Source organism: Idiomarina sp. PL1-037 (assembly GCF_034422975.1).
Lineage (GTDB): Bacteria > Pseudomonadota > Gammaproteobacteria > Enterobacterales > Alteromonadaceae > Idiomarina.
This window is the reverse complement of record NZ_CP139873.1, coordinates 2406101-2804934: the sequence shown is the minus strand read 5'-3', so window position 1 is coordinate 2804934 and position 398834 is coordinate 2406101. Positions and strand designations below refer to the sequence as shown.

Here is a 398834-nt window from a genome sequence, read left to right as displayed (position 1 = left end):
CCTATCAAGCTACTAATTTCTATAAATTAGATGTTAATCTATCAATAATACATATTTTCATTCTATAAATATGAACTAATATAAAGCGTGAACAATTTAGGGAAGTTTTATGTGGAAAAACACATCGGATAAATACGGTTTAATCGCGGTATTAATTCATTGGTTGTCGGCCTTAATAGTGTTTGGTTTATTTGCTTTGGGCTGGTGGATGTTAACTCTGACCTACTACGATGAGTGGTATCGTTTGGGTCCTTGGTGGCATAAATCGTTTGGCATTACCTTACTTATCGTAACGGTTTTACGAGTGCTCTGGACTTTAATCAATACTAAACCTAAACCTTTAGGTAGCAAGTTTGAACGGTTAGGAGCGAAAGCGGGTCACTTTTTACTTTATTTGCTGCTATTCACAGTAATGATCAGCGGCTTTTTGATTTCAACAGCAGATGGTAGCTCTATCAGCGTATTCGACTGGTTTTCGGTGCCAGCAGTGATAACAGATTTACCAAAGCAGGAAGATATTGCTGGTGAGGTACATTGGTACTCAGCGTTGTCTTTAGTGATCCTAGCTGGTGGTCATGGACTGGTGGCGCTGAAACATCACTTTATAAATAAAGACAGCACACTTATTCGAATGTTTGGAAAAACTAAGAGGAAATCGTAATGAAAAAGACATTAATAGCAGCCGCGATAGCGGGCGGTACCTTATTTACTTCGGCGGCAATGGCAGAAGACTATAAAATCGATACTGAAGGCCAGCACGCCTTTATTCAATTTAAAATTAGTCACTTGGGTTACAGCTGGTTATACGGTCGTTTCAATGACTTCGAAGGCTCTTTCAGCTACGACGCGGACGCTCCTGAGAATTCCTCAGTTAAAGTGACAATCGATACCTCCAGTGTAGATACTAACCATGCTGAGCGTGATAAGCACTTACGTGGCGACGACTTCTTGAGTGTATCTGATCACCCTACTGCGACCTTTGAAAGCACTAAATACGTGCCGGATGACGATGATGAGGGCGAAGGTACACTGCATGGCAACTTCACTCTTAATGGCGTGACTAAAGAAATCGCTATCGAAGTTGAGCACATTGGCGCTGGCGAGGATCCATGGGGCGGATTCCGCCGTGGTTTTGAAGGTGAAGTAGACTTAACCTTAGCCGACTATGGAATCGACTATAACCTCGGACCAGCGGCTAAAGAAGTTCAGTTGACACTATCTATTGAAGGCGTACGTCAATAACCGACAGAATCAACTGAGTAGAGTTAGTGAGCTAATGCTTCTTTGTAAGCGTTAGCTGCTAGCTGACTATCACCAAGAGCGTGATAGGCGTTGCCCAATAAACGATAAACGTGACTGCTCGGTTCAATTTCTGCTAATTTTTTCAAAGCACGTTGGGCTAACGAAAAGTCCTGATTATCCATAGCGATTTGCGCAAGAGCGTAAAGGTAATCTCTATTTTCCGGATCTTGCTTCAACTGAGCTTGAACAAACTCCAGCAACTTCTCCGATTGTGCATTAAATAAATGCAAAGAGTTAACGGCAGCCGGTTGCAGCTCACCTCTTTTTAATCCTTTTAAAACCACTCTGGCAGAGACTTCATAATCACCTAAATGCTTTAACGCGGCGGCATAACTTAATCTGATGGTTGCGTCGCTACGTTGTTTACTGGGTAGGCTGCGCCACTCGTTGTACAATACCTCGTTACTTCTGCGACCCTCAGCAACAAAGCGTTCAAAATAGACTTGATATTCAAGACGGTCAAACTCCGCTGGAGCAAGGTCGGTTACACGGCGCAACTCTGGTAATAACTCTTTCAGTTGCTGCCAGTTTCCGGACGCTTTAAAGACCCGATAAGCCAACTTAAGTACATTGGCAGAGTGTGGCTTAGTTTCCAGTAAGCTTCGCATTTCTCTATCCGCTTGTGCTGGGTCTTTTTTTACCAACTGCTCAATGGAAACAAGCTGAAGCAGTGTATCTGCATTATCATAAAATGCTCCGGCTTCATCGTGCCAGTAAGTTGCCTTTCCGGCGTCTTTATTGAGGCAGGCGGCAACCGCTGTTAACGCGGCAACGTTGTTGTCAGGAGATTTTTTATAGGCCTTAGACAGGCTCTCAGTCGCTTTTTCGGGATTGTCATCCAGCAGCTCACGTATGCCCTGTTGGAAAATGTTATGAGCTTTACGTTCGCTTCGATTTGCCAACCACTTCCGGCCCTGACGGGTTTTGCTAAGCAGCCAGCGCAGTATTGACACCACAACACTGAGCACGGCAATTGCCACAATAGTAACGACAAACAGGCCGACTACGGTCGTTTCAATCGCTACTCCGGCAAACTGAACTAAAACATAGCCCGCGTTACCCGACGCGAGTGGTCCAATAATGGCCCCCAATATAATGGTGACAACCAGAGCGATGATCCATTTCATGAGGCATCTCCCTGCTCAATAGCCTGAGCGATGAAGTCCAGCGATTCAAGCTGCTCTATACTCTGCTGTTCAAAGTCTTCCTGGCCTAGTGCTTTAATACGCGAAATAATATCCTGTGAAGCTGCACCATCGCCTTTTACCTGCGCAATTAGCTCAGATAACTGTTCCAGGTAGCGCTGCCACAATTCATCATTATTTTTTACAGCCGCCTGCTGAGCCAGAGTAAATAGGAGTTGAATGCGTTCGTTTATTGCTGTGCGTTGGGTTCTACTCAGTAGAGGCTCAGGATTGCTTTCTACAGGTTGAATGCGAATAAAATTATCAAGGAATGACTGCCAGTTAGCACTCAGGTTCGTTTTCCAGTCATTAACATCGCCACTGACAGTCTGGGTGTCAGAACTTAAGCGCTGCTGATTATTGTTTACTTCGTCGGGCAGGTCAGACACGCGTTGTTGCAGACCCACGAGTTGCAGTGCCAGGTCAGTGTTGTCCGCTTCTACTATGGCATTCACGCGTTCAATATCGCCCGCGAGTTTCTCGCGGGTACGAATTGCGTTACGACTGTCAATACCCGACAGCTGCTGGTCTGCCAATTTCAAAAGTTGCAGCGCCGCTTTGTAGTCGTCCTGGCTCCACATCATTCGTGCAGCCGCGGATAAGGTTTGTTTTATTTCCAGTAGACGCCAGTAAGCCGCTTTTTCGGCAGGCGTTTTGCGCATGTCATCGCGTACATCCTCAATACTCTGACGCAAACTGGTCAGTTCCCGCTGCAGTTGTTGGTCGGTGTTACTCAACCTATCCAGTTCGCGGGACTGCACCGTATTTTGCAGTTGCTGCTCCAGATTCCCAACAGAACGCTCAAGTTGTTTAAAGCGCGTTTCAACCGGATCTTCTTGCGGTTGTTCACTTATCTGCTCAGAGTCTGTCTTAAATAAACCTGGGAAACGTGTGTAGCCCCAGTATGCGGCGGCAACAATAGCGATTAAAACAATAAGCCAGACTAAGCGTTTAAAGAAACGCCCGCTACTTTTCTCTGCGGTTATGGTTTCTTCTTCTGTGCTCTTCTCGCTACTTTGTTCATTATTCTGAACGTCTTCGTTCTCAACTTTATTCTCTTCAGTCATGGGTTTTTCCATCCGCTATTAGCGCATTCATTAATATGGCGTCCGCTGCACTGCCTGTTACTTTGATATTGTCTGATTGTCCGAAAGGAATCAAACCTTTCAGACGATGACTGGGAACTATCCACTGACAGCTATCCAGCCAGCTTTGGGCAGAACTTGGCATAGACGATAAAAAGTATCCCAGTTGTTCAGCGCTGGTAACAACGATAGTACCAACTGATCTTATCCACTGCTGAATCAGTTCAGGGTCGTTCAATGTGAGTTGTTTTCGGCGATACACTTCCCAGTAATAGACGGAAGCTCCGCGAGCCCTTATGGCGTCCGCTAATAATTCACGACCGCCTTCTCCGCGAATGATCAACCAGTTTTGTTGCTGCAGCTTTTGTAATTCCGACAACTCCAGCAACCCTTCCGACTGATGTATGAAGGTCGGACAGCTAACTGCAGTGTTTAAATGTCTGCACGCAAAAGAAGCGGTTCCCGGTCCGACTGCATAATATTTAGAAGGAACCCCGGTAAAACCAGCCTCGGACGCATAATGAGCTGCATTTTTACTGACAATAACAATGCCATCCCAATGCTCTTGTTTAACCTGGGTCAGCTGTTCTTTATTCACAGGTAAAGGCTCTATCTCAATAAAACTGTGAACAAAGCACTTTCTGCCCGTTTCACGCAGCTGTTGAGTAAAGTCGTCCGGACTCCTGCCCGGACGCAGCAGTAAAACCGCTTTATGAGTGACTGGATTCACTGTCATAGACTGCGCTCAGAATTTCGGCTGCACCTTGTTTAAGTAACCTTTCAGCGAGCTCTGAACCTAACTCTTCAGCTCTAGACGCCGGGCCGCGCACTTCATCACGAAGCACTTTTCCCCCATCAGGCTCACCAACCAGGCCGCGTAAATAGACTTCATCACCTTCCAGCTCAGCATAAGCACCAATAGGCACCTGACAACCGCCATCCAGCCCGCGGTTCATTGCCCGCTCAGCTAACACCCGCGTACGAGTTTCCTGACATTGCAGTGGCGCCAATAAGGCTTTCATTTTGTCGTCATCGCTGCGGCATTCAATACCCAGTGCGCCTTGTCCATTAGCCGGTAATGACTGCTCTACCGGAATAAAGGAGGTAATGCGGTCGCCCAGCTCCAGTCGAATGAGACCCGATGCCGCCAGGATAATGGCATCAAATTCACCGTCATCCAGTTTGCGTAAACGTGTTTGAACGTTGCCGCGTAAATCTTTTATAACTAAATGCGGAAATTGCTCTTTTACCTGGCAGCGGCGGCGCAAACTGCAGGTTCCGACTACTGCGCCTTCCGGCAGTTCATTAAGGTTTTTGTAGTTGTTGGATACAAAAGCATCGCGCGGGTCTTCGCGTTCGCAAATGGTGTGAAGCTCCAGTCCCGGTGGGAACTCAACCGGTAAGTCTTTCATGCTGTGTACGGCAATATCTGCACGGCCTTCCAGCATCGCCACTTCCAGTTCTTTTACGAACAAACCTTTACCGCCAATTTTTGCCAGCGGGGTATCGAGAATGACATCGCCTTTGGTCGACATAGGAACCAGTTCTACCGACAGGCCCGGATGCAGCTCTTCAAGGCGTTGTTGAATGTGTTCAGCTTGCCATAAAGCCAGCTTGCTTTTGCGTGTTGCAATTCTAACACTTTGGGTCATTCGTTTTCCTTTACGACGATTAATGACTTTTTAGGTATCTGGTGCGATGATAGGCACCATAGAAACCCAAACGGAATACCTATAGTTTAGCGATGTTTAGTCGAATTGTAATCAAGACGCTGGTGCTATCAGCCATTTTAATGACTTTAGTCGGTTGTGGTCAGAAAGGGCCACTGACGCCTGAGCCTATGCCAGAGCAAAATACACCTGCAGAGCCGCCGGCGGAAGACACCAAATGAGCGAGTTAATTGACTATAAAAATGGCCAGTTTCATATTGAAAACTGCGACGTCGAGAGTCTTGTTGAGCGTTTTAGTTCGCCTTTGTATGTTTACTCCAAAGGTCAGATTCTAAAAAACTGGCGCGAGTTTCAGCAATACTGGCCCGCACCTCATAAGCTGTGTTATGCGGTAAAAGCCAATAGCAACTTAGCTATTCTGCAGTTACTGGCCGAGCATGGCGCGGGTTTCGATATTGTCTCCGGTGGCGAGCTTCAGCGTGTATTAATGGCCGGCGGTAAAGCTGACGACGTGGTTTTTTCCGGTGTGGCTAAATCCAAAGACGAAATCATTATGGCGCTGGAAGCGGGCATCGGCTGCTTTAATGTAGAGTCTGAGGCGGAGCTTGAGCGTATTCAGGACATTGCTGCTGCCATGGACAAACAGGCCCCGGTGTCGTTAAGAGTGAACCCCGACGTTGATGCCAAAACGCATCCGTACATTGCTACGGGCATGAAAGCCAACAAGTTTGGCATCAGCATGTCATTGGCTAAGCCGGTGTTTCTTAAGGCGCATAGCTTACCCAACATTAATCTGATTGGTGCGGATTGCCACATAGGTTCGCAAATAATGACAGCGGAACCTTTTCTCGATGCCGCTCAGCGCATGTTTAATCTGGTTTCGGAACTGGAAAAAGACGGTATCCAGCTGACACACCTGGATTTAGGTGGCGGTTTTGGTGTGGCGTATCAGCCGGAAGAGCCGTTGGATAAGTCCTTTTATTTAAAAGAACTGGTTAAGTTAGCCGAAAATTACCCGCAAATTACTATGGTACTGGAGCCCGGACGCGCAATTACGGCGGATGCCGGAGTTCTGCTAACCACAGTGGAATACATTAAACCCTCAGACGATAAGAATTTTGTTTTGGTCGATGCCGGCATGAACGACTTATTACGTCCGTCTTTGTACCAGGCCTGGCACGATATTTTACCGGCGCACGAAAATAAGCGCGGCGGCGACCAGTTGAATGATATTGTCGGCCCGGTGTGTGAAACCGGTGACTTTTTCGGACACGCACGGCACTTAAATGTGCAACAGGGCGACATACTGGCTATTAAACATACCGGTGCCTATGGTTTTACTATGGCGTCTAACTATAACAGTCGTGGCCGCCCGCCCGAGGTTTTGGTCTCTGGTGATAATGCTACACTGATCCGCGAACGTGAAAGTTTTAACGATCTCGTCCGGGGCGAGCACTTGTTACACCAGGAAGGCAAATAAAAATGTTATTACATTTTTCAAAAATGCACGGGCTCGGCAACGACTTTATGGTGGTGGATAACGTCACTCAGAATTTATATGTGAATCCGGATCAAATACGCCGCTGGGCAGACCGACACACAGGTATTGGTTTTGATCAGATGCTGTTAGTTGAGCCGCCTTATGACCCTGACCTGGATTTTCACTACCGCATTTTTAATGCCGATGGCAGCGAAGTTGCTCAATGTGGCAACGGCGCCCGCTGTTTTGCGAAGTTTGTAAAAGCTAAAAACTTAAGCAATAAGAATCACCTTAAGGTCAGTACCAAGGCCGGAAAAATGGTTCTGCACTTAGAGAAAGACGGTCAAGTGACGGTGGATATGGGCGAACCCTTATTCGAACCGGCGGCGGTGCCTTTTAAAGCGCAAAAAGCAGAGCAGACTTACGTTTTAAGAGTACAAGAAGAAACGGTTCTTTGTGGTGTTCTGGGTCTGGGCAATCCGCATTGTGTTATCGCTGTGGATAACGTCGATACTGCGCCAGTGGAAACCCTCGGAGCTGCCCTTGCAGCGCATGAGCGCTTCCCGGAAAGCGTGAATGTAGGCTTTATGCAGAAAGTATCGGCTGATGAAATTAAACTGCGCGTTTTTGAGCGCGGCGTAGGTGAAACCATGGCGTGTGGTAGTGGCGCCTGTGCCGCAGCTGTAGCCGGCATTCAGCAAGGCTTATTAAATGAGAGAGTAAAAGTCAGCTTGCCCGGCGGGGACTTAATTATCCGTTGGCAGCAGGGGCAGCCTGTAAAAATGACCGGCCCCGCAGAATTAGTTTACGATGGACAGATGGTGTTATGAGTAGCGAATCAAAAATGATTGCAAATGAACGTTTAGACGACAGCCTGATAAGAGAATACTTACAAGAGAACCCTGATTTTTTCACGAGAAATGATGACTTGCTGGCCCAGTTACAGTTTCAACACAGTGAAAAAGGCGCTGTCTCGTTAATTGAACGGCAGCAGCAAAAGCTGCGTTTGCGCGCACAGCAGCTGGAAGAAGAAATTACCGAGCTGATGATAAACGCGCGCCGCAATGAAGCTATTTTCTCGGCTTACAGCAACTTATACGTCAGTCTGTTGCGCTGTCAGAGCCTGAGTCAGGTTCTGGATGAATTGCAAAACACCTTTGAGAACGAGTTGGAAATGCCGGCCTTGTCGTTGAAGTTTTTCGACAGCCCGGTGGATTTAGGCGAGCAGTACAGCTTTGCCTCCGACACTCACAAAAAGCTACTAAGCAAACGTTTCAATGAAAGCTCTATCTATCTTGGTCGCTTAACGGAGCAAGAGCATAAGCTGTTGTTTCAGGACGAAGAGATAGCTTCCGTGGCACTGCTGTTGTTAGGCGATAACGGTGAGCTGGGGATGCTGGCGGTCGGTAATACTAACGCCAGTCATTTCGAGCCGGCAATGGACAAGTTACTGATCAATCAGCTACAGGCCTTGCTCAGCGCATTGTTACCGGGGCTACTGCAAAACCATGAAGCTGCATGACTGGCAGCAAAAATGGATGCAACAACTGCAGGGAGAGCGAGGGCTAGCTGAGCTAACACTAAAGAACTATCAGCGCCTTATTGCGGCTGATATCGCGGCTCTTGAACTGCAGAAAATAACGGAACCTAAAGCGCTTCGTGTCCCTGTTATCGAACGGCTGCTGGTTGGCTGGCGGCGTAATGGGCTGGGTGAACGCAGTATTGCTTTAAAATTGTCAGCGTGGCGTACCTTTTGCCAGTTCATAGTGGAATCTAACGCTATGGACGACAACCCGGCTATGTCAGTATCGGCACCGAAAATTCCCAAACGTTTACCCAAAAACCTCGATGTGGACAGTATTTCCCATTTGCTGGATTTACCCACAGATGATGACTTAGCCATTCGCGATGCAGCGATGATGGAGCTGCTCTATGCCAGCGGCATTCGTCTGGCAGAGCTGGTGAGCCTTGATCTGGACCACATTGAACACCGTATGATGCAATTACGGGTGACCGGTAAAGGCAGCAAAACGCGCATTGTGCCCTTTGGTCGCTGTGCTGAAAAAGCCTTAAAAAAATGGCTGTCAGTGCGTCAGGCCTGGTTAAACCAAAAGCCCGAGCTGGCGCTTTTTGTGAGTAAAAGGCTACAGCGCATCAGCCCTCGTACTGTGCAGCAGCGGCTGAATTACTGGGGTAAACAACAAGGTGTGGTTGGCGACTTGCATCCGCATAAGTTACGGCATTCGTTTGCCTCTCATATGCTGGAATCCAGTGGTGATTTGCGCGCGGTGCAGGAAATGCTTGGACACGCCAACTTATCCACAACTCAGGTGTATACCCATCTGGATTTTAAGCGTTTAGCCAGTGTTTATGACAGCGCCCACCCGCGCGCCCGGAAAAAATCGACTTAACTTTTATCAAATAAGAGTACCGCGTTATGCAGTTCCACCGCCGCTGGCATTTACCCAAAGTTATCAGTTTTGATTTAGACGACACGCTTTATGACAACGTGCCGGTTATGCAGCGTACAGAAGAAGTCGCTCACAGCTATATTGCAGAACAATACCCGCAAACTGCTGAGTGGGACATGCATCACTGGCGCCGCTTCCGTGATGAGGTGAGCCGTACCGACGAAACTCTCGCCACCGATATGACTAAACTGCGCCTGAAAACCCTGGAACTGGGGTTAGAGAAATTCGGTGTTGATGATTCGGCTCGGGCAGCGAACACCATTATGGATGTGTTTTTGTCCGAGCGTAGTAACTTTGAAGTGCCACAAGACAGTATAAAATTATTGGATGCCCTGTCGGAGCGTTACAAATTAATTGCACTGAGTAATGGCAATGTAAATGCGGATAAAATTGGCCTGGCTAAGTACTTCGAGTTAGTGATTCAGCCCGGAGATGGCATTCGCGGTAAACCCCTGCCGGATATGTTCGCCGCCGCCGAACGAAAACTACCGGAGTTGCAACCGCATGAGTTTCTGCATGTAGGCGATCATCCATATTCCGATATTCTTGGCGCGCAGCGGCATGGCTGGCAGTCCGCCTGGCTAACCTCAGGGCTGGGCACGCAAAAGCATATGTCTGTTTTGCCGACAGTGACTTTGCACAATCTGAATCAGCTACAGCAGCTCTTACTGGATTAAAACACGTAAACAACTACTGGTTGCTTATACAGTGATGCACTATTACACTGACGCCATAACGTAATACAGTTCTTACTAATGATTTAGGTGACCGCTAATGAGTACACACCCGCTTCTGGCAGATTTAAACGAACGACAGCAGCAGGCCGTATCTGCAACCGACGGTCACATGCTGGTTCTGGCCGGAGCCGGTAGTGGCAAAACCCGTGTGTTGGTGCATCGCATTGCCTGGCTTATTCAGGAACGGCAGTATTCGCCCTTTAGTATTCTGGCCGTTACCTTTACCAATAAGGCAGCTGCCGAAATGCGCGGACGGGTTGAGCAACTGGTAGGCAGCTCGGTGCGCGGTATGTGGATTGGTACCTTCCATGGTCTGGCGCATCGTTTATTGCGCGCTCATTATATGGACGTTGGTCTGCCGCAAAACTTTCAGATAATCGACAGTGATGATCAGCAACGGCTCATTAAGCGTTTAATTAAAAGCTTAAACCTGGATGACAAACGCTGGCCAGCCAAGCAGGCACAGTGGTACATCAATGGTAAAAAAGACGAAGGTCTGCGCCCGCAGCACATTGAAACCTACGACCCTACAGAGCAAACCTTAAAAGAAATCTATACTTTGTATCAGGAGAGCTGTGACCGAGCCGGCCTAGTGGATTTTGCCGAGCTGCTGCTGCGCGCACACGAGTTACTGCGTAATAACCGCATTGTCCGCGAGCACTATCAGAACCGTTTTCGCCATATTCTGGTCGACGAGTTTCAGGACACCAACTCCATCCAGTATGCCTGGATCCGCTTATTGGCTGGTAGCCAGAACAGCGTGACCATCGTGGGTGACGATGACCAGTCCATTTATGGCTGGCGCGGTGCTAAAGTCGAGAATATTCATCAGTTCCTATCGGACTTTGAAGGCTCTGAGACTATCCGTCTGGAGCAAAATTATCGCTCTACAAGCACCATTTTGCGCGCCGCAAACTCGGTTATTTCCAATAACTCGGGGCGTCTGGGTAAAGACTTATGGACCGACGGTAACGACGGCGAACCAATAAGCTTGTATGCCGGTTTCAATGAAATGGACGAAGCCCGTTATATTGTGGCGCGAATTGAAGAATGGCGTGATCAGGGTGGTTCGCTGCAGGACTCGGCTATTTTATACCGAAGTAACGCACAATCGCGTATTTTAGAGGAAGCGTTGCTGCATGCGCGTGTTCCTTATCGTATTTATGGCGGTTTACGTTTCTTCGACCGTCAGGAAATAAAAGACGCACTAGCGTACTTGCGAATTTTGGGTAATCGCGATGATGACGCGGCCATTGAGCGGGTGATTAACACTCCAACGCGGGGTATCGGTAACCGTACTATGGATATGATCCGGCAGGCGGCGCGAGAGCGTGAAGAGTCCTTATGGCAGGCGGCAAAATATATGGTTAACGAAAAGCAGCTGGCCGGACGGGCGCGCAACGCTGTGGGTTCGTTTTTGGACTTTATCGAGAACTTAGACGACGAAACCGAAGAGTTTTCGTTAGGCCGCCTGAGCGACGAAGTGATTAAGAAAAGCGGCTTGATGGCCATGTATGAGGCCGAGAAAGGCGAAAAAGCGGAAACCCGGGTCGAAAACTTAAAAGAGCTGGTCACCGCCTGTGAAAACTTCACTCTGGATGATGCCGAAGAAGATATGACACCGCTGAATGCTTTTCTGGCACATGCCTCGCTTGAAGCTGGTGAAGAACAGGCCGATGAATATCAGGATGCCGTACAGCTCATGACGCTGCACAGTGCTAAAGGTTTGGAATTTCCTTTGGTATTTATGACCGGCGTGGAAGAAGGTTTATTCCCGTCTCAGCAGTCGATGGATGAACCCGGAAGACTGGAAGAAGAGCGTCGGCTTTGTTACGTCGGTATGACTCGGGCAATGGAGAAGTTGGTGCTTACTTACGCCGAGCAGCGCCGTATTTACGGCCAGGAATTGTTCCATAAAATTAGTCGTTTTATCAGTGAAATTCCGGCGGATACTTTGCACGAAGTACGGCTGCAAACGAGGGTAGAAAAGCCTAACAGTTATGGCCGCTTCAATAATGCTGCCAGCCACGAAAGCTTTGAGCAAACGGGTTATTCATTAGGCCAGCGGGTACGTCACCCGAAGTTTGGCGATGGTACTGTGTTGAACTATGAAGGCACCGGACCGCAATCCAGAATTCAGATTAACTTCGACAATGTCGGCAGCAAGTGGCTGGTGGTTGCCTATGCGCGACTTGATCCGGTTTTCTAAAGTGTAAAGATGTGATCAAAAACCGCGTTCTTCGACTACCCTTAGGGTACATACATACAATGTCGGAGGCATTATATGAAACGCTCTGCAAATGCACAGTGGAAAGGTAGTACAAAAGAAGGTTCAGGCGTTGTTTCAACGCCAAGTGGTGTTTTAGACAGCACCCAATACTCATTTAAGAGCCGCTTTGAAGATGGCAAGGGTACGAACCCCGAAGAGCTTCTTGGGGCAGCGCACGCAGGCTGCTACGCCATGGCGTTTTCGTTAATGCTGGGTGAATCTGGCTATGAGCCGGACAGTATTGATGCCAAAGCCGAAGTGTCGTTAGAAGAAGATGGCGATGGCTTCAGTATCGCTAAAATTCACCTGACGGTGAAAGCCAGTATTCCGGATATTGACGAAGACAAATTCCAGAAACTGGCTGAAAAAGCGAAAGAAGGTTGTCCTGTCAGCAAAGTGCTGAAGGCTGAGATCTCAATGGATGCCAGCCTCAGCTGAAGCTAGCTTCTTTTTCGCTTTACGATCACGCTGGCGCTGTATAATGGAATCGAAACTGTACAGTGCCAGCGCACTCCAGATAATAATAAAAGTGACCAGCTTACTTTCTTCTAAAGGCTCACCGTAAACCACTACCGCCAAAGCAAACATTAATGTTGGAGCTATATACTGGAAAAAGCCCAGCGTGGCGTAGCGCAGGCGCTGTGCCGCCGCGGTAAAACACAGTAGCGGAATGGTTGTGACCAGCCCGGCGGCAACGAGTAACAGGTTTAACGTCCACGGGTTAGCGGTTAAATCACTACTGGCTGATTCGGCAAACACCAATAGATAAATAAGCATTACCGGGAATAGAATAGCGGTTTCCAGCCAAAGTCCGCTAATAGAATCGACCGGCAGGCGTTTGCGAATGGCGCCGTAAATAGCAAAGCTGGACGCTAAAGCCAAAGCCACCCAGGGTACCGCGCCAAAGGTAACAATCTGGATGGTAACGCCCACCACGGCCATACCAATGGCAACTAATTGCAGGCGGCGCATACGTTCGGCAAAAAACACCATTCCGATAGCCACATTCAATAGCGGGTTAATGTAGTAGCCAAGGCTGGCATCTAACATGTGGTTACTGTTGACGGCCCAAATAAACAAAAACCAGTTACCACCCAGCAGACAGGTTGCCAGGGTTAAACGCAGCACCAATTTGCGGCTTTTTAGTATAGGGAGAATGCGGTCCAGTCGTTTCATGGCAACTATTAGTACAAACACCATCAAAAATGCCCAAATAATTCGATGGGAGAGTATTTCTAGCGCAGGTACTTGTTTCACCAGCTTGAAGTAAACCGGTGCTATGCCCCAAAAAGTATAGGCGGCAAGTGCGAAGAAAACGCCTTGCCGCGCCCGAACGGCGTCATCGGACATGTCTCTAGAATCCTTTTTTATCAGCGTTAGCCGACCAGATAAGTTCCGGTTCCGAACGCAATGTGCGTGCCTTCTTCGTTGTGCAACTCCATCCGTGCCACCGCGACTTTATTACCTGAGCGGATGATGGTTGCGCTGGCTATAAATTCGGTACCGCGCCCTGGACGAAGGTAATCAACCCGAAGGTCAATAGTACCACAACGGCTAAGACGCTCCATTAAATAAGCTTCAGTAGGAGACTCCAGTCTGTCGACCATGCCGGCTATAGCGACCAGTCCCCCGGCGGTATCCAGCGCAGTAGCGGTAACCCCACCATGCAGCATACGCTGTGGCACATTACCCATGAGTTGCTCCTGCCATTTAAATCGAATTTCACCACGCGCAGGGTTAAACTCCGTAATTTCCAGGCCAAGCAGTGCCTGGAACGGAACCTGAGTGTTCATAAACTCGGAAACTTTTGTCAGTATTGTTTGTGTATTCATTTTCGGCATGGTGATTAGCGGACAGGACGCTTACAATAAGAGCATGTTACTCGGGAAGTCAATATAACCATGCACAGCAGTACCGCCGAAAAAGTACAATTTGATCCGCTTAAGCAGCAGCTTGAATCTACCTTTGGCTATCACCAGTTTCGTGATGGCCAGCAGGATATTATGCAGGCCGCTATGCAGGGTCGTGATTCTTTGGTGCTGATGCCAACCGGCGGCGGTAAGTCGCTATGCTATCAGTTGCCGGCTATTTGCGGTGACGGCCTTACTCTGGTGATTTCGCCATTGCTGTCGTTAATGCAGGATCAGGTCGAGGCGCTTAAAGCTCTGGATATTTCAGCGGCAACCCTGCATTCGGGTGTGTCGTCGCAGGAATCAATGGCAACATTTCAAGGTTTGCAGAACGGTGACATTAAACTCTTGTATGTGAGTCCCGAGCGAGTTTTACAGCCGTCTTTTATTGAACGCCTGCAGTCATTAAAGCTTAATTTTATTGCGGTGGACGAGGCGCACTGTATTAGCCAGTGGGGGCACGACTTCCGGCCTGAATACGGCAAACTTGGAGTACTGCGTAATTACTTGCCCAATGTGTCTTTTATGGCGTTAACGGCAACCGCTGACTCTGCTACCCAGCACGATATTATTGAACGGCTGTGTCTGCGCGAACCCTTGGTGCACCGCAGCTCGTTCGACCGGCCCAATATTCGTTACGTAGTGCAGGAAAAGTACAAGCCACTGAAGCAGGTTCGTGACTACGTTAAAAAGCAAAAAGGCGCCGCCGGTATTATTTATTGCGGCAGTCGCAAAAAAACTGAAGAGCTGTCGGAAAGTCTGCAGCAAGCCGGGGTGCGTGCTGCACCCTACCACGCCGGTATTGAGCACCAGATAAAGGAAAGTACCCTGCGCCAGTTTCTGCGTGACGACATAGACGTTGTTGTTGCGACGGTGGCCTTTGGTATGGGTATTAATAAGCCCAACATTCGTTTTGTTATTCATTTTGATATTCCCCGTAGTGTTGAGTCTTACTATCAGGAAACCGGGCGTGCCGGGCGCGATGGCCTTCCAGCAGAGGCCGTCATGCTTTATGACCCACGTGATGCGCAGTGGATACGGCGAATGATAGAAGATCAGGAGAATGAGCAGCGGCGTCTGGTCGAGGCGCAAAAGTTTTCAGCTATGCAGGCCATGGCTGAAGCGCAAACTTGCCGACGACTGGTTGTGCTCAACTACTTTAATGAGTACTCCGATAAAGAATGTGGAAACTGCGATTTGTGCCTGGACCCACCCCAGCGCTACGACGGTCTGGAGGACGCCCAAAAAGCATTGAGCTGTGTGTACCGCGTAGGTCAGCAGTTTGGTATCAACCATGTAGTGGAGGTTTTACGTGGCTCAAAAGCCCAGCGTGTTATTGAGCTGGGACACGATCAGCTTAGCACGTACGGCTTAGGCAAATCGGAAACCCAGGAGCACTGGTTTTCGGTATTACGACAGCTCATTCACCGGGGGCTTATTCTGCAGGACATTCGGCGTTTTGCGGCGTTGCAACTGACTGACGCCGCACGTCCTGTTTTAAAAGGCGAAGTGCCGCTGGAACTGGCTAAGCCGCGAATAGAATTAACCGCAACCAAAACCCGAATTACTGATCGGGGTGACTATAATAAAATTTTGTTCCGGCGTTTACGCAAGTTACGTAAAGACATTGCTGACCGTGATCAGGTGCCACCCTTTGTCGTATTCAGCGACGCTGCACTGGTGGAAATGTGTGTGCACTACCCCACAACAGCCAAAGATATGTTAGAAATCAATGGTGTTGGAGAAGTTAAACTGGCACGTTATGGCAATGAGTTTATGCAGGCTGTGGAAGCGTTCTTGTCCGGTGCCAGCGAGCGAGAATTATTTAATGGGTAAAGAATAATAATGGAAGACAACATCATTACGCTAAAAAGTACACCGCCGGAAGCTGACCATGAGCTTTGGGTAAACGAACTTTGTGAGCGCATTGGTGCTACGGTCCGTGAAAAAGAATGGGCAGCAGACCAGTTTTGCTGGCGTTTGAGTATTAACCAGCGGCACTGGCTGCTGTTTTATTCAGAAATTTGTGATGCCGTCTGGTTACAAGCTCTGGAAGAACCCGAAGCTACAGTAGAAGCACGCCTGGCGGAGTATGGTTATGTTTAACTATTGGTTTGCCGCACTACTGTTAGCGTTAACCCTGATACCATCGGCTTTTGCTCAGGACCCTCTGACCGTTTCTCCGCAAAGCTCGCGGTTAATGCTGAATGAACATCTCAACTACCGGGTGGTCAACGCCAATCTGCAAGTTGAGAGCATTGCTATTAATGAACCGCAGCGCTGGTTAAGCTCTGAGGAGCTGCAGGATCATAACTACGCCGGTGAACGACCCAATGTCTGGGGTGTAGTTCCCCTGTTTAATCGCAGTAACGCGCCGCTTACTCTTCACCTGCATTTTAGCGATCCTTACCTGGAGCAAGTTGGGGTTTATTTACTGGATAAAAATGGGCAAATCGAGAACAGCAATATCAGCCGGTTTTCCACTCCGTTGTTGCAGCGCGAATACTTGTCGCATGAGCAAGTATTGCCCGTAACTTTACCGGCCAACAAAATTGTCTGGTTGGCGGTGTCGGTGCAGCAATGGCCTGAACAAATGCCGTCTATAGGTCTGTGGCAGCCAGGCGACTTGCAATTACGCCTTCAGCAGCAACAAACCGCTTTGGGCGTTAACGCCGGTATTCTTATTCTGTTAGCTTTAGCAGCGGCTGTTTCAGCGCGGTTGTTCGGTAGCCGCCTGTTAATTTCCTTTGGCGGCCTGACATTAACCTTTACTCTTTCGCTGCTGTCACACAGTGGCATCTGGATTACCTATTTTACGCCATACTCGCCGGACATTGCTGCGGAGCTGAAGGTGTATATCAGCCAGCTTCTGGTTCTCGCTCTTAGTTGGTTTATATGGGAATGGTCGCGTTTTCGCTTCAAATTCTCCCGGTTCAACCGTATTGGTTATGCGGTAATGATGGCGGCTATTGCGCTGACCATTTTGCTGCCGTGGTTGTCCGAGCCCTGGCGGTTGGCCTCTGTATCCTGGCAAATTAATGCGCTACTGCTCTGGGGAGGAGTCGTTATTGGTCGTAGCCTGCAGAAACAACCTGTGGCGGGTCATAAATGGCAAACGGTATTGATGGTTCTGACCATTATATCTGCCTGGCTGCTGGTTTCACCGCGCTATAACCCAATTTGGGAAGGGCTTTCCGGGTTATTGTTGTACAGCGGCCTGACGTTAGTCACAACCATGTTTTTGCTGGCGCTAGAGCGCTATCGATTTAGTCGCCTGGTACAGCGCATTAGCAATTTAAAACGTAACCGAAAAATTTTAAGGCGGCGTTTATGGCGTATTTTAAAACGAACCGGAGAAGGTTGGTTCAGAGTTAACCCTGACGGCAGTATTAAACAGGTTAACCGACAAATGATAAAAATTTTGTCAGCTCATTCTTTGAAGCAAATTCAGACGCATTGGCCAAAAGGTTTTAGCATTGAAGGGCAGCGCCAACTGGTTTCTATTGAGCGGCTTGATGGTCGTAAAGTATGGCTAGATATTGAGTTGTTTCCTGACAATACCGGGCGTATGGCTGATGTAACAAAACGCATGGAAGCGGAAGTTCATCTTAACTTTCTGGCACACCACGATGCCTTAACGGGTCTGTTAAATGTGCGCGAGTTTCGACGCCTGCTGCAATCTCGCCTGGATAGAAAAAAGACAACCAGCGTTACCATTATTCGTCTTAATGGTTTGCAGGTTATTGCGGATCAAGCCGGTGCTGACGGTCGCGATCAGGCCATACTGCAACTGACATTATCGTTGCAGCAAAAAGCACCTAAAAGCGCACGTGTCGCACGCATAAGTGAAGCAGAAGTTGCGTTGCTGACGAACGAAGATGAACAAGCGGCGTTTGCCCAGGCACATCGTTTACTGCAAGTTTGCAGAGAGTTTCGCTTTAGTAGTGAAAAACGTATTTTTCAGCTGACAGGCCACGCCGGTATTGCTTACAGTCTTGGTGAAAGCCTGGCCGCCAGCACGATCATGCGCCAGGCTCGGGAAGCCGTGCAACTGGCAATGCAGCAGGGTGACTATCGAGTTCATTCGCACAGCGAAGCCGATCAGAAACGCTTGATTGGGCAAGCCGAGGAAGAGTGGGAAGCGCGGCTGAAGAAGGCACTACGGGAAGAAAACTGGCAGTTGTTTGCGCAACCACTGGTCAGTGCCGCAAAAAGTGAAGATAAGCATTGCTTCGAGTTACTACTACGGCTGCCGGGTAACGAGAGTGACGAGGCTATTGCTCCGCAGCAGTTCTTACGGGCAGCTCTTAATGCCGGCGTTATGGGTAAGGCTGACCGCTGGCTGGTCAGGGAAGTTATTGAACATTTTAAAGAACAGCCCTTTGCCGCTAATCGCACCTGGCGCTGCCATATTAATTTGTCCGCGCAAAGCCTCGAAGATGTCGACTTTATTCGCTTTATAGAGCAAAGCCTGAAGCATTCTATATTGCAGCCGGAACAGTTGGTATTTGAGGTGGCAGAGCCTGACGCCGACAAGTACTTTGATGAAACTTACCGTCTGTTCAGAGAGCTTAAGGATTTAGGCATAGGTACTGCTTTAGATCAGTTTGGTACCGGCTTCAATTCGTTCCGGCTTATGAGGCAGTTACCGTTAACGCAAATTAAGGTTAATAGATTTTGGGTGCAGGACATGCTGGTAGATGCGGTTGATGCGGAACTGGTCGCCAGCTGTGTGCGCATTGCTAAGGTTCTTGATATTGAGGTATGTGCAGTAGGCGTGGAAAGTGACGAAGCGCGTATTAAGCTCACTCAGCTGGGCGTAGACTATATCCAGGGGTTCGTCTGTGGGCACCCAGTAGAGTGGCAACGTCAGGAAAAACAGGGCGGCTAATTGCCGCCCCTCATCCAGTGCTTAAGTTTAAGCAGCACTTTCCTTACTTTTGGAACGATTTTCCAGCAGGTCTTTAGTTGAGCTGCCAATGTTGATACGTTTCGGCTTCATGGCTTCAGGAATATTCTTCACCAAGCCGACCGTTAACAGACCGTTCTTTAAGGCTGCGCCGGTGACTTCAATGTGTTCAGCCAGGCTGAACTTACGCTCGAAGGCACGGTTTGCAATGCCGCGGTGCAGATACTCGCGTTTTTCGTTTTCTTCGGCTTTTTTGCCGGTCACACGAAGCACGCCGTTCTCTACTTCAATTTCCAGATCATCCTCTTCAAAACCTGCAACTGCCAGCGTAATGGCGTACTGGTTTTCTGCTACCAGTTCAATGTTGTAGGGAGGATATCCGGTTGCACCAGTATCTGAGCGTAGTGCCGAATCCAGCAAAGATGCCATACGGTCGAAACCTACACTGCTACGATATAGAGGGCTTAAGTCGATAGTTGCCATAGTCATTCTCCTTTGAAGCAATAACTTTAAAATGTTTAATTAAGTGACACACCATGTGTCGGTTAAGGCGGCTCTCTCAGAGACACCGGCCTTAACGTCTATATGTGTACTGCTCAATTTGGTTTCAAGAGTCGGGTTGCAAAATTTTTCATTGGACTCTGCTTCAAGGCACTCTATTATCGGAGCTAAGCAATACTTTATTTATTTGTGAAAAGGACTCTCAGGATGGCCGAAGAGCCAGAAAAAACGTGGCAATGGGTAACAGTTGATGACTATGAAAAACCGGCCGTACCCACTACCATAAAAATAAAAAAGTGGTGGGAAAAATTTGTTCGCTGGATAACACCAGAACAAGAACAGGAAGGTGAGGAAGAGCAATCGCAAGTACTGGAACTGAGTTTTGATACCGCTGCAGAGGCTCTGAATGATTGCTTTTCTGACTGGTTAAATGACAATGACGATAGCAGCTTACGCTGGATTATTGCGCCACCCCACTCTGGTGTTGAGGAAGCGGTGCAAAAGTGGTCTGAGAAGCATAGTCTGCGGGAAGTGAGCCTGCCCGACAGAGAGTCACTTTGCAACCCTGACGATTCTCCTATGCCGGAGTTTCAGCCTCAGTCCGATGATAATAAACCCTGGATAATGCCTCAGTTAGCACACAGTTTCCTGCGCCAGACGAACGGTTTGCGCTGGGTGCGGGAATTCTTCTCTCAGGTACTGTCCGGTGAAGCGGGTAAAGGCGTTATTGTTTGTGACAGCTGGGCCTGGGCTTTTCTGGAAAAAGTCTGGCCGGTGCCGGTAAATCAGTTATGGACATTGCAGGGGCTGGATCAAAATGCCCTTGAGCAGCTGGGACTGGCTCGCGGAGATGGTCGTTTACGGGCTTTAGCCGCATTAAGCCGGGGTAATGCCGGTGTCGCTGCGGCCTATTCCGACCGTTATCAACGTGGTAGTGAAAAGGCCTTTGAAACACCGGCGCTACCCTCAGAGATAAACGATGCAACGGCTTTTGTTTGTTATGCTCTGCTGCTTCACCGGGGCATGAATAAAACGCAGTTAGTGCAGGTATTGCCGATAGTTTCCGCTAGCCAGCTTGAAATTCAGTTACAGGTGCTCAAACAACGTGCCCTGATTGAGCTTGAGCAAGAGCTTTGGTACGTCACCCCGCGAGGCTACCCGGTTGTCCGGGAGTTACTTATGTCCCGTGGTTTTTGGTTAGACCGGTTCTAACGGTGCGAGCTTAGGAGGTAAGGAATGGAAACCGATTCATTAAAAGACGTCGCCGGGCTATTTAAGACACTGGACGGCTTTGCCATTTTTGAAATTGCTGTGATTTTTGCCGTGGCACTAGCTGCTGTATGGTTCACCCAACGAGTTTTGCCCTGGGTTGCAGCACATTTGCATGGCAAAAGGCGGTTATACATTTTGGCTATGGTGCCAATGGTCCGTATAGTGGTTCTGGTCATTGCACTGGTCATGATCATGCCCCGAGTTATAGAGCCGACTATACAAAATATGGTGGCGACACTAGGTGCCGCGGGTCTGGCAATAGGTTTTGCGTTAAAAGATTATGTCAGCAGCTTAATAGCCGGCGTGGTAGCTATTCATGAAATGCCCTACCGTCCGGGCGACTGGATAGAAGTGGATGGCAGCTATGGCGAAGTCACCCATATTGGCATGCGAACAGTTGAACTGGTTACTAATGATGACACCGTTATTTGGGTGCCACATTTGAAGCTCTGGGATAACTTAATTCATAATGCCAATAATGGCGGGCCCAGCTTAATGTGTATTGCTGAGTTTTATGCGCAGCCGGAAGCCGACGCCTATCAAATTCGTGACGCGCTGGAAGAAGTGGCACTGACCAGCCCTTATCTGCAACTCGGTAAGCCAATAGCGGTTACCGCCGCAGAACAACCCTGGGGCACAAAGTATCGCTTAAAAGCCTACCCAATTGACCCCAGGCAACAGTTTCAGTTTATTACCGACATGACCGCCCGGGGCAAAAAACGGTTAATGGAACTGGACGTACGCTTCGCCAAGGTTGAATCGGACGAAGCGTACCAGCTAAACCGTTGAGTTGTTAGTTACTTGTATTGTTGACTCATAATTACCCGCGATTATCTGCATAGTATGTTGTTTTTTGTTTGTTTTTTATCCAGCTGCATTGAGTTATAACCGGCTTCCTGTATTGTTCGCATCTCAAATATTTTGGGGTAGAAGAATATGGTGCAGACAAACGATCGGGCTAAATTTCAAGCAATAAATAATGACACAATATTTGTTGTTACCTTCGGTAACGATACCCGCATTCGGGACGCCAAACCTGCTTTTCAATCCCTTTTAAAAGAAACCAATGATGAACTCAAACATCGCACTCGCACCAATATTGTTGGTGAGGTTCCTAAAGCCGTGCTGGATGAAATAGACAATGCGGTGCGTAATGAGAGCCCGTGGCGTGGTGTCTTACCTATAAGAGTAGCCGAAGGCAGAATAGCCTGGTTTGAAGTTTTTGTCCGGGGAACTTACCGCAGAGGAAAAGTAACCGGAGCTCAATGGTTAATGACTTATGCGCCACATGAGCTTGCCTCCAAAGCGGAGAAAATGTACCAGTCTGGCAGTTTAAACCGCCGGGTATCCATGCAGACTGTGCTTGGAGCTATAGCAGGTTTAATCTTAATTCTTGCTTCAGCAATGATTAACTGGTGGGCGGTAATACCTACAGGGCTCGCCTTTTTAATAACCTATTATTTGCTGAGCCCCGGACGTAAATATGCGGAGCAGTTGAATTCTCTGGAGGGTGAATATGCTCCAATCCAACAGCGCATATACGCGGATAGCTCAACTCTGGGCGCATTGCTGTATGAGTTAATGTTAAAAGACAGTGCAATGACTGCTGTGATATCGCGGTTAGATAATGGTACAGAAGCGCTGGCCGAAACGTTAAGCAGCACAAGACAACGTTCTGAGCATACTCTGGATATGTCGCAACAAGCGGTTGCCGCTATAGAGCAAGTTGCGACTGCCATGGAAGAAATGTCAATGACGGTGGCTGATATCGCCACTAATGCCAGTGAATCGTCCAGCTCCGCAGAAGATGCCCGAAATACGGTGAATCATGCGGCAGAATTCATTTCAAATACTTCGGACAAGATGAGTTATCTAGTACAACAAGTTTCAGCCAGTGCTAATACTACTGAAGATCTTGTTGAGCGCTCAGAAATGGTTCGTACGGTTAGTCAGCAAATTGATTCAATTGCAGAGCAAACCAACTTGCTGGCACTAAATGCTGCGATTGAGGCTGCCCGGGCGGGAGAGTCAGGTCGCGGATTCTCTGTTGTTGCAGATGAAGTAAGGAATTTATCGAAGCGTACTCAGCAAGCTGTTGACGAAATTGATGAAACCATTACCGGAATGGCTGGGGCGATTGAAAAATGGGATCGACAGATGGCCGAGCAACGGGAACTGGCGGAAGAATGCGGTGAACTTGGTCAGCAGTCGAAGAATGAAATGGTTTCAATTCAAGATGCGATCACTGATATCAGTGACCGCATGACTCAAATTGCAACAGCTGCAGAAGAGCACAGTCAGGCCGTCGGTGAAGTTCGTAATGGCATAAACCAGGTTAACGATACCTCAAAAGAGACTCACGAAGTCGCTATTGCTAACGCAGAAGATGTTCAGAGTGTCTCCAGGCGCGTGACTGAGTTCCGCTCGCTGGTTGCCGCCTTTGAAGACGACGACGATTAAGTTTCCTCGGCCAGGAAGCCACCGGACTGGTGGCGCCATAATTTGGCGTAGAGTCCATCCTGAGCAAGCAGCTGTTCGTGGCTGCCCTGCTCTATAATCTGACCCTGATCCATTACCACTAGTTTGTCCATAGCAGCAATAGTGGATAAGCGGTGGGCAATAGCGATAACTGTTTTACCCTGCATGAGTTTATACAGGTTTTCCTGAATGGCGTTTTCTACTTCGGAATCCAGCGCTGAGGTTGCTTCGTCCAGAATCAGAATGGGCGCATCTTTTAACATGACACGGGCAATAGCAATTCGCTGGCGCTGACCACCTGAAAGTTTTACGCCGCGTTCGCCGACATGCGCATCCAGACCGGTACGACCTTTGCTGTCACTTAAGTCCGCAATGAACTCCTCGCAATGCGCCTGCCGTATTGCCTTCATTAAGTCCTCTTCACTGGCGTCGGGGCGTCCGTACAAAATATTGTCGCGTACTGAGCGGTGCAGCAAAGAAGTGTCCTGAGTCACCATGCCAATGCTGGCGCGCAAACTGTCCTGCTGCACTTTATGAATGGGTTTATCATCAATACGAACTTCGCCGCCCTCAACGTCGTAGAAGCGTAACAACAAATTCACCAGCGTGGACTTTCCCGCTCCGGAGCGTCCGACAATACCGACTTTTTCGCCCGGCTTAATGTGCAAATTAAAGTCATCCATAACGCCATGACCTTTGCCATAATGGAAGCGAACATGATCAAAATTAATGTCGCCGGAAGTCACGTTTAAAGCGGGCGCATTGGGCTCATCGATAATGCGCTGTGGTACAGCAATTGAGCCAATACCGTCCTGAACGGTACCAATGCTTTCAAACAGCGTCGACATTTGCCACATGACCATTTGTGACATACCAAATAAGCGCAGAACCAGACCGATAACCACTGCAACAGCACCTAAGGTCACAGCATTATCCATCCACAACACAATGGCGGTAGCGGCAGAGCTGAACAACAATGCGCAGTTTATAAAGTAGAGAAAGCCGTAAAGCTGCGTAACCAGGCGCATTTGCTTATGCACTGTTCCCAGAAAAGTGTCCATGCCCTCGTGCGCAAACTCGGCCTCGCGCAGCGAGTGTGAGAACAACTTAACGGTTTGAATGTTGGTATAGGAGTCGACAATGCGCCCGGTCATATTAGAGCGGGCGTCAGCCTGTTCGGCTGATATTTTACCCAGTTTAGGCACAAAGTAGCGTAACAACAGAGCGTACAGAATGAGCCAGCAAGCCAGTGGCAGCATCATACGCCAGTCGGCACTACCAATAATGACAAACATACCAAGGAAGTAGACAGCGACGTAGTTCACAACCTCAATAAAGGTCATGATGCACTGCCGCAGTGCGAGTGAAGTCTGCATTAATTTGGTGGCGACCCGGCCGGCAAACTCGTCCTGATAGTAACTCATGGACTGTTTCATCAAATAACGGTGACCCAGCCAACGAATGCGCATGGGGAAGTTACCCAGCAATGTCTGGTGAGTCAGCAGGGAGTGAAACCAGACCAGCAAGGGCAAACCGACTAACACCAGAATGCTCATTCCAAGCAATGGCCAAAACTGATCGTTTAATAAGGTTTCTTTGTCCTGCGCTGCCAGCCAGTCAACAATTTGCCCAAAAAAGCCAAATAACCAGACTTCGGCAATGGCAATAGCGGCCATAAGTAGCGCGGTTAGTGCAATAAAAGGGGTCGCCCCTTTAGTGAAATGCCAGCAGAATGCAAAAAATCCGGTAGGAGCCTGAGTGGGTTCCTCCGTAGGAAAAGGGTTTAATCGGCGCTCAAACCAGGAAAACATTGCTTTTCACTCCTTGAGATACATCAAGCTAAAGGGTATCAGGTTCACCGCCGTTCATCTTGTAAAAAACCGACATATGGACAATAATGATAACTATTAACAACAAATGAGGTTTTTATGAAGCTTTTTTCCATGATGGCCGCAGGCGCCGCACTACTTTTTAACGTAGCGGCAATGGCCGACGACGATGATCAGCAATACCAACATTTTAAACCAGAGCCAGCCGAGAATCTGGAGCAGGCTATTATGAACCTGAACGAGTATAACGCGAAGCTAGAGGAAATCGTGAATGGCGATTTAACCTCTCAGGACATGGCCAAAGTTCATGAACTGACGTACACACTGGAAGTGGCGCTAGCGCGTTTAAGTAAAGAGCTGAATGTTGCAGCAAACTCGCTGGAAGAAGTTCATCTGGGCTCTGAGCAAATGAATAAACAGCGCGTTAAAGGCTTTGGTAAGAGCTACTTAGACACGCTGAACCATATCTTGGGTGGGCATCGCAAACACCATGAAGGGGACCGCAAACACCAGATGGGCGACCACAAAAAACACCATTAAACCTAGAATGTTTTCAAAAACGCCTTAAAGTGTCGCAGCCAAAAGCTTTGTGGTTGCGACATGGCGTTTCTGCCAATTGAAATCTCGCAAATGGCTTCATCGCTTATTTCAGCTCTTGGCAGGGGTAATAATACGACTCCGGTATTGCTGGCGTAATCCGTTATTTTTTCACTGAGCTCATTGGCTTTTAAAGCAAAATGCAGATGAAACATGGCTACTTGCGGCATTTCTGGGTTAACCCGTACGCCATCTAGCGTGTTCAGCGCTTCTCCAAGTGCGCGGGCGTAATTTACGGCTTCCGGCATAATTGGCAGGTTTTCTTTTAGGCCGTAGCGGGCAGACAGCACCTGGGGGTATTGAGTAATAATATTGCCGCCAGCACGGCGAGCCCATATTTTCGCTTGCTCAATAAAGCTCTCTGAGCCTGCCAGAATGGCTCCTGAAATGCCGCCTAAATCTTTATAAAAGCTGACATAAACCGAGTCAAATAACTCACAGACCTCAGGTAGTGAACAGTCATAAGCTCTCGGCACCTGCCATAGGCGCGCCCCGTCCAGATGGATCGCAATATTGTGTTGTCTGGCCCACTCTGACTGCATGACTAAGTCGTCCCAATTGGGCAGTTGTCCGCCAATTTCGCGCATGGGCAATTCCAGTAGTACGCTCGCTAAATCATCCGTTTGCACCGACTTGAGGTCGTTAAGCGTTATGGGTTTATCGGCAAAACCCGTGGTAGTGCCGTTGAGCTTCCATAAAGCTTCAAAGCCCATTTTTTCGTGCAGCATTAAATGCGAGGTTGGGTGCAGAGCCACGCCGTTGCGCTGGCGCTCATCGGCATGCACGCGCAAGGCCAAAGGCTGCGCCAGAGTACCGGTTGGCAAAAACAACGCTGCGGGTTTGCCTAATAACTCTGCTACTTCATCTTCAAAGTCATTAATAAGCGAGCCGCTGCCATAAACGTCTCTTTTCTCATTCGGTTGCAGTTGTTCCGCAAGCAGCCTCAGTTCGTCTGCCATTGAGTTCTGCGGTTGCCGCAAAAGCGACGCGCTGGCCTGTTCAACGGCGTGTTGGTATGCCTGTTTGGTTTTTTCACTAATTGAGACTGACATGCTGCACCTATTTTGAATGGACTTTACCGCCAATAATTTTGTAAGCAGGGGTGCCGCGTATCATGGTTTCGCGCGCAAACTCCTGCCCACATCCCGGGCAGTGACATGGTGTGGTCGTGTGGTCTTCAACAATCCGCTCAATAAAGCATTTTACCAAAGCGCCTTTGCCACCTTTGCGATATTTAAATATGGGTGTTTTGCACTGCAGACAAGAAATCTGCACGGTGCGAACCGGCCCTTTCTTGTTCGGTTTCGCCATAAACTCTTCGGTTATAATTTAAGCATTTCCATTAGTGTAACAAGCACGCTATAGTTTTTCTTCCTGTATCAAAAGAAGAATAAAGGACACTGCTATGCGTTATTCCATTGTCGCCCTGGCTGTTTTGGGCTTATTAACGGCTTGTGGGCAACCGCAAGAGAACAATTCTGGCCAAAATTCTCAAACGGCTGCTGAGCAACCTAAACAGACTGAGCAAAGCTCGCAATCTGAAACCGAACGTCTGAATCAGTGGTTTGAGGAAAAATACGAAGAACAACTTCAGCAAAGCCCCATTCAAATGACTTTCCTGGGCCGTAAAGATCGCTACGGCGACATTGATGATATGACCATAGCCGCAGAGAAAAAGCAGTTAGATTGGCTGGAAGCAACCGTTGAAGAGCTGAAAGCGAACTTTGACTACAACAAGCTAAACCTTGAAGCTCAGACGTCTTACGACGTTTGGGTTTATCAATACGAACAAGCCAAGCGTAATGCTGAATTCCGCGGCATGGACTACGTATTTGACCAAATGCGTGGTGCGCACACCTTCCTGCCGCAGTTTTTAATTAACTTTCACCGGGTTGATGATGCCGAAGACATGGAAGCTTATATTTCCCGTCTGGAAGGCGGGGCAACGGCTATTGAGCAATTATTGCAGCGTGCTGAACAGCAAGTAGAGAATGGTGTTCGAGCGCCGCGTTTTGCGTACGAGCAAATTATTAAAGAAGCCAAAGGGCTGATCTCCGGCGCGCCGTTTGACGAAGAAAGCGACTCAAGTTTACTCGAAGATGCTAAGAACAAACTTAGCTCTCTTCAGGAAAGTGATGCGATCTCCGCTGAGCAGGCCGACAAATACGAAAAAGAAGTGCGTAAAGTGCTACTAGAACGTTTCCAGCCAAGTTACGAAGCGCTTATTAGCTTTTTGGAAAGTGACATTGAAAACACCGACGAAATCGCAACCGGCGTGCATCGTCTGGAAAACGGCGAAGCTTACTATAATGCCCGTTTAGCCAACTATACGACCACCGACTTAACGGCCGATGAAATTCATGAGATTGGCCTGAGTGAAGTCGAGCGTCTGACTAATGAAATGATAGCTATTAAAGAGAAAGTCGAATTTGACGGCGATTTGCAGGACTTTTTCGATTATATACGTACTGATGAGCGCTTCTTCTACCCGAACAACGACGAAGGCGCAGAGATGTATCTGGAAGATTCGCGTGAATATCTGGCTTACATTAATGAGAAGCTGCCGGAATATTTCGGTATTTTGCCGCAAGCCGATTTGGTAGTAAAACGCGTTGAACCCTTCCGCGAACAAGACGGCGCCGCCCAGCACTATTACCCCGGTTCGCCTGATGGTGATCGTCCGGGTATTTACTATGCGCATTTGTCCGATATGAGCTCGATGCCGAAAAATGAGATGGAAGCTATTGCTTATCATGAAGGTAATCCGGGTCACCACATGCAAATTTCCATTGCGCAGGAACTGGAGTCCGTACCGGAGTTTCGTACTCAGGCTGGCTTTACGGTTTATAGCGAAGGCTGGGGTTTATATTCAGAGCAGTTAGCCAAGGAAATGGGTGCCTATGAAGACCCTTACTCTGACTTTGGCCGCTTAACCACGGAAATTTGGCGTGCCGTGCGCTTAGTTGTGGATACCGGCATGCATGCTAAAGGCTGGACTGAAGAAGAAGCGGTTAAGTACTTCCAGGAGCACACCCCAATTGCTGAAGGGGCTGTGCGTTCAGAAGTTCGTCGTTATCTGGTTATGCCGGGTCAGGCAACCGCTTATAAAATTGGCATGATCCGAATTCTGGAACTGCGCGAAGAAGCCAAAGAAGCTCTGGGTGACAAGTTCGATATCCGTGGTTTCCATGACACCGTTCTTGGTGGTGGCGCACTGCCATTGCACATTCTGGAGCGTCGTGTTGAGCAATGGGTAGAAGAACAGAAAAAAGCCTAACTAAGGAGAATGAGCCCGAGAATGCTGAAGCCTGGCATATACGAGGTGTTGTTATGGCCCAGCAGGCGCAGGACTCTTTTTTCAGTGCGCTCAGTTATGCCGGAAAGTCTGTCGACTCTTTCGAAAAAGCCGTAGAGCTTGAGCCTGGTTCGCTGGAATATCGCACGGCGTTACTGCAGTTTTATATGATGGCACCTTCAATAGCCGGTGGTGATGACGAAAAAGCATTAGCGCAAATTGAGGCGATGAGAGAAATCGATGCGGTGGAAGGGGCATTTGCCCGAGTTAAGTACCTGCAACATCATGAAAAAGGCGAGCAGGCGCGGACGCTAGTGAATGAAATTTTAGCTGAGCATCCGAATAACGCCGACGTTCTGGTTTATCTTGGCTTTCAGGAACAAAAAGACGGGAACTATGAAAAAGCGTTCTCTTTTTTTGAACAAGCGGCTGAGGGTGAATCGCGAAAAGGTGAAGCTCCTGTAATGGCTTTATACCAATTCGGTAAAACCTCTGTTTTGGCGGAAGAACACCTGGATAAAGGTATTGAGGCACTGCAACAATATTTGGACGCTGAATTACCGGACAGCGCGCCAAAAGCCCACTGGGCAAACTTTCGGTTAGCTCAACTGCTTGCCCTGAAAGGCAATGACGAGCAGTCTCAGCAGGTTATTGCCAACCTGAAAAAGGTTGACGATAAAGAGCTTCAGAAACAGCTGTCCGGCTGGAACTAAGTGTCTAAGTAACCCCGGTTGCGACCATCAGACTTAGCGCGATACAGCGCTGAGTCTGCTTTAGATATCATGCAGGCAATTAAGTCCTCGGTGCTTTCATCGGCCCCGGGCTTAAGAATGTAGCCCCCAATGCTTATGGTTAGATAATCTTCAACTTCCGAGGGCTTATGTTTTATCTTCAACTTCCGTACAGCTTCTAACAGCTGGTTCATACTTTCTTTCGTTTTTTCTTCATCGGTAGCCGAAATAACCGCAACGAACTCCTCGCCACCATAACGTGCCAGAAAATCGGTATTCCGCTGTAACTGATCAAACATGGCGTCAGCAACAGACTTCAGAGCCTGGTCACCCTGCAAATGCCCATAGTGGTCGTTATATGGTTTGAACTGGTCAATATCAATAATAAGCAAAGCTAATGGTGTTTTATGACGCGATGCTCGTTGTATCTCGTTATGAATACGCTCATCAAAAGCGCGGCGGTTAGCTATGCCGGTTAAGCCGTCTTGCGCAACTTGTGCCTGCAAAAGTCGGTTGGCCTTTTCTAGTTGGCGTTGGGTATGAATGAGTTCAGCGTAGGTGCGTTGCCGCTCAAGGGTATTTGCTATCATGTCCGCGACCAGACCAAGGCGTCGTATGTCAACAGCCTCCCAGTGACGTTTATGCCGCACCATGTCACAACCGACAAACCCTAGCAGATTCTGATTAGCTACCAAACCAACACAGATGACGGATTGAATTTTTTCGCGGTCAAATTCGGCTTTTTCAGCGGCAGCTTCCGCGGGTAACTGTTCAACATCGTTAGCAATAAATTTGTGGTGTGCTTTAATTTCTTTAAAAAACCAGGGTAAGTCTTGTAAAGCTACAGACTGTAACTCGGTGATATGTGCTTTATTGCCGTCCCGGATCCATTCGTGAGTGTTGCTCATATTCTCGATATGGTCATCAAACTCAAATACGTAACAGCGATCCGCTTCGGTATAGTTACCTATGGCAGCAATAACTTCTTCTATGCATTCGTAAGTTTCGGCAGGCTCACTGTTAATAAGACGGGTCGACAGTTCAGAGATAAGCTGATCAAAAGATATTTGCTCAGATTTTAAATCCATAGCTCACCCCTGTGCTGTTTTAACTTTTAAGTAACCATTAACGAGTTTAGTTTATATTGTTATTTTTATGTTAAATCAATAAGGGTTTAAACAAAATAAAATTGCAATATATCCTCTACGACAGGAAGCACAGAAAAGACCAGTAGTAAGGCCATGGAAATATTAAAAATTCTTTGTGCGGTGTGGTTGGTCAGCAATTGACGCAGTCCGGCGCCTGCAATGAGCCAAATTCCTACACAAGGGAAGGCTACAGTTAAAAAGGCGGCTGTTATCTCTATTACCTCGGACCAAAGCGTTCCAGTTACGGTAGTAAACGCCGCAACTGCACCAGTCGCCATAACCCAAGCTTTACCGTTAACCCATTGAAACAACACAGCCTGCCAGAAAGTGAGGGGTTTGCGGTCGCCTTTTTCAATTGTTTTTGGTGTTTGTGAGCCAATAACCCAGGCCAGCCATAGCAAATAAAGTGTACCGGCAACTTTTATCAGCTGGTGTAGCAGTGGAAACTGTTCTAATACTGAACCGAAGCCCATACCAACCACCAGCACCATCGCCGGAAAACCAAAACAAATGCCCAGGAAGTGCGGCAGGCTGGCTTTAACTCCGTAGTTTACCCCCGACGACATGATCATAATGTTATTAGGACCCGGCGTTATGGTGGTTGAGAAAGCAAAGAAAAATACCGCGATAAAGATTTCCATTAGCAGGCCCTGTTGACTTCTTAGCGGATATGAAGCGACGTTAAAGTTAATTGCTAATAATAAAAATCTAACAATTTCAAGCTACATTAATAATATAAAGGTTACAAAGTGAACTAATGTTCTGTAGCCTGTGTCGAAAATATCACATTCTTTTTAAAAAACGAAAATGGGGCAATAACTTAATGGCGACACAAAATTGGCTACAGCAGAGTAAAGAATTCATTTTACGATTTGCAGTTTCCAGCCCTTTTCCTGCCAGTTGGTTTTACGATGTTCCCCAATCTACAGAAATTGATGATATAACCAGTCCTCCAGAGCATATCGAAATAGTCAGTCATTGCTGGAATTATTCGCATTTATTCGTGTACCAGTTGAAGTCGTTGGTTGAGAACGCACCGAAAGATTTGAAAGTGACTCTTACCGGTTTTTACTGTCCGGAAGACAAAGACACCGTTGCTTTAATTGAAGAATATGCCAGTAAGAAAATTGATAATATCGAGTGGAACTTCGTTGCGCTTAACAAGAACGATTTAATGCGACGCGCTATTGGCCGTAATAAAGCCGCGAAAGAAACCAAAGCCGACTGGATTTGGTTTACCGACTGCGATTTGATGTTTGGAGAGAATACTTTTCCCAGTCTGAAAAAAGCTCTAAGCAAAGAGTCTTGTATTTTGGTGTTCCCTGAAAAAGTGGCGCGTACGGCTTTGTTAAGCAAAGAACACGACGTTCTGTGTAACGGCAAAGAAATTTCGGCAGATGAATGCCTGGAAAAAGCGGGTTATAACCACCACACCTTCAGTAAAGCAACGGGCCCCGTACAAATTACTCACGGTGATACCGCCCGCCGTTATGGTTATTGTGAACAGACAAGTTGTTATCAGGAGCCGAAAGACCATTGGGCTAAAGCCTACGAAGACAGAGCGTTTCGCTGGTTACTGGGCACGCACGGAAAGCCGCTGGATATAGAAGACGTATCCATTATCCGCCATGTAGAAAAAGGCCGTTACAAAAAAGACTCGGCCTTTTCCGAAATGCGCAAGGCCAACCGTCAGGCCAAAGACAAGTTACTGACCAAATAAGCGCATCGATAAGTTGCTCTATAACTAGTAAGATAATTCCCTATTGATTAGGATGGATGTCTTACAGTAACCCTACAGGGAGAGCAGCGAGTGAGTGAATTGACCCCCGGCTTTATTGTCGCGCATGGACATCGGCTGGAAGACTTAACCGATGTGGCGGTTACATTCACCCAAAACTACCCGCTGGCGCCGCTGGAGCAGGAAACTGTGTTGGTGCAGAGTAACGGTATTGCCCAGTGGCTGAAAATTAACTTAGCCCAGGCCAGCGGCATTGCTGCCATGATAGATGTCACCCTGCCGGCACGGTTTCAGTGGAAAGCCTATCGCTCGGTGCTCGGCAACGACATTCCCAAAACCTCTCCTTTTGATAAAGACCGCTTAACCTGGCGATTAATGCGCTTGTTGCCCGGGCTAATTGAGCACAACCCACACTTTGCGCCGCTTAAGCACTACACCTCCGACGACAACGACGGCCGCAAGCTGTATCAGTTGAGTGGCCGACTGGCTGACTTGTTTGATCAGTACGCGGTGTATCGTGCCGACTGGCTGGATAACTGGGTGCGTGGTCAGGATGTGTTGGAGCAGGAACAGCCCGTTGAAGCCGAACAGTTGTGGCAGCCGGAATTGTGGCGCGCAGTCAGTAACGACATTGGCATAGATGACTACTGGAATAACCGGGCCGAGCTGCATCAACGCTTTATTGATACGGCAAAGGCGTTAACTGAACGTCCTGCAGGCTTGCCGCCACGGGTGGTGGTGTTTGGTATTTCCTCGCTGCCGCAGCAAATGCTGCAGGTGCTGGATGCCATAAAAGGCTACACCCAAATTCTGTTGTGTGTGCATAACCCGTCGCAATACCACTGGGCGGATATTGTCGATGGTAAAGAAGCCTTGCGGCAGGCGGTAAAGGCCTCTTCGCGGTTAAAACACAAACCCGAGCTGCCCGACGACCCGAACGACGACGAACTGCATCAGCTGGCGCATCCGTTGCTGGCGTCCTGGGGTAAGCAGGGGCGGGACTACATTCGCCTGCTGGATTTATACGACGAAACCCTGGCCAAACAGGAAGCGTTTAACACTATTAAGCTGGAGCTGTTTGAGCCGCATAACACCAACCATTTATTGGCTCAGCTGCAGGACGACATTTTAAACCTGCGGCCGGTACAGGAAACCCGCGAGCTTTGGCCAGCGCCTAATGCTGCGGATAAGTCATTACAGTTTCATGTCTGCCACAGCCCGCAACGGGAACTGGAAGTGCTGCACGACCAGCTACTGGATGCCTTTGCAAAAGACCCGGAACTAAAACCGCGCGACATTATGGTGATGCTGCCCGACGTCAACACCTACGCGCCATACATTGACGCGGTATTTGGCCGCTACCACAACCGCTTTGGCGAACGTGACTCGCGTGCCATTCCTTATACCATTGCCGACCAGGGTGAGCGCCATCAGCGGCCGTTAATGATAGCGCTGGAACTATTGCTGCAAGTTGATCAACTGCGTTTTACCCAGACTGACTTATTCAACTTACTGTCGGTACCGGCGGTGCAGCAACGCTTTGATATGAGTGACGATGACCTGCCGCAGTTGAAGCGTTGGGTAAAAGAAGCCGGGGCACGTTGGGGGCTAAATGCTGAGCAACGCGGCCAGTTCTATATGCCGGAAGCGGAAGAAACCAACAGCTGGTGGTTCGGCTTAAAGCGCATGATAGCGGGTTACGCCATGGGTGATTTGGCCGACGTTAGCTCAGGAAGTGACTCGCCATGGGCAGACGTCGAGCCCTATACCGAAGTGGCTGGGCTAAGTGCCGCACTGGTGGGCTGCCTGGCAGACGTGGTGCGCACGCTGGAAAAATGGTGGCAGCAGGCGCAAGGTGAACACACCTTGCCGGAGTGGGTCACTCAGGGCGAGTGGTTACTGGAAGAGTTTTTCGAGGCCGAAGAAGACAGTGATCGCTTACTGTTAGCCAAGCTGGGTGACGAGCTGTATCAACTGCGGGACATTTGCGTAGAAGCGGATAACGAATCACAACTGCGCCTGCCCATATTTAAAGACGCCTGGCTGGAGCGCGTCGATCAGCAGAACCTGAACCAACGCTTTTTGGCTGGGGCGGTGAACTTTGCCACCTTAATGCCCATGCGGGCCATTCCGTTTAAATACGTGTGTGTGCTGGGTATGAACGAAAGTGATTACCCACGTTCAACACCGCGTGTCGACTTTGATTTAATGACCGACCGTTACCGCCCCGGTGACCGTTCGCGTCGTGACGATGACCGCTATTTATTCCTGGAAGCCATGCTTTCAGCCCGTGACTGCTTTTACTTAAGCTGGGTGGGCTACAGTGCCAAAGACAATAGCGAGCGTACGCCGTCGGTTTTGGTAGCGCAATTGCGTGACCACCTGCAGCAAGGCTGGAACGCGGATATCAACAGCCTGACCGTTGAACACAAATTACAGCCGTTTAACCCGTATTATTTTAATCAGGAAGACCCGGACTACTTTACCTATGCCAGTGAATGGGCACAGGCGCACCAGGGCGCTGTGGCTTCTACTAGCAGCACGGGCTCGGCGACTGCCACGGACGACGAACTGGAACGCACTCTGAGCATTAACGACATTAAACGCTTTATTGAAGAGCCCGCGCGGCTGTACTTTAACTGGCGGCTGGATACCTATTTTAGCCGCAACAGCGAAGACCTGGACGACAGCGAAGCTTTTGTGATGGATAACCTGCAAAGCTGGTCGTTAACAACGCGCTTAGTGGATGCGGGAAAACGAGCGCTGCTGGGAGGGGCTAGCATTGAAGCCGCGCTACTAAAAGAGCTGAACCGCATAAAGCGCGAAGGGGCTTTAGGTATTGGCGCAATAGCCGAGCAAAACGGGTTTCAGTTGTTGGAGCAGTCGCAGGAGATACTGGAAACCTATCAGCAGAGCATTGCCGGTTACTCGGGTGTGAATGAGTTTCCGATCGAGGTTGGTTTTGAGCATGGCGGGCTGACTATTGATGACACGGTAACCGGGCTGCACAGCAATGAGAACGGCGAGCGGCTATGGGTTGTTACCTCTGCCAGCAACATTGCGGCTAAAAACGGTAAAGGCATAAACAGTGGCGGCTGGAAACACGCCAGCGCCTATTACCTTGGCCTGTTGTTGCTGAATTTGCAGCAACCCACCCGGCTTCTAATTGTGTCTAAAGGCGGGTGTCAGTTGCAAGTGGCACCAGTGCCGGCTGAACTTGCGGTGCAACAACTGGAACAAATACTGGAGCTGGTTGCCCTGTCGGTACAGCAGCCGCAGCCCATGCATCTGGATGTGGGCATGGCCTGGCTAAGTGCAATGGACAAGAAAGAGCAGGATGAAACGCTGGCGCATGAAGCGGCGAGGCAGAAATACGAAGAAGAAGGGTTTCAAGACCCGGCGCTGGTCACCAAAAGCGATTATTGCGGGCGCGTTGCCGAGAGTTACGAAGCCATTCAGGCATCAAAGCACTTCCGCCGTTTTATGGACGAACTCTATGACCCCATGCGCTTAACTCTCGTGCCGGAGGATAAATCATGAGTCATTTGCCTTCTCATACGTTAGAGAACCCGCTCGACTTTCCGTTGAACAGCAGCCGACTCATTGAGGCCAGTGCGGGTACCGGTAAAACCTACACCATTGCTGCGCTTTATGTGCGTTTGGTGATTGGCCATGGCTCGCATAATGGTGCGGAAGAAACCGGGTTTGAGCGCGAACTGGTGCCGAAAAACATTCTGGTCATGACCTTTACCAAAGCCGCCACTGAAGAGCTGAGCGATCGTATTCGCGCGCGGTTGGCGGAAGCCGCCGCCTACTTCCGTGACCCGGAAGCCGTAGAAGGCGACCCCTTCTTAGCCAGTCTGCGCGAAGACTGCGCGGCACAGGGGCAAAACCTGATGCATCTGGCGCGACTGTTAGATTTAGCCTCGCAGTCCATGGACGAAGCGGCGGTGAAAACCATCCACGGTTGGTGCCAGTCGATGCTGAAAGAACACGCTTTTGCCAGCGGCAGTTTGTTCAGTCAGGACGTTGAAACCGACAACGAAGAGCTGCGCCTGCAGGCCGCTGAAGATTACTTCCGACGTTTTATTTACCCGGCGGATGCCGAGCTTAGTGCCCGATTGCTGGAAGATTTTAAATCACCCGAAGCCTTGTTAGGGCTCACTTATAGCTTAAGCAAAAGCGGGCAGGCGCCAGTCGACGGTGACTTGCACAGCCTGCTGAAAGAAGCTGAAAGTGCGCATCAGCAACGAATGGCTGCTATAAAGCAGGAAGTTGCACCTATTGTCCAGGAACTGGTTGATAAAACCTCGCAAGCTAAGGGTGCAGCAACCAAACTTAAGCAGTTTCAGAAATTTGCGGACTGGTGCGGCGATCCTGACCTAGTTGAGCCCGAAGCTACTGCAGCTAACTGGAAAAACATAAGCACCGATGAGTTACAAAAGTTTGCCGATGCCAAACTTGGCGGTATGCCCCAAAGCTGGGCGGTGTTAGGTGAGCTGCAGGATCGCATTAAGCGCAGCAAGGTGCAGCAGCAGGAAGAGCTGGCCAAAGTAAAACAACACGCCGCTTTCTGGGTCAGCAGCCGCTTTGCCGAGTTGCAAAACCAGCGGGCCGAAATGGGTCACGATGACATGCTCACCCGTTTACGTGACGCGCTGAAAGGCCCCAGTGGTGAGGCCTTAGCAGCCGCTATTCGTAAGCAGTATCCGGTAGCCATGGTGGACGAGTTTCAGGACACCGACCCGGTTCAGTACGAGATTTTTAACCGCATTTATAATTTAGCGGAGCCGCATCCGGGCACCGGTATTTTCCTTATTGGTGACCCGAAACAGGCCATTTACAGCTTCCGCAACGCCGATATATACACCTATTTAAAAGCCCGGCGTGATACCGAAGGCCGGCATTATAATCTGGCGCGAAACTTCCGTTCATCGCAGGCGATGGTGGACAGCGTTAATTCCCTGTTTGAGCGCGACGAAGAGCTGCCGCTCGGTGCTTTTCTGTTTAAAACCGAAGCAGAAAATCAGCTGCCCTTTAATCCGGTGGGTGCAAATGGGCTGAAGCGCACTTTCAAACATTGCCTGTTATCCAGCAATTTAAAAACCGCACCGGCGCTTCTGTGGTCGGTGTCCGGTGAAGAAAAACGCAATAAAGACACGTTTTTCCGCGCTGCCGCGAACCATCACGCTAACTTGATTGCCTCCCTGCTTAATGATCCGCAGGCCGGGTATTACAATGAAGACGATAAACTCGAACAACGCGTAAAAACCAGTGACATTGCGGTGCTGGTGAACAACTTTAACGAAGCCAACGCCATTAAAAAGGCGCTGAGCGACCGCGGACTGAAAAGCGTTTACTTGTCAGACAGGGAGTCGGTATTTGCGCAGCGCGTTGCCAAAGACCTGCTGGCGCTGGTGAGTGCCTGCGCCGAACCGCGAGACCCGTCGCTGATACGCAGTGCTTTAGCCACGCAGTTGCTTGGCCTGCCGCTGAGTGAGCTGGAACATATTCACAGCCACGAACGCGAGTGGGAAGAGCGGGTAGAGCAGTTTTTAAGTTATCACGACCAGTGGCAGCGACAGGGTGTGCTGGCCATGTTGCACAGCCTGCTGCACGACCATCAGGTGCCGGCCAAGCTGCTGGAAGATCGTATTCACGGCGAACGCCAGCTTTCCGACGTGCTGCATATTGCCGAGCTGCTGCAACAGCAGAGTCTGGTACTGGATGGCATTCCGGCACTGGTGAACCATTTTGCCGAGCAAGTGAACGAACGACATGGCTTTGGCAGTAACAGCCGCACTCAGAGTGACGAGCAGCAACTGCGCTTAGAAAGCGACGACGAACTGATAAAAATTATCACCATTCACAAGTCAAAAGGCCTGCAGTACCCGTTGGTGTTCATGCCCTTTGTGGCGTACACCCAGGCAGAAGCCTACCGGATAAAACCGCCGGCGGTGTACCACGATGAAAACGGCGAGCTACAAGTATTGTGGTCAAAAGATGACGACAACAAACAGCGTTTGAGTAATGAGATCCTCGCCGAAGACTTACGCAAAATGTACGTGGCCGTTACCCGCGCGCAATACGCGACCTTTATTGCGCTGGAAGCGGTTAAAGAGCATCGCAACAACCCGCTGTTTTATCTGCTGAATGGCGGCGAGTCACTAACCGATGAGTTGTACAACGAAGTCAGCGAACGCTGGCAAAAGGCACCGCACACGCAATTAACGCGACTGGAAGACGATGAGCCTTTGGTCCGAGCGCTGGAACAGGAGCAAACAGCGCCGAAGCTGACACCGCGCAGCATGCCCTCAGACCGCAAGCTGGAGCGCTGGTGGGTGGCCAGTTACAGTGCGCTGAAGTACGAAGGTGCAGTGACAAAAAGTGTGCAGGCACCGCAGTCGCCCGACGAAATGAACCTGCTAGATGAACGCGACGATGATGACGCGGAAGTTGCCAGTGCCACCGAGCCGAGTCCGGACAGCATTCATCACTTACCCAAAGGCGCGGGGCCGGGTACGTTTTTGCATAACCTACTGGAAGAGTCAGCCAATATGGGTTTTGCGCAAATAGCCGGTGACGCTGCCGAGCGTACCGAGCTGGTAGAGGGTTTTTGTGTCAGCCCTTATTGGCAGGAACATCAAAACAGCCTGGAGCATTGGCTGGACGCCTATTTGCATAACCAATTCCCCATTAACGACAGTGGTGACCGCATCAGCTTAAGCGCTCTGGACCAATACAAAGCCGAGCCGGAATTCTGGTTCGGTGCCAGCGAGGTTAACGCTCAGAGGCTGGATGCTCTGGTTCGCGAACACACTTTGCCGGGGCATGAACGCCCGGCACTGGAACCTAATGTGCTGAACGGCATGCTCAAAGGCTTTATCGATTTGGTGTTTGAGCATAACGGTAAATACTACGTGGCGGATTATAAATCCAACTGGCTGGGCGAAGACGACCACGCCTACACCGAGCAAGCCATGCGCGAGAAAATTTTGCACAGCCGTTATGACCTGCAATACGTCATTTACACGCTGGCACTGCATCGTTTGTTAAAAGCGCGCTTGGGCAGCGACTACGACTATGACACCCATGTAGGCGGTGCCGTGTATCTGTTCTTGCGGGGCCACCGGGCGGAAACTGGTGGTGCGTTCTGCGACCGGCCGCCAAGGGAACTGATAGAGCAGTTGGACGCGCTATTTGCGGGTAGGGACTTTTCAGATAAGGAGTCGGTATGACAGAAGTAACCTCAAACACCTTATTTGAAGCCCTGCGTGACTGGCGCGATGCCGGTTGGATACGCTCTATAGACCTGGCCTTTGTCGAGTTTTTGCAGCAAGCCGGAGAAACGCGCAGTGAGGTATTACTGGCAGCCCTGTGTGCCTCGCACGAAGCCGGGCGCGGGCACACCAGTATTGATATAAAAGCGTTACAGAAAGAACCCGAGACCGTGCTGAATTTACCACCCGAGAACCGCTATTCACCGAACTGCCTTGCCCCTAGTGAGTTGTTCCGTCAGTTTGGTACCGGTTTGGAAGCGGCATTAACCCAAAGCCAGTGCGTCGATTCCGACGGTAAAGGCAACCAGCCACTGGTGTTAAGTGGCAGCAAACTGTATTTGCGCCGTTACTGGCAGTACGAAGCCTTTATAGAGCGTGACCTGCAGGCGCGCATGAGCGATCGCCCGGTTACTAATGACGACTTACTGAAAAGCACGTTGGCCAAGTTGTTTGCTCAAGCCGGTGGTGAAAAGACGGATGAGATTAACTGGCAGCGCGTGGCCTGCGCCAATACCGTGCGTAACCGCTTTAGCGTCATAACCGGCGGGCCTGGCACCGGTAAAACCTACACCGTGGTGCGCCTGTTAACCGCATTGCAGCATCAGACTTTATTTCTGGGTTTACCGCCGTTGCGCGTATCGCTGGCAGCGCCTACCGGTAAGGCCGCCGCGCGGCTGACCGAATCGATAGAAAGCGAGCTGAATAGGCTGCGGGGTGATGCAAAGCTCGCCAGCCTGAAAGGCGCCTTAGATTCAATAAAACCTGAAGGTAAAACCCTGCACCGGTTACTGGGTGTAAAACCGAACTCGCGCGCCTTTAAACACCACGCCGACAACCCACTGCGCACCGACGTGGTGATAGTCGACGAAGCCTCAATGATAGACATTGAAATGATGACCGCGCTGCTAAAAGCCACACCCAAAAATGCGCGCTTGGTGCTCATTGGCGATAAAGACCAGCTTGCCTCCGTAGAAGCCGGCGCCGTGCTAGGCAATTTGTGTGAAGGCGCGGACCAAGGCCGCTACCACACAGAAACCGCTCGGTGGCTGCAGCAAGTCGCCGATACACCCGAGTTCCCAGACGACTTATTAGACGACAACGGCGAGCAACGCCTACAACACGTGGTGAAATTCCGCAAAAGTTATCGCTTTAAAGGCCCTATCGCCGACTTGGCCAACGCCATTAATCGACAAGACAACGCCGCAACAAAACAGGAACTCGAAAAATCCAAAAACGCCGATGAAGACTACCCGGTTAGCCTGTATGAAGTCAGCAGCCTAGACGACCCAGCCTTCGAAGCTCTGGTTAAACGAAACCTTGCGGTTTCGGGTAGCCTGACGTTCCACGTCAGGAACAATACCGAAACCACCACCGATGCCAACAACATCAACGAAGTTGCCCAGGAAGCCCTACAAAGCCTAGGGAACTTCCAAATCCTCACCGCCCTGCGCGAAGGGCCCTGGGGCGTAAAAGCCGTTAACCAAAAAGTCGGCGACATACTCGGCGTAAACGCCAACACCTGGTACGAAGGCCGGCCCGTTATGGTCACCAAAAACGACTACGGACTGAAGCTGAACAACGGCGACATTGGCCTAACCTTTAAAGACCCCGAACACGGGCACCTGCGCGTCGCCTTTCCCGACCAGGTCAACAAGTCTGAAAATAAAGGCGTGCGCTGGGTACTGCCCAGCCGCCTCACCCACATAGAAACCGTGTACGCTATGACCGTACATAAGTCTCAGGGCTCCGAATTCAAACACACCGTGATGGTACTGCCTGATCACGACAGTCCTGTGCTAAGCAAAGAACTGCTGTATACCGGGATTACTCGGGCTAAGGAGCGGTTGAGTTTGGTGGGTAGGTTTGCATTAGGACTAAACAATAAAGCATGCTAATTTCTAGGTAAGATATTTCGTACAAACTCTAAGGTTAGTGCCGTTGCCTATTTCTTTCAAAAATATTGGGATTAATAAAGCCTACACGCGGCCTCAGTTAGCTGATATATGGGGGCTCGGTGGGCCACAAGCTATAGCTAGAGGCGTTTTCACGCCGGCTAATGCGAATATTATTATTCTGTTTGTGACCCACAATAAGCGTGACGACTCGACACCTTATGATGATCATATATTAGGCGATGTGCTTTACTGGGAAGGAGAAAAAGGGCACGCAAATGACAGTAGAATAGCGAATGTTCACGTAAACTCTGATGAAGTTCACTTGTTTTACCGAGATCACCATCGTGATGCTTTCACTTACAAGGGGCTGCTGACTCTAATCCAGTTCAAAGAAAAGGAAGATAAACCGAGTGAATTTCAATTTTTAATAAATCAATATGAGTCATCTGATGAAAAGGAGTTAAAAGAGTCTTTAATTGAACTCTATGGCTCACCTTTAGATACTACACGAGAAACGATAATCGATGCTCGGGTAGGTCAGCGACACTTTAGACGACAGTTGATGAAAAAGTGGAAGTCGTGCGCGGTAACGGGAGTTGGGAAAAAGGAAGTGTTGCTAGCATCTCATATTAAGCCATGGTCGAAGAGCTCAGACGGTGAGCGGCTAGATGCATATAATGGTTTACTTCTTACTCCTGCATTAGACCGATTGTTTGATGAGGGGATAGTTACATTTCGACAGAACAGAAAAATTGTTCTTTCTAATCAATTGTCTCCTTGGGAATATCAGAAGTTAGGAATTGATACCGCTATGGAGCTGCGAGAACTTCCTGTAAGAACCAATGATTATCTCGAATACCATAGGGACACGATTTTTAAGCAGACTCGTAGTTATTAGAAGGGAATAACTAAGAGGCTTAGGTAGCACATCTACATCTCCGCTCCCCAATTGCCCCCGCCCCCAAATAGTTCTAATATACCCTCACTACCCAGTAACTTACTGATCTCATGGCCCTTTCCTTTAAAAGCTTAACCCATTCATTCGTCTGTCTTTTTGTTCTATTCACCGCTGCCAGCGTGCACGCGTCCGAAATCTTCACTATGGAATCTAAGCTCCTTGATGAAGGGATAACGGCGCGGGTTGCTTTACCGGAAAGCTATGAGCATTCAGACAGTTTCCAGTATCCGGTGCTGCTGGTTATGGACGGTTCAACGCAGTTTGAGCACATAGCGGGCAACGTTAATTTTTTAAGTACGTTTTCTATTGTGCCGGAAATGATTGTTGTTGGGGTCAGTGCTAAGAACCGCTTAAAGCGCTTTACTCACACCAAAATGGAGGCCTACGCTGACCGCTCTGGCGGTGCAGAGCAGTACACCCAGTTTTTGCGAGATGAGCTGATGCCAGCGTTGCAGAAAAAGTTCAGAGTGTCGCCTTATACGGTGGTTACCGGGCACTCGCTGTCGGGGCTCTACACCGGTTATCTGGCGACTCACCATTCGGATTTTATCAACGCTGCAATATCGGTTAGTCCAAGCTTTTGGTGGGATGACTTTGCGCTTATAAAAGACATAAAAGTGGCAGAGCAAGAGGCAGAAAAACCGGCGGTACGTTGGTTTGTCAGTATGGCGAATGAGCCCAATGAAATGGCCGAGAGCTATGAGCGTTTATTGAACGTGCTGGAAGCGAAGCCGGAATCGGCTTTTGACTGGGAAGCAAAGCAGTTCCCCAGCGAAACCCATGACAGCACGCCACTAATCGGCAATGTCGAGGGGCTTAAATCCGTTTTTCGTGGATTTAATGCGGTACCTAACATTGAGATTAAGTCGCTGGAGCAGTTGCAGGCGTTCTACGCTGATTACGAAAAGACAGTGGGTTACGAATTTCCTATGTCGGTTCACCAGTACAACGTCTATGGCTTAAAGGCCGCTTATGAAGGCAAAGTTGACTGGGGACAGGCAATTCTGGAGAAAGGCGTTGAGGTCTTCGACCAGTCCGAAATTTTATGGGACAGCCTTGCAACGGTTTATTCAATGAATGACAACAACGAGAGTGCGCTAAAGGCTTCGAATAAAGCCGTGCAGCTCGCACGCGAGCATCAGTCAAAGTACATCAGTGAAATTGAAGCACAGAATAGTGATTTGAAAAACAGATAGAAAATTAAATTGTACATATTTATGTATATTATTTTGTTTGTAATTGCGTATTTTTTATGGCTATAATTTAGTCAATAGGTATAAAAGTGGTGAGGTAAAGTATGAACACACAAACTATATTGGCTGAAAAAACGGTATCTGCCAGTGACGTGCGCAAGCACCCCTGCCAGTATTTTGAAGCTGAGCCTGTGGCGGTACTTTCCCACAATAAAACCGCTGGTTATATGGTGGGTGCCGAGTTATTTGAAGCCATGGTGCGCCAGTTGGAAGCCTGTAACCCTAAAGTAGAGTCCCTTTTTAGGCCGACAGCAGCGCGCCTAAAAGCTATTAGCGCTGACGCAGAGAAGCTTTTAGATGAAGCGAAAAAGTCTGATCTGGATGACTTTGAAGAGTGATTCGGGTTTTTAAAAGCAAACAGATTCGTCAGCAATTAACTGATATTGAACTGGATGCATTAGTAAAAGACTTTAAGCGTTATAAAAGTGGTGAGGGCGTGCCTGACCTGTTCGGGCGCGATGAACGTTACGATCACCCAGATACCTTTCCGGTTCTTCGTGACAATGAAGTAATGCATTTGCATCTACAAGATCCCGATGAGCCTTGGCCTTTGCATTGCATTCAGTTTGCTAAGAAAAGTGATACGCACTTAGTCTATTGTTCGGCAGCTATGACGCCCAGCTGCTATTTGCTTATGATAATTCTTGATCCTCCTGCTCACAACAAAGCATGGAGCAGTGCGATCATGCTACCTCTAGGAACAATGGCAGAAAAATTCCGTAATCGGTATTAGACTTGCCGCAAAACGTCCAATACACCCTGGGCTAATGCCTTTTCTTGTGGTGACGCGTCGAAGTGTTCGTTGGCTTTGACGCGATCCTGCCAATGCTTCACAAAGTTCATGGGTTCATCCGGGTCAATTTGCTCAGGTTCGGACATTAAGGTGTTTTGCTGGTCGGTTTTAGCCGTGTGAAAATCCATGCGATTGCGTTGCTGTGCGCTAATTGCACCGGCCTCAAACAACTGGTTTGCAAGCTTACTCATGTCGTTAGGTGATATTTCCCGTGGGTTAAAGTCCTCGGTTATTATTTTTTGGATATCGCCGGGGCTAATGGGTTGCTTACCGTCATTGCCGCCTTCAGCCTGGCGGCGCATAGCTTCTTCAAACAGCTGGTCGCGCGCGGACATCAGACTTTCCAGTTTATCTTTGTCATCTTTGCTCAGGTCGTCTTGACTCTCTAGCTCTTCAATTTTCTTTTCAATTTCTTCGAGCCTTTCGGTATCAACACCCATCCGGTTCAGCAGCATGCTGCGATAAGCTTTCTCTATTAATGTCTCTTTTTCTTCTTGTGCTTTTTTCTGTTCAGCCTTGTTATCAAGCGGTCCTTGATTGGTTTCGTTTTTAGCCATTGCAGGTGTTGACTGGCTTACGCTGTTGATTAGTGAGTTAATGTTCATGATTCCTCCATACCAAAAGTTGCCTGCTGGGTGGCAAAAGCTTGCCTGTTTTATGCGCAATTTGCGCGTTAACGATGCTTTTGGAAAAGAAACAGCAAGAGGTGTGCCATTAAATCTCCGGTTGTCAATTGACAACCTCAGAGTGGAGCTCTATTCTTCTGTTACTGAGATGATTAAAGGAGGTGACGACAATGAATGAATATGACTTTACGCTGAAGTTTGTCATCCCTACAGATTTGAAGACAGATGATCTTAGCAACCAGATTTTTGCCGGCGGATGTGATGATGCAATTATTGGCGTGGGAGTTGCGGGTCGATTGGCGTTAAATTTTGTACGTGAATCAAATAATGCAACAGAGGCAATTCGCTCTGCGTTATCTGATGTTCAAAAAATAATCCCTCAAGCTAAGCTGGTTGAAATAGGCCCGGATTTGGTTGGCTTGTCAGGCGCTGGTGAGCAACTCGATATGAGCAGGCAATATCTGCGGAAAGTACGGGATCTGGAATTGGAGAAGTTTCCACTACCGGTGCATGAGGGCAACCCGTCACTTTGGCATTTGTGCCACCTGCTTGAATATTTCCGTCAGGAAAAGCTACGCGATATTCCAGAATGTGAAATTGAACTAGCGAAAGCCGCTATGACACTCAATTACGAGCAACAGAAGCGGCGGGTTTATTGAGGTTTTTCTGGGCAAACCCGCAAAAATTTGTTTTGCTGTGAGTAACTGAAAAAAACAAACGAAGACATTTTGCTATGCTTAAACGCCGCTCAGGAAAGACTACGACCTTTAATTCGGCTACGCCGGACAGCGATGCCCAGCGTGACAGGGCGCGTATTATTCACTCGTCGGCGTTTCGCCGTTTGCAGGCAAAAACTCAGGTGCTGGGTGTGGGCGAAAGTGACTTTTATCGCACGCGCTTAACGCACTCTATGGAAGTGGCTCAGATTGGCTCGGGCATTTGTGAGAAGTTAAAGCAAAAGTATGCAGAGAACGACGCTATTTCGATGCATATCCCGTCTTATTTTCAAATTGAAGCCATTTGTCTGGCCCATGATATTGGTCACCCTCCGTTCGGGCATGGTGGAGAAGTAGCACTGAACTATCACATGCATGGCAATGGTGGTTTTGAAGGCAACGGCCAGACGCTGCGTATTATTTCTAAGCTGGGCGAGTATTCCGACCACGACGGTTTGGATTTAACCCGGCGCACTTTACTCGGCGTGCTTAAGTATCCAGTGTTGCATAGCGAAGTTAGTACTTGCTCATTTTCTGCCGAAGACCACTTAAGTGCTTTTAAACCGCCCAAAGCTATTCATGACGACGAAAATGATGTGTTGGACTGGATACTGGAACCGCTGACTCCCAAAGACAAAGCGACCTTTCGCTCCTCTAAAACGAATGAGGGGAAAACCAAAGCGCAATATAAAGCTTTTGATACCTCTATTATGGAACTGGCAGACGATATATCGTATGGCGTGCACGATTTGGAAGACTCACTGGCGCTGAATCTGGTAACTGAAAAGCAGTGGCGCGAAGACGTACTCGCGGTGCTGGACGACAACAGCGTTATTATGCAGGAAGAGCGCTTTTATACCGAAGCACTTTTTTCAGCGCAAGAGCGGGCACGCAAGCATGCAATTAGTAAACTTGTCGGGCATTTTGTGGATGCCATTGAAGTTACAGAACAGAACTTGTTTGAATCGCCCTCGCTAGATCTGCAGGCAAGCCTTCCGGAACACATTGAACATACTCTGCAAGTGCTGAAGGACTTTGTGTTTAAGCATGTTATTCGTAGCTCTTCGGTGCAGGTTCTGGAGTACAAAGGCCAAATGATGATACTGAAGTTGTTTCAGGTACTGAGCGAAAACCCTGAACAGTTGCTGCCGGGTTCTACTCTGCAAAAGTATCAAAACGCAGAAAACCCCAAACGCGTTATTTGCGACTATATTTCAGCCATGACAGACAATTACGCGACTAAGCTCTACAGTAAGTTATTCAGTCCGGATAACGGTTCTGTATTTGATAAGTTTTAATCAGCTACTGAACAAAAAGGGTGCCGTATTGGCACCCTTTGCGTTTTACGAGTGGTTTTGATTAGAGAATAATCTTATTCCCATTCAACTAACAGGTCGACGCCGGAGTAGTTAGTGTAGCCTTTAAGGCTAATATACCAACGGTCTTCAGACGGAGACTCTATATTACAAGTTTCGTTGCTACCTGAGCGGTAGGGACGGCACTCGTAGTTAGACTCCGTAGGCTGGCTGCCTCGGCGAACATAAAGGTCAGCGTCGCCGCTTCCGCCGGACATTGTTACGTCAAGTGATGAAATGCCTGCAGGAATGTCGACGTAATAGTGAGTCCACTCGCCACTGTTACCAGATAAGTCTGTAGCTGATACCGAGTCACCTTCACCGCCGCCACCGGAGCTAGGCTCTGTGAACGAACCTGTCAGGTTAACGCCAGAGAAGCTGGAGTAAGCATTGACCATGACATAATAAGTACCAGCTTGTACGTTTGAAATTGTACAGGTTTCGGTGTTACCACTTTCGTATGGGCGGCAATCGTAGCTTGACTGAGTTGGCTCTGAACCAAAGCGAACATACAGGTCGGCATCACCCGAACCACCGTTCGTGCTAAAGCTCAGGTCAGTTGCACCGGCTGGAACATCTAAGGTGTAATAAAGGGAATCACCGGTTGTAGCTGACAAGTCGCTGACTGTCTGACCATTTGCCAGTTCATTATCTGTTGGTGGCTCAGGATCGCCGCCGCCACCGCCACCTGAGCCATCACAGCCGTTAGCGTCGATATAGTCTACAGCGTCTTTGGTTTGTGCCAAACCGTAACCAAACTGAACGTCGCGACCTGCAGGGCCTAAATCCTGTGCTGTTGTGTTAAGAACGCTACGAATTTCCTGCGCGCTGCAGCTTGGGTGATGTGACCAGACTAACGCAGCAACACCGGCTACGTGAGGTGACGCCATAGACGTACCGCTCATGGTGCCATAGTTACCTTGCTGGCCAGTACCTTCCGGGTAAGTTGAAAGAACGTTAACGCCCGGGCCTGCAATTTCAACCTGGCTGTTTTTCTGTGAGAAGCCCGCTAGCTGCTTGTTGTTATCAATAGCGGCTACTGAAACCACGGCGTTGTAAGATGCAGGGTAAGACATTGAATCGGTCTCGCTAGACGCTGAACCATCGTTACCAGCAGCAGCTACAAGTAAAACGCCCTGGTTATAAAGGTTCTGCATAGCGTTGGCTTCGGTCTGGTTTGAACCACCGCCACCCAAGCTCATGTTAACTACGTCTGCACCGTTGTCTGCACAGGTTTCAATAGCCGAAACCAAAGACGATGAGTAACCCCAGCCGTTAGAATTAAAGACTTTAACAATGTGAAGGTTCGGGTTGCTGCCAATAACGCCACGAACCCCTAGGCCGTTATCTAAAGCAGCAATAGTACCGGCTACGTGGGTACCGTGAGGACCGCCGTTGTCGTGCCAGTTACCTGTACCGCTGTCGTTGGTTCCGGTTATGGTCCCGCCCCGGATCCCCATATCTTCATGCGGTAACTCTAATCCTGAATCGATAACGCAAATCTTCTTACCACCTGCGGTTGCGGCTGCAACGCTGTCATCGACTAAGTTCGCCTGAACTTGGCTAATACCATAAGGTACGTCCTGAGCCATGAAGCGACGTTTATGATCAACTTCGATGTATTCAATGTTCGGGTTCTTCTCAAGACGCTTTTTCTGCTTTGCACTAAGTTCAGCTGCAACAGCTAGATTGTGACGCATGCTGAGTTTAATCTGGCCACCGGCTTTTTTGACCGTATTACTGGCGCGTGATATCGCAAGCTCAGAGCGGCCACGGTTGCCCATTTTCTGGACCGCGTTACCATTATTTTTAAATTTAATGATGTAACGCTGTGGAGCATCACTTTCAACTTGTTGTTGGTTTTGAAGCAAAGGTTGAGCCTGAGAATGCTCGGGAGGCTTTGCGTATGCTGCTGAAACTGATACTGCTAGAGCAGACAGTGTGAGGATACTTAGTTTTTTCATAACGTAATATTCTCTTTGTTTTTATTTTGGGTTGTGAGAGACCCTTAAGATGGCAGCAGAGGATACGACGTTTGGCTGCATGATAATGACGTCAAGTGACATCAATTGTTGTATTTAATAACAAAAAATGAAGCATTTAAAGAGGTTTTGTAACAATCTTTACAAAATATTTACAATTTATCGTCAGGGAAAAGATGCTGCGCTTTTTCCATTAACAATGTTAATAACGGTGGCTTATGAACGTTTATATTATGCTGATCATTGCCTGGGGAGCTGGCTTAATGGCGGTTTTCGGTGGCTTTTTAGCGCACGTTGAAGGCAAAGCCAATACGACAGTTAAGAAAGAACTCGTACACGGCGTTACGGCATTTGGTGGTGGTATTTTACTGGCCGCTGTGGCTTTTGCATTAGTGCCAGAGGGTATGAAAGAGCTGAATGCCTGGCAATTGACAGGGTTATTTGCCGCTGGCGGCGTTACTTTTTGCTTTGTTGATGCTTGGTTGCAAAAGCATGAGGGCAATGTCTCACAATTTATGGCAATGATACTCGACTTTGTGCCAGAGGCTGTTTCTTTGGGGGCGGTATTTACGGTTAACCCAAAAGTGGGCATTTTGCTGGCTATTTTCATTGCCGCGCAAAATTTTCCGGAAGGCTTTAATGCCTATCGTGAACTAAAATCCGCAAAATTAGCCACTAAAACCGCTTTAATCGGGCTTTTAGGTGTTTCCTTTTTCGGTCCCCTGTCCGCGATAATGGGTTATTGTTGGTTAAGCAATGCACCACAGGTTACGGCGATGATCATGAGTTTTTCCGCTGGTGGTATTCTTTATCTGGTATTTCAGGACATAGCACCACAGGCAAAAATGGAACGGCATTGGATGCCGACTCTCGGAGCCGTATTAGGCTTTATTATTGGCATGCTGAGTAAGCAGTTGTTGGGTCAGTGACGGGAGGCTTCAGGCTTCCTTTTAAAATACAAATGGTAATGGTTTTCATTTACTTTTAGGCCTTGGGCGTATAGAATCCTTCCCGCTTTAAATTCTTAATATTCACCGATAAAACAAACGACTCAAAAAGCAGGAATTCCAAATGACGTTACCATGCCGTAAAAAGCGTTCGCTGTTATCTCAGTCAATTCAGTCTGCCTTGCTCATGGCGGTGGTCAGTGTACCGGCCGTTGCCAATCAGGAAACTGAAAAAGACATGGAACACATCAGTGTTTATGGTCATCACAATCAACTGATATTAGATTCAGGCACCGCCACTAAGTCTAAAATGGCGCTAATGGAAACTCCCGCTGCTGTTGTGGTTGTTGATAAAGAATTATTAAACGAACAAGCCAGCGATAGTTTGCAGGAAAGTATACGTAACATCAGTGGTTTAACTCATTCTGGTAATAACTATGGTGTGGGCGATAACTTGATTATTCGCGGACTGGGAGCCAATTATACTTACGATGGAATGTACGGGGGAGCGGGCTTAGGTAATACCTTTAACCCCACCCGTTCGATGACTAACATTGAAAGCATTGAAGTACTGAAAGGCCCTGCAACCGGGCTTTACGGGATTGGCGCCGCAGGCGGTGTGATAAACTTGGTAGAGAAAAAGCCACAAGATAAGCCTGCTTACACTGTAAAGGTAAAAGGCGGACAATGGGACGCTTATGGCTTAATGTTGGATGCCACTTCTGCTATTACTGATAAGCTGGCTTATCGACTGGTCGCTAATCACGACAGCAGTGATGGTTATCGCGGGCTATCTGAGGAACGCTCAGAGCTTTATGGTTCATTAAGATATCGTTTCAACTCTGATAACAGCGTCCGTTTATCCACAGCCTGGATAGAAGACGAGCTACAGGTCGATTCAGTTGGCCACCCAGTCAGAATTATAAACTGGGACAGCACGCCGGGCACTCCGGGAAGTGTAACCGGTGAGGATTTAGCAAACGGTACAGACGCCGATAACGACGGCATTTACGGCTTACAACTGACTCAGGAGCAAAGACAGCAACTAGCTGAGTCATTATCCGATACCGATGGTCTTGAACCCCATGATTTAGGTGAACAAGGGCTGATTTCCCCCCTATCTGAGCCGAATGACGGGTCAGAAAAGCGTATTAAATTACGTCATGATCTACAGTTCGGCCAAACCGCCAGCTTAACTCAACAGTTACAGTACAGAAAATACGATTCAGACTATGTCCGTCAAACCGGAGCGTACAATTACGTTTATTGGAACCGACGCGGGGAAATCAATGCAAACCCTCGTGCCCCGCTTGTTGTTGATGGCGAACTGTACCCCTTTTCGGCCAGAAGGCAGGAGTATCGCCGTCAGGTCTCAGAAGAGTCCAGTTGGCAGTACTTTGCAGATTTACGTCATGACTGGCAGTTGTTCGGTTTGAATGGTGAGCAATTAATTAGTGCCAACTACGAAGATCGGGATATGTCCGTTAAAAGTTGGTCTGCTTATGATGCCGACGGCAGTGATTCAGCGAACGCGCTTCCTTATATTCTGGATATTCGCAACCCGAACTGGGGCAGCGGAAGTATTATGGATTACGACCCTATCTTACGTTCAAACTACGATAAGTCGGTAAGTGCCTGGGGTATTAGCTTACAAGAGGTCATTTACTTTACACCGAAACTGACAGGACGATTTGGCGGTGCACACTCGACAATCGAGCAGAGCTACCAGCACAAAGGAACCGATCGCGCTCCGGGCATCAGTGATGAAGCAGATACGGACGACTCGGGTTACACCTATAATGTGGGTTTAAACTATCGTTTTGTGGATAACATTGCCGGCTTTGTTAATTTATCCAAAGGCAGAACGGCATACAGTATTTTGGGTGGTATCAGCGGCGAAAACGACCGGCCGGATTCGGAATCGAAGTCGTTTGATGTGGGCGTTCGTTTCACCGCTTTTGATGATAATTTACTGGGCTCTTTAGTCTGGTTTGAAACACGTCGAACCAACTTACGTTATGCTAACCCGGACTTTAACGATAACCCGGAAGATCCAGAGTATAATATTGATGTGCCTCAGTATTTTTACGACGACGAAGACAATACCGAAGGGGTCGAGTTTGATTTAAATTTGTCGTTAAACGAGCGCTGGTCAATGAATGCAAACGCAACCTATCAGGACGCGATTAGTATTCGTGCCGACGAGCATTCAGCGCAGTCTAAAGGTGTACCGAAAAAGTTTGCAAGCTTGTGGACGAGTTATGACTACAGCTTTAGTGCTCTGCCAGAGCCACTTAAGTTAAGTCTTGGTGTGACTTACGAAGATGAGAAAAGCATTAATTCCACTGCTTTTGGCCTGCCTGATTCAACAGTAGATTCTTATGTCGTGTGGGACGCTGCAGCGGCTTACACTTCGGGTAACTGGAACTTCCAGTTGAACGTGCAAAACTTACTGAATGAAACTTACTATACTAAAGCGCTGTTCTTAGGTGGTTTACCTGGGGAAAGCCGCAACGTAGAATTTAAGGCAGTGTATAACTTCTAAAATAGGCTGAGCAGGCGGATAATTCGAAGATAGCTGATTTTATCTGCCTGCGTCAGGCAACAGCGTGACCCAACTGGATCAAAGGAGCAACCATGACCCACATAAATTCCTATTTGTTACGCTGTGTTGAATTGGCCGAAGAGGCTTTAACGGCCGGAGATGCTCCTTTTGGTTCGGTTTTAGTCGATGAATATGGGCGTGTTTTAAAAGAAGACAGAAACCGTGTTAATTCAGTCGATAAAACCTATCATCCCGAAATTGAACTCGCCCGATGGGCTGCACAAAACCTGTCGTCAAAGCAACGACAGAATACAATAATGTACACTTCTGGGGAGCATTGCCCAATGTGCTCCGCAGCACACGGCTGGGCCGGTTTGGGTCGAGTGGTCTTCATTCATTCAACTCAGCATTTGGTTCGCTGGTATCAGGAGTTTGGACGTAACCACTCTCGTGTTAATCAGTTGCCCTTTAATTCAGTGGTTCCCGAAATACAAGTGGACGGGCCTGTAGAAGAGCTGTTGCCAAGAATGTATGAGCTGCATAAGCGCCACGTAGAAAGCGAATAGGGTTAAGCCGCTATCGCGTGCAAAGTTAGTCGTGATCCTCAAGGCCTGTTTGAGTTATAATTCGCACAAATTTCAGCCGCGAAGAGAGAATTATGGCTAGAAACAAGAAAGAATCCATTGTTTTGGAGACTCCGACGGGGTCTGATCACGTGCTGCTGCATTCTTGCTGCGCGCCATGTTCAGGTGAGGTTATGGAGCGCATGGCGGAAGCTGGCATTAAATTTACCATCTTCTTCTATAATCCGAATATTCACCCGGAAAAAGAGTATCTGCTGCGTAAAGAAGAGAACATCCGCTTTGCTGAAAAGCTGGGTGTGGACTTTATTGACTGCGATTACGACTCTAAAAACTGGTTCGAACGGGTTAAAGGCCTGGAGTGGGAACCGGAGCGCGGTGAGCGTTGCACCGAATGCTTCGATATGCGCTTTGAGCGTACAGCGTTGTATGCTCATGAAAACGGTTTTGACACCATTACCAGTTGTTTAGGTATTTCGCGCTGGAAAAACATGGACCAGATTAACGACTGCGGTAAGCGCGCGGTAGCGCCATACCCAGGTTTGCATTACTGGACCTTTAACTGGCGTAAACAAGGCGGCGCGGCGCGTATGGTGGAAATTGCCAAACGTGAACGTTTTTATCAGCAGGAATATTGTGGCTGTGTGTACTCATTACGAGACATGAACCGCTGGCGCCTGAAAAATGGCCGTGATCGCATAGAAATAGGCGTTCAATACTACACCAACGAATAAATCACACCTAGAAAAGAGCCCCGGACGCTGGGAAGAGATACGCCCGGGGCTGCGCGTGAAAGCTACACTCAGTAAGCTTTAAAAGTTATAACGGAAGTTCGCCATAATAGTGCGTTGCTGTCCGTAGAAACAGTCACCACGAGACAAGCACGAAGTAATAACAGTTTTATCGGTCAGGTTGTCCACATCCAGGCTCACGCTGTAGTTGTCCCAGTTGTATCCGATCATAGCGTCAAACACGGTATAGCTTGGAGTTTCTAGTGGATCATTGAGTACCACGCCGTTTTGCTCAACATACGCACTGCCGTCAGAAGTATTACCGACATAACGAACACCGGCACCTATCTTAAAGCCGTTCCAATTATCAGGACGGTAAGTTGCCCAGACAGATGCTTGCTGATCCGGCGTCGCTGACAACGTTGCGCCATCTTCACCTAGTCTGTTACTTTTCGAAATTACAGCATCGGTATAAGCGTAACTAGCGTAGACATCCAGAGATTCCCAGGCTAACTGGGCTTCTAATTCAACGCCCTCAATTTCAGCTTCGCCAACTTGAACTTGGCCACCAGGGTCGGGAGCTGCATCGTCTTGAACGGGGGTTTTTCTATTTTTTTCTTTAATCTGATATACGGATGCTGTTAAAAGATGCTCAGTGCCGTGAGGCTGGTACTTTACACCGGCTTCCCATTGCTCCCCCTCAATTGGCACAAAAGGATTATCGTAAGCGTCTCTTCCTATCACTGGAGAAAAGGACTCACTGTAACTAATGTAGGGAGAAATGCCCTTGTCCATTAGGTACATAAAACCAAGACGTCCCGTGGTTGAGTACTGTTCAGTGGCGCTACTGTTTGCCGGGTTGTTTGTTGCGCGATCTCGACGCAAAGCGGCAGAAATCAACCATTTATCATCAATTCTCATGTTATCTTGTGCGTACAAGCCTAACTGCTGATTTGTTAGGGACGGCGCATCGACAACATCATCCTGCGTTGGAAGGTTTTCGACTTGGCCATACATGGGGTCGTAAAGATCGATGACTCCGCCATAACCAACTGCTCTGTCCGAATCGGTCCTGGCATCCTGAAAATCAAGTCCGAAGACTAACTCATGAGATACTGAGCCTGTCATGACAGAGCCATGTAGCTGAATATCACTAGTCCAGCTTTCACTATCGTTATCGTAAATGTACGCATAACGTTCAAAGCTGCGGTTATCCTCTTCAAACTGCGGAGGCCAGTTAGCCGAGTACATAGTGTTGTAGTCAGCGTTACTGTCGCTATAACGGCTCGCAAAGCGGACTCGCCAGTCTAAGTTAATATCATGCTCTATAATTGTGGTTAAGGCGTCTTGTTCAGTTTCGTATTTATCAAAACCAGGTTCTGATACAAAAGTAGAGCTGTCAATTTGGCCAAATTCGTTCGGTAACAAGGTTCCCTGCCACGGGAAAAATTGCGTGCTGGAACCGGACTCATTGCGCTGAATATTACCGATAAGGGTGATTTTTGTGTCTTCAGAGGCATGCCAGCTTAACGACGGGTTCAGTACCAGGCTGTTATCCGGAACGTAATCGGTTTGCGTATCGCTGTCACGGTATAGCCCGACGAAGCGGCCGGTTAATGAAGCATCATCGTTCAATGCGCCAGTAATGTCGCCGGCAACTTGCTTACGGGAATAATTACCTAACTGCGCCCAGAACTGACCTTCGGTTTCTGCCTTCGGACGTTTACTCACTAAGTTAATAATGCCGCCGGTAGAACCTTGTCCGTAAAGAACAGAGCTGGGTCCTTTTAAAACTTCAATTTGGCCAAGGGAATAAGGGTTAACGCGAACGTTATTGTAGTTACCAAACAGAGACTTAAGGCCATCAAGATACTGAACCGGCGCAACGCCACGAATTTTCGCCCAATCACCGCGGGTATCCACACCAAATGGACCGTTATATAAGCCTGCCACATAACCGATAGCATCCTGCACGGTAACAGCGCCTAAGTCCTGGATACGAGCTTCGGTCAGAACCGAAACCGATAAAGGCGTTTCAATAATTGGTGTGTCAGATTTGGAGCCAGTAGCACTAACGTAAGAGATAAGTCCGCGAGAGCTGACATTGATGGTTTCCATCATCTCTTCCTGAGTTTTCTCTTGTTTTTCTTCTTGTGCGTAGCTGCTGGTGGAAGCCAGGGCGGCCAGAATACTAGCCGCCAGTATAGTTTTTTGAATCTTCATTATTCCCCTCAAATATTAGATGTGATCTAAATTGAAAAGAATTGTAAATGAAAACAATTCGCGTTTAAAGTTTTATTTAACCCAAGTTTCAGGAAGCTGCCAACTTACCTTGTGAACCTCACCATTCCAGGTTTGCAGAGTGACCCAAACGCGTTGCTGAGGCTCAAACTTTTGTGGCGCGATGGCATGAACGTGCTGCAATAATTCACTACCGTGCAAAATGCCGACATCATCTTGTTGCAATTCCTCAATAGCAATTGGCTTTTCGCCAATGTTCACGTAACCCTGCCGAATATCACTGACTTTCCCTTCGTTAACGTACGCTGAAAAGTCTTTCACCCAGTCTTCGTGATGCGCGTAAGGCGCGTCATTATTTGCTGGTTGTAAGGCTACTTTAAACGGGCCTGCTTGCTTTTCATCCCAGACGGGAGGCAGCTCTGGTAGCTGCAGTTGCTGGTACAGAAAGTAAAAGGGCAGAATAAGAATTAAGCCACTAAGTTTAAATTTATTCCGGTTCCAGAAGGTATTTTTACGGCGCGCCATTAATTAGCTCCTTCATTCTGTAGCGACTCTTGCAATGGTGTGCGTTTGGCTTTTGCCGCTTTCATCGTGCGAGAACCCCAAATCATAAATCCGGTAATGGACATGGCGGACAAGATCAGTCCGAAAATAAACCAAATGATTTTGGTCCAAATACCGCCAATGGTGCCGTAGTGCAACGGATCAACAATATGCTGAATGGTTTGCAGCGTATTCATGTTGTCGGGTGAAACCGCTCGGGCTACCTCGCCGTTCCATGGATTAATATCCAAGCGATAGGAATACTGATCGTAAAATATAAAGTCGCCGCCGCCCACAATTTTAAACATGTCGCGGTTATGTTCCGGCATCATAATGAAGCTGGGGCGGATATCGGGAAAACGCCGTTCTGCTATGAGTAAAGCATCTTCAAAAGACACCGGTGGCTGTGCTTTTTCACCCAGGGGAATGTCAGATACTTCAACCAGAGGAGCGTGTTCTTCAATATCAATGTCTGCGTGCCAGAGCACTTGCTGTGTAAAGTACCAGAGGCCAGTTAAACTCATAACAATTAGGAACCAAATGGACCAGGCGCCGCCGTGCTTGTGTAAGTCGGTTAACAAAGTTTTTTTGCCTTGCTCGGTACGAATTTTAGGTTGCGAGTAGGCGCGCCAGAACCTCTTATAGATAACCAGGCCGGTAACCAGAGCGCCAATCATGACAAAGGACATGGCGGACACTAAATAGTAACCAACGCTGTAGCCGTCTTGCCAGGGGAATAGTAACCAGCTGTGCAGTGAGCGCATAAAGTTAATAAAAGTGATGCCCTGATTAACTTCCTGAATTTCGCCGGTGTACTGGTTTACATAGGCAATACCGGTAGGAATGTTTTCGGTTGAAAAAATGACAGCATTAATAATGTAGGGTTCGAAAGCCATTACTGTCGTAACGTTGGCCGTTGGGAACTGGTCTTTGACGGTAGCAACCAGCTCTGATACAGGCTGAGCCGGCAAACCTTCAGGATTAACCGCACGCGCATTTTCGTTAAACAGCCAGGTTAGCTCATGACTGAATACAGCGATGGTGCCGGTAATGCAGATAAAGCAAAACAGGATCCATATTGGTAGCGAGCACCACCCATGTAATTTAAACCATTGCCTTTGTGTCATTCTGAGCTCCCTGAGAATTTTACGGAATAATATTGTAAATACGAACAATTATCAAATACAATAGTTTATGAGAACAATTCGTATTTAAAGCCTATGGTCGGGAGGCAATTCATGAAGGCATTCGCCAGAAATTTAGTAGCAACAACGGTAGCATCCGTGCTGTTAAGCTCCGCTGCTGTAGCAGCACAAAACGAAGATTCTGCTGAGAAAAATGAACAACAAGCAGAAGCTCAGGAAAAGATTTTTGAACATATTAAAGTTACTGGCAGTTCTTTGGATCAGGCGACTACGGCAACAGGTCTGCCGCTAACACTGCGTCAGACTCCACAGTCGATTTCTATTATTGATCGCACCTTTATAGACAGCTTCTCGCTCGACTCCGTTGCCGATGTTATGCAGTTCGCGCCGGGTATTCAGGCTCAGCAGGCAGAAACGGATCGCTATTTCTTCCGTGCCCGAGGCCGCGATGTAACCAACTTCCAGTTTGACGGTGTGCCTATTGCGTACAACAGCTTTTTTAGCGAAGCTTTGGCGGACTCCGTTATTTTTGAACGAGTTGAAATTGTGCGTGGCGCCACAGGCTTGTTAACAGGCGCCGGCGAACCTTCTGCTGCCATCAACCTTATTCGTAAGCGTCCTAAGTATGAAGATGGCGGTTACGCAAGCGTTGGTATTGGCTCCTGGAGTAACTACCGTTTTGAGGCTGACCATTCTCAGACATTGACGGAAGACGGCAATGTGAAAGCGCGAGTAGCAATGGCCTATGAAGAAGGCGAAAGCTACGTCGACTTTTCGGAGAAAGAAAATACTCAAATCTATGCGGTAGTAACAGCTGACTTAAGTACTCAAACACGTTTGACAGTGGGAGCTGATTACAGCCAACGCAACCCGAAAGGTAGCATGTGGGGTGCATTACCACTGTTCTATTCTGACGGCACTCAGGCTGATGACTTATCGGTGAGTACCACGACTGCATCTCCTTGGAATAAGTGGGGCAGAGAAAGCACGAATATATTTGCGCAACTAGAGCATTCGTTTGATAACGGCTGGGACATCCAAATGGATGTTGAACGCCGTGAAGGTGAGATGGACGGCCACTTGCTTTATTTCGCATTTTTCCCAGATAAGGCAACGGGTAAGAGTCCAGATCCCGACTTTCAGCCATCACCTAATCATTACGTTTCAGACAGAGAGCAAACCTCATTCCGTATTCTGGCTTCCGGCCCATTCGAATTATTTGGCCGCGAGCACCAGTTAACGGCAGGTGCTCTCTATGCTGAGCAAGATGTTAATGCAACTTCTTATGGTATTACTGATACCATAATAGTTCCTAGCCTGTTCGACTGGGGAAATGGGGTTCCACGTCCCAACTTTAGCGATACGCCTGCGTACACTACGTTAGAATCACATACTCAGGAAGGCGTTTACGCTGCTGCTCAGTTTAGTTTAACGGACGAATTTACCGCGATAATTGGTAATCGTTTAACCAACTACGATTCATTGTCTGAGTCACCCTGGGCAACAAGTGACTACGAAAACTCAAGCGTCAATACGCCATACGTTGGTTTGGTTTACGAGGTTACCGACATTATTTCTACGTACGCCAGCTATACTGAAATTTTCCAGCCCCAAAATGCATTTAACGTTGATGGTGAGTTGCTCGGTCCAATTGAAGGGTCTAATTCTGAAATTGGTATTAAAGGTGACTTCTTTAACGAAGCGCTTTCTGCCAGCTTTGCTGTTTATAAAGTTAAGGAAGATAACTTAGCAATCAATGACCCTAATAATACCGACCCTCTGCCAGGCACCACCGTTTTCCCTTCTATTGGAGTGGATGGCGCAGAAAGCGAAGGTTATGAGCTGGAGCTTAACGGTAAGCCAACAGATGCGCTGAATATTTTCTTCAGTTATACGCATAACGAATCGACTGATCGCGACGGTTCAGATTACGCACCTTACTTGGCGGAAGATATGGTGAAAGCCAGCGTGCTTTATACGACCTCCAATGCTTTAAAGCTTGGTGTTAATGCAAACTGGCAAAGTGATGTATCTAACCCGGGGATTGGCCCTAATGGTGAAACCTTTATTCGGGACAGCTATACAGTTGTAAACGGTATGGCGAATTACAACTTAGGTAAGAACTTAGATCTAAGCCTGAACGTCAACAATATCTTTGACGAAAAGTACTATTCAAGCATCGACTTTTATAACCAGGGTTTCTTTGGCGCAGAGCGTAATTTTGAGCTAAGTCTTAAATACGCTTGGTAAGTTAACTGTCTAATCACAGCAAGGGCAGTGCAACAACACTGCCCTTTTCTTTTGCCCGTTGCTATGACATCGCCAAGTTGCTATAACTGCGCGCAAATTTTGTAACGTGTTTTAATCTCATGAGTCAGTCGTCTGATACCGTCGTTATGGTGCGTCCGCATCACTTTTTTTCTAACCCTGAAACGATGGATGATAATGCTTTCCAATCGATAGCAGAGCAAGGCGTAAACGTTGCTCAGGCGGCTTACGATGAAGTCACAAAGGCTGTAGAGCAGTTGCAGAGTAAAGGCGTTAAAGTTCACTTGTTTGAAGATACCGGCACAGAAACACCCGACTCAGTTTTCCCAAATAACTGGTTTAGTACTCACAGTACCGGAGAGTTTGTGCTGTACCCTATGTATTGCAATAATCGCCGTAAGGAACGCCGAGCAGACATTATCAACTTTTTGCTAGAAACTTATGGGTATGACCCAATACTCGACATTAGTGCATTAGAGCAAGAAGAAGTTTTCCTGGAAGGCACTGGTTCGGTGGTTTTTGATTACGATAATAAATTGGCCTACGCAGCTCGCTCAAAAAGAATGGATGAGAACGCGCTGAAGCAATTGAGTGGGCAGTTGGGTTACCAGCCAATTGCTTTTGATGCCATTAGCAGTGACGGTAAGCCGGTGTATCACACTAATGTGCTTATGGCGGTTGGGAGTCACTTTGTTATGGCTTGCGTGGATATGATACGTGATGCTCAGCAACAACAGCAGTTTGTCCGATCAGTTAAAAACTCGGGCAAAGCCTTAGTGCTATTAACCGAACAACAGATAAGAAATTTTGCAGGCAATACACTAGAAATGGGGGGTAACGGTCGCAAACTTCTCGCTATTTCGGAAACGGCTTTCCGTTCATTAAAAGCAGAACAAATCCAGCAACTGGAACAATGGGTTGAGCTATTGCCAATAGCGGTTCCCACCATAGAACTTGGCGGTGGCTCTATTCGTTGTATGTTGGCACAGGTGTTTCCAAAGACCTAAAAGACTATAAAGATCATTTATAAAATAAATTAAAACTATTATTTGACATTATATATAATGTGCGTAGAGTAGTCGGCGTTGGATAAGAAACAGTTAGTTAAACACTCCTCTACGTCGCTTTACTCTTAGTAATATCTTCGTCCTGCAGTTTTAAGTTTCATTTTTTACCCCGCGTGATCATCGCAACTGGGAACGCCCGGAGCGATTACTTATTTTATAAAATTTCAGGATATTTATTATGTCTAATACAGTAAACGGTGTTGTTAAGTGGTTTAACGAAGCAAAAGGTTTTGGTTTTATCGAGCAGAAAGGCGGCGCAGACGTATTCGCTCATTTCAGCGCGATTGTTAGCGACGGTTTCAAAACGCTAGCCGAAGGCCAAAACGTTTCTTTCTCAGTAACTCAGGGTCCTAAAGGTCCTCAGGCTGAGAATATCCAAGCAATTTAATTTGTATGGATTAAGCTTCTAAGCAAGCTAAAAATTATGAAGAGCAGCCCACGGGCTGCTTTTTTTGTGCCTGAATTTTGACACTGTTATTTTGTAACATTACTTGTCTGATTATTGACAAGTTTCGGCAAGACTATGACTATAGCTTTTATCAGAGGTTATTTTTCCCTCCCTAACAATTAACAGAAGAGACACTATGAAAAAGTTATTGATTGCTTTGTCTGTAGTCAGCTGTTTTGCGGCAGCTGATGAAGGTATGTGGATGCCCAAACAGTTACCGGAAATTGCCGATAAGCTAAAGGCGGCAGGTCTGACTATTGACCCTAATGATATTTCTAAATTAACCGAGTTCCCCGCTGCTGCCATTGTTAGCCTGGGCGGATGTTCGGCCTCTTTTGTGTCACCAGAAGGCTTAGTGGCAACGAACCATCATTGCGCTTACAACAGCATTGCTCATAACTCGACACCAGAGAACGATTTGCTTGCTAATGGCTTTTTAGCCAAAAATTTAAGTGCAGAAGTACCGGCGGCGCCGGGCAGTCGTATTTTTGTGACTAAAGCCGTTGATGAAGTGACTGACAAAGTTATTGATCCCAGTACAGCCGAGCTAAACGGTAAAGCACGTCTGGATGCCATAGAAGACAATAAAAAAGCTTTGGTGGCAGAGTGTGAAGAGGACGAAGGCCATCGGTGTCAGGTTGCAGCTTACTACGGCAGCCTGGAGTACTACCTTATTAAGCAACTGGAAATAAAAGACGTCCGTTTAGTCCATGCACCGGCAAGTGGTGTGGGCAAATTTGGTGGCGATACTGATAACTGGATGTGGCCACGTCATACTGGCGATTACAGCTTTTTACGCGCTTATGTCAGCCCGGAAGGTGAGTCAGCGGATTACAGTGAAGACAACGTACCTTATAAGCCGGATTACCACTTAACGATAGCCAGTGAAGGCCTGGAAGAGGGTGACTTTGTTATGGCGCTGGGTTATCCCGGCCGTACCAACCGTCACCGCCTGCCGTCTGAAGTAAAAGAAACCTTCGAGTGGAGCTACCCTAAAACGGTAGAGCAATTCCAGGACTCGTTGGAAATTATTGCGCGGGAAACCAAAGACAATAAAGACGCAGAGCTTAAATACGCCAGTCGAGTAGCGGGCCTGAACAACTACCTGAAAAACCGTCAGGGCATGCTGGACAGTTTTGCGAACAGCGACTTGTTAGAGCGCAAGCAGCAGGAACATAAAGAGCTGACCGCCTGGGTTAACAGCAGCCGCGAGAATAAAAAGGCTTATGCTGACGACCTTAAAACCATTGAAGCCTTATTACAGGAACGTCACGCTCAAAGTCGTGCCGATTATTTGCTGAATAACGCCACTCCGCGCCTGCTTATGGTTGCACGTGCTGTTTACCGCCTGGCTCAGGAAGGCACTAAGCCGGATGCTGAGCGTAAAGCGGGTTACCAGGAACGTGATGTACCGCGCTTTGAATCATACCTTGCCGGTATGGAGCGTAACTTTGACCCTAGCGTTGAAAAGGCGCTGGACTTGCACAACCTAAGCAATTATATGGCGCAGCCTAAGTCAGATCGTGACGCCGATTTTGATAAAGCTCTAGGCTTACGCGACGGCATGAGCGAAGAAGAGCTGAGCAACTTAATTGACAGCTGGTATGAAGCAACCGGTTTAACCGATTTGGATAGCCGCATGGCTTTGCTGGAATACAACCCAGAGCAGTTTGAGCAAAGCGATGATTCCTTCGTGAAAGCCGCTGTCGCCTTATACCCTTCTGACTTAGAGGAAGAGAAAGAAAGTGAAGAACTAGCCGGCGAAATTCAGGAAGCTTACGCCAGTTATATGCGGGCAAAAATTGCCTTTATGCAGAGCAAAGGTCAGGCCGTTTACCCTGACGCTAACAGCACCTTGAGAATTACCTACGGTAACGTTGCTGGCCGTGCGCATGGTACTGAAGATGGTAATGCCTGGGCTCCTTTCACTACCCTGCGGGGCGTGACAGAAAAAGCCACGGGTGAAGGCGAGTTTAATGCGCCGCAAGAACAACTGAAGGCGATTGAAGCAGATGACTTCGGTCCTTATGAAAAAGCAGATTTAAATTCTGTACCTGTGAACTACCTTGCCACTTTGGATATTACCGGCGGCAACTCGGGGTCTGCGGTTCTGAACCATAAAGGCGAATTTGTCGGGCTGGCTTTTGACGGCACACTAGATTCAATTATTTCCGACTGGGACTTCAACCTGGAGAACACCCGTTCTATTCAGGTAGATGTCAGATACATGCTGTGGCAAATGCAGTATGTTGATCACGCAGATAACGTATTGCGTGAGTTAGGCATCAGTACAAGCCAGTAGTTATTATTTAACGTAGTAGCCATAGCAAAACCACCATCGTTAATTTTTAGCGGTGGTGGTTTTTTTGTTGTGCTGGCAGAAGGCGAGCAGGAAGAATAAGATGGTCGGAAAATAGCGTTGTAAAAGTAGATGGTATGCCAATAACAAAAATATTCGCCTTACGTTGCCCAATAGAGCAGTCACCTTTGCAGTTGGTGGACGGCAGTTGGCGTTGTGAAAATGGTCATAGCTATGACGTGGCAAAACAGGGATACGTGAATTTGTTGCCGGTGCAGAATAAGCGCTCGAAAGATCCCGGCGACAGCAAAGCCATGGTGCAGGCACGGCGGGAGTTTCTGGAGCAGGGTTATTATGAACCGCTGGCGCAGGTTCTGGCAGATACTGTGTTAGCACAGGGCGAGCAGGCGGTGCTCGATGCCGGTTGCGGCGAAGGCTACTACCTGCGCTACTTGGTTGAACAGGCGGAACAAAAAGGTACGGATTTAAGTGTGGCTGCCCTGGATATTTCAAAATGGGCAGTGCAGGCTGCGGCAAAACGCGATAAACGCCTAAGCTGGATGGTTGCTTCCAATAACTCTATTCCACTGGACGATAACAGTGTCGATACCCTTTTGTGCGTGTTTGGCTTCCCTGTTGAAGCTGAATTTAAGCGGGTTCTAAAGCCCGGCGGGCGGCTGATTATGGTAGACCCTGCAGGTGATCACCTAAAAGAGCTAAAAGCCATTATTTATTCTGAGATAAAAACAAAGTCAGATAACCTGCCTGTAAACTCAGAATACTGGTCTTTAGCATCAGAGCAGCGAGTGACCTTCAAATTTGAACTGAATAATAATGATACTATTAAAAACTTACTCACTATGACACCACACCTCTACCGTAGCAGCGCCGATGGACGCGAACGCGCCGGGGCTATCAGCTCTTTACAGCTGACCGCTGATGTCTGGGTGCGGGTTTTTACTTTGAGCGCCTAACGCATGCGAGCAGTTATTCATTCAACAATCACCACTGTGGCCAAAAACGACTGGGATCGCCTGTTTGGGAGTCATTATCCCTTTACGCGCTATGATTTGCTGCTGGCGCTTGAGCAAGGTGGCAGTCTTGGGCTGCAGCGCGGCTGGTTGCCGCAATATGCTGTTGTTTATGATGAGAATGACGCCATGGTTGCGGCTATGCCGTGGTTTAAGAAAACGCATTCCTATGGTGAGTATTTGTTCGACTGGGCATTCGCCGAAGCTTTTGAACGCTATGGTTTTCAATATTACCCTAAGCTGATTAACGCAATACCTTTTACCCCATGTCAGGGACCGCGTTTGGCTATTAGCGAGGGCGTTAACCGCGGCGAGATGCTGTCTATTATTGAGTCGGAGTTGTTAAAGCAACATGACGTCAGTAACTTGCAGAGTTTGTATGTTGAACCTGACTTAAGCCGTGCTTTAACCGAAGAAGGCTGGTGGCAGCGCTTCGATATTCAGTTTCTCTGGCAAAACCGGGACTACGGCAGTTTTGATGATTTTTTAGCGGCTCTGGTGTCGCGTAAGCGTAAGTCGATTCGCAAAGAGCGGCAAAAAGTGTCTGAGCAAAACGTGCAAATGCGAACTCTGCAGGGTAATGAGTTAACTGCGGAGTTTTGGCAGCAATTTACTCTGTTCTACCAGCGTACTTATTTAAAACGTTCTGGGCATGGCGGCTATTTAACCCCTGCTACCTTTAAACTATGGGCTGAACATTTAGCCGATTATATTATAGTTTTCGCTGCCTACAGAGACGGCAACATGCTGGCTGCTTCTTTGTGCTTTAAAGGCGAAGATACACTTTACGGACGCTACTGGGGTTGTCGGGAAGAGCTTGAATTCCTGCACTTTGAGGCCTGTTATTACCAGGGAATTGAGTTTTGTATAAATCACGGGCTACAGTATTTTGACGCGGGTGCTCAGGGTGAGCATAAATTGCATCGCGGTTTTGAACCGGTATTGCGCGAAGGCTTTTACCGTTTTATGGAGGCGCCTCTTAGCGACGCCATTGAGCAGTATTGTCAGGATGAAAGCAGTGCGTTACGCGAACACCTGAAAACACTGCAAACCTATCTGCCTTATAAAACCATCGATTAATACAACGGCCATACCAGGAGTATCATGACCAGCGCCACCGCTGAGACCAGAAGGGACAACGGCAGGCCAAGCCGCCAGTAGTCGCTAAAGTTGTAACCACCCGGGCCCATAACCAATATATTCGACTGGTGGCCTATAGGCGTTAAGAAAGGCACAGCGGCACCAATAGCAACCGCCATTAAAAACGGGTCCATACTGGCACCAAAGCTGTTCGCCATACTAATGCCAATGGGGGCCATAAGTACTGCTGCCGCGGCATTGTTAACAATATTGGATAGCAACATGGTCACTATTAGCAGTAAGCCCACCGCAACAAATTCTGGCGAGCCCTCGCTGACATAAAGCACTGCATTGGCAATAGTGTCGGCAGCACCGCTACGCTCCAGTGCAGACCCCAGTGGAATGGTTGCGCCCAGCAGAACAATAATAGGCCAGTCTATGGCGTCGTAAAGCTCTCGCAGAGGCAAAATATTGGTGATAACCATAAGGCCTGCTGCCAGTGAGAAAGCGACAGGAACCGAGATTAAGCCAAACGCAGCCGATAAAATGGTTGCAGCAAAAATACCTAGCGGCAACATTAACCGCTTTGAGGAACCGATGCGCAAGCTGCGCTGTGCTAACGGGAAGCAGCCAAAGCGCTGAAATACATCATCGAGGATTTCAGCGTCGCCCTGCAGTAATAAAACGTCGCCCGGTTTAAAGCGAATATTTGCCAGTGCGGTTCCCAATTTCTGACCCTCGCGGGCAACACCCAATACATTAATACCGTAGCGGCTGCGCAGTTTAATGTCGGCAGCCGAGCGGCCGATAAGCCGGGAGTCATGTCCGACAATACCTTCTATTACAGTAATGTCGTCGGATTTTAAAAAGCGGTCATCAATTTCTTCTTCGGCATTGAGCTCCAGTCCGGTTCCGTCAATGACTTGCTGGATGGTTTCCGCATTGGCTTCAACTATCAGCACGTCCTCGGCTTTTAGTCGTAAATAACGAGCCGGAGCGGACCAACGCTTTTCGCCACGTTGTAGTGCAACAATCACAAAGTCTTCTTCGCTTCGGTTTTCCAGCTCATACAGAGTTTCACCAACGAAATTGGAGCCTTCAGGTACATAGAGTTCGGTCAGGTAGCTGCTGACATCATACAGCGACTGCGATTTCGACTTTCCGGCTTTTTCCGGAACCAGCCAATGGCTTAACAGCCACATAAAAAGCAAACCGGCTATGGCAATACTGAGGCCAACCGGAGTAAATTCAAAAATACCAAAGGACTCGCCCATAGCCTCGCGACGAATGTCAGCAATAATAATGTTTGGTGGCGTACCCACCATAGTAATGGCGCCGCCCAGTAATGAACCAAAAGCCATAGGCATAAGCAATTTGGATGGGTTGTTGCCACTGCTGCGGGCAAGTTGAAGGGCGACCGGGATCATTATCGCCATGGTGCCGGTATTGCTGATAAAAGCCGAGCAGACCGTAGTGACAGAGGTCAGGGCTATCATCTGTACCCAGCGTTTATCGCCAATGTTTTTCATGGCTGAGGCAAGGGCGTCGACGACACCAGAGCGCCACAGCGCCTGGCTGATTATTAGTACAGCAGCCACGGTAATGACAGCAGCGTTACCAAAACCACTGAATACTTCTGCGGTTGGCACCAGACCAAGAATAGCTGCGGATAATAGCGCCATCATAGCAACCAGGTCGTAACGCCACTTATCTATGACGAAAAGCACCAACATGGCGACTAAGATTATTCCAATGAGCCATTGATCCAGCATTCGGTGTGCACCTTTTAATTTTTAAAGGTTGAAGATTGCACAGTGTTGGGTTTGAAGCAATAGCGTCTAAATTGATAAATCGGCTAAAAGCCTGACGTTTTTGTGCCAGGCTTTTAGCTGTCTGGTGGAACTAGCCGGCCTACATGGGCAGCACTTCTAATACAGCAACGTAAGAACCCTGGCGTTTGGTAGCCGGGGCTTCGCCGTTGTCGTCGGCGTATTCTGCTTCTAACCAGTACATGCCAGGTTCATCCAGAGTGAAAGTGACTTCGCCTTTCTCGTCGGTCGTTAACTTGGTTGGTTGTGCCTGGTCACGATAACGCTCACCACCTTTTATTAAGACAATTTCAGTTCCGGTAGCTGCGGTACCATTAATATTAAATTTAAAGGTAATGTTTTCACCGGTGTACAAATCGTTCGGGTGGGTCACTGGTTCAAGTTCCAGACCGCTGCCGGTTGGACCCAGAGTGTCATAAGTTGGCGCACCAGAGGTAACAAAGGTTTCAACACGACGTGAGCGTTCACTAACCTCTAACTCTTTAGCGTCCTGAGGAACTTCTTTGTAGAAGTCTTCATTGGTTTTTTGCGCACCACGTGGCGGCCAGTACTGACGTTCACCTTCGTCATCTACCCAGCGTGCAGATAAACCTGAGCTGGCTGAATAAATGGTGTAAGTACCTTCTTTTTCCAGTTCAATATCAAACACCGAGCGATACTTGCCTTTATGGCCATTTTCCAGAGTCACATCGGAGCCGTCCGGTGCCATAGCTTTCACGTAATCTAAGCTAAGCGGATAATGATCTGGGTAAAAAATGCCATTGGCGATAGCAGCATCAAAAGTCACCCATTCGGAGTCGCCGGAGACGACGGTGGCGCTTGGTTTAATCCAGACCCGGTGAGCTTCACTGCTGGTGCTCGCAAATAAGGTCAGCACAGCCAGGCTGGTAGTAAGTACAGAAGATAATTTCATGATTAAGGCTCCAGTTTTAATGACACTCGGCCAAGCTCGTGCTCGCCGGTCTCTGAGATGGATATTGGGCTATCGATAGGTAAAGACAATGGCAGGCGCAGCATTTCGCGACCGCCGACTTCGCGCGCGGCTTCTACATACAAGTAGTACTGGCCGGGCTCAAGGTCAGGTAGTTTGGTTAATAAAGGCGTTAAGTCCACTTTGTGAGTGCCGGGCCGGCGAGTTGCGCCCGATACACCGTCTATTGGCATCTCGGCCATACGACCGCTACGACGCCACCACTGGCGCATGTCTTTAAGCCATTTTTCGCCTTCGTTATCTTTTAGGTTAACGTCGTACCAGACCGCAATATCAGCTACCCGTTGGTTGCGTTCATTGGCCAGCCATACCGCCAGGTAAGGTGCGTGATATTCGGCGACTGAAAGGCGGGGAATTTCGACATTGAGTTCGTTTTCAGCAGCGTGTGCTGATCCCATAACGGCAAACAAAGGAATGATGAAGCCAGCCAGAACCAGTGGCCAGGTGGATTTGCGCCCTTTACTGTATTTTTTCAAAAGTAATAACCCCGTAATTGTGAATAAAATGCTGGCAATGGCAAATACGTCAATGAACAGGCTCCAGAGAAAACCGGTGTTGCGGGCTTTATGGAGATCATTGAAGTAGGCTATCCAGCCGCGATCGGTGGTTTCAGAATAAAAAGCACCACTGGTTAAATCGACGCTGAACCAGCTGTCCCCGCCGGGACGGGGCATGGCGACGTACAACTCGTAGTCACTCCATTCGATTTCGGCATTTGAACTGATGCTGTTTTGCGTCGTATCTTCGTACCAGCGGTGGAAAAAAGTTGGTAGAGCGTCATTCCCTGAAGCATTCGCCAACCGGTCCAATTCCGTTTGTGGGAGAGAGCTTTCATGGCTTTCGACGCTGGGTGCGGATTCTATCCAGCCGGCATGGTTCAGCGTTATACCGGTGACGGAAAACAACAACATGCCAATGAGGCAAACGGCAGAGCTTATCCAATGCCAGTCTTTTAAAGACCACCCTCTGCGGCCACCCGAGCGTCGAGCCATTAACTTTTCTTCCTTTACAAACAAGAGTGAATGTATCTTATATAAAAACCGTTCTCATTTGCAATACTTAATGATAAAAATTCTCATTTAGATTTAATGCGGTTATGTTATTATGTGCACAAAATCGCCAATGAGGAACAGTTATGAGAAGTATCATTGCGGAAAAAGTGACTCAGGTACGTCACTGGAACGATACCCTGTTTAGCTTCAAAACCACGCGTCAGCCAAGCTTTACCTTCGAAAATGGTCAGTTTGTAATGATGGGACTGCAACTGGAAGATAAGCCTTTGCTCAGGGCTTACAGCATTGCCAGTGCAAACCACGAAGAAGAGCTTGAGTTCTTCAGTATTAAAGTGCCGGACGGTGCTTTAACGTCACGCCTGCAACATATTAAGGTGGGTGACGAAGTGGTGTTGTCGACACGCCCTACAGGGACGTTAGTACCCGGGCACTTGCTACCAGGCAAAAACTTGTACCTGCTCAGCACCGGCACCGGGTTAGCGCCTTTTATGAGCGTTATTAAAGACCCCGACATTTACGAACAGTACGATAAAGTCATTTTGGTTCACGGTGTGCGCTGGGTTTCTGAGTTGGCGTATCAAAAAGAAATCTGTGAAATTTTGCCAAACAACGAATACTTTGGTGACTGGGTGCGGGAAAAACTCATTTATTACCCGACTGTTACCCGTGAGCCCTTTCGTGACGGAGCGCATCAGCAACGTATTACCGATTTGCTCGAGTCAGGAACTTTAACCAAAACCATTGGGCTACCGGATATTAATCCGGAGCACGACCGCTTTATGTTGTGCGGTAATGACGCTATGCTTCAAGATCTGATGGTTATTCTCAATGAACGAGGTTTTAGTAAAGCAACGTCACGTAAGCAAGGCAGCTACGTGATTGAGCAGGCCTTTATTGAAAAATAAAGAGCATTGAGAAGTAGAGAGTATTGAAAAATAAGCAGGTGTATGACCCAGAAACAAAGTAAAAAAGCATTAGTGGCAGAAGGTGGTGCCATGCGCGGTATCTTCGCCGCTGGTGTGCTGGACGGTTTTCTTGAAACCGGACAAACCGACTTTGATTTCGCAATTGGGGTGTCGGCAGGTTCAACCAACCTGATTGGTTTTCTTGCCGGCGACCACGGACGTAACCGTAAAATTCTCTTGCAGCACGCGCTACAACCAGAGTTTTTGAACTGGCGGCGCTTTTTAAAAGGTGGGCACTTTTGCGATGTAAGCTGGCTTTGGCACGCTTCATTTGAACAAGTGCCGCTGAACACCCGTCATTACCTGGAGCAGAACCGGCCTTTATACGTTGTAACGACCAATGTTGATACGGGGCTTCCGGTGTATACCAGGGTCACAGCTGACAACTTACATGAACTGTTTCCTGCTTCCTGTGCTATTCCACTGGCCTACCGCGAGTTTCCATCCGTTGGTGGAGCGCCAATGACTGATGGCGGACTGGGGGACTCCATACCGGTGATTAAAGCCTATGAAATGGGTGCACGGGATATAACGGTTATTTTGTCCCGGCCGCGAGGTTTCCGAAAGAAGGTAAGACCCTTACCTAAGTTTACTAAACGGTTTTTTAAACACCATCCTGCTTTATTTGATGCCGTCGCCAGGCGCTCGGAAGTTTATAATGACGCTATTAACTTTATTGATAACCCTCCTGCGGACTGTGAAGTGACCGTTCTGGCTCCTCCGGAGGGGTTTCCGGTCGGGCGTTTCACTCAAGATAAAAAGCTGCTGGAGCAAGGTTATGAAATGGGAAGAGCCGCCGCATTGGCAACAACTGCTGCGTGATGTCCGCGCGTGTACCTTGTGTGAGCCAGAGCTGCCGCTTGGTGCTCGTCCTGTTGTTCAGTTGCACCCTAAAGCCAGAATTCTAGTTGCCGGACAAGCCCCCGGAAAGCGCGTTCATGCCTCAGGTAAGCCTTTCGATGACCCTAGCGGCGACAGGCTTCGTCAGTGGATGGGCATTGATAAAGACACTTTTTACAATGCCGAAGAGCTGGCGATTATTCCTATGGGTTTTTGCTATCCGGGCACCGGTAAGTCTGGTGATCTTCCGCCACGGCCAGAGTGTGCGCCTACCTGGCGAAATAAAGTACTGGAGCAGTTGCCTAATCTGGAGCTTACATTAGCCATAGGTCAGTATGCTCAGCAGTGGCATTTACAGGAGCCCAAAAGAAGCCTGACCGAGCGCGTAAAAGATTGGCGTAATTATTGGCCGAGCCTGTTACCTATGCCGCATCCAAGCCCTAGAAACAATTTATGGTTACGCCGGAACCCTTGGTTTGAAGCTGAGGTTATTCCGAAGTTAAGGCGAAGAGTGAGAGAACTGCTTTGACTTTTACAGGGCAAGCCGATAATTTTAGACGCTTAACTTAAAGCGGTGGGCACGGATAACCCTGATGAAATTACGACAATGGCGAATCTGGCACCGCTGGTTATCTCTTCTTTTTGGCCTGCAGCTAGTGGTATGGAGCATCAGTGGCGCCTATATGGTGTTCTTTGATTTAAGCTTCATTCATGGCGACCATCTAGTGAAAAAGCTTGAACAGCCTATAGCGAAGAATACTTTAATTTCTCCGGTAAGCTGGGTATTAGAACAACATCCACAAGCCACGTCGGTGCGCCTTATGCACCAGTGGATAGACGGCTCGCTGCGGACGGTTTATCGTGTTGAAAGCCAAACCAGTACGCAATTGCTGAGCGCCGAATCTTTGGAGCCGGTGAAGCTTGACCGCATGGATATTGGCTATATTGCGCGTCAACACTCCACCGGTAACGAAAAGACAAAAGCTCAGGTTAGTTATATTGAAGACCGGGCACCTGGTGAACTTAATCCTGCTTTGTTACCCGTATGGCGAGTAGATTTTAATGATTTGGCCGGTGCTACCTTATATTTCTCGGCGACAACCGGGGAGCTCGTAACCAAACGACATAACTTCTGGCGACTGTTCGACTTTTTCTGGATGCTCCACATAATGGATTACCAAGACCGGTCGGATATCGAAACCTGGTGGTTAAAGGCATTTAGCATCGCGAATATACTTTTTGTAATGACCGGTACGGCTCTGCTTTACTTCCATTTGCGGCCGCGTAGAAAAAGCAGGCGAGCGGCATGAGGTTTGTGCGTAAGCTGCATCGCTGGCTGAGTCTGGTCATTCTTATACAAGTGCTTATCTGGCTGGTTAGTGGCCTGTACTTCGGCTGGGTGGGTCACCAGAGTCTGGCTGCCCATGACTACTTTCAAAACGCTGCGAAAGCGCCGATAGGGTCTGTTTTTTACCCTGAAAATGCCTTAATTGAGCGTTTTGATAACGTTAAAAGTGTGGAAATACGCTCAATTTCGCAGATGGCTCAGTACGTCGTTTTGACAATTGATGGCTCCAGACATTATGTGAATGCCCAGACTGGCGAGCGCTGGCAAACCTCCGCACCGCTGGCGGCAAAACTGGCACGACAAAGCTATAACGGGCCGGGCTCGGTTAAAGAAGTACAGGCCGTAACGGGCAGTGAGGAAATTATTGACTGGAACAAACCCGGTTACAGAGTCACTTTTACCGACGAGACTCGTACGCGAGTGTATGTTGACGCTGGTTCCGGTGAAGTGGTTGATCACCGCAATAATAGTTGGTGGCTAAGTGACTGGATGTTTCGTTTACACTTTATGGATTACAGTGGCGAGCGCGACTTTAACAGCTTACTGAACATTATTGCCGCTACCATCGGGCTATGGTTTAGTTTGTCAGGCTTAATTTTACTTGGTCGCAGTTTAAAACACCGGCAGTTACTCTAGAGCTGGTGGCTACCACCAGCGTCCTATTTTACGACAATAGCTTTTGTAAGCTTCACCAAAAGTTTCGGTTAAAATACGTTCTTCCGGCAGAATTTGAAAGCGCTGCATATAGGCCACATATAACACCAGCCCCCATAAAGAAAAGACACTTCCCAGAAAAACACCCCAGGCCATAAGCAAAAAGAAGAAGCCTAAATACATGGGGTTACGTGTTCTTTGGTATATTCCGGTAGTAACAAGTTCGGTGCTTTTGTTCGGAGCGCGAGGGTCTACTGTGGTTTGTGCTCTGCGAAAACCAATAACGCCAAGCAAAGGCAGCAAGACTCCTAATACCAAGAGAAAAATAGCAGCGGCGCGCTGACCGACATAAAATTGGTTAAAGGCCTGCGTATAGTGAGCCGTTAACCACATTAAACCGGCGACTATGGCAACAACCAGCAACGGTGGTATTTTGAGTTCAAGTGATTTCATGGCAAAGTGGCGCCCCTTTTAGCGAAGACAAGAAATATGACGACCGATACCCATCAAATTATTGAGCAAACTCGGCACTGGGTGCAACAGCTGATTGTAAAGTATAACATCTGTCCGTTTGCACGCCGCGAAGTTGAGCGCAAGAGTATTCGCTATAGTGTAGCCGAAAATCGCAAGCCACAAGCTGTTTTACAGCAGTTGCTGGATGAAGCTAAACACCTGGATACCGCAGCTGAAACCGAGACCACGCTGCTTATTCTGCCGTCGGGGTTTGAAGGGTTTTATGAATTTCTGAATTTGGTTGATGTCGCCGATGCTTTGCTTGTGGAGGAAGGTTACGAAGGGGTGTACCAGCTAGCGCATTTTCACCCCGATTACTGTTTTGAGGGAGAGGCCCAGGATGATCCGGCAAATTATACCAACCGTGCTCCGTATCCAACGCTACATTTACTGCGCGAGGCCAGCATTGAAGAGGCGCTGGAAAATTATGATGACCCTGAATCGATTCCTGAGCGCAATATTGAATTTGCCCGACGTAAAGGTGCTGAATTTTTTAAAGGAATCTTGACAACTTAAAGTCTAAGTTGTTGCTAAACTATTACTGATAGTGAATTACTTAAAGCTGCGTCTTCTGTCGAACTGAAAGTGATGAGGCCTTATGAAAAAGCATCATATTACCCATAGAATTATTGAACAGCTGCCAACAATGGTGGCTTATATCGACAGAGCAAGACTTTTCCGTTTTGTAAATGGGTCCTATGCAGGGTTTTTTGACCTGACTCCAGAGGAAATGCTAGGCAAGCCATTAACCGATGTACTGAGCGAAGAGTCTTATCAACGCATAAAACCGAATCACGACTATGTTTTTGCTACCGGCAAAAAAATGGAATTTTCAGATTCTGTCACTTTTCGTAACGGCCGCAAGAACTTTTTAGATATTCGTTACCTACCTGAAACGGATGAGCAAGGTCGTGTTATTGGAATTTATGAGCTTATTGAGGATGTCAGTAGCTATTATGCTTCAGTTGATGTTATGCGTACTCTCCATGAAGTCATTCACAAGCGGGGGCGGCGCATTGACCCAGCCTCTATTGATGAACTATTAAAAGTGGGTGTTGAGTATTTAGGAGTTGATATAGGTACAGCGAGTTCCATACAAAACGGTATCTATACCATTGAATGGGTGCAAAGCGCGAAAATGGACTTCTCCGCCGGAGCGCAGCTACCGCTGGCAACCACCTATTGCTCCGTTGTGCTTAAGGCAAACCATTTAATATTCACTAACGATGCCTCAAGAGATTCACGTTTCAAAGAGCACGCAAGTTATCAAACTTACGGTCTGGAGAGTTATATCGGTGCGCCGCTAATTATCGATGATCAGGTTTGGGGAGTGCTAGGTTTCGCCCGAAAAAGCAAAAGAGCTGAACCTTTTACTGAGCTTGAGGTTGAAATTGTACGAATGATGGGCACCGCCCTGGAAACTGTTATTGCCGAACAGAAAGTGCGTTCAGATTTAATCCGGGAGCGGGACGATATGGCTTTAATTGCTTATACTGATGCATTAACTGGGTTAAAAAATCGCTCGGCTGGTATGGAAATACTGGAGCAGGGTTTAACCCGGCAAAATGGTGAGCAGGGTTTTGTTGTTTCAGTTATCGACTTCGATCACTTTAAAACGATTAACGATACTTATGGTCACGATATTGGTGACAGGGTATTGATTACTGGCTCTGAAGCCATGTCAGCGGCGGTTCGTAGCAGTGATAGTGTCGTTCGGGTAGGTGGTGAAGAATTTATGGTTGTGCTTGCTTATGCTGACCATGAAAGTGCCGCGCAAGTACTGGAAAGGGTGCGCTCGGCGGTTGAGGAAACGGTAATTACCCTGGACTCGGGTGAAATTATTAATCCAACGGTAAGTGTTGGTGCGTCAGAAAGCCGACCAGAAGATGATGTTTCTAGTATCTACAGAAGAGCGGATCAAGCGCTGTATAAGGCTAAGCGAGAAGGTCGCAACCGTATTGTCTGGGCTGAAGAAAATGGTGCTTGAATGTATTATGAAAATAACTTGATAAATCGTTTGACTCACAGTGGAATAAGCGTAGACTCCATTGGGTCGGATAGATAGAAAGACAGTTAGTTAAAATACTCCACTTCGTTGACCTATTATTATTAATACCATCGTCCTGTAGTTCTAAGTTCTTATTTTTACCCGCATCATCGGTCTGAATGACCAAATACTTAAAATTTACAGGAAGATATATTATGTCTGATAAAATTACTGGTTCAGTAAAATGGTTTAACGAAGCAAAAGGCTTCGGTTTCATCGAACGTGAGAACGGCGCAGACGTTTTCGCACATTTCAGCGCTATTTCTAGCGACGGTTTTAAAACCTTAACTGAAGGCCAGCGCGTTGAGTTCGCAGTAACTCAAGGCCCTAAAGGTCCTCAGGCTGAGAACATCGTAGCGCTGTAATTACGCGCCTCGAAGTCTAAAAGGGCAACCCTCGGGTTGCCTTTTTTTGTGCCTGTAAATCGGCGCTAGTGAGCGATCTAAACTAAGCTTATGTTACGTAAGCTCAGACAATGAAATACTTAAGGAGGTCGATGATGAAAGTAGCAGTTATAGGCGCAAATGGAAAAATTGGTCAGCATTTAGTTGAACAGATGCAGCACGCAAAAACGCATGAAGTGATTGCGGTGGTGCGCAAGGAAGAACAGCAAAAAGCCTGGGAAGACCGCGGAGTTACGGCCAAATTAGGTGATTTAGAAGGCTCCGTCTCAAAATTGGAAGAACTGCTTCAGGGCGTTGATGCTGTGGTATTTACCGCAGGCTCAGGTGGAAGCTCCGGTGACGATAAAACCTTATTAGTCGACTTAGACGGTGCAGTGAAAACAATGGAAGCGGCCGAATCTGTGGGCGTAAAACGTTTTGTTATGGTCAGTGCCTGGCAGTCGAATAATCGTGAGAACTGGGCTGAAGCCCTGCTTCCTTACTATGCCGCCAAGCATTATGCCGACCGCGAGTTAATGCGCACCAAACTTAACTGGACCATTGTGCGTCCGGGAGCATTAACCGACGAAGAAGCAACCGGTAAAGTGGTTGTTGGTGAATCGTTGGCACCAGGTTCAGTGCCACGTGAAGATGTTGCCAGTGTTTTACGCCGGTGTCTGGATGAAACCGGTACCGAACTCAGAGCTTTTGACTTAATGTCGGGTGACAGTGAAGTAGAGCATTCACTGCAGTCGATGAAAGAAATGGCTTAGCACTTCAATAGTCCGTTCAGTTTTCGCCGGTATGTTGTCTTTAATAGGCAGCACGGCGTACACGCTGTACGGACTGCCTTCCCATTCTGGCAACAAGCGCAATAAACGCCCACTCTCAATGTAATGCTTAATTTCCGGCTCTGGAAGTATCGCATACCCAACACCATCGAGAGTCAACTGCACCACCGTCTGCATGTTGTTCAGTAGCACTTTAGGCTTGGGAAAATCTTTATTGGGTAAACTGGGTAAGTGCCCAATAAAACAACCTTCGGGTAAGTCGTCAAAGCTTTTTATCGAATGCTCAGCCGCAGGGTGCTCAGCAGCAATGCAGGGAACCATGTGCCAGTCAGCCAAATGCCTGGCGTATAAGGCCGAGTCGGCCAGCGGACCAATGCGAATAGCCAGATCTGCCCCCGCGGTAATGAGATCGATAGGCTCATCGGTCATATGCAGTTGAAAGCTTACGTTAGTAAATTCTTGCTGCAGCTGTTTTAAGGGCTCGCTCAACAAACCTCCGCCAAAACCCACGGGCGCAATAATTTTTATTTGCCCTTGCGGCTGATTCGTTAATTGATCCCAGCGCTCCTGGTTTTTCGCTGCAATAGACAACATGTCGAGGCACGATTGATAAAAAACCTGACCGGCTTCGGTAAGTGAAAGTGAACGTGTATTGCGGTGAAAAAGCGAAATTCCGTTGTCGTTTTCCAGTCGCTGCAACTGCTGGCTAATGGCGGACACTGTCATGTGCAGTTCATTTGCAGCGGCACTCATACTGTTAAGTTCCACCGTACGGCTAAAGGCTTTTAATGATCGAATCATTTTCGGATTCATGTTTTAAGTCCTGCTAAAGAAGCTTTCAATATTTTTGAAATTGCTGATCCCATAGTACCAGTTAAAATCTTTAATGAAAATAATTCGCATTTATATTTCATTAGGGGATGAACATGAATTGCAGTATCAGCGGCTTAAAATTGAGCATTCTAGCATTAACTGTAGCATCAGCTGTAGGCGTTGCTCAGGCGCAGGAACAGGATAAGCCAAAAAGAAAACATCATAAGCATAAAGACATGGAAGTTATGGTGGTAACGGCGTCAGGTGTTGCTCAGCATTTAAAAGAAGCTCCCGCTTCAATCTCCGTTATTGACAGAAAAGACCTTTCTCAGCGTTTTTATAAAGATTTAACCGATGCTATGACCGACGCCCCGGGCGTTATTGTGACCGGCGGCGGTGACCGGCAGGACATTAGTCTGCGCGGTATGGGGGCCGACTACACATTGATTTTAGTCGATGGTCAGCGCCAGAGCTCGCGTGAAACCCGCCCAAACAGTGACGGCCCCGGGGTTGAAGGAGCCTGGACACCACCACTGGCGGCAATTGATCGCATAGAGGTTATTCGGGGGCCTATGTCATCACTTTACGGTTCAGACGCAATAGGCGGCGTTATCAATATTATTACCCGTAAAACGCCGGAAGAATGGCGCTCGGAAATTCGCGTTGACGGCACCCTGCAGGAACGTTCAGAGTCAGGCAATAGCTACCAGACTAACTTGTTCACCTCTGGCTCGCTCATTAAAGACACTTTGGGAATTCAACTGTCCGCCGGTTATACACGTCGTTTGGAAGATGACATCGTTTCTGGCTACCGGGATAAAACCGCAGAAGATGCCGACTTAAAATTGGCTTACACACCAAACCGTGACCACGAAATCTTGTTTGAAGTAGGTACCGCTAAGCAAAGCATTGACGCTTCTGTGGGCAAAACTATTGAGCCGCTGGCACCGGGCGAGGAATGTGGTCGCCGAGGATGCCCTGAATCATCGACGACTGAGTACGACAGTAATAGCGTATCCATTGCCCACAACGGCCAGTGGGGCCTGGTTGGCGCCCGCAGTTATTTAAAGCGCGATGAATTTGAAAACAAAGCGCGTCTTATGACCATTACTAATACTGACTTTCAGAGTCACTGGAACTTACCACTGCTTGAAGAAAGCTCTATGAACCTAGGTGTTGCGTATCAGGAAGAAGAGCTGGAAGATTTAACCAGTAACCAGGTAAGCGACCGCACCAATATCGAAGGCTCACAATGGTCGGCATTTGCAGAAACAGCCTGGCCAGTCTTTACTGACTTTAAGCTGACGACGGGTGTCCGTTACGATGACGACGATATCTTTGGTGGGCACTGGAGCCCCCGAGTTTACGGCGTTTATACATTAAGCCGGGCAACAACCATTAAAGGTGGTGTTTCCACTGGGTTCCGTGCCCCGGGTTTGCGAGAAACAACAGCCGACTGGGGGCAGGTCAGTCGTGGTGGTAATATTTACGGCAACCCGGAATTGAAAGCCGAAACCTCGACTAACTACGAGTTAGGTTTATACACCGATTGGGGACGCCGTAGTTCAACCTCAATAACCGTGTTCTACAACGAGTTTGATGACAAAATTACTCGTGTAGATTGTCCTGAAGCTATCTGTACCGACGGACCTAATCAGTTTGGCTCTATGCCAACCACCCGGATTAACATTGATGAAGCTGTTACTCGAGGTATTGAAATGACCTTAAGCACTCATTTCAGCCGGGAGTGGTCACTGAAAGGTAACTACACTTACACCGATTCTGAGCAGAAATCCGGTGAGTATAAAGGCGAGCCATTAAACCAGCTACCGAAGCACTTAGTACAAACCTCACTGAACTGGAAGCCAAGTAAGCGTTGGAACAGCTGGTTGCGTGTTCATTATCGTGGTGAAGAGAGTCAACCGACAACCGGACCTTCACAGCGTTCTCTTGTCGCGCCGTCTTACACACTGGCGGATTTTGGTGTGAACTACTTTGCTACGCGTGACTTAAAGCTGGCTGCGGGTGTTTACAACTTGTTTGACAAAGAAATTGGCGTAGAAGAATACGGCTATGTTGAAGACGGCCGACGCTTATGGTTGTCAGCCGCCTACAGCTTCTAAGTTCTTATAGAATGTTGTTTAAGGCTATACCGATACCAAAACGAGTCTGTTTGTGATTGTAATCAACCAAGCTTTCTCCGTAACCGGTGAAAATTGAGGTATAGCCAATAAACTTCCCGCCTATGGGGAAGGTCCAGTTAAGTTCTGCTGACCCTCTTCCGGTATCTATGGCATGACGAAGCCTGAGAATGTACTCGAAGTCACCATCGTTATAGGCGGTGGTGAATTCATAGTCACCCACGTAGTCGGTAATATTCGGGTTGTCGTCACCACTAGATTGCATAGGCTCTGTTTTTGGGTCTTCCTGAAACCGTAGCCAGGGTTTTAGCGAGAAAACAAAGCGACCTTTTTCTACCACAAATTGCATATAACCGCGGTTCCAGCTTCGTGACAGCGGCTGGCTGCGCCCGTTGGACAAATGCTCTAAACCAAAAACCAGTGCTGTATTAGTACCAAAAGGATGCCAACCTGTTGGTGTGGCATAAAATATTTCGGGCATGTAGTTGGTTTCGCGGAATGGTTTGGAAATATTATCAGAATAAACTTGCCACCAGGATTGCACGGTTAAGCCGAAGAACAGTTTATCCTCTTCAAACAGCAGGCTTTCTTCGTTAAATGGTATTTTAAAACTGATCTGGAATTTCGCTTCGTAGTCTTCGAGGCTTTGTTCGTACCCATCCACATCTGCGTATTCCTTTCGGTTAATATTATTAGTCGTAATAACAGGCAATAAATAATTACGACGATGCGGCGTTAATACGTAAGGGTCAAACTGGGTGACTTCTTCGCTTCTCATTCGGCTAGTTAACGCGCCAGGTTCTGCTACAGCATCCACTTCAACAATGTCTTCGTCGTCAGCAGAGCGAAGTTTCTGCTCGCATTCAGACCTTACGTCGGCAATAGTGGTGTCAGCCTTCGTATTGTTCATTTCATCCAGCAGACATTGCTGCATATCAGACAGTTCTTGCGCCTGGACATTAACCGCTGCTAGTGCGGTAATTCCCGATGCAATTATCCAGATCCATTTTTTCATAAGCGCAAGCTTCCTTTATTAACAATCTTTGTATTATAGCTTACTAGGCGATTATAGATCACACGTTTACAAAGTAGAGCCTGAATAAATTAAAAAATTACGAACAATGGATAAATTAGCCGAAAGACCACTAGGTTGTACTGAGTTATATCGTATTCATAGGCCTCATCGGAAGGACAAAAAGGCGGCTGCTCGTTGTCGGGCGCTCGCCTACCCCACAAAATAAAAAAGGACGTTTAGACGTCTAGAAATCTAAATATCCTAGTGTTAAGCTCGCATAAAGACTTCTCCAGGAGAACTTATATGCTTAAACTTATTTTTGTTGGTACTGGCAACATTGGAAAATGTTGGCTTGAGCAATTTGCACCTCATCTTCCTTTATCGGTTTCTGTGCACGCCCTGACTAACTCGAAAGGAATGCAGAGCGTGCGAGAAGGTGTTTCACTGTTAGATCAGATACCCCAGGAGGATTCGGGTAAGGGGTTAGAAGAAGTTACTGAGTCCATTAGCAAGGTGCTTGCTACGGGGGATTCAGTCGCGGTGGTTGATGTTACTGCTTCTGAAGCGGTAAGCGGCTATTACCCAAATTGGGTCGCGATGGGCGCTGATATTATTAGTGCAAATAAGTACGCGGGATCCAGCACTCAGAGCTCTTATGACGTTTTACTGGAGTCGCTACGAAAGTATGATCGGCGGTGGCTTTATAATACGACAGTAGGTGCAGGGTTACCCGTGCAAAAAGCTATCCGTGAACGGCGAGCTTGCCATGATCAAATTTTACATCTAGAGGGAAACCTTTCAGGTTCTTTGTCTTGGATATTTCAACAGTTTAAGCGTGGCGACAGATTCTCTGAGTGGCTTAAGAAGGCATCTGACGCAGGTATGACAGAACCTGATCCTCGGATTGATTTAAGCGGGATTGATGTTGCCCGGAAGCTACTTATTCTGGCGCGTGAAGCTGGCTGGAAGCTGGAACTGGCTGACATCAAAGTACAAAATCTAGTTCCTCCCGCATTACGTGAAGTGTCACTGGATGAATTTTGGCAAGAGGTGAACCTGCTTGATGATTTGGTTGGTGACGCGCCGCGTTACCATTACTTAGGACGCGTTGTTATCCGAAAAAATGGCGATATTGAGGGTAGTGCCGGCCTTCAGGAGATTAAGAGTTCCAGCTCTTACGCTAACTTACCGCCTGGAAATGCCAGTTTTACAATTAAGAGCCAGCAATACTTAGATAACCCATTAGTCATTCAGGGACCAGGAGCAGGTCGCGTTGTTACTGCAGCCGGTGTGCACAGCGACATCCTGGAGTTGGTTTAAAATACTAATTTTCAAAAACTTTATTATGTAACGAGGTTGTAGCATGTGCCTTGATTTTTTAGATGGTGAATGGAAAAATTTTTTAGTATTTGTGAATCACCTACTTGGATGGTTGTGGCTGGAAACTTTCTAATTACTTTTGGTGTGATTACACTATTCGAAGACGAAAAGGTCGGCATTATTGATGAAGAAAGCAAGAGACGATCTCGACAAATAAAAAATGCTGTTGAAAAAATTAGTGGAAAAGGAATCTAGCTATGAGCAATACTAAGAAAATTTGGTTAACGTACTCAGCCTTGGGCTTGGTACTTTCTCTGGTTGTGACTTTTTTGTTGGATAGTTTTCCAGCTCTTAGGTTTATTTCTAATGAAGCTGTCGTATTTGGAATAATGTCCGCTTCAATGGGCGGAGCATTAAAAAAGGCTTCGTCTGGTGAAAGTTAGATTTTATTTAGGACGCTAAATATTCAGTTCTACTTTTTCTTCTGTTTGAAAGGTGTTTTATCGAACATAAAAAAATAGGATACAAACACCGAAGCTATGACAAAGGCCGTTAGTAATATCACTTCTAACATAAGGGGGATCCTTTTGAGCCACTGTCTTTGCAATGGCGTTTTTAATACACAAAACCTGACATCACTACGAAGTAAAACTCATCAGTCTCCAGTAGTTAACCAAACGCAGGAACCGAGTGGACGCGCAATATCAAATTTTACTATGTCATTGACATTAAAAGATTAATGTAAAAAACACAATAATGAAACGTCTAATATTGCTGATTTGAGTCGTCTTGCATCTTTAACTTCGCTCAAACTGGACTAACTTTTTGATGCCAAGAGCGGACGTTAATACCTAATTTATAGACTTTGACCTTCCCCAAAATATTGCTACGCGCTGATTTGCCTTTCTGTGTTAGGGAAATTATCGTAGTTAATATTTTGTAAGTAACCTAGGTGTGCCGCAGTGTCTTATTTGAAAGAATCAATTCTCTTATTACTTGCTGTTGTTTGCTCAGTGCTTTTTGTAGTGGCAATTATTGACATTGCTCGTTACTGGTTAGATACCGGTTTTGACTTGATGTTTCTTGGCAAAAATGTGCTGTATGCGCTAGCAACTGGCTATTGGGTCTGGCGGCTTTTAATTATGCCTTATAGAAAACGGAAAGCACTTGAAGCGGAGAATAATTAAGAAATATTTCGGCTTTGACATTGTCCGGTCTTCAGTTTTTCTGACTGTCTATCAGAGTTAGAAAGTCGTTACGGTGGCGCTAGTATTATTAAAAGTATTGAGGATATTTAACACGAGAAATAGATGAAACGAAGAGACCATGAAGACGCTGTTAATTATACTCTTGGAGTAACCGGAGCCTCGACTGTCATTGCTTTTTTCAGATCAATAACCCAGTCAAAATTTTTAACTGTAATGTTTTTTGTAGGTTCAGTCGCTATTTTTAGCTTCCTCTATTTTCTCTTTGCCGGTTAAAGGGTGCGACGCTACCACCGCCGCTGAAGTATCGAAGAGCTCATAAGTTGGTATCGTCTATACTCGTCCGCTATGAGCGAAAAACGGATCATCAAAACAGCTCCATTTGGAAGCCCAAATAAATGGGCTTGGAGCCACTAAATTGGCAGGTGTGGGTAAGCCTGTTGGCGGTTTTGATAAGCCAGAATATCTGGTTTTTGAATGACGCCTTTATCAATATTGATGGCCCGACGTATGGTTTCATTTTGCTGCCAGCCATCCGGTCCTGCGGCTATTGCCGGTAAATGGAACACCAATGCGGCGGAAATGGAGCGTGAGGCACTTTCCCAAAAATAGCTGGGCGTATGGTCAACGGCGTAGTAATCCACTTTTTCGACTTGAAACATGGGATTTTTAAAGGTGGTTGGTTTAGCAAAATAAAAACCCATACCTTCGTCACAACTGACATCAATAATCAAACAACCCGGTTTGAGACAAGCTTTTTCTTGTTCGATGACAAAGTCGATAGGGTGGTTGGTGTCTTGATAGATGCCATTGATAATGAGCCCCGATTCGCTGATCAAATCACACAGTGGCCTTTCTGTACCGTCATGTTCAACCACCATCATTCTTGCTTGACCGGCAGCGCCTGCTCTTAACCAAACATAATGACAATCGAGGACTTCTTCACGGACCTCATGATCAGGTCGCTGAATGCAGATAGTAATATCGCGAAAGCCATGGGCTTTGAGTGCATAAATAGCCCCACGACTGACAGCACCAAAACTGAAGATAAGCGCTTTACGCTGATTACCATAATGGCCGTCTATGCCCTTAAGCTGGAGCGCATGGATCACCCCGCAATATCCCGCCATCTCATTATTTTTATAGAATGTATGGCGGCCAACCTGGCCTTGGGGGCCCCAGACATACATATCTTCAAAAGCGATTAAAGTCTGTTTTCTATCAATGGCAATCTGGGTGACTTCCCGTTGTTGTGTGCAATGAGGATAACCCCAGAGTACGCCGCCGATCCGCAATTGCTCAAAATCGGCAAGTACTGGTTTGGCGATAACAACCGTGTTCATGGTTTCTAATAACTCGTCTCTTGATGCCAATCCGCCCACCTGAGCCGCGAGTTCAGCATCATCAATACCAAAGCGTTCGCCATAGCCTGTTTCAAAAATGAGTTGCTTACGTATTTTTTCGGGGAGCCTCGATAAATGTTCCGGATGTATCGGCACGCGCCGTTCATCTTCCTTTTTAGAGCTGCCAATAACGCCTAGTGAAGTCATATTCATGGTATTGCCTCGTGCTTGAGCGTTTGAACCAACAGTGGTTGGCAATTCTTACTGCAAGCGAGAATGAAATGTGCAGGTACTTTGATGTGGAGAATAGGTTTTGATTGTAAATGCGAGAAGACTGGAGCTTGTGAACCTAAAAAAGCTATGCTGAGAGTGTAACACAGTTCGGGTTTTCTATCTGAATATTAAGAGCAACCTACCTACAACTCCGACCCACAAGCAAAACCACTACTCCACGCCCACTGAAAGTTGAATCCTCCCAACCAGCCGGTTACGTCCAGCACTTCGCCAATAAAGTACAGGCCAGGTTGTTTCTGGCTTTCCATGGTTTTGGAGCTAACTTCGTCGACGTTTACGCCGCCTAGAGTGACTTCGGCGGTGCGGTAGCCTTCGGTGCCGTTGGGTTTTAGCTGCCAGCGGTTAAGGTTGTCGGCTATGGCCTGAAACTGGGCGTTCGAGGTATCGGCCAGCTTATTGCTCAGCGGCCATTGGTGGTGCTCTGCTAATGCGGTCACCACTCGTTTGGGGAAGTGTTGCTGCAATACGGTATTGAGTTGGGTTTTGGGTTGTTGCTGCTGTTGCGTTTTCAGCCACTCAAAAGCGTCTAAGTCGGGCAGCAGGTTAATGGTCACGGCTTCGCCGGGCAGCCAGTAGGAGGAAACCTGCAAAATAGCAGGACCGCTGACGCCGCGGTGGGTAAACAGCATGGCTTCACGGAAATAACCGTCGTGGGCTTCTGCGCTTACGGGTACAGCTACGCCGGAAAGCTCGGCAAAGCGCGCTTTCTCGTCATCCTGCAGGGTAAAAGGCACTAAACCGGCGCGTACCGGCACAATGGAATGCCCAAACTGTTCGGCAATTTGATACCCCAACGGGGTGGCGCCCAATTTGGGCATAGATAACCCACCACAGGCAATAACCAGTTTGTCGCAGCTATAGTCGCCGCGGTTGGTTTCAATGCGGTAGTTGTCGTCGTAGTCTACCGACACAATCTCGGTGCGTAACTGAACTTTGGCGCCGTGCCGGTCGCATTCGCTCATCAGCATGCGCACAATGTCTTTGGCGGAGTCGTCGCAAAACAACTGGCCTAAGGTTTTTTCGTGGTAGGCAATGCCGTATTCAGCCACCAGGCCAATAAAGTCCCATTGGGTATAGCGGCTGAGTGCCGACTTGCAAAAATGCGGGTTGGAAGACAGAAAATTCTCGGGGCCGGTGTACATATTGGTGAAATTGCAGCGACCGCCACCGGAAATCAGAATTTTCTTACCTGCCTGCTTGGCGTGATCCAATACCAGCACCGACTTACCGCGCTGTGCGGCATGGGCGGCGCAATGCAGCCCCGCCGCGCCGGCACCAATAATAATCACATCCCACTTCGACATTATTTTTGCAACTGCTTCAGTATGTACTCGGCTTTGCTTACTTCAAAGGACTTGTCCTCTTCTACAAACACGCCTTTGACTTTGCCGTCGGTGATGATCATCGCGTAGCGCTTAGAACGTATACCACCGAAGTTGCCGGTGTCCATGCTAAGGCCCATTATCTGGTTGTACGCGCCATTGCCGTCGGACAATAACCGAACCTTTTCTCCGATCCCTAGCGACTCGCCCCAGGCCTTCATAACAAAGGCGTCGTTTACGGCCACACAATTAATGCTCAGAACACCTGCTTCTTTTAATGCATCGGCGTGTTCTACGTAGCCGGGCAGATGTTTCTCCGAACAGGTCGGAGTAAAGGCGCCAGGGACTGAAAACAGTACGTGTGTGCCTTTGGCAAATATCTCTGCCGGGTCGTAGTTCTGAATGCCAAGATCACCTTTGCTGGTCAGTGAACCTGATGGAATTTTATCGCCTTCTTTAATTTGCTGACTCATGAAAACCTCGTTTTATATAAACATCAAAGCGATGTTTTTTACTCTTAATTTGACTGTTTGGTTCACGCCCGGCCAGAAAAGGTGCGCTGTTCGGGCGCTTAACTACGACTCGGTATTTGGCCAGGGCGATGGCGGGTTCCAGCAGGGTATCGGCGTCTTCGTCACTGCCCACCAACTGCTGGAACATTTGCATGTCTTTTTTTACCTGGGCCTTTTGCTTGCCGGTTTTTGGGTACATGGGGTCTAAATAAACCACGTCAGGCTCATGGGTGAAGCCTTTACCCGTATATAAATTGTCAGTACCGATTAAATGCATTCGCTGGCAGGTTTCACCAATGAAGTCGGCTTCTTGTTGGGCTCTGTGCAGGCCGTTATCGAGCAAAGCAGCTACAACCGGGTGACGTTCAATTAACTGTACGTCACAGCCCAGACCGGCCAGTACAAAGGCGTCTCGCCCCAGGCCGGCGGTTCCGTCGACAACCGATGGTTTAAACTGCCCGGTGACACCAACTGCTTTAGCAATAGCTTCGTTTTTTAACTGTGTGTTCTGAGCACGGTAGGCCGCTTTGCCCTGATGAAAGTCGACCACTAAAGGCGACATTTTTTGCGGGCTCCCCAGCCAGTTAAGAGCCAGTACGTTGTCGGTCAGACAAAGTTGAAAAACGTCATTATTCGTGGCTTCCGACGGGAGGCCCCAACGCTTGGCGATAGCCTTTGCTGCAGCGGTTTCAGCATCGCTGTCTGCAAGAATGGGAACCCGAGCCGTAGTTGTCACTGCGCAGCCTTGCGTTGCATATCAATGTGTGGAATATCGTCTTCCAGATACTCTTCGCTGATGGCCTCAAAGCCAAAGCTTTGGTAGAACTTCAGCAGATAAACCTGTGCGCCTACCCGAATTGGGGCTTTGGGGGCATACTCTTCAAGATAGTCGATGCTGCGCTGCATAACTTCAACACCCAGCTTCTGACCTCGCACTTTTTCGTGCGTTATCACTCGGCCAATACGTGAATAGCCGGTGTCCGCGGTGGCCAGGTATAGCCGGGCGTAGGCGATCATCTCGTCAGCCTCATTGCGGGCGTACAAATGTAAGGCCTGCTCATCTGCACCGTCGGCGTCCAGGTATGGACAGATTTGCTCTACCACGAAAACTTCCTGCCGAAGTTTCAGTAAGTCGTAGAGATCATGCAGAGAAAGGTCGTTAAATGCTTTTAAGTGCCAGTTCATGTGCCTACTTTCTTCAATGAGTTGCTAAGAGAAACCACGTTACTTTTATTGACTTCGCTATCATACAAGGCCAACAGCTCGGCTACAGGTTTGCGACCGTCGCCTTTTTGACTGATGCTGCGCGAAACCGACAAGCTGCTGATATCAGCGTGCTTGTACAAGGCGCGGGTGAGGTCGGTGTCGTGGTTGCTGATCAGTACCGGAATGTGGCGTTTTTTTGCAACCTGTACCGCTCGGCGAGCTAACTCGTCCTGATCGGTCAGGCCAAAGCCACCGGTGGCGTAGCTGGTAAAGTTAGAGCTCTGGTCCAGCGGTGCGTAGGGCGGGTCGCAATAAATTACATCGCCTTGTCGCGCGCGGCGAAATACCTGCTCAAACGGGCGGCAAATAAACTTAGCCTTGCGCGCTTTCTCGGCAAAGTGTTCGAGCTCTTTTTCCGGGAAATAGGGTTTGCGGTAGTCACCAAAGGGCACGTTAAAAATGCCTTTGCTGTTATAGCGACACAGGCCGTTGTAGCCGTGGCGGTTCATATATAAAAAAAGCAAAGAGCGAAAGTAAGGGTCGCTGCTGGCATTAAAGGCGGCGCGCAGGGCGTAATAAGCGTCGGCCTGGTTGTTACGATCAACGAAGAGTTTGCGGGCGTCCTGAATAAAAGTTTTCGGACGGCGCTTCACAAACTGATACAGGGTAATGAGGTCCTGATTAATGTCGTTAAGCAGGTAGCTGTCGTAGTCGGTATTCAGAAAGACTGAACCGGCGCCCACAAAAGGCTCGATGAGCTTTTTACCTTGCGGCAAGCGTGCTGTTATCGGCTCGATAAGTGAGTACTTACCGCCTGCCCATTTTAAAAATGCCCGATTCTTCTTCATGCGCCGGCCGTTGGTTTATCCTTTGCGGATTGTAACCCAAAGGCCGGGGGATGAAAATTGCTGACTGTGTGATTCGTCCGGCTACTGGCTATTAATGTCGCTTTGTACACTGGCAAACGACTTAGCCCAGGGTTCCATTTGCTGTACTTCAGCTGGCAACTGCGTGGCGGCTGCACGTGCTTGCTCAATGCCGGGGTAGCTGCCAAAAATAACCACATAACGTTGGTCGGCGCGCTGATAAACCTGGGTATTTCCGGCTATGTCGTAGTCGTTACGGAAATCGCGCAGTAGCTGCGGGTCGCTGATAATGCTGATTTGCAGCGTATAGTTACCGGAGCTCTGATCCAGCGCCCATTGGGTCTGGAACGGTAGCGCACGTTGGGGCTGCTGCGGTTGCGGCTTAGGTTGTTCTGCTTGAACTTCCGGTTCCGGCTCGGCTACAACGGTATCAATGCCCGACTCAGCTGCGGACGGTTGGTCAGATGAACCAACAGGCTCGGCTTCCTGTGGCTGTTGTTTTTTAATAAAGCCCAGCGAAATTTCGCCCTCTGTAATTTCAGAGGCCGCGACGGTGTTTAATGTGCCTAACGCATTGCGGTAAGACGCCGCTAATTCTGCAGGAACCAGTTCTAAAGAGCGCTCGGTTAAAGGCTCAAAACTTGGCAGGCTGGCGGCTTGCTCTGTTGCTTCTGCTGTTGTTTCAGCCGCGCTCTCTGCCGTGTTATTTGCAGCGTTTCCGGCGGTTGTTTCTGCTGGTGCCGGTGATTCAGGATTCACTTGCTGCCAATAGGCGGTTAACTGCTCTTTATTCAAAAAGCCGGCAAAAGCCAGACTAATAACCACTGTAACTAAAATAATGGGCCAAAGGCGCATTTTCCGACGGTTGCTTTGTTCCGGGCTATGTTTTGCTTTGCTCTGCTCGCTAGCGTCTTTACCGTCGGCATTCTTGTCGGAATTCTCGTCTGTCGTGGTATCGCGATAACGGGCAGCCTGAGTGGTCAGAGTAAATTGCAGACGTTGCTGAATTTCACCGGGAAACCCATGAATGGAATTTAAAAATTGCTGAATGCGTTCCAGATTCCAGAAGCTGCGTTGTTTTTCTGGCAATAAAGCCTGCACAAAGCGAATTTGCTCGTCATGGCTAAGCGGCTGAACTTCTATCATAGTTGGTCCCTGCACACGCAGGTGTGGTGCCGGACGCTGCTGCTGAGCCCAGCGACTGTCGCCGGTAATAATAATGCTGGTGCGCTGACCAATGGCACTCAGTTGGGTAACGGTAGAAATGCATTCGGCCATAAAGCTTTCGGACAGCTGTTCACCGTTATCAATAACAACAATGGCGTGCTTTAGCGGGCGCTGGCGTTGAATTTGGCGACTTAACGACTCGTCGTTAATGCTGATAGTACCGAACAGTTGGTTCAGAATTTGGGCGCGGAGCCGGTCATTGGTGGAACGCTCGTTGGCGCTGATAAAAGCGACTTCAGCGTATTCTGACGCTTGTTCAAGAAAGACTTCAGCAATGGTGGTTTTGCCGCTGCCTTCTTTACCGTGCAGCATAATAAGCGACACGCTCTGCTGGCACTGCTCGTGCAGCTGGTCAATAACCTGCTGTTGGCTCGGTTTGGTTTTTACCGGCGCGGCAACAATATGTTGTGGGCTTGCAAGTGCTTGCATCTGTCTGTTCCTGTCTGTCAGCCGAATAGAGATAACGCCCAGGCGTTAGCAACATTCAGTGATCACAGCAGCAACGGTATTGTGTTCTACAGTACTGACAACTTCAGCCTGACCAATAGCAACCGGAAGAACAAAATGCAGCTGACCGTCTTTTACTTTTTTATCGCGCTGCATGTAATCTAACCAGTCCTGCCAGGGCATTTGTGGCCCCTTTGTTGGCAAGCTAAGTGCCAGCAGTAAATCTTTAATGCGTCGAAAATCTGACGAATTGAGCCGCTGTGTCACTTCTGACAGCTTAGATGCAATTATAATGCCAGCAGCTACAGCCTCGCCGTGTGTCCAGGCGCCGTATTCGGTGGCGGCTTCAATGGCGTGGCCAAAGGTGTGGCCTAAATTCAGCAATGCCCGCAGGCCTTTCTCGCGCTCGTCTAACGCCACAACGTCGGCTTTAATTTCGCAACTGCGTTGAATAGCGTAGGTCAGTGCGGCCGGGTCTTGCTGATTTAATTCTTCGGTATGTTGTTCCAGCCATTGGAAAAAGTCGGCGTCGTAGATAACACCGTATTTTACGATTTCGGCTAAACCGCTACGGTAGTCACGTTCGGTAAGGGTTTGCAGGCAGTCAATATCAATGACCACAGACTTAGGCTGATAAAAAGCGCCAATCAGGTTTTTGCCCTGGGGGTGATTCACCGCTGTTTTCCCGCCCACGGATGAGTCAACTTGCGACAATAACGTGGTCGGAATTTGGTAAAAGTCGACACCGCGTTGAAACGTTGACGCCACAAAACCGGCTAAATCACCTACCACGCCGCCGCCTAAGGCAATGATGCCACAGTCGCGGTTAAAGCCTGCGTCTATCAGAATATCCATGGCCTCGGCGTAGCTGTCCAGGCTTTTGAACTGCTCGCCATCGCGCATTTCAAACACTTTCACCTGGTGACCGGCAAGGCTTTTTAATAACGGCTTAAGGTAGTACTGACTAATGGTCGGGTTGGTGATGACCAGCAGTTGTTGATTAAGTGTGTGCGGAAGGCGCTCTACATAGTTGGGTAACAGGGCGTTACCAATGTAGATAGTGTAGCTGCGTTCACCTAAAGAGACGTTAACCTCAGCCATGAACGCAGCCCCTAATCTTACCCGAGTCCGGTAATAGATTCGAGTTGATCGATAATGTCGTTGACGACGAATTTTGCACTTTGCTCATCGGTTTGCACCGTGATATCGGCAATTTCTTCGTACAAAGGATCGCGCTCTTGTGCCAGCTCTTCAAGCACTTTGCGTGGGTCTTCAGCTTCGGCAATTAGAGGCCGGCGCTTATCACGCTGAGTACGAGCCAACTGCTTCTCGATAGGGGTTTTTAAATACACTACCACACCCCGAGCCGATAACCGATTACGGCTTTCTTTGCTCATGACCGAGCCGCCACCTGTCGCTAAGACGATGCCCATATTTTCGGTAAGCTCTTCGATCACTTTTTCTTCGCGTGCACGAAAGCCTTCTTCACCTTCGAGCTCGAACACCCAACTGATTTCGGCACCGGTACGGCGCTCAATTTCAGAATCTGAGTCGTAGAACTCTAAATGTAATTGTCTGGCGATTTGACGGCCAATCGTACTTTTGCCAGCCCCCATGGGCCCAACAAGAAAAATATTACGTTTCTCAGCCATATTCCTGCTTACATCATTGGTTAAAATTAGCTGTAACTCACGAATCCGGAGTGTCTGGAGACGTCCCCCAACCCAACGAAAAGAAGCGCGATTATCGCAACTTGAGCCCACTTTAGCAATAGTAATCGGCTTTTGGACTAACTTTGTGGCAATATCGTTGGTGTTACAAAAATCATAAGTTCCCGCTTTTCATCGCGTTGCTGCTGATGAGAGAACAATTTCCCGATTAATGGCAGCGTCCCTAAGATGGGGACGCGACTGTCATCATTCAAGTTATGTTCCTGAAAGATTCCGCCCAGAACGATAGTTTCTCCATTTTTTGCCAGCACCCGAGTCGACATTTCCTGAGTGTCGATAGCAACAGCGGGGCCGGTTGGGGTGGCAACGGTATCGCCGCGCGTGTTCTGAGTAATGGTCAATTCCATTAAAACATGGTTATTGGGCGTAATTTGCGGCGTAACGCTTAAGCCCATAACCGCTTTTTTAAACTGCACGGCGGTAGCACCATGTGCGGCGGTTTCAACATAAGGTATTTCGGTGCCTTGCTCTATGTAAGCGGGCTGTTGGTTCGACGTGAAAATTTTTGGGCTGGTAATAATTTCTGCTTTGTTCTCCTGCTCCAGCGCAGTGAGTTCGAGATCCAGCAGAATATCGTCACTCAGCCGCGCCAAATTGGCAGAAAAAGTACCGGCGGGTGCGGCGGTAGGCAGGTCTACCTGCATGCCTTTAACAAAACTGCCTGCGTCCTCGGGTATCGCCAGACCGTATTCCGAAACGCCCCAGCGAATGCCTAGCTCTTTACTGACATTCGCTTTTACGGTGACCATGCGGGCTTCAATCAGCACCTGCTTAACCGGCACATCCAGGTCATTAACTAACTGACGTATGGAGTTCAGCTGTTCTGGTGTGTCCCTTACTATAAGGGTATTGGTACGTTCGTCGACACTTACCGCGCCGTTTGGTGAGAGAAAGCTCTGCTCCTCGTTCTTTAACAGCTTGGCTAAGTCGCTGGCTTTTGCAAAGTTAACGCTGAGTAAAATAGAGCGATACTCGCTGCTATCTGTGGGGTGTTCACCCGCAACATCAATGCGCAGCATAGAGCCCTGCAAACGAATAGCGAGATCATGACTCTCAATTAACGTTGCAAACGCGTCCTGCCACGCGACACCGTTGAGTTTCAGGCTGGACTCACCTTTCACGTTGTCCGTCATCAATATGTTCAGCTGATGCTGATCCGCTAATAATTGTATGAGTTCCCGCAGTGGCATTTTGCGAGTGTTGAGTGACACTGGTTGTAAGCGCTGCTGTTCGCTAAGCAGGCTTTGCCAGTTCTTCTCAGTTGCATAGACTGGCGACACAAACTGCAAACTCAGAGTAGCCAGCAGTAAAAAGACATAAAAAGAGAGTCGTGTTGGTATCATTGTGAGGAACTGTCCTTAGTTAAATGGAGTTTCAGCGGCTTTGCTGACCAGCATCCCGCTTGCTTTTGCCAACGCTTAAATTCGGCGTATTCGCCGTTAACGTCTTGCAGCTGCATGAGTGGGTCAGCTATCCAGCTACTCTCCGTGAGTGTCAGCGGTGGTTGATTCGGTATTTTCAGCAGAGCTTTTTTAACCGGAGAGGTTTGAGTAGCAATTAACTGCACCAGCGACCAGTCACTAATTCGAATATCGCTTAGTTGCTCAGGTTGCCCCAAACATTTTATAGGCTCTGCGATAACGTCCGGAAAGTCTGATTTAAACAACGAATGAGCGCTAAGTTCTGAGGGCGCTGGGCTGCCAGCCGATAACCAGAGAAATTGCCAGCTTAATTTGCCACTGTTTTCCCCGGTATCCCGCCACTTTAATGTTTGCGTAAACGGGAACGGCTGTCGCATTTCCTGCTGCGCCTGCATGATAGAAGCGACCAACCGCAAAGCGTTCTGGTAAGTTCCGTTAGCACCAACCAGCCACTGCTCAGCGTTTTCCGGGCTTTGTTGATAATAAAGGTCGACGTTGTGTTGCCTTGCCGCCTGCGTTAATAAAGTGGAGACGTCCGTTTCTGGATGCTCCGTCAAAACTGGCTCGGTTTGTTCAGGAACCCCGGGAACGGACTGCTGTAGTTGTTTCTGTTGCGTCCTAAGCTGCTCATTCAGCTGGCTTGCCTGATAGCCGGTAAGAAAGTAGCTGACACTAATAGCCGCTACCGTGAAAAGCAGAACAGCGCTGCCCCATAACCATAAGGGTTTTTTAAATGATTCAGCCATTCTGTTCAGCTCCGCTGTCCACGTTTTTCTGAGGACTTGTGTAGGAGAACACCACACCTTGCTGAGGCAGTAGTTGCTGTCTTAGTCCGGGTTTTACTAACTGCTTTTCCAGCCATAGATACTGTTCATTAACCTGCTGTATCTGCCGGTAGATGGCGGTGAGCTTCATTTGTGACTGGCTTAAGGAAAGCTCGCGCTGCTGGAATTGGTGCCGTGTTCGCTCAAGCAGAGCGTAAAATGCGTTGAGCATCTCGTGGCTAGTATGCTTTCGGTGGATAAAGGCCTTTTGCAACTGTTGCTGTTTTTGGTAAATCTGCCAGCGTTTTCGTTGAGCGTTCTGCTTTTCCAGTACCAGCTTTTGCTCCGCCAGCTGGTGCTTTAAGTTGCTCAGGTAGCTCTCATAAGAAATGACCCACTGTACAGATAAAATGCTGATAATAAGCAGCAGGAGAATACCCAGACAATGCAGTGCGCGGTAGCGCAGCCATACGCTTTGTTCCCGCCACTGCAACAGGTTTAGCGATGCCATTGACTGAACCCCCGCAAAGCTAAACCCAGTAGTACTAGCTCGTTGTCCAGGGCTGAAATAATGGGGGCGACGTTGTTCTGGAAAAAGGGCGCCGTAGAAAGCGCCAGATGCTTCAGTTGTTGCTGATTAGAAAGTTGTCGTTCAAGTTGCGACTGAATGGCTTTATCGCCAAAACTCATTACCCAGCTGAATTGATGAGAAAGCTGAGCCTTAAGCAAAAAGCTCACTAAATTGTTGGTGTCGACAGAGTCCAGCCGCTGAAAGACGCCGTTTTTACAATAAAGCAAAATGGATTGTTGCTGACGGAGATCAACGACTACCCACTTCATATTGGTCTCGAACTTGGTATTGTCAGGCCAAAGGTAAGGCAATACCGCATTAGCTGCCCGTACTACTGACTGATATACGGGTTCAATCACCTGCACCGGCATTTTCAGTGGTGCCAGTAATGCCAATAAATTCTCCAGTGCCGAGCGCTGGCCAATAATCGCTTCTGCTTCTTGCCCGTGGCTATGAGTGCAGTAGTCGTAGCTTATGCCGGTATTGCGTTTTAATTGTGGTGGTAATTTCTCTAGTAATTGCTCTTCAACTTGCTGGTTATTGTCTAACGGAATTTTCTGATAGTGGGTTGCGCTGTAGTCCAGTGCCGAGACAATGCTGTCTGGTTTTAAGCCCTTGTCGGTTAAACTGCTCTGGTGCTGCTGCGAAAAATGTTCGACAACAAAATGCCGCCTCCTGCGGGACAATTGTAAAACCAGACAGTTTTCACGATTAATTTGCACAGCAAGTGGTTGTTGCCGAAGTAATGACATTAGACAATATCCTTATTGTAGAAAAGCCAGATGCAAGCGTAGTGTTGTGAACAAAAATCCTCCATAATAGTCAGTAAGACTTATGAGCTAATTTATGTCGGCAATTTCGGTTTCAACACTCAGGTGTAATTTTTGGTTTAAGTTCTGGCGTAATAAAATGAAGTCATGGAGCAGATAATTGAAGTGGTTTAAGCGGCTAATCTACACCTTGCTGGTGTGTATTCTTCTTGGCGGGGTAACGGTTGGTAGCCTTTACTTATATGTTAAGCCCGAGCTACCCAGTGTGGAAACCCTACGGGACGTGCGTTTGCAAACACCTATGCAGGTGTTTACCGCAGACGGTGAGTTGATTTCGCAGTTTGGTGAAAAACGTCGCATTCCGGTGGACTTAGAAGACGTCCCCCAACCTCTTATTGATGCTTTTCTGGCAACCGAAGACAGTCGCTTTTATCAACATTTTGGTGTTGACCCAATTGGTGTTGCCCGTGCCTTTAGCGTATTGCTCACCACCGGTGAAATTCAGGAAGGTGCTAGTACCATTACCATGCAGCTGGCGCGAAACTTTTTCCTGAGCTTTGATCGGGCCTGGATGCGCAAGGTGAAAGAATCTTTTATTGCGGTTCACATTGAACAGCTGCTGAGTAAAGATGAAATTCTTGAGCTTTATCTGAATAAAATTACCTTTGGCCACCGTGCCCATGGTGTTGGTGCTGCCGCCCAAGTGTATTACGGTAAGCCGCTAAGCGAACTGACGCTGGCGCAAATGGCAACTATTGCCGGTTTGCCTAAAGCGCCATCTAACCTGAACCCCATCTCAAACCCCATCGCCTCTAAAGCGCGTCGCCGCGTTGTGCTATTGCGCATGCTCGATGAAAAGAAAATTACGCGCGCAGAGTTTGAAGAAGCTGCTAATGCACCCGTTACAGCCCGTCGACACGGTGCCGAAGTGACAGTTAATGCGCCTTATCTGGCGGAAATGGTGCGTCAGGAAATGGTGGATCGTTATGGTGAAGACAAAGCCTATAACGAAGGCTACAAAGTTTACACAACCATAAGAAGTGACGTACAGCTGGCTGCGCGTCAGTCTATCTGGGATAACCTGCACAGTTATGATGAGCGACACGGCTACCGCGGTCCCGTCAGCATATTGTGGTCTGCAGAGAAAAACGAAGAGCCTGTTAAAGAACCTGCTATACGACAGTATCTGGAGCAGTTGCGTGTTATTGGTGCAGTAACGCCGGCGGTTGTGACCGCAGTCGGAGAGCAGTCGGCTGAGGTATTAGTTAAGGGTGAGGGCAAGTTAACCCTGCCATGGAAAGCGATGCACTGGGCTCGAGAGTATCTGAACGAGGAACGCCAGGGACCGCCACCGGAAACCGCAGATGAAATTATGCAACCGGGTCATGTTATTTGGCTGCGCCGGGTGAATGACGACAGCGAATGGCGACTGGCGCAAATTCCTGAGCCAAGTTCTGCAGTGGTATCTTTGCGCCCGGACGATGGCGCTGTTGCCGCTGTTGTGGGTGGTTACAGTTTCCAGCTGAGCCAATACAACCGTGCGTTGCAGGCAGAGCGTCAGGTAGGTTCTAATATTAAACCTTTGATTTACTCAGCTGCGTTTGAAGAAGGTTTAACCCTGGCTACGCTGGTGAACGATGCACCCATTAATCAGTGGAACCCTGGCTCTGGCGTAGCCTGGCGACCGAAAAACTCGCCGGAAGTCTATGAAGGCCCTATCCGTTTGCGTAAAGCTCTGGCTAAGTCCAAGAACGTAGTTTCGGTGCGTTTAATTCGCGAATTGGGGGTTAAAAAAGTGGCGGATCATTTGGCTAAGTTTGGTCTCGATCGCTCAAAAATCCCTGAAAACGAATCGCTTTCTCTGGGTTCTTTGTCAATGACCCCCATGCAAGTGGCTCGTGCTTATGCGGCGTTTTCTAACGGCGGTTTTCTGGTAGAACCCTACTTTATCAAACGCATTGAAGGCGCCGACGGCAACGTGATTGAGGAAACCGACCCGCTGCGCGCCTGTTTTGACTGTGACAAGCCAGCTCCGCAGATCATTAGCGAGCAAAATGCGTTTTTGGTTGAGCAGGCAATGAACTCAGCAGTATGGGGCGGTGGCAGCTGGGCGAATGGCACAGGCTGGAACGGTACGTCCTGGCGTATTCAGCGTTCTAAACCCATTAATGAAGCTGTTGGTCGCAACATTGCCGGTAAAACCGGTACCACTAACGATGTCCGTGATACTTGGTTCTCAGGTTTTACATCAAACCTTGCGACAACTGTGTGGGTGGGGTTTGATGACGTTTCCCGTAAACTGGGACGCACGTCGAAGCACCCTGAAGTTGATTCCAGTCAGCAGGCAATCACCGGCGGTGAAGCGGGTGCGAAAACCGCGTTGCCAGGCTGGATCTTGTTTATGGAAAAAGCACTGCCATTGTTTCCGTCGAGTGACTTTGGCATTCCGCCGGGAGTGGTGAATGTCCGTATTGACTTAGAAAGTGGAAAGTTATCACACAAAAGTGACTACACCACGCGGTTTGAATACTTTATACGTGGTACAGAACCAACGGAGTACAGTCGTGATAACGGTCAGTCTAATGGCGATATCTTTCAAGAAGATGATGACGACTTATTCTAGCCAGATAAAATCTGTGTAATAACAAATTAGTGGGAGCGTTAAGCTCCCACTGCCAGTTTACTCAGTAACTGATTTAGGTCCGACTGCACGCCACCGGCGGTAACGTGTTTACCCGCGCCAGGCCCGCTAATAACTAATGGCATTTCTGAATACCAGTCGGTGTAGATAACAAAGATGTTTTCACCGGGTATTAAGTTAGCCAGCATGTCTCCTTCCGGAATGTACTCAATACCAACCTGAGCAGTAACTCTTTGTTCGTCACTGACGGTAAAGCTGGCCAGCAGTCGCGGTACTTTGCCGTCTTTAGCCGCTTCGTCCAGCATGGCTGTCATAGGCTCATCAAGTTCCGATAAGCGCTGCATAAACTCGCTAAGTGGCAAGTCACGTAAATGTTCCGGCACCAGACTTTTTACTTCAATGTCCTGCCAGTCCAGTTTTAAGCCAATTTCGCGTGCCAGAATCAGTAACTTACGCACCAAGTCCTGACAGGACAAATCTTCACGGGGGTCAGGCTCGCTGTAACCCCGCTCTTTGGCTTCTTTTACCAGTGAACTGAACGTGACTCCTTTGGTGAAATTCTCAAACAGCCAGGACATGGTGCCTGAGAAAATGCCGGAGATACTGCGAATTTCGTCGCCGGAATTACGCAAGTCGTTTATGGCATAATTCAGCGGTAATCCGGCACCCACCGTGGTGTTGTACAGCCATTCGCGCTTGTACTCGTGCTGAATGGTACGAATTTCCCGGTACAGCGCCTCGTCGGCAGAGCCAGCGCGCTTATTGGCGCTGATAATATGCAGGCCGTTTGCGAACAAGCTGGGATACAGCTGCGCGACTTGTTGGGCGTCGGTTAAATCAATCACCACCAGTTCGTCGTATGGCGCATTGGGTAGCTCGCGCAGCAGTTCCGTGAGTACATAGGGTCGTGCCAGGCGGTCGAAGTCTTCGGCCCACTGAGTGAGCTCTACGCCATTGTAATCCAGCCATAAACGCCGGGAGTTAGCGATGCCCATAACCCGAACGTCCATCACTTGATTAATACGGTCACGCTGCTGGCGGAACAGTTCCAGCCAGGCTGTCCCAATGTTGCCGCGCCCAATAACCAGCACGCCCAGGCTGCGACGGTAGTTAAATAATTGGCTGTGCAGACGATTGAGTAAACGGTTATCAAGCTTTTGCTCCAGAATAGCAACAGCAGAGTCACCGCTCTGCGTCAGAGCAAAGCGTCGTACTTTTTGTTCGGAAAGTTGCAGTTTAAAGGTCGAGAACTGGTCGGTTTCCTGAATGCGGTTACCGACAATGGCCAGCATGGAATAGCCGCGAATTTGAGTTATGGCGTCACCGGCCCCCAGACTGTCTAACCAGCCGGTCAGGTAGTCTAAGTGGTTTTGATGAAACACCAGATATTGCTGATGATTCTCCGGCTCGGTCCAGCTGACCAGCGGCTCTAACTCCAGTTCGTCCAGACGTTTTACTAAGGCTTTATCGTGCAGCTCAACCTTAAAGAGCACCACCTCAGACAGTGAAGTGAAGACTTTTCCGCGAGGCTGGGTATTCTGGAACTGACCAATACGCGTTTGCTGATTTTCTACTTTCAAACTGGAGCGAACGGAAATGACCATGCGCTGGCGGTCGACCGGCTGAAAGGTTCTTGGATGCAAAACCGGGCTGCCAAGACGCGCTAGTTCTTCGGCTTCGGTCCAGTCTAATGTCGGTAAGCTGACTACGCGCTCAACTTTACGCGGGTCTGCCGAATAAACGCCGGCCACGTCTTTCCAGATAGTAACCTGGCGTGTATCCAGCAGACTGCCGACTAAGGTCGCTGAATAGTCACTGCCGTTACGCCCCAGAGTTAAGCTCTCGCCGTTTAAACCGCGGGCGATAAAGCCAGTAACAATAAAGCGGGTGCCCGAGTGAGGAGCTACTCTTTGTAATAGCTTTTCACGAGAGTGTTCTACCTGAATAACGGGCTCAGGGGCATCTGCGGCGAGTAAAAAGTCCCGGGCATCAATGTGGTCGGCGCGGGTGCCCTGTTTTTGCAGTAAAGCTGATAACAAGCGGGCGGACCAAAGCTCACCGTAGGACAGTAACTCGGCGTTATGGTTAATGATTTCGTCGCCCTCTAACCATTGACGCCAGCGGATGAAATCTTGCTGAGATTGTTGCAGCAGTTGCTGCTGTAAGTTACCGCTTAATAGTTCGGTGATCAGCCCTTGCTGAAAACTCTCTAATTGATCGAGCAGAATGCTGGCGGTGTCGCCCGGCTGTGCTTTGGCATTAATAATGGCAAGAATGCGGTTGGTTGTGTCTCCGGCTGCGGAAACGACGACTAGGTCGCTGGCACCGGCGTACTCGGTTACAATACGGGCAACGCGGCGATAGCAGAACGCATCGGCAAGACTGCTGCCACCAAACTTATGCACCTGAACGCTGTCGGCAACGGCTTGCTTTTGCTCTTCTGTGAGCTGAGTTGTTGTCATTCCGCCTTCCTTAACTACTCGCTTAAATTAGGTAACTGCTACTAAGGCTAAAATATTGTCAGGCAAATGTCAGTAACTTTTAGCCATCTAGACGGATAAAATTTGACGGGGTCGCTCATTCGGGTACAATTCATTATAACTTATGTGGTTTTGTTATATAGTGGGATAGTAACAATGAAATGGAACGGCGAATATATTTACCCTTATGCTGAACACGGTCGTAAGAGTCAGCAGGTGAAAAAAGTTACGGTCTCAATACCCACGCGTGTATTAAAGGTACTGACCGATGAACGAACCCGTCGCCAAGTTAATAATCTTCGCCATGCTACCAACAGCGAACTGCTTTGCGAGGCGTTTTTACATGCTTTTACCGGTCAGCCACTGCCGGAAGATGAAGACTTACAAAAGTCCAATCCGAATAAAATCCCCAAGGCCGTGCGCGAAGAGCTGGAAGCCCGGGGATTACCTATTCCGACCGACGAAGAGCTCGACGATTAATCCTGCATATAATTTTTCGGTAAATCGATTTTAGCTGCGCCGGACTTCACCGCAGCTTCCGCAACGGCACGCGAGACCCGTGAGCACAAGCGCGGGTCAATTGGCTTAGGAATAATATAATCACGACCGAAGGTTAATTCTTTGACGCCGGCTGCTTTTAATACTGATTCCGGCACTGGCTCTTTCGCCAGCTGGCGAATGGCCTCTACTGAGGCAACCTTCATTTCGTCATTAATCGCTGTAGCTCGCACATCTAACGCGCCGCGAAACATAAACGGGAAGCATAAAACGTTGTTCACCTGGTTCGGGTAGTCCGAGCGCCCGGTTCCCATAATCAGGTCATCACGTGCCGCCATAGCGGTTTCTGGTTTAATCTCCGGGTCTGGGTTAGAGCAGGCAAACAGAACGGGGTTTGGCGCCATAAGTTTCAACTCTTCTGCGCTGAGTAAGTTTGGCCCTGAAACACCCACGAAGATATCGGCACCTTCAATAACGTCTTTTAGCGTACGTTTGTCGGTATTGTTGGCAAACAGCTGTTTGTATTCATTTAAGTCATCACGACGGGTGTGAATAACGCCTTTTGAGTCGAGCATATAAATGTGCTCACGTTGCGCGCCACATTTAATTAAAAGTTCCATACAGGCGATGGCGGCAGCACCGGCACCAAGACACACAATGCGAGATTCCGATAGCGTTTTGCCCTGAATTTCCAGTGCATTCAGCATACCGGCGGCAGTCACAATAGCAGTACCATGCTGATCATCGTGAAACACCGGAACATTGCAACGCTCTATTAAAGCTTGTTCAATTTCAAAGCATTCGGGCGCTTTTATGTCTTCTAAATTAATACCACCAAAAGTGTCGGCAATGTTAGCAACGGTATTGATAAAGTCTTGCGTGGTACGGTGACTCACTTCAATATCAATAGAGTCCAGTCCGGCAAAGCGCTTGAATAATAGAGCCTTACCTTCCATTACCGGTTTTGACGCCAGTGGTCCCAAATTTCCCAAACCAAGAATAGCCGTTCCGTTGGTAATAACCGCCACCATGTTGCCCTTGGCAGTATAACGGTAAGCAGCGTCCGGGTCCTGAGCAATTTCCCGAACCGGTTCTGCTACGCCCGGGCTGTAGGCGAGAGCTAGATCTTTGCTGGTTTCAGCAGGAGTGGTCAGTTCAACCGAGATTTTACCCGGAGTCGGGTATTCGTGGTAATCCAGTGCTTGTTGGCGAAAATCTGTCATGCGGTGATACCTGAGTCTGGTTATCAGAATGCTAATTAGTCTATCGCTTTTAGGCTAAGAAACAAATCTTACCTGCGTCTTTATGCTCTTAATAAGGCTAACTAAATTTAACGAGTGTTTAAAAGTACACCAGTTAACTTTTCTTTAACAACGGGAGGTTTAGGCGAGCGGACACAAAAAAAGGCGCTGTTTAGCGCCTTTCTCTTAAAATCTGCTGTTAAGCAACGTTTTCTATAGGTTTTCCCAGGCTTATTTCTTGCCCAGAGCGCCAAAACGTTTCTTAAACTTATCAACACGACCGCCAGTGTCCATTACACGCTGCTTACCAGTGTAGAACGGGTGGCACTCTGAACAGACGTCCAGGTGAAGATCTTCTGAGCGGGTTGAACGCGTTTCGAACGTGTGACCGCAAGAACAGCTGACTTTTAAAGTCTCGTACTTAGGATGAATACCTTGTTTCATGGGGTTACCTCAGTTATGGGCCGCATCGCCATTCGATCCAAAGCCGAACACCATGCGCAAAAAAACATCAATGAATTAAGAGCCGCGCATTTTATGTGATCCTGCGTCTGTGATCAAGCAGAATCTGCTGCCTTGTATTCTGCGCGGCGGCGTTCCAGAATAGAGCCATGAAGCAAGCCAACACCGGCAGCGAACGACGTTATAAAGTCGCACTGCCGCTACCTCTTCGACAAACCTATGACTATCTGTGCAAAAGTGCCGAGCCACTGCCGCAGGGAGTCCGCGTGCGTGTGCCTTTTGGCCAGCGTCAGTTAGTGGGGTATGTGGTGGCCGAAGCCACTGACGAACCGCCAGAATTTGCACTGAAAGCGGTTGTTTCGGTATTGGATGAGCAGCGACTGTGGCCGCGTGATATCTGGCAACTGGTTCGCTGGTCAGCTGATTATTATCACCACTCGTTGGGTGACGTTGCTGCCAATAGCCTGCCAGTTTTATTGCGTAAAGGCGATGCGGCGGAATACCTGACCGAAACTTTTTATGCGTTGACCGATTTAGGCCGGGCTCAATCCATTAATGATTTAAAAGGGGCTGCAAGACAACAGCAGGTGCTGGCGGCGCTCAAGAATCAGCCGCTCAGGCGTAGTGATTTAACCGACATGGGCGTAACCTCAGCCGTGCTTCGTACCTTGCAGGATAAAGGCTGGATTGACGTGCGCGAGCAGGCTCCGATTAAGAATCAGGGCTGGCAAGAACAATCATCGGTGCTAAAAGAGCAGGGTCATGCGCTAAATACCGAGCAGGCAGTCGCGGTTTCAACCATTAACCAACAGCAAAAGCACAGTGCGCTGCTGCTGGAAGGGGTTACCGGTAGTGGTAAAACCGAAGTGTATTTGCAGGCTATGGAGCCGGTGCTGGAGCGCGGAGAGCAAGTGTTGGTGCTGGTACCGGAAATAGGCCTGACCCCACAGACTTTGCAGCGCTTTAAAGAACGCTTTGACGCGCCGGTGGTCATGCTGCACTCAGGTATGAGTGACAGAGAACGTTTAAATACCTGGCTGGATGCAAAACACGGTCATGCGGCAATTATTATCGGTACCCGGTCGGCGGTGTTTACACCCTGTCAGAAACTCGGGCTTATTGTGGTCGATGAAGAACATGACTTGTCCTACAAACAACAGGACGGCTTTCGTTACCATGCCCGGGACATTGCCATTAAACGGGCGTCGTTGCTGAATATTCCGCTGGTGCTGGGTAGTGCAACGGCCTCGCTGGAAACTTTGAATAACGCGGTTAGTAAGCGTTTTCACTGGCTTAAGCTGGGGCAGCGAGCTGGTGGCGCACAAATGGTTAAACACGAACTTATTGACCTGAAACAGCAGCCCATTAAAGCCGGCGTTTCTAAAGCATTGCAGGAACAAATTCAGGTAGAAATTGAACGCGGTAACCAGGTACTGCTGTTCCTTAACCGTCGTGGTTTTGCACCGGCGTTAATGTGTCACGAATGTGGCTGGCTGGCGCAGTGCCATCGTTGTGACGCTTATTACACCGTACATAAAGCTCATCACCAGTTGCAGTGTCACCATTGCGGTAGCCAGCAGCGCATACCTAAGCAGTGCGGTTCCTGTGGTTCCACGCACTTAATTTCGCACGGCGTGGGTACCGAGCAGTTAGAGCACAGCCTGAAAGAGATGTTTCCCGGGCGCGGCGTGTTACGCATTGACCGGGACTCCACCCGCCGCAAAGGCCAACTGGATGATTACCTGCAAAAAGCCACAAATAACGAGTACCCCTTGTTGGTAGGCACGCAGATGTTGGCCAAAGGCCATCATTTTCCGCATGTCACTCTGGTGGCGCTGCTGGATGTCGATGGTGCGCTGTACAGTGCGGACTTCCGGGCAGCAGAGCGCCTGGGCCAGCTTTATACTCAGGTGGCGGGTCGCGCCGGGCGGGAGCACAAAGCCGGAAAGGTGGTATTGCAAACCCATCATCCGGAACACGACTTAATTCAGGACTTACTCAACAACGGCTATTCACACTTTGCCCTGACCGCGCTTGCCGAACGCCAGCAAAGCGAGCTGCCGCCATTCTCTTATTTGGCGCTGTTCCGTGGCGAAGCAACCGACAGAGATTCAGTGGTACAGGCCATGACTCAGATTCAACAACTAATGCCGCAGGTGGACGGTGCATTTTTACTGGGGCCGATGCCAGCCTTAATGGAGCGTAAAGCGGGTCGTTACCGCTATCAATTGCTGTTACATTGTCAGTCGCGAAAATTGCGTTTTCAGCTTATTGAACACTTGTTGCCGCAAATTAACGCCTTGCCGTTATTGAAAAAAGTGCGCTGGTCGCTGGATATTGATCCGCAAGACTTCAGCTGATTAACAACTAAGCGGTTTTTTTTATCGAGCGTAGCGATTAAACTAAGCGCTTTGAATTTCCTCTTCGATTTTTCATACAGGTAGTCGCATTAATGAAAGAACAACTTGAACAGTTACTGGCCGAAGCCATTGGTCAACTTAAAGCACAGGGCACAATTCCGGCGGATCACTCAGTAAACATTCAGTTGGACCGACCCCGCGATAAGTCGCACGGTGACTTTGCGACGAATCTGGCATTAATGCTGGCAAAGCCGGCGAAATCGAATCCGCGACAGTTGGCAGAAGCCATTGTTGCTGCGGTTCCGGAAAACACTCTGCTGTCGAAAATGGACATTGCGGGTCCGGGTTTTATTAACTTCACCATTTCGCAGGACCAGCTGAAAGACCAGCTAACCGCTATGCTGAACAGCGACAGCCTGAACGTGGATGTGGCTGACGAAAGCAAAACTATTGTTATTGACTACTCTTCGCCTAACCTGGCGAAAGAAATGCACGTGGGCCATTTACGTTCAGCCATTATTGGTGATGCCGTGTCACGCGTGTGCGAGTTTTTAGGTCATAAAGTCGTTCGCCAGAACCACGTGGGTGACTGGGGTACGCAGTTCGGTATGCTTTTAGCGTACATGGAAGCGCTGGATAACCAGTCGGCAGAATATGAGCTGAGCAACCTGGAAACCTTTTATAAAGCCGCCAAGCAGCGTTTTGACGAAAGCGAAGAATTCGCTGACCGTGCACGTCAGCTGGTGGTTAAACTGCAGTCGGGCGACGAGTATTGTCTGAAGCTGTGGAATCAGTTTATTGATGTGTCATTGAGCCACTGTCAGGACGTTTACGACCGCCTGGGTGTTAAGCTGACTCGTGACGATGTAATGGCAGAAAGTGCCTACAACGACAAATTGCCGGGCGTTATTGAGCACCTTCGCGAGAAAGGCCTGTTGACTGAAGATCAGGGCGCGCAGTGCGTGTTCCTTGAAGAATACAAAGGCAAAGAAGGCGAGCCGCTGCCTATTATTGTGCAGAAAAAAGGCGGAGGGTATCTTTATGCCACTACCGACTTAGCCGCCATTGAATACCGTCAGAAAGAACTGGGCGGTGATCATTTGATGTACTTTGTGGATGCCCGTCAGTCGCTGCATTTCGACCAAATATTCACGCTGGCGCGCAAAGCCGGTTTTGTGGAAGGCGATATACAGCTGAACCATTACGGCTTTGGTACCGTGATGGGTAAGGACGGTAAACCTTACAAAAGTCGCGACGGCGGTGTGACCAAACTGGCTGACTTATTAGATGAAGCCGAACGTCGTGCGCTGGAATTATTGCAGCAAAAAACTACCGACCTTACCGAAGAGCAGCAGAAACGAGTTGCTGAAGTGGTGGGGATTAGCTCGGTTAAATACGCGGACTTATCGAAAAACCGTACCAGCGACTACATTTTCGACTGGAACCACATGCTGACCTTCGAAGGCAACACGGCACCTTACCTGCTTTATGCTTACACCCGTGTGAACAGTATTTTTGATCGCTTGGGTGACACCGCTTTTGATCGTGACGCAGACATTATTCTGAGTGATGAACGTGAGCTGGCGCTGGCCAATCAGCTGGTTCGTTTTAACGAAGTACTGCATCAGGTTCAGGATAAAGCGATGCCGCATTTCTTATGTGGTTTTCTGTTTGATTTGGCCGGTCGCTTCTCCAGTTTTTACGAAGCCTGCCCAATTTTGAATCAGGAAGACGAAGCGCTTCGTAACAGCCGCCTGAAATTGTCGATGTTAACGGCTAATGTGCTGAAGCAAGGTCTGGAATTGCTGGGCATTCCAACTCTGGAGAAAATGTAACGCACTATGGATTACGCGAATCGTAAGCCAAAGTCGCCGAAACGTAAGCCGACTAAGAAAAAAGGAACCAATAAAAAACAGCAACGCGGCGCAAAACCGGTTGCTGAGCGAAAACCGGTGCCCTGGTTTGTGGTCGCTGTTGCCATTGGTCTCATTGCTTTCTTTGCCTATATTCTGGTGCAAATTAGCGGTAAGTCTGAACAGGTTGAACAGCCGCAGGTGCAACCACCTCCGGCGGACTTATTGCCGAAAAAATCGGCTGAGCGCTGGCGTTATATTGAAGAGTTAAGAAGTAAAGAAGTAGAAGTGGATGTGCCGGAACGTGAAGTGGGTCCACCGAAACTCATGCAATGTGGCTCTTTCCGTCAGCAGGAGGACGCCGAAAGGTTGCGTGCACAAATTGCGATGGCGGGGCTTGAATCTCAGGTACGCTCGACTGAAGGCAGTAACGGGCTTTGGTACCGGGTTATTCTGGGTCCTTATGAAACCAAACGCGATGCCGAACGTGATCGCCATAAATTGCAGCGTAACCAGGTGTTTGGCTGCGCAATCTGGAACTGGAATATCGATTAGTCGATATTCACCATTGAAAAATACGATATAGACCCTCAGATACTTGTCATCGACGTCACTAAGACAAAAAAGAGGGTCTTGATTTGACTACTATCGTATCTGTTCGCCGCGGCGATAAAGTTGTTATTGGCGGTGATGGCCAGGTTTCTCTGGGTAATACCGTAATGAAAGGCAACGCGCGCAAAGTGCGTCGCCTCTACCACGATAAAGTGCTGGCAGGCTTTGCCGGCGGCACCGCTGACGCTTTCACACTGTTCGAACGCTTTGAATCCAAACTTGAGCAACATCAGGGGAACCTGATGCGGGCGGCTGTTGAGCTGGCAAAAGACTGGCGTACCGACCGTGCTTTGCGCCGACTGGAGGCATTGCTTGCAGTAGCGGATAAAGAAACGTCATTAATTATTACCGGTAATGGCGATGTTGTGCAGCCGGAAAATGACTTGATTGCGATTGGCTCCGGTGGGCCGTTTGCGCAGTCGGCAGCAAGAGCTTTGCTGGAAAATACTGACTTAAATGCCCGCGACATTGTGCAAAAAGCACTGACCATTGCAGGCGATATTTGCGTGTATACCAACGGCAACCAGACCATTGAAGAAGAAGAGTCAATTGCTGAAGACAAAACGAAGCAGGGGAAAAAATAAGATGTCTGAGATGACCCCAAGAGAAATTGTAGACGAATTAAACCGACATATTATTGGTCAGGATAAAGCCAAACGTGCTGTCGCCGTTGCCCTGCGTAACCGCTGGCGCCGGATGCAGCTGGACGACGAGCTGCGTCAGGAAGTAACACCTAAGAATATTTTAATGATAGGCCCTACCGGTGTGGGCAAGACGGAAATTGCCCGTCGTCTGGCTAAATTAGCGAGAGCGCCTTTTATTAAAGTTGAAGCGACTAAGTTCACGGAAGTAGGTTATGTGGGTAAAGAAATTGAATCCATTATTAAGGATTTAACTGACGTTGCTGTGAAACAAACGCGCGAAGAAATGATGCAAAAGGTACGTTACCGTGCTGAAGAAGCGGCGGAAGAGCGTATTCTTGATGTACTGCTGCCACCGGCGAAGAAGTCTTCTTCTGGTTGGGCTCAGCAACAGGAAGAGACACCGGAAAACGATGACCAACGTGGCACGCGCCAGGTATTCCGTAAGAAATTGCGTGAAGGCCAGCTGGATGACAAAGAAATAGAAATTGATTTAGCTATGCCACAAATGGGTGTTGAAATTATGGCACCGCCGGGCATGGAAGAAATGACGTCGCAATTGCAGAACATGTTCCAGAACATGGGCAACGACAAGACCAAGGCGCGCAAAATGCGCATTAAAGACGCTTACAAACAGTTGGTTGATGAGGAAGCTGCGAAGCTGCTGAATCCTGATGACGTTAAAGAAGCCGCTATTGAGTCTGTTGAGCAGAACGGCATTGTCTTTTTAGATGAAATTGACAAAATTTGTAAACGCGGTGATACCAGCGGGCCAGATGTTTCCCGCGAAGGTGTGCAGCGCGACTTACTGCCGCTAGTTGAGGGGACTACAGTCAATACCAAGCATGGTATGATAAAAACCGATCATATTCTGTTTATTGCCTCTGGTGCATTCCAGATGAGCAAGCCGTCAGACCTTATTCCTGAATTACAGGGGCGTTTGCCTATTCGGGTTGAGCTGGAAGCACTGACCAGTGGCGACTTTGTACGCATTCTGACCGAACCAAGCGCGTCGCTGACCACTCAGTATCATGCCCTGCTGAACACTGAAGGCGTTGAGGTGAGCTTTACTGAGGAAGGTATCCAGCGCATTGCTGAAGTGGCATTCCATGTAAACGAAACCACAGAAAATATCGGTGCGCGTCGCTTGCATACGGTGCTTGAGCGCTTAATGGAAGAAATTTCGTTCCATGCAACTGACCACAGCGGTGAAAAGCTGGTTATTGATGCCGACTACGTGAATCAACATGTTGGTGAGTTGTCACAGGACGAAGACCTAAGCCGCTTCATCCTGTAAAAAGACTCTGCAGAAATTGTAGAGCTAGAAAGCCGTTGCAAACTCTCCGGGTGGCAACGGCTTTTTGTTGCCCTGAATTTGGCGTTCAATAAATTGCTCGGCAAATTGCAGACGCATTGGCGGTGAATAGAAATAGCCCTGCATCATGTCGCAACCCAGCATTTGCAACATGTCCTGTTGTTCTTCGGTTTCAATTCCTTCGGCAATAACGCGTTTACCCAGACCGTGAGACAGGCGGATCATGGCTTTCAGAATGGTGACATCGTTATTGTTTTGCTGCAGTTCGTTGACAAAGCTGCGGTCTATTTTAATTTTGTTAATTGGTAAGGAGCGAAGGTAAGCCAGTGAGGAATGGCCGGTACCAAAGTCATCAATAGAAATACCAAACCCCATTTCCCGCAAGCGCTGGATAACGCTCATGCCATTGTGTAAATCGGACATGGCAACATTTTCGGTAATTTCAAGTTCCAGCCAATCGGGAGAAATACTGTAGTCTTCCAGTAGTTGCTGCATTTTTTCTATTAACTGAAAATGCTGAAATTGCGGCGCGGATAAATTCACCGCTATGGGCCAGCAGAGACCAAACCTTTGTTTCCAGGAGGCAAGGATAGCCGCCGCATTATTAAGAACCCAGTCATCCAGTTCAGTGGAAAGCCCCAATTGCTCAATATATGGGAGAAACTCTGCCGGACTCAGCAGGCCGCGCTCTGGATGTTGCCAACGGATAAGGGCTTCAAAGCCGCAAAGTTGTTGATGGTCAAAATCAAACTGAGGCTGAAGATACAGAGTGAATTCATTTTCCCGCATCGCGCGTCGCAAAGTTGGTTCCATATCAACCAGATAGGAGTACATCTCATCCATACCCCGTTCATAAACGGTAACACTGGGTTGATGTGACTGCTTTGCCTGAGTCAACGCAATGGTTGCTTTGTTGAGCAGAGCTTCTGAGCGACTGCCGTGCTGAGGGTAACGAGAAATACCAATACCAGCAGCAACATTTAGCGTTTTCTCACCCACCTCAATTGGCTTACTCAGTGTGTCCTGAAGCTCTGCAGCCAAATCTTTTATAAGACTTCGGCTTTTTAAGTGATCAAAGGCAAGAGCAAAGACATCGCCGCTAATGCGGGATACCGCCAGAGGCTGTTTGCTAAAGTTTTGCAGGCGTCGCGCAATTTCTTTTAAAACCTGGTCTCCACCGCGAATACCAATAGTCTCGTTAACCACCTTAAAGCGACTGATGCCAATAAGCATGATGGTTAACTGGCGGTTGTTGCTGCGGCAATACTCGATGAATAGCGGAATTTTACTGACCAGCTGATCGCGATTAGAAACTCCCGTCAGTGCGTCATGGGTGTGCAGATACTCGGCTCTTTGAATGGCGTGCACGGCGGTATTACGTTCAGACTCCAGTAGCCAAATAATGATGCCGACAATGATGGCTGCAACAAGTATAACGGTGAACAGCGCCTGAAAGCTGAGGAGCCAGTCAATGGCGTTGCCGGGCAAGAAGAAAATAGCGCCGAGTACAATAAAGTTTTTAAAACCAATACTGAAGAAACCACCGGATACCAGTTTTGGCCCGAGACCGTTCCCTAGCTTGCGCCACATAAACAAGCTGACCGCTACTAAAACGGAGCCTGTGACCAGAAACCTCATAAACCCGGCATTAGGCGTGCTACCAGCGTAGCTGATGGTTGGTTCCAGCCAAAAGTACGAAATAACGCCGCCCAGTAGAGAGACTGTATAAGCTATGTATTGCCAGTAGTTTTGTGGTTTTTTATTAAAAACGGCGCAAGAGGCTCCTAAGGCAACAAAAGAAATGGCGAGGTACTGAAAGGTTAAAGCAACCCCCTGTAAACCATTGGACCAGCTAAGCGCAGACTCGGGCGCAACCATGGCGCTACCGGCCAGGAAGGCTCTGATGATTTCGCCAGGACCGAATGCACAGCAGGCGAAAGCCCAGTAGCCTAGATAATCGCGCTGATAGTATCTATGGTAATACATCAGTAAGGCGGCAAATCCGAGCAGGAAAACTGCCTGTATTGAATGCGCAAAGGTCTCTATAGCCAGACTGGTCATGAGGTCAAGCTGGGGCATGAAAATAGCAATTCACTTTATTATTATTATGGTTGGTTAGATTAAACGGGTTTTTACTCTATAATTCAAGGGTTTCGTTGTCGCTATCAGGTTACTTTTGTCCGCACCGGATAGAAGGTATACTGCCAGCTACTGCTACAGCAACGTCAGGAATGCAATCATGGAATACAACACTTCAGAACTTTGCGATTTATACCCCGATATGGTCGATGTGGTTGAACCCATGTTTGAGTCTTACGGAGGCCGCAGCTCTTTTGGCGGAAGCTTGGTTATTATCAAGTGTCACGAAGATAAAGGGTTAATTGAGGAAACCCTTGCTGCCGACGGTGGTGGTAAGATTTTATTGATTGATGGTGGTGGCTCATCACGCCGCGCTCTTATTGATGCTGCCATTGCTGAGCAAGCCATGGATAATGACTGGGAAGGCATCGTCTGTTACGGCGCCGTGCGCGAAGTTGACGCGTTGGAAGAGCTGGATATTGGTATTCTGGGTGTTGCTTCTATTCCGGTTGGCGCTATTAGCGAGGGCGTGGGTGAGCTGAACGTACCGGTAAATTTTGGCGGCGTAACCTTTTTGCCGGAAGACCACCTGTATGTTGATACTACTGGCGTTATCTTGTCTCCGGAACCATTAGATATTGAATGATGAGTGACATCTCTTACTTAGAACTGACTGACCCGGCAAAATGGGTCACGGTACGTGAGCAGGAAACTAAAATTGGTCAGGCTATTCGGGGGCTCTCTGAAGAGGGTACTTACGAAGAGAGTCTGGCGGCAGCCTGGGGCGACGGACAGCGTGTAGCGCTAGTGGGTATTCCCGAGAGTATCGGTGTGCGAGCCAACCTTGGTCGCGCTGGTGCCGATGACGGCTGGCAGGCTTTTTTGAACAGCTTCCTTAACTTGCAGAAAACGGGGCTACTTTCTACGCACGAACTGTTGTTGGTTGGAGCGGTTAATTGTGACGACTTAAACGAAAAGGCCGCTGAACTCGATGCTACAGACGCTCATGATCTTGCTACTTTACGGGAGCTGTGTGCGCAGGTTGATGCCCGCGTCGAGAACATTCTGACACCGTTGTTCGAGCAGGGTTTTGAGGTCATTGTTATCGGCGGGGGGCACAATAATGCGTATCCGCTGCTGAAGAGTTTGCATAAAGTGACAGAGGAAGCTTGTGGTGCGGTCAATTTAGACCCTCATGCAGACTTCCGTCCGCGCGAAGGCCGCCACTCGGGCAATGGCTTTAGTTACGCTTACATGGAAGGTGCATTGGAGTTTTACCATATTGTTGGCCTGCATCAGGGCAAAAACTCCGCCAGCAGCCTAAGGCAACTGCAGGATGCCGGTATGCGTTACCATACCCTGCACCGCTTATATGAGCGGTCATTTGTCGAGGTAATGGACGAAGTGGTCGCGAAAGCCGTGTCCTGGCAGCGACCGCTGGGTATTGAAGTTGATGTTGATGCCTTAAATGCCGTACCGGCTAGTGCTGTAAACTATGTTGGCTTAAGTCTGGGCCAGGGTTTTCAGTACGTTAAGCGTTTAGCTGAGGTGAACGAAGCGCGTTATTTACACCTTGCCGAAGCCGCGCCGTCATTGTGCAGTGCAGGCTTCGACGAAGGTATGAAAATATGCGGACAGTTGCTTAGCGAGCTGACCACGGCTTACTTACACGGTCGTGAGCGACGCCGTTAAACCACAAGGTTTTTAGCGGGTTCACGCCAAACTGGTAAGTGAGCTCAGCGGCGTCTTTGCTATTCCATAGTGCTAAATCTGCGTAACAGCCTTCTGCAATAACGCCGCGTTTTGTCTCGCCTAGAGCCTTGGCAGCATTAACCGTTACTCCGCGCAAACACTCTTCCGGGGTCATGTGGAAAAAGGTCGCAGCCATTTGCTGCATTAAAGGTAGGTTGTGAATCGGCGATGAACCCGGGTTTGCATCGGTGGCAATGGCCATGGGTACAGAATGTTTTCGCAGTAACTCAACCGGCGGCTTTTGCGTGTCACGCAGGAAGTAAAATGCTCCGGGCAATAACACCGCCACAGTGCCATTTTCAGCCATGGCTTTCACACCCTCTTCATCCAGTTGTTCAAGATGATCAGCCGATAAAGCCTGATAGTCTGCGGCCAGTTTAGCACCTTTCTGATTGGTGATTTGCTCGGCGTGAAGCTTAATTGGTAGCCCTAACTCTTTTGCTGCTTTAAACACTTTTTCGGTTTGTGCAGGGCTAAACCCAATGCTTTCACAAAAGGCGTCAACGGCGTCGACCAAGCCTTCATTAGCCAGCGTCGGTAAAATGTTTTGAATAATTTCTTCAATATAGCCGTCGGCGTTCTCATTGAACTCTGGTGGTATCGCATGAGCCGCCAGCAGGGTGGTTTTGATGTTCACCGGTAACTGCTCGGCTAACTGACGCGCCACGGTTAATTGTTTGCGCTCGTTCTCTAAGTCCAGACCATAACCGGACTTCACTTCTATGGTCGTCACCCCTTGCGACATAAGTGTTTCTGCGCGCTCTAGAGCCAGTGTCAGTAACTCTTCTGCTGATGCCTCCCGAGTGGCTTTTACGGTGCTTTTGATACCACCGCCCTGCTCGGCAATTTCCTGATAGCTGGCACCATGCAGACGTTGTGCGAATTCGTTGGCGCGGGACCCGGCCCAAACCAGGTGAGTGTGACAATCAATTAACCCGGGAGTCAGCAGGCCGCCGTTACCGTCAATCACTTCCGCAGTCGGGGTAGCGGGGGCGTCAAAAGCAGCACCCACAAATTCAATTTTGCCCTTATTAATAATGACTGTAGCGCCCTGGATAAGGCCATAACCCTTATCATCCTTCATTGTCGCTGCGTTGATATTTTCTATGCGTTGCATAACAGTCCTTTAAGGTTGGTTCTGATAAAAGAGTAGCAAAAGCTGCTTGTATATACAATTATTCTGAACTAGACTTTTAACCTCAAAAATATCGAGTCATGTCATTTACATGTTGGGATCGGAATGAATAAATTCTTAAAGATAAAACAGCATATTTATCTGAAGATAGAATCCGGTGAGTGGCCTGAAAACCACCCCGTCAGTTCAGAAAACGCGTTGTCAGCGCAGTTTTCTGTCAGTCGAATGACGGCAAGGCGCGCGCTACAGGAGCTGGCCGACGAAGGCCTGGTCATTCGTACCCAGGGCTCTGGTACCTACGTTGCGCCAATTAAGTCACAAACCTCTTTTATGGCCATTCGCAATATTGCCGATGAAGTGCGTTCACGTGGTCACGACTACCGCGCCAAAGTGCATATGCTGAAAGAACAACCAGCCTCAACTCAGGTAGCTGAAGCGCTGGAGCTGGAAGAAGGCAGCCCGGTGTTTCATTCGTTAATCACCCATTTCGAAAACGACCTGCCGGTGCAGCTGGAAGAGCGTTTTGTTAACCCGAAACTGGTTCCCGACTATCTAAAGCAGGACTACAGCAAGGTGACTCCGCACGAATATTTATGCGTGGTCAGCCCGCTTACCGAAGCCAGTCATCAAATTGAAGCTATTCTGCCGGTCAATACTCTCTGCCAATACTTAAGTATCGACCGTCACGAACCTTGTCTCAGAATTTTGCGCCGCACCTGGAGCTCAGGTGGCGTGGTGACTTTCGCCACGCTGACTCACCCCGGCTCCCGTTTTAAGTTAGGCGGCCATTTAACCTTTAAGGAGTAAGTCATGTCATTCACCCGTTTGGATAAAAGTCGCAAGATAAGCGCACCTCATGGAACCGAGCTAACCACCTGCAACTGGCAGGTAGAAGCTGCAAAGCGGATGCTGATGAACAACCTTGATGACGAAGTTGCCGAACACCCACAGGCGCTGGTCGTTTATGGTGGTATCGGGCGTGCTGCGCGCAGCTGGGAATGCTATGACAAAATTATTGAAACTTTAGAGCGCCTGAAACCAAACGAATCTCTCCTGATTCAGTCGGGTAAACCGGTGGGTGTATTTCCGACTCATGAAGACGCGCCGCGTGTATTGATTGCGAACTCTAACCTGGTGCCTGAATGGGCAAACTGGGAGCACTTTAACGAGCTCGATAAAAAAGGCCTGATGATGTACGGGCAGATGACCGCGGGCTCGTGGATTTACATTGGCTCACAAGGCATTGTGCAGGGCACTTACGAAACCTTTGGTTCGGTCTCGCGTCAGCACTTTAACGGTGACGCAAAAGGTAAGTGGGTACTTACTGGTGGCCTTGGCGGCATGGGTGGTGCTCAGCCATTGGCGGCAACCATGGCCGGTTTCTGTATGCTGGCGGTTGAATGTGACGAGTCACGTATCGATTTCCGTTTGCGCACCGGCTATGTGGATCATAAAGCCACTAACTTAGACGATGCGTTAAAACTGATTCATGACGCTATGGCAAAAGACGAAGCGATTTCGGTCGGCTTACTGGGTAACGCTGCTGATGTTTATGCGGACTTGCAGCAGCGCGGTGTAACGCCGGACGTAGTGACTGACCAGACCTCAGCCCATGACCCTCTGCATGGTTACTTGCCACAGGGCTGGACACTGGAACAATACAAAGCCAAGCAGGAAAGCGATGCCACCAGCACGGTAACTGCCGCGAAAGAATCTATGGCGGTACAGGTGCGCGCTATGCTGCACTTCCAGAAAGAAGGTGCGGCAGTACTGGATTACGGTAACAACATTCGCCAGATGGCCAAAGACGTTGGTGTTGATAACGCCTTTGACTTTCCGGGCTTTGTACCCGCTTATATTCGTCCGCTGTTTTGTGAAGGTATTGGCCCATTCCGTTGGGTAGCGCTTTCCGGTGACCCGGAAGACATTTACAAAACCGACCAGAAGGTCAAAGAACTGATTCCGGATAACGAGCATTTGCACAACTGGCTGGATATGGCCAAAGAACGCATTAGCTTCCAGGGTCTGCCGTCACGTATTTGCTGGATTGGCCTCAAAGACCGTGCCCGCATTGCCCGTGCGTTTAACGACATGGTCAAAAGTGGTGAGCTAAAAGCACCGGTCGTTATTGGCCGTGATCACTTGGATTCTGGATCCGTTGCCAGCCCTAACCGTGAAACCGAAGCTATGCAGGACGGCTCTGATGCAGTATCGGACTGGCCGTTGCTGAATGCGTTGCTGAATACCGCTGGCGGCGCGACCTGGGTTAGCCTGCATCATGGCGGCGGCGTGGGTATGGGTTACTCACAGCACGCCGGTGTGGTCATTGTAGCCGACGGCACCGAAGAAGCCGAAAAGCGCTTAAGTCGCGTGCTGTGGAATGACCCAGGTACGGGCGTTATGCGTCATGCCGATGCCGGATACGATATTGCGAAAAACTGCGCCCGTGAACAAGGGCTTGATTTACCTATGCTGGATACGAAGTAAGGAGGTTGCATGAGTCATTTTGAATTACAGCCAGGACAGTTGCAGTTAAGTGAACTGCGCAACTGGTTTTATCAGCACCAGACGTTAAAGCTGTCTGATGAAGCGAAAGACAACATTGCGACTTCGGCGAAAACCGTTGCGGATGTGCTGGAGCAGGGCCGTGTGGTTTACGGTATTAATACCGGCTTTGGGCTACTGGCTAATACTCGTATTCCTCCGGAGCGTCTGACCGATCTTCAGCGCCGTATTGTGTTATCGCACGCCGCCGGCACCGGTGACTTAATGGAAGACGCGGTTGTACGCTTAATGCTGCTGCTGAAAGTAAATTCCTTGTCGCGCGGCTTTTCGGGCGTGCGTCCGGTGCTCGTTGATGCGCTGATCAAGCTATTGAACGCCGAAGTGTACCCCTGCATTCCGGAAAAAGGTTCCGTAGGCGCATCGGGCGATTTAGCCCCGTTAGCTCACATGGTATTGCCGCTAGTAGGCGAAGGTACGGTGCGCCATAACGGCGAGGTACTAAACGCTGAAGAAGGTCTTAAAATAGCGGGTATTGAGCCCTTTGAGCTGGCGCCGAAAGAAGGTCTGGCTTTGCTGAACGGCACTCAGGCATCAACCGCGCTGGCCTTAGCAGGTTTGTTCCGCATTGAACGTAACTTCCATGCCGCCATTGTGGTGGGTGCGACCTCTGTTGAAGCCGCTATGGGCTCGCGGGCGCCGTTTGATGAACGTGTACACGCCGTGCGCGGACAGCCGGGGCAAATTAAAGCGGCGGAAATGCTGCGTCATGTGCTGACTGACAGTTCTGAAATTGCCAAAGACCACGAAGACTGCGAGAAAGTGCAGGATCCGTATTCTCTGCGTTGTCAGCCTCAGGTTATGGGGGCGGTTTTAGACCAGATTGAGCATGCCTCGGGTATTTTGGTGCGCGAAGCTAACGGTGTTACTGACAACCCACTGGTGTTCAGCGAAGAGCAGGACATTATTTCCGGTGGTAACTTCCACGCAGAGCCAGTCGCTATGGCAGCAGACATTCTGGCTATTGCTGCCAGCGAAATTGGTGCTTTGTCAGAGCGTCGTAGTGCCCTTCTGATAGACAGTCACTTGAGCAAGTTGCCAGCATTTCTGGTAAACGACGGTGGGGTTAACTCGGGCTTTATGCTGGCGCAGGTTACCGCAGCCGCACTGGCTTCAGAAAATAAAACCCTGGCTCATCCTGCGTCGGTAGATAGCCTGCCAACTTCAGCAAATCAGGAAGACCATGTGTCGATGGCAACTTTTGCAGCACGCCGGTTAACGGACATTGCTAAAAACGTCAGCGATATTATTGCCATTGAATGGTTAGAAGCGGCCCAGGGTCTGGATTTCCGTCGTCCGTTAAAAGGGGCGGCGGCTGTTGAAACAGCGTTTAACTGCTTACGAGAGCAAGTAGCTTACTATGCTGAGGATCGTTTCTTTGCGCCGGACATTAAAGCGGCCAGTGACCTGATTCAAAACGGCGAGTTAGCGGCAGTAGTGAAACTTCCGCATATTTTGTCCGAAGCCTGATTATGCGGGCTAGTCCCGTTTTGCCAGAACCACAAAGCGGCCGGTAAATTCTGCTACCGGCTGCTCTTCGTCCAGTATCTGAGCTTTAATCGTCAAACGCGCATTTTTCCCTTGTTTTAACGCGGAAAAGTCACCGGTCACATCGCTCAAACGCGCTATTGCCCGAGGTTCCTGGGTAACCGGCTTGTGATAATGAATGTTGCCATCGCCTAATACCACGGCTCCTTCCAGTTCCCGCTCTAACAACTGTAAATGCAACAGTCCCCAGCAGGTTAAAGTACCCAGTGAGTAAATGCTGCCGGCAAACATGGTGCCGTGTACATTAATGTTGCGCGAGAGTACTGCGCGGGTTTCGAATACACGGCCCGTGTACTGATGGATTTTAATGCCCATGGCATCGGAAATAGGAATGTCTTCCTGCCAGGTTTTTTGTAGCTCGGCGCACCATTCTGGCCGGTAAATAATGCGGTTGTACTCAGTAAAGGACTTACGTAAATGATGTTCTGCCATCGGGTTATTTACGGTATCGGCTTCTTCCGCCACCTCGTAGCCACACTTCTTATAAAAGCCAATGGTGTTGTCGCGTGAGTTGATAACCACATGCGTTGCGCCTTCTTTTCGCGCAGCAAGCTCAAGAGCGTAAATAATAGCGACCCCGTGCCCTTCCCCTCGGTATTCGGGAGCAACCGCCATAAAGCGTATTTGAGCTTCTTCCGGACTGTTAAAGTGAAGACGGCCAACTGCAACGGCTTCCTCAGCTTCATTCACGACCATTCGGTGATGACCCACTTGATCGTATTCGTCTTGTTCAGAGCCCAGTGGCCGTTGAAAAGGCTCGCGAAGAACCCGCCACCGAAGATAGTAATATCGTTCAATCTGCTCGTCTGTTTCCGGAGTCATAACGCGATACATAGGTGTTACACCTTCAATTCAAATGTGACCGGGCCGTCATTGACCAACTCAACCTGCATATCTGCTGCAAAGCGTCCGGTTTCTACTGGCAAGCCTTGCGCAGACAGTTGTTCACAAAAAACCTGATATAAATGCTGTGCCTGGTCGGGCGTCGCTGCTGAAGAAAAGCTGGGACGCCGACCCTTACGAGTATCGGCCGCTAAGGTGAATTGAGAAACTACTAAGACTTCACCCTGCGCATCGATAACACTATTATTCATTTTGTCTTCAGCGTCACTGAATACGCGATAATTGGCTATGCGCTGAGCTAATTTGGCAGCACTGGCTTCGTCGTCTTTGTGTTCAACACCTAATAAGATTAACAGCCCCGGCCCGATAGAACCGGTCAGTTCATCGGCAACAGTGACTTTGGCACGGCTAACCCGCTGAATGAGTCCGATCATGAATATATACCTTTCAGAAACAGAACGGCTATGGTCGGTGAAAACTCTGAACAGGTCAATCAGACTTCGGTTCAGCTTGTTGTAACTGGTATTCCTCTAAACTCACTGTTAAAACGGCACCAATAAGTACGATTAACCATGACAGATATATCCATACGATAAGAATCGGAATGGTTGCCAGTGCGCCATAAATAGCCTGATAAGTCGGGAAAAAAGTAATGTACAGGGAGAATAACTGCTTACTTAGTTCGAACAGAAGTGCCGCAATAACCGCTCCAAAGGCCGCATAGCGAAATTTAACCTGACGATTTGGTACCAGTTGATACATCAAAACAAAGAACACAAACGAAGTAACAATTGGTACAAACCACAGAACAAAATTCTGCACGCCGGATACGTATTCGTCGGCGAACTGACTGAGTGAAATAAAATAAGATGTTGCGGCGAGTCCTGAGCCTATCAGAACCGGGCCTAATGTCAGCAGCATCCAGTAAACGGCAAAAGACACCAACCAATGGCGTTTGCTTGAGTCCCGCCAGATATTATTCAGCGCTTTATCAATGGCCGACATGAGCATAATGGCGACAATAAACAGGAAACCGACACCGATGGCTGTCATTTTAGAGGCATTGGTCACAAACTCGTTAAGGTATTGCTCCAGCTGTTCACCCGAGGTGGGGAGTAAGTTAGCAAATATTGCCTGTTCCAGATTTTCCTGTAACTCTTCAAACATGGGGAAAGCTGAAAAAACCGTGAACATGACAACTAAAAGGGGTACCAACGACAGCATGCTGACGTAGGTCAGGTGGCCTGCGGTGATATTGGTATTGTCGCTGTTAAACCTTTTTCCAAAGTACTTTAGAAAGCCTAAGGTGTGGTTGAAATACGATTTCCATTCAATTTGCTTCATGGTGTATTGAGCTAATCCAGTTTTATTCACGTAGGAAAGTAATAACTATCATGATAGAGAGTAGTGCAAATGGCAATGGTGGTATTAGGTGCCGGCGGAGGATTAGGCCGGGCAATCACACTGGAATTAAGCAAGCAATATCCCGATGAGACCATATTCGCGCTGTCGCGGCGGGCTGAAGTGTCGGAATCGGAATCGACAGACGTAACGTATTGCCAAATAGAAGACTATGATGAGAAAACGCTTGGTGACTGGGTTCGTGAGTTTAAAAATAAGGATGAACAGCTCAGTGGCGTTATCTCAACTATAGGCATGTTACATGACGAAGAAACGTTTCCGGAGAAAAAACTCACCGATATAACGGCAGACAATTTGAATAAGTTATTTTCCGTTAACGCAGTGAAACCCATGCTGGCTCTTAAGGCCTTTCTACCAATTCTTGACAGAAAGAAAACCCGCTTCTGGGTACAGTTGTCAGCAAAAGTCGGCAGTATTGAGGATAACTATTTAGGCGGCTGGTATGCCTATCGCTCAAGCAAGGCCGGGTTAAATATGCTATTGAAAACAGCTTCAATAGAGTTGAGGCGTACTCATAAAAGCCTGACGGTGGCGGCAATACACCCGGGCACAACCGATACCCGCTTGTCGGAACCTTTTCAGGAGCGAATATCTGCCGACAAACTGTATTCCCCGGAACTCTCTGCGGAGCGCATTGTGGCTGTTGTAAAAGACTTAAAACCGGAAAATACCGGAGCGTTATGGCACTGGGATGGCAGCCGTTTACCTTACTGATTTAGTTTGCTTTTTTTAAAGGAATGTCTCTTAATTGGTAAGAGGCATGTTAAGTGCAAGGAGAACACGATGTTATATATTTTAGCCATTTTGCTTCCACCCATCGCAATTTTACTGACGGGTAAAATCTTTCAGGCGATATTCAATGCAATTATCGCCATTGTCGGCGTGGTGCTTTTTATTGTTTCGCTTGGTGCTCTGGGCGCTCTTTATATTATCGCTATTCTTCACGCGATTATTGTCGTGCATGGCTATCACCGTGACAAACGCGACGAACGCTTAATTAAAGCCGCGCGAGGTGAAAAATGAGTAAATGGATATTAGCTGTTGTTGCGGTTATCACGCTGTCGGCTTGCCAAAGTGCTTACTACGGCACTATGGAAAAGTTTGGTGTAGAAAAGCGCGATATATTAGTCGATAGAGTGGATGATGCTCGTGACTCCCAGTCAGATGCGCAGGAGGAGTTCCGTTCGGCGCTTGAACGTCTGGATTCCATGCTGAATATTGACGGTGGTAAGTTGGAAGAACAATACAATGCGCTACGCGACGATTACGAAGACAGTAAAGATGCAGCTGAAAAAGTCCGCAGTCGTATCGATGAAGTTGATGAAGTAGCCAATGACTTATTCGATGAATGGAGCGAAGAGCTGGGTGAATACAGTAACGACAACATGCGCCGTGAAAGCGAGCGACAGTTGCGGGAAACCGAGCGTCGTTATGCTGAACTGTTAAGGGTTATGGAGCGTGCAGCGGACAAGATGCAGCCGGTTCTGGATAAAATGCAGGATAACGTGCTTTATCTGAAGCATAACCTGAACGCCAAGGCGATTGATGCCATTCGTGGTGAATTCAGTAATCTGCAAAGCGACATTTCCGTATTAATAGAAGATATGGAAGCGGCCGTAACTGAATCGAACCGCTTTATTGAAGCCATGAAAGACTCTCAATCTTAATGAGCAGGAGATAATATGACCGTTTTATTTATTGGTGGCAGCCGCCGTAAAGATTCACTTAATACCAAATTGAAGCACCGTTTAGTCGAAGTGGCTGATAAACACGGCATTCGTCATGAACTGGTTGATGCTGATGCGCTTGACGCGCCAATTTACCATGGTGACTTAGAAGCTGCCGACGGTGTGCCTGAGTCGATGAAAAGTCTGGGCGAGAAAATTCAGTCCGCATCTAAAGTGGTGTTAGTTAGCCCAGAATACAATTCGTCGGTGTCGCCGCTGATAAAAAATGCGATTGACTGGGTGTCCCGACTTGATAGTAAAGCTTGGGCCGGAAAAACTGTGCTGCTGGCTGCGGCCTCTCCCGGTGGTTTAGGTGGTTTACGAGCCGTCAGTCATTTACGCGATATTCTTGCCAATGTTCAGGCTTGGACGGCACCTCTGTGCGCAAGTTGCCCTAATGCCAGCGATGAGGCCATTGCGGCAATGGACGAAGGTTTTCTGAAACAATTTTTAGAGCAAGGAGAGGGCTAGTTAGTGATTTACTGGAAGATACTTTTCAGTCTTTGACCCGCGGCGTACACCGTAAATACAGTGGCTGGCGCCGCAGCCGCGGAGACAGTAATGAGCCTTAGCGTTTTAATCCATTAACGTAGCTATCGATTGCCTGGTTGCCATACTCAACCAGAGGAAAGTAATCAGGCGCGAGTAGCCAGTTGTAAATAAGGCCGTCGACCAGAGAGAATAAGCCAATAACCGCCACGCGTGAGTGGACTGTCGGTGCAAGTTCATTCCTTTTTACCGCAGTTTCAAAAAGCTTTTCGACATCGCAAATACATTCGTTGCGGCCGCTTATATGTCTTAATTTAATTGGGTTTACTTCGTCAATGTATTCACATTTGTGTAAAAGAATACTGGCTAAGGAACGGACCTGATCGTCGTCCTGCACACGGCGAATAAACTCTTTAGAGCGTTCTTTGACTTCAATTAATGGATCAAATTCGGAGCCTTCAGCAACTTGTTCCCGCATTTCATCAAATGGCAACTTAATGCGCCCCATAAGAGACTCAATTAAGTCCATTTTATTTTCAAAATGATGGTAAATTGCACCGCGAGTAACGCCAGCTTTCTCCGCCACTTGCATCATCGACGTTTGAGTCACACCTTTTTCACTGAATAAAGCTTCAGCAGCATCTAACAACTTGGCGCGGGTCTCCATTGCGTCTTCTTTTGTGCGTCGAACCATTTTGGGCTCCTATTTCTTAACATCCGTTCATTATTATAACGGTTTTTCCGTAATCATGCACCTATGTATGTATATTCTGATACAAGGATTTTAAAACAAATAGGGAAAAGCGGTTGTGGAATGGGTATTCGACCCTAATAATAAGGGTATACATTTAGTAAAAAACGTTGAGGTGTGTGATGAAAAACGAACTTGATAACAAACTGATGTTGGATGCGTACGAAAAGATCCACACTCATGGTGAAGCTCGTCAGGGTCGCCATTATTTAGACGGCATAGAAGCTTATACCGATCACGACGGTTATACGGTATTTCTGGAAGGGCATGGGGTTACGCTCACCCTGCAGTTCCATAATTCGTACAATCTAAAGTATGACAATGAAAGACAGTACGATCAATTCATACGGGCTCTTAAAAACATCAGCAAAGGGTATGAAACGCCGGGGCTAGAGAGAGGATGAGTCTGGATAAAGCTTACACCGTAAAGGAAGAGGTGGCTCATGCGTTGACTCACGGCGTCGGTGCTGTTTTGAGCATTGCAGCTTTAATTGTCATGTTGGTATGGACTGCCGCCTATGGTGATGCGTGGCATGTTGTTGCTTCAAGCATCTACGGTGCGAGCCTTATTCTGCTTTATACCGCCTCAACGCTTTATCACGCGTTCCCCTGGCCAAGAATGAAAGCTGTATTCCAACAGCTTGATCATGCCGCCATTTACATTCTAATTGCTGGTACCTATACGCCATTTGCCTTAATTAACTTGAGAGGCGGATGGGGCTGGACGCTATTGGGTGTGGCCTGGGGCATTGCTTTGCTGGGCGTGATTCTTGAGCTCGGTATGAAAAGGCGAATTAAGTGGTTATCGCTCAGCTTATATCTGGGAATGGGCTGGATGGCGTTAATTGCCATTAAACCGATGCTTGATAACGTTGATAGTGGCGGTTTGATGTTGCTGGTAGCCGGGGGTTTGGCTTATACGTTAGGCGTTATTTTTTATGTGTGGAAGTCGTTGCCTTATCATCATGCTATCTGGCATTTATTCGTGTTGGCTGGCAGTGTTTTCCATTTCTTTTCAATTTTCTATTTTGTGCTGCCGCAACCGGAATTGCTTAGCGTCGGTTAACTTTTAGCTGAATTACAGACATAAAAAAGCCCGCTAATTTTGAAGTGACCCCATAAAGTTGGACTCATTTCTAGCGGGCTTTTTTGATTACAGACTGAGTCGTCTATTAACCGTTTTTCGGCTCACGACCTAAACGTTTACGATCATTCTCTGTCAGTGCGCGTTTACGAATACGAATAGACTCTGGTGTCACTTCGACCAGCTCATCATCGTTGATAAACTCAAGCGCCTGCTCCAGTGTTAAACGAATTGGCGTACTCAGCGTCTGCGCTTCATCAGTACCTGATGCACGAACGTTGGTTAGCTGCTTACCTTTCAGACAGTTTACTGTCAGGTCGTTTGAACGGTTATGAATACCGATGATCTGGCCCTCGTAAACTTCATCGCCGTGCGATGCAAATAATTTACCGCGTTCCTGCAGGTTAAACAGTGAATAAGTCAGAGCTTTACCCTGGGCATTAGAAATCAGTACACCGTTAACACGTTGACCAATAGTACCGCCTTTGTGCGGACCGTAGTGGTCAAAAGTGTGGTACATCAGGCCTGTACCTGAAGTCAGTGTCATAAACTCTGTCTGGAAACCAATCAAACCACGGCTTGGTACTTCAAAGTCAACGCGGACGCGACCTTTGCCGTCAGGCGTCATGTTGGTCATTTCGGCTTTACGCAAGCCTAATTTTTCCATAACGGCACCCTGATGCTGCTCTTCAATATCAACCGTCAGAGTTTCATAAGGTTCCATTTTCTTATCATCTTCGTATTTGATGATAACTTCCGGACGAGAAACGGCTAATTCAAAACCTTCGCGGCGCATGTTTTCGATAAGAACACCTAAGTGAAGCTCACCACGGCCTGATACGCGGAAACGATCCGGGTTGTCAGTCTCTTCAACGCGTAATGCAACGTTATGAACCAGTTCTTGCTGCAGACGTTCAAGAATCTGACGAGAGGTAACAAACTTACCTTCTTTACCTGCGAAAGGTGAGGTGTTGACCTGGAAGGTCATAGTTACCGTTGGTTCGTCCACCGTCAATGGCTTCATGGCCTCGGCTTTACCAACCGCGCAAACGGTGTCAGATATTTTAAGTTCGCCCAGACCCGTAATAGCGCAAATGTCGCCTGCTGCTGCTTTGTCGGCTTCAATGCGATCCAGACCTAAGTAGCTAAAGACTTTACCAATTTTGCCGCTGCGTTCTTTGCCGTCAGCACCAACAATAGTGACTGGCTGGTTAACTTTAACACTACCACGGGTAACGCGGCCGATACCGATAACGCCCAAGTAACTTGAGTAATCCAGTTGTGACACCTGCATTTGCAGGTCGCTATCAGGATCAGCATCTGGATGGCTTACTTTGTCAACGATGGTCTCGAACAATGGTGTCATGTCACCATCTTGCTCATCTATATCCAGGGATGCCCAGCCATTAAGTGCTGATGCGTAAACCACGGGGAAGTCTAGTTGCTCATCTGTAGCGCCCAGGTTGTCAAACAAGTCAAATACTTGGTCCATAACCCAGTCCGGACGAGCACCTGGACGGTCAATTTTGTTAATAACAACAATTGGATTCAAACCGTGAGAGAAAGCTTTCTGCGTGACAAATCGAGTCTGGGGCATAGGGCCGTCAACAGCATCAACCACCAACAATACCGAGTCTGCCATAGAAAGTACGCGCTCAACTTCACCACCGAAATCGGCGTGTCCTGGTGTATCCAGAATGTTGATGCGGTAATCCTGCCAGTTAACCGCTGTGTTTTTGGCAAGAATAGTGATGCCACGCTCTTTCTCAAGATCGTTGGAATCCATAATACGGTCTTCTATTTCGCCACGGCTTTCTAAAGTGCCAGATTGTTGCAACAATTTGTCGACTAGCGTGGTTTTACCATGGTCAACGTGGGCGATGATCGCGATGTTGCGTAGTTTTTCTATATCAAATACCTGAATTGTCATTAAGAACTGCCTGTAGTTGTCCGGGAATGGAACCCCGGGCAGGGGGTTTTATGAAAAATAGCGGCGTATTCTACCTTTTTGAGTTGGATTAAGAAAGGGCTGATTGTTTTTTGTTCGTTATATTTTTATGACGTTATCTCAAATCCTCACTTTTGCACCAAATTTGTGCGTTATGCGCTATACTGGTGCGTATTAGTTTAGGCGTCATCGTGTTAAATAAACTAACTTTATGAATATAAACAAAAAAGTCAGTTGGCACAGGCTTTGCTATACTCAAGCTGTATTTTTAGACGCTGTCTACGGAGGACAACATGTCAGCTAATAAGATTTTCGATACCATCAAAGAACACGACGTTAAATTCGTCGATTTACGCTTTACTGATACTAAAGGTAAAGAGCAACACGTCACTATTCCGGTGTCGCAAATCGATGAAGACTTCTTTGAAGAAGGTAAAATGTTCGATGGTTCATCTATTTCCGGCTGGAAAGGCATTAACGAATCAGACATGGTACTGATGCCAGATAATGAGTCTGCTGTTCTGGACCCATTTACTGATGAAATTACCCTGAATGTCCGTTGTGACATTCTTGAGCCCGAAACCATGCAAGGTTATAGCCGTGACCCTCGCTCAATCGCGAAACGTGCGGAAGACTTCCTGCGTTCATCAGGTATTGCAGATGACGCTTACTTCGGTCCGGAGCCTGAGTTCTTCCTGTTCAACGACGTGCGCTTCCATACTGATATGAGTGGCTCGTTCTATAAGATTGACGCAGAAGAAGCCAAGTGGAACTCTGGTCGTGAATATTCAGAAGGCAACATGGCTCACCGACCTGGTGTAAAAGGCGGTTACTTCCCGGTACCTCCGGTAGACTCAGCGCACGACATTCGTGGCACCATGAGCTTAGTAATGGAAGATATGGGTATGGTTGTTGAAGCCCATCACCACGAAGTCGCAACAGCAGGTCAGAACGAAGTGGCTACTCGCTTCAACAGCCTGACTAAAAAAGCAGATGAAATGCAAGTTTATAAGTATGTCGTGCACAACGTTGCACACTCTTACGGCATGACCGCAACCTTTATGCCGAAGCCTCTGGTTGGCGATAACGGCTCTGGTATGCACGTGCATATGTCTTTGAACAAGGGTGGTGAAAACTTATTTGCCGGTGATCAGTACGCGGGTTTGAGTGAAACGGCGTTGTATTACATTGGTGGAATCATTAAGCATGCTCGTGCCATTAACGCTTTTGCAAACGCCTCTACTAACTCGTATAAGCGTCTGGTTCCTGGTTTTGAAGCACCGGTCATGCTGGCTTATTCAGCCCGTAACCGTTCGGCTTCTATCCGTATTCCATTGGTTTCCAGCGCGAAAGGTCGCCGTATTGAAGTGCGCTTCCCTGACCCGAGTGCCAACCCATATCTCGCCTTTACAGCCTTATTAATGGCTGGTCTTGATGGTATCCGTAACAAGATCCACCCTGGCGATGCTATGGACAAAGATTTATACAATCTGCCGCCTGAAGAAGCGAAAGACATCCCAACTGTTTGCCACTCACTGGAAATGGCTCTGGATGCGCTGGACAAAGATCGCGATTTCCTGAAACAAGGTGGCGTTATGGATGACGACATGATTGATGCTTACATCGATCTTAAATACAACGAAGTAGAGACATTGAAGAAGACTACCCACCCGGTAGAATTCGATATGTACTACAGCGTTTAATGGTTCCTGGCCGGGTAAGGTGTCTTGCCTTATCCGGTTGCACCAAATTGGTGCGTAATTTATCCTGCCTTCGTGAACGATACTGCGCTACTTAACCAACTACTCACAGGCATACTCATCCTCGATGATCGCCTGACCATCCGTTACGTCAATTCGTCTGCTGAATCTTTGCTCGATCACAGTGCAAAGCGCCTGTTGGGCGAACCTTTCTCCGCGGCGTTTTATCAATGTTCGCTGGCGTCAGAAACGCTGATGGAGTGTCTGAATAACGAACAAACGGTATTGAATGCGGAAGCTCAGTTCGCGCTGCATTCCGGGCACAATATTCGGGTGGAAACCAGCATTCAGACAGTGGAGCAACCATTTGGACGTGCTTTGCTGCTGGAATTAAAACAAGTAGACCAGTTGCGGCGAATAAATCAGGAAGACCAACAGCGTAATCAGCTATTCGCTACCCAGCATTTATTGCGTGGTATGGCGCATGAGATTAAAAACCCGTTGGGGGGCTTACGCGGTGCAGCACAATTATTGGCGAGGCAACTGCCGGACGAGAGCCTGACAGAGTATACGGACTTGATCATCAGCCAGTCGGACCGGTTAAGGTATTTGGTCGACAGGTTACTTGGGCCGGAAAAAAGGGGTGAATCGAAGGAAACCAATATTCACGAAGTACTGGAGAGAGTCGCCAGAACCTTGGGGTACGAATATGGTGATTCGCTGAATTTAGTCCGGGATTATGACCCGTCGCTGCCGGGTATTCAGGTGGTTGCGGAAGCTTGTGAGCAGGTATTTTTGAACATTGCCCAAAATGCAGCACAAGCGATGTCCGGCGAAGGCACTATTACAATCAAAACCCGGGTGGAGCATCAATTGACTCTGTTTGGACAGCGCTATCGGCAATGTGCAGTGGTTACTTTGACCGATAATGGACCCGGTATTCCGGCAGAGCTGCGCGATACCTTGTTTTATCCGTTAATAAGCGGCCGTGCCGAAGGAACCGGGCTCGGCTTGTCGCTGGCACAAAACTTGGTGCATCAGCATAAAGGGAAAATCGATTTTGATTCCAGTCCCGGGACAACCCGGTTTTCAGTGTATCTGCCTTATCTTTCTGCAGAAAATGGTAATGAGGTGACGGATGACCACTAATGCTCAGTTATGGATAATTGACGACGACGACTCGATTCGCTGGGTACTGGAAAAAGCCTTTGCCGATAGCCGTTATCATGTGCGCAGTTTTGCCAATGGTGAGGACTTTTTCACCGCATTAAAGAGTGATAAACCAACTGTTGTGCTCACCGATATCCGTATGCCGGGTGAAAACGGCCTCGCAGTACTGGAGCGGCTGCATCAGACTCAGGAGCATCTGCCGGTTGTTGTTATGACCGCACATTCTGATCTTGAAACAACAGTAAAAGCGTTTCAGGGCGGTGCATTTGAGTATCTGGCGAAGCCTTTTGATATTGATGAAGCCATTACCGCCGTTGACCGTGCTCTGCAGCATGCCAGACAAAGTGAAAATGCCCCCGCGGAAGCGGATGCAAATTCAGTTCCCGAACTTATTGGCGAAGCCACGCCTATGCAGGACGTGTTTCGTGCTATCGGACGCTTGTCGGGCTCAAGTGTTAGTGTGCTGCTTACCGGAGAAACTGGTACCGGCAAAGAAGTTGTCGCGCGTGCTCTGCATAAACACAGCCCACGGGCCGGCAAACCTTTTATTGCGCTTAATATGGCAGCAATACCGGCCGATTTAATTGAGTCGGAACTGTTCGGGCATGAGCGAGGTGCCTTTACCGGAGCCGATCGGAAACGCGTTGGGCGGTTTCAGCAAGCCGACGGTGGTACTTTGTTTCTGGATGAAATTGGTGATATGCCGTTACCGGTTCAGACCCGGCTGCTGCGTGTTCTGGCCGAAGGACAGTTTTACCCGGTAGGAGCGCTACAACCGGTAAAAGTGGATGTGCGTGTTATTGCTGCGACTCACCGGGAGTTAGAGCATCTGGTTAACCAGGGCACATTCCGGGATGACCTTTATCATCGGCTTAATGTTATTCGACTGCGGCTGCCGCCTCTGCGTGAACGAGCGGAAGACATTGATACTCTCGCCAGACACTTTCTTAAAAAATCGGCGGAAGAGTTAAATGTCACGCCTAAAACCTTGCTCGATGAAACGCTTAGCACACTTAAGGAGTACAATTGGCCCGGCAATGTCCGACAGCTTGAGAATACTTGCCGTTGGTTAACGGTAATGGCGCCCGGGCAACAAATTAGTTCCCAAGATCTGCCTGAAGACATTCTTGTGACCTCGGAACCTGCTCCGGCAGAGCCAGAAGGTGAACTTACCTGGTTACACTCGTTGCAAGCCGAGCTTGAACTGCAACCGTTAAACTCGCAGGATGTTCTGCAAAGTTATCAGCAGAAGCTGGAGCAGGTGGCGTTACAGACTGCGTTAAAACGTTTCTCCGGACATAAACAAAAAGCAGCCGCATGGCTGGGCTGGGGAAGGAATACCTTAACCCGAAAATTGAAAACTCTGTTAAAGTAAAAGTTATGTAAAGAGGGTCGTATCCACCCCCGGCATTTTGGATCATGGATTTATTTCTGGAGAGAACAACAAGTTATGAGACATTCCGTACTACTCATTGACGATGATACTGAAATGTCTGTCATGCTGACAGAACTGTTTAAACGTGAATCTGTGGATTTAAGTGTCGCTGAAGATGGTGTCACTGGTCTTGATAAAGCACTTAACGGTGACTACGAACTTATTTTGCTGGACGTAATGTTACCCGGTATTGATGGTATGCAGCTTTTGCAACGGTTACGCCAACAGCACCGTGATACCGCCGTACTGATGTTGACGGCTCGTGGTGACGATGACGACAGAGTTATGGGGCTGGAGCTTGGTGCAGATGATTATCTGCCAAAACCTTTTAACCCTCGCGAACTGATTGCCCGTGTAAGAGCTCTGCTGCGTCGCACGCCAAACACGACCATGCAGAATGAAAGCCTGAATGTTTGCGGTATTGTGCTGGATCCCGATACTACCGAAGTGAAATGCGATGACGCTGAACTGATATTGACGCCAACTGAGTTTGATATTTTGCGTTGCCTGATGCAGCAGGCCGGGCAAATGGTTAGTAAGGATCAGCTGTCGGTTGCGGCACTTGGACGGAAAATGGAACCTTTCGACCGCAGTCTGGATGTGCATATTAGTAACATCCGGAAGAAATTCCCGGCAAAACCTGATCGTATTCAAACCATAAGAGGTCGCGGCTACCGACTGATTGCAAGCTTATGAAAAACCGGCGTACGCGGTGGTACCGATCGCTTGCTCTGAGATTACTTTTCATTTTCTGGGCGCTGCTTTCGGTCACGGCGGCCAGTGGTTATTTGTTAGCAGTCTGGAATAAACCCAAAGCTGAACTTAAACCACTGAACTCGGAGATTTATCAGACGTTACAGCCTTTATTGAGTGATGCCCTAACCTTTCACTCATTACAACCCGGCCGGCTTATTGCCGGTGACTACCGAGTTGCCGCGCAGTTATCGGTGCAGGGCAGCGAGAAGCTGTTAATGGACGAGATGCTGCGCGTGAGTCATGGTTCCACACTGTTGCGTATGCTGGGTCAGGATTCACCTCAGCAAATTCCTCTGGATGAACGCCTGCTAATGGGTCCGTTCGAGCTGGACGGCAATAAAATTCTGGTGACTAAGCCCTTAGGCATTGAAGAGCAGGTTGATCGTGAACAACTGGAAGCTGAGTCGACTCGTGCGCGCATACTGACTTTGTTGGTCGGCAGTGGTTTACTTGCGGTCTTGCTGGGTATTTGGCTGATTCGCCCTATACGACGAATGATTTTAGCAATGCGTGAAGTGGCTGACGGCAGTGCGACACCGGAACTGAAACGCTTACCTAAACGCGGCGATGAAATTGGCGAACTGGCCAGGGCTTTATCGCAGGGCGCAATTGACTTGGCAACCTCACGCGATGCGCAACGGCGCTTACTCAGTGACGTATCACACGAGCTGCGCTCACCTATGGCTCGTATGCAGGTGGCTTTGGATTTAACCGAAACCGATGAACAAGATCCGAACTGGCAGCAGTTACGTCGAGACACTGAACGATTAAGTGTAATTATTGAACGTATTCTTTCACTGTCGAGACTGGAGAATGGGCTGGTTGATTTGAACCATGAAAGTCTGGATAGCGGTGAACTGGTGCAGCAGCTTATTAACGATATGTGCTATCAGCATCCCCAAGTACGGGAGCGCTTGCTGCGCGACGGTAGTAATTGGCCGGTTATTGATACCGACCCTGAATTGCTGCGGCTGGTTCTCGAAAATATTGTTCGTAACGCGCTGCACTACACCGAAGATAACGTTGAGCTTTCTTGTGACGATTACGGCAAAAGCTGTCATATACGTATTCGGGACCATGGCCCGGGAGTTGATGAGAGCACCATAAGTAAACTGTTTGTGCCTTTTTATCGCGGCGATCCGGCACGACATCATAAAGCCGGCGTTGGTCTTGGTTTAGCCCTGAGTCATCGCGCGGCGGCTGTTCTGGGTGGCGAATTAAAAGCTCATAATCACTCTGAAGGGGGGCTGGAAGTCGTGTTAGACTTACCCAAAAGTCAGCCTGAACAGAAAGAATGAAGCAACCGCCTACTACACAACAACGCCCTGCGGACGACACGCCTGAATGGCTTGAGTTTTTTAATACCCAAGTCGAAGTCTTTTGGGAACAACAAGTTACCTCTCAGTACTTTACTGCATTTGATGGTATCAAGTTACACTTTGCTTATTACCGACATAGTGATTCCGCCCCCTTAGTGGTTATTGCTCCGGGGCGAATTGAATCCGCCCTGAAGTATCAGGAACTGTTTTGGGAGCTGGCACAGCAAGGTTTTTCCGTTGCCGCACTGGATCATCGGGGGCAGGGTTTGTCGGGGCGCCTTACGGCGAACCCTCATCAGGGACATGTCGAAAACTTTAATGACTTTGTACGTGACTTCTCGGATTTTACTGACCAGTTAATGGCACAATTTGGCGATGTACCCAAAATGCTATTTTCCCATTCAATGGGTGGAACAATAGCGACCATTTACTGTGCCACTTACCAGCACCCTTATAAAAAATTGATACTTTCTGCTCCTATGTTTTCCATAGAAACAGGAATAGTTCCTTATTGGCTGGCGCGTTGGATAGTTTTTACAGGGGCCTGGCTAAACAAATGGCTGGCAAAGCCCTGGTACTTCCTCGGCATGGGAGATTATAAGCCGGTGCCGTTTGAGGATAACGTTCTGACGCACAGCCGACGGCGATATAAGGCTTTTCGGGATGCTTACGACAATGTTTCGGATGTTCAGCTAGGTGGGCCGACGTTTAACTGGCTGTATGAGGCCATTAGCGGCGCTATCAACGCCCAGAAACAGGCAAATGACATTACCATTCCGGTTATTCTGTTTCAGGCAGGGAGTGATAAAGTGGTTTCCGCTTCTGGACAAAAGAAAGTGGCCGCTGCGGTTACCCGAGACCACTTTCGGTTTGAGACCATTAAAGGTGCGTCGCACGAACTTATGATGGAAGCTGACAAGTTCCGTCAACCTGTGCTGGACGCTCTTATTGAAGAAACCCGAAAACTTGTTAACGCTTAAGTGAACCTTCCACCACGGCAACAATTTCAGGGTCCATATGGACAATAATATCGGCTCCCGGAAAAGCTTTCATCAGCTGTGCTTCAACATCATCGGCAATGGCGTGTGCTCGTAATAGAGACAATTCGTTGGCCAGTTCAATGTGCAACTGAATAAAACGTACTGGACCGGCCTCGCGCGTGCGTAAACCGTGAAAGCCTCTGACACCGTCGACTGCCATTGTGATATTACCAATCTGCTGTTGTAGCTCTTCTGACAACTCACGATCCATCAGTGCCTGAAATGCATCCCAGCCAATACGAACTGCACCAATAATGAGGTAAACCGCAATGCCGATAGCAAAAATACTGTCAGCCCAGAGCCAGCCATAGCTACTTAAAATTAACGCCACAATAACGGCTAAGTTCAGCAGTATGTCCGACTGATAGTGAAGGTTATCGGCCTGCACGGCCTGAGAGTTGGTCTGGCGAATAGCCATACGCTGAATAACAATTAAAACAAAGGTAATAACAATAGCAATGGCAGAAACCGCAATACCATAGCCCACTTTTGGCACACTGCCGCCCTGCATAAACTGTTGAACGCTGTGGAAAATAAGCAGCATGCTGGAACCGGAAATAAAGGCACTTTGCGCTAACGCCGCCAGGGACTCGGCTTTACCGTGACCAAAGCGGTGCTCTTCATCTGCTGGTTGCAAAGCGTAGCGAATCGCAAAAAAGCTGAATATAGAAGCGCCGCTGTCTAAAATTGAGTCGGTGAGAGATGCCAGCATACTGGCGGATTCGGTCTGGAACCAGGCAAAAAGCTTAATGGTAATTAAGGTTATGGCAACGATAACTGACGCTGTACTTGCCAGCCTTACCCAAAACGCATAATTCTGTTGGTAGTTTTTCTGATTTGCCACAGTACCGGTACACATTTATAAAAGATATTCTGCTATTCTACCGCTTTTACTCAAGTGATGAAAACGACCATGTTGCACCTTGTACTGTTTGAGCCTGAAATTCCCCCTAATACCGGCAACGTTATTCGTCTGGCGGCGAACACGGGCATGTCTTTGCATTTAATTGAACCTTTAGGGTTTGAACTGGATGAAAAGAAGGTACGCCGGGCGGGTCTTGATTATCACGACTTAGCGTCTGTGAATATTCATAAAGACTGGCAGAGCTTTTTGAATAATACCTCGTTTAGCCGCATTTTTGCGTGCACAACCAAAGGTAAGACAAATTACTCTGCAGTGGATTATGAGGCTGGCGATGTTTTGTTGTTTGGCCCCGAAACCCGCGGGCTGCCAATGGAGGTTCTGGAAACTTTTCCGCAAGAGAACTGGTTGCGGTTGCCAATGGCGGATACCAGCCGAAGCCTTAATCTCTCCAATTCAGTGGCAATTTTTGCTTATGAAGCCTGGCGCCAGAATGATTTTACAGGCGCTCGTTAATTTGGGGGTTAGCCTTTCTTTCAATTGTCTGTTCGAACAGTGTGTTATCAAACAGCTGACGAAGTGCACGGCCTCTGTTGTTATCGGAAAAGGCTACGAATAAAGGCTGCGGGTCCGACAGTTTCTTTTTCTTGTAAGGTTTTTCGGTCCAGTCAGGCAGGTTGTCTTTGTAGTCTATTACCGCACTGACTCTTTCCATATCCAGCAGTGCAAAGCAGTCCAGCGAATTCGATGCCCGGTAAAAGGGTTGGTCGGTATCCACTAAGGTTTGCATGAAGCGAGGACCGGATACACAAATAGGACCATCATTCGGCTCTTCAAGAGTGAAAAGAAAAATGCTGTCGTCGTAAGCAATATGATATTTAGACAGAATGATATTTTTTATTTTCTGATCAGGGCGAACACCGATTAACGCATCTGCACGGCCTTCCTGTAGTAATTGAATACTTCGCTGCCAACTGCTGACAACCGTATTGAGCCGGGAGGTAAAAGTCGGAAATACGGATTTAGCCAAACTCCATAATTTTCCCGTGCCGTCGGCATTCAGTAATCCCTGATGTAGAGCTCCTACAACGGTTAGTTGGTCAGGACGCTTTATGGGCTTTACAGGTGTTTCCAGGGTGACACCATACTGCTCGCGTAGCTCCTTCATCCGGCCGTTGGCGTGCATAGTTTGCAGGTGATAAGTCAGTTGAGGGATCAGTCTCGCATGACCCTCATTCAGGTAATGAAAACCAACCTCTGTCGATAACTTATGAGTAATTAAATGAGGGTTATCTTTCAGCTCTGAATTTTCAAATTGAAAATCCCCCATAAATGCCATTTGAATACGCCCCGAATCAAGTAGTTTTACCACTTGTTCAATATCAATAGGGGTGACAATAGACGGTTCGTAAGGCAGGTTGTCGACCAATTTGGTAATTGAGTCCATACCGTTAACATAGGCCAGACTTTCCATTTCTGACAATGGGCAGTAACCACAGTTGCGACGATCGGCTACTGCGATAATATCGAAAGTAAATAATGGAAAAGGCACCCGGCGCAGGTGTCGACGTTTGTCTTCCAGTAGCGCGGTTCTTCCGAGTTCCCCGGCTATGGTGCCTTCAGTGGCTAACTGCTCACCTCGTAAGCGGGGAAGTTCGATGTACTCGAGTTCGATACCGAGTTTTCCGTAAGCCTCTTCAAGCACCGCGGTTACATATTGCGTAAAGGGGCCTTCTTCGGGGGCACGGAAGGTCAGTTTCTGCTCTGAGAAGGCAAGGCTGGTCATCGGGAGCAGACCCGCGAGCAGTAACAGAAAGCAAAAACGTAACGGTGACTTCATAACAACGCGTGTGATCTTATTTCATAAAAGAGCGGTTAGTATAGCAGTGTTCAAAGGTGCGTCACGAGATCTGAAAATCATTTGTTTTCATAGTGTTATATTTATTAACAGTGGCTTTACTCTGTCGTATCGCATAAGTTAATTCTGTGAGAATTTTAGGTCTGTCTATAATAAATGCGTTAATCTATTGTCCTATATTTGACAGATAGGTCGCTAACGCTCTAGCGTTGCAGCCTGTTGATTTTGTTAGTTAAGCTATTCTAGCGGTGAGAGCCGTCGGTAACTAGGGGTTTTATTTATGGTTAAGTCGTTGTTTTCCTTGCTCTCTTTGGCGGCATTGTCATCAGCTTTTGCGGCGCCGTCAAATGCTGCCGATGATGATACGTACCGGCATTTATTGTTGGCTGGTGGTGGCCTGACGGCCTGTTCCAGTTTCGCGTCGGATAACTGTGATGACGTTGACTGGATAGATAAGGAAACGATGCGTACCGACAGATATTTAAACCTGTCGAAAAAGTTTCGTTCGAAGGCAACGGCAGAATCGGTTTGGCCTACTTACCGTGAAGAAACTCGCAAAAAAGTCGCTGACGCACTGGAATTAATTCACGAGCGTTTAAAAGAGGATATTGTTCCTGAACGCGTTTTTTTGCGTGAGTTTACCCGCAGGGCAACGCAGCAGCTTTATAACTCGTTGTCAGATGCAGAGTGGAATCGGATTATTGATTTAATTGAGCTACCGGTTCCGGATTCTGCACGCGAAGTCGTTAATTTGGATGAAAACCTCAAAGGTGAATCGAAAGCGATTTTTGAGCGCTTCGTTGAAATGGCTCGCTCTGTTGCCGAAGATGATCAAAAACCGACCATTTATTTCCTGACCTCTGCATCACGTAACCCTTATGATGCTATCGACTTTTACAGCAGTGTATTTGAGCAGTTGGGAGCTGAAGCAAAGTGGCTGCCTTTAGACTCGGCATTGGTGAAAGCTCAACGTGAAGGCCGCTGCGATGAGCTGGCAAAAATTCAGCAAAAGCAATTAGGTGCTTATGAACGTGATCGCGTGCACAGAGAACGTTATAAAGAACAGGTCGCATTTTGCAAAGACTCTGATACAGCTGCAGAAATGATAGCAGACGCCGATGGGCTATTTTTTAATGGCGGCGACCAGAACTTAACCCGTTCGACTTTTTTGAAAGCGAATAATCAGCCCGGCGATGTGCTGAAAACGATTATTGCCGCTGTTCAACAAAAAGAAGTGGTTGTTGGCGGAACCAGCGCAGGTACGGCGGTCATGACCTCTAAGCCAATGATCTCCAACGGTACAACTGCTCAGGCTATAAAAGAAGGCGCTATCGCCTCTGATCCACCCGCATTTGGGTGTGATCTAGACACTACTTGTCCGCCTAATGTTGGACCGGATAGCCTGACTTACCACCCATTAGGGGGGCTGAGCTTGTTCCATTACGCGACCTTAGATACACATTTTTCTGAGCGGGGCCGACAGGGTCGTTTAATGCGTTTAGCGGCTTCAAGCTCAACGCCCTTGTCTATTGGTATCGATGAAAACACTGCTATGGAAGTGAACCTTGAAACTGGCGGCTTTGATATTATTGGTGAGCGCGGTGCTTTCTTTGTGGAAGATGCACAAGGAACCGATAATGCCGTAGCTGCTACGTTTCATTATCTGGTTGCCGGAGCATCTGGTGTTATTTCACCTTATGGATTACAAACCGCCGAATTTGCAGAAGGTGATGATGTGGTTCAGGAAGAGCCTACTACGAACTTTCTCGGCGACCGTGGGTTAATCGATTCCATGCGTATTTTGTGTGGCGAGCGTAAGCAGGTTAGCGTGCTAAATAAAGACTTTCGCCTAATTGCACAGCGTGGGGAGTCCAGTCGGGTGCAGTCTTCAGGTGGTGAGTGTCAGATTGTAAACGGCAGCATTGGTATTGCCTGGCAACCACAGGAGCAGCTGTAACAGCTGGAGAATCGGGAAAACGAGTGCTGAGGTTACAAGGGGTCTTTTGGAGGACGCCCGTGAAGACATCCCTGTAGGGCTTGTGCAGCGCCATAAGACCCCTTGCAACCGTCAGGCGCACTCTTATTCTCCGATATTCCATTTCTTCAGGCGACGCCGAACTCGGCGCGATACGCTTCAACTTTGGGCAGATATTCGTTAAAGGCGTCGTCATCTTTTAAGAAATTGATCACATCATTTAAGCTTACAATGCTAACCACCTGAGCGCCAAAATCGCGCTCAACCTCCTGAATAGCCGACAGTTCGCCTTTGCCTTTTTCCTGACGGTCCAGAGCAATGAGCACGCCGGATAATTCGGCACCGTTAGCTTCGACAATCTCCATGGCTTCGCGAATAGCTGTGCCTGCGGTGATCACGTCATCCACCAGCATCACCTTGCCTTCCAGCGCAGAGCCCACCAGGTTACCGCCTTCGCCGTGGTCTTTCTTTTCTTTACGGTTAAAGCAATAAGGGGTGTCCTGCTGATGCTGGTCATACAAGGCGACGGCTGTGGCGGTGGCAATTGGAATGCCTTTGTAAGCAGGGCCAAAAAGCACATCAAAACTGATACCGGAGTCGACCAGCGCGGCGGCATAGAAGCGGCCTAAGCGGGCGAGGTCAGAACCTTTATTAAAAAGCCCTGCATTAAAAAAGTACGGACTGGTACGCCCGGACTTTAAGGTAAATTCACCAAACTTTAATACGCCACGCTCTATGGCAAACTCAATAAACTCTTTTTGATACGCTTTCATTGCCTGATTTTTCCTCGCCTGCTTTTATATTTAAGCTTACGCTAACGCTTGTTTCTGAATATCAATTAACTCGCGAATACTGTGACGCGCCATTTCGACTAAGCTGTTCATTTCGTCAAAACTGAAGGCTTCGCCTTCGGCTGTGCCCTGAATTTCGATAAACTTGCCGGCTTCTGTCATAACAATGTTCATGTCAGTATCGGCTTTTGAGTCTTCAATGTATTCCAGATCGCTGACCGGTTCGCCATCTAAAATACCGACTGAAATTGCTGCGACCATTTCTTTTAACGGGTTCACTTTGACCATACCTTGCGCACGCATCCAGTTCAGTGCGTCAACTAAGGCGACGCAAGCGCCGGTGATAGACGCGGTACGTGTGCCGCCGTCGGCCTGAATGACGTCACAGTCGATAGTAATGGTGTGCTCACCTAAGGCGCTCATGTCGATGCAGGTACGCAGTGAACGGCCAATTAGGCGCTGAATTTCTAAGGTACGACCGCCTTGCTTACCGCGGGAAGCTTCGCGGGCAGAACGGGTGTGGGTTGCTCGTGGTAACATGCTGTATTCAGCGGTAACCCAGCCCTGACCTTTACCTTTTAAAAAGCGCGGAACCCCTCTTTCTACCGAGGCATTACAAAGCACCTTGGTTTCGCCAAACTCGATTAAAACCGAGCCTTCTGCGTGTCTGGTAAAGTTACGGGTAATGGTTACCGGTCGAATTTGCTGTGCCGTACGGCCACTTGGACGCATGTCATCTCCTTACTGAGTGAATGTCGCAATGTATAAATTGAGCGCAATTGTAGCAGAATTGGACGATTAATGGATCGCGATTCGCGCAGCAACGTATTACACTAGACCGAGCAAAAGAATATGAGCGGGAGGCTGTATGTCGCGTTCAGATGATGAAGAATTTGAGTTGTTTCGTCAGGAAATGACTGACGTAACGCCCTTGGCGGGTGAAGAGGTCGCGGATATTAAGCAGGCTTTTGAACCAACGCTGGCGCAAAAAGAGCGTCGCCGCGCCGCTGAGGCGGAAGAGGCTGAAAACGAAAACTTTTTATCGACCGAGTATGTGGACTTAGTTGAGCCGGATGACGTTATTGAGTTTCATCGCGACGGCGTGCAGGCTGGAGTGTATAAACGGCTGAAGCAGGGGCGCTATACTATGGAAGCCAGCCTGAACTTGCACCACCATACATTGGCAGAGGCGCGCACGGCACTGTTTAATTTTGTGAAAGACTGTCATGCAGCCGGAGTTCGTACAGCGTTGATCATTCACGGCATGGGCAAGCACACAAAGCCTCATCCGGCACTGATAAAAAGTTACGTGAATAAGTGGCTGCGCGAGCTTGAGCCGGTACTGGCGTTTCATAGCGCACAGCGACCCCATGGAGGCCGCGGCGCAGCCTACATAATGATGAAAAAGAACGCCGAACAGAAACAAAAGAACCGTGAAAAGCACGCTAAGCGGTAACAGAAACGATTCGTTTTAAAGGAACCGACATGATTCAAAGTATGACCGGTTATGCTCGTTACGAGCAAAAAGCCGACTGGGGCACCGCAGTTTGGGAAATTCGTTCAGTTAACCAACGTTATCTGGAAACTTACTTCCGTTTACCGGAAACCTTCCGCTCTCTGGAAAATTCGCTACGTGAGCAGTTTCGTAAAAAGCTGCAGCGCGGCAAAGTTGAGTGCAAGCTGAGCCTGCAGGTAGACGAAGCCCAACAAAGCGCCTTGTCGATTAATGAAGACCTTGCCAAAAGTGTGATTGCGAGCGCCAAATGGGTGAGCCAGCACTCCGCTGCCGGGCAGTTAAACCCTATTGACGTTCTAAAATGGCCGGGCGTTGTTGCTGCTCAGGATCAGGACATGGACGAGCTGCAAAAAGACGTTTTGGCCGCACTGGAAAAGACCACCAACGACTTTATCGAAAACCGCAAAAGCGAAGGCGCAGCCATTGATAAAATGCTGCAGGAACGTTTAGACGGAGTGACCACCCAGGTGGCTTTTGTTCGTGAACGTATGCCAGAAGTGATGGCGTGGCAACGTGAGCGCTTACTAACTCGCTTTGAAGAAGCCAAGGTAGAGTTGGACCCACAACGCGTTGAGCAAGAAATGGTCATGCTGGCGCAGAAAACCGACGTAGCCGAAGAGCTCGATCGTTTAGACGCGCACGTGGAAGAAGCCCGCAAAATATTGAAAAAAGGTGGCCCTTGCGGACGTCGTCTGGACTTTATGATGCAAGAGTTCAACCGCGAAGCAAACACCCTGGCCTCTAAATCGATCAACTCTGACATTACCGCTGCTGCGGTGGAGCTTAAAGTTTTGATAGAGCAGATGAGAGAGCAGATCCAGAACATTGAATAGGGTCATGTTAAGTTTTGTTAAGTGTGCTAAGTTTGGATAAGGTCGCGTGGTTGCGGCCTTTTTCGTATCTAACGGTAATGCAATGTTCGTGATTGTCCGCTATATTATGGTGACAAGGGTGGTGACAAAGTGTTTATGGGGTCTCCATCGCTAGGTTTTGTCACCACATGGAGATAGTCATGAACAGTAGTCAGATCAAAGCACTTGTTAGAGCCGGAGAGGACGTTCGAAAAAGTGTTGGTGACGGGCTTTATTTCAGAGTTGAACAAGGTACTGCTTCATGGTTTGTGCGATATACCTACGCAGGAAGGCGTAAGACCATCACTTTGCCGGAAGGATATCCGATCTGCTCGTTGGCTGACGCCAAGATCCAAGCTGCTGCAATTCGCTCAAAAGTTAAGAATGGGATTGACCCTCAGCTTGAGCGCCGTCGCGAATCTGGTGGGCTTATTCACACGGTGGATGATTTGTTTAATGATTGGTTCCAGCGGTCAGTCAAAAGTCAGGTTAAACATCCTGGTAATGATGAGCGAGTTTATCGAAATCACATAAAAAGTCGCCTGGGTAAATATTCAATAAGAGATATCACTCCGATAGATATCCGTACTGCGCTCGATGAACTTAGGAAAATCGGCAATAAAACTACTGCGTCTCGTGCATTGAGCATTTTAAAGCGCATGTTTAACCACGGAATTAAACTTAATTTAGTCACCAGTAATCCAGCGATTCACTTCACTGGCGTTGATGTTGGTCAAAATTACGAGCCGCGAAAACGGTTTTTATCGTTAGATGAAATTCGCTCTGCATTCACCGTTTTCCGTGATAATCAAGATATTTTCACTCGCGATAATTATCTTGCCTTTTTATTGCTTATCCACCTTGGTTGTCGGAAGACTGAAATTACCTCCTCACGATGGGAGCAAATTGATCTAGAGAACCAAACTTGGTTCTTTCCCGAAAACAAAACAAGCAAACCAATCACGGTGCCCATTCCTGACCAACTAATGCCTGTAATTGAAGAGTTAAGGGTACGTTGCGCCGGGTCTCAGTGTGTTTTCCCAGCTCGGCGCAGAAGTAAGAGGCGAGAATATATTTCTGACGATACACTTAATCACGCTTTAGCTAAACTTTTTGGCCAAAAAGTTGATAGTAAGAAGCAACCTTATCCAAATGTGCTCGGAAGCGCTGGAGTTGATTATTTCACCGTTCAAGATCTTCGTAGGACATATCGGACGCTACTTGCACAATTAAAAATACCAGACAATATTGCTGAGCGATGCTTGAACCATGAGTTGCGAGGAGTTCTCAAAGTATACAATCAACATGATTACCTAGAAGAGCGTAGAGAAGCAAATACCAAGGTGGCAGAGCTTTTAGAACCTTTGCTACATGGAGGTGGTAATGAGTAAACGTGATGAGTTTATTAAAGGGCCCAATGCTCTCAGATTGGCGCAAATAGAGCAAAGTTTGCAGCAGATTAAAGATGCTGGGTTTGAGCGCGAGGCTGAATTGCTAAAGAGCGAGATTGAAATGCTACGGCAGAAAGCTGGCACTGTTTATGACTCGGTTGAACCAGTTTTCTCGGATAATGTGAAACGAAAAAATCAGCCAAGAAATGCGGCTATGGAACGGCATCGTTCGCTAGATGAATATAAAAAACAACTAAGAAAATGGGCAAAGGATAAATATGAACAGGATAAGCAATGGCGGCTCCGTAACGAGAAGTTTGTGCGCCTGAAGAAAAATGGAAACAATAGTGCTGATGGATGGCTTCTAGAGCTTTACCTGGAAGATAGGAAGTTTGAACGCGAATCAAATGGTGAGCCTAAGGATGAGAAGGAAGGCAACCTTCACGGAAGTCCTGAACCCCCTGCGAACCGAAACTTCAAAGCGAGTAAAAACTTCTTTTACGACGCCATCAGAAAAAATTCATAAAAGGTGCGCGCAACCCCACGGTGACCATTGAAGTTGCGCGCATGTCACCGATTCCCGTCGGATAAGTTGCCCCTGACATTCACAACCAGTTAGAGGCAAAGAGATGAAAATACAAACCACAACCTTCATACCTGTACAAAGAAAACCTAAAGACCGTTTAGTCCGTGAACGCGAGTGCAGAGCGATTACTGGGTTAGCACGTCAGCGACGTTGGGAGCTTGAAAAACAAGGCAAGTTTCCTAAACGTGTCCATCTCGGTACGCGCTCCGTAGCATGGCGCTTGAGCGATCTCGAAAAGTGGATTGATCAAGTGTCCGAAAACGGACTGATTTGATCGTCCGATGGCACTATCGGACTGTTACGGGCATCAACCCAATTTTTTTATCATTCAATTATTAGACCTAACGCAATAGCTGTGGCTCATGGAGGAGCATAGTGCACGGGCAATCGACTAGGTAATTAATAATATCTATGGGTGTATTATGGCTCAAAATAATAAGGAAACTTGGTTTCATCACAGAGGTGTCGACTGGCAAGTCAATGCGCGTGGGAGTAGTTTAGATCCTCAAATCCTACGTAAAGTCATTGATGTACCACTATGGATGCTATCCCATCATCGAAAAGTATTTCTTTTCCGGTTTGACCTATCCTGTAATACATCGCAACCGAATAATAAGCAATTGAGTCTTTTTCTGTGTCGGATAAAAACTAAAATCTGTCGAGAGCATTACTCTAGAAGAATAGCCATATGCTGGGCTCGTGAAATTCACTCTGCTGAAACCCCGCATTACCATTTAGTGATTGCACTAGACGGCAGCAGGGTTAACTCATCTTACCGTTTGACTGAATGGATTAAACATTATTGGCAACATTATGGACGATACACAGCTATAAAATACTACAATCTAGACAGGTCTGGCGTTGAAGAACTATTCCAGGTGGTGTGGCATCTAAGTTATCTAGCGAAACTTAGAGGAAAGGAAGTCAAATTGAGCAATGTGCGAAGGTTTAGCATCTCATTGACCGAGTTACACTGAACCTAACTGCGGCGATTCGGCCTAATTCCTAAATTTCTGACAAGTTTTAGTTGAACAAAAGGATTTGAAATGAAAGGTATCTCACACGAGAAGCAATTCAGAGTGCAAGCTGGCGACATTGTAACGCTCTCAGACTTAACAAAGTGGAAAGTTGAAGGTTTTAGCTTTCAGAACGAGATTAGAGTGCGAGTAAAGCGCAATAGTGTGATTCGGTACATGGCTGTTCACAAAGTGCGTGACTCTAACGGAATTGCATTAATACCGGGAACGCATTACTTGGTGGTAGTTGGGGATAGTGAGGCGAAATTCGCTTTAAGATTGCAGAATTTTGGACCGTATAAAACATCACACATAAGAATACAAGGGCGAGATAAGACTAGAAAGATTGGTGGTAAGGTCGTATCTCAAATCGACTACAAGAAATTTTGCGGTTCACAGAAAGCGTTTGATGAAGTCCCAGAAACGGTAGTTATAAAAGTTGGTAGTCAAGTAAAGATGCGTTCCGATTTCGCCGCAAGCCACTATTACGGAACAATAGAGATGGCGGGTCAAACAGGAGTGGTAGAGTCCACAGCTAAACCGACTCGGCCCTTAGATTGGGCTTCCACAATTCCGGTAAACTTCAATGGGGTTCGTAAACAATATCGTATTCACAGGTTTATTAACACAGCAGGACATATGATGCAGTACGGTTGGCGATATAGAATCGAGCGAACAGACGATATTTTCACCGCCACTCCAATTCGGCGAATCGATCCTGATCGAGTTGAATGGAATGATCCTGATCCGTAGCCATTGATTTATACCAAGACGTCGAGCGCATTGTCACCGTTCACCGTAAAGCACTTGACAACGAAAAGTTTAGAAACCATCTTAAGAGTACAGTCGCTCGACTAATGACCTAGATTGTGGTAACTTCGGGCGCCCGTTTTGACGGGGTAGGTAAGGGAGAAGAAACATGTTTGACGCATTAATTTTTTTTGTAGTTGGCTGTCTCGCAGTGTATGTGGGCTTCCAAGTAGCGCTATATAAGAAATCTCGGGCTATGAAGCGCCGAGAGGTTGAACTGCGCGAAAATGGCGTCACCCCGTCTGGTTCTGGTTTATGTCATGGAATCGTCATTGATAAAACTAACAAGCGGCGTGTAGTGCATGATGAAAAGCCCAGCGACTCGTGGTTTAAACGCTTAGCATAAAGTTTGCTTGCTGGCACCTAATTATTACAATAAGATCCCGTCAACTAGACGGGATTTTTTATGCATAAACATAAATATATAGGATGGATTCCTTGCGTAAACGGTAACCTTGATTTCGGGCTAATGAAGGTCGGTATTAAAGGTGGATTTACAGACAAGAAAATCAGTGATGAGCGAATTATTGAGCTAAATCATTCTGCATCGGGAGTGTCGAGCAAGCACGACAGACTAATCGTTCTTCAATCAAGAGTTAATTGGCGAGACACTGATGAGCATGAAGAATCATTAGGAGCTTTTCGAGTCTTTGTTACAGCGAAAGTCTCGGTCTCCGATCATATGGACTGTAGAAGTTTAAGCGGTAATATTCTGCTATATCCGAAGGAAGCTGAACCAGCGGATAAAAACAAAGTTCATGACGTTTCGGTCCATCAAATTTCTCATGAGCTAACTAAAAGTAATATTAGTTCAGAGTTTGATAAGCTTGATAGCCAAATCAATGACCCTCCCTCTATTACAGGTCTTCACAGTGACTGTTTTAAAGCTTCGTTTAAGTTCAATGTAACGCCTACTGGCTTGATTAGAATTGAGCAAAACGAAGGTGGTGATGAACTCGATGATGAGAGTTTGTACCTGTTAGCCCGACAGGCATTTTATTATTTAAAGTATTCAATCCATAGTCATCGGCACCACGTTGATGAACAAGATTCTTTGACCACTATCACGCCTGAAACATCAGGGTGTGGTCTTCGATTACTTGGTCAACTTAAGCGTGAACTAACCTCACTTAGCAGAACCCAAAGAATTGATAACAGGCTGCACGAGTCTAACAATGCTAAAGGTATAATCGGCTACGCTAAGTCATTAGTAATTGCGTTGTATAGAGAAAACCTGATAGATGAGTCGGAGCGCGATAGAGAGCAAAAATATTTAGAAAATGTAGAAACTTCCTTTGAATCTCAAGAATATACAATTACGAGAGCTGAACAAAAAGTTGAAACTATAAAAGCAAAATCAAAAGTATGGTTGGGGTTTGCACTCATTTCCATTTGGGGATTTACAAATTTTAATTTTCAAAGGTCTCCTAAAGTGGAATTGGCTGGCAACTTATCATGGTTTTGGCCTCTTCTGATTGTTATTTTTGCCTTCATTCTTTATCTAGCCACTAAAGAGTACTATTCGAGAGTGTCTAACGCCCAGTTTTTAGTAAAGCTCTATGAAATAAGGGGATTTAGAATTTTTATCAAAATTTCGCTTGCTCTATTTGGAATGATCGCATTGATAGGGGCTTGGTGGACTAGTTGAAAATTGAGATGAGCTTTTAGCAAACAACACTGCCGATTAGTAATCAATTAACAAAATTAAATTGAGTAGCTTGAAAAGCAAACAGAATTTTATCTCTCCTACAGCAACGTATAGGAAGTAATTTAATACCTGGCTGAATAGACACTGTGTCCACCACCGTAGTAGCTGGTCATCAGGTGGTGGAAGGCAGCCTCGCACTTCTCGTTGTAGACCGTCTCATCGAAGCTCTTCGGCAGCCCTTGGTCAAATACGATCTCCAGGGTACGGCGGACATCGCCCTTGGCCTGGGCCTTCTTCCGCCAGTCCAGCACCAGCTTCTCCTTCTTGAGGGTCTCCAGCAGCTCCCGACACATAGCCTTCACCTGGGCCATCTCCTTGTCGGTCATCTCCGGTGCTGGCTTGGTGATGATGTCGAACAGCGCCAGCTCCTCCTCGGTCAGTCCCTCACGGATTGCCCGCTGGTCTTCTTCCTGCAGCTCCTCGGTGAACTTCATCAGCTGCTGGAAGAAAGCCTCGATGTTCAAGCTGCCCGAGTTGTACCTCTCGATCAGCTTCTGCAGTTTCTCCATAAAGTCGGTACGGCTGGGGTTCTTGGCGACCATGCTCTCCAGCTTCTGGTTCAGCAGCGCCCGCAGCTTCTCTGCCTCGGTGCGCTTCTTGCCCTTATTGAACCGCTCCTTGAGCTTCTCAAAGTCGATCTGACTGAGATCGAAGAGCTTCTCCTCATCAGTATCCTCGATAACGTAGGGCACCGGAGCGACCGACTGATCCAGCAGGTCGTCCACGTCCTTCATCACCTGGGAGATGTCCACTTCGGGCTCCAGCGCCTTAATCTTCTGGGCCAGCACGGACAGCAGCACCGCATCGGGGGCCAGATCATTGGCTGAAGGATCCGGGAGGATGGCTCGGTAGACTCGGGAGGTGGCCCTGGCGAGGTTCAGGAAAGCCTTTTTGGTCTCCTCGCTATCCAGTAGCTTCTCGCGGGCATCGTCCAGCAAGGCAACCTTATCGAAGCCTCCAGCCGTTTTGATCGCCTCGGGGTCAATCTGCTTTTCGGTCAGGAAGGTAATCCCCTTGGCGAGCAGGTGCTTGAGGTACTCAACCAGCTCGGCCTTCTGGTGGATCGGTGTATCACCGTCTTGCGGTGGCTCATCTCCGTATCCTGGCCTCGGCTCAGCTACCTTTGATGAAGCCCCACCATAGATGGCCAGCGCCTCCTGCAGCTTCCTGAAGACACCCGCGTAGTCCACGATCAGGCCCGCTTCCTTGCCGGGGTACTTGCGGTTGGCCCTGGCGATGGTCTGCATCAGGGTGTGGTTTTTCATCGGCTTATCGAGGTAGATAGTCGAGCAGGACGGCACATCGAAGCCGGTGATCCACATGGCACAGACGAACACCAACCGCAGCGGTCCATCAGGATCCTTGAACTGCTCATCGAGGTCTTCCTCCACCATGCGCTTGCGGTGAGGCAGAATGTCGAGCCCCTTGTCCGCCAGCTCCTTCACCTCGTTCTGCCCCTGGGAGACCACCACGGCCATATCGGTCGTCTCCAGCACCTTGATTTTGTGCTTGAGAGCATCCCGCTGCTCCTTGGGAGCCGATGCCAGATCAGCCTGAAGTCGGGCCAGGTAGTCTTTCCAATGGGTCTGAACCTTGTCGTACATCTTCACGGCAGTGGCCTTGTCGATGCAGACCATCATCGCTTTGCCCTGGTGGCCTCTACCAACAAAGTGCTGCACCAAATCCTCGGCGATGGCTTCCAGGCGGTCATCGCGTGTGATCAGGTGGTATTCACGGGCGAACACTCGCTCGACCTTCTTCTCCTGATCCTCGTCCAGTTCGGCATCTTCCAGCAGCCGAGTCAGATCGTCGTTGAGGTTCTCGTTGATCAGTTGCAGTTCAGGGATTCGATTCTCGTAATAGAGGGGCACCGTGGCCCCATCAGCAATGGACTGTCCGAAGTCGTAGACCGAGATGTAGTCGCCGAATACCTCCTTGGTCTTCTCCTCACCGGCCATGAGCGGAGTCCCGGTAAAACCCAGGAAGGCAGCATGGGGGAGCGCCGTCCGCATGTTCATTGCCAGAGTGTCATACTGTGAGCGGTGGGCCTCATCGGTGATGACGATGATGTCCCGCCGGTCGGATAGCTTGGGGTAGGTCTCACCCTGCTTGGTGCCGAACTTCTGGATCAGAGTGAAGACGTACCGGTGATCCTCGCTGAGAAGCTGCTTGAGATGGCCGCCGCTCTCGGCGTGGGATTCTACCTCGTTGACCGCCCCTGTGGCGGCGAAGGTCTTGTAGATCTGCTCGTCCAGCTCATTGCGGTCAGTGACGATCACGAAGGTCCAGTTGCCGGGGATGGTGCGGTGGATCTTCTGAGTGAAGAAGACCATCGAGAGCGACTTGCCCGAGCCCTGGGTATGCCAGAAGACCCCCAGCCGACCAGCCTCACCGGCAGGACGGCTCTTACTCCGTTGCAGCTCGGCGATGGCCTTGTTCACCCCAAGGTACTGATGGTTCTTGGCGATCTTCTTGATGGTGCCGCCCTGGGCTTCCTCGAACACCGTGAAGTTCTCCACGATGTCCAACAGCCGCGCCGGCTCGGCAATACCCCGGATGGCGGTCTCCAAGGACACTACGCCCTTCTCGCCCTCGTCGTTGATCCGCTTCCACTCGAAGAGATGTTCCCAAGGGGAGAAGGTGCCGCCTACCACGGTCTCGGAGCCGTTGGAAAGCATCACCACGGCGTTATAAGTGAACAGCTGAGGGATCACCGAGCGGTAGTCGGTCAAGTTGCCGTCATAGGCGGATTTGAGGGTTTTATGGCTGGTCTTCAGTTCCACGAACAGAAGCGGCAAGCCGTTGACGAAGCCGACCAGATCAGTGCGCCGGGTGTGCAGCTCGCCCCGTACCCAGAACTGCGAGGCCAGCAGGAAGTCGTTCTTCTCGGGCTCGCTCCAGTCGATCACCCGTACCGTCTCGATAGCGGTGCCGCCATCCTCCTCGGAGACCTCGACCTTCACGCCGTCCTTGAGCAGCCGGTAGATCTCCCGGTTGGCATTCACCGGGAGTAGCTTGGAGCGGTCGCGTGTCAGCTCCTCGATGGCCTTCTCCAGCGCATCGGCGGACAACTCAGGGTTGAGTTTCTCCAGCGCCAGCCGCAGCCGAGGCACCAGCACCACATCCTGCTGGATCTGCCGTCCCTCACTTGATACCGTCCCTGACCACTCTCCGTAAAGATTGGCGGTGTTCCAGCCCAGGTCAGCGAACAGCTTGATGGCGGGCTGCTCGACCAGGGAGTCCTCAGAGTAGGCATAAGCGGGGGATGGCGGCGGCGTCATGCGGTTTCGACCTCCTTGTCGTCGGGTATGGGAATATCGGATACGTCGACCTCACCGGAGACCAGCTTGGGCAGGAGCAGGTCGCGTTGGGCGCGGAGGTTAGTGTTTTTCACACCATACTTAATACAGGCGCGTCGCATCGGTTCAACCAGCTCACCGAATTTCTTTTGTAATTCAGCTGGTGGAGCAATGACAGGTGTCTCCCCAACCCGAACTCGAGAAAGCTCGGTTTGGCCAGTTGCCCCTACGCCCAAGCTTTCAAAGTATGGTTGCAATATTTGAAGGCCTATTCCGAAAAAATCAAAGTCAATTTCTGGCAACGGTCTAACGATGGTAACGTGACTATCAACCGTTGCATTTTCTAGCTGCTCATACACCTGGGCCACTCTCCCAAGCGTCCCCACGCCTGTTGAGTTGATTAGCACATCCCCAAATCTCACATACTTGGCTTCAGGAACTTTCTTAACCTGCTCGCGAGAAAGGGCCATGTTCAGCCGATTGTCACGAATGCACTTCTGGTTTATCACCTTAAAGTCCGATTGGGCATACTTGGGCGAAATGCCCCGACTGATGTATTCGGAAACCTCGTTGAGCTGAACAACCTCCCACCCCTCAGGAATCAACCCAAGTTCACTCTCCTTGAACCTCACCTCCTCATGCCCAGGGAAGCGGAAGTGGACGAACCACTCCTCGTACAGCCGCCGGGCCATCTCTTCAAGGATCTCGATGCGGCGCGTGTTGTTCTCGATGAGGTCGTCATAGGCAGAGAGGATGGAGGCAATGCGCTGCTGTTTGTCCAGTGAAGGTAAAACCAGAGGGAGAGACTCAACTTGACTAGGGCTAACGTTAGCTTGGCTGGCCGCTCCACTGGCCATAGATGCAATTGCTCCTTGAGCGGCAGCAGCGGTCAGGTACCGGTACAAAAAGCCAGGATCACATCTATCCTTTCTCTTCAAGATGACTTTCCCGGCTCTCTGATTGAGCAGACATTTATTCAACCCCTGTGGTGCTTGTGCGACTCTGCCAACTACTGACTTTGGCTGAGTCACATGAGAGCCTGTGAGTGATATCAGAATATCGCCGGGGTTTACGCGGTACTTTTCATTAAGTTTTTCGAAGTTCTCTTCATCAACTTTTTGTGTATCCGAGAAATCCAAATAGCCCGACCTGATGTTGGCGATTTTTATTACTGGTACGCCTTGGTCGCCAAATACTGAACTCTTGAACGCATACCCTGATATAACTGACGCCACATCACCTAAGCGCAGAGTCACCTCGCTTTTCATATGGATTTCTCCAAAAGTAACGCGACGTTTTGGGAGATTGTATTTTGTAGCTCGGCAGATTCAAGACTTAACACTTCAAGCTCCTCGGCCAGCGCCTCCAACCTCTCAGTGAAGTCCACGTCCTCGGCTTCTTTTACCGCTGCCCCGACATATCGACCTGGGTTCAGCGACCAGCCCTGCGCCTCGATTTCATCACGAGTCGCTAACTTGCAGAGCCCAGGCACATCGGCATAGCCCTCGGCCAGCCCCTTCTCGGCCAGCAGCGTCTCACTACCCTGATCCAGCTCGATTGCTTCGCCACGGTAAAGGCGAACAATGTTGGCTAGGAACTCGATCTGCTCCGGCAGCCAGTCGCGGTGCGCCCGGTCGATCTGGTTATACATATGGCGGGCATCAATAAACAGTACCTTATCTCCACGATCGGTCTTGCTCTTGGCGCGGTCAAAGAACCATAGGGTGCAGGGAAGCGTGACTGTGTAGAAAAAGTTCGATCCCACCGAGACGATCACATCCACGGCAGCCGACTCGATCAGCTTCTGGCGAATCACCTGCTCGCTGCCTCGGGCATCACCTGCCGAGTTGGCCATAACGAAGCCAGCTCGTCCGGTCGGCTTGAGGGAGGCATAGAAGAGCTGAATCCAGAGGTAGTTGGCGTTGTCGGTCTTCGGGACACCGAAGGAGAACCGGGGGTCGCCATCTAGACGCTCCTTGTCCACTCCCGAGACGTTGAACGGGGGATTGGCCATCACGAAGTCAAAGAAGCCGTCACCGTTCTTGTAGACCGCCCCGTGAGGATCCTCGTAGTAGGTGTTGGACACCCGTACATCGCCGGAGAGGCCATGAACCGCGAGGTTCATCTTATTGAGGTTGACGGTGGTCTGATCCTTCTCCGTGCCAAAGATCGAGATTTCGTCCATCGCGGTCTTATGGTGACGCTCCACGAAGTCTGCCGAGTGGACGAACATGCCGCCTGACCCACAGGCCGGGTCGAAGATGCGCCCGTGATAGGGCTCTATGATTTCCACAATCAGTTTAACAATCGACTCCGGAGTGTAGAAAACACCGCCCTTCTGGCCTTCCTTCAGGGCGAAGTTGCCGAGGAAATATTCGTATACCTTGCCAAAAGCGTCCCCTGATAGATCCACCGGAGCAAGTTGCTTGAGTAGCTCCTGTAGCACCCAGTTTTCCAGATGAGTATAGGTTCGCGGTAGGGCTCCTTTAAGGTCGGTGTTCTCGTCCTCAATGGCCTTCATAGCATCGTTGATAGCCTTACCGATATTGTCTCCGTCAGTAAGCGTAAGGAGGTGCGAGAAGCGAGCTGTTTCAGGCAGGAAGATTACCCCCTCGGCTAGATAGTCATCTTTACTTACCTTGCGGCGTCCTCCGGATCCAACCGGACCGAGCTTTTCCTCGGCTAAAGAATACTTTTTATCTGCGTACTTTAGGAATATAAGCCCGAGTACGGGAGTCGAAAACTCAGCCGGTTTAAGACCGGTATTCGCCCATAACTGATCAGCTGCTGCCCATAAGCGTTTTGCTGCATTTCCTTTAACCACTTAGTACCCCTAAATAAATGCTGATTATTGATAAGCTTTCAACTTTCCAATCTATGGTTATATCAAAAAGTAATTTTTTAATAATTCTAACTATATTCTAACGAAATTATCTGCACGCTCATATCCGGTCAAGAAGATCCGAGTTTCAAATTCCAGGCTTACTGACTGAGTATGGTTTTAACCGTCAGTAAATTGATGCTTTGCATGGCAGATGGTCTACTTAATTGTGCAGCTTTGCAAATGATCTTGCCAACGTTAGGTTCCACCGAAATTCATTAGTTCGAGTATTATCGTTTAAGTTGAAGCTGGTTACCAAAAGTGTCGTCTGTTTATCAAACTCAAATGGTGAAATGTTCTCGTTGCTTGGAAAATTTTTCCATGCAGGGTATATCAACACTAAGTCTCCTTGAGAATGTAATATTTTATATCCATACGCCAACATCTGATAAAAATCTCTCTCGCTCAGCCCGTAAGTTGACCCACCACTGTATACATCGAGCAACTTCCACTTGGTATCCATGATCCAGCGCTTATCATCAATAACAACTTCAATATCTGGTCGAAGATTGAACACACCTTTACCTTTATGTTGGCAAAGGTGTTCGGTAGCAAGCTGCGTTCTAACTGTGCCCTTGTTGCCGATGGCTCGTCGCAGTTGTTCAGCAACATAGTTCTCGAATAACTTTTCCATTGGGAAGAGCATGCTTATGCCGCGCCAGCCACCAGAGACAGAAAGCGGCACATGTTGGTTGAGGATAAATTCACACCAAGGCTTAATCGGGCGGTAATGCGTCAGCAAACGGTCTGTTGACCAAGATTTGAAATCAGCCTTAGGGTCCGACGATTCGGGCAATTTTAGGAGTTGTGAGAGCATCTCGTGAGCTAACCGCCAGTTGTCGTTGTCTTGAGTGGCTGAGCACACAGCAACAAGCGCAGATTTTATAAGACGGTTCTCTGGTCTATCGGATAAAAATAAATCATGGCGAATATTGAATACGTGCGCTTTTCCGGGCGGCTGGCGCAGTTGTTTTGCTATATCCAGTTGACCACGTAAGAAGCGGGCTTCTTCCTCTCGAACTTGATAATCGAACTGCAGTCCTCGCTTGAGTAAAACTTCCAATTCACTCAAAAAACAAGTAATAAGCCACTCGCGAATGGGCATTTCAAATCGCTCAACATCGGCAAAGTCGGCTTCGCGCACTGAGAGCTGCATCGAGGTCTTAATTAGCCGTTTAAGCAAAGCGCGGGCCTCGGCCGCGGAAGTTTGTTCTGTTGTGTGCTTCGGTAGCACCTCAATTACTGTTCCGCAGGGTGACTCAAGCACGCCAACGTAATTATCCAAACGAAGAAGCTTCTGACTATCCAGTTCAAATAACGGGAGGCCATTGCGCCGAAACTGTTGCCCAAGTTCAACGAGCCAACGAAACACCGACTCGCTAATATGTGCGCGATCAAGAGTGTTCGCCGCTACTGGAGCGGTGGTCAAATAGGCATACTCGCGAACAACAACCGTAGACGTCATTACTCAGCACTACCTACTTCATAAATCTGCTTGTAAGATTCGGCTTGTTCAAAGGCTGATTCATTCAACCGCCAACGATCACGCGAGTTTAGCTGCACATCGCCGGGGAATAGCTCATCAAAATTAATCGCATCATCTTTTATGATAAATTCATGCTCGTTCGACTTGCTTTGGTCATTCAATACCCAACGTATGCGCTGCCAATCTTCAAAGAAGTATTCCTGAAGAAGCGGAATGATCTTCTGCTGAAAAATTTCAGCGAGGTCGGGTAAGACAATGCCTGACTTATCTTTCAAATGAATAAAATAGGCATGGCCGATACAGTGATCTTTGTCCAGTAGCGCCGTAATTCTGCGATTGATAAAGTCGAGCATCTTTTCAACTTCAATGCCGTCAACGCTAACCCCTTTGAGTTCTTCAGGAAGGGGCGGCATTTCAATGAAATCGAAGCGACGACGTAAAGCCAAATCGAGCCCTGCAAGTGAGCGGTCGGCAGTGTTCATTGTACCGATGATGTACAGGTTATCAGGCACCGAGAATCTATCGCCGGTCAGTGGAAGTGTTACCTCTAGCGCTTCTGTCGCACCTGATCGTTTAGATGGTTCTATCAGTGTGATCAACTCACCAAAAATTCGCGAGATGTTACCACGATTGATTTCGTCGATAATGAGCACGTAGTTCTGGCGCTCAACCTTTTTGTTGTTTAGCTTAGAACCAATTTCTTTTAATCGACGCACGAGCGATTCGTAGTATGGCTGCAAGCCACCTTTAATTTCTCGGTCGCCATTAAAGACGGCTTCTAAAGTGGTGACAGAGAGCGTGTGAACTGACTGGCCTTGGCTTTTATCGAAGCGAATCGTGTTGGCATCGACTTCCGTAACGGTGAAGTTGCTGCGGCGCGTTTTGATGCTTATACCTTCATTACGTTCTTCTAATTCGGTTAAAAAAGCCTCCCAACACTCATCAAATGACGTTGCAGCATCTTTAACTTCGCTAACTTGGTACTCTTTAGCCGCCTTAACGATTTGTCGGAAGATGCCCAGTCTTTTTTCATAGACTAAGTTCCCATTGTCAGTGTGTGCGGTAAGTCCCTCAACAAAGTCTTCGTAGCTAAAGCTTTGATGGAAGGTTACGAACCGGATACGTCCTTTGCGGATAAGCTCTTGGTACCTAGTTCTGAGTTCATCTCGGTTGGACCAAGTGAAGCTTGGCTCTGCAGCTCGCACTGCACGTTCAATTGTCGTATATGTTTTCCCTGTTCCCGGTGGGCCGAATAGGATTTGGTTCAAGGACTCGTTGGTGCGAAGGGAGGAATTTGAATTGCTCGGCGTAGGCTCGTTAAGCTCGATAGCGTTATTTTTGCTTTTAAGTTCCTTATATACGTTCCATAAAGCTACATTAAGCTGGATTGGGTCGTAGTCATCCGGCAGAAGATTTTTCAACGCGTCTTTAAGCTCAATGTTTTTTGTAAACCAGTCACCACTCAGTGATAGATTTAAGTCGAATTTCTGGTTGAGCTGTCGAGCGATTTGATTAAAAGCATCCTCAGTAACAGCTGACGTAACTTTATCAGGGTGAAATGCGGCAAAAGCTCGATTAACTAAAACCCCATAACGACGTTTGAAGACCCCGTCGGCTTTAAGTTTTTCAATTAGAGATAATGATTTTAAATACGTTGCATGCGAAGGAGTTGAGAATATCTCGGCCGTGATATCAGCTAAAGAATTTTTTGCCTCTTCGTACTCTTCTCGTGATGGAATACCTTGACGAATACTGGCAACCGAATTATCGCCGACACTCCAGATTTTTTCCAAGGAGGGGTCAGAGTTAGGATCACTAACAAACTGGCGGTGTGCCTCTTCATAGCGAGGAAACCATCGAGCCGAAGCTTTTTGTGTCTCAGGCGAGTACGAATTTATAAAGTCTAAAAAACTTTCAGATTTACTCATTATGCTGTCTTCCGCTTTTTGTCTTGTCCTGAAATCAATTTTTTTCACGGATCTCGATTATATGGTCGGGCGCGTCTTCCCAGCTGATTTGCCGAAAATGTCCGCTACACATGCCAGCATGATTAACGGTATAGCTATTCATTCCAGTGACTAATCCGTTCCGTAGCCAAATGATATTAAACGTGCTCGCACCAAAGCTTGTTCCAGTCGTGCAATACTGGAAGGCTTCGTAATCTTCTTTGAATTGACGATTTTCCGGAGGACCGAGCTTTTCAATCACACTTGATTTTGTATCGCCGTAATTTACTTCGAACATGGCGGATGGTTGGCTGGCGCAGCCAACTAATAACAAGAGGGGAATAATTAAGCCGAAAAACTTCATAACAAAGCTCCATTTTGTTGGGTTAGTATGACGTTACTATAACGATTAATTAACGATTTTGGTATGCGGCCGTTCAATGTCTGTGCATCTGGGCTCACGCTAATTTACGATATTGACGTGGAGACATCCGGCCGCGTAAAAGCTAACCTGTTCATATAGAGGGTTAATGGAAGGGCATCTATGTTTGAAGTTGGGAAAAGTTACCGACGTGCAACTGATATACATGAGCAGTTTGGAGGTCAGCAAAGGGGCGGCATAGCCACACCAAAAGACCACCGAGCTGTCTTTTTGTTTACTTCTCCTGGTGGCGAAGAACACGGGTATATCGATGGCTTTGTAGATGGGGTTTTCATGTATACCGGCGAGGGGCAGGTCGGTGATATGAAAATGCAAAAAGGGAATTTAGCGATAAGAGATCACCAAACGAACGGGAAAAAGCTGTATATATTCGAAAAACAGGACTCAAAAAGCCCATTTGTCACTTTTGTCGGTGAGGCAGAGTGTATCGACTATCACGAAGAGAAGAGGCCTGATCGAGATGGTAACCTAAGAAACGCTTTTGTATTCCATCTTGCTGTTGATTCGATTCTTGATAAAGAACAAGTTCATGAACCTAAGAAGATATATGGCGATTACACTGATACCAAGTTGAGAAACTCTAGTTTGAAAGAGTTGAGAGAGCTTGCACTTGCGGCAGCATCAGTCTCACCTGACCCAACGCCAAAAGAGCGAGCTTCGATCACTCAGCTTCGTTCAGAAGCGATAAAACAATATGTGCTGAAACGTTCAAAAGGAATCTGTGAGGGTTGCGGAGAACCGGCGCCTTTTGAAACAAAGGCAGGTCCATTCCTTGAATGCCATCATATGACGCGCTTAGCCGATGGTGGGCCTGATCATCCTGAGAATGTAGTTGCCGTTTGCCCGAATTGTCACCGGCGGGCTCATTACGCGACGGATGGAAAAGAATATAATCAGACTTTAAAGGATAAGGTAAGATTAATTGAGGCTGAACTTGCTCTATAAAGCATTCTAAGTTGGTGACAATAGTGGTGACTAATCAAGACGCGTTTATAGGATTTATCATGCCTATCAATAATATAGGTGATTTATAAATATTCAGATCCAGAACCTGGAATGATGTATTTTGACGTAGCCTGCGGTTCTACCGCAGGTGCGATTTCATAATTCAGTAAACCTCAGCAATCGCGCAATATTCAACGCATCATCAATGCCGCGATGGTGCGTTCCTTCAAACGATAAACCATGATATTTCATAGCATTGGCTAAACCAGCGCTACGACTATTCACTTTGCCCTGTCGCCATTGTTGCTTGATGTTAATGTGCGACAGTGAGAAGAATTCAGGTGACAGTTCATGACGGCGGAACTCTGCTCCAATTTGATTCTTGTCGTAATTACCCCATGACCCCCAAGCCGCTAAATCATAATTCTCCAACCACTGGTTTATCTTAGACACTACGTCTTGATAAACCGGGGCTGAGTCAACATCCCTTTGCGTAATACTGGTTAATTGAGTACAAAAATTGCTGAGCTTTGGATGTACCTGTGGACGAACCATAAACGATCGGGAGTCCACCACGGCTCCGTCTAATTGTGCGATAACACAACCGAACTCGATAATTTCCATATCATCGACGGTTTGCTTACGGTCTAAACCTTCAACATTGCCATCCCAGCACGTGGCTTCAAGGTCGACTATTAGATAAAGCCTGTTGGAATTCACAATACTCGGGTCCATAGGTAAAAATCTGATTTGATATTTGAAGAGAAACTTTCAATGAGAGCTCTACCTCGACTTTTCGTAGACCGTCATTGTGAAGTGAACCGGTTCGTTAGTGCGGTTTTGGTAGGTGTGCGCAACGTCCATTTCGGCGGTCATTGAGTCACCTGCCGATAAAGTATAAGTTTCTCCATTCACCAAAACGTCTAAACATCCTCCCTCAACGTGAATGAGTTCAATGGTTCCTTTAGAGTGCGCCTCAGATACAAATTGTTCTTTGGGAAACATAGACCATCGCCATAACTCAATCATGATTGTGCCCTTTGAACCTGCAAGCAGTCGAGCAGCCCCCCCATGTTCACCATTCCAGAGTGTCGGAATGTCCTGAGGCTGTCGAATCGTTACTTTCGGGTCGTCTGATACAGCTACTATATCCGCCACAGAAACAGCGAGTGCATTGGCTAATTTGCATAGAATCCCTATGCTTGGGTTGGCACGCCCCTTCTCTATTTGCACTAGCATCCCCTTGCTGATTTCGGCATTTTTAGCCAGCTCATCAAGGGACATTCCGTATTGCTTACGAAAGGTGTAAACGCGTTTTGCGATAGCTTCATTAATAGCTGTTTTATCTTTATCGGTCATTATATTGACTATTTGTTTCTTTATATTAAACTGACGATAATTTCCATTATCGTTGACTTAAACGATTAGAACAACGCAGGAAGTGATAATGTTTGAGTTTGTCAGTGTATTCGTTATGGGTGCCGTAATTTCTGGTGGATTGATTATCGCAATTGGTAGCCAGAACGCCTTTCTGTTAAAAGCCGGGCTAACGAATAATCATCCGTTTGCAGCGGCGACGGTTTGCTTTGTTGGCGATATTCTACTTATTGGTGCGGGCGTGTTTGGCGTTGGCGCGCTATTTTCGATTGAAAGCATCTGGGGGCAAATGCTGAGCTTAGCGGGCGCTATTTTCTTAATTTGGTATGGAAGTAATGCGCTAAAAGCTGCAATAAAAGGTGAAAGTCGATTATCGATCGATGAAGGGGAAAGCAAAAGAACATCGCTTAAAAGCGCATTATTGATGTCGTTTGCAATGACATTTTTAAACCCACACGTTTATATAGACACTGTTGTTCTGGTTGGCGGCGTTACCGCTGGCCTTGAGCAAGTCTATAGACCGTGGTTCGTGGCCGGAGCTTTATGTGCCTCTGCAACGTGGTTTTACACACTAGTATTTGTTGCAAAAAAGCTCGCTAGTAAACTGAATAAACCAAAAACGTGGCGTATTATTAATGCATTAATCAGTGCGGTAATGTTTCTAATCGCCGGTAGCCTTTTAGTCGACGTGGTTCCGTACTGGTTTTAGTCGATAGAGGATGCACAGGCACTCGAGTTTGCAAAATGAGCCGAATACACCTACTATTTGGCTCATATAGTGAGCCGAATAGGCTTGTTATTCAGCTCACGACGCAAGCAACTAAGGGTAATCAGCAAATGACCGCGTGGCTTTGGCAACATAAAGACTGGCCGAACATGGTTTGGCAGCAACAGCAGCTGGCGCCTTTATTGCGTGGCGTTTACGATCGTCTTGGTCAACTAAAAGGTAAATTTGCACTGGTTGAGAATGACGCTGAGTTTAGTCTAGATACGCTCTTGGCAAATATTGTTGCATCATCGGCGATAGAGAGTGAAAAAGTCGATGTGTACGCGGTGCGCTCATCCTTAGCCCGGCAGCTTGGTATCAATGATAACTCTCCGGTGAAAACAGATGGTTCGTCGGAAGGGTTAGCCAGTTTGATGCGATCTGCAGTAACAGACCTGGATGAGCCAATTAAATTAGAAAGGCTACTAAATTGGCATCGGTGGTTGTTTGAGCATCATGAGTCGCTTATGCAAAAAATAGAACCCGGTGTTTTGCGCGGTGAAGCACCCATGCAAATTGTTTCTGGCCCTATTACACGGCCGACGGTTCATTTTGAAGCGCCACCAAGAGACACTATTGACCCAGAGCTCGAAAGCTTTGTTGATTGGTATAACGAAACGCATCATGACCCGCACTATGACCCGTTATTACGCGCCGCTATTGCCCACTTGTGGTTCGTGACAATACACCCATTTGAGGACGGTAACGGTCGCATAACTCGAGCGCTTACCGACAGAGCTCTGGCTCAGGCGGACAAACAAAGTATTCGGTTATTTGCGATGTCTGAAGCGATTCTGGCAAATCGTACGGGTTATTACGACATACTGGAATATACCCAGAAACATGGGGTTGATATAACGCCATGGCTTGTTTGGTTTTTACAAACACTTGCTGAGGCTGTTGATGCCGCTCTAATAAAAATTGACCGGGTTGTCGCTAAGGCAAAATTCTGGGCTCACCACGCGGATAAAAATGTTCAACCGAATCAGCAAAAGGTGCTTAACCGGTTGTTGGATGGTGATTTTGCGGACGGCATTAATGCATCGCAGTATAAGTCGGTAGCTAAAGTAAGCAAAGCAACGGCGACGCGACATTTGGCGGATATGGTTGCACAAGAGCTGCTGTATAAAACACAAGGTGGGGGGCGAAGTACGCGTTATAAGGTTTCAACCTAGCTTAACAACAACCATGCCCCACCAAGGTACAGCACCGTAATAAGTACGCTTTCCAGACCAATACGGCCGGGCCCTTCACGCTCACGCCGAATGAGGCCCATTATAAGAATGGCTGACATCAATAGTGTTAAGCACACCCAGAACAAGGTACCGTCGGTCATGGTGTGATAAATCGATCCGTCGCGGTAGGCAATATCCGAGGCGGCGGTAAATAAGGTATCAAAGGCATTACCGCCGATAATGCCGCCGACAGCCAGGGTCAATGCACCACGCCGAACGGCTGCGACGGAAGTGACCAACTCGGGAATTGATGTGCTTATGGCCGTCAGCATAACGCCCACTATCGTTTGAGTCAGCTCTGTTTCTGCTGCAATGACGGTTGCTGAAGGCTCCAGCATGTAACCGGCAAAACCGAGCACGACAAACAGCACAAAAAACTCACTCGTAAGCCTTATCATTGACGGCATAAGCTTTATGTCATCCGGCTTATCTTCACGCGTTTCTCGAGTTTTTGTCGGGGCCCACATGGGCGCATCGTGCGCCCGGTGCACAAGGTGAATACCGTAGATATAAACAAGAAACAGTATGGGCGTCACAGGGTGTAGTCCCCAGACGGTGACATCAGGCAACAGCGGAGTCATGAGAATAAGTGAGAGCAGGACAATAAGCAGCGCGTTTTGCATCATGTTTGGAACCGATGCTGCTGCATGCTCAAGATTCGCGCGTCGGTAGACCATATCGGCCACAGCCAGGAAGAAGGTCTGTACCGCAATACCGCCCAACGCATTGCTCATTGCCAACTCGGCATTACCGTTCCACGCGGCGGTAACGGAAAGCACGGAGCCGCCAATAGAAGTTGTACCACCCAGTAACACCGCGCCTGCTGCGGCTTCACCGATACCTGTGCGGTCAGCAAGCTGATCGACAATACGCGTAATACGGGTTCCGGCAATAGCGATAACCAGAGCGCAAACCCCAAATACCGCCAGCCCTTGAAATAACGTCCAGTTATCAGGGTTTAACAAATACTAAAGCCCCTTATGACGACTGATAAAATGAGTATAGCTAGCTGAGTAGGCGGGTCAAACGCGGTGGTGCTCTGTCTTAATTTGGTTGTTATAGGTTATCCTGCAGCTACAATGCTATGAAAGGGGTGGGCGATGCGAAAAAACGACAAAAAACTTGAGCGCGAGATAATCCGCGAGCTGACTCAAATGTGCGAAGCCGCAAAGTTTGATCATGAGGGCTTTATCTGGCTGACTCATGAAGTGAACTACCAGCGCTTTCCGCAAAGCTTAAAGGTGACGCTTGTGTTTAACGAGAGTGTAAGCGAAGAGGTTTTGCTGGCAGAGTTTCAGGCGCTGATTCCAAAAGTGCAGTTGGCACTTGAACCGGTAATAGGTGACACCTTGCCTGCAGCGCAAATTGAAGCTTGCCGGGAACATAGACTGCAATAAGCAGCTGCCTGCCTTAACAGTTTACCCTGCGGTCGTGCCTGCGTTGACATACTGTGCTACAACAGATATTAAGTTTATAAACCTTACAGGAGAGAACACACATGTTTGAATATAAAAAGATAGCGCTGGCGGTTTCGCTGGTGTTAATGACTACAGCCTGCTCTGATGCTTCCAAAGAAGAAGCGACGACGGCAACTGCGGAGTCGAAAACCGCGACGACTGAAAATGCTACCCAGAATGCTGAGCAAACCGAATCTGAGAAGGCGAATAAGCTGTTTGAAGATATTTTTATGGAAAATGTCATGCGCAGCCCAATGTATCAGTCTTACCTGGGTATTAAAGAAGACCAGGACAAATGGGACGATATTTCTGAAGAGCGCGCAAAAGAAGATTTAGAGTTTCAGAAAGCTCAGCTGGAACGGGTAATGGCCATTGATGAGTCTAAGCTGAATGAGCAGACTAAAATAAGCTGGACGTTGATGAAGCAGAAGCTGGAAAACGACATTGCTGACTTTAAATGGCGTCACTATAACTACCCGGTTAATCAAATGTTCGGCATGCACTCCAGCGTTGCCTCGTTGCTAATTAATCAGCATGGTATTAGCGAAGTGGGCGACGCAGAAGACTATATTGCGCGTCTTAATGGCCTGCCCGAGTTATTTGATCAGTTGGCAGAGAACCTGGAACTGCGTGCTGAAAAAGGAATTATCGCGCCGAAATTTGTTTACCCTTATGTCATTAGCGACAGTGAAAATATCATTACCGGTGCGCCGTTTGATGATGGTGAACCCAGCGCGTTATGGGCAGACTTTTCTAAGAAAATAGACGGCTTAGATATTGATGATAGCCAGCGCGATGAGCTTTTAGATTCGGCGAAAAAAGCGATGCTGGAATCGGTAAAACCAGCGTATGAAGGCTTAATCACCTCAGTGGAAGGCATTGCTGGGCAAGCAGGTACCAAAGACGGCGCCTGGAAATTCCCTGACGGCGAGGCTTTTTACAATAACGCGCTGAAGCGCACCACCACGACTGACCTGACTTCAGACGAAATTCATCAAATTGGCCTGGACGAAGTAGACCGTATTCACGAAGAAATGCGCGGCATTATGAAAGAAGTTGGCTTTGACGGCACCCTTCAGGAATTCTTTGTGCATATGCGCAACAGTGACGACTTTACTTACCCAAGTAATGAAGAGGGCCGTCAGCGTTACCTGGATGAAGCGACCGCTTTTATCGATAATATGCGTGGACGTCTTGACGAATTGTTTCTTAATAAACCAAAAGCTGACTTAACGGTAAAAGCGGTAGAACCTTTCCGCGAGAAATCTGCGGGTAAAGCTTTCTATCAGCAGCCGTCAATGGACGGTTCACGTCCGGGAATTTATTACGCCAACCTGTACGATATGTCATCTATGCCGACGTATCAGATGGAAGCATTGGCTTACCATGAAGGTATTCCGGGTCACCATATGCAAATTGCAATGGCGCAGGAGCTGGAAGGTATTCCGAGCTTCAGAAAATATGGTCGTTACACGGCGTATACTGAAGGTTGGGGGCTTTATACCGAAAAACTTCCAAAAGAGATTGGCCTTTATGAAGACCCTTACTCCGACTTTGGTCGTTTAGCGATGGAGCTGTGGCGCGCGGTTCGTTTGGTAGTGGATACCGGTATCCATGACAAGAAATGGACTCGTGAAGAGGGTATCGATTTCTACGTGCACAATACGCCGAACGCGAAAGCCGATGCCGTAAAAATGGTTGAGCGCCATATTGTTATGCCAAGTCAGGCAACTGCGTACAAAATTGGTATGATCAAGATTCTGGAATTGCGTGAAAAAGCCAAATCAGAGCTTGGTGATGCCTTTGATATTCGTGAGTTCCATGATGTTGTACTGGGTAGTGGTCCGGTTCCGCTTAATATCCTGGAGCAATTCGTTAACGACTATATTAGCGAAACGAAAAATTCTTAGGCCTTTTCTCTAAATACAGCGCATCATCGCACTAACTCTGCGGTGATGCGCCGAGCATAGCAAAACCATTTTCCACTGTTTTAAACAGGTTTTACCTGTCTGTGCGAAATTATGCAATTTTGTGTTCGTATATTCTGCATACACATTCCAATCTTTACAAAACCGCGCTAGCATAGAAAAAAAGCGGCTAAAAATTCTTATGAAATACTGGCGGAAATACCACCCGACTATTGGCACTGATGACCCTCGGTATCATCAGGTATCGCTGATATACAGTGTTTTACTTATCATGCTGATTTACTTTGGTTTAATTGGCCTGCTGAATATTACGCTTTTTGATGCTGCTCATATTGCTGTTTTCGATTTCTTTGGCTTTTTGTTAGCCGCTGCTATTTATTTTTATGTAAGCAGGGGCGGTAACTTTAAAGTTGCCGGCTGGGTAGTTACTGCAACCTTAATCTTTGTATTACTTGCTTTTATTCATGTAGCCGAAGGACAGAATTACTCGTTATTGTGGGTAACCATTTTACCTCCGATAGCATTTTTTCTGCTTGGACCGAAAGCGGGTAGTTGGGTAACCGGGTTGGTATTTGCGTATTGTAGTTGGTTTTTGTATCAGTTGCTTGGGCAGGGGGTGCCTGGAAACTTAAGCTTGGGTGCGTTTTTTAACTTTATTGAAGTGGCAACGGCGCAAATCTTCTTATTTCGTTATTACGAAAGCTCCAGACGCAGAGCCTATGAGCAACTGCAAAAAACCTCGGCAACCGATCCTTTAACCGGTATTTTTAATCGTCTGCATTTAGACAACACATTAAAGACTCTGATAGCGGCTTCAAAACGGGATATACAAGCTACGTCCGTACTATTGTTGGATGTTGACCATTTCAAACGAATTAATGACGAGTACGGGCATATCGTTGGTGATAAAGTCTTAGTTGCTATTGCCAATATCATGAAAAAGGAAACACGCGATGGCGATTTGGTTGGTCGTTGGGGTGGTGAGGAGTTCCTGATTATTTGCCCTAAAACCGATGCTGAGCAAGCCGAGCAGATTGCCAATCGAATAGTTAAAAAGCTCAATAGCGAGACCTTACTTGACGATATCAACGTTACAGCGAGCATTGGTATAGCAACCGCAGTAGCGTATGAAGAAGAGCATAACGCTGAAACTCTGCTGCAAACTGCGGACAAAAACCTTTATCAAGCCAAAGCTGACGGCAGAAATACGGTTGTTGCTAGTTTTGACGACGTTGCCTTCGACAGCGCTCAGAGCAGTATTTAACGTCATCCCAGCAGTCCTTCCATTTTTTACGCCAAATAAACGGACGTTGGCAAACCGGGCATAGTTTACTGGGTAGGTGCGGCTTTTGGTGCGCCAATTGAAAGCTCCTTTTTTAATAACGCATGAAGAGCGTTTATTCCAACTGCATTCTACGATTCCTTAAAGATATTGAAAGAGTTGAGTGAAATCTCCACTTCTGTGCTATTGATTAAGTAAGCGATTTATACTGAGAGTAGCGTTATGCAACATACATTTTATTCTGGTCTGGTTTTGAGCGGAGTGCTGCTATTAGCGGGCTGTGCATCACCCTCGTCTTCCGTGCTTATTGGCGATGCCCGTCCGGAGATTCCAGCTGAGCAAGTAAAAGTCTATTTAGAAAAGCCAGATAACTATGAGGAAATTGCCTTAATTGAAGCAACCAGCGACTCCTCGTGGAGTTTTGGCGACCAGGCGAAAATGGATGCTGTATTAAAGCGCCTGAAACAGGAAGCTGCAAAAGTTGGGGCGAATGGAATTTTACTCGAAAAAACGGGTGATAAAGAAGGTAACTCCGTTTATGTGGGCACCGGTGCCGGAGGCTACTCAGGGAACGTTGGGTTTGGTGTCAGTGTGGGCAAAGCGTTTGGGCTGACCGATAAAACCGGAGAAGGCATCGCTATTTATGTAGAGCCTGGTAAAAAGGACGCCGACCCGGTTGAGGAGCAAGAATAAAAACGGTTTTTTAGCTGCGGGACAATGTCTTAATTAAGTGCCAGCCGAACTGAGTTTTGACCGGCCCGTGCACTTCAAGAGTGGGCTTGCCGAACACGACTTTGTCAAAAGCAGAAACCATTTGGCCGCGGTTAAACTCGCCTAAGTCACCACCTTTTTTACCCGATGGGCAAAGTGAATGCTTACGTGCAAGCTCAGCAAACTTTGCACCCTTAGTCAGTTGCTCTTTTAGTTTTTCGGCTTCATCTTTCGTTTCAACTAAAATATGTAATGCGTGTGCTCTTGCCATTTCTTATCTCCGGCGTTTATCTATTCTACTTGGGTATTTCAGTCGCGTTCCAGTTAACAGCCTGCCAGCGACCGTCTCGCTCAATAAGAACGCCGGTATTGTAATAGTATTTTGTCACTTTGCCTTCTTCTTCGGCGGTTAGTGTGAAATTAAAAACCACAGTGTCACCAAATTGTTTTACGTCGATGTCTTCGGCCCCGTACCAAACTTTTACTTCTTCAGGGTCTTTAGCTTTGGCTTCTTTCATGCCGGACATAAGGTGCTCTTTACCAAAACGGTTCCCGCTGGAGCTGGTATAAGTGAGTTCTTCTGCCCAGAACCGGTCATGAGCTTTTGGTGAATTAATGCTGGCGCCATACAAAAATGCTTTTACGGCTTTTGTGGTGGCTTCTTCGACACTTTCTTGGGCTAAACTTGTAATGCTGAATAAAAGCGTAAAAACGATCAGTAAGTATCGCATTAGTATCATTCCTTTAAGTTATGCCATTGTTTTCGATATGCTGTAAGCATATGGCAAGCTTTCATGTACAGCAAACAGGTTTACAAATGCTTATCAAACAAACGGAACTTCAGTTACGGGCTCGGTCGCGAGGCTTTCATCTTATTACCAGTGAAGTTGAGCAGGCCTTATCGCAGCTTGGGCAGGTTCAGGTGGGTTTATTGCATGTGTTTATTAGACACACCTCTGCGTCACTGACCATCAACGAAAATGCTGATCCAACAGTTAGGCAGGACTTTGAAAGTCATTTCAATGAAATGGTGCCGGAGAATGCGCCCTATTATCGCCATACTTTTGAGGGGCCGGATGATATGCCGGCGCATTTAAAATCGAGCATTCTTGGCAGTAGTCTGACCGTTCCTGTGACCAATGGCCGTTTAAACCTCGGAACCTGGCAGGGTATTTATCTTTGCGAGCATCGGGATCATGGCGGCGCGCGCACCCTGATTCTCACGCTTCAGGGTGAGTAACGAGTTGGTGAGTACTAATTTTACCCGAAGCGTCCAATAACAAAAATAAGTGCCAGAGCGGCAACGACACAAATGATAGCGATGACGCCGTACTTATAAATACGCTGGTCTTTAATTTTAGTGGCCATGATTTTTCTCTATGGTGATAGCTTGCGTATTGCCCATAAACCAATGACTGGCCCCGGCAGCAAAAGCCAGGTAACCCACTCGTTATGTATAGACCACAAATTACTGGTTAGCCATATAGCCGGTAGTGTTAATGAAAATCCAATGGCATTCATTATGGCCAGTGCAGAACCAACATTTTCTTTTGGTGCAAACTGAGCGGCCAATGCTGAAAATTGTGGGGAGTCGGCAATAACGGTAAGGCCCTACAACAGCAATAAACCCAAAAGTATCCAGGCGGGAAGTTCTGTCATTAAAGGGTACAGCAAACAAATGCTCCCAGAGCTGAATAATGCCAGTCTGGCAACGGTTAACCCTGCGAAGTGTTTAGTCAGTAAGCCACCGCCAATACAGCCCAGGCTGCCAATAGCAATAATGAAAAAGGCCATCCAGGGTACTGCGCTTAAAGGCAGGTTGAGAGCGGTTAAAGGCTGCAATACCAGCAATGGTGTTAACATCCAGAATGCGTATAGCTCCCAACAATGGCCGAAGTAACCGACAGCAACGGCTCTGAATTTGGGGCGTGTTAATGCGCTAAGGCCAGAACGGAACGTATGAGCTGAAGCTGTTGCCGGTAAATGGGGGCCGCTGCCGAGCCATCCTACTAACAGGCCGCCAAGCAATGCCAGTAACGAAGATACCAGTAGCGGGATCTGCCATGAAAAGTCCAGCGTTATGCCGCGCATGAGGTGGGGCAAAGCTGTGCCTAGAGTCAGCATTGCCAATAGCCAGGCAAGTGCACTGCCTGCATAGCGGGGTACCCAGGATATCACCAGTTTCATTCCCATTGGGTAAATTCCAGCTAAGCACAGCCCGGTTAAAAAGCGCAGCAACCAGGCCATACTGGCGATATCAACGGTAACGATAAAGAGTGCGTTAACGACTGCACCAACCATGCTTGAGAACAGGAAGATTTGGCTGGCTCGGTAACGATCCGCCAGCCCGGTTAATGCCAGTGTCAGAGTGCCGATAATAAAACCCAGTTGCACGGCCAGAGTTAAAGCGCCTAAGTCTGACTCTGTGAGTTGCTGTTCTGCCGATAAAGGAAGCCAGACACCGTTAATACTGAACCACAAGGACGTGCCCAGTAATTGAGAGAGAATAATTAAAGGTAAGGCGAGTTTCTGGTGCAGTTTGGTATTGCTTAGCATGGCGCCGTTAATTGCATCTTATAGGAGATTATTTTTTATTGGCCTTACATTACCTTAGTTAGTGAACTAACGCGACGTTAGGTTTTCTTCTGTGATAATTTACGTTGAAAACCCATTGTTAAGATAAAGAGCGATGTTAAAGAAAGCTGAAATCAACGAGTTAAAAATGGCGCTGACCTGGCCTGAAAATGCCGCCGAGTTCCGGCTGTGGTTCGGCGATAAAGTTCGGTATGGCAGCTCGGCGGATGCAATCTGGCAACAGATTAAAGGCAACGAACGCGGGACTTTTGCGTTTTATCAGAATGAAGAGCTGGTTGGTTTTGCTCAGGCTTATGAAAAAATCGAGAACGGTATTCACATAGCCTGCCTTATTGTTAACCCGAAAGTGAGAGGAAAAGGACTTGGCAGGGCTTTTGTAAAAGCCCTATTGGAAAATGCCTGGGCGCAGGAGCAAGTAAGGTTTATTACATTGAATGTGTACCCTGAAAATACGCCAGCGCGGTCACTTTATAAAGACCTGGGGTTTCACGAGGTGGGTGAGAATAATGGCATGGTCTCTATGCAATTGGAGAGAGAATAATTCGAAAGGCTTTGCTCTGTATTTAAGATAAACTAGCCGTTATTGGTTACCATTAAACCCATGCATACGGACTTCTCATGACAGAAAATGAATTGCATCGACGTCGCTTAATTTCGGCAAAGCAGTCTGAAGAATCTATTGCCAAGATAGAAGGGCAAGGTTCGTATAAGTTGGCATTCGCTGACCATGAATTTTTACTGCAGGACAATTTGCGCGCGGTACGCTTGCAACTGGAATATTTAAAACCTCAGTTAACGTTAGAGAAGCATCAGATAGATTCAACCATTGTCGTTTTTGGCAGCGCCCGCTTTTTATCCCCTGAACAGGCGCGGCACGATGCTCGTGTGGCCGAGCAGGCATTAGCAGAAGATCCGGATAACGATAGTTTAAGAGGTAATTTAAAGCGCGCCCAGCGGGCATTAAAAAATAGCGCCTATTATCAGCAGGCAATGGATTTTTCGCGTATTGCGACTGAACATAACCTGAGGCACGATGAAGAAAATCTGATGATTGTTAGTGGCGGTGGCCCCGGTATTATGGAAGCTGCGAACCGGGGGGCAATGGAGGCCGGAGGCGAAAGTATTGGGCTGAATATAGTACTGCCCCATGAGCAACGCCCGAACCCATATATAACGCCTGAATATTGCTTTCAATTTCATTATTTTGCTATTCGCAAAATGCACTTTCTGCAACGAGCCCGTGCGTTGGTTGCTTTTCCCGGTGGCTTTGGAACACTCGATGAGTTATTCGAAACCTTAACCCTGGTACAAACCAAAAAGTCCGGGCCAGTACCTATCGTTTTGGTTGGTTCTGAGTTTTGGCGGCGTGCAATCGACTTTGATTTGCTGGTAGAAGAAGGCGCTATTGCAGAATACGACTTAGATTTGTTCCAGATTGTGGATAGTGCAGAAGACGCGTGGAAGGCTATTTGTCATTGTTATGATTTAAAGAACGGGAGCAAAGGTTAACTTGCTCCCGTTGCGCTTGGCGCTATTAAACCATCGGTTTTGTGCTCTTACCACTTTCGCCTGTTCGGCGCCACAAGCTGGTAATGCGCGCAGAGCGAACGATAAGCCAGGTCATAGCGAATAGGCCAAGGCCTAAACCAAGTGCTAACCAGCGGTTATAAATTGTTGCTGAATAAATACCGCCATTGCCAACTGGCACGACTTGTTGTGGCATTAACGGAAGGCCGTATCGCGTGGCCATATCTTTAATACCAATGAAGTGGATACCAGGAATGTCTTCTTGTAAGAAGTAACCCATTACGGTATCTACTGCGAAGGCGCGAGCCGGGGCATCCTCTTGAAGCCCAGATTTAAACATATCGTCAATTCCCGGAGGTCCAACGATAGTCGCGCCACCACCGACGTTAATGAAGGCTTTGTATTGACGGTCAGTTGAATATTCACGAAATATTGCAATACGATCAGCAACGGCTTCCTGATAGCTGGCAGGGTCAATAAAATTGATGTCTGCTCTTTTTATGGTATTTCGTATTGAGGTAATACCTTCTTCTGCAATACCGATACCCCGATCCTCAATACCTCCGATAGAAGCGTAAACGGGTTTTGAACTGAGTACGCCGGCTTCGCGAAGCTCGCGTTCCATATCAAGCCACAGGAAATTAGGCACGTTTCCACCCCATTGTGACGATGACGCAGATGCGATAATTACTGCTTCAGCCCCCATAGCTTCAATGGCTGAGTACACAGCGAGGTTCAGTGCCGGGAATGAGCCTGATACTGTAACTGCAACCAAGTCTCCTTCTTGCACACCAGCATCCGCCATTAACTTAACCGCAACTGCAGCCCAGTTAGGATTAACTGTTGTTTGCTTCGATTCACGCCCACCATGGTTAGTGGTTACAATGCTGTTTTCTAAGCCAACCAGGCCAGAACGTTGGGGATCGAATTCCGGGTTAATTGGCGCCAGTTGCGCGCGCAGTGGTTTAAGTACCTGCATACCTTCGCGCATTATTTTTGACGCATTGACCATGGTGGCGTAATTGTCATCAACAACGGGGTCACGCTGCTTAACATTTTCTGCTGCAACCATAACGATAACTGACAGCACGATAAGAAAAAGAAGTCCCCAGGTTGGTACGCCTGACGAACGCCAATAAATCTTTGTAAAACTACTCATGATTCGTCCTCCTGTTACCAGCCTGGCATCTGAAATGCTTGGCTTGCTTCGTACATTTGTAATGATTCCGGCATAATAATGATAAGGGCCAGACGGACCAGTACCGCTGTGACCGCAAGTCCACACAAAGTTTGCAGTACACCTTGCCGGTCAAACCAAATGGCAATAAGCCCGGGAATAATGTAACCAATGATGCTGCTTTCCATAATTGACATCATAAAGCTCGACTCAAGCGTGGCTATTTGAGCCTGAGCATCATCGCCGCCTGCAATCATTTGCAAATCTACCCAATTAACGAGGTTGCCAAGGAATAAATCCATCAAGCCGGCAATGAGATACCCAGTAAGAATCATAATAATGGTTTGGCGACGGCCATAGATAATAGCGAAGCTGGCAATAATTCTGACAATGAGATAGGTGATTAGCGCAGCAACAAGCGTGATAGCCAAGCTTAGAGGGTCAGTCAGCTGTAACGCAACATAACCAGGGACAACCAAGCCGCCAGCGGCCAAGCCCAAGGTTTGAGTCAGTAATAAGGTGAAAAATAGACCAACCCCAATGGCGACGGCAAGAATGTTTAATGCAATCATAGATCTTCCTCCTTAATTGCTCGGTTCTGGAAGAAACGAGCAACTTCTTCGCCACCACCGTGAATATTACACATGCCGACAACTAATGCGCTGCTGCCGGACTCTTCTAAAATTGTTTCAGTAATTTCGGTCATATGAGCATTTTCCATGACTAATAATTTTTCTGGGTCGAGGCCGTATTTGACGGCATTCCGAACAAAGATAAATGTACCTGACCCCATCAGCAGATACTTATCTGCCTGACTCCAATTAACGGCGTCTTCGGCCATTTGCTGAGAGCGGTGCGGACGGTCTGCCCGGCAGTTGATCAAAACAATCTTACGGCGGTCTTCGCCGTGTTTCTCCAGCATATTTTCCCAAATGCGGCCTGTAGACTCAGGGTCATTGGCTGCAAAGGCGTTAACGAATATAATTTCGCGTTTGAAGTAGTTAACGTGAAGAACCTGCATGGCTCCGGCTTCTGGCTCTAATGCAACCATGCCGTCCAACGCTTTCTCCCGTTCAACGCCAAGGTGCTCACAGACATTCAGAGCTAAAGCAACATTTTCGGCGTGCTCTGCGTAACGGAAACGCTTCATGGTGTCGTCGGTAATGGCGTTAACTTCTTCTTCGGTTACACCATGCAGTTCACTTTTACGGTCATTACATGAATGTTTAAATACATCGAGTAAGTCGCGTTCGGCGGTGAATAAGTCGCCTTTAACGGGGGTGCTGCCTGCCAGAGCTAAGGCTACGTCGTTTTCACCCGGACCCATAACATCTAAATGGTCGGCACGGGCATTGGTAATAACGCCAACGGTTGAGCGAACCATTCGCAATTCACTCAAAGACTGGTACTGTGGCTGCAGGGCCATACATTCCATAACCACAATTTCAGGCTTTAACGCTGCCATTCTTTTGAGCGTACGCATTTGCTCAATAATATTCGCACCGCTTATTCGGTAAATAGGAAATTCGCGACCATCTGGGTCAGTAATAGCTGCTGCAGAACCAGTTGTTTTAGCACAGATACGTTTGCCACCGCTGCGTAACCCTGCCGCAATTAATCGGGTAACGCTGGTTTTTCCCCGGGTACCATTTACATGAACTCGAACGGGAATTTTACGGACAAGTGCCCAATGGCGAACGGCCTCAAAAACGCCGGCTATAACCAGAACAACCCATAGTGCAGCTACAATAGCGAGCATGCTGGGTATTTCCACGGGAATCCTCCTGAAATAATTCGTTTAAAACGGGACTATCATTACAGAGTCCCCCTTAATAGTGCTATTGTTTTTAGGGATCTTTACAAAAGGGCAATTCAGGATGCTTAAAACACGAACAACAGAAATAAAATGGGGCATTATTTTTATTGTAGTGAGTATGTTGTGGGTATTAATAGCAAGGCTGGTTGGTCTTCATGACAATTACATTGCTTACCATTCAACTTACTCGAACTTCTTTGCGCTTATTGCTATCGCCATTTTTGTATTAGCACTTCGAGAAAAGCGAGAAAAAGATCTTAATGGATCAATGACCTGGATGCAGGGGTTTATCAGTGGCCTGATTGTAGCCATTGTAGTGGCGATTTTAACGCCCGTTAGTCAGTGGATAACGCACGTTATTATTTCACCCAATTATTTTGAAAATATCAGCAATTTTGCTGTCAGTGAAGGTGGAATGGATGCTGAGCAAGCGGAGATTTACTTTACTTTAGGTAGCTATATTATTCAGTCGATGCTCTTTGCTCTTGTTATCGGCACCATTACGGCCGCATTAGTTGCGGTATTTATAAAAACACCGCAACTTGATGATCATTAATTCGTTTTTAAGATTGGCCGGAGCACGTCAGCCCGGCCATCAATGTCGGTGAGCAGCTCTAAATTGAGTAACTCTGCCAGCATTGGGTAAATATGAATGTTCTCAAACCGCTCAACTTGCTGGTTACTATTGAAGCCGGTTCCGGCTGCAACAAACAGGCCGTCCATATCGCGGGTGCCGTAATACCCGTGGGTGCCGCCGTCTGACCATTGCTCTCGCGGGCGTGTAGCGAAAGTGACAGGGGCATCTGTCGCTAACACGATGGAAGGCACCCGTGGGCTATTCACGAAGTGTCGCTGAGCCAACGCTTCTTCCGACTCAGTATAAAAGGGACCATCAGCCATTTGGTTCAGGCGCTGTCGGAGTGAGTCTACTTGCTCGTCCGAAGTTCCCTCATTTGCGTAAATGAGCAGTCGAGTTTGTGCATTCACAACGTTAAACAGCTCTTCATCAATAGTCAGCTCACTAACGTCAATCATCTTATCGGCTTTAATGGGTGCCATGCCGTGGTCAGAAACCAGAACCAGGTTAACCGGGGCATCCACTTCCGTTTGCATTCGCTGCCATAACTTGCCAATAAGCTTATCAACGTGCTGAACTGCCCCTTTCACTTGTTTAGCGTCCGGGCCAAAACGGTGCCCCATGGTGTCAACGACAGAAAAATAGCCGGTAACAAGGCGTGGACGAGCTTTTTCCGGTAACTTTAACCAGTCGATGATTTGCTCAACTCTCTGGCGGTTAGGAACCGGGTGGCTGTAATGATAAAAATAACTGGGTGTCCGGCCATTAATTCGCGCATCGGACTCAGGCCAGAAAAAAGTCGCTGCTTTTACGCCCTGAAATTCGGCAAGGTTCCACAATGGCAAAGCGGTTATCCAGCTACTGTCCTTTAAGCCATCGCCCATGCTGTATTTTTGCTGGCGCTCGGTATCGTAAAAGTTATTATCGACCAGGCCGTGATGAGTAGGATAACGGCCGGTGATAATAGACAGATGATTTGGGAACGTCTTTGACGGATAAACAGGAATAAGTCCTTTACTGCGCACGCCGCTTTTAGCTAATTCTGCAATGTTTTTAGCGTTATGTTTTTCAATATAATCGTGGCGAAAGCCATCAATTGAAATAAGTACTACAGTTTGCTCATTACTTTTTCCGAAAGTAAATGACGAAAAAAGCACGAGGCAGACAGCTAAAAGCGTTCTCATAGTAATTTCCGGTATCCGACTTTAGACCTTTTTAACAAATTCAGATTTCAGTTTCATTGCACCAATACCGTCAATTTTACAGTCGATGTCATGGTCACCATCAATTAAGCGGATATTTTTAACTTTGGTACCGACTTTAACCACCGAAGATGAACCTTTAATTTTAAGATCCTTAATGACAGTGACAGTATCGCCGTCTTCCAGTGGCGCACCATTGGCATCGCGATAAGTTGGTGCATCGTCAGCTACTTCTGGCTCGTTTTCAGACCATTCGTGTCCGCATTCAGGACAAATTAATAAGGTGCCATCGTGGTAGGTGAAACTTGAGTTGCACTCAGGACAGGCTGGAAAATCGCTCATGTCAGATCCTTTTGAGGAGATGAAAGCAGGCGATTATAGCCTGTCAGAGCTGTCGGCGCACTAGACAAAAATTAGTACCACTAGCGTTGTGACAATGGCCAGCAAAATATTCAGTACCAAACCTTCTTTTGCCATGGCTTTTATAGTGACTCGATTAGACGCAAAAACAATAGAGTTTGGCGGTGTGGCGACCGGCATGCAAAAGGCACAACTGCAGGCAATAACCGCAGGTATCATGAGTAACTCGATAGGTAACTCAAGTGCCGTTGCCGTGGCTGCCAGAATGGGCATAAGTAAGGTAGCCGTTGCGGTATTGGAGGTTACTTCTGTAACGAAGGACACGGTCATGCTCAAAACAAAAATCAGTAACCACAATGGCAGGGCGTCTAAGGCAGTGAGAGACTGACCAATAAGTTCGCCAAGCCCACTTTCCATAACGCCGCGGGCTAAGCAGATACCACCGGCAAACAGTAGCAAAATGCCCCAGGGAATATCTCTCGCCAACGGCCAGTTTAACAATTTTTCGTTTTTAGCATTCCCAGATGGGATAACGAACATAGCGACAACTCCGGCCAGAGCGACGGTCGCGTCATTGAGGCTGCCAGTACCAAGTACGCCAGTCCAGCCGCCAAAGGGAGCGGTACGTGTTATCCATAAAAAGACAACAACACCGAATACTATCAATACGCGTTTTTCGTAAGTTGTCATTTCACTGGTGGTTGGCAACTCAAGTGGCTTTGACAGTTTGACGTTACGCGTTAGCCAAAGTGCGATAATAGGTAAGCCTAGCAGAACCATGGGTAAACCAATGCTCAGCCACCGGGTAAAACTGAATTCCGCGCCGGTAATATTTTGGTAAATAGATGCGAAAATCAGATTCGGTGGTGTTCCTACTAAAGTCGCGACGCCGCCTAGCGACCCGGCATAGGCCAAACCCAACAGCAGAGCTCGTTGAAAGTCCTTGTCGTCACTGGCATCGGCAAGTGCCAATGCAACGGGTAAAAGTGCCAGCACACCGGCGGTGTTCGATATCCACATAGAGAGAAAAGCGGTTGCAGCCATGAAGGAAATAACTACTTTGCGGCCATTGTCTGCACCAATTCTGGCAATCAAAGACAGAGCCATGCGTTTATGAACACCGCTGGCTTCAACGGCTTTGGCCAGCATGAACGCCCCCATAAACAACAAAATGATGTTGTCACCTAAAGCGCCTGCGGCGGTTTGTGTGTCGATAACCCCGAACGTTGGAAGCAATACAAAAGGCAGTAACGAGGTGACAGGTAAAGGAATGCATTCGGTTACCCACCACCAGGCCACCCAGACCACAGTGCTTAAGGTTAGCGCGGCGGGTAACGGCATGTTTGCCAGCTGTGTTGTGAGTAATACAATAAGGGCGGTTATTGGCCCCAGTGCTAAATGTTTCATTAAGCGGTTGTCACATCCTTTTCATCTTTTACCCTGTAAGATAATAGAGAAGTGGCTGAATCACCAACGAAAGAATAAAAGGCAGTCTATGAATCAACAACTTGCGCGTTCTACCTCGCTGGCGGGCGCTATTGTTTTAGGGCTGGGTTCCATTTTAGGCACGGGCGCTTTCGTTAGTGTCGGTATTGGTGCCGACATTGCCGGTGGCGCTGTTGTATGGGCAATTCTTATTGCGGCGGTAACGGCCTTATGTAATGGCTTGTCTTCGGCTCAGTTAGCTTCAGCACACTCAGTAAGCGGCGGAACCTATGAATACGGCTATCGGTTCCTGACTCCGGCTTATGGCGTAACGGCCGGCAGTTTATTTGTAGTAGCAAAAAGTGCATCAGCGGCAACAGCCGCGCTGGCGGTAGGTTGGTATGTGACGAACACCTCGGCAATACCGTCATATTTTGCACAATGGATAGCGGCTGCGGTGTTGGTACTATTTACGTTATTAGTATTGGGTGGCGTTAAGCGCACAAACCGGGTTAATGCAGTCATTGTTACGGTGAGCATCGTGGCTCTGTTGGCTTTCATTATTAACGGACATCAACAAACTTCCCTTGTTGTTGAGCGGGCTTCGGTAGAATGGTGGCACGTTTTGCAGGCGGCAGCTCTGCTTTTTGTTGCCTACACAGGCTACGGACGCATTGCCACCATGGGTGAAGAAGTACAAAACCCGCGCCGGGTTATTCCTCTGGCCGTTGTTTTAACTCTGGCGGCTGTGACGCTTCTGTATTTAGGGGTTGGTAGCGCTCTATTGCACTTTCCCAGCATAGCGGACTTTCAGGCGGAGCATTTCTCCCTGGCACGTTTGCTGCCGAGCGGACCAATACAATGGTTGGTAACCCTTGGCGCAGTGGCTGCTATGGGCGGAGTTATCCTGAACTTAATTTTGGGCGTATCGCGGGTGGTTTTGGCCATGGGGCGCAGGGCCGATTTGCCGATGCGCTTTGCTAACTTAAACGACCAGCAAACATCGGCGCCCCCGGCAACCTGGCTAACTTCTATTGTCATGCTGGTGCTGGTCGCAATTGGTGATATAAAGACCGCATGGTCGTTCAGCGCCTTTACGGTTTTAGTGTATTATGGCATCACGAATTTAGCGGCGCTGAAAGTCGCAAAAAGTGATCGTTTTTTACCCAAGTGGGTATCCATACTAGGTTTAGTCAGCTGCCTTGGGTTGGCCGTTTTTGTTCCCTGGCAAGTGTTGTTGTCAGGGCTTATTTTTATTGTCGTAGTTCTGCTGATACATCAGCTGAGACGCTAAGAGGTAACCATGCGAGATATTGTTATTCTGCACGAGAATGAAGAGTGGCTGGTGCCGCTAAGAGCAGAGTTTGAAAAGCGCGGCGTAGAAGCCAAAGAATGGTTTCTGGATAAGGGAGTTATACCTTTTTCCGAGCTTCCGGAAGATGCGGTTTATTACAACCGTATGAGTGCTTCCTCGCACACGCGGGGTCATCGGTTTGCACCGGAACTGACTCGCATGGCGTTAACCTGGTTGGAAAATAGTAATAGAACCGTGGTTAATGGCACCCGGGTGCTGGCGCTGGAAGTGTGTAAGCTGTCGCAATATGCGGCGCTGCAAAAAGCGGGGCTTAATGTACCTAAAACACAAGCTGTGGTGGGGAAAAATCTGCTGACAGAGGCCGCTGAGAAGTTTGCTGAGTGGCCACTGATTTTAAAGCCTAATCGTGGAGGTAAAGGTTTAGGCGTCATGAAGTTTGATGATGTCGCTGGCTTGGAGAACTACCTAAACAGCGACGATTATGAAGAGCCGTTAGACGGTATCTGGCTGTTACAGGAATACATTCAGCCAAAGCAGCCGCATATTACCCGCAGTGAGTTTGTCGGGCAGAAATTTGTTTACGCGGTTAACGTTAATACTGAGCAAGGCTTTGAGTTATGCCCTGCCGATGTGTGCAGCGTGGATGATGCATTTTGCCCAACCACTGAAGCGTCTGCTGATGGAAATCAACCCAATAAATTCACTATTACGCAGCGTTTTAATGACCATGAAATTATTTTTGCGCTGGAAGCCTTTTTGAAAGCCAATGATATCGATGTGGCCGGCATTGAATTTATTGAGGACGAAAAAGGCGAGTTGTACGTTTACGATGTGAACACCAACACCAATTATAATCAAAGTGCGGAGCGTGAAGCGGGTGTTAAGAAAACAGGCATGGGCGCGTTAGCGGATTACCTGATTAGCTTAGCCCAATAAGGTGACTCAAAAAAAATGGCCCCATAAAAATGGGGCCATAACAAATCCAGGGAGGGATTAATTTTTAGAAAGTGTATTCCACACCGAAAGAAGCGGTTTGAGGTTTGTTCGGACGTGCACCATGTGGTGAACGAGCAATAATCTTCTGCTGATCGAACAGGTTCTCAACTTTGAAATAAACCGCCATGTTGTTGTTCATTTCGTAGCGGCTGACAAAGTCGGTGACAAAAACAGACTCCGTTTTGTCAAAGCGGCTGTTGCTTCGGTTACAGCCGGTGCTGACGCACATTTCGTCAGCGTATTTGGCGACAACATAATTTACCCATCCTTGCTGGTTATCGAGCGCAATACGCATACTGAACATGTTTTGTGGAATGTCAGCTAACTCGTCGCCGTCAAGGTTATCGAGGTTGTCTTCGCTAATTTCACCCTTGGTATAGGTGTAAGTAACATCAATAGGTATTAAGAAACTTCCTGCTTCAAAGGTATTGCTCGCCTGGAATTCCAAACCGCGAACGACTGACTCACCCAATACGTAGTTGCCTGATTCAGCGCCGTTGTCACATGGGTTAGCAATTGAACATTGTTGTGTGGTGTCGCTAAAGTCGCTATAGAAACCAATGGCTTCTGCAAAGAATGAACCTTGGTTAAAACGAACACCGGCTTCGTAGTTATTACTGGTTTCTGGCTCCTGGAAGCTTTTCGCACCGCCGCCTAAAGGAGAAAAGCCTTTATGTGCACCAGCCAGTACCTGCCAGTTTTCGCTCACGTCATACGTGAAGGATACGCCCGGCAACCATTCGTTGCTGTCGTTTGAACGCGCGCTGTCCAACTGTTCGCGTGCTGTATCCGCAAACTGGTTACGGTAAGACTCTACGTCTTCATAACGCAGCGCTAAGTGTACGTTCAGATTCTCGGTTGCCTGCCATTGATCCGTTAACCAGAAACTGATTGCGTCTGCGCCTTCTAGACGGTTATTACCGCCGGTAGGCATAATTTTGCCTTGGTAAACGAGGCTACCGTTAACCTGATCATAAATTTCAACTGGCTGGAAACGATCCATCTCGTCGCTGTGATCGCGAACACCCACTTCCAGGTTATGAGCCCCTAAAGCAAACTGAGCATTGGCTTCAATGCCTTTAGATTCATAAGCACGGTTGTTGTTTTTGTAGTTTAACCCGGCTTCGTCCTGAGTGCCTCGCAAAATAGCTAATGCCTCGGCGTCACCGTTGTTAGCCGCACTGACGTATGCATTGCCGCCATCCAGTTTGAACCAGTTACGGGCATAGTCGTTGTAGTAGCCTAAAATATTTAAAGTCAGATTATCAGTGGCTTCAAATACATAGTTTAAGCTGTAGCCCTTGTGCGAGTTATCCATCTGATCAATTTCAGAAAGTCCATAACGACGATTTTCATTTTCAGCAAAATCGGTGTCAGTCAGGCCAAGATAGGTTTCATTTGAGATTTCTTCTGAATATTGAACTTTGGCCAACAGGCTCTGGCGCTCGCCAGTCCACTGCAGTTTTGCAACGTAGTCTTCAATATCAAAACCGGCATCGCGACTGCTTCGATCAATTTCTTTGAAACCGTCGCTGCTGCGTTGCACTGTTTCTAATAAAAAGCCCCATGGACCTTCAGTGCCGCCCACATGAGCGTGAATATCACGGCTGCTGTTCTCACCAAACTGAGTCAGAACCTGGCCACCAAAGTCTTCCGGAATAGGTGTTGTCACCAGGTTTAAAACGCCGCCGGTTGTTTGTGGGCCGTAACGTAGCAAAGGCGCACCTTTTAACACTTCAACCGATGACATACGGAACGTAGTCGGGAAGTAGTAGGCGGCCGGGTTTGAATAGGGAGCCGGTGCTATCATGACGCCGTCTTCCATCAGTGTGACCTTGCTGACACGTCCGGCTGAAGCAGCACGAATGCCGATGTTAGGGCGCAGACCCTGGCCGTCCTCTTCACGAACATAAACACCCGGGATGGTTTTCATTAACTGGTTGATATCGCTCGGCACTTCAATACGCATCTGTTCTTCGTCAATAACGGCGCTGGAGCCGGCAACATTGCGGGCGTCTGTTTTACTGCCAATAATTTTGATTTGCTCGATATCAGTATCGCCGCTAGCGTTATTGGCCATAGCGGGAGCTGCGAGAGCGGTCAGTATGGTGCTGGCTAAGATCGTCTTTTTCATAACGTATTCACTTCACCTTTTTTGAAAAGTTATTTTAGATTAATTAAATTCGATGGGAATAGTAATTAAAATAAGAATGATTCGCAATAATCTTTTTAAGATTTTTGATCCAGCTCTTTACTCTGGTGTTCCTCCGGAAGATTTGAAAAAGACTTGGAAGAATTAATGCAATTACCCGTGCGATCTATAGAATTCTAACTTAATGGTAAAAAATATAAGGATGGCAAGAATGCTTGCGATACATATGAAAGGAAGTGTCTCTGTTCTCGTTGTAATGCTGCTGTCAGGTTGCACTTTGTTAACTTCGGAAGAGCAAGTGCCGACATATTATCAGTGTGGTGCAAGTGAACTTAGCGTACTGCCAAAAGATCAAGGTGTGCTGTTAAGTTATGGGTCACAGCAGGAGGATTTACTGCAGACCGTTAGTGGTTCTGGAGCCCGTTACTCAAATAATAAAGAGCCGTTAACACAGTTTTGGAGTAAAGGTAATGAAGCCGATATTATCTGGCGAGGCCAGGAAATGCCGCTTTGTGTCGAGCAAGGCACTTTACCTAAACACTTTACGGCGAGGGGCAATGAACCTTTCTGGCAAGCGGCGGTAAATCCACAGCATATGGCGCTGACGACTCCTGAAAGCGAAGCAATTATTGACTTAGCCGCAGCGCAGGTTGTTTCTGAACAACCTTATGAATGGCGTATTGAGTCGACGAGCGATAAACATCTTATTGTTATTGACAGGCTATGTCGGGATTCGATGAGTGGGCGTTTATATCCTTATCAGGTCGATTTGCAGGAATCTGATCGTATGTACTCTGGCTGCGGTGGTGACAGTGAGTGGTTGCTCCAGGGGGCTACCTGGGAGCTCTCCGAGTTTGAAGGGCATGCGATTAACTCTAGGCCAGCAACCATTCAGTTTTTAAAAGACAGCCAGCTTGCCGGTTTTAATGGTTGTAATCGTTATTTCGGGAACTACAACATGGGTGGCGAACTTGCTCAAATTCGTATTACCGGAAGCACGAAAATGGCATGCAGTGGCGAGGCTAACGAACTCTCGCAAGAGTTCAGAAGTGCTCTGGAGCGAGTTTATCAAGTGAACATTGATGATAAAGGACGCTTGATACTGAGCACTCGCGGGGGCCGTCAAATGACATTTAAGCAGCAGAGCGAATAAAGGTAAAAGGGCGCCAGCATGCAATTGAAAAAGTACACAGATTACGGCCTGCGGGTTCTTATGTATCTTGCCGCAAAAGAGGATACGAAGCTTGCCACTATTGATGAGCTGAGTGGCATATTCAATGTTCCCCGCAATCATTTAAATAAGGTCGTCCATCAATTGGGCAAAGAAGGTCTAATTGAAACGCGTCGTGGTAAAAACGGTGGTTTCCTGTTAGCGGTTGAACCGGCTGATATTCGGCTGGATAGAGTCATACGCCGGCTGGAGGGTGATGAGTACTGGGTCGACTGCCATAAACCCGAGTGTGCTATTTTCCCTGTTTGTGAGCTGAAAAATGTAATTAACCAAGGGAAAGAAACTTTCTACAATTCTCTGTCAGGCTACACTCTTGCGTCATTAGTGAGTAATGATGCACAAATTCGAGAGTTTTGGGGGGCCGCTATTCCGGTAACTATCGACAAAGACTGACTTTTGGTCTCAATGTCAGCCGCTATCGTTGCATTTGGTTAGGGTTCGGAGTATCAAAGAAGAACAATAACTAGAATGAATATAAGGGGAAACCATGTTGAAAAAGATAGCTATCGGATTGACTGTTGCCTTAGCCGGGCATTCTGCTCAAGCCGATGAATGGCTGCATTGCGGAAACGTTTTTGATAGTGAAAGCGGCCGTCTGGCCGGAGAGCGGTATATTGAAGTCACGGATAATAAAATCACCGCTATAAGAGTGAACAGCCCTGGTGCTGATTCGTCAGTTACAGACTTAAGCTCTCATACCTGTTTGCCTGGTCTTATTGACTTACACGTACACCTTGACGGTCAGTCGGGGCCGAACTCATACATAAAACAGTTTACTGAAAATCCGGCCGATCTCGCTTTAACGGCTCAACATTATGGGATGAAAACTTTGCATGCCGGCTTTACCACCGTAAGAAACCCGGGTGACTCCCACAACGTGACTATTGCTCTGCGCGATGCCGTCAACTCCGGTGTCGTTGATGGTCCCAGAATTTACTCTGCGGGCAAGTCGCTGGCAACGACAGGGGGGCATGCTGACCCTACTAATGGTTGGAAAGAAGAACTTATGGGGCGTCCCACGCCAAAAGACGGTGTCATTAATAGTGCGGCGGGTGCCCGCGAGGCAGTACGCCAGCATTATAAAGATGGGGCTGACTTCATCAAAATAACCGCGACCGGTGGTGTTTTAAGTATGGCCAGCAGCGGTGATAACCCACAGTTTACCGAAGATGAATTAAAAGCTCTGGTGGATATTGCCAACGATTATAATTTTCACGTTGCAGCCCATGCTCACGGCAAAGCCGGTATGTTACGTGCTGTAAAAGCGGGTATCACCTCGGTGGAACATGGCACTTACATGGATGACGAAGTCATTGCCGCTATGAAAGAACATGGTACTTATTTGGTTCCGACAATTTTGGCCGGTAAGTTTGTTGCGGAGAAAGCTGAGATCGACGGCTATTTTCCGGATGTGGTCAGACCCAAAGCCCGTGCCATAGGACCTAAAATTCAGAATACTTTTGCTAAAGCGTACAAAGCTGGAGTGAATTTCGCCTTTGGCACCGATAGTGGTGTTTCAGCGCATGGTGATAATGCGCTTGAATTCCAGTACATGGTAGAGGCCGGTGTATCGGAAGCAGAAGCAATTCAGTCAGCGACTAAAACGGCAGCGAAAATACTTAAGAATGACAATATTGGGCATCTTGAAGAAGGTAAATTGGCCGATATTGTCGCTGTAAAAGGAAATCCGCTGGAAGACATCACGGTATTACAAAGTGTGAGCTTCGTGATGAAAGACGGCAAGGTATATAAGCATCAGTAAGGAACGCCAGGAAGGGTTAGTCGAAACGAACTGACCCTTCCAGCTTCAGTGAGCTGTGATCAGCACTGCGCACTTCGTATTTGGTTTTATCATCTTGCTTTGATGCCCATAGTTGCACCCGTGCGGGAAGAATAACGGGGCGCTTAAAGGTAACGTCGATATAAGTTACTGGTTTTTGCTGACGCTGCTCGAGCTCAGCTTGAGCTCTTGCCATCATATACATGCCGTGAATAATTGGTTTTTCAAAGCCAAACCAGCGTGAGACCAGTGGATGCAAGTGAATTGGGTTAAAGTCGCCGGAAATGCGTGCATAGCGTCGGCCCATGCCACTGCCTAATTGCCAGTGACTGAGATTTTCCCAGCCAGCTTCCGGCTCAAATGTTTTTATCGGAGGCATCGATTTTTTCGTTGTTCCAGTATTTTGTCCGCTCATCACCTGATAAACGCTGGAGCAAGTCGCTACTTTCTCATTATTTTGCCAGAACTCAACCACAAACTGAGGGCGCAGCCGGCGCGGAGAGACATCAGGACCGCGCTTAGGTACTTTTACTTTAGATACCAGTTGAAAAGGCACTTGTGCAGAAATAACCTGATGGCGCTCAATTTTATTACTGACATGAACTAAACCAGGCGCAGGCCAGGGAAAGCTGTCATCGAGCATTTGCGATAAATGAGCTCTTTGCGCGATGCAGTACAGCATGGCCAGAGGGACGTCACTGACGAAACCACCGAATGACTGTTGATAACGGCTCAAATGCTTAGCTGTTGGCGCAGGAATTGAGTACTCTTTGAGCAAAGTTTCAGATTCTGCTGCTGATTCATCGCTGCGTTGTAACGTCAACAGAGAGCGCAATAACATGCTGGGCATCGGGCTTAGCTTTTGCGGGCTTGTATCAACACGTTCCATAGTGATAGTTAAACTCCATACTGACAATATGGCTATTCTCTCACATGTCTCCTGCTATCAACAGTCCGACCACTAAAAAGCCGCTCCGAAGAGCGGCTTCTTTACGCTTTTTTATTTCTGCGACTCAAGGTTTTCATTGAGGTCTTCGTCATGTTTTTCCAAGTCCCATGGGAGAACACCAGGGCTGTGATGACGAAAGTGCAAATAGTTTTCAAACTGATTAATGACATCGTTGATGATATCAGTCTGCTCATAACCATATAAATTATAAGACTGCCCACCTTGTCTGAGAAATACTTCAGCTCGATAGTAAATTTCTCTGCCTTCATCGTTGGTTAAAGCGTACTCTGGTAGCAGGTAGTCTTTTAAGCGAATTTCGTAAGCAAACTCTAAGTCACCTTTTCGCTCAACGCTAAGAATAATGCGGTTATGGTCTTCGTCAGCTCGGAATTCCGCCGGCCAGTCCTGATCTTTTAACTCGTCCCGGACTTTTTTCATGCTTTCTGTAGCTGGTCCGTTAATAAATTCCAGCACCGACTCTTTATTTGGAAAGTCGACTAGACCAGCCAGACGTTTTTTCCAGTAATCGGCGCCTTCATTGACTCCCCGGCGGTGAGAGTGGCGGTGACTTTGAAGACTATTAGACTGATGTCCTTCAATTATAAGTGCGCGCCACATGCCTGCCGCCGATATTAAAATAATGACAGCAAAGGGCAATGCACTGGTGATAGCGGCGGTTTGCAGAGCGCCTAACCCTCCCGCTACGAGCAAAACGGATGCAACAATGCCTTCAGTACTCGCCCAGAAAACACGTTGCCAGACGGGTGTTTCCATCATGCCGCCAGAGGACAATGAATCAATAACCAGTGAGCCAGAATCCGATGACGTTACAAAGAAGGTGATAATTAATAGTACTGTCAGGAAGCTTAGGACACTGGTCATAGGCAGGTTTTCGTAGAGTTTAAACAGCGCTACCGCCTGGTTATCCTGAACTTCCGAAATTAAGGTTGTGTAACCTTCGTTCATGATCATATTCAATGCTGTATCACCGAACACGGCAAACCAGAAGAAAGTGAATATGGTTGGCACCAGCATAACGCCAAAAACAAACTGGCGTATGGTACGGCCGCGGCTAATTTTGGCAATAAACAGCCCGACAAAAGGTGCCCAGGCTATCGTCCAGCCGAAGATAAATAGTGTCCAGTTACCAATCCAGTCACTGCGCTCATAGGCCTGTAAATTAAAGGTACGCTCCACAATGCCACTTATGTAGGCGCCGGTATTTTGCAGGAAAGTTTCCAGGATATGGATAGTCGGTCCAACCGCGAAAACAAACAACAGCAGGAATATGACTAAGGTAATGTTAATCAAGGACAGTCGCTTAATACCTTTGTCCATGCCAGCAACAACTGATGCTATGGCTGCTAGTGTGATGATTCCAATAGCGATAACCTGAACCGTTGTTCCAACAGGAATGTCTTCCCATAAGTAATTGAGGCCGGCATTAATTTGAATAACCGAAAGGCCAAGGGTCGTCGCAATACCAAACATGGTGCCGAGGATGGCGAAAGTGTCGACTGTATGTCCAATAGGGCCGTTGATTCTGTCGCCAATAAGCGGGTAAAGCGTTGAACGCATAGAAAGTGGTAAGCCGTGGCGAAACGAAAAGTAAGCCAGTACTAAGCCAACTAAGCCGTATATTGCCCAGATATGAAAGCCCCAATGGAAATAGGCGATTTGCATGGCCTGCTTAGCTGAACTCACGGTTTCTGCTGCGCCTGCGGGTGGTTCGGCGTAATGCAGTATGGGCTCGGATACACCAAAGAACAGCAGGGCAATACCGTATCCGGCGGAAAATAACATGGCGAACCAGGAAGTAAAACTGTACTCCGGTTCGCAATGATCGGGCCCTAATTTAATTTTGCCCCAACTTGAGACGGCCACACCAATAATAAAAATGAGAAAAAGTGCGACTGCTAACATATAAAACCAACCGAAATTATCGGTAATGCCAGCAAGGGTCCAGTCAAACAGTTCGCCGGCTTTTTCCGGCGCACTTAACGTGCCTATAACCAGTAAGGCTATAACGATAACCGCAGGAAGGAATACTGGCAGTAAAATTGCAGAATGCCATTTCTGCTTATCGGCTGACATAAAAACTCCTGTTTTTATTATGATTTATTTATATATAGACTACTAAAAAAGATTTGTAATGGGTCACTTTCATTTATTTGCTGTTTAGTTCCCAGTCGGTAAGTTAATATTATGACTGTGATGGTTGTTGATAAAGAGTTATTTTGCAGTTTATGGATTTTGAAAAAAGCTTGGTTAATCTTGAACATTTAGCAAACTCGGTGCCGGGTGCGCTATACCAGCTTGAACGCTCACCGGACGGGCAATTGAAATTTAATTATGTCAGTCAGGGCGTTGAAGCTATTTTTGGGTGTTCGGCTGAGTCACTGGCAAATGACGTGACATTGCTGAGTGAAATTATTCACCCCGACGACTTACAATCTGTATTGAGCAGTATGCACAATTCTGCCCGCTATCAATATTTGTGGGTGAAAGAATACCGGGTGATTAAAAATGGCCGGGTAAGCTGGATATACGGGCACGCAGTGACCAGTCAACAGGCCGACGGCAGCACACTCTGGAATGGACAAATGCTGGACATTACTGAGAGGAAGATGCTGGAGCTGAAAGTTGAAGAGAACCAGCGAAATCTAATGCTTGCTGAACGCGTTGCCGGGCTAGGCCATTGGCAGCTCGATTTAGAGACCGGGCAGTCGCAGTGGTCCGATACCATGTACCATTTACACGGGCTGGAGAAAGCCAAAGTTACCCCATCCTTAGCTCTGACTTTAGAAAGAACTCACCCTGAAGACAGGCAAGCCGTAACCGACGCAACTAATGCCGTTAAGCAGTCTGGGGCGAGAGATGTCGAACATCGTATTATGTTGGGTGACGGTGAAATTCGGTGGTTACGGCAATCGGGAATTTATCGTATTGACGAAGCAGGGCATGGAATTATTTTTGGTACTACGCAGGATATTACCGATTATAAAGAGCTGGAGCTCAAGCTCAGGGAAACCGGTGGTAATGACGAACACACCGGGTTTTATAATCGCCGGCTTATGTTGCAGTCTCTGCAGCGACGTTTTAGCTTATATCAGGCTCACTCCGAGCATCAGTATTACGTGATGGTCGTGCGCGTTGCGAGCAACGCAGAAACCTTAAAATCCGTTAGCAAAATTGTCCGCCAGAACATTCAGGATTACGATACCCCAGGCTGTTTGGGAAACGGAATTATCGTTGTACTCATGTCAACGCTGTCGGCAGAGCAAAATAAGAATTGCTTACAGGCCACCCGACAATTGTTAGAGCAGCACGAAATTGAGCATAAAATAGCGTTAGAACGTGCACAGATAACCGACTCGAGGTTTGACGATGTGTTGCTACGGGCGTTGAGTTAACTTAATGGTTTACCGGTTGGCGAGTTATCGAGGTTCCAGTCTTGCGCCTTACCCATAGAGTTTCTGGGTAGCTGGTTCCCAAAGTTAATGCGTTCAGGTATTTCCGCAGTGGAGAGGTTGCTGCTTAACCAGGTCTGAACACTTTGTTCGGTTATCGTTTCGCTAAGACTCTCGTGCAATACAACAAAGGCTTTGAGCCCATGGCCTTCGTCGGGCCTCATCGGACGCACTGTCGCATCAGCAATTGCCGGATGTTGACGCAGATATTTAGCAATATGATTCGGGAACACATTGATTCCACGTACTGAGACCGCCTTGTCGACTCGTCCGGCAACGTGAAACTCACACTCTGCGTGCCACTGGGTATTATCGGGTATTTCGAAAATACCCTTTGTTTGTCTATCAATTAGCTGCTGAGAGTTTTCAGTATTCCTGCGCCAGCGGGATAACAAACGGTAATTGCTTTCTGGTTTACTTCGGTAACCGATACCTGCAGTCTCGGAACTGCCGTAAATTTCGACAACGCGAGCTGCGCCTATAGAATATAACTGGTGGAAGGTGCTGGCAGGGCACGCTCCGGCAGAGCTAATAAAAAGTACTCCGGGCGGTAGTGGCAGCATCTCTGATGATAATTGAGTGAGCAACTCAGGGAAACCGACAACAACATCGCCGGCACGTAAGCCGCCGTTGCGAACATGGCTATAAGCTTTAAAGCCTCGCAGCACCGGGGCATCAATAAGATGAGGCAACAATACTGTAAACAGAAAGCCATAAATATGGTGGCTGGGCACTAAAGCGACAACACGAGCTGGAGATAACTCATAATCGTTTTCAAAAATGCGCACAAAGTCCTTCACTTCCTCGACTAACGCACTCCATGAGTGCTCGCAGGCTTTGGGTTGGCCGGTGCTGCCGGAAGTGGTAACTGTTAAGTTTTGGGTGTGAACTTGCCGCGATTTCAGAACAACTTCAGCCCATTCGGACAGAGTGTTGCGGCGCAGAAGGTAATCTTCTACTCCACTGTCGCCCATATGAAAGAACTGAACTACCCGGCCAGCTAATGCAAGCCGTTCCAGCGAATCAACAGCAACTTCGTCTTCGCCACTGTCTTTGGTTGACTTGTGTTTTGCTACTAAGGTGTCGTCGTCATGCCATTGACGACGTTTCCAGTGCTCACTTTCAGCCGGACGCATCCGCGCAAGTTCATCGGCGATAATATCGCCGATGACAGTAACAACAAGGTGCTGCTGAAGTGAGTCTGTCACTTTATAGTCGCTTAACGAATACCCAGTAGGTGTCGCCGGTTAAGGCTTGCTTCATATGAACTTTAACTTTGGTCGGTTGCATTTCGTAGTCAAAAACATATTCAAACATGGTGTTTAAATTGCCGCTTTTAACGCCTTCGTCGAAGCGTCCTTTAAACTCTGGGCTGTTGGTGCACGGTGCAACTTCGTTAAAGAAGTTTTTGCCAACGACAGCGCCCGGGTCGCGACCGGTAATGTCGCCTTCGGCGGCATTGTATTGAATGATTTTACCGCTGGCGTCTAACTGAATGGCACCAAAGGCAATGTCGTTTAACTTGTCGTCCGACATTTTAGCTAAGGTGTTTTCGATATCATCAGAACCAAATTGAACAATTTCCATTGTGTTACCTCTAAGTTCGATATGAAATATATAGATTAATAGTGGACCCCGAGGCATTTAGATCATGTTCTCTTAACACTTCTTAAAGTGAAATTAAAAGCAAGCAGGTCTATACTTGCTCTCAGGTAAATAATTAAGGATAAAAACAATGCCCAGGACGCCTAAATTTCATCGGGAAACAGCGCTCAATAATGCGCTGAAGCTATTCTGGCGCAAGGGATACCACGCAACCTCTATGAAGGACATAGAGGAAGAAATGGATATGAGGCCAGGAAGCATTTATGCTGCATTTGGCAATAAAGAAACCTTGTTTAAAGAGACCCTTGAAAAATACTCCTCTCTGGCAGAGGAAGAGTTTAAGCAAACCTTAGCGCAAAAATCTTCGGTGCTGCAGGGAATAAGTTTGTACCTTCGTAACATTGCGGTAAGGACAGCGACCTGTGCACCAACTCAGGCCTGTATGCTGGTAAAAACCTTGCTGGAATTTACACCTGAAGACAAAGCCTTCAGCGAGCCGGCGCAAAGTTATCTTGATAAATTTGAACAGCTGTTTACAGAAGCATTTCAGCAGGCACAGCAGCGTGGGGAAATCGGTGTTTCGCAGTCTCCAGAACGGCTCGGGTTATTGTTACAAACCAATATCATCGGTTTGCGCACTATGGCTCGGCGAGAAGTTCCCCGGCAGCAGCTGGAAAGTTTAGCCGATGATATAATTGCGAGAATTATTCCCGCAAGTTAAACAAGTCTCGGTAACTGCTTGGATTAAACTGCCAGGTTATCAGCACAATAAGAATGCCGACAATAATATGTAACTGCCAGCCTAAACTGTAATTACCGGAAACGTCTCTGAACCATCCGGTTAACAGCGGCATCAGGCTGGCAAACATAAAGCCAATACCCTGCATAAAAGAAACCAGACGCCCTGCCTGCACAGGGTTATCGATATGGTCCAACGCCATGACAATGCATAGCGGGAAGGCACCACCTAAGCCAAAGCCGCAAAGTGCCGACCACAGCCACGGAGCTTCGGTCGGAAACCAGCTTAACCCCGCAAAGCCTGTCATTTGAATAAGTACTGCGATTGTTAGCCATAACCGTCGGTCTTGTGTGCGTGATAAAGCCGGCAGTAGCAGGGCGCCGATAACCTGAACCAGAGAAAACAGCGCCAGTAAATTCCCTGCTTTTTGTGCCGGCCAACCGAATTCACCATAAAATGGCGCTATCCACGCAATAAATCCGGCATAACCGGCATTCACCAGGGCGAAATAAATACCTAGAAGCCAAGCCCTGGGATAACGGTGAGACCGCAGTAATAGGTGCCGGGGAGGAATGCTGGCAACCGGTGTGCGGTTAAATGGTAAGTACCAAATAATCAGCACTATCGCCGCTAAAAGAGACCAGCTGCCTAATGCCTGAAAGCGTTCTGGTAATAAGTTTGCCGCCCATGGAGTAGCGACAGCACCTAGTGCCGCGCCGCCCATGAGCGCTGCAGACCAAAGGCCAGTGACCATACCTAAACGATTCAAATACTGTTGTTTGGTCAGCTCCGGAATAACGATATGCAGTAACGCAATGCCAACGCCGCCGACTAAAGCACTGGTGATCATGCTGGTGCTGGTCGGCTCAAACAGGCGTGCGGTAAAGCCTGCGCAAAGAATCAGTAAGCCCAGTCCAATACCTTGTCTGTAGCCCAGAGCGGTTGTCACCCGTCCGGCAAATAAGGCCATTAAACCAATCATTAGAATGGGTAATGTGGTTAACAGCGATACCTGACTGAAAGACAGACCTGTAATGGTTTGTAGCTCATCGGTCAGTGGCCCTACGGATGTCAGCAAAGGGCGCAGATTAAGCCCCAGTAATACCAGTACGAGCAAGCCGAACAGCAGGGAGAATTTAGACGGTTTTGCGACAGGCGCCGATTGAGTCTGCAAAGTAATACCACGAGTCCTTAAAAGCCATACTTTACTCAATTTTCATCGCGGTGTGAAACCGTGTTATTATTTCGCGCCAAAAGTGATCGTCCGTTTCTTAAAAAGAGAACCCGTTATGACCGCGTCTCCGGTGTTAGGGAATTTGTTTATCATTGCGGCCCCTAGTGGCGCAGGGAAGTCGAGCCTGATTCGGGCTTTGTTGGAAAAGCATCCTGATCAGTCCATGCAGGTGTCTGTGTCATCCACCACGCGTGCTCCGCGCCCGGGAGAAGTTCAGGGTGTCCATTACCACTTCCTCAGTACTGAAGAATTTGAACAACGTATTGATGCCGGTGAGTTTTACGAGTGGGCGTGTGTGTTTGGTAATTACTATGGTACCTCCCGCAAAGTCGTAGAGTCTTTGTTAGCAAAAGGCAAAGACGTCTTCCTGGATATTGACTGGCAGGGCGCTCAGCAAGTTCGTGAGCATCACCCGGAAGTGCGTTCGGTTTTTATTGTTCCGCCCAGCCTGGAAATTCTGGAGGAACGTTTGCGTTTTCGCGGACAGGATTCCGACGAAGTTATTGCCGAGCGCATGGCAAAAGCTCAGGCAGAAATGTCGCATTATCATGAGTTTGACTACCTATTGGTAAATGATGATTTTGACAACAGCCTGGCATCGCTGGAGCATATCGTTTTAGCTCAGCGACAAAAAATGCCGCATCAGCAAATAAGATATTCAAGCGTATTGAAGGAATTGCTTGGATAATAGGCCTTAATTCCGTATAATTCTTAGCCTTTCGAAAAATACGACTCACGCTTTATTGGGAGTAAACAATGGCTCGCGTAACTGTAGAAGATGCTGTAGACCGTGTTGGTAACCGTTTTGATTTGATTTTGTTAGCCTCACGCCGCGCGCGTCAGTTGGCCAATGGTAAAGAGCCATTAGTTGAAACAAAAAACGAAAAACCAACTGTTATTGCTTTGCGTGAAATAGAGCAAGGCCTTATCGACAACGAACGCCTTGATATTGAAGATCAGGCGGCTCAAAAGCAGCAAGATGCTGAAGAACTGCGTGCGGTAGATGCGCTGCGCGGTATTGAATAAAAGTTTCTGTTCGCCAACGGCATCAATGCCGTTGGCAATTCCGTCAAATCCCCTTATTCTGAAAGTATATTCATAGTCCGGTATTACCCGGGGAGTTAACTGGTGTACTTATTTGAAGGCTTAAAGGCTCAGGTTAGTGAGTATCTTCCGTCCGAGCAGGTGGAACGTATTCGTGATGCCTTTGTTGTAGCAAACGAAGCCCACAGTTCGCAAAAACGCAGCAGCGGTGAGCCTTACATTACGCACCCGGTTGCGGTTGCAAGCCTGCTTGCCGACATGAGACTGGATTGCGAAACCTTAATGGCGGCTTTACTCCATGACGTTATTGAAGATACTGAAACCAGCCGGGAAGATCTGGCCGAGCGTTTTGGGGCAACCGTTGCCAGTTTAGTGGAGGGCGTGTCTAAACTGGATAAGTTGCAGTTTAACTCTAAAGAAGAAGCCCAGGCCGAAAACTATCGCAAGATGATTATGGCGATGGTGCAGGATATTCGGGTTATTCTGATTAAACTGGCTGATCGTACTCATAATATGCGCACCATTCAGCATCTGCGCCCCGATAAACGCCGCCGTATTGCCCGTGAAACTTTAGAAATTTATGCTCCGTTGGCACACCGGCTGGGTATGCACGATATTAAAAATGAACTGGAGCAACTGGGCTTCTGGGCGCTGTACCCCTGGCGTGGAAAGTTGCTTGAGTCAGAAGTAAGACGTGCCCGCGGTAACCGTCGCGAGTTTACAGAGCGTGTGCAAAGCGAAATCAGTTCGCGCCTGGACGGTAACAATATTCAGGCGCGGGTATCCGGCCGTGAAAAGCATTTGCACAGTATTTACCGCAAAATGCAGGCTAAAGAAGTGAAGTTTGAACAGGTCATGGACATCTACGCTTTCCGCGTCATTGTGGACAGTGTCGATACCTGTTATCGGGTTCTTGGTGCGTTGCACAATTTGTATAAACCCATTGAAACGCGGTTTAAAGACTACATTGCTATTCCGAAGTCGAACGGTTACCAGTCGTTGCATACCTCTTTAAAAGGTCCGCACGGGGTGCCGGTAGAAATTCAGATTCGTACCGAAGAGATGGATTTGATGGCCGACCGCGGTGTCGCCGCGCATTGGATGTACAAACAATCGGACGACTCCAGTACCACGGCTCAGGTGCGTGCACGTAAGTGGATGCAAAGCTTGTTAGAGTTGCAACAAAGTGCCGGTAACTCCTTTGAATTTATTGAAAGCGTAAAGTCCGATTTATTCCCCGATGAAATATACGTTTTCAGTCCGGATGGCCGGATTACCGAATTGCCTCAAGGCGCTACGGCAGTAGATTTTGCTTACGCGGTTCATACCGACGTTGGTAACACCTGTATTGGTGCAAGAGTTAACCATCGTACCTATTCATTGAGTAAACCGCTGGAAACCGGGCAAACGGTTGAAATAAAAACAGCACCTAACTCGCGGCCGAACATTGCCTGGCTAAACTTTGTGGTAACGGGTAAAGCCCGGGCGAAAATTCGCCAGTACCTGAAAAGTCAGGAAGCTGATGAAGCGCAACAATTGGGTGAGCGCTTACTTCGGTCAGCGCTCGGGCAAGTCAGTTATGACGAAATTCCAGAGTCGGAATTTAACCGGGTGCTGCGCGAAACGAAAATTGATAGTCGCGGAAGTTTGCTGAAACAAATTGGCCTGGGCAATATGATGTCGGTGGCCATTGCGAAGCGTCTATTAGGCGACTTACAGCCGATAAAAGATGACAACGCCTCACAGAAAAGCCTTTCAATTAAAGGCGCCGAAGGTCTACTCGTCAGTTTTGCCAAATGCTGCCGGCCTATCCCGGGTGACGACATCATTGCCCACGTGAGTCCGGGTAAAGGTTTGGTCATTCATCGTCGTGAGTGTAAAAACGTTCGCGGCCACGAAGATGACCCGGGGCGCTACTTCCCGGTCGAGTGGGATAACAAACCTGAAGCTGAGTTTATTTCTGAAATTCGTATCGAAATTGTCAATAACCAGGGTGTTCTGGCTAAATTAACATCGGCTATAGCCACTACTGGCTGTAATATTGATGGTCTGCAGACCGAAGAAATTGACGCCAACATCTATTTCATTGATGTGGCTTTAACCATAAAAAACCGTAAGCATTTAGCGGATGTGATCCGTCATATTCGTAAAATGCCGGATGTTCAGCGCGTGACGCGCTTAAGGAAGTAATATGTCTAAAGTGATTATTTCAACGGATAAAGCGCCCGCTGCTATTGGCACTTATTCACAAGCGGTAAAAATTGGTACTACCGTTTATCTTTCCGGACAGATTCCTCTGGTTCCTGAAAGTATGGAGCTTGTTAGTGAAGACTTTACTGCTCAGGCCGAGCAGGTGTTTAAAAACCTGACGGCTGTTTGTGAGGCATCCGGCGGCGAACTGCAAGACATGATAAAGGTACAGATTTACCTGACCGATCTGGGGCAGTTCGCTATTGTGAATGAAGTGATGGCTAAGCACTTCAGACAGCCGTATCCGGCTCGCGCGGCTATCGGCGTAAAACAATTACCGAAAGGCGCGCAAATTGAAATTGACGGTATTATGGAGCTGCCGAGTACCAACTAATTAGGCGGTTTCCGGTGTCGGCTCTCTGTCTTCCAGAGGGCGGCGCCAGATGATAATGGCAATAGCCACGGCTGCCAGAATAAAGCAATACCCCGTATGCAAACTGACCGATAGCGGCGAGATTTTAAAACTGGCTCCCATCAACAATGCCTGCGCCCCGTAAGGCAAGGCTCCCTGAACGACGCAGGCAAAAATATCCAATAAGCTGGCGCTCTGGCGTGGTGCTAAATTGCCCACTTTGGCCAGGCGCTTACTGACTTCGCCAGCCAATAAAATGCTGACGGTGTTGTTGGCAACGCAGAAATTGGTTAGAGCGGTCAGTGCAGCAACGCCAATAGCTGATGCCCGCTGCTTGTGTTTGCTGACTTTATTCGCTGCGCTTTCGACAAAGCGGGCTAAGAAGGCCAGCCCCCCTTGCTGGCGAATTAACGCCGACAAGCCACCAATGAGCAGCGACAGCAGGAAGATTTCCTGCATACTGCCAAAACCTTCGTAGATATCCTGACTAAAAGCTACCCATTCGTAGTCGACAGTGAACATACCAAAAGCGGCGGCTAAGACTATTCCAAGTCCGAGTACGGCGAAAACATTAAGCCCCATAACGGCTAAAACAATAATGATGAAATAAGGCAGTGACAGCCACAGATTGGCCTCCGGAATTTCTAAAGGCACCTGGCTGGTATCGTATGTCACTAACCAAATGACGGTAAAGATAGCGGCGGGTATCGCAATTTTTAAGTTCGCACGAAATTTGTCCCGCATGGTACAGCCTTGTGTACGAGTTGCGGCAATGGTGGTGTCTGAAATGATGGACAAGTTATCACCAAACATGGCACCACTAACAAGTACCCCCGCCAGCAGCGGTAAGCTAATATCGGTTGCTTCACCAATGCCCAGAACCACTGGAGCAAGCGCTGCCAGTGTTCCCATAGAGGTGCCCATGGCGGTAGAGATAACCCCGGCAATAATAAACAAGCCGGGCAGCAGGAAAGAAGCCGGAATAACATTTAGTCCCAGTGCCACCATAGCATCGACGCCGCCGGTTGCTTCTGCCACCGTCGAAAACGCACCCGCCAGCAAGTAAATAAGGCACATGGTTATGATGTTATTGTCGCCAACACCACCAACGAAGGTGTCAATGCGCTCTTCAAATGCCTGCTTACTCAGCAAAATGCCAAGGACTATTGCCGGCAGAATTGCAACCGGGCTGGGTAATTGGTAAAACGCGTACTCAACCCCTTCGCTTTGAAAATACAATCCGGTTCCTAAGAACAGGATCAAGAATAAAGCCAGAGGTAACAGCGCTTTAGCGCTAGCCGGTTGTGGCGAAGCATTAGTCATGTGTCAGCCTTCTTATTTTTATTTGGACGTCCAGAAGTTTATACAGCTAATTATCCTGATGCAACCTTATTCCAATTACGTGTAAACTGTCGGCAAAGTTGCTTTAGATCAGGATAGAGATAATGAGCCCCGATGAACTGCATTTGCAAATACGAAATTTGCGGCTGAAAGATTACGAACAGTTAAAAGAATTAATGGATGCTGTCTACACAGACATAGGCGGCTCCTGGAGCCAATTCACCATAGAAAAGTTGATAAAAGATTTTTCCGAAGGTCAGTTTTGTCTGGAGGATAATGGTCGCATTGTCGGTGTAGCCTTAACGGTTAAGGTGGCCTACACCAAGTTTTCTAATCCTCACGCCTATGACGACTTAATTGGTCACAGAGAGGCGATTCTTAATAATAAAAAAGGTGACGCGCTCTATGGGCTGGATGTATTAATTCACCCGGAGTATCGCGGTTACCGTCTGGGACGCCGCTTGTACGATGCACGTAAAGAATTGTGTCGGCAGGCGAACCTGCGCGCTATTCTGGCTGGTGGTCGTATTGTCAATTACCACAAATATGCAAATGAACTGACGCCAAGTCAGTATCTGGATAAAGTGCAGCGGCGTGAGATTTATGACCCCATTCTGACCTTTCAACTGGCGAATGACTTTAGTGTAAAACGCCTATTGGGCAAGTATCTCCCGGAAGATAAGAAATCTTGCGGCTTTGCGACTTTACTGGAGTGGAATAACTTTTTGTACGAGCCTTCAGACAACATTCTGACAACCCGTATTCAAAATGTTCGTGTGGGCGCTGTGCAGTGGCAAATGCGCTCGGTGACGTCGGTAGAAGAACTGCTGAAGCAAGTGGAATACTTTGTTGATGCTCTGTCGGGTTACCAAAGTGATTTTGCCGTGTTTCCTGAGTTTTTCAATGCGCCGTTAATGGGACTCACTGACCAGAGCCAGCAAATGGATGCGATTCGCTTTCTGGCTGGGTACACCGATTTGTTTAAGCGTGAAATGTCGCAAATGGCAGTTAGCTATAACGTCAATATTATTACTGGATCGATGCCGGTGCAGGACGGAGATAGTATTTATAACGTCTCGTATTTGTGTCGTCGCGATGGTTCTGTAGAAGAGCAGTACAAACTCCATATTACTCCGCACGAAAAGCGTGATTGGGTTATTGAAGGCGGCAACGAAGTCAAAGTGTTCGATACTGATGCCGGACGCATTGGTATTTTAATTTGCTATGACGTGGAGTTCCCTGAATTGGGGCGCATAATGGCAGACGAAGGATTAGAAATTCTGTTTGTACCGTTCTGGACAGATACGCGTAATGCCTATCTGCGTGTACGACATTGCGCTCAGGCTCGTGCGGTAGAAAACGAGTGTTATGTCGTGATTTGCGGCAGTGTCGGTAACTTGCCTGAAGTGGAAAGTCTGGATGTGCAATATGCGCAATCGGCAGTATTTTCTCCGTCGGACTTTGCTTTCCCGCACGACGCAATCATGTCGGAAACCACGCCAAACACGGAAATGCTAATGTTCTCAGACTTAAATCTGGATGAGCTGCGTTATTTGCACCATGAAGGCTCGGTGACGAATAAAAAAGATCGTCGTACGGATATCTACGAAGTGTCACGTAAACGGATGAGCTAGGGCATTTAGAACAAGGCTAAACGGCACCATTGGCTGGCATCGATATAAAGCTGGCCAATGTCCGTGCCGTTCAGTTTTTGTTTTAGCGGGTGTTTATCCAGAGCGTCCCACTCGCCGCGCTCATAAAGCTCTGTCATTTGCAGCAGATACCCCCACACACCCTCGCGGGCTTTCAACGCTTTGGTAATGTCTTTAGAAAGCGGAAGCTGTTTAAGCACATCGTTCATCGACAGTCCCAGTATAATATCCAATAAAGACAGCATACCCGTTAAAAAGGCACTGGAATGATGTTTCTCACTCAGAACTTCAACGGTGACTAACTCCATGAATCGGGCGCGGGTAACCGATTTTATAGTGAGTTCTTCGGGTTGCCCTGCAGCTACGTTGGCTAACACCACAAGCGTAACAAAACGACGAATTTCGGTAGTACCCAAATAGACCAGGGCATGCTGAATATTCTCAATCTTTTTGCGCCCGCCGTGGAGAGCGCTGTTCACCAGTTTAAGTAAGCTATAAGTGAGTGATAGGTCATGCTCAATCGCTTGTCGTATGGCATCTAAGTCGAGCTCTTTCTTATGCGCTTCAGATAACAATGACAGCATACTAATGTGGTTAGGCGAAAGAGATTTTTGCCGGACTATTTGGGGTTTCTCGAAGAAAAAACCCTGAAAATAATCAAAGCCTAACTCCAGGCAACGTTCGAACTCGTCACGGGTTTCAACCCGCTCCGCGAGCAGTGGAACGCCCTTTTGCTTAAAGAAGCGAATTTTTTCGTCAAGCTCTAAACCTTGCTCCTGGATATCAACTTTCACCATGTTGATCATGGGAATGAGAGGCTCCCATTGCCCGGCAAAATCATGATCATCCAATGCAATTCGGTAACCTTTTGCGCGAGTGGCATTGCATGCTTCCAGTAAAGGCGCATCAACGCCTACGGTTTCCAGCAGCTCTACCCAAACGGTGCGGGCGTTGAGAAAGGAAGGGAAGTCATTTAGCAAGGTACGAGCATGAAAATTGATAAACGCCTGCTTTCCCATACAAAGCGTTTGAATATTGCCCAGTAAATGCTGCTGCAAAAGCAGTTTAGAAGTGGCTTCGTTAGGATCAATATTCGGGAAGCTGTTTTCAGTGCTGTTGCGGAATAGCAGTTCGTAACCAAAAACCTTTTGGTCTCTGGTTAAAATAGGTTGTCGTGCAATGTAGGAGTACGACATTGTTACTCTTGTCTTCCTTGATGGCGCATAGGGTTAGTTCTGGCCGATTCTCTCGGGTATACTGCTTATATCTAGTCCTATTTTCATAAAAAAGCAATGAGTCCTGAACGATATCAACGAATTAACCAAATGTTAGACAAACGTCAGCCAGATCTGACCGTTGTCATGGAAAACGTGCATAAAAACCATAATTTATCTGCGGTTGTTCGCTCAGCAGACGCGATAGGCGTACATGAAATGCACGCGATATGGCTGACCAAAAAGGCGCGTTTGTCGGGTGGTACCGCACTGGGCAGCCAAAACTGGGTGAAAATCCACAATCATAAATCCGTTGGTGAAGCGCTTGAGGCAATTCATGGACAAGGCATGCAAGTTGTAGTGACTCACCTTTCGGAACATTCGGTGGATTTTCGTGAAGTGGACTACACCAAACCAACCGCTATTCTGCTGGGGCAGGAAAAATACGGGGTCACCGACGAAGCTTTGGATATTGCTGATCATCACGTAATGATTCCTATGGTAGGCATGGTACAGTCACTGAATGTCTCTGTGGCTGGCGCGGTGATGTTGTATGAAGCGCAGCGTCAGCGTGAACTGGCCGGGTTGTACGATAAAGCGCATGTGAGTGCCGAAGAACGACACCGGATACTGTTTGAAGGTGGTCATCCGATTTATGCTAAGGCGTGTAAACGTAAGAATATGCCTTACCCGGAGCTGGATGAAAACGGACAAATTGTCGCTGATGAAGCCTGGTGGCTGGCGATGCGCGCAAGATAAGGAGCAAAGGTGGCGGTAAAAGGGCTGCAGCACATTCCACTAACGGTACTGAAAGGCGTGGGCGAAAAGGTTGCGATTAAGCTGCGCAAGCTGGGCTTAGCCTCTATCAGTGATGCACTGTTGCATCTGCCGCTTCGGTACGAGGACCGTACCCAGGTCAGTGACGTTGCAAATTTGCGTGCGGGTGTGGCGACCAATGTTCTGGTGACTGTACGGCACGCTGACATCAAGTACGGTCGTAAGCGCATGCTGATTTGTCAGGCCAGTGACGAAACGGGCAGTATCAGTCTGCGCTTTTTTCAATTCAGCGCCGCTCAGTTAAAACAATTTTCTCAGGGCACCCATTTATTAGCTTTTGGTGAAGTGCGCCGTGGCATGACGGGCTGGGAGATGATCCACCCGGAATACCGAGTGGTCAAAGCGGGGGAGCCATTGACTATGCAGGAGACCCTGACACCGGTCTACCCAATGACAGAAGGTGTGACTCAAGGGTTATTGCGTAAAATCATCGAGCAGGCACTAACTTACCTTCAGCCCGGCTCTGTACCCGAGCTTTTGCCGGAAAACTTAAGGCCTCATCAACTTTCTCTGGAGCAGGCCATTCTGACTCTGCACCGGCCACCGATAGATGTTCCTCTGGCCCTACTGGAGCAAGGGGAGCATCCGGCGCAGCAGCGGCTGGCATCGGAAGAACTGATTGCGCATCAGTTAAGTTTATTGCAATTGAGACAGTCCCGGCAGGCTCAGGCAGGCTTTACTATAAAAGGCAATGGTGCGTTACAAGAGGCATTTTTAAAACAGTTGCCGTTTTCACCCACTGGCGCGCAGGCAAGAGTGGTGAAAGAAATTACCAGCGATATGTCACTAGGCCAACCAATGATGCGACTAGTGCAGGGAGACGTTGGCTCGGGTAAAACACTGGTCGCTGCGCTCAGTGCCCTGGCCGCGATTGAAGCCGGATACCAGGTGGCTTTAATGGCGCCGACCGAGCTTCTGTCTGAGCAGCACGCCATTACTTTTAGCCAGTGGCTGATGCCGCTGGGCATTAATATCGGTTGGTTGAGCGGCAAGTCGAAAGGTAAGGCCCGTCGGGAGCTACTGACTCAGTTAAAGCAAGGGGATATCCACTTACTGGTTGGCACCCATGCGTTGTTTCAGGCGGATGTTGAATATCAGCGTCTGGCATTGGTTATTATTGACGAACAGCACCGTTTTGGTGTGCACCAACGGCTACAATTACGCGAAAAAGGCGTTCAGGCGGGTGTGCACCCTCATCAGTTGATTATGACCGCAACACCCATCCCGAGAACTTTGGCTATGACGGCCTATGCCGATCTTGCCACCTCGGTAATTGATGAACTACCACCCGGTCGCACACCCGTTACCACGGTCGCCATTCCGGATACCCGAAGGGAGCAAATTGTCGAGCGTGTGCGAGAGGTCTGTGCAACTGAAGGCCGTCAGGCGTATTGGGTCTGTACACTTATTGAAGAGTCCGATGTACTTGAATGTCAGGCGGCAGAAGACACCGCCAATGACTTGCAGGAGCAGCTACCGGGCTTAAGTATTGGATTGGTGCATGGCCGGCTCAAGCACGAACAGAAAGAACAGGTCATGCAGGCGTTTAAAGCGGGTGATATTGACCTATTAGTCGCAACGACGGTCATAGAGGTTGGAGTGGATGTTCCCAACGCGTCACTTATGATCATTGAAAATCCGGAGCGGCTGGGCTTAGCTCAGTTACACCAGTTGCGAGGCCGGGTTGGCCGGGGCTCGGTAGCCAGCCATTGCGTGCTGTTGTATCACAGTCCGTTATCGCAAACAGCGCAACAGCGTCTGGGTGTTTTACGCGAAAGTAACGACGGTTTCGTGATTGCGCAGCGCGATCTGGAAATTCGTGGGCCGGGTGAATTGCTGGGTCATCGGCAGACCGGGTTAGCGGAATTAAAAGTGGCCGACTTAGAGCGCGATGAAGCGTTAATACCAGAAGCCCAAAATATTGCTCAGCACGTATTAGAGTATTATCCGCAAAGCGCAGAAGCGCTAATTGAACGTTGGTTACCGCGTCGTGATCACTATGCTCAGGTGTGATCATCAAGTACACTAGTACAAAATCAGTTCGGGATAGTTAAATGAACGATAAAAACGAAGAATCCATTGATTTTGGGTACCAAAAAGTCGCCCGTAATCAGAAAAAAAACTTGGTTGCTGATGTCTTTCAATCGGTAGCGGCAAAATACGATGTTATGAACGACTTAATGTCGTTGGGTATTCATCGTTTATGGAAGCGTTATACCATTGATTGCAGTGGTGCTCGCCGTGGTATGAAAGTATTGGATATTGCCGGCGGAACCGGCGATTTAACGGCACAGTTCTCACGCCGTGTCGGTGCTGAGGGCGAGGTTGTGCTGGCCGATATTAACGACGCCATGCTGAAAGTGGGTCGTGACAAGCTGCGTGACATTGGTGTTATCGGTAATGTTCGTTATGTGCAGGCTGATGCCGAAGAGTTGCCTTTTGATGACAATACGTTCGACGTTATTACCATTGCTTTTGGTTTGCGCAATGTGACCGACAAAGACAAAGCTTTACGCTCTATGCTGCGGGTACTGAAACCTGGCGGTCGGCTACTGATACTTGAGTTTTCTAAGCCGGTATCGGCTACCTTGAATCAGGTGTATGACTTTTATTCGTTCAATATTTTGCCAAAAATGGGCCAGGTTGTTGCTAACGACTCTGACAGCTACCAGTATTTGGCGGAGTCTATTCGTATGCACCCGGACCAGGAAACACTGAAGTCAATGATGGAAGCTGCTGGCTACGAAAAAGTCGACTACCAGAACATGACTGGTGGCGTGGTCGCACTACACCGAGGGTATAAGTTCTGATGACGTTATTACCGCTTATTCCAATTTTGTTGGTCGAGAAGTTAGCAAACAATGTGCTGCACCGGGACCCGGAATCGGCGGAACGTTTGCAGCGGTTAGACGGCAAGCGCCTGCGCTTTCATCTGAAGGAGCTGCCCTTTGAAGTCACTGTGAGTGTCGATGCCCACGGTGTTCAGCTCAGTACCTCCGATGACAGCGACGTAGACTGCCGTATTGCAACAGAAATGGGTGTCATACCGGAGCTGCAGGATACCGCGAACCTCACGCGCCTGATAAAAGCAGACTTACTGGATATTGATGGTGACCCCATGCTGGCGCAACAAGTGGTCAGTTTGTTTAAGTCGTTAAATGTTGACTGGGAAGCCGAGCTCGCGAAATCCGTTGGTGATGCGCCTGCCTACTGGCTGGGTAAGCTGTGGCGACGCAGCCGCGAGCAGGTGAAAACACACTGGCAACAGCAGCAGCGCTGGGTGCATGGTGTGTTGACCGAAGAGAAGAAATTATTACCGGTAAGAGCTGAATTTGACCAGTTTAAAACCGATTTACAACAGCTGCGGGCTCAAATCGAGCGCCTTGAACGCCAGTGTCGTGATAAGAAGGGTTAATGATGCGGACGCGTCGCTTTTACAAAATTACCAAAACACTACTGAGTTACGGGCTAGATGATCTCATCCCTGCGCGTTGGTTGCCCTGGACGATTCGTTTAGGCCGCCATGCTTTTTTCTGGTTACCCAATAAGCATAAAGACAAACCTGCCGGTGTGCGTTTAAGACTGGCACTGGAAGAGCTTGGCCCGGTCTGGGTCAAGTTCGGCCAAATGCTCTCAACCCGCCGCGACTTATTACCGCCCGATATTGCAATTGAGCTGGCACGCCTGCAGGACAAAGTGCCTCCTTTCGACGGTCATGCCGCACAGCGTATTATCGAAAAGTCCCTAGGTTTGCAGAGCATTAACGACTGTTTCACAGATTTTGACACAACGCCTTTAGCCTCGGCGTCAATTGCTCAGGTGCACACTGGGAAACTGAAAACCATAGACGGTGAGCTAACGGATATTGTCATAAAAGTTATTCGTCCGGATATTCGTGAAACGATTAACGCCGACCTGGAGTTGATGGAAACCCTGGCGTCGGTAGCTGCGCACCATTTGCCGGACGGGCGGCGCTTAAAGCCGAAAGAAGTAGTGAAAGAGTACCGCAAAACCTTGCTGGATGAGCTGGACTTAATGCGCGAAGCCGGGAACGCGATACAGCTCAAACGCAACTTTGAAAACTCAGACTTGCTTTATATTCCGGTGGTTTACAGTGACTACAGTCGCCACAACGTGATGGTCATGGAGCGTATTGACGGCATTCCGGTGAGCGATATTGCTACACTGAAAGCCCGCGGCGTAGATATGAAAAAACTGGCAGAGCGGGGTGTTGAAGTCTTTTTCACTCAAGTGTTCCGCGACAGCTTTTTTCATGCCGACATGCACCCTGGCAACATTTTTGTGGCGAAAGATGATCCATTGAACCCGCGCTACATCGGTATTGATTTTGGTATTGTCGGAACTTTAAACCGCGACGACAAACGTTATTTAGCTGAAAACTTTTTGGCATTTTTTAACCGCGATTACCGAAAAGTGGCAGAACTACACGTTGATTCAGGCTGGGTACCCAAACACACCAATATTGAAGAGTTTGAGTCGGCCATAAGAACGGTTTGTGAACCTATTTTTGAGAAACCGTTAGCGGATATCTCGTTCGGACATGTGTTGGTTAACTTATTCAATACAGCTCGACGCTTCGAGATGGAAGTACAGCCGCAGTTGGTTTTGCTACAGAAAACCCTTTTGTACATTGAAGGTTTGGGGCGTCAGTTGTACCCGGAACTGGACTTATGGAAAACTGCCAAACCTTTCCTTGAGCGCTGGATGAAGGAGCAGTTAGGTTGGCGTGCAATTGTGCGGTCGGTAAAAGAGAACGCGCCGTACTGGGCGGAAAAATTGCCGGAAATGCCAATGATGCTGTATGAAAACCTTCGCCAACAACATAATATTGATGAGCGCGAGCGAGAGTTACGTAAGCAGCAATTGCTAACTCAAAGACAAGCATCGACGTCGCTTTTCTGGACAGTGTTAACGGGCAGCGGCTTAATTTGTACGACATTGCTCTGGAATCAGACTGAGCTTTCAGACGTGACTATTGGAGCGGGTATTGTCACGGTTCTTTTGGGCCTTATGGCCTGGCGGACTCGTCCGAAAACAAAGAATAGTGAATTTGTTTAACTTAAACGGTAGGAAATAACATGGGTGTATCACCTTGGCAGTTACTCATCTTGTTGGTCATTGTTGTATTGCTGTTTGGCACCAAGCGTCTGCGTGGCCTGGGTTCAGACTTAGGTAATGCGGTAAAAGGCTTTAAGAAGTCTATGGGCGACGAAGATGACAGCAAAGAGAAAGACGACTCTTTGCAGCACAAAGAAGAACATGACAATAAATCGAATTCGGACAAATCCGGGAAATCTTAAATGTTCGATATTGGTTTCTGGGAGTTATTACTTATTGCGATAGTCGGTCTGCTGGTGCTTGGTCCCGAGCGCCTGCCTTCGGCTATTCGCGGCTTTCAGAGAACCCTGTCGAGTATTAAACAGTATTCTCAAAAAGTACAAAACGAGCTTGACCACGAATTGCGGATTAAAGAGCTGCACGAACATTTGAAACAAGCCGAGAGTCAGGACCTTGAAAATTTAAGTCCGGAACTGCAACGCTCGCTAGTCGAATTAAGAAGTGCGGCAGAAGAGGTTCAGCGACCCTATTCTAAGCCAGATTCGAAACCCAAAGAAAAAACCGGAACCGATGTGGGTAAAGGTAATGAGTGACTCCCCTTTATTAAATCACTTGCTGGAGCTCAGAAACCGGCTATTACGCTCGGTGTTGGTTATTCTGGTTGTGTTCGCAGCGCTCGCTTACTTTGCCAATGACATTTACCATTTTGTCGCCCAGCCGCTACTGATGAACATGCCGGTGGGCTCGCAAATGATCGCCACAGACGTTGCCGCACCTTTTTTCACCCCTTTTAAGTTAACGCTGGTTGTGGCGCTGGCGCTTAGCGTTCCCTATTTACTGTGGCAAATATGGGGTTTTATCGCACCGGGCTTGTATGGTCGCGAGAAGCGCCTGGTCATTCCGCTGCTGGCTACCAGCACGTTGTTGTTTTATGCCGGTATTGCCTTTGCCTATTTTGTGGTTCTGCCTCTTGCCATGGCATTTTTCAGTAGTGCTGCGCCGGAGGGGGTCACTGTTGCTACCGACATTTCCCGCTATCTGGACTTTATTCTGGCGATTTTCGTTGCCTTTGGTATTGCCTTTGAAACGCCGGTTGCCATTATGCTGCTGATCTGGACCGGCACCTGCACCCGCGAATCATTGGCAAAAAAACGGCCTTATATTATTGTTGGTGCGTTCGCTATTGGTATGTTGCTAACCCCTCCCGATGTTATTTCCCAAACGTTACTGGCAATACCTATGTGGTTGTTGTTTGAGTTAGGTTTACAAGTTAGCCGTTGGTATACACCCACCCAACAGGAAGACGACGATGTGGTTTGATGCCGGTGTCAATTTAACCAACAAACGGTTGTTGAGCGATCTGGACGGAGTGATGGCTCGTGCCGAGCAGGCTAATGTGCAAAAGCAGTTGATTATATCAACCTCTATTGAAGAGGCGGAGCAAGCCGTTAAATTGTGCCAGCAGTTTCCTGACAAGTTGCTGATGACCGTGGGTATTCACCCTCACGACGCCGGCGAGGTGTCAGCGAATTACAAAAAACAGTTACGGGAATTGGCCGGACAGCCCTGTGTTGTCGCTATTGGTGAATGCGGTCTGGATTTTAACCGGAATTTTTCTCCCCGCGATGCACAGGAAAAGGTATTCGTTGCTCAAATTGAGCTGGCTAATGAGTTAAATCTTCCACTGTATTTGCACGAACGCGATGCAATTGACCGCCAAATAGAGCTGTTAAACCAGTATTGTGATGACTCAACGCCCTGCTTAACTCACTGCTTTACCGGTGGCGCCGAAGCGCTGAACCGTTATGCTGAGCGAGGCCATTGGTTTGGCATTACCGGCTGGGTGTGTGATGAGCGACGTAACCAAGAACTGGTGTCAGCTTTGCCTTACCTGCCTCTGAACAGGCTGGTACTTGAAACGGATGCGCCGTTTTTATTACCGCGGGGGCTGAAGCCGCGACCTAAAATGAATGAGCCTGCGCTTTTGCCGGTAGTTGGGGAGGCTCTGGCCAACTATCTTGAGGTGTCGGTACAGCATTTAGCCGAGCTGACCTATGCGAATACGGAACGGTTTTTCGGGCTGGGAGAGAACAGTGACTAAAGCTTCCGGAGTAAGTGCATTGCAGTGGCTATTTTTGGCTCTCGTGGCTCTGCTTTTTTCTGCATCCGCTGCTGTGGCGCAAATACTTCCCGAAAGCCAGTCAGAGCTGGCAATTGAATACACTAACAGCCAGCAAAATCTGGACTTAGAAACCGCAAAAAACTTACCTTCAACTGATTGGCGCAAACTCGATACAGACCGGGCATCCTTTGGTTACACCAGTGATGAATATTGGTTTCGTTTTAAACTCGATGCTAAACCTTATGACCGTATTTTGCATATTGCCTACCCTTTGCTCGATGAACTGACCGTTTATATCATGAGCCCGGAGGGGCTAAGAACTTATCGGATGGGTGACACTTTGCCGTTCAATGAGCGTCCAATACCAACGTCAGAATTTGCGGTTCCTTTACCCACCGACATCGGCGGTGAAATTTATATTAAAACTAATACGCAAAGCTCAATGCGCCTGCCTATCGCTGTACGTACCGAAGCTGATTTTTTTGAGACGCAAATGAACCGTCGTATTGCTGAAGGAATTTACTTTGGTGTACTGCTTTGTATGGCGGTTTATAACCTTTTCGGTTTTATTGCGTCGCGCGAGCCTGAATTTGGTGTGTATTCGCTTTACACGCTATTTTTTGCCGGCTTGATGTTGTCATTAGAGGGGCTTGGCTTTCATTACTTATGGCCTAACTCCCTGTATTTACAGGATAAAGGAATTCCAATATTTGGCAGTCTCACCTTTCTAACCGCTGCCTTTTTTGCTTATCAGCTCCTCGAACTAAAACGTTACCGATACACCTGGGGTCGCGGGCTAATGGTGATGGCCTTCCTCTCAGCCGTCAGCCTATTAATTGCTATTTTCGCCAGTTATCGGGTCAGTATTCACATCCTGCTGAGCCTGGCTATTCCTGGTTGTCTATTTTTGCTGCTGGTTGGCGTGTATCTTTGGCGTAAGGGCTTTTTATATGCGCGTATCTTCACACTTGCCTGGTGCAGTTTGCTAATTTCTGTGGTCGCTAACTCGTTGGGTTATCTTGGAATTATCGACAGCATGTTTATTCAGCGTCATGCCATTATGATAGGGTCAGGCATTGAAATTTTGCTGCTCTCCTGGGTTCTGGCCGTACGCTACAGCGAACAACGTAAAGAGCGCCTACAGGCTGAGCAACGTCATAACCGCGAGCTGGAAGAGAGTGTCGATGAACGCACTTTTGAGCTACAAATTGCCTTACGCGAACTTCAGGAGGTTAATACTGAACTGGAGCAGAAGAGCATCGAAGATCCTTTGACTGGCTTGCATAACCGCCGTTATTTTCAGCAGCACCTGGAACGTGAGCTGCGGCGCACACTGCGGCGCGAGTTACCGCTTGCGTTATTAATGATTGACGTCGACCACTTTAAACCCGTGAACGATACCTATGGTCACCTTGCCGGAGACCAGATTTTGCAACAGCTGGCAAAATTAATGCAGCAACACGCTAAGCGAGCCGCGGATATTGTCTGTCGTTATGGTGGTGAAGAGTTTGCCATTATCTTGCCGGAAACCGACATTCAGGAGGCGGAAACTTTTGCCAGTCAGTTGCTGGAAAAGGTTCGTAATACCGAGTTTAAAACCGATGCCGGCTTGCTTAAGATTACGCTGAGTATTGGTGTGATCTCCACTAGCGTGCGTATTTTTGATAATGTGGATGAAATTTTTAAAGCCGCAGACGATGCGCTATATGCCGCCAAACATAAAGGCCGCGACAGATTAGCGGTGCAGTAACCCATCAGGAGTGAAGAATGACAAATCAAGGTGCTTTTCCGGGCAGACGCCTAAGACGTTTACGCCGCCACGATTTTAGCCGGCGGCTGGTGGCAGAAAACCAGTTGAGCGTGGACGATTTAATTTACCCTATGTTTGTTCTCGAAGGTGAGAACCAGCGTGAGCAGGTCAGTTCAATGCCTGGCGTTGACCGTGTGAGTATCGATCTGTTGTTGCAAGAATGCGCTCAGTTGGTTGAATTCGGTATTCCTATGGTTGCCTTATTCCCGGTAACGCCTGCTTCGGCTAAGTCGGAGATGGCTGAAGCGGCTTATGATGATAACGGTCTGGCTCAGCGTGCGGTCAAAGCCATAAAAGCCAAGTTTCCGGAGCTAGGCGTAATGACCGATGTGGCTTTGGATCCTTTTACAACTCACGGGCAAGACGGCATTCTTGATGGCAGCGGTTACGTGATCAATGACGTTACCACTGAGGTTTTGGTAAAGCAGGCTGTGTCTCACGCGCGAGCCGGAGTAGATGTTGTAGCTCCGTCGGACATGATGGACGGGCGCATTGGCGCTATTCGTTCAGCACTGGAAGCTGAAGGCTTTATCAACACTCAAATTATGGCGTATTCGGCTAAATATGCCAGCGCGTTTTACGGCCCATTCCGCGACGCGGTCGGCTCTGCCGGAAACCTGAAAGGGGCTGACAAAAAGACCTATCAGATGGACCCGGCTAATTCAGACGAAGCCCTGCAGGAAATTGGACTGGATATACAGGAAGGCGCTGACATGGTGATGGTGAAGCCGGGCATGCCTTATTTGGACATTGTACGCCGTGCAAAAGACACTTTTGGCGTGCCGACTTTTGCGTACCAGGTCAGTGGTGAATACGCCATGCTCCAGGCTGCCATTAAAAATGGCTGGCTGGGTCAGGACGTTATTGAAGAAAGTTTGCTGGGTTTCAAACGAGCCGGTGCTGACGGTATTTTAACGTATTTTGCAAAATCGGTAGCTGAACGTCTTACAACGAATAAACGCTAAGCCGTAATTTCATTGGCAAGTTGCGCGAGTAAACCCTCGCGTAACGCGCCGGAAGTCACTTCAAAATCGCTCACACTAAGTACCTTCAGCACAGCCAAAAGTATGGTGATTCCGCCCATTAGAACAGCGCGGCGGTCATCACGTAATCCGGCAAAATTCAGACGCTCAATTTGCCCCTGCCGGATACAACGCTGAATCAGTTCACTTAACCAGCTTTGACTAAGCCCTGGCTGTTTTTCCGCCGCCGCTATTTCGGTAAGTGCACGAAAAGTACCTGATGCGCCAAGAACCCGCAGCCAACCATGTTGCTTATAATCAGCGGCGTAGGGCGTAATAAGCTTCGTAGCGGCCTGAATAGCTAGCTCTACGTTATCCGGGGTAATTTGTCCATCTTTAAAGAAACGGTTTTGAAACACTACACAGCCCATATCCAGACTGTTAAGCACATTAGCCTGGGTTCCATTACCGGCGACAACCTCTGTACTTGCACCGCCAATATCAATAACCAGAACGTTATCCCGGCATTGCGACGCACTACAAACTCCCGCATAAATGAATTCAGCTTCACGCTCGCCGGTAATAACTTCAATAGGGAAGCCTAATGTCGACTCAAAGCGCGCAAGAAGTTCTTTCTGATTACTGGCTTTGCGCAGCGCTGCAGTTGCTACCGCTTTTACTGCAAAGGGCTGGAAGCGTTTCAGCTCTTTGGCAAACAGAGTAAGACAATCTATGGCACGGGAAATGGCAGCGTCGTCTATGCTGTCATTGTCGCCCAAGCCGTCGGCTAGACGAACTTTCTGTTTACGCTGGGAGAGAATCCGGGGCTTAGGAAAGAAGCCCGTCATTGAAACTTCTGCCATCAACAGGTGGAAACTGTTGGATCCCATGTCGATGGCAGCAAGTTTGCGCTTTTTGGCTGGCATATTACGACGCGTTGCGCGGAGGCCCTGAGCGACGGCCGCGAGGTTTGCCCTTGCCTCCTCCGCCTGAGTTATGGCGACGACGGCGCTGAATTGGACGTGGACGTCGCAAATCAGACAGCAGAGCATCGCCATCGTATTTGGTGACCGGAATGGTGTGACCAATGTAGTCTTCAATAGCCGGTAAATTGTATACGTACTCTTCACACGCCAGGCTTATTGCGGCGCCACTCGCTCCTGCACGACCTGTGCGGCCTATACGGTGAACATAATCTTCGCAGTCATCCGGTAAGTCGAAGTTATACACATGAGTCACTTCAGGAATATGCAGGCCACGTGCGGCGACATCGGTAGCGACTAGAAAGTCGAGCTTTCCTTCGGCGAAGTCTTCCAGAATGCGTAAGCGCTTTTTCTGCGGAACATCGCCAGTTAACAGACCTGCGCGGTGTTCGTTTGCGACTAACCAGCCGTGTACCTTTTCGCAACCGTGCTTGGTGTTGGCGAAAACAATGGCTTTATCCGGCCAGTCTTCCTCAATCAGCGTAAGTAATAGCGGAAACTTTTCTGGCTTAGAAGGATAAAACAGTTCTTCAGTTACCCTTGTCGCCGTTTTTTGTAACGGCTCCACTTCGAGTTTAGTCGGTGCATTCATATGCTCGTAAGCCAGTTCCTGCACACGATAAGACAATGTTGCAGAGAACAGCAGATTCAGCCGCTTGGATGGATCCGGCATTTTTTGCAATAAATAGCGAATGTCATCAATAAAGCCAAGATCGAACATGCGGTCGGCTTCGTCCAGCACCACAACTTCAATGTCTTTAAGACTGAATAGACCCTGCTTATAAAAGTCGATAAGGCGACCAGTGGTACCGACCAGTATGTCTGGTTGTGCCGCTAGTTGTTCTTTTTGACCTTCGTAGCCTTCGCCGCCGTAAATCACGCCCATTTTCAAGCCGCAATGCTCAATAAGGGCATTAGCATCGTGCGCTATTTGAATAGCGAGTTCCCGAGTCGGTGCCATAATCAGTGCGCGTGGGCCCGATTCGGTTTTTTCGGACGATTCGTTCTGCATTAAGCGGTTGAAAGTAGCCAGCAGAAATGCCAAGGTTTTGCCTGTACCTGTCTGAGCCTGACCAGCAACATCGCGGTTAGACAGAGCAACGGGCAGACTTAACGCCTGAATTGGAGTACAATACTCAAATCCGGCACTGGATATTGCTTGCTGGATTTTGGGGTGAAGCGCCAAATCAGCAAAGCGAGTTTCTGTAAGATGTTTTTTAGTCATAAGTTATAAGCATATCAGTTTGCGCTTGTATTCAAAAACAGAAATAATACTATTCTAATATTTCCACGCGAAGAAAGTAGCGGAGAGTACCATGAGTGACGTAATAGTTCAGCTAAGTGATGACAGTTTTGATGCTGATGTCATAAATTCCGATAAACCCGTATTAGTCGACTTTTGGGCTGAGTGGTGTGGGCCATGTAAAATGGTAGCACCTATTCTTGATGACATTGCCAGCGAGTACGCTGATAAATTAGTTATTGGTAAGCTGAACGTCGACCACAATGAACAAACCCCACCTAAATACAATATTCGTGGCATTCCAACGTTACTGTTGTTTAAAGGCGGCGAAGTTGTCGGAACGAAAGTGGGCGCATTATCACGTGCTCAACTGACTGAGTTTTTAGACCAGCACATTTAATGATTGTCAAAAAACGGCGTGTTAAGCGCCGTTTTTGTTGAGAAAACTGGACGAATCGCTTTTTTGGTGATAACTTCTGCTCATTAACTGTTCATTCGGGTTCACCAACTCCACCGGTTAGCCTGTTTTTAAATGAAACGTCTGTTTCTGGTTTCGCACTTCGCGAATTCCGAAAGTTCCAATTGTTTTACTTTCTAGAGTCAAATTAAAAAAGGCTTTGTGTTCAATCGATAACTCGAAAACCCTCCTATGAATCTAACAGAACTTAAAGATAAACCCGTAAACGAGCTAGTTCAGCTCGCGGACTCAATGGGTCTTGAAAATATGGCCCGCTTGCGCAAGCAAGACATCATTTTCGCTATTTTAAAAGCGCATGCTAAAAGTGGTGAAGACATTCACGGCGGCGGTGTGCTGGAAATTTTGCAGGATGGCTTTGGCTTCTTGCGTTCAGCCGACTCTTCCTACCTGGCTGGACCAGACGATATATACGTCTCGCCAAGTCAGATTCGTCGCTTTAACCTGCGTACGGGTGACACAATTGGCGGGAAAATTCGCCCACCGAAAGACAGCGAACGTTATTTTGCCCTGCTGAAAATTCGTGAAGTGAACTTCGACAAGCCTGAAAACTCCCGCAATAAAATCTTATTTGAAAACTTAACGCCGCTACACGCGGAAGAGCGTTTTCATTTAGAGCGCGGTAATGGCAGCAAAGAAGATATCACTGCACGAGTATTGGATTTATCAGCGCCAATTGGTAAAGGTCAACGTGGTCTTATTGTCGCGCCACCTAAAGCGGGTAAAACCTTATTGCTGCAGAATATAGCGACTTCTATTGCAGCGAATCATCCCGATGCAGAACTGATTGTACTATTGATTGATGAGCGTCCGGAAGAAGTCACCGAAATGCACCGTCTGGTGCATGGTGAAGTCGTTGCTTCCACCTTTGATGAACCAGCCAGCCGCCACGTTCAGGTAGCGGAAATGGTTATCGAAAAAGCCAAACGTCTGGTTGAGCATAAGAAAGACGTGGTGATTTTGCTCGACTCCATTACTCGTTTAGCCCGTGCTTATAACACCGTTATTCCAAGCTCCGGAAAAGTCTTAACCGGTGGTGTGGATGCCAACGCATTGCACAAACCTAAGCGTTTCTTTGGTGCTGCGCGTAATGTAGAAGAAGGTGGTAGTTTAACCATTATTGCAACCGCGCTTATTGATACCGGCTCGAAAATGGATGAAGTCATCTACGAAGAGTTTAAAGGTACCGGCAACATGGAGCTGCACCTGAACCGTAAGTTGGCCGAACGCCGTGTGTTCCCTGCAATTGATTTCAACCGTTCAGGTACGCGTCGTGAAGAGTTGCTGACCACGCCGGACGAGCTGCAAAAAATGTGGATCCTGCGTAAAATCATGCATCCCATGGGCGAAGTTGAGGCCATGGAATTTTTGATTGACCGTTTGCAGATGACCAAAACCAATGACGAATTCTTCGAATCGATGAAACGTCAACGCAACAGTTAAGTGGCGTATGAAATATCAAGATCTGCGTGATTTCATCGCGCTCCTCGAGGAGCGCGGTGAACTGAAACGTATCCAACAAGAAATAGACCCCTACCTCGAAATTACTGAAATATCAGACCGTACGTTAAAAGCACAAGGTCCGGCCTTATTGTTTGAAAACGTGAAAGGCCATGATATGCCGGTTTTAGCTAATTTATTCGGCACCCCAGACCGGGTGGCTTTAGGTATGGGTCAGGAGTCGGTGACCGCCTTACGGGATGTGGGGAAATTGCTGGCCTTTTTAAAAGAGCCGGAGCCTCCTAAAGGCTTTCGCGACGCGTTGAATTTACTGCCTAAGTACAAAAAAGTGCTGAGCATGTCGCCAAAAAGCATTAAAAAGGCGCCATGTCAGCAAGTGGTTATGAGCGGCGATGACGTTGACTTAACAAAGTTGCCGATTCAGCATTGCTGGCCGGGCGACGTTGCACCGTTGGTTACCTGGGGGCTTACGGTCACTCGTGGTCCGCATAAAGAACGCCAGAACTTAGGTATTTATCGCCAGCAACTCCTGGGTCCGAATAAGCTCATTATGCGCTGGTTGTCGCATCGCGGTGGCGCACTGGATTTCCAGGAGTGGTGCCAGCAGCATCCGGGCGAAAAGTTCCCGGTGTCAGTTGCTTTGGGTGCTGATCCTGCAACTATTTTGGGCGCGGTAACACCGGTGCCCGATAGCTTGTCGGAATACGCCTTTGCCGGATTGTTGCGCGACAGCAAAACCGAAGTAACACAGTGCCTCAGTAATGATTTACAAGTACCGGCGCACGCTGAAATTATTCTGGAAGGTTATATAGAGCCGGGCGAAATGGCGCCGGAAGGCCCTTATGGCGATCATACCGGCTACTACAACGAAGTGGATGAGTTTCCGGTGTTTACCGTGACTCATGTTACCCATCGTAAAGATCCGATTTACCACAGCACCTATACCGGGCGTCCACCGGACGAACCTGCCGTGCTGGGCGTTGCTTTAAATGAAGTGTTTATTCCGTTACTGCAAAAACAATTCCCTGAAATTGTCGATTTTTATTTGCCACCGGAAGGCTGTTCGTACCGTTTGGCCGTAGTCACTATGAAGAAGCAGTACCCGGGTCATGCGAAGCGCGTGATGATGGGTGTCTGGTCTTTCTTACGTCAGTTTATGTACACCAAATTCGTAATTGTGTGCGACGACGACGTGAATGCGCGTGACTGGAAAGATGTTATCTGGGCTATGACAACCCGGATGGATCCGGCACGCGATACGACCCTGGTCGAAAATACGCCTATAGATTATCTCGATTTCGCTTCACCGGTTTCCGGACTGGGCTCGAAGATGGGAATGGACGCCACCAATAAATGGCCGGGTGAAACTGACCGTGAGTGGGGCGAGCCAATAGTCATGAGCGACGAGGTAAAACAGCGTGTTGACGAGCTGTGGGACGAACTGAACATTATGGAGTCGTGAATGAGTCAACAAATGACCTGTAAAGCTGAAATTTCGCGCCAGTTGGCCGATGCTGTGTGGGAAGTGCGTTTGCAACTGCCGCAACCGGTTGAGTTTAAAGCAGGCCAGTACCTTATGGTGATGATGGGCGAACGCGATAAGCGGCCTTTTAGTATTGCGTCGTGCCCGTCCATAAAAAGTGAGTGGTTACTTCACATAGGCGCCACGCCGGACAACAGCTATGCAATGGAAGTGTTGGATAAAGTGCGTGCCGATGGGGAATTAGAAATTGACGCGCCAGATGGTGTGGCTTTTTACCGTCAGGAAAACACTAAGCCGGCAGTGTTAATTGCTGGTGGCACCGGTTTCTCTTACACCTATTCTATCTTGCAGCAACATTTACGTTTGTCGCCAGAGCGGCCTCTGACACTTTACTGGGGTGCAAAAAGCTTAAGCGATCTGTATTTGCATGACGAACTGGAACGCTTAGCAGGTCAGTACGAGCACTTTGATTACCACCCGGTCGTCGAAGACGCGGATAACAACTGGGCTTATTCTATAGGTTTGGTGCATCACGCGGTTATGGCTCGTGAGCAAAGTCTGCCTGAATGTGAAATTTATATGGCTGGCCGCTTTGAAATGATACGCGTTATTCGCGACGATTTTGTCGCTAAAGACGTACCGTTAGAAAACCTTTACGGCGACGCTCTGTCCTTTATTTAATTGCACTGAAAGTAAATTTGTTTAACTAACAAGCTGCGTTATACTGACGCCGCTTTACCAAGGGGTGCCGGCAACGGCTGAGATGCATTAGCGAACCCTTAAAACCTGATCCGGTTAATACTGGCGTAGGGATGGTAGAAAACCCGTCTAATTACAGCCTTACCGGATCGTTTCTGACTCTGTTGTTTTGAGGAAATGATCCATGAAAATAATCAATTCATATTTAGCAGCCAGCATCGCCGCTGCGTTATCCAGCGTTCCCGCTTTTGCCTTTGCAGCAGAAGACACACAAGATACAAAAGACATCGAGATTATTGAAGTGAGTGGTGACTTTCATCGCCGCACCTTAAACGAAACCACCAGTAGTGTTTCAATTATTGATGAAGATGCGATGCAACAGCGTCACTCGCAGCATTTACAAGACACGCTGAACAGCTTTGCGAACGTGAATTTTTCTGGTGGTACTTCTACCGCTCGCTTTATTCAAATTCGTGGTATTGGCGAACGCTCTCAGTTTGTTGATCCGGTCACTCCTTCTGTGGGCTTGCTAATAGATGGTATTGACTACAGTGGTTTAGGCAGTGCTGCGTCTTTGTTTGATATTAATCAGGTGGAAGTTTTTCGCGGTCCGCAAAGTGGACGCTTTGGTGTAAACGCTATGGCGGGTTTATTGCTTCTGGACAGCACCGCACCGAGCAGCGATTTTAATGGCCAGTTTCAGTTATCAGCAGGCAACTATTCCGAAGCGATGGGCGGCCTGGCTATGGGCGGTAGCCTAGGGGCATTAGGTAATGCGCGTTTCTCGGTCAGTCAGTTTCAGCAAGACGGCTACATTGAAAACACCTACCTTGAACGCGACGACACGGGACAGCGAGATGAACTGACTGCGCGCTTCAAATTGGATACCGAGCTCAGTAAAGACTGGCTGCTGCAAACGGTTCTGCATTATAACGATGTCGACAATGGCTACGATGCGTTTAGTCTCGACAATACTCGCGAAACTTTGTCCGACGAGCCGGGTTATGATCGTTTAGAAAGTCAGGCGTTGCGCCTGCAGCTCAGTTACCTGGGTTTTGACAATAGCCGTCTGGAAATGTCTGTTAACTACCTGGATGCAGACACCGGCTACGCTTACGACGAAGACTGGACTTATAAAGGTATCGCACCGGGCTGGGAATACTCGGCTTTTGACGCGTACCTCCGCGACCGTGACGACAAAACCGCGGAAGTTCGCTGGGTATCCGACGAACCCGAAAATCTGTTTGGTGTTGATAGCGAATGGGTTTTAGGTTTGTACTATTACGATAAGTCGGTACAACTGACGCGCGACTATTTTAACTGGGATTTAGGCCAGCCAAGTATTTTCAACAGCGACTATGACAGTAAAAATGCGGCTATCTACGGTGAGTTGACTCAGCATTGGAGTGACCGCGTTAGTACCATCACTGGCTTGCGGGTAGAGCGTTATGACAACGAATACCTCGACAGTCGTGGTATTACTGCGGAGCCTGAAGATACCATGGTGGGAGGTAATTTCAGTGTTCGTTACCAGGCGTCTGACGACAGTTATCTGTACGCGACACTCGCACGCGGTTACAAAGCTGGCGGCGTTAACGGCGAAGCTTTAGGTAAGGCCAAAGATCAGGGGCTGGAAGAAGTAGAAAATTATTTATTAGACCGCTCAACCTATTCTCCTGAAGTCCTCTGGAGTACCGAGTTTGGTGTAAAAGGGAGGAGTGCAGATGGACTGCTAACATCGAGAGTAAGTGCATTCTATCACTGGCGAGACGACGTTCAGTTAAAGAGTTGGGTTAATCGCAATCAGTCTTTCGTTGGTTATATTGAGAACGCCGCTGAAGGCACAGGCTATGGTCTGGAAGCGGAAATTCGTAATCAGTTTACGGACTGGTTGGCGATTTTTTCTTCGGCCAGTTGGTTACAAACCGAAATTGAAGGCTTTGTCACTGAAGATGGCACCGATATGACCGGGCGGGAGCAAGCGCAAGCGCCTAATTACCAGTTGAATATTGGCTTCGAGGGCTGGTTGGGCGAAAACTTCCAGTGGGTGATTCAGGCCGATGCGAAAGACGAGTTCTACTTCTCCGACTCGCATAACCAGAAAGCGGACAGCATGGCAGTGCTGCAGCTTGCGCTAAACTATCATTACCAGGATTGGCACTTTAGCGTGTGGGGGCGTAATTTAACGGATGAAGACTACGAGGTTCGAGGTTTTTACTTTGCCAACGACCCCAGAACTGGTTATGAAAATGAAGAAACTTACGTTCAATACGGTGAGCCACGTCGTTTTGGTATCACTGTGAGTAAATCGTTTTAAAGGGGATAAGTATGCAAATCTCAGTAGAAATGTCACTGTATCCACTGGCTGAAAATTATCTGGATACGATTACAGACTTCATTTCGCGTTTGAATCAGCATTCAGAACTAACGGTGCTGACCAATACCATGAGTACGCAAATTTTTGGTGAAATGCAGGATGTTATGCGGATTCTGAGTGACGAAATGGAGCTGCTTTTTCAGAATGTCCCTTCAAATGTTCTGGTTTGTAAGTTTATTAATAAAGACCTAAGGCCGGATAATGTCTGAATCTTTGCTCGAGTCCTGGCTTGAGCAGTTGATGGTCAGCTCCCCTTGGGAGCTGACGGCTTTAGTCATGGCTTTGGGATATTTAGTGCTGGCGGCGCATCAGCGCCAGTGGTGCTGGGCTGCGGCGGCGGTTAGCTGTACTATTTACGCTGTCTTGTTCTGGCAAGGTAAGTTGTATATGGAGTCTTTGCTGCAAACAATCTACATTGCGTTAGCCGGCTATGGCTGGTGGCAATGGCAGCGTCAGCAAAGCGCTGCAAAAGAGAGTCCTGATGGCGCCAAATACCCGCTTCGCTGGCACCTGCTGCAATGGGCGTGGCTGGTTCCTCTGGCTGCAGCTATTGCTTATTTACTTTCGACTTATACCGACGCAGACGCGGTATGGCTCGATACTTACACCACTGTATTCAGTTTGCTGGCCACCTGGCTGGTTACCAAAAAAGCGTATGAAACCTGGTGGTACTGGCTGGTTATAGACAGTGTTTACGTTTATTTATACGCCAGCAAAGGCTTTGTTGCCACTGCCTTGCTGTTTGTGGTTTATCTGATACTGGTAATTTATGCCATGTGGCGTTGGCGTCATGACATTTCGCTGAAATCTGCGAGTGAAGCGGGGTGATTCGTCGGCCCCGCGAAATACAGGAGCTGGCTTCAGGGCAGTCCAACCAAACGTTATGGTTGCGCACAAAGACTGAAGATTATGTATTAAAACGTTGGCGCTATGAACAGGTGTTCGCGGTTGATCGTGAACTTGAAGTATCCATACAAAAAGAGCTGGCGCAGCAGACTCTTGCCCCCGACGTTTTTGATTACGATGTTGAGCAAGGCTGGCTTTTACAACCTTACTATCAGGCTCCGTCTTTACAGCAAATGACGCTGTCGCCTTTGAGTAAAGCCACCGTACTGGCTGAAACACTGTCAAAAATCCACAATACACGAGTCGATATCCCGGCCTGGTCTATGACTGAGCGGGTAGAGCATTATTTGCAACAGCTGCGTTCGGTCAATTCGGCAGTTGCCGGGCAAATGAGCCAAAAATTGGCACCGATGCAACCCTTGTTAGAAGACTGGCTCAGTTATCCGGTGTTATGCCATAACGATTTATCGATGAATCATATTTTAATGACTGAGCCTGTCCGGGTTATTGACTGGGAGTACGCGGGTATTGGTCACCCCTTGTTTGATATTGCCAGTGCAATTGTTGTGAACGAACTCAGTGACGATGTGGCCGTTCGCTTAATAGCCGAGTACGAAAGAGTAGCCCATTATCAAATTGACCGGCAACGTTTGGCACAATGGTGTGAGTTTGTGGAATGGCTGAATAAAGTATGGCAGCATCTATTTCGACACTTTTCTTAAAGCGAACACATTGCCATGACTGATAAAAAATTGACTGAACGCGTTTACGGCTACTTAGCTGAAGACGAAGACGCTCGCGTCTGTAAAGATATTCCTGAGTCCGCCTGTAAAGAGCAACCGCGTTCATTCGTTTTGATGTTGTTATCGTTAACTTTGACTAAACTGGGTGATAGCTTAGTCAGTGCGCGCCTTGTGTTGCCGTGGATGTTGAGCTCGTTAGGTGCCCCGGCAATGTTTATTAGTGCTTTAGTGCCTTTACGGGAGTCTCTGGCTTTATTGCCGCAACTTTTCGTTGCTCAAAAGCTACGAGAGCAACCGGTACGTAAATGGTTCTGGGTTGCTGGCAGTATTGGTCAGGCCGTCTCGTTGTTGGCTATGCTGTTTGCGGTAGCAACTTTAGATGGATCTGCACTGGGCTGGTCCGTGGTTGTTTTACTGGCAATATTCAGTTTGTCGCGGGGCATCTGTTCTGTCGCGAATAAAGATGTGACCGGCAAAACGGTGTCTAAAACTCGCCGTGGGCGAATGTCCGGTGTCGCGGCTTCTGCTGCCGGATTACTCACGCTGCTAAGCGCAATGATTATTATATTTGCACCTGATATGGAAGGTCAGCGCTCGCTATTTGTTGGGCTACTGGGGGCCGGTGTTGTGCTTTGGTTTGCTGCGGCTTTACTTTATGCGGGCATTCCTGAGGTTGCCGGTGCAACCGAGGGTGGCGGTAACGCGCTGACCGAAGCGCTCAAATCGATGTCTTTGCTGTGGCAGGATAGTCAGTTTGGACACTTTGTCATTTCACGGGCATTACTGGTCGCCGCCGCTTTTGCTATTCCATATATTGTGGTTTTAATTCAGCGTGAAGGTGAGTCTGAACTGACCAGCCTGGGCAGTTTAATGCTTGCGAGTGGACTTGCCGGCTTATTGGCTGGGCGCTTTTGGGGTCGTTGGTCCGATTCGGCCAGTCACCATGTGATGGCAGCAGCTTCCGTTATGTCGACTCTGGTCATATCCGTTGCGCTGGCGCTTTACTACTGGATACCGGGAGCCTTGGGCGCGCAGTGGATCGCGGCATTACTTTTATTCAGTTCGGCGGTTGCGCATCATGGAGCACGAGTTGGCAGGAAAACCTATCTGGTTGATATGGCAACGCAAGATAATCGGGCGCAACTTACCGCGGTGTCTAATACAGTGATGGGAGTTGTACTTTTAGCTGGTTTGTTACTGGGGTGGGTCGATGCTGCTTATGGCGTTGCTGCTGTTTTATGGGTACTAGGAGCTATTGGCGTACTAGCGACTTTCACAGCTTTAAGATTGCCAGACGTATCAGGTAATACGTCTGGCTAACCACGTTTACCAGGTTATTTTCCACGAATAACCGCGTAAAGACCAACAATGACTGCGGCAACACCACCAATTAAATACCAAATGGTGTTGTCAGTTGGCTCATTTGTCGCCATTTCTGACACGCTAGAGGCAATTGATTGTGAGGCCTCATACGAGAAATACAATAAAATAGCGCCAACAACTAATAGAACAATACCTACGATACGAGTCATAAAGTCTTCCTTTTGTTGTGTTTACAACTTACCAATATAAAGCACTCTGTCAGATCCGCAAGTTTCCTTATAAATAATGATTTATGACATCTGGTATATTTCCAGACTGATGAAATGTCTGTAATTGTTAATAAGCTGGTTGTGTTTAAAACAGTAAAATAACAAAAGTAAGGCGGAACTATGAGAAGAGCATCTTTTAAACTTGGGTATTTGGCCATTTCTATGTCAGCAGCGTTAGCAATTCCGGGTACCGGTCTTGCGCAACAAGCAGATGCTAATGCAGAGTCTGATGAATCGATGGAGCGCATTGTCACTCTGGGTTCCCGAGTCAATGGCAGAACGGCAACAGAGTCGGCATCGCCAATTGATATTATTTCTGCAGAGCAACTGGTAAATACAGGAGCGACCGAACTCGGTAAAGCTCTGCAAATGAGTGCGCCTTCTTTTAACTTTTCCAGCACCACCATTTCTGACGGTTCTGACATAATTCGCCCTGCAACACTGCGCGGGCTCAATCCGGATCAGGTTTTGGTTCTGGTCAATGGTAAACGCCGGCATCAACAAGCTCTTGTAAACGTTCAAGAAACCATTGGTAAAGGCTCAGCAGGCTATGACATCAACGCCATTCCCATTACCGCTGTCGCACGTGTCGAAATTCTGCGGGACGGAGCCGCAGCTCAATACGGCTCGGATGCTATTGCCGGGGTTATTAATATTACTCTGAAAAGTTCTGACGGCGGCAGTGTCTCCGCTGAAATAGGTCAAACTTACGAGGGCGATGGCGAAGTTAATACGGTTGGCGTTAACTTTGGTACTACGTCAAAAAATGGCTATTTTAACGGCACTCTGGAGTACCGTGACCGAGGAATGACGAACCGGGCATCTCCAGCCGAAGCATCGCTGATAGGTGACTGGCTTTCGCCCGGCGGGGAACCAGTGGTTCGCCTTCATATTGGTGACGCAGATTCTGAAAATTTGTATGCATGGTTTAACTCTGGCTATAACTTGGGCAACAATAAGGAATTATATGCATTCGGTGGTGTTTCAACTCGCGATGGTGGATCTTCTGGCTTTTTTCGGGGGCGTGAACACCCTAGAACCATCGAGGCAATTTACCCCGATGGGTTCTTGCCAAAATTAGAGACCGAGGCGGATGACCAGTCCTTGGCTGTTGGTATTCGCGGTGACCTGCCTAATGCCTGGCTGTGGGATGCCAGTGTGGTTTACGGTAAAAATGAATTTGGTTTTAATTCGTCAAACTCAGCGAACGTAAGTTGGTACTACGAGCCTAGCCCGGACGGCGGTATTTATGGTGAAACACCGACGGAAGCTTTTGATGGCGAACTGGTCTTTGAGCAGACGACATTCAATTTAGATTTTAATGGTACGGTCGATATCGCAAACGAGCTGCTTTATCTCGCGGTGGGGTTAGAAATGCGCCGCGATGGTTATCAAATCAACCCGGGTGACCCGGTATCCTGGGCTTATGGGAGAGCTAACGACCCAAGCGTTGAAATTTTAACGCCATCTGGCGAGCCTGCAGAAGCTGGAATACAAGGCTTCCCGGGTTTTAGCCCTAGTCAGGCGGTAGATGCCGATCGTGACAGTTATGGCGCTTATGTCGATGCGGAATACTATGTAACACCGGACTTCTTGTTAGCAGGCGCTTTACGTTACGAAGATTATGACATAGCCGGTGATAATATTTCCGGTAAACTGTCTGCCCGCTATGATATCGACAGTGATTTTTCTTTGCGTGGTACGGTATCGACCGGATTTCGAGCTCCGGGCGTACAGCAAATTTATTACAGCCAGGTATCAACTAATATTGTTAATGGTACGTTGGTTGAAACCGGTACCATCGCCAACGATGATGAAGTCGCACGGCAGTTTGGTATCAACGAGTTAGAAGAAGAAACGTCTGAAAGCGTAAGCTTGGGCCTTATTAAGCGCTTCGATAACGGTTTCGATTTGACCATGGACTTTTATCAAATCAATATTGATGATCGCATTGTGTTGTCGGAATCACTGACGGCTGATGTAGGTGCAGAGTTTGGTCAAATTCTGGAAGATAATAACCTGGGAGCTGCTCAATTCTTCACTAACTCTGTTGATACCAAAACCACGGGTCTGGATGTGATTGTGTCTTACCCGACTGAGTTCATGGATGGCAATTTAAACTTAACTGCCGCAATGAGCTTTATGAATACCGACGTAGAGCAGGTGAATTCGGTCTCTTCATTAATTCCGGGAGAGCAAATATTTAACGACACTCAAGTTCTGCGCCTTGAAGAGGGTCAGCCCAGTGAGAAAGCCACATTAAGCGGTGACTGGACTCGTGACGCGTGGAACGTCAACTTAGCCCTAAATTACTTTGGTGCTGTTGAAGGTCAGGCTTTTACTGGGGTCCGTCATGAGTGGGGCGGTAAGTGGTTAACCGATCTTTCTGTTGGTTACGACTTTACCAGTGACTTAAATATTCGTATAGGTGCGAACAACCTGTTTGATACTTACCCGGATGAATGGGGCAGTGCTGGATCACCCTTTTCCGATGCGGGCTTTAAATATGGTTGGGAAACCTTCCCGTTCGGTATTAACGGTGGTTACTACTACGCTCGGCTGAATTACACTTTCTAATCGTTACTGACACAAAAACGCCCCAAATACCGGGGCGTTTTTCAACGTTACTTTTCGGGACAATTAATTGCCCATGTAAGACGTCAGCATCCAGGCTGTTTTTTCCTGCTCTTTGATGTAGTCGCTCATCAGTGCATTGGTACCTTCATCTCCAGCTTCGTCAGAAATTTCGAGAATTTCACGCTGTAGACGGATGGTCGTCTGATAGCTATCCAAAATATTAGCTACACAGGCTCTGCCGTCATGTACGTCTTTAACTTCTTCAATTTCGCTGTTCTTGATGTAGGTCGAGTAAGCATGCTGAGGGCGCTGACCCAAGGTTAAAATACGTTCCGCAATCTCATCAATTTTCAGCAGCAAATCGTCGTAGGTTTCTTCGAATTTAGCGTGCAGTTCAAAAAAACGCTCGCCTTTGATGTTCCAGTGAAAACCACGAACATTCATGTAAAAAACTTGGTAATTTGAAAGTAGCTCATTGAGCTTGTCGCCGAGTTGTTCGGCTTTCTTCTGGTCTAAACCAATAACGCTTAATTGTTTCATAAAACCCTCCTTTATCATCGTTATATCCTAACCATAGTTGAATCATAGGGTTAAAGAAAGCGATGAAAATCGATAACGCTGACAGTTAAATTGAATAACTGTCAGCTTATGCTTACATAAACAATGTGGGGGCGCTGTGAGTTAAATCAACTCAGGCTTTCAAGTTTACCGTCGCGGATGTGCTTTTCACCGCGGGCTTTAGCCAATTGAATTTGACGCTCACGCTCAGCAAATCGTTCTTTTTGTTCGGACGAGGTTTTGTCGTAGCAATGCGGACAGCTGACACCTTTTTGGTAATGTTCTGACTGCATTTCTTCCGTGGTAATGGGCGTGCGGCAAGCATAACACTGGTCGTAGTCACCCTGTTCGAGGCCATGCTTAACCGTAACTCGCTGGTCAAACACAAAGCATTCACCATTCCAGCGGCTGTTGTCTTCCGGCATCATCTCCAGATATTTAAGAATTCCGCCTTTTAAATGGTAAACCTCATCAAAGCCTTGCTCTTTTAAATAAGCAGTCGATTTTTCGCAGCGAATACCGCCGGTGCAGAACATCGCCACTTTCTTATGTTTTTCCGGGTCCAGGTGTTGCTTAACGTATTCGGGGAACTCACGAAATGTGTCGGTTTTAGGGTTAATGGCACCTTCAAAGGTTCCAACCGCGTATTCGTATTCGTTACGGGTGTCTATCACCAGCACTTCCGGGTCGGTTATCAGGTCGTTCCATTTTTCCGGGTCTACATAAGTGCCGACCGAGCTTTTAGGATCAACCCAGTCAACGCCAAGGGTGACAATTTCTTTTTTCAGTTTGACCTTGGTGCGGTAAAACGCTTGCTCGTCACTGGGGGATTCTTTGTGTTCAATGTCAGCAAAACGTTCGTCGGAACGTAAGTAACTCAACACGTTGTCAATAGCTGCTCGGGTACCGCAAATAGTGCCGTTAATACCTTCACGGGCTAACAGCAGGGTGCCTTTTACATCGTTTGCAATAAGCGTTTGATACAGAGGTTCGCGGAGCTCTTTATAGTCATTTAACTCAACAAATTTATACAATGCCGCACAAATATACATATCATGTTACCTTTTTCAGCGGTCCGAAACGTAAATCCGGAGCCTTTATTTAAATCGCCGTAGCAATTCGCGTAAAAATCGCGCGGAGTATACCGTTTTGATCCCGATCAGCGCAAATCAGGGACTCAGGGAGCAGTAAGAAAGCATGATTAACGAAGCCTTGTTTTATGGCCTGGTACTTTTATCAGCCGCAACCTCGTTATTAACAGCCGTGGCCGGCGCAGGCGGAGGCGCGGTACTGATTGGTGTGATGGCTTTGGTGTTACCTGGTAGTGCGGTTATTCCGGTACATGGACTGGTGCAAATGGGGTCTAATGTGGGCCGAACCGTGTTGGCCTGGAAACACATTCATTGGCCAACCGTTGGCTGGTTTGTGCCTTTTGGTTTATTAGGCACTTTTATTGGCAGCTTATTATTGGTTCAGCTTCCGACACATTTTCTGCAAGTTACCATCGCATTGTTTTTAATGTGGCTAACCTGGGGGCCTAAGTTGCCACAGAGCTTTCGCGGTCGGTCTGGCTTGGTCGGTGGTGGCCTGGTTACCGGCTTTATTTCTCTTTTTGTTGGTGCTTCAGGGCCTCTGGTTGCCGCTTTTGTAAAAGCTCGATTTAGCCAGCGAATGCAAACGGTCGCGACTTTTTCCGCTGTAATGGCCATGCAACACGCGCCCAAAGCGCTGGTGTTCGGCATGGCTGGATTTGTCTTTCGGGACTGGTTACCGCTGGTATTAGCAATGATAGCGGCAGGCTTTGCCGGCACCTGGGTTGGCCTGCACTGGCTAAAAAAAATTACTGACCAGCGCTTTAACCAACTGTTTCGCTTAATCATTACCTTACTGGCTTTGCGTTTGATTTGGGTCGCGCTTGAGCCGTTTGTCCCAGCGTTGACGAGCATAACGTCGTAAACTCGCTATGTTATCGGTTTCATCCATAATGGGGGTACCCAGTATGGTTTCGATAATATCTTCCAGGGTAATGAGTCCCAGCCAGCTGCCGTGTTCGTCGTACACTAATGCCATATGCTGACGCTCTTTGAGCAGATGACTCATTAAAGCCTCGACACTGACAGTTTCTGTAACTACCTCAACTGATCGTACAATGTCTTTCAGCGTATCTGATTCGTCAGCATCAAGGACGTCACTGCGAAAAACGATACCTTGTGGCTCCTCGTCATTATCAATAACCGGGTATCGGGAAAAAGGTAATTCTCTTATTCTTTCACCGACTTCCGCCATACTTAAATCTGGTCGAATAGATTCACACACAGTACGGGGGGTCATAACTTCACGTACCCGAATTTCATGTAAGTCGAGAATGTTCAGAATGACTCGGCGCTCGTCATCATCCAGTGCGTTTTCCTCGTGGCCTATAGTAGCCATGGCTTTAATTTCAGAGCGAACGTCAATGTCTGCTTCTCCGCTGCCAATACGTTTGGTGATTTGATCGGAAAGCCAGATAAACGGCTTCAGGGATAAAATCATAAAGTTAAGTATTGGGGGAAGCGAAGGTGCAATGGGTCGCCAGAACTTGGCACCAATCGTTTTAGGTATGATTTCCGAAAGTACCAGAATAAGCAGAGTCATAACGGCTGAAGCGACACCCAGGTAGCCGTCGCCGAAAACAACTCCAACCTGAGCGCCAACACCCGCTGCGCCTGCTGTATGGGCTATTGTGTTGAGTGTTAATATTGCTGCAAGGGGCTTATCGATAGAGTCTTTTAGCTTGCGTAACTGCCTATGGGTTTTAGGCTTGGTCTCTTTCAGCTGCGCAACGTAACTGGGCGTAACAGATAGAATAGCGGCTTCTAAAACTGAGCAAATAAATGAAACGCCAATAGCGATAATGGCAAAAAGAATGAGTAGAAACATTGGTACCTTAAATACTTAAAAAAGCTGCATTAGTAATAACACAGTTCCCGCGACGATGAGGATAGACCAACCGACACGACCTGCGTATTTACCCCATAGACGTTCAGTATAAGGCCCTAACCATAAAACGATAAGTGCTAATGCATAATAACGTAAAGCCCGCGCTGCACCTGCGGCCAAAAGAAATAACCAGAGCGGGTAGTCGCCAGCGCCTGCGGCCAGCATGGCCACTTGGAAAGGAACAGGAGTAACACCTACCAGAAAAATAGCAATAAAACCGTCTTCGCTCAGAGTTTCCTGGAATTCTTTATAATAATCCTGAAGGGAAAAGTAGTTGATGAACCATTCGCCAGCGGTATCAAATAAGGCAAAGCCAATGTAATAACCACCAATAGCCCCGGCTAAAAATCCCGCTAAAGCAACGGTCGAAACCAGCCATATGCGTTTGCGCTCGAGTACCATGTACGGTATTAAAATTAACTCTAAGGCTATGGGAAGCACAGTTGCTTCCAGAGCAGAGAGAAAAAATAGGAGTATCAATGCATGGGGGGAGCTCGCCAGTTTCTGGTACCATTGCTGCGTCTTCGAATTTTTTGTCATTGGCGCGTCAACATAGTGTTTTCGATAGCATCCATCGGTTGAGTGAAGCGTGATTTTTTTGCAAATAGGGATCAAAGCCGTTAAAACTTACGTAAATTTTGCACTTAATCGTGTTATTAAAAGGTAACTTAAAATGAAATATCAAGGAAGCCCTGGCTTTTCTCATGGTCAAGCGGACAAAATTGGTGTCTTGGTCACTAATCTGGGAACTCCCCAGGCCCCAACAAAAAAAGCACTCAAGCCTTATCTAAAAGAGTTTTTATCCGACCCTCGAGTGGTTGAAGTGCCGCGCTTACTTTGGTTCTTAATTTTGAACGGGGTTATTTTGCGCTTTCGACCTAAGCGCTCAGCCGAGGCTTATAAGACCGTCTGGACTGACCGCGGCTCACCTTTGTTATTTCATACGCAAGACCAGGCATCGGCTATTGAAGCAAAACTGAAGCAAACCTGGGGTGACAACATTGTGGTGGATTTTGCCATGCGCTACGGGAACCCGGCTCTTGGCGATGTCGTTGAGAAAATGATGCAAAAAGGCGTTCGAAAACTGTTGGTATTGCCTTTGTATCCGCAATATTCGGCATCGACTACGGCTTCAACCTTTGATGCGCTGGCCAAAGACTTTACCAAACGCCGCTGGTTACCTGAACTTCGTTTTATTACCCACTATCACGATTTTTCACCTTTTATTGAGGCAGCCGCGCAGCGTATCGAACGACACTGGGATGCTCATGGGCGCGCTGATAAGTTGCTGTTCTCTTACCACGGCATTCCATTGCGCTACCTGAAAAACGGTGACCCTTACCACTGCGAATGCTACAAAACATCGCGCTTACTGGCAGAACGATTGGGGCTTGGAAAGGACGAGTACCTGACGACGTTTCAGTCACGTTTTGGCCGCGAAGAATGGTTGCAGCCCTACACCGATATGACGATGAAAGCGCTTCCCGGTAAAGGAGTAAAATCGGTTCAGGTTTTTTGTCCGGGGTTTTCTTCTGACTGCTTAGAAACCGTAGAGGAAATTGGTGAAGAAAACCGTGAATACTTTATGGAAAGTGGCGGCGAGCGGTACGAATACATTTCAGCTCTGAATGCTGAGAGCGGGCATATTGATGCGTTAAGCCAACTGATTGAAAATAATTTGCAAGGCTGGTCAGTTGAAGAAGTAACTGAACAGCGGCAGCAACGAGCCGATCAGGTAAAAAAGCAAAGTTTGCCCTATGATGATTAAAGGAGATTAACTTGGCGCGTACGACTTCATTCGGCAAGCCTTTTATGTTTATTGCCTGGGGGCTGGCCCTCGTTATGTTGGTCTGGTTTTTTGAAGATCAGTTGCAGCAACAGTTTAATCCGAACTCTCAGGTGCAAAGCCACGTCGATAACGGGCAGGTCACCGTTGTGCTGGAGCAAAACCGTATGGGTCACTATGTGGCTCAGGGCAAAGTGAATGGTCAGCCTGTGACCTTTTTGCTAGATACCGGAGCGACACTGGTTGCTGTTCCTGAAAACTTGGCCAAAAAACTGGGCTTGCGTAAAGGCCGCCAAGGTATGTCTCAAACAGCGAACGGACGTGTTATAACTTATAGAACAGAAATTGACAGATTAGAACTGGGTGAAATTCAGCTAACAAATGTTGCGGCGTCTATCACTCCCGGAATGGACGGCGATGTCATACTTTTGGGCATGAGTGCGTTGAAGGAATTTGAGTTAACGCAAAAAGGCGATACTCTTACATTACGTTATTAAATAAAACAAAACAGGAACGATGTATGTACAAAACATTACTAGGGGCAACCTTATTGTTGGTAGCCGGCAGTGTTAATGCACAACAAAAAGCGTTACAGCACTGTGCAGGGATTGAAGACTCGCTGGAACGACTGGTATGTTATGACAATATTGCTAAGCAGTCTCAGGGTGAGTCGAAGCAAGCAGAAGGAAAAGCCAGAGGAAAAACGCAGGCTGAAAAACAAAAGTCCAAGGCGGGGCACCGTGGTAAGTCTTCTTTAGAGCGAACTTTTGGTATGGAGCATAAAGAAAAAGAGGAAGGCCAGCTTGACCGAATTGAGGTTGAAGTTGCATCGACAGAACAGGGGCCTTATGACAAGTGGCGTATTGAACTTAGCAATGGCCAGATGTGGAAACAGACCGATAGCGGTGGTTATTTTCCCTGGAATGACGATGATACATATTATATTGAACGCGGCGCATTAAATTCATTTTTCTTTGGTCGTGAAGGTTCAAATCGCCGTATGCGAGTGCAGCGGGTTAAATAAAACAAGCGATAAATATGCAGCGAATCAATGCAGGGTAGCGTATTAGAATTTAGCCTTCTGGCAACAGGTATAGTCCTTATCCTGATTACCGCGACAGTTTTTGTCGTAGTGATCGGTAAAAGAGCGGAAAAAAGATATCAAGGCACAAATTATTTAATTCAGTCGCATTATGAGGCGTTTAATTCTTTAGCCCGGCATCGGGATATTGAAAAGCGTTTGCAGGGTATCTGCCAGCTTATTGAGTCTCAAATTGATGGTGCCATGTGTTCCATTATGGTAGCCGATAAAAAAAGACAAACCTTATCAACCGCTGCTTCGATTTCCCTACCCAAATCCTATAATCGCGCCTTAGATGGCTTAGCTATAGCCGACGGTGTTGGTGCCTGTGGTACAGCGGCATCGCTCGGTGAACCCGTACTCATTGCTGATATGAGAAAGGATGAACGTTTCAGTAAATTTAGATCGTTAATTGACCAGCAAGGTCTAGTCGCGTGCTGGTCTCATCCTATTTTCTCTATTATTAATAGTGACGTCATCGGAACCTTCGCTGTTTATTTTTCAGAACCCAGGATCCCGCTGGGGCCTGAGCTGGAAGTTATTGTCCGCAACCGTGATCTGGTGGCTCTTATTATTGAGCAGGAGGAGCAAAGAAGGAAGCAAGCTCGTTTTGAGCAGAGTCAACGCTCACTATTTACTCACAACCCTGATGCTGTATTTATGCTCGATTCAGATGGTAATTTCACGAGTGTCAACCGCGCAGTTTGTGAGCTTTTATCGCTTAAAGAAGAGGAACTGCTGGGTAAACATTACGAACTGGCAGTATCTGAGTGTGATCGAAAACGAACATCAGAGCATTTTGAAGCAGCTAAAGCTGGTATTCCACAGTCCTACGAAATAAAAGCAAAAGACCAGGCAGGGCAGCTTCATAACTTAGCAATAACCAATATTCCTATTATTACCAATGGCCAGATAAATGGCGTGCATGGTATTGCTAAGGACATTACTGAACGAATTCAGCGTGAAGAGGCTTTAGAATTTCTTAGCTCTCACGACAGCTTAACGCGCCTAGTAAACCGAAGCGCAATGGAGCAGCGACTACAGCAGTTACAGGAAACTAAGAGCGAAACGGCAATATTCGTCATCTTTATTGATTTAGATGGTTTCAAGCCTATAAATGATAGCCTGGGACACCAGCTTGGCGACGAGGTTTTAATTGAGACGGCACAACGCCTGCAGCAGGTAATTTTGGAACCCAACTTACTTTGCCGTTTTGGTGGTGATGAGTTTGTTGCCATTATTCAGAATATGAATGCGTTTGAGCGAGTGAATGCGTTATGCGCTGAAGTTTTAGCGGTACTTGAACAGCCCTTTCGCATTGGTGAAGTTGAAGTTTCATTGTCTGCAGCAATTGGTGTAGCAGCAAATGATATTGAGTTTAAACATCCTATGGAGCTTACCCAACGGGCCGACATAGCGATGTACGAAGCGAAAAAGCGCGGAGGGAACTCGATTTACTGGTATTCAGCCAACCTTGATGAAGACTTGGGCTACAAAGTGGCGTTGCGCACCAAAATTCAGGAGGCGCTTGCGCAAGAGCAGTTTGAACTGTTTTATCAACCCATTATGACCGACAAAGGTAAAGTTGCCGGAGCTGAAGCACTGATTCGCTGGCAACATCCAACTAAAGGCTATGTTTCCCCTGCCGATTTTATTCCGGTTTCTGAGCGCACAGGGCAAATCATTCCAATAAGCGAATGGGTTCTAAAACAAGCTTGTCACGACCTGCAACAGCTGAAGCGGTGCGGCATAAAATCTGTTTCGGTTAATTTTTCGCCTATCCAGTTTTATCGTGAAGACTTTGTCAGTAAAACGAAAGCGATACTTGAGAAGTTTGATATAAAACCCGGCGAGCTCACCGTCGAAATAACAGAAAACGTATTAGTTAACGACACACAGCGTATTGCTGACTTACTTCAACAGTTACGAGATATGGGACTAGACGTGGCTATTGATGATTTTGGCAGCGGCTTCGCAAGCTTGCGTTATCTGAATATGCTGCCGGTGAATAAGCTCAAAATTGATCGCAGCTTTATTGAAAATATTCATGAAAACTCGCATAACGCCGCTATTACCTGCGGAATTTTGAATATGGTCGCGGATATAGGCATTGACACTGTGGCTGAAGGTGTAGAGAAGGAAGAAGAGTGTGCTTATTTAGTAGAACATGGCTGCCACTTTATGCAGGGGTTCTTATTCAGTAAGCCGAAGCCGCTGGGCGAACTGCTGCAATGGGCAGAACGCCAGCAATCTTTTGAAAATGAATAGTAGATTCATTTAATATCGGTCAGCCGCAAATACGGGCGTAAGGTTTTCCAGCCCTGTGGAAACTTCTCTTTTGCGTCTTCATCGCTGACCGTCGGGCGAATAATGACAGAGTCTCCTGGCAGCCAGTCAGCCGGGCAGGCCACTTCGTCACGGTCAGTCGTTTGCAGAGCATCAATAACGCGTAAAATCTCATTGAAATTACGGCCTACAGTCATGGGATAAGTCATTATTAAACGAACTTTTTGATTCGGATCGATAATAAAAACAGAGCGTACTGTAGCCGTGGCACTTTCCTTTGGATGGATCATGTCGTAAAGCTGCGCTACTTCTAAATCTTTGTCGGCAACGATAGGGAACTCAAGTACAGTACTCTGAGTGTCGTTAACATCATTAATCCAGCCTTTGTGAGCTTCTACGGTATCGGTCGATAACCCTAAAGGTTTCACGTTGCGTTTTTCAAACTCTGGGGCAAGCTGTGCTGTGCGGCCCATTTCTGTGGTGCATACCGGTGTATAATCTGCCGGGTGACTAAAGAAAAATACCCACGAGCCTTTTGCCCAGTCATGAAAATCTATCGAACCCTGTGTGGTATCGATGGTAAAATTTGGTGCGGTATCGCCAATACGTAATGTCATATAAAGCCTCCTCGATTTAGTTACTGAGTATTATAGTGCTTATTCGAGTTTTACGAAGAACAAGCTTCTTCTAATTTAGAATGTTTAGATATATGGTATTGGCATGAGGCCTAAGGGTCAGGCTAACTAGTAGTTATAGTGAACACATTATGAGCGAACACACACAATTCGAAGCTATGAGCGAAGCACAAAAGCTGCGAGCAATGATAGAAGCGACTCAGGCTGGTTCCTGGGAGTGGAATGTTCAGACCGGCGAAATGAAATGCAATGAGCGCTGGGCTGACATGCTCGGGTATACGCTGGAGGAGCTTCAACCATTGACCTTGGCGACTTGGTTGTCACTTGCGAACAGAGAAGATTCAGAATTGTCGAATCGAATTCTGGAGGCGCACTTTAATGGCAGGCGATCTTACTATGAATGTGAAGTACGTCTGCGCCATAAATCCGGACGCTGGGTTTGGGTTCGGGATTATGGAAAGTTAATAACGCGAACTAGAGAGGGGAAGCCAGAGTGGGTTGTTGGTACGCATATCGATATTACTTCAATAGTTCAGCTACAACAAAAATTTGAGACGATTTCAGCCCTTTTACCCGGTGTTGTGTACCAGTATCAAATGAACAACGATGGCAGTAGCTGGTTTCCCTTTGCGACTAAAGGCATAGAGTCTATTTATGGTGTTCGACCAAAAGACGTGGAAGATGACGCGAGTCCGGTTTTTGAAGTCATTCACGAAGACGACTTTGATCACGTTGTCAGAACCATTAATGAGTCAAAACGCTATATGTCCCGCTGGGTCTGTGAATATAGAGTAAAACTTGCTGGAACAGAGCGTTGGGTTTTTGGTCATGCGGAACCTTCTTTATTGCCAGATGGTGCGACGCTTTGGACCGGAATGATTATCGATATAACGGAACGAAAGAGATTAGAAATAGAACTTGAAGAAAGCCGTTTTAACTTGAATAGAGCACAGAAAATTGCTCGCATGGGTCACTGGGAGGCAAATCAAGAAACCGGAGAGCTTTATTGGTCTGATATGGTTTATGAAATTTTGGGGCTTGATCCAAAAACGACGAAACCCAGCATAAATGGTTTTAGGGAACTGGTTCCCGAGGAAGACTTAGCTTTATTAGAAGCAAGCGAAAAGGCTGCAGAAAGTACAGGTGTTCATGATGTGCAGCATAGAATGCGCCACGCTTCAGGCAAATATATATGGGTTCATGAGTTGGCTGAGTTAAAAAAAGACGGAGTAACACTTATTGGTACGGTCAGAGACATTACTAAAGAAAAAGAACTAGAGAATAAGCTGCTTAAGCAGTCGAAAACTGACCCCTTAACTGAAGCTTATAACCGCCGGCATTTTGATGAGCGTCTTAGGCAAGAAATTGAGCGAAGCCAGCGTAATAAGCTACCGTTAAGCTTGATATCATTCGACCTTGACCACTTTAAACGTGTAAACGACAGTTTCGGGCATTCAGCAGGAGATGATGTTTTGATATCAGTCGTTAATACAGTAAAAAGCAGATTACGTATGAACGATATTTTTGCCCGAATAGGTGGCGAAGAGTTTGCCATAATATTACCCGATACTCCGGAAGACGATGCTCAGATGTTAGCCGAGACGTTACGAGCGGCAATACAAGCATTGGTAACTAAAACAGAAAGCGAATCGATTATGGTAACAGTGACGGTGGGAGTAACCAGTACCTACTTCGAAAATGAATCTGCAGAAACTTTGCTCCGCCGAGCAGATAAAGCTTTATATAAAGGGAAGCAAACCGGAAGAAATCGAGTTTGTGTTTTTAAACCGGAAGCCGAAGCATGATTTTATTTATTGATGCCGATGCCTGCCCTGTGGCAATACGGGAAATTCTTTTTCGTGCGGCACAGCGTAAACAGCTGCACCTCTACTTAGTGGCTAATCAACGCATTCAAACACCTAAATCTAAATTTATTCATATGGTGCAGGTAGGCAGCGGTTTTGATGTAGCGGACCATGAAATAGTCCGGCGCTGTGAAGCAGGCGACTTAATCATCACCAGTGATATTCCGCTGGCGTCTGAAGTGATAGACAAAGGCGCTAAAGCATTAAGCCCCCGGGGGAGCTCTTCACCCCCGACAATATTCGCCAGCGTCTGAACATAAGAGATTTTATGGACACCATGCGCAGTAGTGGTATCCAGTCTGGTGGTCCACCGCCGCTGTCGAATGTGGATCGCAAAAATTTTGCGGATCATTTAGACCGTTTATTAGCCGGGAGTTGAACTTGACCTTTTTTGCGGCGTTACCGGCAATTATCTGGGCTGTGGTCGTTTGGTTTGTTCCTGAGTTATTGACGTCTGTCTCGTTTTCAGTCCCCGGAACGGTCTCAGCCGCATTAGGGGCAGTGTTTTTGGTTGCCGCTTTTTTTCGGCAATGGCAATGGTTTTATTGGTGCGCCTGGGTTGGTGGTATTTACGCAACGGTTCAGCTCGGTTTACAGCAACCACTGGCGCAAAAAGACGTTTCCCAACTGTACGATGCCCTGCCTGTGTGGCTATCGATTAGTGCCTTGCTCCTGACCTTCCTGAAAAAACCAGTACTACTCACTGGAAAAGGCATACTGATATTTGTTGCGTTGGCAATACTGCCTTTATCGCTATTGCTGGCGCCTGTTGCTCAGGCTTTCGCGTTATTGAGCCCCGTGGAGATTTTGACGTTACCTGACTGGCAACAAAGTTCGTTTGCTATTGGGCTACTTATTTGGACAGTCGCCATGGGGGGAGTCTGGGCAACTTACTTGCTTTATAAAAGTGCCTCCGCTTTTGCCTGGAGTCATTGGGCGGCCTGGCTTTCTCTTATGGTCTTTTTGTTGGCCGTGCAGTACCAGCAAGCCTCCACCTGGGCCGCTTTGGCAGCCAGCGCAGGCTTATTGCTGGCGTTGGCCGACCAAATGTTGAAGCTGGCCTACATTGATGAACTAACCGGGTTGCCGCAACGGCGTGCGTTGATGAGTCAGTTGCAACACTTACGCAAACGCAGTGCCGTTTGTATGCTCGACGTTGACTATTTCAAAAAGTTTAATGACCGCTACGGGCACGAGGTTGGTGATCAGGTGCTTCGGCTGTTAGGCCGTATTTTAAAAGAACACGGGGGGTTTAAGGCTTACCGCTATGGCGGAGAGGAATTTACCTTAGTGTTTTTCCACAACGATGAAGAAAAGTTGAAAAGTACGCTGGAAAGCGTTCGTAGCCAGGTTGCTAATTACCCGCTTAAATTGAGAGAGCCTTCGCGGCCGGAGAGTAAGACAAAAGGCAAAGAAGCGCGAGGGAAAAAAGAGCAAAGTAAAACCGTCAAAGTCACTATCAGTTTAGGTGCGACTTTAAAGGAACCTGATGATACTGCGGATAGCATTTTGAAACGTGCAGATGAGAACCTTTATTCTGCGAAAAAGGCTGGGCGTAATAGAGCGGTACTGAAATAGAAGCGATCTAAAACCAACGACATACGTTAATAGTTATATTGTTTTAAATCGTGGGCACGTTAATGAGCTATATAAAAGAAACCATCGAAAAGCTAAAGCAGACCAGTCCGGCGCAAGTCGAGTTCTATCAAGCGGTAGAGGATGTACTTGAATCGATAGAACCTTTACTGGAAGAACGTCCTAAATATCGGGAGCACTCTATTATTGAGCGGCTGCTTGAGCCTGAGCGACAAATCATGTTTCGTGTCCCCTGGATGGACGATGACGGTAAAATTCAGGTCAATAAAGGCTACAGAATAGAGTTTAACTCGGCTTTGGGGCCTTATAAAGGCGGGCTGCGTTTTCACCCAAGTGTTAATGCCGGTATTGTTAAGTTTCTTGGTTTCGAGCAAATATTTAAGAATGCTCTGACCGGTTTACCCATTGGCGGTGGCAAAGGTGGCGCCAACTTCGATCCTAAAGGCAAGTCGGACGCGGAGATTATGCGTTTCTGCCAGTCGTTTATGAGTGAACTGTATCGCCACATTGGTCCTCATACCGATGTTCCTGCGGGAGATATCGGTGTGGGCTCAAGGGAAATTGGCTATCTGTTTGGTCAATATAAACGCCTGGCCAACCGTTTTGACGGTGTTTTAACCGGCAAAAGTAAATTATGGGGTGGCTCGCAAGTTAGAAAAGAGGCGACAGGATATGGGGCTGTCTATTTTGCGCAATGCATGATGGATGACCAGGATGACTCGCTGGACGGAAAGCGTTGTTTGGTTTCTGGTTCAGGTAACGTTGCTATTTATGCTATGGAAAAGCTTTATGAGCTAGGGGCCACGCCTGTTAGTTGCAGTGACTCCAGTGGAGCTATCTATCACGAGCAGGGCATTGATTTAGATTTGGTTAAACGGATAAAAGAAGAACAGGGCGGGCGACTCAAAGAGTATCTTGAAACTCACGATAATGCGGAATATACGGCCAAAGACGATTACCCCGACGAAGGTCATAGCGTTTGGCGATACAAAGCCGATATTGCTTTTCCTTGTGCGACTCAAAATGAATTGACGGAAAAAGACGCGCAGACGCTTCTGGAAAACGGTTGTAAGTACATAGTGGAAGGTGCAAATATGCCTACCACCCAGGCTGCAGTCGATCTTTTCATTGAAAGTGGCGTGGGTTATGGTCCGGGCAAAGCATCAAACGCGGGCGGTGTTGCCACGAGCCAGTTAGAGATGGCTCAGAATGCCAGCATGTTGTGCTGGGACTTTGAAGAAGTGGATGAAAAGCTTAAGGATATTATGCTGAGCATTTACCAAGATGCAAAACGTACCGCCGAAGAGTTCGGGCACCCTAATAACTTAGTTCTTGGAGCAAACATTGCCGGGTTCCGCAAGGTAGCCGATGCCATGTTGGAACAAGGTGTGGTTTGATTGTTGAAATTTGAGCAACCTCAATAGTGAGGTTGCTCAATACTAGGCGTTACTGCTGCTTTTCCATCTCTTGGTGAAACTCTGCCAAATCGGAAATAACTTTCTGGTTTGGCAATTCCGCGTAGGGTTGTTCAGCAAACTTGGTACCACGCAGTTGCACCGAAATACGCGCGGCGTCCGGGTTTAACATGGTTTGCTGGTAAAACGCTTTGGCGTCCTCAAGGCTTACGTTCTCAACGGCATCAATTAACTGCTCTTTGCTGTTGAATTCAAAGCGCTGCAAGCTCAAATCAGCCAGGAATGGAGACACCTCTTCCATTAAGTTTTTAGGCTTTTCGTTCAATGTAATCAAGGTACTCTGTTTGATTTGATTGAACTCTTCTGGCGTCATTGCCTGTAAGTCTTCCCAATATTCTTCTTTGAAGCTATCAAAGCGTTCCTGCATATCGGCAACGCTTTTAACCGGCGTCTGAATATACAGACCAAAACCTGCGTAATTATCCAGGCTCGGTGCGAATGAGCCCACAGCATAGGCCAGTTGCTCTTCTGTACGCAGGGTATCAAAGGCTACGGTACGGAAGTGACTTTGCAGAACCGTTCCTGCCGCTAACGCGGCAAAGCCTGGCTGAGGGTGAATGTGCGCATCGACCACCGCTACGTCAGCAACGTCCAGGTCACGACGTAATACAATGGATTTTCCGGTGTCAGGCTTCCAGAATTTAGCCATTTTAAAGTCAGTAACCTTACGGTCTTCGGGTAAACTGGCCTGAATGTTTTTAACCGACTCCTCCAGATCACCTCGGTCATAATTACCAAAGGCAAATACGCGTATCGCATTATTACCGAGTAAGGTATTCATAAAGTCAGACAAGTCTGCCGGAGTTAATTCTTTAGCTGTTTCAATTAAGTCCGTTTGATTAAAGCCTCCCTCACGAATCAACTGCCCGTAGGCGTCAAAACTTTGGTAAATAGGAAATTGCTGGCCTTTGTTCTGCAGTTCTCTGATATAGCGATCAACAGCCTGTTTAAAGGCTTGCTTTTCTACGTTGAAGCTCAAATTATCGATAGCTCGTTCAAGCAACTGAGGCTGCTTATCGGTAAAGCCGGACACCGTTAGTGACAGGCCGGTGCCATCATTAAGGTTCAGGTTCATACCCGCAATATTCGCCTCGGTGTCCAGAGCGCTAACATTCATATTGTATAAATCGCGCCATAAAGCAGTTAAAACGTCCGCTTTTATACTTTTAATAGGTGCGTCGTTGTTTATTTGAATATAAAACACACCGCGCGGCTGGTCGCTGTATAACTGACTTGGATATTGCCAGACCTGCATGCCTTTCTCTTCGATAACTACTTTGGGTTTATCAAAAGCGTCGTTCTGCTTAATGGCAAAACTCTCTGGCAACAGGGTATTCACTTTCGGCAGGTTAATGGCCATTTTCGGTTCGTTATCCCAGCTCGCGATTTCTTCTTGCGGTATGTCAACAACCTTGTATTTGCCTTCATAGAAATCAAGCTCGCTGTCGTGCGGTTCGTCCTGACTAATATACCAAACACGCAATCTTTCCGGTGTTAGTTGTGACAGTACCGAGCGGATGGCTTCAGGATCAAATTCACGGTACTCATAGGGGGCGCTGATAGCATATTCGGCAGGGAAATTCTGCATTGTTTCAGCCAGAGAAGAAACGTAGCTGAACTCATCGCTTTTTTCTAAGAAGCGAAAACGGTTATTCAGGCTAGTTTTTATTTCTTTAAAGTAACTTTCATCAACGCCCTCAGCGCGAACTTTATCGATGTACTGCATAATAAGCGCGACAATCTCTTCACGCTGTTTCATGCCGGCATTAGTTAGCTCAACATCAATGGCCAGAACACCGTAGTTCCCGTAAAAAGTGGGTTGTGCCGATGCATTTAAGCTAGCAATAAGGCCTGCGTCTTTTAGTTGTTGTGCTGGCGTTCCTGGCATTTCTGAACCAAGCAAGTAACTGACATAACGGTTGGGTTTAACCGCAAACTGCTCCTGGTTATCATCAATAATGAATTCCAGTTTTAGCTGCTTAACGTCTTCATTTGGCACGTAGTGAATACGCTTCTTGCCAACGTCGTCGAAGTTAATTTGAGCCGCGACTTCAGGCTCTTCAATACCGTCGTCTTCAATGCTGGCAAAGTGTTTGCGAGCTAAGGTTTCCATCTCTTCTAACGAGCGGTTGCTTATCATGGCAACTTTCATAATGTTGGCAGAGTAGAAACGGTTGTAAAAATCGACGGTTTCTTTATGCAGCTCGCTGTTCTCTTTGTCACTCAGGCTGTCGAGGTTGCCAATAAGGAAACGGTTGGAAGGGTGTTCACCCAACAATAAGCGGCCTAATTTAAACTGCCCAAAAAAGTCCATTTCACGGCGCATTGACCACTCTGCGTTCACTGCATTGCGCTCTTTGTCTGCATACTCAGGGTATAGTTTGGGCGCTTTAAAGAAGTCAGAAAATCGGTCTAAAGCTTCATCATAGGCGCTGTTATTAATTTTAAACATGTAGTTGGTGACATCCAGCCAGGTCGAGGCATTCTGACTACCACCGTTATTACTCATAAACTCGCTGTATTCGTTGGTATCGGGATACTTTTCGGTTCCCAGAAACAACATGTGCTCCAGATAATGTGCCAGCCCCTGTTGAGCTTCCGGGTCCTGCAGTAAACCAACGCCAACACTTAAAGCGGCAGCCGACTTATCTGTATTCGGATCAGAAACCAACATAATTTCAATATTATTGTCCAAAGTCACGACGCGATACTGGCGCTCATCGTTTGGGCTTTTAATGACTTCGCCGGCAACGGCGTTTTGTGAGGTGCTGGTTTCGGTAACTGGCTGACTGCAGCCTGCGGCTATAAGAGCAGAACTAATAGCACTTGCGAGTAATAACTTTTTCATAAGAATATCCCTTAAAAAATGACCACAATATAATAACGGGGACTACCCTTCTTGTTGAGGGTAATCTTTAATTATTTGTTGACTAATATGTAACAGATTGTGAGAGTTAAAGCATACTTTTGGTACAGGGATGTTAAAATGAAAGCAATTAATATAATAGCGGTGCTTTTTTTATTAGTTAGTTGCAGTTCACCCACCGTCTTTCTCACAACAGAGCAGTTGCCACAGAAAGAGCGTCAGGAATTAATTTCTGCATTGTCTGAAAATGGGTTCAAAGTCAAAGCAACTTCAGGCGTGACTGTTCCGGAAGAGTTTCCGGATGTGGTTGTGGCGACAAATCCGGCTAATGAAAATAGTGAGTTTTTCGCCAAACTCGAGCAAGTTATTCAGCAACAAAACTTTGAACCTGTAGCTTATCAAAAATTTTATCAGCAGAAGCACTATTATAAAGGGCGTAACGTTGGACTCTATGTTCGGGGTAATGCGCCTGGATTAAAGCTTCCACAGGTTCTTCGCGGCAATCATCAAACCTGTAATAACCAGCGTATGATTCTTGAATTTAAGAATAATAAACGGGTACATATTGACGTAGAAAGAGAAGAAATAACCTCGTACAAAGGAAGCTATCAGTCCATATTACCTGACACCATTCATGCTAACTTCGAGAGTCTGGACGGCCCCGTAACACTGAGGCTTTCTAAAGTGTCTGTAGAAACCTATGCGGGAATGAAATCTGCAGACAAAATAGTTGTCACTAAAAGCAGTAATAAAGTATTACCTGAAAATTGTGAGTTTATGATCATTCACTATTAGATCCGATAACGAGCAGAGGTTATTTTTCTGCAGTACATTCAGTGTAGACTTCAGAATAAGGCTGGTCGAAACAACGAATGAACTTATCAACAATATTCAAGTTTGGCGGCCATTGTATTTCAATAGGGTTTCCGTCTGCATCTGTCGGATTAAAACCTTCGGGTTTAGGAACTTCGGCCAGTTTTTCCCTTTGATTTTTTAGCTTTTCTCTATCTGACTGTAAAAAGGCGATAGTGGCGTCGACGTAATAGTTCCAGCCAGACATGTCTTTTTCGGGCGACTTGCGCGCTTGCTTCATTAAGCTAATAGCGCGTTGATACTGACCGACTTCGGCTCTAAGCTGCCCCTCATGCCAGACAAAGGTTCTCATTCTTGCCTGCTCTATTAGTTCTTTATTAGAGGACACAAAATTCCAGTTAATAAATCGGTTGCCCAATGTATTACCGCCAATAATGACAATATGTGATGGTTCCTGAGCTGTAATAACGGGTTGCTCTTCAGTTTTTAATACAACCAATGTTCTTGCCGCTAGTTCTTTACCTTCTGAATTTAAGCGACCAGAAACGATATAAACAGCCAACTCTTCTGTTGTCGGTAACGTCAGTTCTTGGCCAGAATCCAACTTGGCTTCTAGGTACAAAGTTTCAGACAAGGTAGGTACAGGTGACTTTACGCCATAAGCTTCACCTATCATGACGCGAACCGAACCCCCATTCACCTTAGCCGACGGAATATCGGTTGACGGAATATGATAAAAGGCCGGCTCTGTCTGTTCGTACTGTTCAGGCAAAGCTAACCAGAGTTGCAAGCCATGAAGTCTGTGTTCACGGGCGGTAATTTCCGGGCGCTCTCTTTCTGAGTGCGTAACGCCTTTGCCTGCGACCATCAGGTTGATATCGCCGGGCGTAATTATCTGATAACTGCCAATGGAGTCCCGGTGCAGCATTTCGCCATCGAATAAGTAAGTGACAGTGGATAACCCAATATGCGGGTGTGGTGCGACATTGACACCTTCTCCCTGTGGGAAGTCGGCTGGGCCCATTTCATCAAAGAAAATCCACGGTCCGACCATACGCTTTTGGCGAGTGGGTAATGCGCGGTGGACATAAAAGCCGCCTAAGTCGCTGTCACGAGGTTCAATAATAACTTCTATTGCAGATGACGGTTGTTCGTGCGAGTCACAACCTTGTTCAGCATTGTTAAGAATATTGCTCATGGAATACTGGCTGCCTTCAGAGTTATCTAAGTTCGTTTGTTATCTTTTTTAAAGATTACCGCAAAGTGCCGGGGGCGCAAGGAAGAAATCCTCAAATTTTTGCTCAATATTTGCTCGTTACCGCCGATGGTTATAGTAAGTATCTCATACTAGAAAGAGACTAAAGGTGAAAATATCAATAACAAATCACTATCCATCCTTAATCAAGCCGGCACCCTCTAAGCAGCCGATAACGGTGCTACAGAGTCATGTGTCGGAGCCTCTGGATACCCAGCCTGAAAATACCCAGGGCGTCTTCCTCAGTGAGCTAGATAAACTCTATTTTAATTTTAATAAATGGCTGGAAGAGCCAATACAATCAGAATTCTCGGCGGAGAAAATAGAAAAACTAAAAGATTTGTACTCAAAAATGTCTGAGGAAGATTTTATCCGGCTGGGTAGGCTAGGTATTACATCGAACGATGATTTCTTGTCTATGGTTGAAACCCTGGACAAGGAACAACTTTCGCAGTTAACCGATATATTTTCTGGGTTGTCGGCTTCTGCAAACATGCTTTTTACCCATGTTAATGAATTTAATCCCTCCAGAACATACGAAGAAAAAGTAGAACAATTTATTGAAGTGCTATCAGACACTCAGCGAATTGCCCGGGATCAACTGATTGAAAAGGCGGCTGAATATGATGAAAAAATCAGTATCCACAAAGCTGAGCGTGAGAACAATGATACCTATGAATCTTTAGGAGGATATTTCGACGTTAAATCGAGTGCGAATGATTTACAGAACTTTGTTTCGACCGTAATAGATACCAAATCGCCCGCTGATTTTGTTAACAAGCTCGATCAGTACAGTCGGGAACAGCAAAGTAGCTTGTTAAATGTACTTGGAATGAGCCGGATTGAAGGTGAGCAACTGCTTGACGGTCTTCTGGATAAAAGTGATGAGGCCAGAACGAGCATATTGTCTTTTATTGGTAAAGTAGCACTTAAAACAAACCCTTTCTTTGAAATGAGCGCTTTTGGTGATTCGGAACATGTAGTGAGTATCAGCAAAGGGTTTGGCGATAACCTATTCGAGACAACGAAAAAAATGCTTGAGAATATGGGGGAATTGCTGACAACCTATAATTTCAGTGACGAACAGCTCGTAGAAATGGGTGACCAACTTAACGACCTAAATAGAAAGGAACAAATCGGCTACCTGGAAGCTGCGGTCATCGGCCTCGATAATCTATTAGGTATACAAACGAGCAGCACCAATGAACTTATAGACATGGAATCAGAGCCACAGGCGATGAATAAACTGCAGTCCGTTTTAAGCAATAAAGATGCTTTGCAGGCTGTTTATGAAGCCCGTGAGGGTGAGGACCGGAGAAGCGGACGTTCCTACGTTCCGAAAACCAAATGGGAATACCTGGAAGACTTAGAGAAAGTGGTGTCATCTTATATTCCGCCGGCAGAGTCTGACGAAAACGTTCGGGATCCTTGGGAATATGCCTTTGGCGCTAAATTTTAAGGCGTTTGGCATAAAGTAAAAGTACGTTACTTAACTCTGATAAAGGAGATAGTTATGCAGGTCAATGCATTGAATCATACGTATGCAGGTCAACTTCTGAATTCAAACAACCAGAGACGATATAAACAGTTAACTTAGCAATGACTGGGTAATTAAGCCTATGATCAAAACAATGGCGAGGCTGGTGACGGTTCCAAGCAATACATATTCGTGTTTGCTCTCTTCTTTGAATCGCGACCATGAAATGAGCGCCTCCGATCACTAAACTTGCCCATATCAGAGCGACCTCAAAGCTTGAGGTAAACATCAGAACAATAAGAGCCAGAACTGCGTGAGACGCTGCGAGCCTTAGGTTTGCCAGTATTGAGGCTTTAGCTCCTTTATAGGACTTACTTCTTATACTGCGACCGGTTTGTAAATAGAAGTCACCGACAACATGAGCCAAAATTAACAGAGCCAGTATGACAGAATGATCAATCATGATTTAGTTCATCATGGACCAGTGTCTCAAAATAGTGAATTGAGTCAGCAACAAGCCGATATTCACTGCCATTAAGTATTTTTGTCGTATTAGCGCGACTTTTGTTGAGCTTATTTGCCAGCTCGGCGTGTGTTTGTGAGTCATCCAGTAAGTAAGAGTAGAGTGCTTGAGATTGCATTGAGGTTAATGAGCTAATGTGAGTGTCGAGTAACTTCACAACAATAGGAATATGGCGGTTCAGAAGTTTGTTTTCCGAGCTGAAAACGAGGCGATGTGACTTCATTTCATCAAGGTGTTTACCCGATAAGATAAAGGCTTGCCCGATAGAAGTTTTAACATCCTCTCTTAGATCTTTTACGTTGCCAATAGAGATACTCTGGCGCACGTCGATTTTATAAATATTAGATTTGAGCTTAAGGCGAATCAATATGGCTGCTTTTAAAGCTGCCCAAGGACAAAAAAAAGTGATTTGAAAAGAGTCGCCCCGGTAGATGTCGAAAGTAGCCTTGTCACTTGCTTCAAAGGATTTCAGCTCGTTTTTAAGCTGTTTTAGTAGCTCATCATAACGCGCAGAACTCAAACTTCGGGAGTCAACAATGTCGCCGGTGATAACTGCTATAACATGCTTCTTCATATGAGTGCCAATTAATTAAAAGGTGATCTATTGTAGTTACATATAGACGATATTCCAGCTTTCTATGAAGAGCAAAGCATTTGGGTCTGACACTACAAATCTATACATTCTTGAAAAAATTGGAAGTTTCTTTTTGGTTTAACTAAGACTAGAGATTGAAGAAAAATCTTCGCAAGAAAAATGTATTTCATGAAGATAGCCGGTTCAATAAGACTAGTAGAATCTTGTGTGTGTAAACTCCTATACAAACAGAGGAGATACTGATTTTCGGAACCGATTTTCTAACCAAGTGTTTCGGATTTGATTATTTAACCTAACAGTCTAAAGTGTAGAGAATATATTTGAGTGAGGGGAGAAAAAAATTGACAGAAAAATTGGAATTCTTGTTCGATGTTTTAAAAAGATATGATCATTATGTTGCAACAACAAACTTCAAAGTTGCTTTAATGATGTCATTTCTCGGTGTAGTTATTTTGGGGTTGATAACTCGAATTGCGTCTATCTCTCTGAATCAGACAGGGTGTAACTATATTTACTTTCTGACTGTTACTTTTTCAGTGTTAACAATTATTTTATCAATAATTTCAGCGATAAACCTTTTGCGAGTTGTTTTTCCAAATACAGATACGCACGATGGAGAAAAGTCGTTAATTTTTTTCGGAGATGTTGCTACTTGTGGCGGCGGTGAAACTGGGTACGCAGAAAAAATTAAAGGTGTTACCGATGACGAGCTTGTCGAAGATTTATCTAAGCAAACATATATAGTTGCGAAAATAATTAATGAAAAATTTAGAGTGTTGAAAATAGCAGTTAAAATGATAATTTATGGGGTAATCCCTCTTTTCACTATTTCTTTACTTTTTCTCGTATTAGAGGGGACTAAATAAAAATGAGTAACTTTGAGAGAATTTTTTAAGAGTTATATGAGTCTGTCAAAAGTCGATCTACCTCAATGGATATAAATAAGTCGGGTTCTGCCTTGATTTTAAGCACACATTTAAAACTAGGTATAATGTGTCCATCAGAATTCTTGTTGTATAGTCAGAACAGACGAGTCGTTTGGTCACAGAATAAGTTATAGGTTTATTTGCAGAGGCGTATCTTGAATGTCGAGAGTGGAAGTTCTGCGGCTTATCTTTTTTACCATTGCTAAGATTTCTTCTGTGCTCTGCCAATCAGTTCATGTGTATCCCAATGTATTCGTTGAAGGTGTTGTGAATATTGAAAAACTAGCTCTAGTCCCTTGGGTAAGGAGAACTCGAATAAACCTAAAATGCCATTGAACACTAATCATTAGGCTCAATTATTAAGTAATTCCAGTCGAGATAAAGAGCATGATAATTATGAAGAATACGATCCCAAAAATAATAGCTCCTGTCTGAGATACTTTTTCTGAGGTCATATCTGCGGAGTCGTATATAGAGCGCCCCATTTTCGTTTCGTATTCACTTTTGAATTGCTCTAAAGTGTTTTCCATCGCTAAAGCTTGGGCTTCTAAGTCGGCTTTACTAAAATTACCCTGAAGATCTTTCTTAGCTATTAAGCACGCTTGGGCCGTTATCCGGTGAACATGATAAATATAGTTGTTGTGGTCAGACTTTTTTTGATCCTTTTGCCGTTGTTTACAAAGAAGTGCATTTGCTCCGAGCTTTAAAGCAAATTGACGAGCATCGGTCTCGGCTTCTTCAATAGTTTTAAACCACTGGGAAACGATCGGCAGTCGAGCAAAGACAATTTTGTTCTCGATTGATTCTTTACTGCTTTCGAATAATCTATATTCTTTTTTATATAGGCGTAGAGTAGATGATTCTATCAAGGGCTTGATATTTATAGCCTCTAATCCCTTATAGGTTACCTTGATCTCGAACTCTAGCGGTTGGCCTACTTTTAAAGAGTTGAATCGTGCTTTTCCTAATGCACTTTCGTGAAAAAAAACATCGGCTCCAAAACCTGTTTCAATAAAACCATAGCCACTTACTGGCTTTAGCGACTTTACAACGCCTTCCTTGCGACTCATCAGATATCCATTAGGTTATTTTTAAATAAACTTAGCCGCAAAAAGCGACTAAGTTGGTAGTCTATTTTCTGTCAATGCTTTTTACAATTAGCGTAGCGTAACAAACTCCTCAGCACTGGTCGGATGCAACGCAACCGTAGAATCTAAATCCGCTTTAGTAGCCCCCATTTTGAGAGCAACAGCAAAGCCTTGTAAGATTTCATCCATACCTTCGCCAATACCGTGAATGCCGACAACCTTCTCTTCTTTGCCCTGGCATACCAGCTTGAAATAGCTAAGGGCGCGGTGTGGGGTAACGGCGTTGTACATGGCCGCAAACGATGATTTGTACACGGTAATATTGTCTTCACCGAATTTCAGTTTAGCGTCTTCCTCGCTCAGACCAACGGTACCAATAGTCGGGTGGCTGAACACAACGGTCGGAATGTTTTCAAAGTCCATATGTGCGTTTGGCATGTTGTTAAACAAGCGCTCCGCCAGTAAGCGTCCTGCCTTGATAGCAACCGGTGTTAGTGCTGCGGCACCCGTATTATCGCCTACAGCGTAAATACCTTGTACGTTGGTATTCTGGAATTTATCGACGTTGATATAACCGTCGTTGTCCAGTTCTACGCCGGTGCATTCCAGGTTGATTTTGTCGGTGGATGGCACGCGGCCTATCGCCCAGACTAAACAATCGACGCCGTCCATTGTCTGACCACCTTCAAAGTGCAAAGTTAATGTACCGTCGTCTTGCTTAACCACTTCGCGAACGGTGGTTTCGGTGTGAAGTTCAGGACCGTCCTGTTTCATGCGCTCCAGCAAACCATCGGTAATATCTTTATCAAAGGTGCGTAATGGACGGTCGCGACGCACCATTAAATGAGTGTCAGTGCCGAGGGCATGGAAGACACCGGCAATTTCAACGGCGATATAACCGGCGCCGATAACTGCCGCCTTCTTAGGTTGTTCAGTCAGAGCAAAGAAGCCGTCGGAGTCGATACCATGTTCAGCACCCGGAATTTCGGGGATCATGGGGCGTCCACCGGTGGCAATGGTAATATGGTCAGCGGTAATTTTCTCGCCGTTAACTTCTACTGTTTTGTGGTCAACGAATTTAGCAAAGCCTTCTATAAACTCGACGCCATTGCCCTGAAAGCCGCGATGGTAACCACCATGGATGCGCTCAATATAAGCTTCGCGGTTTTTAACCATAGTCGCCCAGTCAAAACCTTTCTGTTCAAGCTCAAAGCCGTATGACGGCGAGTATTTTATGGCTTCAGCAATATGAGCGCCGTACCACATGACTTTCTTGGGAACACAGCCCACGTTTACGCAGGTGCCGCCAACGGCTTTTGCTTCAATAACTGCGGCTTTTGCGCCACGTATCGCTGCGCGGTTGGCTGAGGCTATGCCGCCGCTACCTGCGCCTATCGCAAGATAGTCATAATGTCTGGTCATATTGCTTAACTCCTGTACTTAATTCAAAAACTGCGGATATCTTGAATAAAAACCCCGTATCTTGCAAATAAAGACACGGGGTTGTCATGCTTTTTATACCGATAGCGGTAATCGAAAGATCAGTTCATTACTCAGACAACGAGCGTTCGCCGGCTGGTAAGTTCTCTTTCACGAACTCGGTCATCATGGTGCGTAAATGAAGGGTTGTACCTTCACCTTCGTAAATACCATGAGAGCGGTTCGGGTAGGCAAAAAACTCAAACTGCTTACCGTGTTTAATGAGCTCATTGACCAGGCGCTCGCTGCCCTGAAAGTGAACGTTGTCGTCGCCCGTACCATGCACTAACAGTAAGTCGCCTTCCAGGTTTTCAGCGTGAGTAATGGCTGAGGTTTCTTTATAACGCTCGGCAGACTCAGGCAGTAAACCAGAGTACCGCTCCTGATAAATGGTGTCGTACAGCGTTAGATCGGGTACTGGTGCCAGCGCCATACCCATGTGGTAGCTGTCCGGGTAACGGAACAGCGCATTCAGGGTTTGTGAACCACCACCGCTGTGTCCCCAAATGCCTACACGGCTTTCATCAATGAAGTCCCAGCGTTCCAGCATTTGTTGCAGCGCATCGTATTGGTCGCGTACAGTAACAACGCCCAGGTTCTTGTAAATAGAGCGGCGCCAGTCAAAGCCGCGTGGAGACTTGGTGCCGCGGTTATCAATAGACGCAACAATATAGCCCTGCTGTGTCAGCATGGTATGCCATAAATACAATGAGCCGCCCCATTTATTCGCAACGGTTTGCCCCCAGGGTTCACCGTAAACGTAGAACAAAATGGGGTATTCTTTACTGGGGTCGAAGTCAGTCGGCTTCATAATGTAGCCGTCCAGCTCTAAACCGTCGCGAGCTTCCACCCGGAAAAACTCAACCGGTTGTTTCTGCACCTGTTCAACCGCTTGCTGTGCTTCATTATTGTCAACCACAGTACGAATAACTTCGTGATCCGGCAGTGAAATCATATTAGTAACCGGAACCTGGTTGACCGAACTAAAGGTATGTTCAGCGTATTTGGCGTCTTGTGAAATGCTGTAACTGTGGGTGCCGTCCATGTCCGGTGTAAGGCGCTCTAAGCGACCGCTACCGTCTAAGCTGGCGCGGAACAGGTAACGCTCCAGAGGTGTTTCCGGTGAGGCAATAAAATAGACCCAGCCGTTTTCTTCGTTCACACGCAGTACTTCAACTACGTCCCAGTTACCGCGGGTAATGGCGGTGGTTCTGCCTGAGTCGCGTTGCACTCGGTAAATATGGCGATAACCGCTGCGCTCGCTTAACCAGGTAAACTCGCGACCATCATTTAAAAAGTGAATGTCGTCGACATACTCAGCCCACGAGTCGGTGCTTTCGCGTAACAACTCCTGACTACGACCGGTTTCAATCTCACTGATAAAAGCGCGGTTAATGTGCTGCTTGCGGGTCAGTTGTTGAATTAACAGTTTTTCGCTGTTGCCTGCCCAGTTCATGCGCACCAGGTAATGCTGGCGAGGGTCACCGGGAATATTCATCCATTTTGTTTGACCGCCACTGGCCGGCATTACCCCAATGCGCATAGCGGCATTAGTTTCACCCACTTTCGGGTAGGGGAACTCTTTTAACGTTGGATAGAGTTCGTCGGTGTTGTTGATCATGGTGAATATTGGTGTGCCTTCGGTGTCCAGCTGCCAGTACACAATGTGCTGGCCATCCGGGCTCCAGCGAAAACCGTCGCGCAGGAAAAACTCTTCTTCGTTAACCCAGTCGAAGGTACCGTTAACGATAGTGTCGCTGCCGTCGCTGGTCAGCGCGCTGACAGTGAAGCTGCTAAGGTCCTGCACGTAAATGTTGTTCTGCATAACAAACGCGACTTTTGTGCCTTGCGGATTAAACTTAGCAAACTGCAGAGTCGATTCGGGTGCATTCCCGCCCAGTTGGCGTAATTCGTTGTTGTTGCGGTTTAGCACCCAGTAATCGCCCAGAGTATGGGTACGCCACGAACGCTTGGTATTGGTGAAAATAAGCACTTTATCGCCATTGTCGGACCAGACGTAATTGGCAATATCCAGCGCTTTGTCCTTACCTTTCGGGGTAAGCTGTTCAGCACTGACTAAAACCGTGCGCTCGTTGGTTTCCGGGTGATAACGAACAATATCGCGGCCATCTGCCGAATTGGATTGCTCTAAAGTCGTGTAACCTGAACCGTCTTCCAGCCAGCGAGTTGGGGCCGGGCGGTTAATACTGAAGGTATCGCTGGCGAATATTTTTTCCGCTGTCAGCTGGCTAACGCCTGTTATTTCAGCTTCATTGGAGTCCGCAGTGGATTGTCCACCCAGGTTACTACAGGCACTTAAGGTGATAATGGCCGTTAATCCGACCAATAAGCGCAAAGATCGAAAAGAAGTGTCAGACATGACATTTACCTTTATTCTGATTTATTAACGAACTGATAATACCGCAAAAAACGCAGGAAACCACATAAGCGTGGTTGAAGACTAGCGCAAAGCCCCAATATCCATTGTAAGCATTTTGAAAAATTGAGGTAAAAATGAGCCATAACCCGCTATTAGAACAGAGCCAGCTTCCGGACTTTGAGCAAATTAAACCCGAACATATTCAACCCGCTGTTGAAGAGTGCATAAAACACGCTCGAAAAACCATCGATGAAGTACTGGAACGTGGTGATTTTAGCTGGAATGGTTTGATTGAGCCTTTGACCGATGCAGATGAAAAGCTTGAGCATGTCTGGGCGCCGGTGTCGCATTTGAACTCGGTAGTAAGCACGCAGGAACTGCGTGATGCGCATGACAGCTGCCTGCCATTGTTGTCGGACTATGCGACCTATGTAGGACAGCACAAAGGCTTGTTTGACGCTTATCAGGCACTGCGTGAAAGTGACGAGTTCGATACCTTGACCGAGGCTCAGCAAAAGCTCATTAACGACACTTTGCGTGACTTTCGTTTGTCGGGTGTGGACTTACCTGAAGATAAAAAGAAACGTTATGCCGAAATTTCATCGCGGCTGTCTGACTTGTCTTCAACCTTCAGCAACAACTTGCTGGATGCCACCCACGCATGGACTTGCCTGATTAACGATGAAAGCCGGCTTGCGGGTTTGCCGGAAAGCATTAAAGAAGCAGCAAAAGAAACGGCAGCAGATCAGGAAAAAGAGGGTTGGCTGTTCACTTTAGATATTCCAAGTTATCTGCCGGTAATGCTGTACGCCGAAGACCGGGAACTGCGCAAAGAAATGTATCAGGCTTTTGTGACTCGCGCGTCGGAAACTGGGCCTAATGGCGGAGAGTTCGATAACTCTGAGGTTATGAACGAAACTCTGGCTTTGCGTCATGAAATGGCGGAGCTGTTAGGTTTTAACGACTTTGCTGAAATGTCGCTGGCGACGAAAATGGCCGAGTCACCGGAGCAGGTGTTAGATTTTGTGCAGGATCTTGCCAACAAGTCCAAAGCACAGGCGAAAGCCGAGTATGCTGAAATTGAAACCTTTGCGGTAGAGCAAGGCGTGGAGAAAATGGAAGCCTGGGATGTTCCTTATTTTAGTGAGCAGTTAAAACAGCAGCGCTACTCTATTTCTGATGAACTGTTACGCCCGTACTTTCCAGAGCAACAAGTGCTAAACGGTTTGTTTGAGGTGGTTAAGCGCTTGTTTGGTATGACGGTTAGCGAGCAAAAAGACGTAAAAACCTGGCATGAGAATGTGCGCTTTTTCCGCATTCACGATGCGGACGGACATTTGCGTGGCAGCTTCTATCTGGATCTCTATGCGCGTTCAGGCAAGCGCGGTGGTGCCTGGATGGCGGACTTTGTTGGCCGCAGAGTGCATGCCGACGGCGAATTGCAAAACCCGGTGGCCTTTTTAACCTGTAACTTTAGCAAACCGGTGGGTGGTAAGCCTGCACTCTTTACTCACGATGAAGTGCTGACATTATTCCATGAGTTTGGTCATGGTTTGCACCACATGTTAACTCAGGTCGATACCGCTGGTTTGTCTGGTATTAACGGTGTCGAATGGGACGCAGTTGAGCTGCCCAGTCAATTTCTGGAAAACTGGTGCTGGGAACCTGAAGCACTGGCATTAATATCCGGACACTATGAAACTGGTGAGCCGTTGCCACAAGAGCTGCTGGAAAAAATGCTGGCTGCACGCAATTACCAGTCGGCTATGCAAATGATGCGACAGTTGGAGTTTTCATTGTTTGATATGCGTATTCATCATGAATTTGACGCAAACACGGGTGCGCGAATTAGCGAAATTTTAGATGACGTGCGTCAGCAAACTTCAGTACGTATTCCACCGGAATACAACCGTTTTCAGCACAGTTTTGGTCATATCTTTGCTGGCGGTTATGCGGCAGGTTATTACAGTTACAAATGGGCTGAAGTGCTGTCGTCTGATGCATTTGCACGCTTTGAAGAGGAAGGCATATTTAACGCCACAACCGGGCGAGACTTTTTACATGTCATTCTGGAACGCGGTGGCAGTCGTAAAGCCGCAGATTTATTCCAGGAGTTTCGTGGGCGTGAACCGAGTGCCGAAGCTTTGTTACGTCATAGCGGCATAGTAGCCTGATGTAAGCATCAGGCTGCGACAGCCATTACCAGGTTAACGACGCCGACTAAACCAAAGACTAATAGAATGGTAAGAATAACGCCAATAATGATGTAGGCTTTCGGGCTCCCATGCTGGAAGTCTCGTTGGCGGTTTTTTTCTGTTTGCACACCCAAAAAAGCCGCCAACACACTCATAACCATATTGAAGAAACCTGGTTTCGAGGTTTTGTTTTCGGTAGATTCAGACATTAATCGGTGTATTCGTTTTGGTAACGTGTGTTTTTGGTGTCGCTTGAACTTGAGATTAACTCAATCAAATCGAAGAAGTGAAATTGTACGGAACGGCTGTCGCCTTTTAACCAGCTAAACCATGTCACTTGATCTGCAGCTAATTGACACTCGACAGAGGTGTTACTTTGATCTTTTTCAGTAACAAGTTGTTGGCAGCGTTGAGTGGGATTTTGCTGAGCAACGAGCGAGGAAGGACTCACAATAGCAAACGCAGTAAACGCAGCTAATGCCAGTGATGTTATTATTGTGAGTAATCGCATGAAATTCCCTCTCAAGTCTTGATTGACTAATTTATCAGCGATTTTGTAAAAATTCTAGTCATCACTGCGAATTTTTTTGTCAGGGGTTAACTGCTACAATAAGCATCATTTTGAAATAGGTCAGGAAAACGAACGATGAAACCATTAATTGCACCGTCAATACTGTCTGCGGACTTTGCCCGTTTAGGGGAGGAAGTTGACGCGGTATTGAGCGCCGGCGCCGATGTCGTGCATTTTGACGTAATGGATAACCACTATGTGCCTAACCTGACAATAGGTCCTATGGTTTGCAAAGCGTTGCGTGATTATGGAATTGAAGCACCAATTGACGTGCATTTAATGGTTAAGCCCGTTGACCGTATTATTCCTGACTTTGCAGAGGCAGGGGCTTCTATCATTACCTTCCATCCGGAAGCCTCCGACCATGTTGACCGGACTTTGCAGCTCATTCACGAACATGGCTGCCAGGCGGGGTTGGTTCTAAACCCTGCAACACCGCTGCATTATCTTGATCATGTTATGGATAAAGTGGATGTCATTTTACTGATGTCAGTTAACCCGGGATTTGGTGGACAGTCTTTTATTTCGTCAACGCTTGATAAGCTCCGAGCGGTGCGCAAGCTGATAGATAACAGTGGGCGAGATATTCGGTTGGAAGTGGATGGCGGTGTTAAGGTGTCAAATATTGGTGAAATTGCGAAAGCGGGCGCGGACATGTTCGTTGCCGGTTCAGCTATTTTTAATGCGGATGATTACGCCAGTGTCATCCAGACAATGCGCGATGAAATCGGCGCGGTAACAGGTTCTTAGAGGAAACAGGAATGTCGAAACCAATTGTGTTAAGTGGTTGTCAGCCGTCGGGGCAATTGTCTATTGGTAATTACATTGGCGCACTACGTCAGTGGGTTAATATGCAAGACACTCACGAGTGTAAATTTATGCTGGTTGATCAGCACGCCATTACTGTACGTCAGGAGCCGGAAAAATTGCAGCAGGCAACCCTGGACGGGCTGGCTTTGTACCTGGCTTGTGGCCTTGACCCAGCGAAAAGCACTGTGTTTATTCAGTCGCATGTACCCGAACATACTCAACTTGCCTGGGTTTTGAACTGCTACACTCAAATGGGTGAGCTAAACCGCATGACGCAGTTTAAGGATAAGTCTCAGCGTCACGCTAGTAATATTAACGCGGGTTTGTTTACTTACCCGGCGCTAATGGCGGCAGACATTCTGTTGTACCAGGCGAATGAAGTGCCGGTGGGCGATGACCAGAAGCAGCACCTGGAAATGACCCGTAATGTTGCTGAGCGTTTTAATAACTTGTATGGCGATATTTTTACGATTCCGGAGCCAATGATTCCAAAAGTCGGTGCGCGGGTCATGTCATTGCAGGAGCCGACTAAGAAAATGTCAAAGTCGGACGATAACCCGAATAACTTTGTAGGTTTATTGGAAGAACCGAAGAAGATTCTGAAGAAAATTAAGAAAGCCGTTACCGACTCCGACGAGCAGGCGCGCATTTACTTTAATCAGGAAGAAAAGCCGGGTGTATCGAATTTACTGAGCATTATGTCTGCTGCCACGGGTAAGTCGATAGACGAGCTGGTACCGGACTATGAAGACAAAATGTACGGGCATTTAAAAGTAGATGTGGCAGAGTCTGTGGTGGCCATGCTGGAACCTATTCAACAGCGGTACCACGACATGCGTAATGACCAGGCATTTTTGCAACAGGTTATGAAACAAGGCGCTGATAAGGCACGTGAAGCCTCAGCAAAAACGTTGTCAGATGTTTACAAAGCGGTAGGTTTTGTACCCTACCCAGGATAAATTTAATTATGCTAGAGAGATCTTCGGAACAGCGCGAAAAAGAGTTGCTGAACAGTGTTGAAACCATGGCAAACATTGGCAGCTTTTGGTACGAACCTGCGTCTGGAGATTTATATTGGAGCCCTCAGTTAAGAGAGATTCATGGAGTCGGGCAGGATGAGCCTATCACCTATGAACAGGCTATGGCGTTTCATTTGCCTGAGTACCGTGAAAATATAGAGCACTTAGTCGAACAGAGTTTTCAGCACTGTCATAGCTGGTCGGCAGAAAGTTGCCTTAAAGACAGAAGCGGATTAATTCATTGGGTTGCTATTACAGGCATTACCCGAACGTTAAAAAATGGCGACGTGGCGCTGTTTGGTGCAATTCAGGACATAACGGTTAAAAAGTACCGTTTGCAGCAGTTACAAGAGCAAACTAACACTTTAAGAAGCACGCTGGATAACTTACTGGATGCTGTTATCACCATCGACAGCAATGGCATTATTATTAACTTTAGCGCGCCGGCTGAGCGCATGTTCGGTTACAGCGCCACTGAAGTTAAAGGTAAGAACGTCAATGTATTAATGCCCGAACCGTATGCCCGTGAACATGATCATTATCTTGATGCATACCAAAAAACTGGCCGTGCACGCATTATCGGTATTGGTCGTGAGGTACAGGCTAAGCGTAAAACTGGAGAAGTGTTCCCTATTGACTTAGCGGTAACCGAGGTCACGCACTCGGGTGAAACGCAATATATTGGCGTTATACGGGATATTACCGAACAAAAGGAAAATGCCCGTAAGCTCGAGTATTTAGCCAATTTTGATGAACAAACCGGACTCCCAAACCGACACCGATTTCTTGACCTTGTTGAGAAACGTATTGAAAGCCAGCTCCCCATTGTTGTGGCAGCCATTAATATCGATTTCTTTAATCGCGTGAATACGATTCACGGACACGAGGAAGGTGACCGTGTTATTCAGCTAATTGCGCAGCGTCTGAGAAAAACCATTGGTGATTCAGGCTGGATAGCGAGAGATCTCGGTGACCGATTTTGGGTGGGGGTCATGCTGGATTCTACTGATAACAGCTTGAGCATTATTGAGGAGCTACATAGCGTATTACGCGAACCTTTCAAAACGGCATTTCAGACGCATTACTTAACCGCAAGCATTGGGGTCAGTTTAAGTGATAAAGATGAAAATGCTTCCGGACTGCTGTCACAGGCTGATACGGCCACGTCTAATGCTCGGCATAGCGGCCGGGATAAAATTGCAGTTTACAGAGCTGAAATATCCGAGTCCGTTGTAACTGACGCTAAAACAGAGTTGGCTTTACGAGGGGCTTTGGGTCAGGGACAGTTCGAGTGCTGGCTTCAATCTAAAGTCGATACTGATGGTGTTGTCTGTGGTGCGGAGGCTTTAATGCGTTGGCGTAATAAAGCAGGAGAAATTATTCCTCCAGATCAATTTATTCCGGTCGCAGAACGCTTTAAGTTAATTATCCCTATGGCTAAAGAATTGTTGAGTCAGGTGGCTTTTGTCGTGCGGCAACTGAGCGATAAAGGTCTCAACGATCGTATTGCGGTTAATGTCAGCCCAATTGAATTTTTACAAGCAGACTATGCGGATACGGTAGAGAATATGTTCGCTGAACACGGGGCACCGCTAAACCAGTTAACTATTGAAATTACAGAAAATTTATTACTGGCTGACCCTGAAATAGTTCAACAAAGGATGTCCCGACTAGCCAAGTTGGGTGTCTTATTTTCCATAGATGATTTTGGAACGGGCTACTCTAATTTTATTCGTATTCAGCAGCTGCCGATAGGCGAGTTAAAAATAGACAGACAGTTTGTCCAACTTGCAGAAGAGAACGATAAACATAGAGGATTATTGTTGGCTATGCTGAATATGACTAAATCCCTATCGGTTTCTTCAGTAGCCGAAGGCGTAGAAACTGAAACTCAGGTTAAATTACTGAAAGAAAATGGCGCTGATTTATTGCAGGGGTTCTATTTTGCGCGGCCAGACCATTTTCAAGACTGGCTGAGTGGCCGACTGACTTAGCAGTATGATTGTATTAATTGATAACTTTGACTCATTTACTCACAATCTGGCCCGCTACTTTCGGGAATTAGGTGTAGACGTTAGTGTTTTCAGAAATAACGAATTAACCCTTACCGACATAGAGCAACTAGAACCGCAAGCGCTCGTTGTATCGCCGGGCCCTTGTACTCCCAACGAGTCAGGGATATCTTTGGCGGCCATTGAGCACTTTCATACAAAGTTACCAATATTAGGTGTGTGCCTTGGTCATCAGGCATTGGCACAAGTTTTTGGTGCAAGCGTTGTTCGGGCAGAAAATGTTATGCACGGAAAAACCAGTGTGATAAGACACTCAGGGGAAGGGCTTTTCCGGCAGCTGAATAACCCCTTAGAAGTGACCCGCTATCATTCGTTGGTTGTTTCTCCTGAGAGCTTATCTACAGATTTTATTATTGATGCCGATACGTTAAGCAAAAATGGGCAATTTGAGATTATGTCGATAAGACACCGAAATTTACCACTGTTTGGTGTCCAGTTTCATCCTGAATCTGTTATGACGGCACAAGGACATAGTCTGTTAGCGAATTTTTTACGTTATATACGATAATCAGTAAGTAGTATTTTCTCTGCTTATTCAACATAATACAGCCGCAGTTCAGCTAATACCGAGGTAACATGTTCCACTTTTTTGCGGGTACCACAGAAGGTGGTAGTAACGATCCCGCTTTGCGCTTAGAAAAACGCTTTATTAACTATCTCATAAGCTTTCCGTTTGCGCGTAAAACTCGTTCAAAAGAAGATGGTACCGACAATGAAGTGCATGAGCAGCGACGTAAGCTTTTAGAAGTTGAGCGTCTGAACTATGAAGAGCGGGATCGCAAAGCGCAGGCGCGTCAGCGTTATGCCGATCGTATTTCTGATGAATTGCATGAAGAGATTTATCATCGTGCGTTGAAAGCCATAGAAGATGGCGACTACATCAGCGAGCGCTTGATCCCACTGCCTGAGAAACTACCTGAATTACTCGATACGCTTAGCATGAAAGCCGCGTCTATGCGCCGGATTGAGTCTGTTGTGCAAGGCATGGACTGGTTCCATACGGGACTAATCCGTACGGTCAATCAACCACCATTTATTGACCGGAATAAGCAGGTAAAAATTGATAATCTGCGGGTGGCCATGAGCTTCGTGGGTACCGAAAATTTGCGCCTGCTAGCCCCTGCCTACATTATGCAAAACTGGTTGCCGCCGGCTACGCAACCGTTCACCTTATTCCGCCGGAAAATTTGGGAGCATTCGCTGGGTACGGCTATTGCCGCGCACAATATTGCGGTAGAGCGTAACCTGCGAGATCCGGTTTTAGCTTATACCATTGGTATGTTCCATGAGCTGGGAAAAATTGCCTTAACCAAGCTGTATTTGCGTTTATTTGATGAGGTACAGCGCGAATTCGCTATGCAAAGTGTTAACGATAAGTCACCAGAGCGTCACAATACTATTGTCAACTTGACTCCGGATGAACGCTTTCTGCGCGATTTAATGTTGGAAAAGGATAAGGACGTAAGTTACCTGGTTGCTGAAGGCTGGGGATTAAAGCGAGTTCCGGTAAGCGAACACTTACTAGCTTTTACACAAAGTAAAACGAAAGAGCAAGGATATGAATCTGAATATGCTGAAGCGTTAGCTCAGGCCAATGCTTATTGCGAATTCAGAATGCTGCGGGAAGTAGACCTTGCCAGTCTGGAAGAGGGTAAACACCTGTTAAACAAGCATTCAATAAAGTCAGAAACTGTCGCTCGTTTGCACAATGTGAGTTTAAAACGCCCGCCAATTGTGGTGCCTGAATAGAAGCTTCAACATTCAAACTCGGTGTCGATTAATAAATGATCGAATACCTTATTGATATGCGCTTCCTCGTCAGTGAAGCGCACGCCAACACTTATCATTCCATAGTCTTTGCGTTGGTTCATAATTTGACCTGAAAGAGTCAGAGGATCTCTCTGAGAACCTGAACCTATACTGATCTTTATATTCATGTGAGTGACATTACCCGTCTGGCTCTGCGCCTTAAACACAATTTGGCAACCGGCAGAAGAAATATCGACAATAACGCCACTGGCTAACTTCTTTTTGTTTTTGGTCTGAGTGCCATCAGCAGTAACATCAACTGGAATATGAGTTCGTACACGCCGTTGTGCCCGCAATGCGCGATTCTCTATTTGTTTCGGATAATCCAGATACAGCAACCGGAAAGGAATATTAGAGACGGCCCGGATCTTTGTTTTAAAAGCCAGGCATTCACCCGCTTCTCCCTCTAAAACCAAGCGAACAATAACCGGGTTACCTTCATATAAAACATCGGCGTAGCTGCCATCAGTGCGCGGGTTAGGCTGCTTCAACAATAAATAGTTACCGGTGTCAAAGCCCACAACCTGAAGCTTGGTGCGTACCTTGGTCGCCGAAGAAAACTCAACATCAATTACGTCGCCCGGGCGTAAGTAGGTCAGCTTTAAGTGGGGTTGAGATGAGGCGTTCAGGGGCGGAGTCTGATTTTCCATAACGTCTTTTCCAGCCGAACATTTATTCAATAATTCAGGCTAAATTAACGCGAGTTAAAAATCAATGTAATTCTGCGTAGTTAAATGTTAACTCAGTAGGTTCATTTTTTCTGGCCTAAAAAATAATGACTAAAGATTCATCGTTTCAGCATGCATTAGCATAACTATTCGTATCTTATGCAAGAAAAGCGTAAACCCTCGGTTTTAGGGATTTATAACTGAATTATCACAGACAAACTGCACAAATTTTGGCATAATAGCGGGCTACTTTTAGAGATGAATTTGTTGACACCTTTGTTAACTCGCTAAGGCGATAAGGACGAGAGTAATGACAGACAATAAGACAGTAAACCGTGAAATGTTTAATGATGTAATGGTTCCGAACTATAACCCGGCATCAATGGTTCCCGTTAAAGGAGAAGGTGCTCGTGTTTGGGATCAGGAAGGTCGCGAGTATGTCGACTTTGCCGGCGGCATCGCTGTGAACTGTCTTGGTCATTGCCATCCGGCGATGGTGTCTGCCCTGCAGGAGCAGAGCCAGAAGCTGTGGCATTTAAGTAATGTTTTTACTAACGAACCGGCAATTCGCCTGGCGAAGAAATTAACTGAAGCCACCTTTGCCGATCGTGTTTACTACGCTAACTCTGGTGCTGAAGCTAACGAAGCAGCATTAAAGCTGGCACGTCGCTGGGCAATTGAAAAGCATGGCGAGCATAAGCAACAAATTATTGCTTTCACTAAAGGCTTCCATGGGCGTACCTTCTTTACCGTAACCGTGGGTGGTCAGCCAGCTTACTCTGACGGCTTTGGCCCAAAACCTGGTGCGATTGAGCATGTGGACTACAACAATATTGACGCGCTAAAAGAACTGATTTCCGACAAAACTTGCGCTGTAATGATGGAACCATTGCAAGGTGAAGGCGGTGTAGTTACTCCAGACGTAGAGTTTGTTAAAGCGGTACGTGAGCTGTGTAACGAAAACGACGCGTTATTGATTTTTGACGAAGTACAAACAGGTTTTGGTCGTACCGGTAGCCTTTATGCGTACGAGCAGCTGGGCGTGACGCCGGACATTCTGACTTCAGCAAAAGCATTGGGCGGCGGTTTTCCTATTGGCGCTATGCTAACAACGACGGAAATTGCTGAGCACCTTAAACCGGGTACACACGGCAGTACATATGGCGGTAATCCACTGGCCTGCGCGGTATCAGAAGCGGTATTTGATGTTGTAAATACGAAAGAAACGCTGGACGGCGTGAAGCAACGTGAGCAGTGGTTCAAAGAGCAACTAACAGCAATTAATGAAAAATATAACGTGTTCAGCGAAATTCGCGGTCAGGGCTTATTGCTTGGTGCGGCAATGAATGAAGAGTACGAAGGGCGTGCGCGCGACTTCTTGCTGGCCGGCCAGGAGCATGGCGTTATGGTACTGATTGCCGGTGCTAATGTGGTGCGCTTTACCCCGTCGCTGGTTATTTCTGAAGAAGACATTAAAGAAGGCCTGCAGCGCTTTGAAAAAGCCGTTGCCCAGGTCGTTGGTCAATAACTGAGGCTGTTTTATGTTGCTAATCAGACCCATTAAGCCGTCAGATTACGAAGCGTTATACCAGTGTGCGATTGAGTCCGGTCATGGTTTTACTTCTTTACCGGTAGACCAGTCGCTGCTGGAGCGCCGCATTAACGCGGCGCAAAAAGCATTCGCTAAAGATACCGTTGAAACACCGGGCGATGAAAGCTATCTGTTTGTTATGGAAGATACCGAAACCGGTACTATTGCAGGTGTCAGTGGTATTGAAGCCGCGGTGGGTTTGAATGAAGCCTTCTGGCATTACCGTTTAGGTAAAGTTGTGCATCATTCAGAGAAGCTCAATATTTATAATGCACTGGAAACCTTAACCTTGTGTAATGACTACACCGGTGTTTCCGAGCTATGCACACTGTTCTTGCGTGAACCTTACCGGCACAATATGAACGGACGTACATTGTCACGTTTCCGTATGCTGTTTTTAGCGCAATTTAAACAGCGTTTCAGCGACTGGGTAATAGCCGAAATGCGTGGTGTTTCAGATGAAAATGGTGATTCGCCATTCTGGAATTGGCTGGAAGAGAACTTTTTCTCAATGGACTTTCCTAAAGCCGACTACTTAAGTGGCATTGGCGATAAAGTCTTTATTTCTGAACTGATGCCACGCTTCCCTATTTATACTAATTTGTTGAGTAAAGAAGCACAGGCGGTTGTCGGTAAAGTTCACGACAATACCCGGCCGGCACTGAAACTGCTGGAATCCGAAGGCTTTCGTTTTCGCGGGTTCGTCGATATATTTGATGCAGGGCCAACGGTTGAAGCTGAAGTGTGTAATCTTAACAGTGTCCGTAACAGTCGTTTAGTGACGGTAACGGTAAGCGAATCTAAAGCGGAAGATGAAGGCATTCCTCATATTGTCTGCAATACGCAACTGAAGAACTTCCGTGCGACCAAACTGTCTTTACCGGCAGGTGCAGACGAACTCGTATTGACGACAGAACAAGCCCAGGCAATGCATTTAGAAAGCGGCGATGAAGCCCGCATTGTTGCACTCTAAGCAGGAGTATTTGTATGACGAACAGTATTCAATTTATTGATGGTTGTTGGGAAGCTGGTGAAGGTCAGCTGTTCAAATCGATTGATCCGGCACGAAACGAAGTTATCTGGAGTGGCGAAGCTGCCAGTGAACCTCAGGTTGAAAAGGCCATTCTGGCAGCACGGGCGGCATTTCCGGATTGGTCCGGTCGCAGCGTGGAAGAGCGCCTAGCTATTTGTAAGAAATTTTCAGAGTTACTGGACGAAAATAAAGAGCATCTGGCTCGCACTATGGCTAAAGAAACTGGCAAACCGGTTTGGGAAACACGTACCGAAGTTGGCGCTATGATGGGTAAGGTGGCGATTTCAGAACGAGCCTACCATGAACGCACCGGTACGGTTGAAAACGATATGCCGGGCGCAAAAGCCTTTATTCGCCACAAGCCGCACGGCGTGGTCGCTGTTTATGGCCCTTATAACTTTCCGGGGCATCTGCCTAACGGTCACATTGTTCCGGCGCTTATTGCGGGTAATACCGTGGTATTCAAACCAAGCGAACTGACTCCTATGGTGGCCCAGGAAACCGTTAAGTTATGGGAAAAAGCAGGCATCCCGGCGGGGGTTCTTAACCTGGTTCAGGGCGAAGTTGACACGGGTAAGGCATTGTCAGCACACCCACAAATTGATGGTCTGTATTTCACCGGCTCATCAAACACTGGGCATTTGTTACACAAACAATTTGGCGGTCGTCCTGATAAGATTCTGGCACTGGAAATGGGCGGTAACAACCCATTGTTGGTGACGAATGTGGCTGATATTGATGCAGCGGTACACAATATCGTGCACTCGGCTTTCATCACTTCTGGTCAGCGCTGCACTTGCGCACGTCGCTTGTTTATCGAAGATTCTGAGCAAGGCCGTGCTGTACTGGAACGTCTCATTGAAGTCACTGAAAATATTCTGGTCGACGATTACGAAGCTGATCCACAGCCATTCATGGGGGCTATGATTTCTGCTAAAGCTGCGGGCGAAATGGTCGATGCACAGAATGAGCTGTTGCATAAAGGAGCTAAGTCATTAGTTCGTATGAAGCAGGCTGACTCGAAGAAAGGGTTTGTCACTCCGGGTATTGTGGATGTAACCGGAGTTGAAAATTTACCGGACGACGAGCATTTTGGACCATTATTGAAAGTGTATCGTTTTAAAGATATTGATGCGGCTATCAAAGAAGCGAACAATACGCGTTATGGTCTGTCTGCTGGTGTTTTGTGTGATGATGAGCAAACCTATCGTTACTTCTTTAAACACATTCGTGCAGGTATTGTGAATTGGAATAAGCCGATTACTGGTGCCAGCAGTGCCGCACCTTTTGGAGGCATTGGCGCAAGCGGTAATCACCGTGCTAGTGCGTATTATGCGGCGGACTATTGCGCGTACCCGGTTGCCTCTGTGGAAGCTGACAGCATGAGCTTACCTGAGAGTTTAGCTCCAGGGCTTAAATTTTAATCGCAATCTGTGCTAGCTTAGTGGCTAGGCAACGTATGGGTTGCCTGGCCGCGAGACAAAGAGAAACAGATGATAGTTGAAACAGACGGATACATTGAGCTAATCCAGTACCTGACAGGTCAGTTACCGGTCTTCACTGAGCAAAGTAGCAGCGCAAAAACTGCAGACTATACTTTGCGTGACTTTATGGAAGAGCGTTTGTCAGAAAGCATGATGGCAGTGTTTGAGCAGAACGAGCTCGATGAAGCTTTGCGGCTGAATATTGTCCGGGAAACGGATGCTATTGTTTACGATTTGGAAGAAGTGTTATCCAAAGTTTTGGATACACACCCGACTCCGCAGCAGGAAGCCTTCATTAATGAGTTTGTTGGTCTGGTAAAAAACCTTTTCGATGAGCGCCTGCAAAGTTACCGACTGTAGTCTTTTATCGATTTCAGCAAGGATATTCAATGTCAGCAAATAGCATGAATGCAAAGGTTGCCTGGTTAGACGGCATGACTTTTGTGGCTACCTCAGGTAGTGGTCATCAAGTGGTCATGGATGGTGACAACCCCGGCAAAGCCCCGAGTCCTATGGAAATGGTACTCATGTCCGCAGGAAGCTGCGCGTCTGTTGACGTGGTCAGTATATTGCAAAAAGCTAAGCAGAACCTTCAGCGCTGCTATTGTGAGTTGTCAGGAACCCGTGCCGATTCAGTACCAAAGGTTTTTACTGACATTCATCTGGAGTTCGTGATTGTGGGCACGGATATTAACGAAAAGCACGTAGAGCGTGCGGTGAAACTGTCAGCCGATAAGTACTGTTCGGTGGCTAAAATGCTGGAAGCGTCGGTTAATATTACCCACAGTTACCGTATTGAACCTCCTCAACAAGACGACTGATCTTTGAATTATCGACACATTTTTCATGCCGGCAATTTTGCCGATGTTTTTAAGCATTTGCTTCTGGCGCGAGCGCTGGAGTATTTTCAGCAAAAGAGTAAGCCCTACTTTGTACTCGATACTCACGGTGGTATCGGTTACTACGATTTGCAAGGTGATCAGGCCGTAAGAACTGCCGAAGCCGAACAGGGTATTGTCCGTTTTGCTCAATACTCAGCCGAAGAACCCTTAGCCGGCGCTTATTTAAACACCGTGCGTCAATTAAACGAAGAGCAAGGTAAGCTTAGGTATTACCCTGGTTCACCAGTCATAACCTCTGAATTTTTACGCGAAAATGACCGGTTAGTTGTTTGTGAACTGCATAAAGAAGACGCAGAGACCCTTAAAAACACCCCTTTGGGTCGGCACAAACAAGTGCAAATACTGGCTCCCATGGACGGTTATCAGGCTGTGCGTGCGCAACTGCCCCCTGCTGAAAAGCGTGGGTTGGTACTTATTGACCCGCCTTTTGAAAACACCACGGAGTTTGACGATGTGGTCAGCGCGTTGGAACAGGGCTTAAAACGCTGGCAAAGCGGTAGCTTTGCGGTTTGGTACCCCATTAAAGATGAGTTGAAAACGGCTGCTTTTCACCGTGATGTTGGTGCTTTGCCAGGTCTGCCTAAGACTCTGATTATGGAACTGAATATACGCACCAATGATGAGCGTAAAGGGCTTCACGGCTGTGGCTTTCTCTGGATCAATCCGCCTTATGGCGTGGTGCAGGACAGCGAGCATCTGTTACCCGTCTTGTGCAAAACTCTCGCTCAGGATAAAGGTGCCAACTTTCACAGTAGATGGTTAGTTAGTGAGTAGTTACTTATTTACTTGATATCCAGTCAACCTGTCGGCGAACCTGGTTTTTCCTTTCCATAATTTGTTCTATCAGCGGTGTCAGAATAAGCTCCATGGCTAAGGCCATTTTCCCGCCGGGCACAACCAGGGTACTGGTACGCGACATGAAAGAGCCGTCTATCATCTGCAGGTAATAGGGGAAGTCGACATTCTTAATACCCCGAAAACGAATAACAACAAAGCTCTCGTCCAGTGACGGAATATCCTTGGCACTGAAAGGGTTGGACGTATCAACCGTAGGCACTCGCTGGAAGTTGATATGAGTACGCGAAAACTGGGGAACAATATGGTGAATGTAATCTTCCATGCCACGAATAATGCTGGTGGTAACCGCTTCACGTGAATGGCCCCGCTCTGATGTATCGCGAATCAACTTCTGGATCCACTCAAGGTTAACAATAGGCACCATGCCGATTAATAAATCGACATACTGAGTGACATCGTACCCGTCACCGCAAACACCGCCATGCAGGCCTTCATAGAAAAGCGCATCGGTATTTTCAGGGAGCTCTTCCCAGGGCGTAAAAGTCCCGGGCATTTGGTTATAAGGCACGGCATCATCAAAGCTGTGTAAATAGCGACGCACTTTGCCGTTGCCGGTTTGTGAATAAGAACGGAATAAGGATTCTAACCGGTCAAAGTCATTGGCTTCGGCACCAAAATAACTGATATGACGACCCTGTTCCTGAGCTTTGCGAATAGCCAAGTCCATTTCAGGGCGGGAGTAGCGATGAAAGCTGTCACCTTCTACAAATGCTGCACTCACATCTAACGAACGAAAGATATGGCGTACGGCTTGTCCTGTGGTAGTTGTTCCTGCTCCTGATGAACCGGTAACGGCAATAATCGGGTGCTTTGATGACATAACATTCTCGCAAACTAAATAAGAACAGTTGTTATACTGACCTGATTTACTAAGGTCAAGGTAAACCCAACGCTTTAATAATGAGGAGGGGGTGGTTCATCTGCCGGATCTGAGTCAGTCGACTGATTCTCCTGCATTTGTTTCAGCCGCTTTCCTAACCAGCGAATTTGTTTTTGCATTTCACTCATTTGCTGAGTTTGCTCAGTAACCCGTTTATTCAATGAATCAATGGTGTCTTCCTGAAAGGTTAATTGCATTTCAAGGTTAGTTAATTGCGCTTCTATTTTTTCTACTGTCATTCTTTAATACCTGTTAAATCAATACTCCACCACTCAGCGAGACCCGCAGAACTCTCGCTAATGACCTGTTGTTGTTTTTCATCAAACACGACGGCCAATATGGAAGCGTTGCTCGGATGACCTCCGTCGCGTAAATCAACTCGCCAGTGCGTGAGCTCTTCTCCGGTCGAGGTGTCCCAGATTGCAATTTGACGCGAGGGCGATCCGGTAATGAGGTAATCACCAGAGGCACTAAAGCGCGCCGCACTAAAAATTTTATGGCGTTCTATGAACTTAAGTTTTGAAACAACTTCACCCTTTGGTAGCGAACGGATAATGGCATTATCGATTGCATCTGAGATAAACGCAAAATGGCCATCAGGGTGCAAAGCAACCTGTGTGATCCGCCCATCAAGAGGCCAACGGTGCACAATTTGCCCGCTGCGGGTATCCCATAGTATGGCTGAATGATCATTAGAACCACTGAGCACATAAAAACCGTTGGGAGAAATATCGAGAGCATTAATGTTTTCGGTATGGCCATAAAATTCAATACGCCGTCCTGAGGCAGGATTAAAAGCAACTTGCGTGCCGTCTCGCTTACCCAGTACCACAGTTCCGCCTTTTTTACTGACGACCAGCTTCTGTATACCCCCTGAGCCTATTTTCCAGAAACCCAGGTTTTCACCGCTATTAATATCCCACATGGAAAACTCTTTACGCGATGCGGCAACCGCGACTTCTCCGTCGGCGCTAATATCTACGTCGATTATTTGAGAGACGGCGTTTTCATTATGCTGCCATTGGTACTTTGCATTGGTGGCATAACGAGGCCACAACAGCAAGCCAGCTTCGTCTGTAGAGACCAGACTAAAGTTCCCGTCGTCCGAAATATCAGCGGCGTAGGTACCGTTGTCAGCGTGAATTGTTTTATTGATCTTTTCCGGTGCAGGTTGGCAACCGGTGAGTACAACCAGCAAAATAAACGCACCGCACAGCTTGAGAAAAGGCATAGGCAAGTTCCTTGTGGTTGTGTAGTATGGTTCTGTTAGATAACACTATTATGGCATAGTCCGAAAGGATGCAAGACGATAATTGGAGAAAACGATGAAACAACTGATAAAGCCGTTAGCTATTTCAGCCATCGCGCTGGCACTGACGGCCTGCTCGCAAGAAAAATTTCCGGCTAATGATACGGAATTAAAAACAGACAAAGATAAGCAGGCTTACGCGTTAGGCTCTTCTGTTGGTGGGTTCATTGCGCGTAACCTGGATCGTCAGGAAGAAGCGGACTATATGCTGGAACGTGACATTGTTATTGCCGGCTTTGTCGATGCGGTTAAAGGTGATCCTCAACTGGGTGAAGAAGAAGCTGAAAAAATTCTGAACGCTATGCGCGAAGAGGTCATGGAACATCGTCAGAACGTTTTAGGTAAAAAAGCTGCTGAAGAAGGGAAAGCCTATTTAGCGGAAAACGCGAAAAAAGAGGGTGTGCAATCAACTGACTCGGGTCTTCAGTATGAGGTTCTTGAAGAAGGTGACGGTGTTAGCCCATCGGAAACCGACATGGTAGAAGTTCATTACGAAGGTACGCTGGTTGATGGCGAAGTGTTTGACAGCTCATATGAGCGTGGCGAACCAACATCATTTCCGCTAAACCGCGTTATCCCTGGCTGGACTGAAGGTCTGCAATTGATGAAAGAAGGCGCTAAATACCGTTTCGTGATCCCGTCTGAACTGGCGTACGGTGATCGTGAATTGGGTGATGGTCAAATCCCACCAAATTCAACGCTGATTTTTACTGTTGAGCTGCTTAACGTACAAAAAGACGAACTGGATACCGAATAGGTTCCGTTGCGCTTTCATGTATACAAAAACGCCGGCGAAATGCCGGCGTTTTTATAAATTCAATAAAACTCAGCTTATGCTGTTATTAAATTATGCTCGTCTAAATGATTGAGAAGTTTGTCTTCAAACTCCATTCTTAATTCCAGTGCTTCACCCAGTGCCGATAAATCTCTATCGAAGGTTTCACAGTGATCAGTTGAGCTTATCTCACCATATCTATCATTAAAATCTAACGCAATTTCAGTGGTGTCAGAAATTAAAGGGAATAATTCGTCAGCTAAATCATCAACTGAGTTTCCCTGAGATGAAGCTTCGCGCACAATTTGATCATAAATTTCAAAATGACCACTTGAGACGTAGTCGACTAATTGACCGCAAAAATCGCGGATATCAGTGACGTTGGGTAAGCCCGAGCGAATGCTTTCATAAGGCGGGAGCGCGGCAAGTTTAAAATAATTTACCAGTAAGTTCTGGCGCTCGGATAGCCATAGGTCGATACTTTTATGAGCGCCGGCCCAGCGCTTTTTTGCCTGCTCATTACGGCTTAACATGATACTCTCCGTCTATAGTTTCAGTACCTAATGTAAATTCATAAGCATTAGAACTCAACTGATTTTACAGAAAATCAAACGCATTTGATACGCGGGATTAATATGGCGACTTTGTATTCAAAACCGGCGGCTGATGAACCTGCCTGGTGGTTTGTGGTGAGCTCTGACCATCTCTTTCTGGATGAAAGCGGAGAAGTCCCTTTTGGCTGCCTGCAAGATCTAGGCTTTCCAGACTTAAATGACTACCGGGTAGTGGAAATAGGCGAGCTGCGGGAGCGTAGCTGTTATTTGGTTATGGCCGACTATATGGACGAACAGTTCATTGGTGGTGAGTTTGCACCTTTACGCCAATTACTTACCGTGGACGACATGGAAAAGTTTGCTATGGCAGGCAGAGCCCGGCAATTCAGCGACTTTCTGAATACTCATCGTTTTTGCGGCCGCTGCGGTGCTCGCATGCAAACCATAGAATGGGAGCTGGCGATGCATTGTAATCAGTGCCAGCACCGTTGTTACCCGCGCGTGTCGCCATGCGTTATTGTGGCTATCCGCAAAGATGACAAAATTCTGCTGGCTCAAGGCAAGCGCCATAAGCCCGGCTTACACTCTATATTGGCAGGCTTTGTCGAAGCCGGCGAGAGTCTGGAACAGGCATTAGAGCGTGAAGTTTATGAAGAGGCCGGCATTCGCGTTAAGAACATTCAGTATCATTTAAGCCAGCCCTGGTCTTTTCCTCATTCGCTAATGATGGGTTACACGGCAGACTGGGCAGAGGGTGAATTGCATATCGACCCGTACGAACTGGTGACAGGCGACTGGTTTGCTTTTGACGACCTGCCGGATATTCCGCCCGAAGGGACCATAGCAAGAACTTTGATTGATCTATCTCAAAAGAGGTAAGCACAAGTTTTCATGGAGCCAATGCCTGCGGACTGATAAAATGCCTGGCATTGATGTTGATAAATAATTGGATTCGCTATGACCGCTCCGGCGCTTAAAAATGATCGTTACCTCCGTGCACTGGCAAAACAACCCGTTGATCGCACTCCCGTCTGGATGATGCGTCAGGCTGGACGCTATTTACCTGAGTATAAAGAAGTACGCGCGGAGGCTGGCGACTTTATGTCATTATGCCGAAACACTGAGCTTGCTTGTGAAGTGACCATGCAACCGTTGCGTCGGTTCGACCTGGATGCTGCCATACTCTTTAGCGATATTCTAACGATTCCCGACGCTATGGGTCTGGGCTTATATTTTGAAGCCGGTGAGGGGCCGAAGTTTAAGGATCCGGTACGCAGCATGGCCGCCATAAAAAACCTGGCCGTACCCGATATGGAAGATGAGTTAGGTTACGTGATGGATGCTGTGCGCGCTATTCGTCGTGAGTTGAATGGCAGTGTACCGCTGATTGGTTTCTCTGGTAGCCCGTGGACACTGGCTACCTATATGGTTGAGGGCGGAAGCACCAAAAACTTTTCCAAGGTGAAGCAGCTGATGTTTGCTGATCCTGAAGCTATGCATACCTTGTTGAATGTTCTGGCTGACTCCGTTACTCAGTATCTGAATGCACAGATTGCCGCAGGTGCGCAGTCGGTGATGATATTTGATACCTGGGGCGGTGTTTTGTCACCTCGTGACTACAAGGCATTCTCGTTGGCTTACATGGAAAAAATTGTCGCGGGTCTTACTCGGGAAGCCGACGGACGCAAAGTGCCGGTTACTTTATTTACCAAAAATGGTGGGCAATGGTTGGAAACTATGGCTGCCAGCGGTGCCGATGCGCTAGGAGTGGACTGGACCACAGATTTATCCGATGCCAGAGCTCGTGTTGGGGGGCAAGTCGCGCTGCAGGGGAATATGGACCCTAGCGTACTGTATGCTAAACCTCAAAGGATTGAACAAGAAGTACAAAGCATATTACAAAGCTATGGTTCAGGTACGGGGCATGTGTTCAATTTGGGGCATGGAATTCACCCGGAAGTTGACCCTGAACATGCAGGTGCTTTTATTGAGGCTATTCATAAATACAGCCCGGCATTTCACTCAAACGATTGAATTTGAGACTAAACCGCCAGAATACTCGTTAAGTGCACCGCCTTTTGGCGGTGTTTTGCGTAAAATAGCCCATGTTAAAACCGTTTTACAAAGAACCTAGAGGTAAGCATGGCGAAGCGTTCCTGGATTAACCCGATTACGATTGTTGTCATTGTCCTGATTGCGGCAGCTATATACCTGTTTGGGTTTCCGCCCGAATCGAAAGTCCAGGAAGGAAAGGAGCAATCGGTTCCGGTGAAAATCCAGACCGCTGAAATCAGTGAGTTCCGCGACACTATTGAAGCACTCGGCACCGCCATGGCCAATGAAACGGTTCGTATTACTACGCAAACGCAGGACGTTGTCGAAAAAATCTATTTTGAAAGCGGTGACTTAGTTGAACAGGGACAACTTCTGGCAGAGCTCAATGCACGTACAGAAGTTGCGCGCGTGCAACAGTTAAAATTCAGCTTGGACGAAGCCAAACGCCAGTTGGACAGAATAACCGAACTACGTCGGGGGAACGCGGCCTCTCAGCAGCAATTTAATGAACAGGAAGTTCGTGTTAACGGGTTACAAGCCGATTTAGAAGTCGCAGAAGCTAATTTGCAGGAAATGAAAATTTATGCACCTTTTTCAGGGAGAGTCGGTATTCGCGAAATTAGTGCAGGCTCTCTGGTGAGTCCGGGGGATGTGTTTACGACCCTTGATGATATTAAGCCGATTAAAGTGGATTTTAGCGTTCCTGAACGTTACTTCGCCAGTATTGCTGTAGACCAGGAAGTGATTGCCCGCAGCCGTGCTTATCCTGGCGAACAGTTTGTCGGGCGTATTTCCAGTATTGATTCGCGCGTTGACCCCGTGACTCGTTCCGTGAAAGTGCGCGCTAAAATTGATAATGATGATGAGCGCCTGCGTCCGGGAATGCTTTTGCAAATTACCTTGCTACGCAGCATTGACGAAGCCTTATTATTGCCCGAAAAAGCCCTTATTCCGATTCAGAACAGACAATACGTATATGTGTTAACTCCGGATAATAGAGCTCGCCAAAAAGAAGTCACCATAGGTCGCCGTAAGCCCGGTATTGTAGAGATTACTGACGGTCTTAAGCCGGGAGAAAAAGTCATTATAGAAGGCATTGTTCGCCTTCGCGACGGTGTACCTGTTTCTGTGCAGGGAGGTTAAGTTATGTTGTTGTCTGACCTTTCTGTAAAACGTCCGGTTTTTGCAACCGTACTGAATATTCTGTTGGTGGTTTTCGGTATTGTGGCTTTTACCATGCTGCCGTTGCGCGAATACCCGGATATTGACCGGCCCATAGTGTCTATTAATACAGACTACCCCGGCGCCTCTGCCGAAGTGGTGGAAACTCAGGTCACACAGCTGGTCGAAGACCGCATTAGCGGTATAGAAGGCATTAAAAACATTAGTTCTAGCAGCCGCAACGGCCGCTCCAGTATTAGCATTGAGTTTAATCTGACCCGCGACATTGATGCTGCCTCAAATGATGTTCGTGAACGAGTGTCCCGGGTACTTGATAACCTGCCTGAAGAAGCCGACCCACCCGAAGTCTCAAAAGCTTCCAGCGATGAAAGCACCATTGTCTGGTATAACCTGCGCAGCGAGAGCATGTCGATTCTGGAGCTGACTGACTATGCGGAGCGGTACATCGTCGATCGTCTGTCAGTTGCCGACGGGGTTGCACGAGTTGTCATTGGTGGCGACCGACGCTATGCGATGCGTGTTTGGCTGGATCGTGATGCCATGGCGGCACGACAGGTGACGGTGACCGATATCGTCAGCCGTTTACGTGAAGAAAATGTTGAGCTTCCGGCGGGAGAAGTCGAGTCAACCGACAGGGAGTTCTCGGTTCGTATGGCACGCGCCTATTTGTCACCGGAAGACTTTAAAAATCTGGTGATAAGACAAGGTGACGATGGCTATTTAGTGCGTCTGGCGGAGGTTGCCCGGGTAGAACTGGGTGCAGAAGACGACAAAACCGACTTCCGTGGAAACGGCGTTAACATGGTTGGTGTCGGTGTCATTAAGCAGTCGAAAGGCAACACTCTGGACGTAGTGAAGAACGTTCACCGGGAAATGAAAAAAATTCAGCAAACATTGCCGGAAACCATGTATCTGGCACCCAGTTACGATTCATCGATATTCATTCAGGGTTCCGTTGATGAGGTTTACAACACGCTGGCCGTGGCGATGGCGCTGGTTATTGTGGTTATTTACCTGTTTTTAGGGAATATAAGGGCAACCATAGTGCCTGCGTTGACGGTACCTGTGGCTATTATTGCTTCCTATATGGTTTTGTTTGCTTTGGGCTTTTCCATCAACTTACTGACCCTGCTGGCGCTGGTACTGGCTATTGGTTTGGTGGTTGATGACTCCATTGTGGTTTTGGAAAACATATACCGCCGCATAGAGGAGGGAGAACCTCCTATCCTGGCCGCTTACCGCGGGGCCCGGGAGGTGGGCTTTGCGGTTATTGCGACGACCCTGGTACTGATTTCGGTATTTGTACCCCTGGCTTTCTTAGACGGGAATATCGGTAAGCTTTTTACTGAGTTTGCTCTTGCCATAGCCGCCGCAGTTGCTTTCTCGAGTATTGCCGCACTGACGTTAACACCAATGCTGAGCTCTAAAATACTCAGTAAAAAGGAACGTACCAGCAAATTCGGCCAGGCTTTTGATGCAACTTTCAATTGGCTGGAACACGGCTATCGACGTGTGCTTGAGAAAAGCGTGAAGCGTCCCATGATGGCGATAGTGCTGGTAGTGATGTCGGGCGTTGTCGCGTTCGGTTTATTCAGCTTTATTCCACAAGAATTCGCGCCACCTGAAGATAGGGGAACTTTCTACATTCAGGTGCGCAGTGCTGAAGGAGCGAGTTTTGAGTCCAGCTCCAGACATATGGACGAAATAGAGCAGATTCTTTTGCCTTACATTGATGAAGGCAAGATTGACCGCTTAATTGTTCGTGCGCCCGGTTGGGGCGGTAGTGCCGGTATTGCCATTGTTGGCGCTGTTCCTTTTGACGAGCGTGACTGGTCAAGTTTTGAGCTTATGGAAGAAATGCGCTCTCAATTGAACTCAGTTGTCGGCGTTCAGGCGTTCGCTTTTATGCGCAGTGGTATTAGCGGCGGAGGCGGCCGACCGGTCGAGTTCGTGCTGCAGGGGAACACCTATGAGCGCTTAGCGGAATTCAGAGACATTGTGATTGAAGAGGCATCGACAAATCCTGGGTTACAAAATCTCGACAGTGATTACAAGGAAACGCTGCCACAGTTACTGATTCAGGTCGATGAAGCGAGTGCTGCCGACCTGGGTGTTTCGGTGCAGGACATCGGTATTACCTTGCAGTCTGTGTTAGGTCAGAGACGAGTAACAACCTACCTTGATCGGGGCGAAGAGTATGACGTGATGCTGGAAGGCGAGAAAGCGGATTACCGTAGTCCCGGCGCTATCGATAATATCTATGTTCGCTCTCGCAAAAGTGATGAATTGATTCCGCTTTCTAACCTCGTAACCATCACTGAGCAGGCAACGTCAGCCCGGCTGAACCGTTACAACCGTATGCGCAGTGTCACCATTGAGGCGAATCTGGCTGAAGGCTATTCACTGGGTGAAGCCTTAAGTTACCTGGAAGGCGTGGTGCAGGAAAAACTGCCGGAAGACGTTTCGATTGATTATAAAGGTGAGTCTCAACTGTACAAAGAGAGTGGCAGTTCAATCGTCTTTGTTTTCGGGTTGGCATTGGTCATTACCTTCCTGGTTCTGGCTGCTCAGTTTGAAAGCTTTATTCACCCCTTGGTCATTATGCTGGCGGTGCCTATGGCGATAGTTGGGGCTTTACTGGCCCTGTATGTAGCCGGAATGAGCATTAATATATACAGTCAGATAGGTATTGTGATGCTTATAGGTCTGGCCGCGAAGAACGGTATTCTCATCGTTGAGTTTGCGAACCAGTTGCGTGACTCTGGTATGGAGTTCAAAGAGGCGGTGCTTAAGGCCGCACAGCAGCGTCTACGGCCTATTGTGATGACAGCCTTCACGACCTTAATGAGCGCCATGCCGTTGATTCTGGGCTCTGGTCCGGGGGCAGAAAGTCGTATGGTTATTGGTACGGTTATTTTTGCCGGAGTTGCCGTGTCAGCGTTTTTGACGTTATTTGTGATTCCTGCTCTGTATATTGCACTAGCGAAAAATACCAGCTCACCAATGGCTATTACACGTAAACTGGAATCTTTACAGGAAGAGTACCCGGACCATCATAGTTGATGGTCTGCGGCGTTATTTAAAGCATATTTAAAGTGCTAGTAGTGCAGAATAGGTTCGTTGCCGGCAGTGGTCAGGCCGGCAACAACGTTTTGCGCATAACTTGGGTGATTGGTAAATATACCGTCGACGGCCATTGCGTGCAGTTCTTCAATATCGTGTTGTCCATCCACAGTGTAGACATAAACTTGTAAGCCTCTGCGATGACCATCTGCCACCAGTTCCGGAGTGACAAAGTCGACAGCAAAGTGAGCAGAGAAAGCCTGTAGCTCCTCTGCGAACTGACAATAGCTCAATGGGCAACTGGCACTTAAAGCGCCAATTTTAATTTCAGGACGACGCTTTTTAAGACGTTGTAGCCAATGATGATTAAAAGACGAAACCAGCAATTGCTCGTGCTTAAAATTGGCGTTCTCCAGGGCGTAGTCAACATCCAGCAGGAGTTCTTTAGTGGGTACGTCGCCTTTGAGCTCGATGTTGACATGACAATGTCCGTTAATATGAGCTAAAGCTTCACGCAGTGTGGGTATGGACTGCTGACCGAAGACTTTCAGGCGTCGAATTTGCTCTGCGGTTAAATCTTTTAATCTGCCCGGGGTGGCTGTCAGGCGTTCTAAATACCGGTCGTGAAAGACAAAACGCTCACCGTCAATGGCGTAAACATCCAGCTCTATGCCATGCACTCCGCTGTCCATTGCGCGCGAGAACGCGGCGAGCGTATTCTCCGGAGCCTCATAACTGGCTCCTCGGTGAGCCCATAAAATCAATCGTCGCTCTCTTTTATTTCTGCCATCACCTCACCCATGCGGGTCACTGACTGAGGTTTAAGTTCATCGTCAAACTCAATGGCGTCTTTAGCAAAGGTCAACACAACGGTTGAGCCCAGTTTAAAGTGCCCCATTTCCTCGCCCTTTTTAAGATGTATAGCGGAGTGTCCCGAGGTTGGATATGACCAGCTTTGAATACGGCCGCCGGTAGGAGGCGTTATGGTACCGGACCATACAGTACCGATACTGGCAACGATTGTCGCACCAACCAATACCAATGACATGGGGCCAACTTCGGTCTCAAAAATGGCAACTACGCGTTCATTTCGGGCAAAAAGGTTAGGGACATTAGCCGCCGTTAACGGGTTAACGGAGTACAAGTCACCAGGTACATAAATCATTTTTTTCAGCACGCCGTCGCAGGGCATATGAATGCGATGGTAGTCTTTTGGCGCTAAATAAATGGTCGCAAATTTACCGTCAACGAAAGGTTTCGCATCTTCTTCGTTGCCTCCCAGTAATTCCTGTAACGAATAATCGTGGCCTTTGGCCTGAAAAATACGTCCTTTTTCAATGTCGCCCAATTGGCTGACGGCACCATCGACCGGATGAGCCAGTTCGTTTTCGCTGGCTTCTAAGGGTCTGAGCTCAGGTTTTAAATGGCGGGTAAAAAACGCATTAAAGGTTTTATAAGCTTTTGGCGATTCTTCAATGGCTTCACTCATATCAATTTTATACTGCCGGATAAACCAACGGATAAACAGCTGAGTAAACCATCCGGCACGCGCTGCAGCAAACTTCCCCATTAAGCGGGAAATCAAATGCTTAGGCATGACATGCTGGAAGAAAATTTTGACTTTATCGGTCTTAGCCACAGTTATTTACCTCGAATTGCCCGACTGGGCTTTTGTGTTTTCATAGTCTCAATAATGCGATGATAATTAGAAAGACGCCAGTCATGCAATTGATTGTTGCTGACAGCTTCCTGTAATGCACAACCCGGGTCGTCTGCGTGTTTGCAGTCACGGAATTTACAGCCACCTAAATAGTCGCGAAAATCCACATAGCAACGAGCGATTCGCTCGGGTTCCAGATGCCACAATGAAAACTCCCGAATTCCAGGAGAGTCAATCAATGCGCCGCCTTGCTTTAAGTCATACCAAGTCGCGACTGTGGTTGTGTGCTGGCCTAATCCTGAATTATCGGACACTAAATTTGTTTCTGCGTTCACGTCAGGTAGCAGTTGATTGACCAACGAGGATTTGCCCACTCCCGACTGTCCAACCACAATAGAAATACTGTCTTTCAGCATATCCTGCAAGGTATCGAGACCATCCTGAGTCGCGCTGCTGACGTTAAGGACTTTATAGCCAATGCTCTCGTAGTCTTCTAAGCGCTGCTGGATATGGTTGCGCTCATCTTCGTCTATTTCCGGCAGTAAGTCGGCTTTATTCAGGACAATAATCGGCTCTATACCAATGTCTTCGCAGGCGACTAAGTAGCGATCGATAATCGGGGAGGAGAAGCTTGGCAATACGCTCGAGATAATAAAGATTTGATCAATATTAGCGGCAACCGGTTTAAGACCGTCGTAGTAGTCGGGGCGTGAAAGCAAGCTGTCACGTTCCTGAACGGCAACCACCACACCCTGCATTCCTTGTTGCTCAACCGACGATCTGGACCATAAAACGCTGTCGCCGCACACCAGGCTGCTGATGACTCGGCGAATATGGCAGCGATAAGTATTTCCCTGCTCGTCACGGATATCGGCATGTTGGCCAAAGCGGCTTATAACGCGACCGGGCTCCGGTGCATTAAGCTGGCTGTTGGTCCACTCTATATCGGTATTTTTCAGTCGTTTTTTCTGATTGACTGATACTTGCCGTTGCTGACCTTTGTTAAGACGTCTTGCGTTTTACCAAGCCCGTTAACCTGTTGTCGTGCTAGAAATGACGCTATCATACAACAAATTGTATTGAGAGAGCAGGGTAATGACCGAGGACAATAAGAAACAACGCTTAATTTGGATTGACCTTGAAATGACAGGACTGGAGCCTGATGAAGATCACATTATTGAAGTGGCTACTATAGTCACCGATGCCCAGTTAAACACTCTGGCCGAAGGGCCTGTCATTGCGGTTCATCAGCCACAAAAGTACCTGGACAGAATGGATGACTGGAATGTGAAAACGCACACCGGCTCCGGTCTGGTTGAGCGGGTAAAGCAAAGTCAGCACGACGAGCGAAAAGCGGCTGCAGAGACCATTGAGTTTTTAAAGCAGTACATTGATGCCGGCGTATCGCCAATGTGCGGTAATAGTATCTGTCAGGATCGCCGTTTTCTGGCAAAGCATATGCCTGAGCTGGAAGCCTTTTTCCACTACCGGAATTTAGACGTCAGCACGTTAAAAGAGCTGGCTAAACGCTGGAACCCGGAAGTTGCCAATAGCTTTAAAAAGTCAGGAGCGCATGAGGCTTTAGCGGATATTCGGGAGTCTATTGGTGAACTGAAACATTACCGGGAAAACTTTTTACGACTTTAATCGGTACTAGAATTTATTGCTCAACCAGGCTGGAAGAAATATGAAACCAAATGAAATGTCGAAAGCAAAAAGTGTAGGCGATAAAGTCGTACTGGTTCTGACAATGGGGTTTATTATCCTGTTTTTGGGCTTGTCAATTTGGAATATTGAGCTTACGGCAGCTTCCATAGAAACGGGGTTCGCCTGGACGGCCAAATACTTTGGTTCGTTCTTTCAGACTTTGCTAATACTCACATTTTTCATAGCCTTAGGTATTGCGCTTAGTCGTTATGGAAAAGCCAGAATTGGAGCAAGGTCTACACCTGAAATTAGCACTTTCCGCTGGCTTTCAATGATTCTTTGTACCTTGCTTGCAGGCGGCGGTGTTTTTTTCGCGGCGGGAGAGCCTGTCTATCACTTTCTGGTGACTCCACCTGTTAGCCCTGCGGAAGCCGGCACACAAAATGCGATTGCACCAGCTTTGGCCCAAAGCTTTATGCATTGGGGGTTTTTAGCATGGGCGGTTTTAGGATCACTCTCTGCAATTGTGTTGTCCTACTCCCATTATGTTAAAGGCAAACCCTTGCAACCCCGAACCTTGCTTTACCCTGTTTTTGGTGAAAGAGCACTGAAAGGCGTTTTCGGGAGTGTTATAGACTCATGCTGTGTCATTGCCGTTGTTGCAGGCACTGTAGGACCAATTGGCTTTTTAGCGACGCAAGTGAGCTTCGGGCTGAGTGAGCTGTTCGGCGCGACAGATGGCTTTGCGTTGCAGCTTGTTATTCTTTTGTGCCTGGCTGCAATTTACATGATTTCCGCACTTACGGGGCTACACAAGGGAATTCAGTTTCTTAGCCGAATGAACGTATTTCTGGCTATAGCCATAGCTGCTGTTATCGTAATATTCGGACCAACACTATTTTTGGCCAATAGCTACTTGCAGGGAATGGGGCAGTATATTGGTTCATTTTTCGAAATGGCAACAATGACGACGAATACCGCACCCGACTGGTGGATGAAATGGTGGACAGTCTTCTTTTTTGCCTGGTTTATTGGTTACACGCCGTTGATGGCTGTATTTGTGGCGCGAATCTCTCAGGGCCGAACGATTAGACAAATGGTTTTATCAGTAGCGGTTATTGCGCCGATTGCGACAACACTTTGGTTTACCTTGCTCGGTGGTTCAGGCATTTTCTATCAGCTTGAAGGCGTGTTCGACTTAACGGAGCCTTTGACCAACTTTCAGTTTGATGTAGCGACGTTGACCGTGGCACAGGCATTACCTGGCGGTAAGCTAATGGCTACGGCTATTTTGCTGTTAACAACAATATTTGTAGCAACTACTGGTGATTCTATGAGTTACTCTATTGCTATGGTTGGCGCCGGCCATGATGAACCTCAGCCTTGGGTTCGTGTTTTTTGGGGTGGGGCTATGGCGGTTATGGCGGCCGTTTTACTGTATATGGGAGCTGGGCAAATTAGTGTCCTACAGCAGTTTATTGTTATTACGGCATTGCCGGTGTCGTTAGTAATATTGCCCACTTTGTGGACCGGGCCTCAGACTGCGAAAGCTATGTATGAGGAACAGTCCCAGGGAACATCTGACTAAATGTTCTACAAATAGAGATGTTTTTCCGAAAAAATATTGACGAATGCGGCGTAATGGGTAGAATACACGCCGCACTGACGAAGCGGGAATAGCTCAGCTGGTAGAGCACAACCTTGCCAAGGTTGGGGTCGCGAGTTCGAATCTCGTTTCCCGCTCCAACGTCAGTCTTTCCACCAGAAGTAGCAATACGCGGGAATAGCTCAGCTGGTAGAGCACAACCTTGCCAAGGTTGGGGTCGCGAGTTCGAATCTCGTTTCCCGCTCCAAGTTTTAATCGCTAGTACGTTTCAATTGAATTTAATACGCACCAGCGACTAGATGTTCTGAATCTTCGTTTACTAACTCTTCTTCGAACTGTCCACAAACATAGCGATAGCACCATCACCCGTAATATTACAGGCGGTACCAAAGCTGTCTTGTGCCATATACAGGGCTATCATTAAGGCAACTGCGGTTTCGCCGAAGCCCAGCATGGAACCTAACAGGCCAACTGCCGACATAACGGCACCGCCAGGTACCCCGGGTGCGGCTAACATGACAATACCTAACATTAAAATAAACGGCAGCATGGTAAAGAAGCCGGGAATGGCCAGTGAACTGTGCAGTACCATAACCGCGACCGCACAACTGACAATGGTAATGGTGGAGCCGGCTAAGTGAACGGTGGCGCAAAGTGGCACGGTAAAGTTGGCTACGTCGTTATCGACTTTGTTTTTACGCACGCTTTGCAGGGTAACCGGAATAGTGGCTGCGCTGGACATAGTACCTAGTGCAGTAAAATACGCCGGTAGCATATTTTTGATTAAAAACAGTGGTGAACGACCGGTTTTTATACCCGCCATAATGTACATGGAGGTAATGTAAATCCAGTGCAGGGCAACGGCGAGTATCAGTATTACACCAAAGGTTTTCAGGGTGTCAAATACTGTACCTGCAACAGCCATTTCAGCAAAGATACCGGCAATATACAGCGGTAGTAATGGAATAATAACTTTAACCAGTAGCAGTTCGATAATGTCACGGCCTTGATCCGACAACTTTTTCAAACTTTCTGCTTTGGTACTGGCAATGCCCAGCCCGAAGATAAAGGCTAAAACCAGTGCTGACATCACTTCCATTAGTGGTGGAACCGACAGCTCAATAAATGGTTCGATAGTGGCTTTGGCTTCGGTAGAAACGCTCTGAGCATCGGTGGTAAGCCAGGGCACGACAATGCTGGCAGCAAAAAACGCAACAATACCTGCAATAACGGTAGAGGCATAAGCAATACCTAAGGTTTTCCCCAGCATTTTTCCGGAGTTGCTCGGTAAGCTGGCAATACCGCTGGTAATGAAGAACAAAATAAGCAATGGGATGGTAAAGAATAACAGCTGACCGAACAGAGCTTTAAAAGTCAACAATACCTGACTGACCCACTCCGGCATGTATAATCCAATGAGAATGCCGGCGACTATACCCGCCACAAGCTTAAGAACTAATCCCATAATATTCGACTCTTTTTATGAATGTTTTACGAATGGAGGCGTGTTGTTGCAGGCCTTATTTACAGGCGTTAACCAATTAGAGTAAACCTTTTAAATGCGCAACAACACTACGGCCTAAAGCGCTGAGATTATACCCGCCTTCGAGCGTAGATACGATACGACCGTCACAATGTTTGTCGGCAATTTCTTTCAGCTTAACGCTTATCCAGTGATAGTCTTCTTCTTTCAGTAAGAACTGCGACATATCGTCTTCGGCGTGACCATCGAAGCCTGCTGAAATAAGTATGAGTTGTGGTGCAAAGTCATCTAACGCCTGAAACCACTGTTGGCTAACGGCTTCTTGCCATTGTGGGCCTTTGCATCCTGCGGGTAAGGGAACATTGTGGATATTGTCTGCGCTGGTGTCCTCCCCGGTAAATGGGTAGAACGCCTGCTGAAAAGAAGAACAAAATAAAATGCGTTCATCGTTCTGAACAATGTCTTCTGTTCCGTTACCGTGATGTACGTCAAAGTCGACAATGGCAACGCGTTCAAGCCCGTGCGTTTCCAGAGCATGATAAGCGGCAATAGCAACATTATTAAACAGGCAGAAGCCCATCGCTTTATCGCGAGTGGCGTGGTGTCCGGGAGGCCGAACGGCGCAAAAAGCTTGTTTATTGTAGGTGGTCAGCACATCATCCACCGCGTTGATGGTGGCTCCGGCAGCCTTCAGGGCGGCGCTTTTACTGCCTGCGGTTACTAAGGTGTCCGGATCAATCCACTCGTGGTCGTACTCCGGAATTTGCGCGAAAACAAAGTCGACATGCTCTTTGGTGTGAGCTCTATAAATAGCCTCCAGAGGCGCGTCGGAGGCGTCTTTTCTGACCAGCACAAAGTCCATTCCTGAGCGAATCAGTTGATCGTTAATGGCCGCTATGCGCGCCGGGCACTCCGGGTGTTGTTCATCAGGAATATGATCCAGGCAATCTGAGTGACTAAAAACAACGATAGACATAGCTAGTCTGCGTCCTCGTTCAGCTCGAGTTTCAGCAGCACTTCTCCGGGCTCTTCACTGGGTAGGCGCTTAAAGCCTCCGCGCTCGAACACGCTGAGCATGGGCTTATTAGCTGCCAGAACATAGGCCTGCATACTGTCCAGTTTGCGCTCTTTGGCAATGCGGATCATTTCATCCAGTAACATCCCCGCCATGCCGCGTCCCTGGTACTTCTCACGGGTAACAAAAGCCACTTCACAGCTATTTTGAGACTCAATGAAGTAGTAACGTCCTACGGCCTGAATTTGAACCGCTGAGCCCTTTTGGCGAACAATACACAGGGCCAGGTCTTTGGACTGATCAACGCTGACCAAATTACAGGATTTTTCCCGGGTCATGTTGGTGGGGACTGCGTTGTATCGTAGCTGCAGAGTTTCTTTGGTATGAGAATAGAAAAACTCCTGCAATCGTCGTTCATCCGATGGATACAGCGGTCTTAAGTCAAAAGACTCGTTATTGATTTTTAGTTTCTTAAAACCGATGTCACCAAGTTCAGGCACATCGACAGGCGTTTGTTGCTGGTAGTTGGGCACCCAGTAATGTTTGCGTACTTCCTGCAACAGGTGGCTACGGAATTTAGGGTGGGCAACCCGAATCAGCTCTAATGCGCGTTCGCGGATACTTTTTCCGCGCAGCGATGCCACCCCAAATTCGGTTACAACATAGTGCACGTGCCCTCGTGTGGTGACCACTCCGGCGCCTTCACGAATAAAAGGAACAATCCGTGACACCTTACCGTCTTCGGTAGTCGATGGCAGAGCTATTACAGGCTTACCACCTTTACTTAAAGACGCGCCACGACTGAAGTCAACTTGCCCGCCAATACCACTGTAAAACTGATGTCCTATGGAGTCGGAAACAATCTGTCCGGTTAAGTCCACTTCAATGGCGCTGTTAATAGCCACGAGTTTGTCGTTACGGGCGACATTGGCTGGCGAGTTAACGTACTCGCTGGGGTAAAAGCCAACGTGGGGGTTGTGATCAACAAAGTCATACAACGCTTTAGAACCCATACAGAAGCTGGTGACGATTTTGTTTGGGTGAAAGGTTTTTTTACGGTTGTTGATAACCCCTTTGAGCATAAGGTGCATGACATCGTCAGTGATAAGCTCACTGTGAATGCCAAGATCTTTATGATTGCTCAGGTAACGCAGTGCCGCCGCGCAAATAGTGCCTACGCCAATTTGCAGAGTCGCGCCATTTTCAACCAGCAACGCAATGTACTGGCCTATACGTTCGATGATTTTATTGTTTTCCAGGCTTGGCGGTGGCAGCTCCGGTAGTGGCGCCGCGTGTTCCCAAAAATGGTTAATCTGATTCGTGTGCAAAAATGACTGACCATAGGTAACCGGCATATTCGGGTTAACCTGAGCTATTACTGTATTGGCAGACTTAGCTGCCGCCGCAACCACATCAACCGACACGCCCATAGAATGGTAGCCGTACTTGTCGGCGGGGCTGACCATAATTAAGGCCGCATCCAGCGGCAGAATTCCGTTACTGAACAAATTCGGAATATCGGAAATAAAGCTGGGCGTGTAATCTGCGCGTCCTTCGTTAACTGCCGTTCGTACCGTATCGCCACCAATAAAAAAGGTATTTACCTTAAAGAGTTGCTGATACTGCGGACCCGCCCACTTGTTATTGGACAGCGTCATTAACTGCACAATTTCAATATCGTGCAGGTTTTTCGCATTTTCTATCAGGTCATCAATAAGAGCCGTAGGCACCGCCGCGTGGGAGCCTATAAAGATCCTCTGCCCCGATTTCAGTATCTTTGACCAATCTAATTTTGTCGTTGTCATACTGCTGTTTTACCTTAGTGATTAGCTTTGTGCAATCATTCAAATTGAGATAAACTTGGTCGTTAATTAATCATTGAACGGACTCGCTGCCATGAATAATAAAAACAAGAAATGGGTTCACTATTGCTTAGCCGCTTCAGCGTTTTATCTGTTGGTAAGTTTTGGGTCCGTATCAGCTCAGCCTTCGGCAGAAAATATTAACGGTGTTCTGGTTAATATGGCCATGGAGGAGCAGTTGGATGATTATCTTAATTCCCTGGGTGAAGATGAAGACTCCAAAGCCATTTTGTTTAATGTGCTGGAGAATATGTCAGCGAAAACGGCCATAGCGACCCGGGCCAGAGCTAAAAGTTACGAAGTTTCCTGGTATTACTATGAAAGTGAAACAGAGTTAGCCTTTGAAAAGCTGGATGAACTGTTAGCACTTGCCAGAGAAAGTGAAATTGCTGATGTAAAAGCCGAAGCTCAGGCGACTCGAGTTGAGATACTTCAAATGGAAGGTAAATACGGCGAAGCGTTTTTGCTGCTCAACGATGTTGAAATTCCCCTTTCAAACTCACGTATGCCACGGGTTCGTTATTACGGTCATAACCTCATTTCGAGAGTCTATGCTGACTGGAACCGTTACGATGATGCCTTGCGCCACTTGCTGCTGGCTCAGGATGCAGTGAACGAAACAAACAACGAAAGAACGCCCATCCGTCAACAATATTTGGACTACTCAATCGCGATTATTCAGTCTGAGTTGAAAAACTGGGAAGGGTCGCTAAAAACAATTAATAAGGCAATTCAAAGCGTTAAGCAAAACGAGCTGGAATACGACTTGCCTGATTTTTATCTGCATAAGTCTTACGTTGAAGCTGGAATGGGTGATCGCGACTCCTCTCTGGATTCACTTAAAAAAGCGTATGACGCTGCGATTAAAGACAATCGTACGTATTTACTACCCGTTATTCTCAATAATTATGGCGACCACTACATGTATGAAGAACAGTGGGAAGAAGCTCGCAGCCATTTACGAGAAGCCCTGGAGCTGGCCGAAGAAGTCGAAGATATCTGGATGGCACAGACTATCTATTTTAATTTGGGTTTTATTGATGTGCATCAGGGGAATACCGAGGCGGGCTTTAAAGAAATGCGTGAAGCGGTTGAGTTTTACCGTGAAGAAGGCATAAAGACAGAGGTTGAAGGCTTACTTGGTGAGCTTGCCGAAGCCTATGAGTTTGCCGGACAACATCAGAATCAGGCTGAAACTCTGAAGCAACAAATGGAACTGATGGAGGAGCTTTACCAGAGTGACCAGCAGCAGAACCTGGCTAATTTGCAGCAGCTTTATGAAAGCAAAGACAAAGAGCAGCAAATAGAGTTGCTGGAACGCCAAAATCACTTAAAAGAACAAGTACTGAAAATTAACAAACAACGCAATATGATTTGGTTGCTGTTGGGGATCTTTGCCGTATCCTCAGTTGTCTTTGTGTTTTTTATGTACCGTAAAGCACAGAAAGCGAATTTACGCTTAAAAGCGGCGAACAGCATGTTGGCTGATCAGTCGTTAAAAGACCCGCTTACAGGCTTGTGGAATCGGCGTGCACTACAAAAAGAAATGGATGAGCGCAAGAAACATGGCGAGCGTCGTGATGCCGCTACTCAGTCGGATGGCTTGATTCTGCTTGACCTCGACTTTTTCAAACGCATAAACGATCAATTCGGGCATGCGGCGGGGGATGAAGTGTTAGCGGAGGTTAGCCGACGTCTGCAGATGATATGCCGAGACAGCGACAAGCTGATACGCTGGGGCGGGGAAGAGTTTCTCTTTCTGGTTCGCAACGTCGATGATGAGAACTTAAAAGAACTGAGTGAGCGAATACTGAATGAGCTGGCTAATAAGCCTGTTAGGTTTGAAGGTTATGAAATTCGAGTGACAACCACTATTGGTTTTATTCGCTTACCTTTCTCGGGTGTTTCAGAGAAACAAATGGATTGGGAAAAAGTACTTCAGGTTGCTGATATGGCATTATATATGGGCAAAGCACACGGGCGTAACCGTGCTTGTGGGGTTACTCAATTGCATGTGTCGTATGAAGAAGCCCAGGCAATACTCGAAACTGATTTATCTGAGGCATTAAGTAATAAATGGATCTCTATGGAAACCATAGAGGGTCCTGAAGCGCCTCAAGAGCCATTATGAAGCTCTCTCAGTTTGGTCCTGGCGCACTGGTCGCTGCGGCTTTTATTGGTCCGGGTACCGTTGTTACGGCATCGTTGGCTGGTGCTGATTATGGCTATGCCTTGTTATGGGCATTAGTTTTCTCTGTTTTCGCTTGTCTTATCTTGCAAGAAATGTCCGCTCGTATTGGTTTAGTAACGCAGGCCGGATTGGGCGAAAATATCCGAAATAACCTGACCTCTGGCTGGCTGCGGTGCTTAGCTCTTTTGCTTATTTTCAGTGCGATAGCCATTGGCAATAGCGTTTACCAAGGCGGAAACTTGTCCGGAGCGAGTTTAGGGGCTTACGAACTACTGGGGCCTGTGCCATTAGTTGATAAATGGTTAAGCAATGCTTGGGCGGTGGTTATTGGTGTTGTGGCTTTCCTTGTGCTTTGGTCAGGCAATGCTCGAGTTATTGAAAAGTCGCTAATCGCCATGGTGCTCCTCATGAGTGTCGCATTTTTAGGTACGTTCTTTTTGACTGATGCTGACTGGGCTGACGTATTTAACGGTATTTTCGTGCCCAGTATGCCTTCGGGCGCGACGCTTACCGTGGTTGCGCTCATTGGCACAACAGTTGTGCCTTATAATATCTTTCTTCATGCCTCCAGTATTTCTAAAAAGTGGCAGTCAACCAGTGATTTGCCGGCTGTTCGCCGAGATCTATTTGTGTCAATTCCGTTGGGTGGCTTAATATCAATGGCAATTGTGGCGACTGCCGCATCGGCATTTTTTGGCCATCAAATTACAATCTCCAGTGCTGCCGACTTAGCCGTCTCTTTAGAGCCCCTGTTTGGTGATGCCGCAACTTATTTAATGGCAATTGGTCTGTTTGCTGCAGGGATCTCCTCAGCAACAACGGCTCCTTTAGCAAGTGCCTACGCACTAAATGGTATTATGGGGTGGTCAGTGAATTTGAAGAGCCGCGCCTTTAGAGCTGTATGGTTGACTATTTTGGTGTTGGGCGTAGCTATTTCCAGTCTTGGTATAGAGCCTGTCACCGTTATTTGGTTTGCGCAGGTAGCTAATGGGGTTTTGCTGCCTGTTATTGTGGGCTTTTTATGGTGGTTGAGCTGCGGAAATTTGTTGGGTCAGAATCGCAATTCTTGGTGGCAAAACTTGTTAGCTGCAATGGTCTTCATTATTTCAGTTGCATTGAGTGCTAGAAGTTTAGGCTCAGCGTTTGGAGCTTTTTAGCTCTCTAAAATAAGAAGAAGGCAGCGTCCATGCTGCCTATAGCGATGAAACGAGTTACTCGCTTGCTGCACCAACGAATTCGAGTTCTATCGGCTCACTTGATGCTTCAATGGTAATATTCTCAGTTAAGAAAAACTCTATGTCATCATCTGCTTCCGGGTTATCCGAATCATTACAAGTTAAAGCAGCGGTGTAGTCGCCGGTCGCAATGAAACCCATAGCGAAGTCATAGGTATCAACCCCGTCAAAATAGACCGCTGTACTCGCGTACGGCTCATTCTCTTCGTTACCGCCGTTGTCGGCTAACGCTGAAGCTTCTAAGTCGCTGCCTTCATAAAGGTAAACGTAAGCAACCGGTTGTGACTCATCGTCAGGCGCGACAGTGCAGGTTTCATTAAACAGCAGAGCTCCTTCTGCTACCGAGCCTTTCAAGTGGCCAACTGCAGAGTTATCGACTAAGCGAACGCCTCGAGGCTTCAGAATATAGTGGCTTTGACCTACCGGATTTGTCATTGAGTTGCGTAAGTCAAACTCGACGGTAAAGTTAAGGTTGCCACCGGCATCGGCAATAAAGCCATCCAATTTAAGTTCATTAGAAGGAACCTGAATGCTCACCTTCTCGGCCTCGCCGTCACTATTTGTGTCGGTCATAACGTATGACCCGTCGGCCATAACCAACCTCAGTTGACCGTATTGTCCGGCTTCTATTTCAGCATCTTCGAGAAACATCATGGACTCGTTGCCAGTGAACTCTAATAGATTAATACCTATGGTGTTAGCTATGGGCTGGCCTTCCTCATTAGTACAAAGATCATTTTCTTCAGGAACCTCGATATCTTCACCAACGGTGAAAGTCCGCGGAGAGCTGCCATTTCCTGTAAGCTCAATGGCATTAAAGCAAGCGACAACAGATTCAGCATTGTCGACCGGTGCGTCACTGATACCTAAAGAAAACTGAGCGAGATCGTTAGTGTCGTTACTATTTGATCCTCCGCATGCAGCCAGACTTAATGTAGCGGCGACCAGCGTTGTTAACATTAACTTATTCATAGTGCTCTTCCTTTTACTCGTGAAACACTTTGAAACAAAGTGACATATTTGATTACGTGAGGCTAATGTATAGATGCTGTGACAATTTGTTAAAAGGCATTTTACAGAAATTTTCATTGACAAAATTCTGAGTTAGCTCTATATCGTCTTTGTCGTACACAACGACAGACTTTTGTTCGGTTTTTAGTCTGTAGGAAGGGCTTACCCATGACCAAGATGACCCGTGAATTACTGTTAAAGAAACCGTTTAACGATTTCCGCAACTACCCTTATGGCTTTTCACGCTCCGGCGACTTTTCAATTCGTGAAAGCGATGCATTGACTCATTATGGTTGTTTGATTACAGCTATGTTGAACGGTGAGTTTAAGCCGACGTTAAAAGAGGACATTGAATTACTGGCTGCGTGCAAAGGTGAGCAAGCTCCGGTAAGTACTGTAGAAAAAGTTTGGGCGAAGTATCAGGCGCGAATTCACCGGCCTAAGGTTGCCAGCATGTATGGTCGGGGGAAATTTGCTGATGATACCTTCAGTTCAGCCTCGGACACGGAAGACGATCTTATTGTTGAGGACTGATTTGGCGTAAACGTCTGGGTTTCTGGCGGTGGCACATGTAGCAACGGCTACCGTCAGATTGTTTCGCTTCTTTTTTTGCTTCACTGGCCAGCAGTGCGACATCGTGATGCGATAAACACTCCGAAGGATCGGGCTGGACAACTCCTATAGCAAGGCCCAGTAAAGGATAGAAAACCGGCGTGCCGTTTCGGGACAGCGCTTTTATTCCGCCTAAATTAATGTGCTCCTGATGATAAAAGCGGATGATATCCTGCTCAAAATCCCTGATAATTTTATTACACTGTTGTTCGGCTTGTTCTTTATCTGTGTCTTTGAAAATGGCGACAAAGTCGTCCCCGCCAATGTGACCAATGAAATGACCATGTCTGAATAGTTGCTTTTGCAGAATCTGTGCCAGCCATTTAATAATTTGATCGCCTTGTTCGTACCCATAAATGTCGTTGTAGGGCTTAAAATGGTTCAGATCGAAATAGGCTACGTGAAATGGGCGCGCGCGGGAAAGTTGTTCCTCAATAATCTGGTTAATGGCCACGTTACCCGGCAGTTGGGTCAAGGGGTTCGCATGGCGTGCATTGTTAACTTTTAATTCGGTTATTCTGCGCAGTAGGTTTTTAATGGATGCCACACCGTAGTAAACATCGTTTTTAGTTACAATAATGTGCTGATAGATATCGACTTCGTCGTTATCGGTAATAAGCTGGCTTACGTCTTCCAGCGACGTTTGCCAGTCAACGGAAAGAGGGTGTTCGTCCATTATGTAAGAAACCGGTTTGTTAGCATAAAGTGCATGCCCGTAAGAACCGGAAAAGAACTCCATAATTTTTTCTCTGCGAATAATTCCGGCGACTTTCTTCTCATGAATAACGGGCAGGGAAGATAAAGTTTTGTCCTGTGTAAAGGTATCAAGTACCTCAGATGAACGCGTACGGGCTGATACGCAATGAATGGTGTCGACCACACTGGCGATAGTACTTTGGTAGTTTAATGCAACATGATGATGTGGCAGCAGCAGTGAGGACGGAACCTCCAGCACCGGATAAGGTGCGGGTCTGCCAAGCAGGAATCCCTGACAATAATTAATTCCCATAGCCTGCAGTTGCTCAAGCTCATCTGGGGTTTCAATGCCTTCCACTATCACTTTTGTGCGCAGACTGGTGGCCAGCGATAAGATACTTTGTACAAATTCCCTTTTTACAGAGGACGTTTCAATAGAATGAATAAAGTATCGATCAATTTTCACATAATCAGGACGTAATTCTGACCAGAGTTTCAACCCTGAGTAACCGGCTCCTAAGTCATCAATTGCTATCATAAACCCCAGCTTCTGATAATGAATAATGGCGTGTTTTAGGTTCTCAGTATCTTCAATTGGGTAGCGCTCTGAAATTTCGATAACGATTTGCTCCGGCGCTATGCCGAATTGCTGAGACAAGCGCAGCGTTGAGCCATGAGGGTGGCTGTCGTCCTGCAAAACGTTAGGGTTTACGTTAAGAAAAAGTTTTCCCTGCATCGCGTTTTTTTGAAACGCTTCCATTGCTGCAGAGCGGCAGGCCAGCTCCAGTTCAGATAGCAACTGTACCTGGCTGGCGAGAGAAAACAGGCGATCCGGGAATTCAAGCGGGTGGCCTTTAGGCCCGCGAATAAGAGCTTCGTGGCCAATAACAATTCCGCGGGAAGTGTCTATAACGGGCTGGAATAGAGGATAGAGCTGCTTTTTCTGAATAAGACTTAAGAGTTCTTTAGTTAACTCAGACCCTGACATGGAACCTCCTGTTACAGCACGACATAAAAGCTTAGTTTTATTTTATGACAGTGCTATGACAGGAGGTAAGTATTTAGCCCTCGCGTTTTATAGCGCGGTGAGCAATATCGGTACGGTAATAGACGTTATTCCAGCTTACTTGATCAACCAGTTGATACGCGAGTTTTTGTGCTTCTGTAACAGTGTCACCCAAAGCCGTACAACACAAAACTCGACCACCACTGGTAACCACTTCACCATTATCCATTTTAGTCCCGGCGTGGAATACTTTCTGGTTCTCAGGCGCGTGATCCGGCAAGCCGTGAATGACGTCACCTTTTGCATAGCTTTCAGGGTATCCACCCGCGGCCATAACCACGCCAACTGCGGCGCGCTCGTCGAAGTCGATAGGCGCTTGGTTGAGCTTACCATCAATTGCCTGCTGGCAAAGTTCTACCAGGTCAGACTTCAGACGCATCATAATGGGCTGAGTTTCCGGGTCACCAAAGCGACAGTTGTACTCCAGTACTTTGGAGGTGCCGTCTTCGGCTATCATTAAGCCTGCGTACAGAAAGCCTTTATAAGGCGCACCTTCTGCAGCCATTCCGTCTACTGTGGGCTTAATAACATGACGCATAACCCAGTCGTGGATGGCAGGAGAAACCACTGGAGCCGGCGAGTAAGCGCCCATACCACCAGTATTTGGACCGTTGTCACCGTTGTCGCGAGCCTTATGGTCCTGGCTTGAGGCAAAAGGTATGGCATGTTTACCGTCAACCATAACAATGAAAGACGCTTCTTCGCCACGTAAAAATTCTTCGATAACCACGCGGTGACCGGCATCGCCGAAACGGTTACCGGCCAGCATGTCGTCAATAGCGGCATCAGCCTGTTCCTGACTTTCGGCAATAATAACGCCTTTGCCAGCGGCCAGTCCGTCGGCCTTAATGACAATAGGAAGACCTTTTTCAGCGACATAAGCTTTAGCGGGCTCAACCTCGGTAAAGTTTTGGTAGTCGGCGGTGGGTATGTTGTGACGCTGTAAAAAGTCCTTACTGAAGGCTTTAGAGCCCTCTAACTGCGCGGCCTTTGCCGTTGGGCCAAAGGCCGCGAGTCCGGCTTCGTTAAAGCGGTCCACAATACCGGCAACTAATGGCGCTTCCGGCCCGACGATAGTCAGCTCTATACCTTCCTTTTTGGCAAAGTTAAGAAGACCGTCGATATCTTCGGCACCAATGGCAACATTTGTCAGGTTTGGCTCACGCTCTGTACCTGCATTACCGGGTGCAACATAAACACAGTCAACTTGGTTTGATTGTGCTGCTTTCCACGCCAGAGCGTGTTCACGGCCTCCGCCGCCAACGACCAATACTTTCATAAGGTTAGTTGTATCCTGTTAGTCTGTAACGGGTTTTTGAAATTTTAAAGTGAAGCGATCACTTTCACCAATGGCTTCATATATTTCTTTGTCTTCATCACCCAGAGCAAGGGTTGGCGGTAAAGTCCAGACGCCTTTAGGGTGATCGGCTGTATCTTTCGGGTTTGCGTTAATTTCACTGCTGGCGACAAACTCAAAACCGGCTTGTTCGGCTAAGTCTATAACCCAGCTTTCTTTCACATAACCTGAGTCTTTAAAAGCTTCTGCATCTGCTGACTCGGGCAAGCGGTGATCAACGATACCCAGCATGCCGTTAGGCTTTAATGTTTGATGAAAATGACGGAAAGCTTGCAGCACGCCTTCTTCACCTTCCTGCATGTACCAGTTATGCAGGTTACGGAAGGTTAATATACGATCCGCACTTCTGGGTGGCGCTATATCGGTGTCTTCACCTGGCGAGAATTCGGTTAATTCGACGTTCCCGTAAATCGGGGTCGTGGTGAGTTTTTCTTTAAAGTTTTCCAGTGAACGCTGGTAATAGTCACTGTCTGAATTTTCCGGGAAGTGAGCTGCGTATAGCTGCCCCTCGTCGGCAAGGTAAGGTGCCAGTATTTCAGTGTACCAACCGCCGCCCGGCCAAATTTCGACGACCGTCATGCTTGGCTCTAATTCAAAGAACTCTAAAGTTTCTTTGGGATGACGAAATTCGTCACGAGCCTGATACTTGTCAGTACGTGATTCATGGTCAACAGCGGCTTGCAAAGAGTCGGCTTCAGGAGCCGGCGAACAGGCGCCAAGGACGCTTGCTAGTGCAATGGCGGAAACAGAAGTTATTATTTTTTTCATACTATCACCTGTAGAGTTGAGAACTAGCCTATAAGACTAGCCCCCAAACGTTACTGACGCAATGCTGCAATTATCAGCAAAGGTGCTTAGTGACGGAAATGTCTCATGCCGGTAAAGACCATCGCAATACCGTGTTCATTGGCAGCAGCAATGATCTCTTCGTCGCGGATAGAACCGCCTGGCTGAATAATAGCGGTTATACCTGCTTCAGCTGCGGCGTCAATGCCATCGCGGAACGGAAAGAAAGCATCCGACGCCATGACCGAACCCGGTACGCTGAGGTTCTCGTCCGCGGCTTTAATTCCTGCAATTTTGGCACTGTAAACCCGGCTCATCTGGCCTGCACCAACACCTATGGTCATGCCGTCTTTGGCATAAACAATGGCATTAGACTTAACAAACTTAGCGACTTTCCAGCAGAACAATAAGTCGGTCATTTGGGCTTCGGTTGGCTGTTTTTCGGTGACGACTTTCAGGTCGTCCTGAATGAAATCCTGGTTATCGGTGTCCTGTACCAGTAAGCCGCCGTTGACGCGCTTGTAGTCCAGTTGTTCAACAGAGTCCGACCACTCACCACATTCCAGTACGCGAACGTTCTTTTTGCCGGCAACAGCTGCCTTGGCGCTTTCACTGACGCTTGGAGCGATAATAACTTCCACAAACTGACGCTCAACAATAGCGGTTGCGGTTGCTTCATCCAGCTCGCGGTTAAAAGCAATAATGCCACCAAATGCGGAGGTTGGGTCGGTTTTAAAGGCGCGGTCATATGCGTCGGTAATAGATTCACCTATTGCAACACCGCAAGGGTTTGCGTGTTTAACAATAACGCACGCTGGTTCAACAAAGCTCTTTACGCACTCAAGTGCCGCGTCTGTGTCGGCAATATTGTTAAATGACAACGCTTTGCCCTGAATTTGAGCCGCGCTGGAAACGGTCCCTTTTGGTGCATTGCGCTCAGTATAAAATGCCGCCGACTGATGCGAGTTTTCGCCGTAGCGTAAGTCCTGCTTTTTCGATACCTGCAGGTTCAACGTACGCGCAAAGTCGTTTTCGCTAAGCTGCTTACCAAGGTAGTTGGCAATCATGCCATCATATTGAGCGGTATGCTCAAATGCTGCTACCGCTAAGTCAAAGCGAGTGCTGTGGCTGACCCCATTGTGCTCATTGAGCTCAGCAAGTACGCGCTGGTAGTCATTGGCATTGACAACAATGGTCACGTCTTTGTGGTTTTTAGCAGCCGCACGAACCATAGTCGGACCGCCAATATCGATATTCTCAATAGCGTCTTCGAGAGAACAGCCTTCTTTAGCAACCGTTTCAGCGAAGGGGTACAGGTTTACTACAACCATATCGATAGGCGCAATATTTTGCTCCCGCATAACATCCTGGTCGACGTCGCGGCGGCCTAAAATACCACCATGAACCTTAGGGTGCAGTGTCTTTACCCGTCCGCCCATAATCTCTTCCTGGCCGGTATGTTCAGAGACATCAATAACGGCAATGCCTGAGTCACGAAGCAGTTTGGCTGTACCGCCTGTAGAGAGAATTTCAATGTTCTTTTTAGCCAAAGCTTGAGCGAATTCAACAATACCGGTTTTATCAGAAACACTGATTAAAGCGCGTTGGATTGGACGGGTTTCCATTGTTTTGCCTTTCTATACTGAGTTAACTTACGGGAAGGTTAATAAAAAAAGGGCGCCAAAAGGCGCCCAAAAAACGTCTTAATTCATGCCGTATTTTTTCAGCTTCTTGCGTAAAGTGCCGCGGTTAATGCCTAACATGGTTGCGGCGCGGGTTTGATTACCCCGGGTGTAAGTCATGACTTCTTCAAGTAACGGTGCTTCTACTTCAGATAGCACTAACTCGTAAAGTTCTTCAGGATCCTGACCATCAAGCTGACGCAGAAAACTGTTCAATGCTTGTTTTACGGAATCACGCAGTGGCTTTGGCTGTGCGTTATTGCCGATAGTGGTTAGGGGAGATACGTTCTCACGACTAGGGTTTTGATCAAACATAATGCGCTTATCTCTTCTCTACAGTGACAAAATAATCTTCAAGTGCCTTAAGTTGCTTGCTGGCATCCTCAAGACGATTAAATGTTTGCCTGAATTCATCATTGCTGGCTTTTTCTTTTAAATACCAACCAACGTGTTTCCGGGCGATTCTGACACCCTGGTAACTGCCGTAAAATTCGTGCAGTTTGCCAACGTGATGAATAACGGTCTCAGCCACTTCGGTTAAGGACGGCGGGCTTAGCTCCTGTCCTGTTTCAAGAAAATGAGCAATTTCCCGAAACAGCCAGGGGTTACCCTGCGCGCCGCGACCAATCATAATGGCGTCGGCCCCGGTGTGCTTTAAAACCTGTTGAGCCTGCAATGGTGTACGGATATCGCCGTTAGCCACTACCGGGATAGAAACGGCGCTCTTAATTGCCTTTATGGTGTCGTATTCGGCAATGCCTTTGTACATACAGGCACGAGTACGACCATGAATGGCAAGAGACTGAATACCGCAACGTTCTGCCAGCTGCGCTATATCAATACCGTTTCTGTGTTCAGGATCCCAACCAGTTCTGGTTTTCAGCGTTACCGGAACGTCAACAGCTGCAACCACAGCTGTTAATATCTTTTCTACTAACTCGGGGTGCTGCATAAGCGCCGAGCCAGCCATTTTCTTGTTTACCTTTTTCGCCGGGCAGCCCATATTAATGTCAATAATCTGCGCACCCATGCTCACATTCACGCGCGCAGCCTCAGCCATTAACGCCGGTTCGGAGCCCGCTATCTGCACAGCACGAATGCCTAGCTCTCCCGAATGATCCATGCGTTGCCTGGATTTATCGGTCTGCCATACTTTGGGGTTACTGGACAGCATCTCTGATACTGTAAGCCCAGCCCCCGTGCTGTAACACAGCTGACGGAACGGCTGATCAGTAACTCCAGCCATGGGAGCTAATATGACCTGATTGTCGAGTTGATATGGACCAATCCGCATCGGTTAAAAACTACTCAGCGAAAGGGTGAGGAATTTTAGGGAATTTGCGCAATAAAGAAAAGGCTATTTATTACGCAATTTGAGTCTTTTTTTCATTTTTCACTATTGACAAAGCGTACGCTTGTTAAGCAATACGAGTGCCACTGAGCATTGCCCAGTCGCCGTCTATAGTCGGGGTATCGAATTGAATGTGCGGTTGGTAAGCCTCAATAACCCCCTCTATTTGCCGTTCCAGTATACCGGATAAAACCAGTTGTCCTCCGGGGGCGACAAAAGCCAGTATGGTATCAGCGAGTTCTCGTAAAGGGCCGGCAAGGACATTGGCTAGCACCAGGTCAACCTGCGTTTCAGGTTGCTGGCTGGGCAGATAAAGGCTAAATTTATCCCCCACCTTATTACGCTTAGCGTTATCTTTCGTCGCAATCAGCGCTTGTTGGTCAATATCAATGCCAACAACGTGCTCAGCGTCAAACAATAACGCGGCAATGCCTAATATCCCTGAACCACAACCGAAATCCACCACGGTTTTTCCGGTTGGTGGGTTGGCGTCTATCCAGCGCAGACACATAGCGGTTGTTGGGTGTGTTCCGGTACCAAAAGCCATGCCGGGGTCGAGCAAAATATTAACCGCTTCAGGTTTTGGTATCTCCCGCCAGCTGGGGCAAATCCATAAGTTCTCGCCAAACTGAATCGGATGAAAGTTATCCATCCATTCGCGTTCCCAGTCTTTGTCTTCCAGTGCATCGACTTTGTACTGCAAGTCGCTGCCGAAAATGTTGGACTGTTTCAGGTTAGCAATAGTGGCTTTGATGTCCGCGTCGGCATCAAATAAGCCGGTGGCCAGAGTGTGTTCCCACAATATAACGTCGCCGGGGCGAGGCTCAAAAATGGGCGTGTCGGCGCCGTCGCGGTAAGTTACCGCCTGAGCGCCGTTTGCCATGAGCATGTCACCTACTTGGGGCGCATGCTCTTCACTACAGGAAAGTGTGAGTTGTATCCAGGGCATTAATTAATGCCCGCCTATGCCGAGTTTTTTCTCAAGGTAGTGAATATTGGTGCCACCGTGCTGGAAGTTTTCATCTGCCATAATCGACTTTTGCAGAGGAATATTGGTTTTAATGTCTTCGATGATCAACTCATTTAAGGCATTACGCATACGGGCAATAGCAATATCACGGTTTTCGCCATAAGTAATCAGCTTACCTATCATTGAGTCATAGTTAGGCGGTACTTTGTAATCTGCATAAACGTGTGAGTCCCAACGTACACCAAAGCCACCAGGTGAGTGGAAACGGGTAATAGTGCCCGGCGAAGGTGTAAAAGTGTCCGGGTCTTCGGCGTTAATCCGGCATTCAATTGCATGACCACGAATGACAACGTCTTCCTGGCTGACCGAAAGCTGACGACCGGCTGCAATGCGCAGCTGCTCTTTAATCAAGTCGATACCTGTGACCATTTCCGTAACCGGATGCTCAACCTGAATACGGGTGTTCATTTCTATGAAGTAGAATTCGCCATTTTCGTACAAGAACTCAAATGTACCAGCACCGCGGTAGCCCAGCTCTACACAAGCTTTTGCACAACGTTCACCAATAAATTTGCGCATCTCAGGGGTAATACCCGGCGCAGGTGCCTCTTCAACCACTTTCTGGTGACGGCGCTGCATCGAGCAGTCACGTTCACCTAAATGAATGGCATTGCCTTGTCCATCGGCCAGAACCTGAATTTCCACATGGCGAGGGTTTTCAAGGAATTTTTCCATATAAACAACAGGGTTGCCGAAGGCTGCGCGAGCTTCGTTCTGAGTCATAGTGATAGAGCTGAGTAATTCGCTCTCCTCGCGTACAACCCGCATACCACGGCCACCACCGCCGCCTGCTGCTTTAATGATAATTGGGTAACCAATGCGCTTGGCAAGTTTCTTATTACGCTCGTCGTCGTCATCCAGGGGGCCATCTGACCCCGGCACGCAAGGAACACCGGTTTTCTTCATTGCTTTTATAGCTGACACTTTGTCGCCCATAAGACGGATAAGATCCGGTGTTGGTCCGACAAAAATGAAGCCAGACTGCTCAACTTGCTCAGCAAAATCGGCGTTTTCGGCCAGAAAGCCGTAACCCGGGTGAATAGCTGCTGCATCCGTAATTTCAGCCGCGCTGATAATACGAGGAATGTTCAGGTAGCTCTCGTTCGCTGGCGCTTTACCTATGCAAATTGCTTCGTCTGCAAGTAAAACGTGTTTAAGGTTTCTATCAACCGTTGAATGAACTGCCACTGTTTTAATGCCGAGCTCTTTACAGGCTCGCAGTATGCGCAGTGCAATTTCGCCACGGTTGGCAATGACCACTTTATCTAACATGACAAATACCTGCGGTTACTTTATTCGATGATAAACAGTGGTTGATCAAATTCAACCGGCTCTTCGTTATCTACTAAAATCTGTTTAACGACACCGGACTTGTCTGCTTCAATCTGGTTCATCATTTTCATGGCTTCAATAATGCACAGTGTTTCGCCGGCATTAACGCGCGAGCCAACAGTAACGAAAGGTTTTGCATCAGGCGATGGCGCTTCGTAGAAGGTTCCGACCATAGGCGAGCGAACAACGTGGCCGCTAATTTCTTCACTGGCTGGTTCAGCCGCCGGTTGGTTTGCCGGAGCAGACTGTGGGGCTTGTTGAGGCGCTTGCTGCGGTTGTGGCGCGTATTGCATAGGTGCAGGCTGCGCACTGTAACGATTAATCCGAACTGACTCTTCGCCCTCAGTAATTTCCAGTTCTGCTACGCCAGATTCTTCAACGAGCTCGATCAGTTTCTTAATTTTTCGGATATCCATGCTAACGTCTACCTTTAGTTATCTGTGTTGTTCAATGTAGTTAAAGCTGCTTGTAAAGCGTATTCATAACCACGGGCGCCAAGCCCGCAGATAACGCCGTCGGCCACGTCCGCTAAATACGAATGGTGGCGGAAGCTCTCACGGCGATAAATATTAGAAAGGTGTACTTCAATGAAAGGGATTTTCACAGCCAATAACGCATCGCGTAAGGCCACACTGGTGTGTGCGTAGGCTGCCGGGTTAATCACAATATAATCGACAGAGTCTTTGGCGGCTTGCTGAATCCAGTCAATTAACTGGTGTTCAGCATTGGACTGACGGAAATCTAATGCTGTTGCGTGTTGTTTAGCAATGGCCCCCAGCGAATCAGCGATATCATCTAGGCTTTGCTTACCATAAAGCTCTGGTTCACGCTGCCCCAGTAAATTGAGATTCGGGCCATTGAGCACTAATATTTTAAAACGTTCTGCCATTGTGCCGCCATTTGCTGTGAAGTTACGAAAACTATTAAAAGTGACCACAACTTTCAGTTTGGGTTCCTATAACAACAGTATTATAGGGAAAAAAAGCAAGATTGCAGCACTTTACTGGTCTTATCAGCGCATTTAGGCACAAGTTTACTCGGAAACTATCTTTTCCAGATGCTTTTTGAAATCTTCAGCGTTCATATAACCAGTAACCCGGTATTCAGGGCGTTCGTTGCCTTCCGGGTCAAAGAACAGAATAGTGGGCAGGCCCAGCACCTTGTAGCGACTCAGAACTTCTACGTCTTGCGCATTATTGCGGGTAACATCGGCCTGAATGAGTTTAAACTCCTGAAACTGCGCCTGAACCTGTTCATTTGAAAAGGTGTACTGCTCGAATTCTTTGCAGGCCACGCACCAGTCAGCATAAAGGTCTAGCATTACCCAGCGGTCACTCTCTGCTATTTGTTGCTGTACGTCGCTTACATTACTAACAACAGTAAAAAGGCCGTGACTTTTTTGTTCCAATTGCGCTTTATTCACCTGCCAGTAACTTCCTGTGGTAGCCGCCGCTGCCAGAAGTACAATAGTGATAACTTTTGTGGTGATGCGAAGCGGCTGGCTTATCGAAACAGCCAGAGATACGGCGGCAAGAATAAAGTAAAAAATCCATAGCCACATGCTGATACTGGTCGGAATAAGGCGCTCAATTAAGAATAAGGTAACCGCCAATAACAGCCAACCGAAGAACTGCTTAACCACGTTCATCCACGCGCCGGCTTTGGGCAGAAGCTTGCCGCCACTTAAGCCGAATAAAATAAGCGGCACGCCCATCCCCAGGCTTAATGCGTAAAGAATAGCGGCGCCGCTTACCATATCGCCCGATTGCGCAATAAAGAGTAACGCTCCTGATAAGGGGGCTGTGGTACACGGCGATGCGACCAGGCCGGAAATAGCGCCGATAGTAAAGACGCCAACGACATTGCCACCGCTTTGTTGGCCGCTAAAGCTTTGCAGTTTCGACTGCCAGCTAATAGGAAGTTGTAGCGTATAAGCCCCGAACATACTTAAAGCAAAAAGGGCGAACAATACAGCCAGAACAATTAACACCACCGGATGCTGAAAATAAGCCTGATACTGCATACCCGCCGACGCCACAACCAGACCTAATAAAGAATAGGTAATGGCCATACCCTGAACGTATATAAAGGAAAGCCAAAGTGTGTTTTTCCAGTTACGTTCACGGTTGCCCAGCACAACGCCGGATAAAATGGGGTACATAGGAAACACGCAGGGGGTAAAAGCTAAACCAATACCCAAAGCAAAAAAGAGTAACAATGTAATGATTAAATGTTGTTCACCTATACCGAACAGGCTGCTGTCGGTGTTTGGCGGTGCGGTGGTGGAGCCTGAGCCAGTCTCACTAGTACTGGAGAGTTTGATCTGCTTTTCAGTGGGCGGGTAACATAAACCCGCATCTGCACAGCCCTGATACTGAACGGTAATGGTGTTGCCGGAAAAGTCCGGATTAAGTGTAAAAGACCACTCAACGTAGTCGCGATACACAATCGATTCACCAAAAAACTCATCGCTGTGAGACTCGCCTTGCGGGAGTTCAGGTTCTGCTGCTAACGCATTTTCGGGAACCACCTTAAAACGGTGTTGATACAAATAGTACTCGGGAGCGACAACCCAACTGACAGTCACTCTGTTGCCGTTAACTTCGCTGTCGAAATCGAAAGCCTGATCTACCGACAAAAACTGATTGCTCTGCTGAAATGGATTCGACTGCACACTATGTGCTGGCGCAACGACGGCAAAAACCAGGGTTAAGGCTGCGAGACATGTGATGAATCTTTGTATCATTTAACTGAGTCCTGTATCCACGTCAGATAATCGGGTAAGCCATCTTCAATATTGATGCTTATTAATTCTGGGGAATCGTAAGGGTGAATCGCACTGATGGTACTTTTTATGTCACTGAAACGTTCCGCAGTCGATTTTATCAGCAAAAGCCATTCCTGGTCTTCATGCAATTCGTCCTGCCACGAATACATGGAGGTTATATTCGGCACTATATTGACGCAGGCCACGAGTTTTTTTTCGAGCAAAGAACGAGCCAGTTGTTTAGCCGAGTCCTGACTGTCTGTGGTACATAAAATTAATTGTGGTTGCTGAGTCATAAAACCTCCCTATAGCGCCTGTCAGTTTTGCAAATTAGCATAAAAATTTTTGTGCTTCCCCCTTGATAACAAAAATTCCTCCCCCATTTAATGAGCACGATGATTTTTACACGCCCCTTAGGGGTATTAACCACTAACAACAATAGGTTGAGGAGTTATCAACAATGAAACTTCGTCCTTTACACGATCGAGTCATTATTAAACGCACCGAAGTCGAAGCAAAATCGGCTGGCGGAATTGTTCTGACTGGTTCTGCGGCAGAAAAATCTACTCGCGGCGAAATCGTAGCAGTAGGCAAAGGCCGCATTCTGGATAACGGTGAGGTACGTGCACTAGATGTAAAAGCTGGTGACAAAGTGCTGTTCAATGAAGGTTACGGTGTTAAAACCGAGAAAATTGACGGTGAAGAGTACTTAATCATGAGCGAAAGCGACATTCTGGCTGTTGAAGAATAAGACGTCAGAAACGCTTACTAGCACAACCGACTAAACGAATTTAAGAGGAAAGCAAAAATGGCAGCTAAAGAAGTCAAGTTTGGTAACACAGCGCGTCAACAAATGCTGAAAGGCGTTAATATTCTTGCTGATTCAGTAAAAGTGACTCTGGGTCCAAAAGGTCGCAACGTTGTATTAGACAAATCATTCGGTTCGCCAGTTATTACTAAAGACGGTGTTTCTGTTGCGAAAGAAATCGAGCTGGAAGACAAGTTCGAGAACATGGGCGCGCAGATGGTTAAAGAAGTCGCGTCTAAAGCAAATGACGAAGCAGGTGACGGTACAACAACTGCAACCGTTCTGGCTCAAGCTATTGTTAACGAAGGCTTGAAGTCAGTCGCCGCAGGCATGAACCCAATGGATCTTAAACGCGGTATCGACAAAGCGGTTATCGCTGCAGTTGAAGAGCTGAAGAAAATTTCTCAGCCTTGTGCCGACAGCAAAGCAATCGCTCAGGTAGCGACTATTTCTGCAAACGCTGATCACACTATTGGTGAAATCATTGCTCAGGCTATGGACAAAGTAGGTCAGGAAGGTGTTATCACCGTTGAAGAAGGTCAGGCACTGACTGACGAGCTGGACGTTGTTGAAGGTATGCAGTTCGACCGTGGTTACTTGTCTCCTTACTTCATTAACAATCAGGAAAGCGGTTCGGTTGAATTAGACAACCCGTTCATTCTTCTGATTGATAAGAAAATCTCTAATATCCGCGAGTTACTGCCGGTATTAGAAGGTGTGTCTAAAGCCGGTAAACCTCTGCTGATCATTGCTGAAGACGTTGAAGGCGAAGCGCTGGCAACTCTGGTTGTGAACAACATGCGTGGCATCGTTAAAGTTGCAGCGGTTAAAGCACCAGGCTTTGGTGACCGTCGTAAAGCGATGCTGCAGGACATTGCTGTTCTGACTGGCGGTACTGTGGTCTCTGAAGAAATTGGTATGGAGCTGGAAAAAACTCAGCTGGAAGACTTAGGTACAGCGAAGCGCGTTGTGATTACTAAAGACAATACTACTGTTGTTGACGGTAATGGCGACGATACCGCTATCGACGGTCGCGTTAACCAAATCAAGCAGCAGATGGAAGACACGACGTCTGACTACGACCGTGAAAAACTGCAAGAGCGTCTGGCTAAGTTAGCTGGCGGTGTTGCGGTAATTAAAGTCGGCGCTGCTACTGAAATGGAAATGAAAGAGAAAAAAGCACGCGTGGAAGATGCGTTGCATGCAACTCGTGCAGCTGTTGAAGAAGGCGTGGTGCCTGGTGGTGGTGTTGCTCTGGTTCGCGCGGCAAGCCAACTGGCAGAACTGCGTGGTGATAACGAAGAGCAGAACGTTGGTATTCGTTTAGCCCTGCGTGCGATGGAAGCACCGTTGCGTCAAATCGCAATGAACGCTGGCGCTGAAGGGTCAGTGGTTGCTAACAATGTTCGTGGTGGCGAAGGTAACTATGGTTACAACGCTGGTAACGACACCTACGGCGATATGCTGGAAATGGGTATTCTGGATCCAACCAAAGTCACCCGTTCGGCGCTTCAGTTCGCCGCATCTGTTGGCGCACTGATGATCACGACCGAAGCAATGATTGCTGATATTCCACAAGATGACAACGCAGGCGGTATGCCTGGCGGCGACATGGGTGGAATGGGCGGCATGGGCGGCATGATGTAAGCCTCCCAACGCACTTTCGAAGAGGGGAGCCTTGATGGCTCCCTTTTTTTATGGAATTTTTTTCATTATTTGTGTTCTAACATCAGGATGACATCCTTGGCGATTGTATGGGAGGAAGATAGCATGCGTGTTCAAGGTATAATGGGAACGGCTTTATTAGCCTTTAGCTTTACAGCATTAGCTGGTACGGCTGAGGTTTCCTGGAAAGATGTTGATAGTTACACCGATATTCGACCGGCGGATGGCTCACGTGACCGTTACCAGAAAAAGGTCATGGATCAGCTGGCTGAGCATTTTCAGTGGTTGGCGGCAAAGCTTCCTGAAGATCAGAAACTGGAAATTACCGTAACGGACGTCGATTTAACTGGCCGGGTTGAACCTACATTTGGACGCTCGAGTTCAAATTACGTGCGCATTGTTCGGGAAATTGATTTCCCGCGAATGGAGTTTGATTATCGCTTAGTCGATAAATCGGGCGACGCTATAAAGGAAGGCCAGGCTCACGTAAAAAATATGGGGTTTAACTACGACAGCCTGGCATCACGAATGAGACGGGATGACTTATATTTTGAAAAGCAGATGCTGACTCAGTGGTTCGAAGAAAACTTTGTTAACCAGCCTGGCGAATAGCTTTAAGACGAGCGAGAGTTTCAGTCATTAACTGTAATTGTTGTACCAGTAACTGCAACTGCTGCTCGTTTTCTTTGTCCTGCTGCCATTTTTCAAAGTTTCCGGCAATTTCATTAAGGTAGGGCTGAAAACGGTTACCCGTGCTTTCAAAGACAGTTTGCTCAGCGAAAACGCCCTGGAACTTGGCTTTGCCTTGTTGACGCAGGTCATCAAGGTACTGGTCTGCATCAATAACTTGACGATACAGTTGCTGAAGATGATCCTGCAGTTTGCTTTCTACACTTTCCAGGTTATCGCTCATAGTTTTTCCTCTGTTAATGTATTAGTGCCGTCCGGCATGATAGCGGTTTTACTGAGCTCGCCAGCTTCCTCTCTAACCAGACGAGGAACCAGAAACCCAGGTAATTCATGAGTCATTTTTTGCCACAAGGCTTGCGCTTTCTCGTCGCTAACCGCGAAATGGCTCGCGCCCTCAACTTTGTCCAGCTGATGCAAATAGTAAGGCATAACCCGGGCACTAAATAACGTTTCACTAAGCTCGGTAAGCGTGGCTAAATTATCATTTACTCCGCTAAGTAAAACGCTCTGGTTCAGTAAATGGATACCCGCCTGGTGCCAGTCATCGAGTGCTTCGGCTAACTCAGGAGAAATCTCATTTGCATGATTCGCGTGAAGCACCAGAACACTTTGCAAGCGGCTGTTGCTGAGCACTTCTTTAAGCTTATGCGTCAGGCGGGAGGGTATCACGACTGGCAGCCGGCTATGAATACGTAAACGGGTGAGTTGAGGCAATAATTCAAATTCGTTAATTAAACTCTTAAGCCGCTCGTCCTTCGCCATCAGAGGGTCGCCGCCGCTCAGAATCACCTCATTAATTTCCGGGTGTTGCCGGATGTACTCCAGTGTCTCCGTTAGCTGGCGTTTACTGAAGGTTAATTCATCGTAAGGAAAGTGACGCCGGAAGCAATAACGACAATTAACCGCACAGCCGCCTTGCAGTATCAACAATACTCGGCTTTTATACTTGTGCAGAAGTCCATTTACGGGGCCTTGCTGCTCTTGCAGGGGGTCGGTGCTGTAACCGGGCTCTGACTCAAATTCGTTGTGTAAGGGGAGCACCTGGCGTAATAATGGATCGTTAGAGTCTCCGGCTTGCATTTGTGCAACAAAAGTCCTTGGCACTCGCATAGCAAAAAGCTTACGAGCTTTGATATCGTCACTAAATAATGCGGGATCGAGCTTGAGTGCACGTAGCAGTTCCTCTGGCTGGGTATAGGCTTGTTTCAGCTCGAACTGCCAGTCAGGACGATCATTTATAGAGATAGGATACGCTGGCTCAGACACTACGCCTCCGCGACTGCTGCAAATACTCCATATTTTACCTGAAAAAAGTCGCTATTTGTTTTATTATTGCGCGCAAATGATCAGGCACTTACAAAGGAAAGTCTTGTTATGGCGAATTATAGTACGAGTGAATTTAAAGGTGGTTTGAAAATCATGCAGGACGGCGAGCCATGCTCGATCGTTGAAAATGAAATGGTTAAACCCGGTAAAGGTCAGGCTTTTAACCGAGTTAAAATTCGCAAATTAATCAGCGGTAAAGTTGTCGAAAAAACTTTCAAGTCGGGCGAATCCGTTGAAGGCGCTGATGTTATTGAGTTGGAACTGTCTTATCTTTATAACGATGGTGAGTTCTGGCACTTCATGAATAATGAAACCTTTGAGCAAGTTCCGGCAGACGCTAAAGCTGTTGCCGATGCTGAGAAATGGTTAGTCGAGCAGGATGTTTGTACTCTGACCCTATGGGAAGGGAAGCCGATTAATGTGCAGCCGCCAAACTTTGTTGAATTGGAAATTACTGAAACTGACCCCGGGCTTAAAGGTGATACCGCCGGTACTGGTGGAAAACCTGCCACGCTGAGTACAGGCGCGGTTGTTCGTGTTCCGTTATTCGTACAAATTGGCGAAGTGATCAAAGTTGATACTCGCTCGGGCGAATACGTTTCCCGCGTTCAAAAGTAAATAGATATGACGACCGACTGGCGGCCAGCAGCAGATTGGTCAGTGCTTGTTAAACGCGCTGATTGCATGCGGCAAGTCCGCCAGTTTTTTTATGAAAGAAAGGTCACCGAAGTCGATACGCATTTGTTGTCTCAGTTTGGAGTAACAGATTGCCACCTGAATAATCTCACCACGGAATTCAAGTACCCGCTGACTTCAGGAAATAGAACACTCTATTTGCAGACTTCTCCCGAATACGCAATGAAGCGAATTCTTGCAGCTTATGGAAAAGATATTTATCAATTGAGCCATGTGGTTCGCGACGACGAAATAGGACGTTTTCATAACCCTGAATTTACTTTACTTGAGTGGTATCGGGTGGGATACAACGACATTCAATTAATTGCAGAAGTTTCAGAACTGTTGACTGAAATGTGTGACGCTCCAGAAACGAAAGTCATCACTTACCAGCAGTGTTTTGTTGATTATCTGGGCGAAGACCCTTTGACGGCCTCCGGTGTTGAAAGCATCAGGCAGCAGCTTATTGAACAACCCGCTTTAATGGACTGGATGTCCAAAGAAGCCGACGAAAATACCATTCTTCAAGTCGCTTTTTCGGAATTAATAGAAGGGCAGTTTCCTGCGGAGATACCGGTTTGCATCACCGAGTTTCCAAAATCGCAAGCTGCTCTGGCCAAAATTGACCCGCATAATCCGCGTGTCTCCAGACGGTTCGAATTTTATTATCAGGGAGTGGAATTGGCCAATGGTTATAATGAACTGGCGGATCCAGCAGAGCAACGCCTGCGTTTTGACCAGGATAACCAACGACGCAAACAGCTTAATTTGCCCACACAACCCGAAGATACTCGCTTATTGGCGGCGTTAGAGTCAGGATTTCCCGCGTGTTCCGGCGTAGCACTAGGCTTCGATCGGCTGCTAATGATTGCCTGTGGGGCGAAATCAATAACCGAAGTGCTGCCTTTTTCTATCCAAACTGCTTAATTAGAATTACCAGAAAAAACAATTTTTTTCTGATCTCCCTTGGTTATTTTTTTCGTATGTTATAATATTACATCTTAGGTTCGCGCAGAAGGTAGTTTCTAGTATGTCAGCAGCATCTAAAAATTTAGATAAAGCAGGAATTTGGGTCACCACTCTGTGTGCGATTCATTGCTTATTGCTGCCTGTGATTCTGCCGTTGTTAGCTATGGCCGGCCTCGCTTTTATCGGCGAAGATTTTCTGGAAAATGCTATTTTAGGCCTGAGTGTCGTTATCGGACTTCTATCTCTTGTTAGCGGTGCCCGGAAGCACGGTAAATGGCATCTGTTGTCATTATTGCTGTTAGGTGCATTTATTTACTCCCAACGCGATATTCTAGGTCACTGGGGTGAACCTGTTATTATTTTATTTGGTGCTGGTCTTATTATTTATGCCCATGTCTCGAATCTTCGTCTAAACCGTAAGCTTAATTTTGCTCCAGTTGCTGAAGAGCCCGTTCAAGGTTAACTCTTCCTTTCCATAACAACGCCTGTTTCAATGTGGTCTGTATAGGGAAACTGATCAAACATTGCAGCTGCAGTCACTTTATGACTACTGGATAAATCATGAATGTTCTCTGTCAAAGTGTCTGGGTTACAGGAAATATAAATTATCCTTTGGTACTGAGACACCAGCTTCAGTGTGTCTTCATCTAAGCCTGCTCTGGGTGGATCAACTAATACGGTTTTACAATCAAAACTGTGAATGTCGGCATCAGCCGCTCGTTTAGATTCCAGTTCACCACTTAATGCTGCGCTAAACTCTTCGGCAGACATACGAACAACGGTGACATTTTCAATGTTGTTCAATTCTGCGTTTTCGCGAGCCGCCGCAACAGAACTTTTGCTAATTTCTGTAGCTAAAACGCGGTTAAAGTTTTCAGCCAGCGGTAAGGTAAAATTGCCGTTACCGCAATAGAGCTCAAGTAAGTCATGTGACTTTTTGCCAGCGTGGCGTTTAGCCCAACTGATCATTTGCTGATTAATAGTGGCATTTGGCTGAGTAAAACTGTTCTCGGTTTGTAGAGACAGATAGCTTTTCCCATCAACCTTAACTTCTTCCATGACGCTTTCTTTATATAACACGCGTTTTTGCTTACGAGCTCTTCCTATAACTTCAACCTTAGCTATAGCGCTCAGCGCCTCGCGAAGTTGAATAGCTTCCTGTTCCCATTGGTCATCTAAAGGACGATGGTAGAGTAAAGAGATAATGGCTTCGCCGGTGGTGGTCGTCAGGAAATCCACTTGAAACAGTTTTCTACGTAAAACCTCATTCGGCTTTAATAAACTAATAAGCTCTTTCATTAGTTCATTAATAAGCAGGCTCCCTGGTATGAATTCATCCATGCGGATTTTTTCACGCGTTTCAGGGTTAAACATAATGTAGTACAAGTCGTCACCTTCGTGCCAAACCCGAAACTCAGCACGCATCCGGTAGTGACTGGCAGGCGATTCAAACACTTCCACATCATTAATGTGAAATGGACGAAACATCTCTCTAACCCGATCTGCCTTCTGTGCGAGTTGTTGTGGGTATTCAGATGTATCGATTCGTTTGTAAGTCATTATAAGGTTACGCCATATTTGCCAGTAATTAGTCAGGCTTCTATTTTACGCATCAATGCCTTTATGTGCCAACGCCCTTTATTCATGTTGGATCTGATCACATTTGCTGAAACTTTACGCAGTCAGTAAAAAAACAGTTAGAAAGGTGATAAAAGCGCTTGACGGGACGAGTTAAATCTCTAAAATGCGCTCCACGTTCAAGGCAGGCAACGAAGCCGCCGAAAACCTAAGTTTTCTAAAAAATCTTTTTTCAAAAAAGTATTGACGGAAAACACACGGTGTGTAGAATACGCACCTCTCGCAGCCAAGGTTGCTGAGAAACGCTCTTTAACAATTATATCAAGCCAAGCAAACTGTGTGGGCACTTGCAGAAGTTAAGCAAAACGAAATATTTGTATTGCAACTTTTGAATGAGTGTTCAGCAAGGTTTCATTAATGAAGCTAAGCAAAAACGCGTAATTCATTGAGTTGATTGAACTACTTTTAATTGAAGAGTTTGATCATGGCTCAGATTGAACGCTGGCGGCAGGCCTAACACATGCAAGTCGAGCGGTAACAGAGAGAAGCTTGCTTCTCTGCTGACGAGCGGCGGACGGGTGAGTAATACTTGGGAATTTGCCTTTAGGCGGGGGACAACCACGGGAAACTGTGGCTAATACCGCATAATGTCTACGGACCAAAGTGGGGGACCTTCGGGCCTCACACCTAAAGATGAGCCCAAGCGGGATTAGCTAGTTGGTGGGGTAAAGGCTCACCAAGGCGACGATCCCTAGCTGTTCTGAGAGGATGATCAGCCACACTGGGACTGAGACACGGCCCAGACTCCTACGGGAGGCAGCAGTGGGGAATATTGCACAATGGGGGAAACCCTGATGCAGCCATGCCGCGTGTGTGAAGAAGGCCTTCGGGTTGTAAAGCACTTTCAGCGACGAGGAAGGGTGTTGTGTTAATAGCGCAGCACATTGACGTTAGTCGCAGAAGAAGCACCGGCTAACTCCGTGCCAGCAGCCGCGGTAATACGGAGGGTGCAAGCGTTAATCGGAATTACTGGGCGTAAAGCGTACGTAGGCGGCGTGTTAAGCAAGATGTGAAAGCCCCGGGCTCAACCTGGGAATTGCATTTTGAACTGGCATGCTAGAGTCCTGAAGAGGGTGGTAGAATTTCCAGTGTAGCGGTGAAATGCGTAGATATTGGAAGGAATACCGGTGGCGAAGGCGGCCACCTGGTCAGAGACTGACGCTGAGGTACGAAAGCGTGGGGAGCAAACAGGATTAGATACCCTGGTAGTCCACGCCGTAAACGATGTCAACTAGTTGTTCGTGTCATTAAGACGTGAGTAACGCAGCTAACGCACTAAGTTGACCGCCTGGGGAGTACGGCCGCAAGGTTAAAACTCAAATGAATTGACGGGGGCCCGCACAAGCGGTGGAGCATGTGGTTTAATTCGATGCAACGCGAAGAACCTTACCATCCCTTGACATCCAGTGAATTTTCCAGAGATGGATTAGTGCCTTCGGGAACACTGAGACAGGTGCTGCATGGCTGTCGTCAGCTCGTGTTGTGAGATGTTGGGTTAAGTCCCGCAACGAGCGCAACCCTTATCCTTAGTTGCCAGCACGTAATGGTGGGAACTCTGGGGAGACTGCCGGTGATAAACCGGAGGAAGGTGGGGACGACGTCAAGTCATCATGGCCCTTACGGGATGGGCTACACACGTGCTACAATGGCGCATACAAAGGGCAGCAAGCCAGCGATGGTTAGCGAATCTCATAAAGTGCGTCGTAGTCCGGATTGGAGTCTGCAACTCGACTCCATGAAGTCGGAATCGCTAGTAATCGTGGATCAGAATGCCACGGTGAATACGTTCCCGGGCCTTGTACACACCGCCCGTCACACCATGGGAGTGGGCTGCACCAGAAGTGGTTAGTTTAACCTTCGGGAGAACGATCACCACGGTGTGGTTCATGACTGGGGTGAAGTCGTAACAAGGTAGCCGTAGGGGAACCTGCGGCTGGATCACCTCCTTACAACTATGCTTATCTTTTGTGTACACAAAAAGTTGCGTCCTGCATTTTTTTGTATACCTCACATCCGTGTGAGTAAGTGTCCACACAGTTTGCAGGCTTGATATAGATAGAGAAGAAACTGGGTCTGTAGCTCAGCTGGTTAGAGCGCACCCCTGATAAGGGTGAGGTCGGCAGTTCAAGTCTGCCCAGACCCACCAAATTTGAACGATGGCTGCGTTGTTCGGGTGTACGCATACTGATGTACACTTCCTCGGCTTCCGCCTTGCCCTCGCTTGAAATTCCCTTATTGGGTTTAGCGACTCAAGCTACGCGATGTTTAAGCGCAGCGAGAACGCTTCAGAGCAAGGCGCAAGCCGATATGAGTGAAGGAGCGTACGTTGGTACGTGACTGAGCGAATGAGGTGCAGTAACGCGGCGCTGGAGTGTTATCGCAAAGCCACGCACCAAAGGGGCCATAGCTCAGCTGGGAGAGCGCCTGCCTTGCACGCAGGAGGTCAGCGGTTCGATCCCGCTTGGCTCCACCACTTCTTCTCTTCGTAACCGTTAGCGTTAAGTGTTCTTAAACAAGAATGTTTACCGGTAACTAAGCGTTACGTGCTCTTTAACAACATGAAAAGCTGATTGTAATATTAAAAGTAAGAAATGCCACTCTACTTGAACAAACTGATTTGGTAGAGGCGTATCGAACTTGTGTACAGCGAGAACAAACAATCTTGGTCACGTATGCCAGACACCTTCGGGTTGTATGGTTAAGTGACTAAGCGTACACGGTGGATGCCTAGGCAGTTGGAGGCGATGAAGGACGTACTAACTTGCGATAAGCCATGATAAGCCAGTAAGAGGCATTTGAGTCATGGATTTCCGAATGGGGAAACCCACTCTGTTTACAGAGTATCCGGCACTGAATCAATAGGTGCCAGGAAGCGAACCCGGAGAACTGAAACATCTAAGTACCCGGAGGAAAAGAAATCAACCGAGATTTCCCCAGTAGCGGCGAGCGAACGGGAAGCAGCCCTTAAGCTTAACTTGTGCTAACAGAATCCGATGGGAAGCGGAGCCACAGACGGTGAGAGCCCGGTATGTGAAGGTGCATGATAAGTGAAATCGAGTAGGTCGGGACACGTGATATCCTGACTGAATATGGGGGGACCATCCTCCAAGGCTAAATACTCCCAACTGACCGATAGTGAACCAGTACCGTGAGGGAAAGGCGAAAAGAACCCCGGCGAGGGGAGTGAAACAGAACCTGAAACCGTGTACGTACAAGCAGTAGGAGCGGACTTGTTCCGTGACTGCGTACCTTTTGTATAATGGGTCAGCGACTTATATTCTGTAGCAAGGTTAACCGTATAGGGAAGCCGTAGGGAAACCGAGTCTTAACTGGGCGTTGAGTTGCAGGGTATAGACCCGAAACCGGGCGATCTAACCATGAGCAGGTTGAAGATTGAGTAACATCAATTGGAGGACCGAACCCACTTATGTTGAAAAATGAGGGGATGACTTGTGGCTAGGAGTGAAAGGCTAATCAAGCCCGGAGATAGCTGGTTCTCCCCGAAATCTATTTAGGTAGAGCCTCGGACGAATACCATTGGGGGTAGAGCACTGTTTGGGCTAGGGGGTCATCCCGACTTACCAACCCCATGCAAACTCCGAATACCAATGAGTAGTATCCGGGAGACACACGGCGGGTGCTAACGTCCGTCGTGAAGAGGGAAACAACCCAGACCGCCAGCTAAGGTCCCGAAGTTATGGCTCAGTGGGAAACGATGTGGGAAGGCAGAGACAGCTAGGAGGTTGGCTTAGAAGCAGCCATCCTTTAAAGAAAGCGTAATAGCTCACTAGTCGAGTCGGCCTGCGCGGAAGATGTAACGGGGCTAAGCCATACACCGAAGCTGCGGCTGCATGATTTATCATGCGGGGTAGGGGAGCGTTCTGTAAGTGGGCGAAGGTGGTTCGAGAGGACTGCTGGACATATCAGAAGTGCGAATGCTGACATGAGTAACGATAATGGGAGTGAAAAACTCCCACGCCAGAAGACCAAGGTTTCCTATCCCATGCTAATCAGGGTAGGGTAAGTCGGCCCCTAAGGCGAGGCGGAAACGCGTAGTCGATGGAAAACAGGTCAATATTCCTGTACCGATGTTCATTGCGATGGGGGGACGGAGAAGGCTAGGTGAGCCGGGCGTTGGTAGTCCCGGTGAAAGTGCGTAGGCTGAGGGTTTAGGTAAATCCGGACCCTTAAGGCCGAGACACGAGACGAGCACCCAAGGGTGCGAAGTTATTGATGCCATGCTTCCGGGAAAAGCCTCTAAGCTTCAGATGAACATTGACCGTACCCCAAACCGACACAGGTGGTTAGGTAGAGAATACTAAGGCGCTTGAGAGAACTCGGGTGAAGGAACTAGGCAAAATAGTACCGTAACTTCGGGAGAAGGTACGCCACTGGCGGTAATTGACTTCGCGTCAAGAGCTGCTGGTGGCCGCAGTGACCAGGTGGCTGGGACTGTTTATTAAAAACACAGCACTGTGCTAACACGAAAGTGGACGTATACGGTGTGACACCTGCCCGGTGCCGGAAGGTTAATTGATGGGGTTAGTTTTCGGACGAAGCTCTTGATCGAAGCCCCGGTAAACGGCGGCCGTAACTATAACGGTCCTAAGGTAGCGAAATTCCTTGTCGGGTAAGTTCCGACCTGCACGAATGGTGTAACCATGGCCACGCTGTCTCCACCCGAGACTCAGTGAAATTGAAATCGCAGTGAAGATGCTGTGTACCCGCGGCTAGACGGAAAGACCCCGTGAACCTTTACTACAGCTTGGCACTGAACATTGAACCTACATGTGTAGGATAGGTGGGAGGCTTTGAAGCACTGGCGCCAGTTGGTGTGGAGCCATCCTTGAAATACCACCCTTGTATGTTTGATGTTCTAACATTGGCCCCTTATCGGGGTTGTGGACAGTGCCTGGTGGGTAGTTTGACTGGGGCGGTCTCCTCCCAAAGAGTAACGGAGGAGCACGAAGGTTGGCTAAGTACGGTCGGACATCGTACGGTTAGTGCAATGGCAAAAGCCAGCTTAACTGCGAGACAGACACGTCGAGCAGATACGAAAGTAGGTCATAGTGATCCGGTGGTTCTGAATGGAAGGGCCATCGCTCAACGGATAAAAGGTACTCCGGGGATAACAGGCTGATACCGCCCAAGAGTTCATATCGACGGCGGTGTTTGGCACCTCGATGTCGGCTCATCACATCCTGGGGCTGAAGTCGGTCCCAAGGGTATGGCTGTTCGCCATTTAAAGTGGTACGCGAGCTGGGTTTAGAACGTCGTGAGACAGTTCGGTCCCTATCTGCCGTGGGCGTTTGAGAGTTGAGAGGAGCTGCTCCTAGTACGAGAGGACCGGAGTGGACGAACCTCTGGTGTTCGGGTTGTCACGCCAGTGGCATTGCCCGGTAGCTACGTTCGGAATCGATAACCGCTGAAAGCATCTAAGCGGGAAGCGAGCCTCGAGATAAGCTGTCACTAGCACTTAGAGTGCTCTGAAGGGTTGTTGAAGACTACAACGTTGATAGGCGGGGTGTGGAAGCGTAGTAATGCGTTGAGCTAACCCGTACTAATTGCCCGTGAGACTTAACCATACAACACCGAAGTTGTTTGGAACGTTACGCACAAGCGAGCGACTTTACCGAATCGAATAAGTAGCCTGATGTTCACATCAGGTGAGATAGTGAATTCAACAGAGTGGCTTTTACTTAAAAAGCAGTCAGTTTTTACATGTTGTGACAGTTTATGTCTGGCGGCCATAGCGGTGTGGCACCACCTGAATCCATTCCGAACTCAGAAGTGAAACACACCAGCGCCGATGGTAGTGTGGGGTCTCCCCATGCGAGAGTAGGTCACCGCCAGACTACAAATAGAGAACCCCAGCACAACCGGCTGGGGTTTTTTTATGCCTGTTCCACGGCCAGCTCTGCTGAGCCCAGAGTATCAGGCTGCTATAACTTTTGCTTATACCTAATTGCTTTCCAGACTGAACCAAACTCCCAATTTACTGCTATATTCCCTGTAATAATTATTAGGGAGAGCAGTATGAAACGTTTTAATGCAATTACACTTGCCTTAGCAAGTTCATTTTTCATAACGCCAGTTGCTTCAGCGCAACAAGACTCGGAAGCTAACAATGTCGAAGAAGTGATTCAGGTTGTAGGGTCCCGCTTATCAATGCGAACCGCAACAGACGGAGCTGCACCGGTAGATATAATCAGCGCTGACGACTTAGCAGCTACAGGCATGACAGATACAGCAAAAGCTTTACAGTATGCAGTGCCGAGCTTTAACTTTCCTTCATCGTCGATTACCGATGGTAGTGACGCGGTTAAACCTGCCTCTTTAAGAGGTTTATCGCCGGACCATACGCTGGTTCTTATAAATGGCAAGCGACGTCATAGTTCTGCTCTGGTTCACCTTAATGGAACAACGGGTCGTGGTAGCTCAAATGTCGATTTGAACGCAATACCTATGGCGGCAATCAAGCGTATTGAAGTTTTGCGGGACGGTGCCGCCGCTTTATACGGTTCAGATGCCATAGCTGGGGTTATTAATATCGTTCTAAAAGATAACGCACAGGGTGGTAGTGCCAGTTTACAGCTTGGACAAACACACAAAGGCGATGGTGAACAGTGGCGTGCATCCGCCAGTACTGGTTTTGCCGTTGGTGAAGACGGAGCTTTGACCATTTCTGGCGAGCTTCATCATAAAAACCGTACCAATAGAGCGGGACCTGATACTCGTCAACAATATCCATCACTTCCAGACGGTAGCGATGATCCGAGAGAAGAAACTTTTGATAGACAGAGCTTTCATATTGGCCAAGCTGAATATAAGAATGCCTCTTTATTTGCTAATTTCGATATGACTTTAGGTGAAGGACGTCTGTATGCTTTTGGCGGTATGAGCGACCGTAAATCAGAATCTGGTGCGTTTTATAGAAGGGCAATTCAAAATAATACGCTTACTGAAATTTATCCAGATGGTTTTTTGCCTATTTTAGCTCCTGACGTTAAGGATTACTCTGCATACGCTGGTTATGAATGGTATATCGGAGAGTGGACTCTAGATTTTAGCGGTGGCTATGGGCGTAGTAAATTTCAATACAACGTTAAGAACTCTCTAAACGCATCTCTAGGTCCAGAACTGACGCCAACCTCCTTTGAGGCGGGCACACTAAAAAACGAGGAAGCTAGTCTCACATTCGATGCCCAACGCTTCGTTCCGTTTGTTAATAACTCTGATTTATCAATAGCATTTGGCGTTAGTTACAGAGATAACACTTACGAAATAAAAGCAGGTGACGAAGCGTCTTATATGGACGGAGGTTACGAAGGTCGTCCGGGCGGAAGTCAGGGCTATACAGGCTTTAAACCCGATGCGGAAGTCAACCAGAGTCGTGATAATGTCGGAGTTTACCTGGAGACTGAAAACCAGTTGACGACAGACTTTACGTGGGGAGCTGCCGTACGTCACGAAGACTATTCGGATTTTGGCAATAATACCAGCTGGAAAGTTTCCGGTCGTTATGACATTACTGACCGAATCGCCGTACGTGGGGCATTAAATACCGGCTTCAGAGCTCCGAGTGTGCAGCAACTTTATTTTACTAATATATCAACATTTGCCGTAGATGTTGATGGTGAAACGGTTCTGCAACAGTCTGGAACGTTTAATTCTCTGAGTCCGGTTACGGAGGCTTTGAATATCCCTGATCTTGAGCCGGAAGAATCTGAAAGTGTCAGTGCCGGCATCGTTTGGAATGGTTATGACGGTTTGGCAATTACTTTAGACTATTTCCGGATTAATATTGACGATCGTATTATCTTATCGAACCAAGTATTCCCGAGTGATTCACCAGCAGTAGCGAACGCCCTGAGCACTGTTTCAGCCGAAAATGCCAAATTCTTTATTAATGCTGTTGACACAAAAACGGAAGGTTTGGATATTGTTGCCAGCAAAACATTTAACTTAAATAATTTTGGTGAGTTAAAAGCACAATTAGCGTATGGCTTCAACAATACTGAAATAGAGTCCATCAATCTGCCTCCATTATTTGACGGTATTGAGTCGGTATTGTTTGATTATGATGAAAAAATACGTATGACGGATTCTACGCCTGATCACAGCGGATCTATTGGCTTTACTCATTCCTTAGGTAATTGGAGAACCGATGTACGGTTCAATTATTTTGGAACTTATATTATTGGAGATTACGATTCTGGCGAAACCGCAGAAGAAGCTAACGAGTCGTATGGTCCGAATTGGATAACGGATATTTCGGTTAGATACGCATTCTCTGATCAGTTGAGTCTTGTTATTGGTGGCCAAAACATCTTTAGCGAATACCCGGAAGAACAACCAGTACAAAGTGCATTTGATACGATATTCAAGTATCCAAATACTAACTCTCCTATCGGGTTCAACGGTGGCTACTTCTATTCGGAAGTTGAATATAAATTTTAATCATTTTCCAGAAGTGATATTAGTAAAAACCGCCAATAATTGGCGGTTTTTTTATTTTAGGATGGAATGTTATTTTCTAACTTATTGAAAAATATAATATAAATAGTTGGCACAGTAGTTGTATTCGGGATTAGAAAAGTAAGTATAGTTAAAATTGCTCACTATTGGAGTTATTGTCATGTCGAATCGTAGCTTTGGCTGGTTATTAGTTTTATCTGTTATTGGTTTAGCGTTTTTCGCTGAAGAGATCTTTTCAGTTTTTGGAATGGTTTTCGGCTCGGTGATTGAGTTCTCGGTTACTTTGTTGATCAGCTTATTTTTTGTTGGTTTAGTATTTTTCGTGGTAGTCACGATATTCGGTAGCGTGCTTTTAGGCGCTGGGGCAGCATTTATTGCCCTAATATTAAGTGGAATCGGCTTTTTCTGGCCGCTGATTCTCTGCGTCCTGGTTCTTTACTTTATATTTCGCAAACCAAAGGTTTCTAGAACAGGCTAATCACGTGTAATATACAGCCTAAGTTAAATCTAATAAGGCTTAGGCAATGTTTAAAACACTAGTTGCTGTATTAAGTTTGTTACCGCTTATAGTCTCCGCCGAGACATTAAAAGTTGATGACGCATGGGCTCGTGCGACTATCCCGGGAACCGAAAATGGCGCGGCTTACGCCACACTCGAAAACCTGAAAGATGCCCCGGTCGAAATTACCCGCATTAGCTCGGACGTCAGTAAAGTAGCCGAAGTACATCGACACACAATGTCTGGCGATGTAATGAAAATGGAAAAGGTTAAAGCCCTGTCTATTGCTCCTGGGGAAACAATTAAGTTTCAGCCAGGAGGATATCACTTTATGTTATTTGGCTTAAAATCTCCGCTTGAAGCTGAAGAGAACTTTTCTCTGACCTTACATTTTGAGTCAGGCGCCAAACAAACCATTCAATTTCTAGTGAAGAAATAAAGAATCCGACATCTAATAGGAAGAGTTATGTATAAAAAAACATTAGTGTTAGCCGTAGCGTTAGCGGTTGCTCCTGCCAGCGCTTTGGCTGATACCGTTTTTGGTGTTTATGCCGGCGGACAATTCTGGAATGCCGATACTGAAGGCGAGTATGCTTTGGGTTCTAACTTAATAGAGCCAAATTTCGAGAATGAAAACCAAAGCAGTTACTACATTGCACTGGAACATCCGGTTCCATTTATCCCAAATATTAAAGTCCGGGAAAATAGTTTAGAAGTTACCGGCACCTCTGGGAAAAATGATTTTAGTCATAGAGATTACATTTTTTACTACGAAATTTTCGATAATGATTTAGTCTCATTTGATATTGGCGTCAATGCTATGGATTTCGACGGCAGTTTGTGGGTACTCAGTAGCGATACTATTGGACGCCAGGAATTTTCTGTTGTTGTACCTACAGCCTATGCAGCAGCGCGAGTGGGAATACCCGCTACCGACTGGACCTTCTTTGCTGATGCCAGTGCACTTAGCGTGAAAGACAGTAAAGTTCAGGATGCGCAAATTGGTATCGAATATCGTTTAGTTGATAATTTAGCTGTCGATGTGAGCCTTAATGCAGGTTATCGCCACTCAGTGATAGAGCTGGATGATGTCGATAATATTTATTCAGATGTGACCTTTAAAGGTCCATTTGTTGGAGTCGAAGTTCACTTTTAATCGATTAATTAGACTATTCAAAGCTTGCAGGTCGTTCAGCATATAAGCTAAATTGTTATATGTTTGTAATTTCTTATAGATGGATGGCCTCAACGCATGGTCAGTAGTCAAGATGAACCGCTGTTTCTTCACGACGACGATGAAGTTACTCCGGCAGAGTACAGTAAAGGTTTCTGGAAAATTCTGATTGTTGATGATGATCAGGAAATTCATGCGGTCACTAAAATGGCGCTTGCTGATGTTATTATAAGTGGCCGCCAGCTAGAGTTCTTCCATGCTTATAGTGGTAGTGAAGCGCTTGATCGCCTGACAGAACATGACGACATCGCCATGGTATTGCTTGATGTTGTAATGGAAACCGATGACGCCGGTTTAAAAGTGGCTCAGGCCATTAGGGAGCAGTTAGGCAATGACGAGATTCGGATTGTGCTGCGAACAGGGCAACCGGGTTATGCTCCCGAAGAGAGTGTTGTAAAAAATTATGATATTAACGACTACAAGACAAAAACAGAACTTACAAGAAGCCGTCTTTTAACCACTGTATTTTCCGCTGTTCGCTCGTATCAGCAACTTTGCACCATTAACGAAAATCGTCGTGGTTTGCGTAAAATCATTCACTCGGCTTCCAACTTAATGGAAAAACATTCCATTGTTAATTTTTCTGAAGGTGTAGTCACACAAATTGCTTCTTTGCTTGGCTTACGCGCTGAAGGGATTGTTGGTGGCAGAGCGCCTCATAAAAACAATGATATTCTGGTACTAGGAGCTGCCGGGCACTTCGCCGATAGTATTAATAAGAGTTTATCCACTCTTAACTCTGAAGAAATAGAAAAAAATGTCATAAAATGCCTGAGTGAACAGCGCCATATTCATACAGACACCGCGACGGTCTTCTTTATTGATGGCCAGGCGCATCAGGCGGCTGCTTACATAGAAACCCAAAATGCTGTAGCTGGGTATGATCAGGAGTTGCTGGAAGTCTTTTTAGCCAATATTGCGGTTGGCTTCGAGAATGCAAATTTATTCGAAGAACTGCGGACTGCAGCGTACCTTGACCCTTTAACCGGCATTCCTAATCGAGCCGAGTTTACACGGTGTCTTCAAGCTCTGTCTGAAAAGTCGGATAAGGATAAAATGATCGCTGTCATCGACATCGACCACTTTTCTGATGTTAACGATGGATTAGGGCAGGATGTGGGTAACTTACTGTTGCGAGCTGTGGCTCTGCGTCTCACGGACCAACTTGGCGATAAAGTCTTTGTTTCGCGTATTGCTGCCGATGTATTCGGCATTTACGGTCCTGCGAATATTGTCACTCCTAGCGCTTTCAGCGAGCTTTTTGCCCTACCTTTTAGAGCGGGAGAGCATTATATCCCGTTGCGGGTAACCTGTGGTTTTGCTTCAGCAGAAAACCCCGAGAACGTTAATGGCAAAGGGTTGTTGAAACAAGTTTATATTGCTTTGAAAAATGCAAAAAATAACTCTTTTGACCGCTATAACTATTATGAACCGTCGATGGAACAAGAGACTCAGCGTCGTCTTCATCTGGTCCGCCGGCTGCGTGCCGATTTTGCCAATAGAAAATTGCAGGTTTGGTATCAGCCACAAGTTGAGCTGAGAACAAAGAAAGTTGTAGGTGTAGAAGCGCTTTTACGGTGGCCTCAAAGCAACGGTTCTTTTATTTCTCCCGCAGAGTTTATCCCGTTAGCGGAGTACTCGGGGCTCATTGTGGAAATTGGCTCTTGGGTTATTGAAGAAGCTTGTCGCCAAATTAATGCTTTTGATGAAATTGGTCTGCCGCAGCTTCAGGTTGCGGTTAATGTTTCAGTACCACAATTTCGGAAGCGCGACTTCCCCGAGTTAGTCGAAAAGCAAATAGAGCAGTGGGGAATTGATCCGAATCGAATTGAGTTAGAAATTACAGAAAGTATCGTGATGGAAGACCCTGATTTAGTTGCCGATATGTTAAGGCGTTTGAAACAGCAAGGTATTCAGGTAGCAATTGATGACTTCGGTGTTGGCTTTTCATCGCTCAGTTACTTACAAAAACTGCCGCTAGATAGAATTAAAATAGACAAAACTTTCGTCAATAATTCAGACGAGAAAAGCGGTAAGATCATCATAGAAACTATTGTCGATATGGCTCGCCGTTTAGGTTTAAAAGTGCTGGCCGAAGGCATCGAAGAACAAGCTCAACTGGATTACTTTTTAGGGTTGGAGTGCACTGAGGGGCAAGGTTTTTTCTTTGCTAAACCAATGCCCGCTGACCAGTTGATCCGCTTGTTACAAAAGCAAATGAGTTACTCTTAGTTATAGACTTCTACGTTGTCGGCTTCCATCTGGTAGCCTACAACCGCAAGGTCACCTTCTTTGCGTTCTACCTTAATGGTGCCTTCTATCCAAACGGCATCATAAGTGTTTTCGTAGGGAACGCCCTCAGCGTATTTAACATGAATAATTTGGTTGGGCGGTGGTGGTGGCACATGAATGCACGCGCCAAAATAAGGCACCAGTAAAAATTCAGTGACGTTATCGGCGTCCCCTTCCAGTTGCACAACATAACCGGGAATACGCACTTTCTTACCGTCCAGGGCTTCAACTACCGGTGCATCCAGGTTGGTTTGCCGGTCTTCTTCGGGGTTCGCGTCATAGTATGACTGAGGCTTTACCGGAGGTGGAGTAAACCCTTCAGGAATAAGATCTTTCCAGCCAATTTTTTCAGCAGCCGCGAACGCGGGAAGGGTTAGCATTAAAAGTGCAACCGCGAATAACTTCTTCATATTTTCACCGTAAGTCCATCTGCAAGAGATTGGCGATACGCACGCCATGCGGGTATTAAACTTAACATAAAGCCGACAGTAATCACGAGAGCTATGCGCCACCACTCACTCATGCTGGGCCAGGAGCTGGTGAAGATTAACCCGGTTTGCGACTGAATAACGCCGGCCAACGACCATTGCAGGCCATATAGCAGGAGTAAGCCAGAGAACGCACCAACCACGGTAAGTAGCAGAGCTTCACTAAGTAACAAGCCGAATATGGTTCCGGGGCCTGCGCCCACAGCTCTTAAGACCGCCATTTCGCGACGGCGTTCCCTTAAGCTAGCAAGCATAATGGTCAGCATACCCAGAAGACCAATCAGTACCACCATAGCGGAGATGGCGGTTAATGCCTGCTCGAACACTCTTAAGGTTTTCCATAGTTGCTGCAGTGTCATACCCGGCAGCAAGGCAGTTAAGGGTTCTTTGTCGTAGGTATTGATTTGACGTTGTAAGCGCAACGCCAAAGGCTTGGCCTTTAAGCCGAGTAGTGCGGCACTGATACTTTCAGCCCGGGCCTCGCTATGATGCTCGTGCTCGTGGCTTTGGTCATGCTCTTCGTCGTGCCCGGTTCCACCGCCGTGAATCATCTCCAGGCTGTGCAAGGTTACCAGCACCGCTTGATCAACCGGGGTTCCTGTCCGTTGCAGGACGCCAGTAACCGTCAATGGATGCTCATCGTGTTCGCTAAAGCTAATGCCGCCACTGCCGTGGGCAATAATAATATCGTCACCAATGGTTTTTGACAGCTTCTCGGCTGCGTCAGCTCCTAATACAACGTCTTCATCTGAGGCAAAAGGCTGGCCTTGTGAAAACGCTAAAGGCTGCTTATCAGCATATTTAAAGTGTTCAAAATACGCATTGGTTGTGGCTACAACCGGCAACCCCTGAACACTGTCACCCAGCGAAATTGGCACGGCCCAACTGACTTCAGGGCGGCTACTAATTTCGGCAAAGCTCTCCCAGCTCATGTTGTTGGTCATGCTGCCAATATGAAAGACAGAAGACAGCAACAACTGTGTCTGTCCGGTTCTGGCGCCAACAATTAAGTCCGTACCAGAAACCGTATTAGCAAAATGACTTTGTACCTGTTCACGGACACGCTCCACTGCCAGTAATAGGGTGACACTGACAGCAATCGCTATAACAGTTAAAAGTACGCTCGCGCGTCGGTTCAGCAAGCTCTTCAGGGCAAGGCGGATCATGGTTTAGCCCCCGCCCGATTAAGTTCGTTAAGCTCGACGTGTTTATCAAAATAAGAAGACAAAGCGGCGTCATGAGTCACAAAAATAACCGTGGTGTTATTCTGGCTACTCAGCTCAAGTAATAATTGGATAAAGGTATCCCGGTGCTCAGCATCCAGTGCCGAGGTTGGTTCATCCGCTATCAGCAGTTTAGGTGCACCCAGTAAGGCTCTGGCAGCTGCTACCCGTTGTTGCTGACCAACGCTGAGGGTATGAGCCTGTTGCTGAATTTGTTCTGAGGATAAACCTAAGCGTTTTAGCATTTCCAATGCAGTCGCTTCTGCCGATGTTCCCTGCTCTGCTAAACGTTGTCTGCGCTTTTGCGAGAACTGACAGGCGAGTAAGGCGTTGTCTAAGGCGGATAAATAGGGCAACAGATTAAATTGCTGAAATATATAGCCAATATTATCAGCACGATAACGGTCTCGTTGTCTGCCGGACAAACTGGAAAATGCAGTATCAAACAGGTCTAACCGACCCTGTTCAGGTGTATTAATGCCGGCCAACAGCGATAGTAATGTTGATTTTCCACTACCGCTGGGGCCGCGCAACAGCACCGTTTCGCCCTGTTTTACCTGCCAGGCAGGAATATCCAGAGTTGGCTTTTGTCCCGCCCAGGAAAAACTCAGTTTTTCTATATTGACGGCATTTATTGCGTCGGTGCTGCTGACCACTTTAAATTACGATTTTTTCGCACGTTCAAAAGAAGACACAATTTCTTCTTTTGCTGCAGCGGCATCACCCCAACCGTCAACTTTAACCCACTTACCTTTTTCCAGCTCTTTGTAACGCTCGAAAAAGTGAGTGATTTGTGCTTTTAACAACTCAGGCAGGTCATCAACGTCATTGATGTGATCGTATTCTTTGGTCAGCTTACTAACCGGAACTGCGATAACTTTCGCGTCTTCACCTGACTCGTCAGTCATTTTCAACACGCCAACCGGGCGGCATTTAATAACAGAACCAGCTTGCAGCGGGTACGGAGTCGGGACAAGTACGTCTACCGGGTCACCATCTAAAGACAGCGTCTGGTTAACAAAACCGTAGTTGGCCGGATAAAACATAGCGGTTGCCATAAAACGGTCAACCCATAAGGTACCGGTGTCTTTATCAACTTCGTATTTAATCGGATCGGCGTTTGCCGGAATCTCGATGATGACGTTAACTTCTTCTGGCATGTTTGAGCCAGCCGTTACGTTTCCTAAGCTCATAGTACTTCCTGCTGTAGTAATAAAATAATAAAAAAAGGTACTGCGCGATTATAGCGGCTCGGGGCACTCACGCAATAGCCACGCAATATCGACATCCGTCTAATACGGTTTTGGATACTGACTATGGTACTCCATGCACACACTCACTTCATTAGCAGAGCCCATAACCACCGAGACGCGCTGGTGAATATGTTTTGGCACAATTTCTAATAAACGGCTGTAGCCGTCGGTGGCTTTCCCGCCGGCTTTTTCCACCAGCATTGCCATAGGTGCGGCTTCGTATAAAAGGCGCAGCTTAAAGGGTTTTTCCGGTTTCCGGGCATCCCAGGGGTAAGTGAATAAACCACCACGCGAAATAACCCGGTGTACATCAGAGACCATCGCGGCATTCCAGCGCATATTAAAGTTCTTGCCGCGCGGGCCTTCTTCGCCTTCCAGCAAGTCGCTAATGTATGCGCGGATAGGGTCAGCCCAGTGACGGCGGTTCGACATATTAATGGCAAACTCTTTGGTATCTTTCGGGATTTCCGCTTTCTCATGGGTCAACAAGAATTCACCAACGGTCTGATCCAGAGTGTAAATTCGCACCGCTTTACCGGTCGTCATAACCAGCATAGTTGCGGGGCCATACAAGACATAACCGGCAGCAACCTGAGCCTTACCTGGTTGCAGGAACATGTTCTCGCTGGTCTCTTCGCCCTCAGGCTTACGCAGAATAGAGAAAATAGTACCCACACCACCGTTAATGTCGATGTTAGAGCTGCCGTCCAGTGGATCAAATGCCACCAGGTAATGGCCTGAGTTCGGGCTTTCGACAATGGAGTCTTCTTCTTCAGAGGCAACCGCATGGACGTTAGGTGACTCAAGCAACAGAGTTTTTAACAGCTGATTGGCGACAACATCGAGCTTCTTTTGCGTTTCGCCCTGAATGTTTTCGTCCAGAGTTGAGCCTAAGACTCCAGCTAATGCGCCCTGATGCAGACGGAAAGAAATTTCCTTGGCTGCAATTTGAATGGTGTTAATAACAGAGATAAGCGATTCGCTGGTTTGATCCGCTCTCAGTGTTGGTAATAAACGTTTCATGAAAGTTCCTGCAGCTCTGGTTATTGGGTGCTAACAAATGTTTGTTCAGAGAGCGCAAATGATACCTTATTTTTTGGTAAAAATCCTGCTTGTCAGCAAGGACGGTGGTACACTTCCGGTATTTTTAAAGCGAACGGATTTAGAAAGCTCATGCACATTCATATTGTTGGGATTTGCGGAACGTTTATGGGAGGCGTGGCCGCCATTGCACAGCAACTTGGTCACCGGGTAACCGGGTCTGATGCTAAGGTCTATCCGCCCATGAGCACGCAACTGGAAAATCTCGGCATTGAATTGATGCAGGGCTACTCGCATAACAATTTAAAGCCATGCCCCGACATAGTGATTATCGGCAACGCGTTAAGCCGTGGTAACGACGAAGTTGAAGCGGTTTTACGGGAGCGTATTCCGTATGTGTCTGGCGCGCAATGGCTGCACGACAACGTATTAACTCAGCATTGGGTATTGGCGGTTGCCGGAACTCACGGAAAAACCACGACCGCGAGTATGCTGGCCTGGATTTTAGAAGATAACGGCTTTGATCCCGGTTTTATGATTGGCGGTGTGCCGGGAAACTTTCCGGTCAGTGCACGTTTAACCGATTCGAACTTTTTTGTGATTGAAGCCGATGAGTACGATACAGCGTTTTTTGATAAACGATCCAAGTTTGTTCATTACGCACCGGATACGTTAATTCTGAATAATCTGGAATTTGATCATGCAGACATCTTCCCAGATTTAGCGGCTATTCAACGACAGTTTGCGCATTTGCTGCGGGTCGTTCCCGACACCGGCCAGGTGATCTCACCCGCGGGCGATAAAGCTCTGGAAGAGGTGCTGAAGCAAGGCTGCTGGAGTCCGGTGCTACGTATGGGTGAGCAAGGTGACTGGCAGGCTAAATTGCTTAAAGCTGACGGTACGAAATTCGAAGTGCATTATCAGGGCAAATGCATTGCTCAGGTTAGTTGGAACGTATTGGGTACTCATAACGTTAACAATGCCATGATGGCGATTATGGCTGCTGCCCATGTTGGCATAAAAGCTGAGCAGAGCGCGCAGACGCTAGTCGGTTTTAAAAGTCCCAAGCGACGTATGGAGTTATTAGGCGAGCACCGCGGCGTAAAAGTTTTTGATGATTTTGCTCACCACCCCAGCGCGATTAAAACAACCGTATCCGGTTTACGCCAGCATCAGCCTGACAGTCGCATTATTGCGGTACTTGAACCGCGCTCAAATACCATGAAAATGGGCGTTCACAGCGATACTTTGGTTGAGTCATTAGAAGATGCAGACGATGTATTCGTGTTGCAGCCCGAAGGGCTACAATGGCAACTGACCGAAAAAATGCCCAAGGCGCATGTGTTTGAGTCGACCGATGACTTGCTGGCAGGGTTGCTGGCTGCAGTCAAAACCGGAGACGCCGTACTTATTATGAGCAATGGCAGCTTCGATGGTTTGCACCAGCGCTTTCTTAAAGCCCTGCAATAACTGAATGACACAGGAACTGTTCAATGAAAACCGACAATAGAATTACTGTTGCGATAACCGGTGCTTCGGGTGCCCCTTACGCGCTGCGTTTGTTACAATGTTTGCTTGATCAGGATCAACAGGTACTGTTGCTCATTTCCAGTGCTGCCCGGGTCGTACTGGCAACGGAGCAGGGTATGCAAATTCCGGCCGCTCCTGACAAAGCAGCGGCAATGCTATGTGAACACTTTTCGGTTGGTGCTGAGCAACTCAAAGTTTACGGCAAAGAAGAATGGTTTTCGCCGGTGGCTTCGGGTTCAGCTGCGCCCGCAAAAATGGTGGTTTGCCCCTGTTCAACCAGCACCTTGTCGTCAATTGCGCATGGCAGCAGTAATACGTTGATCGAGCGCGCCGCCGATGTCGTACTGAAGGAGCGTGGACAATTAATTTTAGTTCCGAGAGAGTCTCCGCTTTCGACAATCCATTTACAAAACATGCTGCAACTCAGTCAGCAGGGCGTAACGATAATGCCGGCAGCGCCGGGCTTCTATCATCAACCAGAAAGCATTGATGATTTAATCGATTTTATGGTGGCCAGAATCCTGGATCATCTTGGCCTTGAGCAGCGTTTAGTCAGCCGTTGGGGCTATGGAAAGGAGTCATAAAGAGATCTATGAAAGCACTAGAAATTACAGGCTTGCGAAAAACATACCGCGGTGGTTTTGAAGCCTTAAAAGGTATTGATTTAGAGGTTGAGGAAGGTGATTTCTATGCACTGCTTGGTCCTAATGGAGCAGGGAAATCGACCACCATCGGAATTATCTCATCGCTGGTAAATAAAACCTCGGGTCAGGTGAAGGTTTTCGGTTACGACTTAGACACGCAGCTCACCGATTTAAAACGCCAAATTGGTTTGGTGCCGCAGGAGTTTAACTTCAATCAGTTTGAAACCGTTCAGCAAATTGTAGTCAACCAGGCGGGTTACTACGGTGTTCCGCGGTCTCTGGCGAAAGAGCGCTCTGAAAAATATCTGCAGCAGCTGGGGTTATGGGATAAGCGCAATGAGCCGGCACGCTCTTTGTCTGGAGGCATGAAACGCCGTTTGATGATTGCCCGCGCATTACTGCACGAACCTAAATTACTGATTCTGGATGAGCCAACGGCAGGCGTTGATATCGAACTGCGCCGGTCCATGTGGGACTACCTGACCAAGATAAACCAGCAGGGTATTACCATTATTCTGACCACGCACTACCTGGAAGAAGCCGAAATGCTGTGCCGTAATATCGGTATTATTGATAGTGGCCGCATTATTGAAAACACGTCAATGAAGCGCTTGCTGGCGCAGCTAAGCCGTGAAACCTTTGTCTTAGATTTAGAACCGGGCCATAACGGTGCAGAAATAGAGAACTTTAATCACCGTTGGACAGATGAGCAGACACTGGAAGTGGAAGTTGATAAAAATGCCGGGCTGAACGCCGTTTTCGAGCAGCTTTCTGCCCAAAAGGTAAAAGTACTGTCAATGCGCAATAAAGCCAACCGTTTAGAGGAATTGTTTGTGTCTATGGTCGAGCAGGGGCGTCAGCAGGAGGAAGCCAAATGAGCCATTCCGCAGCGAATTTTATTGCGTTAAAAACCATCTGGATCAAAGAATGCACTCGCTTTCTTCGTATTTGGATACAAACTCTGGTGCCGCCGGCAATCACCATGACGCTTTACTTTGTCATTTTCGGTAGCATTGTGGGCGAACGAATTGGTGAAATGAGTGGCGTCGGCTACATGGAGTTCATTGTTCCCGGCCTTATTATGATGTCGGTGATTACCAACTCCTATTCCAATGTGGCGTCATCTTTCTTTAGTGCTAAGTTTCAGCGCAATATCGAAGAGATGCTGGTGTCGCCGGTTCCAACCGCCGTTATTATTGCCGGTTATGTCGGTGGCGGTATGGCCAGAGCCTTGATTGTCGCGGTTATTGTTACTTGTGTGTCTTTCTTTTTTGTAGAAGACATCCAAATTGCTCATATTGGTTACGTGATATTAACGGTCATTTTAACCTCCACCTTATTCTGTCTGGGCGGGTTAATTAATGCCGTTTACGGTAAAACCTTTGACGATATTTCTATCGTTCCGACATTCGTACTGACGCCGCTAACCTATTTAGGCGGTGTGTTTTACTCGGTTAGTCTGTTGCCGGAATTCTGGCAGAAAGTCTCTATGGCAAACCCGGTGTTGTATATGGTTAATGGCTTCCGTTATGGTTTCTTAGGTCAGTCAGACGTGGGTATCGGTCTTGCCATAGCGGTTCTGGTGGGCTTCAATGTGCTGTTCTTTGCGGCGGCTTATTATATCCTCGATAAAGGCATAGGGATCCGCTCCTGATGCAGCAGGCAAGACCGGTTACGACTAACCAGAATGGGCCGCATGAAGACACTGAAGCCGCGGTTCGTCGCCATTTAGAAAGTGAGTTTCTGAAACCGATTCAGGAGCACAACCAGCAGGCGTTCGACGAAATTCATGCGCAGGTAAAGAGCTGGGGCGGGCCTGTTATTTTGGATTCGTGCTGCGGCGTGGGCGAGAGTACGGCAAAACTGGCAGAAATTCACCCTGATGCTATGGTTATCGGCGTTGATAAGTCCGCGCATCGGGTTGACCGTCACAGCCACTATCAGACCAGCGAGAATGGTCAGCGTTATTGGGTGGTAAGAGCTGATCTGAATGACTTCTGGCGATTGGCGAACCGGGCCGGATGGCAGCCCCGGCAGCATTGTATTTTTTACCCGAATCCCTGGCCTAAATCGGCTCATTTAGCACGCCGCTGGCATGGTAGCCCGGTATGGAAAGATGTGGTTGCGCTTGGTGGTGAATTGCATATGCGTTCTAATTGGAGCTTATACTTGTTAGAAGTGGCGCAGGCACTTAAGGTGAGCGGGCATTACGCCGATATCTCACTGCTGTCCGATGACGCTGAGCCAATAACCCCTTTTGAACGCAAATATAAGAACAGCGGTCAGGCTTTATGGCAACTGCACGCGAATTTATCTAAGGAGTCTTGATTGAGCCCTAAACCAGAAATAGCGGAAGTGAACCAGGAGTCGTTGTATCGTATTTTTACGATACCTGAGGCTCCTGACTCAACGCTGGGTAAAATCGAAAAGCATCTTTCAGAAAACCTGATGGGTTTTTTAGGTGAACACATTGTTGCCCGGGAAAAACCGCTGCAGGAAATTGAGCGTGACTTTGATAAGTCACAGATACCGGAAGAGCCTGCTTTTGTTTCCGACCATACAGAATTTCTGCTGGATAAGCTGGTCGCTCATTCGGTGCATACGGCGTCACCACGCTTTATTGGGCATATGACATCTGCCTTACCTTATTTTCTGCTGCCTTTAGCTAAACTCATGGTGGGGCTGAATCAGAATCTGGTTAAAATTGAGACGTCTAAAGCCTTCACGCCGCTGGAGCGTAACGTTATTGGCATGATGCATCACTTGGTGTATCAGCAGGATGCGCCGTTTTATAATCGCTGGATGCACAGCGCGCAACATTCTTTGGGAGCTTTTTGCTCGGGTGGAACTATAGCCAATATGACCGCGCTTTGGGTCGCTCGAAATCGCTTGTTGCAGGCTGACGGCGATTTTGCGGGAATTGCCGCAGATGGATTGGCCGCAGGCCTTCAACATTACGGTTATTCAAAGCTAACCGTCGTGGTGTCTGAGCGTGGTCACTATTCCTTAAGCAAAGCAGCTGACGTACTTGGTATTGGTCGCCGAAATTTAGTCTCAGTTGCAACCGACAGCGACAACCGCATTCGCATTGATGAACTGCGTAAAACCTGTGCGCGGATTACAGAAGAGGGCGGCAAAGTGCTTGCTCTTGTGGGCGTTGCGGGTACCACCGAAACTGGGCACATCGATCCTCTCGACGAAATGGCTACTGTAGCAGAAGAAGTGGGTGCACACTTTCACGTTGACGCGGCGTGGGGGGGAGCGACTTTATTGTCCGAACAGCACCGTTCACTACTGGCTGGTATTGAGAGAGCCGACAGTGTCACTATTGATGCGCATAAGCAAATGTATGTCCCTATGGGCGCAGGCGTGGTGCTGTTTAAGAGCCCGTCACTGGTTAAATCGATAGAACATCACGCCGAATATATTATCCGTCAAGGCTCTAAAGATTTAGGGGCACACTCAATGGAAGGTTCACGCGCGGGTATGGCTATGATGGTGTTTTCAGCCATGCACGTTATTGGCCGCCGTGGTTACGAGCTGCTGATTAATAACAGTATTGATAAAGCGCGTTATTTCTCGAAGCTGATTTCTGAGCAGGATGACTTTGAAGTCATTACTGAGCCGGAGCTTTGTATTCTGACCTATCGTTTTGTGCCAGCTAAAGTAAAAAAGGTGCTGGATAAAGCGACACCAGAGCAGCTGGCGCGACTAACTCCGCACTTAAACGCATTGACGCGTTATATTCAAAAACGTCAGCGGGAAAGCGGGCAGTCGTTTGTGTCACGAACTAAATTGACACCTGCTCAATATCATCATGAGCCAACGGTGGTTTTTCGTGTGGTTCTGGCAAACCCATTAACAACCGACGACATGCTTCAGGAAGTGTTATGCGAACAGCGTAAAATTGCGGCAAAAGCCACCAGTTTGCGTGGCGCTTTGCACACTGAAATGCGCGAACTGGGTATGCTTATTTAGTCGCTGTGTTGGTAACCCGTAAGTTATCAATTAAACGCGTTTTCCCCATAAAAGCGGCTGCCAAAATGACCCACTCAGGGTCTTCAGGAGTCGCTTCCTGTAAATCTGCGGCGTTGCGAATACTGAAATAGTCCGGCACAAACCCGGCTTCAGTCAGCTTTTCTTTTGCTGCAGCTTCCAGCTCCCCAAAATGAGTATTTACACTCAGTTTCGCTTTGGTTTCTTCCAGGGTTTTATAAAGCGCCGCCGCTTGCTGCTTTTGCTCTGTGGATAAGTAACCATTACGAGAGCTCATGGCCAGGCCACTGGTTTCCCGCTGTGTGGCTGTTCCCAGAACTTCTACAGGCAGGCTTAGGTCTTGTACCATTAAGCGAATAAGCTGAAGTTGTTGATAATCTTTTTCGCCAAATACGGCCAATTGTGGCTGCACCATATTAAATAGCTTACAGACAACAGTAGCGACGCCGGTGAAGTGCCCCGGGCGACTGGCTCCGCAAAGAATGTCACTAATGCCAGGGACGTCAATTCGCGTCTGTTTGTCGAGCCCGCGGGGATACATATCACTTACCTGAGGGCTAAATACCGCAGAGACCCCTAAAGCATCCAGCGCCTGACAGTCGGCTTTGAGCGTGCGCGGATAACTGTCGAGATCCTCATTTGCACCGAATTGCATCGGATTGACAAAAATACTGACAACCACGTTGTCGCATCGTTCCAACGCCGTTTTGACCAACTGCAGGTGACCGTCGTGCAGGTTGCCCATAGTCGGTACTAAAGCGACTTCAGACTGCTGTTGACGCCATCTGCGAAGTTCAGCAAGGGATTTTAGAATTCTCATTTGTAGCTATGCTCTGCTGTTGGAAACTCGCCTGAGCGCACCTGTTCTGAATATAAACGGAATGCATCAGCAAGCGAGCCACCCTGAGCTAAAAAGTCTTTGGCAAATTTAGGCAGGTAGTCGCTGTTCATACCGAGCATATCGTGCATGACCAAAATTTGTCCGTCGGTGTCTGCGCCTGCGCCAATACCAATAGTGGGAATAGATACCTGGTCGGTAATACGTTTCCCCAGAGAAGCGGGTACGCATTCCAGAACAAGCAATTGAGCGCCGGCCTCTTCGAGAGCCAAAGCCTGGTTCAGTGTGTCCTCGGCTTGTTGTTGCTCTTTGCCTTGTACTTTATAACCACCAAGAACATTAACCGATTGTGGTAGTAAACCAAGGTGAGCGCACACCGGAATGCCCCGGGTCTTTAAGCCTTTAATGGTTTCAACCAACCAGTGACCGCCTTCCAGCTTTACCATGTTGGCGCCCGCCTGCATTAAAGCTGCGGCGACATCATAGGCTTGCTCAGGTGTGCTATAAGTCATAAAAGGCATGTCTGCTATAACAAAGGCATTGCTCGCGCCACGACGCACACATTGAGTGTGGTAAATCATATCATCGACGGTTACCGGCACCGTTGAGTCGCGACCCTGGACAACATTACCCAGTGAATCGCCCACCAAAATAAAGTCGACGCCCTGCTCGGTCATGAGTTTAGCGAAACTTGAGTCATAGGCGGTGAGGGAGCTGATCTTGGTCCCTTCCTGTTTCATTTTTTGTAACGTTGCAATGCTGGTTTTGGTTGTTGCCATGACGCACCTTCAGCAGTTTTAAATGGTTATATCAGACCGACAGATTAGCACGTCCAGACCCTCTTCGGTAAGAGTCTCTGTTTGTTGTTTTGCGGTATTGCCATTAGGCAAAAGTTTGTCGGCGGCTATTTCGGCCAGAGGATAAAGTACAAAGCTGCGTTCGTATAACCCCGGGTGAGGAACCCGGAGAGAGTCAGTTTGATGTTGTTGTTCATCAAACAGCAGCAGATCCAAGTCCAGCGTGCGCTCGCCCCAATGCCTGACACGTTTACGACCAAAAGCATCTTCTATATCGTGCAAAGCTTGCAGAAGATCAGCCGCCAGTAAGCTGGTGCTTACAGAACAAACGGCATTAACGTAGTCGGGCTGGTCCTGCGGGCCCATAGGCTTGCTACCGTAAAGTGAGGAATAAGCTAATAATTGCCAGCGGGAATCATTATTCAGCACATTTAAAGCCGATAGAATATTATCCACCGGCTTGCCCAGGTTACTACCCAGCGCAATAAAGGCTTTATGTTGCGTCATTACCTTTGTTTTCCTGAGGCTTCCGGCGCGGACCACGACGACGGCGCGGTTTGCGCCGGCCTGACTTCGCTTCCGGCTTAGACGACTTTAATTGCTCCGGGTTGTCCTGCGCTTTACTCCAGTGCTCTGCCAGCCCGGCTAATTTCTTATCGCCGTTTTCCGCATAAGAGCGTAACAATAAAAAGTCGTAGGCCGCACGAAACCGTTTATGTTCAAGCACTTTCTGAGCGCGCACGCCTTTAGTGATATTCAAGCGACGCTGCAATTGCCAGATATCTCTGGCTGGCAGACTGAACCGCTTGGGTAATGAAACGCGTTGCGACTGTCTGTGAATAACATCAGCTGCGGCAACGTTTAATGCGTCCATTGGTGGCAGGCCACCTTCGTTCTCAAGTTGTTCGCGTCGAGCCTGCAACGGCCACCACAACAACACCGCAATTAAATAGGCCGGGGTAACACGCTGTTCTTCTGCAATGCGTCTATCGGTGTCTTTAAAGGCCTTCAGCATCATTTGATAGGCCGGGCTTTGTTCATCAGCGACGTAATCTTTCAGCATCGGGAATAACTGCTGAAACAGTCCGAAATCTTTCATCATCAGGAAGTTAGCTTCAGCTTTGCCCGACATAAACATTTTCAGGAACTCGTCAAACAAACGCGCCGGTGGAATGTTTATCAGTAACGGGGCAAGTTCTTTTAACGGACCGCTGACTGAGTCATCCATTTGCATATTCAGTTTTGTGGCAAAGCGAACGGCGCGAAGCATGCGCACCGGATCTTCACGGTAGCGTACTTCCGGGTCACCAATCATCCGCAAAATACCGGCGTTAATGTCATCAACGCCGTTGGCAAAATCGTAGATCGCGAAATCGGCAATATTGTAATACAGCGCATTGGTGGTAAAGTCGCGGCGCTCGGCGTCTTCTTCTATGCTGCCGTAGACATTATCGCGAACCAGCTGACCATGCTCATCCTGGTCTGCCGTGCGGTTTTTCTTGTTTTCTTCCTGCGGGCTGTCCCCGTGGTGGCCGCGGAAAGTAGCAACTTCAATGACTTCTTTGCCAAACACGACATGCGCAAGGCGGAAGCGACGACCAATTAGGCGACAGTTACGAAATAGGGATTTAATCTGCTCTGGTGTGGCATTGGTGGTGACATCAAAATCTTTTGGCTCAAGCCCCAGTAGAATATCGCGGATGCAACCGCCAACCAGATAGGCTTCAAAACCGCTGTTGTGCAGACGGTAAAGAACCTTTATTGCATTTTTACTGATATCGCTACGGGATACTGGATGTTTGTCCCGTGGGATAACCTGTAACTTGGGTAACCGGCTGGATTCAGGCTCTGCCGCCTTACTGGAAAAGGCGCGCTTTGCCAGTGCTTTTATTCGCTTAATAATGGTGGTTCTCCCTTACCATTGTTTTTATTTAGAATCAGTTGTTGTCTGTATATTGTACCGTTAACGACCTGCTATATGCCACTTTTTGCACCAACTTTGCAACGCCTGTTGCAATATTTCCCTGACAGGGCTTTGCCGCAGCTCCGGTTCCGGCTCAATACCCAGATAATTCAGCGCCATGAACAGGTTATTACTTGCCTGGCTGGACTCAATCGGCGGCGCATGGTTTTGTTTACTCAACTTGCGACCATCGTCATTCATTATCAGCGGTAAATGCATCATTCGTGGCTGATTTCCGGTGAAATACTGCCATAAAGTGAGCTGCCAGAAGCTAGGAGTTATCAAGTCGCTACCACGTACAATATCGGTAACTCCCTGTTCAATATCATCAACGACCACAGCCAGCTGGTAAGCATACAATCCGTCGCGGCGTTTCAGTACGAAGTCTTCACAGACTGAAGCAGAGTGATCTTCTAATACGCCGTGCACGCGGTCATTAAATGCATCAATCGGATTATTGTTAACAAAGCGCAGGGCGAAGGGGGTTGAACGAGGCTGGTGGTTACGACAGTAGCCATCGTAGTGATCGCTGCGGGCACGAATAGCCCGACGACTGCAGTCACATTGATAAAGACGCTGAGCGTTTTCCAGCTGGTTGAGCTGATGCTGGTAAACTGAGTCACGCTGGCTTTGGTATAAAACGGGGCCATCCCACTCTAAACCGTGAGCTTCTAACTGAGTTAAAATGGTATTGGCCGCTCCGGCCACGGCTCGCGGTTTATCGACATCTTCAATGCGAACCAGCCATTCACCTTTATGCGCTTTAGCATCTAAGTAGCTACCAACGGCAGCTACTAATGATCCCAGGTGCAAAGGCCCTGAAGGTGTTGGTGCAAAACGGCCACGATACATGAGCCTTTAGGCTCCGGTCATTTGCTTCTCTTTCATTTCCGCCAGCGTTTTACAGTCCACGCACTGGTCAGCTGTTGGGCGAGCTTCTAAGCGGCGGATACCAATTTCAATACCGCACGATTCGCAAAAGCCAAAATCATCTTCTTCTATCTTTTGTAAAGTTTTTTCAATCTTCTTAATCAACTTACGCTCACGGTCACGTGTACGTAGTTCGATACTGAACTCTTCTTCCTGCGCAGCGCGGTCTACCGGGTCAGGAAAATTCGCTGCTTCGTCTTTCATATGATGCACTGTGCGATCAACTTCCTGACGTAATTGACGACGCCATTCTTCCAGAATACGACGAAAATGCGCACGTTGCGCATCGTTCATGTACTCTTCACCCTGTTTTTCCTGATACGGCTCCAGGCCGGCCATCGCCAGGATGCCATGGGTTTTCTTATCCTTGCCTTGAGGCATCATGGATCTCCTACATTCTCTATAAAAGAGTGCTTAAAAAGCGGTACATTAAAAAAAGGACGCTACGTATACCAGAAAGGGGTACGGTTGGCAATGTCATTCGGATTAAATTTCTGCGGTAAAATTGTGAATGTATTGAGTTTTAAAGGCTTACGGGAACTGGTCTCTCCAGTTTTATTTCTTTCGCCGACGCGCGGCACTTTACGGCATAAAACTCGACTCCGACTGACGCTGCTTTTTTACACAGCTCAGCATACTGGGTATCGATATGTGCGGCGGGGGAAACTTGTTCAATACCGTCGTGCATTACCATGTATAGCTGCACGGCGCGATGACCATCGGCCACAACCTGCATAAGTTCATTAAGGTGTTTATGAGCGCGTTGGCTGACTGCGTCGGGAAAGTAACCCTGACCCGCATCCGCTAAAGTGACACTTTTCACTTCAATAAAGCATTCACGGTTATTCTGGTCGACAGCCCACCAGTCGATGCGGCTTTTTTCTTTACCGTAGCGTTGCTCTGGTTTTAGCTCTTGCCACTGGCTTAATTCAGGCACAAGGTTGGTTTGCAGTAACTCTCCGGCCATGCGGTTAGCGTGCTGTGTATTGACCACAATAATTTCACCGTTGTTATTCTGAGCGAGCTCCCAGGTCAGTGAGTATTTACGTTTGGGGTTATCAGAAACACTGCACCAGGCCGTAAAGCCAGGCTCTGCACATCCGGTCATGGCTCCGGTATTAGGGCAGTGGGTTGTTGTCGTTTCGTTGTCACCAAAATCAATGTCGGCGAGAAAACGCTTGTATCTTTTTTGCAAAACTCCCTGGCGCAGGGGCTTGTTAAATTGCATCAGAGACCTCATAACTCTAGTATAAACAGACAGCAAATTATCGGGAGAGGTACAGAATGTCCAGCGCACTCGCAATCTATTTAACTCAGGAAGCCCCCGCAAGTTATTGGAATCCAAAATCAAACTTAGTCTTTGGCGAAAACAAAGCACACATCATCTTAGTTGAAGATGAAGCTGAAAACTTGCGGCGTATCCAGAAAGCAGGCCGGACTCTGGACAATACCGGAGCAGTAACCATTGAAGCTGCTGGCAGTGACTGGAATCTGGAGCGTCAGTGGGCGTTGTCACAAGGGTTTACGTCAACCTTGTCAACCAACCAGGTTATCTGGAGTAAAACCGATGAACCCGCCGCGAAAGAACTTGATGCCATGCGTGAAGCGACTCGTTTCAGTCGCGAGCTGACCAACTTGTCAGCGGAAGAGGTTTATCCTGAAAGTTTGGCGCAACGCGTAACCGAGCACTTTAAGGCTCTGGCACCAGATACCGTCAGCGCGGAATTCATAAAAGGTGAAGCGCTGAAAGATGCCGGCTGGATGGGAATTTATACGGTAGGTCGCGCCAGTCAGCACGCGCCGGGGTTGTTGGTATTAGATTACAACCCAACCGGCGATGACAATGCGCCAGTAGAAACCGCGTTGATAGGTAAAGGTATTACCTACGACAGTGGTGGTTACAGCATTAAGCCAAGCGAAGGCATGCTCGCTATGAAGTGCGACATGGGTGGTGCAGCTACCGTATCCGGTGCATTGTCGTTGGCAATACGCCGCGGTTTGAATAAGCGTGTGAAGCTCATTCTTTGCTGTGCCGAAAACATGATTGATGGCCGCGCGTACAAGTTAGGCGACATTATTCGCTATAAAAACGGCCTGACGGTTGAAGTTGTTAATACCGATGCAGAAGGTCGTCTGGTGCTGGCCGATGGCTTACAGGCCGCGGGTGAGTTTGGTGCTAAACAGATTATTGATGCGGCGACACTGACCGGCGCCGCGCAAATGGCGGTTGGTAATGAGTACAACGCGCTGTTTAGTGTGGATGAAGTGGCTGCCACTAAAGCATTGGCGAATGCGGATAAAGAAAATGAGCTATTGTGGCGCTTACCGTTGGCCCCATGGCACAGTGAGAACTGCCCGTCAGCGTTTGCTGATACGGCCAACAGCCGCCCGCAAAAAGGTGGTGGTGCCGGTGGTGCAAGTAATGCCGCGGGCTTTTTACTGCGCTTTGCGCCGAACAGCGGCAAAGGCTGGCTGCACTTCGATTTAGCTGGCGCTTACCAAAAATCGGCGACCTCTATGTGGGCGACAGGCGCTACCGCGGCCGGTGTTCGCACCATAGCCGCAACCGTACAAGGTGATTAATTTGGCATGACCTTGCCAATTGAGAGCGTGCTGCCGGAGCTGGCGAAAGCCTTTCCGGCAGCGCGTGTCGTTATTGAGGCACCGCCCGGTGCCGGTAAATCAACACAACTTCCGCTATTTCTGTTGCAGCAGGGTATTGCTAATGACGGTCTTATTGTCATGCTGCAGCCCCGGCGTGTTGCTGCGCTGAATATTGCTCATTATTTGGCTAAGCAGTTGGGCGAGTCGGTAGGGGAGCAAGTTGGTTACACGGTGCGCGGCGACAGCAAGCGCAGTAAGGCAACTAAGTTACTCGTTATTACGGAAGGCGTGTTGGTGCGATGGCTACAGGAGGATCCTGAGCTTGGCGGTATTGGCACGCTAATCTTCGATGAATTCCACGAACGCAATTTGCACAGTGACTTGAGTCTGGCGTTGGTGATTGATGCCCTGCCATTGCGTCCGGATTTAAACCTGCTGATTATGTCGGCCACCTTGCCCGCAGAAAGTCTTAAACTCTGGTTAGAGAGTTACTGTGATCAGGTGCAGGTTTTGCGCAGCGAAGGCCGGAGTTATCCGGTTGAGTATCACTATCGCCCAGCATCTCATGTTACTCAATGGCTGACTGACTTACCCAAAGTGGTTGTCGAAGCCTTTGCTGCTGCCGAAAAAGGTGTTCTGGTTTTCCTACCCGGTGTTTATGAAATACAAAAGATTGCGACTGAACTGAGCCAGCGAATGCCGCCGGGCACAATCATTTTACCCCTGCACGGGCGTATCCCCTTGCAGCAACAGCGGCAAGTATTAAAGGCGCCGGACCAAAAACGCATTATTCTGGCAACGAATATTGCTGAAACCAGCTTAACTCTGGACGGTATTGATGTGGTTGTCGACAGTGGTCGCGAGCGCCGGGCTCAATACCTGCCGCAATACGGGCTAAGCCAGTTAGCAACGCAGCGTATTGCCAAAGCATCGGCGACACAACGTGCCGGCCGTGCGGGTCGCCAGCAGGCCGGGCAATGTTTTCGCTTGTGGGCGCGCTCCGATGAACATGGCTTTGCCGATTATGCGCCTCCGGACGTCGCCACTCAGGATTTATCAGCACTGGTACTGGATGTACTGCGCTGGGGCAGTGAGGTGAATCAACTGGCCTGGTTTTCTCAGCCCGACCCCGGCCATTGCGCCGCGGCGACCGACTTTTTAGCCAGCACCGGCTTAATAAAACAGGGGCAGTTAACCGCAAAAGCCCGACAGCTCGAGTCCGGCGGTTTTGATCCCAGAATTTTATTGGTGGCGGACGCAGCCAAAGCTTTGGCGAACGAGCAGCAAGCTGCTATGGCTCGTGTTCTGGCTACACTGGAAGAGCCGCAAACTAGCATAAAAACAGTCGATCTATTTGAACGCACTCAGCAGCATTATCAACAACAAAAACAGGCGCCTTTGTGGCAACAACGCTGGCGCTATTGGTTAAACCATTTTGGGCTGAAAGAAGTTGCAGACTCCGCGGAATCCGCAACAACCTGTGAAGAAGGCCTTGCCGCTGCCTTACTGCAAGGTTACCCCGACCGAGTCGCAAAGTATGATGCCAGCCGAGGCGACTTTCAACTGGCCTGTGGCGGGCGGGTGAGTGGCGACAGCAGTCGCCTTAAGCAGCCAACCTGGGCAATTATTTTTGATGTCACCTTTCATGAGCAAAATACGATAGGCCGCAGCCGCTGTCTGTTACCTGTGGACGATGCCTTGTCGTTACTGAAAGAAGCCGGCATACCTTTGCAGACCAGGAAAACAGCTGAATGGGTAGGTGAGCAGCAACAACTGCGACAAATAACTCGTACTCAGCTGGGCTCCCTGGTACTCAGCCAGACTACGAATAGTGGACCGGTTTCCAATGAACAAAAAGCCGAAGCCTTCTGCCTGTGGTTGCGCGATAAAGGCCTGGATAAACTCAACTGGAGTCAACGCGCGAAACAGCTACAACGGCGGGTCTACTGGCTGCAACAAGCCGGAGAGCTGGGGGCTTACGACATGAGCGATGCAGGACTACTTAATAGCCTGGAGCGCTGGGCTGCGCCATACTGGACGAATATCCGGTCATTAAAACAATTGCAGCAGTGGGATCCTTACGAGGCCTTGTGTTATTTTCTCGACTACTCAGAACTGCAACGTCTTAATTCGGCTTGTCCTGAATGGTGGCAAACTCCGACAGAACGTAAAGTGTTTATAAATTATCTGGACGATACCCCCAGAGTTGAGGTCAAATTACAGGAAATGTTTGGTGTCTCTGAATCGCCTAAAATTATTGATAACCAACAAGTTGTGACCGTGGATCTTCTGTCTCCGGCCGGGCGTCTGTTACAGCGAACCAATGATCTCGCGAGTTTCTGGCAAAATGCGTACGCCGACGTGCGCAAAGAAATGCGTGGTCGCTACCCTAAGCATCCGTGGCCCGAAGACCCTCTGAATGCAACCGCAACGTTTAAAACCAAAAGGCAGCAGTAGTGATAAAAAGTCGATGGTTTCAATACCTATTCTGGACAAGCTTTAAGATAGGGCTGGTACTTATCGCCGTCATCGGGCTTTATGCCATTTATCTGGATGCCAGTTTGTCGCGTCATTTTAGTAACAAGCGCTATCAGGCACCTGCTTTGGTTTACGCCGATGAGGTAACGTTAAGAAAGAGTCATCCTATGCGTCTGCAACGTTTGGTCGATGTTCTGGAGCGGGTGGGTTATCAGCGTAATAGTAATACCGGGCAGTCGGGTTACTACTCGGTTGGTAAAAACAATGTCATGGTGCACAGGCGGCCTTTCGACTTTTCCGATGGACCGCAAATGGCGCAAAGAGTGCAAATTAACTTTCGCGGTGACCGTATTGAGTCGATAAAAAGCTGGCCCAGTGGCAGAGAGCTGGAAAGCTTTCGTCTGGAACCCGAGCTGATAGGCCGCATTAGTACCTTAAGTAAAGAAGACCGTTTGTTAGTTGGGCTGGAAGTCGTGCCTAACTTACTTATTGAAACCTTATTAAAAGTTGAAGACAGAAACTTCTATCATCATCAGGGCGTATCGCCGTGGTCTATTCTGCGGGCTTTAGCTGCTAACTTAAAAGCGGGCAGAACGGTTCAGGGCGGCTCTACTCTTACTCAGCAACTGGTCAAAAACATTTATCTGAGCCGAGAGCAGACATTGTGGCGCAAGTTTCACGAAGCCATGATGTCGCTGGTTATCGATTACCGTTTTGATAAAAACACCATATTAGAGACCTACCTGAACGAAGTGTATTTTGGGCAGGACGGAAGCAATGCGATTCACGGTATAGGGCTTGCCAGCCAGTTCTATTTTGGTAAGCAAGTACAGGAGCTAACCCCAAGCGAAATTGCTTTAATGGTGGGGATGATAAAAGGTCCTTCTTATTACGACCCAAGACGTTTCCCGGAGCGCGCCCAAAGCCGCAGAGACACCGTGCTTAAAGTCATGTTTGAACAGGACCTGCTTGGTAAAGATAACTACGTTGCGGCGGTTGAACAGCCGCTTGACGTTAAAGAAAGCCGCCGTCTGGTTGAGCACCCGTACCCCCATTATATGGACTTAGTACGTCGGGAAATGAAGCGCATTATCCTGCCGGAAGACTGGCAGGAAACCGGGCTGAAAATCTTTACGCATTTGCAGGTGGACGCACAAAGTGCAGTACAGCGTTCGTTAGCACAACAGCTTATGGCTGGCGGCGAAGATAAAAAGTTAGAAGGCGCAATGGTCGTTGCTGATTACCGTAACGGCACGGTGAGTGCACTGGCTGGTGGCCGCTTAAGTCAGGCTATAGGTTATAACCGGGCGCTGTTAGCATTGCGACCAATAGGTTCATTAATGAAGCCCATCATTTATGCCGCCGCGATGCAGGATTCAGGCGTTGGTCTGCATACCCCGGTCGCAGATGAGCCCATTACGTTGTCTGACAAAAAAGGCAAAGAATGGAAGCCGCAGAACTACGATAAAGAATTTGATGGTAGTTTGTTGCTGTACGATGCCTTGGTCCAGTCGCGCAACTTACCGGCCGTTCGGGTGGGCATGGAAGTGGGCATAGATCAACTGGTGAGTTATTTACGCGAGTTAGGCGTGACAACGCCGTTACAAGCCTATCCATCGCTGACTTTGGGGGCTGCGTCATTGTCTCCTATGGCGGTGACACGAATGTACAGTGCGTTGATGAATGATGGTCGTTATCAGTCTTTGGCTGCGGTTTCGTCTATCACCACGCATCAGGGTGAGGTGCTTTATAGGCGCGAAGCACCGGAGACAGAAGAAGTTTTCGATAAAAACGTGTCTTATCTGACTCGTTATGGTTTACGTGGAGTAGTGGCTGAGGGCACAGCAAGTCGTCTTCAAAGTGCGTTAGCCGGTCAGGTAGTTGGTGGCAAGACAGGTACAACGAATGATTATCGTGACAGCTGGTTTGTGGCTGTAGATGGCGAGCATGTAGTTACGGTTTGGTTAGGCCGTGACGATAATCAACCCGTAGGCTTAACCGGCAGTAGCGGGGCTCTCAACGTTGTGGCGGATTTTTATGATTACTTACCGCCGTTGAGCATGGCTTTAGATGTACCGGAGCCTCTGCAAATGCAAAACTTTCACCCGACAACGGGACAGCGAATTCCTGAAGATTGCGGTAATGGTCGTAAATTACCGGCTGAGGAAATCAGGCTTCCCGAGGATATTACCTGTGAAGGCAATATCCGCGAGAAAAGCTGGTGGGAGCGTTTATTTGGTGGCTAACTTAGCAAAGGCTTTTTCAGCGGCATCCAGAGTGTTCTGAATGTCTTCTTCACTGTGCGCTGCGGACATAAAGCCGCCTTCAAAGGCCGATGGCGCAAGATACACGCCTTGCTCTAACATGGCGTGATAGAACGTCTTAAAGTGTTCCATATTACACTGTGTAGCCTGAGCGTAAGTGGTCACTTCGGGCTCTTCGGTAAAGAAGAAACCAAACATAGAACCGGCGCGGTTGGTTGTCATTGGTACACCAGCCTTGTCAGCGCGTTCCTGCAAGCCGTCCAGTAGCGTGTCAACGCGTTGGTAAAGCTGGTCATAAAGCCCTGGGGTAGATAATTGCTGTAATGCCGCTAAGCCGGCGGCCATAGCAACCGGGTTTCCCGATAAGGTGCCTGCCTGATAAACAGGACCCAACGGCGCAATGTAGTTCATAACTTCTTTTTTGCCGCCGAAAGCGCCGACTGGCATACCGCCACCAATCACCTTACCTAAAGTTGTGAGGTCAGGTTTAACCTTGTAGCGATCTTGAGCGCCGCCCGGGGCCACACGGAAACCGGTCATGACTTCATCAAAAATCAGGACTGAACCATGCTCGTCACAAAGACTGCGTAAGCCTTCCAAAAAGCCTTGAGCTGGTGGAATGCAGTTCATGTTACCAGCTACCGGCTCAACAATAATGCAGGCAATTTCATCGCCCATTTCAGCGAAAATTTGTTTCACTGATTCAATATCGTTGTAAGTGGCGGTTAAGGTATGTTTGGCAAAATCTTCAGGAATGCCGGGCGAGTTAGGAACACCCAGAGTCAAAGCACCTGAACCCGCTTTAACCAGCAAGGAGTCGGCGTGGCCGTGGTAGTTACCTTCAAACTTCAGAATTTTATCCCGGCTGGTGTAGCCGCGTGCCAGGCGAATGGCCGTCATAGTGGCTTCAGTGCCGGAATTTACCATACGCACCTTTTCAATAGAAGGGACTATTTTGCGAATAGTCTCCGCCATGGTGATTTCAACTTCCGTTGGTGTACCGAAGCTCAAGCCTCGCTTTGCTGCCTGCAGAGTGGCCTCTAACACTGCCGGGTGATTATGTCCCAGAATCATGGGACCCCATGAGCCGACGTAATCGATATAACGTTTGCCGTCGGCATCCACCATGTAAGCGCCTTCAGCACGCTCAAAGAAAATGGGGCTGCCGCCAACTCCATTAAACGCCCGAACCGGCGAGTTAACGCCTCCGGGGATACTGATTTGTGCCTGAGTATATAATTCTTCTGAGCGACTCATGTCGTAACTACCTCTTTACTGTTGGCTTTTTTCGCTGTACCAGATGACATCACATTGGTGTTTATCAACCTGGTCAACGACTCCAAGTGTTAATGCAAACAGAGCCATACGAATTAGCACTCCGTTGTCAGCCTGACGGAAAATAGCCAGGTTGGGGTTTTGGTTTAAGTCGTTATCCAGTTCATTCGCTTCGGCGCGTGAATCCCGCGGCAAAGGATGCATGATGACCGTGTTGGGCTTGTAGTGCTTAGTGTAAATAGCCTGGTTTAAACGAAACTTACCGCGATATTGATCAGCGTCTTCCGGACTTGCAAAGCGTTCTTGCTGTATGCGAGTTTGATAAACAATGTCAGCATCGACAATACCGTCGACTTTTTCTGTAACCGTTACACGATGGCCTGCATTTGCCAGCGTATCTAATACGGAATCTGGCATGGAAAGTTCACGTGGCGAAATTAAAGTGAATTTAATGTTTTTGTACATAGAGAGTAACGTGGACAGCGAATGTACGGTACGCCCGTATTTCAAGTCGCCAATCATGCAAATGTGCATGTTATCAATGCTTTGCTGATGGTATGCCAGTTCTTTCTGGATAGTGTAAAGATCCAGCAATGCCTGAGTTGGATGCTCGTTTGCCCCGTCGCCGCCGTTAATGACCGGTACCCGGCTACCTTCAGAAAACTCCCGTACTGAGCCCGACTTAGGGTGTCGCATGGCAATAACGTCGCTGTAGCTGCTTAATACGCGAGCGGTATCGTAAAGCGACTCGCCCTTTGCAATGGCCGAACTTTCCATACCGGTAGTCTCGCGGACTTCACCCCCTAACAGGTTGAATGCCGTGCCGAAGCTTACCCGTGTACGAGTGGAAGGTTCGAAGAAAAGATTACCAAGGATAGCGCCGTCAAGAACTCGAGTGCGCGTTTTACGCCGGGCGTAAGGTTGCATCTTGTCCGCAACGGAGAATATGTAGTCAATGCTGTCGCGATTGAACTGGTTTACAGAAAGAATGTTGGAGCCGGTGAAATTCATCTTTGGGTGCGCCTCTGCCGCAGAATGTCACTGGGCGCACACTATAGCAAATCATGCGGCACAAGAGAATCTAATAAGGCTTAACAACCGCTAAAATGATAATAGCGAAAAGTGCCAGTACCGGCAGCTCGTTAAAGACTCGGTAAAACCGATGGCTGCGTCGATTGGTACCGGTTTTAAAGTCCTTCAATAGTTTAAAACAGTAACCGTGATACAAAAAAAGTAGCAACACCAGTACCAGTTTAGTGTGCATCCAGCCACTGGCAGCAAACCACGCTGAACCGTAGGCAAAAATAAGCACGACACCGAAAATGAGGGTAAGAATGGCGAAGGGGGTGACAAAATACAGTAAACGCCTTTCCATTATGCAGAGTTGCTCATCCACGGCTGGCTTGGCGTTCATTGCGTGATAAACAAATAAACGCGGTAAGTAAAAGATGCCCGCGAACCAGGCCACCATAAAGGCAATGTGCAGGGCTTTAACCCAAAGTATCCATGTCATGCGAGTTCTCTCTGTAGGGCTTTACGAACAAGTTCCCATGTAACAATACCACAGGGCTGGCCATCATCGGTCTCATAAATGTACACGGCGCCCCGGCGCTTAGATCCAATTTCATCATACACTTCGGCCAGAGTCGATGTCACCCGAACGCCTTTAATAGGAGTGTAGCTCAGGCTGGGACTGTCACCGGCGTTGATATCATAAGTCACCAGGCGATAAAGTGCCTGATTATCTTCATCGACCGACATGACAATAACGGTTTTCGCCTGCGCAGATTCAAGTGAGTCAACCAGTTCGTTCTGAGTGGGTTCAAGCAACAATTTGAAGTCCGTTTCCATAACGTTTTCAACACCGGTTTTTTGTAACGCGACATGTACCGGAGCCAGCTGGTAAGGCAAACCCTGCAAATCTAGCTGGGCGATGAAAATGGACTTTGACTTCAGTAACTGACTGGATATCAAGTAAGCAGGCACAATCACTAGCATAGCGGGAATAATTATTTCCACACTGCGAGACAACTCGACAATAGCGAGCAGAGCCGCCATTGGTGCGTGAATACAAGCCGCTAAAATGCCGGCCATTCCCAATAAAATGAAGCTGTCGAAAGACAATGGCTGTTGAATATCCAGCCCATTAACTGCACCGACAAATACCGCAGCGATAATGGCTCCGATACCAAACACGGCACCAATTAAACCGCCGGGTATACCCATGCCCAAAGCAATAGCTGAGGCAAACAGCTTAGCTATAAGTAAGGTGGTCAGCAGCGACATTTCACCCTGATGATTCAATACCTGCTCAATGGCTGTAAGCCCCGGACCTAAGCTGCTGGGAATGATGACAGCCAGCATTGCCGTTATAAGTCCGGCAAAGAGCAAGCGGGTGAGCAATGACATGTCTTGTACGGTTTCCATGACATCCAGCATGAGCTTTTTGAACAGCACTCCGACAAAACCCAGCACAACGCCCAATAGCATGACCCAGGGCAATTGTGTGGTCGGGATATCCTGGGCTGAGAGTACGGCCAGCTCAGAAGCGACACCAAAAATTTCTTCGGTAATTAGCGAACCGGCCACCGCCGACAGCATAACGGGTATAAAAACGTGAACTTTGTATTCCCGCAGTACCACTTCCATTACCAGAACCATAGCGGCTAACGGCGTGTTAAAAGAGGCAGCGATAGCCGCGGCGATACCACAGGCGGCAAGGGTTCGTATGGCGTTTTTGGGGGCGTCGAAATGAAAGCCAAGCCAGGTAGCTGCCGCCGCGCCTAAATGAACTGCCGGGCCTTCGCGACCAACACTGAAACCGGCAACCAGCGCAATTATTCCGCCAAAAAACTGGTTCACAGTACTACGCCAGGGCAGCATGCCGTAATGCTGTTTCATACGATGGATAACGTAGGGAATACCCATTCGGACGTGTTTAGAACCCGACAGCCGAAAAAGAATATAAACAATGGCGGCGGCAATAATGGGGAGTAAAAAGCGGTAAGTAGTTGGTAAAGGCTGTTGCCAATAGCTACCATTACCGACAAGGTAAGCCCCTTGCTCAATCGCTAAACGGAAACCCGCAATCATCAGTGCTGCGAGAATACCGCCGGTCAGACCCATTAAACAAATGGCGATAGTGGTCGACGGGGTCGCCAGCTGTTTGCGCAGTTGCTGTCGGAATACCGAGTTAGAGGCCATTTAAAATAAGATCCTTACCTTAAACCGTGGGATGAGCTTGCATATTTATCAATAACATATCAGCATAAACGCTTGATGGAAATGAGCTGGAAGTTATGAAGCCCTATTTTAACCTGAAATACTGGCAACAGCGCTGGGGATCCTTCCCGGTATTTGTGTTGTTGATCTGTGTTGCTGTTTTGGTTGTTTACCTGGCCTACTTAGCTGGTGTGTGGCATGCAAAGGCATTAAAAGAAGAAGTTTCGAAGCAGTCGCAGCAGTTGGAGGAGCTTTATCAGCGACTTGAGCAGATGGAGTATCAACGCCATGTGCTGCAAGTTGAGCTCGACATTGAGCGTTCGGCAAACCAAAGTTTGCAGGACGAGTTGAGCGCGTTACAGAATGATAATTATGGTTTGCGCCGTGACTTAGCGTTTTATCAAAAGATAATGGCGCCGGAGTTACAGGAAAGCGGCGTTACTATAGACTCCTTAACCGTTACTCAAAACCGTTCGGAAAATCATTTCCATTTCTCTCTGGCAGTTTTACAAATTGAGCAGCGTCGCAACTTTGTTCAGGGCAATGTAACAGTTGAACTGGTCGGCCGTATCGATGGCAAGAAAAAACGTTATGATTTACTGAAACTTGCTAATATAGCGCAAGACGATCGCAGTTTTTCTATGCGCTATTTTTCCTTGTACGAGGGCGACTTCTTTATGCCGGAAGGATTGGTTCCTGAACGGGTAGAGGTGAAAGTCAGAATTACCAAAGGCGGCAACGGCACGCTTGACCGAACCTTTTTCTGGAAAGAAATTAGTCGGGGGGATGCTAACCCCGGTGTGCGAAGTGACGGCGATACTTGACCAAAATACTCAGGTAAGAGAAAATAGCAGTAGAGTTCAACCAAGGTAGAGAAATCATGAGCAGTGCAGCAGAGCAGGCAATGCCGATTGAGTTCACTGAACAAGCGGCAAGCAAAGTGGGTAAGCTGATTGCTGAAGAAGAAAACCCAAACTTGAAGTTGCGTGTTTACGTAACCGGAGGCGGTTGTTCGGGCTTCCAATATGGCTTTACCTTTGATGAAAAGAAAAACCCGGGTGATATGGAAATAGAAAAAAACGGCGTCACCCTGCTGGTTGATCCAATGAGTTTACAATATTTAATGGGTGGCGTGGTCAGCTACGAGGAAGGGCTGCAGGGCTCACGCTTTTTTGTCGACAACCCTAATGCCACAACAACCTGTGGCTGTGGTTCCAGCTTTTCCGTTTAGGCTTTAGTTCCTTCCCTCGGGAACAGCTGAAATTTTTCGGCTTTTCCGCTAGAATAACCTCACAATTTTTTGTGAGGTTTTTTTATGAGCGCGTACGCAGAACACATCAAGACAGTTTGTAGCCGCTTTGATAAAGCGTTAGAAGACAACAATTTTGAATCGGTACTGGTTTACTCGGGCCAGCCACGAGTTGATTTTCTCGACGATAACGCGCCGCCGTACCGGGTTAATCCGCTATTTAAATATTGGGTTCCGGTCACAGAAAGCCCTAAAAGTGCCATTTTTTATCGTAAGGATAGCCAACGTCCTACGGTTTACTTATTTCAGGCTCGGGACTTCTGGCATGCTCCGGTTAACGTGCCGGAAGAAGAATGGCAGCAGCACGTTGATTTAAAAATTATCGACGACTTAAGCATGCTGACTGAAGATTTAGGTAGTGACTTAGAACAGTCAGCCTTTATTGGTGAAGACTTTGCTCAGCCGGTCAGTGACTGGAAAGTGAAAGCTCGCAACCCACAGGCATTGATTGATCATCTGCATTTCCATCGCTCAATAAAAACTCAATGGGAAGTGGACAATTTGCGCGAAGCCAACCGCTTAGCGGCAAAAGCCCATGTTGCAGCAAAAGAAGCTTTTTTTGCCGGTAAAAGCGAGCTGGAAATACACCATGCTTACCTGGGCGCTATCGATTTTCGTGAGTCACAGGTGCCTTACAATAGCATCGTTGCATTGAACAGCCATTCGGCAATTTTGCATTACGACGTATACGACACCGTTCCGCCTAAGCAAATTCGTTCGTTCTTAATTGATGCTGGCGCCCGCTACCGTGGTTATTGCTCTGATATAACTCGCTCATACGCTTATGAAGAGGGTTTCTATGCGGACTTGGTTGAAGCAATGAATAAAGCTCAGCAAGAGCTATTGAGTGAGATTAAGCCCGGTGTGAGCTATTACGACCTGCATGTATCTATGCATCTGAAAGTCGCGCAAATTTTAACTGACTTTGAGTTTATTAAAGGTGATGCGCAAAGCATTTACGACAAAGGTTACACCAGTGCCTTTATGCCGCACGGGTTAGGCCACTTTATCGGTTTGCAGGTACATGATGTTGGCGGTTTCCTGAAAGATGATAAAGGCAACAGTTACGAGCGCAGTGAGCGTCATCCGTTTTTACGTTTACTACGAGACATCGAAGTTGGCCACGTCTTCACTATTGAGCCGGGCTTATACGTGGTAGACCAGCTACTGGAAGAGCACAAAGACAGTACAGATATTAACTGGGAGAAAGTTGATGAGCTGCGTCCATACGGCGGTGTGCGTATTGAAGACAGTATCGTCGTTGGGACTGATGGTAACGAAAACCTGACCCGGGATGCCTTTAAGGAACTGGGTGCTGAATAACGCGGCTATTGATGTAGGACTTTAGCGCCTAAAACCACCGGGTGACTGGCTCCTGTAACTTCAGGCTGGTTACCCGGTTTTTTATGCTCGTAACACCAGCCTAACCAGGCAAAAGCGATTGCCTCAACCCATTGCGGGTCAACGCCTAAGCTTGCTGTAGTCTCGCATTGAATCGGCGCTAAGAGCTCAGTTAAGCGCTCCATCAATAATGGATTTCTGATGCCTCCACCACAAAAATAAGCCGTATCGGGCTGTTGTGGCAAGGTTGTCAGTGCATCTTTGATGCTAATAGCGGTAAGTTCGGTCAAAGTGCGCTGTACATCAGCCGGGGACATATCCTGCCCGGGCAATTGTTGTTGCAGCCATTTTAAGTTGAACTCCTCACGACCCGTACTTTTGGGAGCAGGCTTAGCAAAAAACGGATGCTGCAATAAACGCCTTAACAGGTCAGACTGAAGCTTGCCTTCACTCGCAAACTGGGCGTTCGCATCGAAGCTTTTATTTGAATTATTATACTGAACCCATTGGTCGAGCAGGGTGTTGGCTGGTCCTGTATCAAAGCCCAGTATGTTGCCGTTATGGCCAAGCCAGGTGACATTGGCAATACCACCTAAATTAATCACTGCAATGCTTTGATTCTCACGGGCAAAAACTTGCTTATGAAAAGCAGGAACTAATGGAGCACCCTGGCCACCTGCTGCAATGTCTTTGCGACGAAAATCGTAAATAACATCAATGCCCGTACCCAAAGCCAACCGTGTAGGGTCGCCAATTTGACAGGTGTAGGCTGGTATTGAATTGGGTTTGTGTCGGACGGTTTGCCCGTGACTGGCAATAGCGGTAACTTTTTTTGCTGTTATATCGGCCTGTTCAAGAAGTTGGCGTACCACTTTGGTGCAAAGCTCGGAAAAAGCGATATCTAAGCTGGCCAGCTCATCTGCCTGCCAGGTATCAGTATGGCTTAAAGCCAGTAGGCCTGCGCGCAGTTCCGGGGGAAAGGACAGTGAATGATGAGCTTCAAGTTTAAGTGTGCCTTGCGCGTCTATCTGGACCAATGCCGCGTCAACCGCATCCATACTGGTGCCCGACATCAGTCCAATATAACGCTGAAACATTACTGCATCGCCAGGTAAACGCGTCTGTTGTCGTTTAGTATGGCCATGACCTGATCCGCGTGTTGGCGGAACGAAGGCAACTCTGATTCGCCCAGCAACTTAGCTTCCGGCAATTCCACTGTACGAGGGTTACGATGTACACCGTCTACGAGGAATTCATAGTGTAAGTGTGGCCCCGTTACCCGACCTGTAGCACCGACACGGCCAATAACTTGCCCCTGGTTAACACGGTCACCTTTTTTCACGTGTTTACGGCTAAGGTGCAAATACTTAGTCACATAGCGCTCACCGTGCTGAACAAAAATAAAGTTGCCGTTTAATGAGCTATAGCCTGCGGAAACAACTTTACCGTCACCGGATGACATTACTGGCGTGCCGGTAGACGCTGCGTAATCTATACCGTTGTGCGGGCGCACCCGGCCCGTAACAGGGTGCAGACGACGAGGATTAAAGCTTGAACTTATGTAAGTAAAGTTAACCGGTGAACGCAGGAAGGTTTTGCGCATGGCGCGACCGTTCGGCGTATAATATTGTCCATTGTCATGAAGAATGGCCTGGAAGTTCTCATCCCGGTTTACAAACTCTGCCGCTAAAATTTTGCCGTAGCCAACAAACTCGCCATCTACATAGTGCGTTTCATAAAGTACGCTAAATTCGTCGTTTTTACGCAGGTCTAAAGCAAAGTCGATATCCCAGCCAAAAATATTGGCAATGCGCATAATTTGGTTGTCAGTCAGACCCGAGTCGATACCGGCATTCCAGAAGCTAGAGTCAATAACAGCATGAGTAAATTCAGTACGAACTTCAACTTTTTTAGTTTCTATTTCAGCAACAAAGTTGTCGTTCTGGCGAGTAATAATAAGCGTTTCGGTATCGTTTATCTGGTGCGCTAGCTGCACCAGGTTACCGTCGCTGTCAGTTGCAAAGCGAAGCAAGTCGCCGGGATGAACTTTACGAAGGTATTTGGCTTCATCGCCGGACTCGGTAACGCGATACAGTTGCTGGGCACTAAAGCCTACTTTGCTAAATATTTTAGCTAAGCTGTCACCCGATTTAATCTGGTAGGTTTGCCACGTAAGCTCAGAGTTTTCGGTATTTTCATCTGTGCTGGGTTGCTCAAAAGCTAAATCGAGCTGATAACGTTTACCCGGCATTAGCTGCTCTGCTGAAGTACTGTTCTTAGATGCCGTCGCAGGTTCCGACGGAATGATAAGTAACAGCAAGAGGGCAACGCTGATCGCACTGATCAGAATTTTATGAAAATGCGGAAGTTCCATAAACATCCGCTGAATTTTGGTGACAGGTTTTAATGTCATATTTTAGCGCACTTCACTTTTTTATTGTGATTATCCAGTCAACATTTGTCAGCAAACAGGGGAGTTACCACACTTGTTTACGACCACGGAATAACCTTATGGTTTCGAGGATAATACGAAAAAAAGAAGAATACCAGATTATTGAGCTTAAAACAGTGGTAATAATGGCGTAAAATGGCTGGTTTATAAGTTTTTACAGTTGGAGATGAGGATGAAAACCGAAGTGGCGGAAGCTATTGCCGAGATTACTCGCGGTGCCGAAGAAGTTTTGCTCGAGCAGGAACTGGCTGAGAAGTTAGCCAGTGGTAAGCCGCTGATAGTGAAAGCTGGCTTTGACCCAACTGCACCCGATTTACACTTGGGCCACACTGTTTTAATTAATAAGCTGAGAGTATTTCAGGATTTTGGCCACAAAGTGGTTTTCCTGATAGGAGATTTCACCGGCATGATAGGTGACCCTACCGGCAAAAATGTCACCAGAAAGCCGCTGACCACCGAACAGGTTATTGCTAACGCTGAAACTTATAAAGAACAGGTTTTCAAAATTCTCGACCCGGCAAAAACCGAAATACGTTTTAACTCTGAATGGATGTCGAAAATGGGGGCGGCCGACATGATTAAACTGGCTGCACGGCAGACCGTGGCCCGTATGTTAGAACGTGATGACTTTAAAAAGCGCTATCAGAACAATCAATCGATAGCCATTCATGAATTTTTGTACCCGTTAGTTCAGGGCTGGGACTCGGTTGAATTAAAAGCCGACGTTGAGCTGGGCGGAACAGACCAGCGTTTTAACCTGCTAATGGGCCGTGAACTGCAAAAAGAAGAAGGCCAGCGCCCACAAACTGTCATTATGACACCGTTGCTGGAAGGGCTGGACGGTGTGCAGAAAATGTCGAAGTCATTAAACAACTACATTGGAATTACTGAACCGGCGAATGACATGTTTGGTAAAATCATGTCGGTGTCAGACGAGCTTATGTGGCGTTATTTCCAGTTACTCAGCTTCCGTTCCATTACCGAAATTGATGAATTAAAAGCCGCTGTAACCGACGGAAAAAATCCGCGCGATGTGAAAGTTTTGCTCGCAAAAGAGATAATTGCTCGTTTCCACTCGGAAGAGGATGCAGAGAAAGCCGAACAAGATTTTATTCGACGCTTCCAGAAAAACGCTTTACCGGACGACATACCGGAAAAGACGGTACAAGTTGGGACGGAGGGAATGGCAATAAGTAATGTGCTAAAAGAAGCGGGCTTGGTTGAATCCACCTCCGAAGCGTTAAGAATGATAAAACAAAATGCCGTTAAAGTGGATGGCGAGAAATTCAGTGACTCGCGTTACCTTTGCACAGAAAAGGATTCCGGAGTTTATCAGGTGGGTAAACGTCGCTTCGCTAAAATTAGTTTAACGGTATAAGAGCGGGAACTGTTGAGGTAATAAAGCCGTGAAATAGTAAAAGGCGCCTTTCAAGGGCGCCTTTTTCGCTTCTACATCTTAGAGGTTTTATTTTAGACTCTGAAGCTCTTAATTGAGTCCTGAAGTTCATCGGCCAGCTTCGCGACTTCGTTAGAGGCCTGAGCCGTTTGTTTGGAACCAGAGGCTGTTTGTTCGGCAATGGAAACAATAGACTCGAGACGTTCACTGATGTCGTGCGCTGTACTGCTTTGCTCTTTCGCCGCATTGGCAATATGATTACTGCTGTCAGATGCCTGATGCACTGACTCAGTAATAGATTGAAGGGCCTGAGCTGCCTCATCGGACTGCTGCACACTGAGTTCAGCTTGCTCGCGGCCTTTGTTCATTACGGTAACTGCTCGCTGAGAGTCATTCTGCAGGCTCTCAATCATGTCCTGAATTTCTTCAGTAGACTCTTGAGTGCGACTGGCCAGAGTACGAACCTCATCTGCGACAACCGCAAATCCTCGGCCTTGCTCACCGGCGCGAGCCGCTTCAATGGCTGCGTTTAGTGCAAGCAAGTTAGTCTGGTCGGCGATACCGCGAATAACATCCAGAATACCACCAATGTTTTTACTGTTTTCTGACAGCTGATCGATAACTTCTGATGCGCCCTTAATTTCTTTTGCCAGGCTTTCGATAGTCGCACGGTTCTTGTCTGAAATTTGACGAACGCGTTTTGCTTCATCATCTGAGTGCTGAATTTCGCTTAAGGCTTGGTCTGCACCGTCTGCCATTTCGCTGGCAGTACTGTTCATCTCCTGGGTTGCCGTGGCAACCTGCTCAATTTGACGACGTTGTTCGTCAATGGAGTTAGTTGTTTCGTCGGACACGTTGGACGACTGCTCAGCGGCTGTAGCTAACTGAGTTGCTCGGTTTGCAATACCTTCAATCAGCTTACGTAAATTACCGGTCAATTTATTGGTGTTTGAGGCGAGCTCGCCAAATTCGTCCTGAGCGTTATAGTCAACACGCTCGGTTAAGTTACCATCCGCCATAATGTTCAGCATGTGGTTAACGCGTGACAATGGACGGCTGATACTACGTACCGTGTACCATGAAATAAGCACAGCCAGAGCAATAGAAATAATGGTGATGATGCTATTGAGCCAGCTACTGGTAGAAATAGAGTCTGTTACTGAAACACGAGTGTTGTCTGCTATTCCACGAACCGCAGCTTGCAGACGATCAGTCTCAGACATCAGTTTATTCAGTTGAATTTCTGATTTATCCAGGGAGTCTTTTGAGTCCACACGAAGCTGTTGGCGGCGAATGACATTATCCGGATAGGAGCCTGAACCCTGAAGGCTATCGAGCGCATCGCGAACTTTTGCAATTGCATCATCGACCATGGCTGCTGAGCCACCTGTTGCTTCGTTGTCTAAAGCTTTAAGGCGAGGGCGGATACTGTTAATGTTAATATCGATTTCGCTGCGAATGATTTGAGCACTGTCTAATTTATTCGCTTTGTTCAGGTCATACATTAAAGTGATGAGACTGGACAGTGACGATTCGATATTACTGGCTTCACGGGAGATCACTTCGTTGTTAGAGGCGTCCATCGTATCCAGCAGCATGATAGCAGCATCATCGATATTGAATGCAATTTCATCCAACTGCGAAGCCGTAACATTTTGCAATTCCAAGTATTCGCTGTGCTGATTAAAGAGGCGCTCTATCAGACTAATGTACTGGCGCGCGTCTTTCTCCAGCTCGTTAATCTGGCCGCTCTGACCGTTACCCTGAATAAGCTCCTTGAGTTTCTCAAGAGAGGAGAAAAGCAGCTCGTTAGATTCGTCGAACTCTTTTTTGTGAGCCTCAACCTGCTCTAAAGTTTCGTCGTAAAATGTTTCTAACTGAACTGTACCCAGCTCGAGAATATCAACTTTTATAGCCGAGACTTGATTCAGTGCCGGTACCGCTTCATCGTTGAGTTTATCAACCGATGAACCTATGCTGTTGATATTAAACAACGAGCTTAAGCTAATGATGAGTAACAGCAAAGTAATGATGGCAAAACCACCGATAACTCGCATGGCAACAGTAATTTTCATGTAACTTTCCTCAGCACTGCATAATTTTTGTTATCACTTTCCGGTTAAAGCCGGTTCGTGAAAGAAGGTTTTATTCTCAACGCTATATAACGTCATGTACTGGCTCCAGACACAGCCAGTATCCAGCGCTATCACATCCTCGCGCCGGGTCTCGCCCATTAGCGCAGCCCAATGCCCGAATAATACTCGATTATCGGATTCTGGCCAAAAGTTAAACCATGGCATATACGAATCCTGCGACGAGCGTTCATATGGATTATCTTTTTGAGACAAATCCAGTTCACCTTTCGCGTTACAGTAACGCATTCGGGTAAACGCGTTCACTATAAAACGGTATCGGTCAAAACCTTGCAGACTTGAGTCCCATTTTATCGGGGAGTTGCCAAATAATTGCTGCATAAAGTTTTCAAACTCATTGCCAGTAAGAGTTTTTGTGACTTCCTGCGCGCATTGGCTGGCTTGCTCGATTGTCCACCATGGGTAAATACCGGCGTGAGCTATTACTGTATTCAGCCCGCTTAATTGATGCATCAAGGGTTGGTGGCGAAGCCACTCTAACCAGTCATAGCGGTCACTGTCTTCTAATAGCGCATTGAGTTTGTCTTTTGGGTTAGGCTGCCGGTAACCCAGCAACACTGCCATTAAGTTTAAATCGTGATTACCTAATACGGTGTGTACTGAGTTACTGTTTTCGTAGAAAAAGCGTAACGCATCGCGCGAGTCGGGGCCACGCGCGACAATATCACCGACACACCATAAAGAGTCGTCTGCAGGGTTAAAGCTAACCTGGGTAAGCAGAGCTTCAAGTTCGCGGAAGCAGCCCTGAATATCACCGACAACGTAATTGTTCATAATTAATGAATAATATTAGGGATGGCCAGACGGAACGATGGAATCGGCGCTTTAAACTGCGAGCCGTGTTCATCTATCATCAGGTAATGGCCTTCCATAGTGCCAATAGGCGTAGCCAGAACGGTGCCGCTGGTATAACTGAACGATTCACCGGCAGCGAGCTTAGGCTGTTGTCCTACAACGCCATCACCGGCCACCCGGGTAATCTTATTGTCGGCATCGGTAATGCGCCATTCGCGGGCAAGTAGCTGCACTACCTGGCTGGACTCATTGGTTATGGTGATGGTGTAAGAAAACACATATTGTCCGTCATCAGGGCTTGACTGCGCCGCTAAATATTGTGTTTTAACCTCTACTGTAATGTTACTGACTGTCATTCTTTTCCGCGTGTTTTGTGAGCGAGTGTTCAGTGAGCCAGTCGGATATCCTGCAGTAATCGTCTACAGAGAGTGTCTCCGGTCTTGCGCCCGGGTCAATGCCAAGGGCTTCGAGCTGCTCTGCAGGAACCAACTGTTTAAGGTTGTTTCTTATTGTTTTACGGCGTTGATTAAAGGCTGTCAAACATAAGCTATGAAGTTGCGCTTTATCTTTAACTGGATGAGGGCTTTCGGCGTAGGGTTCTAACCGAACTACTGACGACTCTACCTTCGGCGGCGGCGTAAACGCCGATGGCGGAACTGCAACCACGGGAGTGACCTTGCAGGCTTGTTGCACGCCAACGCTGATTCGGCCGTAACTCTTTGAGCCGGGCTCTGCTGCCAAGCGATCAACCACTTCTTTTTGCAGCATAAAGTGCATGTCTTTTACATCGGCGGCAAACTTTAACAGATGAAAAATGAGTGGCGTAGAAATGTTATAGGGCAGGTTGCCGAACACCCTTGCCGGACTCTCTTCGGCAAACTGGCTAAAGTCGATGCTTAACGCGTCAGCTTGAATCACTTCCAGTTTTGGACTTAAAAAAGGGTGATGCTGCAGTCGTTCAACCAGGTCACGGTCTATTTCGATAACTTTTAAATGACCACTGCGATCTACTGTCGGTTCAGTTAATGCCGCTAACCCCGGGCCAATTTCAATCAGGTTTTCACCCGGTTGAGGGTTAATAGCATCAACAATTTGCTCAATAATGTATTCGTCATTCAGGAAGTTTTGGCCAAACCGTTTACGCGCCCGGTGACCCAAGTGGGTTTTACTTCCGCTTTGGTGCTTACTCCCACCTTGGTTTTTATTCATAATACGCTGCTCTTGCCATATCTATAGCGGTTTGCATTGCCAGGCGGCAACTACCGTCGTTAATCTTGCCAGATCCGGCCAACTCAAGCGCTGTACCATGATCAACAGAGGTTCGGATATAAGGTAACCCGAGTGTAATGTTTACCGCCTGACCGAAACCTTTATATTTTAATACCGGAAGGCCCTGATCGTGATACATAGCAACCACCGCACTGGCATCTTCAAGGTACTTTGGCTGAAAAATGGTATCTGCGGGGTACGGGCCGTGCAAGTTCATGCCCTGCTGTTTAAGTTGTTCCAGAGCAGGAGTAATAATCTCTATCTCTTCCCGGCCTAAATGACCCGATTCGCCCGCATGAGGGTTTAATCCGCAAACCAATATTTTGGGCGATGACTCGCCGAACTTCTTGGTCAGGTCGTTATGCAGTATGGTAATAATGTTTGTCAGACGCTCGGCGGTAACGGCTTTTGCCACGTACGCCAGCGGAATATGAGTCGTGACCAGAGCCACGCGCAGGCCTTCTGTGGCTAGCATCATAACCACATCGTTGCAGTTCGCTTCATGGGCTAAAAATTCAGTATGTCCTGAGAACGCCACGCCGGCTTGATTAATCACACCCTTATGTACAGGCCCTGTAACAATGGCATCAAACTCGCCTGAAAGATTACCGTCAGAGGCTCTTTTCAGGCAATCAACGACATAATGACCATTGGCAGTGCATAATTCGCCCGGAGTCACTTCGTCACACACCGGAATATGCTCTACCCAAAGGTGGCCTGGTTCATGTTGCGGTAGCTCTTCACCCTTTTTGTACTTGTGCAAAGTAATAGGAAGACCTAGTTGCTCAGCACGTTGTTTTAATAAATTCTTATCTGCACAGACAACGACAGCAGCCAACCAGGGCTGCTGTGCTATTTTTATAATCAAATCCGGGCCAATACCTGCCGGCTCACCCGGTGTGAATACAAGGGTTGGTATACTCACTCAGCAACTCTTCTGATAAAGGCTTGGTCGCGAATTTCTTGCTGCCAGTTATCGAGCTCTTCCCGGAACTTACGGCTAAACAGCATTTGATATGCGCGTTCTTGCTTATTTTCTTCGGTTGCATCCAGCGTTCTGCGATCGGTCACTTCAACAATGTGCCAGCCAAACTGTGTGCTGAACGGTTCACTTATTGTGCCTTGTTCAATGTTTTCTACTTTTTGCTTGAACTCCGGCGCATATTTATCAGGACGAGCCCAGCCTAAATCGCCACCGCGAGAAGCTGAACCGGGGTCAGACGAGTGCTCGCGCGCCAGTTCTTCAAAGGTCTTCTCACCACTTGCTATTTGCTGACGATACTGAGCCAGCATTTCTTTTGCTTTGTTGTCCGACAAAATAACGGAAGGCTTGATCAGAATGTGACGTGCTTTAACTTCCTGAACTTCGACAGTCTGCTCTCCGCGCTTGTCCTGTACTTTCAAAATATGAAAGCCGATACCGCTGCGGATTGGGCCAACAACGTCACCTACAGACTTCCCATCTACAGCTTCAGCAAATAAGGTCGGCATACTGTTAACGGTCATCCAGCCCATGTCGCCGCCGTCAAGGGCGGCAGAACCTGAAGACGAACGTACCGCCAGGTCAGAAAAGTCGTTGCCTTTATCGAGTAAGCTCAGAACGGTGTTAGCACGCTCTTTGGCTTTTTCTAGCTCAGCCTGTGAGGAGTTTGAGTCAGCAGAAATCAGAATTTGTCCCAAACGGTACTCGGTCTGAACTTCCTGGTTACTGTCTATTAGTTTCACCAGGTTGTTAATTTCTTGCGGCGTAATAGACACGCGTTGCTGTACGGCGGCGCGCTGAACTTGCTGGATAACCAGTTCGTTACGAATATTTTCGCGGTAGGCCGCCCAACTCATACCGCTGCTGATCATATTTTCACGAAGTTCAGCGGTTGTCAGGTCTTGATTATTCGCAATTTCGTTAATGGCTTGCTCTAACTGATTGTCGTCAATTTCGATACCCATACGGTCAGCCATTTGCAACTGAATTTCCTGCAGAACCAGGCGCTCTATAGCCTGAGTTTCCAAAACTTCGTCTGAAGGTGCATTACTTGCGTTGAAGTTTTGACCGTTTTTAACCTGTTGGATAAGTTGGTCAATTTGGCTCTGCAGTACCACGCCGTCATCCACTACGACGACAACGCGATCCAGAATTTGCTGAGCCTGAACGGTGTTATTCAGCAAAAAAGACGATGCAATCAGCACAGCTGCTGAACAAAACGATGCAATTTTTTTCATTATACCTACCACTAGTTACTGAGATAAAAAGGACGGCGGTAACCGTACGTACTTTTCTCAAGCATGTTAATTAGACCACTGCTATCAGAAGCTAAACCGCTGATAATAAATTGTATACTAATGCCATTGTCAAATTGAGTTTCGCCGTTTATCTGAGTCGCACTAAAAGCGGGCTCAAGATCTCGGTTTATGCGTCTGTATGCGCTAACCCGTAATGCCCAGCAACAACTGCTGTATTGAACGCCCACCATAGCATCATTTAAACGATCATGTGTGAGATCGTAAAAGACATTTGATGCGACTTGCCAGCGTGAACTTGCCGACCAAACTGCCTGCGTTCCAACTTGTTCAATATCGTTGTTCAGAATGTTGGTTGCCGTGCGGTGACTGACCTGTATCAGATTTGATTCATCTTTACGGAACTCTACCGCGGTCTGACTCTTACGGGTGCTGTTAAGTTCCGTATCGTACTGAATTGAGCTGCGTATTGACCAGTTCTCATCAACGGCCCAGTTAATGTCGGCAACCCACTCGCTATTACTGGAGGTTGTGGTTTCTTCATCGCTGGCAAACAATTGTGTGCGACTGTCATTAATATTGTAAATTTGCCCAATACTGGCTCGCAGCACTTCGCGTTCATTTTGAGTGAATAAGCTGCTGCTGAGACCGTAAGTTATCTGATTAGCCTCGGCGATACGATCCAATCCCGAAAAGCGGCGGCTACGGAACAGTCCGTGGTAATCGTCCTGCAATAACGACGTATCGTAAATGCCGATGTTCTGTTGGTTTTCATAGGGCACGTACAAGTACTGAATTTGTGGTGATAGCGTTTGGCGATATTGGCTGTCGTCCAGTTCAATGGCTCGCTCCAGATGCAAACGGGCTCTTACCCGGACGCGGGGCAGTGTCCGTGAAACTTCTTCAGTAATATCGCTATCCGGGCTTTCTTGCCAATAGCGCGTATAGAGGTAAGACAGTTCGGCTTCTGTGTCAAAAGCCGGTTTTTCAAAACGGTACTGAATGCTCGGCTCTATGTGCGCGCGGGTCGCGTATTCGCGCCCCTGATCCTGATTCTGGAAGTAGGTTAGTTCGTTGTATAAGCTGGCGCTGAAGCCGGTGAAGTCGCCGGTATTATAGTCGATACTAAGCTGCGGCAATGTGCGGTAAGGGCTGCGGTAGTCACCAATAAGCTCGTAGTCTTCGGTGCGTAATTGTGCGGTCCAGTTTTGGTTCTCGTAATCCAGTTGAGCAACACGGTATAAATGAGTGTCGGCCCGGCCTGCAAAGTCACTACCAAAGTCATTCAGATAGTTGTCGTCACTAATTTCGGTCGCGTCCAGATAAAAACTCAAATTTTGGTTTATTTGTGCCGAATGCTGAACGTGCCAGAGGTAGCGTTTTTTATTTGCAATGCGGGTGTCGTCATTGCCTAAATATTCTAAATTGAACTGCCCTGCATTTTGCTCAAACAAATAGCGGTACTCGCCTTTCATCATGGTGCCGCGCTCAGACATATAAACAGGAGCTATTGTTGCATCCATATTGGGCGCAATATTAAAGTAGTAAGGTACTTCTACTTCAAAACCACTGTTTGATGATGAGTCAAACGTGGGGTAGAGCAAACCGGTTTTACGCGCGTCACTTAATGGAAAATTAAAATAAGGCAAGTAGAGTACCGGTATGTCAAATAGCTCAAACCGGGCATGCCAGGCTTCACCGAAGTCGCTGGTTTCATTTATCTCAATGCGCTCTGCGCGTAATTGCCAGGCGGGAGTTTCGCCCGGGCAGGTGGTGAAGCTTGAGTCTTGCAATAAAACTTCCTGCCGGGACAACGAAAGTAATTCTGCATGGCCGCGTGCGTTATGATTTCGCAGGCGGTAATCACTGTTGTAGAGTTTGGCCTCGTCGTCGTTTAAGTCCAGCGATAACGAATCACCGGTAACGCTTAAGTAACCGTCATTAAAAGTAATGCCGTCTGAGGCGAGAATTTCGCCTCGCTGCTGGTCTATCGTGGCTTTTGAAGTTGACAGCCATTGTCCGTTACGCTGAATGATGACGTTACCGGTAAAATACGCTTTTTCATTGGCGAGAATTTCTGCACTACGCGACTCAACGCCAATGGTTCCGGCGTCGGTTTTCTGCAACTGGACGGCAGCAATCGTATTGACAGTAGACTGAGCCACCGTACAAGTCATGTTTTGCGGTGCGTCTTGATTTTGTAAAGCCGCTAGCGCGCTGCCCGTAAAGGGCAGTAGCATTAGCGAAGTAATAAACCGTTGCAGCAATTTAATCTTCCGTCGTTGTTGTAAAATGCATTTATTCTGTTTTGCAGCGCGGGAGTATAATAAAGCAATTTTGTTTGTTTCGCTATTTGGTACACTGCTAGTTTTAAGGCTATGCAACAAATTTGGTGAGGGATATTTTGGAAGACAAACGAGAAGTGGCTCTGCAGGCTTGGTGTGAAGCCCAGACAGGTGTTTCACAGCCGACTTTAGAAGTTGTATCCGGTGATGCCAGTTTCCGTCGCTATTTTCGGGCAACAAATGGTCAGGAAAGCCTGATAGCGGTCGATTGCCCTCCCGAAAAAGAGCCAATGAAGCCTTTTCTAGCTGTTGCACAAGCGTATTCTGAAGCAGGGGTTACTGTGCCAGACGTTATTGCGGCAGATTTAGACCAGGGTTTTATGCTGCAATCCGATTTCGGCCAGATACTGTTGCTGAGTAAACTGCATCCGCGTAATGCCCGGCAATATTACCAGCAGGCACTCGCCGCGCTGCCTGACATTATGTCGGTACGCCGGACTGAGCAGGGCGAACTGCCGGCTTTCGATACCGCTTTGCTGGAACGCGAACTGTCGTTATTTAAAGACTGGTTATTGAGACAGCACCTGAATTTAGACTGGCATGCCGGGGACGATGAAATTTGGAACCAGTTTAGCCAGCAAATGATTGAGAACGCATTGCAGCAACCGCAGGTGGGAGTTCATCGCGACTTTCATTCACGCAACTTAATGCTGCTGGACGATGATCGTATCGGTATTATCGATTTTCAGGACGCGGTACTGGGGCCGGTGACCTATGATGCGGTGTCGTTGCTACGCGACTGCTATATTGAGTGGCCGCAAGAGTTGGTCAACGAATTGAGTGAAGGGTTAAGGCAACAACTGATTCAGTCTGACTGTTTAGCTGCGCAGGTTGGGCCGCAGCAGTGGCAACACTGGTTTGACTGGATGGGGCTGCAGCGTCACACCAAAGCCGCAGGTATCTTTGCCCGCTTGGCGCACCGGGATCGCAAGCCTGGCTATTTACAGGATGTGCCAAGAACTCTGGGTTATTTGCAGCGAGTAAGCGCTAACTACTCTCAGCTTTCAAACTATAACCGCTGGTTGCGTGAGCGCATTATCCCAGCCTGGAAGGACAACCTATGAGAGCGATGATTTTAGCTGCCGGACGGGGCAGTCGAATGCGCCCGTTAACGGATAATCAACCAAAGCCTTTGTTACCCGTGGCGGGCAAACCATTGCTAGGTTACCACCTGGAAAAGCTGGCAAATGCAGGTGTTAATGAGGTGGTTATTAATCACGCCTGGCATGGTGAGCAAATTGAAGATTTTGTCGGGGACGGCAGCCAGTGGGGTCTGCAGGTTTCTTTTTCGAAGGAACCTGAAGGCGGACTTGAAACCGCAGGCGGTATTATTAAAGCTTTGCCTTTACTCGGAGATGACCCGTTTTGGGTTATCAATGGCGATATCTGGACCGACTGGGACTACAGCGATTTACCAACGCGCTTAGACGAAGAGCAACTAGGGCATTTAGTTATGGTGGATAACCCGGTTCATCATCAAGACGGTGATTTTGTCATTGAACATGGGGTGTTGGTCAATGAAATCAGAGAAGGCCAACAAACGAAAACTTTTTCCGGTGTGGGCCTGTACCGCAAAGAACTTCTGGCGCCATACCCTGAAGGGAAGCAACCATTAAAGCCGTTTTTTGACAGGGCAATAGATAAAAAGCAACTGGCAGCAAGCCATCTGGGTGGATTTTGGACAGACGTAGGTACGCCGGAGCGCCTGCATCAACTTAACCAGCGGTTGGAGAAATAACATGGTTTGGGGAAAAGTAGTCGGCGCATTGGCTGGCTTTGCGTTTATGAAATGGCCAGGGGCTATTCTAGGTGCGCTAATTGGTCACTGGTTTGACAGGGGAATGGCTCAGGACTTTTCTCAAAAAGGTGCCTGGGGGCGCTTTTTGTATGGGGCAGAGCAAGCTGCCGGAGACGCCAATTTTATTTACACACTGTTTGCGGTAATGGGGCACGTTGCCAAGGCAAAAGGAAAAGTTACCACTAACGACATTTCTCAGGCGCAGGAGCTAATGCGCCGTTTGAATTTAAATACAGACGCCACCCGCGAAGCCCAGGAAGCTTTTCGCGAAGGGAAAGAACCGACGTTTCCTTTGCAACAAGTCATGAAGGATTTTAGTGCCTCCTTTTACGGTAACCGCGACGTTCTTCAGTTGTTTATGGAGCAGTTAATTGGCCTGGCGTTAAATGACGGCATTTTGGAAAAGTCAGAGCATGAAGTTTTGGTTAACGTGGCTAAACATCTTGGCTTTACTCGTTTTCAGCTGGACCAATGGTTGATGATGGAAAAAGCGGCGTTTCGTTTTCATCAGCATCGCCGGCAGCAGCATCAGCAACAGAGAAAAACCACCAGCCAGGACGAAATAAACAATGCTTACGAAGTGCTTGGCGTCACAGCTCAAAACAGTAACGCCGAAATTAAGAAAGCGTACCGTAAACTAATGGCCCGGCATCATCCAGACAAGCTGGCTTCTAAGGGGTTACCGGAAGAGGTAATGAAACAGGCTCAGCAACGTGCTCAGGACATTCAGGCAGCTTATGAGAAAATCAAAGAAAAGCGCGACATTCGTTAGAACAACGGGTGTTAAAAAGTAATGATAAAACTGAACAGATTAAAAGCCGTGAAATTCCAGCCAGCCTTTTATGGTCGAGATTAATTCACTTTGCCCGGTGTTACCGGAATTAACCAGCTGACGCTGGCGGTATGCTGGGTGCTGGTATTTACTCGCCAGTTTTTTTCGCAAAGCCCAGTGTTCACTCACCCAGCGATTACTCTCTGCGCTGCGAATATCAAGAACCGGCAACTGCGACTGACTGATGCGATCGGCAAGAGCGCGGTTATACTGGAACTGCGGTACATAGGCATTAACCAGTACAATGGCATCGGGCATTATTGAGGGCTCGCTTTCCAGCAGACGCAGGGTGATGTCAGCGGTAATTCCTTCCACGACCCATACCGAAAAGCCCGGGCGATCCAGTGTCTCGTCCAGCAGCAGAGTCATGCGCTGCTGTAAGGCATTAACTGGTGGCGTAAATACCTCTTCGTCCGCAGCCTCAGGGAAATGCGTTGTCGTAGCAGGTGTCTGCAAATTGTCTGTGCGTATGTCATGGTCAGGCGGGGTTAAAGCCCAGGTGGTCCAGCCAAAATCCGGTGCGTTTTCATAAATCGGACGAATATAAAAAGACTGCAGTGGATGGTAGTACCAATCTGGTAAAAGCACCATTTGTCCGCGTTCAAAGGCCTGTAAGTATTCTTTTTTTAACGCCAAATAGCGCTCGTCGTCATCTCCGGTCAACCAATGGAGTTGGTCTTGCGGCAAATAACGTTCTAGGTCGTCCTGGCTTACTGCGGGGCTGATAAAAACAACCATCAGTAGCATTAATAGATAGCGCTTCATGAAGCTTGTATCGGCTGAAGCGGCGCTAGCTTGAGTGCAAAGTATTAAAACGGAACCGGGCTATGAAAGGCTATAGGCTGTTCAGTTTGTGGGTGTGTTACGCAAAGGTCTTCAGCGTGCAGCAATAAGCGCTCAGCGGCAGAGAATGCTTCGCTGTGCGCATAAAATTTATCGCCTAGTATCGGGCAGCCAATGGCCTGCATATGAACTCTAAGCTGATGTGAGCGTCCGGTATGAGGTGTCAGCTCAACGCGGCTGCAACCGTTGTCAAAATTCGTCACCCGATAGAAGGTCGTGCTGGGTTTACCGGTGAAAAAGTCCATGTGCTGGCGGGGGCGGTTGGGCCAGTCGCAGGACAACGGCAACTCTATTTCTCCTTGTGGCGCGGGTGGTTTACCCCAAACCCGGGCAATATACCTTTTACGAGTTGTGCGATTCTGAAATTGCCGGTTCAGGTGGCTTTGCGCGGCTTTGGTTTTTGCCAGTAAAAGAACTCCGGAAGTTGCCATATCCAGCCGGTGGACCACTCTTATTTCCGGATGTACGCGCTGTACTCGGGTATAAATCGAGTCTTTATGCTCTGGTCGCTTCCCTGGAACACTGAGTAGCCCGCTTTGTTTATCAACCACCAACAACTGGTTGTCCTCATAAATAACCTGAAGAAATGGCGTTGTCGGCGGCTGATAATGGAGCAGAGTCATTAATGGTTATTCACCAGAATACGCACTGCCTGAAGCGATAACTGCGGGCTTTTCAGAGCCGCCGTAATTTGTTCTTCGCGCCAGTTTATAGCCTCTATTTCACTGCTGCGTACCGAGGGGTTTTTCTTCTGTAACTCGAGCAGGCGCGTACGTTCGTGTTGCAATGCAGCCAGTGCAGTTTTCTTCACCTCACCCAGTTGCTTTTGCTGCCACTCGCGAGCCTGTTGCTGGCCAGACTGAATAATTTTTTGTGCCGGGTCACGTAACTGACGCAATATCTGCCGTGCGGTTTTCTTGTCAATAAAGCTGGATTGTTGGTCCAGCAGCTCGCGCGACACTTTAGCGGACAGCTCCTGCCCCTGACCATTAAACAGCAGGCGTAAACTTTGTAATGGGCAGAACTCCTGTAACGCCGCGGCTTTAGGTGCCGGTACTATGCTGGCAAAATCCAGCTCGAGGAACCAACTGCCGGCCGGAATCGCCGGGTTCTTGAGCTCAGCAACGCAGGTGCTGCCAAAGTCATCCGCAGTCAGCAGTTCAAGCGCTGCCTGCACCATGGGATGATCCCAGCTAAGGAAGTCAGTATCTTCAAAGTTCAGTGCGGTGACTCTGTCAAAGGTTATGGTAATGCCATCATCCGGCAGTCCCGGCAGACTGCCGACCCGCATATGCTCGCCAGGGCGAATAAACCAGCGCTCTTCATCCAGCACTTCGTTATTCACACCAAAGCGGTCAAAGAAGGCAATCATAAAGTCGGCCAGGGTGTCGGTATCGCTGTCGCTATCAATTTGCTCTATAATTTTTTCAGCGGCTTCAGGACGACAGGCGTTTAGTGCCTGTAACTTGTCCTGCCCTTCACGGTTGCGCTCCAGCCAGATTTTGTGCAGTTCTTTCGTCTGCTCCAGGAGCTCGTCACTGAGTGGCTTTTGCTCAGCAATAGCCTGCTCAATGTCCGTGCCAAAAGCATCGTACAGTTTACGACCTATCGCATTACACTGAGAGAAAGCGTTCATACCCTGCTCGTACCAGGGTAGCAATATAGCTTCTGGCGAACCTTTGCAGTAAGGCAGATAAATATCAATATTCTGCTGCTGACCAATGCGGTCTAGGCGGCCAATGCGTTGCTCCAGTAAGTCCGGGTTGCTCGGCAAGTCGAATAAAATAAGTTGGTGTACAAACTGGAAGTTGCGGCCTTCACTGCCAATTTCTGAGCACAGCAGAATAGGGCTACCGTCTTCTTCGCTGGCAAAAAAGGCGGCAGAACGGTCTCGTTCGGTCAGCGTCATGCCCTCATGGAAGGTTGCCGCCTGCACGCCCGCCAATACCCGCAGGGCTTCGGATAAATCCAGAACCTGCTCTGCCGTTTTGCATATCAGCAGTGCTTTTTCCGAGCGGTTTTGTTTAATGTGATTCAATAGCCAGTCAATGCGCGGATCTTCCATCCACCAGGGCATGTCTTCATCGGGTTCGCATTCATCCAGTTTTACCGGATGAAAATGGCGTTCAGGAAAGCCGCCAATATCGGCCCTGCGGTTACGGAACATAACGCGGCCGGTACCATGTTTATCCAACAGATCGTCGAGTTCTGCCGGGTCAGTAACTGATTCGGCCTGTTCTGCTAATTCTTTGTACTGGGTTTGCTCTTTCTGGAAACTGGCAAAGTCAGAGAACCTGTCCGGGTCCAGCAGCTGCAGTCGCTGGAAGTGGCCTTCGGCACCTTCTTGCTCCGGGGTTGCCGTTAACAGCAACAAGCCGGGCACCGCTTCACAAAGGTTTTTAACCGAACTAAATTCCGGCGCCTCTGGCTGTAAATGGTGTGCTTCGTCAATAATCAGCAGATCGAATTCCGCTTCAAGCAACGCCTGACTCCAGCGCGACTCGTGCATAAAGCGGCTACTGATAATAATGTGCTGTTCAGTCAAAAACGGATTTTCACTGTCGGCTTCCGCTTGTTCGCAACGCTCATCATCAAACAGAGTAAAGTTCAGCGCAAAGCGGCGGCGTAACTCAACCAGCCACTGATGCATTAACGATTCCGGTACCACAATTAACACTCTCTGCGAGCGGCCGGTATTCAGGCGGCGCTTGATGATCATGCCGGCTTCAATGGTTTTTCCTAAGCCCACTTCATCGGCTAAAAGCACTCGTGGGTGGTAACGGTCGGCAACGGTTTTTGCAATATACAACTGGTGCGGCAGCAAATGAGTACGAACACCTAATAAACCCGCAACCTCGCTGGCCTGATGATGCGCCAGATGTTCACTGGCTTCGCAGCGCAACTGATACATATCCAGGCGGTCGGCCTGACCAGCCAGTAAACGAGTCAACGCGGGGTTACTGTCCACCTGATGCGATAACTGGGTTTCCGGAACCACTACCGACTCCTGACTGTCATCGCGTAAACCATGGTAGGTCACAATGCCCTGCGACTCTGTCAACTCCTGAATTGTGAAGCTCCAGCCTTCGGCGTGTTTACCCTGTTGCTGTACCTGAAGCTGATAACGGGCAAGAGGGGCTTCCTGAGCAGAGTACAGCCGCACTTCACCGGTTGCTGGGAACATCACGGTTAAGTGACGACCTTCAGCTTGGGTGATCATGCCTAGCCCTAATTCGGTTTCAGTTTCACTAAGGTAACGTTGTCCAACTCTAAACTCGCTCACTACACACTCCCGCGCGCCATTTTCCAAGGCCGCAATGGTACTTAATTCGCTCGCCAATTCCGAGGAAAAATTTATTTCTGTAACCGTTGTGTCATGAATTTTGGGCTAAGCTGTAAGAAAAGAATAATCACAAGCAAAGGTACGCGCTAATGACAACAAACGCCGGCAAGTTCTTTATCCTCGATACCAATATTCTTCTGCACGACCCTCTCGCTTTTCTTAACTTCGATGAACACAACGTGGTTATCCCTATGGTGGTTCTGGAAGAGCTTGACAATATCAAAGACCGCAATAGAGATGTGAGCCGCGAAGCGCGGGTCGCCATTCGCTCGCTCGAGGAGGTTCTGAAAGAGGCAACACCGGAAGAAATTGTTGCTGGTGTTCCGTTAAACCGGGTGCAAGGCGAGCACACAGCGAACGGAACCCTGGCCATTTTTCCTGACTATCAGCTGGAGCAAACAGAGTCGGTATTGTCTCTGGCAGAAAACGACCACCGCATTATTCAGGCTGCACTGGAAATTCAGCGGGAGCGAGCCCCCGCTGGTGTCGTACTGGTAACCAAGGACATCAATATGCGCCTGAAGGCCAAAGGCGCCGGTATGAAGTATGTTGAAGATTATCGTACCGACCAGCTTATTGATGACATTCGCTTGCTGACCAAAGGGTTTTATAAGTTTGAAGGCGACTTCTGGTCGCAGGTGGGTGAAGTGCAAACGCAACAGGAAGGTCGTGATGCCTACCATACGGTTAGCCGCGAACTGCTGCCTCAGGTTTTTGCTAATGAATACATTATTGACTCAACCAATAATTTTGCGGCGCGGGTAGAAGAATACGACAGTGAAACTGTAACGCTGATGGATTTAGGCGTAGAACGAATGATGTCTTACGGAGCCTGGGGGGTTCACCCTAAGAATATTTATCAGGCTATGGCATTGCACGCTTTACTGGATACCAGCATGGACATGGTGACTCTTACCGGACCTGCCGGCAGCGGGAAGACATTTCTTGCGCTTTCAGCAGCGCTGCAAATGGTGGTGGAGCAGGGCATTTATGAAAAAATTATCGTTACCCGCAATACACCCGAAATTGCCGAGTCTATTGGTTACTTGCCTGGTACCGAAGAAGAAAAAATGGCGCCCTGGCTGTCGGCTATAACTGATTCGCTGGAAGCTTTGCATAAGCAGGATGAAAGCATGGAGTCGAGTCTGAACTACATTATGAAAAAGGCGAATATTCAGTTTAAGTCACTGAACTTTATGCGCGGGCGCAGCATACAAAACGCGATTGTCATTTTGGATGAAGCTCAGAATTTAACCGCGTCTCAGCTAAAAACGCTTATTACCCGCTGTGGCGAGAACACTAAATTAGTAGTTTCGGGTAACCTGGCACAAATTGATAGTTACTATTTAACTGCCGTTACCTCAGGGCTGACTTACATTGTTGAGCGGTTTAAAGACTATCCGGGCAGCGCGACCATCAACTTAAACGGTGTAGTGCGTAGTCCACTGGCGCAGTTTGCGGAAGAGCATCTGTAACTAATTCAGCGGTACCACGGTGTACTGCTGGGTTTCGACCTGAAATTTAGTTTCTTCGCCAACCTGGCCCATCGGCATTGCCGCGGGGCCAGTCACATCGACCAGTACGTAGTTATTGCCTTTGTGTTTAACGGTGGTATCTCCGGGCTGCCGACTAATGGCAATGCCAAAAACTGCGTGCTCAGGCAAATAAATAATGGCCATTTTGGGCGTTTCGATAATTTGCTTTATCAAAGAGGTCATTAAAGTGACCTTGCTGTCGCAGTCCCCCTGATTGTAATAAAGCAATTGGTTCGGTGGGACAAAGCCATCGCCCCGGCTATCCAGTTTGCTGTTTAAATCGTTGTACGGTATTTGCTGAATAAAGCTGGCGATATAGTTGATGTAATTACGTTGTGTATTTGTGCCTAACTGCTCACCAATAGCTTGTATTAAGGGCTTCAGCGTTGGGGTCACCTCACTGGCTATCGCCGGATGATCAGGGATAATGCCCTGCTCTCCCGGAGGCAAACTCAATTGGCGGTAGAAGTTCGCATCAAGATAGTCGTCCCAGCGCTCATGGTAATAGTCACGTAAACGCTTTTTGTACTCGTTAAGCTGTTGCTGTTTTTGTGCTGTTCGGGCATTGGCCGTAACCAATTCAACGGACTGCTGGCGCGGCGTTAAACGAGCCTGAATGCCTTGCCACTGCTGTTGCTTAATGTAACGGTTGAGCTGGTGTGCCAGTTCACGCTGACTGCGTTCAAGATTAAACCCGCGATAACGTTTTAGTGGCTGTAGGAAGTCTTTTTTATCGACCAGGAAACTGAATGACTGTTGACGGTCATCGAAATCACGCCACTGATAAGAAAAAGCGAGTTGATCGTTATCGGTTTCGTTAAGCTGGAAGAAATTTTGGCTGTACGCGGCAGAGGGGATGACAAAGAGTAACCAGACAACAGCACAGAGTTTATGTGTCATTCTGGCTACTCCCGTTAATTTCTAGAACTTCATTTCTGTAATAGGGCTGTCTTCAAATTTAAGGTCAACCTGATACTCGACGCCACCGGCACGAACAAAAAAGTAGGTTTTATCTTTTTTAAAGACTTCCTGCAGAGTCACAATCCGGAAACCGGGGCGACGCTCAGCCGACATGTCCGTTAATTCTACAGAGCCGCGCGAAACCAATATGTTTTGGTAACGAGGACCAGTAATTAAAAGCAGTTTTTTATTTTCATCTTTCAGTAAAATAGTGTTACCGGTTACTGAATAGGGTTCTTCATTACCAAACAAGGCCAGCTCCTATCGCGTTAACTTATTACTGACGACACTATAACGAATTATCACTTTTTGGCAAATAACCGTTCATAAAATCTTCAACAATAATTAATGCCGCCTGACTATCAACTGCACCTTTTTTCAATTTACGAAAGCCACCTTCAGCAAACAGGCTTTCTCGTGCTGAGGTCGACGTCAGTCGTTCGTCCTGAAATGCTACGGGTAAGCCGAATCGTCCATGTAACCGGTTACCAAACTTTTTTGCCCTTTGGGTTAGCGGCTGTTCGGTACCATCCATATTTAAGGGCAGACCCACCACCAACTGTTCGGGTCGCCATTCGGTAAACAGTTTCTCAATGAGTTGCCAGTCGGGAATGCCTTCTTTGGCCTTGATAGCTGCTAAAGGCGATGCGGTTGCTGTTATGGTCTGGCCCACCGCAACGCCAATACTTTTAGTACCAAAATCAAAGCCTATTACTGTGCTCATGCGTGTCCTACATCCGGGCCCAGTTGCCACACGTCGAAGCCAAGCTGTTCTGTGGCTTTTTGCCAACGCTCGCTTGCCGGTGTATTAAATAAGAGCTCCGGATCTGCCGGAATAGCCAGCCAGGAGTTTTCTCCTAGCTCTTCTTCCAGTTGTCCTGCCTCCCAACCTGCATAACCTAAAGTCAAAAGAAACTGTGGCGGTGCAGCAGATGACCCCAGCGCTTCCAGAATATCGCGCGAGGTGGTCACCATAATATCGTCACTCATCTTCTGGCTGGCGCGCCAATTGTCCTGCGGAGGATGAATCACAAAGCCACGCTCACGGCCTACAGGCCCGCCTTGATAGACGCTGCCCTGTAAGTGTTGGTTATTTTCCGGGTAAACAATTTCCAGTTTATCCAACAGCGAGGTCACGCTTAAATCGGCAGGCTGATTAATGATTAAGCCCATAGCGCCTTCTTCATCGTGCTCGCAGATGTAGGTCACGGTCCGTTTAAATGCTGGATCGTTCAACATAGGTGTTGCTATCAATAAATGGTTCTGCAAACTGTTCATCGACTCACCGACTCCTTAACGATAATCTCTACTGACAACATGGGGGCGCATAGTTGAATTTCAATTCAGCTTTTCTTCTATTGCCTTAAAGACTAATTCGGCAATGTTGATGTCGTAGGCGTTTTCAATTTCGCGCATACAGGTTGGGCTGGTTACATTAATTTCTGTAATGCGGTCGCCAATAACGTCCAGTCCAACAATAATGAGCCCACGTTTTTTTAATTCCGGTGCCACTTTACGGGCCAGAGCCCAGTCACTTTCCGATAAAGGCTGGGCGCGCCCGCTACCTCCAGCGGCAAGGTTTCCGCGGGTTTCTCCGGCGCTGGGAATGCGCGCTAAAGAATAAGGCACAGGCTCACCATCAATAATTAAAATGCGTTTGTCGCCGTCTTTAATCTCCGGCAAATATTTTTGCGCCATGGCGTAGCGCTGACCTTTCTCGGTCAGAGTTTCAATAATAACGCCTAAGTTACTACCATCGGCACCCACTTTGAAAATTGAAGCGCCACCCATGCCATCCAGGGGTTTTAAAATCACCTCACCATGCTTTTTATGGAAAGCTTTAATGACATCCGCTCTGGAACTCACCAGTGTGTCGGCAATAGAGTCTGCGAACCACGAAGTAAAAAGCTTTTCGTTACAGTCGCGCAGGCTCTGCGGTTTATTCACTACCAGGCTACCGCGCTGTTCGGCCAGTTCCAGCATTTGCGTGGCGTATAGAAATTCGCTGTCAAAAGGCGGATCTTTACGCATCATAATGACGTCAAAATCCTCTAGCGGACGGTATTCGCTATCGGTTAAGCTGTAAAAGTCCGTTTTTTGATCTTGAACACGAATTTCCCGTGCAAAAGCCATTGGTTGACCGTTATCGATGACTAAGTCGCCCATTTCCAGATAAAAACACTGATAACCACGCGCCTGAGCTTCCAGCAATAAGCGAAAACTGGTGTCTTTCTCGGTTTTAACGGTGGCGATAGGGTCCATCACCATAGCTAACTTCTTCATATAAACTCCTTTAGCTTAAGTCGCCAAACTGATATTGCACGGCGGTTAGCGCTGAAAGCGCGGCGGTTTCTGTTCTTAGTATTCGTGGCCCTAAACGCATGGGTTTAAATCCTTGTTGCCCGGCGGTACTGACTTCCGCATCAGTGAACCCACCCTCAGGACCAATCAATAATTGTATTCCCTTCTCGGCCTGCTGAAATGACGACAACGGCTGGGTAGCGGTCGGGTCTAAGGTCAGGCGCAACCCTGCGAAGTCGCTTTCAATAAAATCCGTGAATTGCTGTGCTGGCTTTACTTGTGGAACCACGCTACGGCCACACTGTTCACAGGCAGAATGGACAATTTTTTGCCATTGCAACTGTTTCTTTTCCAGTCTGTCGCCACTTAATTTAACGCCGCAGCGCTCACTAAACAGTGGGGTAATTTCGGTTACTCCCAGCTCGACCGACTTTTGCAGGACAAAATCCATACGGTCGCCACGTGAAACGACCTGCGCCAAATGAACATTGACCGATGACTCAGATGCGTTAGCCTGACTGCCCGTTGCAATAAACTGCGCGGACTTTTTTTTAACTGAAGCAATCTTTGCTTCATAATTCTGGCCGTCACCGTTGAATAAAACAATGTTATCACCTACGTTCAAACGCAATACTTTGATCAGGTGCTGAAAAGCATCCGAACTCAATTCGGTTTCAGTTTGTAACTTGATAGAGTCGGGGTGATAAATCCGCGGTACTCGCATGTCGTCAGCCTTATTCGGACTTTTAGACGTCCAGAAGTAGAAAAAAAAGAGTGATCGGTTACATTATGCAACCAGTATTAAACGATTTCATTAAAATTAAGGAATAGTGGGCATATGTCACGTCACCTGTTTACCTCAGAGTCAGTGTCCGAAGGGCATCCGGACAAAATTGCCGACCAGATATCCGATGCGGTTCTAGACGCAATTTTAGCAAAAGATCCTAAAGCCCGGGTTGCTTGTGAAACCTACGTGAAAACCGGCATGGTGCTGGTTGGCGGCGAAATCTCAACAAAGGCCTGGGTTGATGTTGAAGACTTGGCGCGTCAAACCGTAAAAGATATTGGGTACCGACATTCTGACATGGGTTTTGATGGGGCATCTTGTGCTGTACTAAACGCTATTGGTAAACAAAGTGGTGACATCAATCAGGGCGTTGATCGTGCTAACCCAGAAGAGCAAGGCGCAGGTGATCAGGGCTTAATGTTTGGTTATGCCTCGAATGAAACTTCAGTTTTAATGCCCGCCCCTATTACTTACGCGCATCGGGTTATGCAGCGTCAGTCGGAAGTGCGCAATAACGGCACACTGGACTGGTTGCGTCCGGACGCGAAAAGTCAGCTGACCTTCGTTTATGAAAACGGTAAGCCTGTTGCCATTGATACAGTCGTGTTCTCCACTCAGCACCGAGAAGACATTACTCAGGAAACGCTGCGCGAAGCCGTGATGGAAGAAATTATCAAGCCTGTATTGCCGGAGCAGTGGGTTTCAAAAGACACGCAGTTTCACATTAACCCAACCGGTCGTTTCGTGGTCGGCGGGCCGATGGGTGACTGCGGGCTGACCGGGCGTAAAATTATTGTTGATACCTATGGCGGCATGGCGCGTCACGGTGGCGGCGCCTTCTCGGGTAAAGACCCGTCAAAAGTTGACCGCAGTGCGGCTTATGCAGCGCGTTATGTTGCTAAGAACCTGGTCGCTGCTGGTCTGGCTGAACGTTGCGAACTGCAAATTTCTTACGCCATTGGTGTGGCAGAACCAACTTCTATCAGTATCGATACCTTCGGCACGTCTAAACACTCAGAAGAGCAGTTAATTGCGCTGGTGCGTCGTCATTTTGACTTACGCCCTTACGGATTAATAAAAATGCTTGACCTGGAACGCCCGATCTATAAGCAGACAGCGGCATACGGGCATTTTGGGCGGGACAACCTTCCGTGGGAGCAAACGGACAAAGCTTCCGATTTACAGGCTGATATTTAAACAAAATATTGCCTATAAATTTGCTTGTACCCCCTGAAATGTGGAGAATACGCGCATCGCAAGTTGCTCTTCACCTTCCAGGGGGTTTTTCATGTCAGAACGTCAATATCTCGCCAATGCCATTCGTGCGCTTAGTATGGATGCGGTTCAGAAAGCCAAATCAGGACACCCCGGAGCGCCCATGGGTATGGCAGATATCGCAGAAGTTCTCTGGCGTGACTATTTAAAACATAACCCCCACAACCCCAGCTGGGCCGATCGCGACCGTTTTGTGTTATCGAATGGGCACGGGTCAATGCTAATTTACTCGCTATTGCACCTGTCCGGTTATGACCTGAGCATTGAAGACATTAAACAATTCCGTCAGTTAGACTCAAAAACCCCGGGTCACCCTGAATACGGCTATACACCAGGTGTGGAAACCACTACCGGCCCGCTGGGACAAGGGCTTGCAAATGCCGTAGGTATGGCGCTGGCTGAGAAAGTATTGGCTGCACAATTTAACCGCGATAATCATGAAATTGTGGATCACCACACCTACACTTTTTTGGGCGACGGCTGTTTGATGGAAGGTATTTCGCACGAAGCTTGCTCTCTGGCCGGTACTTTAGGTTTAGGTAAGCTCATTGCCTTTTACGATGATAACGGCATTTCCATTGATGGCGAAGTGGAAGGCTGGTTCACTGACGATACAGCAAGTCGTTTTGAGTCTTACGGCTGGCACGTAATTAACAAAGTTGACGGACACGACTCTGCTGCGATAACCCGAGCAATTGATGAAGCCCGTGCAACTGAAGATAAACCGACTCTTATTATCTGCAAAACGGTAATTGGCTATGGCGCACCGAACAAGCAAGGTTCTGAAAGTTGCCATGGTGCACCTCTGGGTGACGAAGAAATTGTTGCTGCGCGTAAGCAACTGAACTGGCCACACCAAGCCTTTGAAGTGCCGGCAGACGTATACCAAAAATGGTCTGCAGTTGATAAGGGTGCAGCGGTTGAGTCTTCCTGGAATAAGCGCTGGGTTGCTTACGAGCAAGAATACCCGCAACTGGCAAAAGAATTGAAGCGTCGTTTGAATGGCGAGCTTCCGGAAAACTTCGAAAACACAGTGCACAATTACGCGAAGCAACTGCAGAGCAGCCCTGACGCCATAGCTACCCGCAAAGCGTCACTGAATGTACTGAATGAGTTTGGTCCTAAACTACCGGAGCTGTTAGGCGGTTCCGCCGACTTAGCCGGCTCTAACTTAACCTTATGGAACGACGCAAAAGGTATTACTGCCGATAACGCCAGTGGTAACTACGTGTTCTACGGTGTTCGTGAATTTGGCATGTCCGCCATTATGAATGGTGTTACTTTGCACGGTGGCTTTAAAGCCTATGGCGCTACCTTCCTGATGTTTATGGAATACGCGCGCAACGCTGTGCGTATGTCTGCGCTTATGAAGCAGCCGAGCATTTTTGTTTACACCCACGATTCTATTGGTTTGGGTGAAGATGGCCCTACACACCAACCGGTCGAGCAACTGGCTAATTTGCGTCAGACACCAAACCTGCAATGCTGGCGTCCGTGCGACCAGGTTGAAACAGCCGTAGCCTGGGGGGCGGCAGTACAAAGTAGTAAAACCCCATCGGCGTTGGTCTTCAGCCGTCAGGGCATGCAGCAACAAGAGCGTAATGAAGATCAGTTAACCAATATTGCCCGCGGTGGCTATGTGCTGAAAGACTGTGAAGGCGAGCCGGACGTTATTTTAATTGCTACCGGGTCGGAAGTTGATTTAGCCGTTAACGCCTTTGTGCAACTGACTGATGAGGGGTACAAGGTACGCGTTGTTTCTATGCCATCGACCAATGTGTTTGATATTCAGGATACTGAATACAAAGAGTCTGTGTTGCCATCGAGCGTTACGCGTCGAGTTGCCATTGAAGCAGGTATTGCCGACTTCTGGTACAAATACGTTGGGCTTAACGGTGAAGTCGTAGGCATGACAACCTTTGGCGAATCTGCTCCGGCTGGCGACTTATACAAACATTTTGGCATTACCACAGAAAATACCGTGGCCGCCGCTAAACGCTTGTTGGGAGCTTAAATGAGCGAACCGGCTCGTATTGCAATTAATGGCTTCGGCCGCATTGGCCGGAGCTTTTTGCGCGCGCTGTACGAAAACGGCTACCGCGATAGCGTGCAGGTTGTGCTTATTAACGAGCCTGCGGCGTCGGAAGCGATAGCCCATTTGCTCCAATACGACTCAAGCCACGGTCGTTTTGGAGAAAAAGTAACGCAGTCGGGTGATGCGCTGACAGTTGCTGGAGACAATATTGCTTTAACTCACCAGACCGAGATTGAAGCCATTGACTGGCGCGCTCATGGGGTTGATTTTGTCATTGATTGCACCGGTGTATTCGGCAGTCAGGCCGACGGTCAGCTGTATCTGCAGCAAGGCGTAAAACGTGTATTGTTTTCTCATCCCGGCAAGCCGGACGTCGATTTCACCGCCATTTATGGTGTGAATGAAAAAGAACTCACCGTTGGCCATAAAGTGGTATCGAACGGCTCCTGCACAACAAACTGTATTGTGCCGGTCATTAAAGTACTGGACGATGCATTCGGGATAGACTCCGGTGCTATTACGACCATTCATTCGGCTATGCACGACCAGCAGGTTATTGATGCATACCATCCGGATTTAAGACGAACCCGCGCCGCCGGGCGTTCTATTATTCCGGTGGATACCCGTTTGGCGCGCGGTATCGAACGAATACTGCCGCACTTAGAAGGGCGGTTCGAGGCCATAGCCGTGCGCGTGCCCACCACCAATGTGACCGCTATGGATTTAAGCGTTACGCTAAACAGCGACGCCACTATTGAGCAAATTAACAAGGTGTTATGTGAGCAGAGCGAACAGCAGCTTGCAGGTATACTGGATTACACCGAAGAGCCTTTAGTCTCAATCGATTTTAACCATGATCCACATTCATCCATTGTTGACGGGACGCAAACCCGCGTTAGTCATAAGCGGCTGGTTAAGCTGCTGTGCTGGTGCGACAACGAGTGGGGCTTTGCTAATCGGTTGCTGGATACAGCAAAAACGATGGCTGAACAAACAGAACATTAAGCTTAGAGAGGATACCGCATGTCTGTCATCGCTATGACTGATTTGGATTTAAATAACAAGCGTGTACTGATTCGGGAAGATTTAAACGTTCCGGTTAAAAACGGAAAAGTCACTTCCGACGCGCGTTTAAAAGCGGCGCTGCCCAGTATTCAGCAAGCGCTGAAAGCAGGTGCTAAAGTCATGGTAATGTCTCATCTGGGTCGCCCAACCGAAGGTGAGTACGACGAAGAGTTTTCGCTGCAACCTGTTGTTGATTACTTACAAGAGGCGCTGGATTGCCCTGTTCGCCTATGTAAAGACTACCTCGACGGTATTGAATTAAAGGCTGGAGAACTGGTAGTTTTTGAGAATGTCCGCTTTAATGTTGGTGAGAAGAAAAACAATGACGAGCTTGCCAGAAAATTAGCCAGCTTATGCGATGTCTATGTGATGGACGCTTTTGGCACCGCGCACCGTGCTCAAGCCTCCACTCATGGTGTAGCTAAATACGCCCCCGTTGCCTGCGCAGGGCCTTTGTTGGCTGGTGAACTAGAAGCTTTAGGCAAGGCACTGGAAAATCCGAAGCGCCCGTTAGTAGCCATTGTCGGTGGCTCTAAAGTATCGACAAAACTGACGGTATTAGAGTCCTTGTCCGGTGTTGTTGACCAGTTAATTGTGGGCGGCGGTATTGCAAACACCTTTGTTTCTGCAGCAGGCCACAATGTGGGTAAGTCGCTTTACGAAGCAGACTTAACCGACGAAGCTAACCGACTAATGGCGCAGGCAAAAGCTAAAGGCGGCGACATTCCATTACCTGTCGATGTAGTAACAGGTAAAGAATTCAGCGCAGAAGCCACAGCAGAAACAAAAGCGGTTAACGGCCTTGCTGATGACGACATGATTTTTGATATTGGTCCTGAAACCGCAGAGCAATTAGCGTCTATGCTGAAAAACGCAGGAACGATTGTCTGGAACGGGCCGGTTGGTGTTTTTGAATTTGAGCAGTTTGGGCATGGTACAAAAACCATAGCCAACGCAATTGCACAAAGCGATGCGTTTTCAATTGCCGGGGGGGGTGACACCTTAGCAGCAATTGATCAATACGCTATCGCTGATAAGATCAGTTATATCTCGACAGGTGGCGGGGCATTTCTTGAATTCCTCGAAGGTAAAACATTGCCAGCCGTTGCTATTTTACAAGAACGGGCTAAAGACGCCTGAACACAAGTTTTTTAATTAAGGAGTATTTTTATGGCCCTGGTGTCATTACGACAGTTACTAGACCATGCCGCAGAACACGATTACGGCGTACCGGCGTTTAACGTCAACAACTTAGAGCAAATGCGCGCAATTATGCAAGCCGCCGATGCTACTGACAGCCCGGTTATTGTACAGGCTTCAGCGGGTGCTCGTAAGTATGCCGGTGCCCCTTTCCTGCGTCACTTAATTCAGGCCGCTGTTGAAGAATGGCCACACATTCCGGTGGTTGTTCATCAGGATCACGGTACTTCTCCGGCGGTATGCCAGCGTTCTATTCAACTGGGCTTTAGCTCGGTAATGATGGACGGCTCTTTGCTTGAGGACGGAAAAACACCTGCAGAGTACGACTATAACGTAAAAGTAACCAGACAAACCGTAGAGATGGCACACGCGTGTGGCGTTTCTGTTGAAGGCGAGCTGGGTTGCCTGGGCTCACTGGAAACCGGGGAAGCGGGTGAAGAAGACGGTGTTGGTGCCGAAGGTAAATTGTCGCATGAACAGCTGCTGACTGACCCTGAAGAAGCGGCTGAATTTGTGAAAGCTACAAATGTTGATGCACTGGCGATTGCTTGTGGAACATCACACGGTGCTTACAAGTTTACTCGTCCACCAACTGGCGATATTTTAGCCATTGACCGCATTAAAGAGATTCATCGTCGCATTCCGGGTACACACCTGGTTATGCATGGTTCATCATCTGTACCGCAAGAGTGGCTTAAAATTATTAATGAATTTGGCGGCGAAATTCCGGAAACCTACGGCGTGCCGGTAGAGCAAATTCAGGAAGGTATAAAACACGGTGTGCGCAAAGTGAACATTGATACCGATTTACGCCTGGCTTCAACCGGTGCTATTCGTCGTCATTTGGCAGAGAACCCGTCAAATTTTGATCCGCGCAAATTCTTTACTGCTGCAACTAAAGCGATGGAAGATATTTGTCGCGCGCGCTACGAGGCCTTTGGTTGTGCGGGTATGGCGAGCAAAATAAAGCCAATTAATTTAGAAACAATGTTCCAACGTTACGAAAATGGCGAATTAGACGCCATAGTTAAGTAATTAAGGACTTTATAAAAGATACAGATACGAGGTTAGTGTGCGATTTTCTTTATTATTCGCGAGTTTGTTTTTACCCGTTGTAGCAAGTGCTCAAACGTTTATGTTCGACGATGCTGACGACATCGATACTGAAACTGTCGAAGAGTGGGAAGCCAGTGCTGAATTTGGCCTGCTTTATACTTCAGGTAACACTGAAACAGAAAGTCTGAAAGGTAAGTTTACTGCATCGCGCGACGTGCAGAATTGGCGTCATAAAGGGGTATTCGACTATTACACCTCTGAGCAGAAAGATCAGAGTACAGGTGAAATGAACGAAACCGCAGACCGCATGTTCATTTCGGCGCAAAGTAACTATAAATTTGATCCTGACAGCCGCGACTCATTATTTGTCTTCGGTTCATACGAAGAGGACGAATTCAGTGGCTTTGACTATCAGGCTACTGTCGCAACCGGTTATGGTGCTCGTTATCGTTATAATGAGGACATTTACGCTGACTATGAAATTGGTCCGGGTTATTCACATACCAAGCCCGTACAGGCTGAGGGTGAACCTCCGGTTGAATCCGATGGCTCAATGATTTTGCGTTTAGCCGGTAGCCTGGAGTGGAAAATTAGTGAAAACTCGCGCTTTAGTGCCTTGTTGTCGTCTGAAGTTGGTGAAGACAACACGAAGAGCAAAGCTGAATTTTCAGTGTCAGCAAATATTAACAGTGCGTTAGCTATGAAAGTGTCACTGGGGGCTAACCACAACTCTCATGTTTCTGATGAAAGCATCGAAAAGCTGGATACAGAAACGGCTGTTACACTGGTTTATTCTTTCTAAGCACACTTAGCTGTATACCTCAGAAAACCTCAAAGCCGTGGCAATTGCCGCGGCTTTTTTCATTAAGCTGTCATAAAAACGTCTTAAGCTGTCGCAGTGATATCAACTGGGCTTATTTATGCGCGTTTCAACCTTTAGTCGTGTCTCTTCCTTCTCTTTACTGAGTTTGTCGTTGGTGTTTTTATCAGTGCTCATTTGGGCTAATAGTCAGTTACAGCGCTTTGAACAACAGCAGACTATTTACTCATCGATAAAAGAGAAACTAATGGTTGAAGTGGTTACTGAGCTCAGTGGTTACCTGCAGTCGGGTAATGCGCTGCTATTAAATCAAGCCGAGTCATCGGTCAATGAAGTGAACGCCCAGCTCGATACACTGAACTTAACCTCCATTTCGGTTATGCAGGAACAGATGGATACTATTCGCAGCCGAATTTCTGATGACTACCGCGCCATAGGTAAACTCTCTGGTCAGGAGGCCGCTCTGCTGGTGAACGCTGAGCGGTCTTTATTTAACGAATTATCGCGTTTGTTTGACTACGTGCAAAAAGGCAGCAGCAATAACCCGGTGGCCGCCGAAAGTTATCAAAGTATCGGTAGTGACTTAGTGTTATTAATTGCTGATTTGGTACATACGCGAGAGCGTTTATCCAGCGGTGAAGCCGAGGAGCAGGCATTGAATCAGGTGCTTAACGCTACTCAAAAAGAAATTGCCCGGCTGCAAAAGTTACCCGAGCTCGGTGTAAAAGAAGAACTGCCTGACCAGTCAATGATGCTGGTGCCAAGGGAGGCAAAGGAGCTGGGCCCGAAAATTGTCGCAGAAATGAACAGCTTAATTCAGCGTTACCCCAAAGAGTTGTCCTCAACGCTACAGCTTATTGAGTCACGGCGTGAAGCCTTTGCCTCTATTTCGGAAGACATTGCCAGCATTCAGTCGCTGGCCGTAAAGGTAGAGCAGAGTCTTTTACAAAGCCAGCAAGCCAGCTTGATGCAGATAAAGCTGAGTCTCGTGGCTTTGGTGGCGGTGCTGTTAGTGTTTGCACTACTGAACTTTGTGTTACTCAAACGCATGGTCCTGACGCCTCTGCGAAGCTTGCGCGATGCCATGGAGACTTTATTGGTTAAGCAGGAGCTCAACTATTTACCCAACGCCGATCGCGACACCGAGATGGCTGAAATTGCCCGATTCTTTAACGGCATACTTGAACAGACACAGCGTCGCGACGAGGAAAAGTCCCAGCAAATGACCGTGGTCAATGAAGCTCTGAAGCGGGTAATACAGGAGTTGCAGCATATTGTGCAATCATCAGCCAATACGCAGTCATCCGCATCGGTCACTATTCAGGGCATAACTGAATTGAGCGAGTTAACCGAAGAATTAAACCAGTGCACCAATACACTGGAAAAAAATGCATTCGATACACAGGACTCAATGAGACAGAGTCACCAGCATATTCTTAAATTGAGAGACGCCTCAGAACTGAATGAAAAAGCCATAGAAGCAGCCAAACGCTCTGCCGAACAGCTTGATCATTCGGTAAAAGAGGTAAAAGATGCGCTGTCGATTATTTCCGGTATTGCTGATCAGACCAATTTACTGGCGCTGAATGCCGCCATTGAAGCTGCCAGGGCGGGCGAGCAGGGCCGTGGTTTCGCGGTGGTGGCTGATGAAGTTCGGCAGCTGGCGCAGAAAACACAATCCTCTCTTGGCGGCATTAATGACTCTTTAAACCAACTGACGGACGCCTCGCTCTCTATTGAAAAAGGCTACCAGGACATTGCTGGGGCTGGTCATTCGCAGCAACAATTCGTTGAACGTTTGGTGAAAACTGCAAATGAGGTTTCTGCTCAGGCGCAGGCGTCAACCGAAGAAGCTCAAACCTCATTTCGGCTGGCAGAACAGCAGACAGACAAAGTTAACGGATTCTCAGTACAGTTACAGCAATTAGTCAACGAAATGGACAACGCACACCAGTTGTTAAAGCAAGTCGAGGCTGAAGTGGATACTCAGAGAACTGAAATAGAACGAGCGTTCAGCGTATGATGAATTAATCAAATCTTACGGTTCCCTTTACCTTTAGATTTCGCTAACATTCGCGGCAGCTAACATCGGCTGAAAAAAATCGGATAATGTTATGTCAGTGAACTCATTTCTTGGGGTCTTTGCAAAGTCTCCTATCAAACCGATGATTGAGCACATGGACGAAGTGCACCGCTGCGCCTATGCGCTGAAAGATTTCTTTAAGGCGGTTTATTCCAAGGACTGGCAGAGCGCAGAAGTTGCTCGTACAACCATCGTAAAACACGAATCAACCGCGGATGATATGAAACGTAAAATCCGTCTGAACCTTCCTAGCGGCTTATTTATGCCTGTAGAGCGAGCCGACTTGCTCGAACTTGTTTCGCAGCAGGATAAAATTGCCAATAAAGCCAAAGATATCTCCGGTCTGGTTACAGGGCGTGAATTGATTATCCCGGAACCACTGGTTAAAGACTTTGATGCCTACTTAAGCCGTTGTCTGGACGCAACCGATAAAGCACGCGAAACCATCGGCGAATTTGATGATTTGCTGGAAACAGGCTTTAAAGGCCGCGAACGCGATCTTGTCGATAACTTCATTGCAGAACTTGATGCCATTGAAGCCGATACCGATGAACTTCAGATTAAACTGCGTCAGGATCTACGTAAAATCGAGCTCGATATGAACCCTGTAGATGCGATGTTCCTATACCGTATTCTTGATTGGGTTGGCGACTTAGCCGATCTGGCTGAACGAGTCGGTGCACGTTTCGAACTAATGCTAGCGCGCGTCTAAGCGGAGTCTGATTTATGGATATAATTTCTAGCTATAGCCTCCTGCTTATTGGGATGGCTGCGGTTTTTGGTTTCTTTATGGCCTGGGGTATTGGTGCGAATGACGTTGCCAATGCTATGGGAACATCGGTTGGTTCTAAAGCACTGACAATAAAACAGGCAATTGTTATTGCCATGATTTTTGAGTTCGCTGGTGCTTATCTTGCTGGTGGCGAAGTGACGTCAACCATTCGAAAAGGCATTATCGATTCCGGTTATTTCGTTAATCAACCCGAGCTGCTAGTGTTCGGTATGATCTCAGCGTTATTGGCTGCCGGGTTCTGGCTCTTAATTGCTTCTTACTTGGGTTGGCCTGTATCAACCACTCACTCAATTATTGGTGCTATCGTTGGTTTCTCAGCCGTTGGCGTCAGTATGGAGTCGGTTCAGTGGATGAAAGTTGGAGGTGTCGTTGGAAGCTGGGTTGTCACTCCGGCTATATCCGGGTTTATTGCTTACCTCATATTTATGAGCGCACAAAAGCTTATTTTTGACCGCTCTAATCCTTTAGCAATGGCCAAGCGCTATGTTCCGTATTATATGGGGTTAGCGGGCTTTGTGTTGTCGCTGGTCACCATCAAGAAAGGTCTTAAGCACGTTGGGCTGGACCTTGGCAGCCTTGAGGGTTATCTGTGGGCTCTTGGTATTGCCGCACTGGTCTTTGCTATTGGTAAAGTAGCAATTGGACGTCTTAAGTTTAATCCGTCAGATGACAAAGACATGCACTACACCAACGTGGAAAAAGTCTTTGCGGTATTAATGGTGGTAACCGCCTGTGCTATGGCCTTTGCTCACGGTTCAAACGACGTAGCTAACGCTATTGGTCCGTTGGCTGCTGTTGTCAGTGTGGTTACCAGCGGCGGTGATATTGGCAGTGAGGCGCAGTTAGCCTGGTGGGTACTGCCTCTAGGTGCGGTTGGTATTGTTGCCGGCCTGGCTATGCTGGGCAAACGCGTCATTGCGACCATTGGTAACGGCATTACGCACTTAACCCCAAGCCGTGGTTTTGCTGCCGAACTTGCTGCTGCGTCAACCGTGGTTCTTGCTTCGGGTACCGGTTTACCAATTTCTACAACACAAACTCTGGTCGGTGCTGTGTTAGGTGTCGGTATGGCGCGTGGTATCGCTGCCCTGAATCTGGGTGTGGTTCGCAATATCGTTATTTCCTGGGTAGTTACACTGCCTGCAGGTGCCATTATGTCCATTGCCTTCTTCTACATTTTAAAAGCAATTTTCGGCGTCGCATAAACTTGCGATAAACAGGCAGCCTGCAACAGTGACAGGCTGCCTACTTTCCAGTAAAATCCGCGCTTCACTAGACTCGCAAATGCAGCACGGATATGTCAGATACCAATCATTCTTCTTTAAAAGTCAGTGACTTTTCATTTGAGCTCCCCGATGAGCTTATTGCCCGCTATCCGCAAGAACAACGCAGTGCCAGTAGGCTGATCTCGGTAAAAGCCAGTGAAAACAGCATTGAGCATAAACACTTTAAAAATATTGTGGATGAGATAAACGCCGGTGACTTGTTGGTGTTTAATGACACCCGGGTTATCCCTGCGCGTTTGCTGGGTGAAAAAGTGTCCGGTGGTAAAGTCGAGGTTTTGGTCGAGCGATTACTGGATGACCATCGGGTGCTTGCGCATGTCCGGGCTAACCGCGCACCCAAAGCGGGTGCTGAATTGCTGCTGGAAGGCCATGTAAAAATAACAATGCTGGCGCGTCACGATGCACTGTTTGAACTGAAGTTTGAACACGATGAAACCGTGCTGGAATTACTTGAGCAATACGGGCATATGCCATTGCCGCCTTACATTGACCGTCCGGATGAAAACTCTGACAAAGAGCGCTACCAAACCGTTTATAACCGCGAGCCGGGTGCCGTTGCGGCCCCAACCGCCGGTTTGCATTTTGACGACGAAATACTGCAACAATTACGTGAGAAAGGCGTAAATTTCGCCTATGTTACCCTGCACGTAGGCGCAGGAACCTTCCAGCCAGTGCGCGTGGACGATATTAACGACCACGTTATGCACAGTGAATACGCGAAAGTCAGTGCCGAAACCTGTCATGCCATTAAGCAGACCCAAGCTTCAGGTGGCCGGGTTATTGCTGTAGGGACAACCTCGGTTCGTTCGCTGGAATCGGCCGCTCAGGCATCAACTAATGAAAGCATAGAACCGTTTTTTGATGACACCGATATTTTTATTTATCCGGGTTATGAATTTAAAGTGGTCGATAGCATGATAACCAACTTTCACCTGCCCGAGTCCACACTCATTATGCTGGTTTCGGCATTTGTTGGTCGTGATTTAATTATGAAAGCTTATAATGAAGCCATTAAAGAGCGTTATAGATTCTTTAGTTACGGCGATGCCATGCTGTTACAGCGCTAAACTTAATACACTGAAGTGAATACTTATGACAATGAAATTTGAATTAGACAAAACCAGTGGTCGCGCGCGTCGTGGGCGCATGGTATTTGAACGTGGAACCGTAGAAACACCAGCGTTCATGCCGGTAGGTACTCTGGGTACCATAAAAGGTATGACACCAGAAGAGGTAAAAGACACTGGCGCACAAATCTGCCTGGGCAATACCTTTCACCTAATGCTGCGCCCGGGTACGCAAATTATTCAGCAGCACGGTGACTTGCATGACTTTATGAACTGGGACAAACCTATTCTGACTGACTCAGGCGGTTTTCAGGTGTTCAGTTTGGGTGAGCTTCGCAAAATTACCGAAGAGGGCGTGACTTTCCGTTCGCCCATTAACGGCGAGAAAATACTGCTGACCCCGGAAAAATCTATGCAGGTTCAACGCGAACTGGGCTCAGACATAGTCATGATATTTGACGAGTGCACGCCGTTTCCTGCCACGCAGGCTGAAGCGCGCAGTTCCATGGAATTATCGTTGCGCTGGGCTGAACGCTCTAAACAAGAGCACGGTGAGAGCAAAGCGGCGTTGTTCGGTATTATTCAGGGCGGCATGTACGAAGAGCTGCGCGATATTTCTCTGAAAGGTCTGACCGATATCGGGTTCGACGGTTACGCTATTGGTGGTTTATCAGTAGGTGAGCCGAAAGAAGATATGATGCGCATTTTAGAGCACACCGCACCGCAAATGCCCGAGCAGAAGCCTCGTTATTTAATGGGGGTAGGCAAGCCGGAAGACTTAGTTGAAGCCGTACGCCGCGGTATTGATATGTTCGACTGCGTTATGCCAACCCGTAATGCACGTAATGGTCACTTATTTATTAGCACCGGCGTAGTAAAAATCCGTAATGCAGTGCACCGTACGGACACATCTCCGCTGGATGAAAACTGTGACTGCTACACCTGTAAAAACTATTCGCGGGCGTATTTGCATCATTTGGATCGTACTAACGAGATGCTGGGGTCACGCCTGAACACCATTCACAACCTGCGCTTTTATCAAAAAGTAATGAGTGACATGCGTGACGCACTGGATGCCGGCACTTTCGATGACTACGTCAAAGAGTTTTACCGTTTAAGAGATCAGTCTGTCCCGGCACTGGACTGAGAATTATCGAGTTCATCATGTAATTGCTGGTAGCGGTCGACGCCCGGTTGGTGCTTGATCGCTGCCTTCGCCGAACTCAGCGCCGAAGCTTTCCAACGTTCAACTAAATGAGGCTGTTCGCTATTAAGTTCAGCAAGACCTAAGTACATTTCTGCCCGCAAATAATGGGCTGCCGCTTTTTCCTCATACGCATCTGGGTTACCCAGTTCATTAATCGCATTAAGCAGCATAGTCGTGAGCTGTGAGCGGGTAAAAATGTCGCCTGAATTCAGCACAAAACGAGCGCGTTCCGAATGGTATTTCAACACCCCCGGGCTACTTTCTACAGCATCGTCAAAGTGGGTAAGTGCTAATTCGGCCTGCTCAGCCGCCTGTTGAAGCTGACCGCCGTTGGCAAGGTGTTGAGAGTAATGAGCAAAGACAAGCGCATGCGCGTATTGGTTTTGTTCAATCGAGTAACCATCCAGCAAATGCCGGTTTGTCTGTGCTCGTAAAAAAATGAACAAGACAAAAATAATAACCAAAATGGCAGCACCACCAGCCCCCAGCCAGAAGAAACGTTTTCTTAACTGATAGTTACGGAGCCAGCTACCCAACTCTTGCTGAAACTCGCAGCAATGCTGAAATCCTTCGTTTGGCTCAGCCGAGAGCGCTTTTTTTAAGATACGACTGAGTTCCGCAGGAAGCCGGTTGGGGGGTGTTATTGAGTGCTGAAAAAATTGCTCAGGTTTCATGTTGGCCAGTAGTGATAAAAGCAACGCGCCCAGTTGGTATATGTCTCGCTTAATTGTTGTGGGCGAACTTGGCGCAGCAATACTCAAATCAACTAAAACCGCGGCATTATCAGACTCGTCTTCGGTATTCTCTGTTGAGCGGATCATTATGTTCTGGGCAGTAATGTCGTTGTGTGCATAACCGGCCTTGTGCATACGACAAACCCCGTCAGTCAAAGATTTAACCACTTTGGTGGCGTCATAGACAGACAGACAGCTGCGTTGCTCACTTAAAGGTTTACCTTCAATGTGCTCAAGCACCATAAACAATGAAGAGGAAGAAACTTCCGGTTCGCCAACATCAAACACGCGGCAAAGAGCGGGGTGGTCAACGCTGGACAAAAGGCGCGCTTCATTTACCAGCCTGTGGCGGCTAACAATAGAGGGCGACCGGGCAAACTTAATCGCAACCGTGCGTTTTAAACGCTGGTCGTAGGCTTTATAAACTAGTCCACTGCCACCTTGCCCCAGTAACTTTATCGACTGGTAACGCGCTGGTATTGGATAGGGAAAATTGTTGTCCGGATGCACTTCAGCCAAACTCGTATCCTTACTACTTAAGCTCAAATCCAGTCTAACGATGACAAACATCAAACAACAGGTTTTGAGGAAGAGCTTACAGTGTACGCATTAAGTGACGTCAATTGACATCAAATAAAAATAATCAGTCTGTGGCTTAAAAAAACTTAGATATAGGCTATGATGAGTCTCATAAAAATAACAAAGCAGGGGTTAACACTGATGCGGGAGAACAGCGATGTTTTGGCAAACAGTGGATTCAGGCAGTCCGTCGAAGTTCAGATTAAAGATAGCCAGGGCTATAAACGTTTAAATATGACACTGGTGGGTCAACAGCATCCCGATTACCTTATTCTGGAGCTTTCCAGGCAGTATTGCTGGCAAGATATCTTGCCAATGCTGGCTACAGAAAAGAATGTTGCAATAAAAACAGTCTCTCCAAAAGGTGAGCAGGTAACGGGCGTGGTCGATATTCTCCATATTACCCAATACCCGCAAAAACTTTTGTTTGTCAGTTACCCCAGAAATGCCAGTGTGGAAATTCTGCGTTCGTCGCCAAGGGTTGGGGTAAACTGCGATGCAAGGCTCCAGCTGCAACTAAAAGAGAGACTTGGAGAGCCTCTTACCGGAAAAATTGTGGATATTTCCAATAAAGGTATCGCATTTAATTATTTTGGTACTTCGCCAGTTGATATAGAGGACAACAGAGGCCTAAAAGCTGAAGTCAGAGTAAAAACAGACGACGAAGTCATTTTGCTTCAGCAACTGGTAACCCGGAGCATTAAGTCGGTTGGCCCGCAGTTATGGCAGCTCGGTTTGTCTTACAAAGAAAAACCAAATAATTTACAGGATTTAGTCAGTAAGCTTTTCCTGCACTCTACGCCAGTCCGCGAACTGCTTAGCGATGATGACCCTGGATGGGATGGTTCGGATAACACTTTACAAGGCGAATCTGAGTCGGTACAATTCAGCACCAATTGAACCCGTAGTGGTTAATTTTTAACCGAAACAGATAATTTACCCGAGGTGATTTTTTAATGCCAGTCGTTAAAGTGAAAGAAAACGAGCCGTTTGACGTAGCTTTGCGTCGCTTTAAGCGCTCTTGTGAAAAAGCAGGTGTTCTCTCTGAAGTCCGTCGTCGCGAGCACTATGAAAAGCCGACTTCAGAGCGTAAGCGCAAGAAAGCGGCTGCGGTAAAGCGTCACGCGAAAAAACTGTCTCGTGATAACGCTCGTCGTACTCGTCTTTACTAAGACTGTACTTACGACAATTTGAGTGTTCACTTTTCCGTAAAGTGCTGAAAGCCGTGACTATATCGTCGCGGCTTTCGTGTTTCTGCTACTTTTTGTTTTCACAACTTTCTTGTTTTCGCAACTTCGGTATTGAAACAATATGGCAGGCCTGATCCCCAAAAGCTTTATCCATGATTTGCTCGAACGAGCAGACATTGTTGAAATAGTTGATAGCCGCGTACCGCTGAAAAAGGCCGGTAGAAACCATCAGGCCTGTTGCCCTTTCCATAATGAAAAAACGCCGTCGTTTACTGTTAGTCAGGACAAGCAGTTTTATCATTGCTTTGGCTGTGGTGTGCACGGTAACGCTATTGATTTTTTAATGGAATTTGACGGCTTAAATTTTCCCGATGCGGTGGAAGAGCTGGCCGGCATTATGGGCGTTGAGGTTCCGCGGGAACAGCCTGAAAACCCTCAGTTAGCACAAAAAAAACAGCAACAGGTGCAGGACGACTCCGAGCTTATGAGTAAAACAGCTCGTTTTTTCCAGCATCAGTTAAAGCACCATGAAAACTCAAATCGAGTTATAGACTACTTAAAAGGGCGGGGTTTAAGCGGCGAAACGGTAAAGCGTTTTCAAATTGGTTATGCGCCCGACGCGTGGGACAGCCTGCTAAGTACGTTTGGCAACTCGGCTCAGCATCGCCAGCAGTTACTGGAATTAAAGCTTATTAACCGCAACGAGAAAGGGCGGCATTACGACTTTTTTCGTGACCGGGTCATGTTTCCTATTCATGACCGGCGCGGCCGGGTGGTGGGCTTTGGTGGTCGCATTATTGATGGCGACGGACCCAAATACTTAAACTCTCCGGAGACTCGCCTGTTTCATAAAGGCAGTGAGTTATACGGTTACTGGCATATGCAGCAGGCCATAAGGAAACCAGAACAGGTTTGTATTGTCGAAGGGTATATGGACGTGGTGGCTTTGTCCGAAGCGGGCATTCATTACGCCGTTGCTTCTTTGGGGACGGCCACGACCAGTGAACAATTACAGCGTTTATTCCGTACTAGTAGTAGAA

Annotated in this window: 363 protein-coding genes, 4 tRNA genes, 3 rRNA genes, 2 pseudogenes and 1 riboswitch (1 of these 373 cut by a window edge); of the genes and pseudogenes, 216 read left to right on the top strand and 156 right to left on the bottom strand. The window is 47.7% G+C overall.

Features of this window, described 5'->3' with window-relative positions; translation table 11 throughout:
* Nucleotides 1–109: 109 nt before the first annotated feature.
* Both U0358_RS13170 and U0358_RS13165 read left to right on the top strand, forming a co-directional pair.
* On the top strand, nt 110–661 hold the full coding sequence (locus tag U0358_RS13170; protein WP_322406576.1) for a cytochrome b: 552 nt from the start codon (nt 110–112) through the stop codon (nt 659–661).
* Nucleotides 661–1242 carry a YceI family protein gene (locus U0358_RS13165; RefSeq protein ID WP_322406575.1) on the top strand — a complete coding sequence of 194 codons (582 nt, stop codon included), beginning with the start codon at nt 661–663 and terminating at the stop codon, nt 1240–1242. The genes U0358_RS13170 and U0358_RS13165 overlap by 1 nt, the downstream gene beginning before the upstream one ends.
* 23 nt (nt 1243–1265) lie before the next feature.
* On the opposite strand, the gene U0358_RS13160 is transcribed toward U0358_RS13165, so the two are convergent.
* From U0358_RS13160 to hemC, 4 genes are read right to left on the bottom strand one after another with little or no spacing between them, the layout of a single operon-like run.
* A complete protein-coding gene (locus U0358_RS13160; RefSeq protein WP_322406574.1) occupies nt 1266–2429 on the bottom strand; it encodes a heme biosynthesis HemY N-terminal domain-containing protein in 1164 nt (387 codons plus the stop codon).
* Nucleotides 2426–3553, bottom strand: coding sequence for a uroporphyrinogen-III C-methyltransferase (locus tag U0358_RS13155; protein ID WP_322406573.1), 1128 nt, complete (start codon nt 3551–3553; stop codon nt 2426–2428). Before U0358_RS13155 ends, U0358_RS13160 begins: the two co-directional genes overlap by 4 nt.
* The gene (locus U0358_RS13150) at nt 3546–4307 is read right to left on the bottom strand and encodes a uroporphyrinogen-III synthase (protein ID WP_322406572.1); all 762 of its coding nucleotides are present in this window, start codon (nt 4305–4307) and stop codon (nt 3546–3548) included. The genes U0358_RS13155 and U0358_RS13150 overlap by 8 nt, the downstream gene beginning before the upstream one ends.
* The gene (gene hemC, locus U0358_RS13145) at nt 4282–5223 is read right to left on the bottom strand and encodes a hydroxymethylbilane synthase (protein ID WP_317497778.1); all 942 of its coding nucleotides are present in this window, start codon (nt 5221–5223) and stop codon (nt 4282–4284) included. The genes U0358_RS13150 and hemC overlap by 26 nt, the downstream gene beginning before the upstream one ends.
* A 92-nt stretch (nt 5224–5315) precedes the next feature.
* Between hemC and lptM the strand changes: the two genes are divergently transcribed.
* The 8 genes from lptM (at nt 5316) to U0358_RS13105 (ending at nt 12636) form a co-directional block, all read left to right on the top strand.
* Nucleotides 5316–5462, top strand: coding sequence for an LPS translocon maturation chaperone LptM (lptM, locus tag U0358_RS13140; protein WP_011235781.1), 147 nt, complete (start codon nt 5316–5318; stop codon nt 5460–5462).
* Nucleotides 5459–6721 carry a diaminopimelate decarboxylase gene (gene lysA, locus U0358_RS13135; RefSeq protein WP_322406571.1) on the top strand — a complete coding sequence of 421 codons (1263 nt, stop codon included), beginning with the start codon at nt 5459–5461 and terminating at the stop codon, nt 6719–6721. Before lptM ends, lysA begins: the two co-directional genes overlap by 4 nt.
* A gap of 2 nt (nt 6722–6723) precedes the next feature.
* On the top strand, nt 6724–7551 hold the full coding sequence (gene dapF, locus U0358_RS13130; RefSeq protein WP_317497776.1) for a diaminopimelate epimerase: 828 nt from the start codon (nt 6724–6726) through the stop codon (nt 7549–7551).
* Nucleotides 7548–8243, top strand: a complete 696-nt coding sequence (locus tag U0358_RS13125; protein ID WP_322406570.1) for a DUF484 family protein — start codon at nt 7548–7550, stop codon at nt 8241–8243. The genes dapF and U0358_RS13125 overlap by 4 nt, the downstream gene beginning before the upstream one ends.
* Nucleotides 8230–9132, top strand: a complete 903-nt coding sequence (locus U0358_RS13120) for a tyrosine recombinase XerC (protein ID WP_322406569.1) — start codon at nt 8230–8232, stop codon at nt 9130–9132. The genes U0358_RS13125 and U0358_RS13120 overlap by 14 nt, the downstream gene beginning before the upstream one ends.
* A 26-nt stretch (nt 9133–9158) precedes the next feature.
* Nucleotides 9159–9869 (top strand): HAD-IA family hydrolase, encoded by a 711-nt coding sequence (locus U0358_RS13115; protein ID WP_322406568.1) that lies wholly within the window; start codon nt 9159–9161, stop codon nt 9867–9869.
* 97 nt (nt 9870–9966) lie between these two features.
* Entirely contained in the window at nt 9967–12138 is a 2172-nt protein-coding gene (gene uvrD / locus U0358_RS13110) for a DNA helicase II (protein ID WP_317497772.1), read from the top strand.
* A 75-nt stretch (nt 12139–12213) separates the two neighbouring features.
* On the top strand, nt 12214–12636 hold the full coding sequence (locus U0358_RS13105) for an OsmC family protein (RefSeq protein ID WP_317497771.1): 423 nt from the start codon (nt 12214–12216) through the stop codon (nt 12634–12636).
* Here the strand turns inward: U0358_RS13105 and rarD are convergent.
* Nucleotides 12613–13548 carry an EamA family transporter RarD gene (gene rarD / locus U0358_RS13100; protein WP_322406567.1) on the bottom strand — a complete coding sequence of 312 codons (936 nt, stop codon included), beginning with the start codon at nt 13546–13548 and terminating at the stop codon, nt 12613–12615. The two genes, U0358_RS13105 and rarD, sit on opposite strands and share 24 nt — an antisense overlap.
* A 26-nt stretch (nt 13549–13574) precedes the next feature.
* Nucleotides 13575–14039, bottom strand: a complete 465-nt coding sequence (locus tag U0358_RS13095; RefSeq protein ID WP_011235772.1) for a thioesterase family protein — start codon at nt 14037–14039, stop codon at nt 13575–13577.
* A gap of 60 nt (nt 14040–14099) precedes the next feature.
* Between U0358_RS13095 and recQ the strand changes: the two genes are divergently transcribed.
* Genes recQ through U0358_RS13080 form a run of 3 tightly spaced genes read left to right on the top strand, consistent with a single transcriptional unit; the run spans nt 14100 to nt 18999 of the window.
* The gene (gene recQ, locus U0358_RS13090) at nt 14100–15944 is read left to right on the top strand and encodes a DNA helicase RecQ (RefSeq protein WP_322406566.1); all 1845 of its coding nucleotides are present in this window, start codon (nt 14100–14102) and stop codon (nt 15942–15944) included.
* A 9-nt stretch (nt 15945–15953) separates the two neighbouring features.
* Nucleotides 15954–16214: a DUF3630 family protein gene (locus U0358_RS13085; RefSeq protein WP_110013532.1), complete on the top strand. Its 261-nt coding sequence runs from the start codon at nt 15954–15956 to the stop codon at nt 16212–16214.
* Nucleotides 16207–18999 (top strand): EAL domain-containing protein, encoded by a 2793-nt coding sequence (locus U0358_RS13080; protein WP_322406565.1) that lies wholly within the window; start codon nt 16207–16209, stop codon nt 18997–18999. Before U0358_RS13085 ends, U0358_RS13080 begins: the two co-directional genes overlap by 8 nt.
* A 27-nt stretch (nt 19000–19026) precedes the next feature.
* Here U0358_RS13080 and U0358_RS13075 read toward each other — a convergent pair whose 3' ends face one another.
* The gene (locus U0358_RS13075) at nt 19027–19500 is read right to left on the bottom strand and encodes an Hsp20 family protein (protein ID WP_317497767.1); all 474 of its coding nucleotides are present in this window, start codon (nt 19498–19500) and stop codon (nt 19027–19029) included.
* A 225-nt stretch (nt 19501–19725) separates the two neighbouring features.
* Here U0358_RS13075 and U0358_RS13070 point away from each other — a divergent pair, with 225 nt between their 5' ends.
* From U0358_RS13070 to U0358_RS13060, 3 genes are all read left to right on the top strand, one after another.
* Nucleotides 19726–20730: a hypothetical protein gene (locus U0358_RS13070; protein ID WP_322406564.1), complete on the top strand. Its 1005-nt coding sequence runs from the start codon at nt 19726–19728 to the stop codon at nt 20728–20730.
* Between the two features lie 24 nt (nt 20731–20754).
* Nucleotides 20755–21579, top strand: a complete 825-nt coding sequence (locus tag U0358_RS13065) for a mechanosensitive ion channel family protein (protein ID WP_322406563.1) — start codon at nt 20755–20757, stop codon at nt 21577–21579.
* Nucleotides 21580–21726: 147 nt separating this feature from the next.
* Nucleotides 21727–23250, top strand: coding sequence for a methyl-accepting chemotaxis protein (locus tag U0358_RS13060; protein ID WP_322406561.1), 1524 nt, complete (start codon nt 21727–21729; stop codon nt 23248–23250).
* On the opposite strand, the gene U0358_RS13055 is transcribed toward U0358_RS13060, so the two are convergent.
* Nucleotides 23247–25079, bottom strand: coding sequence for an ABC transporter ATP-binding protein (locus tag U0358_RS13055; RefSeq protein WP_322406560.1), 1833 nt, complete (start codon nt 25077–25079; stop codon nt 23247–23249). The genes U0358_RS13060 and U0358_RS13055 overlap by 4 nt on opposite strands.
* Nucleotides 25080–25196: 117 nt before the next feature.
* Between U0358_RS13055 and U0358_RS13050 the strand changes: the two genes are divergently transcribed.
* On the top strand, nt 25197–25637 hold the full coding sequence (locus U0358_RS13050; protein WP_322406559.1) for a DUF6746 family protein: 441 nt from the start codon (nt 25197–25199) through the stop codon (nt 25635–25637).
* Nucleotides 25638–25639: 2 nt separating this feature from the next.
* Here the strand turns inward: U0358_RS13050 and U0358_RS13045 are convergent, their stop codons facing one another.
* Together U0358_RS13045 and U0358_RS13040 are read right to left on the bottom strand one after the other, a co-directional pair.
* Nucleotides 25640–26746 carry a threonine aldolase family protein gene (locus tag U0358_RS13045; RefSeq protein WP_322406558.1) on the bottom strand — a complete coding sequence of 369 codons (1107 nt, stop codon included), beginning with the start codon at nt 26744–26746 and terminating at the stop codon, nt 25640–25642.
* Between the two features lie 7 nt (nt 26747–26753).
* A complete protein-coding gene (locus U0358_RS13040; RefSeq protein ID WP_011235762.1) occupies nt 26754–27005 on the bottom strand; it encodes a hypothetical protein in 252 nt (83 codons plus the stop codon).
* Between the two features lie 94 nt (nt 27006–27099).
* Here U0358_RS13040 and U0358_RS13035 point away from each other — a divergent pair, with 94 nt between their 5' ends.
* Both U0358_RS13035 and U0358_RS13030 read left to right on the top strand, forming a co-directional pair.
* Nucleotides 27100–28971, top strand: a complete 1872-nt coding sequence (locus tag U0358_RS13035; RefSeq protein WP_322406556.1) for a DUF885 domain-containing protein — start codon at nt 27100–27102, stop codon at nt 28969–28971.
* A complete protein-coding gene (locus U0358_RS13030; RefSeq protein WP_322406555.1) occupies nt 28944–29702 on the top strand; it encodes a tetratricopeptide repeat protein in 759 nt (252 codons plus the stop codon). The genes U0358_RS13035 and U0358_RS13030 overlap by 28 nt, the downstream gene beginning before the upstream one ends.
* Here U0358_RS13030 and U0358_RS13025 read toward each other — a convergent pair.
* A complete protein-coding gene (locus U0358_RS13025) occupies nt 29699–30808 on the bottom strand; it encodes a sensor domain-containing diguanylate cyclase (protein ID WP_322406554.1) in 1110 nt (369 codons plus the stop codon). The two genes, U0358_RS13030 and U0358_RS13025, sit on opposite strands and share 4 nt — an antisense overlap.
* Before the next feature lie 86 nt (nt 30809–30894).
* Entirely contained in the window at nt 30895–31509 is a 615-nt protein-coding gene (locus tag U0358_RS13020; RefSeq protein ID WP_322406553.1) for a LysE family translocator, read from the bottom strand.
* Nucleotides 31510–31691: 182 nt separating this feature from the next.
* Here U0358_RS13020 and U0358_RS13015 point away from each other — a divergent pair, with 182 nt between their 5' ends.
* The 8 genes from U0358_RS13015 (at nt 31692) to U0358_RS12980 (ending at nt 44725) form a co-directional block, all read left to right on the top strand.
* Nucleotides 31692–32588, top strand: a complete 897-nt coding sequence (locus U0358_RS13015; protein WP_317497757.1) for a glycosyltransferase — start codon at nt 31692–31694, stop codon at nt 32586–32588.
* A gap of 90 nt (nt 32589–32678) precedes the next feature.
* Nucleotides 32679–36146: an exodeoxyribonuclease V subunit gamma gene (gene recC / locus U0358_RS13010; protein WP_322406552.1), complete on the top strand. Its 3468-nt coding sequence runs from the start codon at nt 32679–32681 to the stop codon at nt 36144–36146.
* Nucleotides 36143–39844: an exodeoxyribonuclease V subunit beta gene (gene recB / locus U0358_RS13005; RefSeq protein WP_322406551.1), complete on the top strand. Its 3702-nt coding sequence runs from the start codon at nt 36143–36145 to the stop codon at nt 39842–39844. The genes recC and recB overlap by 4 nt, the downstream gene beginning before the upstream one ends.
* On the top strand, nt 39841–41781 hold the full coding sequence (recD, locus tag U0358_RS13000; RefSeq protein ID WP_322406550.1) for an exodeoxyribonuclease V subunit alpha: 1941 nt from the start codon (nt 39841–39843) through the stop codon (nt 41779–41781). Before recB ends, recD begins: the two co-directional genes overlap by 4 nt.
* 43 nt (nt 41782–41824) lie before the next feature.
* A complete protein-coding gene (locus tag U0358_RS12995) occupies nt 41825–42679 on the top strand; it encodes an HNH endonuclease (protein WP_317497753.1) in 855 nt (284 codons plus the stop codon).
* Between the two features lie 203 nt (nt 42680–42882).
* Nucleotides 42883–43935, top strand: coding sequence for an alpha/beta hydrolase (locus U0358_RS12990; RefSeq protein ID WP_322406549.1), 1053 nt, complete (start codon nt 42883–42885; stop codon nt 43933–43935).
* Nucleotides 43936–44036: 101 nt separating this feature from the next.
* Nucleotides 44037–44330: a type I toxin-antitoxin system antitoxin YafN gene (yafN, locus tag U0358_RS12985; protein WP_322406548.1), complete on the top strand. Its 294-nt coding sequence runs from the start codon at nt 44037–44039 to the stop codon at nt 44328–44330.
* Nucleotides 44327–44725, top strand: coding sequence for a type II toxin-antitoxin system YafO family toxin (locus tag U0358_RS12980; RefSeq protein ID WP_322406547.1), 399 nt, complete (start codon nt 44327–44329; stop codon nt 44723–44725). The genes yafN and U0358_RS12980 overlap by 4 nt, the downstream gene beginning before the upstream one ends.
* On the opposite strand, the gene U0358_RS12975 is transcribed toward U0358_RS12980, so the two are convergent.
* On the bottom strand, nt 44722–45390 hold the full coding sequence (locus tag U0358_RS12975; RefSeq protein ID WP_322406546.1) for a hypothetical protein: 669 nt from the start codon (nt 45388–45390) through the stop codon (nt 44722–44724). The two genes, U0358_RS12980 and U0358_RS12975, sit on opposite strands and share 4 nt — an antisense overlap.
* A 191-nt stretch (nt 45391–45581) precedes the next feature.
* Here U0358_RS12975 and U0358_RS12970 point away from each other — a divergent pair, with 191 nt between their 5' ends.
* Entirely contained in the window at nt 45582–46070 is a 489-nt protein-coding gene (locus U0358_RS12970) for a DNA-binding protein (protein ID WP_322406545.1), read from the top strand.
* Nucleotides 46071–46144: 74 nt separating this feature from the next.
* A complete protein-coding gene (locus U0358_RS12965) occupies nt 46145–47425 on the top strand; it encodes an anti-phage deoxyguanosine triphosphatase (protein ID WP_322406544.1) in 1281 nt (426 codons plus the stop codon).
* Nucleotides 47426–47499: 74 nt separating this feature from the next.
* Here U0358_RS12965 and U0358_RS12960 read toward each other — a convergent pair whose 3' ends face one another.
* Nucleotides 47500–49446, bottom strand: coding sequence for a S8 family serine peptidase (locus U0358_RS12960; protein WP_322406543.1), 1947 nt, complete (start codon nt 49444–49446; stop codon nt 47500–47502).
* A 236-nt stretch (nt 49447–49682) separates the two neighbouring features.
* On the opposite strand from U0358_RS12960, the gene U0358_RS12955 reads away from it, so the two are divergent.
* From U0358_RS12955 to U0358_RS12940, 4 genes are all read left to right on the top strand, one after another.
* Entirely contained in the window at nt 49683–50393 is a 711-nt protein-coding gene (locus tag U0358_RS12955; RefSeq protein ID WP_322406542.1) for a ZIP family metal transporter, read from the top strand.
* Between the two features lie 142 nt (nt 50394–50535).
* Nucleotides 50536–52956: a TonB-dependent receptor gene (locus U0358_RS12950; protein ID WP_416182989.1), complete on the top strand. Its 2421-nt coding sequence runs from the start codon at nt 50536–50538 to the stop codon at nt 52954–52956.
* Nucleotides 52957–53048: 92 nt separating this feature from the next.
* Complete coding sequence (locus U0358_RS12945) at nt 53049–53522, top strand: nucleoside deaminase (RefSeq protein ID WP_317497745.1); 474 nt, start codon at nt 53049–53051, stop codon at nt 53520–53522.
* Nucleotides 53523–53614: 92 nt separating this feature from the next.
* A complete protein-coding gene (locus tag U0358_RS12940) occupies nt 53615–54271 on the top strand; it encodes an epoxyqueuosine reductase QueH (RefSeq protein WP_110013507.1) in 657 nt (218 codons plus the stop codon).
* 78 nt (nt 54272–54349) lie between these two features.
* Here U0358_RS12940 and U0358_RS12935 read toward each other — a convergent pair whose 3' ends face one another.
* From U0358_RS12935 to U0358_RS12925, 3 genes are all read right to left on the bottom strand, one after another.
* A complete protein-coding gene (locus U0358_RS12935) occupies nt 54350–56491 on the bottom strand; it encodes a TonB-dependent siderophore receptor (RefSeq protein ID WP_322406541.1) in 2142 nt (713 codons plus the stop codon).
* A gap of 72 nt (nt 56492–56563) precedes the next feature.
* Entirely contained in the window at nt 56564–57034 is a 471-nt protein-coding gene (locus U0358_RS12930; protein ID WP_322406540.1) for a PA2404 family protein, read from the bottom strand.
* Nucleotides 57034–58179 carry a PepSY-associated TM helix domain-containing protein gene (locus U0358_RS12925; RefSeq protein ID WP_322406539.1) on the bottom strand — a complete coding sequence of 382 codons (1146 nt, stop codon included), beginning with the start codon at nt 58177–58179 and terminating at the stop codon, nt 57034–57036. The genes U0358_RS12930 and U0358_RS12925 overlap by 1 nt, the downstream gene beginning before the upstream one ends.
* 111 nt (nt 58180–58290) lie before the next feature.
* Between U0358_RS12925 and U0358_RS12920 the strand changes: the two genes are divergently transcribed.
* The 6 genes from U0358_RS12920 (at nt 58291) to U0358_RS12895 (ending at nt 66390) form a co-directional block, all read left to right on the top strand.
* Nucleotides 58291–60447 (top strand): TonB-dependent siderophore receptor, encoded by a 2157-nt coding sequence (locus U0358_RS12920; protein ID WP_322406538.1) that lies wholly within the window; start codon nt 58291–58293, stop codon nt 60445–60447.
* Between the two features lie 119 nt (nt 60448–60566).
* The gene (ctlX, locus tag U0358_RS12915) at nt 60567–61472 is read left to right on the top strand and encodes a citrulline utilization hydrolase CtlX (RefSeq protein ID WP_322406537.1); all 906 of its coding nucleotides are present in this window, start codon (nt 60567–60569) and stop codon (nt 61470–61472) included.
* 238 nt (nt 61473–61710) lie between these two features.
* On the top strand, nt 61711–61920 hold the full coding sequence (locus U0358_RS12910) for a cold-shock protein (protein WP_054490405.1): 210 nt from the start codon (nt 61711–61713) through the stop codon (nt 61918–61920).
* Nucleotides 61921–62116: 196 nt separating this feature from the next.
* Complete coding sequence (locus U0358_RS12905) at nt 62117–64282, top strand: S46 family peptidase (RefSeq protein WP_322406536.1); 2166 nt, start codon at nt 62117–62119, stop codon at nt 64280–64282.
* 134 nt (nt 64283–64416) lie between these two features.
* Nucleotides 64417–65253, top strand: coding sequence for a putative RNA methyltransferase (locus tag U0358_RS12900; protein WP_322406535.1), 837 nt, complete (start codon nt 64417–64419; stop codon nt 65251–65253).
* 3 nt (nt 65254–65256) lie between these two features.
* Nucleotides 65257–66390, top strand: coding sequence for a GNAT family N-acetyltransferase (locus U0358_RS12895; protein WP_322406534.1), 1134 nt, complete (start codon nt 65257–65259; stop codon nt 66388–66390).
* Here U0358_RS12895 and U0358_RS12890 read toward each other — a convergent pair.
* The 3 genes from U0358_RS12890 to U0358_RS12880 all read right to left on the bottom strand — a co-directional run bounded on the left by U0358_RS12890 (nt 66387) and on the right by U0358_RS12880 (nt 70202).
* Entirely contained in the window at nt 66387–68162 is a 1776-nt protein-coding gene (locus tag U0358_RS12890; RefSeq protein WP_317497737.1) for an SLC13 family permease, read from the bottom strand. The two genes, U0358_RS12895 and U0358_RS12890, sit on opposite strands and share 4 nt — an antisense overlap.
* Nucleotides 68163–68301: 139 nt before the next feature.
* Entirely contained in the window at nt 68302–69132 is an 831-nt protein-coding gene (locus U0358_RS12885; RefSeq protein WP_317497736.1) for a DUF4198 domain-containing protein, read from the bottom strand.
* 2 nt (nt 69133–69134) lie between these two features.
* Nucleotides 69135–70202, bottom strand: coding sequence for a PepSY-associated TM helix domain-containing protein (locus U0358_RS12880; RefSeq protein WP_322406533.1), 1068 nt, complete (start codon nt 70200–70202; stop codon nt 69135–69137).
* A gap of 143 nt (nt 70203–70345) precedes the next feature.
* Here U0358_RS12880 and U0358_RS12875 point away from each other — a divergent pair, with 143 nt between their 5' ends.
* The 5 genes from U0358_RS12875 to U0358_RS12855 all read left to right on the top strand — a co-directional run bounded on the left by U0358_RS12875 (nt 70346) and on the right by U0358_RS12855 (nt 74012).
* A complete protein-coding gene (locus U0358_RS12875) occupies nt 70346–71128 on the top strand; it encodes a ferredoxin--NADP reductase (protein WP_322406532.1) in 783 nt (260 codons plus the stop codon).
* A 42-nt stretch (nt 71129–71170) separates the two neighbouring features.
* Nucleotides 71171–72010 (top strand): patatin-like phospholipase family protein, encoded by an 840-nt coding sequence (locus U0358_RS12870; protein ID WP_317497733.1) that lies wholly within the window; start codon nt 71171–71173, stop codon nt 72008–72010.
* Nucleotides 71967–72557, top strand: a complete 591-nt coding sequence (locus tag U0358_RS12865; RefSeq protein ID WP_322406530.1) for a uracil-DNA glycosylase family protein — start codon at nt 71967–71969, stop codon at nt 72555–72557. The genes U0358_RS12870 and U0358_RS12865 overlap by 44 nt, the downstream gene beginning before the upstream one ends.
* Nucleotides 72558–72621: 64 nt before the next feature.
* The gene (locus tag U0358_RS12860) at nt 72622–73338 is read left to right on the top strand and encodes a PepSY domain-containing protein (RefSeq protein WP_322406529.1); all 717 of its coding nucleotides are present in this window, start codon (nt 72622–72624) and stop codon (nt 73336–73338) included.
* Nucleotides 73335–74012, top strand: a complete 678-nt coding sequence (locus U0358_RS12855) for a PepSY domain-containing protein (RefSeq protein ID WP_322406528.1) — start codon at nt 73335–73337, stop codon at nt 74010–74012. Before U0358_RS12860 ends, U0358_RS12855 begins: the two co-directional genes overlap by 4 nt.
* Before the next feature lie 9 nt (nt 74013–74021).
* On the opposite strand, the gene U0358_RS12850 is transcribed toward U0358_RS12855, so the two are convergent.
* Entirely contained in the window at nt 74022–74483 is a 462-nt protein-coding gene (locus tag U0358_RS12850) for a methyltransferase family protein (RefSeq protein ID WP_322406527.1), read from the bottom strand.
* Nucleotides 74484–74519: 36 nt separating this feature from the next.
* Here U0358_RS12850 and U0358_RS12845 point away from each other — a divergent pair, with 36 nt between their 5' ends.
* From U0358_RS12845 to U0358_RS12830, 4 genes are all read left to right on the top strand, one after another.
* A complete protein-coding gene (locus U0358_RS12845) occupies nt 74520–75059 on the top strand; it encodes a DUF1415 domain-containing protein (protein ID WP_322406526.1) in 540 nt (179 codons plus the stop codon).
* A gap of 82 nt (nt 75060–75141) precedes the next feature.
* Nucleotides 75142–76530 (top strand): sensor domain-containing diguanylate cyclase, encoded by a 1389-nt coding sequence (locus tag U0358_RS12840; RefSeq protein WP_322406525.1) that lies wholly within the window; start codon nt 75142–75144, stop codon nt 76528–76530.
* A 215-nt stretch (nt 76531–76745) separates the two neighbouring features.
* Nucleotides 76746–76955 (top strand): cold-shock protein, encoded by a 210-nt coding sequence (locus U0358_RS12835; protein ID WP_054490368.1) that lies wholly within the window; start codon nt 76746–76748, stop codon nt 76953–76955.
* Nucleotides 76956–77086: 131 nt separating this feature from the next.
* Nucleotides 77087–77746 (top strand): SDR family oxidoreductase, encoded by a 660-nt coding sequence (locus U0358_RS12830; RefSeq protein WP_322406523.1) that lies wholly within the window; start codon nt 77087–77089, stop codon nt 77744–77746.
* On the opposite strand, the gene U0358_RS12825 is transcribed toward U0358_RS12830, so the two are convergent.
* A complete protein-coding gene (locus U0358_RS12825) occupies nt 77717–78565 on the bottom strand; it encodes a LysR family transcriptional regulator (RefSeq protein ID WP_322406522.1) in 849 nt (282 codons plus the stop codon). The two genes, U0358_RS12830 and U0358_RS12825, sit on opposite strands and share 30 nt — an antisense overlap.
* Nucleotides 78566–78690: 125 nt before the next feature.
* On the opposite strand from U0358_RS12825, the gene U0358_RS12820 reads away from it, so the two are divergent.
* Nucleotides 78691–80700: a ligand-gated channel protein gene (locus U0358_RS12820; RefSeq protein WP_322406521.1), complete on the top strand. Its 2010-nt coding sequence runs from the start codon at nt 78691–78693 to the stop codon at nt 80698–80700.
* Nucleotides 80701–80704: 4 nt separating this feature from the next.
* Here the strand turns inward: U0358_RS12820 and U0358_RS12815 are convergent, their stop codons facing one another.
* Nucleotides 80705–81733 carry a phospholipase A gene (locus U0358_RS12815; protein WP_317497722.1) on the bottom strand — a complete coding sequence of 343 codons (1029 nt, stop codon included), beginning with the start codon at nt 81731–81733 and terminating at the stop codon, nt 80705–80707.
* Between the two features lie 303 nt (nt 81734–82036).
* Between U0358_RS12815 and U0358_RS12810 the strand changes: the two genes are divergently transcribed.
* The 4 genes from U0358_RS12810 (at nt 82037) to U0358_RS12795 (ending at nt 84240) form a co-directional block, all read left to right on the top strand.
* Complete coding sequence (locus tag U0358_RS12810) at nt 82037–83053, top strand: hypothetical protein (protein WP_322406520.1); 1017 nt, start codon at nt 82037–82039, stop codon at nt 83051–83053.
* A gap of 69 nt (nt 83054–83122) precedes the next feature.
* Nucleotides 83123–83308, top strand: a complete 186-nt coding sequence (locus U0358_RS12805; RefSeq protein ID WP_322406519.1) for a hypothetical protein — start codon at nt 83123–83125, stop codon at nt 83306–83308.
* 2 nt (nt 83309–83310) lie between these two features.
* The gene (locus U0358_RS12800) at nt 83311–83496 is read left to right on the top strand and encodes a hypothetical protein (protein WP_317497719.1); all 186 of its coding nucleotides are present in this window, start codon (nt 83311–83313) and stop codon (nt 83494–83496) included.
* Between the two features lie 519 nt (nt 83497–84015).
* Entirely contained in the window at nt 84016–84240 is a 225-nt protein-coding gene (locus U0358_RS12795; protein WP_317497718.1) for a hypothetical protein, read from the top strand.
* Nucleotides 84241–84671: 431 nt separating this feature from the next.
* On the opposite strand, the gene U0358_RS12790 is transcribed toward U0358_RS12795, so the two are convergent.
* The 13 genes from U0358_RS12790 to U0358_RS12730 form a co-directional block, all read right to left on the bottom strand.
* On the bottom strand, nt 84672–85814 hold the full coding sequence (locus U0358_RS12790) for a N(5)-(carboxyethyl)ornithine synthase (RefSeq protein WP_322406518.1): 1143 nt from the start codon (nt 85812–85814) through the stop codon (nt 84672–84674).
* A 203-nt stretch (nt 85815–86017) separates the two neighbouring features.
* Nucleotides 86018–87199, bottom strand: coding sequence for a BaiN/RdsA family NAD(P)/FAD-dependent oxidoreductase (locus U0358_RS12785; RefSeq protein WP_322406517.1), 1182 nt, complete (start codon nt 87197–87199; stop codon nt 86018–86020).
* The gene (locus U0358_RS12780) at nt 87199–87690 is read right to left on the bottom strand and encodes a peroxiredoxin (protein WP_322406516.1); all 492 of its coding nucleotides are present in this window, start codon (nt 87688–87690) and stop codon (nt 87199–87201) included. Before U0358_RS12780 ends, U0358_RS12785 begins: the two co-directional genes overlap by 1 nt.
* Nucleotides 87674–88465, bottom strand: a complete 792-nt coding sequence (locus U0358_RS12775) for a class I SAM-dependent methyltransferase (RefSeq protein ID WP_322406515.1) — start codon at nt 88463–88465, stop codon at nt 87674–87676. Before U0358_RS12775 ends, U0358_RS12780 begins: the two co-directional genes overlap by 17 nt.
* Entirely contained in the window at nt 88462–88914 is a 453-nt protein-coding gene (locus tag U0358_RS12770; protein WP_322406514.1) for a GNAT family N-acetyltransferase, read from the bottom strand. Before U0358_RS12770 ends, U0358_RS12775 begins: the two co-directional genes overlap by 4 nt.
* A complete protein-coding gene (locus U0358_RS12765; RefSeq protein ID WP_322406513.1) occupies nt 88911–89783 on the bottom strand; it encodes a Dam family site-specific DNA-(adenine-N6)-methyltransferase in 873 nt (290 codons plus the stop codon). The genes U0358_RS12770 and U0358_RS12765 overlap by 4 nt, the downstream gene beginning before the upstream one ends.
* Nucleotides 89784–89864: 81 nt before the next feature.
* A complete protein-coding gene (locus U0358_RS12760; RefSeq protein ID WP_322406512.1) occupies nt 89865–91457 on the bottom strand; it encodes an AAA family ATPase in 1593 nt (530 codons plus the stop codon).
* Between the two features lie 45 nt (nt 91458–91502).
* Complete coding sequence (aroB, locus tag U0358_RS12755; RefSeq protein ID WP_322406511.1) at nt 91503–92576, bottom strand: 3-dehydroquinate synthase; 1074 nt, start codon at nt 92574–92576, stop codon at nt 91503–91505.
* Between the two features lie 17 nt (nt 92577–92593).
* Nucleotides 92594–93127, bottom strand: coding sequence for a shikimate kinase AroK (gene aroK / locus U0358_RS12750; RefSeq protein WP_317497710.1), 534 nt, complete (start codon nt 93125–93127; stop codon nt 92594–92596).
* Nucleotides 93128–93264: 137 nt separating this feature from the next.
* Nucleotides 93265–94548 carry a type IV pilus secretin PilQ gene (locus U0358_RS12745; RefSeq protein ID WP_322406510.1) on the bottom strand — a complete coding sequence of 428 codons (1284 nt, stop codon included), beginning with the start codon at nt 94546–94548 and terminating at the stop codon, nt 93265–93267.
* Nucleotides 94545–95372 carry a hypothetical protein gene (locus U0358_RS12740; RefSeq protein WP_322406509.1) on the bottom strand — a complete coding sequence of 276 codons (828 nt, stop codon included), beginning with the start codon at nt 95370–95372 and terminating at the stop codon, nt 94545–94547. The genes U0358_RS12745 and U0358_RS12740 overlap by 4 nt, the downstream gene beginning before the upstream one ends.
* On the bottom strand, nt 95365–95901 hold the full coding sequence (locus U0358_RS12735; protein WP_322406508.1) for a hypothetical protein: 537 nt from the start codon (nt 95899–95901) through the stop codon (nt 95365–95367). The genes U0358_RS12740 and U0358_RS12735 overlap by 8 nt, the downstream gene beginning before the upstream one ends.
* Nucleotides 95889–96713, bottom strand: a complete 825-nt coding sequence (locus U0358_RS12730) for a hypothetical protein (RefSeq protein WP_322406507.1) — start codon at nt 96711–96713, stop codon at nt 95889–95891. The genes U0358_RS12735 and U0358_RS12730 overlap by 13 nt, the downstream gene beginning before the upstream one ends.
* A 178-nt stretch (nt 96714–96891) precedes the next feature.
* Between U0358_RS12730 and U0358_RS12725 the strand changes: the two genes are divergently transcribed.
* A complete protein-coding gene (locus U0358_RS12725; RefSeq protein ID WP_317497705.1) occupies nt 96892–99354 on the top strand; it encodes a penicillin-binding protein 1A in 2463 nt (820 codons plus the stop codon).
* 38 nt (nt 99355–99392) lie between these two features.
* Here U0358_RS12725 and U0358_RS12720 read toward each other — a convergent pair whose 3' ends face one another.
* Nucleotides 99393–101834: a bifunctional aspartate kinase/homoserine dehydrogenase II gene (locus U0358_RS12720; protein ID WP_317497704.1), complete on the bottom strand. Its 2442-nt coding sequence runs from the start codon at nt 101832–101834 to the stop codon at nt 99393–99395.
* 174 nt (nt 101835–102008) lie between these two features.
* Here U0358_RS12720 and metJ point away from each other — a divergent pair, with 174 nt between their 5' ends.
* Entirely contained in the window at nt 102009–102332 is a 324-nt protein-coding gene (gene metJ, locus U0358_RS12715; RefSeq protein ID WP_322406506.1) for a met regulon transcriptional regulator MetJ, read from the top strand.
* On the opposite strand, the gene U0358_RS12710 is transcribed toward metJ, so the two are convergent.
* Together U0358_RS12710 and rpmE are read right to left on the bottom strand one after the other, a co-directional pair.
* Nucleotides 102329–103573 (bottom strand): malic enzyme-like NAD(P)-binding protein, encoded by a 1245-nt coding sequence (locus U0358_RS12710; protein ID WP_322406505.1) that lies wholly within the window; start codon nt 103571–103573, stop codon nt 102329–102331. The two genes, metJ and U0358_RS12710, sit on opposite strands and share 4 nt — an antisense overlap.
* A 249-nt stretch (nt 103574–103822) precedes the next feature.
* Nucleotides 103823–104035 carry a 50S ribosomal protein L31 gene (rpmE, locus tag U0358_RS12705; RefSeq protein ID WP_054490333.1) on the bottom strand — a complete coding sequence of 71 codons (213 nt, stop codon included), beginning with the start codon at nt 104033–104035 and terminating at the stop codon, nt 103823–103825.
* Nucleotides 104036–104202: 167 nt separating this feature from the next.
* Between rpmE and priA the strand changes: the two genes are divergently transcribed.
* From priA to hslU, 5 genes are all read left to right on the top strand, one after another.
* Nucleotides 104203–106413, top strand: a complete 2211-nt coding sequence (gene priA / locus U0358_RS12700) for a primosomal protein N' (RefSeq protein WP_322406504.1) — start codon at nt 104203–104205, stop codon at nt 106411–106413.
* Between the two features lie 92 nt (nt 106414–106505).
* Nucleotides 106506–108248, top strand: coding sequence for an arginine--tRNA ligase (gene argS, locus U0358_RS12695; protein WP_322406503.1), 1743 nt, complete (start codon nt 106506–106508; stop codon nt 108246–108248).
* A 6-nt stretch (nt 108249–108254) separates the two neighbouring features.
* Entirely contained in the window at nt 108255–108821 is a 567-nt protein-coding gene (locus tag U0358_RS12690) for an SPOR domain-containing protein (protein ID WP_317497699.1), read from the top strand.
* Nucleotides 108822–108904: 83 nt separating this feature from the next.
* On the top strand, nt 108905–109462 hold the full coding sequence (hslV, locus tag U0358_RS12685) for an ATP-dependent protease subunit HslV (protein WP_011235683.1): 558 nt from the start codon (nt 108905–108907) through the stop codon (nt 109460–109462).
* Nucleotide 109463: 1 nt separating this feature from the next.
* Entirely contained in the window at nt 109464–110816 is a 1353-nt protein-coding gene (gene hslU / locus U0358_RS12680) for an ATP-dependent protease ATPase subunit HslU (RefSeq protein WP_317497698.1), read from the top strand.
* A 24-nt stretch (nt 110817–110840) separates the two neighbouring features.
* Here hslU and U0358_RS12675 read toward each other — a convergent pair whose 3' ends face one another.
* Nucleotides 110841–112913: a putative bifunctional diguanylate cyclase/phosphodiesterase gene (locus U0358_RS12675; protein WP_322406502.1), complete on the bottom strand. Its 2073-nt coding sequence runs from the start codon at nt 112911–112913 to the stop codon at nt 110841–110843.
* 160 nt (nt 112914–113073) lie between these two features.
* Here U0358_RS12675 and rraA point away from each other — a divergent pair, with 160 nt between their 5' ends.
* Together rraA and U0358_RS12665 are read left to right on the top strand one after the other, a co-directional pair.
* Nucleotides 113074–113559 (top strand): ribonuclease E activity regulator RraA, encoded by a 486-nt coding sequence (gene rraA / locus U0358_RS12670; protein ID WP_317497696.1) that lies wholly within the window; start codon nt 113074–113076, stop codon nt 113557–113559.
* A complete protein-coding gene (locus U0358_RS12665) occupies nt 113556–114605 on the top strand; it encodes a formimidoylglutamase (protein WP_322406501.1) in 1050 nt (349 codons plus the stop codon). The genes rraA and U0358_RS12665 overlap by 4 nt, the downstream gene beginning before the upstream one ends.
* Here the strand turns inward: U0358_RS12665 and hutI are convergent.
* On the bottom strand, nt 114556–115782 hold the full coding sequence (gene hutI, locus U0358_RS12660; RefSeq protein ID WP_322406500.1) for an imidazolonepropionase: 1227 nt from the start codon (nt 115780–115782) through the stop codon (nt 114556–114558). The two genes, U0358_RS12665 and hutI, sit on opposite strands and share 50 nt — an antisense overlap.
* 123 nt (nt 115783–115905) lie before the next feature.
* Between hutI and hutC the strand changes: the two genes are divergently transcribed.
* The 3 genes from hutC to hutH are packed head-to-tail and all read left to right on the top strand — an operon-like array spanning nt 115906 to nt 119832.
* Nucleotides 115906–116607 (top strand): histidine utilization transcriptional repressor HutC, encoded by a 702-nt coding sequence (gene hutC / locus U0358_RS12655; RefSeq protein WP_317497693.1) that lies wholly within the window; start codon nt 115906–115908, stop codon nt 116605–116607.
* 3 nt (nt 116608–116610) lie between these two features.
* On the top strand, nt 116611–118287 hold the full coding sequence (gene hutU / locus U0358_RS12650) for a urocanate hydratase (protein WP_322406498.1): 1677 nt from the start codon (nt 116611–116613) through the stop codon (nt 118285–118287).
* 9 nt (nt 118288–118296) lie between these two features.
* Nucleotides 118297–119832 (top strand): histidine ammonia-lyase, encoded by a 1536-nt coding sequence (hutH, locus tag U0358_RS12645; protein WP_322406497.1) that lies wholly within the window; start codon nt 118297–118299, stop codon nt 119830–119832.
* Between the two features lie 9 nt (nt 119833–119841).
* Here the strand turns inward: hutH and U0358_RS12640 are convergent, their stop codons facing one another.
* Genes U0358_RS12640 through U0358_RS12630 form a run of 3 tightly spaced genes read right to left on the bottom strand, consistent with a single transcriptional unit; the run spans nt 119842 to nt 122097 of the window.
* A complete protein-coding gene (locus tag U0358_RS12640; RefSeq protein ID WP_317497690.1) occupies nt 119842–120744 on the bottom strand; it encodes a bifunctional GNAT family N-acetyltransferase/hotdog fold thioesterase in 903 nt (300 codons plus the stop codon).
* 5 nt (nt 120745–120749) lie between these two features.
* Nucleotides 120750–121187, bottom strand: coding sequence for a D-aminoacyl-tRNA deacylase (dtd, locus tag U0358_RS12635; protein WP_317497689.1), 438 nt, complete (start codon nt 121185–121187; stop codon nt 120750–120752).
* 55 nt (nt 121188–121242) lie between these two features.
* Entirely contained in the window at nt 121243–122097 is an 855-nt protein-coding gene (locus tag U0358_RS12630; protein ID WP_322406496.1) for a virulence factor BrkB family protein, read from the bottom strand.
* 69 nt (nt 122098–122166) lie between these two features.
* On the opposite strand from U0358_RS12630, the gene U0358_RS12625 reads away from it, so the two are divergent.
* From U0358_RS12625 to U0358_RS12610, 4 genes are all read left to right on the top strand, one after another.
* A complete protein-coding gene (locus U0358_RS12625) occupies nt 122167–122889 on the top strand; it encodes an SDR family NAD(P)-dependent oxidoreductase (protein WP_322406495.1) in 723 nt (240 codons plus the stop codon).
* A 69-nt stretch (nt 122890–122958) separates the two neighbouring features.
* The gene (locus U0358_RS12620) at nt 122959–123198 is read left to right on the top strand and encodes a YqaE/Pmp3 family membrane protein (RefSeq protein WP_317497686.1); all 240 of its coding nucleotides are present in this window, start codon (nt 122959–122961) and stop codon (nt 123196–123198) included.
* Nucleotides 123195–123842 carry a DUF2959 domain-containing protein gene (locus tag U0358_RS12615; protein WP_322406494.1) on the top strand — a complete coding sequence of 216 codons (648 nt, stop codon included), beginning with the start codon at nt 123195–123197 and terminating at the stop codon, nt 123840–123842. Before U0358_RS12620 ends, U0358_RS12615 begins: the two co-directional genes overlap by 4 nt.
* A gap of 15 nt (nt 123843–123857) precedes the next feature.
* On the top strand, nt 123858–124373 hold the full coding sequence (locus U0358_RS12610; protein WP_317497684.1) for an NADPH-dependent FMN reductase: 516 nt from the start codon (nt 123858–123860) through the stop codon (nt 124371–124373).
* Nucleotides 124374–124470: 97 nt separating this feature from the next.
* On the opposite strand, the gene U0358_RS12605 is transcribed toward U0358_RS12610, so the two are convergent.
* Nucleotides 124471–125085 carry a TetR family transcriptional regulator gene (locus tag U0358_RS12605; protein WP_322406493.1) on the bottom strand — a complete coding sequence of 205 codons (615 nt, stop codon included), beginning with the start codon at nt 125083–125085 and terminating at the stop codon, nt 124471–124473.
* A gap of 179 nt (nt 125086–125264) precedes the next feature.
* On the opposite strand from U0358_RS12605, the gene U0358_RS12600 reads away from it, so the two are divergent.
* Both U0358_RS12600 and trhA read left to right on the top strand, forming a co-directional pair.
* Nucleotides 125265–125546 (top strand): DUF3081 domain-containing protein, encoded by a 282-nt coding sequence (locus tag U0358_RS12600; RefSeq protein WP_153850151.1) that lies wholly within the window; start codon nt 125265–125267, stop codon nt 125544–125546.
* A complete protein-coding gene (gene trhA, locus U0358_RS12595) occupies nt 125543–126208 on the top strand; it encodes a PAQR family membrane homeostasis protein TrhA (RefSeq protein ID WP_322406492.1) in 666 nt (221 codons plus the stop codon). The genes U0358_RS12600 and trhA overlap by 4 nt, the downstream gene beginning before the upstream one ends.
* Nucleotides 126209–126314: 106 nt before the next feature.
* Here the strand turns inward: trhA and typA are convergent, their stop codons facing one another.
* Nucleotides 126315–128156 carry a translational GTPase TypA gene (typA, locus tag U0358_RS12590; protein ID WP_317497681.1) on the bottom strand — a complete coding sequence of 614 codons (1842 nt, stop codon included), beginning with the start codon at nt 128154–128156 and terminating at the stop codon, nt 126315–126317.
* 311 nt (nt 128157–128467) lie between these two features.
* Here typA and glnA point away from each other — a divergent pair, with 311 nt between their 5' ends.
* The 6 genes from glnA (at nt 128468) to U0358_RS12560 (ending at nt 135534) form a co-directional block, all read left to right on the top strand.
* Nucleotides 128468–129877 carry a glutamate--ammonia ligase gene (gene glnA / locus U0358_RS12585; protein ID WP_317497680.1) on the top strand — a complete coding sequence of 470 codons (1410 nt, stop codon included), beginning with the start codon at nt 128468–128470 and terminating at the stop codon, nt 129875–129877.
* Between the two features lie 72 nt (nt 129878–129949).
* Entirely contained in the window at nt 129950–131023 is a 1074-nt protein-coding gene (gene glnL, locus U0358_RS12580) for a nitrogen regulation protein NR(II) (RefSeq protein ID WP_317497679.1), read from the top strand.
* Nucleotides 131013–132419: a nitrogen regulation protein NR(I) gene (gene ntrC, locus U0358_RS12575; protein WP_317497678.1), complete on the top strand. Its 1407-nt coding sequence runs from the start codon at nt 131013–131015 to the stop codon at nt 132417–132419. Before glnL ends, ntrC begins: the two co-directional genes overlap by 11 nt.
* A 75-nt stretch (nt 132420–132494) precedes the next feature.
* Nucleotides 132495–133175 carry a response regulator transcription factor gene (locus tag U0358_RS12570; RefSeq protein WP_317497677.1) on the top strand — a complete coding sequence of 227 codons (681 nt, stop codon included), beginning with the start codon at nt 132495–132497 and terminating at the stop codon, nt 133173–133175.
* Between the two features lie 92 nt (nt 133176–133267).
* A complete protein-coding gene (locus tag U0358_RS12565; protein WP_322406491.1) occupies nt 133268–134533 on the top strand; it encodes a sensor histidine kinase in 1266 nt (421 codons plus the stop codon).
* The gene (locus U0358_RS12560) at nt 134530–135534 is read left to right on the top strand and encodes an alpha/beta hydrolase (RefSeq protein WP_322406490.1); all 1005 of its coding nucleotides are present in this window, start codon (nt 134530–134532) and stop codon (nt 135532–135534) included. The genes U0358_RS12565 and U0358_RS12560 overlap by 4 nt, the downstream gene beginning before the upstream one ends.
* On the opposite strand, the gene U0358_RS12555 is transcribed toward U0358_RS12560, so the two are convergent.
* Nucleotides 135524–136453, bottom strand: coding sequence for a cation efflux pump FieF (locus tag U0358_RS12555; RefSeq protein ID WP_322406489.1), 930 nt, complete (start codon nt 136451–136453; stop codon nt 135524–135526). The genes U0358_RS12560 and U0358_RS12555 overlap by 11 nt on opposite strands.
* A 54-nt stretch (nt 136454–136507) precedes the next feature.
* On the opposite strand from U0358_RS12555, the gene trmL reads away from it, so the two are divergent.
* Nucleotides 136508–136972 carry a tRNA (uridine(34)/cytosine(34)/5-carboxymethylaminomethyluridine(34)-2'-O)-methyltransferase TrmL gene (gene trmL, locus U0358_RS12550; RefSeq protein WP_322406488.1) on the top strand — a complete coding sequence of 155 codons (465 nt, stop codon included), beginning with the start codon at nt 136508–136510 and terminating at the stop codon, nt 136970–136972.
* Here trmL and U0358_RS12545 read toward each other — a convergent pair.
* A complete protein-coding gene (locus U0358_RS12545) occupies nt 136956–138296 on the bottom strand; it encodes a transporter substrate-binding domain-containing protein (RefSeq protein WP_322406487.1) in 1341 nt (446 codons plus the stop codon). The two genes, trmL and U0358_RS12545, sit on opposite strands and share 17 nt — an antisense overlap.
* Nucleotides 138297–138594: 298 nt before the next feature.
* Between U0358_RS12545 and U0358_RS12540 the strand changes: the two genes are divergently transcribed.
* Nucleotides 138595–140271, top strand: coding sequence for a cyanophycinase (locus U0358_RS12540; protein ID WP_322406486.1), 1677 nt, complete (start codon nt 138595–138597; stop codon nt 140269–140271).
* Between the two features lie 146 nt (nt 140272–140417).
* On the opposite strand, the gene pyrE is transcribed toward U0358_RS12540, so the two are convergent.
* Both pyrE and rph read right to left on the bottom strand, forming a co-directional pair.
* On the bottom strand, nt 140418–141062 hold the full coding sequence (gene pyrE / locus U0358_RS12535; RefSeq protein WP_322406485.1) for an orotate phosphoribosyltransferase: 645 nt from the start codon (nt 141060–141062) through the stop codon (nt 140418–140420).
* A gap of 36 nt (nt 141063–141098) precedes the next feature.
* Entirely contained in the window at nt 141099–141812 is a 714-nt protein-coding gene (gene rph, locus U0358_RS12530) for a ribonuclease PH (RefSeq protein WP_317497669.1), read from the bottom strand.
* Between the two features lie 136 nt (nt 141813–141948).
* Between rph and smrA the strand changes: the two genes are divergently transcribed.
* The 9 genes from smrA (at nt 141949) to U0358_RS12490 (ending at nt 148898) form a co-directional block, all read left to right on the top strand.
* Nucleotides 141949–142536, top strand: a complete 588-nt coding sequence (smrA, locus tag U0358_RS12525; protein WP_322406484.1) for a DNA endonuclease SmrA — start codon at nt 141949–141951, stop codon at nt 142534–142536.
* Between the two features lie 29 nt (nt 142537–142565).
* A complete protein-coding gene (locus U0358_RS12520; protein WP_322406483.1) occupies nt 142566–143429 on the top strand; it encodes a YicC/YloC family endoribonuclease in 864 nt (287 codons plus the stop codon).
* Nucleotides 143430–143608: 179 nt separating this feature from the next.
* Nucleotides 143609–144838, top strand: coding sequence for a tyrosine-type recombinase/integrase (locus tag U0358_RS12515; RefSeq protein ID WP_322406482.1), 1230 nt, complete (start codon nt 143609–143611; stop codon nt 144836–144838).
* Complete coding sequence (locus U0358_RS12510) at nt 144831–145364, top strand: hypothetical protein (RefSeq protein ID WP_322406481.1); 534 nt, start codon at nt 144831–144833, stop codon at nt 145362–145364. The genes U0358_RS12515 and U0358_RS12510 overlap by 8 nt, the downstream gene beginning before the upstream one ends.
* Before the next feature lie 103 nt (nt 145365–145467).
* Nucleotides 145468–145698: a helix-turn-helix transcriptional regulator gene (locus tag U0358_RS12505; RefSeq protein ID WP_322406480.1), complete on the top strand. Its 231-nt coding sequence runs from the start codon at nt 145468–145470 to the stop codon at nt 145696–145698.
* Nucleotides 145699–145846: 148 nt separating this feature from the next.
* Nucleotides 145847–146401 (top strand): rolling circle replication-associated protein, encoded by a 555-nt coding sequence (locus U0358_RS13210; protein ID WP_416182988.1) that lies wholly within the window; start codon nt 145847–145849, stop codon nt 146399–146401.
* Between the two features lie 69 nt (nt 146402–146470).
* Entirely contained in the window at nt 146471–147193 is a 723-nt protein-coding gene (locus tag U0358_RS12500; RefSeq protein ID WP_322406479.1) for a hypothetical protein, read from the top strand.
* Between the two features lie 166 nt (nt 147194–147359).
* On the top strand, nt 147360–147596 hold the full coding sequence (locus U0358_RS12495; RefSeq protein ID WP_322406478.1) for a hypothetical protein: 237 nt from the start codon (nt 147360–147362) through the stop codon (nt 147594–147596).
* Between the two features lie 60 nt (nt 147597–147656).
* On the top strand, nt 147657–148898 hold the full coding sequence (locus tag U0358_RS12490) for a hypothetical protein (protein WP_322406477.1): 1242 nt from the start codon (nt 147657–147659) through the stop codon (nt 148896–148898).
* 122 nt (nt 148899–149020) lie between these two features.
* Here the strand turns inward: U0358_RS12490 and U0358_RS12485 are convergent, their stop codons facing one another.
* The 6 genes from U0358_RS12485 to U0358_RS12460 all read right to left on the bottom strand — a co-directional run bounded on the left by U0358_RS12485 (nt 149021) and on the right by U0358_RS12460 (nt 158934).
* Entirely contained in the window at nt 149021–152239 is a 3219-nt protein-coding gene (locus U0358_RS12485) for a type I restriction endonuclease subunit R (RefSeq protein ID WP_322406476.1), read from the bottom strand.
* Entirely contained in the window at nt 152236–153525 is a 1290-nt protein-coding gene (locus U0358_RS12480) for a restriction endonuclease subunit S (RefSeq protein ID WP_322406475.1), read from the bottom strand. The genes U0358_RS12485 and U0358_RS12480 overlap by 4 nt, the downstream gene beginning before the upstream one ends.
* On the bottom strand, nt 153522–155081 hold the full coding sequence (locus tag U0358_RS12475; RefSeq protein ID WP_322406474.1) for a type I restriction-modification system subunit M: 1560 nt from the start codon (nt 155079–155081) through the stop codon (nt 153522–153524). The genes U0358_RS12480 and U0358_RS12475 overlap by 4 nt, the downstream gene beginning before the upstream one ends.
* 220 nt (nt 155082–155301) lie before the next feature.
* Nucleotides 155302–156603, bottom strand: coding sequence for an McrC family protein (locus U0358_RS12470; RefSeq protein WP_322406473.1), 1302 nt, complete (start codon nt 156601–156603; stop codon nt 155302–155304).
* Nucleotides 156603–158552: an McrB family protein gene (locus tag U0358_RS12465; protein WP_322406472.1), complete on the bottom strand. Its 1950-nt coding sequence runs from the start codon at nt 158550–158552 to the stop codon at nt 156603–156605. Before U0358_RS12465 ends, U0358_RS12470 begins: the two co-directional genes overlap by 1 nt.
* Nucleotides 158553–158586: 34 nt before the next feature.
* Complete coding sequence (locus tag U0358_RS12460; RefSeq protein WP_322406471.1) at nt 158587–158934, bottom strand: putative periplasmic lipoprotein; 348 nt, start codon at nt 158932–158934, stop codon at nt 158587–158589.
* Nucleotides 158935–159114: 180 nt separating this feature from the next.
* On the opposite strand from U0358_RS12460, the gene U0358_RS12455 reads away from it, so the two are divergent.
* Nucleotides 159115–159957: an HNH endonuclease gene (locus U0358_RS12455; RefSeq protein ID WP_322406470.1), complete on the top strand. Its 843-nt coding sequence runs from the start codon at nt 159115–159117 to the stop codon at nt 159955–159957.
* Between the two features lie 156 nt (nt 159958–160113).
* Here U0358_RS12455 and U0358_RS12450 read toward each other — a convergent pair whose 3' ends face one another.
* Nucleotides 160114–160692, bottom strand: coding sequence for a 3'-5' exonuclease (locus U0358_RS12450; RefSeq protein ID WP_317497667.1), 579 nt, complete (start codon nt 160690–160692; stop codon nt 160114–160116).
* Between the two features lie 48 nt (nt 160693–160740).
* The gene (locus U0358_RS12445; protein WP_322406469.1) at nt 160741–161316 is read right to left on the bottom strand and encodes a helix-turn-helix domain-containing protein; all 576 of its coding nucleotides are present in this window, start codon (nt 161314–161316) and stop codon (nt 160741–160743) included.
* An 88-nt stretch (nt 161317–161404) separates the two neighbouring features.
* Here U0358_RS12445 and U0358_RS12440 point away from each other — a divergent pair, with 88 nt between their 5' ends.
* Entirely contained in the window at nt 161405–162043 is a 639-nt protein-coding gene (locus U0358_RS12440) for a LysE/ArgO family amino acid transporter (protein WP_322406468.1), read from the top strand.
* 128 nt (nt 162044–162171) lie between these two features.
* Nucleotides 162172–163275 carry a Fic family protein gene (locus tag U0358_RS12435; RefSeq protein WP_322406467.1) on the top strand — a complete coding sequence of 368 codons (1104 nt, stop codon included), beginning with the start codon at nt 162172–162174 and terminating at the stop codon, nt 163273–163275.
* On the opposite strand, the gene U0358_RS12430 is transcribed toward U0358_RS12435, so the two are convergent.
* Complete coding sequence (locus U0358_RS12430) at nt 163272–164300, bottom strand: sodium:calcium antiporter (RefSeq protein WP_322406466.1); 1029 nt, start codon at nt 164298–164300, stop codon at nt 163272–163274. The genes U0358_RS12435 and U0358_RS12430 overlap by 4 nt on opposite strands.
* Before the next feature lie 135 nt (nt 164301–164435).
* Here U0358_RS12430 and U0358_RS12425 point away from each other — a divergent pair, with 135 nt between their 5' ends.
* The 3 genes from U0358_RS12425 to U0358_RS12415 all read left to right on the top strand — a co-directional run bounded on the left by U0358_RS12425 (nt 164436) and on the right by U0358_RS12415 (nt 167984).
* Nucleotides 164436–164732: a hypothetical protein gene (locus U0358_RS12425; protein ID WP_322406465.1), complete on the top strand. Its 297-nt coding sequence runs from the start codon at nt 164436–164438 to the stop codon at nt 164730–164732.
* Nucleotides 164733–164833: 101 nt separating this feature from the next.
* Nucleotides 164834–166702, top strand: a complete 1869-nt coding sequence (locus U0358_RS12420) for a DUF885 domain-containing protein (protein ID WP_322406464.1) — start codon at nt 164834–164836, stop codon at nt 166700–166702.
* A gap of 199 nt (nt 166703–166901) precedes the next feature.
* Nucleotides 166902–167984, top strand: coding sequence for a GGDEF domain-containing protein (locus tag U0358_RS12415; protein WP_322406463.1), 1083 nt, complete (start codon nt 166902–166904; stop codon nt 167982–167984).
* Here U0358_RS12415 and U0358_RS12410 read toward each other — a convergent pair.
* Nucleotides 167938–168081: a DUF2256 domain-containing protein gene (locus tag U0358_RS12410; protein ID WP_322406462.1), complete on the bottom strand. Its 144-nt coding sequence runs from the start codon at nt 168079–168081 to the stop codon at nt 167938–167940. The genes U0358_RS12415 and U0358_RS12410 overlap by 47 nt on opposite strands.
* Nucleotides 168082–168224: 143 nt before the next feature.
* Between U0358_RS12410 and U0358_RS12405 the strand changes: the two genes are divergently transcribed.
* Nucleotides 168225–168695, top strand: coding sequence for a hypothetical protein (locus tag U0358_RS12405; protein WP_322406461.1), 471 nt, complete (start codon nt 168225–168227; stop codon nt 168693–168695).
* A gap of 10 nt (nt 168696–168705) precedes the next feature.
* Here U0358_RS12405 and U0358_RS12400 read toward each other — a convergent pair whose 3' ends face one another.
* Nucleotides 168706–168984, bottom strand: a complete 279-nt coding sequence (locus tag U0358_RS12400; RefSeq protein ID WP_322406460.1) for a peptidylprolyl isomerase — start codon at nt 168982–168984, stop codon at nt 168706–168708.
* A gap of 25 nt (nt 168985–169009) precedes the next feature.
* Nucleotides 169010–169444, bottom strand: a complete 435-nt coding sequence (locus tag U0358_RS12395) for a nuclear transport factor 2 family protein (protein ID WP_322406459.1) — start codon at nt 169442–169444, stop codon at nt 169010–169012.
* 86 nt (nt 169445–169530) lie between these two features.
* On the opposite strand from U0358_RS12395, the gene U0358_RS12390 reads away from it, so the two are divergent.
* Together U0358_RS12390 and U0358_RS12385 are read left to right on the top strand one after the other, a co-directional pair.
* Nucleotides 169531–169953 (top strand): secondary thiamine-phosphate synthase enzyme YjbQ, encoded by a 423-nt coding sequence (locus tag U0358_RS12390; RefSeq protein WP_322406458.1) that lies wholly within the window; start codon nt 169531–169533, stop codon nt 169951–169953.
* A 126-nt stretch (nt 169954–170079) separates the two neighbouring features.
* Complete coding sequence (locus tag U0358_RS12385) at nt 170080–170277, top strand: hypothetical protein (protein ID WP_322406457.1); 198 nt, start codon at nt 170080–170082, stop codon at nt 170275–170277.
* Nucleotides 170278–170324: 47 nt separating this feature from the next.
* Here U0358_RS12385 and U0358_RS12380 read toward each other — a convergent pair whose 3' ends face one another.
* Nucleotides 170325–171269 carry an MFS transporter gene (locus U0358_RS12380; protein WP_322406456.1) on the bottom strand — a complete coding sequence of 315 codons (945 nt, stop codon included), beginning with the start codon at nt 171267–171269 and terminating at the stop codon, nt 170325–170327.
* Nucleotides 171270–171402: 133 nt separating this feature from the next.
* Between U0358_RS12380 and U0358_RS12375 the strand changes: the two genes are divergently transcribed.
* Nucleotides 171403–171849 (top strand): GNAT family N-acetyltransferase, encoded by a 447-nt coding sequence (locus U0358_RS12375; RefSeq protein ID WP_317497653.1) that lies wholly within the window; start codon nt 171403–171405, stop codon nt 171847–171849.
* Nucleotides 171850–171926: 77 nt separating this feature from the next.
* Nucleotides 171927–172817 (top strand): LOG family protein, encoded by an 891-nt coding sequence (locus tag U0358_RS12370; RefSeq protein WP_317497652.1) that lies wholly within the window; start codon nt 171927–171929, stop codon nt 172815–172817.
* A gap of 25 nt (nt 172818–172842) precedes the next feature.
* On the opposite strand, the gene pgsW is transcribed toward U0358_RS12370, so the two are convergent.
* The 3 genes from pgsW to pgsB are packed head-to-tail and all read right to left on the bottom strand — an operon-like array spanning nt 172843 to nt 175786.
* Complete coding sequence (gene pgsW / locus U0358_RS12365) at nt 172843–173994, bottom strand: poly-gamma-glutamate system protein (RefSeq protein ID WP_317497651.1); 1152 nt, start codon at nt 173992–173994, stop codon at nt 172843–172845.
* Between the two features lie 14 nt (nt 173995–174008).
* On the bottom strand, nt 174009–174584 hold the full coding sequence (gene pgsC / locus U0358_RS12360) for a poly-gamma-glutamate biosynthesis protein PgsC (protein WP_317497650.1): 576 nt from the start codon (nt 174582–174584) through the stop codon (nt 174009–174011).
* Entirely contained in the window at nt 174581–175786 is a 1206-nt protein-coding gene (pgsB, locus tag U0358_RS12355; protein ID WP_322406455.1) for a poly-gamma-glutamate synthase PgsB, read from the bottom strand. Before pgsB ends, pgsC begins: the two co-directional genes overlap by 4 nt.
* A gap of 103 nt (nt 175787–175889) precedes the next feature.
* Between pgsB and U0358_RS12350 the strand changes: the two genes are divergently transcribed.
* Nucleotides 175890–176384 (top strand): DUF4199 domain-containing protein, encoded by a 495-nt coding sequence (locus tag U0358_RS12350; RefSeq protein WP_322406454.1) that lies wholly within the window; start codon nt 175890–175892, stop codon nt 176382–176384.
* On the opposite strand, the gene U0358_RS12345 is transcribed toward U0358_RS12350, so the two are convergent.
* Genes U0358_RS12345 through U0358_RS12335 form a run of 3 tightly spaced genes read right to left on the bottom strand, consistent with a single transcriptional unit; the run spans nt 176381 to nt 179374 of the window.
* Entirely contained in the window at nt 176381–177589 is a 1209-nt protein-coding gene (locus U0358_RS12345) for an alkaline phosphatase family protein (protein WP_317497647.1), read from the bottom strand. The genes U0358_RS12350 and U0358_RS12345 overlap by 4 nt on opposite strands.
* Nucleotides 177590–177610: 21 nt before the next feature.
* On the bottom strand, nt 177611–177949 hold the full coding sequence (locus U0358_RS12340; RefSeq protein WP_317497646.1) for a zinc ribbon domain-containing protein YjdM: 339 nt from the start codon (nt 177947–177949) through the stop codon (nt 177611–177613).
* Nucleotides 177950–178009: 60 nt separating this feature from the next.
* Nucleotides 178010–179374 carry an SLC13 family permease gene (locus tag U0358_RS12335; protein ID WP_322406453.1) on the bottom strand — a complete coding sequence of 455 codons (1365 nt, stop codon included), beginning with the start codon at nt 179372–179374 and terminating at the stop codon, nt 178010–178012.
* An 88-nt stretch (nt 179375–179462) separates the two neighbouring features.
* Between U0358_RS12335 and U0358_RS12330 the strand changes: the two genes are divergently transcribed.
* Together U0358_RS12330 and U0358_RS12325 are read left to right on the top strand one after the other, a co-directional pair.
* Nucleotides 179463–180686 (top strand): APC family permease, encoded by a 1224-nt coding sequence (locus U0358_RS12330; RefSeq protein ID WP_322406452.1) that lies wholly within the window; start codon nt 179463–179465, stop codon nt 180684–180686.
* A gap of 9 nt (nt 180687–180695) precedes the next feature.
* Complete coding sequence (locus U0358_RS12325) at nt 180696–181643, top strand: ATP-grasp domain-containing protein (RefSeq protein ID WP_317497643.1); 948 nt, start codon at nt 180696–180698, stop codon at nt 181641–181643.
* Between the two features lie 64 nt (nt 181644–181707).
* Here U0358_RS12325 and U0358_RS12320 read toward each other — a convergent pair whose 3' ends face one another.
* Complete coding sequence (locus tag U0358_RS12320; RefSeq protein WP_322406451.1) at nt 181708–183837, bottom strand: TonB-dependent receptor family protein; 2130 nt, start codon at nt 183835–183837, stop codon at nt 181708–181710.
* A 229-nt stretch (nt 183838–184066) separates the two neighbouring features.
* Here U0358_RS12320 and U0358_RS12315 point away from each other — a divergent pair, with 229 nt between their 5' ends.
* From U0358_RS12315 to U0358_RS12305, 3 genes are all read left to right on the top strand, one after another.
* Nucleotides 184067–185008: an META domain-containing protein gene (locus U0358_RS12315; RefSeq protein WP_322406450.1), complete on the top strand. Its 942-nt coding sequence runs from the start codon at nt 184067–184069 to the stop codon at nt 185006–185008.
* Between the two features lie 18 nt (nt 185009–185026).
* Nucleotides 185027–185479, top strand: coding sequence for an RrF2 family transcriptional regulator (locus tag U0358_RS12310; protein WP_317497640.1), 453 nt, complete (start codon nt 185027–185029; stop codon nt 185477–185479).
* Between the two features lie 94 nt (nt 185480–185573).
* The gene (locus U0358_RS12305) at nt 185574–186848 is read left to right on the top strand and encodes a metal-dependent hydrolase family protein (RefSeq protein ID WP_322406449.1); all 1275 of its coding nucleotides are present in this window, start codon (nt 185574–185576) and stop codon (nt 186846–186848) included.
* A gap of 16 nt (nt 186849–186864) precedes the next feature.
* Here the strand turns inward: U0358_RS12305 and U0358_RS12300 are convergent, their stop codons facing one another.
* Both U0358_RS12300 and U0358_RS12295 read right to left on the bottom strand, forming a co-directional pair.
* On the bottom strand, nt 186865–187755 hold the full coding sequence (locus tag U0358_RS12300) for a MaoC family dehydratase (protein ID WP_322406448.1): 891 nt from the start codon (nt 187753–187755) through the stop codon (nt 186865–186867).
* 111 nt (nt 187756–187866) lie between these two features.
* The gene (locus tag U0358_RS12295; protein WP_317497637.1) at nt 187867–189909 is read right to left on the bottom strand and encodes a BCCT family transporter; all 2043 of its coding nucleotides are present in this window, start codon (nt 189907–189909) and stop codon (nt 187867–187869) included.
* A 152-nt stretch (nt 189910–190061) separates the two neighbouring features.
* Here U0358_RS12295 and U0358_RS12290 point away from each other — a divergent pair, with 152 nt between their 5' ends.
* A complete protein-coding gene (locus tag U0358_RS12290; protein WP_322406447.1) occupies nt 190062–191228 on the top strand; it encodes a PAS domain-containing protein in 1167 nt (388 codons plus the stop codon).
* Here U0358_RS12290 and U0358_RS12285 read toward each other — a convergent pair.
* Together U0358_RS12285 and pyp are read right to left on the bottom strand one after the other, a co-directional pair.
* Nucleotides 191225–192493 carry an AMP-binding protein gene (locus tag U0358_RS12285; protein ID WP_322406446.1) on the bottom strand — a complete coding sequence of 423 codons (1269 nt, stop codon included), beginning with the start codon at nt 192491–192493 and terminating at the stop codon, nt 191225–191227. The genes U0358_RS12290 and U0358_RS12285 overlap by 4 nt on opposite strands.
* A 1-nt stretch (nt 192494) precedes the next feature.
* Nucleotides 192495–192872: a photoactive yellow protein gene (gene pyp, locus U0358_RS12280; protein WP_317497634.1), complete on the bottom strand. Its 378-nt coding sequence runs from the start codon at nt 192870–192872 to the stop codon at nt 192495–192497.
* A 148-nt stretch (nt 192873–193020) separates the two neighbouring features.
* Between pyp and U0358_RS12275 the strand changes: the two genes are divergently transcribed.
* Nucleotides 193021–193611, top strand: coding sequence for a TetR/AcrR family transcriptional regulator (locus U0358_RS12275; protein ID WP_322406445.1), 591 nt, complete (start codon nt 193021–193023; stop codon nt 193609–193611).
* On the opposite strand, the gene U0358_RS12270 is transcribed toward U0358_RS12275, so the two are convergent.
* A complete protein-coding gene (locus U0358_RS12270; RefSeq protein ID WP_322406444.1) occupies nt 193595–194842 on the bottom strand; it encodes a CynX/NimT family MFS transporter in 1248 nt (415 codons plus the stop codon). The two genes, U0358_RS12275 and U0358_RS12270, sit on opposite strands and share 17 nt — an antisense overlap.
* A gap of 76 nt (nt 194843–194918) precedes the next feature.
* Between U0358_RS12270 and gmk the strand changes: the two genes are divergently transcribed.
* From gmk to U0358_RS12250, 4 genes are all read left to right on the top strand, one after another.
* Entirely contained in the window at nt 194919–195551 is a 633-nt protein-coding gene (gene gmk / locus U0358_RS12265; RefSeq protein ID WP_317497631.1) for a guanylate kinase, read from the top strand.
* 68 nt (nt 195552–195619) lie between these two features.
* A complete protein-coding gene (gene rpoZ, locus U0358_RS12260) occupies nt 195620–195889 on the top strand; it encodes a DNA-directed RNA polymerase subunit omega (protein ID WP_011235607.1) in 270 nt (89 codons plus the stop codon).
* A 102-nt stretch (nt 195890–195991) separates the two neighbouring features.
* Complete coding sequence (spoT, locus tag U0358_RS12255) at nt 195992–198097, top strand: bifunctional GTP diphosphokinase/guanosine-3',5'-bis pyrophosphate 3'-pyrophosphohydrolase (protein WP_317497630.1); 2106 nt, start codon at nt 195992–195994, stop codon at nt 198095–198097.
* A gap of 1 nt (nt 198098) precedes the next feature.
* Nucleotides 198099–198491 carry a deaminase RidA gene (locus tag U0358_RS12250; protein ID WP_317497629.1) on the top strand — a complete coding sequence of 131 codons (393 nt, stop codon included), beginning with the start codon at nt 198099–198101 and terminating at the stop codon, nt 198489–198491.
* Here the strand turns inward: U0358_RS12250 and U0358_RS12245 are convergent, their stop codons facing one another.
* Nucleotides 198492–199832 carry a Na+/H+ antiporter NhaC family protein gene (locus U0358_RS12245; protein WP_322406443.1) on the bottom strand — a complete coding sequence of 447 codons (1341 nt, stop codon included), beginning with the start codon at nt 199830–199832 and terminating at the stop codon, nt 198492–198494. It lies immediately after the preceding gene.
* A 122-nt stretch (nt 199833–199954) separates the two neighbouring features.
* Between U0358_RS12245 and U0358_RS12240 the strand changes: the two genes are divergently transcribed.
* Nucleotides 199955–201484: a GNAT family N-acetyltransferase gene (locus tag U0358_RS12240; RefSeq protein WP_322406442.1), complete on the top strand. Its 1530-nt coding sequence runs from the start codon at nt 199955–199957 to the stop codon at nt 201482–201484.
* Nucleotides 201485–201489: 5 nt separating this feature from the next.
* Here the strand turns inward: U0358_RS12240 and U0358_RS12235 are convergent, their stop codons facing one another.
* Nucleotides 201490–202698 carry an EAL and HDOD domain-containing protein gene (locus tag U0358_RS12235; protein ID WP_317497626.1) on the bottom strand — a complete coding sequence of 403 codons (1209 nt, stop codon included), beginning with the start codon at nt 202696–202698 and terminating at the stop codon, nt 201490–201492.
* A gap of 96 nt (nt 202699–202794) precedes the next feature.
* Here U0358_RS12235 and trmH point away from each other — a divergent pair, with 96 nt between their 5' ends.
* The 11 genes from trmH to hemB are packed head-to-tail and all read left to right on the top strand — an operon-like array spanning nt 202795 to nt 213529.
* Complete coding sequence (gene trmH, locus U0358_RS12230) at nt 202795–203475, top strand: tRNA (guanosine(18)-2'-O)-methyltransferase TrmH (protein WP_322406441.1); 681 nt, start codon at nt 202795–202797, stop codon at nt 203473–203475.
* Nucleotides 203476–203484: 9 nt separating this feature from the next.
* The gene (gene recG, locus U0358_RS12225; RefSeq protein WP_322406440.1) at nt 203485–205566 is read left to right on the top strand and encodes an ATP-dependent DNA helicase RecG; all 2082 of its coding nucleotides are present in this window, start codon (nt 203485–203487) and stop codon (nt 205564–205566) included.
* Between the two features lie 41 nt (nt 205567–205607).
* Nucleotides 205608–206363 carry a bifunctional demethylmenaquinone methyltransferase/2-methoxy-6-polyprenyl-1,4-benzoquinol methylase UbiE gene (gene ubiE, locus U0358_RS12220; protein WP_317497623.1) on the top strand — a complete coding sequence of 252 codons (756 nt, stop codon included), beginning with the start codon at nt 205608–205610 and terminating at the stop codon, nt 206361–206363.
* The gene (locus U0358_RS12215; RefSeq protein ID WP_317497622.1) at nt 206363–206968 is read left to right on the top strand and encodes a ubiquinone biosynthesis accessory factor UbiJ; all 606 of its coding nucleotides are present in this window, start codon (nt 206363–206365) and stop codon (nt 206966–206968) included. The genes ubiE and U0358_RS12215 overlap by 1 nt, the downstream gene beginning before the upstream one ends.
* A gap of 2 nt (nt 206969–206970) precedes the next feature.
* Entirely contained in the window at nt 206971–208632 is a 1662-nt protein-coding gene (ubiB, locus tag U0358_RS12210) for a ubiquinone biosynthesis regulatory protein kinase UbiB (RefSeq protein ID WP_322407482.1), read from the top strand.
* A gap of 20 nt (nt 208633–208652) precedes the next feature.
* Nucleotides 208653–208874: a twin-arginine translocase TatA/TatE family subunit gene (tatA, locus tag U0358_RS12205; RefSeq protein WP_317497621.1), complete on the top strand. Its 222-nt coding sequence runs from the start codon at nt 208653–208655 to the stop codon at nt 208872–208874.
* The gene (gene tatB / locus U0358_RS12200; RefSeq protein ID WP_317497620.1) at nt 208875–209225 is read left to right on the top strand and encodes a Sec-independent protein translocase protein TatB; all 351 of its coding nucleotides are present in this window, start codon (nt 208875–208877) and stop codon (nt 209223–209225) included.
* On the top strand, nt 209218–209952 hold the full coding sequence (tatC, locus tag U0358_RS12195) for a twin-arginine translocase subunit TatC (protein ID WP_317497619.1): 735 nt from the start codon (nt 209218–209220) through the stop codon (nt 209950–209952). Before tatB ends, tatC begins: the two co-directional genes overlap by 8 nt.
* The gene (locus U0358_RS12190) at nt 209942–210733 is read left to right on the top strand and encodes a TatD family hydrolase (protein ID WP_317497618.1); all 792 of its coding nucleotides are present in this window, start codon (nt 209942–209944) and stop codon (nt 210731–210733) included. Before tatC ends, U0358_RS12190 begins: the two co-directional genes overlap by 11 nt.
* Nucleotides 210726–212504: a sensor domain-containing diguanylate cyclase gene (locus U0358_RS12185; protein ID WP_322406439.1), complete on the top strand. Its 1779-nt coding sequence runs from the start codon at nt 210726–210728 to the stop codon at nt 212502–212504. The genes U0358_RS12190 and U0358_RS12185 overlap by 8 nt, the downstream gene beginning before the upstream one ends.
* Nucleotides 212505–212521: 17 nt before the next feature.
* Entirely contained in the window at nt 212522–213529 is a 1008-nt protein-coding gene (gene hemB / locus U0358_RS12180) for a porphobilinogen synthase (protein WP_322406438.1), read from the top strand.
* Here hemB and U0358_RS12175 read toward each other — a convergent pair.
* Both U0358_RS12175 and rhlB read right to left on the bottom strand, forming a co-directional pair.
* Nucleotides 213526–214452, bottom strand: a complete 927-nt coding sequence (locus tag U0358_RS12175) for a Ppx/GppA phosphatase family protein (protein ID WP_322406437.1) — start codon at nt 214450–214452, stop codon at nt 213526–213528. The genes hemB and U0358_RS12175 overlap by 4 nt on opposite strands.
* Nucleotide 214453: 1 nt before the next feature.
* The gene (rhlB, locus tag U0358_RS12170) at nt 214454–215734 is read right to left on the bottom strand and encodes an ATP-dependent RNA helicase RhlB (RefSeq protein ID WP_322406436.1); all 1281 of its coding nucleotides are present in this window, start codon (nt 215732–215734) and stop codon (nt 214454–214456) included.
* A gap of 91 nt (nt 215735–215825) precedes the next feature.
* Here rhlB and trxA point away from each other — a divergent pair, with 91 nt between their 5' ends.
* The 9 genes from trxA (at nt 215826) to U0358_RS12125 (ending at nt 225156) form a co-directional block, all read left to right on the top strand.
* Nucleotides 215826–216152: a thioredoxin TrxA gene (gene trxA, locus U0358_RS12165; RefSeq protein ID WP_011235588.1), complete on the top strand. Its 327-nt coding sequence runs from the start codon at nt 215826–215828 to the stop codon at nt 216150–216152.
* A gap of 249 nt (nt 216153–216401) precedes the next feature.
* Nucleotides 216402–217670 carry a transcription termination factor Rho gene (gene rho / locus U0358_RS12160; protein WP_011235587.1) on the top strand — a complete coding sequence of 423 codons (1269 nt, stop codon included), beginning with the start codon at nt 216402–216404 and terminating at the stop codon, nt 217668–217670.
* Between the two features lie 7 nt (nt 217671–217677).
* Entirely contained in the window at nt 217678–219150 is a 1473-nt protein-coding gene (gene ubiD / locus U0358_RS12155) for a 4-hydroxy-3-polyprenylbenzoate decarboxylase (RefSeq protein ID WP_322406435.1), read from the top strand.
* On the top strand, nt 219151–219852 hold the full coding sequence (gene fre / locus U0358_RS12150; protein WP_317497612.1) for an NAD(P)H-flavin reductase: 702 nt from the start codon (nt 219151–219153) through the stop codon (nt 219850–219852).
* A 50-nt stretch (nt 219853–219902) separates the two neighbouring features.
* Nucleotides 219903–220001: riboswitch (TPP riboswitch) on the top strand.
* 53 nt (nt 220002–220054) lie between these two features.
* The gene (locus tag U0358_RS12145; RefSeq protein WP_322406434.1) at nt 220055–222187 is read left to right on the top strand and encodes a TonB-dependent receptor; all 2133 of its coding nucleotides are present in this window, start codon (nt 220055–220057) and stop codon (nt 222185–222187) included.
* An 11-nt stretch (nt 222188–222198) separates the two neighbouring features.
* Nucleotides 222199–222456 carry a YkoF family thiamine/hydroxymethylpyrimidine-binding protein gene (locus tag U0358_RS12140; RefSeq protein WP_317497610.1) on the top strand — a complete coding sequence of 86 codons (258 nt, stop codon included), beginning with the start codon at nt 222199–222201 and terminating at the stop codon, nt 222454–222456.
* Nucleotides 222449–223075, top strand: coding sequence for a nicotinamide riboside transporter PnuC (gene pnuC / locus U0358_RS12135; RefSeq protein ID WP_317497609.1), 627 nt, complete (start codon nt 222449–222451; stop codon nt 223073–223075). Before U0358_RS12140 ends, pnuC begins: the two co-directional genes overlap by 8 nt.
* A complete protein-coding gene (locus tag U0358_RS12130; RefSeq protein ID WP_322406433.1) occupies nt 223072–223815 on the top strand; it encodes a phosphotransferase in 744 nt (247 codons plus the stop codon). Before pnuC ends, U0358_RS12130 begins: the two co-directional genes overlap by 4 nt.
* A 15-nt stretch (nt 223816–223830) precedes the next feature.
* Nucleotides 223831–225156, top strand: coding sequence for an MFS transporter (locus tag U0358_RS12125; protein ID WP_317497607.1), 1326 nt, complete (start codon nt 223831–223833; stop codon nt 225154–225156).
* Nucleotides 225157–225170: 14 nt separating this feature from the next.
* Here the strand turns inward: U0358_RS12125 and U0358_RS12120 are convergent, their stop codons facing one another.
* Complete coding sequence (locus U0358_RS12120) at nt 225171–225368, bottom strand: DUF3185 family protein (RefSeq protein WP_011235579.1); 198 nt, start codon at nt 225366–225368, stop codon at nt 225171–225173.
* Nucleotides 225369–225548: 180 nt separating this feature from the next.
* Between U0358_RS12120 and U0358_RS12115 the strand changes: the two genes are divergently transcribed.
* A complete protein-coding gene (locus U0358_RS12115) occupies nt 225549–228005 on the top strand; it encodes a TonB-dependent receptor plug domain-containing protein (RefSeq protein ID WP_322406432.1) in 2457 nt (818 codons plus the stop codon).
* Nucleotides 228006–228068: 63 nt separating this feature from the next.
* On the opposite strand, the gene U0358_RS12110 is transcribed toward U0358_RS12115, so the two are convergent.
* Nucleotides 228069–228545, bottom strand: coding sequence for a Dps family protein (locus U0358_RS12110; protein WP_011235578.1), 477 nt, complete (start codon nt 228543–228545; stop codon nt 228069–228071).
* A gap of 146 nt (nt 228546–228691) precedes the next feature.
* Nucleotides 228692–229615, bottom strand: coding sequence for an oxygen-dependent tRNA uridine(34) hydroxylase TrhO (locus U0358_RS12105; protein ID WP_322406431.1), 924 nt, complete (start codon nt 229613–229615; stop codon nt 228692–228694).
* A gap of 145 nt (nt 229616–229760) precedes the next feature.
* Here U0358_RS12105 and U0358_RS12100 point away from each other — a divergent pair, with 145 nt between their 5' ends.
* Nucleotides 229761–230519, top strand: coding sequence for a sulfite exporter TauE/SafE family protein (locus tag U0358_RS12100; RefSeq protein WP_322406430.1), 759 nt, complete (start codon nt 229761–229763; stop codon nt 230517–230519).
* Here the strand turns inward: U0358_RS12100 and U0358_RS12095 are convergent.
* Together U0358_RS12095 and U0358_RS12090 are read right to left on the bottom strand one after the other, a co-directional pair.
* Nucleotides 230448–231482, bottom strand: a complete 1035-nt coding sequence (locus U0358_RS12095; RefSeq protein ID WP_322406429.1) for a CNNM domain-containing protein — start codon at nt 231480–231482, stop codon at nt 230448–230450. The genes U0358_RS12100 and U0358_RS12095 overlap by 72 nt on opposite strands.
* A gap of 15 nt (nt 231483–231497) precedes the next feature.
* The gene (locus U0358_RS12090) at nt 231498–232082 is read right to left on the bottom strand and encodes a YqaA family protein (protein WP_322406428.1); all 585 of its coding nucleotides are present in this window, start codon (nt 232080–232082) and stop codon (nt 231498–231500) included.
* A gap of 133 nt (nt 232083–232215) precedes the next feature.
* On the opposite strand from U0358_RS12090, the gene hemH reads away from it, so the two are divergent.
* The 4 genes from hemH to U0358_RS12070 are packed head-to-tail and all read left to right on the top strand — an operon-like array spanning nt 232216 to nt 236677.
* Complete coding sequence (gene hemH / locus U0358_RS12085; protein ID WP_322406427.1) at nt 232216–233310, top strand: ferrochelatase; 1095 nt, start codon at nt 232216–232218, stop codon at nt 233308–233310.
* An 11-nt stretch (nt 233311–233321) separates the two neighbouring features.
* The gene (locus U0358_RS12080; RefSeq protein WP_317497600.1) at nt 233322–233825 is read left to right on the top strand and encodes a retropepsin-like aspartic protease family protein; all 504 of its coding nucleotides are present in this window, start codon (nt 233322–233324) and stop codon (nt 233823–233825) included.
* Nucleotides 233826–233848: 23 nt separating this feature from the next.
* A complete protein-coding gene (locus tag U0358_RS12075; protein WP_322406425.1) occupies nt 233849–234352 on the top strand; it encodes a hypothetical protein in 504 nt (167 codons plus the stop codon).
* A gap of 27 nt (nt 234353–234379) precedes the next feature.
* Nucleotides 234380–236677 carry an EAL domain-containing protein gene (locus tag U0358_RS12070; RefSeq protein ID WP_322406424.1) on the top strand — a complete coding sequence of 766 codons (2298 nt, stop codon included), beginning with the start codon at nt 234380–234382 and terminating at the stop codon, nt 236675–236677.
* Between the two features lie 5 nt (nt 236678–236682).
* On the opposite strand, the gene U0358_RS12065 is transcribed toward U0358_RS12070, so the two are convergent.
* On the bottom strand, nt 236683–237312 hold the full coding sequence (locus U0358_RS12065) for a peroxiredoxin (protein WP_322406423.1): 630 nt from the start codon (nt 237310–237312) through the stop codon (nt 236683–236685).
* Between the two features lie 149 nt (nt 237313–237461).
* Between U0358_RS12065 and U0358_RS12060 the strand changes: the two genes are divergently transcribed.
* From U0358_RS12060 to gdhA, 4 genes and pseudogenes are all read left to right on the top strand, one after another.
* Entirely contained in the window at nt 237462–239135 is a 1674-nt protein-coding gene (locus U0358_RS12060; RefSeq protein WP_322406422.1) for a GGDEF domain-containing protein, read from the top strand.
* Nucleotides 239132–239574, top strand: a pseudogene (locus U0358_RS12055) (YaiI/YqxD family protein). The gene U0358_RS12060 and the pseudogene U0358_RS12055 overlap by 4 nt, the downstream one beginning before the upstream one ends.
* Before the next feature lie 2 nt (nt 239575–239576).
* Nucleotides 239577–240773, top strand: coding sequence for a GGDEF domain-containing protein (locus U0358_RS12050; RefSeq protein ID WP_317497594.1), 1197 nt, complete (start codon nt 239577–239579; stop codon nt 240771–240773).
* 62 nt (nt 240774–240835) lie between these two features.
* A complete protein-coding gene (gdhA, locus tag U0358_RS12045; RefSeq protein ID WP_317497593.1) occupies nt 240836–242188 on the top strand; it encodes an NADP-specific glutamate dehydrogenase in 1353 nt (450 codons plus the stop codon).
* 49 nt (nt 242189–242237) lie between these two features.
* Here the strand turns inward: gdhA and U0358_RS12040 are convergent, their stop codons facing one another.
* Nucleotides 242238–245114, bottom strand: a complete 2877-nt coding sequence (locus tag U0358_RS12040; protein ID WP_322406421.1) for an insulinase family protein — start codon at nt 245112–245114, stop codon at nt 242238–242240.
* 138 nt (nt 245115–245252) lie between these two features.
* Between U0358_RS12040 and U0358_RS12035 the strand changes: the two genes are divergently transcribed.
* Nucleotides 245253–245927: a hypothetical protein gene (locus tag U0358_RS12035; protein ID WP_322406420.1), complete on the top strand. Its 675-nt coding sequence runs from the start codon at nt 245253–245255 to the stop codon at nt 245925–245927.
* Nucleotides 245928–245946: 19 nt separating this feature from the next.
* Here the strand turns inward: U0358_RS12035 and U0358_RS12030 are convergent, their stop codons facing one another.
* On the bottom strand, nt 245947–247143 hold the full coding sequence (locus U0358_RS12030; protein ID WP_322406419.1) for a pirin family protein: 1197 nt from the start codon (nt 247141–247143) through the stop codon (nt 245947–245949).
* A 166-nt stretch (nt 247144–247309) separates the two neighbouring features.
* Here U0358_RS12030 and U0358_RS12025 point away from each other — a divergent pair, with 166 nt between their 5' ends.
* Nucleotides 247310–248659, top strand: a complete 1350-nt coding sequence (locus U0358_RS12025) for a hypothetical protein (protein WP_322406418.1) — start codon at nt 247310–247312, stop codon at nt 248657–248659.
* A 61-nt stretch (nt 248660–248720) separates the two neighbouring features.
* On the opposite strand, the gene U0358_RS12020 is transcribed toward U0358_RS12025, so the two are convergent.
* Together U0358_RS12020 and U0358_RS12015 are read right to left on the bottom strand one after the other, a co-directional pair.
* Complete coding sequence (locus U0358_RS12020) at nt 248721–249140, bottom strand: DUF3307 domain-containing protein (RefSeq protein WP_322406417.1); 420 nt, start codon at nt 249138–249140, stop codon at nt 248721–248723.
* Nucleotides 249133–249774 carry a hypothetical protein gene (locus U0358_RS12015; protein ID WP_322406416.1) on the bottom strand — a complete coding sequence of 214 codons (642 nt, stop codon included), beginning with the start codon at nt 249772–249774 and terminating at the stop codon, nt 249133–249135. Before U0358_RS12015 ends, U0358_RS12020 begins: the two co-directional genes overlap by 8 nt.
* A gap of 362 nt (nt 249775–250136) precedes the next feature.
* On the opposite strand from U0358_RS12015, the gene U0358_RS12010 reads away from it, so the two are divergent.
* Nucleotides 250137–250661 (top strand): Pycsar system effector family protein, encoded by a 525-nt coding sequence (locus U0358_RS12010; protein WP_322406415.1) that lies wholly within the window; start codon nt 250137–250139, stop codon nt 250659–250661.
* A gap of 419 nt (nt 250662–251080) precedes the next feature.
* Here U0358_RS12010 and U0358_RS12005 read toward each other — a convergent pair whose 3' ends face one another.
* The 3 genes from U0358_RS12005 to U0358_RS11995 all read right to left on the bottom strand — a co-directional run bounded on the left by U0358_RS12005 (nt 251081) and on the right by U0358_RS11995 (nt 255668).
* Nucleotides 251081–251791, bottom strand: a complete 711-nt coding sequence (locus U0358_RS12005) for a cold-shock protein (RefSeq protein WP_322406414.1) — start codon at nt 251789–251791, stop codon at nt 251081–251083.
* A gap of 87 nt (nt 251792–251878) precedes the next feature.
* Nucleotides 251879–253231 carry a glutathione-disulfide reductase gene (gene gorA / locus U0358_RS12000; RefSeq protein WP_322406413.1) on the bottom strand — a complete coding sequence of 451 codons (1353 nt, stop codon included), beginning with the start codon at nt 253229–253231 and terminating at the stop codon, nt 251879–251881.
* Nucleotides 253232–253358: 127 nt separating this feature from the next.
* Nucleotides 253359–255668, bottom strand: a complete 2310-nt coding sequence (locus U0358_RS11995) for a S9 family peptidase (RefSeq protein WP_322406412.1) — start codon at nt 255666–255668, stop codon at nt 253359–253361.
* Between the two features lie 134 nt (nt 255669–255802).
* On the opposite strand from U0358_RS11995, the gene prlC reads away from it, so the two are divergent.
* Complete coding sequence (gene prlC / locus U0358_RS11990; RefSeq protein ID WP_322406411.1) at nt 255803–257842, top strand: oligopeptidase A; 2040 nt, start codon at nt 255803–255805, stop codon at nt 257840–257842.
* Nucleotides 257843–257850: 8 nt separating this feature from the next.
* Here prlC and U0358_RS11985 read toward each other — a convergent pair whose 3' ends face one another.
* On the bottom strand, nt 257851–258072 hold the full coding sequence (locus U0358_RS11985; protein ID WP_322406410.1) for a DUF2970 domain-containing protein: 222 nt from the start codon (nt 258070–258072) through the stop codon (nt 257851–257853).
* Nucleotides 258072–258374, bottom strand: coding sequence for a hypothetical protein (locus tag U0358_RS11980; protein WP_322406409.1), 303 nt, complete (start codon nt 258372–258374; stop codon nt 258072–258074). The genes U0358_RS11985 and U0358_RS11980 overlap by 1 nt, the downstream gene beginning before the upstream one ends.
* Nucleotides 258375–258509: 135 nt before the next feature.
* Here U0358_RS11980 and rpe point away from each other — a divergent pair, with 135 nt between their 5' ends.
* The 5 genes from rpe to U0358_RS11955 all read left to right on the top strand — a co-directional run bounded on the left by rpe (nt 258510) and on the right by U0358_RS11955 (nt 264084).
* The gene (rpe, locus tag U0358_RS11975) at nt 258510–259184 is read left to right on the top strand and encodes a ribulose-phosphate 3-epimerase (protein ID WP_322406408.1); all 675 of its coding nucleotides are present in this window, start codon (nt 258510–258512) and stop codon (nt 259182–259184) included.
* Nucleotides 259185–259195: 11 nt separating this feature from the next.
* A complete protein-coding gene (gene trpS, locus U0358_RS11970) occupies nt 259196–260203 on the top strand; it encodes a tryptophan--tRNA ligase (RefSeq protein ID WP_317497584.1) in 1008 nt (335 codons plus the stop codon).
* Between the two features lie 8 nt (nt 260204–260211).
* Nucleotides 260212–262257, top strand: a complete 2046-nt coding sequence (locus tag U0358_RS11965) for a sensor domain-containing protein (protein WP_322406407.1) — start codon at nt 260212–260214, stop codon at nt 262255–262257.
* Nucleotides 262258–262261: 4 nt separating this feature from the next.
* Nucleotides 262262–262843, top strand: coding sequence for an anthranilate synthase component II (locus tag U0358_RS11960; protein WP_322406405.1), 582 nt, complete (start codon nt 262262–262264; stop codon nt 262841–262843).
* A 68-nt stretch (nt 262844–262911) separates the two neighbouring features.
* Nucleotides 262912–264084 carry an HDOD domain-containing protein gene (locus tag U0358_RS11955; protein ID WP_322406404.1) on the top strand — a complete coding sequence of 391 codons (1173 nt, stop codon included), beginning with the start codon at nt 262912–262914 and terminating at the stop codon, nt 264082–264084.
* 5 nt (nt 264085–264089) lie between these two features.
* On the opposite strand, the gene U0358_RS11950 is transcribed toward U0358_RS11955, so the two are convergent.
* A complete protein-coding gene (locus tag U0358_RS11950; protein WP_317497580.1) occupies nt 264090–264794 on the bottom strand; it encodes a flagellar brake protein in 705 nt (234 codons plus the stop codon).
* Between the two features lie 328 nt (nt 264795–265122).
* Here U0358_RS11950 and U0358_RS11945 point away from each other — a divergent pair, with 328 nt between their 5' ends.
* The 6 genes from U0358_RS11945 to U0358_RS11920 all read left to right on the top strand — a co-directional run bounded on the left by U0358_RS11945 (nt 265123) and on the right by U0358_RS11920 (nt 270596).
* Complete coding sequence (locus tag U0358_RS11945; protein ID WP_317497579.1) at nt 265123–266340, top strand: aspartate aminotransferase family protein; 1218 nt, start codon at nt 265123–265125, stop codon at nt 266338–266340.
* 13 nt (nt 266341–266353) lie between these two features.
* Nucleotides 266354–267376 (top strand): arginine N-succinyltransferase, encoded by a 1023-nt coding sequence (gene astA, locus U0358_RS11940; RefSeq protein WP_317497578.1) that lies wholly within the window; start codon nt 266354–266356, stop codon nt 267374–267376.
* A gap of 14 nt (nt 267377–267390) precedes the next feature.
* Nucleotides 267391–268860, top strand: a complete 1470-nt coding sequence (astD, locus tag U0358_RS11935) for a succinylglutamate-semialdehyde dehydrogenase (RefSeq protein WP_322406403.1) — start codon at nt 267391–267393, stop codon at nt 268858–268860.
* A 69-nt stretch (nt 268861–268929) separates the two neighbouring features.
* Nucleotides 268930–269280 carry a DUF3802 family protein gene (locus tag U0358_RS11930; protein ID WP_317497576.1) on the top strand — a complete coding sequence of 117 codons (351 nt, stop codon included), beginning with the start codon at nt 268930–268932 and terminating at the stop codon, nt 269278–269280.
* Nucleotides 269281–269309: 29 nt separating this feature from the next.
* The gene (locus U0358_RS11925; RefSeq protein WP_404397526.1) at nt 269310–269741 is read left to right on the top strand and encodes an OsmC family protein; all 432 of its coding nucleotides are present in this window, start codon (nt 269310–269312) and stop codon (nt 269739–269741) included.
* Nucleotides 269742–269744: 3 nt separating this feature from the next.
* Nucleotides 269745–270596 carry a 23S rRNA (adenine(2030)-N(6))-methyltransferase RlmJ gene (locus U0358_RS11920; protein WP_322406402.1) on the top strand — a complete coding sequence of 284 codons (852 nt, stop codon included), beginning with the start codon at nt 269745–269747 and terminating at the stop codon, nt 270594–270596.
* 4 nt (nt 270597–270600) lie between these two features.
* On the opposite strand, the gene U0358_RS11915 is transcribed toward U0358_RS11920, so the two are convergent.
* The 3 genes from U0358_RS11915 to U0358_RS11905 form a co-directional block, all read right to left on the bottom strand.
* The gene (locus U0358_RS11915; protein WP_317497574.1) at nt 270601–271500 is read right to left on the bottom strand and encodes a phosphoribulokinase; all 900 of its coding nucleotides are present in this window, start codon (nt 271498–271500) and stop codon (nt 270601–270603) included.
* A gap of 74 nt (nt 271501–271574) precedes the next feature.
* Entirely contained in the window at nt 271575–271799 is a 225-nt protein-coding gene (locus tag U0358_RS11910; RefSeq protein WP_317497573.1) for a SlyX family protein, read from the bottom strand.
* Nucleotides 271796–272791 (bottom strand): WD40 repeat domain-containing protein, encoded by a 996-nt coding sequence (locus tag U0358_RS11905; RefSeq protein ID WP_317497572.1) that lies wholly within the window; start codon nt 272789–272791, stop codon nt 271796–271798. The genes U0358_RS11910 and U0358_RS11905 overlap by 4 nt, the downstream gene beginning before the upstream one ends.
* Before the next feature lie 94 nt (nt 272792–272885).
* Between U0358_RS11905 and fkpA the strand changes: the two genes are divergently transcribed.
* Complete coding sequence (gene fkpA / locus U0358_RS11900; protein ID WP_317497571.1) at nt 272886–273626, top strand: FKBP-type peptidyl-prolyl cis-trans isomerase; 741 nt, start codon at nt 272886–272888, stop codon at nt 273624–273626.
* A 74-nt stretch (nt 273627–273700) separates the two neighbouring features.
* Here the strand turns inward: fkpA and rsd are convergent, their stop codons facing one another.
* On the bottom strand, nt 273701–274177 hold the full coding sequence (gene rsd / locus U0358_RS11895; RefSeq protein WP_317497570.1) for a sigma D regulator: 477 nt from the start codon (nt 274175–274177) through the stop codon (nt 273701–273703).
* A gap of 102 nt (nt 274178–274279) precedes the next feature.
* Here rsd and nudC point away from each other — a divergent pair, with 102 nt between their 5' ends.
* From nudC to U0358_RS11875, 4 genes are all read left to right on the top strand, one after another.
* Nucleotides 274280–275077 (top strand): NAD(+) diphosphatase, encoded by a 798-nt coding sequence (gene nudC / locus U0358_RS11890; protein ID WP_317497569.1) that lies wholly within the window; start codon nt 274280–274282, stop codon nt 275075–275077.
* Nucleotides 275078–275155: 78 nt separating this feature from the next.
* A complete protein-coding gene (gene hemE, locus U0358_RS11885) occupies nt 275156–276232 on the top strand; it encodes a uroporphyrinogen decarboxylase (RefSeq protein ID WP_317497568.1) in 1077 nt (358 codons plus the stop codon).
* A 108-nt stretch (nt 276233–276340) separates the two neighbouring features.
* On the top strand, nt 276341–277396 hold the full coding sequence (locus U0358_RS11880) for an efflux RND transporter periplasmic adaptor subunit (RefSeq protein ID WP_317497567.1): 1056 nt from the start codon (nt 276341–276343) through the stop codon (nt 277394–277396).
* A 3-nt stretch (nt 277397–277399) separates the two neighbouring features.
* On the top strand, nt 277400–280498 hold the full coding sequence (locus tag U0358_RS11875; protein ID WP_317497566.1) for an efflux RND transporter permease subunit: 3099 nt from the start codon (nt 277400–277402) through the stop codon (nt 280496–280498).
* A 35-nt stretch (nt 280499–280533) separates the two neighbouring features.
* On the opposite strand, the gene U0358_RS11870 is transcribed toward U0358_RS11875, so the two are convergent.
* The 3 genes and pseudogenes from U0358_RS11870 to rsgA form a co-directional block, all read right to left on the bottom strand.
* The gene (locus U0358_RS11870; protein ID WP_322406401.1) at nt 280534–281262 is read right to left on the bottom strand and encodes a glycerophosphodiester phosphodiesterase; all 729 of its coding nucleotides are present in this window, start codon (nt 281260–281262) and stop codon (nt 280534–280536) included.
* Entirely contained in the window at nt 281259–282137 is an 879-nt protein-coding gene (gene asd, locus U0358_RS11865) for an archaetidylserine decarboxylase (RefSeq protein ID WP_322406400.1), read from the bottom strand. Before asd ends, U0358_RS11870 begins: the two co-directional genes overlap by 4 nt.
* 2 nt (nt 282138–282139) lie before the next feature.
* Nucleotides 282140–283171: pseudogene (gene rsgA, locus U0358_RS11860) on the bottom strand (small ribosomal subunit biogenesis GTPase RsgA); the annotation flags it as partial.
* Between the two features lie 82 nt (nt 283172–283253).
* Between rsgA and orn the strand changes: the two are divergent.
* From orn to U0358_RS11840, 4 genes are all read left to right on the top strand, one after another.
* Nucleotides 283254–283805, top strand: coding sequence for an oligoribonuclease (gene orn, locus U0358_RS11855; RefSeq protein ID WP_322406399.1), 552 nt, complete (start codon nt 283254–283256; stop codon nt 283803–283805).
* A gap of 40 nt (nt 283806–283845) precedes the next feature.
* Nucleotides 283846–285393: a BCCT family transporter gene (locus tag U0358_RS11850; protein WP_322406398.1), complete on the top strand. Its 1548-nt coding sequence runs from the start codon at nt 283846–283848 to the stop codon at nt 285391–285393.
* Nucleotides 285394–285475: 82 nt separating this feature from the next.
* A tRNA-Gly gene (locus U0358_RS11845) sits at nt 285476–285551 on the top strand.
* Between the two features lie 31 nt (nt 285552–285582).
* Nucleotides 285583–285658: transfer RNA gene (locus U0358_RS11840), tRNA-Gly, on the top strand.
* Nucleotides 285659–285730: 72 nt separating this feature from the next.
* Here U0358_RS11840 and U0358_RS11835 read toward each other — a convergent pair.
* The 3 genes from U0358_RS11835 to U0358_RS11825 form a co-directional block, all read right to left on the bottom strand.
* Nucleotides 285731–286876 carry a dicarboxylate/amino acid:cation symporter gene (locus U0358_RS11835; RefSeq protein ID WP_317497560.1) on the bottom strand — a complete coding sequence of 382 codons (1146 nt, stop codon included), beginning with the start codon at nt 286874–286876 and terminating at the stop codon, nt 285731–285733.
* Between the two features lie 76 nt (nt 286877–286952).
* Nucleotides 286953–287870, bottom strand: coding sequence for a histone deacetylase family protein (locus U0358_RS11830; protein ID WP_317497559.1), 918 nt, complete (start codon nt 287868–287870; stop codon nt 286953–286955).
* Nucleotides 287871–287872: 2 nt separating this feature from the next.
* Complete coding sequence (locus U0358_RS11825; protein ID WP_322406397.1) at nt 287873–289714, bottom strand: GNAT family N-acetyltransferase; 1842 nt, start codon at nt 289712–289714, stop codon at nt 287873–287875.
* A 91-nt stretch (nt 289715–289805) separates the two neighbouring features.
* On the opposite strand from U0358_RS11825, the gene U0358_RS11820 reads away from it, so the two are divergent.
* Together U0358_RS11820 and U0358_RS11815 are read left to right on the top strand one after the other, a co-directional pair.
* Nucleotides 289806–291902, top strand: a complete 2097-nt coding sequence (locus U0358_RS11820; protein WP_322406396.1) for a tetratricopeptide repeat-containing diguanylate cyclase — start codon at nt 289806–289808, stop codon at nt 291900–291902.
* Nucleotides 291899–293119: an Nramp family divalent metal transporter gene (locus U0358_RS11815; protein WP_317497556.1), complete on the top strand. Its 1221-nt coding sequence runs from the start codon at nt 291899–291901 to the stop codon at nt 293117–293119. The genes U0358_RS11820 and U0358_RS11815 overlap by 4 nt, the downstream gene beginning before the upstream one ends.
* A 54-nt stretch (nt 293120–293173) precedes the next feature.
* On the opposite strand, the gene U0358_RS11810 is transcribed toward U0358_RS11815, so the two are convergent.
* Nucleotides 293174–294169 carry a DUF4382 domain-containing protein gene (locus tag U0358_RS11810; protein WP_322406395.1) on the bottom strand — a complete coding sequence of 332 codons (996 nt, stop codon included), beginning with the start codon at nt 294167–294169 and terminating at the stop codon, nt 293174–293176.
* Nucleotides 294170–294376: 207 nt separating this feature from the next.
* Here U0358_RS11810 and maoP point away from each other — a divergent pair, with 207 nt between their 5' ends.
* Complete coding sequence (maoP, locus tag U0358_RS11805) at nt 294377–294742, top strand: MaoP family protein (RefSeq protein ID WP_272988573.1); 366 nt, start codon at nt 294377–294379, stop codon at nt 294740–294742.
* Here maoP and U0358_RS11800 read toward each other — a convergent pair.
* The 12 genes from U0358_RS11800 to cutA form a co-directional block, all read right to left on the bottom strand.
* A complete protein-coding gene (locus U0358_RS11800) occupies nt 294726–296504 on the bottom strand; it encodes a bifunctional diguanylate cyclase/phosphodiesterase (RefSeq protein ID WP_322406394.1) in 1779 nt (592 codons plus the stop codon). The two genes, maoP and U0358_RS11800, sit on opposite strands and share 17 nt — an antisense overlap.
* 73 nt (nt 296505–296577) lie before the next feature.
* A complete protein-coding gene (purD, locus tag U0358_RS11795; protein WP_317497553.1) occupies nt 296578–297861 on the bottom strand; it encodes a phosphoribosylamine--glycine ligase in 1284 nt (427 codons plus the stop codon).
* Nucleotides 297862–297879: 18 nt separating this feature from the next.
* Nucleotides 297880–298707 carry a class I SAM-dependent methyltransferase gene (locus tag U0358_RS11790; RefSeq protein ID WP_322406393.1) on the bottom strand — a complete coding sequence of 276 codons (828 nt, stop codon included), beginning with the start codon at nt 298705–298707 and terminating at the stop codon, nt 297880–297882.
* Between the two features lie 86 nt (nt 298708–298793).
* Nucleotides 298794–300350 (bottom strand): bifunctional phosphoribosylaminoimidazolecarboxamide formyltransferase/IMP cyclohydrolase, encoded by a 1557-nt coding sequence (gene purH / locus U0358_RS11785; RefSeq protein ID WP_322406392.1) that lies wholly within the window; start codon nt 300348–300350, stop codon nt 298794–298796.
* 78 nt (nt 300351–300428) lie between these two features.
* A complete protein-coding gene (fis, locus tag U0358_RS11780) occupies nt 300429–300722 on the bottom strand; it encodes a DNA-binding transcriptional regulator Fis (RefSeq protein ID WP_011235515.1) in 294 nt (97 codons plus the stop codon).
* Nucleotides 300723–300729: 7 nt separating this feature from the next.
* Nucleotides 300730–301701, bottom strand: coding sequence for a tRNA dihydrouridine synthase DusB (gene dusB, locus U0358_RS11775; RefSeq protein ID WP_322406391.1), 972 nt, complete (start codon nt 301699–301701; stop codon nt 300730–300732).
* 124 nt (nt 301702–301825) lie between these two features.
* Nucleotides 301826–302707 (bottom strand): 50S ribosomal protein L11 methyltransferase, encoded by an 882-nt coding sequence (gene prmA, locus U0358_RS11770; RefSeq protein ID WP_322406390.1) that lies wholly within the window; start codon nt 302705–302707, stop codon nt 301826–301828.
* Nucleotides 302708–302710: 3 nt separating this feature from the next.
* Nucleotides 302711–304060, bottom strand: a complete 1350-nt coding sequence (gene accC, locus U0358_RS11765; RefSeq protein ID WP_317497548.1) for an acetyl-CoA carboxylase biotin carboxylase subunit — start codon at nt 304058–304060, stop codon at nt 302711–302713.
* Between the two features lie 20 nt (nt 304061–304080).
* A complete protein-coding gene (gene accB / locus U0358_RS11760) occupies nt 304081–304536 on the bottom strand; it encodes an acetyl-CoA carboxylase biotin carboxyl carrier protein (RefSeq protein WP_317497547.1) in 456 nt (151 codons plus the stop codon).
* A 14-nt stretch (nt 304537–304550) separates the two neighbouring features.
* Nucleotides 304551–305009 (bottom strand): type II 3-dehydroquinate dehydratase, encoded by a 459-nt coding sequence (gene aroQ / locus U0358_RS11755; RefSeq protein WP_011235510.1) that lies wholly within the window; start codon nt 305007–305009, stop codon nt 304551–304553.
* 144 nt (nt 305010–305153) lie between these two features.
* Nucleotides 305154–306866: a protein-disulfide reductase DsbD gene (locus tag U0358_RS11750; RefSeq protein WP_322406389.1), complete on the bottom strand. Its 1713-nt coding sequence runs from the start codon at nt 306864–306866 to the stop codon at nt 305154–305156.
* Nucleotides 306863–307183: a divalent-cation tolerance protein CutA gene (gene cutA / locus U0358_RS11745; RefSeq protein WP_322406388.1), complete on the bottom strand. Its 321-nt coding sequence runs from the start codon at nt 307181–307183 to the stop codon at nt 306863–306865. The genes U0358_RS11750 and cutA overlap by 4 nt, the downstream gene beginning before the upstream one ends.
* Before the next feature lie 164 nt (nt 307184–307347).
* Here cutA and U0358_RS11740 point away from each other — a divergent pair, with 164 nt between their 5' ends.
* The 3 genes from U0358_RS11740 (at nt 307348) to U0358_RS11730 (ending at nt 309972) form a co-directional block, all read left to right on the top strand.
* Nucleotides 307348–307638, top strand: a complete 291-nt coding sequence (locus U0358_RS11740) for a co-chaperone GroES (protein WP_011235507.1) — start codon at nt 307348–307350, stop codon at nt 307636–307638.
* A gap of 57 nt (nt 307639–307695) precedes the next feature.
* Nucleotides 307696–309342 carry a chaperonin GroEL gene (gene groL / locus U0358_RS11735; RefSeq protein WP_322406387.1) on the top strand — a complete coding sequence of 549 codons (1647 nt, stop codon included), beginning with the start codon at nt 307696–307698 and terminating at the stop codon, nt 309340–309342.
* A 123-nt stretch (nt 309343–309465) separates the two neighbouring features.
* Nucleotides 309466–309972, top strand: a complete 507-nt coding sequence (locus U0358_RS11730; protein ID WP_322406386.1) for a DUF3016 domain-containing protein — start codon at nt 309466–309468, stop codon at nt 309970–309972.
* Here U0358_RS11730 and U0358_RS11725 read toward each other — a convergent pair.
* On the bottom strand, nt 309953–310273 hold the full coding sequence (locus tag U0358_RS11725; RefSeq protein ID WP_322406385.1) for a primosomal replication protein PriC: 321 nt from the start codon (nt 310271–310273) through the stop codon (nt 309953–309955). The genes U0358_RS11730 and U0358_RS11725 overlap by 20 nt on opposite strands.
* The gene (epmB, locus tag U0358_RS11720; RefSeq protein ID WP_322406384.1) at nt 310270–311316 is read right to left on the bottom strand and encodes an EF-P beta-lysylation protein EpmB; all 1047 of its coding nucleotides are present in this window, start codon (nt 311314–311316) and stop codon (nt 310270–310272) included. Before epmB ends, U0358_RS11725 begins: the two co-directional genes overlap by 4 nt.
* 108 nt (nt 311317–311424) lie before the next feature.
* On the opposite strand from epmB, the gene efp reads away from it, so the two are divergent.
* The 3 genes from efp to U0358_RS11705 all read left to right on the top strand — a co-directional run bounded on the left by efp (nt 311425) and on the right by U0358_RS11705 (nt 313483).
* A complete protein-coding gene (gene efp, locus U0358_RS11715; protein WP_253618093.1) occupies nt 311425–311994 on the top strand; it encodes an elongation factor P in 570 nt (189 codons plus the stop codon).
* Between the two features lie 6 nt (nt 311995–312000).
* Nucleotides 312001–312978, top strand: a complete 978-nt coding sequence (epmA, locus tag U0358_RS11710; RefSeq protein WP_317497537.1) for an EF-P lysine aminoacylase EpmA — start codon at nt 312001–312003, stop codon at nt 312976–312978.
* A 103-nt stretch (nt 312979–313081) separates the two neighbouring features.
* Nucleotides 313082–313483, top strand: coding sequence for a MerC domain-containing protein (locus U0358_RS11705; protein ID WP_317497536.1), 402 nt, complete (start codon nt 313082–313084; stop codon nt 313481–313483).
* Here the strand turns inward: U0358_RS11705 and trmA are convergent.
* Nucleotides 313480–314580, bottom strand: a complete 1101-nt coding sequence (gene trmA, locus U0358_RS11700; protein WP_322406383.1) for a tRNA (uridine(54)-C5)-methyltransferase TrmA — start codon at nt 314578–314580, stop codon at nt 313480–313482. The genes U0358_RS11705 and trmA overlap by 4 nt on opposite strands.
* Before the next feature lie 484 nt (nt 314581–315064).
* Between trmA and U0358_RS11695 the strand changes: the two genes are divergently transcribed.
* The 10 genes from U0358_RS11695 to U0358_RS11650 all read left to right on the top strand — a co-directional run bounded on the left by U0358_RS11695 (nt 315065) and on the right by U0358_RS11650 (nt 327101).
* Nucleotides 315065–316607, top strand: a 16S ribosomal RNA gene (locus U0358_RS11695).
* Nucleotides 316608–316727: 120 nt separating this feature from the next.
* A tRNA-Ile gene (locus U0358_RS11690) sits at nt 316728–316804 on the top strand.
* 251 nt (nt 316805–317055) lie between these two features.
* Nucleotides 317056–317131 (top strand) — tRNA-Ala (locus U0358_RS11685).
* A 223-nt stretch (nt 317132–317354) separates the two neighbouring features.
* Nucleotides 317355–320243, top strand: a 23S ribosomal RNA gene (locus U0358_RS11680).
* A gap of 154 nt (nt 320244–320397) precedes the next feature.
* A 5S ribosomal RNA gene (rrf, locus tag U0358_RS11675) occupies nt 320398–320513 on the top strand.
* The 16S, 23S and 5S rRNA genes sit together here with 2 tRNA genes alongside, the layout of an rRNA operon.
* A gap of 181 nt (nt 320514–320694) precedes the next feature.
* Nucleotides 320695–323118 (top strand): TonB-dependent receptor plug domain-containing protein, encoded by a 2424-nt coding sequence (locus tag U0358_RS11670; protein ID WP_322406382.1) that lies wholly within the window; start codon nt 320695–320697, stop codon nt 323116–323118.
* 178 nt (nt 323119–323296) lie between these two features.
* Entirely contained in the window at nt 323297–323614 is a 318-nt protein-coding gene (locus tag U0358_RS11665; RefSeq protein ID WP_317497515.1) for a hypothetical protein, read from the top strand.
* Nucleotides 323615–323660: 46 nt separating this feature from the next.
* Nucleotides 323661–324074, top strand: a complete 414-nt coding sequence (locus U0358_RS11660) for a copper chaperone PCu(A)C (RefSeq protein ID WP_322406381.1) — start codon at nt 323661–323663, stop codon at nt 324072–324074.
* Between the two features lie 27 nt (nt 324075–324101).
* On the top strand, nt 324102–324791 hold the full coding sequence (locus tag U0358_RS11655; RefSeq protein ID WP_322406380.1) for a TIGR04219 family outer membrane beta-barrel protein: 690 nt from the start codon (nt 324102–324104) through the stop codon (nt 324789–324791).
* Between the two features lie 96 nt (nt 324792–324887).
* The gene (locus tag U0358_RS11650; protein WP_322406379.1) at nt 324888–327101 is read left to right on the top strand and encodes a bifunctional diguanylate cyclase/phosphodiesterase; all 2214 of its coding nucleotides are present in this window, start codon (nt 324888–324890) and stop codon (nt 327099–327101) included.
* Here U0358_RS11650 and U0358_RS11645 read toward each other — a convergent pair.
* The 5 genes from U0358_RS11645 to U0358_RS11625 form a co-directional block, all read right to left on the bottom strand.
* On the bottom strand, nt 327098–327571 hold the full coding sequence (locus U0358_RS11645) for a DUF3299 domain-containing protein (RefSeq protein WP_317497510.1): 474 nt from the start codon (nt 327569–327571) through the stop codon (nt 327098–327100). The genes U0358_RS11650 and U0358_RS11645 overlap by 4 nt on opposite strands.
* The gene (locus U0358_RS11640) at nt 327568–328815 is read right to left on the bottom strand and encodes an ABC transporter permease (RefSeq protein ID WP_322406378.1); all 1248 of its coding nucleotides are present in this window, start codon (nt 328813–328815) and stop codon (nt 327568–327570) included. The genes U0358_RS11645 and U0358_RS11640 overlap by 4 nt, the downstream gene beginning before the upstream one ends.
* Nucleotides 328812–329507, bottom strand: coding sequence for an ABC transporter ATP-binding protein (locus U0358_RS11635; RefSeq protein WP_322407481.1), 696 nt, complete (start codon nt 329505–329507; stop codon nt 328812–328814). Before U0358_RS11635 ends, U0358_RS11640 begins: the two co-directional genes overlap by 4 nt.
* A gap of 27 nt (nt 329508–329534) precedes the next feature.
* Nucleotides 329535–330065, bottom strand: a complete 531-nt coding sequence (gene ppa, locus U0358_RS11630; RefSeq protein ID WP_317497508.1) for an inorganic diphosphatase — start codon at nt 330063–330065, stop codon at nt 329535–329537.
* A 99-nt stretch (nt 330066–330164) separates the two neighbouring features.
* Nucleotides 330165–331148 carry a class 1 fructose-bisphosphatase gene (locus U0358_RS11625; RefSeq protein WP_322406377.1) on the bottom strand — a complete coding sequence of 328 codons (984 nt, stop codon included), beginning with the start codon at nt 331146–331148 and terminating at the stop codon, nt 330165–330167.
* A 150-nt stretch (nt 331149–331298) separates the two neighbouring features.
* On the opposite strand from U0358_RS11625, the gene mpl reads away from it, so the two are divergent.
* Genes mpl through panP form a run of 6 tightly spaced genes read left to right on the top strand, consistent with a single transcriptional unit; the run spans nt 331299 to nt 337318 of the window.
* On the top strand, nt 331299–332636 hold the full coding sequence (mpl, locus tag U0358_RS11620; protein WP_322406376.1) for a UDP-N-acetylmuramate:L-alanyl-gamma-D-glutamyl-meso-diaminopimelate ligase: 1338 nt from the start codon (nt 331299–331301) through the stop codon (nt 332634–332636).
* Between the two features lie 23 nt (nt 332637–332659).
* Nucleotides 332660–333280 (top strand): flavin prenyltransferase UbiX, encoded by a 621-nt coding sequence (locus U0358_RS11615; RefSeq protein WP_317497505.1) that lies wholly within the window; start codon nt 332660–332662, stop codon nt 333278–333280.
* An 8-nt stretch (nt 333281–333288) separates the two neighbouring features.
* Nucleotides 333289–334218 (top strand): ABC transporter ATP-binding protein, encoded by a 930-nt coding sequence (locus U0358_RS11610; RefSeq protein WP_317497504.1) that lies wholly within the window; start codon nt 333289–333291, stop codon nt 334216–334218.
* Nucleotides 334215–334994 (top strand): ABC transporter permease, encoded by a 780-nt coding sequence (locus tag U0358_RS11605; protein WP_034822007.1) that lies wholly within the window; start codon nt 334215–334217, stop codon nt 334992–334994. Before U0358_RS11610 ends, U0358_RS11605 begins: the two co-directional genes overlap by 4 nt.
* Nucleotides 334994–335668 (top strand): tRNA (guanine(46)-N(7))-methyltransferase TrmB, encoded by a 675-nt coding sequence (gene trmB, locus U0358_RS11600; protein WP_322406375.1) that lies wholly within the window; start codon nt 334994–334996, stop codon nt 335666–335668. The genes U0358_RS11605 and trmB overlap by 1 nt, the downstream gene beginning before the upstream one ends.
* Nucleotides 335669–337318: a pyridoxal-dependent aspartate 1-decarboxylase PanP gene (gene panP, locus U0358_RS11595; protein WP_317497502.1), complete on the top strand. Its 1650-nt coding sequence runs from the start codon at nt 335669–335671 to the stop codon at nt 337316–337318.
* Here the strand turns inward: panP and panC are convergent.
* The 7 genes from panC to sfsA all read right to left on the bottom strand — a co-directional run bounded on the left by panC (nt 337311) and on the right by sfsA (nt 343092).
* Entirely contained in the window at nt 337311–338156 is an 846-nt protein-coding gene (panC, locus tag U0358_RS11590; protein ID WP_317497501.1) for a pantoate--beta-alanine ligase, read from the bottom strand. The two genes, panP and panC, sit on opposite strands and share 8 nt — an antisense overlap.
* Nucleotides 338153–338953, bottom strand: a complete 801-nt coding sequence (gene panB / locus U0358_RS11585; protein WP_322406374.1) for a 3-methyl-2-oxobutanoate hydroxymethyltransferase — start codon at nt 338951–338953, stop codon at nt 338153–338155. Before panB ends, panC begins: the two co-directional genes overlap by 4 nt.
* Before the next feature lie 18 nt (nt 338954–338971).
* Nucleotides 338972–339478: a 2-amino-4-hydroxy-6-hydroxymethyldihydropteridine diphosphokinase gene (gene folK, locus U0358_RS11580; RefSeq protein WP_322406373.1), complete on the bottom strand. Its 507-nt coding sequence runs from the start codon at nt 339476–339478 to the stop codon at nt 338972–338974.
* Entirely contained in the window at nt 339465–340784 is a 1320-nt protein-coding gene (pcnB, locus tag U0358_RS11575) for a polynucleotide adenylyltransferase PcnB (protein ID WP_317497531.1), read from the bottom strand. The genes folK and pcnB overlap by 14 nt, the downstream gene beginning before the upstream one ends.
* Before the next feature lie 150 nt (nt 340785–340934).
* Entirely contained in the window at nt 340935–341786 is an 852-nt protein-coding gene (gene gluQRS / locus U0358_RS11570; protein WP_317497498.1) for a tRNA glutamyl-Q(34) synthetase GluQRS, read from the bottom strand.
* Between the two features lie 6 nt (nt 341787–341792).
* Nucleotides 341793–342245, bottom strand: a complete 453-nt coding sequence (gene dksA / locus U0358_RS11565; RefSeq protein WP_317497530.1) for an RNA polymerase-binding protein DksA — start codon at nt 342243–342245, stop codon at nt 341793–341795.
* 142 nt (nt 342246–342387) lie between these two features.
* Nucleotides 342388–343092 carry a DNA/RNA nuclease SfsA gene (gene sfsA / locus U0358_RS11560; protein WP_322406372.1) on the bottom strand — a complete coding sequence of 235 codons (705 nt, stop codon included), beginning with the start codon at nt 343090–343092 and terminating at the stop codon, nt 342388–342390.
* Nucleotides 343093–343148: 56 nt separating this feature from the next.
* Between sfsA and pepB the strand changes: the two genes are divergently transcribed.
* The 3 genes from pepB to mrcB are packed head-to-tail and all read left to right on the top strand — an operon-like array spanning nt 343149 to nt 349192.
* Nucleotides 343149–344447 carry an aminopeptidase PepB gene (pepB, locus tag U0358_RS11555; RefSeq protein WP_317497496.1) on the top strand — a complete coding sequence of 433 codons (1299 nt, stop codon included), beginning with the start codon at nt 343149–343151 and terminating at the stop codon, nt 344445–344447.
* A gap of 6 nt (nt 344448–344453) precedes the next feature.
* Nucleotides 344454–346925, top strand: a complete 2472-nt coding sequence (gene hrpB, locus U0358_RS11550; protein WP_322406371.1) for an ATP-dependent helicase HrpB — start codon at nt 344454–344456, stop codon at nt 346923–346925.
* Nucleotides 346925–349192 carry a penicillin-binding protein 1B gene (gene mrcB, locus U0358_RS11545; protein WP_322406370.1) on the top strand — a complete coding sequence of 756 codons (2268 nt, stop codon included), beginning with the start codon at nt 346925–346927 and terminating at the stop codon, nt 349190–349192. The genes hrpB and mrcB overlap by 1 nt, the downstream gene beginning before the upstream one ends.
* Here mrcB and hemL read toward each other — a convergent pair.
* The 4 genes from hemL to U0358_RS11525 form a co-directional block, all read right to left on the bottom strand.
* Complete coding sequence (gene hemL, locus U0358_RS11540; RefSeq protein WP_317497493.1) at nt 349178–350467, bottom strand: glutamate-1-semialdehyde 2,1-aminomutase; 1290 nt, start codon at nt 350465–350467, stop codon at nt 349178–349180. The genes mrcB and hemL overlap by 15 nt on opposite strands.
* 15 nt (nt 350468–350482) lie before the next feature.
* Nucleotides 350483–351496 carry an aspartate carbamoyltransferase gene (locus tag U0358_RS11535; protein WP_317497492.1) on the bottom strand — a complete coding sequence of 338 codons (1014 nt, stop codon included), beginning with the start codon at nt 351494–351496 and terminating at the stop codon, nt 350483–350485.
* A 70-nt stretch (nt 351497–351566) separates the two neighbouring features.
* Entirely contained in the window at nt 351567–351998 is a 432-nt protein-coding gene (gene hemJ, locus U0358_RS11530) for a protoporphyrinogen oxidase HemJ (protein ID WP_317497491.1), read from the bottom strand.
* Complete coding sequence (locus U0358_RS11525) at nt 351995–353689, bottom strand: chloride channel protein (RefSeq protein WP_317497490.1); 1695 nt, start codon at nt 353687–353689, stop codon at nt 351995–351997. Before U0358_RS11525 ends, hemJ begins: the two co-directional genes overlap by 4 nt.
* Nucleotides 353690–353784: 95 nt before the next feature.
* Here U0358_RS11525 and U0358_RS11520 point away from each other — a divergent pair, with 95 nt between their 5' ends.
* From U0358_RS11520 to pepQ, 3 genes are all read left to right on the top strand, one after another.
* Nucleotides 353785–354531 carry a DUF6776 family protein gene (locus U0358_RS11520; RefSeq protein WP_317497489.1) on the top strand — a complete coding sequence of 249 codons (747 nt, stop codon included), beginning with the start codon at nt 353785–353787 and terminating at the stop codon, nt 354529–354531.
* A 56-nt stretch (nt 354532–354587) separates the two neighbouring features.
* Nucleotides 354588–354938, top strand: coding sequence for an iron-sulfur cluster insertion protein ErpA (erpA, locus tag U0358_RS11515; protein WP_011235467.1), 351 nt, complete (start codon nt 354588–354590; stop codon nt 354936–354938).
* 84 nt (nt 354939–355022) lie between these two features.
* Nucleotides 355023–356339, top strand: coding sequence for a Xaa-Pro dipeptidase (gene pepQ, locus U0358_RS11510; protein ID WP_322406369.1), 1317 nt, complete (start codon nt 355023–355025; stop codon nt 356337–356339).
* A 5-nt stretch (nt 356340–356344) separates the two neighbouring features.
* Here pepQ and U0358_RS11505 read toward each other — a convergent pair whose 3' ends face one another.
* A complete protein-coding gene (locus U0358_RS11505) occupies nt 356345–357454 on the bottom strand; it encodes an anhydro-N-acetylmuramic acid kinase (RefSeq protein WP_322406368.1) in 1110 nt (369 codons plus the stop codon).
* On the bottom strand, nt 357454–358746 hold the full coding sequence (locus tag U0358_RS11500; protein WP_416183004.1) for an OapA family protein: 1293 nt from the start codon (nt 358744–358746) through the stop codon (nt 357454–357456). Before U0358_RS11500 ends, U0358_RS11505 begins: the two co-directional genes overlap by 1 nt.
* 235 nt (nt 358747–358981) lie before the next feature.
* Between U0358_RS11500 and tyrS the strand changes: the two genes are divergently transcribed.
* The gene (gene tyrS, locus U0358_RS11495; protein ID WP_322406366.1) at nt 358982–360187 is read left to right on the top strand and encodes a tyrosine--tRNA ligase; all 1206 of its coding nucleotides are present in this window, start codon (nt 358982–358984) and stop codon (nt 360185–360187) included.
* A gap of 92 nt (nt 360188–360279) precedes the next feature.
* Here tyrS and U0358_RS11490 read toward each other — a convergent pair whose 3' ends face one another.
* From U0358_RS11490 to U0358_RS11460, 7 genes are read right to left on the bottom strand one after another with little or no spacing between them, the layout of a single operon-like run.
* Nucleotides 360280–362280, bottom strand: a complete 2001-nt coding sequence (locus U0358_RS11490; protein ID WP_317497483.1) for a methyl-accepting chemotaxis protein — start codon at nt 362278–362280, stop codon at nt 360280–360282.
* Nucleotides 362281–362313: 33 nt separating this feature from the next.
* The gene (locus U0358_RS11485) at nt 362314–363132 is read right to left on the bottom strand and encodes a symmetrical bis(5'-nucleosyl)-tetraphosphatase (RefSeq protein ID WP_322406365.1); all 819 of its coding nucleotides are present in this window, start codon (nt 363130–363132) and stop codon (nt 362314–362316) included.
* Between the two features lie 2 nt (nt 363133–363134).
* The gene (gene apaG, locus U0358_RS11480) at nt 363135–363509 is read right to left on the bottom strand and encodes a Co2+/Mg2+ efflux facilitator ApaG/CorD (RefSeq protein WP_317497480.1); all 375 of its coding nucleotides are present in this window, start codon (nt 363507–363509) and stop codon (nt 363135–363137) included.
* On the bottom strand, nt 363496–364362 hold the full coding sequence (rsmA, locus tag U0358_RS11475) for a 16S rRNA (adenine(1518)-N(6)/adenine(1519)-N(6))-dimethyltransferase RsmA (RefSeq protein WP_322406364.1): 867 nt from the start codon (nt 364360–364362) through the stop codon (nt 363496–363498). The genes apaG and rsmA overlap by 14 nt, the downstream gene beginning before the upstream one ends.
* Entirely contained in the window at nt 364355–365347 is a 993-nt protein-coding gene (pdxA, locus tag U0358_RS11470; RefSeq protein WP_317497478.1) for a 4-hydroxythreonine-4-phosphate dehydrogenase PdxA, read from the bottom strand. Before pdxA ends, rsmA begins: the two co-directional genes overlap by 8 nt.
* On the bottom strand, nt 365344–366642 hold the full coding sequence (gene surA / locus U0358_RS11465) for a peptidylprolyl isomerase SurA (RefSeq protein ID WP_317497477.1): 1299 nt from the start codon (nt 366640–366642) through the stop codon (nt 365344–365346). The genes pdxA and surA overlap by 4 nt, the downstream gene beginning before the upstream one ends.
* 11 nt (nt 366643–366653) lie before the next feature.
* Nucleotides 366654–368927, bottom strand: coding sequence for an LPS-assembly protein LptD (locus U0358_RS11460; protein WP_322406363.1), 2274 nt, complete (start codon nt 368925–368927; stop codon nt 366654–366656).
* Between the two features lie 137 nt (nt 368928–369064).
* Here U0358_RS11460 and U0358_RS11455 point away from each other — a divergent pair, with 137 nt between their 5' ends.
* From U0358_RS11455 to djlA, 3 genes are read left to right on the top strand one after another with little or no spacing between them, the layout of a single operon-like run.
* Entirely contained in the window at nt 369065–370069 is a 1005-nt protein-coding gene (locus tag U0358_RS11455; RefSeq protein ID WP_317497475.1) for an aminoglycoside phosphotransferase family protein, read from the top strand.
* Complete coding sequence (murU, locus tag U0358_RS11450) at nt 370066–370743, top strand: N-acetylmuramate alpha-1-phosphate uridylyltransferase MurU (RefSeq protein WP_322406362.1); 678 nt, start codon at nt 370066–370068, stop codon at nt 370741–370743. Before U0358_RS11455 ends, murU begins: the two co-directional genes overlap by 4 nt.
* A 1-nt stretch (nt 370744) precedes the next feature.
* Nucleotides 370745–371575, top strand: coding sequence for a co-chaperone DjlA (gene djlA / locus U0358_RS11445; protein WP_317497473.1), 831 nt, complete (start codon nt 370745–370747; stop codon nt 371573–371575).
* A gap of 39 nt (nt 371576–371614) precedes the next feature.
* On the opposite strand, the gene U0358_RS11440 is transcribed toward djlA, so the two are convergent.
* Genes U0358_RS11440 through rapA form a run of 3 tightly spaced genes read right to left on the bottom strand, consistent with a single transcriptional unit; the run spans nt 371615 to nt 375761 of the window.
* A complete protein-coding gene (locus tag U0358_RS11440; RefSeq protein ID WP_317497472.1) occupies nt 371615–372400 on the bottom strand; it encodes a DUF3530 family protein in 786 nt (261 codons plus the stop codon).
* 44 nt (nt 372401–372444) lie between these two features.
* On the bottom strand, nt 372445–373101 hold the full coding sequence (gene rluA, locus U0358_RS11435; protein WP_322406361.1) for a bifunctional tRNA pseudouridine(32) synthase/23S rRNA pseudouridine(746) synthase RluA: 657 nt from the start codon (nt 373099–373101) through the stop codon (nt 372445–372447).
* Nucleotides 373101–375761: an RNA polymerase-associated protein RapA gene (rapA, locus tag U0358_RS11430; RefSeq protein WP_322406360.1), complete on the bottom strand. Its 2661-nt coding sequence runs from the start codon at nt 375759–375761 to the stop codon at nt 373101–373103. Before rapA ends, rluA begins: the two co-directional genes overlap by 1 nt.
* 149 nt (nt 375762–375910) lie before the next feature.
* On the opposite strand from rapA, the gene U0358_RS11425 reads away from it, so the two are divergent.
* Nucleotides 375911–377296 carry a PhoH family protein gene (locus tag U0358_RS11425; protein ID WP_322406359.1) on the top strand — a complete coding sequence of 462 codons (1386 nt, stop codon included), beginning with the start codon at nt 375911–375913 and terminating at the stop codon, nt 377294–377296.
* Here U0358_RS11425 and U0358_RS11420 read toward each other — a convergent pair whose 3' ends face one another.
* From U0358_RS11420 to U0358_RS11395, 6 genes are read right to left on the bottom strand one after another with little or no spacing between them, the layout of a single operon-like run.
* A complete protein-coding gene (locus tag U0358_RS11420; RefSeq protein WP_322406358.1) occupies nt 377297–378256 on the bottom strand; it encodes a hypothetical protein in 960 nt (319 codons plus the stop codon).
* Between the two features lie 21 nt (nt 378257–378277).
* The gene (locus U0358_RS11415; protein ID WP_034822093.1) at nt 378278–378568 is read right to left on the bottom strand and encodes a hypothetical protein; all 291 of its coding nucleotides are present in this window, start codon (nt 378566–378568) and stop codon (nt 378278–378280) included.
* A gap of 37 nt (nt 378569–378605) precedes the next feature.
* On the bottom strand, nt 378606–379040 hold the full coding sequence (gene ruvX, locus U0358_RS11410; protein WP_322406357.1) for a Holliday junction resolvase RuvX: 435 nt from the start codon (nt 379038–379040) through the stop codon (nt 378606–378608).
* On the bottom strand, nt 379037–379594 hold the full coding sequence (locus U0358_RS11405; protein ID WP_317497466.1) for a YqgE/AlgH family protein: 558 nt from the start codon (nt 379592–379594) through the stop codon (nt 379037–379039). The genes ruvX and U0358_RS11405 overlap by 4 nt, the downstream gene beginning before the upstream one ends.
* A gap of 60 nt (nt 379595–379654) precedes the next feature.
* A complete protein-coding gene (gshB, locus tag U0358_RS11400) occupies nt 379655–380599 on the bottom strand; it encodes a glutathione synthase (RefSeq protein ID WP_322406356.1) in 945 nt (314 codons plus the stop codon).
* Between the two features lie 10 nt (nt 380600–380609).
* Nucleotides 380610–381341, bottom strand: coding sequence for a 16S rRNA (uracil(1498)-N(3))-methyltransferase (locus U0358_RS11395; protein ID WP_322406355.1), 732 nt, complete (start codon nt 381339–381341; stop codon nt 380610–380612).
* Nucleotides 381342–381455: 114 nt separating this feature from the next.
* Between U0358_RS11395 and metK the strand changes: the two genes are divergently transcribed.
* The 11 genes from metK (at nt 381456) to tgt (ending at nt 395231) form a co-directional block, all read left to right on the top strand.
* Nucleotides 381456–382601, top strand: coding sequence for a methionine adenosyltransferase (gene metK / locus U0358_RS11390; protein ID WP_317497463.1), 1146 nt, complete (start codon nt 381456–381458; stop codon nt 382599–382601).
* Between the two features lie 91 nt (nt 382602–382692).
* The gene (gene tkt / locus U0358_RS11385; RefSeq protein WP_322406354.1) at nt 382693–384693 is read left to right on the top strand and encodes a transketolase; all 2001 of its coding nucleotides are present in this window, start codon (nt 382693–382695) and stop codon (nt 384691–384693) included.
* Nucleotides 384694–385719, top strand: coding sequence for an erythrose-4-phosphate dehydrogenase (gene epd / locus U0358_RS11380; RefSeq protein WP_322406353.1), 1026 nt, complete (start codon nt 384694–384696; stop codon nt 385717–385719).
* 18 nt (nt 385720–385737) lie between these two features.
* Nucleotides 385738–386919, top strand: a complete 1182-nt coding sequence (locus U0358_RS11375) for a phosphoglycerate kinase (RefSeq protein WP_322406352.1) — start codon at nt 385738–385740, stop codon at nt 386917–386919.
* A gap of 30 nt (nt 386920–386949) precedes the next feature.
* Nucleotides 386950–388014 (top strand): class II fructose-bisphosphate aldolase, encoded by a 1065-nt coding sequence (gene fba / locus U0358_RS11370; RefSeq protein WP_317497459.1) that lies wholly within the window; start codon nt 386950–386952, stop codon nt 388012–388014.
* A gap of 37 nt (nt 388015–388051) precedes the next feature.
* Complete coding sequence (locus tag U0358_RS11365; protein ID WP_322406351.1) at nt 388052–388837, top strand: DUF481 domain-containing protein; 786 nt, start codon at nt 388052–388054, stop codon at nt 388835–388837.
* A 118-nt stretch (nt 388838–388955) separates the two neighbouring features.
* Nucleotides 388956–390878, top strand: a complete 1923-nt coding sequence (locus U0358_RS11360) for a methyl-accepting chemotaxis protein (RefSeq protein WP_322406350.1) — start codon at nt 388956–388958, stop codon at nt 390876–390878.
* Nucleotides 390879–390969: 91 nt separating this feature from the next.
* A complete protein-coding gene (locus U0358_RS11355) occupies nt 390970–391650 on the top strand; it encodes a TIGR00153 family protein (RefSeq protein WP_317497456.1) in 681 nt (226 codons plus the stop codon).
* Between the two features lie 14 nt (nt 391651–391664).
* A complete protein-coding gene (locus U0358_RS11350; protein WP_322406349.1) occupies nt 391665–392936 on the top strand; it encodes an inorganic phosphate transporter in 1272 nt (423 codons plus the stop codon).
* Nucleotides 392937–393028: 92 nt separating this feature from the next.
* Nucleotides 393029–394084 (top strand): tRNA preQ1(34) S-adenosylmethionine ribosyltransferase-isomerase QueA, encoded by a 1056-nt coding sequence (queA, locus tag U0358_RS11345; RefSeq protein WP_317497454.1) that lies wholly within the window; start codon nt 393029–393031, stop codon nt 394082–394084.
* A 31-nt stretch (nt 394085–394115) separates the two neighbouring features.
* A complete protein-coding gene (gene tgt, locus U0358_RS11340; protein WP_317497529.1) occupies nt 394116–395231 on the top strand; it encodes a tRNA guanosine(34) transglycosylase Tgt in 1116 nt (371 codons plus the stop codon).
* Here the strand turns inward: tgt and U0358_RS11335 are convergent.
* Entirely contained in the window at nt 395207–396535 is a 1329-nt protein-coding gene (locus U0358_RS11335; RefSeq protein ID WP_322407480.1) for a serine/threonine protein kinase, read from the bottom strand. The genes tgt and U0358_RS11335 overlap by 25 nt on opposite strands.
* A 210-nt stretch (nt 396536–396745) precedes the next feature.
* Here U0358_RS11335 and U0358_RS11330 point away from each other — a divergent pair, with 210 nt between their 5' ends.
* The 3 genes from U0358_RS11330 to dnaG all read left to right on the top strand — a co-directional run.
* Complete coding sequence (locus U0358_RS11330; protein WP_322406347.1) at nt 396746–397504, top strand: PilZ domain-containing protein; 759 nt, start codon at nt 396746–396748, stop codon at nt 397502–397504.
* 56 nt (nt 397505–397560) lie between these two features.
* Entirely contained in the window at nt 397561–397776 is a 216-nt protein-coding gene (gene rpsU / locus U0358_RS11325; protein ID WP_011235429.1) for a 30S ribosomal protein S21, read from the top strand.
* A gap of 139 nt (nt 397777–397915) precedes the next feature.
* A protein-coding gene (dnaG, locus tag U0358_RS11320) for a DNA primase (protein ID WP_322406346.1) crosses the window boundary here: on the top strand, nt 397916–398834 show its 5' portion. It continues 827 nt past the right edge of the window; 919 of the gene's 1746 nt are visible here — the first part of the coding sequence; it begins with the start codon at nt 397916–397918; its stop codon lies beyond the right edge, outside the window.

Bases quoted from the DNA above. Each gene is read 5' to 3' on its own strand.
- pyrE (WP_322406485.1), bottom strand. From the start codon at position 141,062: ATGAAAGCGTATCAAAAAGAGTTTATTGAGTTTGCCATAGAGCGTGGC.
- U0358_RS12820 (WP_322406521.1), top strand. From the start codon at position 78,691: ATGAATTGCAGTATCAGCGGCTTAAAATTGAGCATTCTAGCATTAACT.
- ctlX (WP_322406537.1), top strand. From the start codon at position 60,567: ATGAGTCAGTCGTCTGATACCGTCGTTATGGTGCGTCCGCATCACTTT.
- pgsW (WP_317497651.1), bottom strand. From the start codon at position 173,994: ATGAGTAGTTTTACAAAGATTTATTGGCGTTCGTCAGGCGTACCAACC.
- U0358_RS12460 (WP_322406471.1), bottom strand. From the start codon at position 158,934: ATGAAGTTTTTCGGCTTAATTATTCCCCTCTTGTTATTAGTTGGCTGC.
- U0358_RS12545 (WP_322406487.1), bottom strand. From the start codon at position 138,296: ATGAAGTCACCGTTACGTTTTTGCTTTCTGTTACTGCTCGCGGGTCTG.
- aroK (WP_317497710.1), bottom strand. From the start codon at position 93,127: ATGGCTGAGAAACGTAATATTTTTCTTGTTGGGCCCATGGGGGCTGGC.
- U0358_RS12330 (WP_322406452.1), top strand. From the start codon at position 179,463: ATGAATCAACAACTTGCGCGTTCTACCTCGCTGGCGGGCGCTATTGTT.
- U0358_RS12965 (WP_322406544.1), top strand. From the start codon at position 46,145: ATGCTTAAACGCCGCTCAGGAAAGACTACGACCTTTAATTCGGCTACG.
- U0358_RS12005 (WP_322406414.1), bottom strand. From the start codon at position 251,791: ATGAGTCGCAAGGAAGGCGTTGTAAAGTCGCTAAAGCCAGTAAGTGGC.
- U0358_RS11925 (WP_404397526.1), top strand. From the start codon at position 269,310: ATGTCAGCAAATAGCATGAATGCAAAGGTTGCCTGGTTAGACGGCATG.
- ubiD (WP_322406435.1), top strand. From the start codon at position 217,678: ATGAAATATCAAGATCTGCGTGATTTCATCGCGCTCCTCGAGGAGCGC.
- U0358_RS11790 (WP_322406393.1), bottom strand. From the start codon at position 298,707: ATGAAAAAAATAATAACTTCTGTTTCCGCCATTGCACTAGCAAGCGTC.
- U0358_RS11330 (WP_322406347.1), top strand. From the start codon at position 396,746: ATGCGGGAGAACAGCGATGTTTTGGCAAACAGTGGATTCAGGCAGTCC.
- U0358_RS11995 (WP_322406412.1), bottom strand. From the start codon at position 255,668: ATGTCTGACACTTCTTTTCGATCTTTGCGCTTATTGGTCGGATTAACG.
- U0358_RS13040 (WP_011235762.1), bottom strand. From the start codon at position 27,005: ATGGCGAAACCGAACAAGAAAGGGCCGGTTCGCACCGTGCAGATTTCT.
- U0358_RS12510 (WP_322406481.1), top strand. From the start codon at position 144,831: ATGAGTAAACGTGATGAGTTTATTAAAGGGCCCAATGCTCTCAGATTG.
- U0358_RS12875 (WP_322406532.1), top strand. From the start codon at position 70,346: ATGAGAAGTATCATTGCGGAAAAAGTGACTCAGGTACGTCACTGGAAC.
- U0358_RS12390 (WP_322406458.1), top strand. From the start codon at position 169,531: ATGCTTATCAAACAAACGGAACTTCAGTTACGGGCTCGGTCGCGAGGC.
- U0358_RS12325 (WP_317497643.1), top strand. From the start codon at position 180,696: ATGCGAGATATTGTTATTCTGCACGAGAATGAAGAGTGGCTGGTGCCG.
- U0358_RS12520 (WP_322406483.1), top strand. From the start codon at position 142,566: ATGATTCAAAGTATGACCGGTTATGCTCGTTACGAGCAAAAAGCCGAC.
- U0358_RS12490 (WP_322406477.1), top strand. From the start codon at position 147,657: ATGCATAAACATAAATATATAGGATGGATTCCTTGCGTAAACGGTAAC.
- U0358_RS12175 (WP_322406437.1), bottom strand. From the start codon at position 214,452: ATGCCAGCCAAAAAGCGCAAACTTGCTGCCATCGACATGGGATCCAAC.
- U0358_RS12730 (WP_322406507.1), bottom strand. From the start codon at position 96,713: ATGTCATTACTTCGGCAACAACCACTTGCTGTGCAAATTAATCGTGAA.
- trhA (WP_322406492.1), top strand. From the start codon at position 125,543: ATGAGTCTGGATAAAGCTTACACCGTAAAGGAAGAGGTGGCTCATGCG.
- U0358_RS12740 (WP_322406509.1), bottom strand. From the start codon at position 95,372: ATGGCTGAATCATTTAAAAAACCCTTATGGTTATGGGGCAGCGCTGTT.
- U0358_RS12455 (WP_322406470.1), top strand. From the start codon at position 159,115: ATGTTTGAAGTTGGGAAAAGTTACCGACGTGCAACTGATATACATGAG.
- U0358_RS12785 (WP_322406517.1), bottom strand. From the start codon at position 87,199: ATGTCGAAGTGGGATGTGATTATTATTGGTGCCGGCGCGGCGGGGCTG.
- sfsA (WP_322406372.1), bottom strand. From the start codon at position 343,092: ATGCAATTTAACAAGCCCCTGCGCCAGGGAGTTTTGCAAAAAAGATAC.
- U0358_RS12250 (WP_317497629.1), top strand. From the start codon at position 198,099: ATGTCTAAAGTGATTATTTCAACGGATAAAGCGCCCGCTGCTATTGGC.
- rsmA (WP_322406364.1), bottom strand. From the start codon at position 364,362: ATGAATAAAAACCAAGGTGGGAGTAAGCACCAAAGCGGAAGTAAAACC.
- rpmE (WP_054490333.1), bottom strand. From the start codon at position 104,035: ATGAAACAAGGTATTCATCCTAAGTACGAGACTTTAAAAGTCAGCTGT.
- U0358_RS12855 (WP_322406528.1), top strand. From the start codon at position 73,335: ATGAGGTTTGTGCGTAAGCTGCATCGCTGGCTGAGTCTGGTCATTCTT.
- rluA (WP_322406361.1), bottom strand. From the start codon at position 373,101: ATGACTCTGCTCCATTATCAGCCGCCGACAACGCCATTTCTTCAGGTT.
- U0358_RS12350 (WP_322406454.1), top strand. From the start codon at position 175,890: ATGCTTAAAACACGAACAACAGAAATAAAATGGGGCATTATTTTTATT.
- U0358_RS13025 (WP_322406554.1), bottom strand. From the start codon at position 30,808: ATGGATTTAAAATCTGAGCAAATATCTTTTGATCAGCTTATCTCTGAA.
- U0358_RS11945 (WP_317497579.1), top strand. From the start codon at position 265,123: ATGACAGACAATAAGACAGTAAACCGTGAAATGTTTAATGATGTAATG.
- U0358_RS12870 (WP_317497733.1), top strand. From the start codon at position 71,171: ATGACCCAGAAACAAAGTAAAAAAGCATTAGTGGCAGAAGGTGGTGCC.
- U0358_RS13045 (WP_322406558.1), bottom strand. From the start codon at position 26,746: ATGTCAGTCTCAATTAGTGAAAAAACCAAACAGGCATACCAACACGCC.
- U0358_RS11625 (WP_322406377.1), bottom strand. From the start codon at position 331,148: ATGAAACGTTTATTACCAACACTGAGAGCGGATCAAACCAGCGAATCG.
- tgt (WP_317497529.1), top strand. From the start codon at position 394,116: ATGAAATTTGAATTAGACAAAACCAGTGGTCGCGCGCGTCGTGGGCGC.
- U0358_RS11750 (WP_322406389.1), bottom strand. From the start codon at position 306,866: ATGATACAAAGATTCATCACATGTCTCGCAGCCTTAACCCTGGTTTTT.
- U0358_RS12945 (WP_317497745.1), top strand. From the start codon at position 53,049: ATGACCCACATAAATTCCTATTTGTTACGCTGTGTTGAATTGGCCGAA.
- trmA (WP_322406383.1), bottom strand. From the start codon at position 314,580: ATGACTTACAAACGAATCGATACATCTGAATACCCACAACAACTCGCA.
- U0358_RS12145 (WP_322406434.1), top strand. From the start codon at position 220,055: ATGAAAATAATCAATTCATATTTAGCAGCCAGCATCGCCGCTGCGTTA.
- hslU (WP_317497698.1), top strand. From the start codon at position 109,464: ATGTCTGAGATGACCCCAAGAGAAATTGTAGACGAATTAAACCGACAT.
- U0358_RS12305 (WP_322406449.1), top strand. From the start codon at position 185,574: ATGTTGAAAAAGATAGCTATCGGATTGACTGTTGCCTTAGCCGGGCAT.
- U0358_RS12060 (WP_322406422.1), top strand. From the start codon at position 237,462: ATGAGCGAACACACACAATTCGAAGCTATGAGCGAAGCACAAAAGCTG.
- U0358_RS12030 (WP_322406419.1), bottom strand. From the start codon at position 247,143: ATGAGCAATATTCTTAACAATGCTGAACAAGGTTGTGACTCGCACGAA.
- U0358_RS11965 (WP_322406407.1), top strand. From the start codon at position 260,212: ATGCTAGAGAGATCTTCGGAACAGCGCGAAAAAGAGTTGCTGAACAGT.
- tkt (WP_322406354.1), top strand. From the start codon at position 382,693: ATGTCAGAACGTCAATATCTCGCCAATGCCATTCGTGCGCTTAGTATG.
- cutA (WP_322406388.1), bottom strand. From the start codon at position 307,183: ATGACTCAGCAACCACAATTAATTTTATGTACCACAGACAGTCAGGAC.
- hemC (WP_317497778.1), bottom strand. From the start codon at position 5,223: ATGACCCAAAGTGTTAGAATTGCAACACGCAAAAGCAAGCTGGCTTTA.
- U0358_RS12395 (WP_322406459.1), bottom strand. From the start codon at position 169,444: ATGCGATACTTACTGATCGTTTTTACGCTTTTATTCAGCATTACAAGT.
- priA (WP_322406504.1), top strand. From the start codon at position 104,203: ATGAAGCAAGCCAACACCGGCAGCGAACGACGTTATAAAGTCGCACTG.
- U0358_RS12105 (WP_322406431.1), bottom strand. From the start codon at position 229,615: ATGTATATTTGTGCGGCATTGTATAAATTTGTTGAGTTAAATGACTAT.
- U0358_RS11485 (WP_322406365.1), bottom strand. From the start codon at position 363,132: ATGAACAATTACGTTGTCGGTGATATTCAGGGCTGCTTCCGCGAACTT.
- U0358_RS12955 (WP_322406542.1), top strand. From the start codon at position 49,683: ATGAACGTTTATATTATGCTGATCATTGCCTGGGGAGCTGGCTTAATG.
- accC (WP_317497548.1), bottom strand. From the start codon at position 304,060: ATGTTAGATAAAGTGGTCATTGCCAACCGTGGCGAAATTGCACTGCGC.
- U0358_RS12735 (WP_322406508.1), bottom strand. From the start codon at position 95,901: ATGGCATCGCTAAACCTGTTGCAGTGGCGGGAACAAAGCGTATGGCTG.
- U0358_RS11605 (WP_034822007.1), top strand. From the start codon at position 334,215: ATGAGCCATTCCGCAGCGAATTTTATTGCGTTAAAAACCATCTGGATC.
- U0358_RS12990 (WP_322406549.1), top strand. From the start codon at position 42,883: ATGGAATCTAAGCTCCTTGATGAAGGGATAACGGCGCGGGTTGCTTTA.
- U0358_RS13170 (WP_322406576.1), top strand. From the start codon at position 110: ATGTGGAAAAACACATCGGATAAATACGGTTTAATCGCGGTATTAATT.
- prmA (WP_322406390.1), bottom strand. From the start codon at position 302,707: ATGCCCTGGATACAACTCACACTTTCCTGTAGTGAAGAGCATGCGCCC.
- U0358_RS12865 (WP_322406530.1), top strand. From the start codon at position 71,967: ATGAAATGGGAAGAGCCGCCGCATTGGCAACAACTGCTGCGTGATGTC.
- U0358_RS12295 (WP_317497637.1), bottom strand. From the start codon at position 189,909: ATGTCAGCCGATAAGCAGAAATGGCATTCTGCAATTTTACTGCCAGTA.
- U0358_RS11395 (WP_322406355.1), bottom strand. From the start codon at position 381,341: ATGCGAGTACCGCGGATTTATCACCCCGACTCTATCAAGTTACAAACT.
- U0358_RS11660 (WP_322406381.1), top strand. From the start codon at position 323,661: ATGTTTAAAACACTAGTTGCTGTATTAAGTTTGTTACCGCTTATAGTC.
- U0358_RS11800 (WP_322406394.1), bottom strand. From the start codon at position 296,504: ATGTCAGGGTCTGAGTTAACTAAAGAACTCTTAAGTCTTATTCAGAAA.
- yafN (WP_322406548.1), top strand. From the start codon at position 44,037: ATGAACACACAAACTATATTGGCTGAAAAAACGGTATCTGCCAGTGAC.
- U0358_RS11930 (WP_317497576.1), top strand. From the start codon at position 268,930: ATGATAGTTGAAACAGACGGATACATTGAGCTAATCCAGTACCTGACA.
- U0358_RS11535 (WP_317497492.1), bottom strand. From the start codon at position 351,496: ATGAATTTCACCGGCTCCAACATTCTTTCTGTAAACCAGTTCAATCGC.
- nudC (WP_317497569.1), top strand. From the start codon at position 274,280: ATGGCGACTTTGTATTCAAAACCGGCGGCTGATGAACCTGCCTGGTGG.
- U0358_RS11525 (WP_317497490.1), bottom strand. From the start codon at position 353,689: ATGGCCTCTAACTCGGTATTCCGACAGCAACTGCGCAAACAGCTGGCG.
- U0358_RS12040 (WP_322406421.1), bottom strand. From the start codon at position 245,114: ATGAAAAAGTTATTACTCGCAAGTGCTATTAGTTCTGCTCTTATAGCC.
- U0358_RS11505 (WP_322406368.1), bottom strand. From the start codon at position 357,454: ATGTTTCAGCGTTATATTGGACTGATGTCGGGCACCAGTATGGATGCG.
- glnA (WP_317497680.1), top strand. From the start codon at position 128,468: ATGTCAGCTAATAAGATTTTCGATACCATCAAAGAACACGACGTTAAA.
- U0358_RS12600 (WP_153850151.1), top strand. From the start codon at position 125,265: ATGAAAAACGAACTTGATAACAAACTGATGTTGGATGCGTACGAAAAG.
- hemJ (WP_317497491.1), bottom strand. From the start codon at position 351,998: ATGACATGGATACTTTGGGTTAAAGCCCTGCACATTGCCTTTATGGTG.
- U0358_RS12380 (WP_322406456.1), bottom strand. From the start codon at position 171,269: ATGCTAAGCAATACCAAACTGCACCAGAAACTCGCCTTACCTTTAATT.
- U0358_RS12240 (WP_322406442.1), top strand. From the start codon at position 199,955: ATGAGCCCCGATGAACTGCATTTGCAAATACGAAATTTGCGGCTGAAA.
- U0358_RS12470 (WP_322406473.1), bottom strand. From the start codon at position 156,603: ATGACGTCTACGGTTGTTGTTCGCGAGTATGCCTATTTGACCACCGCT.
- prlC (WP_322406411.1), top strand. From the start codon at position 255,803: ATGAGCCATAACCCGCTATTAGAACAGAGCCAGCTTCCGGACTTTGAG.
- U0358_RS12970 (WP_322406545.1), top strand. From the start codon at position 45,582: ATGAATGAATATGACTTTACGCTGAAGTTTGTCATCCCTACAGATTTG.
- ppa (WP_317497508.1), bottom strand. From the start codon at position 330,065: ATGAGCTTAGGAAACGTAACGGCTGGCTCAAACATGCCAGAAGAAGTT.
- pyp (WP_317497634.1), bottom strand. From the start codon at position 192,872: ATGGAAATTGTTCAATTTGGTTCTGATGATATCGAAAACACCTTAGCT.
- U0358_RS11830 (WP_317497559.1), bottom strand. From the start codon at position 287,870: ATGTCTATCGTTGTTTTTAGTCACTCAGATTGCCTGGATCATATTCCT.
- U0358_RS11640 (WP_322406378.1), bottom strand. From the start codon at position 328,815: ATGATCCGCCTTGCCCTGAAGAGCTTGCTGAACCGACGCGCGAGCGTA.
- fkpA (WP_317497571.1), top strand. From the start codon at position 272,886: ATGAAACAACTGATAAAGCCGTTAGCTATTTCAGCCATCGCGCTGGCA.
- U0358_RS13030 (WP_322406555.1), top strand. From the start codon at position 28,944: ATGGGTAGAAGAACAGAAAAAAGCCTAACTAAGGAGAATGAGCCCGAG.
- fba (WP_317497459.1), top strand. From the start codon at position 386,950: ATGGCCCTGGTGTCATTACGACAGTTACTAGACCATGCCGCAGAACAC.
- U0358_RS11610 (WP_317497504.1), top strand. From the start codon at position 333,289: ATGAAAGCACTAGAAATTACAGGCTTGCGAAAAACATACCGCGGTGGT.
- U0358_RS12075 (WP_322406425.1), top strand. From the start codon at position 233,849: ATGTACAAAACATTACTAGGGGCAACCTTATTGTTGGTAGCCGGCAGT.
- trpS (WP_317497584.1), top strand. From the start codon at position 259,196: ATGTCGAAACCAATTGTGTTAAGTGGTTGTCAGCCGTCGGGGCAATTG.
- U0358_RS11960 (WP_322406405.1), top strand. From the start codon at position 262,262: ATGATTGTATTAATTGATAACTTTGACTCATTTACTCACAATCTGGCC.
- erpA (WP_011235467.1), top strand. From the start codon at position 354,588: ATGAGCAGTGCAGCAGAGCAGGCAATGCCGATTGAGTTCACTGAACAA.
- U0358_RS12440 (WP_322406468.1), top strand. From the start codon at position 161,405: ATGTTTGAGTTTGTCAGTGTATTCGTTATGGGTGCCGTAATTTCTGGT.
- U0358_RS11350 (WP_322406349.1), top strand. From the start codon at position 391,665: ATGGATATAATTTCTAGCTATAGCCTCCTGCTTATTGGGATGGCTGCG.
- U0358_RS13080 (WP_322406565.1), top strand. From the start codon at position 16,207: ATGTTTAACTATTGGTTTGCCGCACTACTGTTAGCGTTAACCCTGATA.
- U0358_RS11645 (WP_317497510.1), bottom strand. From the start codon at position 327,571: ATGAAGAAGTTATTCGCGGTTGCACTTTTAATGCTAACCCTTCCCGCG.
- U0358_RS12790 (WP_322406518.1), bottom strand. From the start codon at position 85,814: ATGAATATGACTTCACTAGGCGTTATTGGCAGCTCTAAAAAGGAAGAT.
- U0358_RS11650 (WP_322406379.1), top strand. From the start codon at position 324,888: ATGGTCAGTAGTCAAGATGAACCGCTGTTTCTTCACGACGACGATGAA.
- U0358_RS12290 (WP_322406447.1), top strand. From the start codon at position 190,062: ATGGATTTTGAAAAAAGCTTGGTTAATCTTGAACATTTAGCAAACTCG.
- U0358_RS12860 (WP_322406529.1), top strand. From the start codon at position 72,622: ATGAAATTACGACAATGGCGAATCTGGCACCGCTGGTTATCTCTTCTT.
- U0358_RS12720 (WP_317497704.1), bottom strand. From the start codon at position 101,834: ATGACAACAACTCAGCTCACAGAAGAGCAAAAGCAAGCCGTTGCCGAC.
- U0358_RS12640 (WP_317497690.1), bottom strand. From the start codon at position 120,744: ATGTATCGCGTTATGACTCCGGAAACAGACGAGCAGATTGAACGATAT.
- U0358_RS12315 (WP_322406450.1), top strand. From the start codon at position 184,067: ATGCTTGCGATACATATGAAAGGAAGTGTCTCTGTTCTCGTTGTAATG.
- gdhA (WP_317497593.1), top strand. From the start codon at position 240,836: ATGAGCTATATAAAAGAAACCATCGAAAAGCTAAAGCAGACCAGTCCG.
- purD (WP_317497553.1), bottom strand. From the start codon at position 297,861: ATGAAAGTATTGGTCGTTGGCGGCGGAGGCCGTGAACACGCTCTGGCG.
- gluQRS (WP_317497498.1), bottom strand. From the start codon at position 341,786: ATGTATCGTGGCCGTTTTGCACCAACACCTTCAGGGCCTTTGCACCTG.
- U0358_RS12340 (WP_317497646.1), bottom strand. From the start codon at position 177,949: ATGAGCGATTTTCCAGCCTGTCCTGAGTGCAACTCAAGTTTCACCTAC.
- queA (WP_317497454.1), top strand. From the start codon at position 393,029: ATGTCAGATACCAATCATTCTTCTTTAAAAGTCAGTGACTTTTCATTT.
- pepQ (WP_322406369.1), top strand. From the start codon at position 355,023: ATGAGCGCGTACGCAGAACACATCAAGACAGTTTGTAGCCGCTTTGAT.
- U0358_RS11875 (WP_317497566.1), top strand. From the start codon at position 277,400: ATGTTGTTGTCTGACCTTTCTGTAAAACGTCCGGTTTTTGCAACCGTA.
- U0358_RS12065 (WP_322406423.1), bottom strand. From the start codon at position 237,312: ATGACATTACGTATTGGCGATACCGCACCAAATTTTACCATCGATACC.
- U0358_RS11915 (WP_317497574.1), bottom strand. From the start codon at position 271,500: ATGTCATCAAAGCACCCGATTATTGCCGTTACCGGTTCATCAGGAGCA.
- U0358_RS12570 (WP_317497677.1), top strand. From the start codon at position 132,495: ATGAGACATTCCGTACTACTCATTGACGATGATACTGAAATGTCTGTC.
- U0358_RS12020 (WP_322406417.1), bottom strand. From the start codon at position 249,140: ATGATTGATCATTCTGTCATACTGGCTCTGTTAATTTTGGCTCATGTT.
- U0358_RS12850 (WP_322406527.1), bottom strand. From the start codon at position 74,483: ATGAAATCACTTGAACTCAAAATACCACCGTTGCTGGTTGTTGCCATA.
- U0358_RS12320 (WP_322406451.1), bottom strand. From the start codon at position 183,837: ATGAAAAAGACGATCTTAGCCAGCACCATACTGACCGCTCTCGCAGCT.
- U0358_RS12880 (WP_322406533.1), bottom strand. From the start codon at position 70,202: ATGGCTCGACGCTCGGGTGGCCGCAGAGGGTGGTCTTTAAAAGACTGG.
- U0358_RS11985 (WP_322406410.1), bottom strand. From the start codon at position 258,072: ATGTCTGAATCTACCGAAAACAAAACCTCGAAACCAGGTTTCTTCAAT.
- efp (WP_253618093.1), top strand. From the start codon at position 311,425: ATGGCGAATTATAGTACGAGTGAATTTAAAGGTGGTTTGAAAATCATG.
- U0358_RS12605 (WP_322406493.1), bottom strand. From the start codon at position 125,085: ATGGTTCGACGCACAAAAGAAGACGCAATGGAGACCCGCGCCAAGTTG.
- U0358_RS12890 (WP_317497737.1), bottom strand. From the start codon at position 68,162: ATGCTGGATCAATGGCTCATTGGAATAATCTTAGTCGCCATGTTGGTG.
- U0358_RS12760 (WP_322406512.1), bottom strand. From the start codon at position 91,457: ATGCAAGCACTTGCAAGCCCACAACATATTGTTGCCGCGCCGGTAAAA.
- recD (WP_322406550.1), top strand. From the start codon at position 39,841: ATGACAGAAGTAACCTCAAACACCTTATTTGAAGCCCTGCGTGACTGG.
- U0358_RS11810 (WP_322406395.1), bottom strand. From the start codon at position 294,169: ATGAATAAGTTAATGTTAACAACGCTGGTCGCCGCTACATTAAGTCTG.
- U0358_RS12675 (WP_322406502.1), bottom strand. From the start codon at position 112,913: ATGCCCCAGCTTGACCTCATGACCAGTCTGGCTATAGAGACCTTTGCG.
- U0358_RS12900 (WP_322406535.1), top strand. From the start codon at position 64,417: ATGCCAATAACAAAAATATTCGCCTTACGTTGCCCAATAGAGCAGTCA.
- U0358_RS12310 (WP_317497640.1), top strand. From the start codon at position 185,027: ATGCAATTGAAAAAGTACACAGATTACGGCCTGCGGGTTCTTATGTAT.
- U0358_RS13035 (WP_322406556.1), top strand. From the start codon at position 27,100: ATGCGTTATTCCATTGTCGCCCTGGCTGTTTTGGGCTTATTAACGGCT.
- U0358_RS11655 (WP_322406380.1), top strand. From the start codon at position 324,102: ATGTATAAAAAAACATTAGTGTTAGCCGTAGCGTTAGCGGTTGCTCCT.
- U0358_RS11725 (WP_322406385.1), bottom strand. From the start codon at position 310,273: ATGAGCGATAACCTGGAAAGTGTAGAAAGCAAACTGCAGGATCATCTT.
- U0358_RS12245 (WP_322406443.1), bottom strand. From the start codon at position 199,832: ATGACTAATGCTTCGCCACAACCGGCTAGCGCTAAAGCGCTGTTACCT.
- U0358_RS12100 (WP_322406430.1), top strand. From the start codon at position 229,761: ATGATTAACGAAGCCTTGTTTTATGGCCTGGTACTTTTATCAGCCGCA.
- U0358_RS12415 (WP_322406463.1), top strand. From the start codon at position 166,902: ATGAAATACTGGCGGAAATACCACCCGACTATTGGCACTGATGACCCT.
- hutH (WP_322406497.1), top strand. From the start codon at position 118,297: ATGAGTCATTTTGAATTACAGCCAGGACAGTTGCAGTTAAGTGAACTG.
- U0358_RS11740 (WP_011235507.1), top strand. From the start codon at position 307,348: ATGAAACTTCGTCCTTTACACGATCGAGTCATTATTAAACGCACCGAA.
- U0358_RS11835 (WP_317497560.1), bottom strand. From the start codon at position 286,876: ATGGGATTAGTTCTTAAGCTTGTGGCGGGTATAGTCGCCGGCATTCTC.
- U0358_RS11815 (WP_317497556.1), top strand. From the start codon at position 291,899: ATGAAGCTCTCTCAGTTTGGTCCTGGCGCACTGGTCGCTGCGGCTTTT.
- metJ (WP_322406506.1), top strand. From the start codon at position 102,009: ATGAAATGGAACGGCGAATATATTTACCCTTATGCTGAACACGGTCGT.
- U0358_RS11420 (WP_322406358.1), bottom strand. From the start codon at position 378,256: ATGACACATAAACTCTGTGCTGTTGTCTGGTTACTCTTTGTCATCCCC.
- U0358_RS11490 (WP_317497483.1), bottom strand. From the start codon at position 362,280: ATGAAAATTACTGTTGCCATGCGAGTTATCGGTGGTTTTGCCATCATT.
- tatA (WP_317497621.1), top strand. From the start codon at position 208,653: ATGGGTGTATCACCTTGGCAGTTACTCATCTTGTTGGTCATTGTTGTA.
- dtd (WP_317497689.1), bottom strand. From the start codon at position 121,187: ATGATCGGACTCATTCAGCGGGTTAGCCGTGCCAAAGTCACTGTTGCC.
- U0358_RS12835 (WP_054490368.1), top strand. From the start codon at position 76,746: ATGTCTGATAAAATTACTGGTTCAGTAAAATGGTTTAACGAAGCAAAA.
- rraA (WP_317497696.1), top strand. From the start codon at position 113,074: ATGGAATACAACACTTCAGAACTTTGCGATTTATACCCCGATATGGTC.
- rpe (WP_322406408.1), top strand. From the start codon at position 258,510: ATGAAACCATTAATTGCACCGTCAATACTGTCTGCGGACTTTGCCCGT.
- U0358_RS12235 (WP_317497626.1), bottom strand. From the start codon at position 202,698: ATGTCGTACTCCTACATTGCACGACAACCTATTTTAACCAGAGACCAA.
- U0358_RS12825 (WP_322406522.1), bottom strand. From the start codon at position 78,565: ATGATTCGATCATTAAAAGCCTTTAGCCGTACGGTGGAACTTAACAGT.
- U0358_RS12435 (WP_322406467.1), top strand. From the start codon at position 162,172: ATGACCGCGTGGCTTTGGCAACATAAAGACTGGCCGAACATGGTTTGG.
- U0358_RS11730 (WP_322406386.1), top strand. From the start codon at position 309,466: ATGCGTGTTCAAGGTATAATGGGAACGGCTTTATTAGCCTTTAGCTTT.
- orn (WP_322406399.1), top strand. From the start codon at position 283,254: ATGACCGAGGACAATAAGAAACAACGCTTAATTTGGATTGACCTTGAA.
- U0358_RS11880 (WP_317497567.1), top strand. From the start codon at position 276,341: ATGGCGAAGCGTTCCTGGATTAACCCGATTACGATTGTTGTCATTGTC.
- U0358_RS12555 (WP_322406489.1), bottom strand. From the start codon at position 136,453: ATGTGTACCGGTACTGTGGCAAATCAGAAAAACTACCAACAGAATTAT.
- U0358_RS12745 (WP_322406510.1), bottom strand. From the start codon at position 94,548: ATGATACCAACACGACTCTCTTTTTATGTCTTTTTACTGCTGGCTACT.
- U0358_RS12190 (WP_317497618.1), top strand. From the start codon at position 209,942: ATGTGGTTTGATGCCGGTGTCAATTTAACCAACAAACGGTTGTTGAGC.
- U0358_RS12920 (WP_322406538.1), top strand. From the start codon at position 58,291: ATGAAGGCATTCGCCAGAAATTTAGTAGCAACAACGGTAGCATCCGTG.
- U0358_RS12420 (WP_322406464.1), top strand. From the start codon at position 164,834: ATGTTTGAATATAAAAAGATAGCGCTGGCGGTTTCGCTGGTGTTAATG.
- hutC (WP_317497693.1), top strand. From the start codon at position 115,906: ATGAATAAATTCTTAAAGATAAAACAGCATATTTATCTGAAGATAGAA.
- U0358_RS12630 (WP_322406496.1), bottom strand. From the start codon at position 122,097: ATGAAGCAAATTGAATGGAAATCGTATTTCAACCACACCTTAGGCTTT.
- U0358_RS12500 (WP_322406479.1), top strand. From the start codon at position 146,471: ATGAAAGGTATCTCACACGAGAAGCAATTCAGAGTGCAAGCTGGCGAC.
- U0358_RS12975 (WP_322406546.1), bottom strand. From the start codon at position 45,390: ATGAACATTAACTCACTAATCAACAGCGTAAGCCAGTCAACACCTGCA.
- dusB (WP_322406391.1), bottom strand. From the start codon at position 301,701: ATGCGGATTGGTCCATATCAACTCGACAATCAGGTCATATTAGCTCCC.
- U0358_RS11425 (WP_322406359.1), top strand. From the start codon at position 375,911: ATGACAACAAACGCCGGCAAGTTCTTTATCCTCGATACCAATATTCTT.
- U0358_RS12275 (WP_322406445.1), top strand. From the start codon at position 193,021: ATGCCCAGGACGCCTAAATTTCATCGGGAAACAGCGCTCAATAATGCG.
- aroB (WP_322406511.1), bottom strand. From the start codon at position 92,576: ATGGCTGAGGTTAACGTCTCTTTAGGTGAACGCAGCTACACTATCTAC.
- U0358_RS12215 (WP_317497622.1), top strand. From the start codon at position 206,363: ATGACGTTATTACCGCTTATTCCAATTTTGTTGGTCGAGAAGTTAGCA.
- U0358_RS12120 (WP_011235579.1), bottom strand. From the start codon at position 225,368: ATGACTCGTATCGTAGGTATTGTTCTATTAGTTGTTGGCGCTATTTTA.
- U0358_RS12895 (WP_322406534.1), top strand. From the start codon at position 65,257: ATGCGAGCAGTTATTCATTCAACAATCACCACTGTGGCCAAAAACGAC.
- U0358_RS11355 (WP_317497456.1), top strand. From the start codon at position 390,970: ATGTCAGTGAACTCATTTCTTGGGGTCTTTGCAAAGTCTCCTATCAAA.
- trmH (WP_322406441.1), top strand. From the start codon at position 202,795: ATGAGTCCTGAACGATATCAACGAATTAACCAAATGTTAGACAAACGT.
- hemE (WP_317497568.1), top strand. From the start codon at position 275,156: ATGACCGCTCCGGCGCTTAAAAATGATCGTTACCTCCGTGCACTGGCA.
- smrA (WP_322406484.1), top strand. From the start codon at position 141,949: ATGTCGCGTTCAGATGATGAAGAATTTGAGTTGTTTCGTCAGGAAATG.
- U0358_RS12425 (WP_322406465.1), top strand. From the start codon at position 164,436: ATGCGAAAAAACGACAAAAAACTTGAGCGCGAGATAATCCGCGAGCTG.
- panC (WP_317497501.1), bottom strand. From the start codon at position 338,156: ATGAGAATTCTAAAATCCCTTGCTGAACTTCGCAGATGGCGTCAACAG.
- U0358_RS12805 (WP_322406519.1), top strand. From the start codon at position 83,123: ATGGAAAAATTTTTTAGTATTTGTGAATCACCTACTTGGATGGTTGTG.
- metK (WP_317497463.1), top strand. From the start codon at position 381,456: ATGTCACGTCACCTGTTTACCTCAGAGTCAGTGTCCGAAGGGCATCCG.
- U0358_RS13075 (WP_317497767.1), bottom strand. From the start codon at position 19,500: ATGGCAACTATCGACTTAAGCCCTCTATATCGTAGCAGTGTAGGTTTC.
- U0358_RS12445 (WP_322406469.1), bottom strand. From the start codon at position 161,316: ATGACCGATAAAGATAAAACAGCTATTAATGAAGCTATCGCAAAACGC.
- U0358_RS12385 (WP_322406457.1), top strand. From the start codon at position 170,080: ATGATTTTTCTCTATGGTGATAGCTTGCGTATTGCCCATAAACCAATG.
- U0358_RS12110 (WP_011235578.1), bottom strand. From the start codon at position 228,545: ATGAAACAATTAAGCGTTATTGGTTTAGACCAGAAGAAAGCCGAACAA.
- murU (WP_322406362.1), top strand. From the start codon at position 370,066: ATGAGAGCGATGATTTTAGCTGCCGGACGGGGCAGTCGAATGCGCCCG.
- U0358_RS13095 (WP_011235772.1), bottom strand. From the start codon at position 14,039: ATGCCGAAAATGAATACACAAACAATACTGACAAAAGTTTCCGAGTTT.
- U0358_RS12800 (WP_317497719.1), top strand. From the start codon at position 83,311: ATGAGCAATACTAAGAAAATTTGGTTAACGTACTCAGCCTTGGGCTTG.
- rph (WP_317497669.1), bottom strand. From the start codon at position 141,812: ATGCGTCCAAGTGGCCGTACGGCACAGCAAATTCGACCGGTAACCATT.
- U0358_RS12015 (WP_322406416.1), bottom strand. From the start codon at position 249,774: ATGAAGAAGCATGTTATAGCAGTTATCACCGGCGACATTGTTGACTCC.
- U0358_RS13070 (WP_322406564.1), top strand. From the start codon at position 19,726: ATGGCCGAAGAGCCAGAAAAAACGTGGCAATGGGTAACAGTTGATGAC.
- U0358_RS11950 (WP_317497580.1), bottom strand. From the start codon at position 264,794: ATGGAAAATCAGACTCCGCCCCTGAACGCCTCATCTCAACCCCACTTA.
- U0358_RS13125 (WP_322406570.1), top strand. From the start codon at position 7,548: ATGAGTAGCGAATCAAAAATGATTGCAAATGAACGTTTAGACGACAGC.
- U0358_RS11850 (WP_322406398.1), top strand. From the start codon at position 283,846: ATGAAACCAAATGAAATGTCGAAAGCAAAAAGTGTAGGCGATAAAGTC.
- U0358_RS12515 (WP_322406482.1), top strand. From the start codon at position 143,609: ATGAACAGTAGTCAGATCAAAGCACTTGTTAGAGCCGGAGAGGACGTT.
- U0358_RS12300 (WP_322406448.1), bottom strand. From the start codon at position 187,755: ATGGAACGTGTTGATACAAGCCCGCAAAAGCTAAGCCCGATGCCCAGC.
- aroQ (WP_011235510.1), bottom strand. From the start codon at position 305,009: ATGGCAGAACGTTTTAAAATATTAGTGCTCAATGGCCCGAATCTCAAT.
- U0358_RS13020 (WP_322406553.1), bottom strand. From the start codon at position 31,509: ATGGAAATCTTTATCGCGGTATTTTTCTTTGCTTTCTCAACCACCATA.
- U0358_RS12960 (WP_322406543.1), bottom strand. From the start codon at position 49,446: ATGAAAAAACTAAGTATCCTCACACTGTCTGCTCTAGCAGTATCAGTT.
- maoP (WP_272988573.1), top strand. From the start codon at position 294,377: ATGACCAAGATGACCCGTGAATTACTGTTAAAGAAACCGTTTAACGAT.
- U0358_RS12810 (WP_322406520.1), top strand. From the start codon at position 82,037: ATGCTTAAACTTATTTTTGTTGGTACTGGCAACATTGGAAAATGTTGG.
- apaG (WP_317497480.1), bottom strand. From the start codon at position 363,509: ATGACAGTCAGTAACATTACAGTAGAGGTTAAAACACAATATTTAGCG.
- U0358_RS11440 (WP_317497472.1), bottom strand. From the start codon at position 372,400: ATGAAGCGCTATCTATTAATGCTACTGATGGTTGTTTTTATCAGCCCC.
- U0358_RS12070 (WP_322406424.1), top strand. From the start codon at position 234,380: ATGCAGGGTAGCGTATTAGAATTTAGCCTTCTGGCAACAGGTATAGTC.
- U0358_RS13015 (WP_317497757.1), top strand. From the start codon at position 31,692: ATGGCGACACAAAATTGGCTACAGCAGAGTAAAGAATTCATTTTACGA.
- U0358_RS12375 (WP_317497653.1), top strand. From the start codon at position 171,403: ATGTTAAAGAAAGCTGAAATCAACGAGTTAAAAATGGCGCTGACCTGG.
- accB (WP_317497547.1), bottom strand. From the start codon at position 304,536: ATGGATATCCGAAAAATTAAGAAACTGATCGAGCTCGTTGAAGAATCT.
- ruvX (WP_322406357.1), bottom strand. From the start codon at position 379,040: ATGAGCACAGTAATAGGCTTTGATTTTGGTACTAAAAGTATTGGCGTT.
- ubiE (WP_317497623.1), top strand. From the start codon at position 205,608: ATGAACGATAAAAACGAAGAATCCATTGATTTTGGGTACCAAAAAGTC.
- U0358_RS12910 (WP_054490405.1), top strand. From the start codon at position 61,711: ATGTCTAATACAGTAAACGGTGTTGTTAAGTGGTTTAACGAAGCAAAA.
- U0358_RS12765 (WP_322406513.1), bottom strand. From the start codon at position 89,783: ATGAAGAAGAATCGGGCATTTTTAAAATGGGCAGGCGGTAAGTACTCA.
- tatC (WP_317497619.1), top strand. From the start codon at position 209,218: ATGAGTGACTCCCCTTTATTAAATCACTTGCTGGAGCTCAGAAACCGG.
- U0358_RS12885 (WP_317497736.1), bottom strand. From the start codon at position 69,132: ATGAAATTATCTTCTGTACTTACTACCAGCCTGGCTGTGCTGACCTTA.
- U0358_RS12090 (WP_322406428.1), bottom strand. From the start codon at position 232,082: ATGACAAAAAATTCGAAGACGCAGCAATGGTACCAGAAACTGGCGAGC.
- U0358_RS12665 (WP_322406501.1), top strand. From the start codon at position 113,556: ATGATGAGTGACATCTCTTACTTAGAACTGACTGACCCGGCAAAATGG.
- djlA (WP_317497473.1), top strand. From the start codon at position 370,745: ATGGTTTGGGGAAAAGTAGTCGGCGCATTGGCTGGCTTTGCGTTTATG.
- U0358_RS11705 (WP_317497536.1), top strand. From the start codon at position 313,082: ATGTCAGCAGCATCTAAAAATTTAGATAAAGCAGGAATTTGGGTCACC.
- U0358_RS12940 (WP_110013507.1), top strand. From the start codon at position 53,615: ATGGCTAGAAACAAGAAAGAATCCATTGTTTTGGAGACTCCGACGGGG.
- U0358_RS11670 (WP_322406382.1), top strand. From the start codon at position 320,695: ATGAAACGTTTTAATGCAATTACACTTGCCTTAGCAAGTTCATTTTTC.
- typA (WP_317497681.1), bottom strand. From the start codon at position 128,156: ATGACAATTCAGGTATTTGATATAGAAAAACTACGCAACATCGCGATC.
- U0358_RS12935 (WP_322406541.1), bottom strand. From the start codon at position 56,491: ATGAAGATTCAAAAAACTATACTGGCGGCTAGTATTCTGGCCGCCCTG.
- rho (WP_011235587.1), top strand. From the start codon at position 216,402: ATGAATCTAACAGAACTTAAAGATAAACCCGTAAACGAGCTAGTTCAG.
- U0358_RS13210 (WP_416182988.1), top strand. From the start codon at position 145,847: ATGGCTCAAAATAATAAGGAAACTTGGTTTCATCACAGAGGTGTCGAC.
- uvrD (WP_317497772.1), top strand. From the start codon at position 9,967: ATGAGTACACACCCGCTTCTGGCAGATTTAAACGAACGACAGCAGCAG.
- trmL (WP_322406488.1), top strand. From the start codon at position 136,508: ATGTTGCACCTTGTACTGTTTGAGCCTGAAATTCCCCCTAATACCGGC.
- U0358_RS12405 (WP_322406461.1), top strand. From the start codon at position 168,225: ATGCAACATACATTTTATTCTGGTCTGGTTTTGAGCGGAGTGCTGCTA.
- U0358_RS12845 (WP_322406526.1), top strand. From the start codon at position 74,520: ATGACGACCGATACCCATCAAATTATTGAGCAAACTCGGCACTGGGTG.
- U0358_RS11665 (WP_317497515.1), top strand. From the start codon at position 323,297: ATGTCGAATCGTAGCTTTGGCTGGTTATTAGTTTTATCTGTTATTGGT.
- hemL (WP_317497493.1), bottom strand. From the start codon at position 350,467: ATGAGTCGCTCAGAAGAATTATATACTCAGGCACAAATCAGTATCCCC.
- U0358_RS12780 (WP_322406516.1), bottom strand. From the start codon at position 87,690: ATGAGTCAGCAAATTAAAGAAGGCGATAAAATTCCATCAGGTTCACTG.
- U0358_RS11820 (WP_322406396.1), top strand. From the start codon at position 289,806: ATGAATAATAAAAACAAGAAATGGGTTCACTATTGCTTAGCCGCTTCA.
- U0358_RS11905 (WP_317497572.1), bottom strand. From the start codon at position 272,791: ATGCCTTTTCTCAAGCTGTGCGGTGCGTTTATTTTGCTGGTTGTACTC.
- pnuC (WP_317497609.1), top strand. From the start codon at position 222,449: ATGTCTGAATCTTTGCTCGAGTCCTGGCTTGAGCAGTTGATGGTCAGC.
- astD (WP_322406403.1), top strand. From the start codon at position 267,391: ATGACGAACAGTATTCAATTTATTGATGGTTGTTGGGAAGCTGGTGAA.
- epd (WP_322406353.1), top strand. From the start codon at position 384,694: ATGAGCGAACCGGCTCGTATTGCAATTAATGGCTTCGGCCGCATTGGC.
- U0358_RS12615 (WP_322406494.1), top strand. From the start codon at position 123,195: ATGAGTAAATGGATATTAGCTGTTGTTGCGGTTATCACGCTGTCGGCT.
- U0358_RS13060 (WP_322406561.1), top strand. From the start codon at position 21,727: ATGGTGCAGACAAACGATCGGGCTAAATTTCAAGCAATAAATAATGAC.
- U0358_RS12505 (WP_322406480.1), top strand. From the start codon at position 145,468: ATGAAAATACAAACCACAACCTTCATACCTGTACAAAGAAAACCTAAA.
- U0358_RS11825 (WP_322406397.1), bottom strand. From the start codon at position 289,714: ATGACAACGACAAAATTAGATTGGTCAAAGATACTGAAATCGGGGCAG.
- U0358_RS12095 (WP_322406429.1), bottom strand. From the start codon at position 231,482: ATGTTTCTACTCATTCTTTTTGCCATTATCGCTATTGGCGTTTCATTT.
- U0358_RS11615 (WP_317497505.1), top strand. From the start codon at position 332,660: ATGAAAACCGACAATAGAATTACTGTTGCGATAACCGGTGCTTCGGGT.
- U0358_RS12625 (WP_322406495.1), top strand. From the start codon at position 122,167: ATGGCAATGGTGGTATTAGGTGCCGGCGGAGGATTAGGCCGGGCAATC.
- rsd (WP_317497570.1), bottom strand. From the start codon at position 274,177: ATGTTAAGCCGTAATGAGCAGGCAAAAAAGCGCTGGGCCGGCGCTCAT.
- hutI (WP_322406500.1), bottom strand. From the start codon at position 115,782: ATGCAACGCATAGAAAATATCAACGCAGCGACAATGAAGGATGATAAG.
- U0358_RS12830 (WP_322406523.1), top strand. From the start codon at position 77,087: ATGATGAAAGTAGCAGTTATAGGCGCAAATGGAAAAATTGGTCAGCAT.
- U0358_RS12335 (WP_322406453.1), bottom strand. From the start codon at position 179,374: ATGAAACATTTAGCACTGGGGCCAATAACCGCCCTTATTGTATTACTC.
- purH (WP_322406392.1), bottom strand. From the start codon at position 300,350: ATGGAAACCCGTCCAATCCAACGCGCTTTAATCAGTGTTTCTGATAAA.
- panB (WP_322406374.1), bottom strand. From the start codon at position 338,953: ATGGCAACAACCAAAACCAGCATTGCAACGTTACAAAAAATGAAACAG.
- U0358_RS12710 (WP_322406505.1), bottom strand. From the start codon at position 103,573: ATGACAGATTTTCGCCAACAAGCACTGGATTACCACGAATACCCGACT.
- tyrS (WP_322406366.1), top strand. From the start codon at position 358,982: ATGAAAACCGAAGTGGCGGAAGCTATTGCCGAGATTACTCGCGGTGCC.
- U0358_RS12950 (WP_416182989.1), top strand. From the start codon at position 50,536: ATGACGTTACCATGCCGTAAAAAGCGTTCGCTGTTATCTCAGTCAATT.
- U0358_RS13085 (WP_110013532.1), top strand. From the start codon at position 15,954: ATGGAAGACAACATCATTACGCTAAAAAGTACACCGCCGGAAGCTGAC.
- U0358_RS12560 (WP_322406490.1), top strand. From the start codon at position 134,530: ATGAAGCAACCGCCTACTACACAACAACGCCCTGCGGACGACACGCCT.
- gmk (WP_317497631.1), top strand. From the start codon at position 194,919: ATGACCGCGTCTCCGGTGTTAGGGAATTTGTTTATCATTGCGGCCCCT.
- U0358_RS12370 (WP_317497652.1), top strand. From the start codon at position 171,927: ATGACAGAAAATGAATTGCATCGACGTCGCTTAATTTCGGCAAAGCAG.
- trxA (WP_011235588.1), top strand. From the start codon at position 215,826: ATGAGTGACGTAATAGTTCAGCTAAGTGATGACAGTTTTGATGCTGAT.
- U0358_RS12925 (WP_322406539.1), bottom strand. From the start codon at position 58,179: ATGACACAAAGGCAATGGTTTAAATTACATGGGTGGTGCTCGCTACCA.
- U0358_RS13120 (WP_322406569.1), top strand. From the start codon at position 8,230: ATGAAGCTGCATGACTGGCAGCAAAAATGGATGCAACAACTGCAGGGA.
- U0358_RS12610 (WP_317497684.1), top strand. From the start codon at position 123,858: ATGACCGTTTTATTTATTGGTGGCAGCCGCCGTAAAGATTCACTTAAT.
- U0358_RS13050 (WP_322406559.1), top strand. From the start codon at position 25,197: ATGAAGCTTTTTTCCATGATGGCCGCAGGCGCCGCACTACTTTTTAAC.
- fre (WP_317497612.1), top strand. From the start codon at position 219,151: ATGAGTCAACAAATGACCTGTAAAGCTGAAATTTCGCGCCAGTTGGCC.
- pgsC (WP_317497650.1), bottom strand. From the start codon at position 174,584: ATGATTGCATTAAACATTCTTGCCGTCGCCATTGGGGTTGGTCTATTT.
- U0358_RS13165 (WP_322406575.1), top strand. From the start codon at position 661: ATGAAAAAGACATTAATAGCAGCCGCGATAGCGGGCGGTACCTTATTT.
- U0358_RS11980 (WP_322406409.1), bottom strand. From the start codon at position 258,374: ATGCGATTACTCACAATAATAACATCACTGGCATTAGCTGCGTTTACT.
- U0358_RS12495 (WP_322406478.1), top strand. From the start codon at position 147,360: ATGTTTGACGCATTAATTTTTTTTGTAGTTGGCTGTCTCGCAGTGTAT.
- U0358_RS12930 (WP_322406540.1), bottom strand. From the start codon at position 57,034: ATGGCGCGCCGTAAAAATACCTTCTGGAACCGGAATAAATTTAAACTT.
- hemB (WP_322406438.1), top strand. From the start codon at position 212,522: ATGACAAATCAAGGTGCTTTTCCGGGCAGACGCCTAAGACGTTTACGC.
- rarD (WP_322406567.1), bottom strand. From the start codon at position 13,548: ATGTCCGATGACGCCGTTCGGGCGCGGCAAGGCGTTTTCTTCGCACTT.
- epmA (WP_317497537.1), top strand. From the start codon at position 312,001: ATGACGACCGACTGGCGGCCAGCAGCAGATTGGTCAGTGCTTGTTAAA.
- folK (WP_322406373.1), bottom strand. From the start codon at position 339,478: ATGACGCAACATAAAGCCTTTATTGCGCTGGGTAGTAACCTGGGCAAG.
- hrpB (WP_322406371.1), top strand. From the start codon at position 344,454: ATGACCTTGCCAATTGAGAGCGTGCTGCCGGAGCTGGCGAAAGCCTTT.
- hemH (WP_322406427.1), top strand. From the start codon at position 232,216: ATGAAATATCAAGGAAGCCCTGGCTTTTCTCATGGTCAAGCGGACAAA.
- lysA (WP_322406571.1), top strand. From the start codon at position 5,459: ATGAGCGAGTTAATTGACTATAAAAATGGCCAGTTTCATATTGAAAAC.
- U0358_RS13160 (WP_322406574.1), bottom strand. From the start codon at position 2,429: ATGAAATGGATCATCGCTCTGGTTGTCACCATTATATTGGGGGCCATT.
- surA (WP_317497477.1), bottom strand. From the start codon at position 366,642: ATGAAAAAAATTGCATCGTTTTGTTCAGCAGCTGTGCTGATTGCATCG.
- argS (WP_322406503.1), top strand. From the start codon at position 106,506: ATGAAAGAACAACTTGAACAGTTACTGGCCGAAGCCATTGGTCAACTT.
- lptM (WP_011235781.1), top strand. From the start codon at position 5,316: ATGTTTAGTCGAATTGTAATCAAGACGCTGGTGCTATCAGCCATTTTA.
- pepB (WP_317497496.1), top strand. From the start codon at position 343,149: ATGTCCAGCGCACTCGCAATCTATTTAACTCAGGAAGCCCCCGCAAGT.
- U0358_RS12815 (WP_317497722.1), bottom strand. From the start codon at position 81,733: ATGAAAAAATGGATCTGGATAATTGCATCGGGAATTACCGCACTAGCA.
- gorA (WP_322406413.1), bottom strand. From the start codon at position 253,231: ATGACCAGACATTATGACTATCTTGCGATAGGCGCAGGTAGCGGCGGC.
- rpoZ (WP_011235607.1), top strand. From the start codon at position 195,620: ATGGCTCGCGTAACTGTAGAAGATGCTGTAGACCGTGTTGGTAACCGT.
- U0358_RS12620 (WP_317497686.1), top strand. From the start codon at position 122,959: ATGTTATATATTTTAGCCATTTTGCTTCCACCCATCGCAATTTTACTG.
- U0358_RS13155 (WP_322406573.1), bottom strand. From the start codon at position 3,553: ATGACTGAAGAGAATAAAGTTGAGAACGAAGACGTTCAGAATAATGAA.
- hutU (WP_322406498.1), top strand. From the start codon at position 116,611: ATGTCATTCACCCGTTTGGATAAAAGTCGCAAGATAAGCGCACCTCAT.
- trmB (WP_322406375.1), top strand. From the start codon at position 334,994: ATGCAGCAGGCAAGACCGGTTACGACTAACCAGAATGGGCCGCATGAA.
- U0358_RS11405 (WP_317497466.1), bottom strand. From the start codon at position 379,594: ATGAACAGTTTGCAGAACCATTTATTGATAGCAACACCTATGTTGAAC.
- U0358_RS12035 (WP_322406420.1), top strand. From the start codon at position 245,253: ATGAAAGCAATTAATATAATAGCGGTGCTTTTTTTATTAGTTAGTTGC.
- ubiB (WP_322407482.1), top strand. From the start codon at position 206,971: ATGCGGACGCGTCGCTTTTACAAAATTACCAAAACACTACTGAGTTAC.
- astA (WP_317497578.1), top strand. From the start codon at position 266,354: ATGTTGCTAATCAGACCCATTAAGCCGTCAGATTACGAAGCGTTATAC.
- mpl (WP_322406376.1), top strand. From the start codon at position 331,299: ATGCACATTCATATTGTTGGGATTTGCGGAACGTTTATGGGAGGCGTG.
- U0358_RS12400 (WP_322406460.1), bottom strand. From the start codon at position 168,984: ATGGCAAGAGCACACGCATTACATATTTTAGTTGAAACGAAAGATGAA.
- U0358_RS11955 (WP_322406404.1), top strand. From the start codon at position 262,912: ATGTTCCACTTTTTTGCGGGTACCACAGAAGGTGGTAGTAACGATCCC.
- U0358_RS13055 (WP_322406560.1), bottom strand. From the start codon at position 25,079: ATGTTTTCCTGGTTTGAGCGCCGATTAAACCCTTTTCCTACGGAGGAA.
- U0358_RS11360 (WP_322406350.1), top strand. From the start codon at position 388,956: ATGCGCGTTTCAACCTTTAGTCGTGTCTCTTCCTTCTCTTTACTGAGT.
- rhlB (WP_322406436.1), bottom strand. From the start codon at position 215,734: ATGACTAAAAAACATCTTACAGAAACTCGCTTTGCTGATTTGGCGCTT.
- U0358_RS11375 (WP_322406352.1), top strand. From the start codon at position 385,738: ATGTCTGTCATCGCTATGACTGATTTGGATTTAAATAACAAGCGTGTA.
- U0358_RS13115 (WP_322406568.1), top strand. From the start codon at position 9,159: ATGCAGTTCCACCGCCGCTGGCATTTACCCAAAGTTATCAGTTTTGAT.
- U0358_RS13065 (WP_322406563.1), top strand. From the start codon at position 20,755: ATGGAAACCGATTCATTAAAAGACGTCGCCGGGCTATTTAAGACACTG.
- U0358_RS12690 (WP_317497699.1), top strand. From the start codon at position 108,255: ATGGATTACGCGAATCGTAAGCCAAAGTCGCCGAAACGTAAGCCGACT.
- U0358_RS12905 (WP_322406536.1), top strand. From the start codon at position 62,117: ATGAAAAAGTTATTGATTGCTTTGTCTGTAGTCAGCTGTTTTGCGGCA.
- U0358_RS12115 (WP_322406432.1), top strand. From the start codon at position 225,549: ATGAGAAGAGCATCTTTTAAACTTGGGTATTTGGCCATTTCTATGTCA.
- U0358_RS13105 (WP_317497771.1), top strand. From the start codon at position 12,214: ATGAAACGCTCTGCAAATGCACAGTGGAAAGGTAGTACAAAAGAAGGT.
- fis (WP_011235515.1), bottom strand. From the start codon at position 300,722: ATGTTTGATCAAAACCCTAGTCGTGAGAACGTATCTCCCCTAACCACT.
- U0358_RS11520 (WP_317497489.1), top strand. From the start codon at position 353,785: ATGAAGCCCTATTTTAACCTGAAATACTGGCAACAGCGCTGGGGATCC.
- U0358_RS12465 (WP_322406472.1), bottom strand. From the start codon at position 158,552: ATGAGTAAATCTGAAAGTTTTTTAGACTTTATAAATTCGTACTCGCCT.
- groL (WP_322406387.1), top strand. From the start codon at position 307,696: ATGGCAGCTAAAGAAGTCAAGTTTGGTAACACAGCGCGTCAACAAATG.
- U0358_RS12485 (WP_322406476.1), bottom strand. From the start codon at position 152,239: ATGACGCCGCCGCCATCCCCCGCTTATGCCTACTCTGAGGACTCCCTG.
- U0358_RS12540 (WP_322406486.1), top strand. From the start codon at position 138,595: ATGGTTAAGTCGTTGTTTTCCTTGCTCTCTTTGGCGGCATTGTCATCA.
- ntrC (WP_317497678.1), top strand. From the start codon at position 131,013: ATGACCACTAATGCTCAGTTATGGATAATTGACGACGACGACTCGATT.
- U0358_RS11910 (WP_317497573.1), bottom strand. From the start codon at position 271,799: ATGACAGTAGAAAAAATAGAAGCGCAATTAACTAACCTTGAAATGCAA.
- U0358_RS12840 (WP_322406525.1), top strand. From the start codon at position 75,142: ATGAAAAAGCATCATATTACCCATAGAATTATTGAACAGCTGCCAACA.
- recB (WP_322406551.1), top strand. From the start codon at position 36,143: ATGAGTCATTTGCCTTCTCATACGTTAGAGAACCCGCTCGACTTTCCG.
- recQ (WP_322406566.1), top strand. From the start codon at position 14,100: ATGCACAGCAGTACCGCCGAAAAAGTACAATTTGATCCGCTTAAGCAG.
- U0358_RS13150 (WP_322406572.1), bottom strand. From the start codon at position 4,307: ATGACAGTGAATCCAGTCACTCATAAAGCGGTTTTACTGCTGCGTCCG.
- U0358_RS12140 (WP_317497610.1), top strand. From the start codon at position 222,199: ATGCAAATCTCAGTAGAAATGTCACTGTATCCACTGGCTGAAAATTAT.
- tatB (WP_317497620.1), top strand. From the start codon at position 208,875: ATGTTCGATATTGGTTTCTGGGAGTTATTACTTATTGCGATAGTCGGT.
- rpsU (WP_011235429.1), top strand. From the start codon at position 397,561: ATGCCAGTCGTTAAAGTGAAAGAAAACGAGCCGTTTGACGTAGCTTTG.
- dapF (WP_317497776.1), top strand. From the start codon at position 6,724: ATGTTATTACATTTTTCAAAAATGCACGGGCTCGGCAACGACTTTATG.
- U0358_RS12450 (WP_317497667.1), bottom strand. From the start codon at position 160,692: ATGGACCCGAGTATTGTGAATTCCAACAGGCTTTATCTAATAGTCGAC.
- U0358_RS12345 (WP_317497647.1), bottom strand. From the start codon at position 177,589: ATGAGAACGCTTTTAGCTGTCTGCCTCGTGCTTTTTTCGTCATTTACT.
- U0358_RS12480 (WP_322406475.1), bottom strand. From the start codon at position 153,525: ATGAAAAGCGAGGTGACTCTGCGCTTAGGTGATGTGGCGTCAGTTATA.
- U0358_RS12125 (WP_317497607.1), top strand. From the start codon at position 223,831: ATGACTGATAAAAAATTGACTGAACGCGTTTACGGCTACTTAGCTGAA.
- gshB (WP_322406356.1), bottom strand. From the start codon at position 380,599: ATGAAGAAGTTAGCTATGGTGATGGACCCTATCGCCACCGTTAAAACC.
- U0358_RS12770 (WP_322406514.1), bottom strand. From the start codon at position 88,914: ATGAACTGGCACTTAAAAGCATTTAACGACCTTTCTCTGCATGATCTC.
- dksA (WP_317497530.1), bottom strand. From the start codon at position 342,245: ATGCCTCAAGGCAAGGATAAGAAAACCCATGGCATCCTGGCGATGGCC.